This window comes from Bradyrhizobium sp. USDA 3364 (assembly GCF_054056355.1).
In genome coordinates this window covers 3,275,991-3,726,489 of record NZ_JBSRYG010000002.1, presented here as the reverse complement: position 1 = coordinate 3,726,489, position 450,499 = coordinate 3,275,991, and the positions used below count along the sequence as shown (strand labels likewise).

Annotated in this window: 435 protein-coding genes, 1 tRNA gene, 11 pseudogenes and 2 riboswitches (1 of these 449 running past the window's edge); of the genes and pseudogenes, 189 read left to right on the top strand and 258 right to left on the bottom strand. The window is 65.0% G+C overall.

The window, feature by feature from the left end; genetic code table 11:
• Positions 1-44 precede the first annotated feature (44 nt).
• A pseudogene (locus ACVILL_RS17555) lies at positions 45-290 on the bottom strand (alcohol dehydrogenase catalytic domain-containing protein); the annotation flags it as partial.
• 440 nt (positions 291-730) lie between these two features.
• On the opposite strand from ACVILL_RS17555, the gene ACVILL_RS17550 reads away from it, so the two are divergent.
• Both ACVILL_RS17550 and ACVILL_RS17545 read left to right on the top strand, forming a co-directional pair.
• Positions 731-1,207: a redoxin domain-containing protein gene (locus ACVILL_RS17550; RefSeq protein WP_456730200.1), complete on the top strand. Its 477-nt coding sequence runs from the start codon at positions 731-733 to the stop codon at positions 1,205-1,207.
• A 165-nt stretch (positions 1,208-1,372) separates the two neighbouring features.
• Positions 1,373-2,704 (top strand): MFS transporter, encoded by a 1,332-nt coding sequence (locus tag ACVILL_RS17545; RefSeq protein ID WP_456730199.1) that lies wholly within the window; start codon positions 1,373-1,375, stop codon positions 2,702-2,704.
• A 195-nt stretch (positions 2,705-2,899) separates the two neighbouring features.
• Here ACVILL_RS17545 and ACVILL_RS17540 read toward each other — a convergent pair whose 3' ends face one another.
• The 10 genes from ACVILL_RS17540 to ACVILL_RS17495 form a co-directional block, all read right to left on the bottom strand.
• On the bottom strand, positions 2,900-3,034 hold the full coding sequence (locus tag ACVILL_RS17540; RefSeq protein ID WP_456730198.1) for a hypothetical protein: 135 nt from the start codon (positions 3,032-3,034) through the stop codon (positions 2,900-2,902).
• A 64-nt stretch (positions 3,035-3,098) separates the two neighbouring features.
• Entirely contained in the window at positions 3,099-3,632 is a 534-nt protein-coding gene (locus ACVILL_RS17535) for a DUF1993 domain-containing protein (RefSeq protein WP_456730197.1), read from the bottom strand.
• Positions 3,633-3,747: 115 nt separating this feature from the next.
• Positions 3,748-4,323: a cytochrome P460 family protein gene (locus tag ACVILL_RS17530; RefSeq protein WP_456730196.1), complete on the bottom strand. Its 576-nt coding sequence runs from the start codon at positions 4,321-4,323 to the stop codon at positions 3,748-3,750.
• Between the two features lie 216 nt (positions 4,324-4,539).
• Positions 4,540-4,821 (bottom strand): GNAT family N-acetyltransferase, encoded by a 282-nt coding sequence (locus ACVILL_RS17525; RefSeq protein ID WP_456730195.1) that lies wholly within the window; start codon positions 4,819-4,821, stop codon positions 4,540-4,542.
• Positions 4,822-4,833: 12 nt separating this feature from the next.
• Positions 4,834-5,571 (bottom strand): peroxiredoxin-like family protein, encoded by a 738-nt coding sequence (locus tag ACVILL_RS17520; protein WP_456730194.1) that lies wholly within the window; start codon positions 5,569-5,571, stop codon positions 4,834-4,836.
• Complete coding sequence (locus tag ACVILL_RS17515; RefSeq protein ID WP_456730193.1) at positions 5,568-6,503, bottom strand: LysR family transcriptional regulator; 936 nt, start codon at positions 6,501-6,503, stop codon at positions 5,568-5,570. Before ACVILL_RS17515 ends, ACVILL_RS17520 begins: the two co-directional genes overlap by 4 nt.
• Positions 6,504-6,848: 345 nt before the next feature.
• On the bottom strand, positions 6,849-7,535 hold the full coding sequence (locus ACVILL_RS17510) for an antibiotic biosynthesis monooxygenase family protein (protein WP_456730192.1): 687 nt from the start codon (positions 7,533-7,535) through the stop codon (positions 6,849-6,851).
• 146 nt (positions 7,536-7,681) lie between these two features.
• On the bottom strand, positions 7,682-8,428 hold the full coding sequence (locus ACVILL_RS17505; RefSeq protein ID WP_456730191.1) for a ferredoxin reductase: 747 nt from the start codon (positions 8,426-8,428) through the stop codon (positions 7,682-7,684).
• Entirely contained in the window at positions 8,421-9,026 is a 606-nt protein-coding gene (locus ACVILL_RS17500) for a sulfite oxidase-like oxidoreductase (protein ID WP_456730190.1), read from the bottom strand. The genes ACVILL_RS17505 and ACVILL_RS17500 overlap by 8 nt, the downstream gene beginning before the upstream one ends.
• A gap of 196 nt (positions 9,027-9,222) precedes the next feature.
• Positions 9,223-9,636 carry a cupin domain-containing protein gene (locus ACVILL_RS17495; RefSeq protein ID WP_456730189.1) on the bottom strand — a complete coding sequence of 138 codons (414 nt, stop codon included), beginning with the start codon at positions 9,634-9,636 and terminating at the stop codon, positions 9,223-9,225.
• A 394-nt stretch (positions 9,637-10,030) separates the two neighbouring features.
• Between ACVILL_RS17495 and ACVILL_RS17490 the strand changes: the two genes are divergently transcribed.
• The 3 genes from ACVILL_RS17490 (at position 10,031) to ACVILL_RS17480 (ending at position 11,821) form a co-directional block, all read left to right on the top strand.
• A complete protein-coding gene (locus ACVILL_RS17490) occupies positions 10,031-10,660 on the top strand; it encodes a hypothetical protein (RefSeq protein ID WP_456730188.1) in 630 nt (209 codons plus the stop codon).
• Complete coding sequence (locus ACVILL_RS17485; RefSeq protein WP_456730187.1) at positions 10,654-11,085, top strand: ATP-binding protein; 432 nt, start codon at positions 10,654-10,656, stop codon at positions 11,083-11,085. The genes ACVILL_RS17490 and ACVILL_RS17485 overlap by 7 nt, the downstream gene beginning before the upstream one ends.
• Positions 11,086-11,389: 304 nt before the next feature.
• Entirely contained in the window at positions 11,390-11,821 is a 432-nt protein-coding gene (locus ACVILL_RS17480; RefSeq protein WP_456730186.1) for a baeRF12 domain-containing protein, read from the top strand.
• A 214-nt stretch (positions 11,822-12,035) separates the two neighbouring features.
• Here the strand turns inward: ACVILL_RS17480 and ACVILL_RS17475 are convergent, their stop codons facing one another.
• On the bottom strand, positions 12,036-12,839 hold the full coding sequence (locus tag ACVILL_RS17475; protein ID WP_456730185.1) for a Crp/Fnr family transcriptional regulator: 804 nt from the start codon (positions 12,837-12,839) through the stop codon (positions 12,036-12,038).
• Between the two features lie 740 nt (positions 12,840-13,579).
• Here ACVILL_RS17475 and ACVILL_RS17470 point away from each other — a divergent pair.
• Positions 13,580-14,593: a methyltransferase gene (locus ACVILL_RS17470; protein ID WP_456730184.1), complete on the top strand. Its 1,014-nt coding sequence runs from the start codon at positions 13,580-13,582 to the stop codon at positions 14,591-14,593.
• Between the two features lie 83 nt (positions 14,594-14,676).
• Here the strand turns inward: ACVILL_RS17470 and ACVILL_RS17465 are convergent, their stop codons facing one another.
• Together ACVILL_RS17465 and ACVILL_RS17460 are read right to left on the bottom strand one after the other, a co-directional pair.
• The gene (locus ACVILL_RS17465; protein WP_456734284.1) at positions 14,677-15,831 is read right to left on the bottom strand and encodes an ATP-binding protein; all 1,155 of its coding nucleotides are present in this window, start codon (positions 15,829-15,831) and stop codon (positions 14,677-14,679) included.
• Positions 15,832-16,039: 208 nt separating this feature from the next.
• On the bottom strand, positions 16,040-17,044 hold the full coding sequence (locus tag ACVILL_RS17460; protein WP_456730183.1) for a thiamine pyrophosphate-binding protein: 1,005 nt from the start codon (positions 17,042-17,044) through the stop codon (positions 16,040-16,042).
• A gap of 233 nt (positions 17,045-17,277) precedes the next feature.
• Between ACVILL_RS17460 and ACVILL_RS17455 the strand changes: the two genes are divergently transcribed.
• Positions 17,278-17,667, top strand: a complete 390-nt coding sequence (locus tag ACVILL_RS17455) for a hypothetical protein (RefSeq protein ID WP_456730182.1) — start codon at positions 17,278-17,280, stop codon at positions 17,665-17,667.
• A gap of 224 nt (positions 17,668-17,891) precedes the next feature.
• On the top strand, positions 17,892-18,071 hold the full coding sequence (locus ACVILL_RS17450; RefSeq protein WP_456730181.1) for a hypothetical protein: 180 nt from the start codon (positions 17,892-17,894) through the stop codon (positions 18,069-18,071).
• 9 nt (positions 18,072-18,080) lie between these two features.
• Here ACVILL_RS17450 and ACVILL_RS17445 read toward each other — a convergent pair whose 3' ends face one another.
• Positions 18,081-18,713, bottom strand: coding sequence for a TetR family transcriptional regulator (locus ACVILL_RS17445; protein WP_456730180.1), 633 nt, complete (start codon positions 18,711-18,713; stop codon positions 18,081-18,083).
• A gap of 95 nt (positions 18,714-18,808) precedes the next feature.
• Here ACVILL_RS17445 and ACVILL_RS17440 point away from each other — a divergent pair, with 95 nt between their 5' ends.
• A complete protein-coding gene (locus tag ACVILL_RS17440; RefSeq protein WP_456730179.1) occupies positions 18,809-19,474 on the top strand; it encodes an O-methyltransferase in 666 nt (221 codons plus the stop codon).
• 46 nt (positions 19,475-19,520) lie between these two features.
• Here ACVILL_RS17440 and ACVILL_RS17435 read toward each other — a convergent pair whose 3' ends face one another.
• The 3 genes and pseudogenes from ACVILL_RS17435 to ACVILL_RS17425 all read right to left on the bottom strand — a co-directional run bounded on the left by ACVILL_RS17435 (position 19,521) and on the right by ACVILL_RS17425 (position 21,726).
• A complete protein-coding gene (locus ACVILL_RS17435) occupies positions 19,521-20,255 on the bottom strand; it encodes a hypothetical protein (protein ID WP_456730178.1) in 735 nt (244 codons plus the stop codon).
• Between the two features lie 109 nt (positions 20,256-20,364).
• Entirely contained in the window at positions 20,365-20,610 is a 246-nt protein-coding gene (locus ACVILL_RS17430) for a hypothetical protein (protein ID WP_456730177.1), read from the bottom strand.
• A 116-nt stretch (positions 20,611-20,726) separates the two neighbouring features.
• Positions 20,727-21,726, bottom strand: a pseudogene (locus tag ACVILL_RS17425) (NAD(P)H-dependent flavin oxidoreductase).
• A 66-nt stretch (positions 21,727-21,792) separates the two neighbouring features.
• Between ACVILL_RS17425 and ACVILL_RS17420 the strand changes: the two are divergent.
• Entirely contained in the window at positions 21,793-23,355 is a 1,563-nt protein-coding gene (locus tag ACVILL_RS17420) for an AMP-binding protein (RefSeq protein WP_456730176.1), read from the top strand.
• Between the two features lie 54 nt (positions 23,356-23,409).
• Here the strand turns inward: ACVILL_RS17420 and ACVILL_RS17415 are convergent, their stop codons facing one another.
• The 8 genes from ACVILL_RS17415 to ACVILL_RS17380 form a co-directional block, all read right to left on the bottom strand.
• Positions 23,410-24,366: an alpha/beta fold hydrolase gene (locus ACVILL_RS17415; protein WP_456730175.1), complete on the bottom strand. Its 957-nt coding sequence runs from the start codon at positions 24,364-24,366 to the stop codon at positions 23,410-23,412.
• 152 nt (positions 24,367-24,518) lie between these two features.
• A complete protein-coding gene (locus ACVILL_RS17410; protein WP_456730174.1) occupies positions 24,519-26,645 on the bottom strand; it encodes an ATP-binding protein in 2,127 nt (708 codons plus the stop codon).
• Positions 26,646-27,155: 510 nt separating this feature from the next.
• Positions 27,156-27,929: a thioesterase family protein gene (locus ACVILL_RS17405; RefSeq protein ID WP_456730173.1), complete on the bottom strand. Its 774-nt coding sequence runs from the start codon at positions 27,927-27,929 to the stop codon at positions 27,156-27,158.
• A 119-nt stretch (positions 27,930-28,048) separates the two neighbouring features.
• Entirely contained in the window at positions 28,049-29,020 is a 972-nt protein-coding gene (locus ACVILL_RS17400; RefSeq protein WP_456730172.1) for an NAD(P)H-dependent flavin oxidoreductase, read from the bottom strand.
• Between the two features lie 182 nt (positions 29,021-29,202).
• Positions 29,203-29,754: a hypothetical protein gene (locus ACVILL_RS17395; protein ID WP_456730171.1), complete on the bottom strand. Its 552-nt coding sequence runs from the start codon at positions 29,752-29,754 to the stop codon at positions 29,203-29,205.
• A gap of 47 nt (positions 29,755-29,801) precedes the next feature.
• Entirely contained in the window at positions 29,802-30,383 is a 582-nt protein-coding gene (locus tag ACVILL_RS17390; RefSeq protein ID WP_456730170.1) for a YqaA family protein, read from the bottom strand.
• A gap of 70 nt (positions 30,384-30,453) precedes the next feature.
• Positions 30,454-30,849 (bottom strand): phosphoribosyl-ATP diphosphatase, encoded by a 396-nt coding sequence (gene hisE / locus ACVILL_RS17385; RefSeq protein ID WP_456730169.1) that lies wholly within the window; start codon positions 30,847-30,849, stop codon positions 30,454-30,456.
• 125 nt (positions 30,850-30,974) lie between these two features.
• Positions 30,975-31,406 carry a hypothetical protein gene (locus ACVILL_RS17380; protein ID WP_456730168.1) on the bottom strand — a complete coding sequence of 144 codons (432 nt, stop codon included), beginning with the start codon at positions 31,404-31,406 and terminating at the stop codon, positions 30,975-30,977.
• Positions 31,407-31,672: 266 nt separating this feature from the next.
• Between ACVILL_RS17380 and ACVILL_RS17375 the strand changes: the two genes are divergently transcribed.
• The 6 genes from ACVILL_RS17375 to ACVILL_RS17350 all read left to right on the top strand — a co-directional run bounded on the left by ACVILL_RS17375 (position 31,673) and on the right by ACVILL_RS17350 (position 39,418).
• Positions 31,673-32,728 (top strand): ABC transporter substrate-binding protein, encoded by a 1,056-nt coding sequence (locus tag ACVILL_RS17375; RefSeq protein ID WP_456730167.1) that lies wholly within the window; start codon positions 31,673-31,675, stop codon positions 32,726-32,728.
• A 215-nt stretch (positions 32,729-32,943) separates the two neighbouring features.
• Positions 32,944-34,722: a glucan ABC transporter ATP-binding protein/ permease gene (locus tag ACVILL_RS17370; protein ID WP_456730166.1), complete on the top strand. Its 1,779-nt coding sequence runs from the start codon at positions 32,944-32,946 to the stop codon at positions 34,720-34,722.
• Between the two features lie 202 nt (positions 34,723-34,924).
• Entirely contained in the window at positions 34,925-36,379 is a 1,455-nt protein-coding gene (locus ACVILL_RS17365) for a D-alanyl-D-alanine carboxypeptidase family protein (protein ID WP_456730165.1), read from the top strand.
• A gap of 178 nt (positions 36,380-36,557) precedes the next feature.
• Positions 36,558-38,240 (top strand): long-chain-fatty-acid--CoA ligase, encoded by a 1,683-nt coding sequence (locus tag ACVILL_RS17360; protein ID WP_456730164.1) that lies wholly within the window; start codon positions 36,558-36,560, stop codon positions 38,238-38,240.
• A 26-nt stretch (positions 38,241-38,266) separates the two neighbouring features.
• Positions 38,267-38,824, top strand: a complete 558-nt coding sequence (locus ACVILL_RS17355) for a DUF924 family protein (RefSeq protein ID WP_456730163.1) — start codon at positions 38,267-38,269, stop codon at positions 38,822-38,824.
• Positions 38,825-38,932: 108 nt separating this feature from the next.
• Positions 38,933-39,418 (top strand): peroxiredoxin, encoded by a 486-nt coding sequence (locus ACVILL_RS17350; protein ID WP_018269652.1) that lies wholly within the window; start codon positions 38,933-38,935, stop codon positions 39,416-39,418.
• Between the two features lie 281 nt (positions 39,419-39,699).
• Here the strand turns inward: ACVILL_RS17350 and rnhA are convergent, their stop codons facing one another.
• The 3 genes from rnhA to ispH are packed head-to-tail and all read right to left on the bottom strand — an operon-like array spanning position 39,700 to position 42,109.
• The gene (gene rnhA, locus ACVILL_RS17345) at positions 39,700-40,161 is read right to left on the bottom strand and encodes a ribonuclease HI (protein WP_456730162.1); all 462 of its coding nucleotides are present in this window, start codon (positions 40,159-40,161) and stop codon (positions 39,700-39,702) included.
• Entirely contained in the window at positions 40,149-41,129 is a 981-nt protein-coding gene (locus ACVILL_RS17340) for a homoserine kinase (RefSeq protein ID WP_456730161.1), read from the bottom strand. Before ACVILL_RS17340 ends, rnhA begins: the two co-directional genes overlap by 13 nt.
• A 5-nt stretch (positions 41,130-41,134) precedes the next feature.
• Positions 41,135-42,109 (bottom strand): 4-hydroxy-3-methylbut-2-enyl diphosphate reductase, encoded by a 975-nt coding sequence (gene ispH, locus ACVILL_RS17335; RefSeq protein ID WP_456730160.1) that lies wholly within the window; start codon positions 42,107-42,109, stop codon positions 41,135-41,137.
• 252 nt (positions 42,110-42,361) lie between these two features.
• On the opposite strand from ispH, the gene ACVILL_RS17330 reads away from it, so the two are divergent.
• Positions 42,362-43,060, top strand: coding sequence for a DUF1013 domain-containing protein (locus ACVILL_RS17330; protein ID WP_456730159.1), 699 nt, complete (start codon positions 42,362-42,364; stop codon positions 43,058-43,060).
• 111 nt (positions 43,061-43,171) lie between these two features.
• On the opposite strand, the gene ACVILL_RS17325 is transcribed toward ACVILL_RS17330, so the two are convergent.
• From ACVILL_RS17325 to ACVILL_RS17315, 3 genes are all read right to left on the bottom strand, one after another.
• Positions 43,172-43,444, bottom strand: a complete 273-nt coding sequence (locus ACVILL_RS17325; protein WP_456730158.1) for a hypothetical protein — start codon at positions 43,442-43,444, stop codon at positions 43,172-43,174.
• A 365-nt stretch (positions 43,445-43,809) separates the two neighbouring features.
• On the bottom strand, positions 43,810-45,717 hold the full coding sequence (locus ACVILL_RS17320; protein ID WP_456730157.1) for a propionyl-CoA synthetase: 1,908 nt from the start codon (positions 45,715-45,717) through the stop codon (positions 43,810-43,812).
• A gap of 109 nt (positions 45,718-45,826) precedes the next feature.
• The gene (locus ACVILL_RS17315; protein WP_456730156.1) at positions 45,827-46,597 is read right to left on the bottom strand and encodes a hypothetical protein; all 771 of its coding nucleotides are present in this window, start codon (positions 46,595-46,597) and stop codon (positions 45,827-45,829) included.
• Positions 46,598-46,737: 140 nt separating this feature from the next.
• Between ACVILL_RS17315 and ACVILL_RS17310 the strand changes: the two genes are divergently transcribed.
• Positions 46,738-48,282: a cation:proton antiporter gene (locus tag ACVILL_RS17310; RefSeq protein ID WP_456730155.1), complete on the top strand. Its 1,545-nt coding sequence runs from the start codon at positions 46,738-46,740 to the stop codon at positions 48,280-48,282.
• 6 nt (positions 48,283-48,288) lie between these two features.
• Here ACVILL_RS17310 and ACVILL_RS17305 read toward each other — a convergent pair whose 3' ends face one another.
• The 4 genes from ACVILL_RS17305 to ACVILL_RS17290 form a co-directional block, all read right to left on the bottom strand.
• The gene (locus ACVILL_RS17305; protein WP_456730154.1) at positions 48,289-49,095 is read right to left on the bottom strand and encodes an SDR family NAD(P)-dependent oxidoreductase; all 807 of its coding nucleotides are present in this window, start codon (positions 49,093-49,095) and stop codon (positions 48,289-48,291) included.
• Positions 49,096-49,212: 117 nt separating this feature from the next.
• On the bottom strand, positions 49,213-49,626 hold the full coding sequence (locus ACVILL_RS17300; RefSeq protein WP_456730153.1) for a DUF1850 domain-containing protein: 414 nt from the start codon (positions 49,624-49,626) through the stop codon (positions 49,213-49,215).
• Entirely contained in the window at positions 49,587-51,695 is a 2,109-nt protein-coding gene (locus ACVILL_RS17295) for a TRAP transporter permease (RefSeq protein WP_456730152.1), read from the bottom strand. The genes ACVILL_RS17300 and ACVILL_RS17295 overlap by 40 nt, the downstream gene beginning before the upstream one ends.
• A gap of 171 nt (positions 51,696-51,866) precedes the next feature.
• Complete coding sequence (locus ACVILL_RS17290; RefSeq protein ID WP_456730151.1) at positions 51,867-52,814, bottom strand: TAXI family TRAP transporter solute-binding subunit; 948 nt, start codon at positions 52,812-52,814, stop codon at positions 51,867-51,869.
• 147 nt (positions 52,815-52,961) lie between these two features.
• Here ACVILL_RS17290 and ACVILL_RS17285 point away from each other — a divergent pair, with 147 nt between their 5' ends.
• Both ACVILL_RS17285 and ACVILL_RS17280 read left to right on the top strand, forming a co-directional pair.
• Entirely contained in the window at positions 52,962-54,251 is a 1,290-nt protein-coding gene (locus ACVILL_RS17285; RefSeq protein ID WP_456730150.1) for an MFS transporter, read from the top strand.
• Between the two features lie 363 nt (positions 54,252-54,614).
• Complete coding sequence (locus ACVILL_RS17280) at positions 54,615-55,829, top strand: EAL domain-containing response regulator (protein WP_456730149.1); 1,215 nt, start codon at positions 54,615-54,617, stop codon at positions 55,827-55,829.
• Positions 55,830-55,844: 15 nt separating this feature from the next.
• On the opposite strand, the gene ACVILL_RS17275 is transcribed toward ACVILL_RS17280, so the two are convergent.
• Complete coding sequence (locus ACVILL_RS17275; RefSeq protein WP_456730148.1) at positions 55,845-56,747, bottom strand: HpcH/HpaI aldolase/citrate lyase family protein; 903 nt, start codon at positions 56,745-56,747, stop codon at positions 55,845-55,847.
• Positions 56,748-56,766: 19 nt separating this feature from the next.
• Positions 56,767-57,246, bottom strand: coding sequence for a hypothetical protein (locus ACVILL_RS17270; protein ID WP_456730147.1), 480 nt, complete (start codon positions 57,244-57,246; stop codon positions 56,767-56,769).
• Between the two features lie 204 nt (positions 57,247-57,450).
• Here ACVILL_RS17270 and ACVILL_RS17265 point away from each other — a divergent pair, with 204 nt between their 5' ends.
• A complete protein-coding gene (locus tag ACVILL_RS17265; protein WP_456730146.1) occupies positions 57,451-57,750 on the top strand; it encodes a hypothetical protein in 300 nt (99 codons plus the stop codon).
• A 134-nt stretch (positions 57,751-57,884) separates the two neighbouring features.
• Here the strand turns inward: ACVILL_RS17265 and ACVILL_RS17260 are convergent, their stop codons facing one another.
• Both ACVILL_RS17260 and ACVILL_RS17255 read right to left on the bottom strand, forming a co-directional pair.
• On the bottom strand, positions 57,885-59,081 hold the full coding sequence (locus ACVILL_RS17260; protein ID WP_456730145.1) for a hypothetical protein: 1,197 nt from the start codon (positions 59,079-59,081) through the stop codon (positions 57,885-57,887).
• Positions 59,082-59,446: 365 nt separating this feature from the next.
• On the bottom strand, positions 59,447-60,076 hold the full coding sequence (locus ACVILL_RS17255) for an NUDIX hydrolase (protein ID WP_456730144.1): 630 nt from the start codon (positions 60,074-60,076) through the stop codon (positions 59,447-59,449).
• Positions 60,077-60,169: 93 nt separating this feature from the next.
• On the opposite strand from ACVILL_RS17255, the gene ACVILL_RS17250 reads away from it, so the two are divergent.
• Genes ACVILL_RS17250 through ACVILL_RS17235 form a run of 4 tightly spaced genes read left to right on the top strand, consistent with a single transcriptional unit; the run spans position 60,170 to position 62,134 of the window.
• Complete coding sequence (locus ACVILL_RS17250; protein ID WP_456730143.1) at positions 60,170-60,595, top strand: PaaI family thioesterase; 426 nt, start codon at positions 60,170-60,172, stop codon at positions 60,593-60,595.
• Between the two features lie 26 nt (positions 60,596-60,621).
• Positions 60,622-61,641, top strand: coding sequence for an aldo/keto reductase (locus tag ACVILL_RS17245; protein WP_456730142.1), 1,020 nt, complete (start codon positions 60,622-60,624; stop codon positions 61,639-61,641).
• A gap of 21 nt (positions 61,642-61,662) precedes the next feature.
• Positions 61,663-61,920, top strand: a complete 258-nt coding sequence (locus ACVILL_RS17240; RefSeq protein WP_456730141.1) for a hypothetical protein — start codon at positions 61,663-61,665, stop codon at positions 61,918-61,920.
• 13 nt (positions 61,921-61,933) lie between these two features.
• A complete protein-coding gene (locus ACVILL_RS17235) occupies positions 61,934-62,134 on the top strand; it encodes a hypothetical protein (RefSeq protein WP_456730140.1) in 201 nt (66 codons plus the stop codon).
• A 100-nt stretch (positions 62,135-62,234) separates the two neighbouring features.
• Here ACVILL_RS17235 and katG read toward each other — a convergent pair whose 3' ends face one another.
• Entirely contained in the window at positions 62,235-64,400 is a 2,166-nt protein-coding gene (gene katG / locus ACVILL_RS17230; protein ID WP_456730139.1) for a catalase/peroxidase HPI, read from the bottom strand.
• A 118-nt stretch (positions 64,401-64,518) separates the two neighbouring features.
• On the opposite strand from katG, the gene ACVILL_RS17225 reads away from it, so the two are divergent.
• A complete protein-coding gene (locus tag ACVILL_RS17225; protein ID WP_456730138.1) occupies positions 64,519-65,475 on the top strand; it encodes a LysR substrate-binding domain-containing protein in 957 nt (318 codons plus the stop codon).
• 287 nt (positions 65,476-65,762) lie between these two features.
• Here ACVILL_RS17225 and galU read toward each other — a convergent pair whose 3' ends face one another.
• A complete protein-coding gene (gene galU / locus ACVILL_RS17220; RefSeq protein WP_456730137.1) occupies positions 65,763-66,638 on the bottom strand; it encodes a UTP--glucose-1-phosphate uridylyltransferase GalU in 876 nt (291 codons plus the stop codon).
• 151 nt (positions 66,639-66,789) lie between these two features.
• Complete coding sequence (locus tag ACVILL_RS17215; protein ID WP_456730136.1) at positions 66,790-68,091, bottom strand: NADH:flavin oxidoreductase/NADH oxidase family protein; 1,302 nt, start codon at positions 68,089-68,091, stop codon at positions 66,790-66,792.
• A gap of 78 nt (positions 68,092-68,169) precedes the next feature.
• Here ACVILL_RS17215 and ACVILL_RS17210 point away from each other — a divergent pair, with 78 nt between their 5' ends.
• The 3 genes from ACVILL_RS17210 (at position 68,170) to ACVILL_RS17200 (ending at position 72,013) form a co-directional block, all read left to right on the top strand.
• Positions 68,170-68,589: a MerR family transcriptional regulator gene (locus tag ACVILL_RS17210; protein ID WP_456730135.1), complete on the top strand. Its 420-nt coding sequence runs from the start codon at positions 68,170-68,172 to the stop codon at positions 68,587-68,589.
• Positions 68,590-68,721: 132 nt separating this feature from the next.
• Complete coding sequence (locus ACVILL_RS17205; protein WP_456730134.1) at positions 68,722-70,104, top strand: lytic murein transglycosylase; 1,383 nt, start codon at positions 68,722-68,724, stop codon at positions 70,102-70,104.
• Positions 70,105-70,282: 178 nt separating this feature from the next.
• Entirely contained in the window at positions 70,283-72,013 is a 1,731-nt protein-coding gene (locus ACVILL_RS17200; protein WP_456730133.1) for an SGNH/GDSL hydrolase family protein, read from the top strand.
• A 184-nt stretch (positions 72,014-72,197) separates the two neighbouring features.
• Here the strand turns inward: ACVILL_RS17200 and ACVILL_RS17195 are convergent, their stop codons facing one another.
• Positions 72,198-72,575 (bottom strand): CsbD family protein, encoded by a 378-nt coding sequence (locus ACVILL_RS17195; RefSeq protein WP_456730132.1) that lies wholly within the window; start codon positions 72,573-72,575, stop codon positions 72,198-72,200.
• Positions 72,576-72,634: 59 nt separating this feature from the next.
• Positions 72,635-73,369: an SDR family NAD(P)-dependent oxidoreductase gene (locus ACVILL_RS17190; RefSeq protein WP_456730131.1), complete on the bottom strand. Its 735-nt coding sequence runs from the start codon at positions 73,367-73,369 to the stop codon at positions 72,635-72,637.
• Positions 73,370-73,547: 178 nt separating this feature from the next.
• Here ACVILL_RS17190 and ACVILL_RS17185 point away from each other — a divergent pair, with 178 nt between their 5' ends.
• Both ACVILL_RS17185 and ACVILL_RS17180 read left to right on the top strand, forming a co-directional pair.
• Positions 73,548-74,327, top strand: a complete 780-nt coding sequence (locus ACVILL_RS17185) for an SDR family NAD(P)-dependent oxidoreductase (RefSeq protein WP_456730130.1) — start codon at positions 73,548-73,550, stop codon at positions 74,325-74,327.
• A gap of 173 nt (positions 74,328-74,500) precedes the next feature.
• Complete coding sequence (locus tag ACVILL_RS17180; protein ID WP_456730129.1) at positions 74,501-75,388, top strand: TauD/TfdA dioxygenase family protein; 888 nt, start codon at positions 74,501-74,503, stop codon at positions 75,386-75,388.
• Between the two features lie 171 nt (positions 75,389-75,559).
• On the opposite strand, the gene ACVILL_RS17175 is transcribed toward ACVILL_RS17180, so the two are convergent.
• The gene (locus ACVILL_RS17175) at positions 75,560-76,219 is read right to left on the bottom strand and encodes a YqgE/AlgH family protein (protein ID WP_456730128.1); all 660 of its coding nucleotides are present in this window, start codon (positions 76,217-76,219) and stop codon (positions 75,560-75,562) included.
• Positions 76,220-76,355: 136 nt separating this feature from the next.
• Between ACVILL_RS17175 and ACVILL_RS17170 the strand changes: the two genes are divergently transcribed.
• Positions 76,356-77,195 carry a protein-disulfide reductase DsbD domain-containing protein gene (locus ACVILL_RS17170; protein WP_456730127.1) on the top strand — a complete coding sequence of 280 codons (840 nt, stop codon included), beginning with the start codon at positions 76,356-76,358 and terminating at the stop codon, positions 77,193-77,195.
• A gap of 128 nt (positions 77,196-77,323) precedes the next feature.
• On the top strand, positions 77,324-78,706 hold the full coding sequence (locus ACVILL_RS17165) for an oligosaccharide flippase family protein (protein ID WP_456734283.1): 1,383 nt from the start codon (positions 77,324-77,326) through the stop codon (positions 78,704-78,706).
• 82 nt (positions 78,707-78,788) lie between these two features.
• Here the strand turns inward: ACVILL_RS17165 and ACVILL_RS17160 are convergent, their stop codons facing one another.
• The 3 genes and pseudogenes from ACVILL_RS17160 to ACVILL_RS17150 form a co-directional block, all read right to left on the bottom strand.
• Positions 78,789-79,577 (bottom strand): 3-hydroxybutyrate dehydrogenase, encoded by a 789-nt coding sequence (locus ACVILL_RS17160; RefSeq protein WP_456730126.1) that lies wholly within the window; start codon positions 79,575-79,577, stop codon positions 78,789-78,791.
• Between the two features lie 12 nt (positions 79,578-79,589).
• A complete protein-coding gene (locus ACVILL_RS17155) occupies positions 79,590-80,774 on the bottom strand; it encodes a DUF3734 domain-containing protein (protein WP_456730125.1) in 1,185 nt (394 codons plus the stop codon).
• Between the two features lie 195 nt (positions 80,775-80,969).
• Positions 80,970-81,468, bottom strand: a pseudogene (locus tag ACVILL_RS17150) (CAP domain-containing protein).
• Positions 81,469-81,667: 199 nt separating this feature from the next.
• On the opposite strand from ACVILL_RS17150, the gene ACVILL_RS17145 reads away from it, so the two are divergent.
• A complete protein-coding gene (locus tag ACVILL_RS17145) occupies positions 81,668-82,138 on the top strand; it encodes a YybH family protein (RefSeq protein WP_456730124.1) in 471 nt (156 codons plus the stop codon).
• Positions 82,139-82,196: 58 nt separating this feature from the next.
• On the opposite strand, the gene ACVILL_RS17140 is transcribed toward ACVILL_RS17145, so the two are convergent.
• The 9 genes from ACVILL_RS17140 to cysG all read right to left on the bottom strand — a co-directional run bounded on the left by ACVILL_RS17140 (position 82,197) and on the right by cysG (position 91,016).
• Positions 82,197-83,246: a sulfate/molybdate ABC transporter ATP-binding protein gene (locus ACVILL_RS17140; RefSeq protein ID WP_456730123.1), complete on the bottom strand. Its 1,050-nt coding sequence runs from the start codon at positions 83,244-83,246 to the stop codon at positions 82,197-82,199.
• Entirely contained in the window at positions 83,236-84,198 is a 963-nt protein-coding gene (cysW, locus tag ACVILL_RS17135) for a sulfate ABC transporter permease subunit CysW (RefSeq protein ID WP_456730122.1), read from the bottom strand. Before cysW ends, ACVILL_RS17140 begins: the two co-directional genes overlap by 11 nt.
• Positions 84,199-84,207: 9 nt before the next feature.
• Positions 84,208-85,014, bottom strand: coding sequence for a sulfate ABC transporter permease subunit CysT (gene cysT / locus ACVILL_RS17130; protein WP_092126216.1), 807 nt, complete (start codon positions 85,012-85,014; stop codon positions 84,208-84,210).
• Positions 85,015-85,150: 136 nt separating this feature from the next.
• Entirely contained in the window at positions 85,151-86,140 is a 990-nt protein-coding gene (locus ACVILL_RS17125; RefSeq protein WP_456730121.1) for a sulfate ABC transporter substrate-binding protein, read from the bottom strand.
• A gap of 200 nt (positions 86,141-86,340) precedes the next feature.
• Complete coding sequence (locus tag ACVILL_RS17120) at positions 86,341-87,069, bottom strand: phosphoadenylyl-sulfate reductase (RefSeq protein WP_456730120.1); 729 nt, start codon at positions 87,067-87,069, stop codon at positions 86,341-86,343.
• A complete protein-coding gene (locus ACVILL_RS17115; protein WP_456730119.1) occupies positions 87,066-87,581 on the bottom strand; it encodes a DUF934 domain-containing protein in 516 nt (171 codons plus the stop codon). Before ACVILL_RS17115 ends, ACVILL_RS17120 begins: the two co-directional genes overlap by 4 nt.
• The gene (locus ACVILL_RS17110) at positions 87,568-89,223 is read right to left on the bottom strand and encodes a nitrite/sulfite reductase (protein WP_456730118.1); all 1,656 of its coding nucleotides are present in this window, start codon (positions 89,221-89,223) and stop codon (positions 87,568-87,570) included. The genes ACVILL_RS17115 and ACVILL_RS17110 overlap by 14 nt, the downstream gene beginning before the upstream one ends.
• A gap of 27 nt (positions 89,224-89,250) precedes the next feature.
• On the bottom strand, positions 89,251-89,568 hold the full coding sequence (locus ACVILL_RS17105; RefSeq protein WP_456730117.1) for a DUF2849 domain-containing protein: 318 nt from the start codon (positions 89,566-89,568) through the stop codon (positions 89,251-89,253).
• A complete protein-coding gene (cysG, locus tag ACVILL_RS17100; RefSeq protein WP_456730116.1) occupies positions 89,565-91,016 on the bottom strand; it encodes a siroheme synthase CysG in 1,452 nt (483 codons plus the stop codon). The genes ACVILL_RS17105 and cysG overlap by 4 nt, the downstream gene beginning before the upstream one ends.
• 244 nt (positions 91,017-91,260) lie before the next feature.
• Here cysG and cysD point away from each other — a divergent pair, with 244 nt between their 5' ends.
• Together cysD and cysC are read left to right on the top strand one after the other, a co-directional pair.
• Positions 91,261-92,055, top strand: coding sequence for a sulfate adenylyltransferase subunit CysD (gene cysD / locus ACVILL_RS17095; RefSeq protein ID WP_456730115.1), 795 nt, complete (start codon positions 91,261-91,263; stop codon positions 92,053-92,055).
• Positions 92,056-92,101: 46 nt separating this feature from the next.
• On the top strand, positions 92,102-94,021 hold the full coding sequence (cysC, locus tag ACVILL_RS17090; protein ID WP_456730114.1) for an adenylyl-sulfate kinase: 1,920 nt from the start codon (positions 92,102-92,104) through the stop codon (positions 94,019-94,021).
• Between the two features lie 133 nt (positions 94,022-94,154).
• Here the strand turns inward: cysC and ACVILL_RS17085 are convergent, their stop codons facing one another.
• The gene (locus ACVILL_RS17085) at positions 94,155-95,075 is read right to left on the bottom strand and encodes an AraC family transcriptional regulator (protein ID WP_456734282.1); all 921 of its coding nucleotides are present in this window, start codon (positions 95,073-95,075) and stop codon (positions 94,155-94,157) included.
• 161 nt (positions 95,076-95,236) lie between these two features.
• On the opposite strand from ACVILL_RS17085, the gene ACVILL_RS17080 reads away from it, so the two are divergent.
• Positions 95,237-96,472 carry an MFS transporter gene (locus tag ACVILL_RS17080; protein WP_456730113.1) on the top strand — a complete coding sequence of 412 codons (1,236 nt, stop codon included), beginning with the start codon at positions 95,237-95,239 and terminating at the stop codon, positions 96,470-96,472.
• A gap of 138 nt (positions 96,473-96,610) precedes the next feature.
• Positions 96,611-98,773, top strand: coding sequence for a malate synthase G (locus ACVILL_RS17075; RefSeq protein ID WP_456730112.1), 2,163 nt, complete (start codon positions 96,611-96,613; stop codon positions 98,771-98,773).
• Positions 98,774-98,938: 165 nt separating this feature from the next.
• Here ACVILL_RS17075 and ACVILL_RS17070 read toward each other — a convergent pair whose 3' ends face one another.
• From ACVILL_RS17070 to ACVILL_RS17060, 3 genes are all read right to left on the bottom strand, one after another.
• Positions 98,939-99,094 carry a Thivi_2564 family membrane protein gene (locus tag ACVILL_RS17070; protein ID WP_212366203.1) on the bottom strand — a complete coding sequence of 52 codons (156 nt, stop codon included), beginning with the start codon at positions 99,092-99,094 and terminating at the stop codon, positions 98,939-98,941.
• A 109-nt stretch (positions 99,095-99,203) separates the two neighbouring features.
• The gene (locus tag ACVILL_RS17065; RefSeq protein ID WP_456730111.1) at positions 99,204-99,836 is read right to left on the bottom strand and encodes a DUF2865 domain-containing protein; all 633 of its coding nucleotides are present in this window, start codon (positions 99,834-99,836) and stop codon (positions 99,204-99,206) included.
• 27 nt (positions 99,837-99,863) lie between these two features.
• Complete coding sequence (locus ACVILL_RS17060) at positions 99,864-100,691, bottom strand: L,D-transpeptidase (protein ID WP_456730110.1); 828 nt, start codon at positions 100,689-100,691, stop codon at positions 99,864-99,866.
• A 228-nt stretch (positions 100,692-100,919) separates the two neighbouring features.
• Here ACVILL_RS17060 and ACVILL_RS17055 point away from each other — a divergent pair, with 228 nt between their 5' ends.
• From ACVILL_RS17055 to ACVILL_RS17040, 4 genes are all read left to right on the top strand, one after another.
• A complete protein-coding gene (locus tag ACVILL_RS17055) occupies positions 100,920-102,032 on the top strand; it encodes an AI-2E family transporter (RefSeq protein ID WP_456730109.1) in 1,113 nt (370 codons plus the stop codon).
• A 116-nt stretch (positions 102,033-102,148) separates the two neighbouring features.
• Positions 102,149-102,520 carry a DUF883 family protein gene (locus tag ACVILL_RS17050; RefSeq protein ID WP_456730108.1) on the top strand — a complete coding sequence of 124 codons (372 nt, stop codon included), beginning with the start codon at positions 102,149-102,151 and terminating at the stop codon, positions 102,518-102,520.
• Positions 102,521-102,552: 32 nt separating this feature from the next.
• Positions 102,553-102,684 carry a hypothetical protein gene (locus ACVILL_RS17045; protein WP_456730107.1) on the top strand — a complete coding sequence of 44 codons (132 nt, stop codon included), beginning with the start codon at positions 102,553-102,555 and terminating at the stop codon, positions 102,682-102,684.
• Positions 102,662-103,102 (top strand): hypothetical protein, encoded by a 441-nt coding sequence (locus ACVILL_RS17040; RefSeq protein WP_456730106.1) that lies wholly within the window; start codon positions 102,662-102,664, stop codon positions 103,100-103,102. The genes ACVILL_RS17045 and ACVILL_RS17040 overlap by 23 nt, the downstream gene beginning before the upstream one ends.
• A 134-nt stretch (positions 103,103-103,236) precedes the next feature.
• On the opposite strand, the gene ACVILL_RS17035 is transcribed toward ACVILL_RS17040, so the two are convergent.
• From ACVILL_RS17035 to ACVILL_RS17010, 6 genes are all read right to left on the bottom strand, one after another.
• Positions 103,237-103,629, bottom strand: coding sequence for a hypothetical protein (locus ACVILL_RS17035; protein WP_456730105.1), 393 nt, complete (start codon positions 103,627-103,629; stop codon positions 103,237-103,239).
• A gap of 375 nt (positions 103,630-104,004) precedes the next feature.
• Positions 104,005-104,202 carry a hypothetical protein gene (locus tag ACVILL_RS17030; RefSeq protein ID WP_456730104.1) on the bottom strand — a complete coding sequence of 66 codons (198 nt, stop codon included), beginning with the start codon at positions 104,200-104,202 and terminating at the stop codon, positions 104,005-104,007.
• A 138-nt stretch (positions 104,203-104,340) separates the two neighbouring features.
• Entirely contained in the window at positions 104,341-104,517 is a 177-nt protein-coding gene (locus ACVILL_RS17025; RefSeq protein WP_456730103.1) for a hypothetical protein, read from the bottom strand.
• Positions 104,518-104,641: 124 nt separating this feature from the next.
• Positions 104,642-105,565 carry a DMT family transporter gene (locus tag ACVILL_RS17020; RefSeq protein ID WP_456730102.1) on the bottom strand — a complete coding sequence of 308 codons (924 nt, stop codon included), beginning with the start codon at positions 105,563-105,565 and terminating at the stop codon, positions 104,642-104,644.
• A gap of 29 nt (positions 105,566-105,594) precedes the next feature.
• Entirely contained in the window at positions 105,595-106,275 is a 681-nt protein-coding gene (locus ACVILL_RS17015) for a transglutaminase-like domain-containing protein (protein ID WP_456730101.1), read from the bottom strand.
• Positions 106,276-106,346: 71 nt separating this feature from the next.
• Positions 106,347-106,571 (bottom strand): hypothetical protein, encoded by a 225-nt coding sequence (locus tag ACVILL_RS17010; protein WP_456730100.1) that lies wholly within the window; start codon positions 106,569-106,571, stop codon positions 106,347-106,349.
• A 169-nt stretch (positions 106,572-106,740) separates the two neighbouring features.
• Between ACVILL_RS17010 and ACVILL_RS17005 the strand changes: the two genes are divergently transcribed.
• Positions 106,741-106,995, top strand: coding sequence for a hypothetical protein (locus tag ACVILL_RS17005; protein WP_456730099.1), 255 nt, complete (start codon positions 106,741-106,743; stop codon positions 106,993-106,995).
• 162 nt (positions 106,996-107,157) lie between these two features.
• Here the strand turns inward: ACVILL_RS17005 and crcB are convergent, their stop codons facing one another.
• From crcB to ACVILL_RS16985, 4 genes are all read right to left on the bottom strand, one after another.
• Complete coding sequence (gene crcB / locus ACVILL_RS17000; protein ID WP_456730098.1) at positions 107,158-107,544, bottom strand: fluoride efflux transporter CrcB; 387 nt, start codon at positions 107,542-107,544, stop codon at positions 107,158-107,160.
• Positions 107,545-107,570: 26 nt separating this feature from the next.
• The gene (locus ACVILL_RS16995) at positions 107,571-107,804 is read right to left on the bottom strand and encodes a hypothetical protein (protein ID WP_456730097.1); all 234 of its coding nucleotides are present in this window, start codon (positions 107,802-107,804) and stop codon (positions 107,571-107,573) included.
• A gap of 69 nt (positions 107,805-107,873) precedes the next feature.
• Positions 107,874-107,934, bottom strand: a riboswitch (Fluoride riboswitch).
• A 59-nt stretch (positions 107,935-107,993) separates the two neighbouring features.
• Positions 107,994-108,116 carry a hypothetical protein gene (locus ACVILL_RS16990; protein ID WP_456730096.1) on the bottom strand — a complete coding sequence of 41 codons (123 nt, stop codon included), beginning with the start codon at positions 108,114-108,116 and terminating at the stop codon, positions 107,994-107,996.
• Between the two features lie 37 nt (positions 108,117-108,153).
• Positions 108,154-108,330, bottom strand: coding sequence for a hypothetical protein (locus ACVILL_RS16985; protein ID WP_456730095.1), 177 nt, complete (start codon positions 108,328-108,330; stop codon positions 108,154-108,156).
• Between the two features lie 179 nt (positions 108,331-108,509).
• On the opposite strand from ACVILL_RS16985, the gene ACVILL_RS16980 reads away from it, so the two are divergent.
• Complete coding sequence (locus ACVILL_RS16980; protein WP_456730094.1) at positions 108,510-108,755, top strand: hypothetical protein; 246 nt, start codon at positions 108,510-108,512, stop codon at positions 108,753-108,755.
• Positions 108,756-108,775: 20 nt separating this feature from the next.
• On the opposite strand, the gene ACVILL_RS16975 is transcribed toward ACVILL_RS16980, so the two are convergent.
• From ACVILL_RS16975 to ACVILL_RS16965, 3 genes are all read right to left on the bottom strand, one after another.
• Positions 108,776-108,916 carry a hypothetical protein gene (locus tag ACVILL_RS16975; protein ID WP_456730093.1) on the bottom strand — a complete coding sequence of 47 codons (141 nt, stop codon included), beginning with the start codon at positions 108,914-108,916 and terminating at the stop codon, positions 108,776-108,778.
• Positions 108,917-109,676: 760 nt separating this feature from the next.
• Positions 109,677-110,558 (bottom strand): DMT family transporter, encoded by an 882-nt coding sequence (locus tag ACVILL_RS16970; protein WP_456730092.1) that lies wholly within the window; start codon positions 110,556-110,558, stop codon positions 109,677-109,679.
• Between the two features lie 100 nt (positions 110,559-110,658).
• Positions 110,659-111,384, bottom strand: coding sequence for a TetR/AcrR family transcriptional regulator (locus ACVILL_RS16965; protein ID WP_456730091.1), 726 nt, complete (start codon positions 111,382-111,384; stop codon positions 110,659-110,661).
• A 112-nt stretch (positions 111,385-111,496) separates the two neighbouring features.
• On the opposite strand from ACVILL_RS16965, the gene ACVILL_RS16960 reads away from it, so the two are divergent.
• Positions 111,497-112,708: a cytochrome P450 gene (locus ACVILL_RS16960; protein WP_456730090.1), complete on the top strand. Its 1,212-nt coding sequence runs from the start codon at positions 111,497-111,499 to the stop codon at positions 112,706-112,708.
• A 122-nt stretch (positions 112,709-112,830) separates the two neighbouring features.
• Here ACVILL_RS16960 and ACVILL_RS16955 read toward each other — a convergent pair whose 3' ends face one another.
• The gene (locus ACVILL_RS16955) at positions 112,831-113,640 is read right to left on the bottom strand and encodes a response regulator (RefSeq protein ID WP_456730089.1); all 810 of its coding nucleotides are present in this window, start codon (positions 113,638-113,640) and stop codon (positions 112,831-112,833) included.
• A 288-nt stretch (positions 113,641-113,928) separates the two neighbouring features.
• Between ACVILL_RS16955 and ACVILL_RS16950 the strand changes: the two genes are divergently transcribed.
• Positions 113,929-114,132 (top strand): NepR family anti-sigma factor, encoded by a 204-nt coding sequence (locus ACVILL_RS16950; RefSeq protein WP_018269610.1) that lies wholly within the window; start codon positions 113,929-113,931, stop codon positions 114,130-114,132.
• A complete protein-coding gene (locus ACVILL_RS16945) occupies positions 114,132-114,680 on the top strand; it encodes a sigma-70 family RNA polymerase sigma factor (protein WP_016847265.1) in 549 nt (182 codons plus the stop codon). Before ACVILL_RS16950 ends, ACVILL_RS16945 begins: the two co-directional genes overlap by 1 nt.
• Positions 114,681-114,798: 118 nt before the next feature.
• On the opposite strand, the gene ACVILL_RS16940 is transcribed toward ACVILL_RS16945, so the two are convergent.
• Complete coding sequence (locus ACVILL_RS16940; RefSeq protein WP_456730088.1) at positions 114,799-117,708, bottom strand: EAL domain-containing protein; 2,910 nt, start codon at positions 117,706-117,708, stop codon at positions 114,799-114,801.
• A gap of 219 nt (positions 117,709-117,927) precedes the next feature.
• On the opposite strand from ACVILL_RS16940, the gene ACVILL_RS16935 reads away from it, so the two are divergent.
• A complete protein-coding gene (locus ACVILL_RS16935; protein ID WP_456730087.1) occupies positions 117,928-118,293 on the top strand; it encodes a methylamine utilization protein in 366 nt (121 codons plus the stop codon).
• A gap of 23 nt (positions 118,294-118,316) precedes the next feature.
• Here ACVILL_RS16935 and ACVILL_RS16930 read toward each other — a convergent pair whose 3' ends face one another.
• The gene (locus tag ACVILL_RS16930; protein ID WP_456730086.1) at positions 118,317-119,378 is read right to left on the bottom strand and encodes a hypothetical protein; all 1,062 of its coding nucleotides are present in this window, start codon (positions 119,376-119,378) and stop codon (positions 118,317-118,319) included.
• A gap of 237 nt (positions 119,379-119,615) precedes the next feature.
• Here ACVILL_RS16930 and ACVILL_RS16925 point away from each other — a divergent pair, with 237 nt between their 5' ends.
• Positions 119,616-119,777, top strand: a complete 162-nt coding sequence (locus ACVILL_RS16925) for a hypothetical protein (protein ID WP_456730085.1) — start codon at positions 119,616-119,618, stop codon at positions 119,775-119,777.
• A 60-nt stretch (positions 119,778-119,837) separates the two neighbouring features.
• Here ACVILL_RS16925 and ACVILL_RS16920 read toward each other — a convergent pair whose 3' ends face one another.
• The 18 genes from ACVILL_RS16920 to urtA all read right to left on the bottom strand — a co-directional run bounded on the left by ACVILL_RS16920 (position 119,838) and on the right by urtA (position 136,440).
• The gene (locus tag ACVILL_RS16920) at positions 119,838-120,866 is read right to left on the bottom strand and encodes a cytochrome-c peroxidase (protein WP_456730084.1); all 1,029 of its coding nucleotides are present in this window, start codon (positions 120,864-120,866) and stop codon (positions 119,838-119,840) included.
• Between the two features lie 157 nt (positions 120,867-121,023).
• A complete protein-coding gene (locus tag ACVILL_RS16915; protein WP_456730083.1) occupies positions 121,024-122,685 on the bottom strand; it encodes a CHASE domain-containing protein in 1,662 nt (553 codons plus the stop codon).
• Positions 122,686-123,135: 450 nt separating this feature from the next.
• Positions 123,136-123,774, bottom strand: a complete 639-nt coding sequence (gene ureG, locus ACVILL_RS16910) for an urease accessory protein UreG (RefSeq protein ID WP_456730082.1) — start codon at positions 123,772-123,774, stop codon at positions 123,136-123,138.
• Positions 123,775-123,930: 156 nt separating this feature from the next.
• The gene (locus tag ACVILL_RS16905; RefSeq protein WP_456734281.1) at positions 123,931-124,668 is read right to left on the bottom strand and encodes an urease accessory protein UreF; all 738 of its coding nucleotides are present in this window, start codon (positions 124,666-124,668) and stop codon (positions 123,931-123,933) included.
• Positions 124,649-125,269, bottom strand: a complete 621-nt coding sequence (gene ureE, locus ACVILL_RS16900) for an urease accessory protein UreE (protein ID WP_456730081.1) — start codon at positions 125,267-125,269, stop codon at positions 124,649-124,651. Before ureE ends, ACVILL_RS16905 begins: the two co-directional genes overlap by 20 nt.
• 19 nt (positions 125,270-125,288) lie before the next feature.
• Positions 125,289-125,588: a putative quinol monooxygenase gene (locus ACVILL_RS16895; protein ID WP_456730080.1), complete on the bottom strand. Its 300-nt coding sequence runs from the start codon at positions 125,586-125,588 to the stop codon at positions 125,289-125,291.
• Positions 125,589-125,615: 27 nt separating this feature from the next.
• Positions 125,616-125,915 (bottom strand): putative quinol monooxygenase, encoded by a 300-nt coding sequence (locus ACVILL_RS16890; RefSeq protein ID WP_024581875.1) that lies wholly within the window; start codon positions 125,913-125,915, stop codon positions 125,616-125,618.
• 104 nt (positions 125,916-126,019) lie between these two features.
• Complete coding sequence (ureC, locus tag ACVILL_RS16885; RefSeq protein WP_456730079.1) at positions 126,020-127,735, bottom strand: urease subunit alpha; 1,716 nt, start codon at positions 127,733-127,735, stop codon at positions 126,020-126,022.
• Position 127,736: 1 nt separating this feature from the next.
• Positions 127,737-128,291, bottom strand: a complete 555-nt coding sequence (locus tag ACVILL_RS16880) for an HD domain-containing protein (RefSeq protein ID WP_456730078.1) — start codon at positions 128,289-128,291, stop codon at positions 127,737-127,739.
• A gap of 159 nt (positions 128,292-128,450) precedes the next feature.
• A complete protein-coding gene (locus ACVILL_RS16875) occupies positions 128,451-128,906 on the bottom strand; it encodes an endonuclease domain-containing protein (RefSeq protein ID WP_456730077.1) in 456 nt (151 codons plus the stop codon).
• Positions 128,907-129,176: 270 nt separating this feature from the next.
• On the bottom strand, positions 129,177-129,482 hold the full coding sequence (locus tag ACVILL_RS16870) for an urease subunit beta (RefSeq protein WP_229196673.1): 306 nt from the start codon (positions 129,480-129,482) through the stop codon (positions 129,177-129,179).
• A gap of 9 nt (positions 129,483-129,491) precedes the next feature.
• On the bottom strand, positions 129,492-129,794 hold the full coding sequence (locus ACVILL_RS16865; RefSeq protein ID WP_050387204.1) for an urease subunit gamma: 303 nt from the start codon (positions 129,792-129,794) through the stop codon (positions 129,492-129,494).
• Between the two features lie 84 nt (positions 129,795-129,878).
• Positions 129,879-130,715: an urease accessory protein UreD gene (locus ACVILL_RS16860; RefSeq protein ID WP_456730076.1), complete on the bottom strand. Its 837-nt coding sequence runs from the start codon at positions 130,713-130,715 to the stop codon at positions 129,879-129,881.
• Between the two features lie 49 nt (positions 130,716-130,764).
• Positions 130,765-131,460, bottom strand: coding sequence for an urea ABC transporter ATP-binding subunit UrtE (gene urtE / locus ACVILL_RS16855; RefSeq protein ID WP_024581870.1), 696 nt, complete (start codon positions 131,458-131,460; stop codon positions 130,765-130,767).
• A gap of 2 nt (positions 131,461-131,462) precedes the next feature.
• Positions 131,463-132,224, bottom strand: a complete 762-nt coding sequence (gene urtD, locus ACVILL_RS16850) for an urea ABC transporter ATP-binding protein UrtD (RefSeq protein ID WP_456730075.1) — start codon at positions 132,222-132,224, stop codon at positions 131,463-131,465.
• A gap of 4 nt (positions 132,225-132,228) precedes the next feature.
• Positions 132,229-133,392 carry an urea ABC transporter permease subunit UrtC gene (gene urtC, locus ACVILL_RS16845; RefSeq protein ID WP_456730074.1) on the bottom strand — a complete coding sequence of 388 codons (1,164 nt, stop codon included), beginning with the start codon at positions 133,390-133,392 and terminating at the stop codon, positions 132,229-132,231.
• Positions 133,389-134,984 carry an urea ABC transporter permease subunit UrtB gene (urtB, locus tag ACVILL_RS16840; RefSeq protein WP_456734280.1) on the bottom strand — a complete coding sequence of 532 codons (1,596 nt, stop codon included), beginning with the start codon at positions 134,982-134,984 and terminating at the stop codon, positions 133,389-133,391. The genes urtC and urtB overlap by 4 nt, the downstream gene beginning before the upstream one ends.
• A 127-nt stretch (positions 134,985-135,111) precedes the next feature.
• Positions 135,112-136,440, bottom strand: coding sequence for an urea ABC transporter substrate-binding protein (gene urtA, locus ACVILL_RS16835; RefSeq protein ID WP_456730073.1), 1,329 nt, complete (start codon positions 136,438-136,440; stop codon positions 135,112-135,114).
• Positions 136,441-136,972: 532 nt separating this feature from the next.
• Between urtA and ACVILL_RS16830 the strand changes: the two genes are divergently transcribed.
• The 3 genes from ACVILL_RS16830 (at position 136,973) to ACVILL_RS16820 (ending at position 139,192) form a co-directional block, all read left to right on the top strand.
• The gene (locus tag ACVILL_RS16830) at positions 136,973-138,394 is read left to right on the top strand and encodes a DEAD/DEAH box helicase (RefSeq protein ID WP_456730072.1); all 1,422 of its coding nucleotides are present in this window, start codon (positions 136,973-136,975) and stop codon (positions 138,392-138,394) included.
• A gap of 24 nt (positions 138,395-138,418) precedes the next feature.
• Positions 138,419-138,712: a translation initiation factor IF-1 gene (gene infA, locus ACVILL_RS16825; protein WP_016842649.1), complete on the top strand. Its 294-nt coding sequence runs from the start codon at positions 138,419-138,421 to the stop codon at positions 138,710-138,712.
• Between the two features lie 267 nt (positions 138,713-138,979).
• A complete protein-coding gene (locus ACVILL_RS16820; RefSeq protein ID WP_016842648.1) occupies positions 138,980-139,192 on the top strand; it encodes a cold-shock protein in 213 nt (70 codons plus the stop codon).
• Between the two features lie 208 nt (positions 139,193-139,400).
• Here the strand turns inward: ACVILL_RS16820 and ACVILL_RS16815 are convergent, their stop codons facing one another.
• From ACVILL_RS16815 to ACVILL_RS16795, 5 genes are all read right to left on the bottom strand, one after another.
• Positions 139,401-140,030 (bottom strand): TadE/TadG family type IV pilus assembly protein, encoded by a 630-nt coding sequence (locus ACVILL_RS16815; RefSeq protein ID WP_456730071.1) that lies wholly within the window; start codon positions 140,028-140,030, stop codon positions 139,401-139,403.
• Between the two features lie 8 nt (positions 140,031-140,038).
• Positions 140,039-140,590 carry a TadE/TadG family type IV pilus assembly protein gene (locus tag ACVILL_RS16810; RefSeq protein ID WP_456730070.1) on the bottom strand — a complete coding sequence of 184 codons (552 nt, stop codon included), beginning with the start codon at positions 140,588-140,590 and terminating at the stop codon, positions 140,039-140,041.
• Positions 140,591-140,762: 172 nt separating this feature from the next.
• On the bottom strand, positions 140,763-141,269 hold the full coding sequence (locus ACVILL_RS16805; RefSeq protein ID WP_456730069.1) for a pilus assembly protein N-terminal domain-containing protein: 507 nt from the start codon (positions 141,267-141,269) through the stop codon (positions 140,763-140,765).
• A 205-nt stretch (positions 141,270-141,474) separates the two neighbouring features.
• Entirely contained in the window at positions 141,475-142,917 is a 1,443-nt protein-coding gene (locus ACVILL_RS16800) for a hypothetical protein (RefSeq protein WP_456730068.1), read from the bottom strand.
• A gap of 15 nt (positions 142,918-142,932) precedes the next feature.
• Positions 142,933-143,763, bottom strand: a complete 831-nt coding sequence (locus tag ACVILL_RS16795; protein WP_456730067.1) for a sterol desaturase family protein — start codon at positions 143,761-143,763, stop codon at positions 142,933-142,935.
• 283 nt (positions 143,764-144,046) lie between these two features.
• On the opposite strand from ACVILL_RS16795, the gene ACVILL_RS16790 reads away from it, so the two are divergent.
• The 9 genes from ACVILL_RS16790 to ACVILL_RS16750 all read left to right on the top strand — a co-directional run bounded on the left by ACVILL_RS16790 (position 144,047) and on the right by ACVILL_RS16750 (position 152,785).
• Positions 144,047-144,211, top strand: coding sequence for a Flp family type IVb pilin (locus ACVILL_RS16790; protein ID WP_139480303.1), 165 nt, complete (start codon positions 144,047-144,049; stop codon positions 144,209-144,211).
• A 154-nt stretch (positions 144,212-144,365) separates the two neighbouring features.
• Positions 144,366-144,890, top strand: a complete 525-nt coding sequence (locus tag ACVILL_RS16785) for an A24 family peptidase (RefSeq protein ID WP_456730066.1) — start codon at positions 144,366-144,368, stop codon at positions 144,888-144,890.
• Positions 144,891-145,016: 126 nt separating this feature from the next.
• Positions 145,017-145,811, top strand: a complete 795-nt coding sequence (gene cpaB / locus ACVILL_RS16780) for a Flp pilus assembly protein CpaB (protein ID WP_456730065.1) — start codon at positions 145,017-145,019, stop codon at positions 145,809-145,811.
• Positions 145,812-145,855: 44 nt separating this feature from the next.
• Complete coding sequence (locus tag ACVILL_RS16775) at positions 145,856-147,298, top strand: type II and III secretion system protein family protein (RefSeq protein WP_456734279.1); 1,443 nt, start codon at positions 145,856-145,858, stop codon at positions 147,296-147,298.
• Between the two features lie 8 nt (positions 147,299-147,306).
• The gene (locus ACVILL_RS16770; RefSeq protein WP_456730064.1) at positions 147,307-148,059 is read left to right on the top strand and encodes a CpaD family pilus assembly protein; all 753 of its coding nucleotides are present in this window, start codon (positions 147,307-147,309) and stop codon (positions 148,057-148,059) included.
• Positions 148,056-149,324: an AAA family ATPase gene (locus ACVILL_RS16765; protein ID WP_018269598.1), complete on the top strand. Its 1,269-nt coding sequence runs from the start codon at positions 148,056-148,058 to the stop codon at positions 149,322-149,324. Before ACVILL_RS16770 ends, ACVILL_RS16765 begins: the two co-directional genes overlap by 4 nt.
• Positions 149,325-149,348: 24 nt before the next feature.
• Complete coding sequence (locus ACVILL_RS16760) at positions 149,349-150,812, top strand: CpaF family protein (RefSeq protein WP_456730063.1); 1,464 nt, start codon at positions 149,349-149,351, stop codon at positions 150,810-150,812.
• Between the two features lie 11 nt (positions 150,813-150,823).
• Positions 150,824-151,801, top strand: coding sequence for a type II secretion system F family protein (locus ACVILL_RS16755; RefSeq protein WP_456730062.1), 978 nt, complete (start codon positions 150,824-150,826; stop codon positions 151,799-151,801).
• A gap of 9 nt (positions 151,802-151,810) precedes the next feature.
• Entirely contained in the window at positions 151,811-152,785 is a 975-nt protein-coding gene (locus ACVILL_RS16750; protein WP_456730061.1) for a type II secretion system F family protein, read from the top strand.
• Positions 152,786-152,891: 106 nt separating this feature from the next.
• On the opposite strand, the gene ACVILL_RS16745 is transcribed toward ACVILL_RS16750, so the two are convergent.
• Positions 152,892-153,692, bottom strand: a complete 801-nt coding sequence (locus ACVILL_RS16745) for a tetratricopeptide repeat protein (RefSeq protein WP_456730060.1) — start codon at positions 153,690-153,692, stop codon at positions 152,892-152,894.
• A 208-nt stretch (positions 153,693-153,900) separates the two neighbouring features.
• Here ACVILL_RS16745 and ACVILL_RS16740 point away from each other — a divergent pair, with 208 nt between their 5' ends.
• Both ACVILL_RS16740 and ACVILL_RS16735 read left to right on the top strand, forming a co-directional pair.
• Complete coding sequence (locus ACVILL_RS16740; protein ID WP_456730059.1) at positions 153,901-155,280, top strand: leucyl aminopeptidase family protein; 1,380 nt, start codon at positions 153,901-153,903, stop codon at positions 155,278-155,280.
• The gene (locus tag ACVILL_RS16735) at positions 155,273-156,115 is read left to right on the top strand and encodes a C40 family peptidase (RefSeq protein ID WP_456730058.1); all 843 of its coding nucleotides are present in this window, start codon (positions 155,273-155,275) and stop codon (positions 156,113-156,115) included. Before ACVILL_RS16740 ends, ACVILL_RS16735 begins: the two co-directional genes overlap by 8 nt.
• Positions 156,116-156,205: 90 nt before the next feature.
• Here ACVILL_RS16735 and ACVILL_RS16730 read toward each other — a convergent pair whose 3' ends face one another.
• The 6 genes and pseudogenes from ACVILL_RS16730 to ACVILL_RS16705 all read right to left on the bottom strand — a co-directional run bounded on the left by ACVILL_RS16730 (position 156,206) and on the right by ACVILL_RS16705 (position 164,691).
• Positions 156,206-157,831 carry an ABC transporter ATP-binding protein gene (locus ACVILL_RS16730; RefSeq protein ID WP_456730057.1) on the bottom strand — a complete coding sequence of 542 codons (1,626 nt, stop codon included), beginning with the start codon at positions 157,829-157,831 and terminating at the stop codon, positions 156,206-156,208.
• A gap of 3 nt (positions 157,832-157,834) precedes the next feature.
• Positions 157,835-159,019 carry an ABC transporter permease gene (locus ACVILL_RS16725; protein WP_456730056.1) on the bottom strand — a complete coding sequence of 395 codons (1,185 nt, stop codon included), beginning with the start codon at positions 159,017-159,019 and terminating at the stop codon, positions 157,835-157,837.
• 10 nt (positions 159,020-159,029) lie between these two features.
• Positions 159,030-160,130: pseudogene (locus tag ACVILL_RS16720) on the bottom strand (microcin C ABC transporter permease YejB); the annotation flags it as partial.
• Between the two features lie 3 nt (positions 160,131-160,133).
• Positions 160,134-162,006, bottom strand: a pseudogene (locus tag ACVILL_RS16715) (extracellular solute-binding protein).
• 17 nt (positions 162,007-162,023) lie between these two features.
• Positions 162,024-163,928, bottom strand: coding sequence for an extracellular solute-binding protein (locus tag ACVILL_RS16710; RefSeq protein ID WP_456730055.1), 1,905 nt, complete (start codon positions 163,926-163,928; stop codon positions 162,024-162,026).
• Between the two features lie 214 nt (positions 163,929-164,142).
• Positions 164,143-164,691, bottom strand: a complete 549-nt coding sequence (locus ACVILL_RS16705; protein WP_456730054.1) for a c-type cytochrome — start codon at positions 164,689-164,691, stop codon at positions 164,143-164,145.
• 200 nt (positions 164,692-164,891) lie between these two features.
• On the opposite strand from ACVILL_RS16705, the gene ACVILL_RS16700 reads away from it, so the two are divergent.
• Complete coding sequence (locus ACVILL_RS16700; RefSeq protein ID WP_456730053.1) at positions 164,892-165,632, top strand: 3-deoxy-manno-octulosonate cytidylyltransferase; 741 nt, start codon at positions 164,892-164,894, stop codon at positions 165,630-165,632.
• Between the two features lie 90 nt (positions 165,633-165,722).
• The gene (locus tag ACVILL_RS16695) at positions 165,723-166,583 is read left to right on the top strand and encodes a prephenate dehydratase (RefSeq protein ID WP_456730052.1); all 861 of its coding nucleotides are present in this window, start codon (positions 165,723-165,725) and stop codon (positions 166,581-166,583) included.
• Between the two features lie 151 nt (positions 166,584-166,734).
• Here the strand turns inward: ACVILL_RS16695 and ACVILL_RS16690 are convergent, their stop codons facing one another.
• On the bottom strand, positions 166,735-167,754 hold the full coding sequence (locus ACVILL_RS16690; RefSeq protein WP_456730051.1) for an LLM class flavin-dependent oxidoreductase: 1,020 nt from the start codon (positions 167,752-167,754) through the stop codon (positions 166,735-166,737).
• 392 nt (positions 167,755-168,146) lie between these two features.
• On the opposite strand from ACVILL_RS16690, the gene metF reads away from it, so the two are divergent.
• From metF to maiA, 3 genes are all read left to right on the top strand, one after another.
• Complete coding sequence (gene metF / locus ACVILL_RS16685) at positions 168,147-169,061, top strand: methylenetetrahydrofolate reductase [NAD(P)H] (RefSeq protein ID WP_456730050.1); 915 nt, start codon at positions 168,147-168,149, stop codon at positions 169,059-169,061.
• Positions 169,062-169,064: 3 nt separating this feature from the next.
• Positions 169,065-172,919, top strand: a complete 3,855-nt coding sequence (gene metH / locus ACVILL_RS16680) for a methionine synthase (protein ID WP_456730049.1) — start codon at positions 169,065-169,067, stop codon at positions 172,917-172,919.
• A 144-nt stretch (positions 172,920-173,063) separates the two neighbouring features.
• Positions 173,064-173,729 carry a maleylacetoacetate isomerase gene (gene maiA / locus ACVILL_RS16675; protein WP_456730048.1) on the top strand — a complete coding sequence of 222 codons (666 nt, stop codon included), beginning with the start codon at positions 173,064-173,066 and terminating at the stop codon, positions 173,727-173,729.
• A 436-nt stretch (positions 173,730-174,165) separates the two neighbouring features.
• On the opposite strand, the gene ACVILL_RS16670 is transcribed toward maiA, so the two are convergent.
• Both ACVILL_RS16670 and ACVILL_RS16665 read right to left on the bottom strand, forming a co-directional pair.
• Entirely contained in the window at positions 174,166-175,248 is a 1,083-nt protein-coding gene (locus ACVILL_RS16670) for a nickel/cobalt efflux transporter (protein ID WP_456730047.1), read from the bottom strand.
• Positions 175,249-175,253: 5 nt separating this feature from the next.
• Positions 175,254-175,532 (bottom strand): metal/formaldehyde-sensitive transcriptional repressor, encoded by a 279-nt coding sequence (locus ACVILL_RS16665; RefSeq protein ID WP_016847064.1) that lies wholly within the window; start codon positions 175,530-175,532, stop codon positions 175,254-175,256.
• Between the two features lie 122 nt (positions 175,533-175,654).
• On the opposite strand from ACVILL_RS16665, the gene ACVILL_RS16660 reads away from it, so the two are divergent.
• Both ACVILL_RS16660 and ACVILL_RS16655 read left to right on the top strand, forming a co-directional pair.
• Positions 175,655-176,566 carry a magnesium transporter CorA family protein gene (locus tag ACVILL_RS16660; protein ID WP_456730046.1) on the top strand — a complete coding sequence of 304 codons (912 nt, stop codon included), beginning with the start codon at positions 175,655-175,657 and terminating at the stop codon, positions 176,564-176,566.
• A gap of 118 nt (positions 176,567-176,684) precedes the next feature.
• Entirely contained in the window at positions 176,685-177,401 is a 717-nt protein-coding gene (locus tag ACVILL_RS16655; protein WP_456730045.1) for a dihydrofolate reductase family protein, read from the top strand.
• Positions 177,402-177,420: 19 nt separating this feature from the next.
• On the opposite strand, the gene ACVILL_RS16650 is transcribed toward ACVILL_RS16655, so the two are convergent.
• Complete coding sequence (locus ACVILL_RS16650) at positions 177,421-177,612, bottom strand: hypothetical protein (RefSeq protein WP_456730044.1); 192 nt, start codon at positions 177,610-177,612, stop codon at positions 177,421-177,423.
• A 141-nt stretch (positions 177,613-177,753) separates the two neighbouring features.
• Here ACVILL_RS16650 and ACVILL_RS16645 point away from each other — a divergent pair, with 141 nt between their 5' ends.
• Positions 177,754-177,963 (top strand): hypothetical protein, encoded by a 210-nt coding sequence (locus ACVILL_RS16645; protein WP_456730043.1) that lies wholly within the window; start codon positions 177,754-177,756, stop codon positions 177,961-177,963.
• Between the two features lie 190 nt (positions 177,964-178,153).
• Positions 178,154-178,285 carry a hypothetical protein gene (locus tag ACVILL_RS16640; RefSeq protein WP_456730042.1) on the top strand — a complete coding sequence of 44 codons (132 nt, stop codon included), beginning with the start codon at positions 178,154-178,156 and terminating at the stop codon, positions 178,283-178,285.
• Here the strand turns inward: ACVILL_RS16640 and ACVILL_RS16635 are convergent.
• A complete protein-coding gene (locus ACVILL_RS16635) occupies positions 178,282-178,992 on the bottom strand; it encodes a TetR/AcrR family transcriptional regulator (protein ID WP_456730041.1) in 711 nt (236 codons plus the stop codon). The genes ACVILL_RS16640 and ACVILL_RS16635 overlap by 4 nt on opposite strands.
• 14 nt (positions 178,993-179,006) lie before the next feature.
• Here ACVILL_RS16635 and ACVILL_RS16630 point away from each other — a divergent pair.
• Positions 179,007-179,561 (top strand): annotated as a pseudogene (locus ACVILL_RS16630) (HlyD family secretion protein); the annotation flags it as partial.
• Positions 179,561-181,150: a DHA2 family efflux MFS transporter permease subunit gene (locus ACVILL_RS16625; protein ID WP_456730040.1), complete on the top strand. Its 1,590-nt coding sequence runs from the start codon at positions 179,561-179,563 to the stop codon at positions 181,148-181,150. The pseudogene ACVILL_RS16630 and the gene ACVILL_RS16625, both read left to right, overlap by 1 nt.
• An 18-nt stretch (positions 181,151-181,168) precedes the next feature.
• Here the strand turns inward: ACVILL_RS16625 and gcvA are convergent, their stop codons facing one another.
• The gene (gene gcvA, locus ACVILL_RS16620) at positions 181,169-182,095 is read right to left on the bottom strand and encodes a transcriptional regulator GcvA (protein ID WP_456730039.1); all 927 of its coding nucleotides are present in this window, start codon (positions 182,093-182,095) and stop codon (positions 181,169-181,171) included.
• A gap of 223 nt (positions 182,096-182,318) precedes the next feature.
• Here gcvA and ACVILL_RS16615 point away from each other — a divergent pair, with 223 nt between their 5' ends.
• Positions 182,319-183,641, top strand: a complete 1,323-nt coding sequence (locus ACVILL_RS16615; protein ID WP_456730038.1) for an aspartate aminotransferase family protein — start codon at positions 182,319-182,321, stop codon at positions 183,639-183,641.
• Between the two features lie 18 nt (positions 183,642-183,659).
• Positions 183,660-184,562, top strand: coding sequence for an amino acid ABC transporter substrate-binding protein (locus ACVILL_RS16610; protein ID WP_456730037.1), 903 nt, complete (start codon positions 183,660-183,662; stop codon positions 184,560-184,562).
• Between the two features lie 66 nt (positions 184,563-184,628).
• On the opposite strand, the gene ACVILL_RS16605 is transcribed toward ACVILL_RS16610, so the two are convergent.
• The 8 genes from ACVILL_RS16605 to coxB all read right to left on the bottom strand — a co-directional run bounded on the left by ACVILL_RS16605 (position 184,629) and on the right by coxB (position 191,311).
• Positions 184,629-185,387: an SURF1 family protein gene (locus tag ACVILL_RS16605; protein ID WP_456730036.1), complete on the bottom strand. Its 759-nt coding sequence runs from the start codon at positions 185,385-185,387 to the stop codon at positions 184,629-184,631.
• Positions 185,384-185,770, bottom strand: a complete 387-nt coding sequence (locus tag ACVILL_RS16600; RefSeq protein WP_456730035.1) for a DUF983 domain-containing protein — start codon at positions 185,768-185,770, stop codon at positions 185,384-185,386. Before ACVILL_RS16600 ends, ACVILL_RS16605 begins: the two co-directional genes overlap by 4 nt.
• Positions 185,771-185,912: 142 nt before the next feature.
• Positions 185,913-186,809, bottom strand: a complete 897-nt coding sequence (locus ACVILL_RS16595; protein ID WP_456730034.1) for a cytochrome c oxidase subunit 3 — start codon at positions 186,807-186,809, stop codon at positions 185,913-185,915.
• 106 nt (positions 186,810-186,915) lie between these two features.
• A complete protein-coding gene (locus ACVILL_RS16590; RefSeq protein ID WP_456734278.1) occupies positions 186,916-187,545 on the bottom strand; it encodes a cytochrome c oxidase assembly protein in 630 nt (209 codons plus the stop codon).
• Positions 187,546-187,550: 5 nt separating this feature from the next.
• Complete coding sequence (locus ACVILL_RS16585; RefSeq protein ID WP_212012421.1) at positions 187,551-187,715, bottom strand: CoxF protein; 165 nt, start codon at positions 187,713-187,715, stop codon at positions 187,551-187,553.
• A 38-nt stretch (positions 187,716-187,753) separates the two neighbouring features.
• Entirely contained in the window at positions 187,754-188,692 is a 939-nt protein-coding gene (locus tag ACVILL_RS16580) for a heme o synthase (protein WP_456730033.1), read from the bottom strand.
• 62 nt (positions 188,693-188,754) lie between these two features.
• Complete coding sequence (ctaD, locus tag ACVILL_RS16575) at positions 188,755-190,371, bottom strand: cytochrome c oxidase subunit I (RefSeq protein ID WP_456730032.1); 1,617 nt, start codon at positions 190,369-190,371, stop codon at positions 188,755-188,757.
• A gap of 82 nt (positions 190,372-190,453) precedes the next feature.
• Positions 190,454-191,311 carry a cytochrome c oxidase subunit II gene (gene coxB / locus ACVILL_RS16570; protein WP_456730031.1) on the bottom strand — a complete coding sequence of 286 codons (858 nt, stop codon included), beginning with the start codon at positions 191,309-191,311 and terminating at the stop codon, positions 190,454-190,456.
• 587 nt (positions 191,312-191,898) lie between these two features.
• Here coxB and ACVILL_RS16565 point away from each other — a divergent pair.
• Positions 191,899-192,444: an invasion associated locus B family protein gene (locus ACVILL_RS16565; protein ID WP_456730030.1), complete on the top strand. Its 546-nt coding sequence runs from the start codon at positions 191,899-191,901 to the stop codon at positions 192,442-192,444.
• On the opposite strand, the gene ACVILL_RS16560 is transcribed toward ACVILL_RS16565, so the two are convergent.
• The 4 genes from ACVILL_RS16560 to ACVILL_RS16545 are packed head-to-tail and all read right to left on the bottom strand — an operon-like array spanning position 192,441 to position 194,522.
• On the bottom strand, positions 192,441-192,944 hold the full coding sequence (locus tag ACVILL_RS16560) for an N-acetyltransferase family protein (protein WP_456730029.1): 504 nt from the start codon (positions 192,942-192,944) through the stop codon (positions 192,441-192,443). The two genes, ACVILL_RS16565 and ACVILL_RS16560, sit on opposite strands and share 4 nt — an antisense overlap.
• Before the next feature lie 45 nt (positions 192,945-192,989).
• The gene (locus ACVILL_RS16555) at positions 192,990-193,583 is read right to left on the bottom strand and encodes a TlpA family protein disulfide reductase (RefSeq protein WP_456730028.1); all 594 of its coding nucleotides are present in this window, start codon (positions 193,581-193,583) and stop codon (positions 192,990-192,992) included.
• A 32-nt stretch (positions 193,584-193,615) separates the two neighbouring features.
• On the bottom strand, positions 193,616-194,119 hold the full coding sequence (locus ACVILL_RS16550) for a DsrE family protein (RefSeq protein ID WP_456730027.1): 504 nt from the start codon (positions 194,117-194,119) through the stop codon (positions 193,616-193,618).
• A gap of 10 nt (positions 194,120-194,129) precedes the next feature.
• Positions 194,130-194,522: a DoxX family protein gene (locus ACVILL_RS16545; protein WP_456730026.1), complete on the bottom strand. Its 393-nt coding sequence runs from the start codon at positions 194,520-194,522 to the stop codon at positions 194,130-194,132.
• A gap of 134 nt (positions 194,523-194,656) precedes the next feature.
• Between ACVILL_RS16545 and ACVILL_RS16540 the strand changes: the two genes are divergently transcribed.
• From ACVILL_RS16540 to ACVILL_RS16520, 5 genes are all read left to right on the top strand, one after another.
• Positions 194,657-195,127, top strand: a complete 471-nt coding sequence (locus ACVILL_RS16540; protein WP_456730025.1) for a winged helix-turn-helix transcriptional regulator — start codon at positions 194,657-194,659, stop codon at positions 195,125-195,127.
• 284 nt (positions 195,128-195,411) lie between these two features.
• On the top strand, positions 195,412-196,836 hold the full coding sequence (tldD, locus tag ACVILL_RS16535) for a metalloprotease TldD (RefSeq protein ID WP_456730024.1): 1,425 nt from the start codon (positions 195,412-195,414) through the stop codon (positions 196,834-196,836).
• Positions 196,836-197,606 (top strand): signal peptidase I, encoded by a 771-nt coding sequence (lepB, locus tag ACVILL_RS16530; RefSeq protein ID WP_456730023.1) that lies wholly within the window; start codon positions 196,836-196,838, stop codon positions 197,604-197,606. The genes tldD and lepB overlap by 1 nt, the downstream gene beginning before the upstream one ends.
• A 10-nt stretch (positions 197,607-197,616) precedes the next feature.
• Positions 197,617-197,961, top strand: a complete 345-nt coding sequence (locus tag ACVILL_RS16525) for an MmcQ/YjbR family DNA-binding protein (protein ID WP_456730022.1) — start codon at positions 197,617-197,619, stop codon at positions 197,959-197,961.
• 110 nt (positions 197,962-198,071) lie between these two features.
• Positions 198,072-198,638: a nucleotidyltransferase family protein gene (locus tag ACVILL_RS16520; RefSeq protein WP_456730021.1), complete on the top strand. Its 567-nt coding sequence runs from the start codon at positions 198,072-198,074 to the stop codon at positions 198,636-198,638.
• A gap of 125 nt (positions 198,639-198,763) precedes the next feature.
• On the opposite strand, the gene ACVILL_RS16515 is transcribed toward ACVILL_RS16520, so the two are convergent.
• The 3 genes from ACVILL_RS16515 to ACVILL_RS16505 form a co-directional block, all read right to left on the bottom strand.
• Positions 198,764-199,318, bottom strand: a complete 555-nt coding sequence (locus ACVILL_RS16515; protein ID WP_456730020.1) for a PAN domain-containing protein — start codon at positions 199,316-199,318, stop codon at positions 198,764-198,766.
• A 155-nt stretch (positions 199,319-199,473) separates the two neighbouring features.
• Complete coding sequence (locus ACVILL_RS16510) at positions 199,474-200,844, bottom strand: glutamate--cysteine ligase (RefSeq protein ID WP_456730019.1); 1,371 nt, start codon at positions 200,842-200,844, stop codon at positions 199,474-199,476.
• 93 nt (positions 200,845-200,937) lie between these two features.
• Positions 200,938-201,462 carry a MarR family winged helix-turn-helix transcriptional regulator gene (locus ACVILL_RS16505; RefSeq protein WP_456730018.1) on the bottom strand — a complete coding sequence of 175 codons (525 nt, stop codon included), beginning with the start codon at positions 201,460-201,462 and terminating at the stop codon, positions 200,938-200,940.
• 129 nt (positions 201,463-201,591) lie between these two features.
• Between ACVILL_RS16505 and gstA the strand changes: the two genes are divergently transcribed.
• The 5 genes from gstA to ACVILL_RS16480 all read left to right on the top strand — a co-directional run bounded on the left by gstA (position 201,592) and on the right by ACVILL_RS16480 (position 207,384).
• Positions 201,592-202,209: a glutathione transferase GstA gene (gene gstA, locus ACVILL_RS16500; protein ID WP_456730017.1), complete on the top strand. Its 618-nt coding sequence runs from the start codon at positions 201,592-201,594 to the stop codon at positions 202,207-202,209.
• A 256-nt stretch (positions 202,210-202,465) separates the two neighbouring features.
• Positions 202,466-203,716 (top strand): hypothetical protein, encoded by a 1,251-nt coding sequence (locus ACVILL_RS16495; protein ID WP_456730016.1) that lies wholly within the window; start codon positions 202,466-202,468, stop codon positions 203,714-203,716.
• Between the two features lie 98 nt (positions 203,717-203,814).
• Positions 203,815-205,605 carry a type I secretion system permease/ATPase gene (locus tag ACVILL_RS16490; protein ID WP_456730015.1) on the top strand — a complete coding sequence of 597 codons (1,791 nt, stop codon included), beginning with the start codon at positions 203,815-203,817 and terminating at the stop codon, positions 205,603-205,605.
• Complete coding sequence (locus ACVILL_RS16485) at positions 205,598-206,890, top strand: HlyD family type I secretion periplasmic adaptor subunit (protein ID WP_456730014.1); 1,293 nt, start codon at positions 205,598-205,600, stop codon at positions 206,888-206,890. Before ACVILL_RS16490 ends, ACVILL_RS16485 begins: the two co-directional genes overlap by 8 nt.
• Positions 206,891-207,084: 194 nt before the next feature.
• Positions 207,085-207,384: a hypothetical protein gene (locus ACVILL_RS16480; protein WP_456730013.1), complete on the top strand. Its 300-nt coding sequence runs from the start codon at positions 207,085-207,087 to the stop codon at positions 207,382-207,384.
• A gap of 364 nt (positions 207,385-207,748) precedes the next feature.
• Here the strand turns inward: ACVILL_RS16480 and ACVILL_RS16475 are convergent, their stop codons facing one another.
• The 4 genes from ACVILL_RS16475 to ACVILL_RS16460 form a co-directional block, all read right to left on the bottom strand.
• Positions 207,749-209,962, bottom strand: coding sequence for a 3-hydroxyacyl-CoA dehydrogenase NAD-binding domain-containing protein (locus ACVILL_RS16475; RefSeq protein WP_456730012.1), 2,214 nt, complete (start codon positions 209,960-209,962; stop codon positions 207,749-207,751).
• An 18-nt stretch (positions 209,963-209,980) separates the two neighbouring features.
• On the bottom strand, positions 209,981-211,189 hold the full coding sequence (locus ACVILL_RS16470; RefSeq protein WP_456730011.1) for an acetyl-CoA C-acetyltransferase: 1,209 nt from the start codon (positions 211,187-211,189) through the stop codon (positions 209,981-209,983).
• Positions 211,190-211,327: 138 nt separating this feature from the next.
• Positions 211,328-213,115, bottom strand: coding sequence for an acyl-CoA dehydrogenase C-terminal domain-containing protein (locus ACVILL_RS16465; protein WP_456730010.1), 1,788 nt, complete (start codon positions 213,113-213,115; stop codon positions 211,328-211,330).
• A 108-nt stretch (positions 213,116-213,223) separates the two neighbouring features.
• Positions 213,224-213,640, bottom strand: coding sequence for a nuclear transport factor 2 family protein (locus ACVILL_RS16460; RefSeq protein WP_050406310.1), 417 nt, complete (start codon positions 213,638-213,640; stop codon positions 213,224-213,226).
• A 161-nt stretch (positions 213,641-213,801) separates the two neighbouring features.
• Between ACVILL_RS16460 and ACVILL_RS16455 the strand changes: the two genes are divergently transcribed.
• The 5 genes from ACVILL_RS16455 (at position 213,802) to ACVILL_RS16435 (ending at position 221,221) form a co-directional block, all read left to right on the top strand.
• Entirely contained in the window at positions 213,802-214,389 is a 588-nt protein-coding gene (locus ACVILL_RS16455) for a PadR family transcriptional regulator (protein WP_456730009.1), read from the top strand.
• Positions 214,390-214,744: 355 nt separating this feature from the next.
• On the top strand, positions 214,745-218,269 hold the full coding sequence (locus ACVILL_RS16450; RefSeq protein WP_456730008.1) for a hypothetical protein: 3,525 nt from the start codon (positions 214,745-214,747) through the stop codon (positions 218,267-218,269).
• 122 nt (positions 218,270-218,391) lie between these two features.
• The gene (locus tag ACVILL_RS16445; RefSeq protein ID WP_456730007.1) at positions 218,392-219,243 is read left to right on the top strand and encodes a hypothetical protein; all 852 of its coding nucleotides are present in this window, start codon (positions 218,392-218,394) and stop codon (positions 219,241-219,243) included.
• A 269-nt stretch (positions 219,244-219,512) separates the two neighbouring features.
• Entirely contained in the window at positions 219,513-220,442 is a 930-nt protein-coding gene (locus ACVILL_RS16440; RefSeq protein ID WP_456730006.1) for a sulfite exporter TauE/SafE family protein, read from the top strand.
• Positions 220,439-221,221, top strand: a complete 783-nt coding sequence (locus tag ACVILL_RS16435; RefSeq protein ID WP_456730005.1) for a TIGR02186 family protein — start codon at positions 220,439-220,441, stop codon at positions 221,219-221,221. The genes ACVILL_RS16440 and ACVILL_RS16435 overlap by 4 nt, the downstream gene beginning before the upstream one ends.
• Here the strand turns inward: ACVILL_RS16435 and ACVILL_RS16430 are convergent.
• Positions 221,218-222,528 carry an aspartate aminotransferase family protein gene (locus ACVILL_RS16430; RefSeq protein WP_456730004.1) on the bottom strand — a complete coding sequence of 437 codons (1,311 nt, stop codon included), beginning with the start codon at positions 222,526-222,528 and terminating at the stop codon, positions 221,218-221,220. The genes ACVILL_RS16435 and ACVILL_RS16430 overlap by 4 nt on opposite strands.
• A 143-nt stretch (positions 222,529-222,671) precedes the next feature.
• Between ACVILL_RS16430 and ACVILL_RS16425 the strand changes: the two genes are divergently transcribed.
• Positions 222,672-223,163, top strand: coding sequence for an Lrp/AsnC family transcriptional regulator (locus tag ACVILL_RS16425; RefSeq protein WP_456730003.1), 492 nt, complete (start codon positions 222,672-222,674; stop codon positions 223,161-223,163).
• Here ACVILL_RS16425 and ACVILL_RS16420 read toward each other — a convergent pair.
• From ACVILL_RS16420 to ACVILL_RS16410, 3 genes are read right to left on the bottom strand one after another with little or no spacing between them, the layout of a single operon-like run.
• Positions 223,160-224,491 (bottom strand): NRAMP family divalent metal transporter, encoded by a 1,332-nt coding sequence (locus ACVILL_RS16420; protein ID WP_456730002.1) that lies wholly within the window; start codon positions 224,489-224,491, stop codon positions 223,160-223,162. The two genes, ACVILL_RS16425 and ACVILL_RS16420, sit on opposite strands and share 4 nt — an antisense overlap.
• A 58-nt stretch (positions 224,492-224,549) precedes the next feature.
• Positions 224,550-225,314, bottom strand: a complete 765-nt coding sequence (locus ACVILL_RS16415; RefSeq protein WP_456730001.1) for an MBL fold metallo-hydrolase — start codon at positions 225,312-225,314, stop codon at positions 224,550-224,552.
• Entirely contained in the window at positions 225,311-226,237 is a 927-nt protein-coding gene (locus tag ACVILL_RS16410; RefSeq protein WP_456730000.1) for a DMT family transporter, read from the bottom strand. Before ACVILL_RS16410 ends, ACVILL_RS16415 begins: the two co-directional genes overlap by 4 nt.
• Before the next feature lie 96 nt (positions 226,238-226,333).
• On the opposite strand from ACVILL_RS16410, the gene ACVILL_RS16405 reads away from it, so the two are divergent.
• Positions 226,334-227,197 (top strand): LysR family transcriptional regulator, encoded by an 864-nt coding sequence (locus tag ACVILL_RS16405; protein WP_456729999.1) that lies wholly within the window; start codon positions 226,334-226,336, stop codon positions 227,195-227,197.
• Between the two features lie 262 nt (positions 227,198-227,459).
• Positions 227,460-228,572 (top strand): annotated as a pseudogene (locus ACVILL_RS16400) (integrase core domain-containing protein); the annotation flags it as partial.
• A gap of 186 nt (positions 228,573-228,758) precedes the next feature.
• Here ACVILL_RS16400 and pdeM read toward each other — a convergent pair.
• The 4 genes and pseudogenes from pdeM to ACVILL_RS16380 all read right to left on the bottom strand — a co-directional run bounded on the left by pdeM (position 228,759) and on the right by ACVILL_RS16380 (position 234,808).
• A pseudogene (gene pdeM, locus ACVILL_RS16395) lies at positions 228,759-229,431 on the bottom strand (ligase-associated DNA damage response endonuclease PdeM).
• A gap of 55 nt (positions 229,432-229,486) precedes the next feature.
• Entirely contained in the window at positions 229,487-232,249 is a 2,763-nt protein-coding gene (locus tag ACVILL_RS16390) for a ligase-associated DNA damage response DEXH box helicase (RefSeq protein WP_456734277.1), read from the bottom strand.
• 242 nt (positions 232,250-232,491) lie between these two features.
• Positions 232,492-233,718, bottom strand: a complete 1,227-nt coding sequence (locus ACVILL_RS16385) for an ABC transporter substrate-binding protein (RefSeq protein WP_456729998.1) — start codon at positions 233,716-233,718, stop codon at positions 232,492-232,494.
• 163 nt (positions 233,719-233,881) lie between these two features.
• Positions 233,882-234,808, bottom strand: coding sequence for a methyltransferase domain-containing protein (locus ACVILL_RS16380; protein WP_456729997.1), 927 nt, complete (start codon positions 234,806-234,808; stop codon positions 233,882-233,884).
• A gap of 137 nt (positions 234,809-234,945) precedes the next feature.
• Between ACVILL_RS16380 and ACVILL_RS16375 the strand changes: the two genes are divergently transcribed.
• The 5 genes from ACVILL_RS16375 to ACVILL_RS16355 all read left to right on the top strand — a co-directional run bounded on the left by ACVILL_RS16375 (position 234,946) and on the right by ACVILL_RS16355 (position 240,553).
• Positions 234,946-236,007, top strand: coding sequence for a ligase-associated DNA damage response exonuclease (locus ACVILL_RS16375; RefSeq protein WP_456729996.1), 1,062 nt, complete (start codon positions 234,946-234,948; stop codon positions 236,005-236,007).
• Positions 236,004-237,887, top strand: a complete 1,884-nt coding sequence (locus ACVILL_RS16370; RefSeq protein WP_456729995.1) for a cisplatin damage response ATP-dependent DNA ligase — start codon at positions 236,004-236,006, stop codon at positions 237,885-237,887. Before ACVILL_RS16375 ends, ACVILL_RS16370 begins: the two co-directional genes overlap by 4 nt.
• Positions 237,888-238,045: 158 nt before the next feature.
• Positions 238,046-238,351: a DUF6460 domain-containing protein gene (locus tag ACVILL_RS16365; RefSeq protein ID WP_456729994.1), complete on the top strand. Its 306-nt coding sequence runs from the start codon at positions 238,046-238,048 to the stop codon at positions 238,349-238,351.
• 22 nt (positions 238,352-238,373) lie between these two features.
• A complete protein-coding gene (locus tag ACVILL_RS16360) occupies positions 238,374-239,108 on the top strand; it encodes an MBL fold metallo-hydrolase (RefSeq protein WP_456729993.1) in 735 nt (244 codons plus the stop codon).
• Between the two features lie 119 nt (positions 239,109-239,227).
• Positions 239,228-240,553 carry an MATE family efflux transporter gene (locus tag ACVILL_RS16355; protein WP_456729992.1) on the top strand — a complete coding sequence of 442 codons (1,326 nt, stop codon included), beginning with the start codon at positions 239,228-239,230 and terminating at the stop codon, positions 240,551-240,553.
• A gap of 91 nt (positions 240,554-240,644) precedes the next feature.
• Here ACVILL_RS16355 and ACVILL_RS16350 read toward each other — a convergent pair whose 3' ends face one another.
• Together ACVILL_RS16350 and ACVILL_RS16345 are read right to left on the bottom strand one after the other, a co-directional pair.
• Positions 240,645-241,742, bottom strand: a complete 1,098-nt coding sequence (locus ACVILL_RS16350; RefSeq protein WP_456729991.1) for a quinone-dependent dihydroorotate dehydrogenase — start codon at positions 241,740-241,742, stop codon at positions 240,645-240,647.
• Positions 241,739-242,083 (bottom strand): DUF952 domain-containing protein, encoded by a 345-nt coding sequence (locus tag ACVILL_RS16345; RefSeq protein ID WP_456729990.1) that lies wholly within the window; start codon positions 242,081-242,083, stop codon positions 241,739-241,741. The genes ACVILL_RS16350 and ACVILL_RS16345 overlap by 4 nt, the downstream gene beginning before the upstream one ends.
• Before the next feature lie 208 nt (positions 242,084-242,291).
• Here ACVILL_RS16345 and ACVILL_RS16340 point away from each other — a divergent pair, with 208 nt between their 5' ends.
• The gene (locus ACVILL_RS16340; protein WP_456729989.1) at positions 242,292-242,945 is read left to right on the top strand and encodes a S24 family peptidase; all 654 of its coding nucleotides are present in this window, start codon (positions 242,292-242,294) and stop codon (positions 242,943-242,945) included.
• A gap of 179 nt (positions 242,946-243,124) precedes the next feature.
• Here ACVILL_RS16340 and ACVILL_RS16335 read toward each other — a convergent pair whose 3' ends face one another.
• From ACVILL_RS16335 to ACVILL_RS16310, 6 genes are all read right to left on the bottom strand, one after another.
• On the bottom strand, positions 243,125-243,910 hold the full coding sequence (locus tag ACVILL_RS16335; protein WP_456729988.1) for a class II aldolase/adducin family protein: 786 nt from the start codon (positions 243,908-243,910) through the stop codon (positions 243,125-243,127).
• Between the two features lie 240 nt (positions 243,911-244,150).
• On the bottom strand, positions 244,151-245,803 hold the full coding sequence (locus tag ACVILL_RS16330; RefSeq protein WP_456729987.1) for a lysine--tRNA ligase: 1,653 nt from the start codon (positions 245,801-245,803) through the stop codon (positions 244,151-244,153).
• Between the two features lie 187 nt (positions 245,804-245,990).
• Complete coding sequence (locus ACVILL_RS16325; RefSeq protein WP_456734276.1) at positions 245,991-246,818, bottom strand: transporter substrate-binding domain-containing protein; 828 nt, start codon at positions 246,816-246,818, stop codon at positions 245,991-245,993.
• A 286-nt stretch (positions 246,819-247,104) separates the two neighbouring features.
• Entirely contained in the window at positions 247,105-247,695 is a 591-nt protein-coding gene (locus ACVILL_RS16320; RefSeq protein WP_456729986.1) for an SCO family protein, read from the bottom strand.
• A gap of 18 nt (positions 247,696-247,713) precedes the next feature.
• The gene (locus tag ACVILL_RS16315; RefSeq protein ID WP_276486903.1) at positions 247,714-247,848 is read right to left on the bottom strand and encodes a hypothetical protein; all 135 of its coding nucleotides are present in this window, start codon (positions 247,846-247,848) and stop codon (positions 247,714-247,716) included.
• 221 nt (positions 247,849-248,069) lie between these two features.
• Entirely contained in the window at positions 248,070-248,537 is a 468-nt protein-coding gene (locus tag ACVILL_RS16310) for a hypothetical protein (protein ID WP_456734275.1), read from the bottom strand.
• Between the two features lie 280 nt (positions 248,538-248,817).
• Between ACVILL_RS16310 and ACVILL_RS16305 the strand changes: the two genes are divergently transcribed.
• Positions 248,818-250,476 (top strand): FAD-binding dehydrogenase, encoded by a 1,659-nt coding sequence (locus ACVILL_RS16305; RefSeq protein ID WP_456729985.1) that lies wholly within the window; start codon positions 248,818-248,820, stop codon positions 250,474-250,476.
• 112 nt (positions 250,477-250,588) lie between these two features.
• Here the strand turns inward: ACVILL_RS16305 and ACVILL_RS16300 are convergent, their stop codons facing one another.
• Positions 250,589-250,957, bottom strand: coding sequence for a hypothetical protein (locus tag ACVILL_RS16300; RefSeq protein ID WP_456729984.1), 369 nt, complete (start codon positions 250,955-250,957; stop codon positions 250,589-250,591).
• An 11-nt stretch (positions 250,958-250,968) separates the two neighbouring features.
• Between ACVILL_RS16300 and ACVILL_RS16295 the strand changes: the two genes are divergently transcribed.
• Positions 250,969-251,247, top strand: a complete 279-nt coding sequence (locus ACVILL_RS16295; RefSeq protein ID WP_456729983.1) for a hypothetical protein — start codon at positions 250,969-250,971, stop codon at positions 251,245-251,247.
• Between the two features lie 70 nt (positions 251,248-251,317).
• On the opposite strand, the gene ACVILL_RS16290 is transcribed toward ACVILL_RS16295, so the two are convergent.
• A complete protein-coding gene (locus ACVILL_RS16290; RefSeq protein WP_146988880.1) occupies positions 251,318-251,665 on the bottom strand; it encodes a winged helix-turn-helix transcriptional regulator in 348 nt (115 codons plus the stop codon).
• A 323-nt stretch (positions 251,666-251,988) separates the two neighbouring features.
• On the opposite strand from ACVILL_RS16290, the gene ACVILL_RS16285 reads away from it, so the two are divergent.
• From ACVILL_RS16285 to ACVILL_RS16275, 3 genes are all read left to right on the top strand, one after another.
• Positions 251,989-253,443 carry a CDGSH iron-sulfur domain-containing protein gene (locus ACVILL_RS16285; RefSeq protein ID WP_456729982.1) on the top strand — a complete coding sequence of 485 codons (1,455 nt, stop codon included), beginning with the start codon at positions 251,989-251,991 and terminating at the stop codon, positions 253,441-253,443.
• A 79-nt stretch (positions 253,444-253,522) separates the two neighbouring features.
• Positions 253,523-254,446 (top strand): alpha/beta hydrolase family esterase, encoded by a 924-nt coding sequence (locus ACVILL_RS16280; RefSeq protein WP_456729981.1) that lies wholly within the window; start codon positions 253,523-253,525, stop codon positions 254,444-254,446.
• Positions 254,447-254,624: 178 nt separating this feature from the next.
• Entirely contained in the window at positions 254,625-254,975 is a 351-nt protein-coding gene (locus ACVILL_RS16275) for a RidA family protein (protein ID WP_456729980.1), read from the top strand.
• A gap of 80 nt (positions 254,976-255,055) precedes the next feature.
• On the opposite strand, the gene ACVILL_RS16270 is transcribed toward ACVILL_RS16275, so the two are convergent.
• Positions 255,056-256,201, bottom strand: a complete 1,146-nt coding sequence (locus ACVILL_RS16270) for an alpha/beta fold hydrolase (RefSeq protein WP_456734274.1) — start codon at positions 256,199-256,201, stop codon at positions 255,056-255,058.
• Positions 256,202-256,395: 194 nt separating this feature from the next.
• Positions 256,396-257,472 (bottom strand): aromatic ring-hydroxylating dioxygenase subunit alpha, encoded by a 1,077-nt coding sequence (locus ACVILL_RS16265; protein ID WP_456729979.1) that lies wholly within the window; start codon positions 257,470-257,472, stop codon positions 256,396-256,398.
• A 106-nt stretch (positions 257,473-257,578) separates the two neighbouring features.
• Here ACVILL_RS16265 and ACVILL_RS16260 point away from each other — a divergent pair, with 106 nt between their 5' ends.
• From ACVILL_RS16260 to ACVILL_RS16230, 7 genes are all read left to right on the top strand, one after another.
• Positions 257,579-258,487: a LysR family transcriptional regulator gene (locus ACVILL_RS16260; protein ID WP_456729978.1), complete on the top strand. Its 909-nt coding sequence runs from the start codon at positions 257,579-257,581 to the stop codon at positions 258,485-258,487.
• A gap of 105 nt (positions 258,488-258,592) precedes the next feature.
• Positions 258,593-259,282 carry an RNA polymerase sigma factor gene (locus ACVILL_RS16255; protein WP_456729977.1) on the top strand — a complete coding sequence of 230 codons (690 nt, stop codon included), beginning with the start codon at positions 258,593-258,595 and terminating at the stop codon, positions 259,280-259,282.
• Positions 259,283-259,375: 93 nt separating this feature from the next.
• Positions 259,376-259,897, top strand: a complete 522-nt coding sequence (locus ACVILL_RS16250; protein WP_456729976.1) for a DUF4142 domain-containing protein — start codon at positions 259,376-259,378, stop codon at positions 259,895-259,897.
• 11 nt (positions 259,898-259,908) lie between these two features.
• Complete coding sequence (locus ACVILL_RS16245; RefSeq protein ID WP_456729975.1) at positions 259,909-260,229, top strand: cupredoxin domain-containing protein; 321 nt, start codon at positions 259,909-259,911, stop codon at positions 260,227-260,229.
• A 95-nt stretch (positions 260,230-260,324) separates the two neighbouring features.
• A complete protein-coding gene (locus ACVILL_RS16240) occupies positions 260,325-260,687 on the top strand; it encodes a nuclear transport factor 2 family protein (protein WP_456729974.1) in 363 nt (120 codons plus the stop codon).
• A gap of 60 nt (positions 260,688-260,747) precedes the next feature.
• Positions 260,748-261,545, top strand: a complete 798-nt coding sequence (locus ACVILL_RS16235; protein WP_456729973.1) for a helix-turn-helix transcriptional regulator — start codon at positions 260,748-260,750, stop codon at positions 261,543-261,545.
• Between the two features lie 96 nt (positions 261,546-261,641).
• A complete protein-coding gene (locus ACVILL_RS16230) occupies positions 261,642-262,811 on the top strand; it encodes a cytochrome P450 (RefSeq protein WP_456729972.1) in 1,170 nt (389 codons plus the stop codon).
• A 6-nt stretch (positions 262,812-262,817) separates the two neighbouring features.
• Here ACVILL_RS16230 and ACVILL_RS16225 read toward each other — a convergent pair whose 3' ends face one another.
• A complete protein-coding gene (locus tag ACVILL_RS16225; protein ID WP_456734273.1) occupies positions 262,818-263,747 on the bottom strand; it encodes a dihydrodipicolinate synthase family protein in 930 nt (309 codons plus the stop codon).
• 24 nt (positions 263,748-263,771) lie between these two features.
• Positions 263,772-264,938 (bottom strand): NADH:flavin oxidoreductase/NADH oxidase, encoded by a 1,167-nt coding sequence (locus ACVILL_RS16220; protein ID WP_456729971.1) that lies wholly within the window; start codon positions 264,936-264,938, stop codon positions 263,772-263,774.
• 289 nt (positions 264,939-265,227) lie between these two features.
• Here ACVILL_RS16220 and ACVILL_RS16215 point away from each other — a divergent pair, with 289 nt between their 5' ends.
• Entirely contained in the window at positions 265,228-266,247 is a 1,020-nt protein-coding gene (locus ACVILL_RS16215) for an LLM class flavin-dependent oxidoreductase (protein ID WP_456729970.1), read from the top strand.
• Positions 266,248-266,607: 360 nt separating this feature from the next.
• Here the strand turns inward: ACVILL_RS16215 and ACVILL_RS16210 are convergent, their stop codons facing one another.
• Entirely contained in the window at positions 266,608-266,778 is a 171-nt protein-coding gene (locus ACVILL_RS16210) for a hypothetical protein (RefSeq protein WP_456729969.1), read from the bottom strand.
• Between the two features lie 43 nt (positions 266,779-266,821).
• Positions 266,822-267,073: a DUF3551 domain-containing protein gene (locus ACVILL_RS16205; RefSeq protein ID WP_456729968.1), complete on the bottom strand. Its 252-nt coding sequence runs from the start codon at positions 267,071-267,073 to the stop codon at positions 266,822-266,824.
• A 349-nt stretch (positions 267,074-267,422) separates the two neighbouring features.
• Here ACVILL_RS16205 and ACVILL_RS16200 point away from each other — a divergent pair, with 349 nt between their 5' ends.
• Complete coding sequence (locus tag ACVILL_RS16200) at positions 267,423-269,984, top strand: fused MFS/spermidine synthase (protein ID WP_456729967.1); 2,562 nt, start codon at positions 267,423-267,425, stop codon at positions 269,982-269,984.
• A 40-nt stretch (positions 269,985-270,024) separates the two neighbouring features.
• Here ACVILL_RS16200 and ACVILL_RS16195 read toward each other — a convergent pair.
• A tRNA-Gly gene (locus ACVILL_RS16195) sits at positions 270,025-270,099 on the bottom strand.
• 108 nt (positions 270,100-270,207) lie between these two features.
• Positions 270,208-271,806 carry a 4-amino-4-deoxy-L-arabinose transferase gene (locus tag ACVILL_RS16190; protein WP_456729966.1) on the bottom strand — a complete coding sequence of 533 codons (1,599 nt, stop codon included), beginning with the start codon at positions 271,804-271,806 and terminating at the stop codon, positions 270,208-270,210.
• A 133-nt stretch (positions 271,807-271,939) separates the two neighbouring features.
• On the opposite strand from ACVILL_RS16190, the gene ACVILL_RS16185 reads away from it, so the two are divergent.
• From ACVILL_RS16185 to ACVILL_RS16175, 3 genes are all read left to right on the top strand, one after another.
• On the top strand, positions 271,940-272,779 hold the full coding sequence (locus tag ACVILL_RS16185) for a helix-turn-helix transcriptional regulator (protein WP_456729965.1): 840 nt from the start codon (positions 271,940-271,942) through the stop codon (positions 272,777-272,779).
• Between the two features lie 56 nt (positions 272,780-272,835).
• On the top strand, positions 272,836-273,195 hold the full coding sequence (locus tag ACVILL_RS16180; RefSeq protein WP_456729964.1) for a VOC family protein: 360 nt from the start codon (positions 272,836-272,838) through the stop codon (positions 273,193-273,195).
• Between the two features lie 167 nt (positions 273,196-273,362).
• Positions 273,363-273,779 carry an SRPBCC family protein gene (locus tag ACVILL_RS16175; RefSeq protein WP_456729963.1) on the top strand — a complete coding sequence of 139 codons (417 nt, stop codon included), beginning with the start codon at positions 273,363-273,365 and terminating at the stop codon, positions 273,777-273,779.
• A gap of 179 nt (positions 273,780-273,958) precedes the next feature.
• Here the strand turns inward: ACVILL_RS16175 and ACVILL_RS16170 are convergent, their stop codons facing one another.
• From ACVILL_RS16170 to ACVILL_RS16155, 4 genes and pseudogenes are all read right to left on the bottom strand, one after another.
• A complete protein-coding gene (locus ACVILL_RS16170; RefSeq protein ID WP_456729962.1) occupies positions 273,959-275,401 on the bottom strand; it encodes an MATE family efflux transporter in 1,443 nt (480 codons plus the stop codon).
• 344 nt (positions 275,402-275,745) lie between these two features.
• Positions 275,746-276,858, bottom strand: a pseudogene (locus ACVILL_RS16165) (integrase core domain-containing protein); the annotation flags it as partial.
• 256 nt (positions 276,859-277,114) lie between these two features.
• Positions 277,115-278,164, bottom strand: a complete 1,050-nt coding sequence (locus tag ACVILL_RS16160; protein WP_456729961.1) for a hypothetical protein — start codon at positions 278,162-278,164, stop codon at positions 277,115-277,117.
• Between the two features lie 163 nt (positions 278,165-278,327).
• A complete protein-coding gene (locus ACVILL_RS16155) occupies positions 278,328-279,434 on the bottom strand; it encodes a 2'-deoxycytidine 5'-triphosphate deaminase (protein ID WP_028334559.1) in 1,107 nt (368 codons plus the stop codon).
• A gap of 132 nt (positions 279,435-279,566) precedes the next feature.
• A riboswitch (SAM riboswitch) is annotated at positions 279,567-279,646 on the top strand.
• A 75-nt stretch (positions 279,647-279,721) separates the two neighbouring features.
• Here ACVILL_RS16155 and ACVILL_RS16150 point away from each other — a divergent pair.
• Positions 279,722-280,915 carry an O-succinylhomoserine sulfhydrylase gene (locus ACVILL_RS16150; RefSeq protein WP_456729960.1) on the top strand — a complete coding sequence of 398 codons (1,194 nt, stop codon included), beginning with the start codon at positions 279,722-279,724 and terminating at the stop codon, positions 280,913-280,915.
• Positions 280,916-281,122: 207 nt separating this feature from the next.
• On the opposite strand, the gene ACVILL_RS16145 is transcribed toward ACVILL_RS16150, so the two are convergent.
• The 5 genes from ACVILL_RS16145 to ACVILL_RS16125 form a co-directional block, all read right to left on the bottom strand.
• Positions 281,123-281,896, bottom strand: a complete 774-nt coding sequence (locus ACVILL_RS16145; RefSeq protein ID WP_456729959.1) for an SDR family NAD(P)-dependent oxidoreductase — start codon at positions 281,894-281,896, stop codon at positions 281,123-281,125.
• 130 nt (positions 281,897-282,026) lie between these two features.
• Positions 282,027-283,172, bottom strand: coding sequence for a pimeloyl-CoA dehydrogenase small subunit (gene pimD / locus ACVILL_RS16140; protein WP_456729958.1), 1,146 nt, complete (start codon positions 283,170-283,172; stop codon positions 282,027-282,029).
• An 83-nt stretch (positions 283,173-283,255) separates the two neighbouring features.
• Positions 283,256-284,446, bottom strand: coding sequence for a pimeloyl-CoA dehydrogenase large subunit (pimC, locus tag ACVILL_RS16135; protein ID WP_456729957.1), 1,191 nt, complete (start codon positions 284,444-284,446; stop codon positions 283,256-283,258).
• 200 nt (positions 284,447-284,646) lie between these two features.
• Complete coding sequence (pimA, locus tag ACVILL_RS16130; protein ID WP_456729956.1) at positions 284,647-286,335, bottom strand: dicarboxylate--CoA ligase PimA; 1,689 nt, start codon at positions 286,333-286,335, stop codon at positions 284,647-284,649.
• A 143-nt stretch (positions 286,336-286,478) separates the two neighbouring features.
• A complete protein-coding gene (locus tag ACVILL_RS16125) occupies positions 286,479-288,575 on the bottom strand; it encodes a 3-hydroxyacyl-CoA dehydrogenase NAD-binding domain-containing protein (protein WP_456729955.1) in 2,097 nt (698 codons plus the stop codon).
• Between the two features lie 170 nt (positions 288,576-288,745).
• Between ACVILL_RS16125 and ACVILL_RS16120 the strand changes: the two genes are divergently transcribed.
• The 11 genes from ACVILL_RS16120 to ACVILL_RS16070 all read left to right on the top strand — a co-directional run bounded on the left by ACVILL_RS16120 (position 288,746) and on the right by ACVILL_RS16070 (position 301,357).
• Positions 288,746-289,612: an IclR family transcriptional regulator gene (locus ACVILL_RS16120; protein WP_456729954.1), complete on the top strand. Its 867-nt coding sequence runs from the start codon at positions 288,746-288,748 to the stop codon at positions 289,610-289,612.
• A 69-nt stretch (positions 289,613-289,681) separates the two neighbouring features.
• A complete protein-coding gene (locus tag ACVILL_RS16115; protein ID WP_095731499.1) occupies positions 289,682-290,479 on the top strand; it encodes an ABC transporter ATP-binding protein in 798 nt (265 codons plus the stop codon).
• Positions 290,476-291,189, top strand: a complete 714-nt coding sequence (locus ACVILL_RS16110; protein WP_050406253.1) for an ABC transporter ATP-binding protein — start codon at positions 290,476-290,478, stop codon at positions 291,187-291,189. Before ACVILL_RS16115 ends, ACVILL_RS16110 begins: the two co-directional genes overlap by 4 nt.
• A gap of 12 nt (positions 291,190-291,201) precedes the next feature.
• Complete coding sequence (locus tag ACVILL_RS16105; RefSeq protein ID WP_456729953.1) at positions 291,202-292,080, top strand: branched-chain amino acid ABC transporter permease; 879 nt, start codon at positions 291,202-291,204, stop codon at positions 292,078-292,080.
• Between the two features lie 2 nt (positions 292,081-292,082).
• Positions 292,083-293,099: a branched-chain amino acid ABC transporter permease gene (locus ACVILL_RS16100; RefSeq protein ID WP_456729952.1), complete on the top strand. Its 1,017-nt coding sequence runs from the start codon at positions 292,083-292,085 to the stop codon at positions 293,097-293,099.
• Positions 293,100-293,213: 114 nt separating this feature from the next.
• Positions 293,214-294,443, top strand: coding sequence for an ABC transporter substrate-binding protein (locus ACVILL_RS16095; protein WP_456729951.1), 1,230 nt, complete (start codon positions 293,214-293,216; stop codon positions 294,441-294,443).
• A gap of 117 nt (positions 294,444-294,560) precedes the next feature.
• On the top strand, positions 294,561-295,787 hold the full coding sequence (locus ACVILL_RS16090) for an ABC transporter substrate-binding protein (protein WP_456729950.1): 1,227 nt from the start codon (positions 294,561-294,563) through the stop codon (positions 295,785-295,787).
• Between the two features lie 241 nt (positions 295,788-296,028).
• Positions 296,029-297,255 carry an ABC transporter substrate-binding protein gene (locus ACVILL_RS16085; RefSeq protein ID WP_456729949.1) on the top strand — a complete coding sequence of 409 codons (1,227 nt, stop codon included), beginning with the start codon at positions 296,029-296,031 and terminating at the stop codon, positions 297,253-297,255.
• Positions 297,256-297,411: 156 nt separating this feature from the next.
• Positions 297,412-298,638, top strand: coding sequence for an ABC transporter substrate-binding protein (locus ACVILL_RS16080; RefSeq protein WP_456729948.1), 1,227 nt, complete (start codon positions 297,412-297,414; stop codon positions 298,636-298,638).
• A 180-nt stretch (positions 298,639-298,818) separates the two neighbouring features.
• On the top strand, positions 298,819-300,051 hold the full coding sequence (locus ACVILL_RS16075; RefSeq protein ID WP_456729947.1) for an ABC transporter substrate-binding protein: 1,233 nt from the start codon (positions 298,819-298,821) through the stop codon (positions 300,049-300,051).
• Positions 300,052-300,073: 22 nt separating this feature from the next.
• Positions 300,074-301,357, top strand: a complete 1,284-nt coding sequence (locus ACVILL_RS16070; protein ID WP_456729946.1) for a glycerate kinase type-2 family protein — start codon at positions 300,074-300,076, stop codon at positions 301,355-301,357.
• Positions 301,358-301,514: 157 nt separating this feature from the next.
• Here ACVILL_RS16070 and ACVILL_RS16065 read toward each other — a convergent pair whose 3' ends face one another.
• Positions 301,515-302,033 (bottom strand): MarR family winged helix-turn-helix transcriptional regulator, encoded by a 519-nt coding sequence (locus ACVILL_RS16065; protein ID WP_229167285.1) that lies wholly within the window; start codon positions 302,031-302,033, stop codon positions 301,515-301,517.
• Between the two features lie 179 nt (positions 302,034-302,212).
• Between ACVILL_RS16065 and ACVILL_RS16060 the strand changes: the two genes are divergently transcribed.
• From ACVILL_RS16060 to ACVILL_RS16045, 4 genes are all read left to right on the top strand, one after another.
• The gene (locus ACVILL_RS16060) at positions 302,213-303,253 is read left to right on the top strand and encodes a branched-chain amino acid ABC transporter permease (protein WP_456729945.1); all 1,041 of its coding nucleotides are present in this window, start codon (positions 302,213-302,215) and stop codon (positions 303,251-303,253) included.
• Positions 303,254-303,258: 5 nt separating this feature from the next.
• Positions 303,259-305,028 carry a branched-chain amino acid ABC transporter ATP-binding protein/permease gene (locus ACVILL_RS16055; RefSeq protein ID WP_456729944.1) on the top strand — a complete coding sequence of 590 codons (1,770 nt, stop codon included), beginning with the start codon at positions 303,259-303,261 and terminating at the stop codon, positions 305,026-305,028.
• On the top strand, positions 305,025-305,756 hold the full coding sequence (locus ACVILL_RS16050; protein ID WP_456729943.1) for an ABC transporter ATP-binding protein: 732 nt from the start codon (positions 305,025-305,027) through the stop codon (positions 305,754-305,756). The genes ACVILL_RS16055 and ACVILL_RS16050 overlap by 4 nt, the downstream gene beginning before the upstream one ends.
• A 257-nt stretch (positions 305,757-306,013) precedes the next feature.
• On the top strand, positions 306,014-306,409 hold the full coding sequence (locus ACVILL_RS16045) for an endonuclease domain-containing protein (RefSeq protein WP_456729942.1): 396 nt from the start codon (positions 306,014-306,016) through the stop codon (positions 306,407-306,409).
• Between the two features lie 127 nt (positions 306,410-306,536).
• On the opposite strand, the gene ACVILL_RS16040 is transcribed toward ACVILL_RS16045, so the two are convergent.
• The 5 genes from ACVILL_RS16040 to ACVILL_RS16020 all read right to left on the bottom strand — a co-directional run bounded on the left by ACVILL_RS16040 (position 306,537) and on the right by ACVILL_RS16020 (position 311,818).
• Positions 306,537-307,688 (bottom strand): ABC transporter substrate-binding protein, encoded by a 1,152-nt coding sequence (locus ACVILL_RS16040; protein ID WP_456729941.1) that lies wholly within the window; start codon positions 307,686-307,688, stop codon positions 306,537-306,539.
• 189 nt (positions 307,689-307,877) lie between these two features.
• Positions 307,878-308,297, bottom strand: a complete 420-nt coding sequence (locus ACVILL_RS16035) for an acyl-CoA thioesterase (protein WP_456729940.1) — start codon at positions 308,295-308,297, stop codon at positions 307,878-307,880.
• Positions 308,298-308,361: 64 nt separating this feature from the next.
• Positions 308,362-309,123 carry an SDR family NAD(P)-dependent oxidoreductase gene (locus ACVILL_RS16030; protein ID WP_456729939.1) on the bottom strand — a complete coding sequence of 254 codons (762 nt, stop codon included), beginning with the start codon at positions 309,121-309,123 and terminating at the stop codon, positions 308,362-308,364.
• 20 nt (positions 309,124-309,143) lie between these two features.
• Positions 309,144-311,027 carry a feruloyl-CoA synthase gene (locus tag ACVILL_RS16025; protein WP_456729938.1) on the bottom strand — a complete coding sequence of 628 codons (1,884 nt, stop codon included), beginning with the start codon at positions 311,025-311,027 and terminating at the stop codon, positions 309,144-309,146.
• Entirely contained in the window at positions 311,024-311,818 is a 795-nt protein-coding gene (locus ACVILL_RS16020) for a crotonase/enoyl-CoA hydratase family protein (protein ID WP_456729937.1), read from the bottom strand. The genes ACVILL_RS16025 and ACVILL_RS16020 overlap by 4 nt, the downstream gene beginning before the upstream one ends.
• Positions 311,819-312,090: 272 nt before the next feature.
• Here ACVILL_RS16020 and ACVILL_RS16015 point away from each other — a divergent pair, with 272 nt between their 5' ends.
• Positions 312,091-313,422 carry an IS1182 family transposase gene (locus ACVILL_RS16015; RefSeq protein WP_456729626.1) on the top strand — a complete coding sequence of 444 codons (1,332 nt, stop codon included), beginning with the start codon at positions 312,091-312,093 and terminating at the stop codon, positions 313,420-313,422.
• Between the two features lie 130 nt (positions 313,423-313,552).
• Here ACVILL_RS16015 and ACVILL_RS16010 read toward each other — a convergent pair whose 3' ends face one another.
• The 4 genes from ACVILL_RS16010 to ACVILL_RS15995 form a co-directional block, all read right to left on the bottom strand.
• Complete coding sequence (locus ACVILL_RS16010) at positions 313,553-314,014, bottom strand: DUF3237 domain-containing protein (RefSeq protein ID WP_456729936.1); 462 nt, start codon at positions 314,012-314,014, stop codon at positions 313,553-313,555.
• A 4-nt stretch (positions 314,015-314,018) separates the two neighbouring features.
• Complete coding sequence (locus ACVILL_RS16005) at positions 314,019-315,323, bottom strand: TRAP transporter large permease (RefSeq protein WP_456734272.1); 1,305 nt, start codon at positions 315,321-315,323, stop codon at positions 314,019-314,021.
• Between the two features lie 32 nt (positions 315,324-315,355).
• Positions 315,356-315,865 carry a TRAP transporter small permease gene (locus ACVILL_RS16000; RefSeq protein WP_456734271.1) on the bottom strand — a complete coding sequence of 170 codons (510 nt, stop codon included), beginning with the start codon at positions 315,863-315,865 and terminating at the stop codon, positions 315,356-315,358.
• A gap of 189 nt (positions 315,866-316,054) precedes the next feature.
• Positions 316,055-317,089 carry a TRAP transporter substrate-binding protein gene (locus tag ACVILL_RS15995; protein WP_456729935.1) on the bottom strand — a complete coding sequence of 345 codons (1,035 nt, stop codon included), beginning with the start codon at positions 317,087-317,089 and terminating at the stop codon, positions 316,055-316,057.
• A 274-nt stretch (positions 317,090-317,363) separates the two neighbouring features.
• Here ACVILL_RS15995 and pobA point away from each other — a divergent pair, with 274 nt between their 5' ends.
• Entirely contained in the window at positions 317,364-318,533 is a 1,170-nt protein-coding gene (gene pobA / locus ACVILL_RS15990) for a 4-hydroxybenzoate 3-monooxygenase (RefSeq protein ID WP_456729934.1), read from the top strand.
• Between the two features lie 130 nt (positions 318,534-318,663).
• Here the strand turns inward: pobA and ACVILL_RS15985 are convergent, their stop codons facing one another.
• A complete protein-coding gene (locus tag ACVILL_RS15985; protein ID WP_456729933.1) occupies positions 318,664-319,050 on the bottom strand; it encodes a DUF6632 domain-containing protein in 387 nt (128 codons plus the stop codon).
• Between the two features lie 232 nt (positions 319,051-319,282).
• Between ACVILL_RS15985 and ACVILL_RS15980 the strand changes: the two genes are divergently transcribed.
• A complete protein-coding gene (locus ACVILL_RS15980; protein WP_456729932.1) occupies positions 319,283-319,738 on the top strand; it encodes a PaaI family thioesterase in 456 nt (151 codons plus the stop codon).
• A gap of 145 nt (positions 319,739-319,883) precedes the next feature.
• Here the strand turns inward: ACVILL_RS15980 and ACVILL_RS15975 are convergent, their stop codons facing one another.
• Positions 319,884-320,777, bottom strand: coding sequence for a LysR family transcriptional regulator (locus ACVILL_RS15975; RefSeq protein WP_456729931.1), 894 nt, complete (start codon positions 320,775-320,777; stop codon positions 319,884-319,886).
• A gap of 105 nt (positions 320,778-320,882) precedes the next feature.
• Here ACVILL_RS15975 and ACVILL_RS15970 point away from each other — a divergent pair, with 105 nt between their 5' ends.
• The gene (locus tag ACVILL_RS15970) at positions 320,883-321,518 is read left to right on the top strand and encodes a pyridoxamine 5'-phosphate oxidase family protein (protein ID WP_456729930.1); all 636 of its coding nucleotides are present in this window, start codon (positions 320,883-320,885) and stop codon (positions 321,516-321,518) included.
• Here ACVILL_RS15970 and ACVILL_RS15965 read toward each other — a convergent pair.
• Positions 321,515-322,246 carry a glutathione S-transferase family protein gene (locus ACVILL_RS15965; RefSeq protein ID WP_456729929.1) on the bottom strand — a complete coding sequence of 244 codons (732 nt, stop codon included), beginning with the start codon at positions 322,244-322,246 and terminating at the stop codon, positions 321,515-321,517. The genes ACVILL_RS15970 and ACVILL_RS15965 overlap by 4 nt on opposite strands.
• Before the next feature lie 64 nt (positions 322,247-322,310).
• The gene (locus ACVILL_RS15960; protein ID WP_076864159.1) at positions 322,311-322,544 is read right to left on the bottom strand and encodes a hypothetical protein; all 234 of its coding nucleotides are present in this window, start codon (positions 322,542-322,544) and stop codon (positions 322,311-322,313) included.
• Positions 322,545-322,714: 170 nt separating this feature from the next.
• On the opposite strand from ACVILL_RS15960, the gene ACVILL_RS15955 reads away from it, so the two are divergent.
• Positions 322,715-323,413 (top strand): helix-turn-helix transcriptional regulator, encoded by a 699-nt coding sequence (locus tag ACVILL_RS15955; protein WP_028336549.1) that lies wholly within the window; start codon positions 322,715-322,717, stop codon positions 323,411-323,413.
• Complete coding sequence (locus ACVILL_RS15950) at positions 323,413-323,748, top strand: YkgJ family cysteine cluster protein (protein WP_456729928.1); 336 nt, start codon at positions 323,413-323,415, stop codon at positions 323,746-323,748. The genes ACVILL_RS15955 and ACVILL_RS15950 overlap by 1 nt, the downstream gene beginning before the upstream one ends.
• Positions 323,749-323,757: 9 nt before the next feature.
• Here ACVILL_RS15950 and ACVILL_RS15945 read toward each other — a convergent pair whose 3' ends face one another.
• Positions 323,758-324,159, bottom strand: coding sequence for a hypothetical protein (locus ACVILL_RS15945; protein WP_456729927.1), 402 nt, complete (start codon positions 324,157-324,159; stop codon positions 323,758-323,760).
• A gap of 167 nt (positions 324,160-324,326) precedes the next feature.
• On the bottom strand, positions 324,327-324,680 hold the full coding sequence (locus ACVILL_RS15940; protein WP_083991990.1) for a DUF3307 domain-containing protein: 354 nt from the start codon (positions 324,678-324,680) through the stop codon (positions 324,327-324,329).
• 422 nt (positions 324,681-325,102) lie between these two features.
• On the opposite strand from ACVILL_RS15940, the gene ACVILL_RS15935 reads away from it, so the two are divergent.
• The 3 genes from ACVILL_RS15935 to ACVILL_RS15925 all read left to right on the top strand — a co-directional run bounded on the left by ACVILL_RS15935 (position 325,103) and on the right by ACVILL_RS15925 (position 327,617).
• Positions 325,103-326,500, top strand: a complete 1,398-nt coding sequence (locus tag ACVILL_RS15935; RefSeq protein ID WP_456729926.1) for a TAXI family TRAP transporter solute-binding subunit — start codon at positions 325,103-325,105, stop codon at positions 326,498-326,500.
• Between the two features lie 328 nt (positions 326,501-326,828).
• Positions 326,829-327,071, top strand: a complete 243-nt coding sequence (locus tag ACVILL_RS15930) for a hypothetical protein (RefSeq protein ID WP_456729925.1) — start codon at positions 326,829-326,831, stop codon at positions 327,069-327,071.
• Positions 327,072-327,437: 366 nt separating this feature from the next.
• Positions 327,438-327,617, top strand: coding sequence for a hypothetical protein (locus ACVILL_RS15925; RefSeq protein ID WP_456729924.1), 180 nt, complete (start codon positions 327,438-327,440; stop codon positions 327,615-327,617).
• 329 nt (positions 327,618-327,946) lie between these two features.
• Here the strand turns inward: ACVILL_RS15925 and ACVILL_RS15920 are convergent, their stop codons facing one another.
• Complete coding sequence (locus tag ACVILL_RS15920; protein WP_456729923.1) at positions 327,947-328,168, bottom strand: hypothetical protein; 222 nt, start codon at positions 328,166-328,168, stop codon at positions 327,947-327,949.
• Between the two features lie 9 nt (positions 328,169-328,177).
• A complete protein-coding gene (locus ACVILL_RS15915) occupies positions 328,178-328,378 on the bottom strand; it encodes a hypothetical protein (protein WP_456729922.1) in 201 nt (66 codons plus the stop codon).
• Positions 328,379-328,587: 209 nt separating this feature from the next.
• On the opposite strand from ACVILL_RS15915, the gene ACVILL_RS15910 reads away from it, so the two are divergent.
• A complete protein-coding gene (locus ACVILL_RS15910) occupies positions 328,588-328,821 on the top strand; it encodes a hypothetical protein (RefSeq protein WP_456729921.1) in 234 nt (77 codons plus the stop codon).
• A gap of 261 nt (positions 328,822-329,082) precedes the next feature.
• Here ACVILL_RS15910 and ACVILL_RS15905 read toward each other — a convergent pair whose 3' ends face one another.
• Positions 329,083-329,289 carry a DUF6894 family protein gene (locus ACVILL_RS15905; RefSeq protein WP_456729920.1) on the bottom strand — a complete coding sequence of 69 codons (207 nt, stop codon included), beginning with the start codon at positions 329,287-329,289 and terminating at the stop codon, positions 329,083-329,085.
• A gap of 314 nt (positions 329,290-329,603) precedes the next feature.
• Between ACVILL_RS15905 and ACVILL_RS15900 the strand changes: the two genes are divergently transcribed.
• Complete coding sequence (locus ACVILL_RS15900) at positions 329,604-330,008, top strand: PRC-barrel domain-containing protein (RefSeq protein ID WP_456729919.1); 405 nt, start codon at positions 329,604-329,606, stop codon at positions 330,006-330,008.
• Positions 330,009-330,044: 36 nt separating this feature from the next.
• On the opposite strand, the gene ACVILL_RS15895 is transcribed toward ACVILL_RS15900, so the two are convergent.
• Positions 330,045-330,248, bottom strand: coding sequence for a CsbD family protein (locus ACVILL_RS15895; protein ID WP_456729918.1), 204 nt, complete (start codon positions 330,246-330,248; stop codon positions 330,045-330,047).
• A gap of 259 nt (positions 330,249-330,507) precedes the next feature.
• Here ACVILL_RS15895 and ACVILL_RS15890 point away from each other — a divergent pair, with 259 nt between their 5' ends.
• Complete coding sequence (locus tag ACVILL_RS15890; RefSeq protein WP_456729917.1) at positions 330,508-330,996, top strand: YciE/YciF ferroxidase family protein; 489 nt, start codon at positions 330,508-330,510, stop codon at positions 330,994-330,996.
• A 202-nt stretch (positions 330,997-331,198) separates the two neighbouring features.
• Here ACVILL_RS15890 and ACVILL_RS15885 read toward each other — a convergent pair whose 3' ends face one another.
• From ACVILL_RS15885 to ACVILL_RS15865, 5 genes are all read right to left on the bottom strand, one after another.
• A complete protein-coding gene (locus tag ACVILL_RS15885; protein WP_456729916.1) occupies positions 331,199-331,342 on the bottom strand; it encodes a hypothetical protein in 144 nt (47 codons plus the stop codon).
• A gap of 224 nt (positions 331,343-331,566) precedes the next feature.
• Positions 331,567-331,767, bottom strand: a complete 201-nt coding sequence (locus tag ACVILL_RS15880) for a hypothetical protein (RefSeq protein WP_456729915.1) — start codon at positions 331,765-331,767, stop codon at positions 331,567-331,569.
• A gap of 394 nt (positions 331,768-332,161) precedes the next feature.
• Entirely contained in the window at positions 332,162-332,398 is a 237-nt protein-coding gene (locus ACVILL_RS15875; RefSeq protein ID WP_456729914.1) for a DUF6894 family protein, read from the bottom strand.
• A gap of 187 nt (positions 332,399-332,585) precedes the next feature.
• Positions 332,586-333,347: a Crp/Fnr family transcriptional regulator gene (locus ACVILL_RS15870; protein ID WP_456729913.1), complete on the bottom strand. Its 762-nt coding sequence runs from the start codon at positions 333,345-333,347 to the stop codon at positions 332,586-332,588.
• A gap of 234 nt (positions 333,348-333,581) precedes the next feature.
• Positions 333,582-333,944 (bottom strand): PRC-barrel domain-containing protein, encoded by a 363-nt coding sequence (locus ACVILL_RS15865; protein WP_456729912.1) that lies wholly within the window; start codon positions 333,942-333,944, stop codon positions 333,582-333,584.
• Positions 333,945-334,450: 506 nt separating this feature from the next.
• Here ACVILL_RS15865 and ACVILL_RS15860 point away from each other — a divergent pair.
• From ACVILL_RS15860 to ACVILL_RS15850, 3 genes are read left to right on the top strand one after another with little or no spacing between them, the layout of a single operon-like run.
• Positions 334,451-334,642 carry a hypothetical protein gene (locus tag ACVILL_RS15860; protein ID WP_456729911.1) on the top strand — a complete coding sequence of 64 codons (192 nt, stop codon included), beginning with the start codon at positions 334,451-334,453 and terminating at the stop codon, positions 334,640-334,642.
• Between the two features lie 35 nt (positions 334,643-334,677).
• Positions 334,678-334,890, top strand: a complete 213-nt coding sequence (locus tag ACVILL_RS15855; RefSeq protein ID WP_456729910.1) for a hypothetical protein — start codon at positions 334,678-334,680, stop codon at positions 334,888-334,890.
• A gap of 55 nt (positions 334,891-334,945) precedes the next feature.
• Positions 334,946-335,164, top strand: a complete 219-nt coding sequence (locus ACVILL_RS15850) for a hypothetical protein (RefSeq protein ID WP_456729909.1) — start codon at positions 334,946-334,948, stop codon at positions 335,162-335,164.
• A 165-nt stretch (positions 335,165-335,329) separates the two neighbouring features.
• Here ACVILL_RS15850 and ACVILL_RS15845 read toward each other — a convergent pair whose 3' ends face one another.
• On the bottom strand, positions 335,330-336,235 hold the full coding sequence (locus tag ACVILL_RS15845) for a DUF6537 domain-containing protein (RefSeq protein ID WP_456729908.1): 906 nt from the start codon (positions 336,233-336,235) through the stop codon (positions 335,330-335,332).
• Positions 336,232-336,900, bottom strand: a complete 669-nt coding sequence (locus tag ACVILL_RS15840; protein ID WP_456729907.1) for a Crp/Fnr family transcriptional regulator — start codon at positions 336,898-336,900, stop codon at positions 336,232-336,234. The genes ACVILL_RS15845 and ACVILL_RS15840 overlap by 4 nt, the downstream gene beginning before the upstream one ends.
• Before the next feature lie 305 nt (positions 336,901-337,205).
• On the opposite strand from ACVILL_RS15840, the gene ACVILL_RS15835 reads away from it, so the two are divergent.
• Together ACVILL_RS15835 and ACVILL_RS15830 are read left to right on the top strand one after the other, a co-directional pair.
• Entirely contained in the window at positions 337,206-338,318 is a 1,113-nt protein-coding gene (locus ACVILL_RS15835) for a cyclic nucleotide-gated ion channel (protein WP_456729906.1), read from the top strand.
• Between the two features lie 11 nt (positions 338,319-338,329).
• Positions 338,330-339,115 carry an enoyl-CoA hydratase/isomerase family protein gene (locus tag ACVILL_RS15830; RefSeq protein ID WP_456729905.1) on the top strand — a complete coding sequence of 262 codons (786 nt, stop codon included), beginning with the start codon at positions 338,330-338,332 and terminating at the stop codon, positions 339,113-339,115.
• 171 nt (positions 339,116-339,286) lie between these two features.
• Here ACVILL_RS15830 and ACVILL_RS15825 read toward each other — a convergent pair whose 3' ends face one another.
• Together ACVILL_RS15825 and ACVILL_RS15820 are read right to left on the bottom strand one after the other, a co-directional pair.
• Positions 339,287-339,721 carry a DUF6157 family protein gene (locus tag ACVILL_RS15825; protein WP_456729904.1) on the bottom strand — a complete coding sequence of 145 codons (435 nt, stop codon included), beginning with the start codon at positions 339,719-339,721 and terminating at the stop codon, positions 339,287-339,289.
• A 14-nt stretch (positions 339,722-339,735) separates the two neighbouring features.
• Positions 339,736-340,383, bottom strand: a complete 648-nt coding sequence (locus ACVILL_RS15820) for a glutathione S-transferase family protein (protein WP_456729903.1) — start codon at positions 340,381-340,383, stop codon at positions 339,736-339,738.
• A gap of 83 nt (positions 340,384-340,466) precedes the next feature.
• On the opposite strand from ACVILL_RS15820, the gene ACVILL_RS15815 reads away from it, so the two are divergent.
• Positions 340,467-341,486 carry a helix-turn-helix transcriptional regulator gene (locus tag ACVILL_RS15815; protein WP_456729902.1) on the top strand — a complete coding sequence of 340 codons (1,020 nt, stop codon included), beginning with the start codon at positions 340,467-340,469 and terminating at the stop codon, positions 341,484-341,486.
• On the opposite strand, the gene ACVILL_RS15810 is transcribed toward ACVILL_RS15815, so the two are convergent.
• From ACVILL_RS15810 to ACVILL_RS15770, 9 genes are all read right to left on the bottom strand, one after another.
• Positions 341,480-341,890, bottom strand: coding sequence for a hypothetical protein (locus ACVILL_RS15810; RefSeq protein ID WP_456729901.1), 411 nt, complete (start codon positions 341,888-341,890; stop codon positions 341,480-341,482). The genes ACVILL_RS15815 and ACVILL_RS15810 overlap by 7 nt on opposite strands.
• Positions 341,891-341,961: 71 nt before the next feature.
• Positions 341,962-342,675, bottom strand: a complete 714-nt coding sequence (locus ACVILL_RS15805; RefSeq protein WP_456729900.1) for a nitroreductase — start codon at positions 342,673-342,675, stop codon at positions 341,962-341,964.
• A 128-nt stretch (positions 342,676-342,803) separates the two neighbouring features.
• Positions 342,804-344,051, bottom strand: a complete 1,248-nt coding sequence (locus tag ACVILL_RS15800; RefSeq protein ID WP_456729899.1) for an acyl-CoA dehydrogenase — start codon at positions 344,049-344,051, stop codon at positions 342,804-342,806.
• A gap of 111 nt (positions 344,052-344,162) precedes the next feature.
• On the bottom strand, positions 344,163-345,410 hold the full coding sequence (locus ACVILL_RS15795; RefSeq protein WP_456729898.1) for an acyl-CoA dehydrogenase: 1,248 nt from the start codon (positions 345,408-345,410) through the stop codon (positions 344,163-344,165).
• Between the two features lie 13 nt (positions 345,411-345,423).
• The gene (locus tag ACVILL_RS15790; protein WP_456729897.1) at positions 345,424-346,551 is read right to left on the bottom strand and encodes an acyl-CoA dehydrogenase family protein; all 1,128 of its coding nucleotides are present in this window, start codon (positions 346,549-346,551) and stop codon (positions 345,424-345,426) included.
• Positions 346,552-346,662: 111 nt separating this feature from the next.
• On the bottom strand, positions 346,663-348,531 hold the full coding sequence (locus ACVILL_RS15785) for an AMP-binding protein (protein ID WP_456729896.1): 1,869 nt from the start codon (positions 348,529-348,531) through the stop codon (positions 346,663-346,665).
• Positions 348,532-348,572: 41 nt separating this feature from the next.
• The gene (locus ACVILL_RS15780; RefSeq protein ID WP_456729895.1) at positions 348,573-349,379 is read right to left on the bottom strand and encodes an enoyl-CoA hydratase/isomerase family protein; all 807 of its coding nucleotides are present in this window, start codon (positions 349,377-349,379) and stop codon (positions 348,573-348,575) included.
• A gap of 186 nt (positions 349,380-349,565) precedes the next feature.
• A complete protein-coding gene (locus ACVILL_RS15775; RefSeq protein ID WP_456729894.1) occupies positions 349,566-350,324 on the bottom strand; it encodes an SDR family NAD(P)-dependent oxidoreductase in 759 nt (252 codons plus the stop codon).
• A gap of 45 nt (positions 350,325-350,369) precedes the next feature.
• Positions 350,370-351,035 (bottom strand): TetR family transcriptional regulator, encoded by a 666-nt coding sequence (locus ACVILL_RS15770; RefSeq protein ID WP_456729893.1) that lies wholly within the window; start codon positions 351,033-351,035, stop codon positions 350,370-350,372.
• A gap of 169 nt (positions 351,036-351,204) precedes the next feature.
• Here ACVILL_RS15770 and ACVILL_RS15765 point away from each other — a divergent pair, with 169 nt between their 5' ends.
• Both ACVILL_RS15765 and ACVILL_RS15760 read left to right on the top strand, forming a co-directional pair.
• The gene (locus ACVILL_RS15765; RefSeq protein WP_456729892.1) at positions 351,205-352,377 is read left to right on the top strand and encodes an acetyl-CoA C-acetyltransferase; all 1,173 of its coding nucleotides are present in this window, start codon (positions 351,205-351,207) and stop codon (positions 352,375-352,377) included.
• Between the two features lie 172 nt (positions 352,378-352,549).
• Entirely contained in the window at positions 352,550-354,094 is a 1,545-nt protein-coding gene (locus ACVILL_RS15760; protein ID WP_456729891.1) for an acyl-CoA synthetase, read from the top strand.
• Between the two features lie 238 nt (positions 354,095-354,332).
• Here the strand turns inward: ACVILL_RS15760 and ACVILL_RS15755 are convergent, their stop codons facing one another.
• On the bottom strand, positions 354,333-354,839 hold the full coding sequence (locus ACVILL_RS15755) for a hypothetical protein (protein WP_456729890.1): 507 nt from the start codon (positions 354,837-354,839) through the stop codon (positions 354,333-354,335).
• A 102-nt stretch (positions 354,840-354,941) separates the two neighbouring features.
• Here ACVILL_RS15755 and ACVILL_RS15750 point away from each other — a divergent pair.
• The 4 genes and pseudogenes from ACVILL_RS15750 (at position 354,942) to ACVILL_RS15735 (ending at position 359,247) form a co-directional block, all read left to right on the top strand.
• Positions 354,942-356,103: pseudogene (locus ACVILL_RS15750) on the top strand (alpha/beta fold hydrolase).
• Between the two features lie 51 nt (positions 356,104-356,154).
• Positions 356,155-357,126 (top strand): iron exporter MbfA, encoded by a 972-nt coding sequence (mbfA, locus tag ACVILL_RS15745; RefSeq protein WP_456729889.1) that lies wholly within the window; start codon positions 356,155-356,157, stop codon positions 357,124-357,126.
• A gap of 99 nt (positions 357,127-357,225) precedes the next feature.
• Positions 357,226-358,698 (top strand): amidase, encoded by a 1,473-nt coding sequence (locus tag ACVILL_RS15740; RefSeq protein ID WP_456729888.1) that lies wholly within the window; start codon positions 357,226-357,228, stop codon positions 358,696-358,698.
• A 195-nt stretch (positions 358,699-358,893) separates the two neighbouring features.
• The gene (locus ACVILL_RS15735; RefSeq protein ID WP_456729887.1) at positions 358,894-359,247 is read left to right on the top strand and encodes a nuclear transport factor 2 family protein; all 354 of its coding nucleotides are present in this window, start codon (positions 358,894-358,896) and stop codon (positions 359,245-359,247) included.
• Positions 359,248-359,396: 149 nt separating this feature from the next.
• Here ACVILL_RS15735 and ACVILL_RS15730 read toward each other — a convergent pair whose 3' ends face one another.
• Together ACVILL_RS15730 and ACVILL_RS15725 are read right to left on the bottom strand one after the other, a co-directional pair.
• The gene (locus ACVILL_RS15730; RefSeq protein WP_018269116.1) at positions 359,397-360,485 is read right to left on the bottom strand and encodes a Zn-dependent alcohol dehydrogenase; all 1,089 of its coding nucleotides are present in this window, start codon (positions 360,483-360,485) and stop codon (positions 359,397-359,399) included.
• A gap of 196 nt (positions 360,486-360,681) precedes the next feature.
• Positions 360,682-362,463: an acyl-CoA dehydrogenase family protein gene (locus ACVILL_RS15725; RefSeq protein WP_456729886.1), complete on the bottom strand. Its 1,782-nt coding sequence runs from the start codon at positions 362,461-362,463 to the stop codon at positions 360,682-360,684.
• A gap of 71 nt (positions 362,464-362,534) precedes the next feature.
• Between ACVILL_RS15725 and ACVILL_RS15720 the strand changes: the two genes are divergently transcribed.
• Together ACVILL_RS15720 and ACVILL_RS15715 are read left to right on the top strand one after the other, a co-directional pair.
• Complete coding sequence (locus tag ACVILL_RS15720; RefSeq protein ID WP_456729885.1) at positions 362,535-363,236, top strand: SDR family oxidoreductase; 702 nt, start codon at positions 362,535-362,537, stop codon at positions 363,234-363,236.
• A gap of 156 nt (positions 363,237-363,392) precedes the next feature.
• The gene (locus ACVILL_RS15715) at positions 363,393-364,223 is read left to right on the top strand and encodes an enoyl-CoA hydratase (protein ID WP_456729884.1); all 831 of its coding nucleotides are present in this window, start codon (positions 363,393-363,395) and stop codon (positions 364,221-364,223) included.
• Between the two features lie 123 nt (positions 364,224-364,346).
• Here the strand turns inward: ACVILL_RS15715 and ACVILL_RS15710 are convergent, their stop codons facing one another.
• Entirely contained in the window at positions 364,347-364,970 is a 624-nt protein-coding gene (locus ACVILL_RS15710; protein ID WP_456729883.1) for an N-acetyltransferase family protein, read from the bottom strand.
• 180 nt (positions 364,971-365,150) lie between these two features.
• Positions 365,151-365,354 carry a DUF1127 domain-containing protein gene (locus tag ACVILL_RS15705; RefSeq protein WP_456729882.1) on the bottom strand — a complete coding sequence of 68 codons (204 nt, stop codon included), beginning with the start codon at positions 365,352-365,354 and terminating at the stop codon, positions 365,151-365,153.
• Between the two features lie 118 nt (positions 365,355-365,472).
• Here ACVILL_RS15705 and ACVILL_RS15700 point away from each other — a divergent pair, with 118 nt between their 5' ends.
• The 4 genes from ACVILL_RS15700 (at position 365,473) to tcuB (ending at position 370,527) form a co-directional block, all read left to right on the top strand.
• On the top strand, positions 365,473-366,372 hold the full coding sequence (locus tag ACVILL_RS15700) for a transcriptional regulator GcvA (protein WP_456729881.1): 900 nt from the start codon (positions 365,473-365,475) through the stop codon (positions 366,370-366,372).
• 229 nt (positions 366,373-366,601) lie between these two features.
• Entirely contained in the window at positions 366,602-367,927 is a 1,326-nt protein-coding gene (tcuC, locus tag ACVILL_RS15695) for a tricarballylate/proton symporter TcuC (protein WP_456729880.1), read from the top strand.
• A 79-nt stretch (positions 367,928-368,006) separates the two neighbouring features.
• The gene (gene tcuA / locus ACVILL_RS15690; protein WP_456729879.1) at positions 368,007-369,407 is read left to right on the top strand and encodes an FAD-dependent tricarballylate dehydrogenase TcuA; all 1,401 of its coding nucleotides are present in this window, start codon (positions 368,007-368,009) and stop codon (positions 369,405-369,407) included.
• A gap of 16 nt (positions 369,408-369,423) precedes the next feature.
• Positions 369,424-370,527 carry a tricarballylate utilization 4Fe-4S protein TcuB gene (tcuB, locus tag ACVILL_RS15685; protein WP_456734270.1) on the top strand — a complete coding sequence of 368 codons (1,104 nt, stop codon included), beginning with the start codon at positions 369,424-369,426 and terminating at the stop codon, positions 370,525-370,527.
• Between the two features lie 182 nt (positions 370,528-370,709).
• On the opposite strand, the gene ACVILL_RS15680 is transcribed toward tcuB, so the two are convergent.
• The 3 genes from ACVILL_RS15680 to ACVILL_RS15670 form a co-directional block, all read right to left on the bottom strand.
• The gene (locus ACVILL_RS15680) at positions 370,710-371,123 is read right to left on the bottom strand and encodes a Rieske (2Fe-2S) protein (RefSeq protein ID WP_016846808.1); all 414 of its coding nucleotides are present in this window, start codon (positions 371,121-371,123) and stop codon (positions 370,710-370,712) included.
• Positions 371,124-371,176: 53 nt separating this feature from the next.
• A complete protein-coding gene (locus ACVILL_RS15675; protein ID WP_456729878.1) occupies positions 371,177-372,286 on the bottom strand; it encodes an amidohydrolase family protein in 1,110 nt (369 codons plus the stop codon).
• A gap of 64 nt (positions 372,287-372,350) precedes the next feature.
• A complete protein-coding gene (locus ACVILL_RS15670; RefSeq protein WP_456729877.1) occupies positions 372,351-373,418 on the bottom strand; it encodes an amidohydrolase family protein in 1,068 nt (355 codons plus the stop codon).
• Positions 373,419-373,598: 180 nt separating this feature from the next.
• On the opposite strand from ACVILL_RS15670, the gene ACVILL_RS15665 reads away from it, so the two are divergent.
• A complete protein-coding gene (locus ACVILL_RS15665; protein WP_456729876.1) occupies positions 373,599-374,081 on the top strand; it encodes a CinA family protein in 483 nt (160 codons plus the stop codon).
• Between the two features lie 268 nt (positions 374,082-374,349).
• Here the strand turns inward: ACVILL_RS15665 and ACVILL_RS15660 are convergent, their stop codons facing one another.
• The 3 genes from ACVILL_RS15660 to ACVILL_RS15650 form a co-directional block, all read right to left on the bottom strand.
• Complete coding sequence (locus ACVILL_RS15660; protein ID WP_456729875.1) at positions 374,350-375,660, bottom strand: HlyD family type I secretion periplasmic adaptor subunit; 1,311 nt, start codon at positions 375,658-375,660, stop codon at positions 374,350-374,352.
• Positions 375,657-377,408: a type I secretion system permease/ATPase gene (locus tag ACVILL_RS15655; protein ID WP_456729874.1), complete on the bottom strand. Its 1,752-nt coding sequence runs from the start codon at positions 377,406-377,408 to the stop codon at positions 375,657-375,659. The genes ACVILL_RS15660 and ACVILL_RS15655 overlap by 4 nt, the downstream gene beginning before the upstream one ends.
• Before the next feature lie 149 nt (positions 377,409-377,557).
• Positions 377,558-378,358 (bottom strand): acyl-CoA thioesterase domain-containing protein, encoded by an 801-nt coding sequence (locus ACVILL_RS15650; RefSeq protein WP_456729873.1) that lies wholly within the window; start codon positions 378,356-378,358, stop codon positions 377,558-377,560.
• Positions 378,359-378,467: 109 nt separating this feature from the next.
• Between ACVILL_RS15650 and ACVILL_RS15645 the strand changes: the two genes are divergently transcribed.
• A complete protein-coding gene (locus ACVILL_RS15645; protein ID WP_456729872.1) occupies positions 378,468-379,376 on the top strand; it encodes a LysR substrate-binding domain-containing protein in 909 nt (302 codons plus the stop codon).
• Here ACVILL_RS15645 and ACVILL_RS15640 read toward each other — a convergent pair.
• The 7 genes from ACVILL_RS15640 to ACVILL_RS15610 all read right to left on the bottom strand — a co-directional run bounded on the left by ACVILL_RS15640 (position 379,373) and on the right by ACVILL_RS15610 (position 386,790).
• Positions 379,373-380,350 carry an ABC transporter ATP-binding protein gene (locus tag ACVILL_RS15640; protein ID WP_456729871.1) on the bottom strand — a complete coding sequence of 326 codons (978 nt, stop codon included), beginning with the start codon at positions 380,348-380,350 and terminating at the stop codon, positions 379,373-379,375. The two genes, ACVILL_RS15645 and ACVILL_RS15640, sit on opposite strands and share 4 nt — an antisense overlap.
• Positions 380,347-381,759: an amidase gene (locus ACVILL_RS15635; RefSeq protein ID WP_456729870.1), complete on the bottom strand. Its 1,413-nt coding sequence runs from the start codon at positions 381,757-381,759 to the stop codon at positions 380,347-380,349. The genes ACVILL_RS15640 and ACVILL_RS15635 overlap by 4 nt, the downstream gene beginning before the upstream one ends.
• Entirely contained in the window at positions 381,756-381,965 is a 210-nt protein-coding gene (locus ACVILL_RS15630; protein ID WP_456729869.1) for a hypothetical protein, read from the bottom strand. The genes ACVILL_RS15635 and ACVILL_RS15630 overlap by 4 nt, the downstream gene beginning before the upstream one ends.
• Positions 381,962-383,035, bottom strand: coding sequence for an ABC transporter ATP-binding protein (locus ACVILL_RS15625; RefSeq protein ID WP_456729868.1), 1,074 nt, complete (start codon positions 383,033-383,035; stop codon positions 381,962-381,964). The genes ACVILL_RS15630 and ACVILL_RS15625 overlap by 4 nt, the downstream gene beginning before the upstream one ends.
• Before the next feature lie 4 nt (positions 383,036-383,039).
• A complete protein-coding gene (locus ACVILL_RS15620) occupies positions 383,040-383,927 on the bottom strand; it encodes an ABC transporter permease (RefSeq protein ID WP_456729867.1) in 888 nt (295 codons plus the stop codon).
• 92 nt (positions 383,928-384,019) lie between these two features.
• Positions 384,020-384,973 (bottom strand): ABC transporter permease, encoded by a 954-nt coding sequence (locus ACVILL_RS15615; protein ID WP_456729866.1) that lies wholly within the window; start codon positions 384,971-384,973, stop codon positions 384,020-384,022.
• Positions 384,974-385,170: 197 nt separating this feature from the next.
• The gene (locus ACVILL_RS15610; RefSeq protein ID WP_456734269.1) at positions 385,171-386,790 is read right to left on the bottom strand and encodes an ABC transporter substrate-binding protein; all 1,620 of its coding nucleotides are present in this window, start codon (positions 386,788-386,790) and stop codon (positions 385,171-385,173) included.
• Between the two features lie 242 nt (positions 386,791-387,032).
• Here ACVILL_RS15610 and ACVILL_RS15605 point away from each other — a divergent pair, with 242 nt between their 5' ends.
• Positions 387,033-388,640, top strand: coding sequence for an ABC transporter substrate-binding protein (locus tag ACVILL_RS15605; protein WP_456729865.1), 1,608 nt, complete (start codon positions 387,033-387,035; stop codon positions 388,638-388,640).
• Positions 388,641-388,803: 163 nt separating this feature from the next.
• Here ACVILL_RS15605 and ACVILL_RS15600 read toward each other — a convergent pair.
• Positions 388,804-391,039: pseudogene (locus ACVILL_RS15600) on the bottom strand (CHASE2 domain-containing protein).
• A gap of 107 nt (positions 391,040-391,146) precedes the next feature.
• On the bottom strand, positions 391,147-395,301 hold the full coding sequence (locus tag ACVILL_RS15595) for a VCBS domain-containing protein (RefSeq protein ID WP_456729864.1): 4,155 nt from the start codon (positions 395,299-395,301) through the stop codon (positions 391,147-391,149).
• A gap of 592 nt (positions 395,302-395,893) precedes the next feature.
• Here ACVILL_RS15595 and ACVILL_RS15590 point away from each other — a divergent pair.
• Positions 395,894-396,640 carry a transglutaminase-like cysteine peptidase gene (locus ACVILL_RS15590; protein ID WP_456729863.1) on the top strand — a complete coding sequence of 249 codons (747 nt, stop codon included), beginning with the start codon at positions 395,894-395,896 and terminating at the stop codon, positions 396,638-396,640.
• A 180-nt stretch (positions 396,641-396,820) separates the two neighbouring features.
• Here ACVILL_RS15590 and ACVILL_RS15585 read toward each other — a convergent pair whose 3' ends face one another.
• The 6 genes from ACVILL_RS15585 to ACVILL_RS15560 all read right to left on the bottom strand — a co-directional run bounded on the left by ACVILL_RS15585 (position 396,821) and on the right by ACVILL_RS15560 (position 403,694).
• Complete coding sequence (locus tag ACVILL_RS15585; protein ID WP_456729862.1) at positions 396,821-398,020, bottom strand: ABC transporter substrate-binding protein; 1,200 nt, start codon at positions 398,018-398,020, stop codon at positions 396,821-396,823.
• A gap of 137 nt (positions 398,021-398,157) precedes the next feature.
• Positions 398,158-399,996, bottom strand: coding sequence for an AMP-dependent synthetase/ligase (locus ACVILL_RS15580; protein ID WP_456729861.1), 1,839 nt, complete (start codon positions 399,994-399,996; stop codon positions 398,158-398,160).
• A 115-nt stretch (positions 399,997-400,111) separates the two neighbouring features.
• Positions 400,112-400,891, bottom strand: a complete 780-nt coding sequence (locus ACVILL_RS15575; RefSeq protein ID WP_456729860.1) for an ABC transporter ATP-binding protein — start codon at positions 400,889-400,891, stop codon at positions 400,112-400,114.
• A 10-nt stretch (positions 400,892-400,901) separates the two neighbouring features.
• Positions 400,902-401,660 carry an ABC transporter ATP-binding protein gene (locus ACVILL_RS15570; RefSeq protein ID WP_456729859.1) on the bottom strand — a complete coding sequence of 253 codons (759 nt, stop codon included), beginning with the start codon at positions 401,658-401,660 and terminating at the stop codon, positions 400,902-400,904.
• Positions 401,657-402,808 (bottom strand): branched-chain amino acid ABC transporter permease, encoded by a 1,152-nt coding sequence (locus ACVILL_RS15565; protein ID WP_456729858.1) that lies wholly within the window; start codon positions 402,806-402,808, stop codon positions 401,657-401,659. Before ACVILL_RS15565 ends, ACVILL_RS15570 begins: the two co-directional genes overlap by 4 nt.
• A 10-nt stretch (positions 402,809-402,818) precedes the next feature.
• Positions 402,819-403,694 (bottom strand): branched-chain amino acid ABC transporter permease, encoded by an 876-nt coding sequence (locus ACVILL_RS15560; protein WP_456729857.1) that lies wholly within the window; start codon positions 403,692-403,694, stop codon positions 402,819-402,821.
• Positions 403,695-403,988: 294 nt separating this feature from the next.
• Here ACVILL_RS15560 and ACVILL_RS15555 point away from each other — a divergent pair, with 294 nt between their 5' ends.
• Together ACVILL_RS15555 and ACVILL_RS15550 are read left to right on the top strand one after the other, a co-directional pair.
• On the top strand, positions 403,989-404,741 hold the full coding sequence (locus tag ACVILL_RS15555) for an ABC transporter ATP-binding protein (RefSeq protein ID WP_456729856.1): 753 nt from the start codon (positions 403,989-403,991) through the stop codon (positions 404,739-404,741).
• Positions 404,738-406,255, top strand: a complete 1,518-nt coding sequence (locus ACVILL_RS15550) for a permease (RefSeq protein ID WP_456729855.1) — start codon at positions 404,738-404,740, stop codon at positions 406,253-406,255. The genes ACVILL_RS15555 and ACVILL_RS15550 overlap by 4 nt, the downstream gene beginning before the upstream one ends.
• On the opposite strand, the gene ACVILL_RS15545 is transcribed toward ACVILL_RS15550, so the two are convergent.
• Positions 406,252-407,190: an alpha/beta fold hydrolase gene (locus ACVILL_RS15545; RefSeq protein ID WP_456729854.1), complete on the bottom strand. Its 939-nt coding sequence runs from the start codon at positions 407,188-407,190 to the stop codon at positions 406,252-406,254. The two genes, ACVILL_RS15550 and ACVILL_RS15545, sit on opposite strands and share 4 nt — an antisense overlap.
• Before the next feature lie 173 nt (positions 407,191-407,363).
• Here ACVILL_RS15545 and ACVILL_RS15540 point away from each other — a divergent pair, with 173 nt between their 5' ends.
• Genes ACVILL_RS15540 through ACVILL_RS15530 form a run of 3 tightly spaced genes read left to right on the top strand, consistent with a single transcriptional unit; the run spans position 407,364 to position 410,218 of the window.
• Positions 407,364-408,179 (top strand): MBL fold metallo-hydrolase, encoded by an 816-nt coding sequence (locus ACVILL_RS15540; protein WP_456729853.1) that lies wholly within the window; start codon positions 407,364-407,366, stop codon positions 408,177-408,179.
• 45 nt (positions 408,180-408,224) lie between these two features.
• Positions 408,225-409,274 (top strand): amidohydrolase family protein, encoded by a 1,050-nt coding sequence (locus tag ACVILL_RS15535; RefSeq protein WP_456729852.1) that lies wholly within the window; start codon positions 408,225-408,227, stop codon positions 409,272-409,274.
• 11 nt (positions 409,275-409,285) lie between these two features.
• Entirely contained in the window at positions 409,286-410,218 is a 933-nt protein-coding gene (locus tag ACVILL_RS15530; protein WP_456729851.1) for a GNAT family N-acetyltransferase, read from the top strand.
• 7 nt (positions 410,219-410,225) lie between these two features.
• On the opposite strand, the gene ACVILL_RS15525 is transcribed toward ACVILL_RS15530, so the two are convergent.
• The 3 genes from ACVILL_RS15525 to ACVILL_RS15515 all read right to left on the bottom strand — a co-directional run bounded on the left by ACVILL_RS15525 (position 410,226) and on the right by ACVILL_RS15515 (position 413,412).
• Complete coding sequence (locus ACVILL_RS15525; protein ID WP_456729850.1) at positions 410,226-411,482, bottom strand: aminopeptidase; 1,257 nt, start codon at positions 411,480-411,482, stop codon at positions 410,226-410,228.
• 118 nt (positions 411,483-411,600) lie between these two features.
• Complete coding sequence (locus ACVILL_RS15520) at positions 411,601-412,962, bottom strand: class-II fumarase/aspartase family protein (protein WP_456729849.1); 1,362 nt, start codon at positions 412,960-412,962, stop codon at positions 411,601-411,603.
• Positions 412,963-413,022: 60 nt separating this feature from the next.
• On the bottom strand, positions 413,023-413,412 hold the full coding sequence (locus ACVILL_RS15515; protein ID WP_456729848.1) for a carboxymuconolactone decarboxylase family protein: 390 nt from the start codon (positions 413,410-413,412) through the stop codon (positions 413,023-413,025).
• A 137-nt stretch (positions 413,413-413,549) separates the two neighbouring features.
• On the opposite strand from ACVILL_RS15515, the gene ACVILL_RS15510 reads away from it, so the two are divergent.
• From ACVILL_RS15510 to ACVILL_RS15490, 5 genes are all read left to right on the top strand, one after another.
• Positions 413,550-414,512, top strand: coding sequence for a Bug family tripartite tricarboxylate transporter substrate binding protein (locus tag ACVILL_RS15510; RefSeq protein WP_456729847.1), 963 nt, complete (start codon positions 413,550-413,552; stop codon positions 414,510-414,512).
• Between the two features lie 19 nt (positions 414,513-414,531).
• Positions 414,532-415,419 (top strand): NAD(P)-dependent oxidoreductase, encoded by an 888-nt coding sequence (locus tag ACVILL_RS15505; protein WP_456729846.1) that lies wholly within the window; start codon positions 414,532-414,534, stop codon positions 415,417-415,419.
• Positions 415,416-416,396, top strand: coding sequence for a Gfo/Idh/MocA family protein (locus ACVILL_RS15500; protein WP_456729845.1), 981 nt, complete (start codon positions 415,416-415,418; stop codon positions 416,394-416,396). Before ACVILL_RS15505 ends, ACVILL_RS15500 begins: the two co-directional genes overlap by 4 nt.
• A 6-nt stretch (positions 416,397-416,402) precedes the next feature.
• Positions 416,403-417,158, top strand: a complete 756-nt coding sequence (locus ACVILL_RS15495; RefSeq protein WP_456729844.1) for a GntR family transcriptional regulator — start codon at positions 416,403-416,405, stop codon at positions 417,156-417,158.
• Positions 417,159-417,676: 518 nt separating this feature from the next.
• Entirely contained in the window at positions 417,677-417,853 is a 177-nt protein-coding gene (locus ACVILL_RS15490) for a hypothetical protein (protein ID WP_456729843.1), read from the top strand.
• Positions 417,854-417,914: 61 nt separating this feature from the next.
• Here the strand turns inward: ACVILL_RS15490 and ACVILL_RS15485 are convergent, their stop codons facing one another.
• The 5 genes from ACVILL_RS15485 to ACVILL_RS15465 form a co-directional block, all read right to left on the bottom strand.
• Positions 417,915-418,685 carry an SDR family NAD(P)-dependent oxidoreductase gene (locus ACVILL_RS15485; RefSeq protein WP_456729842.1) on the bottom strand — a complete coding sequence of 257 codons (771 nt, stop codon included), beginning with the start codon at positions 418,683-418,685 and terminating at the stop codon, positions 417,915-417,917.
• A 27-nt stretch (positions 418,686-418,712) separates the two neighbouring features.
• Positions 418,713-420,377, bottom strand: coding sequence for a thiamine pyrophosphate-binding protein (locus ACVILL_RS15480; protein ID WP_456729841.1), 1,665 nt, complete (start codon positions 420,375-420,377; stop codon positions 418,713-418,715).
• Positions 420,378-420,630: 253 nt separating this feature from the next.
• Entirely contained in the window at positions 420,631-421,020 is a 390-nt protein-coding gene (locus tag ACVILL_RS15475) for a hypothetical protein (protein ID WP_456729840.1), read from the bottom strand.
• A 447-nt stretch (positions 421,021-421,467) separates the two neighbouring features.
• Entirely contained in the window at positions 421,468-422,262 is a 795-nt protein-coding gene (locus ACVILL_RS15470) for a dienelactone hydrolase family protein (RefSeq protein ID WP_456729839.1), read from the bottom strand.
• A gap of 83 nt (positions 422,263-422,345) precedes the next feature.
• The gene (locus ACVILL_RS15465) at positions 422,346-423,344 is read right to left on the bottom strand and encodes a L,D-transpeptidase (RefSeq protein WP_456729838.1); all 999 of its coding nucleotides are present in this window, start codon (positions 423,342-423,344) and stop codon (positions 422,346-422,348) included.
• A 189-nt stretch (positions 423,345-423,533) separates the two neighbouring features.
• Here ACVILL_RS15465 and ACVILL_RS15460 point away from each other — a divergent pair, with 189 nt between their 5' ends.
• The 3 genes from ACVILL_RS15460 to ACVILL_RS15450 all read left to right on the top strand — a co-directional run bounded on the left by ACVILL_RS15460 (position 423,534) and on the right by ACVILL_RS15450 (position 425,925).
• On the top strand, positions 423,534-424,520 hold the full coding sequence (locus tag ACVILL_RS15460; RefSeq protein WP_456729837.1) for a lytic transglycosylase domain-containing protein: 987 nt from the start codon (positions 423,534-423,536) through the stop codon (positions 424,518-424,520).
• A 135-nt stretch (positions 424,521-424,655) separates the two neighbouring features.
• Positions 424,656-425,273, top strand: a complete 618-nt coding sequence (locus ACVILL_RS15455) for a Crp/Fnr family transcriptional regulator (RefSeq protein WP_456729836.1) — start codon at positions 424,656-424,658, stop codon at positions 425,271-425,273.
• A gap of 382 nt (positions 425,274-425,655) precedes the next feature.
• Positions 425,656-425,925: a hypothetical protein gene (locus tag ACVILL_RS15450; protein ID WP_456729835.1), complete on the top strand. Its 270-nt coding sequence runs from the start codon at positions 425,656-425,658 to the stop codon at positions 425,923-425,925.
• Here ACVILL_RS15450 and ACVILL_RS15445 read toward each other — a convergent pair.
• The 11 genes from ACVILL_RS15445 to ACVILL_RS15395 form a co-directional block, all read right to left on the bottom strand.
• Positions 425,922-426,971: a D-alanine--D-alanine ligase family protein gene (locus tag ACVILL_RS15445; RefSeq protein WP_456729834.1), complete on the bottom strand. Its 1,050-nt coding sequence runs from the start codon at positions 426,969-426,971 to the stop codon at positions 425,922-425,924. The two genes, ACVILL_RS15450 and ACVILL_RS15445, sit on opposite strands and share 4 nt — an antisense overlap.
• Positions 426,968-427,996 (bottom strand): putative zinc-binding metallopeptidase, encoded by a 1,029-nt coding sequence (locus tag ACVILL_RS15440; protein WP_456729833.1) that lies wholly within the window; start codon positions 427,994-427,996, stop codon positions 426,968-426,970. The genes ACVILL_RS15445 and ACVILL_RS15440 overlap by 4 nt, the downstream gene beginning before the upstream one ends.
• Positions 427,997-428,154: 158 nt before the next feature.
• A complete protein-coding gene (locus ACVILL_RS15435) occupies positions 428,155-428,532 on the bottom strand; it encodes a hypothetical protein (RefSeq protein ID WP_456729832.1) in 378 nt (125 codons plus the stop codon).
• Between the two features lie 66 nt (positions 428,533-428,598).
• Positions 428,599-429,894, bottom strand: a complete 1,296-nt coding sequence (locus tag ACVILL_RS15430; RefSeq protein ID WP_456729831.1) for an RNA polymerase sigma factor — start codon at positions 429,892-429,894, stop codon at positions 428,599-428,601.
• Positions 429,895-429,910: 16 nt separating this feature from the next.
• Positions 429,911-430,261 (bottom strand): YciI family protein, encoded by a 351-nt coding sequence (locus ACVILL_RS15425; RefSeq protein ID WP_076864135.1) that lies wholly within the window; start codon positions 430,259-430,261, stop codon positions 429,911-429,913.
• Between the two features lie 18 nt (positions 430,262-430,279).
• The gene (locus tag ACVILL_RS15420) at positions 430,280-430,534 is read right to left on the bottom strand and encodes a YciI family protein (RefSeq protein WP_456729830.1); all 255 of its coding nucleotides are present in this window, start codon (positions 430,532-430,534) and stop codon (positions 430,280-430,282) included.
• Between the two features lie 568 nt (positions 430,535-431,102).
• A complete protein-coding gene (locus ACVILL_RS15415) occupies positions 431,103-431,798 on the bottom strand; it encodes an AprI/Inh family metalloprotease inhibitor (protein WP_456729829.1) in 696 nt (231 codons plus the stop codon).
• Positions 431,798-432,781, bottom strand: a complete 984-nt coding sequence (locus ACVILL_RS15410; protein WP_456729828.1) for a 2-hydroxyacid dehydrogenase — start codon at positions 432,779-432,781, stop codon at positions 431,798-431,800. The genes ACVILL_RS15415 and ACVILL_RS15410 overlap by 1 nt, the downstream gene beginning before the upstream one ends.
• Complete coding sequence (locus ACVILL_RS15405) at positions 432,781-433,569, bottom strand: ABC transporter permease (RefSeq protein WP_456729827.1); 789 nt, start codon at positions 433,567-433,569, stop codon at positions 432,781-432,783. Before ACVILL_RS15405 ends, ACVILL_RS15410 begins: the two co-directional genes overlap by 1 nt.
• On the bottom strand, positions 433,566-434,369 hold the full coding sequence (locus ACVILL_RS15400; protein ID WP_456729826.1) for an ABC transporter ATP-binding protein: 804 nt from the start codon (positions 434,367-434,369) through the stop codon (positions 433,566-433,568). Before ACVILL_RS15400 ends, ACVILL_RS15405 begins: the two co-directional genes overlap by 4 nt.
• A 15-nt stretch (positions 434,370-434,384) precedes the next feature.
• Positions 434,385-435,416, bottom strand: a complete 1,032-nt coding sequence (locus ACVILL_RS15395) for an ABC transporter substrate-binding protein (protein ID WP_456729825.1) — start codon at positions 435,414-435,416, stop codon at positions 434,385-434,387.
• 163 nt (positions 435,417-435,579) lie between these two features.
• Here ACVILL_RS15395 and ACVILL_RS15390 point away from each other — a divergent pair, with 163 nt between their 5' ends.
• Both ACVILL_RS15390 and ACVILL_RS15385 read left to right on the top strand, forming a co-directional pair.
• Complete coding sequence (locus tag ACVILL_RS15390; protein WP_456729824.1) at positions 435,580-436,386, top strand: creatininase family protein; 807 nt, start codon at positions 435,580-435,582, stop codon at positions 436,384-436,386.
• 149 nt (positions 436,387-436,535) lie between these two features.
• Positions 436,536-436,799: a hypothetical protein gene (locus ACVILL_RS15385; protein ID WP_456729823.1), complete on the top strand. Its 264-nt coding sequence runs from the start codon at positions 436,536-436,538 to the stop codon at positions 436,797-436,799.
• 133 nt (positions 436,800-436,932) lie between these two features.
• Here the strand turns inward: ACVILL_RS15385 and ACVILL_RS15380 are convergent, their stop codons facing one another.
• Positions 436,933-437,202, bottom strand: a complete 270-nt coding sequence (locus tag ACVILL_RS15380) for a metal-sensing transcriptional repressor (RefSeq protein WP_456729822.1) — start codon at positions 437,200-437,202, stop codon at positions 436,933-436,935.
• 338 nt (positions 437,203-437,540) lie between these two features.
• Here ACVILL_RS15380 and ACVILL_RS15375 point away from each other — a divergent pair, with 338 nt between their 5' ends.
• The 4 genes from ACVILL_RS15375 (at position 437,541) to ACVILL_RS15360 (ending at position 443,982) form a co-directional block, all read left to right on the top strand.
• On the top strand, positions 437,541-437,822 hold the full coding sequence (locus ACVILL_RS15375; RefSeq protein ID WP_456729821.1) for a hypothetical protein: 282 nt from the start codon (positions 437,541-437,543) through the stop codon (positions 437,820-437,822).
• A 176-nt stretch (positions 437,823-437,998) separates the two neighbouring features.
• On the top strand, positions 437,999-439,645 hold the full coding sequence (locus ACVILL_RS15370; protein WP_456729820.1) for an NRAMP family divalent metal transporter: 1,647 nt from the start codon (positions 437,999-438,001) through the stop codon (positions 439,643-439,645).
• A gap of 546 nt (positions 439,646-440,191) precedes the next feature.
• The gene (locus ACVILL_RS15365) at positions 440,192-442,180 is read left to right on the top strand and encodes a carbohydrate porin (protein ID WP_456729819.1); all 1,989 of its coding nucleotides are present in this window, start codon (positions 440,192-440,194) and stop codon (positions 442,178-442,180) included.
• A gap of 335 nt (positions 442,181-442,515) precedes the next feature.
• On the top strand, positions 442,516-443,982 hold the full coding sequence (locus tag ACVILL_RS15360; RefSeq protein WP_456729818.1) for an FAD-dependent monooxygenase: 1,467 nt from the start codon (positions 442,516-442,518) through the stop codon (positions 443,980-443,982).
• A 7-nt stretch (positions 443,983-443,989) separates the two neighbouring features.
• Here the strand turns inward: ACVILL_RS15360 and ACVILL_RS15355 are convergent, their stop codons facing one another.
• From ACVILL_RS15355 to ACVILL_RS15345, 3 genes are all read right to left on the bottom strand, one after another.
• Positions 443,990-445,615 carry an FMN-binding glutamate synthase family protein gene (locus tag ACVILL_RS15355; protein ID WP_456729817.1) on the bottom strand — a complete coding sequence of 542 codons (1,626 nt, stop codon included), beginning with the start codon at positions 445,613-445,615 and terminating at the stop codon, positions 443,990-443,992.
• A 193-nt stretch (positions 445,616-445,808) separates the two neighbouring features.
• Positions 445,809-446,678 (bottom strand): patatin-like phospholipase family protein, encoded by an 870-nt coding sequence (locus ACVILL_RS15350; RefSeq protein WP_456729816.1) that lies wholly within the window; start codon positions 446,676-446,678, stop codon positions 445,809-445,811.
• A gap of 218 nt (positions 446,679-446,896) precedes the next feature.
• Positions 446,897-447,670 (bottom strand): ferredoxin--NADP reductase, encoded by a 774-nt coding sequence (locus ACVILL_RS15345; RefSeq protein ID WP_456729815.1) that lies wholly within the window; start codon positions 447,668-447,670, stop codon positions 446,897-446,899.
• A 297-nt stretch (positions 447,671-447,967) separates the two neighbouring features.
• On the opposite strand from ACVILL_RS15345, the gene ACVILL_RS15340 reads away from it, so the two are divergent.
• The gene (locus ACVILL_RS15340; RefSeq protein ID WP_456729814.1) at positions 447,968-448,903 is read left to right on the top strand and encodes an ATP-grasp domain-containing protein; all 936 of its coding nucleotides are present in this window, start codon (positions 447,968-447,970) and stop codon (positions 448,901-448,903) included.
• A gap of 15 nt (positions 448,904-448,918) precedes the next feature.
• On the opposite strand, the gene ACVILL_RS15335 is transcribed toward ACVILL_RS15340, so the two are convergent.
• The gene (locus ACVILL_RS15335; protein WP_456729813.1) at positions 448,919-449,275 is read right to left on the bottom strand and encodes a response regulator; all 357 of its coding nucleotides are present in this window, start codon (positions 449,273-449,275) and stop codon (positions 448,919-448,921) included.
• 197 nt (positions 449,276-449,472) lie between these two features.
• Here ACVILL_RS15335 and ACVILL_RS15330 point away from each other — a divergent pair, with 197 nt between their 5' ends.
• Positions 449,473-449,730, top strand: a complete 258-nt coding sequence (locus ACVILL_RS15330) for a hypothetical protein (RefSeq protein WP_456729812.1) — start codon at positions 449,473-449,475, stop codon at positions 449,728-449,730.
• Between the two features lie 266 nt (positions 449,731-449,996).
• On the opposite strand, the gene ACVILL_RS15325 is transcribed toward ACVILL_RS15330, so the two are convergent.
• Positions 449,997-450,499, bottom strand: partial view of an amino acid ABC transporter substrate-binding protein gene (locus ACVILL_RS15325; protein ID WP_456729811.1) — the 3' portion only. Its footprint extends 454 nt past the window's final position; the window shows 503 of its 957 coding nt (coding positions 455-957); its start codon lies beyond the right edge, outside the window; the stop codon is at positions 449,997-449,999.

Sequence of the window (450,499 nt, the reverse complement as noted above, 5' to 3'; positions counted from 1 at the left end):
CGGATCACTCCTCGCAACATCGAATCAATCCTAAGCAGCCCCTCGAGGCCCGTCGTGCCATAGCCGAGAGCAGTGACCACTCCGGCCAGCTCCTGTCCGGGAATCGACGGCGTTCGATCACGGTCGAGATGATCGGTCCACGTCGAGGGCCACGTCAGTTCACCCGAGGTGAATCCCGACGCATGAACCCGAACGACGACGTCGTTGATCGCTGCGCGCGGCTCGGGCCGCTCTACGAGCCTCATCCCGGCAGCTCCCGCGGCCTGATCCGTCACGACAATTGCCTTCATACGAATTGTCCCCTTGGCTACTTATCTCTTCTGGATGTGTCCCAGCGGTGAAAGCCGTTCGACATCTCATGCCCGCAAAACTCACCCGGGGTGCCCCTCCCCTGGGCATTGTCAATGATATCGACATCTGCGGTACCCATTTGTTCGCAGCGCAGGACGAAGTTTTCCAATAGCCAGCACGCATCGTTTCCATAGCGGCGCGGAATGCCGCCACGATGATCCTCTCCGCCATTCGCAAATCAACGCAAGGTTCGGCAGGCCTCGACGGCATCGCTGCACTCATCAGCCGCAATAACGATCGTCTATCGATTCTATGGCGAGACGTGATTTCCCTCGCCTGGGTTCGACCGTCACGGTGTGGGACATTCTTCAGTGAGATGAGGTGAAGGATGGTTTGGCGCTTTGCGCGCCAGACATGTCCAACAGGGAGTGCAATTGTAATGCTGCAGAATAACGACGTCTTTCCCTCTCTCACCCTTGCTCGCGTCGGCGGCGGCGAAATCCATTTGCCCGCCGATCTGGCCGGTTGGTTCGGTGTGGTCTTGTTCCACCGCGGTTCCTGGTGCCCGTACTGCAATGCCCAGCTTGCTGCTTTCGCGCGAGCGGCGGACGAATTCGCTGAGGAAGGCATCAAGGTCGTTTCTGTCTCGGTCGACGACCGGGAAAAGTCGGAGATGCTCGTCGAAAAGCACAAGCTCGGCTTCCCCGTCGGTTACGGCGCAAACGCGCGAGCTGTTTCCGCAGTCACCGGCGCCTTCGTCAATGACGATCCTGTCTGTCTCCAGGCAACCGGCTTCATCCTCAATCCAGAAGGCCGGGTGGTGACGGCCGTCTATTCGACCCGTGCGATCGGCCGTCTGATGCCCGATGATGTGCTCGGCTTTATTTGCCACCTCAAATCTTTGGTAAAGAAATGAAGACCAATGGCAGACCAGCGCGGAGGTCGAAATATGGCACAGCCGCTTGTGGAACCGTGCAGCCGCGGCGCTATCGATGCAGAACCCTGCCCCCGAGAACTCGGACGCGAGGCGTCGCCTCAGTGCCGGCGCATGGTCCTCACGGCCTGTGTGCTCGCGTCCTCGATGGCGTTCATCGATGGGACAGCGCTGCCCGTCGCGTTACCGAGACTACGCGCTGATTTCGGAGCGGACCTCGCCGCCGTTCAATGGGTTCTCAACGGGTATATGCTGGCGCTCGCCTCGCTGACATTGATCGGCGGCGCACTCGCGGATGTCTATGGCAAGGCGCGCATGCTCGCGCTCGGTTGCGTCCTGTTCGGTCTGGCGTCCGCGGCTTGCGCGCTTGCGCCTTCGCCGGCCTGGTTGATCGCTGCCCGCGTCGCACAGGGAGCGGCCGCGGCGATCGTGACCCCGGCCAGCCTCGCCCTGATCGGAGCCACTTATCCGCGCGCAGAGCGGAACCGGGCGATTGGCATATGGGCCGCCGCTTCGGCTCTCACCACCGCGGGAGGTCCCGTCTTGGGCGGCTGGCTGACCGAGACGTTGGGCTGGCCATCCGTGTTCTGGATCAACCCGCCGCTCGCGCTCGCGGCAGTGGGAGTTCTGCTGGTCTTCGCGCCGGAAGACCGCCGAGTGCAGCGCCAGTTCGACGTCATCGGCGCCGCGATCCTGGCTTCGGCGCTCGGCGCGCTGGCTTGGGCTCTCAGCCAGATCGGACCCAGTGAAGCGCGGGCGGCCGCGGACGCCTCAACTCGAACGACCATGGCGTTCACGATCGTCGCCGGGCTAGGCATTGTTGGGCTTGCCGTCTACGCGATCTGGGAGCGCAGAAGCGAACACCCGATGACGCCGCCCCGTTTGGTAGAGAACCGCACTTTCCTCGGCCTCAACGTCGCGACCTTTATGATCTATACGGGGATTTCAGTCATGTTCTTCCTGCTACCATTCGACCTCGTCGACCGCCGCGCTTTGTCGTCGACCGACGCCGGGCTGGCATTCCTGCCTTTCACGCTCGGCGTGGGGCTCTTGTCGAATGCATTCGGTGGCCTGGCGGACAAGATCGGCGCGCGGACCATGCTCATCGCCGGGCCAGCAGGTGCCGCACTCGCCTATGTCTGGATGGCGCTTGCTTACAAAGATTCCTTGATGCTCGGCGTGATCCTGCCCATGGCGCTGCTTGGCCTGTCCTTCGCCGTGCTGGTGGCGCCGCTGACCGCGTCCGTCATGTCGAGTGTTGACCAGACGGACGAAGGGCTCGCCTCCGGCGTCAACAATACCGCGAGCCGGATTGCGCAACTTACCGGCGCGGCACTGGCTGCCGGTGTCGCGTCTTTCGAGTCCGGTTACGAGGTCGGTCTCGTCGTAGCTGCCGCGACCTCGATCTGCGGCGCCTTTACAGCTGCAGCAACCCCGACCTCGGCCGTGGCGAAAGCGGGCCGCCCGGGGCGGCCTTAGAAAGCGCATCCGATTCCGGGCGGGGTCCGCGGACGAACCTACGAACTGCATGATGGGGCCGCGCTTGCGCCCGCGCCCCGCATTTTCGATGCTATCTGAACCGGCGAGCGCTGCTGGTAACGGCTCCCACCAGCGCGAAGGCCATTCCCGCGACCAGGCAAAAGACCGCGCCATGATCTCCGCCCAGGCCGAAGATCAGACGAAGGCGGAACCAAGTGACCATCCGACGTAGCGAGCCGCAGCATTCATCCCGCTCAGGCCAAGTCCAAGCAAGATGCAGAGCATCGCCCAGCGGTGCTTCGACGCCGTCACGCATTCGACACCATCCATCAGGATGCAGTCTCCGCGATTGACGATCTTGAAGGCTTCAGCACCGTGGCGGCGCGCCCTACCTTCACGAGTAGTCACCGCCGCTCTGGTGACTGAGATTGCCGAGGTAGTCGCGTTTCCCGATCCTTGCTCCGACGTGCCGAAGGATCGCGTGCGCAATCGAGATGTGAAAGAAGAAGTCAGGCAGCACCAGGTGCCGGATATAGTCGTCGCCGCCGAACCACCCGCGCACGATAGGCGGAGCCAGCTCGTAGGCGTAGGACTGTGCGCCGGCAATCTCGTCCGGCTGCATGTTTTGCAGGAAGCCGCGCGTCTCAAGGAGGTGCGCCTTCAATGCCGGATACGTCATGGGGGTGGTGCGGGGTGCCGGCGCGTCGCGCTGCATCAGCTTCGCCATGTGCGCGTGGACCTTGTTGCAATTTACGGAGAACTGCTCTCCGAAAGTCAGCATGTCGGGCGCAAGCCGCTCGCCAAGGATACTTCCGGGCTCAATACCGCCGGCTCTCTCCAGCGCCTGGGCGTGGTCGAGATAGTCGGCCATCACGTTCAGTCCGTGCAGCATGACGGGGACCGTGATCTCATGGACCGAGAAGGACACGTCGAACTCCGTGCGCTCATTCGTACTCGACCTTCCGCCCTGGCGCACAAGCTTGCGGAATTCAACATTGACCTCAGCGAAGCCGCGGCAGGAGGAGATCTACGCATACGGTCGCCTAGTGACGCAGGACGGGATATCCATTCACGTAAATCCAGTCCGTGGCCTGGGCCGGCACGTGGCACCCCTGACAATCGGAATGGTAGTCCGTCGAGGTGGTCTTGAGCGGCTTGTCGGCGTCAAACCACGACCACCCCCACCCGTCGCCCCACAACGGGTTGCCCGGATGCGTTCCCTTGCTGTCTCTGACCATGACGAACCAGCCCTGGAGCTTGTCGGCGTGGCTCACCGTGCCCGTGGTCATCTCGTTCGTTGAAGTCGCGAAGACCTCTTTCACCAGAACGGCACCATCCGGGAAGTGACCCGTCTTCCGATAGGCGTCGATCGCGCCCGGAGATGCATAGACGGCGTGGACTTCTTTCGAGCCCTGGCCGCTGTCGGCGGCAATTGCCCAGCTGCCGAGCGCTTGGTAGAGGGTTCGGTAGTCCGCCGGCACGCGCAGGTGCCCTTCGGCATCCACCACGTTCGCGGTCGGGCCGGCCGGCCCAGCTCCGCTAATCTGCGCGAGCGCTGTCACGGTGCCGGCAACCAGCGAGACGGCGACAGCCAGTCCGACAGTCCTCGATAACTTCATTGGGTGTCTCCTTTGCTGTCCGCGCGGCTTGCTGACCCGGCGCGGCTTCAAATCACTGTTTCAATCGCTGTGGAGCCGACCGCATGTGCTTGGCTAGCCAGCTTCAAAGATCGGATGCAGCCGACGAAATTAGAAATTCCCTTTGGACATGTATTCGATAGGCGCGAGGTATTGTCGCCCAAGAGCGCTGCACGGCGGCATCCCATCCGTCCATGATCAGCCGTCGAGGAGTGCGCCATACTCGGAATGCCGAGAGGCGTAGAACGACATGAAGGGGCACTTTGCGATTACTCTTTTCCCGTGGCTTCGCAACGCTTCGAACACGCCATGCGCCAGTCTCGATCCGTACCCCTGGCCGGATAGCTCTTGCGGCACCTCTGTGTGAAGCAGAACGACGCGTCCGTCTTCGATCTTGTAGTAGGCGGCTGCGAACAAGCCGCCGCCGAGGGGCATTTCAAACCGGCTCATTGCCGGATTGTCCCGGATGTCGCTTTCCACCTTCGGCCCCTTTCACCTGGATGTCGAAGCGGCCCGGCGCAACAAAGCCAGGATTTGCGCCGGCTCCTCCCGTATTGTGAAGTCGGGCTCGACGAATGCGCTGCGGATCCGGCCTTCTGCGTCGATCACGTAGGTCGCGGGAATCGGCAACATCCACGTTGATGACCCGTGCCGGGCGCCGAAGTCGAACCCTAACCTGGAATAGTGCGCCTTGGTCTCGTCGGGCACCCGGAACAGGACGCCATACGACATGGCAACGCCGTAGTCGACGTCGGAGAGTACCTTCAGGTCCAAGCCCAGGCTTCGCTTGAGCTGCCGCGGAAAGTCCCTCGTCTCGGGGGTCACGACCGCGAGGGTCGCACCGATACTCTCGAACTCATCCTTCGCGGCCTGCAGGGCGCAGAGCTCAGCGGTGCAGAACGGACACCAGCCGCCTCGGAAGAAACTTAGGACGAGGGGTCCATTTCGGCGCAGCTGTTCGGAGGAGTGGAGACGGCCATCGGCGTCCGGCAGCAGGAAATCCGGCGCGTCGTCTCCGACCTTCAACGCGTGCGACGCCACGCCTGTATCGCGGAGCCAGCCCACGAGGTGGTTATATGACTCCAAGTCCGCGGCGCTCAACGTCGTCAGCAACTCGGTGCGCATCCGGGCGAGTGTCTTGTCAGTCTGGCTTAGCATCGGTGAGGAATTTTCAAGCTGAGGATTGATCGGCTGGAAACGATTGGCCGGCGGCGTGCGTACGGTGGTCATGCGGGCGCCCTCGCCACCTTCGAGACGGTTGCGTGCGGTCCCCCCCGGTCGGAGCCATCGAACGACCAGTCTCGAAGGCGCGCGACCTTGACGAAAGCGTCAAGCGCCGGCGAGTAGCGGCGCCCCTGCACGGCCAGTAGCCGCACCTCCCGCGAAACCGGCGAGCCTTCGAGCGGAATGGTCTTGAGCGTTGGAAGACGAGGCATGTGCTCGGGAGCGAGTATCACGCCGAAGCCAGCGGCGGCCATGTGCTGCAGGTGCAAGTCGTGGCCGCTGCAGTGGCCGAGTTGGGGTGGTTTCTCGAGGAAATACGACCGTTGGATCTTTGGGGCGACGTCGCATTCGGCGCGTTCCAGCAAGATGGTCGCACGGAGGTCGTCGATGCCGATCGAGGGACGGTTTGCGAGGCGGTGTGTCGGAGCGAGAACCGCGACGTAGCGCTCCTCGAACAGCGACCAGTCGTCGATGCGGGCAGGCACGTCCTGCACGTCGCCGACCATTGCGACGTTGATCTCGCCCTCAAGCAGGAGGTCGACGAGCTTCTCCGCCGCGCCCTCGCGCAGCTCGACGTGAAGTCCAGGGACGAACTTTGCGATTTCCGCGATCGGATCGAGGACGAGCGAGGCCGAGATGGAAGGGGCGAGACCGATCTTCAGTGGCGCGACGTCCTTGCGTTGGAACTCCTGGGCTCGGCGACGCACCGCCTCTGCCGAGGCCAATGTGCGCTCCAGCATAGGAAGAACTTCTTTTCCAAGATCGGTGAGTTGGGTCAGTTGGCGTTCGCGGTAGATCAACTGGCCGCCGAGCTCCTGCTCGAGCTTCTGCACCCCCTTGGTCAGGGCGGGCTGCGTGACATTGCACTGCTCGGCCGCGCGGGTGAAGTTGAGCGTGGACGCCACGGCGAGAAAGTAGCGAACTTGATGAAGCTCCATGGGTTGTTCTCCGTCAAGGTGCGGCCGTCGAGACTGACGAACCCTTCGCACTCGACGACGTGACGGGCACGTCGCAATCATGTGGCGTAGATGCAACTTGCGTGCGCACGTTGGAACGGTTCGGCTTATTGATTTGGACGCACGGACACGCTTTCAGGAACCTCTGAGAGCCGGGCCAGCGTGCTGCGAGGTTGGCGAAAGCCGGACCGGCCGCCGCGCCGCGTGTATGCGATCCCAAGGCGTGATCGTCAGCGCGGAGATCGATCATTCGGCAACAAGCGGAGGAAGCCCCGACGACAATTCGTCAAACCGTCAGTACGTCTGGGCGAATCATCTGGATCGGCGTCAGGCGTGGAGGGTCTCGCCGCCCTTGGCATCTGCGTAGTATTGAGGCGCCTCGCGACGGTCGTATTTGCCGTAGTCGCGGACGATCCTCACTCTCCGGATCCTCGCCTTGTCATTCGGCGCAGAAGCGTCCTCGTAGGCCAGCGCCGCAGCGGCGTCCTTCCAGGATATGAGCAGAATCAGGTCACCGGGCGTGAGCACGGCGTCGAAGATGTCCCAGGACGTGCAGTCGGCGGCCCAAGGATTCAGTCCGAGCCACTCGGCGCAGTCGTACGGGTTGTCAGTCTGCTTCCACTCCGCGGGGCGCGTCGCGTTGATCAACGTGGCCGTCGTTCCCTCGCCGACTTCGGTCTCGTCGAGACGCTGCTCCGCAAGGGCGTACCCCGCAGGCACCTGATTGTCGGCGGTGATCTGGCCTACGCGAAGGTGGTAGTCTGCGAGGATTTCGTCGCGGCCCTTCTGCTGGACCTCGTGGTGCCGCATGCGGGTGCGCCAGCGGACGAGCGACTTCTCGTCCCGCCAGTTCGAAAGCGAAAGGATCCAGCCCTCGCGGGTCAGGCTCTTGTAACGGATGTTATCGACGAAGCCTTCGACCTGTTCCAGCTCGGGTCGCAACATTTTGGCGTTGTCGAGGTAGTCATCCCAGTTCTCTTTATTTGGGAGGACTTCGAAAATCACTGAAAACATGGTTGTATCCCACTCTGGAGTGCTGAGACGATCCCGATGTCGGAGCGCCCCCGCCATGCGCACCGCCCTCACAGCAGAAGACCTTCGAGCCGTCCGACATCGATAGGCTTGGGCAGCATTCGGGTGGCTCTCGTTCCGTTCACTTCTTATGCGCCGTAGCGTTCGGTCTTGATCGCCCTGGCTTCCAGTCCCAAAGCGAGCGCGGCGTCCGCCGCGACGTCGGCGAAGGCGTTCGACCCGCACACCAAGGCGCAGCCGGGAGACGCAGGCAGCCGCCCCGCGACGTCAGCGACCATCCTGCAGTCGATCCGCCTGCTGAAGTCGGTGCGGCGCATCGCCGGCTCGCGTGTCAGAGCCAAGGCGAGTGCGAAATCGGGAAGCGACCTCTCGAGCTCGAGGAGTTCGTCCCTGAACAGAACGTCACCCCAGGTCCTGGAGGAGAGCAACAGCGCGACAGGCACTGGCTCCCCGCTGGCCTTCCGATGCCGGATCATCGCCATGAGCGGCGCGACGCCGGAGCCGGCGCCGATCAAGAGCACTGGTTTGTTGGCAGGCCTCGGCCAGAGAAAGTGTCCGCCGAGCGGCCCGCGAAGCTCGATCGTGTCGCCTGCTTGGGCGACGTCGTGGAAGAACGGGGACACCTCACCGTCCGAAAGGCGCTCGATCGCCAGCTCAATCACCTCGGAATCGCTCGGGGCCGAGGCGATCGAGTAGCTGCGCATGGCATTGTAGCCGTTGGGCGCGGTCAGCCGCACGTCAACGTGCTGTCCCGCCGTATAGTCAAACGGTTCGGAGAGGCGGAGAAAGAAGCTCTTGATAGCCGGCGTTCTCGTTGCGACCTCGACAATCGCACAGCTCTGCCATCGCACGGTTGCGGCAATCGCTTCAGTCATTCGTGTATCGCTGCTCATTCCACGGATCACCGTACATGTGGTACCCGCGCAGCTCCCAGAAGCCGGCTTCGTCGCGCTCCGTGAACTGAAGCCCGTTCACCCACTTCGCCGACTTCCAGAAGTAGAGATGCGGCACGAGCAGGCGCGCCGGCCCCCCGTGGTCGCGCGGCAGCGGCTGGCCCTCGTACTTGAGCGCGACCATCGCCTTCCCCGTCGCGAGGTCGGCGAGTGGCACGTTGGTGGAATATCCGTCGTAGCAATGTGCGAGTGCAAATGGAGTGGGTGCGCTGACGCCAGCGTCGGCGAGGATGTCGTCGACGGCCACGCCTTCCCAGGCGGTGTTGAGCTTCGACCACGAGGTCACGCAGTGGATGTCTCGCGTCATCTTGGTTCTCGGGAGCGCGTTGAACTCCGACCAACTCCACGCTTTGACCGGACGAGGTCCGACCTTGAGCGTGAAAGTCCAGTCCGCGGGCTCGATTCGAGGCGTGGGGCCGGCTGTAAGCACCGGAAAATTGTCGACGAGGTGCTGTCCCGAGGGAATCCGGTCCGATGGTTCTGATCCGGATTGGCGGCCGGTGAAACCGCGAGTGACCATGGCGGATTTCCTCCGTCGGCGGTGAAAGGAGCTTAGGTTGGCGTACCCACCACTACCGCAGCGGTGCGCTAGTTGGTGTGAAGCCGGGGGGCAGTTAGGCGCGTCCGGCCGGCGCGTGGAGCCAATCATCTGGCCCGGTCGCGCGCGGCCGGCACCCGGGCCCGAGCAGGCGCACGTTCACGAACGCCGCCCGGCCCTAGGGGAACGTCAGGCCGAAAGCGGCCGGATCGGGCTTCTCGCCTTTCCGGGGGACCAAGAAGCGCTCCAGCCCACCCGGCACGAAGCTGAGCAGCAGGGTCGCCTGGTCGCCGACCACCTCGATCGTATGCGGCACCCCGCGGGGAAGCGCCGCGTAGGCGCCCGGCCCCACCTCGACGCGGGCATCGCCGACCCGCGCGATGAGCTGCCCCTGTACCACGTAGAGCAGTTCGTCCTCGCGCGAGTGGCTGTGCAGCGGTGGCTCCTCGCCGGCCCGCACCGTCCACAGGACAGCGCCATATTCGCCTCCGGTCTGGCTGCTCTCCACTTTCATCTCGACCTTCGAACCCCCGCTCGAGGTTACCGTCTCGCCGCCTTTGGGCGGCGTAAGAACCGGTTGCTTCACTGACATTAGTGGCCTCCTGATCGTGGACCCTTTCGGGTGTCGGAGTGGCGGCGAAAGGTTGCCGCTCACACTCGTCAGAATGGGATTGCGCGCGGCGAATGGGAAATGCCGTCACGCCATGAAGTCGATAGCCGCGCGTTATGATGGCCGTAGGCACTTGAACATCTCTTGCCGGTCGCCAAGAGTTCCGCTCAGGCGAGTGCTCGCAGACCGAAGCGCCGCGCGCCCTCCGCAGCGGTGCCAAGCGTCTCTTCCCGATAACGATCGGCTATCGACTCCATGGCGAGAGGTGATTTTCCTTTCGACCGTCATGGACTCAATCTTCGACTTGTGTCGCCCGCTCTCGTGCCCAGACCGAAGTCGGCGTTCCGTTGAACGATCGCAGGTGAGGAGGCCCGATATGCAGATCAAAGAGACAATCGGCGTTTCATTACCCGGCTCTGTCGAAGATGGGCCGCTGGAGGATGTCGTCGTGCTCGTGGACAGCGCCGGCGTCGCGCTTGGCGTGCGGCGTGCGGTCAGCGCAAGGGTGCGGGGCGTCTGCGATCGCGGCAACGGCCTCATTGCGTCCAGGTGCGTGGAGATCCCGATCGTTGGGTCCAACGGCGAGGTCTCGGGGATTCTGTGCCGCACCGACGCGCGGTCCGACAAGCGAGGGTCGGTCGCCCCCCGCAGGCGGGAGACGGTGAAGACGATCGCAGACATGGCGCAGCTGGTCGCCCACGACATCAACAACCTTCTCGCCGTAATCGACGGCGGCCTATGGCTGCTCGAGCGCCAGAACGATGCCGCGCACCGAAAGGCCATCATTGGCAGAATGCGGGAGGCGATCGCGCGAGGCGCGCTACTCAGCCGGCAGCTCCTCGACGCTGCGCGATCGGACCTCAACTCGATCGACGGACTTGTCGAAGGCAATTGCCTCGCAGCAATGGCGGCCTCGCTTGACCGGGCATCGCGGTCAACACCGAGATCGCCTCTGACTTATGGGCCTTCAATGCCGACCCAGAAGAGCTGTATTTCGCTTTGCTGAACCTCTGCCGAAATTCGGCCGATGCCATGCCGGACGGCGGCGCGATCACCGTCGCGGCGCGGAATGTCGAGTCTCGCGCCGGCGCGGCCCGGGAGTTCGTCGAGATCACCGTCACTGACGACGGGGAGGGCATGACCGAGGAGGTCCTCTCGCAGGCCTTCACCGCATACTTCACGACAAAGGCCGCGGGCAGCGGCACCGGCCTCGGGCTCCCCCAGGTCCAGCGCTTCGCTGAACGGCGAGGCGGCGCGGTCCTGATAGAGAGTGAGCGGGGCGCCGGCACGCTAGTGCACCTCTTCCTCCCGCGCGTGCACGCGGCTGGGCTCTCCAGCAGTATCGTCGACACCGAGATCGCGTACACGCGGTCGCACGACGGCGGCGTATTCCACATCGTAAGCCCAGCGACGGCTGCGCCGATGTTGTAGCCGGCGCAAACAACTGGAGACCGGTTCAGCGATGGAGCTCATGATCCCGCCCGGCCGCCTCGACCGTCCGGTCGACCACGAGACAGACCACATGCTCGGCCGATGCCGAGGTCACGCTCGTCGGGTACGGGAGCTACGTTCCAAGCGCCACCGACTTCTCAGCCGCCAAGACCGCCGCGTTCGCCGCGTCGATTCTTTCGGCCGTCGTTGGGACTGCCCCTGCTCTGGGGAGCTTCGGGCCAGGAGCTGATCGAAGAGACGGCGCAGAGCGCTGGCATGCAAGTATCCTAACCCGCCGGCCTTTATGCGGATCGTGAACGGAGGGCTTTCGATGATTCTACCTACCGGTACGACAGTAGCAGTCGCTGACGGTGAGACGATGCGCCTGTTCCACAATACAGGCGTGAAGCCTGGGGTGCACTTGGTCGAGATCACGGCGGCTCCGCCTGCGCGCGCCCGGTCAGGCTCCGGTGCGCGACATCGCAGCGGCTCTGCCAACCCCGATGGCAGACGACTCGTCGAGGACGACTTCGCGGCAGCGACGGCCGCGTTCCTGAACAAGCTCAGCCTCGACGGGACCATAGAACACCTGGTCGTTGTGTCAGATCCCAGGACCCTGGGGGAGATGCGCAAGCACTACCACCGCGACCTGATAGGCAAGATCATAGGCGAGCTCGCGAAGGACTTCAGCCGGCGTCGGCCCGAAGACATCGCCTCACTGATCGCCGACGCCTGATGCGCCCCGGAAAACGATCTCAAGCGGCGGCCGGATTCCACGAACTTACCTCTTTGAGGCAGTTCTGCTCTATCGAGAAATTGTCCTACCTCAAGGCCTGAGGCGCGAAGCTTGCCGAGCGGAGGAAGGGAAAGGTTGCCATTGCTCGGAAGAGCGGTTCGCTTGGTCCGTTTTGCGGAAGGCAGTGGCCAGGATTTATCCGGCCGCACCGCCGTCAGCTCGCGGACTCCGTCGGCACCGCGATCTTGTTCTGGGCGATGATGGCTTCGGCCCGCGCGAGGTTTTCCAATAGGCGCTGGCTGGTCAAGACAAGGAAATAATAGCCGAACTGCGGGTTCTGGAAATAGATCTCGAGCAGCTTTTCATATGTGATGGTCAGAACGTGGCCATCCTCGATGCATTCGATCGTCGCGGTCCGGCGGTTGTCGGGGGTGAGGAAACCAAGCTCGCCCATCAGGCGGCCCGGCGGAACATCGACGTTGATTTCGATGACCCGGAATCTACCGGTAACCGTCAGCAGCATTTCTTTGGCTGCGTCACCTTTCTTCATCAAGATATCGCCCTTGCGATACTTGCGCTCGGTCATGAACGGCTTGAGCCACTCCATCGACGTGTCGCCCTGTGTTGCGGCGCGCGCCTTCTTCACGAGAGCTAGCATTTGACGAAGACGGTAGGCGTTGATGGGAACCATCAGGAGATAAAGAAGAAATGTCGTGACGGCTCCAGTGAGCGCGCCGAAGATTGCGAAGAATACGCAACCGATCATGTTGGCGACTCGGAGCGGCACCATGGTGTGCGTCAGCAGGGTGGCGACAAAGAAGATAGCGCCGATCAAGGCGAACATGTTTGCCAAGGTGATGTTGTGCAGAAAGATTTCCAGCAGGCGGCTGAAGATGTCGTTCCAGGTCACGCTACTGGGATCGAGACCCATCTGGACAAGAATCTTCGCGAATCTGAGGTTGTCGGTTGCTGCATCTAGAATGCGATCCAGCAAGCTGGATACGTCTGCGCTAAGCATGATTTGGTTTCGCCAAAGTGTTGTGTAAGCCAATACCGGAAGCGGCTATTCCGGATGAAACCATTGCGCTCGTCAACTGAAACGAAAGACTCGGCGAGCGCGGGATAGAGCAAACAGGAATCCGGCGCCCATCGACAGCACCACCCGCGGGCCTCCTTCCTGCGCCACCCACCAGCGCTTGGTGCAACCAGCGGCATCGTCCGCCAATGAACCCTTTGCCGATCGCCGCGGCGACGATGCCGGCGAGCAACACGGTCGGCCACAGACCGAAGATCGCGGTTGTCAGGTCCAGATCTTCGTGAGCAACTTGTCGTGCGCTACCAAGAGACCAACATGCGTCGCCAAGCACCGGCAACCCCAGACAACGAAAATATCTTCAAATTCAAATAGTTAAATGATTATGCGATTGTCGGCCGGGGCACCATCAGAGCGTTCGCCGGGCAGCCTAACTCACCGGCGCGAAGCCCTGGTCCTCGGCCAGAAGCGGTCGTAACCGCCTCCAACGCCGAGCATTTGAACCGAGCGGTGCGGGCGCAATCCTCGCGGTTGCTGCGACGGTCCTTGCTATCCTCCGACGTCTCCGCTCCGTCACCACCGAGCCGAATGTTACGATCGTAGCTGTCTTGCTACCGTTTGAAACGACGTCGTAGTGAGCCCCTGTAACCATCCGGAATACCCCGCCCGAACCATGGGCGACATGTTCACCCGGCTGCCTCAGCAGCCAAACGAGGGATCAGGTCGTGAGCGCAGCAACAGCAACACCGGACTATATCATGCAGGTTGGCATGGGTTTTTGGGCATCCAAAACGCTCCTGAGCGCCGTCGAACTCGGTGTCTTCAGCACCCTGGCCGAGGCGCCCGCCGACCTGCCGACGCTTCAGAAAAAACTTGGGCTGCATCAGCGATCGGCGCGCGATTTCCTCGATGCGCTGGTGGCTCTGAAGCTGCTGGACCGCGAGAACGGCGTCTACCGCAACACCGCAGACACGGACCTGTTTCTCGATCGGGCCAAGCCATCCTATATGGGCGGCGTGCTCGAGATGTCGAATGCCCGGCTCTATGGCTTCTGGGGATCGCTCACGCAGGCCCTGCGCAGCGGTGAACCGCAAAACGAGAGCAAGGGCGGAGACGACATCTTCGCCGCACTGTATGCCGACCCGGACAAGTTGCGCGGTTTCCTGAGCGCGATGAGCGGCGTCAGCGCCGCTTCGGCCCGCGCAATTGCCGGCAGCTTCCCATGGCGAGACTACAGGAGCTTCATGGATCTCGGCTCGGCGCAGGGCATGGTGCCCGCCACGCTCGCCCAGGCCCATCCGCATCTCACCGGCATCGGCTTCGACCTTCCTGCGGTCAAGCCGATCTTCGAGGAATTCATTGCTCGCCGCGGGGTGGCCGACCGGGTCCAGTTCCGCGCAGGAAATTTCTTCGAGGACCCGTTGCCGAACGTCGATGTCATCGTCATGGGTCACATCCTCCATGATTGGAATCTTGCCCAGAAGAAAGCGCTGCTCGGCAAGGTGTTTGACGCTCTGCCGAAAGGCGGCGCCGTCGTCGTCTATGACGCCGTCATCGATGACGATCGCCGCGAAAACGCCTTCGGCCTCCTGATGAGCTTGAACATGCTGATCGAAACGCCCGGCGGGTTCGACTACGCGGGAGCGGACTGTCAGGCCTGGATGCGCGAGGCCGGATTCTCCAGGACGCGGGTCGAGCGGCTTGTCGGCCCGGATTCGATGGTGATCGGATTCAAGTAGCCTATCCAGGGGCGCGATTTGCCGTGCAGAGCCGCCCCGGGGTGCAGTGCGCGAGGTCCGGCAAGTCTCCAGGCCGGTGGGCCTTAGCCGGTGAAGATGTTGCCGGCCTCGCGCATCTGACCGGATTGCCTGAGCGTCGCGCGGTTGGCGAGCGCAATGGCGATTTCCTCTGCGACCAGCGGCCAGCGCATCACGTCGGAAATTCCGGCGTTCAGCAAGGTATTGGCGCCGGTCTCGATCTCGGCCTTGGTGGCAAGCACGATCGGAATGTGCGGGGCCGCTCCATGCACGGTGGCGGCCAGTTCGAGCGCCCGCGCCGCCGGGCCAAGATCGCCGCCGATGATGACCATGTCGAAGCGATCGGGATCGGCACGGCACGCGGCAATGGCCGCTTCGGTCCTGGTGAAGCCGACCGGCTCGTAGCCGAGCGCCGCGAGCATCTCCTCCTCGCGCAGCACGCGCTCATTGTCCCTGGCCACAAGCATCACCGTCTCGCCGTTTCCGGTCGGAAGCGGGCCCGCGCCCGGCGCTGCCACCTGCGCGGCCGCCGCTCGCGGCAGCCACACCTCGAAACGGCTGCCTTCGTCGAGCCTGCTTCGCGCATGCAGCGCACCGCCGTGCTCGCGCATGATCACGCGCACGGTCGCCAGCCCAAGCCCGTTACCCGACGACCGCGTGGTGAAGAATGGTTCGAAGATCCGCGCCAGCGTCGCCTCATCCATGCCATGCCCGGTATCGGTCACCGCGATGCAGACGTAGTGACCGGGCCTGATTTCATCATGGCTGAGCTGGCGCAATTGCGTGACCTCGTGCATCTCGGTCGTGATTTCGATGCGGCCGCCGGCCGGCATGGCATTTGCCGCATTGTTGCAGAGATTGAGCAGCACCTGCTGCAACTGCGCCTGTTCTCCCGTCACGATCGCCGCGGTCGGCGAGTGACGAACGACGAGATCGATGCCGGCAGGCAGCGAGACGCCCAGCAGCGAGGCCGCTTCCGCAACCAGTGCCGCGACGCTCAGCGGTTCGCGCGCCGCATTGCGCCGGCGTCCGAACACCAGGATCTGGTCGACGAGGTCGCGCGCTCGCTCCGCACCGCGGCGGATCGGGCCGAGATTGCGGGCAAACTTCGCATCGGCGCCCGCATGCTCCTCCAGCACCTCGGAGTGGCCGAGGATCCCGCCCAATATATTGTTGAAATTATGCGCGATGCCGCTGGTGATGACGCCGATCTCCTCCATGCGCTGGCCCCGCCTCAGGCGCGCCTCGAGCCGCGTGCGTTCCTTTTCGAAGGTATCTCGCTCGGCGGCGTGAACGAAGGCGTCGAGCGCCATGCGCAGCAGCGCAAGCTCGCCCGAGCGTGAAATGCGGCTGCGCCGACCGACCGCCTCGAAACCGACCGCCGCGCCGAAGCCGTCACTGTCGATGCTTGTCGCGCACGCCCATCCCTCAAGGCCGAAGCTTAGGCAGTTCGTCTTGTGGTCGTGCTTCGACGTGCCGCCGGCGCGGGCCGCCAGCTCCAGCGCGCGGTCTGGCCAGCCGGCCGGAGGCTCCAGCTCGGGCTTGTGCCAGACGTGCAGGCGCTGCCGCGGCCCGGACATGAGAAAATAGGCGCGGTCCGAACCGAAGTGCGCGGCCATGTCGGCCAATGCCCTGCGGCGCCAGCGCCGAGGTGAACTTCGGGATGCGCAGACGGTCGCGATTCTCGATCGGGTTCTCCTGCAGCTCCTGGTCGAGCGACAGCATCACCGGCGCCATCGGCGGCGTGGTTGATATCTTGTAGGCGCGCAGCGCCGATTCCGCGAAATGCTGCAGCGAGGCCGGCTGGTCGTCCCACTTGACGAAGTCGCGCGTCAGCGCCGCAGGATCGATCGCCGAATGCGGCCACTCGGCACCGGGCGCGCGCTTGTCGGCCTCCATGATGTTGCCGCCCATCACGATGACGGGGACGCGATCGCACCAGGCGTTGTACATCGCCATCGAGGCATGCTGCAGCCCGACCACGCCGTGGCAAATCATGGCGAGCGGCTTGCCTTCCATCTTGGCGTAGCCCCGGCCCATATGCACCGCGATCTCTTCATGCGGACAGGTGATGATCTCCGGCTTCTTGTTGCCGCCATGGTTGATGACGGCCTCGTGCAGCCCGCGAAAGCTCGAGGCGCAGTTCATCGCGAGGTAGTCGATGTCGAGCGTCTTGAGCACGTCGACCATGAAGTCGCCGCCGCTCGAGGTCTGGTTGACCGGATCGGCCGGTGGTGGAGCTGCGTCGGCAGCAGCGAGTTTGGGGCCGGGCGGCGCCGCCTTGGCGCGCTGCTCCGGAAACGCTGGCATCGCGGTGTTGGCCGCGGCCGGCGTGCCCAGCGCGGCCGCGCCGGCGATCGTTGCACCTTTCAGGAAATTGCGGCGGCTGGAATCGGGCGCGCCACCGCCGCGCAGGCTGCTTCGCTTCGACATGGCGTCCTCTCCGGGAGCTTGACCAGATGCCTACGAACGGCCTCGCGCGTCGCCGGACGCGGCGTACCGGCCATATTTTGGCCATAGCCCGTTTCTTAAAGGCCTGCGCGGGCCAAGTTCCGGCCTCTGTTGCGTCGTCCGGCCGATGCGGTCACTTCGCACCCCATCGCAGATCATCGCTGCGCTTCCCCCACACAAATTGGTGGTCTGCGAACAGCAAGAAGGACTTTGTAATGCGTAAACTTCTGGCGGCTGTCGCCGTGCTCCTGGCCTTTGCTTCATCTGCTGCCGAAGCCCGCGGCCGTCATCATCATCATCGGCACTATGCACATTCCGGTCGCCCGGCGGCGTGGTGCGGATGGTTCATGCGCACCCAGGTCGGCAGCGATCCCGGTCCGCAATTCAACCTGGCACGATCCTGGGCGCGATACGGCACCAATGCCGGCGGCCCCTCGGTCGGCGCGATCGTCGTCTGGCGTCACCACGTCGGCAAGATCGTGGGTCAGCAGAACGGACAGTGGATCGTGCAGAGCGGCAACGATGGACATGCCGTGCGCACGCGGCCGCGCTCGCTGGCCGGCGCGATCGCGTTTCGAAACGCCTACGCTTCTGCTTCGTTCTAATGCGCAGTGAGATGGGTCGAATCGTCATCGCGCTTCGGCTCATTGTCTGAGCATGAAAAACGCTACGCGCTTTTCCGGATCAGCTTCAGGGAACCTCGACGCTTCAGCTGACAAACAAGTTCGCGACGCCGCACGGTATACGAACCGTTCATAGTCGCGGCTTACGCTGAGGCGGGGTTTCGCCCTGAAGCCCTCAGACGGGCGCCGTCACCTGAGTTGACCAGGTGGCGGCGCTTTTTCAGGAATGCATTGCCTTGCCTCAGAAGCCGAAAAAAGTCGCGACGGCCCCTCAGACCGTGTCTTACTGGTCGGCCGCTTACGTCAGCGTCTGCAATGGCGTGACCGTATTCGCCGTGACCGGCGGCGTTCTCGGGTTTCTGCTGGTCGCCAGACATTATCTCTGAACATCGCAATCAGCGCTTTCCGAGACTCTTCAGATAGGCGCAGAACATGTCGGCCATGGCGTCGGCATAGGCCTTGATCTCCGCGCGCGTTCGCGGGCTTTCCGAGAAATCCTTGCCTACCGTGCTCAGCGTCGTCGTGATCAGATCACCGGCCGTGGCGCGGAGCGCGTCGGACGCATTCGGCAATGCCTCGCGCATGAACACCTCGACGATGCGCTCGCCCGATGCCCGCACCTCGCGCGCTTCGGGCGCATCGCGATAGAGCGGCGCAGCGTCGTTGAGCGCCACGCGCACCGCGGCCTCCTCGCATTCCGAATGGATGAAGGCGTGCACCAGCGCACGCAGCCGGTCCAATGGCGGCCGCGCGGCGTCCTCGAGAATGTCGCGCAGCAGTCCCGTGGTCTGCCGCCACTCATCGCTCTGCAACCGGAACAGGATCGCGGCCTTGTTCGGAAAATACTGATAGAGCGAGCCGACGCTGACGCCGGCCTTCTCGGCCACCCGCGCCGTGGTGAAACGCTGTGCGCCTTCCCTGGTCAAAACCTGAACAGCGGCATCCAGAATCGCCGCGACGAGCTCGGTCGAGCGCGCCTGTTGCGGCTGTTTTCGTGAGGAAATTGAAGAGCTTCGCCGTTCGGTCATAACGCCCCGGGGAATGCGATTAGCAAATGCGACTAATTATTCGTATTTCTGGCGAGGCGCAAGGACGCGCCGCTGACAACAGACCGGAGACCTACATGACGACCCTCACCTCACCCAAGCTCGCTGGCCTGCTCGATCGCCTGTTCGGGCAAGCGTCCGCCGCGGTGGAGGAGACCCAACTCGCGGTGGCCGACCTTTCCGACGAAGAACAGGCGCGGATGATACGGAGCAGGACCGACTACCGCGCGCTCTACGGCCGCCTGAACAATGTGCCGCTCGCCGTCTCGCGCGAGACCGGCGCGCTGCTCTACATGCTGGCGCGCGGCGCGCGTGCACAAAACATCGTCGAGTTCGGAACCTCGTTCGGCATCTCGACGCTGCACCTTGCCGCCGCGCTGCGCGACAATGGCGGCGGGCGCCTGATCACCAGCGAGTTCGAACCGTCCAAGGTGACGCGTGCCCGCGACAATCTCGTCGCCGGCGGGCTTGACGACCTTGTCGAGATCCGCGAGGGCGATGCGCTCACGACGCTGCGCGCCGATCTGCCCGATCGGATCGACCTCGTGCTGCTCGACGGCGCCAAGGCGCTCTACCCTGATATCCTCGATCTCGTGGAAAGCCGCCTGAAGCCGGGCGCCTTCGTCGTCGCCGACAACGCCGATTACAGCCCCGACTATCTGGAGCGCGTGCGCGCACCGGCAAATGGCTACATGTCGGTGCCGTTCGGCGGAGACGTCGAGTTGTCGATGCGGCTCGGCTGAGGTGGATGCTGGAGAAGCGCGGGTTCGGCTCGACCGAACCCCGCGCTCAGATCATCGCGGCGACGCGTTCGAGGCCGATCAGGCGCGCCAGCGAACGCACTTCGTTCTTCTGGTCCTCGCGGAGCTGGAACAGCAGCGGCATCGCCGCCGACTTCAGCTGCTGGACTTCCTCCGAGTCGGGATCGATCGGCATGTTGCCCGCGGCAGGATCGCCCTGGCGCTTGGCGTGGATCTTGCGGGCGACGGCGCGCAGCGCGGTCTCAACGGCCGGCCAGTAATATTCCTGCGACGATGTCAGCCTAAGCCGATCCTTGATACCGGCGATCTGCGCATCGCTGAGCAGCGTATAATTCTTCTGCGCCGGCTTGGCGGCAGCCTTGGGCTTCGGCGGCGCGGGAGCGACCGACGCGGGTGCCGGTGCCGGCTCGGCGACCTTCGGCTGGGCCGCATCGACGGGGTCGTTGATCTTCGGCAGGCCGACGTCGGCGGGTTCGGCGGACGCATAGGCCTGGCGCACCGCGTCGGGCGCGCCCGGAATTGCGGCCTGCGCCCGCAGCAGGAGCGGCGACGGATTGGCGGGAGGCTCAATCGGCTTGGGCGCCTCGAAGGAGGCGGCCGCAAGCGTCGTGACGGCGAGCTTGTCCTGCTTGCTGGCGCGGTTGGCGACGGGGCCGACGTCGGCCTGCGCCGCCGGCAGGCTGTCACGGCCCAAAATGGCTGTTATCGCAGCGCCCGCGAGGAGGAAGCATGTCAGCGCGGCGAGGGTGATGGCTCTGGTCAAAAACAACTCCATTCCCGGCCGGTGTCACCGCAAACTGCGCGCGAAATGCGGCAGTAGCGTGCCGTGACCGCGCCAAATAGGTGAAATCGTCCCGAAACGGCCCAAAAAATCAGGCCGCGATGTCAAGCTCATAGGCTTCCTGGATGTCGGCGACGATCTCATGCGCCGTCCACAATGCGCCAGGCTGGACCGCATGCATGCTGACCGTCCAGTTGGTCCGGCGGGTCCGCGGCGTGCTGACGATGTCGAATTCGACCTGACGGCACAGCGGATGCCGCTGCAGGGCGTAGAACACCCGGGTTCGGAGCTCGTCGAGCGATGCCGCGGTCTTGGCAAGATGCGCCTCAAAAGCCATGTCGCATTCCCACAACTGCCGGGCGGCCCGCCGTGGCGGCGGACCATCCCGTGGCGCATAGTTGGGACTGGCATGGTTAATGCCGCGTTAAGCGAACAGGTGGCGTTTGAGTGGTATCAGCCGAGCCGCACCCGCGCGCTCGCCGCCTCGTACTCCACGATGGTCTGCGCCACGAGATCGTCGACCGCGAGCACCCCGGTCACCCCCGAGGTCGAATGGCCGCCGCTCCAGATGTCGCGCCAGCGCTTGGGGCGACTTTCGCGGGCGCCGATGTCGATGTCCTTGCCGATGTCGATCGCGCCGCGCGCCGGAAGGTCGTCGGGATCGAGCCCGGCGGCCGCGATCGAGGGCCGCAGCATATTGGTCTGCAAGCCGGTGAACGCGGTCGTGAGCAGGATATCGTCGGCGCTAGAGTCGACCCAGCATCTGCTTGTATCTGTTGTCCGCCATGCTCTCGCGCGTCGCGATGAACTTGGTGCCCATATAGGCGAGGTCGCAGCCGAGCGCCTGTGCGGCGCGCAATGCGTGACCGTCGCTGATGCCGCCGGCGAGCACGATCGGGCCGTCGAAGAAGCCGCGCGCCGCGCGGACGAACACGAACGGATTGAGCCAGCCGGTCTGCCCGCCGGCGCCCGCGGTGAGCAGCACCAGCCCGTCGGCGCCGGCCGCAACCGCGCGCTCGGCATGACGGATCGAGGCGACGTCGGCAAACACCAACGCACCGACATCGTGCAGGGCGCTAAGCACCGGCGCGGGCGAGCCGACCGAGGTGATCACGAGCTCGGGCTTGTGCCGCAGCAGCACGGCGAGATCCTGTGCCAGCCGCGTGTTGGAGCGATGCACGATCAGGTTCGGGCAGATCGGCGCCGCGGCCGTGCCGCTCGCTTCGGCATGCGCCTGCAATCGATGCTCGATGTCGCCGAGCCACGCATCGAGCTGTTCCGTCTCACGGCAATTCACCGTCGGAAACGAGCCGATCACGCCGTTACGGCATGCCGCGACCACCAGCTCGACACCGGAGACCAGAAACATCGGCGCTGCGATCAGCGGCAACCGGAGGCGATCGCGAAAACGGGCAAGAAGATCAGCGGCCAAGTTGTTTCTTCCCATCATCATTGTGTTAGCGTTGCCGCCAACATTGGCACGAGAGAAGCCAAAGACAAAGGCGGGAGGGACAACGAGATGAGCAATCCGCTCTATGCATTTCCGGCAGTGTGCGAGCAGACCTTGCGGGCGCTGGCGCGCTATCCGTCGCGCACGGCCTTCGCCTGGCCCGGCGGCTCGCTCAGCTATCAGGGCGCGACCGACCTGATCGGACGGATGCAGAGCGTGTTCATGCGGCTCGGCTTCGCGCCGGGCACCCGCGTCGCCTTCCTCACCGCCAACCGCGCCGACACCTGGTGCGCCGGCATCGCCGCGCAATTGTCGCGGCTTGCGATCACCTGGCTGCATCCGCTCGGCTCGCTCGACGACCAGCTGTTCCAGCTCGAAGACTCCGAGGCCGAGATGCTCATTGTCGACGGCATCACCTTCCGCGACCGCGGCGGCGAGCTCGCGGCGAAAGCGCCGGGATTGAAGACCGTGTTCACGCTCGGCCCGGCGGATTACGGCACCGACCTGCTGCAGGTGGTCGAAAATGCCGGCAGCGCGACCGCAAAGAACTACGCGCGCGAGGACGACATCTCGACCTTGAACTACACTGGCGGCACGACCGGCAAATCCAAGGGCGCGCTGCGCTATCACCGCGAGTATGGCGGCTTCGCCGCCGCGGTTCTCGCCGACTTCGAGATTCCGGAGACGCCGCGCTACCTCACGGTGGCGCCGATCAGCCACGTCGCCGGCACAAAGGTGCTGCCGACGCTGATGCGCGGCGGCACCGTGCACATGCTGAAGGGATTCGATCCGGAGGCGGTGTTCAAAACCATCGAGCGCGAGAAGATCAACTTCACGCTGTTCGTGCCGACCATGATCTACGTGATGCTGGATCATCCGACGCTGCCCAAGACCGACCTCTCCTCGCTCGAGCTGTTGCTGTACGGTGCGTCCGCGATGTCGCCGAGCCGGCTGGTCGAAGGCATCGAGCGGATCGGCCCGGTGTTCTCGCAGCTCTACGGCCAGACCGAATGCTATCCGGTCTCGGTGCTGCGCAAGGCGGACCATGACCCGAAGACGCCGGAGCTGTTCCTGTCCTGCGGCTTCCCGATCGCCGCCTGCCAGGTGAAGATCCTCGATCAGGACGACCAGGAGGTCGCGACCGACGAGGCCGGCGAGATCTGCGTGCGCGCCACGCATGTGATGGCCGAATACTGGAAGCGGCCCGACATCACGGCGGAGACGCTGAAGAGCGGCTGGCTGCACACCGGCGACATCGCGCGCAAGGACGAGCGCGGCTACATGTTCATCCTCGACCGCAAGAAGGACATGATCGTGTCCGGCGGCTTCAACATTTTTCCGCGCGAAGTCGAGGATGTCTTGTCGCAGCATGCCGATGTCGCGATGGTCGCCGTGGTCGGCGTGCCCGACGACAAATGGGGCGAGGCCGTCACCGCCGTCGTGGTCGCGCGCGAAGGCACTTCGCCCAATGCCGACGAGCTGATCGGCCTCGTCAAGGCGAAGAAGGGCTCGGCGCACGCGCCGAAGCAGATCCAGTTCGTCAAGGAGCTGCCGATGACCGGCGTCGGCAAGGTCGACAAGAAGGTGCTGAAGGCAGGCTTCTGGACCGGCCGCGACCGCATGGTGGGGTGACCATCCACGCAAAAGCAAAGGCGCCTGCGGCGTACCCAACCGTCGCATTCGGCGTTATTCGTTGTGCCGGTCTACGCGCTCAAGGAAGCCGCGGACCAGCGCCGCGATCTCGTCGGTCGCTTCGTCGAGCGCGAAATGTCCCGCGTCCAGGATATGCACCTCGGCACTCGGCACATCCTCGGCATAGGCGGTTGCACCGGCGACGGTAAACGACGGATCGTACTTGCCCCACACGACGAGGGTTGGCGGCTGCGCCTCGCGAAGCCATTTCTGCCACAACGGGTAGGAGGCAACGTTGGTCCGATAATCCAGGAACAGCGTGGCCTGGATGTCGGCCTGGCCCGGGCGCGACAGAAACGCGGATTCGTCGCCCCATAGATCGGGATCATAACGGTCGGGATGTGGGCTCGTCCCGACGTGACGTTGGCGCGTCGCCTCGAAGGACGTGAAGTTAGCCTTGAGCTTGTCGAGTTCGCGCACCGGATCTGCCCAAAACTTCCTGCGAGCCTCCCAAACCGGGCCCAGACCCTGTTCGTGGGCTACCGCGTTCTGGACAATGATGGCGCGGACTCGTTCGGGGTGCGAAAGCGCCAGGCGAAAGCCTACGGGCCCGCCATAGTCCTGCATGAACAGCACATAGCGGGTGAGACCGAGTTTTGTCGCGAACTCGTTGGTCACGCGCGCAAGGTTGTCGAAGGAATACTCAAAGCTTGACGGCGCTGGCGCACTGCTGTTGCCGAACCCCGGATAGTCAGGAGCAACCACGTGATATTTGTCGGCAAGAAAAGGCAGTAACGGCTCCCACATCCGCGATGAGGATGGAAAGCCGTGGAGCAGCAGCACGACAGGTGCGTCGGCCGGCCCCGCTTCGCGGTAGAAGATGTTGACACCGAGGACATCCACGGTGTGATACGAGATGGAGTGCCGGCTCGATTGCAGGCTGTTTGCCGAGGCCTGCATTGCCATTCCTGCGAGAACGGCAGACATCGCGAGTCGGGCGGACATCTTCATCAGGCAACTCCGTGCGGTGATTGTCGGTCTTCGACAGGCAGGGAGCGTCAGCGGCAGCGCGTTCTTCCCGTCCGGCCGTCGCGCGCCGATCACATTTCCGACATTGCGGCCAAGCGACCACAGCCGGGCAGCCGCCCTTCGTGTGCGGCTCCTCAGGGTAACGGCGACAGAGTGGAAGACGTGGCGAGGCTATCGGCACTGGCGGCAGCAGTTTGCTGACCGGCGCGCTGCCCCAGCAACTGATCGAGCCGCTCGCGGAGTTGATCCTGGTGGTAGGGCTTGGCCAGCCGCGGCAGGTCGACCTGAGTGCCGTCGGGCAATTCGGCATAGCCGGTGGCTAGCAGGACGAGCAGTTGCGGCCGCAATTCGCGCGACGCCGCGGCGAGCTCGATGCCGGTCATGCCGGGCATCACGTGATCGGTCATCATCAGGTCGATCTCCTGGCCGCTCCTGAGGATATCGAGCGCCTGCTGCGCGGAATTGACGCCGATCACGCGATGGCCGAGGTCCTCCAGCATCTCCATGGTCGACATCGCGATCAGCGGATCGTCATCAACCAGCAGGATCACCGCCGAGCGCTTGACCGACCGCGCCGCGGGCAGAGGACTTGCCGCTTCCGGCGCGGCGGTCGCGACCGGCAGCACCAGCGCGGCCGTGGTGCCCTTGCCGACTGCGCTCGACAGCTGCAGCGCGCCGCCGAGCTGCACCGCGAGCCCATGCACCATCGACAGGCCGAGCCCGGTGCCCTTGCCGACCGGCTTTGACGAGAAGAACGGCTCGATCGCCCGCTTCAGCACCTCCGGCGACATGCCGGTGCCGCTGTCGACCACCGACAGTTTCAGGTAGTTGCCCGGCTGCAGCGCCGGATCGGTCTTCGCCTGCGAGGCCGCGAGGCGGATTTCGATCACACCGCCATCCGGCATCGCATCGCGCGCATTGATCGCAAGGTTGAGGACCGCGAGCTCGAGCTGGTTGGTATCGACGCAGGCCGGCGGCAGTCCGTCGGGGATGTCCAGCCGCAGCGTGATGCGCGGCCCGAGCGAGCGCTCGAGCAATTCACTCATGTCGCGCACCAGCGCGCCGAGATCGACCGGCACCGCGCGCAGATCCTGCTGCCGCGCGAACGCCAGCAGCCGCTGCGTCAGCGCCGCGCCGCGCTCGGCGCCCTGCATCGCGCCGTCGATCAGGCGGCGCAGGCGCGGGTCCTCCGGCATCCGCTTGCGCAGCAGATCGAGATTGCCCATCACCGCCATCAGCAGATTGTTGAAGTCGTGCGCGACGCCGCCGGTGAGCTGGCCGATCGCCTCCATCTTCTGCGCATGGCGAAGCTGCTCCTGCGCCCGCTCGCGCGCGGCGACCTCCTTCATCAGATCGGCGGTGCGCTGCTCGACCCGTTGCTCCAGCGTCGCGGTGAGCTCGGCGAGCGCGGTGCGCTCGGCGGCGAGCTGCGCCAGCAGCGCCTCGCGCTCGATCTCCGCGGTCTTGCGCGCGGTGATGTCGGAGCAGACCCCGACCAGCGACCGGATGCTGCCGTCGGGCCGGCGCACGGCGCGGGCGCGGACGTCGACCCAGTGCTGGGTGCCGTCGGGCCAGATGTTGCGATATTCGATCCGGTAGTCGGCGCCGGTGCGCAGCGTCTGCTCGACGATTTCGCTGCGGCGGGCGCGGTCGTCGGGATGCACCGCATCCAGCAGATTCTCATAGGTGAAGGGATCGCCAGGTTTGCGCCCGAAGAACGTCTTGCAGGTCGGCGACGCCTCGAGCTCGAAATCCGGCAGATGGAGTTCGAGTGCGCCAAGATGGCCGGCGTTGAGCGCGGTCTGCAACAGGTCTTCGCTCCCGGTCAGATCCTCGAGGATCTGGCGGGTCTGGTACTGGCGGCGGCGGCCGCGCACCGCGGCAGCGACCAGGCTGACCAGCGTGCTCGGATGGAACGGGCGCTCGATGAAGGTGACATTGCCGAGCGCACGGCCGAGCCGCGCCGCTTCGGGATTGCGCTCGGGCCCGCCCTTCTCGCTCATCAGCACGATCGGGAAATCCGACCATGACGGCTGCTCGTTCAGCCAGCGTGTCAGGCCGGAGAGATCGGCGGCCCTGATCACCTCATCGGCAATGATGGCAAGGCCTGCCCCGCTTGCGACCTGGCGCTCGAGCTCGGCGAGGTCGCCGCAGATATTGGCGTAGTAGCCGGCTTCCTTGATCAGATGGGCCGTCCTGACGGCGTCCCGCTCGCTCGCGGCAAGGATGACCGCGCGTTCCGAGGACGGGCCGGGCTTCATCGCGTCTGCCCCTGCGGCGGCCGGGTGCCGACACCGGCCGGCGCATCACAGAGCCGCCGGACGGCCAAGGCCTCGATGCCGGCGGCGGGATCAATAGGCATCATGGGGCCCCCTAACGGGAGCGAAACTCGCTCGTGCCGCCAACCGTTCCCGCGAGGCGTACTTATTTTTGCCGTCGGGGCCGCGGCTCGGAGCTGCGCCCTGCACCAGGGGCTCCGCCGCGACCGCGCCGCCAAAATATCGAAAACAACCCCATGCAAAGGAGCCGGCGGCCGCCGGGCTTCGACATGGCAAGGCGTCGACACGGCAACTTGACGCGTCGGGCAAATCAGGGATATATTTCTAATATTCCGAAATCGTGTAAGTGCTGCCTCGCCCGACCTGAAAGGGGCCGGGATGGGTCAGCCGGGTGCGACGCTGTATGCGGAGGGAGCCGATCCCCACCCGCTTTGCTCTGGAAAGCAAAGCGACCTCTCTCTTCAAGGAGAGGTTGGAGAAGCGTAGTCCCGGTTAGCGCCGCTCGATCACCAGGCTCTGGACCGCCCGGCCGAAATAGCCCCTGACGTCGGCGAGCCGCGACATCGCAAGCCCGGCGCCGTCGGGCCCGATCCAGGATTCGCCGTCGAGCAGGATCCAGTCGCCGACCGGCTCGCGCGCCAGGCTCACCGTGAGATCGGCGTTGATGAAGGTCCATTGGTTGAAATCGAGCGCCGGCGAGGTGCCGTTGGAGAAGTCAGAGGCGACCACCGCGCGCATCGCCTGCGAGACGGCGGCGCCCGTGATCAGCGGCTGGTTGACGCGGAACCAGATCGCGCCCGGGCCCGTCACGCCGAAGCGGCCGCGCGCGGCCCGCATCGAGATGCATTTCACGAACGGACTGTTCGCGAGATTACCCGGCTCGACCATGCTTTCGTCGGGGCCCGGCAGATCGACCGGAAGGGCTGCGATGTCCGGCGGCAGCTCGGCGGCCTGCTGCTTGACCTTCAGCACGGTCGCCGAGACCACGAGAACGCCATCGGCGAGCAGCCTGACGCCGCAGAGCTGGATCTTGCGGCCGTCGCGCAGGATCTCGCTCGCAACCGTCAGCGTCGCCACCGGCACCGGACGCATCAGGTCGATGGTGACGCGCGCGATCCGCATCGGCACCGGCGTCGGGATGGCTTCGGCAGCCCATACCACGAGCGCGGCCGGCGCCGAGCCGTGCTGCATCCGCGGATCCCACGGACCCGCGGCGTCGGGACTGGTGACGACACGATCGCCGTCAACGCGAAAAATCGGCTCCATCAGAGCATGATCCGGAAAAATGTGCAGCGGTTTTCCCCGCGACAAACGCAAGGCGTTTGCGCGTAGATCATGCTCGAACAGAAAGCTAAAGCGCGGTGGTTCATCCTGATCACCGCGCTTTAGGCAAGCGCCGGATCGACTGCGTCGTCGTATTCCTTCTTGAAGCGGCCGATCAGTTCGGCCGCAGGCACCACCTTGGAGATGCTGCCGACGCCCTGGCCGGAGCCCCAGATCTCCTTCCAGGCTTTCGGCTTGGCGCGCTCGCCCGACGCATCGGTGCCGAAGCTCATCTTCGAGGGATCTGATGTCGGCAGGTTTTCCGGATCCATGCCGGCCGCGACGATCGACGACTTTAGATAGTTGCCGTGCACGCCGGTGAACAAATTGGAGTAGACGATGTCCTCGGCCGACGAATTGGTGATCATGCTCTTGTAGCCCTCGACCGCGTTGGCCTCCTGGGTCGCGATGAAGGCGGAGCCGATATAGGCGAAGTCGGCGCCGATGATGCGCGCTGCGCGGATCGCGCGACCGTTGGCGATGGTGCCCGACAGCGCGATCGGTCCGTCGAACCACTGCCGCGTCTCCGACACGAACGGGAACGGCGACAGCGTACCGGCATGGCCGCCGGCGCCGGCCGCGACCAGGATCAGGCCGTCGGCGCCCTTCTCGATCGCCTTGTGCGCGAACTTCTGATTGATCACGTCGTGGAACACGATGCCGCCCCAGCCGTGGACGGCCTGGTTGAGCTCCTCGCGGGCGCCGAGCGAGGAGATGATCATCGGCACCTTGTGCTTCTCGCAAAGCGCCATGTCGTGATCGAGCCGGTTGTTCGACTTGTGCACGATCTGGTTCACCGCGAACGGCGCCGACGGCCGCTCCGGATGCGCCCTGTCATAGGCGGCGAGCTCTTCCTTGATCCGGTACAGCCATTCGTCGAGCAGTTCCGGCGGACGTGCATTCAGCGCCGGAAACGACCCGACCACGCCGGCCTTGCACTGGGCGATGACGAGGTCGGGCACGGAGATGATGAACAGCGGTGCCCCGATCACGGGAAGAGACAGGCGGCCCTTGAACAGAGCAGGCATGGACATTGGCGGCGGATCCTTAAAGCGTTTGGTCGTTGATTTTAGCTCGAATGCTGACCGTCATACCAACAAGGCAATCTTTCCAGTGTCAAGTATTGCGTTATGGCGCTGCAAAATGGATGACAAAACCTCATCCAGATGCCGTGTTTTCCAGGGCGTCTGGCATCCCAGACGCGGTTCGGCCACGGCTATTGGCAGAGCGCCCGCGTCACGAAATTTTCCGTCCTGCAGTCGTTCGGGCCGCGCTTGTGGCCCGGCAAATAGACCAGCGGCGAACATTTCTCGGTCGTGTTGATATCGATGCCCTTGCCTTCCTTGAAACCCTTGCTCTGGCAGAGCCGGTCGGCGCCGATCTTGCAATCCGGCGCGCCGTTCGAGGCCACCACGCAGGCCGCGCGTCCGCTCACCATCGTCGAGGGGCGCGCGATGTTCGACAGGTCGTTGAAAGTCTCGCCGGGGCTCTTGAGCGGCGGCAGCGCCGACTTCGACTTCTCGAACAGCTTTCCGATTTCGTTGATCAGCCCGGGATTCTCGCGCTCGACCGGCGCGGGCGGCAGTTCGATCTGTTGCTGCTGAGGCGCCACAGGCTGCTGCGCGGGCGACTGGATCCCGAGTGCAGGCGGCGCGGACTGGGCCAGGCCGCGGTCGAGCGTCGCGAGTGTCATCGACAGCGCAAGACCGGCCAGCGCAGCGCGTGCCTTTGCAGCAGCCGTGAGCAGATCGCCGATTCCGTCAGCCATCGCGGCGAGCGTAGCCCGAAGCCGCGCGCAGGCAAAGGCGCGCGGCGCTAGATCAGCTTGAATGCGACGACGAAGCCCAGCACCAGCACGATAGCGCCGATCGCGACCCACAGGCCGAGCCGCTTCTCGAGCTCGGCGCGGATGACATCGCCATAGCGGTTGAGCAGCACCGCGACGAAGAAGAAGCGGCCGCCGCGCGCGACGATCGAGCACAGGATGAACAGCCAGATGTTGTAGCCGGCAAAGCCCGAGGTGATCGTCACCAGCTTGTAGGGGATCGGCGTCAGTCCCTTCAGCAGGATGATCACGGCGCCCCACTCGGCGTAGGAAGCACGGAACGCGTCGACCTTGTCGGAGAGGCCGTAGAGATGGATCAGCCACTGCCCGAGCGAATCGTAGAGCAGCGCGCCGATCGCGTAGCCGAGCACGCCGCCGGCCACCGACGCGACGGTGCAGACCGTCGCGAACCACCATGCCCGCTTCGGCCGCGCCAGCGACATCGGCAATAGCATGATGTCGGGAGGGATCGGGAAGAAGGAGCTCTCGGCGAAGGCGACGGCCGCGAGAATCCAGAGTGCGTAGGGCTTGTCGGCCGCCTCGACGCACCAGTCGTAAATCCGTTTCAACATGGGGCGCGATGAACCATCATGGAGCGGATTTGTCCATGCCGGGATTGGGCTGAATTGGGGTGATTTATGGCTACCGTTTACGCAGCCGGCTCTCCAGCGCGACAATTCGACGCCGAACCGCCGGGACCGGCGCGGTTTTGGGGACCTTGACCGGCGACTTCGGCAGCTTCTCGGCGATCCCGAGCAGCCGCTCGCGCCGCTCCATCTCGCGCCAGACATCCTCCGGCTTCACGCCGGCCGAAGCCCAGAGCACCGTAAGATTGTAGAGCAGGTCCGCGCTCTCCCGGATGACGGCATCCGGCTTGCCGCCGATGGCGTCGATCACGACCTCGACCGCCTCCTCGGCGAGCTTCTTGGCCATCTTGGCCGGGCCGCGCTGGAACAGCCGTGCCGTGCGCGACGTCGCCGGATCGAGATCCTTGGCCGCGATCACCGCCTGGTAAAGCCGTTCGATCGAATCACCCATTCCGCGAGCCTAGTCGAAACGCGTCGCCAGCGTGTTAACGCGCACAACCGACAACGAAAAATCCACCGGCCTCGCAGCCGGTGGATTCGATCGTTTGTGACAGGCTAGAGAACCGCTGAGGGCGTTCAATACGGCTGATAGGGCAGTTGCGAACGGCGCCCGTAATAGGGGCGATAACCATAATACGGTCCGCCGCCGTAATACGCCGGGCCACCGTAATAGACGGGGCCACCATAGTAGCCCGGGCCGCCATAGTAGCCATAGGAGTCGTAATAGTCGCGGCGGCTCTGGGCCGCGGCGATCGCGAGACCCGTGCCGACGATCCCGGCGAACACGGCCGCGGCCGCTGCGCCACCGCCGCCGTAGTAACGACGGCGCGCGCTGATATCGGTCGCGCCGCTCGTGCCGTGCGATGTGGTGACAGTGGCCGCCTTGCCCGCCGGAGCAGAGCCCGCGAACGCCATCGTCGGCTCAACGGCCGTCAACGCCACAGCGGCAACCGTTGCCAATGTGGCTGCGCGGCCAATGGACGAAAAAACACCTTTTCGCGCAAACATTGCAGTCATCCTTTGTGGAAGCCGGCCCGTCGGGCCTTGGTTAACCAACCACTGCCTTAACCTTAGGTTCCCCAAACCGAACGCAAGCTGAACAACCCTCAGGTGAAATCGCGGCAGTCATCGGCCGTTCACCTTGCCCGAGGCAGAATGCCTGCAAATAGCGGTTGAAATTGCAGCTTGAAATGGCCCGTGCCTTGGCGCATTCGGTGTCATGAAGCAGGCGCGCAGCCGGCGCGGCACTTTGTCTCGCCTCCCGGATGTTCATGATGCAGGTAAGTCGGACCACCGTTCTCCGCTGGATACTCGCCGGCATGATTGGCCTCTCGGGCGGCGTGTGGCCGGCGTCGACGCCGCTCTACGCCAGCGATCAGCCGCAGCCGCTCACCATCCAGTTCACGCTTGACCGTCCGCTGGATGCCGCCGCGGCGCCGTTCGTGATGGCATTGTCCGGAGGCCTGTTCAGCGCCGAGGGCCTTGCGGTCGGCACCAACGTCGCCACCAGTTCGGCGGACGCGATCGCGCGCGTCGCCGACGGCTCGAGCGACTTCGCGCTCGTCGACATCAACTCGCTGATCCGCTTTCGCGACAAGCCCGGCGCTGCCCCGGTCAAGGCGGCGTTCGTGCTGTTCAACCAGGCGCCGTATGCGATCATTGCCCGCAAGAGCCGCGGCATCAGGACGCTGTCGGACATGGAGGGCAAGAGCCTCGGCGTCGCCGACGGCGACCTCTCGATCCGGCTGTGGCCCGCGGTCGCCAAGCAGAACGGCATCAAGCTATCGAGCGTGAAGCAGAACACGATCAGCGCCGCGGTGCGCGAGCCGATGCTGTCCGCCGGACAGGTCGATGCCGTCACCGGCTTCTCCTATCTCTCGGCGATCAATTTGCGGGATCGCGGCGTGCCCGCCGATGATCTCGCGGTGCTGCGCTTCGCCGACTATGGCTGCGAGGCCTACGGCTTTGCGGTGATCGTCAGCCCGCGCCTTGCCGCCGCCAAGCCGGACGCGGTGAAGGGGTTCGTGCGTGCGGTGATCGGCGGCACCAACCTCACCGTCAAGGACCCCGCCCGCGCGGCGAGCGAGGTGGTGAGCCGGATGGACGGCGGCTCGCGCGATCTGGAGTTCGAGCGGCTTACCGCCATCATCCGCGACAACATCCTGACCGCTGAGGTGAAGCGCGACGGCATCGGCGGCATCGACCCCGAGCGCTTCGAGCGCTCGGTCGACCAGCTTGCGGAAGATGTCAAATTCCAGAAGCGGCCGCACGCCGCCGACATCTTCGACGACCAATTCCTGCCGCCGATCGACGGCCGGCTGGTGAATTGAGGCTGGCCCTCATGGTGAAACCCATCCCCTCATGGTGAGGAGGCGCGGATGCGCCGTCTCGAACCACGAGGCCCGTGGCCCATCCTTCGAGACGCCTGCTTCGCAGACTGCTCAGGATGAGGTCGGAGTATGGACCGGCACGGGAAGTGGGTAGTTCTCCGCAACGATCCCGGCTTACAATGGCCCGGCGTCCACCGCTTGCGAGTCCTGCCGGCATGTCCATGCTTCGCCTCTACACCCGCGTCCTCGAACTGCTCGGCAAGGAGGCACGGCTCGGCTGGATCCTCGCCGCGGCCAACATGCTGCTCGCCGGCGCGCAGTTCGCCGAGCCGGTGCTGTTCGGCAAGATCGTCGACGTGCTGTCGGGCCGGCCGGTCACGGGACTGTTCGCGACCTCCTCGGCATGGCCGCTGCTGGTGGCCTGGGCGGCGTTCGGCCTGTTCACGATCGGCTGCAGCGCGATCGTCGCACTACAGGCCGACCGGCTGGCGCACCGCCAGCGCCAGGCGGTGCTGACCGATTATTTCGAGCACATCCTGCAACTGCCGCTGACCTTTCACTCCGGCACCCATTCCGGGCGGCTGATGAAGGTGATGCTGAACGGCACCGACGCGCTGTGGCGGCTCTGGCTCGGCTTCTTCCGCGAGCATTTCGCCGCGATCATGTCGCTGATCGTGCTGTTGCCGCTTTCGCTCTACATCAACTGGCGGCTCGCCATCCTGCTGTTCGGGCTCTGCGTCGTGTTCACGGTGCTGACCACGATGGTGGTACGCAAGACCTACGGCATGCAGAGCGAGGTCGAGGCCTATTACAGCGACCTCTCGGCGCGCGCTTCCGACGCGCTCGGCAATGTCGCGCTGGTGCAGAGCTTCGTGCGGATCGATTCCGAGGTGCAGGGCCTGCGCTACGTCGCCGACAAGCTGCTCGCGGTGCAGATGCCGGTGCTGTCATGGTGGGCGCTGGTCACCGTGATCACGCGCGCCTCGACCACGATCACGGTGCTCGCGATCTTTACCGTCGGCATCGCGCTCCACAATGAGGGGCTCACCACGGTCGGCGAGATCGTGATGTTCGTCTCGTTCGCCACCATGCTGATCCAGAAGCTCGAACAGGTGGTGAGCTTCATCAACAACGTGTTCATGGAAGCGCCGCGCCTGCAGGAATTCTTCGACGTGCTCGATGCCGTGCCGGCGGTGCGCGACCGGCCCGGCGCGGTCGATCCCGGACGGCTGTCCGGCCTCGTCGAGTTCAACGACGTCTCGTTCTCCTATGACGGCAAGCGGCCCGCGATCGAGGATCTCACCTTCACCGCGTTGCCCGGCCAGACCATCGCATTGGTCGGCTCGACCGGCGCCGGCAAGTCCACCGCGATCGCGCTGCTGCATCGTGCGTTCGATCCGCAATCCGGCATCATCAAGATCGACGGTATGGACATACGCGCGCTGAAGCTGACGGCGCTGCGCCGGAACATCGGCGTGGTGTTTCAGGAGGCGCTGCTGTTCAACCGCTCGCTCGCCGACAATCTGCGCGTCGGCAAGCCCGATGCGACCGATGAGGAACTGCGTACCGCCGCGGCACGCGCCCAGGCGCTGGATTTCATCGAGCGCAGCGAGAAGAAGTTCGACACCCATGCCGGCGAGCGCGGCCGCATGCTGTCCGGCGGCGAACGGCAGCGGCTGTCGATCGCGCGTGCGCTGCTCAAGGACCCGCCGATCCTGATCCTCGACGAGGCGACCAGCGCGCTCGACGCCGTCACCGAGGCCAAGGTCAACGCTGCTCTCGACGAAGTGATGAAGGGCCGCACCACCTTCGTGATCGCGCACCGTCTCTCGACCATCCGCCACGCTACCCGCATCCTGCTGTTTGACCAGGGACGGGTGATCGAAAGCGGAACTTTCGATGAACTGGTGGCAAAAGGCGGGCGTTTTGCCGACCTTGCGCGTGCCCAGTTCATGGTCCACGAGCAGGCGCGCGCCGGCATCGAGGCACCATAATTCCCGCTTTCCAATTGAGGCGGCTGCCGAAATTCAGCCGATTTCGTCCACGATATAATCGGCCGGCCTCTGTTCTCTGCTGGCAAGCCGGTATAGGGTTTGCATCGCCGCAATGCGGCGCCGGACACGCTTGAAACCCGTACGTCACAATCGCAAGACCTCCTTTTTTGAAGGCGGGTCTCCAAGGACCGGAACCGGATTCGTGCATTTTCCTCGCCCGTCATTGAAATGGATTCTGGCCGTCGCGATGCTCGCCATCGCTGCGCCGCAAATGGCGCGAGCCGAAGCCCTGCTGGTCGTCGAGGCGGATTCCGGAAAGGTGCTGCAGGCCGACAATGCGACGATGCCGTGGTATCCGGCCTCGCTCAGCAAGATGATGACGGCCTATGTGACGCTGAAGGCGGTCAAGGACGGCCGCGTCTCGCTCGACACGCTGCTCACGGTGTCGCCGACCGCGGCGTCGCAATCACCCTCGAAGATGGGCTTCCGGCCCGGCACCCAGGTCACGGTCGACAACGCGCTCAAGATGATGCTGGTGAAGTCGGCCAACGACATGGCCGTGGTGCTGGCCGAAGGCCTCGGCGGCTCGATCGACGGCTTTGCCGGGATGATGAACCAGACCGCGCAGAGGCTCGGCATGACGCAGACGAGCTACGTCAACCCGAACGGCCTGCCCGCCGACGGCCAGATCACTTCGGCGCGCGACATGGCGATCCTCGCCCGCGCCATCATCCGCGACCTGCCGGAATACGAGTATTTCGTCCACATCCCGTCGATCCGCTTCGGCCGCCGGATCACCCAGAACTTCAACAAGCTGATCGGCCGCTATCCCGGCGCCGACGGCTTCAAGACCGGCTTCATCTGCGCCTCCGGCTACAATCTCGTGGCGTCGGCAACGCGTGACGGCAAGCGGCTGATCGCCGTGGTGCTCGGCGCCTCCTCGGGCCGCATGCGCGCGATCCGCGCCGCGCAACTGCTGGACCGCGGCTTCGCCAATAACGGGCTGGCGTGGCTGCGGCCTTCGCTCGGCACCGTCGACAACCTAGTGCCGATCGATTCCACGCCGCCGAACCTGCGCGAGGAGATGTGCGGCCCCAAGCACAAGCGGCCCGCCAGCGACGAGGACGGAGAGGACACCATCGCAAGCGCCGGAAGCTCCAGCACCAATGGCGACGGTGGCGTGAGCTTCTTCGCCTCCGGCCTGCAGGCCGCGGTGCCGACCAAGCCGGCCGACATGCTGGCGCAGCCGGCGGCGGCGTCCGAACCGGTCCTGGTTTATACGGGTCCGACCAAGACCGGCGCCGCCCTGATCGCCGCGGTCGAGGCCGACACCGAGAAGCTGCAGCCGGTCAAGCGCGCCAAGGGCAAGCACACCCGCGTTGCGGGCAAGAAACCGGATGCGGCGGACGACACGAAGGGTGACGCCAAGAGCGCCGCCAAATCGGATAACAAGTCGGACAAGCCGGCGGCCAAGCCCGTGCATCACGCCAACGCCAAGCCGGATGCCGCAGCTGCGAAGCCGGCCGCCGACAAGCAGGCCGCCGCAAAACCTGCCGGCAAGCCGGTGGCTACGGCAAAACCGGCTGCGAAGCCCAAATCTGCTGACAAGCCAAAGGCCGTCGACAAGCCCAAGGCCGACGCCAAGCCCGCCGGCTAGCAGAGCCCCCGCTCCTCCAATCTCCCAATGCGTCGATAGCGCGCAGCGGCTTGCCATTGGCCGCGGCATCGCTCAATACTGCCTGAAATACCGCGACCAAGAATAATACGACCAAGGGTCGGAAAACCCGGAAACAATCCGGGACTTCAGCCAAATTTGAGAGAGGGGAAAGACCATTATGGAGCGCATCTGGCTCAAGCATTACCCAGCCGGCGTGCCCGCCGATATCGACGTCACGCAATATTCGTCGCTGGTCGAATTGCTGGAAGAGAGCTTCAAGAAGTTCGCCGATAGCAAGGCGTTCATCTGCATGGACAAGGCGATCACCTATCGCGAGCTCGACGAGATGTCGTTGTCGCTCGGCGCCTATCTGCAGCGCAAGGGCCTGCAGAAGGGCGCGCGGGTCGCGCTGATGATGCCGAACGTGCTGCAATATCCGGTCGCGACCGCCGCCGTGTTGCGCGCCGGCTTCGCCGTGGTCAACGTCAACCCGCTCTACACCCCGCGCGAGCTCGAGCACCAGCTCAAGGATTCCGGCGCCGAGGCGATCATCGTGCTGGAGAACTTCGCGACCACCGTGCAGAAGGTGCTCCCCAACACCTCGGTCAAGCACGTGGTCGTCGGCAGCATGGGCGACCTGCTCGGCTTCAAGGGCGTGATCGTCAATCTGGTGGTGCGCCGGGTGAAGAAGATGGTGCCGGCCTGGTCGATCCCGGGCGCCGTCGGCTTCAACGAGGCGCTGTCGGCCGGCCGCGCCGCCAAGCTCAACAAGCCGGCGCTGACGCTCGATGACGTCGCCTTCCTGCAATATACCGGCGGCACCACCGGCGTCTCCAAGGGCGCGACCCTGCTCCATCGCAACATCCTGGCCAACGTGCTGCAGAACGACGCCTGGCTGCAGCCGGCGCTGGCGAAGCCGCCGATCGTCGAACAGATGGTCATCGTCTGCGCGCTGCCGCTCTATCACGTGTTCGCGCTCACCGCCTGCTATCTGCTGGGCATGCGGTGCGGCGGCACCAATCTGCTGATCCCGAATCCGCGCGACATGGCGGGCTTCGTCAAGGAACTGGCGAAGTACCAGGTCAGCTTCTTCCCGGCGGTCAACACCCTCTACAATGGCCTGCTGAACACGCCCGGATTCGACAAGCTCGACTTCTCCAAGCTGAAGATCGCCAATGGCGGCGGCATGGCGACGCAACGGCCGGTCGCCGAGAAGTGGCTGAAGGTCACGGGCGTCTCGCTGTCGGAAGGCTATGGCCTGTCGGAGACGTCGCCGACCCTGACGTGCAATCCTGCCACGATCGAGGAGTTCTCCGGAACGATCGGCCTTCCCGTGCCGTCGACCTGGCTCTCGATCCGCGACGATGACGGCAATGAATTGCCGCTCGGCCAGGCCGGTGAAATCTGCGCCAAGGGTCCCCAGGTGATGGCAGGCTACTGGAACAGGCCCGACGAGACCGCGCGCGTGATGACCGCGGACGGCTATTTCCGCACCGGCGACATCGGCGTGATGGACGAGAAGGGCTATACCAAGATCGTCGATCGCAAGAAGGACATGATCCTGGTCTCCGGCTTCAACGTCTATCCGAACGAGATCGAGGAAGTGATCGCGAGCCACCCGGGCGTGCTCGAATGCGCCGTGATCGGCGTGCCCGATGCGAAGTCCGGCGAGGCGGTGAAGGCCTTCGTGGTCAAGAAGGACCCGAACGTCACGGCCGAGGACATCATCAAGTTCAGCGCCACCCAGCTCACCGGCTACAAGGTGCCGAAGCAGATCGAGTTCAGGACCGACCTGCCGAAGACCAATGTCGGCAAGATCCTGCGCCGCGAGCTGCGCGACGAGAAGAAGGCCGCGGCCTGACAACAGCAAGCGGGCGTTGGACCGACATGACTGACGCGCGCATCGCGACGCCGGCCGACGTGCTCGCCTTTTGGCGGGACGCCGGCCGCGACCGCTGGTACAAGCACGACGACGGCTTCGATGCCGAAATCCGCAGCCGCTTCCTCGCCACCTGGCAGAAGGCGGCTGCCGGCGAATTGTCGTCATGGGAGGCGAGCGACGACGGCGCGCTGGCGCTGACCATCGTGCTCGACCAGTTTCCGCGAAACCTGTTTCGCGACGACAGCAAGACCTTCTCAAGCGATGCGCTGGCGCGCGAGGTGGCAAGCCGGGCCATCGATCGCGGCGTCGATGCGCGGACCGACCCGCGCCTGCGCGAATTCCTCTATCTGCCTTTCGAGCATTCGGAGGACCTCGACGACCAGCAGCGCTGCGTGACGCTGTTCCGGCAATATGACTGCCATCCCGACAACCTGAAATATGCCGAGGAACACGCCGACATCATCCGCCGGTTCGGCCGCTTCCCGCACCGGAATCGCGTGCTGGGCCGGCAGACCACGGCCGAGGAGCAGGCTTTCCTCGATGCCGGCGGGTTTTCCGGCTGATGACGGAACGGTGACCGGCTTCCGGCATTGCCGTTCCTCGATCAGCTCGTATTGTGCCGTCAGAGCGCCGGGTCTAAGACAGGTCCGCTTCACCGAGGGAGAACACCGATGACGATCAATGTTGGCGACAAGCTGCCGGAAGCCAAGTTTCGCGTGATGACCGCCGAGGGTCCGCAGGTCAAAACCACCGACGACATTTTCAAGGGCAAGAAGGTCGCCCTGTTCGCCGTGCCCGGCGCCTATACCGGCACCTGCCACAAGATGCATCTGCCGAGCATTTTCCTCAACGCCTACGCCATGAAGAACAAGGGCGTCGACACCATCGCGATCGTCTCGGTCAACGACGCCTTCGTGATGAACGCCTGGAAGCGCGACACCGACCAGCGCGACGAGGCCGTGTTCCTGGCCGACGGCAATGCCGACTTCGCCAAGGCGATCGGCATGGAGCTCGACGCCTCCGGCAACGGCCTCGGCATCCGCTCCAAGCGCTACTCGATGCTGGTCGAGGACGGCGTGGTGAAGAAGCTCAACCTCGAGCCCGCCCCGGGCAAGGTCGAGGTCTCCGGCGGCGACACGCTGCTCGGACAGCTCTGATTGCTCACCGTCATTGCGAGCAAAGCGAAGCAATCCATTTCACCGCATGCGCTGAAGCATGGATTGCTTCGTCGCTTCGCTCCTCGCAATGACGAGCTGACTTGAACGGCTGTCATCGCCCGGCTTGACCGGGCGATCCAGTACGCCGCGGCCTCTCGTTTCAGTCACCACTGCCTCTGGAATACTGGATCGCCCGCTTTCGCGGGCGATGACAGTTTTGGGCATGGCGATCGCAGGGATCGCGACTCTACCCACGCTACGCAGCCAGCAAGCGGCGCGCCCTACCCCTTCAGCCTCGCCATCGCCACGCCCTCTCGCGCCAGTTCGTCGGCGCGTTCGTTCTCGACGTGGCCGGCGTGGCCCTTGATCCAGTGCCAGCGCACCTCATGCGGCTTCAGCGCGGCATCGAGGCGCTGCCACAGCTCGACATTCTTGACCGGCTTCTTGTCGGCGGTGCGCCAGCCATTGCGCTTCCAGCCATGGATCCAGCCGGTGATGCCCTGGCGGACATACTGGCTGTCGGTAGTGAGGTCGACCACGCAGGGCTTCTTCAGGGCTTCCAGCGCCGAGATCGCCGCCATCAGCTCCATGCGGTTGTTGGTGGTGTGCGCCTCGCCGCCCTTCAATTCCTTCTCGACGTCGCCGAACCGGAGGATCGCGCCCCAGCCGCCCGGTCCGGGATTTCCGGAACAGGCACCATCGGTGAACACAATCACATGCGGCTTGTCGCTCACGCCGCGCATCCCGCCGGCGTGATGCCGTAGTCGCGCAGGCTCGCGACATTCTGCTGGAAGCGCAGCTTGCGGACATATTCCAGCGGGTCCTTCGGCTGCACCAGCGCGCCTTCGGGCACGTTGAGGAAATCGACCAGCCGCGTCAGCAGGAAGCGCATCGACGCACCCCGCGCCAGCAACGGCAGCGCGGCCTCTTCCGCCGCCGACAGCGGCCGCTCGCGGCGATAGGCGTTGAGCAGCGCGCGCGCCTTGGTGACGTTGAAGGAATGATCCGGCTCGAAGCACCAGGCGTTGAGGCAGATCGCGACGTCGTAAGCCAGGATGTCGTTGCAGGCGAACGGGAAGTCGATCAGGCCCGACAGCTTGTCGCCGAGAAAGAAGACGTTGTCGGGAAACAGATCGGCATGGATCACGCCGATCGGCAGATCCGCCGGCCACGAAGCTTCGAGATGATCGAGCTCGCGGGCGATGAAGTCGTGCAAGCCCGGCTGCACGCTGTCGGCCCGCGCGGCGGCAAGATCGAACAGCGGCCGCCAGCCGGAGACCGACAGCGGGTTCTTGCGCACCAGCGAAAAGTCGCGGCCGGCGAGATGCATCTTGGCCAGCGCCTCGCCGACGCCTGCGCAATGCGCGACGTTCGGCCGCCGCGGCCAGACGCCTTCGAGGAAGTTGATGATCGCCGCGGGCCGGCCGGCGAGCCGGCTCGTGACCTCGCCCTTGCGGTTGCGCGCCGGCTGCGGGCACGACACGCCGCGCTCGGCGAGATGGGCCATCAGCGACAGGAAATACGGCAGGTCGTCCTCCGCCACGCGCTTCTCATAGAGCGTGAGGATGTAGGCGCCCTGGCTGGTGTGCAGCAGGAAGTTCGAATTCTCCACGCCCTCGGCGATGCCCTTGTAGGAGAGCAATTCGCCGATGTCGTAGCTTTTGAGGAATTCCGCGAGGTCTTCGGCGGCAACGTCGGTGTAAACCGCCATATGGTTTATTCCGCCGCGGCAGCGTCGGGCCGCAGCGAACGCGGCAGCGGGAAGAACTCGTTCTCTTCCGCGGCCGAGACCGTCTCCACGTGCAGTTCGTAGCGCTCGGCGAAGGCGCCCATGATCTCCTCGACGATCACCTCAGGCGCCGATGCGCCCGCGGTGATGCCGAGGCTCCTGATGCCTTCGAAGCGGCCCCAGTCGATGTCGCTGGCGCGCTGGGCGAGCACGGCGATCGGGCAGCCCTCGCGCTCGGCGACCTCGCGCAGACGCTGCGAGTTCGACGAGTTCGGCGCGCCGACCACGATCAGGGCGTCGACCACCGGCGCCACCTTCTTGACCGCGAGCTGGCGGTTGGTGGTGGCGTAGCAGATGTCTTCCTTGTGCGGACCGTTGACGTTCGGGAAGCGCTCCTTGAGCAGCGCCACGATCTCCGCGGTGTCGTCGATCGACAGCGTGGTCTGGGTCACGAAAGCAAGGTTGTCGGGATCCTTCGGCACGAAGGTTTTGGCGTCCTCGGCGGTCTCGATCAGGGTCACGGCGCCCGCCGGCAGCTGGCCGAGCGTGCCGACCACCTCGGGGTGATGGGAATGCCCGATCAGCAGGATTTCGCGGCCGCGCTTGAAATGGATCGCCGCCTCGCGATGGACCTTGGTCACCAGCGGGCAGGTCGCATCCAACGAGAAGAAATTGCGGGATTTGGCCTCGGCCGGAACCGATTTCGGCACGCCATGGGCCGAAAACACCACCGGCGCGTTGGTTTCGTCGGGGATTTCGGACAATTCCTCGACGAAAATGGCGCCTTTGGTCTTCAGGCTGTCCACCACGTACTTGTTATGGACGATTTCGTGCCGGACATAGACCGGGGCGCCATAAATGGTGAGGGCGCGCTCGACCGTGTCGATGGCTCGCACCACCCCGGCGCAAAAGCCGCGGGGGGAACAAAGCACGATTCTAAGATCGGGTTTTTTCGCTGACATCGAGCTGATCTCGGGGCTGTCTTTGGACTGTCTTGGGGCAATTTCGGGACCGAATCACCCCTCGCCGGCGGGCGGGGAACGGCCAGTTAGAGTAAGGACTTGGGACTGCTTTCGGGCGCTGTCAAGGCGATTTTGCTGGCCCATTGCGCCATTCCCCCCTGAGGGCTTATATAGGCTCTATAATTCCCGTCATCGCCGATGACTACCAGCTTCGCCTCGACAGAGGTGGGCGAAGCACAAAGGAGATTTGCCATGAGCAACGCACCGCTGATGCCGAAGGCGACTGCCGTGTGGTTGGTCGACAATACCGCCCTGACGTTCGATCAGGTGGCCGATTTTACCAAAATGCACCCCCTCGAGGTCCGTGCCATTGCGGACGGCGACGCCGCCCAGGGCATCAAGGGCATGGACCCGATTTCGAACGGCCAGCTGACCCGCGAGGAGATCGAGCGGGGCGAGCGCGACCAGAACTACCGGCTCAGGCTGCAGGAGAGCAAGGTGGTGCTGCCGTCGGCCGCCAAGAAGAAGGGCCCGCGCTACACCCCTGTGTCGCGCCGTCATGAGCGGCCGAGCGCGATCCTCTGGCTGGTGCGCAACCACCCCGAGCTGAAGGACGCCCAGATCATGCGTCTGGTCGGCACCACCAAGACCACGATCGCGAGCGTGCGCGACCGCACCCACTGGAACGCCTCGACCCTGACCCCGATGGATCCGGTGACGCTCGGCCTGTGCTCGCAGATCGAGCTCGATTTCGAGGTGCAGCGCGCCGCCAAGGAGAAGCCGACCACGACGGTCTATGGCGGCGCCACGCTGCTGCCGGCCTCCGAGACCACGCGCAAGGAAGAGCTCGACGATCAGCCGATCGAGCGCCACGACGATCTCAACGTCGATGCCGTGTTCGCCAAGCTGAAGACGATCGGCGGCAAGAAGCCCGACGACGAGGAAGAGTAAGCGCGGGCTGCGCAGCTCGAGCAACGCAATACGAAACGAAACGCGGCGGGGCGACCTGCCGCGTTTTTGCTTGCAGGCGCATGCGACGGACGTGACGGCCGTCAGCGACGCTCAGTGCACGTCCGGATGGTTCATCATGTATTCGCCGAGATCGCGCTGCCTGCGATCGGTGCGGGCTTCGGCGTTCTGGCGCTGGACGTCGCGATCCCTGCGGCACGAGACGTATTCGGGCGAGCCGACCGCGACCTTGCCGCCGGCCTGGCAATACTGATCGTCGTCGCCCATGCTCTCCGCGATCGGCGACCGCCCGCGTTCGAGGCAGCCTGCCAGCAGCGGCAGGGCAAGCAGCAATGCGAGGGGCGCGCGTGCGGAAATGGATCGCATCCGGGGGTCCGTATCTCGTGGCCTGTGACGTTGGAGGCCGGGATGACCCGGCAATCCATCAAAATCAAGGCCGTTTTGCTTCGGAATGGGTTTCGATGAGGCGTGGCCTGATTGCGCGGTTGGTGCCCTGATCGACGATCTCGCCCGGGGCCACCCCTCTCCCCAACCCTCCCCCGCAAGGGGGGAGGGAGCCTGACCAGTGTGCTCACCTCACGCGACGTAAAGTCAACTGCACACCGCTCAACACATCCTGCGTGAGGGAGGCAGCGGCGGAAGGGTTCCCTCCCCCCTTGCGGGGGAGGGTTAGGGAGAGGGGTGTCACACGGGCGGCCTATCCGGAAGCGCGCAACACGAACAACGACGCGCTACGCCTTCCCTTTCAGCGCCTCGCCGATTTCGTCGAGCACCTTCGGATCCTCGATCGTCGCCGGCATGGTCCAGGGCTCGCCGTCGGCGATCTTCTTGATGGTGCCGCGCAGGATCTTGCCTGAGCGGGTCTTCGGCAGCCGCGCCACCGTGATCGCGAGCTTGAACGCGGCGACCGGCCCGAGCTTCTCGCGCACCAGCGCCACGACTTCCTTCTCGACCTCGACGGGCTGCTTGGTCACGCCGGCCTTCAGCACCAGGAAGCCGCAGGGCACCTCGCCCTTGATCGCATCCTTGACGCCGAGCACGGCGCATTCAGCAACATCCGGATGCGAGGCCAGGATCTCCTCCATGCCGCCGGTCGAGAGCCGGTGGCCGGCGACGTTGATGATGTCGTCGGTGCGGCCCATCACCCAGACATAGCCGTCCGCATCCTTGTAGCCGGCATCCGAGGTCTTGTAGTAGCCGGGGAATTCCGTGAGATAGGCGTCCCTGAAACGATCGTCCTGCTGCCATAGCGTCGGCAAGCAGGCCGGCGGCATCGGCAGCTTGATCACGATCGAGCCCATGGTGCCGGCAGCGACCGGCTTCGCCGCCTCGTCGACGATGTCGACCTGATAACCCGGCATCGGCACCGTCGGCGAACCGTGCTTGACCGGCAGCATGCCGAGTCCCACCGGATTGCCGGCGATGCACCAGCCGGTCTCGGTCTGCCACCAATGGTCGATCACTGGCACCTTGAGCTGCTGCTCCGCCCACTCCACGGTCGGCGGATCGGCGCGCTCGCCGGCGAGGAACAGGGTGCGGAAGTGCGAGAGGTCATAGTGCTTGATGAACTTGCCCTCCGGGTCCTCCTTCTTGATCGCGCGAAACGCGGTCGGCGCGGTGAAGAAGGCAACCGCCTTGTGCTCGCTTATCACGCGCCAGAACGCGCCGGCATCCGGCGTGCCGACCGGCTTGCCCTCATACATGATCGTGGTCGCGCCGTGGATCAGCGGGCCGTAGACGATGTAGGAGTGGCCGACCACCCAGCCGATGTCGGAGCCGCACCACCAGATCTCGCCAGGCTTCACGCCGTAGAGATTTTCCATCGACCATTTCAGCGCGACGAGATGCCCGCCATTGTCGCGCACCACGCCCTTCGGGATTCCGGTCGTGCCCGAGGTGTAGAGGATGTAGAGCGGATCGGTCGCGGCCACCGGCACGCAGGGCGCCGCCTTGCCGGCGTCGAACGCAGAGCGGCGCAATGTCGCCCAGTCGTGGTCGCGGCCCGCAGTGAACTCGCAGGCCTGCTGCGGCCGCTGCAGGATGATGCAGGTCTCGGGCTTGCTGCCGGCGAGGCGGATCGCCTCGTCGAGCAGCGGCTTGTACTGCACGATGCGCCCGGGCTCGATGCCGCAGCTTGCCGAGAAGATCAGCTTCGGCTTGGCGTCGTCGATGCGGGTCGCGAGCTCCTTGGCCGCGAAGCCGCCGAACACCACGCTGTGCACCGCGCCGATCCGCGCGCAGGCGAGCATCGCGACGACGGCTTCCGGCACCATCGGCATATAGAGGATGACGCGATCGCCCTTGGCCACGCCGAAATCCTGCATCACCGCGGCCAGCGTCTGCACTTCCTTCAGCAGCTCGGCATAGGTGAATTTGGTGATCGTGTTGGTGAGCGGGGAATCGTGGATCAGCGCGACCTGGCCGGCGCGGCCGCCGGCGACATGGCGATCCAGCGCGTTGTGGCAGGTGTTGACCATGGCGCCCGCGAACCAGCGTCCATAGGCGCCCATCGAGGGATCGAAGATCTTCTTGGCCGGCTCGATCCAGTCGATCTCGCGTGCCGCTTCCGCCCAAAAGCCCTCGGGGTCTCGAAGCGAGCGGGCATACACCTCATGATACCGGCTCTGCTGGTCGTTCATCGCGTTTCTCCCTCGCGCGGTCGCGCGTCATTTGCCGACCATTGTCACGGGAAGTGGCGCCGTTTCAAGCCGAAATGACCGGGACCTTCGGCCGGTCGGTCGGGCAGCACTAATAGCCGTCGACCCCGTTGATCTGCTGCAGCCGCTCGCGCATCGCCTTTTGCAGGTCGTAGCCGGGCTTGCCGAATTCGGCGTTGCGGCGGGCGATGAACTGATCCTGCGCGCGCTGCAGCTCGCGCGCCTGGCGCGGGTCCTGTGCTTCGTGCACCGCGCGAAAGCTCGATGCCCCGATCTCGCGATCGAGATCGGCGAGCTGCGGATTGGCGCAGATCGCCTTCTCCACCGGCCGGCGTGCCTTGCGGCAATCGAAGCTCGGCTTGCCGGCGACCGCCATCATGGCGCCGATCCGCTCCAGTTCCAGCGACAGTGATTTGTAGTTGGCCTTGGCGGCGGCGTGGTTGGGATCGAGCTTGACGGCGGCGCCGAAATCCATGATCGCCTTCGGCCGGTCGCCCTTGCGGCGCCACAGCTCGCCGCGCGCATTATGCGCATCGGCAAGCGTCGGATCGAGCTTGAGCACGGTGTCGTAATCGGCGATCGCGCGGTCGATCATCTGCTTGCGGTCGTAGGCCACGGCGCGCGCCATCAACGCCTTGACGCGATCCGGCCGCGCCGCCTTCTCATTGTCGATCAGCGCACCGCAGACGTCGATGATCTTGTCGTCATCGGTTGCCGCGGCCGCTGAAATGCAGGGTCCGGGATTGGTCCGCACATCCTCGCCCGGCTCGCTGCCCGTGGCGCGCGCGACGCCTGTCGTCAGTGCGACGGACAGGCAAGCGCAGATCAGCGCGACAGCCAGATTTGCAGCGTTGCGTCGCATTCCCATCACCGACAAGACATCCCGCGTCAGTACCACCGGCCTGCGATTTCCGGCAGCGCCATTTGCCGCAAAACCACACGCTGGATTATACGTCAATTGCGACGATCGGCTGCACCTGCAGCCAAGCCTTGGGGGTTCGCTTGCTGACATTCGAATGGATCATCGGCCTGTTGCTCGCGTCAGTGGCGCTGTCGGCGCTGGCGCGACGTCTCAAGGTGCCCTATCCGACCTTTCTGGCGCTCGGCGGCGTGCTTTTGACCCTGCTGCCGTGGGCTCCGACCTGGGCGCTGGAACCGAAACTGGCGCTGGCGCTGTTCGTCGCACCAGTGTTGCTCGATGCCGCCTTCGACACCTCGCTGCGCGATCTCCGCAACAACTGGCTGCCGGTCTCGACTCTGGTGGTGGTCGCGGTCGGCGTCACGACGGCGGCGGTCGCGGTGGTCGCGCATTGGCTGCGTCCGGACATGCCGTGGGCGGTCGCGATCGCACTCGGCGCCATCGTGGCACCGCCCGACGCTGCCGCCGCCACCGCGATCCTGCGCCAGGTCAGCCTGCCCTACCGGATCCAGAAGATCCTCGAAGGCGAAAGCCTGCTCAACGATGCTTCCGCGCTGTTGATCTATCGCGTCGCGGTCGGCCTCGTCGCCGCCGAGCACATGAAGATCCGCGAATTCGTGCCGTCGATTGCGGTCGCGCTGCTCGGCAGCCTCGCCGCAGGCTATCTGTTCGCGCAGGTCTGGATGATGGTCACCCGCCGCATCACCGAGGCGCCGAGCGCGATCATCACGCAATTCGGCGGCACCTTCATGGTGTGGATCGTCGCCGAGCATCTCGGGCTGTCCGGTATCCTCACCATCATCGCCTATGCGATCACCATCGCCCGCACCGCGCCGGCCCGCACCTCGGCGCGGCTGCGCGTGTCGTCCTATGCGGTATGGGAAACCGTGGTCCTCGTGCTCAACGTGCTCGCCTTCATGCTGATCGGCCTGCAACTGCGCCCGATCTGGTCCGAGCTCGACGCCGAGGTGCGCTGGAAATATTGCAGCTTTGCCGCCGCGATCCTCGCCGTCGTGATCCTCGCCCGCATCCTCTGGGTGATGCCCTACGGGGCCCTGCTGCGCTTGCTGAAGGCACGCAACTGGCTGCCCGCCCATGTGGTGGACGCCGTGCCGACCCTGAAGCGCGGCTTCATCGTGTCCTGGTGCGGCATGCGCGGCATCGTCACGCTCGCGGCGGCGTTCGCGCTGCCCGAATGGTTTCCCTATCGCGACCTGATCCTGCTCACGGCGTTTGCCGTGGTGCTGGGCTCGCTCGTGATCCAGGGCCTGACCTTGCGGCCGCTGATCCTGGCGTTGAATTTCGATGACGACGATCCGGTCGGGCGCGAGGCGGCCCGTGCCCGCGGCGTTGTGTTTCGCGCCGCGCTCGATGCGATCGACTCGGACCCGTCCGAGGAAGCCGAGATCCTCCGGCTCGAATACCGCGCCGTGCTGCTGCGCGCCGAGAATGACCCGGATGGCGGCCTGACCTCGCGCGAGCTTCCATCTGATCCGTTGCGCCGCCGCGCCATCGCGGCCGCGCGTCAGGCCCTGCTCAATCTGCGCCGTACCGAGACGATCGGCGACGATGCCTTCCATCTGGTCGAGGAAGAACTCGACCGCGCCGAGCTCAGCGTCGAGGCGTAGTCCAGCTCACGCACCCGACTTGGAAGTGATGCCGCCATCAACCACGAGCTCGATGCCGGTGACATATTTCGATTCGTCCGACGCCAGGAACAGCGCCGCATTGGCGACGTCCCAGGCGTCGCCCATGTGCCCCATCGGCACCTGCGCGTCGCGCGCCCGCCACATCGCCTCGACGTCGCCCTTGGCGTAGCTCTGCGCGAGCCCCGCCGAATGCGCCACCATCGGCGTCTTCATCAGCCCGGGCAGGATCGCGTTGACGCGGACATGCTTCGAGGCGAACTCGACCGCGGTCGAGCGCGTCATCTGGTTCATCGCCGCCTTGCTGGCGTTGTAGCTGACGTAGGAAATGCCGACATGGCGGATCGAGGCGATCGAGGAGATGTTGATGATCGAGCCGCCGCCCTGCTTGATCATGACCGGAATGACGTGCTTCATCGACAGATAGGCGCTTTTCAGGTTCACCGCGAAGACCCGATCCCACTCGGCTTCCGCAACCTCGACCACGCTGCCGACTTCGGCGATGCCGACATTGTTGTCGAGCACGTCGATGCGGCCATAGGTCTTGAGGCAGGCCGCAACCATCGCCTCGACCTCGCCGGCGCGCGCGACATCGGCGGTGAACGCGGCCGCCTTGCCGCCCTCCTCGGTGATGATCTTGACCGTTTCCTCGGCCGCCGCGCCGTTGCGGTCGACGCAGAACACGCTGGCGCCCTCGCGCGCGAAGGTGACGGCGGTCGCCTTGCCATTGCCCCAACCCGGCCCGATCGAGCCCGCGCCGACCACCATCGCAACCTTGCCCTTGAGCCGATCCATCGCCTGTTCTCCGTTGTTGCTCTTGCAGCCTGACGTAATCCGTAGCCCGGATGAAGCGAAGCGCAATCCGGGAAGACTGGCCCCGGATTACGCTGGCGCTTCATCCAGGCTACGGATCTACGGATCGTTGCAAGCTTTCATCGTCGTGACATTAGCACCGATCGGATGTCCGAAAATCTCCGATAGCGTCTGGCAGCGTCCCGCATGGCACAGATGCCATTCGCCGGCCGCGCCGGAATTGCCGAGCACGACCTCCGCCCGTGGCGCGGGCGGCGGCGACCATTGAAACCAGCCGTCGACGAGGCGCGCCTCCGGCGGCGGCTCCATGCCGGCGCCGGTGCCTTTGATGCGCGCCTGCTGCAGCGTGAGCCCGGCCGGCGCGACCAGCCAGTCTTCCTGCCAGGCGGTCTTCTCGATCGAATGCGTCCAGGCGAGCGTGAAGGCCGCAACCTGCAGCGCCTTCACGACACCCGCGGAGGCGAGGCAGAGGCTCAAGCCGCCGCCACCGCATCGCGCGGGCGCTGCCGCCATTGCCACAGCACGACCGCTGCGGCGAGCGTGAAGCCCGCCGTGTCCGAGAAGCGGAAATCGCCGAGCAGGCAGAGCGCCGCCCCGAACGCGACCGCGATCTCGATCAAGCTCAGCCGCGTGAACAGAAAGCCGATCGCAACGATGCCGAACAGCGCGATCGCCACCAGCGCCTTGAAGGTCGCCAGCGCCACCGCGCCGTAGAAACCGAGCTGCGCCTGCATCGGATCGCCGCCCTGCAACATCAAGGCCGGCGAATAGACGAAGATGAAGGGAATGACGTAGCCGGCGAGCGCGATCCGCATCGCCTCCCAGCCGATCTTGTCCGGATTCTCCTTGGCGATCGGCGCCGCCGCCAATGCCGCGAGCGCCACCGGCGGCGAGAGGTCGGCCATGATGCCGTAGTAGAACGCGAACATGTGGCTTGCGATCAGCGGCACGCCGAGCTTGGCGAGCGCCGGTGCGGCCAGCGCCGCTGTTATGATGTAGGTCGGGATCGTCGGGATGCCGGTGCCGAGCAGGATCGACAGCAGCATGGTCATGATCAGCGCCAGGAACAGGCTCTTGGCGCCGAGCCCGATGATCCAGCTGCCGAAGATGGTGCCGACACCGGTCTGCGTCATCATGCCGATGATAGTGCCGACGATCGCGCAGGCCATGCCGACGGTCAGTGCCGACTTGGCGCTGTCGGCGAGCGAGTCACGGCAGGCCCTGAGCGTGGCGCGGCCGCCACGGGTGATCGCTGCGATCACGATGAGCGCGGCGACGACGCCGATCACCGAAACGATCTCGAGCCCGTGCCGCGACACGGCCGCAACAACCAGCGCAAGGCCGATCCAGAAGATGGTGCGCACGACGGTGTTGGAGAAGCCGAGCGTGATGCTGGCGCCGAGGATCAACGCGACCGTCAGCGCAAGCCCCATGCTGCCGGCATAGAGCGGCGTGAAGCCCTCGAACAGCATGTAGACCAGGGCTGCGAGCGGCAGCACGAGGTACCAGCGCGCCACCAGCGCCTTCCAGGCGCTCGGAATCTCCGCGCGCTTCATGCCGACGAGGCCGTGCTTGCCGGCCTCCAGATGCACCATCCAGAACGCGGAGGCGAAGTAGAGGATCGCCGGAATCACCGCAGCCTTGACGATCTCCGAATAGGGCACGCCGAGCGTCTCGGCCATGATGAAGGCGACCGCACCCATCACGGGCGGCATGATCTGGCCCCCCATCGAGGCGGTGGCCTCGACGCCGGCGGCGAAGGCGCGGCGGTAGCCGAACCTGATCATCAAGGGAATCGTGAACTGGCCGACGGTCACGACGTTGGCGACGCCGGAGCCCGAGATCGTGCCCATCATGCCCGAGGCGAACACCGCGACTTTCGCTGGGCCGCCGCGGGTGCGCCCGAACAGGCCGAGCGAAACGTCGGTGAACAGCTGGATCATGCCGGCACGTTCGAGGAATGAGCCGAACAGGATGAACAGGAAGATGTAGGTCGCCGAGACGTAGATCGGCACACCGTAGAAGCCCTCGGTGCCGAACGAGAGATGGGTGACGATCTGGTCGAAGTCATAGCCGCGATGGTTGAACGGCGACGGCAGATACTGGCCGAAGAACCAGTAGAGCAGGCAGGCGCCGCACATCAGCGGCAGCGCCGCCCCCATCAGCCGCCGCGTGCCTTCGAAGATCAGGACCGCGAGCAGCGTACCGACCGCAAGGTCCATCTTGGTCGGATCACCGTCGCGGGCGATCAAATCGGCATAGAAGATCCACTGATAAAGTCCGCAGAGGAACCCGGCAGCGCCGACGATCCAGCTTACCGCGCGGCCGAAATCGGATTTCGCGGTGAAATTGCCGATCAGGCCGAAGGTCAGGAGGATCAGGAAGCCGACATGAACGCCGCGCACCACCTGGCTCGGCAAATAGTTGAAGGCCGCGACATAGAGCTGGAACACCGCAAAGGCGAGACCGATGGCGTAAGCCAGATGCCCCCAGGCGCCCGGGCCGAAGCCTTCCGGAAAGCCATGCTCGAAATTGTCGAATTCAACCTTGATCGGCTCTTCGCCCGCAACCTGCTGCTGCATTGAAATAGTCCCCCGCCGTGCCCGCAACGTCGATAGCACCTGTCCAGTGCCCCGACCGCCCCCTGCACGTCATGCGCGGGCTTGACCCGCGCATCCATCGAAAATCAGATTCTTTAGAAAGATGGATGGCCGGGTCAAGCCCGGCCATGACACCGTCATTGAACCCGCGACCTACTTGATCAGGCCCTTTTCCTTGTAATAGCGGATCGCGCCGGGATGCAGCGGCACCGGGCTGCCGGTCGCGGCGGCCCCGAGCTTGATCTCCTTGCCCGCGGCATGGGCATTGGCGAGTTCCGGCAGCGATTCGTAGACCAGCTTGGTCATCTGATAGGCGAGATCGTCCGACACTGCGCTCGAGGTGACGAGATAGTTCACGACCGCGGCGGTCGGCACGTCCTTGTCCTGGCCGGTATAGGTGTTGGCCGGGATGACCACGGAGACGAAGGGCGGACCGATCTTGTCGACGGTCTCCTTCGGCACGGCAACCACGGTGATCTCGCTCGAGGTCGAGAGGTCCTTGAGCGAGGCGACGCCGAGGCCGGCGGATTGCAGCGTGGCGTTGAGCTGACGGTTCTTCATCAGGTCGACCGATTCGGCGAACGGCAGATACTCGACCTTGCCGAGATCCTTGTAGCTCATGCCGGCGGCCGCGAGGATCGCGCGCGAGTTGAGCTCGGTGCCGGACTTCGGCGCGCCGACCGACAGGCTCTTGCCCTTGAGATCTGCCAGCGTCTTGATGCCGCTTTCGGCCGTCGCGACGATCTGGATGTAGTTCGGATAGATCGCGCCGATGGTGCGCAGCTTGTCGAGCTTGGCCTTGAAGCCGGCCTCGGCGTCGCCTTCCCAGGCCGCCTTCAGCGAATCGCCGAGCGTGAACGCGATCTCGCCGCGGCCCTGCTGCAGCAGCACCAGGTTCTCGACCGAGGCCTTGGTCGCCTGCACCTGGGTCTTCACACCAGGAATCTTGTCGCCGTAGATCTTCCCCATCGCGACGCCGAGCGGGTAGTAGACGCCCGAGGTGCCGCCGGTGAGCACGTTAATGAACTGCTCGGCCTGTGCGACAGGCGCGGACAAAACACTGGCCGCCACGATCGCAGCGGCCATCAACCTTGAATTCATGAGCATTATTCTCCCCTAAGCCGGGGCGGAAATTGGCCGGACACCTCCACCGGGTCAACCCATCCAAATGACGCATGCGCAGGCTAAATCCCTGATGGCAGCACCAATTTACCTGCGCGGGAACTCTGTGCGGGCAGGCGGGTTGAGATGCGCATTCTCGCCGCGAGGTATGACTTGCAGCCGTCCGGAACGACGACCGTTGAGCGCGCGCTTGATGCGTTGAACTTCTTCCTCGCCGACGTGCGGGACGGGCTCGGCCCTTACCTCGCGATCTACCTGCTGACCGAACGGAGGTGGGACGAGGCCTCGATCGGGTCGGTGATGTCGATCGCGGCGATCGCCGGGATCGTCGCCCAGACACCGGCCGGCGCCCTGATCGACCGCAGCCGCGCCAAGCGCGCCCTGATGATATCAGCCGCCATTGCCGTGACCGCCGCCTGCTTGCTGTTGCCGCTGCTCGACAGTTTCCCGCTGGTCGCCGCGACCCAGGCGCTTGCCGCCGCCAGCGGCTCGGTGTTCGCGCCGGCGATCGCCGCGGTGACGCTAGGCATCGTCGGGCCCAGGGCATTCGCGGCGCGGACCGGCCGCAACGAGGCGTTCAATCACGCCGGCAACGCGGTAGCCGCAGCGATCGCCGGCGGCACCGCCTACTGGTTCGGCCCCATCGTCGTGTTCTGGCTGCTCGCGGCGATGGCGCTCGCCAGCATCGCCGCGACGTTGTCGATCCCGTCAGCCGCCATCGATCACCAGGTCGCGCGCGGGCTCGACGACATCGCGGACGGGCATGGCACGCCGCATGACCGGCCATCCGGCTTTCGCGTGCTGCTGACCTGCAAGCCGCTGCTGATCTTTGCGGTCTCGACCGTGATCTTTCATTTTGCCAACGCGGCGATGCTGCCGCTGGTCGGGCAGAAGCTCGCGCTGGTCAACCGCAACCTCGGGACATCGCTGATGTCGGTCTGCATCATTGCGGCGCAGATCGTGATGGTGCCGGTTGCGATGCTGGTCGGACGCAAGGCCGACGTCTGGGGCCGCAAGCCGATCTTCGCGACCGCGCTCGCGGTGCTGGCGCTTCGCGGCGCGCTCTATCCGTTGTCGGACAATCCATACTGGCTGGTGTCGGTGCAACTGCTCGACGGCATCGGCGCCGGGATCTTCGGCGCGCTGTTCCCGCTCGTGGTCGCCGATCTCACGCACGGTACCGGGCATTTCAACATCAGCCAGGGCGCGATCGCCACTGCGACCGGCATCGGCGGCGCGCTGAGCACGGCAGTCGCCGGCTTCATTATCGTGCACGCCGGTTACAGCGCCGCATTTCTGTTCCTTGCAGCCGTCGCTGGTGCCGGGCTGATCGGCTACTGCGCGTTGATGCCGGAGACGTTGCGAACGACACCGACAACGTCACGCGCAACTGCCTTCGCATCGCACAGCGGCTGATCGATGATTCGCCGTCGCCGCTCCGCGGATCACCGCGCGTGAAGCGATCCGATGTCCGACAATGATGCAGTTCCTCGTCTGCATCGACGCGACAACACAGTCATTAACGCCGTCTCTCGATGACACACGCGCGCAATGTTTCGATGCGCGTTCAAAGTCGCGCGCAATCGTGCTCATGAACGTCATATGACGCATTTGTTGCACGTGTGACTGCGGCGAGACGCAGCGATTCCATCATCATTTGATTCGAATTGAATCCTTTAAGGTTAGCGAGCCAATCAATGTATGAACCAGAAATTTCCATGATTGCCGCCGCTCTAGGATGTACGAGTCAAGCCGGGGTAACTACGGACAAGGCGGGGCATGAATCACATCAGTCACATCGCACACCCACGAGCCGGATGGTTCGGACATCGCAAGCTGACCCCGCGCGCATGCATTGCGGACAGCAAAAAACACCTTCGGACCTTCCTCGCGGAGGCCCTGGAAGACCTCGGCTTCATCACCAGTGAATGCAGCCAGGCATTGGAACTCGACACCGTTTTGGACGCGGAACGCCCTGACCTTCTGGTGCTCGGCGTGTCCGTCGACGGCATCGAAGTCAGTAAAATTCTCGAGACTTTGGTGAGAAAGGACTATGGCGGCAAGGTCCTCGTCATCGGGCAGCCGGATTCGATCATCGTGAAGGCGGTCCGGCAGATCGGCGATGAGTACGGCATCGCCATGCTGCCGGCGCTGTCGACGCCGTTCAGCGCCGGGACCCTTCGTGACAGTCTTGCGTCACTGATGCCGCTCGAACCCGCACCGAGCCCGGCGGTTGACGTGCCCGAAGCGCTGAAGGCCGGCTGGCTGGAGCTGTGGTATCAGCAGAAAATTCATCTCCGGACGCTGGTCCCGAGCGGCGCCGAGGCGCTGATCCGGATGCGTCATCCGGCCTGGGGCGTCGTGCCGCCGGCCTACTTCATCCCCGACGAGAGCGATCCGCATTTTCATGCGTTGTCCGAGTTCGTGATCGCGCGCGCGATCGAGGACTGGCGCTATCTCCTCGAACAGACCGGGCCGGTCAATCTCTCGATCAACCTGCCGATCTCCTTCCTCGCCGACGACGATGCGGTGCGCGAGCTGTGCTACCGGATTCCTGACCATGCGGCCTTCGCCGGCCTGCTGATCGAGATCGACAGCACCGAGGTGATCGACAACCTGGATCTGGCGATCGATGTCGCGAGGCGCGTCCGCCTGCACAATATCGGCATCTCGATCGACAATGTCGGCGCCAACTGGCCATCCTTGATGGGACTGCCGAACTTTCCGTTCGTCCAGCTCAAGGTCGACCATCAATACGTCACCGGCTGCGCGGATCAGCGCCTGAAGCAGACGGTGTGCCGGCGCGTCATCGAGCTCGCCCACGATGCCGGCGCGCAGGTCGTGGCCCAGGGGGTCGAGACGCGTGCTGACTTCCTCGCCGCGCACGAGATGGATTTCGATCAGGTCCAGGGCTATTTGTTCGGCAAGCCGATAGGCATCAAGAAGTTCGCCCGCTCGCGCATGCACTTCTCGGAGAAAGAGCCGGCGTCCTGAGCCCGCGGCCTCGCGTCAGACCCGAGCGTCACGATCGATCGCGCGCAGCGCCTCGCCGCGCGCGATCAGCCGTTTTGCGTTGGAATAAGTCGGGACTTCCAGCAGCGAGCCGTCCAGTTCGACGCGCCCAAGGCCCTGCGTCCGCGCCGCTTCGAAGGCCGCGACGATCCTGCCTGCCCGGCGCAACTCATCCTCGCTCGGCGTGAGGACGCCGTTGACGATGGCGGCATGCGCTGGATCGACCAGGCTCTTTGCCGTGTAACCCAGCCGCCGCGCCCAGATCGTGTCGCGTTCGACACCCGCGGCATCGCTCCAGGTGTAAGGACAATCGACCGCGACGATATCAGCGGCACGACATTCGACGATGAAGCGCTGCCGCGCATAGGCGAGTTCCAGGCCGTCGCTGCCGCGCTCGGCACCAAGATCGGCGGCGAGATCCTCTGAGGCCATCAGGCAGCCGACGGTGCGCGGGCTCGCCGCCGCGATCGCCCCGGTCTGCACCAGGCCGCGCGCGAACTCGATGTTCGGCAGCAGCGACGTGGAGCCCTCGGGGATGCCATAGTCGCGCTCGAACCGCGTCACCGCCTCGTCGAGCCCGATGACGTGATGCGGCTCGGCGACCTTCGGCAGCGCGACGATATCCGGACGTCCCTGCATCACGGCGGCGAGATCGTCCATGCCGTCCTGGTCGAGCGGATTGACGCGGACCGCGACCATCACGCCCTGGTCGCGCCAATACGCGTAGAGATCGGCCGCCAGTGCCCGCGCCTTCGGGCGCAGCGGCAGCGGGGTGAAGTCCTCGAGCTCGTGGATCAGCACGTCGGCGCCGCTGGCCGCCGCGTGCTGCAGCACCTGTTCATTGGCGCCTTCGAGAAACAGCCAGGAGCGGCACAGCGGGGCCGGGCGCAGCTTGCGCATCACGCTATCTGCGCCGGCGTCACTGAAACGTCATGTCGAGGCATTTCGAGATGTCGGAGCCGAGGCCGGACGAGATGGTGATGCAGCCGCGGATCTTCTGGGTGTTGATGTCGTTCGCCCAGATCGCATAGCCGCCGGGACCGAAGAACGAATTGGTGTTCGGCGGCTCGGTCTCGGTGGCGTCGAACGTGTAATTGCCGTCGGTCTCGAAGATGCGCGGCTTCTTGGTGCAGCCGCCGTCGGCCTGGACGTTGATGACCTCCTTGTTGTCTCGCGTCAGCGCCAGCGAGACCTGGCAGCGGAAGTATTCCGAGGTCTTGGCGTTGAACAGATAGGCGTAGGACTTGCAGGTCGCAGTGTTGAGCTTGCCGGCCGACAGGCCGCGGCTGCAGGAGATCCGCTGGTTGTTGGAGAGCTTGAACTCATCCGCCTGCGCGACTGACGCCAGCGCCACGAACGACAGAGCGACACCGATACCGATCTTCATGACGTGGCCCATCCTGATCATCCCAAGGTAGTGTTTCCGGCAATCAAAGCGTTTGTAAACGGTAACGCGAAGATAGTCGCCAAGCTTGATGCGGGAAATCACAAAGTCGCCGATCTCCGTGAGTGGCCGCGCCGATTGTCGTATTGACGCGCGAATATCGTTCGTGATTTGTTCAGAACGGTGGGGACGACGCCGTTTTTCGGCCGGAGGTGGATCATGACGCATTTTTTGACCAAGACCTTTTTTGCGACCGCGACGCTTGCTGCGATGACGACATGCGCATTCGCGCAGGAGGCTGCGCCCTGGGAGCTGAAGTCCGACATGGGCTACGCCTATGACAAGGAGGGCAAGACCTGGTCCTACAAGATGGGCACCAACAATGCCGGCACGCTGCTGAAGGGTGCCAAGAAGGTGCCGAAGGGGACGCTGTTCTTCATCGGCCACAACGGCCAGCTCTACATGCGCTCCGGCCCCTATCTCGAGAGCGACGGCAAGTTCATGTTCGGCTCGAATTAGAGCGTTTTCGAGCGAAGTGGACGCCGGTTCGCGTGAAGAAAACGCGTCAAAGGAAGAGTCCGTCAAAAGAACAGTCCAGGGCTCCGGTTCTGATTCAATCAGAACCGGAAAGCCCCTGACGTTTCCGGCGGGCGTCAGAACGCCGCGGCCAATTCCTTGGCGCCGGGCTTGCTGCTGTTGAAATCCATCCGCTCATTGGTGACGGCAAGCAGCCTCGCCACGGTGTTGTGGCGGATCGCGACCGGGTTGCGCTCATAGCCCGAGCGCTGGAAGAAGTTCGCGGTCGGCACCTGCTCGCGCATCGCCTGCGGCATGGTCACCATGTCGAGCCCGGTGCCGTCGCCGGTCAAATTCATCATCTCGAGCTCGGCCGCGGTCAGCGGCCGGTTGTAGCCCTTGGCGCGCGCGAACAGCACCGAGGTCAGGAGCTTGTGGGTCTGCAGCATCGGGCCGACATCGATGTCGAGCACCATGGCGTGACACGCCCAGCCCTGCGGCGTATCGGCGAGGCGCTGATGCGCCGACCAGTCGTCGGGCACGGTGCGCGTGAACGCGACCATCTTCTTCAGCACCGCGAGCTTGTGCTCCATCGCCTTGCGCGCCGGCCCCTGCGTCCGGGCAACCCGCTCCGTCAGATCCCGCACGAACTCATGGCCCTGCTCGGCCAATAGCTCGACGGTGTTGGTGGTGAGCAGCTGGTTGTAGCCCATCGCGGTGGAGATGGCGCGCTTGCCGCCATGCTCGATGCCCGCCTGCACGTCGTAATTGCCGGTGCCGCCGGTCTCGAACGAATAGACCCGCACCGCCTGCTCCGGCGTCAGCCCGGCCGCACGCGCGTAGCGGGCATAGGCGCGCTTGAACTCGACCTCGTTCGACGGCCGCTGCGGCGCGAACTGGAAATGTTCGGCGGCCGCCCGGACCAGATCCGAGACCACCGGAATGGTCTTCGGCGGACGCGGCGGCTTGCCGCCCTCCTCTTCGGGCGCCGGATTGACCGGCCGCTTCGGGCCTTCATAGACCGGCGGCTGCTGCAGCACGTAATCGTCGAGCGTGATCTGCACGCGGTCGCGGCGCTTGGCGTTGCGGCCGCGCCGCTTGTCGGCGATCGCGTTCCAATAGGCGCCGGCATCCTGCTCGAAGGCGGCGCGCGCCTCCTCGTATTCCTGCAGCTTGCGGCGATACTCCATGATCGCCTGCGGCGATGCCTGCGCCATCGCATTGGCGACGGACGGCGGCAACGCGCTGGCCTCGCCGGCCAATACGGACGGCGCGCTGGCGGCGAGCGCGAGTGCGACAAATCCGGGACACAGGCGAATCAATTGCGGGCGCATCGGCTCCTTGTAGCAAGCGCCGCCGCGAAGTCAGCCCGGAATTGTTCTGATATCGGCGACCGGATGCCGCGATCAGGTGCAGAATATTCGCCACAATGCGGTGTTTTCACAAGCGAAGCCGTGGAGATTGCTATGAGAATGGCACTCTGGTTGATTGCCGCCTGCGCGCTGACGCTTGCGACCACTGCGCGCGCCGAGCGCCCGGATTGCGGCTCGTTCCCGGATACGCGTTCACGCCTCACCTGCTATGACAATGTCTCGCGGGCGCCTTCGGAACCCGAGGCGGCAGCGCATCCGCCTGTTGCGCAAGGCAACGCAATGAAGATGAACGACCGCAGCCTGCATCACGGATCACATCGTCGCTGCTACTTCCATGCGAACACGGGCTGCTCCAGATCGGCGACGCGCGTGGCGCGCCCGGCCAGCACTTCGCGGAATTGATAGATCAGCGCGGCGGTCGGCGCATGGATGTGCTGCCCGCCGAGCCGGAAGCGGACCACGCGCCGCGTGCTCTCCGGGATCGTGACGAAGGTGAACACATCGTCGGGCTCGATCGCATCGAGGCCGATGCGATGGACGGACGCAACCTCGTCCGGGTTCGGCACGATGGCCGCATTCGCACCGGCCCAGACCACGACCGGCGTGATCAGATAGCCGGAGCGTGTCGGATAGTCGTCGAGCATGCCGAGCACGTCGCGTTCCGACAGTGCAAGCCCCAGTTCCTCGTGCAGTTCGCGCAATGCAGCCCCAGCCTGCGTCTCGCCGGCATCGCAGCGTCCGCCCGGCAGCGCCCATTGCGCGCTGTGGGCACGCAGGCGCGCGCTGCGGCGGGTCAGCAGGAACGCCGTGCCATCGCCGTCATCGGCTTCGGTCAGCGCGATCGCGACCGCCGCGCGCTTCAGCGTCGGTGCCGCATCGGCCGGCGCCAGGCGCGCGAACGCGGCACAGAGCTCTGCGATATTCCGCCGGGTGGCATCGTCAAATGTGCGGGCCATTGATCTTGACTACAACACAACAGCGTTTGATGAAATGACTGCTACCACATGCCTCCTGCGATCAATCATAGCCAAGCAACGGATCCTTCTCTCATGACGGCCAAGGCCGCGGACCAACTCAAATCCGACGGCTGGAAGGTCGCCGAAACCACGGGTTTCCTGACGCTGATCGGCCCGCTCTGGGAACGGCTGAAGGACGGCGCGCTCGAGCTCGCGCTGATCACCGAGCACAAGCATCACAATCGCCGCGGCCTCGTGCAGGGCGGCGTGATCATGACCTTTGCCGACCGCGCCTGCGGCATGGCCGCGCGCTTCGTCTCGGGCCGGCCGACGCTTGCGACGGTGCAGCTCGACACCCATTTCGTCGAGGCCGGCAAGATCGGCGAGATCCTGACGACGCGGCCGCGCGTGGTGCGCTCGACCCGCAGCCTGATCTTCATCACCGCCGAGGTGATGGTGGACAAGCGCTGTATCGCGATGGCCAACGGCGTGTTCAAGATCCTGAAGAACGATAGCTGACCCTCGTCATTCCGGAGGAACGATCGATGCAATATCGCCAGCTCGGCCGCAGCGGCCTGAAGGTTTCGCCGATCTGCCTCGGCACCATGATGTTCGGCGGACCGACCGATGAAGCGACCTCGTCGCGGATCGTGGCGAAGGCGCGCGAGGCCGGCATCAACTTCATCGACAGCGCCGACGCCTATAATGGCGGCAAGTCCGAGGAGGTCGTCGGCCGCGCGATCTCGAACAGCCGGTCGAACTGGGTGCTCGCGACCAAGCTCGCCAATCCGATCGGCGACGATCCCAACCATGGCGGACTGTCGCGGCGCTGGGTGTTGCAGGCCGCCGACGAGAGCCTGAAGCGGCTCGGCACCGACTACATCGACGTCTACTATCTGCACAAGGAAGACCACACGACGCCGCTCGACGAGACGGTGCGCGCGATGGGCGACCTGATCCGCGCCGGCAAGGTGCGCTATTTCGGCGTCTCCAACTACCGCGCCTGGCGCGTCGCCGAGATCTGCAACATCTGCGATCGGCTCGGCATCGATCGCCCGGTCGCGAGCCAGCCCTATTACAACGCGATGAACCGGATGCCGGAGGTCGAGCATTTCCCGGCCTGCGCCTTTTACGGCCTCGGCATCGTGCCCTACAGCCCGCTGGCGCGCGGCGTGCTGACCGGCAAATACGCGCCCGATGCGGCGCCGGGAGCGGACACGCGTGCGGGGCGCAACGACAAGCGCATGATGCAGACCGAGTGGCGGCCGGAATCGTTGCAGCTCGCACAGCAGATCAAGCGTCACGCCGAGAGCCGCGGCATCACCGCCGGGCAGTTCGCGGTGTCCTGGGTGCTCAACTCGTCGTTCGTCAGCGCCGTGATCGCGGGCCCGCGCACCGAAGCGCAATGGGACGACTACATCCGCGCGCTCGATTATCGCTTCACCGCCGAGGACGAGGCCCTGATCGATCGCCTCGTCGTCACCGGCCATCCCTCGACGCCGGGCTTCAACGATCCGGCGTATCCGATCGAAGGACGCCGAGCGCGCACGGAACGGCCGCTGTAACTGCACCCCCACAATTTGGGGTTGGCGCTCAATTTCATCCGCCGTCATTGCGAGCCACCCGGTCGGCGCAAGCGCCGCCGGATGACAGGCTCCACGAAGCAATCCATCGTGCAGCAAGCGGAGAAATGGATTGCTTCGTCGCTGACGCTCCTCGCAATGACGGTGTCTGGCAGTCGCTTCGAACGGACAACCCACTCGGCTGCGCCGAAGTTACGTTTCGTAGCTTCCGAATTGCGCGAGCGGCGCGGCGGCTGCACCATCGGCACATGGCAATGCTGATGCTGGTGCTGCAATGACGGCAACCAATTTACTGGACTGGATCGTGGCTCTCTTCGTGTGCTGGGCGAGCCTGACTGCAATCCTCGAGCCCCGGCACGACGCCTCGCAGTGTGACGGGCCCACCGTAACCGGCAGCGCGCCGCAGACCTCGCTGGCGACGCCGTCGCAGGCGGAGTTCGATGAGATGATCCGGGACATGAAGCTGCACGACTGAGCAAAGCGCGGAAAGCCTTTCGTCTTGAAAACAGCATCCCCGAAATGAAACAGGGCGGCGCCGAAGCGCCGCCCTGCCGTGCTTGCAATCGACCCGCCGCTTACTTCGCGAGGTCGAAGCGATCGGCGTTCATGACCTTGGCCCAGGCCGCGACGAAGTCCTTCACGAACTGCTCCTTGGCATCCGACGCGCCGTAGACCTCGGCGAACGCGCGCAGCTGCGAGTGCGAGCCGAAGATCAGGTCGACGCGGGTGCCGGTCCACTTCACCGCCTTGGTCTTGCGATCGCGGCCCTCATAGACGCCCTCGCCGACATCGCTCCACACCGTGCCCATGTCGAGCAGGTTGAGGAAGAAGTCATTGGTCAGCGTCCCCGGCTTGCCGGTGAAGACGCCGTGCTTCGACTTGTTGGCGTTGGCGCCGAGCACACGCAGACCACCGACCAGAACCGTCAATTCCGGTCCGGTCAGCCGCAACAGCTGCGCGCGATCCACCAACGCCTCCTCCGGCAGCATGACCTGAGGCTTGCCGCTGAGATAGTTGCGGAAGCCGTCGGCCCGCGGCTCGAGCGGGGCAAAGGAGTGGGCGTCGGTCTGCTCCTGCGAGGCATCGGTACGGCCGGGCGTGAACGGAACCTTCACATTGGTGCCGCCGTCCTTCGCCGCCTTCTCGATCGCCGCCGCGCCGCCGAGCACGATCAGGTCGGCGAGCGAGACCTTCTTGCCGAACTCCTTCTGGATGGCCTCGAGCTTGGACAGCACTCCCTTGAGCTGCGCCGGCTCGTTGACATCCCAGTCCTTCTGCGGGGCGAGACGGATGCGCGCGCCGTTGGCACCGCCGCGCTTGTCGGAGCCGCGGAACGTCGAGGCCGAGGCCCAGGCGGTCGACACCAGTTCGGACACCGAGAGACCCGAGGCGAGGATCTTCGCCTTGAGCGCCTCGATATCCTTGTCGTCGATCACGGCGTGATCGAGCGCCGGCACCGGGTCCTGCCAGATCAGCGTCTCCTTCGGCACCAGCGGGCCGAGGTAGCGCTGGATCGGGCCCATATCGCGGTGCGTGAGCTTGAACCAGGCGCGGGCGAAAGCGTCCGCGAACTGATCCGGATGCTCATAGAACCGGCGCGAGATCTTCTCATAGGCCGGGTCGAAGCGCAGCGAGAGGTCAGTGGTCAGCATGGTCGGGACGTGCTTCTTCGATGGGTCGAACGCGTCCGGAATGTCGGCCGCCGCGCCCTTCGCCTTCCACTGCTTCGCACCTGCGGGGCTCTTCGTCAGTTCCCATTCATACTTGAACAGGTTGTCGAAGAAGTGGTTGCTCCACTTCGTCGGTGTCTGGGTCCAGGTGACCTCGGGGCCGCCGGTGATCGCGTCGGCGCCGACGCCGGTACCGTGCTTGCTCTTCCACCCCAAGCCTTGCTCCTCGAGCGCGCCGCCTTCCGGCTCCGGCCCGATCAGCGACGGATCACCCGCGCCGTGGGTCTTGCCGAAGGTGTGGCCGCCGGCGATCAGGGCTACGGTCTCTTCGTCGTTCATCGCCATGCGGAAGAACGTCTCGCGGATGTCCTTGGCGGCAGCGACCGGGTCCGGGTTGCCGTTCGGGCCTTCCGGATTGACGTAGATCAGGCCCATCTGCACCGCGCCGAGCGGTTCGGAGAGCTGACGCTCGCCGCTGTAACGCTCATCGCCGAGCCAGGTGCCTTCCGGACCCCAGTACAGCTCTTCCGGCTCCCACACGTCGGCGCGGCCACCCGCAAAGCCGAACGTCTTGAAGCCCATCGATTCCAGCGCGACGTTGCCGGCGAGGACATACAGGTCGGCCCAGGAGATCTTGCGGCCGTATTTCTGCTTGATCGGCCAGAGCAGCCGGCGCGCCTTGTCGAGGTTGGCGTTGTCAGGCCAGCTGTTGAGCGGGGCGAAACGCTGCTGACCGGCACCGGCGCCGCCGCGGCCGTCGCTGATGCGGTAGGTGCCCGCCGAGTGCCAGGCCATGCGGATCATCAGTCCGCCGTAATGGCCGAAGTCGGCCGGCCACCACTCCTGCGACGTCGTCATCAGGGCCGTCAGGTCCTTGATGACCGCGTTGAGGTCGAGGGTCTTGAATTCCTTGGCGTAGTCGAACTCCTTGCCCATCGGATCGGACAGGCTGGAGTTGTGATGCAAGACCTGAACGTCGAGCGACTTCGGCCACCAGTCACGATTCGTGTGTCCGCGAGGGGCTGCCGTGAATGGGCATTTGCCCGCGCCTTCGTCGGTTTTTGCGTCCATGTTTCTTCTCCGAGGTGGTGGATTCTGGAATGCGCTGGAGCTCTTCCAAGAATGATTCTACGCGCCTCGATCCATCAGGTGAAATTGACTTTAATGATCGCGGCAATAAGATAATCTGATGATAAATGTCACACTCCGGCAACTGAGGTATTTCGATGCGCTGGCGCGGCACGGCCATTTCGGGCGCGCCGCGGATGCCTGCGCGGTGTCGCAGCCGGCGCTGTCGATGCAGATCCGCGAGATGGAACAGGCGGTCGGCGGCGTGCTGATCGAGCGCAGCGCGCGGCAGGTCACACTGACGGGTTTCGGCGAGGAACTCTTGCACCGCGTGCGCGACATCCTGCGCTCGGTCGACGAACTCGGCGACTTCGCCCGTGCCTCGCGCGACAAGCTCGCCGGGCGGCTGCGCGTCGGCATGATCCCGACCATCGCGCCATATTTGCTGCCGAAGGTGATCGAGACGCTGGCGCGGCTGCATCCCGAGCTCGACATCCATGTCCGCGAGACGCTGACGCCGAAGCTGATCAAGGAGGTCGCCGAGGGCCGGCTCGACACCGCGATCGTGGCACTGCCGGTGTCGGAATCGTCGCTGACCGAGGTCGCGCTGTTCTCGGAGAATTTCCTTTTGGTGCGGCCGGGCGAGGACGCGAAGACGCCGGTGCCGAGCGCCGAGATGCTGCGCGAGATGCGGCTGTTGCTGCTCGAGGAAGGCCACTGCTTCCGCGACCAGGCGCTGTCGTTCTGCAACATGCAGTCCTCGCCGCCGCGCGAGGTGCTGGACGCGAGCTCGCTGTCGACGCTGGTGCAGATGGTCGGCGCCGGCATCGGCGTCACGCTGATCCCCGAGATGGCGGTGACGGTGGAGACGCGCTCGGCGCCGGTCACCGTCTCACGCTTCAAGCACCCGCAGCCCTCGCGCACCATCGGCATGGTCTGGCGCAAGACCTCTCCGCTCGCCTCGCAGCTCCAGCAGATCGCCGAAGTGGTCTCGCTCGCCGCCCGCGAACTGCGCGCGCCGAAGGAGAACGGTGCGAAGGAGCCGGCGAAGCGCGCCGGGCGAAGGAAGGTTGGGTGAATGCGATTGCGGCGCATTTGACCCAGATGTCGCACCACCCACAGCCGTCGTCCTGGCGAAGGCCAGGACCCATAACCACCGCGTTTGATTGTGAACGGGATCGTGGCTCCAGCGAAGCGCAACAATGCGCAGTTGGGTAATGGGTCCCGGCCTTCGCCAGGACGACGATGAGGACAGTTGTCGATTCAAGAGGTCGAACACGCGGTGTCATCACGACAGCGTGGGTGGGACAAGACTCTCTCCGCTTGTCGTTCCGGCGCCCATGGCACGGCCCCGGAACGACGCCCTCACCTCTCCAGATACTTCTTCATCTCGGCGATCAGGCCGTCGCGCAGTTCGGGGCGCTTGAGGCCGAAGGCGATGTTGGCGCGGAGGAAGCCGGGCTTGGAGCCGCAGTCGTGGCGCTCGCCCTCGAACTCGACGCCGTAGAACTTCTGCGTCTTCGAGAGCCCGATCATGGCGTCGGTGAGCTGGATCTCGCCGCCGGCGCCGCGCTCCTGCGTGGCCAGGATGTCGAAGATCTCCGGCTGCAGGATGTAGCGGCCGGTGATCGAGAGGTTGGACGGCGCGGTGCCCTGCGGTGGCTTCTCGACCATGCCGTCGACCTCGAAGATGTTGCCGGTGCGTTTGCCGACGCTGCAAATGCCGTATTGATGGGTGAGCTCGTCGGGGACCGCCTCGACCGCGACCAGGTTCGACTTCCCGCCAACCCTGTTGGCCGCGTCGATCATCTGCTTCAGACAGCCCGGCGTGTTCAGCACCAGCTCATCCGGCAGCACCACCGCAAACGGCTCGTTGCCGACGATGTCGCGCGCGCACCACACCGCGTGGCCGAGCCCGAGCGGCGCCTGCTGCCGGGTGAAGCTCATCGCGCCGGCCTCCGGCTGGTTCTGCGCCAGAATGTCCTGCTCGGTCTTCTTGCCGCGTTGCGCGAGCGTGGTATCGAGCTCGAACATGCGGTCGAAGTGATCCTCGATGACGCCCTTGTTGCGGCCGGTGACAAACACGAAATGCTCGATGCCGGCTTCCCTGGCCTCATCGACCACGTACTGGATCAGGGGCTTGTCGACGATCGTCAACATCTCCTTCGGCATCGCCTTGGTGGCGGGCAGCACGCGGGTACCGAGACCGGCGACGGGAAATACGGCTTTGCGGATCTTCATGGGATTATCGGAAGCCTTGAAACGGGTGGGACTGCGGCGCGATATTTAATCGCATCTTGGTAACCGTTTTTGCAGCCGAGAACAAAGGCGGATGTGTGATGCGCACGAACCCGTCTTTTCCACCCAGGCATTTGCAACCCGAGCGTTCGGCCTACCGCGGCATCCCGACCGCTCGCGAATTCGCGCGTGCGGGGGCCGCCGCGCCGCCGGGGACAGCGGTCGCGGCAGCAGATGACGCGATCCAGCGGCGATACTTGCGGGTGAGCGACGCCGTCCGCAGCTGGGCAAGCAACAACGCTCTCAGCGGCGAAACGTTCGGATTTGCGGTGCGCCCCCGGCTCAGCCGCCGCAACTGGAATTTCACGACCGCCATTGCGGCAAGCGAGGCCAGCGGCTTGCTCTTCCAGTTGATCGGCGCGACTTCTGGCCGCAGATCCTCAGCCCTGCGCCAGGCATTCGGCAGATCCGGCCTGATGGCGAGCGCGGTGCCGATGCCGGCGACGGCGACGCCGCTGTCGAGCACCTGTTGCACGATGCCGGCGCGGCGTATGCCGCCGGTCACCATCACCGGCATGCTCGCGACCGCCGCGATATCGCGCGCGAAGTCGAGGAAATAGGCCTCGCGCGCCAGCGTGCGGCCGTCGCGCGCAACGCCTTGCATCGCCGGCGCCTCGTAGCTGCCGCCCGACAATTCCACCAGATCGACCGACAATGCGTTCAACATCTCGACGACGGTCTTCGCATCGGCTGCATCGAAGCCGCCGCGCTGGAAATCGGCCGAGTTCAATTTGACCGCGACGGAGAAGCCCGGCGACACCGCCGCGCGCACGGCCTTGACGGTCTCGATCAGGAGACGCGCCCGGTTCTCCAGCGACCCGCCCCAGCGGTCGGTGCGCTGGTTGGTCAACGGCGACAGGAATTGGCTGAGCAGATAGCCATGCGCCGCGTGAATCTGCACGCCGGAAAAGCCGGCCCGCGCGCTGAGTCTCGCGGCGCTGACGAAACGCGCGATCACCTCACCGATGTCGTGCTCGGTCATCGCCCTGGGCAGTGCGAACAGGTTCGAATGCCTGCCGAGATCGAGCGGCACCGCTGACGGCGCCAGGGTTTGCTGGCCCAGATTTTTCATCATCTGCCGGCCCGGATGATTGAGCTGCATCCAGATTTGCGCGCCCTTCGCGCGACCGATGCGCGCCCAGTTTCGGAACGGCTCAAGCGCGGTGCCGTCCTCCAGCACGACGCCACCGGGCCCGGTCATGGCGCGGCGATCGATCATGACATTGCCGGTTATGATGAGGCCGGCGCCGCCGTCGGCCCAGGCCTGATAGAGGCGCAGCAGTTCGGCCGAGGGCAGATGCCCCGCGTCAGCCATGTTCTCTTCCATCGCCGCCTTGGCGACGCGGTTCGGAATGCTGCTTCCGTTGGGCAGGGTCAGTGAATCGAACGGCGACATGAGCCAATTTCCTTGTTGATCGGCGCGGACCATAACCTTAAAGTTAACTTTAAGGTCAAGGCAGCGAGGAGCACCGCGGTGAAGATCGGGGAACTGGCGCGGGAGTCCGGCCTCGCGCCCTCACGCATCCGCTTCTATGAGCGGCAGGGCCTGATCGGGTCGATCGATCGCGGTTTGAACGGCTATCGGCAGTATGCGCAGGGCACCCGGCAGATTCTCGAGATCATCGTGATGGCCCAGCAGGCCGGATTTTCACTCGACGAGATCCGGAACCTGGTGCCGCCGCAAGGCAAAGGCGATTGGAACCGGGACGCGCTGGTGGCGGCGCTCAAGGCCAAGGTGATCGAGGTCGAAGCCTTGCGGCGCCGGCTGGCCGAAACGCAGGCCGGGCTGGAGGCCGTGATCGCCCGGATTGAAGCCTCGCCGCCGGGCGGTGACTGCTTTGAGAATGCCGAAGGTATTTTGGCTGACTTCAGGGAACAGCCGAAAGCGGGTTGATGGCGCCGGACAATTTGTCCCGGCCAAAACCAACGGGCGGTTTCGTCGCGGCCAAAATGCCGCCCATTGTTAAGATATTGGAAACCGTGACGGGGCCTTCTGAGACGGCATGATTTTGACAGGCACACGATAATGCGCTCGACCGGAACATCGCGGACCAAGCTCTTCAGCGCGAGCCTTGTCGCGCTGGCCCTGCTGCTGCCCGGCAGCACGCAGGCTCAGTCGGCGGGCAACGGCCTGACCAACCTGATCGACGGCATCTTTTCCGGACCGAACGCTGCGACGCCGCCGCAGGCCGCAACCGGGCAGGACGCCGCGGCGCCGCCCTGGAGCGGGGAAGACGGCGCCTCGGGCCATCCGCTGATGACCGCGGCTGCGATCCGCCAGGCCGCGTCCGACTTCCCGAACTGCATCGCCGGGATGTGGCCCGATGCCGCGCGGCGCAACATCACCCAACAGAATTTCGAGCGCTTCACCGCGGACCTGCAGCCCGATCTGCGCATCATGGATCTCTTGGATTCCCAGCCGGAATTCACCAAGGCGATCTGGGACTATCTCGACATTCTCGTCAGCGATGCGCGGCTCGCCAAGGGCCGCGAGATCCTCGCGAAATACAAGCCGCAGTTCGACGCGACCGAGAAGGCCTATCGCGTCGATCGCTACATCATCGCGGCAATCTGGGGCATCGAGTCGAACTACTCGACCCAGATGGGCGATCGCAGCGTGGTGCAGTCGACCGCGACGCTCGCCTGCATCGGCCGCCGCCAGGCCTATTTCAAGGACGAGTTCCTTTCGGCGCTGGAAATCCTCAACCGCGGCGATCTCAAACCCGAGCAGATGCGCGGCTCCTGGGCCGGCGCCTTCGGCCCGACCCAGTTCATGCCGACCGCGTTCAAGCGCTACGCCGTCGATGGCGATGGCGACGGCCGTCGCGATGTCGTCGACAATCCGAGCGACCTGATCGCCTCGACCGCCAACAACCTGAAGAAGGACGGCTGGCAGGCCGGTGCGAGCTGGGGCTACGAGGTCGTGCTGCCGCAAGGCCTGAACTACATGCTGGCCGACCGCGCCAAGGCGATGCCGCTGTCGCAATGGGAGCATCTCGGCCTCAAGCGGCCGAACGGCCAGCCGTTCCCGCGCCCGTCCGACAAGGCCTATCTGCTGGCGCCGGCCGGCGCCGAGGGTCCGGGCTTCCTGATGCTGCAGAACTTCCGGGTGATCATGAAGTACAACCCGGCCGAAGCCTACGCGCTCGCCATCGGCCATTTCGCGGACCGGCTGCGCGGTGCCCAGCCCTTCGTGCAGCCCTGGCCGCGCCAGGAGCGGGTGCTGTCGCGCGCCGAACGGCTGGAACTGCAGCAGCTGCTGGCCCAGCGCGGCTTCTACAAGGGCACGCCGGACGGCCAGTTCGGCGGCCAGACCCGCGAGGCCCTGCGCGGCTTCCAGGTGTCGATCGGCGCACCGGCGGACGGTTTTGCCACCTCCGAGGTGCTGGACCGGCTCAGGGGGCGGTAGGGCAGCGGGTTTCGCCGGATCGCGGCCCGAAAGTAACCGTGAAATCCGATATTTGCCTATTTGCCCGGCGCCTTGACGGCGGCCGGAGGCACCCGATTTATGGTGGAAAAGCTGCCCGCTTGCGGCCCGATTCCGCTAGTATGCTCACGTACTTCCAGATCATTTGCGACCGAACGCGATGCGAGAGCCGAAGTCATTCCTGCGCCTGTTCACCGAAGCCGGTCCGCTGGTCGCGCTGGCGGTGGCGCTCGCGCTGTTGATCGGCATTGCCGAGCCCGCCTCGGCGCAGTTCTTCGGCTTCCCCGGCTTCGGCGGCGGACCACCGCAGCCGCAGCGCCGCGCGCCGCCGCAGCGCGGCGGCGGCGGCTGGTTCGGGGGCGATTTCTTCGCACCGTTCCAGCAGCAGGCGCCGCAGGCCGCGCCGCAGCAGCGGCCGCGCGAGGATTTCTCGCGCGCTCCGCCGCCGGCCAAACATGAAGCCGCCGCCGAGCGCAATGTGCTCGTGATCGGCGACGCCATGGCCGACTGGCTCGCCTATGGCCTGGAAGATGCCTATTCCGACCAGCCCGACATGGGCGTGATCCGCAAGCACAAGACGGTCTCCGGCCTGATCCGCTATCAGCCGAAGGGCGACCCGGCGGATTGGGCGGCGGCCGCGAAGGGCATTCTCGCCAACGAGAACCCCGACGCCATCGTCGTGATGCTCGGCCTCAACGATCGCACCTCGATCCGCGAACCGGTCACGGAGAAGAAGGTCGACAAGAAGGACGACAAGGACAAGAAGGACGCGCGCGGCAAGCCGGACGCCAAGCCCGGCGAGAAGCCGGGAGAGAAACCCGGCGACAAGCCCGATGCCGCCGCCAAGACTGACGGCAAGCCTGTCGATACCGAATTGCCGGCCGACGATGCCGAGAACGACACGCAGGCTGCGCCGGAAAAGACCGCACGCTCGCCCAACGGCGTCTATGACTTCCGCGACGACCGCTGGGTCGAGCTCTACGGCAAGAAGATCGAGGAGCTGATCAACGTGCTGAAGAGCAAGGGCGTTCCGGTGCTGTGGGTCGGCCTGCCGGCGATCCGCGGCCAGAAGGGCACGTCGGACATGCTGTTCCTCGACGCGCTGTATCGCGACGGCGCCGGCAAGGCCGGCATCACCTATGTCGACGTCTGGGACGGCTTCGTCGACGAAGCCGGCCGCTTCATGCAGAAGGGCCCGGACTTCGAAGGCCAGCCGCGCAAGCTGCGTACCGACGACGGCGTGTTCTTCACCAAGGCCGGCGCGCGCAAGCTCGCGCACTATGTCGAGCGCGAGGTGACGCGCCTGCTCGCGGTGCGCTCCGGCCCGATCGCGCTGCCGAACGAGCCGGCGACGCCCGATACCAGCGCCGAGCCCGGCAAGCCGGCGCCGCGGCCGCTGGCAGGCCCGGTGCTGCCGCTGGTCGCTTCCACCGTTGGTACCGATCAATTGCTCGGTGGCCCGGGCTCGCGCCCTGCCGCCGTCGATGCGCTCGCCGCGCGCACGCTGGTGAAGGGCGAGGCGCTGGCGCCGCCCGCCGGCCGCGCCGATGATTTCGCCTGGCCGCGCCGCGAGATCGGCCGCGAGCAGGCCAAGGGCGATGTGCCGGTGGCCGCGACCACGCCAACCGCGCCGGCCGGCGCGCCCGCGAACCCGCCGCCCTCGACCACGGCGATCGCGCCCGACGGCTCGATCATCACCGCGCCGAAGCCGCAGCGGCGTGCGTTCCGCCCGGCGCAGGCCCAGCCGCAGCCACAACAGCCGCAGATCCAGCCTTGGCTGCGCGACCTGTTCGGTTTCGGCGCGCCGCAGCAGCGCCCGCTGGTCGCCCCGCCGCGTCCGCCGCGCGGTGTCGGGCAGAGAGCCGCGGTGCCGGGGACTCCCTGGCAGTAGGCGGCCGCAAGCGAAGCTACATCGAAGCTACATCGAAGCTACATCCACGTTATTGCGAGCCACCCGGTCGGCGCAAGGCGCCGCCGGAGGACAGGCTCCGCGAAGCAATCCATCTATCCGCGCGGGCGGATAGATGGATTGCTTCGTCGCTTCGCTCCTCGCAATGACGGTGGTGTTGACGGGCTCAGCCGTAATAGCGCCAGCGTGACGGCGGCGGGCGGCGCGGCTGGCGCGTCATCAGCAGCGCGAGCGCAAAGCCGATGCCGCCGGCGATCAGGAGCGATCCCAGCGGATTCTCCTGTACCGCATGCGCCATCGCCTTTTGTCCGCTGCGAACGGTTTCACCGCGATGCTCATAGGCGTCCTTGGCATAATTCACCGCGCTGTCGGCGGCGTCGCGCGCGGCATCCTTGGCCTGGCCGTAGAGATCCTGCATCGAGCCGGCGGCTTCGCGCACGCGGCCCGAGGCCTGCGTCTGCGCATCGCCGGTCGCGTCGCCGACGGCACCTTCCGCCTTGCCCGCAAACTCCTTCGCCGTTCCGAAAATCCGATCCTTGTCCATCGTGACGCTCCCTGAATTGTCAAGGAGCCAACCGCGGAACCTCGCGCAAGTTCCTGGAGCTACAGGATCAGCCCGCCATCGACGACGATGGTCTGGCCGACGACATAGGAGGCGAGCGGCGATGCCAGGAACAGCGCGGCGCCGGCCATGTCGGCGGGCGTGCCGAGACGCTTCAGCGGAATGCGCTCGAGTGCACCTTCGAGCCGCTTCGGATTAGCCGTCGTCGCCTTGGTCATCTTGGTGTCGACGAGGCCGGGCGCGATGCCGTTGACGCGGATGCCGTTCTCCGCCCAGGCCTCACCCAGCGTGCGCGTCAGCCCGACGGCGCCGGTCTTCGAGGCGTTGTAGGCCGGATTGCCCATGGTGGAATGATAGGCCGCGGTCGAGCTCACGATGATCAGCGAGCCCTTAGCTGCGCTCAGCATCGCCTGGAATTTGGTGGCGCAGGCCATCAGGCTCATCAAATTGACCTCGAGCACCTTGCGGAAGCCTTCCATCTCGAATTCCCCGCGGCGGTAAATCACCGCGCCCTGCGCCAGCACCAGCACGTCGAGCCGGTCGAACGACGGCGAGAGGTCTGCGATCGCCTGCGGATTGCTGACGTCGAGCTGCGCATAGGCCAGGCCGTCGAGATGCGAGCCTTCTTCAGCGGAATAGTCGCTGGCCTGCGCACGGGTGCCGTACACGGCAACGCGCGCGCCCTTGGCGCGGAAGGCCTGCGCAATGCCGTTGCCGATGCCTGAGGAGCCGCCGACCACCAGTACCTGCTTGCCGCCGAAATCGAGCTCGTTCATCGCGTTCCTCTCTCGTTACTGTTTTCTTGATTGAGCATGATCATTTTCGAAAAGCCAACCGGGAAACTTGCGTTAACGCGCTGCGCGCGCGCCGATATCCGATCGCCGGTTTGACGCGTCTTTGGATCGGTGCCAGCGTTGCGGTCTCACAACGCAAAAAATCACCGGGAGGTCCGTCATGTCCGAATACAAGCAGCTCAGCCGTTCGGTGAAGGGCCTCACCGTTCTCGTCACGGGAGCGGCCAGCGGCATGGGCCGCGCCACCGCGCGCGTGTTCGCCGATGAAGGCGCCAATGTCGCGGTCACCGACCTGACCGAAGAGGGCACGCAGACGGTGGCGAAAGAAATCTCGGCGGGCGGCGGCTCGGCAAAGGCCTGGACGCTCGACGTTGCCGATCGCGATGCCATCACCAAGGTGGTCAACGACGTCGCCGCGCATTTCGGCGGGCTAGACATCGTCGTCAACAATGCCGGCATCTCGGTGCGCGTGCCGATCGACGATCCCGGTTACGAGGACGCATGGACCAGGGGCATCGCTGTCATGCTGACGGCGCATCCGCGCGTCATTCGCGCCGCACTGCCGTACCTGCGCAAGTCGCGATCGCCGCGCATCGTCAACATCGCCTCGACCGAAGCGCTGGGCGCGACCGCGCTGCACAGCCCCTATTCCGCGGCAAAGGGCGGCGTCACCAGCCTGACCCGCTCGCTCGCGGTGGAACTGGGGCGCGAAGGCATCACCGTGAACTGCATCTGCCCTGGTCCGATCCGCACCGCGATCACCGACCGCATCTCCGAGGAGCACAAGACGCTCTACGCCAAGCGCCGCACCGCACTCGCGCGCTACGGCGATCCGGAAGAGGTCGCGCACATGACGCTGAGCCTGTGCCTGCCCGCCGCATCCTTCCTGACCGGCGCCGTGATTCCCGTCGACGGCGGGTTGATGGCCAGAAACGCTTGATACGTTCCCCGGCTCTGCGGTGCACCGTCAAGAGAGACGCTGCACCGCGTCCGGGACACGAGTCTGCGCAACCCTGCATGTCGTACCGTGCGTTGACAGCGCGCGTCTCGGGAGTAGCCTTCGGGTCAAACGAAGCGGGAAAACCGCCCGCAAAGCACGGGGAGATACGCGCCATGACCGTCCTGATCCGGCAGCTTCACAAGCATTTCGTCGGCGAAGTCTCCGGCGTCGATCTGCGCAAGCCGCTGACGAAGCAGGAAGCAATCGACATCGAGGCCGGCATGGACAAATACGCCGTGCTCGTCTTCCACGGCCAGCAAATATCAGACGAACAGCAGATGGCGTTCGCGCTGAATTTCGGCGAGCGGGAAACCTCGCGCGGCGGCACGGTGACCAAGAAGGAGGACTATCGCCTCTCCTCGGGGCTCAACGATGTCGGCAATCTCGGCAAGGACGGCAAGCCGCTGCCGAAGGATCACCGCACCCATCTGTTCAATCTCGGCAACTGCCTGTGGCATTCCGACAGCTCGTTCCGGCCGATCCCGGCGAAATTCTCGCTGCTGTCGGCGCGCGTGGTGAACCCGACGGGCGGCAACACCGAGTTCGCCGACATGCGCGCCGCCTATGACGCGCTCGACGACGAAACCAAGGCCGAGATCGAGGACATGATCTGCGAGCACTCGCTGATGTATTCGCGCGGCTCGCTCGGCTTCCTCGACTACACCGAGGAAGAGAAGCAGATGTTCAAGCCGGTGCTGCAGCGCCTGGTGCGCACGCATCCCGGGCACGGCCGCAAGTCGCTGTATCTGTCGTCGCATGCCGGCGCCATCAGGGGCATGAGCATGCCGGAGGCGCGGCTGCTGCTGCGCGACCTCACCGAGCACGCGACGCAGCCGGAGTTCGTCTATGTGCACAAATGGACGGTGCATGACCTCGTGATGTGGGACAACCGCCAGACCGTGCACCGCGTCCGCCGCTATGACCAGTCGCAGCCCCGCGACATGCGCCGCGCCACGGTGGCCGGCACCCAACCGACGGTGGCGCAGGAAGCGGCGGAGTAGCGCCGCAAAAACAGCCGTCGTCCCGGGCAAGCGCAAGCGCGACCCGGGACCCATAACCACAGGGCGCGGTAGTTGCGCGACGCTGTGGCCCCAGCGCGATTACACATCTAGATTCGGTGGTTATGAGTCCCGGCTTTCGCCGGGACGACGTTGGGGAGATAGCGCGGCCAGCTACGCGTGGCCGGCGTCGTTCGACAGCATGCCGGCCTCGATGCCGATCTTGCGCAAAGCGCGGGCGTATTTCTCGTCGACATCGGTGCCGAAGATCAATTCCGGATCGGCGTCGCAGTGCAGCCAGCCATTGTGCTGGATCTCGTTCTCGAGCTGGCCCGGCGCCCAGCCGGCATAGCCGAGCGCGAGGATCGCGTGCTTGGGCCCGGCGCCCTTGGCGATCGCCTTCAGGATATCAACGGTCGCGGTCAGCGAGATGCCGTCGTCGATGTTCAGCGTCGCGTCCTGAATGTAGAAGTCGCTGGAGTGCAGCACGAAGCCGCGGCCGGTGTCGACCGGGCCGCCCTTCATCACCTTCATCATCTCGGCATTTTCGGGCAGCTGAATCTGGTCCGACTTCTCGATGATGTCGAGCTGCACCAGCAGGCCGGGAAAATCGATGCTGCCGGCCGGGCGATTGACGATGATGCCCATCGCGCCCTCCGACGAATGGGCACACATGTAGATCACGGAGCGCTCGAACCGCGGGTCGTTCATGACAGGCATCGCGATCAGCATCTGGCCGTCGAGATAGCCATCGTCGGTGGCATGGGGACCGACGGCCGGGCTGCCGCCGACGGCAGTCTTGCGACTCTTGCCTGTTTTGCCTTCAGGGCGCATCCGCAAAGGCCTTTCCTGCTGATTTGGCATCCTGATATTGGGTGGCCGTTCTGTCAATCAACCATCGACCGCAGTGCGGCGATGCATCACAAGCAATTCAATGGTTTGCACCGAAAGTTGCAGGTAAAGACGTCTCATGATCGTCACAGTTCCCCTGCGGGCCGCATTCGGCGTTGCCGCCATATTATCCGTCGCATTTGCGGCAGCGCAGGTTCGCGCCGACGACGCCTCGCCGTGGCAGCAGGACACCCATTCCGCGGTGCGGTTGCTGGCGGGATCGCGCAGCGGCGCGGTGCTGCTCGGCGGCATCGCCTTCCAGTTGCAGGACGGCTGGAAAACCTACTGGCGCACGCCAGGCGATTCCGGCGTGCCGCCGCGGTTCGATTTCTCCAAGTCGGATAATGTCGATGCGGTCACGGTGATGTGGCCGGCGCCGCGCCAGTTCGACGACGGCGCCGGCGGCATCTCGCTCGGCTACAAGCACCAGGTGGTGCTGCCGCTGCGCATCGTCGCGAAGAATCCCGACAAGCCAGTGGTGCTGCGCGCCGACATCAGTTACGCGGTGTGCGAGAAGCTGTGCGTGCCGGTGGAAGCCAAGGCCGAGCTCGCCTTCGCAAGCGTCGCCTCGACCGAGGACGCCGCGCTCTCGGAAGCGCTCAATGCGGTGCCGAAGCCCGCCAATATCGGCGACCCTACCCCGTTCACGATCCGCGACGTCAAACGCGACGGCAAGAACAACGTGCTGGTCGATGTCGCCGCGCCCGAAACCAAGGACCTCAGCCTGTTCGTCGAGGGCCCGACGCCCGACTGGGCGCTCCCCGTGCCCAAGCTCGTCGAGCACTCCCCGCCAGGCGTGAAGCGCTTCACCTTCGAGCTCGACGGCCTGCCGCCGGGCGCCAAGGCGGACGGCGCCGCGCTGAAGCTGACCCTGGTCGGCGGCGAGAAGAGCTACGAATTCAATATCAATTTGAACTGACGCCCGCCTCTCCAATCGTCGTCCTCGACGGGAACAGCGGTCACCCAACCCAATCTTAACGTTTCGTTGATAGATCGGGGCCGATTGGCGCCCTTGCGGTGCTTTAGGACTTTTCCGCCTTGGCAGTGATGCAGACACAATCCGCAACCTCTGCGCCATCGGGTCCGCTCGCGCGCGTACGGGACCTCGTCGCGCGACTGCTCGGCGGCACCAAGGAGGCGTCGGTCACCAAGCGCCTCGCCGGCATGATCTTCGCCATCCGCGTCGTCAGCGCCGCCATCGCCTATCTCGCGCAGATCCTGCTGGCGCGCTGGATGAGCGGTTCGGACTACGGCATCTATGTCTATGTCTGGACCTGGGTGCTGCTGCTCGGCAGCACGATGGATTTCGGCATCGCGCCGTCATCGCAGAAGATCATTCCGGAATATCGCACGCGCGGCGACCTCGCCGCGTTGCGCGGCTTCCTCTCCGGCGGCCGCTGGGTGGTGCTTGCCACCTCCAGCACGGTGGCGCTGCTGCTCGCGGGCGTGATCCACCTCGCCTCGCCCTGGATCGACCCCAACGCGGTGGTGCCGCTCTATATCGGCTGCCTGACCTTGCCGCCTTTCGTCGTCGCCAACACCCAGGACGGCATCTCGCGCGCGCATGACTGGATGCAGCTCGGCCTGATGCCGCAGTTCATCGTGCGGCAGGGGCTGATCATCGCATTGACTGCTGGCGCGCTGGCGCTCGGCCTCAATCTCGGCGCCACGGCGGCGATGATCGCGAGCGCGGCGGCGGTCTACATCGCGGCGATCGGCCAGATGTTCGTGCTGAACCGCCGCCTCAAAGCCCATGTCGGGGCGGGCGACAAGACCTACGACGTCAAGGGCTGGTTTAAGATCTCGCTGCCGATCATGCTGGTCGAGAGCTTCTATCTCCTGCTCGGCTACACCGACGTGCTGATGCTGCAGCAATTCCGCTCCTCCGAGGAGGTCGGCATCTATTTCGCCGTGGTCAAGACGCTGGCGCTGGTGTCGTTCGTGCACTACGCGATGGCGGCGACCACGGCACACCGCTTCGCCGAATACAATGCGCTCGGCGACAAGGACCGGCTGTCAGCCTACGTCGCGCATGCGATCAGCTGGACGTTCTGGCCGTCGCTGCTCGCGACCATCGCCCTGCTCGCGTTCGGCAAGCCGCTGCTGTGGCTGTTCGGCCCGAAATTCGTCGACGGCTACAGCATCATGTTCGTCGCCGCGATCGGCCTCGTGGTGCGCTCGGCGATTGGGCCGGTCGAGCGTCTCTTGAACATGCTCGGCCACCAGAGCATCTGCGCAACCGCCTACGCGGTGTCGTTCCTGATGAATGTCGGGCTCTGCATGACGCTGGTGCCGCACTACGGCGGCATGGGCGCCGCAGCCTCGACCTCGCTGTCACTGATCTTCGAGACGATCCTGTTGTTCTACGTGGTGCGCTCGCGGCTCGGGCTGCACGTGCTTGCGTTCGGGAAGCGGCGGCCAGCGCCGTAGCTTTCCACCGGACCGGCTCGCGCAAGCCGGCCCTGATCCGATCAGGGCCGGTTTCTTCTTTGCCGCCATATCTCGCCGGGAGTTACTCCGCGGTCCAGCCGCCGTCGATCGAGAGGTTGGCGCCGGTGATCTGCGCGGCATCGTCGCCGCACAGGAACAGCGCGAGCGCTGCGACCTGCTCCGAGGTCACGAACTCCTTGGTCGGCTGGGCTGCGAGCAGCACGTCCTTGATGACCTGCTCCTTGGTCAGATTGCGCGCCTTCATGGTCTCCGGAATCTGGTGCTCGACCAGCGGCGTCCAGACATAGCCCGGCGAGATGCAGTTGCAGGTGATCTTGAACTGCGCGAGCTCCAGCGCCGCGGTCTTGGTGAGGCCGGCGATGCCGTGCTTGGCCGAGACGTAGGCCGACTTGAACGGCGAGGCGACCAGCGAATGCGCCGAGGCGGTGTTGATGATGCGGCCCCAGCCGCGCTTCTTCATGCCGGGCACCGCGGCGCGGATGCCGTAGAACGCCGACGACAGGTTGATCGCGATGATCGCTTCCCACTTCTCCGGCGGGAATTCCTCGATCGGCGACACGAACTGGATGCCGGCATTGTTGACCAGGATATCGACCGAACCAAAGGTCTTCTCTCCGAGCGCGATCATGTCGGCGATCTCGGCCGGCTTGGTCATGTCGGCCGGCGAATGCACCGCCTTGACCTTGAAATCGGTCTCGATGCCGGAGCGTTCCTTCTCGATGTCGGCCGGAACGCCCATGCCGTTGAGGACGATATTGGCGCCAGCGCCTGCGAAGGCGCGCGCATACGCCAATCCGATGCCGCTGGTCGAGCCGGTCACAACGGCGGTCTTGCCTGTCAACGTACCCATTATCGGTCGCTCCTATGTGCTTGCGGGGGGCTTCGTTTCAGGGGCCTTGGGTTCGTCCCCCGTCAGGTCGTAAGTCACCATGGTTTCCCCGGACTGAGGCCGTTCTAGCCATTCTTTGTGACGCATCGACAAATGCACGTCGCGGACGCCCGCGCCCCAGTGCTCGACCATCGCAACATGGGAGAAGTCGTAGTCCTTCGACGAAGTCTCGTAGTTCTTGCTCTTGTAGATCAGGTGAACCACCGTGACGGTGTTCTCCTTGGACGCCTTGCGGAGCAGTTCGACCGACGGATCGTTCTTCAGGTAATCGGGCAGCTTGCCGATCAGGTCGCGCACCGCCATGCGGGCGTTGTGGATCTGCCTGTTCTTGTCGGTGTTCATCCGGGTCCGGCTGGAAAAACGGATGTCCTTTTCGCGCTCGGCGGCTTCCAGCAGCGTTTCCGGCAGCGGTCCGCGCGCGCTGAACAGGTCGACCTGGAAGATCAGGAGATCGCGGCTGGTCTCCTCATCGAGCACGAAATCGAGCGGCGTGTTCGAGGCGATGCCGCCGTCCCAATAGTGCTCGCCCTCGATCACGACGGCCGGAAAGCCCGGCGGCAAGGCGCCGGAAGCCATGATGTGCTCGGGACCGATTGTCTTGCCGCGCTTCTTGAACTCGTAATTGTCGAAATAGCAGAAATTACCCGAGGTGACGCTGACCGCGCCGACCGACAGCCGCGTCTTCAGATCGTTGATGCGGTCGAAATCGACCAGCCGCTCCAGCGTCCTCTTCAGGGGCGCGGTGTCGTAATAGCTCAGCGATTGCGAGCTGCCGGGCGGCCACAGCGGCGCCGGCGGGATCCGCGGCGTGAAGAAGCCGGGCACGCCGAAGGTCGCGATGATCGCGGCAGAGGTCTCGTTGAACAGCGAGCGGGCGCGCTCATGTTTCGAGACCGGATTCCACGGCACCGGCGCCGACACCATCTCCCAGAATTCCTTCAGCCGCGGCACGCGCTCGGCCGGCTCGTTGCCGGCAATGATCGCGGCATTGATGGCGCCGATCGAGATGCCGGCGATCCATTCCGGCTCGAAGCCTGCGTGACAGAGCGCCTGGAAGGCGCCGGCCTGATAGGAGCCGAGCGCACCGCCGCCCTGGAGGACCAGCACCCGCTGCGCTTGCGCGGGCGTCGAGGCCGGCGCGGAATCCGAAGTATCCATTCGTGACCGTTCGGTTCGAAACCAACACTGATCGTGACGCAATCGCATCCCGATCCAACCTCATTGGCGAGCACGGTCTTTGCCAAAAGCGGCGTCCGCTTTTCCGATCATGCTCTCGCAGCAGTACGGTGGCGGCTGTTCGCCGCGCCGTCAATCTGGGAGATGGGGGATTGGATCACGCGGAATTTATCGAAATCAGGTTGCCGCCAGAATGAGCGTCCAGAACACCTTGTACTTGGTGTTGGGAGCATAGACGGGCGGCGATGCCCATTTTTGTGACACCGCTCTTGAGCATGTTGGCCTTGTGCGGCGGCGAATCGCGCCACCCCGAAAAGGCTTCCGCCAGCGTGTGGTAGCCGGCAGAGATGTTCTCGACCGCCACCGTCGCGGGATAACCGCCGGCCTCGAGCCGCTTGCCGAGCGGGGCCTTCACGTCGTGATCCATCTTGTTGCGGGCGGCCATCGCCTGCGACTGCTGCTCGGCGAGCTTGGTCAGATCGGGATCCACCACGACGGTGCCAAGGCCGTTGTTCTGGCGGTACTGCGAAAACATGATCGCGGCGGCCTGGCTATTCAGCACGGCACCGGGCTGCGCCATGTTGAGATACATGGCCGGTTCTTCCGGGATTTTGGTGTCCGTGCCGCAGCCGGCAAGCACCAGAAGCCCGAACAGGGCGACCGTCGTTCGTTTCACGAGTGAGAACCCCCAAAGTTGGCCCGCCGTTGTTGCATACCAACCGTGGCTGAATGGTGAACGGCGGCTAACTTTTGGCCGCCAAATGCCGCCATTGCCGGATATTGCGAAGCAGAGCGCGGGCTTCGGCCATCCCATTGACACCATTGCGCGTTTCTGGCTCGGTCGGTCCAACCTAACCGTCGGGTTGAGGAAGGTCATGAGCCAGGAAACCGCCCTGCCGATCGCCGATTCGACCACGACTCGCTCGATCTTCGATTGGCTCGAGCGGTTCGCCGCCTGCGTCAGGGCGGTGGACTATGCCGCCGCCCGCCCGTTCTGGCATTCCGACATCATCTCCTTCGGCACCTACCAGGAACTCATCCGCGGCCGCACGCGCTGGACCGAGAAGCAATGGGACAATGTCTGGCCGCGCACGGCGGATTTCGCCTTCGACCTCGACAACACGGTGGTGCTGGCGAGCGCCGACGGCAACATGGCGACCGTGATCACGCCGTGGACCAGCACCGGCTTCCATGCGGACGGCAGCCGCTTCGATCGGCCGGGACGGGCGACCATCATCCTCGCGCGTCAGGCCGACGGACGCTGGCTCGGCATTCACTCCCACATGTCGCTGCAACGTGGCGTGCCGCAGGACAGCCACGGCAACCGGCCGGTCAAGGCGCGTTAGGGGAAGGTTTGAGCATGCGTAGCCCGGATTTCGCTGCGCTTCATCCGGGCTACAGGAGCTAACCCTGCTCCGCAAAGATCCGATAGCGGCGGGGTTGCAGCGAGACGATTTCGCCGGCCTGCAGCTCGCGGTCGCGGGGAGCGTCGATCTCGATCACGGTCTTGCCCTCGCCGCCCGACAGCGCCACCTCGGCACGCTGGATCGGACCGAACGAGCGGACATGCCGGATGGCGCCTTCCAACGCGCCGGTTCCGGCCGGGCCGACCGCCATGTCGTGGCGGCGGACGAACAGTTTTGCGGCGCCGGACGCCGCGCCCAAAGCCGGAATGTTCAGCGGGCGGCCGTCCAGCCGCACCGCGTCGCCGGCGACATCGACCGGCAGAACGATGGATTCGCCGATGAAGCCGTGCACGAAGGCGGTCGCCGGATTGTCGTAGACCTCCCCGGGCGAGCCGATCTGCTCGATCCTGCCCTTGTCCATCACGACGACGCGGTTGGCGACTTCGAGCGCCTCCTCCTGGTCGTGGGTGACGAAGATCGAGGTGACGTGGATCTCGTTGTGCAGCGAGCGCAGCCATTGCCGCAGCTCCTTGCGCACCTTGGCATCGAGCGCGCCGAACGGCTCGTCGAGCAGCAGGATCCGCGGCTCGATCGCCAGCGCACGCGCCAGCGCGATGCGCTGCCGCTGGCCGCCGGACAACTGACTCGGATAGCGGTTGGCGAGCCAATCGAGCTGCACCAGATCGAGCAGGTTCTTGACGCGGGCGCGGATCGTCGCCTCGTCCTTGCGGATCGCGCGCGGCTGCACGCGCAGGCCGAAGGCGACGTTCTCGAACACCGTCATGTGGCGGAACAGCGCATAGTGCTGGAACACGAAGCCGACCTGACGCTCGCTGGCGCCGCGCGACAGCGCATTCTCGCCGTCGATCGCGACCTCGCCGGAGTCGGGCCAGTCGAGCCCCGCGATGATCCGCAGCAGCGTGGTCTTGCCGGAGCCGGACGGGCCGAGCAGCGCCAAGAGCTCGCCGTCGGCGACCTTGAGATCGACATTGTCGAGCGCGGCAAAGCTGCCGAACGTCTTTACGATATTCTTGACTTCAATCGCCATCGCCCACCTCTGCCTCGTCGAGCCGACGCTCGAGCACAGTCTTCGCCACCAGCGTGATCAGCGCCAGCATCGCCAGCAGCGACGCGATCGCGAACGACGCGACGAACTGATATTCGTTGTAGAGAATCTCGACCAGCAGCGGCATCGTGTTGGTCTCGCCGCGGATGTGGCCGGAGACCACGGACACCGCGCCGAACTCGCCCATCGCACGCGCATTGCAGAGCAGGACGCCGTAGAGCAGGCCCCATTTGATGTTGGGCAGCGTGACGCGGAAGAAGGTTTGCAGGCCGGAGGCGCCGAGCGAGATCGCCGCCTCCTCTTCCTGGGTGCCCTGCTCCTGCATGAGCGGGATCAGCGCCCGCGCCACGAACGGGAAGGTGACGAAGATCGTCGCCAGCGCGATGCCGGGCACCGCGAACAGGATGTGGACGTTGTGCGCCTGCAGCCACGGCCCGAAATAGCCCTGCGCTCCGAACAGCAGCACGAAGACCAGTCCCGAGATCACCGGCGAGACCGAGAACGGCAGGTCGATCAGCGTGATCAGGAAGGTCTTGCCGGTGAACTCGAACTTCGAGATCGCCCAGGCCGCGAGCACGCCGAACACGAGATTGAGCGTGACCGAGATCGCGGCGATCAGGAGCGTCAGCCTGATCGCGGCCAGCGCCTCGGGCTCGGCCAGCGCGGCAAAATAGGCACCGACGCCCTTCGAGAAGGCCGACGCGAACACCACGACCAGCGGCAGCACCACGAACACGCTGAGGAAGGTGATCGCGAGCGCAATGATGATGAAGCGGATCGGGCCCGGCTCGGTGCGCACATTGCGCTGCGCCGTGCCGGGCTCTGCGCGCGCGATCTCGAGCCGCGGCGCCGGCGCCGCAACGCTGACATCGGTCGCGGGCGCATAGGTCCGCAGCTGCGTCGTCGAAGTCACCAATCCCGTCTGCATCGACATCACAAGACCTCAATGCACGGGGATGCGGGCCTGCGCCCAGCGTTGCAGCCGGTTGATCAGGAAGATGATCAGGAACGAGGCCACCAGCATCACGACCGCGATTGCGGTGGCGTCGGCGTAGCGGAATTCGGACAGCCGGATCACGATCAAGAGCGGCGCGATCTCGGAGACGTTGGGCAAATTGCCGGCGATGAAGATCACCGAGCCATATTCCCCGATGGCGCGGGCGAAGGCCAGCGCGAAGCCTGTGAGCAGCGCCGGGATCAGGCTCGGCAGGATGACGCGAAACACGGTGTGCCAGCGATTGGCGCCCAAGCTCGCGGCCGCCTCCTCGATCTCGGGATCGAGATCGATCAGCACCGGCTGCACCGTGCGCACCACGAAGGGAATGCCGATGAAGATCATCGCGATGAAGATGCCGATCGGCGTGAACGCGACCTTGATGCCGAGCTCGGCGAGCGGCGCGCCGAGCCAGCCTTTCTGCGCGAACAGTTGCGTCAGCGCGACGCCGGCGACCGCGGTCGGCAAGGCAAAGGGAATATCGACGATGGCATCGAACAGCCGCCGGCCCGGAAAGCGATAGCGAACCAGCGCCCAGACGATGATCGTCCCCATCACCAGATTGACGCAAGCGGCCGCAAACGAAAGCCCAAATGAGATCTTGAGCGCGTTCAATGTGCGGCGGCTGGTGACGATGCCCCAGAACTGATCGAGGCTGAGCTCGAATGTCTTGAGAAACAGCGCGGCCAGCGGAATCAGGATGATAACGGAGAGCCATGTCAGGGTCAGTCCCATGGTGAGACCGAACCCCGGCAGGGTACTGCGCCGTGCAACCGCTGTGCTCACATATCCCCCTGTTCGACCTGTGGTGCGAATGGTCGCGCCTCAGATTCTTCGTTTGCGCATGATCTTTCGGAAAACCGCGTCACACTTTTCCGGATCATGCGCATGATCAGTTCTTGTAGATCTGATCGAAGATGCCGCCCTCGGCGAAGTGCTCCTTCTGGGCCCTGGTCCAACCACCGAAAACGTCGTCGATGGTGAAAAGTTCAACCTTGGCGAAGGATTTTTCGTACTCCTTGGCGATCTCGGGATCGCGCGGCCGGTAGGAATTGCGCGCGGCGATCTCCTGGCCTTCCCTGGTGTACCAGTACTTCAGATAGGCTTCGGCGACCGCGCGGGTGCCCTTCTTGTCGGCGACCGCGTCGACCACCGCGACCGGCGGCTCGGCGAGGATCGACTGCGGCGGGGCCACGATCTCGAACTTCTCCGCGCCGAATTCGCGCAGCGCCAGAAAGGCTTCGTTCTCCCACGCAAGCAGCACGTCGCCGACGCCGCGCTCGACGAAGGTCACGGTCGAGCCGCGCGCGCCGGTGTCGAGCACCGGGACGTTCTGATAGAGATCGGCGACGAACTTCTTCGCCTTGTCGGCCGAGCCGTACTTCTTCTGCGCATAGCCCCAGGCGGCGAGATAGTTCCAGCGCGCGCCGCCCGAGGTCTTCGGGTTCGGCGTGATCACGCTGACGCCGGGCTTGATCAAATCGTCCCAATCCTTGATGCCCTTGGGATTGCCCTTGCGCACCAGGAACACGATGGTCGAGGTGTACGGCGAGGCGTTGAGCGGCAGCCGCTTCTGCCAGTCCGCGGCGAGCAGGCCCTTGCCGGCGATCGCATCGATGTCATAGGCGAGCGCCAGCGTGACGATGTCCGCCTGCAATCCGTCGATCACCGAGCGCGCCTGCGAGCCGGAGCCGCCATGCGACTGCTTGATCTCGACGCTCTTGCCGGTATCCTTCTGATAGGCCGCGGCGAACGCCTTGTTGAAATCGACATAGAGCTCGCGCGTCGGATCGTAGGACACGTTGAGCAGCGAATAGTCGGCCGCAAAGGCCGAGCTCGCCCACAACAACCCCGCGACCAGCGGCAGCATACGACGGATCATTTCTGTCTCCATTCAACCTGAGAAATGTCAGGGAACACGCAAGACATAACTCACGGTGAAGTGGCTTGAAGTCAACGAAACCGGTTTTCTTTGTTTTCGGCGGCGCAGCGCGCTTGTGCTACGAAGTCACCGCACTGCGAAGGCTTTGTCGCGTCGTCACATCGCGATGAAGCGTCATCGTGCCGTGACGCTGATTATGCTCACGACATCTTCATGGTGTGGATGCCGCATTCCGTCTTCGCCCGGCCACGCCAGCGGCCGTCGCGTGCATCCTCGCCGGCAGCGGACCGGCTGCTGCAAGGCATACACCCGACCGACTGATATCCCGATGCGACAAGTGGATGCGGCGGCAGCCTGGAGAGCGTGTAGATCGCCTCGATCTCCTCGCGCGAGACGTTGGCGAACGGATTGAATTTCAATCTGATCCCGTCATCCTCGACGACCGGAATGTCGGCGCGGGCACCGCCCTGGAACCGCTTGCGGCCGTTGATCCAGCCGGCGAACGGCTTCAGCGCACGCGCCAGCGGTTCCACCTTGCGGATGCGGCAACAGGCGTCGGGATCGGTGAACCACAATTCGCGGTCCGGATCCTGGCGCGACAGCGCTTCTTCGTCAGGTTTGATCGAGCGCACATCGGTGAGGCCGAGTGTCTTGATCAGCGTGTCGCGATAGGCCAGCGTCTCTTCGAACAGCCAGCCGGTGTCGAGGAACACCACCGGGATTGCCGGATCGACATCCGCCATCACCTTGAGCAGCGCGGCGGACTCGGTGCCGAACGATGACACCAGCGCCAGTTTCTCGCGGCCGACCGTCCGCAACGCCGCCGCGATCACCTCGGCAGGCGATGCCGTGCGTAGCGCGCGATCGAGCACGTCCGCCGGCGGCAATCCGCTCGGCTGTACCGTCAGCTCTGGTGCAAGCGTGCTCACTGGCCGGCGCTCTCCGAGTGACGCAGCTGCATGCGGCGGTTGAGGGCGGTGACGCGGCCGTCGCCGGTCGGCTGGTAGAACACCGAATAGCGCTTCATGGTCTGGGCGAACGCATCGGCGTCGGCATCCTTCTTCACCTCGAAGGCGTCGAAGCCGGCGCGCGTCATGAACACGAACTGGTCGCGCAGGATCTGGCCGGTGGCGCGCAGCTCGCCGTCATAGCCGTAGCGCTCGCGCAGCAGGCGCGCCTGGCTGTAGGCACGGCCGTCGCGGAAGGTGGGGAACACCAGCGCAACCGAAGCCAGCCGATCGAGATGCGGCACCAGATCGTCGAGATTGCGGTTGTTCGGCCAGATCACGCCGACCTTGCCGGCGCGGCGCAGCAGCGCTTCCGGATCGGCGAGAAAGCGCTCGGCCGTCACCAGCACCGCGCCGTCACCCGGCAGTTCGGCGCCGTCGGCGACATGCACGAACAAATCGGTGGTTAGTCTTCCCTGCTTAACGAGTGGCATAGACGCGCTCCCTGATCGGCTCGACGCCCAGACGCTTCACCGTATCGACGAACAATTCCTCGGGACGGTCGCGCAGCGCGAGATAGGCTTCGACAATGTCTTCGATCACGTCGGCGACTTCCGCATAGGGAACGGCCGGGCCGATCAAGGTGCCCAACTGCGCGTTCTCGTCGGCACGGCCGCCGATCGTGATCTGGTAGAATTCCTCACCGTTCTTCTCGACGCCGAGAATGCCGATGTGGCCGACATGGTGATGGCCGCAGGCATTGATGCAGCCGGAGATGTTGATGTGCAGCCGGCCGATCAGGTCGGCGGTGTCATGGTTGGCGAAGCGCCGCGTCAGCTCCTGCGCGATCGGGATCGAGCGCGCATTGGCCAGCGAGCAGTAGTCCAGCCCCGGGCAGGCGATGATGTCGGTGACGAGGTTGACGTTCGGCGTCGCGAGGCCGAGGCGGTCGAGCGCCTTGAACAGCAGCGGCAGGTCGCGCTTGGCGACGTGCGGCAGCGCCAAGTTCTGCTCGTGGCCGACGCGGATCTCGCCGAACGAATATTTGTCGGCGAGGTCGGCGACCGCGTCCATCTGCTCGGCGGTGGCATCGCCGGGCGGACCACCGACCGGCTTCAGCGACAGCGTCACGATCGAATAGCCCTGCACCTTGTGCGCCGACACCGAATTCTTGCGCCAACGCTCGAACAGCGGGTCATGCGCGGCCTGCTTCAGTTCGTCCGGCATATGCGGCAGCTTTTCATAAGGCGGATAGGAGAAGCGCGAGCGGACCTCCTCGATGGCGGCGTGATCGAGCGTCAGCCCGACATCGCCCATCGCCTTCCACTCCTCCTCGACTTCCTTGGCGAACTTCTCGATGCCGAGCTCGTGCACCAGGATCTTGATGCGCGCCTTGTAGATGTTGTCGCGGCGGCCGTACTGGTTGTAGACGCGCAGGATCGCCTCGATGTAGCTCAGGATATCGCGGCCGGGGACGAACGGCTTGATGGTCTTGGCGATGAACGGGGTGCGGCCGAGGCCGCCGCCGACCAGCACCTCGAAGCCGGTCTCGCCGTCGGCATTCTTGTGCAGCCGCAGTCCGATGTCGTGGATCTTGATCGCGGCGCGGTCGTGCTCGGCAGCGGTGATCGCGATCTTGAACTTGCGCGGCAGGAACGAGAATTCCGGATGCAGCGTGGTGTGCTGGCGGATCAGCTCCGACCAGATGCGCGGATCCTCGATCTCGCCGGGCGCGACGCCGGCCCACTGGTCCGAGGTGACGTTGCGCATGTTGTTGCCGGAGGTCTGCATCGCATGGATGCCGACCTGGGCGAGATCGGCCAGCGCATCGGGCAGCTCGGCGAGCTTGATCCAGTTGAACTGGATGTTCTGCCGCGTGGTGAAATGGCCGTAGCCGCGGTCGTAGCGGCGCGCGACATGGGCGAGCCGGCGCAGCTGCTTCGACGACAGCGTGCCGTAGGGGATCGCGACGCGGAACATGTATGCGTGCAGCTGCAAGTACACGCCATTCTGCAAGCGCAGGATCTTGAATTCGTCCTCGGTCAGCTCGCCGGAGAGGCGGCGCTTCACCTGGTCGCGGAATTCCGAAACACGCTCGTTGATCAGCGTGCGGTCGAGTTCGTCATATGCATACATGTTCGATGAGCCTTACGCCGGCGCGCCTTACGCGGGGACCTGGAGATCGATGGTGACGCCCTTGGCGCGGATCTGTTCGCGGAGGTTGCCGGGCTTGACCTTGCCGCCGTCCTTGAGCTCGACCGGCGCGATGTAGGGGCCGACCGCGCCGACGTCGTCGGCGGCGGCTTCCGCCAGCAGCGCGCGGGCATCGTCGGAGGTGGTGACGATGGCTGAATCGGCGAGTTCGGTGGACCAGCCTTGCTTGGCGGTGCGGTACACGACGGCGCCGTCCCAGGTGCGGTTGGCGGTCACCACCGAGGGGCCCGTGATCCTGATTTTCTTCTGTTCGAGCGGAGAGGTCATTCGGCAGCTTTCAGCAGTTCGGAGAACATCTGGTTGGAGAACAATTGGGTGACGTTGGATCGGCTCCATGGCGCGGAATGCGCGACCACATCGCCGATGATGAGAATGGCGGGGCCGCCATCGACCTGTTTGACGAGCTCAGGCAGCCGCGCCAGCGTGCCGACGGCAGCCTTGGCGTCGGGCCGCGTCACCCGCGCGAACACGCCGACCGGCGTCTCCGGCGAACGGCCCGCGGCCAGCATGCCTTCGCGGATCGAAGGCGCCGCGGTCATGCCCATGTAGACGACGACGGTCATCTTCTTGTCTGTGAGCACCGACCAGTCGACGACCTCGGCGTCGCGCGCCTTGTGCGCGGTGAGGAAGGTGATGCGCAGCGCCTCGTGCCGGAAGGTCAGCGGCACCTCGAATTGCGCGGCCGCACCGAGACCGGCGGAGACGCCCGGAATAATGGAATAGGCGACGCCGGCGTCGCGCAGTGCCTCGATTTCCTCACCGCCGCGGCCGAAGATGAAGGGATCGCCGCCCTTCAGCCGCACCGCGCGCTGGCCCGACTGCGCGGCCTCGATCATCAGGCGGTTGATGGCGTCCTGGCCGATGCCGGGCTTGCCGACACGGCGGCCGACCGGAATCCGCGTCGCGTCGCGGCGGATGCGGTCGAGAATTTCGGGAGACACCAGCTCGTCATAGAACACGACGTCGGCATCCTGCAGCGCGCGCAGCGCCTTCACGGTGAGCAGATCCGGATCGCCGGGACCGGCGCCGACCAGCGTGACATGGCCGACGGCCTTGCCTTCGGTATCAGCGCTGGCGAATGCGGCGGGATCCTTGATCGCCTTCAGCGCCTGCACGGCCTCGTCCTTGCGGCCGGCCAGCACCAGCGCGCCGATCGGACCGTCGATGATGCGCTCCCAGAAGCGGCGGCGCAGCGGAAACTCCTCGATGCGGGCATGCATCGCCTTGCGGAAGTGGCCGATGAAGCCGGCGAGATCGCCGATGCGCGCCGGCAGCACCGCCTCGATCCTCTCGCGGATGCGGCGCGCCACCACCGGCGATGTGCCGCCGGTGCCGACCGCGACCACGACATCGCCGCGATCGACGATCGCCGGCATGATGAAGGTGGAATGCACGAGGTCGTCCATCACGTTGACCGGCAGGCCGACCGCTTTCGCGCGCCCCGACATCGCAACGCCGATGTCGCCGGCGCCGGCGCAGAGGATGGCGATGACGTCGGAGAGATCGGCGGCAAGCGGATCGCCCTCGGCGCGCTCGATGCGCGCGGCGTCCTCCGCCGCGATGCCGGCGAGCTCATGATCGCCGTCGGTCGCATACCAGCGGACCGCCGCGCCGGCAGCCGCAAGCAGCCGCAATTTGGCGCGCACAAGCTCGCCCGCTCCAACGAGCAGCACCTTGCCGCTTTGCAGATCCAGAAACACAGGCAGGTATCGCATCAGACACTCGTTTCCCCAACTTGGGGGTTGACTGAAATTATTTTCTATTTATCTCTCGATCAAGGCCAGCAAAGAGAAAATTATTTCTTCTCTATTGCAGCGCAACTTTAGAATTTTCAACTCCACAGGCCAAGGCCAAGAGATGCATCTTCTCGACAACGAATCCGTCGCCGCCAGGACGCGGTCCGCAGCCCTCGCACAAGCATCTTCCGTGCCGGGAATTCAGGCCGCTCAGGCGCCGTCGATGGATCATCTCGACGAGCTGGAGGCGCAGAGCATCTACATCCTGCGCGAGGCGTTCGCCCGGCTGAAGAAGCTGGCGCTGCTGTGGTCGCTCGGCAAAGACTCCAATGTGATGATCTGGCTGGCGCGCAAGGCGTTCTTCGGCCGCGTGCCGTTCCCGGCGCTTCATGTCGACACCGGCAAGAAATTTCCGGAGATGTATGCGTTCCGTGACCGCTTCGGCAAGGAATGGGACCTCGACCTGCGCGTCGAGCCATGCCCGCCGATCGACAGCGTCGATCCGACCCTGCCGCCGGCCGCGCGTTCCGCCGCGCGCAAGACCGAGGGGCTGAAGCTCGCGCTCAACAAATACGGTTTCGACGGACTGATCGCCGGCATCCGCCGCGACGAAGAGGCGACCCGTGCCAAGGAGCGGGTGTTCTCGCCGCGCGGCCTCGAGGGCGAATGGGACGTTCGCGACCAGCCGCCGGAATTCTGGGACCAGTTCAACGCCTCGCCGCCGCAAGGCGCGCATCTGCGCATTCATCCGATCCTGCATTGGACCGAGGCCGACATCTGGGCCTACACCAAGCGCGAAGGCATTCCGATCATCCCGCTTTATCTCGCCAGGGACGGCAAGCGCTATCGCTCGCTGGGAGATCAGGACATCACCAACCCGGTCGCCTCCACCGCCTCCAACATCGACGAGATCCTCGCCGAGCTCGACGCCACCAAGATCCCGGAGCGGGCCGGCCGCGCGCTCGACCACGAGACCGAGGATGCGTTCGAGCGGCTGCGTGTCGCCGGCTATCTCTGATCACCACGCGAACCAACTTGGCTTCCCACTTCGTGCGAGCGTTCCGATGAACATGATCCTCCCCACCGCCTCGATCTCGGCAACGCCCAACGGCACGACCCGGCCGCAGGTGCGCATCGTCATCGTCGGCCATGTCGATCACGGCAAGTCGACGCTGGTCGGACGCCTGCTGCATGAGACCGGCAGCCTGCCGGACGGCAAGCTGGAGATGCTGAAGGCGGTGAGCGCACGGCGCGGCATGCCGTTCGAATGGTCGTTTCTGCTCGACGCGCTGCAGACCGAGCGCGACCAGGGCATCACCATCGACACCACCCAGATCCGCTTCCGCACCCGCTCGCGCGACGTCGTGCTGATCGACGCGCCCGGCCACGCGGAGTTCTTGCGCAACATGATCACCGGCGCCTCGCAGGCCGACGGCGCGGTGCTGATCATCGACGCGCTGGAAGGCGTGCGTGACCAGACCCGCCGCCACGGCTATCTGCTGCATCTGCTCGGCGTGAAGCAGGTCGCGGTCGTCGTCAACAAGATGGACCGCGTCGATTTCAGCGCGGACCGCTTCAAGGAGATCAGCGACGAGATTTCCGCGCATCTGGTCGGCCTCGGCGTGACGCCTGCGGCGGTGATCCCGATCTCGGCGCGCGACGGCGACGGCGTCGCCGAGCGCACCGCGCGGATCGACTGGTACAGGGGACCGACCGTGGTCGAGGCGCTCGATGCGCTCGAGCCGGCGCGCCCGCTGGTCGAGCTGCCGCTGCGCCTGCCGGTGCAGGCGATCTACAAGTTCGACGACCGCCGCATCGTGGCGGGCCGGATCGAGTCCGGCAGCCTGAAGGCCGGCGACGAGATCGTCATCATGCCGACCGGCAAGATCGCCAGGATCAAGACGGTCGAGAGCTGGCCGGTGACGCCGGTGCAGGGCCCGCAGGGCGCCGGGCGCTCGGTCGGCATCACGCTCGACCGCGAGCTGTTCTTCGAGCGCGGCGACATCATTGGACATTCCGGGCAGAGCCCGCGCGACACCCGCCGCATCCGCGCGCGGATCTTCTGGCTGCACGACAAGCCGCTGACAAAGGGCGAGCAGATCCTGATCCGGCTCGGCACCAAGGAAAGCCGCGCCACCGTGGTCGCGATCGAAAAGGCGATCGATCCCGGCGCGCTGTCCAACGAAGAGAACAGTGCGATCGCGCGCAACCATGTCGGCGAGATCGACATCTCGCTGGCGCAGCCGGTCGCGACCGATCCCTATACCGACAATCCGCGCTCCGGCCGCCTCGTGATCGAGGTCAACGGCCGCATCGCCGGCGGCGGCCTCGTGCTCTCGGTCGACGCCGGCCGGCCCGCGGTGCCGGTCGATATCGTGCCGGTGGAGTCAGCACTGCGCCCCGACGAGCGCTCGGCGCGCTACCACCACAATGGCGCGGTGATCTGGCTGACCGGCCTGCCCGGTTCGGGCAAGTCGACCCTGGCGCGGGCGCTGGAACGGCGCCTGTTCGGCAATGGCGGCTCGCCGATCCTGCTCGATGGCGACACCTTCCGCGCCGGGCTGAACAGCGATCTCGGCTTCTCGCCGCAGGATCGCACCGAGAACATCCGCCGCCTCGCCGAGGTCGCGACCCATCTCGCGCGCAACGGCCATATTGCCATCGTCGCCGCGGTGTCGCCGTCGAGCGCCGACCGTGCGGCAGCCCGCCGCATCGCCGACAGCGCGTTCCGCGAGATCTATGTCGCCACGCCTGCCGAGGTCTGCGAGACCCGCGACCCCAAGGGCCATTACGCCAAGGCCCGCGCCGGCGCGCTGCAGGGCTTCACCGGCATCGGCAGCGATTATCAGCCGCCGACCGGCAACGAATTGACCATCGACACCTCGAACCGCTCGGTCGCCGACGCCACCGACGCGATCGAGCGGATGCTGACCACGACCGGCGTTCTGTTCGACGAGCTGACCGATCTTGCGGCGAATATCTGACCTTGCTCGCTGTCATCGCCCGGCTCGCCGCCTCCGCTAAAGCTCCGGCGAGCCTCAGACCGAAGCCCCGTCGAAGCCTTGGCGTAGACCGGACCGGGCGACGGCGGTGTCAGAAAAACAGTCCGATTGAAAGCTATTCCGCCGCGCGCCGGCTTCCGGCCGCGTGCCGCACCATCCCCGGCGATTGCCCGGTGATGCGCTTGAACGCACGGCTGAAGGCCGCTTGCGACGCATAGCCAAGCCGCTGGGCGATCAGCTCGATCGGCTGGCGTTCGTGCTCGATCCATTGTGTCGCGAGACGCATCCGCAGTTCGGCAAGATAGCGCGCGGGCGATAAGCCGGTCATTGACTGAAAGCGTTCGGCGAACAGCGAGCGCGAGCATCCTGCCTCCGCCGCCAATTCGGCGACCGTCCAGTTGCGGCCGGGAGCGCGATGCAGCGCGCCGATGGCGCGGCCGAGACGCGGATCGCGCAAGGCCTCGAACCAATCCATCGCGTTGTCGCCGCCGCATTCGACCCAGCCACGCACGATCGACGCGGCGAGGACATCGGCCAGTCGCGCCATGGCGCCGACCGAACCGGCCCGCGGCGTACAGGTCTCCCGCTCCATCGCCTTCAGCATCGGTTCGATTTCCGGCTGGCGCGCCAGCAAGGTGTCGACCCGCATCACCTCCGGCATCAGCGCGATCAGCGGCCGCATGCCGCCAAGATCGAAATTCATGCACGCGCTGAAGATCAGAACCTGGTCGTCCCGCGGGCATCCTTCAGGGCAGGCCGACGTCACATCGACATTGCCGCAGAGCGTCTCGGTCTCGAAGCGCTCGACGTCGCAACTCGGCTCGTCCGGGGCCGAGACCAAATCATGCGCACCGCCGCGCGGCAGGAAAATTGCGTCACCGCATCCAAGGGGAAGCAACGTCGCATCGGCGTAGCGCAGCAGCGCCGTGCCATGTGCGACGAAGTGGAATTGCGCGCGCCCATACGGTGTCTCGAAGCGAAAACCGAATGGCGCCCGCGTCTCGACCCGACGGTAGCGAACGCCCTCGAGCCGCATGCCGAGCAACAGTTCGCTCACAAGATCGACGGCGGCGTCGGTTGTAGCAGCGGCAGGCGATTTGGACGATCGATCAAACATTAGGGCGTTTATGGCATAGATTGTCCAAAACCTCCAGCCTATGTCTGCGGCAACGCAGCATAAAATGGAAGTTCTGGTCGATGGATCAAGAAGTAGACCCCGCTCTGGCGCACACCGATGTGGTTGCGCTGGAGCCGCGCGACGTCGCGCTTAATCTGCGCTCCTCGGAAGAGCCCGCCTGGGGCGCCGTCGTTGCAATGATGCTGGGCGTCACCGCGCTTCTGACGGCGGAGTTTCTGCCGTCCGGCCTGTTGACGCCGATGGCGAGGGACCTCGGTGTCAGTCCGGGCCTTGCCGGTCAGGCCGTGACAACAACCTCTCTCGCCGGCCTGGTAGGCGCGTTGTTCACGCCGACACTGACACGCAATTTCAACCGAAAGCCGGTACTGCTCAGTTTCGCGATTCTTCTGGCCATCTCCAATCTGCTGGTGGCGCTGGCGCCGAACATCACCTTCCTGCTCACGGCGCGGATCGTGCTCGGCCTTGCCCTCGGCGGCTTTTGGGCGATGGCGGCTGCGACGACGATCCGACTGGTGCCGACACCATTGGTCCCACGCGCCTTGTCGATCGTGATGAGCGGCGTTCCCGCGGCCATGATCATTGCCGTGCCGCTTGGCAGCTATCTCGGCGAGTTGATGAGCTGGCGTGCCGTGTTCCTGCTGGCGACGGCATTTGCCGGACTAGTGTTCGTCGTGCAGGCATTGGTGTTGCCGCGTCTGGCGCCAAGGGGAGAAGCCGGGCTCGGCACCTTGATCGAGATTCTGTCACGGCCGGGGATCGGCGCCGGCATCCTGGCGGCAACCCTGGTCTTCACCGGACATTTCGCCTATTTCGGCTACATCCGTCCTTTCCTCGAAAACGTGACCGGGCTTAGCGCAGCCGGCGTCGCCGCGACATTGCTCGCCTTCGGCGTCGCCAACTACCTCGGCTCCTTCGTGAGCGGCCTGCTGGCTGAGCGGAAGCTCAAGCTCACGCTGATCGCGATGCCGCTGGCCATCAGCCTGGTCGGTCTGTTGCTCGCAGCTTACGGGAAAGACGTCGTGCCCGCTCTGGTGCTGGTCGCGCTCTGGGGCTTCGCCTTCAGCGGTGTGCCTGTGGCGACGACGACGTGGATCACCCGCATGGTGCCCGACGAGACTGAAAGCGGGACCGGAATGACCGTGGCCTCGATTTTCCTCGGCATCACCACGGGTGCCGCGGGCGGCGGGCTGGTCCTTGACCTAATGGGCGCTGCGGCGGTGTTCGTGGCAGGCGCCGTTCCCCTGGTGCTCGCCGCATTGTTGATCGCCGCCAAGGTACGGACCAGGGCGCCCTGACGTCTCCGCGTGCAGGGGCCTTCTCAGAACCGTGGCTTTAGGGCTAAAAGGGCCGTGAACGCGGCCCTTTGGCGCGTTTTTTGCTGATTTCGTTCGAAAACAGCTCCTAAACGCCCCGTTTCTTTGAGAAAGCCCATCATGACTCGTGTCGATGCCCATGGATTGAAGATCGCCCCTGTCCTGTTCGATTTCATCGCCAAGGAGGCGGCGCCGAAAACCGGGATCGCGCCGGACGCGTTCTGGGCAGGACTGGCCGCCATCATCCAGAAGCTCGGCCCGAAGAACCGCGAGTTGCTCGCGGTCCGCGACACGCTGCAGGCCAAGATCGACGACTGGCATCGCGCCCACAAGGGCAAGGCGTTCGACATCAACGCCTACACCGCGTTCCTCAAGGAGATCGGCTACCTCTTGCCCGAGCCGGCGACCCACAAAGTGGAGACCGCCAATGTCGACGAGGAGATCGGCAAGATCTGCGGCCCGCAGCTCGTGGTTCCCCTCACCAACGCCCGCTACGCGCTGAACGCCGCCAACGCGCGCTGGGGTTCGCTGTATGACGCCTTCTACGGCACCGACGCGATCCCGCACGATCCGAGCGAGAGCGGCAAGGGTTACAACAAGGCCCGCGGCGACAAGGTGATCGCGAAGGCCAAGGCATTCCTCGACGCCGCCGTGCCGCTTGCCACCGGAAGCCACACCGACGTGACGTCCTATGCCGTGATCGCGGGCCAGCTCTCGGTCAAGCTGAAGAGCGGCAATTCGACCGCGCTCAAGAACGGCGCCCAATTCGCCGGCTATCTGGGCGAAGCTGCCCAGCCCAGCGCGATCCTGCTCGTCAACAACGGCATGCATGTCGAGGTCAAGATCGACCGCAGCAACGTGATCGGCAAGGATGATCCGGCCGGCGTCGCCGACATGATCCTGGAATCGGCGGTCTCCACCATTCTCGACATGGAAGACTCGGTCGCCGCGGTCGACGCCGAAGACAAGGTGCTGGTCTATCGCAACACGCTCGGCCTGATGAACGGCACGCTGTCGGCCGATTTCGAGAAGGGCGGCAAGACGCTGACCCGCTCGCTCAATGCCGACCGCGTCTACAGGAAGCCCGATGGCAGCGAGCTGAAGCTGCACGGCCGCAGCCTGCTGCTGATGCGCAATGTCGGCCACCACATGTTCACCGACGCCGTGCTCGACGCCAAGGGCGAGGAGATTCCGGAAGGCCTGCTCGACGCCGCCGTCGCCGGCCTGCTCGCGATCCACGACCTCAAGGGCAATTCCAAGATCAAGAACAGCCGCACCGGCTCGGCCTACATCGTCAAGCCGAAGATGCACGGCCCCGACGAGGTGACGCTGACCTGCGACCTGTTCGCCGAGGTCGAGAAGATGCTCGGCCTGCCGGAGAACACGCTGAAGGTCGGCATCATGGACGAGGAGCGCCGCACCACGGTCAACCTCAAGGCCTGCATCCAGCGCGCCTCCAAGCGCATCATGTTCATCAATACCGGCTTCCTCGACCGCACCGGCGACGAGATCCACACCTCGATGGAAGCGGGTCCGATGATCCGCAAGAACGACATGAAGGCCCAGCCGTGGATCAAGGCCTATGAGGACTGGAACGTCGACAACGGCCTGATCGACGGCCTGCCCGGCCATGCCCAGATCGGCAAGGGCATGTGGGCCGCGCCCGACAAGATGGCCGACATGCTGGCGCAGAAGATCGGCCACCCGCAGGCCGGCGCCACCACCGCCTGGGTGCCGTCGCCGACCGCGGCCACGCTGCATGCCCTGCACTATCACCAGGTCGACGTGATCGCCCGCCAGCAGGAGCTCGCCAAGGGCGGGCCGCGCGCCAAACTCTCCGACATCCTCACCATCCCGGTGTCGCAGTCGAACTGGGCGCCCGACGACGTCAAGCAGGAGATCGACAACAACTGCCAGGGCATCCTGGGCTATGTCGTGCGCTGGATCGACCAGGGCGTCGGCTGCTCCAAGGTGCCCGACATCCACGATGTCGGCCTGATGGAAGATCGCGCCACGCTGCGCATCTCGAGCCAGCATCTGGCGAACTGGCTGCATCAGGGCGTCATCACCAGGGATCAGGTGACGGAATCGCTGAAGCGGATGGCCGTCGTCGTCGACAAGCAAAACGCCGGCGACTCGCTCTACAAGCCGATGGCGCCGTCATTCGACGGCGTCGCGTTCAAGGCGGCCTGCGACCTCATCTTCGAGGGTCGCACGCAGCCGAATGGCTACACCGAATACATCCTCACCGCGCGCCGCCGCGAGGCCAAGGCCGCGGGCTGATCCGCGAACCCGGCGACAAGCAAAAGCCCCGGCGACGAGCCGGGGCTTTTTTGTTGGAGATGCATTGCTGCATCCACGTCATTGCGAGCAGCGTAGCGACGCGGCAATCCATCGCTCCGCGCGCGCGGACAGATGGATTGCTTCGCTTCGCTCGCAATGACGGACCTAAAACACCGTGAGATATTTCAGCAGCGAGACGATGCCGATGATGATGACGACGACGCGCGCAATCTGCTTGGCGCGGCCGTCGAGCGGCAGCATGTTGATGAGATAAAGAACCAGGATAACGACAAGGAAAGTGACGAGTACGCCGACGAGCATGCGGAGCCCCCTGATGGCATCAGTGAATGTGCTATGCGCGCCTTGCTAACGTGCGGGAGGGAGGCTGGTTCCGGACCAGGAACCGAGACAGCACCACATGCAGGCGTCGCTACTCGCGCGCCACCACCGGCGGTTGGCCATACTTGGCGCGGATGCGATCCGGCGCCGGCGTGAAATTGAGTGACGCGCCACGTCGGTCCGGGCGGCCGACCGACATCAGCCCGTCCTTGCCGGCGACGATGTCGCCTTTGCGCAAGGTCGGATCGTCCTCGATCTTCACCGCGGCGAGCCCGACCGGGTCCTTGCCGTTGCAGGTGCAGCCCGAGACGATCTCGTCACGATAGCAGAACGCGTTTGCCAGTTCGGAATACGGCTTGCCGTCTTCCGTCGCGGCGTTGTCGATGTTGCCGCCATAGACCACCTCGGTCGCGCTCGCCGGGCAGAAGCTGTTGCAGCTCTCCGCCTTGCTCTGGTTGCCGGTCGCGGCCAGCGGGAAATAGCGGCCGTCACAGCTGCGCACGCAATAGGCCTGGCCGACGTCATAGCGGGAACGCCGTTCGACCCGTGGCACCATGCGCGGGCCATCATCGAACGGCATCCGGATCATCGGCGGCGGCCGTCCCTGCATGAGGCCGCCGAACAACTGCGAGAAGAAATCCTGGGCTTGCGCCGCAGGCGCAAGGGACAGACCAAGTATTGCCACCGTCCCGAACGCCCACGGCCTCAAGTTTCGCTTTGCCATCACCGACCCTCAGTACAACGCTGCTGCTCAGTACAACGAGGAACCTGCCGGGATGTTCATCGCCTGACGGCCTGACGGCAGCGTCATCACTGCCGGTCGCGGCTGCACCTGGGTCGGCTGGTATTGGGCCGGGCGGACCGAGATCTGCGTCGTGGTCGGACCGAGCTCGCGCGCGGCGAGATGCGGCGCGTTCTTCGGCAGCACCACGACCTTGGTGCCGACATCAACGCGGCTGAACAGATCGGAGACGTCTTCATTGGTCAGGCGGATGCAGCCCGACGACACGAACTTGCCGATCGTCGACGGATCATTGGTGCCGTGGATGCGGTACTCGCTGGAGCCGAGATACATCGCGCGCGCGCCGAGCGGGTTGCCCGGGCCGCCGGCCATGAAGCGCGGCAGATAGGGTTGGCGCTTGATCATCTCGGCCGGCGGATGCCAGTCCGGCCACTCGGCCTTGCGGCTGATCGTCTGCGTGCCGGCCCAGGTGAAACCCTCGCGGCCGACGCCGACGCCGTAGCGGATCGCGCGGCCGCCGCCGAGCACGTAATAGAGCGCGGTGTTGCCGGTATCGATGATGATGGTGCCGGCCGCCTCTGACGTGTTGAGCGCGACGGTGGTGCGCCGCAGCCGCTCCGGCAGTGCGCCGTCCTCGGTCGCCCCGGGATTGGTCATCGCCTCGTCGGACGGGAATGCGCCAGATTGGGTCGACGCATAGCCGAGCACCTGCGCGCTGGCCGAGGTGGTGACAATGAATGGCGTCGCGAACAGGACGCTGGCGAAGGCAAGAATGCGGACATGTGTGCGCGCGGCGCGCGACACAAGCCGGCGGCTGGAGAGAGACTGCTCTGTCATGTGCTGCCCCTGGACGGGATGCGCATCGTGGTGATGCGATGCCGGGCTAACGCACATGGCCGCGAGTCGGTTCCGGCGCGAATCATCGCGAGGCTGCGATTGTCAACCCGCGACCTCTCACGAACCCGCGATGGAACCTTTGCCAGGGCGCGCCGTTGGTCCCGGCAATTCGACGCGCGTGACGGCCTCGTCGCGCGAAGTTCTTGTGTCCTCGTGCGGAGGAGTCCGGTGCGCGCCTTTCCGAGTGAAACTCTGCTTGGCAATGCGCCCGAAGGCTCACCCTTCCCCGACAGCAAGGTCGCAACGCCGCCGGTGATCAGCCGGGCCGAGGTGGTCGCCTTTGCGCTGGTCGCGCTGCTGGTCATCGTCATCGTCGCGGTGCTCTATCTGGCGCGGGCCTTCTTCCTCCCGATCACCATGGCCTTCATCGTCGGCACCATGCTGTCGCCGGCGGCGAGCCTATTGGAACGCTACCGGATTCCGCGCGCGCTCGGCGCCGTGCTGATCGTGAGCGCAGTCGGCGCCGCCGTCACGTTCATGATCGGACTGATCGCCTCGCCGGCGATGGAATGGAGCGCACGGCTGCCCGAGCTCGGCGCGATCCTGAGAGAGAAGTTGCACGTGTTCGACCGGCCGCTCGCATTGTGGCAGGAGTTGCAGAGCATGGTCGGCGGCTCCGACACGCTGGCCAGCTTCCAGCTGCCGAAATTCGAATGGGTGCAGCCGACGCTGGAATTCCTGTCGCCGACCTTCGCCGAATTCCTGCTGTTCTTCGCCACCCTGATCCTGTTCATCGCGAGCTGGAAGGATCTGCGCCGCGCGCTGGTGATGATCTTCAGCGAACGCGCGGCGCGATTGCGCACGCTGCGCATCCTCAACGAGCTCGAGACCCACCTCGGCAATTATCTGCTGACGGTGACCATGATCAATACCGGCGTCGGCATCATCACCGGCGCGATCTGCGCGGCGACGGGGATGCCCAATCCGGCCGGCCTCGGCGCGCTCGCCGCGACGTTGAACTTCATTCCGATCATCGGCCCGGTCGCGATGTTCGTGGTGCTCCTGGTGGTCGGCATCATCGCCTCGCCGACCATCGGCGCCGGGCTGATCGCACCGGCCTGCTTTACCGTTGTCACCTTCATGGAAGGACATTTCGTCACACCGACGATCGTCGGCCGCCGGCTGTCGCTGAATGCGCTCGCGGTCTTTCTCGCGCTCGCGTTCTGGACCTGGCTGTGGGGACCGATGGGCGCTTTCCTGTCGTCGCCGCTGCTGATCGTCGGGCTGATCGTGAAGGAGCACCTGATGCCGGTCGATTCGCCGCAGCTGCCGGAGGGCTAACAAAGCGTTTTCGCGTGGAGAAAACGCGTCGAACAGCGAAGCCCGGTTTCGCATCTGGAACCTTGCGTGGCGCGACGCGTTTTTCCTCCAACGCACACGTTCTCCGGGAGCTTTCGATGTCGGACACGGACAGCGCATTTGGGATCAAGAACATGACGGACAAAGCGACCTACGAACGCCTCGAGAAGGATGTCACTGCCGTGAAGAACGATATCGCAGCCCTCACCGAACAGATCACCGACGCGCTCAACTCGTTTGCGAACAACGCAGGCAAGCAGGCGCGCCGCCACTACAAGGATGCGCGTGCCAATGCGGAATCGAAGCTCGACGACATGTCGGAGCGCAGCAGCGCGATGATGGGCGCGGCGCAGGACGCGGCATCCTCGATCGAGGAATCGCTGGAGGAGGTGATCACGCAGCGGCCGCTGGCGGCTGTCGGCCTGGCACTCGGCCTCGGCTTCCTGATCGGCGTCACCTGGCGGCGTTAGGCGCACCTCCACCCCGGCGGATGAGGCCTGCGATGGCGATCATGCGCAAATCACCACTCTGGACGCGATGGCAGCGCTGGCGCGCCGCCGCCTCGTTCGTCGATGCGCTTTTCAAGGCGAGATCCAAGGCAAGGGTGGTCGATGCTTCAGCGGCTGATCAATGACGTCAAGGAAACCACCGGCAACGCGCTGCGGCTGACGTCGCTTGCGGCGGCTGCCGCGATCGCGCTGTCCATCGCCATCGCCTTCCTGTGCGCGGCCGCCTTCGTCTACGTGCTGCAACACTACGGGCCGGTGGAAGCGTGCCTCTCCGGCGCAGCATTGTTTCTTGTCGTCACCTTGATCGCCGCCGGCGTCTATACGGTGCGCAAGCGCGAGATGCGCCGGCGCGCCGAGAAAGCAGCGAAGGCCGCCGCGGCCAATGTGTTTGCCGACCCCGTGGTCGTCGCCACCGGCCTGCAGATCGTGCGGGCCATCGGCGTGAAGCGGCTGATCCCGATCCTGGCGGTCGGCGGCCTCGCACTCGGCCTGATGGCAAGCCGCAGCGCGGCGAGCAGCGCCGAGCCGGACAAAGAGGAATAGCGTTCTCCGCCGTCATTCGGGGGCTCGCGAAGCGAGAACCCGCAATCCATTGGGCCGCGCGTTTCGTCGTGAAATGGATTTCGGGCTCGCGCCAAGCGGCGCGCCCCGGAATGACGGCGAGATAGTTGGTGTGCTCAGGTCACGCAGCGGCCGGGCTGCAGCAGCTTGGCCACTTCGGTCAGGACGCTGACCACGGGCTCGCAAGCGACCTTGCGGGTGTCGCCGGGCCGGGCCTTTGCGGGCGCTGCGGGGTGATTGCGGGCCTCTTCCCGCGCCACGGGGACGCGGACCAGAACCGACGTCTCGGGCAGCCGGTCGAGCTTCAGTACGACGGTCCGGGTCGGCAGGCCGGTCGCCGGAACCATGGCGCGATCGGTCTTGGCGGCGCGATTGACCGCGCTCTCCGGTGCCAGCGCGGTGGCGACCCGCTGGCCGCCAATCAAATCATGGCCGGATGCCAGTTGGACCGCGCCAAGCGTCAGTCCGACCGCCAGCGCGGCAAAAATTCCCTTTTGAATCTTTGACATGGTGATGTCCCTCGCCCCATGGAAATTCGCTTAACAATCCCTTGGCGATCACGGACACAACGCGAACGAAACCTGTGGGGTTCTCGCATCCGACCATCACTTAACCGTGTACGAAAAAATTTTCACCCGCGTGGAACGAGTCCGGGGGTCTGCGAGTCATCGCAACAGCCGGTTATTCCCCCTGCCCCATTGACCGGCGACGTAGGGCGCGACCGTGGTGATGCCGGTCGCGCCCTGCTCTTTTTCGGCGGATGTTTTTCGGGGTTGTCGCGAGCGATACGTCAGCCGGCCTGTCCCGCTCACGTCGGATTGGAAGTCGGATTGGAAGGCCGGCACCGAAACAAGGTCCTCTCGCCGGCGAAAGGACCTTCGGCTTCAACAACCATCGCTCGATGGCATGTCTGTTTGCATGTCCTGGGATCGAACAACCGTCACTTCACGGCATGACGGGCAACGACCGACATAGAACTTGATTCCGGTCGTCTGGTCGTCGACGAGCATCAGTTCGCTCAAGGGCTCGCCGCACTTGCAAGTCACCGTTCTGGTATCGGCTTTCTTATCGGCAAAATACATCGGACGTCCTCCATAAACCTGGAGATTTCATCTCGTCATTGGGACGAGCCCGATTGCGCCGTGCTCGTCCCCGCGCTTCCGCTCCTTCTCGTTTGCAGGGTCCGGGCAGCCCGGACCGATGGGTGCGACGTTCCCGGATTATTTCGAAGCGGACTGCGCCCGCTGCGCAGCTTCGCGCGCCTGCCGCTCGGCCTTGAGGCGCTGGAAATTGTCGTAGAAGGCCTTCTCGTTGGCGCGATGCTCCTTCATCGCCTGCGACGCGTCTTGCTGGCGCTGTGCGTCACGGTCCTTGCGCTGCTGGGGAGTCAGGTTCATACGACACTCCAATTAAGTTATTGAATCGGCGACGGATTCAATGCACGGACCGGCAAAAAGTTGCATCCGGATGAAGGGTTTCTGACGGCGCGATCCGCCCGCATGATCCTGCTGGAACAGCGCGCTATTTGCGCAGGCTCGCCCAGACGCCGCCGAGGATCAAAAGGCCGCCGACCAGGTGGATCAGCTTCGGCGGCTCGCCGAGGATGATCCAGGACAGTAGCGCGCTTGCGATCGGCGCGACGTAGAGCACGAGCGACGTCCGCACCGAGCCGAACCTTGCGCCGAGCCAGGCGAAGCCGGCATAGGCGGCGAGGCCGGGCACGAGGCCGGCGAAGACATAGGCCTCGAACGCCCTGGCGTTGAACACCGCTTCCGGCGTGGTCCACATCTCCCCGAGCGCCGGCGGCAGCGAGCACAGCGCACCGGCCGCCGAGAACAGGCTGACCCGCGCCAGCAGCGAGGCGCGCGGCGCGACGCGCGACTGCACCAGCGTGTAGCCGGACCAGCCTAGCATCGCGCACACCACCAAAAGGTCGCCCCAGGCCGCGCTCGACTGCGTCAGCGTTGCCAGATGGCCGCCGGAGACGATCAGCAGCGCACCGGCGAGCGCCAGCGCGGTGCCGAGCCATTGCAGCGGACCGATATGCTCGATGCCGAGCGCGGCCGAGATCAGCAGCACCATGATCGGCGACAGCGCGAAGATCAGCGCGATATGGATCGCCGTGGTGGTGATGCCCGCGATGTAGACCGGGGCGCCGCACAGGAACATGCCGAGGAAGCCGGCGGCAAGGATCGGCCAGAAGTTCTGCGCCAGCGGAATCTTGCCGTCCCGGATCGCGGCGATCGCAAACGGCGCAAGCCCGATCGCGATGATGCTCCAGCGGAAGAAGGCCAGCGAGAACGGCGGCACCGAGCCGGCCAGGCCGCGCGCCAGGACCTGGTTGGAGGCCTGCCCGACCGCGACCAGGATGAAGCCGGTCAGCGCGACCGCGTCCTCCCAGCCCGCCGCCGGGACGGCTGGCCGGCGCTTTCGGCAGCTCCGCATCCATGACACCGCCCCTCAGCCGGTACGCGCTACTGCTCCGCCGCCTCCCGCTCCATGTCGCGGCCGGACAGATCCTCGCCGTGCATGTTGGCGTATTCGCGCGCCATCTCGCGCATCAGGAATTTGGCCGGGACGTCGTGATAGGTGCCGTGGTCGTTGACATACTGCATGTAGGCGCGCCCTGCGCCGTCGAACGGATGCAGCAGCGCATCCGAATGGCCGTCGAAGTCGAGCGGCTTGACGCCGAGCTTGGCGCACAGCGTGTCGTTGAAGGTCGGCGTCGCCTTGCGCCAGGCACCGTCGACGAACACTTCGGTGAAGCCGTGCCAGGTGAACAGGTCCGAGCCCATGCTCTGGCGCAGCTTCTCGGTGGTGAGATGGTTGCGCACGTCGGCGAAGCCGACGCGGGCGGGAATGCCGTGGACCCGGCAGGCGGCCGCATAGAGCGCCGCCTTGCCGACGCAATAGCCGTTGCCGGCGGCGAGCACGCTGGAGGCGCGGTAGCTCTCCGGCGAGCGCATGCTGACATAGGGGTTGTAGCGGATGCCGTCGCGCACTGCGGTGTAGAGCCGGGTCGCCTTCTCGCGCGCGCTCGCGTCGGCCGGGACGGCGGCGCGGGCGAACGCCACGACGGCCGGGTGGTCGCTGTCGACATAGTCGCCGGGGTCGGTGTAGAGGCGGCTGATCGTGTCAGAGAGATGCTCGGTCATGGCGCAAGCTTAGCAAGCCATTGGCGCAGTTCAATGCAGCTGCTGCAGCCCTGCCCCGCAAGTGTCCCGCTCTAGTTCCTGAAGCGTTCGTCCAGTTGTGGAGGCGGCTGGTAGCTGCGTCGCTTCGCCCTGAAATATTCGCGTGCGAAATGGATGCCGATCCCGATCAGGAACGGCGGCGCCAGCGCGGCTGCGATCATCAGCGCGGTGATCGACTTCGGCGTCAGGATGTCCAGCACCATCGACGCCAGCAGCCACAACGTGGCAGCAATCACCGCGACGTCGACGTGCTTCATTCCCGGGGTGTTCCCTTGATCTCTCGTCGCCATCCGGGTTCCATCCTACCGGCTGGTCCGGCACGCGCCAAGGATTCCGGCGGCAACCGATACCTCCGGCCCTTCACTTTTTTGGAACGGTGCCCGCGCGGGCAATGTTGGTCCGGATGCACTTAACGCGGAGGCCGTGATGGGCAACTCCAGTGACATCCACAACGGCGTCGACCATCCCGCCAGCCAGAACGGCGTCAACGATCCGGTCGGCGGCGTCGACGTGAAGCGGACGTTCAACGACAACCAGACGCCGCACGAACGCGCGCAATGGGCCGCCGACGTGCGCGCCGACGCCTCGCCCAGGCGCGGCGAGGCATTCCTGCCCGAAGGGCTGCGGCGGCCGCCAACCTCGCCGATCAATCCGCGCACGGGCCGCCATCCGACCGACTAGCCGGAGCGACATGAAGTGATGGAGCCGTCGCGGGGGACGCTGCCAAAATATCGAAAACAACCCCATGCAAAGCAACCGGCGGCGGCGTTCGAACCAGGCACCTTGACACGTCGGGCAACTCAGAGGCACACTTCCAATATTCCGAAATTGCGCAATTGACCATCAGGTCGCGAACGCCCGCACCAGCAGCAGGCCGCCGAACAGCGCCAGGATCGACAGCGCGACGGAGGCTGCGATATAGGCGCCGGCCGACCACATCTCGCCCCGCTGCATCAGCACGATCGCGTCGAGCGAAAAGGTCGAAAAGGTGGTGAAGCCGCCGCAGATGCCGACGGTGAGAAACACCCGCACCGCCTGGCTGGCATTCCAGCTCAGCGCGAAGGACTCCGCGAACACGCCGATCAGGAACGAGCCTGCGATATTGATCGCCAGCGTGCCCCAGGGAAAATCCGCGCCGACCAGGCGTCCGGCGCCGATCGCCACCAGATAACGCGCGACCGATCCCAGCGAGCCGCCGACCGCGACCGCCGCCAACAATTGAACGTTCAATGCTCCGCCTTTCCCGTGCACGATGACTAGTCATCGTGCACTGTTTCTTGTTCGGGCATGATCTTCTCGGAAAACCGGTGCCCACTTTTCCGGATCATGCCTCGCCACTCGGCGAAGCCCACCGGCACCCCAACAACGAAGGTCGCAGCCACCAGCTCGCCCGGCGCGCCGACCAGAAGGGCGACGACACCGACGAGCCAGATCGACCCGACCAGCGACAATGCGATTGAGATTGAGATTGAACCTGGAAGACCCGACATGCTCCGCCCCCTTCTCGTTCGCGGGGCACGGCAAATCGGCGGTGGCGCATGCTCCTACCGACGCTGTCGCGCCCGGTAGGAGTCATCAGCCTTGCGGCGGTTATCGGGGGACTCCATCCCCATCAACGTGGGAATGGTAGGCGAGCGAGGAGGCAGGAGCAAGTGGCTTCCCACCGCCTCGGTGTCGGCTTACTCGTGCATCGACAGCATCGCGTTCAGCTCGACGGCTGTCTTCAGCTGCTCGATGCGCGCGGCAATCCGTTCGCGTTCGGCGCCGCGCGGCAACTGAGCAAGCTGCGTCTCGAGCCGCACGCGTTGTTCCTCGAGGCGCTGCTCGAACGTGTGCGGTTCAGATCGCTTCCGTCGTTGAATCGTTTTCTGCATCGTCCACCTTCGGCGGTTGAAGACCGGGACTATTTGCCCAGCGGTCCAGTTGCTCGATGACCCAAGCGTGGCTCGGTCGCCGCGGTTTTGGGGCTCTCGGTTCCTCGGACAATTTGCGGGGAAGCTTGACGTTGTTGGTCATGGCATCACTCCCGCGAGATAACGAGCATGGCCGCCGGATCGTTCCCTCATTATTTATATAACTTATTGATTTTGCTTGATAGTTTTGCTAGTTTGATGCTGTTGTCTCAAGCGTGGGAACTCCTGAGGAGTTTGTTGGTTTAGCTTTTTACTCAACAAGCTAAGTCTGGGTGTACTGCGATGAATGAGTTACGCGCCGAGCGTCTCCAGGTCATGCTGTCGCCGGAGGAATTGGCTGCCCTCGACGATTTCCGCTTCAAACACCGCATGCCGACCCGCGCCGCGGCAGTCCGCGAGCTGCTCAAGCTCGGCCTCGCCGGCGTCGCCACCGATGGTGCGACCGGGGTGAAGTCCAGTGACTACGGGGTGTTCAATCGCGGGCCCGAGGGGCACACGCAGGGGGAGGACGCGCCAGGCGACAAGTGACGGCGCGTTGGCGCTGATGTTCAGCCGCCGATGAAGAGGTCCACAATTGCCTTCAGGGTGCAGACCACGAGCGCCGACGTGAACATCGCCGTGCCGAGATCTGCGAGATAAAGCAGCTGCGCCTTCTGCTCCGCATCAAGCCGCGCGATCGCCTTGCGCATGGCCAAGCTCCTTTTTCAGGAGAACGCGGCGCGCCGATCTCCGTTCCTTCGGCCGCCGTACCAGACCGGGCGCCGGCTCACATCACACGATTGCCGGACCAGTCGTCGTCAGAATTGATCCTGACCACCAGTTCGTGAAGGTCAAATTGCGCTTCAACTCCGAGCCCGGAATCGCTTCGGCAAAGTCGGCCCCCCTGCAAGCGAAGAAGCAATAACTCTGAGCCTCCCCAAAGAAACGGCCCCAGCGAGGGGTCACAAGCTGAGGTCGCGCAGTTGCACTTTGGTCGTCCTGATACTGCCCGGCAGGGTGCAGCACCCGAACGCAAAAACAATTCGGCGCGCGCCGCGCCCGTTCCAAAATGAAAAACGGCCCCAGCTAGCAGGCGCTGGCTGAGGCCGTTCTGTATTCCCATTCTCACGCCGAACCGCCGCTTGCCGATAATAGACGGCCCCTTCTGGGCCCGTAATTTGATCTTAATGAAATAGCCCTGCCCAGTGACCGGGATGATTCGCGATGGGGCCTGTTCCAGAAATCACATGTGTGAATCGCGCTCGAATTATTTGCAGGGATTTTCCGAAAGCACCAAAGAAAAGACCCCAGAGCCGGAAGCGCTGGGGGCCAGTTGTTTCCTATGCGGTCGGCGTGCCCCGATGTGCTCGATCGTAAACACGCCGATCACCAATCGCCACTCTTTCCCGATACGGGTGAGTATCCTGATCTCCCGAAGCGAGGGTCACGACCAGGACAGCATCCAAGGCCTCAGGCGCGCTGCAGCGCCGGCGTCGCGCCGCCGAGCGTCAGCGCCATGGCGCCGATCTCGCGGACGCCCAAGGGTTCGCCGAGGATGATCGCGGCCGATACGACGCCGATCACGGGCACCAGCAGCATGCCCGTCGACGCCGACGTCGGCGGCAGGCGGCGCAGCGTCTCGAACCAGGTGAGATAGCAGATGCCCATCGGCATCAGCGTCATGTAGGCGAAGCAGCCGAGGCCGAACGGCGTGATCGCCGCGTAGTTCGGATGCTCGAACAGGACGCCGAGCACGAGCATCACCAGACAGCCGATGCCGACCTGCCAGGCGACCACCGCGAGCGGCGGCATCGGCAGCGGCTTGCGGTTCAGCACGTTGCCGAGCGCGAACAGGATGGCGCAGGCGAGCGCGAGCGCGATGCCGGTGAGCTTGCCGGCGCTGAACGCAAAGCCGCCTCCGCCGAGCAGCAGCGCAACGCCGGCGACGCCGAGCACCAGCGCGGCGAGATCCCGCAATGTCGGGCGGCTGTGCAGCACCGGCCAGGCGAACAGCATCGCCCAGATCGGCATCGTGTAGGCCAACAGCGCGCCCTCGCCGACCGTGACGAATTTCATCGCCATGGTGCCAAAACCCATCCAGGCGAAGACATTGGTGAAGGAGGCGAACAGCAGCCGCGGGACCGCCTCGCGCGGCACGGCGAGCGACTGGCCGCGGGCCAGCGCCAGCGTGCCCAGGATCACGGCCGCGCAGGTGCCGGCAAGCCCGCGGGCGAACAGCGGCGGCCATTGCTGCAACAGAAGCTTCATCAGCGGCCAGTTCAGGGCCCAGCCGAATGCCGTCACCACCAGGCAGAGAAAGCCGATTGTCCTGTCGCGTTGCGTCGTATCCATGGGCCGCGCTTAGCAGGCGGAGGCATGCGATTCCACTTCGCGTCGCGCATGCCGCGTCGCATCGCGTGCAGGGGCGCGCGGCACGCGCGGATACCACCCGTCAGGTGAAGGTGCCGATCGAGATCCGCGGCCAGCCCTCGCTTTTCCGCGCGGCGGCAAGCCTCGTCGTCCAGGCATCGATCAGGCTCGCGATCAGCAGCCGGCCGGTGCCGCGGATGTCAGGCAGTTTCATGGTGGGCGTGCCGAGCGCGAGCGCAATCACGCCGTGGGTTGACGCGAGCAGCGCGGTCGCGAGCCGCTGCGGCAGGCCCGGCGCCGGCTCGGCACCATGTGCCGCCAAAAATTCCCGCACCGAGATCACGAACAGTTCGTAGCTGCGGCGCGCGATCTCGGTCTCGCCGAAATAGACGCCGTCGGGAAAGCGGCGGTCCTCCAACGTACCGGACATCGAGAACAGCGAACGGAAGTGATCGGGATTGTCGGCCCAGTAGTCGAGATAGGTTTCCATCACGCGCCGCAGCCGCAGATCGCTGTCGGCGGTCTGCGCGCGGACCCGTTCGAGCTGTGTGGCGACCGCTTCGAGATTCTGCTGCTTCACTGCGAGCAGCAGCAATAGCTTGGTCGGATAATATTTGAGGACGGTGCCCTTCGAGTAGCCGATCGCGTCGGCGATCTTCTGGATCGAAACGGTCTCCAGCGTGCCGGCGGCGAACTCCTTGCGCGCGGTCTCGAGGATCAGCGCCTTCAGCGCCTCCTTGTCGGCCTCCTGGCGCGCTCTGCGCTGAAAGCGCCGCACGCCCTTGCTGGCTCGCTCCTCGATCGACATGGCCGTCTCCTAGAGCCTTTTGCGTTCCGATGGAATCGAAACGAGGTTTTCCTTGCCACATCCGATTTAAATGACTATGGTCAATTAACTGGTCACAAGACGGGAGGACCCGATGAGTGCCCCTGCGCCCCCCCTTGCCGGCGACATTGTCCGCAGTGATTTCGATCCGTTCAGCCCGGCGACGCGGGCCGATCCCTACGGCAGCTACGCCGAGTTGCGCGCCGCAGCACCGGTCATTCGCCTGACCAAATATGACATCTGGGCCGTGCCACGCTTTGCCGAGGTCAAGACGATCTTCGGCGACCACGTCAATTTCAGCAACGCCGGCGGTGCCGGGCTTGCGAACCACTTCAAGGAAAAGCCATGGCGGCCGCCGAGCATCGTGCTGGAGGCCGATCCGCCGCTGCACACGCGGACCCGCGCGGTGCTGGCGCGGGTGCTCTCGCCCGGCGCAATGCGCCGGCTCGCCGACGACTTCAAGGCAATGGCCGTGCGGCTGGTCGACGCCCTGGTCGAACGCGGATCGTTCGATGCCATCAAGGACATCGCGGAGGTGTTTCCGGTCAGCGTGTTTCCCGACGCGCTCGGCATCGACCAGGAGGGCCGCGAGAACTTCCTGACCTATGGCGCGATGGTGTTCGCGGGCTTCGGGCCGGAGAACGATTACTTTCGCGAGCTGATGCGAGAGGCGCCGCGCGTGCTGCCCTGGGTGGCGGCGCGGTGCCAGCGCGAGGCGCTGCGCCCGGGCAGCTTTGGCGCGCAGGTCTATGACGCCGTCGACACCGGCGAGGTCAGCGCGGAGGAAGCTCCGCTCTTGGTGCGCTCGCTGCTTTCGGCCGGGCTCGACACCACGATCAGCGCGATCGGCATGGCGCTGTACACGCTGGCGCGCCATCCCGAGCAATGGGCGTTGCTCGCGGCCGACCCGTCGTTGTCGCGCGCCGCGTTCGACGAAACGCTGCGCTTCGATTCACCGGCGCCGTTCGTGTTCCGCACCACGCCGCACGAGACCGAGATCGCGGGCGTCAGAATCGGCAGCCACGAGAAGGTGCTGCTGCTGCTCGCCTCCGCCAACCGCGACGAGACGCGCTGGGAGCATGCCGACCAGTTCGACGTCAAGCGGCGGCTGTCCGGACACATGGGTTTCGGCGTCGGCATCCACGGCTGTGTCGGGCAGATGGTGGCGCGGCTGGAGGCGGAGGCCGTGATCGCGGCGCTCGCCGGCCGCGTCAAGCAGTTCGAGATTGCAGGCCCGGTCGCCTTCCGCGACAGCTCGGGCCTGCGGGCGCTCAGCACGATGCCGGTCCGCGTCACGCGCAAATAGCTTCGAGGCCGCACGTAATGCGGCCAAGCCTTCCTCGAAGACAAAAAGCCTTCCTCAAAGACAATACCGGCGTACCTTTCGGTACGCCGGTCCTGCATTTTGCCCGCTTGCGTAAACTCAGGTCATGCCGACGCCGCGCGCGGCGAGCGGTTGCGCGAGTTGCGCTGGAAGAACAGCGCCTGGCTCGCCACCGCCGACACCATCGCGGGCTGGAACGGCTTTGAGATCAGGAACGCCGGCTCCGGCCGTTCGCCGGTCAGGAAGCGTTCGGGATAGGCGGTGATGAACACCACCGGCACCTCGAAGGTCCGCAGCAGCTCGTTGACCGCATCGAGGCCCGACGAGCCGTCGGCGAGCTGGATGTCGGCAAGGATCAGGCCGGGCTTCTTGTTCTTGGCGAGCGCCACCGCATCGGAATGCGTGCGCGCAACGCCGATGACATTATGTCCGAGATTCTTCACCAGGCTCTCGAGATCCATGGCGATGAAGGTCTCGTCCTCGATGATCAGGACGTCGGTGGCGATCTCGGCGGCCATCTCGCGGCCGGCGGCATCGGTGAGCTTGCGCGTCTCGGCAATATCGGTGCCGAGAATGTAGCCGACCTCTTCCTCCGAAAAGCCTTCCAGCGACAGCAGCAGGAAGGCCTGGCGCGGCAGCGGCGTGATGTTGGAGAGCCGACGCTCCGGCGGCAGCGACAGCGTTGCCACGTCGGCATTGTCGTTGTTCACCGACACCGAATTCCAGATCTGGGTGAACAGCCGGAACAGGCCGGCGCGCGGGCCGTGCGTCTGGTCCAGCAATGATCCATCCTGCAACAGGGCCTCGAGCATGGCCCCGACATAGGCGTCCCCCGACGCCTGGTTTCCGGTCAGTGCGCGAGCATAGCGACGCAGCAACGGAAGGTGTTCGGCAACGATCTGCGATCGGGACATTCCCACTCCATCCTTGTTCGTGAGGCCTGGCGGCCTGAAGCCCGTTGTCTTGGGGGCGGCAGAATTCCAGTCGAGAGAATCCAGTTTCTGGAGCCACCCCCGGTTCCCCTGCATGCCCGACTACGCGCGAAAGCCGAAAAAGTTCCACGAAATAGTTCCAGCGTTTCGGAACTTTCTGCGCAACTTCGCATTAGCTCGTGACCGACGAGGCAACGCGGCCAGCCTCTTTTTTCGAGGAAACGACTTGGAAATCAGAGACTTAACTCCCGGGGAAGCGTGGATCACATCATGAAGGAAGTAAAGAAGCAGGGCGGTCTCAACGCCGAGATTCAATCTAGAATCGGCCACCAGCTGCGCGCCATGTACGACGACGTGGTGCGACAGGGGGTACCCGACCGCTTTGCGGAGCTGATCCGCAAACTCGACGGACCGGAGGCCGCCGCAGCGGCCGTCGCCGGGGGCGATACCGACAAGAACAATGGAGGGGACTAATGCCTCTCACGAATGAACTTCGCGACGACATCCTGGCGTCGGTCCCGAGCCTGCGCGCGTTCGCGATCTCGCTGTCGGGTAATGGCGACCGCGCCGACGATCTGGTGCAGGAGACCCTGCTGCGCGCGATCGCCAATATCGACTCGTTCCAACCCGGCTCGAACCTGCCCGCGTGGCTGTTCACCATCCTGCGCAACCTGTTCCGCTCCGACTACCGCAAGCGGCGGCGCGAGGTGGAGGACGCCGAGGGCAACTATGCCAAGACGCTGAAGAGCCAGCCGTCGCAGGCAGCCCACCTGGAGTTCGAGGAATTCCGCGCTGCGCTCGAAAAGCTGCCGCAGGACCAGCGTGAGGCGCTGATCCTGGTGGGCGCCTCCGGCTTCTCCTACGAGGACGCCGCGGCGATTTGCGGCTGCGCGGTCGGCACCATCAAGAGCCGCGTCAACCGCGCGCGATCGAAGCTGTCCGCGCTGCTCTATGTCGACAGCGCCGAGGATTTCGGCCCCGACAACACCGTGCGCGCCGTGATCGGCGGCAATGGCGGATAGACGCGACCACCACTGAATTGCAAAAGGCGGCCCACCGTTGGGCCGCCTTTTTTGCATTGGGAGGAAACCGGTCACTTTGACGCGACCGATCTGCGCACTCACCGCATGATGCCTGGGCTTAGCTTGCCATCGCCTTCTGGACGGCGGTCGGCTTGAAGCCGTTTCTCAATTCGAGGATCTTGCCCGCGATCTCGGTCACCGGGACCGGATGACTGAACAGGAAGCCTTGGGCCTCGTTGCAGCCCTCGGCCCGCATGTGGTCCAACTGCTCGACGGTCTCGATGCCTTCGGCGATCGTGGTCATGCCAAGACTTCTGCCAAGGCTGATGACGGCGCGCACGATCGACTTCGATCCATGCGTCCCGGTCAGGTCGCGCACGAAGGATTTGTCGATCTTGAGCTTGTCGAACGGAAAACTGCGCAGATAGCTCAGCGACGAATAACCGGTGCCGAAATCGTCCAGCGCGATGCGCACGCCCTGCGCCTTCAGCTTGTGCAGGGTTGCAAGCGTCTCGCTGCTGTTCGCGAGGAAGACGGATTCGGTGATTTCGAGCTCGAGCCGGCGCGGCGACAGTTTCGACGCCGCAAGCCCGTTGACGACGACGTCGATGAAGTCGGGATCGCGAAACTGCACCGCCGACACGTTGACCGCGAGCTTCATCTCGCTCGGCCAGGTGACGGCCTGCTCGCAGGCGCGATTGAGCACCCATTCTCCCAGCGGCCCGATCAGGCCGATCTCTTCCGCGATCGGGATGAACTGGTCCGGCGGCACCAGCCCGCGCTTGGGGTGATGCCAGCGCAGCAGCGCCTCGAAGCCGCAGATGCGGTCGAGATGCAGATCGTAAAGCGGCTGGTAGAACAGCGAGAACTCGTCCTTGGCCATCGCCTCGCGGAGATCGAGCTCGATCGCCCGGCGCCGCTGCAGGCTGGCGTCCATCGCGGGCTCGAAGAAGCGCCAGGTGCCGCGGCCTTCCATCTTGGCGCGGTATAGCGCGACGTCGGCATTCTTCAGCAGCTTCTCGCCGGTGGTGCCGTCGACCGGCGACATCGAGATGCCGACGCTGCACCCGACCACGACGCGATGCCCGTTCAGCTCGTAGGGGGCGCCGACGCATTCCACGATGCGGCGCGCGAGGCGTTCGGCCTCCTCGCCGCCCTGGACGCCGCACTGGATCACCGCGAACTCGTCGCCGCCTAGACGCGCGACAGTGTCAACCTCGCGGACGCAGGCGTTGAGGCGGTCGGCGACCGCACACAGCAGTTCGTCGCCGACCGGATGCCCGAGCGTATCGTTGACCTGCTTGAAATTATCGAGATCGAGGCAGAACACCGCGAAGCCGGATCCGCGGCCGACCTGAGCGACCGCCAGCTCGATCCGTTCCGCCAGCAAGGTCCGGTTCGGCAGCCTGGTCAGGGCGTCGTGCCGGGCCATGAACGCGATCTGCGACTCGGCCCGCTGCTGCTCCGTGACATCCTCGCAGGTGACGAGCCAACCGCCATCGGATGTCGGCCGTTGCGCGATGGCGATGATCCGTCCATCGCTGAGATGCTGCAGATAGTTGCCCTCGTGCTGGGCCATCGATCGCTCGCGCTCCGTCAGCAGGTCGGCGACGGTCCGGTCGCCGTGATTGCCGGCGGCGACGCTGAGTTCGAGCACGTCCTCCATGGTCATTCCGGGAACGACGAGCTCCGGCGAGATATCGAATATCTCGCAGAACCGGCGGTTGGCGACCTGCAGTCGCGCCTCGCTGTTGTAGAGGCACAGCCCTTGCGACATGTGCGTGAGCGCCGCATCGAGCCGCAGATTGGTTTCGTGCAGCTCGGCCTTCTGCTGCTTCAGCGCGGAGATATCGCTATAGACGAGGACGACACCGCCTTCCTGCGTTTCGCTGCGGCTGACGCGCAGCCAGCGTCCGTCCGAAAGCTGCGCCTCGCTCGCGAAGCCATCGATGTCGCCGTCGGCCGGCGCCAGCGTGGCGGCATCGAGCCGATCGGATTGCAGAAGCTGCGGCGAGAGACGGATGAATTCGCTGGCACGCGAGTTGGCGAGCGCAATCTGGCCGTCCGCATCGAGCAGCACGACGCCTTCCCGCGACGTTTCAAGCGCATCCGAAAGCCGCGCCTGCGCCGAGCGGCGCTGCGAGACTTCCTGATTGACCATCCGCCTGATGTTGTCGCGCATGGTTTCCATGGCTGTCAGCAGCGTGCCGAGTTCGTCGGTGCCGCCCTTGGGGACGGTCGCGTCGAGATCGCCGCCGGCGATGCTCCGCGCGGCCCGTGATGCGATCGCGACCGGTCCGATGATGCGGCGCGCCAACAACCACGAGAACAGGGCCGACAGGAACAGGGCGACGGTCAGCCCGGCCACGTTGAGCTGCAGGTCCCGCTTGATGGTCGACAGCGCCTTTTGCCTGAACAGAAAGCCATCGCCGGCCGTATAGTTGACCAGCAGCTCGACCTGCTGGCTGACGATCTTGGAGTAGCGATCGAGGTCGCCGACCGTCGTCCCCGATGCCTGCGGATCCGCCGCCGGATTTCCCTCGCGCGACGATTCGATCGCGCGGCGATGCAGCGCCATCCATGCGTCGGCAGCTTCCTGAACCTTGGCGGCGGCTTGCGCGGCCCGCGACGACTGCGACCGGTCGGCTGCGATCGCCAGATCTTCCGAAAGCGTCTTCGCGAGCGTTTCGATCTGGCTGTCGAGGCCGGCGCGGATCTCCGGATCCGTGGTCAGCAGCCGCTGCGACGAGGCAACCCGCATCGAGGCGAAGTCTGCGCCGGCCGCGCGGGCGTAGTTGATCGACATCAGGGATTCGTCGAACGTCTTCGCCACCAGGTCGCCGGCATGGCGGATGCCAAGGATGGAGTAGCCGCCCAGCGCCACCGCAACGGCACTCATCGCAAGGCAGAAGATCAGAATCTGGGTGCGGATCGACCCCTTGGTCAGGGCAAGACGCGAAAGCCGGCCGGTCGCGAACCGAAAGGCTGCACCGCTCTTCATCTTGAGGTTGCCTAATAGGCTATCCATGCCCGCGTTTCGCCGTCGTGCTCGATGTTCAAGCTACGCAGAAACGCGCAGCACTTGCGGAAAATGACTGTCTGCTCAAAATTGCTTTAGTAGTGACTGGAACTCATGCTGAAATCGTTAAGATCAGCCGGCGATAATCACCGTTACAGGTAATCCGGGAGGCACCACTTGCCCCTGGGGTAGCCGATGTCGGGTGTTCGAGGTTCAATCGGGGGTCTCATGCAGTCAGGCTTGTTGCGCGCCTTGCGCCTGGGCCAGGTCGGCCGCGTGCCATTTGCGGCGGCGATCGTCACTGGAGCGCTTGCCGGAGCCGCCTTGGGCGCTGCCCCGTATGTCATTTCGCAGAAGGATCGCGAATTCAAGCCCGCGGAGATCTCGATCAAGCGCGGCGAGATTTTACGGTTCGTTAACGATGACGGCGAACTGCTGCATCACGCTTATTTGAGCACGGATACGTTCAGCTTCGACTCCGGCGACCAGCAGCCGGGCAGCAAATTCGACGTCACCTTTTCGGTCCCCGGCGACTACACCGTGCTGTGCGGCATTCATCCGAAGATGAAGCTCGCCGTCCACGTCGCCAAATAGCCTCCCCTCGCGCTGCGACGATCTTAAAGGACCGTCGTCTTGAACAGCGCGGCGTGGGCGAAATAGTAGACGAACAGCGTCAGCGTCAGCGCGGCGCAGAGCGCGACCGGGGCAAGCCACGCGGCGCGGCGATCGCGCGCCAACACCTTGTTGTCGGCGACGATCGCGAGCAGGACGGCGATGATCGCCGAATGTCCGATGGTGTCGATCTTGCCGAATTCGAAGCACGCGCTGATGAACATCCCCGTCAGCACGGCGGCGGCGCAGCGCCGGACCAACGGCGTCCAGATCAAGGCAAAGGCGAGCGTGAATTCCACCATGCCGGCCGCGCGCATGTAGAACTCATTGTCGAAGCCCAGCGTCATCGAGGCGTGCTCGATCAGGAGCGGGAAGCTCCATTCCGGATAGGCCCATTTCTCGATCGAGGCCCACATCAACGTCACAGCCGCGGCGTAGCGCATCACGTCGATCGGCCGAATTCCGAACAGATCCTTGTTCAGCCCGACAAGCGCAAAATAGGCGGCAACGCCCAGAAAAATCGGGTAATCCGCGAGATGGAAGACACCGTAGTCGCGGACGCCGATCCCGAACAGGACCACCATCCCCGCGGCCGACAGCGGCAGAGTGCGCCGTGACAGCATCCCGGCGGCGATCAGGAGTTGCACCGCGCCCACGAACTGCGACGTGGTCTTCAACTCGGGCGTCAGCAGGATGCCGCCCACGGCCCAGATCGAGATGAAGAAGAACGCGCAGACCGCGCGCATCATCAGTTCGGTGCGCAGCCGCAGTCCTTCGGTAATGCGGTCCAGCACCCGGATCGTCGCATCGCCCAGCGACGTGGGCTCGATCAGGCAGCCGGCAAACAGCCATAAGACGGCGATACCGAGCAGCAGTTCAAAGTCGAGGCAAAGGACATTCTCGAGTCCGCGGGGCTGGCCGGCGACATCATAGGCACAAAACCATTTGACATGTGCCTCGGCACTGCGCGCGGCTGTGACGCAAAATAGAACCGCTGCAAAGCACGTGGCGAAAAAGGAGCGCACACGGAGTGCCGGACCGGCAACTCGCTCCCATCCACTAAACATTTGAACCAACCGCCCACACACTTAAGGACTTGTTTAACTTATATCAAATTTTACGCTTTACGCCTGCCCGCGACACCTCTTGGTTGCATTGTGGTTAATTGTGGCGGGCGCCCCCCGGCCTGTCCATTGGTGCAGTCTTTTCAGCCGGTTCCATCGAATTTTAGCTAATTCCGGCACGGGGGCTCAATTCAACTGTCGTAGTGAAACCCGGACAAATCGGATCGGGAGGCCGGTTAAATGTTCGGAGCGTTGAGCGTCGTCAGTATCGGGGTGGGGTCGGCCCTGGCCTATGTGACAAAATCGTCCCCGTCGCGCACGGCGGCGCTGGAAACCTGCGCCGGCGCATTCCTGATCGTCGGGCTTGGCCTCCTGGGCGCCGCGCTGCCGCACCTCGCCTGACGCGCCCAGTTCGAAGCAGCCTTTTCCAGCCAGCCTTGTCCAGCCGGCCTTGCGCCGCGATCAGCGCGGCAGCTTGGGGATCCCCGCCACCGGCGGGTCCGTGGCGGTCAGGGTTTGCAGGAAGGCGATGAGGTCCTTCTTCTCGCCCGCCGTCAAGGACAATGGCCTGATGTCGGGTGACCGGCTCGGCCGCTCGATCCCGCCCCTGTTGTAGAGCTCGATGACATCTTCCAGCGTCGCGACCGATCCGTCGTGCATGTAGGGCGCACGGCGCGCGACGTCGCGCAGGGTCGGGGTCTTGAACGCGTATTTCAGCTTCGCCGACGTCGGAAAGAAATGGCCGCGCCCGATGTCGTGGCCCTTGGCGGTGCCGATATCCTGAAACGACCCGTCGGAGAAGGACGGGCCGCTGTGGCAGGACGAACAGCGCGCCTTGCCGTTGAAAAGCTCAAAGCCGTGCTGGGCCGATGCGCTGATGGCGGTATCGTCGCCCTTGATCCAGCGGTCGAACGGCGCCTCGCCTGCGACGATGGAGCGCTCGAAGGTCGCGAGCGACTGCTCGATCCTCGGCCGCGTGATCGCGCCGTCTCCGAAGGCCTTGGCGAACGCATCGACATAGCCCGGGATCGCCGAGAGACGCGCGATCAATTCCGGCTCGGTCATGTTCAGGTTCATCGGACTGAGGATCGGCCCGAACGCGACGGATTCGAGATCCTTGAACTTGCCGTCCCATCCCAGCGGCTCGAAGAAGGCCACGTCGATCAGCGTCGGCGAGCGGATCGGCAGGCCCTTCGGATCCTCGCCGATGGCGCGCGGAAGCCCGTCGGCCCATGACAGGCTCGGCTTGTGGCAGCTCGCGCAGGAGTGCGTCTTGGACCGCGACAGCAGCGGATCGAAGAACAGCATCTGGCCGAGCGCGGACTTCGCCTCCGAATAGGGATTGCTGCTCGGGAAGGGAACGACGTCCGGGCGGCGATAGCTGGCGCGAATTGTCGCAGGGTCGCTCGGCGCCGTCGCCGGGGTCAAGGCAAGCGACAGCCCTACCGGCAAAACTGCCGCGAGCAAGGTCAGGCTGACCCAAAGCCTCATCGGGGTCCTCAGACGGTATCCTGCTCGGTATATGCCGAAGCATGTTCAACGAAGTTTTAACGCTAGCAGCCGGCAACTACGGATACCGGGCACAGGGTCACGAGCTTGATTTCAATCAATCCGCGCGGCGATCTGCCCGCACAACCTGAGGCAGCTGCTACTTCTTCACCGGGCGCAGCGGGGCGGAGAACTGCTCGGTGCGGTCGCGCTCGGTCATGTCAACCACGGTGTCCATCGGCGCGGACAGCTCATAGACATAGGAGACGTCGGTGAAGTAGCGCTTCGCGGTGCCGCCGAGTGCCTCGGGCGCGACGCGGTCGAGCAGGATCAGGCCGAAGTCGCTGTCGACGCGCCGCGTCGCCTGGCTGGTGTTGAATTCCTCCCAGCGGAAGTGGAAGACCGCGTCCGCATCGTCGCCCGCGACCTCCCAATTGGCGACGATGTGCGGATGCTTGCCGACCAGCGACAGCCCTTCGTCGGAATGCGAGGCGAGCTCGAAGAACAGCAGCGACAGCGATTGCGCGGCGCGGGCGCTGACGGTGATGTCGGGACCGTTCACCGCGATGCGGTCGGCATGCGGGATCGAGCGCGATTCGAACAGGCCCTTCAGCTTGACGCCCTGCCACTGGCTCTCGCTGAGCAGCGTGACGACGTTCGACATCGCGTGGATGCGCCCGATCAAGAGCTCGCGCGCGACGTCGATATCGGCGCCGTGGCGCAGCGTGCGGGTCACGATCGACTGGATCACGGCGAGGATGTTCTTGACCCGATGGTTGAGCTCGTCGATGACCGCGGTCAGCCGGCGCTCGAAACCGATCCGGACCTCGATCTCGCGGCTGAGGCGCAAATTGTTGTAGGCGACATAACCGAACAGGCCGCAGACGATGCCGGTCAACGCGAGGCCGATCGCCGCGACGATGGTCGCGGTCTGCTGCGCGCGCACCGTGGCGTTGCTCTTGGCGTAATAGTCGAGCGACCAGTCGCGGCCGCCGAACGTCACCGTGCGCACCATCGACGGCAGCGGGCCGTCCTGGCGCACCGCGCGCGAGGTGACGATGCCCTGCTCGTTGGCGGTGAACTCGTCGTTGGAATCGCGCGGATCCTTCAGCGCCACCGCGAACAGCGAAGAGTCGTCATTGGTCAGCATCAGCGACGACAGCTCGTAGGAAAAAGTGATGAAGCCGGCCGGCTCGGAAGCGCCCTCCTGGAACACCGGCGCGGCGAGCACGACACCGACCGGGCCATTCTGCCGCAGCAGCGGCACCGGGTCCGACGCCACCGGCTTGGCGTTCGCCATCGCCCGCGCCAGCATCGGACCGACCACCGAATGGCGGTCGAAGGCGCGGCCGGGGATGCTCAGGGTTTCCGGATTGCGCGGCTCGACATCCATCAGCACGTTGATCGGCTTGTCGAGTGCCTTGAGGTCGAGCGCCTGGTCATCGAAATCCCGGATGGTCGGATTGGTGAAGCCGTTGGCCTTCAGCTCGGCCTCGGCTGCGCTCAGCTCGTTCGGCTTGAGGCGCGCGATCCAGGCGGCGACGACGAAATCGGTCTTGAAGGCATAGATCGCCGAGCGCAGCGGCTGCAGCATGTTGGCCTTCACCATCGACGGCGCACGGAACAGGCCCGAGGCCACCCGCGCCAGCAGCTCGCGTTCGGTCAGGCGGTCCTGCACCAGGCTGGCATGAACGTCGATCGCCCGCGCCAGCGCGATGCCGTCGATCGCGAGTTCCTGATCGTGCACGCGATAGGCGGCGAGACCGGAGAGCAGAACTCCGATCAGTGCAATCAACGCAACGATGAAGCCCAGTCGAACCACACGCTTACTCGGCAATCAGGGGGTGGCGAAAGGGAACGGAAGGCATCTTGCTTCTGTGGGAGCGGCGACAAATCAGGGTGCGGTGAACGCCAGCCGCAAAGGAATATGGAATAGCGATCATCGGTACGCAACAGGAGCCGGTCGGCAGCATTAACGACGACGCCACCCGGCGGTCTTTGGCGGCGCCAAAGGTTGCTAATCGACAAAGTTGGAAATTGTTCCGGCGATTGCGCAGCTTTTTTGCGGCGGAGAGACACAGATGCCGAAATCACTTTCGCCGGAGTTCGGCGCACACCCCTCTCCCAACCCTCCCCCGCAAGGGGGAGGAAGCCGGACCATCGTGCTCACCTCACTTCACGAAGCGCGACGCGGCGTGGGAGGGCTGGGGAGAGGGTGCCGCTTGCTCCGCTGGAAAGAACAAACCCGGCGTCCGCCACAATGATTAACGCGCTACCTCGCCTTGCCCACAGCCTGCGACCGAAGGCCGCCCTTGGTCTCGATGAAGCTGATGATGCGGTCGAGGCCGTCGCTCTTCTTCAGATTGGTCATCACGAAGGGCCGCTCGCCGCGCATCCGCCTGGCGTCGGTGTCCATCTTCTCAAGCGACGCACCGACATGGGGCGCGAGGTCGATCTTGTTGATCACCAGGAGGTCCGATCGCGTGATGCCGGGCCCGCCCTTGGAGGGGATCTTGTCGCCGGCGGCGACGTCGATGACGTAGATCGTCAGGTCGGCCAATTCCGGCGAGAAGGTCGCCGCCAGATTGTCGCCGCCGGACTCGATCAGGACCAGATCGAGATCGGGGAATTTCGCCCGCATGTCGGCGACCGCGGCAAGATTCATCGAGGCGTCCTCGCGGATCGCGGTGTGCGGGCAGCCGCCGGTCTCGACACCCGCGATGCGGTCCGGCGTCAGCGAGCCGGAGCGCACCAGAAACTCGGCATCCCATTTGGTGTAGATGTCGTTGGTGATCGCCGCGATGTCGTAGCGCTCGCGCATCGACTTGCAGAGCAAATCCATCAGCGCGGTCTTGCCGGAGCCGACCGGACCGCCGACGCCGACGCGGAGTGGGCCGTGAGAAGTGGGCATATCAATCCATCCATCGTCGTCCCGGCGAAGGCCGGGACCCATAACCACAAGCAGCGATTGTTGACGCAAATAGCGGCCCCAGCACGGTGTAACCATAAGCATCGGTGGTTATGGGTCCCGGCCTTCGCCGGGACGACGGCTGGGGAGAGCTGCCCATCATGACCGGAACAGCCGCGTGTACTGCGTCTCGTGACGCAGGCTTGCGAGATCGGCCCGAAAGGTCGCGCTGCCGAGATCATCGAGCGAGGCCGCATCGGCCCGCGCCGCGGTCGCGGCCACGGCCGGTTCGAGACCGGCCAGCACGCGCTGGCTGTCGGTCTGCCCGAGCGGGATCAGCCGGCTGCCCGCGGAAATCCAGTTCGAGACCACGGCATGCAGGAAGGCGTGCAGCGACGGCGCCAGCCGGACGCCATGCGCGGCGCTGACGATTCCGACCGCGACCGGGTAGACGATCACGCCGTCGCAGGCCGCAACCATCGTATCGAGGCCGGGTGAATTCCAGGCCGCGCGGGCGATCTCGATGAAGGCGCGCCCCTGCGTCGTGGTCTCGAGCTGCCGCTCGCGCGACGGCACGAAAGCCGCGGCAAGTTCGGCGATCTGCTTCAGCCCGGCATGATCGGGCTCCGACGCTGCACGATGGCTCTGCGCGAGCAACACGGCATCGCAGAATCCGCTGCCATCAATGAGCATCGCGGCGAGCCAGCCACGCAGCGTCGCGGCATCGGTGATGTCGCCGGCCTCGACCGCCCATTCGATGCCGCTCGAATAGGCGAACGCTCCGACCGGAAAGGACGGCGACAGCCAAGTCATCAGCCGGTACAGCGCGGCCGCCTCGTCCTCCGCCATCCCGCCGCGCATCGCGGCGGGATCGGGCTCATTTGTGGTCATGAGCATGGGAGTGGTCGTGGTGATGACGAGCATGGTCGCAATGCTCATCATGGTGATGGTCGTGGTCATGCGCATGATCGTGGTGATCCCGGCCGTGATGATGATCATGGTCGTGCGCATGGCTGTGGGCGTGATCGTGCCCGGTGTGACCATGCGCGTGCGCGTCGGCATGCGCATGCTCGGCATAGGCACCGCCCTCGGGATCGAACGGCGCCTCGATCTCGATGACACGGGCGCCCAAACCCTTCACCATCGCCTCGATCACGTGATCCCTGCGGATGCGCAGGCCCTTCGGCATGATCTGCGTCGGCAGATGGCGATTGCCGAGATGCCAGGCGACCCGGATCAGATGATGCGGATCGCTGCCGCGGATTTCCGCGAGCGGCTCGGCAGCCGCGACCACCTCGACGAGGCGGCCGTCCTCCAGCACCAGCGCGTCGCCGCCGCGCAGCGCGACGGCGTTTTCGAGATCGAGCAGGAATTCGAGCCCGCGCGTCCCGGTCATCGCCATTCGCCGCCGGTGCCGGTCGTCGAAATCGAGCACGACGGTGTCTGCCGCCGCTTCCGTCCAGCGATGCTGGCCCAGAACCTTGGTTGCGCGGATCATCGAACCCTTCATGGACGTGTTAGAGCTTCTGAACCTTGCCATCGCTGATGATCTCGATCACCGTCGGCCCGGTCTTCATGTCGGCTGAATATTCGCGCCACACCTTCATGTGCGGCGCCTTGCTGTGCGCGGTGAGGTCGTCGCGGGTTTCCCAGCGCTCCACCACCACATACAGATTGGGATCATTGACGCTGACATGGCCCTCGTAGGAGAGGCAACCCTTCTCCTTGTGGGTCTCGACGATGCAGGCCTTGTGTCCCCTGATGAAGTCGTCCTTGTTTTCCGGCTTCATCGGCGTGGTCGCGATGACATAGATCATGACGTTTCTTCCGTTCTTGTTGTTGGTTTAGCGGACGTCGACCTTCTCGGGCGTGATCACCTCGATCTTCGGCGGCGCGGCCATGCACTTCACGGCAACCCGCCCGAATGTCTTCATGTGCTCGGCGGTGCGATGCGGCACCAGCGCCTCGGCGTTCTCCCACTGCTCGACGAACACCATCTTGCTGTGGTCGGTGACGCTCTCGTGCAGATCATAGGCGATGTTGCCGGGCTCCTTGCGGGTTTCCTTGATACAGGCCGTCGCCGCAGCGATGAATTCGGCGCGGGTCTCGGGCTTGATGGTCAGCGTAGCAACGACGTAAATCACGGAAATTCCTCCCGGTTTTCTCTTTTGTCTCGAGTCTTGTTTCGACGCGTTTCGTTCCGCGAACCGGAAATCCATTTCGCTCGAAAACGCTCTCGTTACCGGTTCTAGAACATAAAATAGCGCTGGGCCATGGGCAGCACCTCGGCCGGCGCGCAGGTCAGGAGCTCGCCGTCTGCGCGGACCTCATAGGTCTCCGGATCGACCTCGATCTCGGGCGTCGCATCATTGTGGATCATGCTCTTCTTGGAGATCTTTCCGCGGGTGTTCTGCACCGCGTAGAGCTTCTTGGAGATGCCGAGCTTGCGGGCGAGGCCGCCGGTAACCGCGGCCTTCGAGGTGAACACCACGGAGGACGCGGTGAGCGACTTGCCGAAGGCGGCGAACATCGGCTGATAGTGCACCGGCTGCGGCGTCGGGATCGAGGCGTTGGGATCGCCCATCGGCGCCGCCACGATCGAGCCGCCCTTGATGATGCAGTCCGGCTTGACGCCGAAGAACGCCGGCGACCACAGCACGAGGTCGGCGAGCTTGCCCTTCTCGACCGAGCCGATCAGCTTCGACACGCCATGCGCGATCGCCGGATTGATGGTGTATTTGGCGATGTAGCGCTTGACGCGGAAATTGTCGTTGTCGTTGCCCTTGTCCTGCGGCAGCGCGCCGCGCTGCTTCTTCATCTTGTCGGCGGTCTGCCAGGTGCGGATGATGACTTCGCCAAGCCGGCCCATCGCCTGCGAGTCCGACGACATCATCGAGAGCGCGCCGAGATCGTGCAGGATGTCCTCGGCGGCGATGGTCTCCTTGCGGATCCGGCTTTCGGCAAAGGCGAGGTCCTCGGCGATCGACGGATCGAGGTGGTGGCAGACCATCAGCATGTCGAGATGCTCGTCGATGGTGTTGCGGGTGAACGGCCTTGTCGGATTGGTCGACGACGGCAGCACGTTCTTCAGGCCGGCGATTTTAATGATATCCGGCGCGTGCCCGCCGCCGGCGCCTTCGGTGTGGAAGGCGTGGATGGTACGGCCCTTGAACGCCTTCACGGTGTCCTCGACGAACCCGGATTCGTTCAGCGTGTCCGAATGCAGCATGACCTGGACGTCGTAATCGTCGGCCACCGAAAGACAGGTGTCGATCGCCGACGGCGTGGTGCCCCAGTCCTCGTGCAGCTTCAGCGCGCAGGCGCCGCCCTTGATCATCTCGACCAGCGCCGCCGGACGCGACGCATTGCCCTTGCCCGAGATGCCGAGATTGACCGGGAAGGCGTCGAACGACTGGATCATCCGTCCCATGTGCCATGGGCCCGGCGTGCAGGTGGTGGCGAAGGTGCCGTGCGACGGGCCGGTGCCGCCCCCTAACATCGAGGTGACGCCCGCCATCAGCGCGTGCTCGATCTGCTGCGGGCAGATGAAGTGGATGTGGCTGTCGAATCCGCCGGCGGTGAGAATCTTGCCCTCGCCCGCGATCACGTCGGTGCCGGGACCGATCACGATGGTGACGTTGGGCTGGATGTCGGGATTGCCGGCCTTGCCGATCGCGGCGATCATGCCCTCCCTGATCGCGACGTCGGCCTTCACGATGCCCCAGTGATCGACGATCAGCGCGTTGGTGATCACGGTATCGGCCGCGCCTTGCGCGTTGGTCACTTGCGATTGCCCCATGCCGTCGCGGATCACCTTGCCGCCGCCGAACTTCACCTCCTCGCCATAGGTGGTGAGATCCTTCTCGACCTCGATGATCAGATCGGTGTCGGCGAGCCGCACCTTGTCGCCGGTGGTCGGGCCGAACATGTCGGCATAGACGGAACGCTTGATCTTCACGGACATATCAGCCCCCAGTTTCAACCAGCGCAGCCCTGGCGCGCGCAATGGTGTCGTCGAAAATGCGGTCGAGCCGAGGATTGATGCCCCGGCAACCGGCAACGACCTTGTCAGCCCATGCCGCATAGTCGGCGAGATCGTCGCGCTCGTCCTTGTTCGGGCTCGGCAAGATACGTGCGCCGATATTGCTGACCTTGTCGGCGATCTTGATCAGCTTTGCGCCCGGCGATTTGTGCGGGGCGTCCGCGATCTGCCTCCGCCGTCGCTCGGCCTTTGACAAACTCATGTCGTCGGTGCATTCGACGACGAGACCGGCGACGCGCGCGCTGAACCTCTCGGCGAGCTCCTCGCGCGTTGTCTCGGTGTCCTCGATCGTGTCGTGCAGCCAACCGGCAGCCACCAGCTCCGCATCGGCGCCGTCGGTCACCTGCGCCAGCAGGTTCGCGACCTCGGCGAGATGGTTGATGTAGGGCTCACTGCCCCGCCCCTTGCGCGCCATGCCGTTATGACGGCGCGCGGCAAGTTCGGCGGCTTCGGAGACAAGGCGGATTGCAGGAAGCATTGGATTACGGCGCTCCCCTTTGATCGCATCCGCAGGGGTGAAGAACGACGTCTGTCAGCGCCCGGGGCTTACCCCTCTCCCCAACCCTCCCCCGCAAGGGGGGAGGGAGCCTGACGAGTGTGCCCACCTCACGTGGCGTCGTTAGCCTTCCACGTTCCACTACGGTTTCTCCTCGCCATCGGCGTCCAATGTAAGGGAGGCACCGGCGGAAGGGTTCCCTCCCCCCTTGCGGGGGAGGGTTAGGGAGAGGGGTGCCGCTTGCTCAGCTGCTTCCGCGATGCTGAGAACGACCCCCTCCAGGTTTTTCAGCACGTCGTCGTTAGTGAAACGAAGGACACGATATCCGCGCGACTTGAGCCACGCATCCCGCCGTTCATCATGGTGGATGCGCTCCTCAAAATCGTGGCTCTCTCCGTCAATCTCGACGACGAGCTTGCAGGCGTGCGCGACAAAATCGGCGACGTAATTGCCGATCGGCACCTGGCGGCGAAAGTTGAGGCCGGCGAGGCGATCGGCTTTGAGGTGACGCCACAGCAAGGTCTCCGCGCGCGTCATCGTGCGGCGGAGCTGCTTGGCGCGATCGCGCTGGATGTCGCTCACTTGGGTGTGCGGCATACCCCTCTCCTGCAAGGTCGCCAAATCTCTTCTCTCGGAGCCCGCGGCTTACCCCTCTCCCCAACCCTCCCCCGCAAGGGGGGAGGGAGCCTGACTGGAGTGCTCACCTTACCTCGTATCGCAACTGCTCGAGCGTGCGTCACGGCTGCACCTCACCATCGATGTCAGACGTAAGGGAGCCACCGGCGGAAGGGTTCCCTCCCCCCTTGCGGGGGAGGGTTAGGGAGAGGGGTGCCGCTTGCTCCGCTGCCTCGATCGTGTCGCGTAAGATCACAACTTCCCCTTCACCTCGGCACGGAAGCCGTAGATGACCCGCTTGCCGGCGAGTGCGACGAGTTGGACGTCGCGGGTCTGGCCGGGTTCGAAGCGGACGGCGGTGCCGGCGGCGATGTCGAGGCGCATGCCGCGGGCGCGTCTGCGGTCGAATTTCAAGGCCGGATTGGTCTCGAAGAAATGGTAGTGCGAGCCGACCTGGATCGGGCGGTCACCGGTGTTGGCGACCGACAGCGTCACGGTCTTGCGGCCGGCATTGAGCTCGATCTCGCCGTCCTTGATGAAGAGTTCGCCGGGGATCATGTCGCGCTCCTATCGGATCGGCTCGTGCACGGTGACGAGCTTGGTGCCGTCGGGGAATGTCGCCTCGACCTGGATGTCATGGATCATCTCCGGGATGCCATCCATCACCTGCGCGCGGGTCAGGACCTTGGCGCCAGCCTGCATCAGCTCGGCGACGGTGCGGCCGTCGCGCGCGCCCTCGACGATGAAATCGGTGATCAGCGCGATGGCCTCGGGGTGGTTCAGCTTGACGCCACGCTCGAGCCGGCGGCGCGCCACCATGGCGGCCATCGATACCAGCAGCTTGTCCTTTTCGCGGGGAGACAAATTCATGCGAGCACTCTGATCGTTCTTTGAAAGCGTTTAAGTTGGGCATGATCTTATCGGAAAACCGGTATCCACTTTTCCGGATCATGCCTAGTTGAGCCACAGCCGCGGCAGCGGCACGGCGGAGGCGCGGCCGAGCACCGTCATCATGTCGGCGCGCAACCGGGCCGCATCTTGGGCACAGAAGCGCGCCATTGCAAAGCCATTCCAGGCGGAGATGCCGACCTCGCCGCCGAAGCCCTCCGACGCCTCGCGGATGCGTTCGACCAGCGCCTCATCGCCCGGCACGATCAGCGCCGTGCCGATCGCAGCGCCGCCGCCCGCGATCGCGGGCCGTGCGAGCTTCTCGCCGATCTCGCCGTCGAGCCTGACGGTCTCGGCAAACACCAGCCGGCCGCCACGGCGCATCCGCCAGCGATCGACGAATTCGCCGTGACGCATGGTCTCGCCCATCGCGGCGCGGCCGAACACCACGATCTCGCAGAGCAGGAGCGAGGCGCCTTCCGCGAGATCAATGTCAAACGTGCGGTGGATGCGGGCGCGGTCGAACAGGATGGTCTCCTGCGGCAGCCAGGAGAGATGCGCACCGGCGGCAACGTTCAGCGCAATGTCAAGCCGTGCAGCGGCGCCGGGAGCACGATAGACCTTCTCCGCCGCTGCCGCGGTCAGCGTCAGGCGAGTGCCCTCGCCGGCTGCGATCGCAATGTCAAAACGGTCCCCACCGGCAATGCCGCCGGCGGTGTTGACGAACATGGCCGACAGGCCTTCATCCTCTGGCGATGGGAAGCGGACGCGCAGCGAGCCCGACTCATGCAGGTCGCCGCGGCGGGTCGCGCCGTCCTTGCGATGCACCGCGAACCGCACTGCGCCCTGGGCGCGGTTTGCCGCAAACGTCGCCGCTGCCGCGCCTGCGATCCCGCTCCGCATTCCCCCGACGCTCCCTTCGCGCGCCACGAAGGGCGGCGTCACATCTACTTCACAGCGCCATCTGGCGGCTGATCTCCGCGGGATCGAGGCTTGCGCGGTCGCAGGCATATTTCACCGCACCCCGATCCATCACCGCAAAACTGTCGCCGAGTTCGCAGGCAAAGTCGAGATATTGTTCGACCAGCACGATGGCGATGTTGCCGAGGTTGCGCAGGTAGGAGATGGCACGGCCGATGTCCTTGATGATCGAGGGCTGGATGCCCTCGGTCGGCTCGTCGAGCAGCAGCAGCTTCGGCCGCATCACCAGCGCGCGGCCGATCGCGAGTTGCTGCTGCTGGCCGCCGGAGAGGTCGCCGCCGCGGCGGCCCAGCATGGTCTCCAGCACCGGAAACAGCGAGAACACGTCATCGGGGATGTTGCGGTCTTCGCGCTTCAGCGGACCGAAGCCGGTCTTGAGATTCTCTTCCACCGTCAGCAGCGGGAAGATCTCGCGACCCTGCGGCACGAAGCCGATGCCGCGGCGCGCCCGCTCATAGGGTTTCAGCGCGGTGATGTCCTTGCCGTCGAAATTGATCGCGCCGGAGGCGATCGGATACTGGCCGACCATGGCGCGCAACAGCGAGGTCTTGCCGACGCCGTTGCGGCCGAGCACACAGGTGACCTTGCCGGGCTCTGCGGTCAGCGATACGCCGCGCAGCGCCTGCGCCGCGCCGTAATAGAGATTGATGTTGTCGATCTTCAGCATCCCTAGCGCCCCAGATACACTTCGACCACCCGCTCGTTCGACGACACCTGGTCGATCGAACCTTCGGCGAGCACCGAACCTTCATGCAGGCAGGTCACCTTGACGCCGAGCTCGCGCACGAAGGTCATGTCGTGCTCGACCACCATGATGGTGTGGTTCTTGTTGATCTCCTTGAGGAGCTCCGCGGTCAGGTGGGTTTCGACGTCGGTCATCCCTGCCACCGGCTCGTCGACCAGCAGCACCTTCGGGTCCTGCGCCAGCAGCATGCCGATCTCGAGCCATTGCTTCTGGCCGTGCGACAGGCTGCCGGCGAGGCGGTTGCGCGCATCGGTCAGGCGGATGGTCTCCAGCACCTTGTCGATCCGCTCGGACTCGGCCGTGCTGCCGCGCCAGAACAGCGTGCCGCGCACGGAATGATCGACGTTGAGCGCGAGCAGCAGATTGTCCTGCACGGTCTGGCTCTCGAACACCGTTGGCTTCTGGAACTTGCGGCCGATGCCGAGCTCGGCGATCCGGGTCTCGTCGAGCCGGGTCAGGTCGACGGTACCGTCGAACAGCACGGTGCCCTCGTCCGGCTTGGTCTTGCCGGTGATGATGTCCATCATCGTGGTCTTGCCGGCGCCGTTCGGGCCGATGATGGCGCGCATCTCGCCGGGCTCGAGCGCCAGCGACAGATTGTTGATGGCGTGGAAGCCGTCGAACGAGACGTGCACGCCGTCGAGGTAGAGCATGGCCGAGGTGGCGCGGGTATCCATGACGTTCATCTGCCTACTCCGCGGGGTTCGGTGCGCCGATGCCGTCTTCGCGCGCCGCGCTCTCGGCGTCGGGAGAGTTGTACCGTGCCTTCTCCCACCAGCTGTTGAAGGTGCCGACGATGCCCTTGGGCAACAGCAGCGTGACCAGGATGAACAGCGCGCCCAGCATGAACAGCCAGTACGGCGCGAGCGGCCCCGAGGTGAAGAACGTCTTGGCGTAGTTGACCACGACGGCGCCGAGCGCGGCCCCCACCAGCGTGCCGCGGCCGCCGACCGCGACCCAGATCACCGCCTCGATCGAGTTGGCGGGTGCGAACTCGCTCGGATTGATGATGCCGACCTGCGGCACATAGAGCGCGCCGGCGACGCCGGCCATGCAGGCCGACAGCGTGAACACGAACAGCTTGTAGGATTCGACGCGATAGCCGAGGAAGCGGGTCCGGCTTTCGGCGTCGCGCACCGCGATCAGCACCTTGCCGAGCTTCGAGGTCACGATCGCGCGGCAGATCAGGAAAGCGACGATCAGCGCCAGGCAGCTCAGCAGGAACAGCGCGGCACGAGTGCCTTCGGCCTGCACGTTGAAGCCGAGGATATCCTTGAAGTCGGTCAGGCCGTTGTTGCCGCCGAAGCCGAAATCGTTGCGGAAGAACGCCAGCAGCAGCGCATAGGTCATCGCCTGCGTGATGATCGACAGATACACGCCGGTGACCCGCGAGCGGAAGGCGAGCCAGCCGAAGCAGAAGGCGAGCAGGCCGGGCACCAGCAGCACCATCAGCGCGGCGAAGGCGAACTTGTCGAAGCCGTACCAGTACCAGGGCAGTTTGTCCCAGTTCAGGAACACCATGAAGTCCGGCAGGATCGGATTGCCGTAGACGCCGCGGCTGCCGATCTGCCGCATCAGGTACATGCCCATGGCGTAGCCGCCGAGCGCGAAGAACGCGCCGTGGCCGAGCGAGAGGATGCCGCAATAGCCCCAGATCAGATCGATCGAGAGCGCGAGGATGGCGTAGCAGACATACTTGCCCCACAGCGCCACCAGATAGGTCGGCACCTGGAACATCGAGCCCTGCGGCAACAGCAGGTTCGACAGCGGGATCAGCACGCCGACCGCGGCGACGATCAGCACGAACGCGGTCGCGGCGCGGTCGAGCGAACGGGTGAGGATGTGCGGCGTCATGCTTCCACCGCCCGGCCCTTGAGCGCGAACAGGCCGCGCGGCCGCTTCTGGATGAACAGGATGATCAAGACCAGGATCGCGATCTTGCCGAGCACCGCGCCGGCCACCGGCTCCAGGAACTTGTTGGCGATGCCGAGCGTGAAGGCGCCGACCAGCGTGCCCCAGAGATTGCCAACGCCGCCGAACACCACGACCATGAATGAGTCGATGATGTAGCTCTGGCCGAGATTCGGGCTGACATTGTCGATCTGCGACAGCGCCACGCCGGCAATGCCGGCGATCCCCGAGCCGAGCCCGAAGGTCAGTGCGTCGACCCGCGAGGTGGCGATGCCCATGGACGCCGCCATGCGGCGGTTCTGCGTCACCGCGCGCATCTCGAGCCCGAGCGCGGTGTAACGCAGCATCGCGAGCAGGATGGCGAACACTGCGAGCGTGAAGCAGAGGATCCAGAGCCGGTTATAGGTGATGGTGATCTGGCCGAGCTCGAAGGCGCCGCTCATCCAGGACGGATTGCCGACCTCGCGGTTGGTCGGGCCGAACGCGGTACGCACCGCCTGCTGCAGCACCAGCGACAGGCCCCAGGTCGCAAGCAGCGTCTCCAGCGGGCGGCCGTAGAGGAAGCGGATGATGGTGCGCTCGATCAGCACGCCGATGAAGCCGGCGACCAGGAAGGCGAGCGGCACCGCGATCAGCAGCGAATAGTCGAACAGCGCGGGATAGCGGGTGCGGATCACCTCCTGCACCACGAAGGTGGTGTAGGCCCCGAGCATCACCATCTCGCCATGCGCCATGTTGATGACGCCCATCACGCCGAAGGTGATGGCAAGGCCGATCGCGGCCAGCAGCAGCACCGAGCCGAGCGAGAGGCCGTACCAGGCATTCTGCACCATCGACCACATCGCGAGATTGCTCTGGATCGAGGAGACCGCGCCCGCGGCCGCCTGGGCGACCAGCGGCGGCTGGTCGCCAAGCCCGGTGAGCAGCGCCAGCGCCTCCTGGTCGCCGCGCGCCTTGACCACGCTGACGGCGTCGAGCTTGTCGACGTCGGATGCATCCGACTTGAACAGGATGATGGCGGCGCGCGCCTCGGCGAAAGCCTGCTTGATCGACTTGACGCTCTCCTTGGCGAGCGCGCCCTCGACGGTCGGCAGCAGGTTCTCCTCGTGGCTCTTGAACACCGATTGCGCAGCCGCGAGCCGCTTGGCCGGATCGCTCGACAGCAGCGTCAGGCCGCCGAGCGCGGCCTCCACGGTGCGGCGCAGGCGGTTGTTGAGGCGGACGGCAGCGGCATTGTCGGGCAGCTTGTCGACGGCCGCGCCCGTCGCGGCGTCGACGATCTTGCCGTCGGTCCGCGTGATGAAGACCTTCTTGCCGTCGGGATCGGCCGACAGCCGGCCGTCCTGCAGCGCGCTGATGATGGGCGAGGCCAGCGCATTGCCCGATGCGGCGACCTCGCCGATCGCGGCTTCGGTGTCGGAGAACTCGTCATTGGCGAACTTGGCGACCGAATCCTCGAACGGGCCAGCCAGCGCCGGCACGGCAAGGCAGCTCAGCAGCAGGAACGAGAGACAAAGCGCGCGAAAACGATCGATGCAATTGGCAAACACGTCAGTACCCCGGCAGGAGTGGGAGGAGAAGGCGGCGATCGATGCCGCCTTCTCCAGTGTTGGAAGGTTGTGTCGTTGATCAGCTCAGGAGCTTAGGAGCCTTTAAAGCTGCTCAAGAGCCCTGGCCGCCGCACTTGTTGGTCTTGGTGTTGTAGTTGCCGCACTTCTTGCCGACCCAATCGCCGATCAGGTCCTTGGAGCCCTCGAGCTCCTTCGACCAGGCGTCGCCGGCCACCAGGCCCGGGGTCTTCCAGACCACGTCGAACTGGCCGTTGCCCTTGATCTCGCCGATGAACACCGGCTTGGTGATGTGGTGGTTCGGCAGCATCTTCGACACGCCGCCGGTCAGGTTTGGCGCCTCGATGCCCGGAAGCGCGTCGATCACCTTGTCCGGATCGGTCGACTTCACCTGCTCGACCGCCTTCACCCACATGTTGAAGCCGATGTAGTGCGCTTCCATCGGATCGTTGGTCACGCGCTTCGGATTCTTGGTGTAGGCCTGCCACTCCTTGATGAACTTCTCGTTCGCCGGGGTCTTGATCGACTCGAAGTAGTTCCAGGCGGCGAGATGGCCGAGCAGCGGCTTGGTGTCGATGCCGGCGAGCTCTTCTTCGCCGACCGAGAACGCGACCACCGGAATGTCGGTCGCCTTGATGCCCTGGTTGCCGAGCTCCTTGTAGAACGGAACGTTGGCGTCGCCGTTGATGGTGGACACCACCGCCGTCTTCTTGCCGGCCGAGCCGAACTTCTTGATGTCGGCCACGATGGTCTGCCAGTCGGAGTGACCGAACGGCGTGTAGTTGATCATGATGTCGTCCTGGGCGACGCCCTTCGACTTCAGATAGGCTTCCAGGATCTTGTTGGTGGTGCGCGGATAGACGTAGTCGGTGCCGGCCAGCACCCAGCGCTTCACCTTCTCTTCCTTCATCAGATAGTCGACGGCAGGAATCGCCTGCTGGTTCGGCGCAGCACCCGTGTAGAACACGTTGCGCTCGGACTCCTCGCCCTCATACTGCACCGGATAGAACAGGATGTTGTTGAGCTCCTTGAACACCGGGAGCACGGACTTGCGCGACACCGAGGTCCAGCAGCCGAACACGACCGCAACCTTGTCCTTGGTGATCAGCTCGCGGGCCTTTTCGGCAAACAGCGGCCAGTTCGATGCGGGGTCGACCACGACCGGCTCGAGCTTCTTGCCGAGCACGCCGCCCTTCTTGTTCTGCTCGTCGATCAGGAAAAGGATCGTGTCCTTCAGCGTGGTCTCGCTGATGGCCATGGTGCCCGACAGCGAGTGCAGAATGCCAACCTTGATGGTGTCGTCGGCCGCTTGCGCGGGCGCGAAGGGCGAGGACGCAGCCAGGCCCATAACCAGGCCGGCCGTCGCCGCGAGCGCGCGGCGGCGGGTCATCGTCGCTATTCCTTGAGTAAGCTGAGTAAGCATGAAATGTCGTCTCCCTGACGCAGGCGTGAACGCTTGCGAAACGGCCGCCTGGCCGCCTGCGGTTAAGGGAATCGCAAGAACTGTGCCACGGTGCGCAGGCACCGTAAGCCGATGAACCAGCTGGATAATTTCGCGGGTTCCGGGCAAATACGGAAAGCTTCTGCCCAATCATTGAGCCGGCCACTTGACTGCCGAAAGAGCAATCAGATTATTTTGTAGGCAAAATTGCCCTCTTGGCTAAATTTCCGGCACCGATTTGTGACAGTTTGCGCGGTGGTTCGGCGCATTCAGCGCGCCGATCCCTGCAATCTGATCTTGAAACCGCCTAGTTCCTGGTCCATATCCTCGCCATGCCCGCGACATCGCGGTGCCTTCGCGAGCTGCGTGTTCAAGCTGCCCCAAGCGGCTTCTGGCTCGCCTTTCAGCTAACCCAGCTTGACGCCCCAGACACGCGGGTGTCCCCGAATGCCTCCATGCGCCTCCCGCCGATACCGGCCGGGACGATGGTGGCTTTTATGGAAAGAACCACCTTTTGACCTCCTTTCAGGATTTCGGCCTCGCCGATCCCATCGCCCGCGCGCTTCGAGAAGAGAACTATCTCACGCCGACCCCCATCCAGGCCCAGACCATCCCGCTCGCACTTGCCGGCCGCGACGTCGTCGGCATCGCCCAGACCGGAACCGGCAAGACCGCGTCCTTCGCGCTGCCGATCCTGCACCGGCTGCTCGAGAACCGCGTCCGCCCGCAGCCCAAGAGCTGCCGGGTGCTGGTGCTCTCGCCGACCCGCGAACTGTCGGGGCAGATCCTCGACAGCTTCAACACCTATGGCCGCCACATCCGGCTGTCCTCGGCGCTCGCCATCGGCGGCGTGCCGATGGGCCGCCAGGTCCGCGCCGTGATGCAGGGCGTCGAGGTGATGGTCGCCACCCCCGGCCGCCTGCTCGATCTCGTCCAGAGCAACGGCCTGAAGCTCAACCAGGTCGAATTCCTGGTGCTCGACGAAGCCGACCGCATGCTCGACATGGGCTTCATCAATGACATCCGGAAAATCGTCGCCAAGTTGCCGATCCGGCGCCAGACGCTGTTCTTCTCGGCCACCATGCCCAAGGACATCGCCGAGCTCGCCGAGGCGATGCTGCGCGATCCCGCCCGTGTGGCGGTGACGCCGGTGGCCTCGACGGTGGATCGCATCGCCCAGCGCGCGATTCAGGTCGATTTCGCCGCCAAGCCGACCGTTCTCGCCCAGTTGCTGAAGCAGGAGCCGGTCAACCGCGCCCTGGTCTTCACCCGCACCAAGCACGGCGCCGACAAGGTGGTGAAAAGCCTTGCCAAGGCCGGCATCGAGGCCAATGCGATCCACGGCAACAAGTCGCAAAACCACCGCGAGCGCACGCTGGCGGCGTTCCGTTCCGGCGAGATCCGCACCCTGGTGGCGACCGATATCGCCGCCCGCGGCATCGACGTCGACGGCGTCAGCCATGTCGTGAATTTCGACCTGCCCAACGTCCCGGAGACCTATGTCCACCGCATCGGCCGCACCGCGCGTGCCGGCGCCGACGGGATCGCGATCTCGCTGATCGCCGGCGCCGAGGAGATGGGCTATCTGCGCGATATCGAGCGGCTGATCCGGATTACCGTGCCGCGGGAAGACCGCCGCACACAGGGCGGCGGCCGCGAGGCCTCGGCGCCTTCGCAGGCCACCCACCCGCACCGCGGCGGCCGCTCTGCGCCCCGCGCGCATAATGTCCGTGGGAATGAAGCCGCTCCTGGCACAAAAGGCCCTCGCCGCCGCCGCCGTCGGGGTGGTAATAATGGCGCGCCGCAGACGAGCCGGGGCGAGTCGCCGCGTCCGTCGCAGGCCGGCAACAGCGAAGGCATTCAGGGCGTCGCCTTCTTGCATCGCGAGAGCCGGCCGAATCCGCAACACAACCGCAACAACCGACCGAAGCACTAGCCGTCGCTCGATCTGGAGAACCATATGGCTAAGGAAGAGCTGATCCAGTTCGAAGGACTGGTGACCGAAATCCTCCCCGACGCTCGTTACCGGGTACAACTCGACGCCGGACACGAGATCGTCGCCTACACCGCCGGCAAGATGAAGAAAAACCGCATCAAGACGCTGGCCGGCGACCGCGTTACGATTGAAATGTCGCCCTACGATCTCGAAAAGGGCCGCCTGATTTTCCGGCACAAGGACGAACGCCCGAGCGGCGCGCCTGGCGGCCCGCCGCGGGGCGGAGCGCAGCGCGGCGGCCAGTTCCGTCGCCGATAGAAGGCGAATTGCAACTGTTGCGCGCATGACGTCCTGATGTCCTGCGCTACAATGGCCGGCGGCTGCGCCGGCCAAAAAATCGCGCACGTCAGGATTGTTTTGAAGGCTTCTATCGAATAATATCCTACCCATCGATTTTCGGCCGGACGACATTAGCCAATACCGGTACAGCCGGTTCAGACGCTGACGACCCTTCCAAAAATTCGATCTCACCACCCCGCCGACTAGCGGGTCTTGAACTTGTATATCTGAGAAGGGACTACCCACGTGAGCATGGGAACCGTGAAGTGGTTTAACGCAACCAAGGGCTACGGCTTCATCCAGCCGGATGAAGGCGGGAACGACGTGTTCGTGCACATCAGTGCAGTCGAGCGCGCCGGCCTTGGCACTCTGCGTGAAGGCCAGAAGATCTCCTACGAGATCGTTGCTGACCGCCGTTCCGGCAAATCCTCGGCCGACAATCTGCGCGCCGCCGGATAAGCCGATTTCCCGGGAGCGCGAAGCTCCAGGAAATTGTCGTTAAAGCATCAAGGGCCGCACCTCCGGGTGCGGCCCTTTTTGTTGGGATCGCTGTGCTGCCGCGCGGCCTAGAGCATGATCCGGAAAAGTGGAAACCGGTTTTCCGAAAAGATCATGCTCCAACAGAGAGATGAGATCGTGATGCGTTTCCGTGGAAACGCATTACGATCTAGTAGGTCGGGCAGGTGGTCGGCATGGTGGCGGAAGTCGGCGCATAGAACACGCACACCGACTGCCGCGGCCTGGTAAAGGCGACGTCGGTCAGATTGACGCCGCTCTTGGCCATCACATAGCCGATCGTCGGAACGTATTTGTAGCTGACTTCGCTGAAGATCAGATAGGTGCCCGCAACCAGCAGTGCCGACGGAACGAGGCTTGTCACCACGTCGCCCTGATTGCGGCTCGAGGCCGTCACCGTGGCCTGCGTGGCGCCCGAGGCGATCGTCCCCGCCTTGCTCCACTGTATTTTGGCGATGTTCGAGCTATTGACGCAGATTTCCGACAGCGTGACCTTGGTCGGCGACGCATCATACGGCGTCATGATGCCGACGCTGGCGCTGAAGAAGTTCTGGAGGTCGGCATCCACCACCTGCGTCGCCTGCGAGGTCAGGTCCGAGGCGGCGCGCGCCATCAGCGTCACCTTGCGGTCGACCGCGACACCGGACGAAAACTCGACGGTGCCGAAGAACATCACCAGCATCAGCGGCAGGATGAAAGCGAACTCGACGGCGGCAAGCCCGCGGCGGTCACGCGCGAGAGCAGCAACGGAGCGCAGCAAGGCCACGGGCAATGTTTTCATGACCTTGCTCATGAGCATGTCGCTCCAGCGGTTCCGGATGGCTCGTTCTTGAATGTCGCGGTCGCGGTGAGGAGCCGCTTGCCGTTGGAGAGGTAGCTGGAGCTGAAAACCTTGGTGACAAACAGCGGCCACTGATAGAACAGCCGAACCACCACGACGTCGCCGTCCTTGCCGGGACACCATTTCACTTGGGTGGGATCGGTTATGGGCGTGATGTTGACGCTGCTGAAGCCTGTCGCAGACGGATAGCTGCGCACGTCGACGTATACGCCGTTGGTGCAATCGAACATCGCATTGACTCGCGCGCAGACGAAATCCTTGAACTGCTGCTGGGTATAATTCGCCCCCTGGGCCTGGCCGGTCATGATGAAGCGGGACGAATCCTGCGTCACCGTCTCAAGGACCTGGCTCGCAAAGAAGATCATTGCCACTTCGATGATCGCGAACAGCAGTGCGAAAAACGGCGGCGCGACCAGCGCGAATTCGACCGCGGTCACGCCACTGCGGTTTCGGTGAAAGCGGCGGAGGAGGCGCGCGAAGGAGCGAACGGGCAGCAGCATCAACGACCCCGGATCAACATGGCGGCAACAACTACCCAAGACTCATTGTCGAAGTATTTCGCCGGATCGAGACAGAGCGACCCGATCCGTTAGGTCTTTCTTAGCCATATCGGGCGAGCGAACCGCGATCAGCCCGCGGCCCCGGCCTGTGCAGCGCCGGGGCGGACACGCGTCAGTTCTGCGGCTTCCCGGCCGCACCCGACCCGGAGGCCTGGCTGTTGAGCGTGCCGGCCTGGTCCATCGTCGACTTGAAATAGGTCTCGCCGTCGCCGAGCGTGATGCGGCGCTGGCACACCGGCATGCAGCTGTAGGTCTCGCGATCGACGCCGCGATAGACGGTGACGAGCTGATCGGTCGGACCCTCGACCTGGATCTGGCGATCCACCAGCACCTGGCCGGTGCGGTCGAGCGCGATGAAGTTGGTCGCGCCGTAGCCCTTGCCGGTCACGACGACAACCCCGCCGTTCTGCAGGGTGACATCGGCGATCAGGGGATTGCCGACCACGATGGTGGCGATGCCGACGGGCAGCTTGACGAGCTTGGCCTGATCGACATTGACCGCAATCCGGTCAGGGTCCGGCGCGGCCGTTGCGAACGCTGGCGACAGCAGCACGGCTGCGGCCAGCGAGATGAATCCAATGCGCGTGACGGCGCGAATACGCTGGGACTGAAACGACATACTCTACCCCGGGACGTTAACGAGCCGGCAAAAGCGATACGCAGCGGACCGGCGCCCGACGCAGGCAAATCTGACGGCAATTCATTTAAGAAGAGCAAAAATCGGCCGCCGAATTGCGCGGATGTCACGACTTCCGGAGTTGAGAGGCCAGATCTCCGGCAATCTCGCGCGGGAACACCCAAGCCGTATGGTCCACAACCGTCACCTAGCCGGCCGCACGCACATGCACCACCACACGATCGTCAGCGTAGAGGCGCTGCCATCCATCGATGTGATCGAGAAACCTCGAGGCAGGCGTCGTCGGGTCGAGCATCACGGCATCGATGTCGTAGGTCTTGAGCAGAGCGAGCAAGCCGTCGACGTCCTTGAGCTGGAGCGCGCGGTAATAGGCCATCTCGAAGGTCTCGCCGTAAAGCTCGGCGCGCCCGTCGACGAACACCGGCACCTGACGCCAGATCAGATAGCCGCCGAACCGCAAATCGTTGAACACGCGCTGCACATGATGCGCCTTCAGCGCGTCGACGGCGGCCGCAGGCGAATGGTCCGCCGGCGGCGACAGGCCCTGGCGCGCCGCGACGAACCAGGTCGAGGCGCCCAGCACGGCCATGAGCGCCGCGGCCGGCACGGCCTTCAGCCGGACAACGCCTGCGGCGCGCAGACCGAACTGGGTTGCCGCCGGCGTCAGCACGGCAAGCGGCAGCAACAGAGCGAACAGCTCAAGATTCCTGACATGGGATAGCGCCATATGCAGCAGGCCCAGGACCAGGGCTATTCGCGGCAGCGGCAGCCTCACACCGTAATAGAGCGCCGCGCCGATCAGGCCGAGAATCGACAGTTCGAAGGCGTCGATGTGACTGAAATTCGCCGGCGCCCATTCGTCGATGAGATGCAGCAGCTCACCGAGGTTGAGAATTTTCAGCGAGGCGAGAATCGAGCCCCATCCATAGGGCGTCACACAGCATGCGGCCAGCGCACCGATACCGAATGCCGTCCAGCGCAGCGCCAGCGGCAATCGCTGCGCCGGCGCGGCATTCCAGATCGCATCAAGCGCAAAGGCGCCGGCCAGCACCAGGCCGAACAGGAATCCGCCATGCAGATTGGCCCAGAGCGCGATCAGCGGCAGCAGCCAGAACGAGGGAGCCTCGCGGCGTTCGCTTGCCGTCATCAGGCCGTTCGCCCAGACCAACATGACCGGCAGCGCGAGCACATGCGGACGCGCCAGCAGATGCCCGCAAGTCAGCACCAGTGCCGCGAGCGCGATCAGGCTCGCATGGATCGCCGGCAGCGCGCGGTTGAGGATCGCGGTGAGCAGCGCGAAGGTCAGGGCACCGCAGGCCGCGGTCAGCACCACGGGGCCGGTCCACCCGGCAAGGTCATAGGCCGTCGCGAACAGGACCTGCGCCAGCCAGGACGACGACACCCATGGCTGACCCGCCTTGGTGAAGGAATAGATGTCGACCGACGGCAGCGCATGGTGGTCGAGGATCCAGCGGCCGACCGCAATCTGCCAGTAGGTGTCGGGATCGGCGAGCAGCCTGTCGCCGAGGATCAGCAGCAGCGCATAGACGCCGCATGCCATCCAGAACCAGGCCGGAATCTCGAACGCCGAGGTCCGCGCCTGCGGGAGGGTTGCGGTGTCGGCACGCATGCGCGCACGAGCCGGTCAATGCCGGAACGGATAGGCCAGCTGTCCGCCGATCTCGGCCGGCACGCCCTGCTCGGCGTCGACGCCGTAATCGTCCGGAAGCTTGCCATCGGGCATGCGGAATGTCCCGAACAGGATATCCCAGAGCGGAAACGTGCCCGCGAAATTGGTGTCGCCGCCTTCCTCGAGCGCGGTGTGATGCCAGCGATGAAACACCGGCGTGGCGATCACATATTTGAACGGGCCAAGCGTCCAGTTCAGGTTGGCGTGCACGAATGCCGAGTGGAAGGTGGTGAAGGGACCGACCCACAGCATGATGTTCGGCGAGATGCCGGCCATCAGCAGGATCACGTCGACCGAGATGGTGCCGACCAGGAGGTTGACGGGATGGAAGCGCGCCGCCGAGATCCATTCGAGATCTTCGGAGGAGTGATGAATGGCGTGGTACTTCCAGAAGCCGCCGCCATGAAACATCCGGTGCAGCCAGTACAGCATGAAGTCGGATGCGACCAGGAAGATGATCGACTGCAGCCAGAGCGGAAGCTGCGACAGCGGGCCGTGTCCGTTCTCGTAGAACGAGATCAGATCGTCGGCGCCATGCACGTTGAAGACCGCGGCCGCGCCCACCACCAGCAGCCCGATGCGGAGCACGCGGGCAAACACCGGCACGAAGAACCAGTAGCAGATGTCGGTGACCAGCTCGCGCTTCTGCCACCACGGCTTGCCGGGATTGCAGGCCCAGAAGTGCGTCAGCGCGGTGAAGAACAGCGCCAGCCCGATCGTGATCGGCACCACCCTCATCATCGTCTGGCCGAGCATCTCGATGACTTCGATCGGAAGGGTAGACATGGCAGCCTCATTTGACGGATGCTCCATGGGTAATGGATGTGCGCTTAAGGAGCCGTGAACAGGCACCGATAGTGGCCGGTCGCAGCAACAGTCCGCAATTTTAGCGGGCCGCTTAATCCCAAATTTACTGTGCGCGACAACTGCGGGTTCCCTCAGAGTTTATGCGATCAAATTAACTGCACCGAAATCGTCCAACCGTAGGGTGCCGCAATGGTCACGGTGCTGAGAACGCCGGCGAGACCAAAACTAGTTCGACCAGCCACGTGTACACAGGAGTGAATTTATGAAGAACCTCGTTTCGCGCTTCGTGAAGGACGAGTCCGGCGCGACCGCCATCGAGTACGGCCTGATTGCCACCGGCATCGCCATCGCGATCATCGCCGCAGTCAACGGCGTCGGCTCGAAGCTCTCGGGTACCTTCAACTCGATCTCGGGCTCGCTGAAGTAAGCCGGTTTCCGACGAGTTCGCATCAAAGGTCCCGGCACCCCCGGGACCTTTGCTATTTCATCGGGGGCGATTGGCCGCGATCCTTTCCCGATTGTTCACCATTGGCCGCTAGCGTCGGGTCTCGACCGCAGCTCCAGCTTGACGGCATGAATCCATGATCCTCGACATCGCACGCTTGATGCTGTTTCCGGCCCTGATGGCCTTTGCGGCGGCGAGCGATCTGTTGACCATGACGATCCCGAACCGGGTCTCGCTGGCGCTGGTGGCCGGCTTCTTCGTCCTGGCGCCGCTGACCGGGATGGGTATGCATGACATGCTCAGCCATGCCGGCGCCGGCGCGCTGGTGCTGGTGGCGGCGTTCGGCATGTTTGCGATGGGCTGGGTCGGTGGCGGAGACGCCAAGGTCGCGGCCGCGGCCGGCCTGTGGTTCGGCTTCGAGCATCTGCTGCCCTATCTGGTGTTTGCCTCGCTGTTCGGCGGTGCGCTGACCGTGCTGCTGCTGCAGCTCCGGCAATGGCCGCTGCCCTACCCGCTCGCCTCCCAGGCCTGGCTCAGCCGCCTCCACGACAAGCAGACCGGAATTCCTTACGGCATCGCACTCGCCCTCGGCGCCCTGCTGATCTATCCCGAGACCGACTGGATCAAGACGATCGATCTCGCGCACTTCGCGATGCGCTGAAAAGCAGCGGTAACCGCCCGTTAAGGCGATTTAGATACGCCTCATTAACCATGCTTTGACGAATAGCTGGTCAACTCCCATCACGGCGGCGGCAGCGTCGCGGCGTCATGTGGAAAGTGAAGCGTAATGGATAGGGCCCGCATTCTGGTCTTGGCTATCGCAGGCTGCGCCGGCCTTGCCGCCCTCTATTTGGCGAGCGGAAGCGACGACAAGCCGGCGCCCGCTCCGCCGGTCGCGCAGCTGCCCACGGTCGACATCCTGGTCGCGCGCACCGACATCGGGCTCGGCCAGGCCGTGAAGCCCGAGGACGTGCAGTGGCAGACCTGGCCGGCGGCGACCGCCAGCGCCACCTTCATGCGCAAGGACAGCAACGCCGACGCCATCAAGGACGTCACCGGCTCGATCGCGCGCGCCCCGTTCATCCAGGGCGAGCCGATCCGCGAGCAGAAGCTCGTCAAGGCCGACGGCAGCGGCTTCATGGCCGCGATCCTGCCGACCGGCATGCGGGCGGTATCGACCGAAATCTCGCCCGAGACCGGCGCCGGCGGCTTCATCCTGCCGAACGACCGCGTCGACGTCCTGCTGTCGAAGCGGGACAAGAATCCGGACCGCAGCGGCGCCGACATCGTCAACTCCGAGGTCATCCTGACCAATGTTCGCGTGCTCGCGATCGACCAGGCGCCGAAGGAGAAGGACGGCACCAACGCTCTGATCGGCAAGACGGTGACGCTGGAGCTGAAGCCCGAACAGACCGAGACCTTGGCGCGCGCGCGCCAAAGCGGCGTCCTGTCGCTGGCGCTGCGCAGCATCGCCGACAACAACGCGCCCGAGACCAAGACCGACGACAACCGTCAGAGACGCGGGGACACGATCAACGTCATCCGCTTTGGCGTTGCCAACCAGGCAACGATGCAGAAGTGACCATGAGGACACACGTGATGAGAGGCGGGGCTACTCAACGGACAATGCGGGCCTTCATGGTCCGCGCATTGTCGTTCTCGGCCGTCGCGGCGCTCACGCTCAACCCGGCCCTGTCGCCGGTGGTGGCGAGCGACTACCGCGCCGCGCCCGCCCCTGCCTCGGCCGACGGCCAGATGAATGCCCGTTTCCTCGCACTCGGCGTCGGCAAGTCGATCGTGATCGATCTGCCCAGGGACATCAAGGACGTGCTGGTGGCCGATCCGAAGATCGCCAACGCCGTGGTTCGCTCGGCGCAGCGCGCCTACATCATCGGCGCGACGGTCGGCCAGACCAACATCGTGTTCTTCGATGCCGCGGGCCAGCAGATCGCGGCCTATGACATCGCGGTCAAGCGCGATCTCAACGGCGTGCGCGCCGCGCTGCGTGCGTCGCTGCCGAACTCCGATATCCAGATCGAGGGCGTCGCCGACGGCGTGGTGCTGACCGGGAGTGCGGCGAGCCCGGTCGAGGCGCAGCAGGCCGGCGAGATCGCCGCGCGGCTGGTCGGCGGCCCCGACAAGGTCGTCAACTCCATCACGGTCCGCGGCCGCGACCAGGTGATGCTGAAAGTCACGGTTGCCGAAGTCTCGCGCAGCCTGATCAAGCAGCTCGGCATCGATCTCACCGCAAACCTCAATTACGGCACGACCGTGGTGAAATTCGCCAACAACAACCCGTTCACGGCGAACAACGCACCGCTGGTACCCGGCAACGCCCTCACCACCTCGTTCGGTTCAGGGCCATCGGTGTCGGCGACGTTGCGCGCCATGGAAAGCGCCGGCGTGGTGCGGACCCTGGCCGAACCGAACCTGACCGCGATCTCGGGCGAATCGGCGACCTTCATCTCGGGCGGCGAGTTTCCAATCCCCACCGGCGTGACCTGTCAGACGACGACGTCAGGCGCGATCGGACAGTGCGTTCAGACCGTCAGCTTCAAGAAATTCGGTATCTCGCTCAACTTCACGCCGGTGGTGCTGACCGAGGGACGGATCAGCCTGCGGGTGATGACCGAAGTGTCGGAAGTCTCGACCGAGAACTCGCTGACCGGCGGCCAGAACGGCACCACGATCCCTTCGATCAAGACCCGCCGCGCCGAGACCACGCTGGAAATTCCCTCGGGCGGCTCGATGGCCATGGCCGGCCTGATCCAGGACCAGACCAAGCAGGCGATCAACGGCCTTCCCGGGCTGGCGTCGCTGCCGGTGCTCGGCACGCTGTTCCGCAGCCGCGACTTCGTCAACAACCAGACCGAAATGATGGTGCTGGTGACGCCCTATGTCGTTCGCGCGGTGGCGCAGAAGGACCTGTCGCGTCCGGATGACGGCTTCGCCAACGCCTCCGATCCGCAGGCCGACCTGCTGGGCAGCCTCAATCGCATCTACGGCGTGCCTGGCCGTACCGAGCCGGCGCGGAATTACCGCGGCACCTACGGCTTCATTACCGACTGAGGCGGACGATGACACAGACCACATCCAAGACATCCGCCGGATACAAGCGCAGCATCGGTCTCGCCGGAACGCTCGTCAGCCTTGCCGTGACGCTGGGCGCCTGCCAGCACGATCGCGACAACAGTTTCGCGATGGTGAACGCGCCGGCCGACTATCGCCAGCGCCACCCGATCGCGGTCACCGAGGCCGATCGCTCGATCGTGGTCTTCGTCGGCCGCAGCCGCGGCGGCCTGACCGCGGAGCAGCGCGCCGAGGTGATGGGGATGGCGCGGGACTGGATGCGCGAGGGCACCGGCGCCGTCACCATCGACGTTCCCGCCGACACGGCGAACGCACGCCCCGCCCAGGAATCGCTGCGCGAGATCCAGGCCACTTTCGCCGCCGCCGGCGTGCCGCCGCGCGGGATCCTGGTTCGCAGATATCATCCCGAGGATCCGCGCCAGATGCCCGCGATCCGCGTCAACTATCCGAAGATGAAGGCGGTCGCCGGGCCGTGCGGCCTCTGGCCGGAAGATCTCGGCCCGTCGATCCACAACGGGTCCTACATCGAGAACAAGCAGTACTACAATTTCGGCTGCGCCAATCAGCGTAACCTCGCAGCCATGGTCGAAGACCCGACCGACCTCGTGCAGCCGCGCGCGGAGACCCCTGCCTACACCTCGCGCCGCAACATCGCCTTCGACAAATATCGCAAGGGTACCACCACCGCCACGACCTATCCCGAGTCCGAAAGGGCCAAGCTAAGCGACACCGGAAAATGATCACCTACGCGCAGCAAAACTCCGAAGAGCAGACGGACGCCCCGCCGCAGGCCGTGGACGACCACATTGCTCCGGCGCCTCGGGTTTCGGTCCAGGCGTTCTGCGAAACGGTCGAGACCGCCGCTGCCGTGCAGTCGGCTGGCGAGGATCGCCGGCTGGCCAAGGCACATCTCAAGATCCAGATGGGCGGCATGGCGGCCGCCATCGAGGCCTATCGCTCGGCCCCGACGCCCAACGTCATCATCCTCGAGACCGAAGGCCGCGGCGACATCCTGGCCGGTCTCGATCAGCTTGCCACGGTGTGCGACGCCGGCACCCGCGTGGTCGTGATCGGCCGCGTCAACGACGTCACGCTGTATCGCGAGCTGGTGCGCCGCGGCGTCAGCGACTACGTGATTGCGCCGGCCCATGCGATCGACGTCGTGCGCGCGGTCTGCAACCTGTTCTCGGCCCCGGAAGCCAAGGCGGTCGGCCGCATCGTCGCTGTGGTCGGCGCCAAGGGCGGCGTCGGCGCCTCGACGATCGCCCACAACGTCGCCTGGGCGATCGCCCGCGATCTGGCGCTCGATTCCGTGGTCGCTGACCTCGACCTCGCCTTCGGCACCGCCGGCCTCAACTACAACCAGGATCCGGCGCAAGGTATCGCGGACGCCGTGTTCTCGCCGGATCGCGTCGACACCGCCTTCGTCGACCGCCTGCTGTCGAAATGCACCGACCATCTGAGCCTGCTGGCGGCGCCGGCGACGCTCGACAAGGTCTACGATTTCGGCGCCGAGGCGTTCGATGCGATCTTCGATACGCTGCGCACCACGATGCCCTGCATCGTGCTCGACGTGCCGCATCAATGGTCCGGCTGGACCAAGCGCGCGCTGATCGCGGCCGACGACATCCTGATCGTGGCGGCGCCCGACCTTGCGAACCTGCGCAACGCCAAGAACATGTTCGACCTGCTGAAGGCGTCGCGGCCGAACGACCGCGCGCCGTTGTACTGCCTGAACCAGGTCGGCGTGCCGAAGCGGCCCGAGATCGCGGCGGGCGAATTCGCCAAGGCGATCGAGAGCCAGCCGATCGCCGCAATTCCGTTCGATCCGCAGATCTTCGGTTCGGCCGCCAACAACGGCCAGATGATCGCGGAGATTTCCGCCAATCACCGCGCGGTCGAGATGTTCCTGCAGATGGCGCAGCGGCTGACAGGCCGCGGCGAGACCAAGAAGCCGAGGGGATCCTTCCTGTCGCCCCTGCTCGAAAAGCTGCGGTCCAAATAGTGGTCCGCGTGGAGTCAAGACGTCGTGTTTGGTAAGCGTAGCGGAAACGATGGGGATGTGCGGGCACCCAAGCCCGCTTTTCAGGCGCCGGAGCCCGCCGGCTCGTCGGCGATGTCGCGCGAGTCCGCTGCCCCGACGATCTCGTCGCCGCCGCTGGCCCCGGCCAAGCCGCCGCCGGCTCCCACCGTCGAAACCCGCCGCTCGGACAATTACTACCAGGTCAAGGCGACGATCTTCGGCGCCTTGATCGAGGCGATCGACCTTGCCCAGCTCGCCAAGCTGGACAGCGAGTCGGCGCGCGAGGAAATCCGCGACATCGTCAACGAGATCATCGCGATCAAGAACATCGTGATGTCGATCGCCGAGCAGGAAGAGCTGCTCGACGACATCTGCAACGACGTGCTCGGCTACGGCCCGCTGGAGCCCCTGCTGTCGCGCGACGACATCGCCGACATCATGGTCAACGGCGCGGGCACCGTGTTCATCGAAGTCGCCGGCAAGATCCAGCGCACCGGGATCCGCTTCCGCGACAACCAGCAGCTGCTCAACATCTGCCAGCGCATCGTCAGCCAGGTCGGCCGCCGCGTCGACGAATCCTCGCCGATCTGCGACGCCCGCCTCGCCGACGGCTCGCGCGTCAACGCCATCGTGCCGCCGCTGGCGATCGACGGGCCCGCGCTCACCATCCGCAAGTTCAAGAAGGACAAGCTGACGCTGGAGCAGCTCGTCAAGTTCGGCGCGATCACGCCGGAAGGCGCGACCATCCTGCAGATCATCGGCCGGGTCCGCTGCAACGTGATCATCTCGGGCGGCACCGGCTCGGGCAAGACCACGCTGCTGAACTGCCTGACCAACTATATCGAGCACGACGAACGCATCATCACCTGCGAAGACGCCGCCGAACTCCAGCTGCAGCAGCCGCATGTGGTGCGGCTGGAAACCCGGCCGCCGAACATCGAGGGCGAGGGCCAGGTCACGATGCGCGAACTGGTGCGCAACTGCCTGCGTATGCGCCCGGAGCGGATCATCGTCGGCGAAGTCCGCGGACCCGAGGCGTTCGACCTGTTGCAGGCGATGAATACCGGCCACGACGGCTCGATGGGCACGCTGCACGCCAACAATCCGCGCGAAGCGCTGTCGCGCTGCGAATCCATGATCACCATGGGCGGCTTCTCGCTTCCGTCGCGCACCATCCGCGAGATGATCTGCGCCTCGGTCGACATCATCGTGCAGGCCGCGCGCCTGCGCGACGGTTCGCGCCGCATCACGCACATCACTGAGGTGATGGGCATGGAAGGCGACACCATCATCACCCAGGACGTCTTCCTCTACGACGTGGTCGGGGAAGACGCCAACGGCAAGATCATCGGCAAGCACCGCTCGACCGGCATCGGCCGGCCGCGCTTCTGGGAGCGTGCCCGCTACTACAATGAAGAGAAGCGGCTGGCGGCGGCGCTGGACGCCTCCGACTCGCCGGCGCCGGTCTAGGGAAACGCAGGATGCAGACGCAAACCCTTGCCCTGGCCTTCCTCGCCGCCACCACGGTGGGCGGCATCGCCTGGGTCTTCCTGTACCCCTACCTCTCGGGCGAGAAGAAGGCCGAGTCGCGCCGCGCGTCGGTGGCGCGCAACGAACCCACGACGACCCGAAATGCCGACCGCACGCAGCGCTCGCGCCGCGAGCAGGTCGAAGGATCGCTGAAGGAGCTCGAGGCGCGCAGGCAGAAGGACAAGAAGGTCCCGCTCGGCCTGCGCATCTCGCAGGCCGGACTGGAATGGTCCGAGCAGAAATTCTGGATGATCTCCGGCGCGCTGGGCCTGTTCGGGTTCGGCGCGGCATTCCTGGCCGGCGGCGGCCTGCTCGGAGCGGCCGGCATCGGCTTTGCCATGGGCCTCGGCGCACCGCGCTGGCTGCTAGGCTTCCTGAAGAAGCGGCGGGAAAAGGCCTTCCTGAAGGCGCTGCCCGACGCCGTCGACGTCATCGTGCGCGGCATCAAGGCCGGTCTGCCGCTGTTCGAATCGCTCAAGGCTGTGGTCAACGACGCGCCTGAGCCGCTGCGCAGCGAGTTCCTGGCGATCATCGAGACCCAGGCGATCGGCATGCCGCTCGGCGAGGCCTGCGCCCGGCTCTACGAGCGCATGCCGCTGCCGGAAGCGAACTTTTTCGGCATCGTGATCGCGATCCAGCAGAAGTCTGGCGGCAATCTGTCGGAAGCGCTCGGCAACCTGTCGCGTGTGCTGCGCGACCGCAAGAAGATGGCCGAGAAGATCCAGGCGATGTCGATGGAAGCGAAGGCTTCCGCCGCCATCATCGGCTCGCTGCCGCCGATCGTGATGATCCTCGTGTTCCTGACGACGCCGGACTACATCGCGCTGCTGTGGACCAACTCGATGGGCCAGCTCATGCTGGTCGGTTGCGCCCTCTGGATGACCTGCGGCGTGCTGGTGATGAAGAAGATGATCAATTTCGATTTCTGACGGTGCAGCATGATTGATATTCTGATCGCCAAGCTCCACGACGTCAGGTTCATGACGATGCTGCTTGCCTTCTTCGCGGCAAGCGCGACGGTCTACACGCTGGTGATGCCCCTGCTCGCCGGCGGCGATCTCAACAAGCGCATGAAGGCGGTCGCCAGCGAGCGCGAACGCCTGCGGCAGCGCGAACGCGAGCGGCTGTCCAAGACCGAGAAGGTGGCGCTGCGGCAGACGCCGAAGCAGGTCGTCTCGCGGGTGGTGGACGATCTCAACCTGTCAAAATGGCTCGCTCAGGAAGCGGCGCTCGAGAAGCTCGTGATGGCGGGCTATCGTGGCCACGCCCCCTACGTCACCTTCCTGTTCGCCCGCGCGGTGACGCCGATCGTGCTGCTGATCGGCGCGATCATCTACACGTTCTTCATCGCGGGCGCGAACTGGTCGCTCACGCTCAAGATCGGCATCTGCGTCGGCGCGGCCTATGCCGGCCTGCAGGCGCCGATGCTGTTCCTGAAGAACGCGATCTCCAAGCGCCAGCTCCAGATCAAGCGCGCCTTCCCCGATTCCCTCGACCTGCTGCTGATCTGCATCGAGTCCGGCATGTCGGTCGAGGTCGCGTTCCGCAAGGTCGCCAACGAGATCGCCGGACAGTCGATCGCGCTGTCGGAGGAGTTCGCGCTGACGACCGCGGAATTGTCCTATCTGCAGGACCGCAAGTCCGCCTACGAGAACCTGGCGCGCCGCACCGGACTCGAGGGCGTGAAGTCGGTGTGCATGGCCTTGCAGCAGTCCGAACGCTACGGCACGCCGCTCGGCCAGAGCCTGCGCGTGATGGCGCAGGAAAACCGCGACATGCGCATGAATGAGGCTGAGAAGAAGGCCGCCTCGCTGCCGCCCAAGCTGACCGTGCCGATGATCCTGTTCTTCCTGCCCTGTCTGTTCATCGTGATCCTCGGGCCGTCCTACATCAAGATCGCCACCATGCATTGAGTTGCGCTTGCCGCGCAGACGAGAACGCCCGGCATTGCCGGGCGTTTCTTTTTCGCGCGTGAGGTCGATGCATCGCGAAGCTAAGCGCTTCTCGCCCGAGACTGCCTTAGTCGTCCTTGGCGACGACCGGCGCAATTCGCGACGCGGTCCGCGGCCCGTCCTTGCGGTTCAGCATGTCGCGGAGATAGGCGACGTTGGCCGCCGCCTCGTCCGCCGGCAGGTCGGCCTTGACGATGGTTTCGGCCTCCGCGAAACGGCCCTGCAGGCCGACGACGAGCGCCAGGTTCTGCCGGATCCTTGTGTCGGCACGGGCGCTGGCATAGGCCTTGCGCAGCGTCTCTTCCGCCTTCGGCAATTCCTTGGTCAGCATGTAGGACAGGCCGAGATTGGACAGCACCGACGGCTCGTCGGGAGCCAGTCGCAGCGCACTCGCGTAATAGCGCCGCGCTTCGTCATGCCGGTTCATCTTGTCGAGCGTGGTGCCCTGCACCGACAGGATCCGCCAGTCCGGATTGTCCGGGCTGTGGGCGCGGCTCAGCACGTCGAACGCCGCCTGCGAATTGCCGTTGTCGGCCAGCGCGCGGCCGTAGGCGGCAAGCAGCGCCTTGTTGCCGGGATTGGAAATCGTGGCCTGCTCCAGCACGGCGCAGGCCTGCGCGCGCTGTCCGGACATCCGCAGCCCCTGGCCGTAGGCGATCGCGGCGTCGACATCCTTGGGATTCTTGCGATAGCGCTCGCCATAGACCTCGACGGCGCGGCGCGGATCATCGGGCGTGGGATCCGACGACCGGGACGCGATCGATCCGGTCACGTCGGACATGGTCTGGCAACCGCCCAGCCCTGCGGCCAGGACCGCGACGAGGGCGGCGGAAGCGAGATGCCGGGTCAAATTGGACTGTCGACGCATGGCACTGTCACTCACGAAATCGGGCAAATGGATCCAACTGAACGCGTCAGCAATAGATTGTTAACCCTAACGTCTGGTTAACTGGCGGCACCGACAACCCCGTGCGCCGGTTCCAGCCGCGCAGGCCGCGCAAGCCGCGGGCGCGCTACCATCCGCCATGAAAGGCGTGTAGTAGCCAGCAACGACGCCAGAACAAGCCGAGAGCCGCATGCCATCCGTGTTCGAGACCGCACCGACGACCGCCGCTACACCGATCACCTTCGTCACCAAGGCGACATGGGATGCGATCCGAAGCGCGCTGCCGGCACCGGCGCGCCGGTTCGCGGAGGCCAACGGCTTCGAGGCCAAGCCGGGCAAAGCCCTCGCCTTGCCGGCGGCCGACGGCGGCATCGCGCAGGTGCTGTTCGGCCTCGAGGACGCCGACCACAAGGCGCGTGATCCGTTCCGGCCCGGCGCCCTGCCCGGCCTGCTGCCGCCCGGCGTCTACCGCTTCGCCAACGCGCCGCATGATACACGACTTGCCGCGCTCGCCTTCGCGCTCGGCTGCTATCGCTTCGGCCGCTATCGCAAGGCCAGCGTCCCCGAGGTCCGCCTGGTGCCGCCCGACGGCGCCGACGCCGCCGAGATCACGCGGATGGCGGATGCGGCGGCGCTGGCGCGCGACCTCATCAACACGCCGTCCAACGACATGGGCCCCGCCGAGCTCACCGAGCTAGCGTGCGAGCTCGCAACCCGGTTCGGCGCCGCGTTCAACTGCATCAGCGGCGACGAGCTCGCGCAGAACTTCCCGCTGATCCACGCCGTCGGCATGGCGTCCACGCGCGCGCCGCGGCTGATCGATCTGAGCTGGGGCGATCCGGCGCATCCCAAGGTGACGCTGGTCGGCAAGGGCGTCTGCTTCGACACCGGCGGGCTCGACCTCAAGCCGTCGAGCGGCATGCTGTTGATGAAGAAGGACATGGGCGGCGCCGCCAACGTGCTGGCGCTGGCGCAGATGGTGATGGACGCGAAGCTGAAGCTACGGCTGCGCGTGCTGATCCCGGCGGTCGAGAACGCGGTTGCCGGCAATGCGTTCCGCCCGCTCGACATCTTCAAGTCGCGCAAGGGCATCACGGTCGAGATCGGCAACACCGACGCCGAAGGACGGCTGGTGCTCGCCGACGCGCTGGCGCTGGCCGACGAGGAGACGCCGGATCTCCTGGTCGATCTGGGCACGTTGACCGGCGCCGCGCGCGTGGCGCTGGGCCCGGATCTGCCGCCGTTCTACACCAATGACGAGGCGCTCGCCGGCGACGTCGCAGCTCACGCGAAGAGCGAGAATGACCCGTTGTGGCGGCTGCCGCTGTGGCCGGCCTACGATGCCTGGCTCGACTCCAAGACCGCCGACATCACCAACGCGCCGTCGGGCGGTTTCGCGGGCTCGATCACCTGCGCGCTATTCCTGCAACGCTTCGTCGAGCACGCGCGGAGCTGGCTGCATGTCGATATCTATGGCTGGACGCCGTCCGCAAAACCCGGCCGACCCGAAGGCGGCGAATGCCAGGCCGCGCGCGCGATCTACAAGTTGCTGAGCCAGCGCTATGCATGATCCCAGGCTGACACCTGCGCGTGCCGACCTTGCGGCGAAATACCTCGAGGGCAAGGTCAAGGCCGCACGTTTCGTCGAAGGCGAGACGTTCGAGGTCTTCGACGCCATCGCGCCGCTGCGGCAATCACCGGCGGCCGATGCCGAACAGATGACGCAGGCGCTGAGGGGCGAGCGCGTCACGGTGTACGATCGCAACGGCGAGGGCTGGGCATGGGGCCAGCTCGCCGATGACGGCTATGTCGGCTGGATTCCCGACGCCGCGCTGACGACGCCCGACGCGGCCCCCACGCACAAGGTGACGGCGCCGCGCACGCTGGCGTTTCCGGGCCCGTCCATCAAGCTGCCGCCGGCCGAAGCGTTGGCGATGGGGACGAAGCTAGCGATCGTCCGCGAGGACGGCCCCTTCGCGGTGACCCGCGAAGGCTGGCACCTGCCGCGCCGGCATCTCGCGCCGCTCGAGGTGATGGCGCAGGATTTCGTCGGGATCGCCGAGCAATTCGTCGGCACGCCCTATCTCTGGGGCGGCAAGTCGAGCCTCGGCATCGACTGCTCCGGCCTGGTGCAGATCGCGCTGACCGCCGCCGGCACCGGCTGCCCGCGCGACAGCGACATGCAGCAGGACGGCCTCGGCCGCGAACTGGCGGCAGCGGAATCGAAGCACCTGCAGCGCGGCGACCTGATCTTCTGGAAAGGCCATGTCGCGATTGCCCGCGATGCGGCGACGATCGTGCACGCCAATGCGCATCATATGGCGACGGTGGTGGAGAACACGCAGGCCGCGATCGCGCGGATCAAGGCCGCGGGCAACGAGGTCTTGGCGATCAAGCGGCTGTAGCCGCTTCCGTCATTCCGGGGCGATGCGAAGCATCGAACCCGGAATCTCGAGGTTCCGGGTTCAACGCTGCGCGTTGCCCCGGAACGACAGTCAGGTCGCCACTGTCCCCTCGCCGGCCGCTTCGATGCGGAACGCGGCGGCGAACAGCGCGCGGGTGTAGTCGCTCTTCGGATTCTTGAACAGCTCGGAGGCCGGCCCCTCCTCCTCGACCTTGCCGGATTTCATCACGATCAGATGGCTCGCGAGCGAGGCCACCACGCGCAGATCGTGCGAGATGAACATGTAGGTGAGATCGCGCTTGCGCTGCAGGTCGCGCAACAGGTCGACCATCTGGGCCTGGAGCAGCATGTCGAGCGCGCTGGTCGGCTCGTCCAGCACGACGAAGTTCGGCTCCAGCACGACCGCGCGCGCGATCGAGATGCGCTGGCGCTGGCCGCCGGAGAATTCGTGCGGATAGCGGAAGCGCCATTCGGGATCGAGGCCGACGTCCTTCAGCGCCTTGATCACCCGCGCCTCGCGCTCCTCGCGCGACAGCTGCTTCTGGTGCACCTCGAGCCCCTCGGCGATGATGTCGGCGACCGACATGCGCGGGCTGAGCGAACCGAACGGGTCCTGGAACACGATCTGCATGTCGCGGCGGAACGGCCGCATCTGCTTGAAGCGCAGGCCCTGGATGTCCTTGCCGAGGAACACGATCGGACCGTCGGAGGAAATCAGCCTGAGCAACGCGAGACCGAGCGTAGTCTTGCCGGAGCCGGATTCGCCGACGACGCCGAGCGTCTCGCCCTTGCGCACCGCGAGGCTGACGCCGTCGACCGCCTTGATATGGCCGACGGTCGAGCGCAGCAGCCCGCGCTTGATCGGAAACCAGACCTTGAGATTGTCCGCCGACATCACGACTTCCGCGCCCGGCTGCGGCGGCGCCGGATCGGGCTTCGGCTCGGCGGCGAGCAGCGCCTTGGTATAGGCGTGCTTCGGCGCGGTGAACACCTGCTCGACCGGACCCTGCTCGACGATCTTGCCGTTGTTCATCACGCACACCGTGTCGGCGATGCGGCGAACGATGCCGAGATCGTGGGTGATGAACAGCAGGCTCATGCCGAGCCGCGCGCGGATCTCGGCCAGCAGCGCCAGGATCTGCGCTTGCACGGTGACGTCGAGCGCGGTGGTCGGCTCATCCGCGATCAACAGATCGGGCTCGTTGGCAAGCGCCATCGCGATCATCACGCGCTGGCGCTGGCCACCGGACAATTGGTGCGGATAGCTCTTGAGCCGCGTCTCGGGCTCGGGGATGCCGACCTGGCCGAGCAATTGCAGCGTCCGCGCCCGCGCCGCCGAGCCACTTACGCCCTTATGCAGCGACAGGATCTCGCCGATCTGGGTCTCGACGGTCTGGAGCGGATTGAGCGAGGTCATCGGCTCCTGGAAGATGATCGAGATGTCGTTGCCGCGGACCTCGCGCATCTCCTGGTCGGACGCGGTCAGGAGATCACGGCCGCGGAAATGGATTGCGCCGGTGGGATGCGATGCCGTCGGATAGGGCAACAGCTTCAGCACCGACAGCGCGCTGACGGATTTTCCGGAGCCGGATTCGCCGACCAGCGCGACGCACTCGCCGCGCTTGATCGAGAACGAGATGCCGTCGACCGCGACCGAGCGGCCGAACGCGACCGAGAGGTCGCTGACGTCGAGCAGGGGCTGGTTGGTCGCGTCCATGCGTCAGCTCTTCGAGAACGTCTTGCGCGGGTCGAATGCGTCGCGCGCGGCCTCGCCGATGAAGATCAGGAGCGACAGCATGATCGCGACCGAGAAGAAGCCGGTGAGGCCGAGCCACGGCGCCTGCACGTTGGCCTTGCCCTGCGACAACAGTTCACCGAGCGAGGGCGAGCCGGGCGGCAGGCCGAAGCCGAGGAAATCCAGCGCCGTCAGCGTCATCACCGAGGACGAGACGATGAACGGCAGGAACGTCATGGTCGCGACCATCGCGTTCGGCAGCAAATGGCGGAACATGATCACGCCGTTGGAGACGCCGAGCGCGCGCGCCGCCTGGATGTATTCGAAGTTGCGGCCGCGCAGGAATTCGGCGCGCACCAGGCCGACCAGCGAGACCCATGAGAACAATAGCAGGATGCCGAGCAGGATAAAGAAGCCCGGCGGCAGCACCGCCGAAATGATCAGCAGCAGATAGAGCGAGGGGATCGCGGTCCAGATCTCGATCAGCCGCTGGAAGACCAGATCGGTCCAGCCGCCGAAATAGCCCTGCACGCCGCCGGCGGCGATGCCGATGATCGAGGACAGGATGGTCAGCGTCAGGCCGAACAGCACCGAGATGCGGAAGCCGTAGATCAGCCGTGCGACGACGTCGCGGCCCTGGTCGTCGGTGCCGAGCCAGTTGTATTCGAGGTCGCGGCAGCCGGTCAGTCCCTTTCGCTTCACCACGTCCGCGCATTCCTTTTCGGTCAGCAGCCAGGTCGGCTTCGACGGCACTGCCGTCGGCGGATCGAGGTTGCGGCTGTCGTAGGAGTAGCGGATCGGCGGCCAGATCATGCTGCCGCCCTTGGCCGCGATCTGCTTCTGCAGATAAGGATCGCGGTAGTCGGCCGCGGTTTCGAAATCGCCGCCGAAGGTGGTCTCGGCGTAGGTGAAAATCACCGGCCAGTAGTAGCGGCCGTCATATTTGACGAGCAGCGGCTTGTCGTTGGCAATGAAATTGGCAAACAGCGACGCCACGAACAGGCCGAGGAAGATCCAGAACGACCAGTAGCCGCGGCGGTTCGCCTTGAAGTTCTGCCAGCGCCGCTTGTTCAGCGGCGACGGCGAGAAGCCGTGCTGCGTGGCGGGCACCGCCTCGCCGAGCGGCGATTGCGTCGAGGTCTCGACCGGCTGGGGCGCGAGCATCGTCATCAGACCTCCCGCGCGCTTCGAAGTCGATCCTGGGATCGATCCACATATAGGCAAGGTCGGAGAGCAGATTGACCACCAGTCCGACCAGCGAGAAGATGAACAGCGTGCCGAACACGACAGGATAGTCGCGGTTCAATACGCTCTCGAAGCCGAGCAGGCCGAGCCCGTCGAGCGAGAAGATGGTTTCGATCAGCAGCGAGCCCGAGAAGAAGGCGTGGATGAACGCGCCCGGGAAGCCCGCGATCACAATCAGCATGGCGTTGCGGAAGACGTGGCCGTACAGCACCTGGCGTTCGCTGCAGCCCTTGGCGCGCGCGGTCATCACATATTGCTTGCGGATCTCGTCGAGGAACGAGTTCTTGGTCAGCAGCGTCATGGTGGCGAAGGCGCCGAGCGCCATCGACACCAAAGGCAGCGTCAGGTGCCAGAAATAGTCGATGATCTTCCAGTACCAGGGGAATTGCGACCAGCCGTCCGAGGTCAGGCCGCGCAGCGGGAAGATGTTGAGGAACGAACCGCCGGCGAACAGCACGATCAAGAGGATCGCAAACAGGAAGCCCGGGATCGCAAAGCCGACGATGATCACGGCCGAGGTCCAGGTGTCGAACCGCGAGCCATCCTGCACCGCCTTGCGGATGCCGAGCGGGATCGAGATCAGATAGGTCAGGAGCGTCATCCAGATCCCGAGCGACATCGAGACCGGCAGCTTTTCCTTGATCAGCTGGAGCACGCTGACGCTGCGGAAATAGCTGTTGCCGAAGTCGAAGCGGGCGAAGTTCCAGACCATCAGCGCGAAGCGCTCCGGCGCCGGCTTGTCGAAGCCGAACTGCACCTCGAGCTTCTTGATGAAATCAGGGTCGAGCCCCTGGGCGCCGCGGTATTTCGAGTTGATGGCCGCGCCCGCTCCCGCACCCTGGCCGCGCTGCGCGCCGAAATCGCCGCCGCCGCCCGACACGCGCGAGGTGCCGCCGGTGTCGGCGCCGTTGATCTGCGCGATGACACGCTCGACCGGACCGCCGGGGGCAAACTGCACGACCACGAAGGAAACGAACAGGATGCCGAGCAGCGTCGGCAGCATCAGCAGAATACGTCGGGCGATATAGGCGCTCATCAGCTACTTCGCCTGCTCGAGCTTCGCGGCCTTGGCTGCATCATACCACCAGTTCTCCGGCGCACCGACGCCCTGCGTATACTTGGCGAGCTTCTCGGTATGACCGAACTGATCCCAATAGGCGATCGGATGCGTGTTGCGGTACCATTGCGGCACCCAATAGCGGCCGGCGCGGAACACGCGGTCGAAGGCGCGGCAGGCGACCGTCAGCTCATGGCGGCTGTTCGCGCCGATGATCTTCTCGATCAGCGCGTCGATCGCGGGATTGGCGACCCCTGCGAGATTGTAGGAGCCCTTGGTCTTCGCGGCCTGCGAGGAGAAGAACGGTCGCATGCTGTCGCCGGGCGTCGCCGAGAAGCTGAAGCGCTGCATGGTCATGTCGAAATCGAAGTCTTCCACCCGGGGCGCGGTATTGCACCGCGTCGACCAGTCGGAATGTCGCATCGATGCCGAGCGTGCCGAGATTCTTGATGTAAGGCCCGTGATGCGGTTGCAGCGAGGGCTCGTCATTGAGGAATTCGATGGTGATGGGCTCGCCGTTCGGCAGCACCCGCTTGCCGTCCTTGACGACGCAACCGGCCTCGTTGAGCAGCTGCACCGCCTTGCGCAGCAGCGCGCGGTCCTGGCCCGAGCCATCGGACATCGGCGGCACGAACGGCAGGCCGAACACCTCATCGGGTATCTGGCCGCGGAACGGCTCGAGCAACGCCAGCTCCTCCGGCGACGGAGGCCCTTCCGCCACCATGTCCGAGTTCTGGAACGGCGAGACGGTGCGCGCATACGCATCGTACATGATGGTCTTGTTGGTCCACTCGAAGTCGAAGGCGCAGATCAGCGCCTCGCGCACGCGCGGATCCTTGAACTTGTCGCGGCGCATGTTGATGAACCAGCCCTGCGCGCCGGACGGAGTATCGTCAGGCAGCGTCTCGCGCTTGACCCGGCCGTCCTTCACCGCAGGAAAATCGTAGCGGGTGGCCCAGACCCGCGCGGTGAACTCCTCGCGGAACAGATAGCTCTTCGAGGTGAAGCCCTCGAAGGCCACGTCGCGGTCGCGATAGAATTCGTAGCGCACGGTATCGAAATTGTAGCTGCCGCGATTGACCGGAAGCTCGGCGCCCCACCAGTCCTTGACGCGGTCGAATTCGACGTAGCGGTTGACCTCGAAGCGACCGACCTTGTACGGCCCCGAGCCGAGCGGTGCGTCGAGCGTCGATTCCTCGAACGATCGCGTCGCATAATAGGCCTTGGAGAAGATCGGCAGGCCGGCGACATAGAGCGGCACGTCGCGCGCGCGGCCCGCCGCGAAGGTCACCACCACGGTCGCGTCATCCGCCGCCTCGGCCTTGACGAAGTCGCGCAGCTGCACCTGGATCAGCGGGTGCCCTTTTTCCTTCAGCGTATTGAGCGAGAAGGCGACGTCCTGCGCGGTCAGCTTGGAGCCGTCATGGAAGCGCGCCTCGGGCCGCATTGTGAAGCGGTAGATCAGCTTGTCCGGCGAAATCTGCACCGACTTCGCGGCATAGCCGTACATCGCGTCGGGCTCGTCGTTGGCGCGCGACATCAGCGTCGCGAACGTCATGTCCATGCCCTGCGCGCCTTCGCCCTTCAGGACATAGGCGTTCAGCGAGTTGAAGGTGTAGTAGGACTGGTTGTAGCCGCGCACCCACGGAATCACCGAGAACGCGCCGCCCTTCGGCGCCTTCGGATTGACGTAGTCGAAGATCTGGAAATCCGCCGGATATTTCAGGTCGCCGAACACCGACATGCCGTGCATCTCGGTTCCGTTGTCGGCAGCCGCCGGTGCGGCACGCAAGCCTGCAGCACTCAACGCACCGATGCCGAGACCGAGTGCGTGCCGACGGGAGAATAGCGCCATGCGCGGATCCTTGAGCTTTATGAACGCTTGAGCTTGGCCGCCTTGTCGGCGTCAGACCACCAAAGATTTGGGAATCCCGAAACACCATATTTCGGCAGCGGGTCGGGATGGCTGAAGCGATCCCAGTAGACGTAGCGCTGCTTGTCGTAATTGAAGTGTGGAACGCAATAGAAGTTCCAGAGCAAAACCCGGTCCAGCGCCTTGGCGGCGGCGACCTGATCGGCGCGGCTGTTGGCGAAGATGATCTTTTCGATGATGGCATCGACGGCCGGATTCTTGATGCCGGGAAGATTGTTCGATCCCTGTCGATCGGCGGCCTGCGAGCCGAAATTGTCGCGCTGCTCGTTGCCGGGCGAGATCGACTGTCCCCATACCTGGGTGACCATCTCGAAATCGAAATCACGCACCCGGTTCTGGTACTGCACGGTGTCGACCGCACGCAGATTGACGGTGATGCCGAGGCGCTCCAGGCTCGGCTTGTAGAACAGCGAGATCCGCTCCATGCCGGAATCGCCGCTGTTGCCGAGGATCTCGACCGTAAACGGCTGACCGGAGGAATCCACCAGCTTGCGATCGCGTATTTCAAAGCCGGCTTCCTTCAAGAGCCGCGTCGCCTCGCGCAGATTGGCGCGTACGTTTTCCGGCGTACCGCCGACCGGATCCTTGTAGGGCGTCGTGAAGACTTCGGGCGGCACCTTGTCGCGCAGCGTCTCGAGGATCTCGAGCTCCTTGCCTTCCGGCAGACCGGTCGCCATCAGGTCGGGGATGCCGTCGAAATAGCTCGAATCGCGATGATAATCGCCGGTCGAGAGCACGCGGTTCATCTCTTCGAAATCGAACGCGTAGTTGAAGGCGCGGCGCAGCCTGGGGTCGGCGAATTTCGGGCGCCTCAGGTTGAACACCCAGCCCTGCATCCGGCCCTGATTGCGGACGGTGAAGAGCTCCTTGAGCAGCCGCTTCTCGCGCACCGGCGAAACGTCGTAGGCCGACGCCCACTCCTTGGCGCTGCGCTCGTTGTACCAGTCGAACTGGTCGGCCTTCAGCGCCTCACGGGCAACGGTGTCGTCGCGGAAATACTCGTAGCGCAGCTCGTCGAAATTGTTCTGTCCGATCGCGATCGGAATATCCTTGCCCCAGTAATCCTTGACACGCTCGAGCACCACCGATCGTCCGGCGACGAATTCCTTGATCCGGTAGGGTCCCGAGCCGAGCGGCGGCTCCAGCGTGCTCGCGGTGATGTCGCGCTTCTTGCCCTGCGCGTCGGTGCCTTCCCACCAATGCTTGGGCAGGATGATGAGCTGGCCGGTGATCATCGGCAGCTCGCGGTTGCCCGGGCTGTCGAAGGTGAACTTGATGTCGCGATCGCCGATCTTTTCGGCCTTTTCGATGTGCCGGTAGTAAGCGCTGAACATCGGGCTGTTCGCCTTCAGCGCTTCGAAGGAGAAGATCACGTCCTCCGGCGTGACCGGCTTGCCGTCGTGCCAGCGTGAGCCCGGCCGCAGGCGGTAGATCACGTAGGAAAAGTCGTCGGGGAAGGCTGCCGCTTCGGCGAGCTCGCCGTAATACGTATCGGGCTCGTCGAGCGAGGCTTCCATCAGCGAGTCGTAGATGCGGGCGACGGACGCGGCGACCGTCCCCTTCAAGCCCGCGACGACCAGGTTGAAACTGTCATAGGTGCCGGGCTGGAACAGCCGCACCACGCCGCCCTTCGGCGCGTCCGGGTTGACGTAGTCGTAGCGCTTGAAGTCGGCGGGATATTTGATTTCGCCGTAGGTGGAGAGGCCGTGCCGCCATTTCAGCCCGTTGGGGGCGTCGTCGGCGAGGGCCGGCGTGATCGCCGACAGGCCGGAGTTGAGTCCGAGCGCCGGAGCGATTGCCGCCAGTGCGCTGCCTTGAAGGAGGTGTCGTCGGGTGATCGCCAAATTCGCTCTTCCTGCTTGCGGGCCCCGGTTACATGGGACCCAATATAAGGCAACGGTTCGACAAATTACGTTGCTTTTTCCTCATGATGTTCGCCCTGGAACAATATCGCTGCGGCGAAACGTCCCGATAACAACCCCGCGATAGCGGATTCCCCATGCGAAAACGGCCAGGCATTGCCTGGCCGTTTCATCCGCGTGCTGGCGAAGCAAATCGTTACTTCGAAGCGGTCGGGAGCGGAGCCGGGTGCTCCGAGTTCGAATTCAGATAGGCGATGATGTCGGCGCGCTCGCTGTCCTTCTGCACGCCGGCGAAGCCCATCGCGGTGCCGGGGATGAAGCCCTTCGGATTGGCGATGAACTTGTTGAGGTCGTCGAAGGTCCAGGTGCCGCCCTTGGCCTTCATCGCCGCCGAGAAATTGAAGCCGCGGCCTTCACCCCGCGCCTCGTTGACGATCCCGAAGAGGTTCGGACCGACGCGGTTCGGGCCGCCCTTCTCGAAGGTATGGCAGGCTCCGCACTTCTTGGCGGCCGCCGCGCCCTTCTCGACCGAGGCGGTCTGCAGCAGCTTCTCGATCGGCTCGGACGGGGCGGCTGCGGCCTCGCCGCCACCGCCATGGGACTCTTCCTTCACTGCGATCTCAAAACCCGGCTTCTCCGGCATCTTCGCGGAAAACACCGCCCCGGCGGTAAAGCTCATCACCAGGACGACGATGCAGGTGCCGAGAACCGCACCGAGGATTTTGTTGAGTTCGAAGGAGTCCATTTTGGGTCAGGCTCCGGGCCTTGAATGTCGACTTCAGGCCGGGAATACGGCCGCGGGGAGAGACCTGGGAATCGGCCTTATCGCACCGCCCCAAGCAGGGTTGAGATATCGGTTTGCCCGCGCTCTGGCAACCCGTATAAACGCGCCGAATTCCACCTCCTCCCCGGCAATTTCCGCAGGCCGGACGGGCCCCGATACGAATGACGCAATTCCGTACCTTGGTGCTGATTCCGGCCCGCATGGCCGCCACCCGACTTCCCGGCAAGCCGCTGCTCGACATCGCCGGATCGCCCATGATCGTCCACGTGCTGCGCCGGGCCGAGGAAGCCGGGATCGGCCGGGTCGCGGTTGCCACCGACACGGCCGAGATCGCGGCTGCGGTGCGAGCGGCGGGCGGCGAGGTCGTGATGACCCGCCCCGATCATCCGTCCGGTTCGGACCGGATCCATGAAGCGATGATGACCCTCGATCCTACCGGCGATGCCGAGATCGTGGTCAATCTGCAGGGCGATTTCCCGACCATCACGCCGGAAACCATCCGCAGCGTGATGCCCGCGCTCGACGATCCCGCGGTCGACATCTCGACCCTGGCCTCCCGCATCCACAGCGAGGAGGAGGACCGGGCCCCCAGCGTCGTCAAGGCGGTGGGCTCGCCGGTCGGCGCCGACCGGTTGCGCGCGCTCTATTTCACCCGCGCCACCGCGCCCCATGGCGACGGACCGCGCTACCACCATATCGGCCTCTACGCCTACCGCCGCGCCGCGCTTGAGCGGTTCGTCGCGCTGCCGCCCTCGCCGCTGGAAGCGCAGGAGAAGCTCGAGCAGCTGCGCGCGCTGGAAGCCGGAATGCGGATCGACATCACCATCGTCGACACCGTCCCCCGCGGCGTCGACACCCCGGCCGACCTCGAAACCGCCCGCAGAATACTTTCCAAAGCCTGAGTGGCATCTCGTTGTTGAGCATGATCTTTTCGGAAAACCGGTTTCCACTTTTCCGGATCATGCTCTAAAAGGCGCCGCAGGAAAGAACCCATGACCAAGAAGCTGAAAATCGCGTTCCAGGGCGAGCCTGGCGCCAATTCCCATATCGCGATCGTCGAGGCCTACCCCGACGCCGAGCCGATGCCCTGCCCGACCTTCGAGGACGCGCTGGCCGCGATCTCCTCGGGCGAGGCCGATCTCGGCATGATCCCGATCGAGAATTCGGTCGCCGGCCGCGTCGCCGACATCCATCACCTGTTGCCCGCCTCGGGCCTGTTCATCGTCGGCGAATGGTTCCTGCCGATCCGCCACCAATTGATGGCGCTCAAGGGCGTCAAGCTCGCCGACATCAAGAGCGTGGAGAGCCACGTCCAGGCGCTCGGCCAGTGCCGGCGTACGATCCGCAAGCTCGGCATCAAGCCGATCGTCGCCGGCGATACCGCCGGCAGCGCCCGCGACGTCTCAGAACGCGGCGACACGAGCGTGGCGGCGATCGCCTCGCGCCTGGCCGCCGACATCTACGGCCTCGACATCCTCGCCGAGGACATCGAGGACGAGGCCCACAACACCACCCGCTTCGTGGTGCTGGCGCGCGAGGAAAAATGGGCCGTGCAGGGCTCGGGTCCGCTGGTCACCAGCTTTGTGTTCCGGGTGCGCAATCTGCCGGCGGCGCTCTACAAGGCGCTGGGCGGCTTCGCCACCAACGGCGTCAACATGACCAAGCTCGAAAGCTACATGGTCGACGGCAATTTCTTCGCCACGCAATTCTACGCCGATGTCGACGGCCACCCCGATGATCGCGGGCTCGCCTTTGCGCTCGAGGAACTGAAATTCTTCTCGCGCGAATTCCGCATCGTCGGCGTCTATCCCGGCCACCCGTTCCGCGCCACGTTCAGCGAGACGCGGGACTAAGCCTGGCGCGAAGTCTTTCCATCCGTCGTCCCGGCGCAGGCCGGGACACATACGCCGCAGCGGACGTTGTGGGTGGGACTCGTCGTTCAAGCATCGCGCAACAATTACCATCGGTGGCTATGGGTCCCGGCTTTCGCCGGGACGGCAATCGTTATGTGGCGGCCTTCTTCCGCAGCCCGAACGCCTCGGCAAGCAGGCTGTAGGATTTCTTCCGTGCTGCGTGGTCGTAGACCGCGGTGATCACCATCAGCTCGTCCGCCTGGGTGGCCGCGATCAGCGGCTCCAGCTTCGCCATCACGGTCGCCGGGCTGCCGACGAACAGTCGCGCGCGGTTGCGTGCGATCGAGGCGCGCTCGGCGTCGGTGTAGGGATAGGCCATCGCCTCCTCGATATCAGGCAACGGCAGATACTGGCCGCGGTCGCGACGCAGCCGGTTGAGATCCATCGACATCGCAAGCTGCTCGGCCTCCGCATCGGTCTCCGCCGCGACGACGGCAACCGCCAGGATCGACTGCGGCGTCGCGCGCCAGCCCGACGGCTTGAAATGCGCGCGATAATTGGTCATCGCGGCGATTGCGTCGTGCGTGGCAAAGTGATGCGCGAAGGCAAAGCCCATCCCGACCTGGGCGGCAAGCTCGGCGGAATAGTCGCTCGAGCCGAGCAGCCAGATCGGCGGCAGCGGCGAATCATCCGGCATCGCCACCACATTGTTGTAGGGGTGGCCGGCCGGGAAATCGCGCGTCTCCCACAAGGTCAGCTCATGCAGCCGCTCGAGGAAATCGTCGCCCTCGCGGCGGTCGAGCCGGCTGCGCAGCGCGTAAGCCGTGGCGCCGTCGGTGCCGGGCGCGCGGCCGAGGCCGAGATCGATGCGGCCGGGAAACAAAGCCTCCAGCATCTTGAAGCGCTCGGCGACCACGAGCGGCGCATGGTTGGGCAGCATCACCCCGCCGGAGCCGACGCGGATATGCTCCGTCACCGCGGCGATCTGCCCGATCATCAGATCGGGCGCCGGGCTCGCGACGGACGCAAGGTTGTGGTGCTCGGCGAGCCAGTATCTGACGTAGCCGAGCCCGTCGACATGGCGCGCCAGGTCGATGCTGTTGCGGAGCGCAGCGGCGGGCCTGGTGCCGGTGGTGACGACGGACAGGTCGAGGACGGAGAGCGGAATCATGGCCGTCAGCCTAGTGTGGCGTCGCAAGGCGACAAAGGCCCCGGCCGCGCAGACCAGTCCCGCACCGGATTGTCGGTACCCGACGCCGTAGACTTTGGGACGAAAAATAGAGATTCATGCACAGGCTATTCTGCCCACCATCGACTCTGAGCTCCAGCGAACTGCTATTCCATAGTTTTATCAATATATACCATCGCGTTAATGTCATCCCCTCGCCAGGCGACTTGATCGCCCACCAAGCATCCTTGACAGTCGATATCGACCATTGTTTCGGAATTAATGGGCAATTTCCCACATACAATGGGCTGTTTGGTCGGGCCCGTTTCGCTTATCTTGGAGCGATCATACCGAGCCCGGACGTCTGCCCTCCAGTTGCGGAGCCCTTGCGTATCATGACCGAGACCATTTCCTCCGTATCGAACGGCCAGCGCGCGCCGAAGATGCCGAAAATCTCCTTCGAGTTCTTCCCGCCGAAGACCGAGGAGATGGAGCGCACGCTGTGGGACACGATCAACCGGCTGGCGCCGCTGACGCCGAACTTCGTCTCCGTCACCTATGGGGCCGGCGGTTCGACCCGCGAGCGCACCCATTCGACCATCACCCGCATCCTTCGCGAGACCGATCTGCTGCCGGCCGCGCATCTGACCTGCGTCAGCGCCTCGCGCGGCGAGATCGACGACGTCGTCGATCGCTACCATGAGGTCGGCGTCCGCCACATCGTGGCGCTGCGCGGCGACCCGCCCGGCGGCATCGGCACGCCCTACTTCACCCATCCCGACGGCTACCAGAGCTCGGCCGAGCTCGTCGCCGGGATCAAGAAGCGCCACCCCGACATCGAGATCTCGGTGTCCGCCTATCCGGAGAAGCATCCGGAAGCGAAGGATTTCGACGCCGACATCGATACGCTGAAGGCTAAGGTCGACGCCGGCGCAACACGCGCGATCACCCAGGTGTTCTTCGACAACGACCTCTACCACCGCTATGTCGACAGGGTGCGCGCGTGCGGCATCGAGATTCCGATCGTGCCGGGCATCATGCCGATGCACAATTTCAAGCAGGCGCGCAATTTCGTCACCCGTGCCGGCACCAGCGTGCCGGACTGGCTCGCCGAGAAGTTCGACGGCCTCGACAACGACGCCGAGACCCGCAAGCTGGTGGCGGCGACGGTCGCTGCCGGCCAGGTGCAGAAGCTGTTCAAGCACGGCGTCGACACCTTCCACTTCTACACCATGAACCGCGCGGACCTCGTGTTCGCGATCAGCCATCTGCTCGGCATCCGGCCGAATGGCACCCAGAAAGCTGCTTAAATCATGTCCGTACCGGTTTCCCCCAAGCGTAACGCTTTGCTCGCGGCTGCCCGCGAGCGCATCCTGGTGCTCGACGGCGCCATGGGCACGATGATCCAGGGCCTGCAGTTCGACGAAGCCGCCTTCCGCGGCGAACGCTTTGCGGACTTCCACCGCGACATCAAGGGCAACAACGATCTCCTGATCCTGACCCAGCCCGAGGCGATCACGGACATCCACGCCGCTTATCTGCGTGCCGGTGCCGACATCGTCGCGACCAACACGTTCTCCTCGACCTCGATCGCGCAGGCCGACTACGACATGTCCGACCTCGCCTATGAGATGAACCTGCAAGGTGCCCGGCTTGCCCGCGCCGCCGCCGAGCGCGTGTCGGCCGAGGACGGCAAGGAGCGCTTCGTCGCCGGCGCGCTCGGCCCGACCAACCGCACCGCCTCGATCTCGCCCGACGTTTCCAATCCCGGCTATCGCGCGGTGACCTTCGACGATCTGCGCAAGGCCTATGGCGAACAGGCCAAGGGCCTGCTCGACGGCGGCGCCGACCTGCTGCTGGTCGAGACCATCTTCGACACGCTGAACGCCAAGGCGGCGCTGTACGCGATCTCCGAGATCATCGAGCAGCGCGGCATCGACGTGCCCGTGATGATCTCCGGCACCATCACCGACAAGTCCGGCCGCCTGCTCTCCGGGCAGTTGCCGGAGGCGTTCTGGCATTCGGTGCGGCATGCCAGGCCGATCACGATCGGGTTCAACTGTGCGCTCGGCGCCGAGGATCTGCGCGCGCACATCGCCGATATCGGCCGCGTCGCCGACACGCTGGTGTGCGCCTACCCGAACGCCGGCCTGCCCAACGAGTTCGGCCAGTATGACGAGACGCCGGACTACATGGCGCGGCTGATCGGCGAGTTCGCCGCCGCCGGCCTCGTCAACATCGTCGGCGGTTGTTGCGGCACCACGCCGGACCATATCGCTGCGATCGCCAGGGCCGTCGCCCCGCACAGACCGCGCGTGGTGCCCGAGATCGAATCTCGTCTCAGGCTCTCCGGCCTCGAGCCATTCACGCTGACCGACGCGATTCCGTTCGTGAACGTCGGCGAGCGCACCAACGTCACCGGCTCCGCCCGCTTCCGCAAGCTGATCACCGCGGGCGACTACACCGCCGCCCTTCAGGTCGCGCGCGACCAGGTCGAAAACGGCGCCCAGGTCATCGACGTCAACATGGACGAAGGCCTGCTCGATTCCGAGAATGCGATGGTGACGTTCCTCAACCTCGTCGCCGCCGAGCCCGACATCGCGCGCGTGCCCGTGATGGTCGACTCCTCCAAGTTCCACGTCATCGAGGCCGGCCTGAAGTGCATCCAGGGCAAGCCGATCGTGAACTCGATCTCGATGAAGGAAGGCGAGGAGAAATTCCTGCACGAGGCGACCGTCGCCAAGCGGCACGGTGCCGCGGTCGTCGTGATGGCGTTCGACGAGACCGGCCAGGCCGATACGTTCGCGCGCAAGACCGAGATCTGCAAGCGCGCCTATGACATCCTGGTCAACCGACTCGACTTCCCGCCCGAGGACATCATCTTCGATCCGAACATCTTCGCGATCGCGACCGGCCTCGAGGAGCACAACAATTACGGCGTCGACTTCATCGAGGCGACGCGCTGGATCCGCCAGAACCTGCCGGGCGCCCACATCTCCGGCGGCGTCTCCAATTTGTCATTCTCGTTCCGCGGCAATGAGCCGGTGCGCGAGGCGATGCACTCGGTGTTCCTGTATCACGCCATCCATGCCGGCATGGACATGGGCATCGTCAATGCCGGGCAGATGATCGTCTATGACGACATCGACCCCGAGCTGCGCCAGACCTGCGAGGACGTGATCCTCAACCGCGATCCCGGCGCGTCGGAGCGGCTGCTGGCGCTGGCCGAGAAATTCCGCGGCAAGGAGAAGCAGACCAAGGAAGCCGATCTCGCCTGGCGCGAATGGCCGGTCGAGAAGCGGCTGTCGCACGCGCTGGTGCACGGCATCACCGAGTTCATCGAGGCCGATACCGAGGCCGCGCGCGTCAACGCGTCCCGCCCGCTCGACGTCATCGAGGGCCCGCTGATGGCCGGCATGAACGTGGTCGGCGACCTCTTCGGCGACGGCAAGATGTTCCTGCCGCAGGTCGTGAAATCGGCCCGCGTGATGAAGCAGGCGGTCGCCTATCTGATGCCGTTCATGGAGGAGGAGAAGGCGCGCAACCTCGCCAACGGCATCACCGGCGGCCGCAATGCCGCGGGCAAGATCGTGCTCGCGACGGTGAAGGGCGACGTCCACGACATCGGCAAGAACATCGTCGGCATCGTGCTCCAGTGCAACAATTTCGAGGTCATCGACCTCGGCGTCATGGTGCCCGCCAACAAGATCATCGAGACCGCGAAGGCCGAGGGCGCCGATATCATCGGCCTATCCGGCCTGATCACGCCCTCGCTCGACGAGATGAGCTTCCTCGCCGGCGAGTTGGAACGGCAGGGCATGAACGTGCCGCTCTTGATCGGCGGCGCCACCACGAGCCGCGTGCATACCGCGGTGAAGATCGACCCGAACTACCCGGGCGGCCCGGTCGTGCATGTCAACGACGCGAGCCGCGCCGTCGGCGTCGCCTCCTCGCTGCTGTCGGCCGACAAGAAGCAGGCTTATGCCGCCGAGGTGCGCGCCGAATATGCGAAAATCTCGACCGCGCATTTCCGTGCCCAGGCCGACAAGAAGCGGCTGAAGCTCGCTGAGGCCCGCACCAACAAGGTCGCGATCGACTTCGCAGCGGCGCCGCCGAAGCAGCCGGCCTTCTTCGGGCTGAAGAGCTTCGACGCCTACGATCTCGCAGAGCTCGCTGATTACATCGACTGGACGCCGTTCTTCCAGACCTGGGAGCTGACCGGCCGCTTCCCGGCGATCCTCGACGATCCCAAGGTCGGCGAAGTCGCGCGCTCGCTCTATGCCGACGCGCGCAAGATGCTGGACACGATCATCAAGGAGAAGTGGTTCACCGCCCGCGCCACCATCGGCTTCTGGCCGGCCAATGCCACAGGCGACGACATCGAGGTCTATGCCGACGAGACGCGGAAGCAAAAGATCGCGACCTTCCACACGCTGCGCCAGCAGCTCGAGAAGCGCGAGGGCCGCTTCAACGCGGCGCTGTCCGACTTCATCGCGCCCAAGGAAACCGGCGTCCCCGACTATATCGGCGGCTTCGTCGTCACGGCGGGGATCGGCGAGGATGCGGTCGCCGACCGATTCAAGAACGCCAATGACGACTACTCCTCGATTCTGTGCAAGGCGCTGGCCGATCGCCTGGCCGAAGCCTTTGCCGAGCGCATGCATCAGCGCGTGCGCAAGGAGTTCTGGGCCTATGCGCCCGACGAGGCGTGGTCGGCGGACGAACTGATCCTCGAGAAGTACGACGGCATCCGCCCGGCGCCCGGCTATCCGGCGCAGCCCGACCACACCGAGAAGCGGACGCTGTTCGCGCTGCTCGATGCCGAGAACACCGCCGGTGTGAAGCTGACCGAGAGCTTTGCGATGTGGCCGGGCTCGTCGGTCTCGGGCCTGTATTTCTCGCATCCCGAGAGCTTCTATTTCGGTGTCGGCAAGATCGAGCGCGACCAGGTCGAGGACTATGCCGCGCGCAAGGCCATGACGGTCGCCGAGGTCGAGCGCTGGCTCGCGCCGGTGTTGAACTACATCCCGTCGCAGGACGGCGCGAAGGGTCAGGCGATCGCGCCCGCCGCGACGCCAGCCAACGATGCGGAACTGGCCTCGCATCCGAAGGGCTGCACCTGCGCCGTGCACTTGGCGTGGCGCAAGAAGGCCGTGGGCGCGGGGTAAGCCCCGCCAAGACTTGTCATCGCCGGGCTTGACCCGGCGATCCATCTACCAACAAAATTCTCACGAAGATTGATGGATGCCCGGGCATCCTCGCGAAGACGCGCTTCGCGCTCTTGCCCGGACATGACGCGAGGAGTGCACTCGATGCAGTTCTTCTCCTTCTGGCGGTCGCTGGCGAGCTTCCGGGTGCGGATCGCGCTCAACCTCAAGGGGGCGCCGGCCGAGGCCGTGTTCGTCGATCTCGAGGCCGACGCGCATCGCGCCGACGCCTATCGCAAGCTCAATCCGCAGATGGCGCTGCCGGCGCTGGTGACCGACGACGGCACGGTGCTGGTCCAGTCGCTCGCGATCATCGATTATCTCGACGAGACCCATCCCGACCCGCCGCTGCTGCCATCAGATGCGCTCGGGCGCGCCCGGGTGCGCGGACTTGCGCTGATGGTCGCCTGCGAAGGCCATCCGCTGCTAACGCCGCGGGTGCGCCGCTATCTCGACCGCGAGCTCGATCTGCGCGACAGCCAGCAGCAGGCATGGCGGCGGCACTGGACGATCGAGACGCTGGCCGCGCTCGAGGGCCACCTCGCCGGCCACAGGGCGACTGGCACCTTCTGCCACGGCGATGCGCCGACCCTCGCCGACATCTGCCTGGTCGGCCACGTCACGGCGGCGATCAACCAGCAGATCAGCCTGGCGCCCTGGCCGGCAGTGAAGCGCATCCACGAAGCCGCCATGGCGCTGCCGGCATTCGCCAAGGCGCATCCGTCCGCACAGCCCGATACGCCTGAGGCGATGCGGGCGAAGGCACCGTAACGAATATCCTCCACCGTCGTCCTAACGAAAGCCAGGAGCCCATAACCACCGCATTCGGTGATGAACGGGATCGTGGCCCCAGCGTCGCGCAACAACGAATATTCGGGGTAATGGGTTCTGGCCTTCGCCAGGACGACGATGGGGATAGCTCGATTCAAGATGTCGAACATCGCTGTCATCACCCGCACACGCGGTTGATCCAGTGAAGTAGCCCGAGCTCCGTCCATTCGTCGACCCTGCGAAAGCAGGACCCATACGCCGCAGCTTGTGTTGGGGAAGGGACTCGTCGTTCCAGTGTCGCAGAGCGATTGGCATTTGTGGTTATGGGTCCCGGCTTTCGCCGGGACGACATCGAGTGTGTTGCAGGATCGAGTGATACGTTCGCATTCTCGCGACAGGTCTGCACGACTTCGGCGTCCGCCAGACCGGTCGGGCCTCAAGCCACGATCCCGTGCAGCCCCAGCCAGCCCGTATAGAGGCCGACCAGCACGATCAGCGCAACCGACACGTAGGGGGCGCGCTGGGCGAAGCGGCTGAAGCCGCCCCAATGACGCTCGACATGACGCAGGCTGAGCGCGGCTGCGACGCCGGCAGAGACCATGGTGATCGCAAGCCCGATGCCGAAGCAGAGCACCAGCACGAAGCCGAGGCTGAACTGCTTGAGCTGAAGGCAGAGCAGCAGCACGGTGATCGCCGCCGGACACGGAATCAGCCCGCCGGTCAGGCCGAACAGGATGATCTGCCACGTCGTGACGGTCCGCCCGGCAAAGCGCTTGCGGATGTCGGCCGCGTGTGCGCGCGCATGCGCATCATCCGCGTCGCCGAGGTCCATATGCGCGTGGCCGTGCTCCTCGAACAGGACCTCCGCGATGTCCGCCCGCACCGCAATCCGTGCCTTGAAGGCATGCGGCTCCGGAATCTCGTCGAGGCTTTCCAGATAGCTGCTCCGGTCGGTGAAGCGGAAATGCTGCTCGCTGCCATCGGGGCGGATCGTCACCATGCTCACCGCGTCCGCCGCCGGCAGCGTCCCGGACTCGCTGCGCAACCGCCAACGCGGCGGCACGCCGTCCTCGAAGATTTCGAGCGACAGCGCTTGCCCGGCCAGGGCCAATTGGCGGGTTTCGTCATGATGATGGTCATGATCGTGATCATGGTGATGGTCGTGTTCGGCGTTCTGCTCACGCCAGGTGCGCCAGGCCATCCAGGCCGCGATCGCGATGATGATCGCCGCCGAGGCCAGTTGCAGCCAGGCTTCGCTGCGCTCGCCGGACCATTGCTGGCCGAAATGCAACCCAGCCAGCGCGATGATCCAGACGATCGCGGTGTGCGAGATCGTGGCCGACAGGCCGAGCAGTACCGCCTGCACCACCGTGCCGCGGATCGCGACGATGAACGCCGCCATCATCGTCTTGGAGTGGCCGGGTTCGAGGCCATGCAGCGCGCCGAGCAGGATCGCACTGGGGATGAACAGCCATGCATGCGCGCTGCTCTGCTGGAGCAGCTGGGAAAGATCGGCCATAGCTTTCACTTCAAATAGGTACGAACGACGTCGATCAGATCAGCGGCGCCCTGTGCCTTCTCGGGATCCTTTTCCCGCGCAGGGTCCACCACGTGATGGCGAATGTGATCCTCGAGCAGTTCCGCGGTGAGGCCGTTGATGGCGCCGCGGACCGAGGCCACCAGCATTAACACGTCGGCACAGCCGATCTCGGACTCCAGCGCCCGCTCGACCGCCTCCAACTGCCCCTTGATGCGGCGGACCCGGCCGACGAGCTTGGACTTGTGCTTGATGGTGTGCGACATGCAAGTAATATAGGGGGGTACCCTATATTGGTCAACAGCGCTGTCGGCTCATCTCGTCGGCCACGAGGTTGCGGGGCGAACTCAGCGCTGCGATTGTTCCTGTCACAACTGCTGAAATCTTGGTGATCCGCCGATTCGGCTCAGCAGTTGACACCGACGACGAAAAGCAGTTCGTCGAGCGCGTGCTCGACATTCGCGTCCCCTCTGAAAGCGCATTGGGCCAGATCGAGGCGTCCAGCCGGCTGGTGAGCGATCACGACCGGCTCTATCTGAGCTCGCCGGCGGTGCGGATCGACGCCAACAACGAGGCCGAGATCACCAATATCGGCTTCGTGATCGGGCCGAAGGTGCTGGTCACGGTGCGGTTCGCGCAGCTCACCACGTTCGACGACGTCATGAAACGGATCGACACCGACAAGAGCCTGCAAAACGGCATGTGCGTGTTCACCGCGCTGCTCGAGGCCATGGTCGATCGCGGCGCCGACGTGCTCGAGCATCTCGGCGCCAAGACCGACAAGCTGTCGCGCGGTGTCTTCAAGGGCGGCCTAGTGCGGAGCAAGCGTCCGGTGCGCTCGAGCCGCCGGCTGCGCGAGGCGCTGGAAAATATCGGCGAGCTGGCCGATCGGCTGGCGAAGGCGCGCGACGTGCTGCTCGGTGTCGGCCGGGTCGCGACCTTCGCCGACGACGTCGGCAATGAATGGATCACATCGGCGTCGAAGCGGCGGCTCGAGGCGGTGTCCAAGGATGTGGCTTCGCTCGGCGATTACGAGACGCGGCTGTCGGACAAGATCCAGCTCTTGCTCGACGCCGTGCTCGGCTTCATCAACATCCAGCAGAACGACCTGTTCAAGATCCTGACCATCGTTTCCGTGGTCGGCGTGCCCCCGACCATCCTGGTCGGCGTCTGGGGTATGAACTTCAAGGAGATGCCGGAGCTCGGCTGGAGCTTCGGCTATCCCTTGGCCTGGGCTGCGATCATCGCCAGCGGCATATTGCCGATGCTCTGGTTCAAGCGGCGCGGCTGGTTCGATTAGACAAGCGAAGTTGAAACGCCGCGGCGTTATCGGCGTTGAGAACCTGCCTGGATCTCTCTAAATCTGGAGCTGCCCCAACCGTCCCGCGGCGCCGTCATCCCCCACCGAGAGTCATCTCATGCGACCCCACATCATCTGCCACATGGGCACGTCGATCGACGGCCGGCTTCATCCCAGCCGCTTCACCAAGGCCGCCGCCGGCATTCCGGCCGACGTGCTGCGTTCGCACTATGAGCGGATCCATGACGGCTTCAATGCCGATGGCTGGATCATCGGCCGCGTTACCATGAACGAGATGGCGAAGGGATCGGAGCGCCACATCGCCAACCCACCGAAACTGCCGCGCGAGGCGCATCTTTCCAACCGCGACGGCCGCAAGCTCGCTGTCGGCATCGATCCGTCGGGCCGCGTGCATTTCGGCAAGGACAATGTCGGCGGCGATCATGCGGTTGCGGTGCTCAGCGAACAGGTCTCGGATGGCCATCTCGCCGAGCTGCGCGAGGACGGCGCGTCCTACATCTTTGCCGGCGCCAAGGGCGACGATCTGGCGGGCGCGATGGCGCAGCTAGCGGCGCTGTTCGGCGCCAAGACGCTGCTGCTCGAAGGCGGCGGCGGCATCAACGGCGCGTTCCTGAAGCACGGCCTGATCGACGAGTTCAGCACGCTGATTTTTCCGGCGGTCGACGGCGTCGCCGGAACGCAAAGCATCGTCGACTATCACGGCCCGGACGGCGATCGCCCCGGCGCCGGGCAATCGCTGCGGCTCACACATTGCGAGACACTGGAAGGCGGCATGGTCTGGCTGCGTCACGCGGTGGAGCGCGCGCCGGGCTGAGCGCGCGCCTGTTCTCGTCTCAATGGGGGCGCGTGCTTTTGCCGTGCCAGACCCACGCCTCCGCCGGTTTCCAGAAATGCGTCTGGCCGCAATGCGGGCATTGGACGGGGAGCGCGACACCGGGGAGCGTTTCAAGCACGACCGTCTCGGCGTCCAGGCCGGTCTGTACGGGCTTGCCCGTCTCCGGGCAACGGACCAGGATGTCCGGCATCAATACCCCCTGCGGAGCTTCGGCTTGCAGCCGGGTTTGAGGCGATCGTAACGGCCGACCGGTGTCCAGCCGCGGAACATAGTCCCGCCGCGCTGGTTTTGCTAAACTGTCATCAGTGGACGTCAGCTCCGGGGTGCGCAGATGAAGAAAACAGATGTGACCTGTCCATGTTGCGGCGCAGGATTTCGCCGGCTGGAGCTGTGGTCCGAACCCGGCTCGAACGGTGAGTACCGCTGCCCGGTCTGTGAGACCGCACTCGAGGTCTTCGACGGATCGATGCTGATCGCCTATCGGCTCACGATCCAGCCGGAACGCAGCTCGGGTCGCCAACGGGGCCACCCGGCCGCGTAACACGGGTGACCCCGCCTTGCCCGCGCTGGTGGTCCGACCCGCGGGCTAAGCAGATGACGATCTGACCAACGCGGCATTGCAGTCTCGTGACAAGAGGCGCGCTGTCCCCGACATTCAGCGCGTCATCGAAATTTCACGGAACGTCGAAATGCGAGTGCGCGTTGCGCCTCTGGCTGTGATGGAGGTCGCAATGAAGAACGCCATCGCGTTGATCATTGTCCTTGCCGTTCTGATCGGTGGAGGTTTCGCGCTCTACAAATTCGACGATGGTCGGGCGCACCGGACCGACCCGTCGATTTCGCGGAGCGCCGCGAGCGATTAGGCCTTCTCGACCCAGCCGCTCCGGCACGCGGCAACGAAGAACGCGACGCCGTTCGCGACATGCGCGTCGATCTCGGGATCGAATGCCTTCAGGTCGACCTGGAACATGGCCCGGAACAGCATCGGCACGACGATGATGTCGAGGAATATCCGCGCCGTGGTCGGAAGATGTTCCGAGGCGAAGGCCGGCAGCTTGCCGAGTTCGTCGGATTGCGTCAGGTCGCGCAGCAGGTGAACCCCGAGCTCGGTGGCGAGCGCGCGCGCCCTCTGGTTGACGTTGGCAGCGATCTCCGGGAAGCGATGCGTCTCGGCGATGGCGAGCCGCATCAGGCCGATCCGGTCGGTGTCGAAACCCCAATGCAGCAGCGTCAAGGCGGCGCTGGTAAGCCGCTCCTCAACCGTCACGCCGACCGGCGCGCCCGCCTTGAACTCCGCGATCCGTGCCAGGATGTCCCGCGTCACCACTTCGGTGAACAGCGCCCGCTTGTCGCGGAAGCGTGCATAGATCGTGCGCTTGCCGGAGCGCGCGGCTTCGGCAATCTCGTCGATGCTCGCGCCCTCGAACCCGCGCGCCAGAAACACCTTGCGTGCCGCGTCGAGGATGCGGGCATCGACCTCGCCGGCCAATTCCTTCGGCGGCCGGCCGGCGCGCACCTCGATCGGCTTCGCCTTGGGCACCCGCGGCTTCTTCAAGGTGCTGGTTGTCATGGCCTTTAACGACGCTGAATCTCGCGCAGCGCCAGGTCGAATCGCTGAAGGCGCAGCGCAAGAGCGCGGTCGCCAACCTCGCCCAGGCCGGGGCGCAACGCGACCAGGCCAAGCTCAATCTGTCCTACACGACGGTGACCGCCGCGCAGCCGGGCCGCGTCGTCAACCTGTCGGCCGCGGTCGGCCAGTTCGCCCAGGCCGGCACCAACCTCACGATGTTCGTGCCGGACCAGATCTGGGTCACCGCGAACTTCAAGGAGATCCAGCTCGACCGGATGCGGCCCGGCGAGAAGGCGACGCTGAAGATCGACGCCTATCCCGGCCGGACCATCGAGGGCCATCTCGAGAGCGTGCAGCCGGGCTCCGGCACCGCGTTCTCGCTACTGCCGGCGCAGAACGCCACCGGCAACTACGTCAAGATCGTGCAGCGCGTGCCGGTGAAGATCGTGATGGACAACCCGCCGACCGACGTCGCGCTCGGCCCGGGCATGTCCGTTGTACCGACCGTGCGCGTCGATTCCTCACCGTCGCTGTTCGAGCGCCTTGGAAAGCTCATCGGGAGGCCGTGATGAGTGCCGTTGCGATCGACGCAAAAGGCATCCCGGCTCCGAGCGTCACCGTCAATCCCTGGCTGATTGCCATCGTGGTCGCGCTCGCGAGCTTCATGGAGGTGCTCGACACCACCATCGCCAACGTCGCGCTGCCCTACATCGCGGGCGGCATGGGCGTCAGCGAGGACGAAGCCTCCTGGGTGGTGACGAGCTACCTGGTCTCCAACGCCATCATCCTGACCGCTTCCAGCTTCCTCGCCAAAATGCTGGGCCGCAAAACCTTCTTCCTGATCTGCCTCGGCATCTTCACGGTCAGCTCGATCCTGTGCGGGTTCGCGCCCAACCTCAACGCGCTGCTGCTGTTCCGCATCCTGCAAGGGCTCGGCGGCGGCGGCATGGTGCCGGTGGCGCAGTCGATCCTTGCCGATGCCTTCCCGCCGGCCAAGCGCGGCCAGGCGTTTGCGGTGTTCGGCATCGCCGTCGTGGTGGCGCCGGTGGTCGGCCCGACGCTCGGCGGCTGGCTGTCCGACAATCTGTCCTGGCACTGGTGCTTCCTGATCAACGCGCCGGTCGGCGTGTTCGCGATCGCGCTGATCGCGGCGGTGCTGCAGGAGCCCGCGAAAGCCAAGGATCAGAAGCAGGACAGCAGTTTCGACTTCATCGGCTTCGCGCTGGTCGCGACCTTCCTCGGCGCGCTCGAGGTGATGCTCGACCGCGGCCTGGAGGACGACTGGTTCGCTTCGTCTTTCATCATCGCATCAGCGGTGATCTGCGCCACCGCGTTTGTGCTGATGATCCCGTGGGAGATGACCCGCCGCAATCCGATGATCGACCTGCGCATGGTCGCAAGCCGGCAGTTCGGCGCCAGCTTCCTGGTGATGCTGGCGACCGGCGCGATCCTGCTCGCGACCACCCAGTTCCTGCCGCAGCTGGTGCAGCAGGATTTCGGCTACACCGCGACCTGGGCCGGCCTCGTGCTGTCGCCCGGCGGCGTCGTCACCATGCTGATGATGTTCGTGGTCGGCCGGCTCGCCGCCAAGGTGCAGCCGAAATACCTGATCATCGCCGGCGCGCTGGTGATCGCCGCCTCGATGTACAGCATGACCAACGTGTACGGCGACCTCGGCTTCTGGTTCATGGCGCGATCGCGCATGCTGATCGGCGTCGGCCTGCCGCTGATCTTCGTGCCGATCATGGCGGCGTCCTATGACGGAATTCCGCCCAACAAGACCGACCAGGCCTCCGCGCTGATCAACGCGGCGCGCAACACCGGCGGCTCGATCGGCGTCTCGATCGTGTCCAACGTGCTGACGCACCGCCAGCAGTTCCACCAGAGCCGGCTGGTCGAGCAGGTGACGCCGTCAAGCCCGCAATATCAGGACACGCTGCACCAGGTGACCGACTTCTTCGTTGCCCAGGGCAATTCGCTGGCGCAGGCGCAACAGCAGGCGATCCAGTGGATCGGGCAGCAGGTGCAGATCCAGGCCTCGTTCCTGTCATACATGGATGCGTTCTGGGTGTTGATGCTGATCGCGCTGTCGGCGATCCCGCTGGCGCTGACCTTGCGCAAGGTCAAGCTCGGCGGCCCCGCCCCTGTCGGTCACTAGGCCGGCATGGATCGAGTATCACGTCACGGGCGCACGAAGATTCGCCATCGCGATCTTCGTGCGCAGCCACGCCTCGAACGCCGCGACATGGCTGCGGCCTTTGGCTTCGGCGGAACGCACCAGATAATAGGACACCGTCTCGACCTCGAATTCGGGATGATCGAACGGCGCGACCAGCGTGCCCTTCCTCAATTCATCGGCGGCAAGCAATTCGCTCTCGAGCACCACGCCGAGACCTTCGACGGCCGCGTCGATCGCCATCGTCGAACGGTCGAACCAGAGTTCGTGACGCGCCCTGATGTTGGTCCCGACCACCTGGCGCAGATAGTCGGTCCAGGTCAGCGCATTGGAAGAATGAATGAGCGTTGCGCGGCCGAGATCACCGGGCTCGCGCAGCTGAACCTGCTCGATCAGCCGCGGACTGCACAGCGGACGCAACCGCTCCGCCAGCAGCGGTTCGGCCTGCCGGCCATTGCCGGCGGGCGGGCAGCCATAGGCGATGGCGAGGTCGAACCGGATGGTTTCGAGATCGCGCAGGTCCGACATCGTCGACAGCCGGATCCCGATCTCCGGATGCAGCTCGATGAAATTGCCGATCCGCGGCTGCAGCCATTTGGCGGCGAAGCTCGGGCCGCTCGCGATGAACAGATGGTCGCGCTGCGACTGCGGCGCCACCAGCCGCGTCGCGCCCACGATGGTTCCGAAGGCGCGCTCGATCTCGCTTGCATAGACCCGGCCGGCATTGGTCAGCACCGCGCGCCCGGCGTGCCGTGAGAACACCTGAACGCCGAGGAAGTCTTCGAGCTTCTGGATGTGATGGCTGATGGCGGACGGCGTGACGCCGAGTTCCTCGGCGGCGCGGCTGAAGCTGCCATGCCGCGAGGCCGCCTCGAACGCCAGCAGCGCCTTGAGCGGCGGCATGCGCGGCCGTTGCGTTGACTCCACTTCATCGGCTGCTGAGTTTTTTGAACTGGCGCCCATCCCGCGTGCCCGGTACCGATATCCTCGTTGGCTCAGGCAATTTTCGTACCGCGAATGCCCTGACGCAACAGCTTCGTTACCCGAGAACTGAACCCCAAGAACTGCCCCTAAAGAACGGCGAGCGGATTCCGCGTTGCCGCACGGCTCGGCCGTGCGGCTCACGACGCCGCTTGCCCGAGGAGTGCCCATGACTTCCGCGCTGAAAGCCGCCGCCGACGAATTCCTGGTCCGCTATGGCGGTGACGTCTTCCCCAACCTCTTCACCTCGGCCAGGGGAACGATCGTCACCGACAGCGACGGCCGCGAATATCTCGATTTCACCTCCGGCCAGATGTGCGCCACGATCGGGCACAACCATCCGGCGATCGTCGAGGCGGTGGAACGCGCCGGCCGGAAGGCGTTCCACATGTTCAGCGGGATGATCCCCGAGGTCGTCGCCGAGCTCGCCCAGGTGCTCGCCACCGACTGGCTGCCCGGTGACCTCAAGCGCTCGATCTTCATCAATACCGGCTCGGAGGCGACCGAAGTCGCGCTCCGCATGGCCAAGATGTACACCGGCGGCTACGAGGTGCTGGTGCTCGGCGGCTCCTGGCACGGCATCACCGGCGGTGCCGCCTCGGTCTCGATGGCGAGCGACCGCAAGGGCTACGGTGTGCCGCCGCCCGGCGTCTTCGTTATCCCGGAGCCCAACGCCTACCGGCCATATATCGCCAAGGGCAGCGACGAGGAGTCCGCGCTCGCCAATCTCGATCTCGCGCTCAAGATGTTCGACATGCAGTCGAGCGGCCGCGGAGCTGCGATCATTGCCGAGCCCATCATCAGCGCCGGCGGCGTGCTGGTGCCGCCCAAGGCGTTCATGGAGGCGCTGCGCAAGGCGGCCCACGACCGCGGCATGCTGCTGATCTTCGACGAGGCGCAGACTGCGTTCGGCCGCATCGGCAAGAAGACGGGATCCGAATATTTCGGCGTGGTTCCGGACATCATGACGATGTCGAAGACGCTCGGCGGCGGCCTGCCGCTCGCTGCGGTGTCGACCACCGAGGCGATCGAGCACAAGCTGCACGACGGTCATTTCACTTACTACACCAGCCACGTGTCCGATCCGCTGCTGGCGGAAGTGGGGCTCGCCGTGTTGCGCGTGATCGCGGCGGAGAAGCTGGTCGAACGCGCCAATGTCATGGGCGCCTACCTCCGCAACCGGTTCGAGGGCTTGCAGCAGAAATACGAGCAGATCGGCGACATCAGGGGCGCGGGCCTGCTGCTCGGCGTCGAGCTGGTCACCGATCGCAACAGCAAGGACGCCGCCCATCAGCTCGGCGGGCTGACTACGAAGAAGTGTTTCGAGCACGGCCTCAGCATGAACATCCGCCGCCGTCCCGAGCGCGGATCGGTGTGGCGAATCGCGCCGCCGCTCACCGTATCCACCGATGAGATCGACCGGGCCACCGACATCCTCGACCGGTCGTTGCGCGAGAGCCTCGACGAATTGTCACGCAGCAAGGGCGGCTAGCAACAGGGGGAGGCCGACATGATCCGCAACCACGTTCACACGCTGAGACTCGCCGCGCTATCGATCGCGATATTCGACGCCGGCGCGGTCCACGCGGCAAGCCAGACGCTCGAGAAGATCAGGGATATCGGCAAGATCACCTTCGGCTACCGCGAGGCGTCGATCCCGTTTGCCTTTCTCGGCACGGATCAGAAGCCGACCGGGCTCTCGCTCGATCTGTGTGCGGCGATCGCCGACAAGGTTCGCGCCGAATTGCGCCGGCCGGAGCTCGCGACGGAGTATGTCGCGGTCGACGCCTCCAACCGCATCCCGCTGCTGCAGAACGGCACCATCGACGTCGAATGTGGCAGCACCACCAACACCGCCGAGCGGCAGAAGCAGGTGGCGTTCTCGGTTGCGACCTATGTCGCCTCGCCGCGCTGGCTGGTGGTCGACCAGTCTCCGATCACCGACCTCAAGCAGCTCGACGGGCAGACGATCGTGGTCACGCAGGGTTCGCTCAACCTCGCCGGCGCCCAGAAGACCATCACCGACCAGAAGCTCAAGGTGACGATCGCGCAAGCCAAGGACCACGCGGAATCGCTGCTGATGTTGCGGACCGGCCGCGCCGCCGCCTGGTTCGAGGACGATATCCTGGTCGCGGGGATGGTCGCCAACGCGCAGGATCCGAAGGCCTTCCGGATGCTCGCGACAACCTACGCGCCGACCTATTACGGGCTGATGATCCGCAAGCAGGACCCGGAGTTCAAGGCGCTGGTCGATGGCGCAATCCGGGAGAAGATGGCGTCCGGCGAATTCGGCAAGCTCTATGCGAAATGGTTCGAGCAGCCGATCCCGCCGAGGGGACAGAACCTGCAGCTCCCCATGAGCGATGCGATGAAGGTCCGCGTCGCCTCGCCGAGCGACGCGCTCACACCCTAAACGCTAAATCTCTTTTTTGAGCATGATCTTTCCGGAAAACCGGCTTCCACTTTTCCGGATCATGCTCTACGCCTTGCGCCGCTGGCCGCGCCACCACAGGCCGAACGCGATCGTGACCGCGGCGGCCAGCGAGAACCAGGTGATGGCATACTGCATGTGGTCGTCCTTGAGGTGGACCTTGAGCGGTCCCGGCTTCGGCGTGCCGCTGTCGGGCACCGGCGCCTCGAGGTCGATGTAGAACGGTGCGACCTCACCCCAGCCGAGCGCCTGTGCCATCGCGCGGTGATCGCGCACGAACCATAGCCGCTTCGACGAATCCTCCTTCGGCGTCAGCCGGCCCGGCGGCTCGGGAAAACGGATGTAGCCGGTCAGCTCGACCGGCGCGCCGGTGACGAGGCGGCCCGCGACGCGGTCCTCGAAGGCGCGGTCCTGCATCGTGTTCTGGACGAATCCGGTGTTGACCACGACGGTCTCGCCGCTGGCGAGTTTCGCCGGCAGGAACGCCCAGGTGCCGGGCCCCGAGATATCGTCACGCACCGCCGAGCCGGAGCTGAACACCATCGCGTCCGGCTGCTTCGCATAGGTCGCGGTCAAGGTGACGCGCCGGAATTCGTCCTTGGCCGAGGTCAGTGCAGGCCATGCCGATGGCGGCGGCAGCACCTCGGTCGGCGCCGCCAGCCGCGCATCGAGTGCGGCGATCAGCGCATGCTTCTCGAGGCGGCGCTGCAATTGCCAGACGCCGAGGGCGATGAACACCGCGATCAGGATCAGTGTGAAAATGCCGAAGCCGGCCGCGCTCGGCGGGCGCGTGGATACGTCATTCATTTCGGGTCGCGCTCGATCAATTGGCCTTCGGCGGCCTTGTGGTGGAATTGCAGCGCGATCAGCAGCGCCTTCATCGACCGCAGCGGCAGGATCGTGGTCACCAGGATCAACGGCAGCCACAGCGCGGCATGCACCCAGAACGGCGGCTGGTACTTCACCTCGACGATCAGTGCCGCCGCGACCACGATGGCGCCGGCCAGCATGATGATGAAGACCGCCGGTCCGTCACCCGCATCGATGAAGGCGTAGTCGAGGCCGCAGGCCTGGCAACGCGGCGCCAGCGTCAGGAAGCCGGAATAGAGCTTGCCCTTGCCGCAGCGCGGGCAGCGGCAGGCGATGCCGCGGATCGCGCTTTCGGTCACGGTGGGCGGGGTATCGGTCATCGGTTCTCTTCAAAGCAAAGGGGCGGCCATTCGGCCGCCCCTTCTTAGCACGTCGGCCTGCGCTAGAGCATGATCCGGAAAAGTGTGCAGCGGATTTCCGAAAAGATCATGCTCAAACAGAAGGCTAAAGCGCGATGGCGCTTTAGTGCGCGCCGTGGGCCATCGCCTCGGCGCCGCGGCCCCAGACGTAGATGCAGATGAACAGGAACAGCCAGACCACGTCGACGAAGTGCCAGTACCAGGCGGCGAACTCGAAGCCGAGGTGCTGCTTCGGCGTGAAGTGGCCGGCATAGGCGCGGACCAGGCAGACCAGCAGGAAGATGGTGCCGACCAGCACGTGGAAGCCGTGGAACCCGGTCGCCATGAAGAAGGTCGCGCCGTAGACGTTGCCGCCGAACGAGAACGTCGCATGCGCGTACTCATAGGCCTGCACGCAGGTGAACAAGGCGCCGAGGATCACGGTGAGGATCAGGCCCTGCTTGAGGCCCTGGCGGTCGTTCTCCAGCAGCGCGTGGTGCGCCCAGGTGACCGTGGTGCCCGAGGTCAAGAGCAGCAGCGTGTTGAGCAGCGGCAAATGCCAGGGATCGAAGGTCTCGATGCCCTTCGGCGGCCAGGTGCCGGGGACCGAGCAGGCGCCCATCGCCGTGCCGGGGCCGCAGCCGAACACCGCGTCGCGGGTGGCGTGCACCGCGTCGGCCGGGAACAGCGCCGAGTTGAAGAAGGCCCAGAACCAGGCGACGAAGAACATCACTTCGGAGGCGATGAACAGGATCATGCCGTAGCGGTGGCTGATCTGCACCACGCGGGTGTGGTCGCCCTTGTACTGGGCTTCCTTGATCACGTCGCCCCACCAGCTCGCCATGGTGTAGAGCACGCCGATCGTGCCGATGCCGAACACGATCGGCGCGGCGGAGTACATGTGGTGCATCCAGCCGATCGCGCCGAATGCCATGATGAAGGCCGAGATCGAGCCGACCACGGGCCACGGGCTCGGGTCGACGAGATGATAGTCGTGATGCTTGACTTGCGCCTCAGCCATTGCCGTCTCTCCATTCGCGTGCCGCAAGGCACGTCTTAATCTTGAATTCCAATCTCATCAGCATGATTTTCTCGGAAAACCGGTCCCCACTTTTCCGGATCATGCTCTAGCCGCCCTTGCGCTGCTCCGCCTCGCCGGCCGCCACGGGCTTCGGCGCGGCGTCGCGCACGGGGAAGAAGGTATAGGACAAAGTGATCGTCTTCAGCGTGTCGTTCTCGCTGTCCTTGGCCAGCGCCGGATCGACATAGAACACGACCGCCATCTCGCGCTTTTCGCCGGGCGCCATGGTCTGTTCGGTGAAGCAGAAGCAGTTGATCTTCTGGAAATAGGCGCCGACGGTCAGCGGCGCGACGTTGTAGGACGCCTGCCCCGTGGTGGTGCGCGCCGACTGGTTGGTCACGGTGTAATAGACCGTGACGACCTGGCCGATCTTGACGTCGATATTGTTCTGCTCCGGCTCGAACTTCCAGGGCAGGCCCGGCGCGACGTTGGAATCGAAGCTGACGGTGATGGTGCGCTCGAGCGGCGCATCCGTCGGCACCGAGGTCGCGACCTGGGTGGTGCCGTTGAAGCCGGTGGTGCGGCAGAACCAGTTGTAGAACGGCACGGCGGCGTAGGACGCGCCGACCATCAGCACCACGACGAAGCCGCAGATCGAGGCGACCATGGCGTCGCGCGTCAGCATGCGGCGCGTGACCTTGGCGCCCTCACCCTGCTGCGGTCCCTGGTGCTGCATCTCACTCACAGCGGCCGCACCAGCACGGCTGGCCCCTTGACGAGGGTGACGGCGAAGAACAGCACGACCATGACGCCGAGCGCGAGCGCAATGGCGATCGAACGCTGGCGGCGGCTCTTGAGCTGCGCCTCAGTAAGGACGATGCCTTCGGGTTCGTTTTTGTCGTCCATTGGTATCCCATGCGCCCCCATCTCGCCCCCCGGCGTCCCTATCCGATCAAGACAGGCGCAATCGCGCGGATCACGACCTCGGCGAGGAGGACGGCGAACAGCGCGAACAGGTAAAGGATCGAGAAGGCGAACAGCCGGCGCGTCGCCCGGTTCGCGGCCACTCCCTCGCGGCGGCGATAGACCTCGATGGCGAGCCACAGCATGCCGGCGCCGAGCACCAGCGAGGTGACGCCGTAGATCGCGTCGAAATAGCCGAGCGGCCACGGCGCCAGCGCGATCGCGACCAGCACGACGGTGTAGAGCAGGATCTGCAGACGGGTCGCGTCGGGTCCGGCGACGACCGGCAGCATCGGGATGCCGGCGCGCGCGTAATCGTCGCTGCGGAACAGCGCCAGCGCCCAGAAGTGCGGCGGGGTCCAGAAGAAGATGATCAGGAACAAGAGGATCGGCTCGACCGAGAGCGAGCCGGTCGCGGCGGCCCATGCCACCACCGGCGGCAGCGCGCCGGCGGCGCCGCCGATCACGATGTTCTGCGCGGTCCAGCGCTTCAGCCACATCGTGTAGATCACGGCATAGAAGAAGATGGTGAAGGCAAGCAGTGCGCCCGCCACCCAGTTGACCAGGATGCCGAGCGTCATCACCGAGAAGAAGGCGAGCGTGATGCCGAAGGCGGCCGCCTCGGTCTGTGTGATCCGGCCGCGCGGGATCGGCCGGTTGGCGGTGCGCGTCATCAGCGCATCGACATCGCCCTCATAGGCCATGTTGAGCGCACCGGAGGCGCCGGCGCCGACCGCGATGCACAGGATCGAGGTGAATGCCAGCACCGGATGCACATGAACCGGCGCGATCATCAGCCCGACCAGCGCGGTGAAGATCACCAGCGACATCACGCGCGGCTTCAGCAGCGCGATGTAATCGCCCACTTCGGCCTCGGAGATCCGGGGCAGCTCGATGGCGTTGTGATCGACAACCGACAAGATCAGGTCTCGCTTCTCTTAAAAGGCGCGGCGCACCCAGGGTGCGCCGCGTTGTCTTGGACTTACTGCACGCGGGGCAGCACTTCGAACTGGTGGAACGGCGGCGGCGAGGTCAGCGTCCACTCCAGCGTGGTCGCACCCGCACCCCACGGGTTGTTCGCGGCCTGCTCCTTGCGGACGAAGGCATCGATCACGCCGTAGATGAAGATCAGCACGCCGAAGCCCGAGATGTAGGAACCGTACGACGAGATCAGGTTCCAGCCGGCGAATGCATCCGGATAGTCGACGTACCGGCGCGGCATGCCCGACAGGCCGAGGAAGTGCTGCGGGAAGAACACCAGGTTGACGCCGACGAAGGTGAACCAGAAGTGAGCCTTGGCGATCTTCTCCGAGTACATGTAGCCGAACATCTTCGGGAACCAGTAGTACCAGCCGGCGAAGATGCCGAACACGGCGCCGAGCGACAGCACGTAGTGGAAGTGCGCCACCACGTAGTAGGTATCCTGCAGCACGCGGTCGACGCCGGCATTGGCCAGCACCACGCCGGTGACGCCGCCGACGGTGAACAGGAAGATGAAGCCGACAGCCCAGATCATCGGCGCCTTGAACTCGATCGAGCCGCCCCACATCGTGGCGATCCAGGAGAAGATCTTCACGCCGGTCGGCACCGCGATCACCATGGTGGCGGCGACGAAATAGGCCTGCGTCGCCGACGACATGCCGACGGTGTACATATGGTGCGCCCACACCACGAAGCCGATGCCGCCGATCGCGACCATGGCGTAGGCCATGCCGAGATAGCCGAACACGGGCTTGCGCGAGAAGGTCGAGACGATCTGGCTGACCATGCCGAAGGCGGGCAGGATAAGGATGTACACTTCGGGGTGGCCGAAGAACCAGAAAAGATGCTGGAACAGCACCGGGTCGCCGCCGCCGTCGGCCGCGAAGAAGGTGGTGCCGAAATTGCGGTCGGTCAGCAGCATGGTGATCGCGCCGGCGAGCACCGGCAGCGACAGCAGCAGCAGGAACACCGTCACCAGGATCGACCAGACGAACAGCGGCATCTTGTGCAGGGTCATGCCCGGCGCGCGCATGTTGAAGATCGTGGTGATGAAGTTGATGGCGCCGAGGATCGACGACGCACCGGCGAGATGCAGCGACAGGATCGCGAAATCCACCGCCGGTCCGGGATGGCCCGAGGTCGACAGCGGCGCGTACATGGTCCAGCCGGCGCCGACGCCGTTGGCGCCCGGCTCACCCTCGACGAAGGTCGACAGCACCAGCAGCGCGAACGAGGCGGGCAGCAGCCAGAACGAGATGTTGTTCATGCGCGGGAACGCCATGTCCGGCGCGCCGATCATCAGCGGCACCATCCAGTTGCCGAACCCGCCGATCATCGCCGGCATGACCATGAAGAAGATCATGATCAGACCGTGCGAGGTCACGAACACGTTATATGTGTGCGTCTCGTGGAATATCTGGACGCCCGGGTACATCAACTCGGCACGGATCGCGATCGACATCGCAGCGCCGATGATGCCCGCGATCACCGCAAAGACCAGGTACATCGTACCGATGTCCTTGTGGTTCGTGGAGTAGAGATAGCGCCGCCATCCGGTCGGATGGTGGGCGTGATCATCATGGGCGTGATCGTCGTGTGTCGCTGCGCCTGTCGCCATGTTCAAAATCCTGCCTTGCAGTCCCTCTCGGACCTTGCGGTCCCGTCGCCCTTATTCCATCCCGCGCCGTAAGCCTTCAGGCTTATTGCGCCGCCTGACCAGCCGAGGCGTAGGAATTCGCCGGGTTGGTCGCAAACTTCTTCTTCGCCCCTTCCACCCAGGTCGCGAACTCCTGGTCGCTGACGACCCGCACCGCGATCGGCATGTAGGCGTGATCCTTGCCGCACAGTTCCGAGCACTGGCCGTAGAACACGCCGGTCCTGGTGGCCTTGAACCAGCTCTCGTTGAGGCGGCCGGGGATCGAGTCGATCTTGACGCCGAAGGCCGGCACCGCGAACGAGTGGATCACGTCGGCGCCGGTGGTCTGGATCCGCACCACCTTGTTGACCGGAACCACCATCTCGTTGTCGACCGAGAGCAGCCGCGGCGCGTTGCACTTGGTCCGCGTCTCGTCGCAGGCTAGCAGCGAGTCGAATTCGAACTTGCCGCTGTCCGGGTAGGCGTAGGACCAATACCACTGCTTGCCGGTGACCTTCACGGTCAGGTCGGGCTTCGGCACGTCCAGTTCGAGGAACAGCAGGCGGAACGACGGCACCGCGATGCCGACCAGGATCAGCACCGGGATCAGCGTCCAGGCCACTTCGATCAGGGTGTTATGGGTGGTCCGCGAGGCGACCGGATTGGCCCGGGCGTTGAACTTCACCACCACGATGACCAGCAGCGCCAGCACGAACAGCGTGATCAGGGTGATCAGCACCAGCAGGAAGTTATGAAACCAGATGATGTTTTCCATCACCGGGGTTACGCCCTCCTGCAGCGTGTGCTCCCACGGCGCCGGCTGCCCTATTTCGGCAAAGGCCGATCCCGCGGCGACAGACGCCACACCCGCCACCGCCAACCCCAGCAATTGCCTGCCCAACCGGCCAATCGACATCTTCATGCCGCTCGCGCTCCCTTGCATTATTCCCCAAAGCACCCTCGGCATGCGGCCGAAAATGCAGCACGATCCGCCCTGACAAACGGCCTTCCGGACATACCCGTCTCTGAGTCAAGGTGGGTACGGGAGCCAGATCGCTAGAACGCGTCGAAATCCAGCCTCTCAAACCATAATTCTCAGGCGCTCGCAATGCAGTAGTAGGGCCGGAAGCCATGCGCCTGCGATGAACCTGACGCTTGCGATTTTTCCCGCAAAATCAAGCGAAAGTCGCCGAAACATCGCCGCATGCAGTTGACAGGGGGATTGCCGGATGTAGGCACAGACAGGGCAGCCCACAGGAACCTGATTCGCTGCGGGCTGCCTCAATCCGGCGCGGGATTGGCTTCAAGATCGCCTTCAAGGCGCCGTCATTGCGGTATCAGTCGGCAAACGGGCACGATCCGGAACAGTGACAACCGGTTTCCGAAAAGATCATGCTCAAACAAAGAGATGAGATCACGATGCGATTTTTGAGAGCGCGTCATGATCGCATGTGCTAGCGGCGGCCGGGCGGACGGCTGGACCGACCGAACATCAAAGGATCGACCCGGATGGGCGCTTCGAACATTCAGGCAAGCGGTTTGCAGGCAAGAGGCTTGGCGGCCGGCTGGCTTGGCGGCCTCGTGATTCTGGCCCTCTGCCTTGGTCTGACCCAGCCGGCGCATGCGCAAGGCGCGGTGCGCTCGGTCCATGGCGATTGGCAGATCCGCTGCGATACCCCGCCCGGCGCCCAGGCCGAGCAATGCGCACTGATCCAGAGCGTGGTAGCGGAAGACCGCTCCAATGCCGGCCTGACGGTGATCGTGCTGAAGACCGCCGACCAGAAGAGCCGGCTGATGCGCGTGGTCGCCCCGCTCGGCGTGCTGCTGCCCTCCGGTCTCGGCCTCAAGCTCGACAACCAGGACGTCGGCCGCGCCGGCTTCGTGCGCTGCCTGCCCAATGGCTGCGTCGCCGAGGTCGTGATGGACGACAAGCTGCTCGGCCAGCTCAAGAACGCCAAGACCGCGACCTTCATCATCTTCGAGACCCCGGAAGAAGGCATCGGCTTTCCGCTCAGCCTGAATGGGCTGGCGGAGGGGTATGACAAATTGCCCTAGGGCAACTCGAGCAGCACACCCATCACCAGCAGGTCGCTGTAGACGCCGTCGACGCAAACGTCGTCGCGGAGGTGACCTTCGAGCTCAAAGCCGGCCTTCCGGTACAGCGCGACCGCATTTGCGTTCTCCGCCCGCACCGTCAGTTCCACGCGACGGAATCCGAACCGCTTTGACGCGGCGAGTGCCTGCTGGATCAGCCTCAATCCGAGCCCCTGGCCTCTGAAGGCCGGCAACAGGCCCATGCCGAGAACGCCGACATGGGCATGGATCGGCCTCGCCTTGCGCCTCACGTCGCACCAGCCGACCACCTCGCCATTCGCGAGCGCGACGAGTTGCGGAAAGCCATTGTCGATGTTGTCGCGGACGAAGGCCCGCGTCATTTCGATCGGCGGCGCCTCAAGAAACGACAAATAGCGTCGCTCCCGTGCGACCACGTCGAGGGTGCGGTGAAAACCCTCGGCATGCTCTTCGCGAATCGGAACGATGTCGACCGTGCTCATGGCCCCGCCAGCGTATTGGGCCGCACGACACCAGGCAAATCCGGCTCAGCGCCCCCCACCCGCATAATAATCGAACAACCCGCTCGCGTCGGCGGACAGCCAATCCGCTTCGCCGGTCAGGTAGCCCTCGACCTGCCCGGTGACGCCGATCAGGAACGAGATCGGCATGCCATAGAGCGCAAACGGCGTATCGACCTCGGCGGCATCGACGCGCGAGACGAGGCCGCCCGGATCGAAGCCGATCGCGAGACGGCGGAGCTTGAGCTGCTTGACGTAGGGCGCCACCAGCACGCGGTTGCGATCGGTGCTGACGGCGACCACAGCAAGGTCGCTGCGGCCACCGTTGGCGAGCCGGTCCAGCATCGGCAACTCGGTGCGGCACGCCGCACACCAGGTGGCCCAGAAGTTCACCAGCACCAGTCTGCCCTTGAACGCGGTGAGATCGATCGCGCCGCCGGCGAGCGCGGGGATCGCGACCGCCGGCACCGGGCGGGCGCCTTGAACCAGCGTGAACTGATGCCGGATGGTGCCGAATTGCGGCGGCCCCGACCCGGCACATGCCGGCATCGCGAGCGAAGCGCCGGCGCCGATCAGGCCGGCGACGACGGTGCGGCGGGTTGGTGCTCGGGCTGACGTCATGGATTCTCCGCCTGGCTTGATCGCTGCATCGCTCACGACCGGATGTAGGACCAGCCGGCTTCCTGCAATTCGATGATGCGCCCGGGCCCGTTCGGCACCAGGTCGACATTGTCGAGCAGGACGAGCTGATGGCCCTCGGCGCGCTCCATGCCGAGCTTGGTGGCTTCGCAGACCACGAAGCGAATGTCGGGCGTGAGCCCCCGCACCGCCCGCAACAGGTCCTTCACCGGCGAGGTATCGGCGCGCAGCATGTGGACGCCGGCATTATAGGCGACGACCTCGATCTCGAACGGCTCGTTGCGCTCCCGGTAATGTTTCGGGAGATTGAGCGCGGTCGAGATCAGCGCCCGCATCGTGGTCGGATCGTCTGAGTTGATCGGCAGCACCACGTGGTGCACGCGCGGCTCGGGCTTCTTTGGTTCAGGTTTGGAGACCGCCGAGACCGAGCCGGTGAGCAGCAAGGTCACGGCGAACGGCACCGCGAAGGCGAGCGCGAGCCCCGCGGCCAGCGTCAGGATGCGGCGAGACAGGCGCATCGCGACCGCCTCACGGCGCACTCGCAAGCAAGGCGAACTGGCCGCGCTTGGCGTAGGCGACGATCGCGCTCAACGTCAGCAGCACGAGGGCCGGCACCGGCGAGCCGCCGATTACGAACAGATGGCTGATGGTCGCGCCGACCATGATGCAGCTCAGCAGCACGCCGCCGAAGGCAGCGACCGGGGGCAGCAGGATCAGGAGCGCGCCGAGCAGCTCCAGCGATCCCGTGAAATAGCGAAACCATTGGCCGAGCCCGATATGCTCGAATTCCTCGACCAGCATCGGCACGCCGTAAAACTTGGCGGCACCCGCGACGGCAAAGGCCAGCGCAAGCAGTCCCCTGACGATCCAGAGGCTGACGGATTTCCAGCGCGACGGCGCCGCGGCAACAGCAACTGACATGGATGACTCCCCAATTGTTCGAACCGACCGGACCGTGCGGCCCCGCCCCTTCGGCGGCAGGACCCGCGGCTTTCGATGGGCTAAATTCGGGAGTAAGATGAAAAGAACAAGTAGGATGCTTTTTGTGAGGTAGTATGAAAAAACTGACTATTGAGCCTCCAGAGCCTCCGGCGGCATCCGAGCCGTGCAACGGCGACCTGTCGGCGCAATTTCATCGGGCGCTTTCGGTGCTGGCCGGGAAATGGAAGGGCGACATCCTCTGGCAGCTGGTCGACCGCAAGCGGCGATTCGGCGAATTGCGGCAGGCGATCCCCGGCGTCACCCAGCACATGCTGACCACGCAGCTGCGCGACCTGGAGGCCAACGGCCTCGTCAAGCGCACGGTCTATCCCGAAGTGCCGCCGCGGGTTGAGTATGAGATGACGCCGTCAGCCAAGGCGCTCAAGCCGGTGTTCGACGAGCTGTACCGCTGGGCGCAGGAGCATGGTTTTCCGACCTCGGCGCAGGGGGCGGCTGACCACGCCGCGCATCCGAAGCCTGAGCCGTCGAGCGATGGCGGCGCGCCGGAAAGCCAGCCGCAGAAGGCGGGTCGGCGCACCGGCTGATGACGACAAGGTGAGGATTGCGAGCGGCTGCCGTGATCGACGTCCCTGTCGCAGGCACTCCCGGTTTGCCACCCCAAGCACTATGTTTGACGATCGCCGTCCAGGCCCGAACCGGGACCGGCACAGGTTTCCGGGTTGTAAGATGAGTTTTCCGCTCGTCTCTGCTTCAATCCCCGAGAAGTCCCTGCTGCGGGTTCCGCACTGGCAATCAGTTGCGCTTCGGGCAAGGATGGCAAGGAATCGCCCAAGGAATCGCCAAGACATCGCATTGCGTTGGAGTGACCATGACCAATCCTGCCACGACCTCCCTGCTCGACCGCGCCAATCTGGACCGCGATGCCGTCCGCCGCGAGGTGGCGCGCGGGCTTGAAGGTGCCGACGACGGCGAGTTGTTCCTGGAGTTCGGGCAGACCGAGGCGCTGGTGTTCGACAACGGCCGGCTGAAGCAGGCGACCTATGACACCTCGCAGGGCTTTGGCCTGCGCGCGGTCAAGGACGACGCGGTCGGCTATGCGCATTCCTCCGACGTCTCGATCTCGGCGCTGATCCGCGCCGCGGACGCGGTCGCGGCGGTGCGCGGCGGCTATGCCGGCACCTTCTCCGCGGCGCCGGCCCACACCAATGTCAAACTCTATGGCGACGAGAACCCGCTGGACGGACCGGCGTTCGAGGCAAAAGTAAAGCTGCTCGGCGAGATCGACGCCTATGTCAGAGACAAGGACCCGCGGGTGCGGCAGGTCTCGGCCAGCCTCACCGCGACCTGGCAGGTGGTCGAAATCCTGCGGCCCGACGGCGAGAGCTATCGCGACATCCGCCCTCTGGTGCGCGTCAACATCACCGTGGTCGCCGGCCAGGGCGACCGGCAGGAGAGCGGCAGCAAGGGCTATGGCGGCCGCGAGGGCTATGCGCGCTTCATCGAAACCAAGGCCTGGCGCGACGCCGCCGACGGCGCGCTGCGCGAGGCGCTGGTCAATCTCGAATCGGTGCCGGCACCCGCCGGCGAGATGGACGTGGTGTTAGGAGCCGGCTGGCCCGGCGTGATGCTGCATGAGGCCGTCGGCCATGGGCTGGAAGGCGACTTCAACCGCAAGCAGACGTCCGCTTTCGCAGGATTGATGGGCCGGCAGGTCGCCGCCAAGGGCGTCACCGTGGTCGACGACGGCACCATGGCGGCGCGCCGTGGTTCTCTTTCCATCGACGACGAGGGCACGCCGACCAACCGCACCGTGCTGATCGAGGACGGCATTTTGGTCGGCTACATGCAGGACCGCCAGAACGCCCGGCTGATGGGCATGAAGCCGACCGGCAATGGACGCCGCCAGAGCTATGCCCATGTGCCGATGCCGCGCATGACCAACACCTACATGCTGTCCGGCGACCGCGACCCGGCCGAGATCATCGCTTCGGTGAAGAACGGCATGTACGCCGCCAATTTCGGCGGCGGCCAGGTCGACATCACCTCCGGCAAATACGTGTTCCAGTGCACCGAGGCCTACAAGATCGAGAACGGCAAGCTCGGTGCGCCGCTGAAGGGCGCCATGCTGATCGGCAACGGGCCGACCGATCTCCACAGGATCACCATGATCGGCAACGATCTTGCGCTGGATACGGGAATCGGCACCTGCGGCAAGAACGGTCAGGGTGTGCCGGTTGGCGTCGGCCAGCCGACGCTCAGAATGGAACGGATTACGGTCGGAGGAACAGGCTAGTGAGCAGCGGAAACGAAGTCGTGGCGGCCAAGACGACCAGTTGGCGCGGACAGGCCGTGCAACTGGCGGCGATCGTGGCCGTCGTGTTCCTGGCCAAGGGCGCGATCGCCGAGCCGTTCTACGTGCCGTCGGGCTCGATGGAGCCGACGCTCCTGATCGGCGATGCACTGGTCGCCTCGAAATATCCCTATGGCTACGGCGCGGCTTCGCTGCCGATCCAGATTACGTTGCCGGAAACCGGCCGCGTGTTCGGCGAGACGCCGAAGCGCGGCGACGTGGTCGTATTCCGCTGGCCGGGCGACCGCTCGCAGGCTTGGGTCAAGCGCGTGGTCGGGCTGCCCGGCGATCGCATCCAGATGCGGCAGGGCCAGCTCTTCATCAACGATCATCCGGCGGCGCTGAAGCCCGACGGCACCGGCTTTGCCGAAGACGATCGCGGCGGCGGCGAGGATGCCTACCGCTATGTCGAGACGCTGCCGAACGGGGTCAGCCACGCGATCTTCAAGATCCGCAACAACGGCCGGCTCGACAACACCGACGAGGTGACGGTGCCGCCCGGCAAGCTGTTCGTGCTCGGCGACAACAGGGATAACTCCGCCGACAGCCGCGTGCCGGTGCGCGACGGCGGCGTTGGCCTGCTGCCGATCGACAATCTGATCGGCCGCGCCGACGCGGTGGTCGGCTCCTGGGACATGGGTATCCGCAGCCAGCCGGTCTGGACCTGGCTCTCCGGTTTCCGCCTCGCGCGTTTCTTCACCTCGGTGCAGTGAGCTTGCCAACGTGACCTTCGACGACGTCAGGACCCTGGTGCTGGCGTGGCCGGAGGTCGAGGACGGCACATCCTACGGCACCCCGGCGCTGAAGGTACGCAAGAAGATGCTGGTACGGCTCAAGGAGGACGGTGACAGCCTGGTGGTGCCGGGCGTGCCGCCCGACGAGCGCGACATGCTGGTCGAGAGCCAGCCGAAGGTGTTCTATTTCACCGACCACTACCGCGATTACCCGACCGTACTGATCCGCCTGTCGAAAGCCAAACGCGCGACCATCGAGCCGCTGCTGCGCCGGCACTGGCGAACGCTGGCCTCGAAGAAGGCGGTCCGGGAATATGACGCGACGATGGCATGACCCTCATCCGTCATTGCGAGCGTAGCGAAGCAATCCATGTCACGGCATAACGGGTCGATAGATTGCTTCGTTGCTTCGCTCCTCGCAATGACGGGGAGAGATATGGAAGTATGACCCAGGACGAATTCCTCGCTGCGGCGCTGCGCGCCCCGGTCAATCGAGCGATCACCGACGAGCTGCACCGCCTCGGTTTGCCCGATGCCTGGCTGGTGGCCGGCTGCCTGGTGCAGACCGTGTGGAACGTGCTGTCCGACCGGCCACTCGATCACGGCATCAGCGACTACGACATCTTCTATTTCGACCCGGACACGTCATGGGGGGCCGAGGACATCGTGATCCGCGACCTCAAGGCGCGGCTCGGCCATCTCGGGGTCGCGATCGAGGCGCGCAACCAGGCCCGCGTCCATCTCTGGTATCCCGGCAAGCACGGCCTGCCCTACCCGGCGCTGTCGCGGTCGACCGACGGCATCGATCGCTTCCTCAGCGCGAACGTGCAGGTCGGCATCCGTCGTAACGCCACAGGCTACGACGTCTATGCGCCAAGCGGCTTTGACGATGTCAGCGGCATGATCGTGCGGCCGAACCGGACCGCGAATTTTTCGGCGGTGAATTATGCGACGAAGGCCGCGCGCTGGAAGGCGCTGTGGCCGGAGATCACGGTCCTGCCGGCAGAGTGAGCTTTCATCAATGTCATTCCGGGATGGTGCTAGCACCAGACCTCAGATGCGCAATCGCGCATCGGGGAATCTCGAGATTCCGGGTTCGATGCTGCGCATCGCCCCGGAATGACGCGCCTTGCGCGTCACCGCACCACGCCCGACGTGAATCCTGCTTTCCGCCGCGGCGGCTTGATCTCTTTCTTCAGGAAGCAGTGCGCGTCGCGGCCGGCATAGCCAGGCCGGGCGTAGGTCCAGGCGCGGCACTTGTTGTCGGCGGTGCAGGCGGCCTGGCAGGCCTCGTCGCCGTCGCTGCTCTTGAGTTCGAAATTCTTGTAATCGCCGCCGAGGCGGTCGATCGAGGTTTCGATGGCGCCGTTGCGCGGCTCGACCACGCCCGCGCCGCGCACTCCCGAGACGCAGCAAGTGTCCGGCACCCGCGGCGGCACGGTGCTCTTCAGCCAGCACACCGCGCCGTTGCTGACGTCGGTCGGATAGCTGAACGTCCACGCGCGGCAGCGGCGGTCGCGCTCGCAGGTGAGCGCGCAATCGGCGGGATCGCCTGATGTCACCGGCGCGTTCAGATAGTCGCCGCCGGGACGGTCGAAATTGGTCTGCGCCAATGCCGGACGCGCGGCGACCGCGGCCGCAAGGACCGCAAACATCACCGCACACGCCCTAAAGAGGCGACCTATCCCCATGAGATTGCTTTCAAATTCGCGCAGCCCCGCGCGTTTTGCGGGGCGTCATTTGAACGCCATGAACCTGTACGGCTGATGAACGGCGCTTGGTGCGGCAGGTGCGATGCCACCGCCGTCCGTGCGCGTTCCCCGCAAGGATCCGGGCTGAGCGCAAATTAGAAGGCGTACTCCTGATAGGCCGGGTCCACCGAGCCCTTCCAGGCGCCGTTGAACTTCTCGAGCATCTCTTCCGCCGGCGAGCGGCCGGTCTCGATGATGCGCTCGAGCGGTTCGAGGAAACGGCTCTCGTCGCGTCCGAGATGATCGATCCGGCCGCGCCGACGCAATCCGGCATGCGACAGGATCAGGCACTCCTTGGCGATCTCGAACAGATAGCGATCCTTGATCCGCGCCTTGAAGCCGAAACGCGGCACGTCGTCACGCAACGCCTGCCGCTCCGGCGCGGTCCAGTGCCGGACGATGTCCCAGGCGGCATCGAGGCTGTCATGGTCGTAGAGCAGGCCGACCCAGAACGCCGGCAGCGCCGGCAGCCGGCCCCACGGCACGCCGTCGGCGCCGCGCATTTCGAGGTAACGCTTCAGCCGGACCTCGGGGAAGATGGTCGAGAGATGATTGGCCCAGTCCGACAAGGTCGGCCGCTCGCCGGGCAAGACGGCATTCTTGCCGGCGAAGAAATCGCGGAACGACGAGCCGGAGACGTCGACATAGTCATCGCCGCGCTTGACGAAATACATCGGAACGTCGAGCGCGTAATCGACATAGCGCTCGAAGCCCATGCCGTCCTCGAACGCGAACGGAATCATGCCGCTTCGCGCGTTGTCGGTGTCGCGCCAGATCTCGGAGCGGAACGACAGGAAGCCGTTGGGCTTGCCTTCGGTGAACGGCGAATTGGCGAACAGCGCGGTCGCGATCGGCTGCAACGCCACCGACACCCGCAGCTTCTTCACCATGTCGGCTTCGGAGGAGAAGTCGAGATTGGTCTGCACCGTGCAGGTCCGGTACATCATGTCGAGGCCGTATTTGCCGACCTTCGGCATGTAGTTGGACATGATCTTGTAGCGGCCCTTGGGCATCGGTGGGATCTGCGCCCGCGACCAGGACGGCGTCATGCCGAGACCGAGGAAGCCGATGCCGAGCGGGGTTGCGATCTCCCGCACCTGCGCCAGATGCGCCATCAATTCCGATTGGGTCTGATGCACGGTTTCGACCGGCGCGCCCGACAGTTCGAACTGCCCGCCCGGCTCGAGCGAGATCGCGCCGCCGCCGGTGACGTCATAGAGCCCGATGATGTTGCCGCGCTCCATGATCGGCTCCCAGCCGAGCAAGAGCTTCATGCCTTCGAGCAGCGCGCCGATGCCCTTGGCGCCCTCATAGGGCACGGGCTGATGGCCTTCGAGCGTGAACGGCGTCTTCTCGTGCTCGGTGCCGATCCGGAATTCGGACTCGGGCTTCACACCGGCTTCAATCCACGCCACGAGTTCGTCGCGCGATTGCAGCGGCGTCATGTCGATCTGGTCACGCGCCATAGAAAATCCAACTCAAGGGCGCTTCGATCGAAGGCGCGCGGTGGCAGGGACATCCGTGGGCCGCAACGGCCGCGGATGATGGGATCAGGAATATCATCGGGCAGGCACGCCGTCTCGCACCGGCGCGGCCTTGGTATCGTTCTTCGCATCGACCTTGGTATCGGTCTTGCCGTCACCGCAGGAGCAGCCGAGACGGTCGAGCAGGCCGCACAGCCTGGCCGCGTCGGCATCGGACAATTTCGAGCCGACATGCTTGTCGATCGCAGCGGAATAGGCGCTCCACATCTTCTTCTGGAGCTCGCGGCCGGCCTCGGTGATCTCGACGAACTGGCCGCGCTTGTCGATCTTGCATTCGCGCCGGGCGGCAAGCCCCTCGTCGACCAGCTTGTCGATCAGCCGCGACGTCGAATATTGCGGGATCAGCATCTGACGCTCGAGCTCGACCGGGCGCAGCTCGCCCGACGGCGCGCGCGACAGCTCGAGCAAAGCGTCATACCAGGCGAGCGGCGGAAAGCCGGCCTTCTTCAGGTCGTGCTCGACACAGTCCAGCACCCGGCTCGGCACCCGCATCAGGCGGATCCAGGCGGCCGTCGCCTCGCTCGATAGCTTGCGTTTCATGGTCTAGTCCATAGGTCCCGGAACCGAGTGTACCGCACTGAATGCATCTGCATCAATCTTGACTATTTCATGCAGGCGCATGTAGGCAATCCCTCTCCGGACGCCAAGAACAAGGGAAGGAATACCCCCATGAAGCTCTATTACTCCCCCGGTGCCTGCTCCCTCTCCCCCCACATCGCCCTGCTCGAAGCCGGCCTGCCCTACGACCTGGTCAAGGTCGACCTGCGCGCCAAGAAGCTCGAAAACGGCGACGATTTCCTGCAAGTCAACCCGAAGGGCCAGGTGCCCACGCTGGCGCTGGATACCGGCGAGATGGTCACCGAAGGCCCGATCATCATCCAGATGATCGCCGACCGGGTCGCCGACAAGAATCTGGCGCCGGCCCGCGATTCCAACGAACGCTACAAGCTGCTCGAATGGCTGAACTACATCACGACCGAGCTGCACAAGAATCTCGGCCCGATGTTCTCGCCGGTGCTCGCCGACGACGCCAAGGCCTTCTTCAAGGACCGCGCCATGGGCAAGTTCAAGTATGTCGAGAGCCAGCTCGCCGGACGCGAATACCTGATGGGCAACCAGTTCACGGTCGCCGACGGCTACCTCTTCACCATGATGATGTGGGCGCAGGACCGGCTCGGCTTCGACTTCTCCGGCCTGCCGAACGTGACCGCCTACAAGGCCCGCGTCGCGGCGCGCCCGAAGGTGCAGGAAGCGCTGAAGAAGGAAGGCCTGCTGAAGGCGGCCTGAGCTCTCGCGCCGGTTTCATGAGACCTGAAAGGGCCGGATCGAGATCCGGCCCTTTTGTCTGCGCGGCCGGCAGCGCGGCGGCACGAGGACAGACCGTCTCCGGCGGACTCGCGCCTCTCCTCTAATTTTCAGCAGTTTGTCGCCTTCCGCGTAAGGGTGCTTTCGCCATGCCGCGAACACCGCGCCGGGGGTCCGGCAACTATTCCCCCGATCGGGCGTAGCCGGAATGCTGCCTCACCCAGCGGGAGATGCGCCTATGAGTAGCTCTCTATCCAGCAACGCTGCCGACCGGATGGTCGAGGTTCTGGCGGGCTCGACCGCGCTGCTCGCAAACCCCACCGGCGGCCTCGCCGATCTTCCGCCGTCGCTGGCATCTGTTCTGCCTGACGACGGTCCGGCCGATACGGCGGCCAGTCAGCCGGCCAACGGCCTGATCGCCCCTCTGGCGGTCCTGTTGCCGGCGGCGAATCTCCTGGAGAGTGCGACGTCCCTGCTCGGCGATGGCGCTGCCGGCGCGGCCGGTTCCGATTTGCCGCTGGCCGGGGGCTTGCTGTACACCGCCGATCTGCCGGTGGCCGGCGATTTGTTGAACGCGGTGTTGCCCGCCGAACCGGGCCCGGCACCGGCGCTCTCGCCCTCGGGCGGAACGCTGCAACCGGTGCCCGATACCGCCGGTACCGCCGTGGGCGGGATGCATTCCGCAGCCGACCTCCTCTCCCAGGCGACCGCCCTGCCCGATGCGCTGCATGGCGTCACCAATCTCGGGCAGGCGCTCAACCTCGGCAGCATCAGCGCAAGCGGCACCGGCGGCGGCCATGCCAATCTGGGCGCCGACATCGTGGACGTGCCGGGACAGCTCCTCGCCGGCAATCTCGGCGAGACCATCGCGCATCTCGGCGCCGACATTTCCGACGTCGTCCATGCCGTCTCGGGGCTGGCGAATACCGTCGTCTCCGAGATCGATGGTCTGCTGAGCCCGGTATCCGGGCTGGTCAACCAGCTCAGCCATGGCGTTCTCGGTAACGGGCTTCTCGGTAACGGCCTGCTCAATCCCGGCGGCGACGCCGCAAACGGCGGCGGGTTGCTGGGCGGCCTCACCGGCGGCTCCAGCGGCAGCCATGGGGCCGGCGTCACTATTGGCCCGCTGCAATCGAGCGGAGCGACGCTCGACATCCTCGCGGCGCCGACGTCAGGCGATCACCATGCCGCCGACATCAACGCCGTCGACACCGGCCAGAGCGGGCCGCATCTGCTCGACCTCGGCGCCCTGACCGGCACGCACGGGCTCAACATTCCGAACCTCGGCGGCGTCGGCGCCGACGGACTGGCCGGCAATCTGCTCGGCAGCCTCAACCTCAATCTGCTCGGCGACAGCAGCACCTCCGGACACGCCGCGAGCGCGCCGGTGTCCGCGCCGGTCGATCTCGGCGCGATCGCGCATGATCTGCTCTCGCCGCTCACACATGGTCACGGCATCCTTGATGCGCACGGCACACATATCCTCTGAGGTTGCCGCAAACCGGCGGAAGCGCGGGCGCGCCGCGCCTCCGCAACTCCCTCTCCATGTCCAATGGGCATCACAGGCTTGAACATCCGCGGGGCGCGATGATCGGTCAGGGCAAACGCTTCTCCTCACTGCCGGTTGAAATCCGGGATGCGATCACGGCCGTGCGCGGCGCGCTGGTCGCGGTGGCGATGGCGAGCGGCCTCGTCAATCTCTTGATGCTGGTCGGCCCGGTCTTCATGCTGCAGACCTACGACCGCGTGCTGCCGAGCCGCAGCATCGCGACCCTGGTCGGCCTGCTCGTGATCGCACTGGTGCTGCTCGTCGTGCAGGCCGGCGTCGACGTGCTGCGCAGCCGGCTCTTGGCGCGCATCGCCGAGATTTTCGACGAGACCATCCGCGGCGCCGTGTTCGACAGCGTGCAGCATGATGCGCTCAGCCGGCCGAACGGCGACGGCCTGCAGATCATGCGCGACCTCGACACGATCAGGGGCTTCATCGCCGGCAGCGGCCTGGTCGCGATCTTCGACCTGCCATGGACCCCGCTCTACATCATCGTCTGTACGTTGTTTCATCCGCTGATGGGGCTGGCGGTGGCCGGCGGCGCGGTCGCGCTGGCGCTGATCACGGTCGCCGCCGAGCTGTTCACGCGTGCACCGACCCGTTCGCTGGTGGCGCTTGCCTCGTCGCGGCGGCAGATGGCGGAGACCGCATTCCACCACGCGCCGGTCGTGCACGCGCTCGGCATGCAGCAGCGGATGTCCGAATTGTGGTCGGAGCGCACGCAGGCCTATCTCAACGCCCAGCGCGTGACCTCCGACCTGACCGGCACGTTCGGCAGCGCCTCGCGCTTCCTGCGCATGATCCTGCAATCCGGCGTGCTGGCGCTCGGCGCCTGGCTCGTGATCAACCAGCAGGCGACCGCCGGCGTGATGCTGGCCGCCACCATTCTCTCCATTCGCGCGCTGGCACCGATCGAGCTTGCGATCGCCAACTGGCGCGGCTTCATCGCGGTCCGCGCCAGCTTCGGCCGGCTTGCCGAAGCGTTGACCGCAGTGCCATCGCGGCTGGCCTTCACCCCGTTGCCGGCGCCGAACAGCGAGGTTCGCGTCACCTCGATCAGCCTGACCGCACCGGCGAGCGACGCGGTGGTGCTGCACGAAGTGAGCTTCGCGCTGCACGCCGGCAACGCGGTCGCAGTGGTCGGCCCGAGCGGCTCCGGCAAATCGACCCTGGCGCGCGCGCTGGTCGGCGTCGGCGCGCCGGTGCGCGGCGTGATCCGGATCGACGGCGCTACGCTCTCGCAATGGGATCCGCTCGCGCTCGGCCCGTCGCTCGGCTACCTGCCGCAGGACGTCGCCCTGTTCCGCGGCACGGTGGCGCAGAACATCTGCCGCTTCGCCGCTGTGCCCGACGCCGGCAAATTGCTCGCCGCCGCGCGCGAGGCCGGTGTGCATGAGCTGATCCTCCGGCTGCCGGATGGCTACGAGACCGAAGTCGGCGACGGCGGCCTGATGCTGTCGGGCGGCCAGCGGCAGCGTATCGCGCTGGCCCGCGCGCTCTATGGCGATCCGTTCCTGGTCGTGCTCGACGAGCCGAACTCGAACCTCGATGCCGAGGGCGAACGCGCGCTGATCCTCGCCATCGCGCGGGTGCGCGCCCGCGGCGGCATCGTGGTCGTGATCGCGCACCGGCCGGCCGTGCTGCAAGCGGTCGATCACATGCTGGTGCTGAACGAAGGACGCATGCAGGTGTTCGGCACGACCGCCTCGGTGCTGCCGCTGCTGGCGCCGAAGGCGGCACAGCCCGCGCCGGCCGCAGCCGCAGGGCCTGAACCAGTCGCGGTGCGGCGCAAGCGCAAGAAGGAAGCGGAGCCCCGGCAAGATGCCTAGCGCCCGGCAGTCGGTCCGTCAGCACATCCTGGCGGTCGCCATGGCCGCGGCATTCCTCGTTGCCAGCATCGGCATCATGGGTGCCGCCACCAAAATGTCGGGCGCGATCATCTCGCAAGGGTCGCTGGTGGTCGAATCCAGCGTCAAGAAGGTGCAGCATCCGTCCGGCGGCGTCGCCAAGAAGCTGCTGGTCGAGGACGGCAGCCGCGTCGCGAAGAATGATCTGTTGATCCTGATGGACGAGACGGTGGCGCAGGCCAATCTCACCGCAGTGACCAAGAGCCTGTGGGAGCTCGAGGCGCGCCGGGCGCGGCTGCAGGCCGAGCGCGACGGAGACGCCGAGACCGCATTCCCCGACAGCGTTGCCTCGCTCAGCGATCCCTCAGCGCAGGCTGTCGTCTCGGGCGAGCGCCGGTTCTTCCAGCTGCGCAAGGACGCCAACGAAGGGCAGAAGCAGCAATTGAAGGAGCAGATCGCGCAGCTCAAGGAGCAGATCAGCGGCATGCAGGACCAGTTGAACGCCAAGAAGCAGGAAGCCGACCTGATCGCCAACGAATTGACCGGCGTGCAGCAGCTCTGGGAGCAGCGCCTGGTCTCGCTGTCGCGGCTCAGTGCGCTGCAGCGCGATTCGGCACGGCTGCTCGGCGAGCGCGGCCAGCTCACCGCGTCGATCGCGCAGGCCAGGGGCAAGATCTCGGAGACCGAGCTGAAAATCCTGCAGGTCGATCAGGATTTCCGCTCTGGCGTCGCCAAGGAGCTGGCGGACATCCGGGCCAAATATGCCGATACGATCGAGAAGCAGGTCACCGCGAAGGACCAGACCGAGAAGCTCGAGATCCGCGCGCCGCAGGCCGGCGTCGTACACGACCTCACCATCCACACCCAGGGCGGCGTCATCGCGGCCGGCGAAACCATCATGACCATCGTGCCCGACCGGGACAACCTGATCGTGGAAACTCATGTTGCGCCGCAGGATATCGATCAGGTCAAGCTGGCCGCTTCGGCGGTCCTGCGCTTCACCAACTTCAACCAGCGCACCACGCCCGAGATCGAGGGCGAGGTCAGCCGGATCGGCGCGGACGTCTCCCGCGACGACAAGACGGCCCCGACCTACTTCCTTGTACGCATTGCGATTCCGCCGTCGGAGCTGAACAAGCTCGCGACCACGCATCTGCTGCCGGGCATGCCGGTCGAGGTCTTCATCCCGACCAGCGAACGGACGGTGCTGTCATATCTAATTAAGCCGCTGGCCGACCAGGTGCACCGCGCCTTCAGGGAGAAATGAGCGGTGCAAAGTTTCGATGCGTGCTGGAACAAATCAAATTTAATCCGCATTTTACCAATTAAGACTAAGTCCGTGTACTTCCGGCTGAGGGCGTTGACGTCCTTGTTCGTGCGATCCGACTGACCGACTATGACCTGCGGCGCGCCCTCCGCTCCAACTGGTCTGAAAATGTGACAATCGCCTTGACGCTTTTATTGACCAGCACGCTCGCCGGGCTGGCAACCGGTTTGTACTTTCGGGTTTGGACATTGATGCTGGTGTCACCGCTGATCGCGGTGCTGGCAGCGATCGTGCTCCAATCCGGCGGCTTTACTTTTGCCACCGGTGCTCCAATCGTCGTCGCCTGCCTCGCCGTCAACCAGATCGCCTACCTCACCGGCGGCATGCTGACGCTGGAGAATGACGGCTCAATGGCGGAAGAAACCGACGGCATTCCAGGCCGCGGCCGCGAGCACGAGATCCACGGCCAGAAGGATTACCAGGCCGGCCCATAACGGACCCTTGCCGCGCAAGCGCAGCGGATCCATGCGTCGCGGCGGCTTGCCAGCGGTCTCACCGCCCCCGTCCTTGAGCACAGAACGCATTGCACCACACTCCAGCCTGATCATCGCCTTGCCGATCGTCCTGGCGATCGACCAGCAAGAGTGATGCCAGCAGCATGGTGTCAGTTGGGAGCAAGCGTGGCGGGACTTTGACCGGCGTGACCGTCACGCAACGGGAACAAGTCGGATCGATGACCGAGCCATTTGGTTTCGTCATTGCGAGCGGAGCGAAGCAATCCAGTCCTCAGCCTGCTGAGGCAGGATTGCTTCGTCGCTTCACTCCTCGCAATGACGCGGCCGGAGACTACTCCGCCGGCTACGCCGCCTGCTTCTTCGGCGGGAAGCGGCCGTAGAAGGTTTCGCCCTTGGCCGCCATCTCCTCGAGCAATTTCGGCGGCGTGAAGCGCGAGCCATACTTCTTTTCGAAGGCGTGGCAGAGCTCGACGAACTTCTTCGTGCCCATGAAGTCGATATAGGACAGCGCACCGCCGGTGAACGGCGCGAAACCGAAGCCGAGGATCGAGCCGACATCAGCCTCGCGCACGTCGGTGATGACGTGGTCCTCGACGGTGCGCGCGGCTTCCACCGCCTGCACCACCAGGAAGCGCTGCTTCAGTTCCTCGACGCTGAGCGTGTCGGGATCGAGCTGCTTCGGCTGCAGGCTGGCGAGCCCCGGCCACAAGCTCTTCTGACCCTTGCCCTTCTCGGGATAGTCGTAGAAGCCCTTGCCGTTCTTGCGGCCGTAGCGGCCCTGCTTCTCGACCATCTCGACCATCAGCTTCTTCTGCGCCTGGTCGATCGCGTTGGGACCAAGATCGGCCTCGGTCGCCTTGGTGATCTTCAGCCCGAGATCGAGCGCGACCTCATCCTGCAGCGACAACGGCCCGACCGGCATGCCCGCCATCTTGGCGGTGTTCTCGATCATCGCCGGCGGCACGCCTTCGAGCAGCATCTCGTTGCCCTCGGAGATGTAGCGCATCACGCAGCGGTTGGCGAAGAAGCCGCGGGAATCGTTCACCACGATCGGCGTCTTGCCGATCGCGCGGACATAGTCGAGCGCGGTCGCGAGCGCGACATCGCCGGTGTTCTTGCCGAGGATGATCTCGACCAGCATCATCTTCTCAACCGGCGAGAAGAAGTGGATGCCGATGAACTTGCCCTGGTCCTTGAACTCCTCGGCCAGCGAATTGATCGGCAAAGTCGAGGTGTTGGAGGCGAAGATTGCACCCGGCTTCAAGATCGGCTGCGCCTTCGCATAGGTATCCGCCTTGACCTTGCGGTCCTCGAACACGGCCTCGATGACGAGGTCGCAATCCGCGATCACGCTGTAGTCTGATGTTGCCGAGATCCGCGCCAGGATGGCGTCGGCGGCCTCCTGCTTCATGCGTCCCTTGGCGATCAGGCCGTCGACCACGGTCTTGGCGTGGCCCTTGCCCTTGTCGGCGCTTTCCTGGTCGCGATCGACCAGCACGACGTCGATGCCGGCCTGCGCCGAGACGTAGCCGACGCTGGCGCCCATGAAGCCAGCGCCGATCACGGCGAGCTTCTTGACCTTGGTCGGCGGCACATTGGCCGGGCGGCGCGCGCCCTTGTTCAGCTCCTGCATCGACAGGAACAGCGAGCGGATCATCGCCGCCGCTTCCTTCGAGCGCAGCACCTTGGTGAAGTAACGCGACTCGACGCGCAGCGCGGCGTCGATCGGCAACTGCAGGCCTTCATAGACGCAGCTCATGATGGCGCGCGCGGCCGGGTAATTGTCGTAGGTCTCGCGGCGATAGATCGCGTTGCCGGCCGGGAACATCTGCATGCCCATCTTGGAGAAGACGGGGCCGCCGGGCAGCCTGAAGCTCTTCTCGTCCCACGGCGCGACCGCCTTGCCGCCGCCCTTGATCCAGTCCTTCGCTGACTTGATCAGATCGGACGCGGGCACCACGGCGTGAATCAGATTGAGCGCCTTGGCGCGGGTCAGATTGACCGCCTCGCCCTTGAGCAGCAATTGCATCGCGTCCTGCGGCGACACCAGGCGCGGCACGCGCTGGGTGCCCCCGGCGCCGGGGAACAGGCCGACCTTGATCTCGGGCAGGCCGAGCCGGGTCTTCGGGTTCTCGGCCGCGACGCGGTAGTGGCAGGCCAGAGTGATTTCGAAGCCGCCGCCGAGCGCAAGGCCGTTGATCGCGGCGACCCACGGCTTGCCGGAGGTCTCGATCGCGCGGAACGACAGCGACATCTGGCGGCTCTGCTCGAACAGCATCTGGTTCGCGGCTTCCTCGCCCTTCTCCTTGAAGAGCTGCGCGTAAGCGCGGTTCATGCCCTCGAGCATCGAGAGGTCGGCGCCGGCGCAGAACGCTTCCTTGGCCGAGGTGATCACGACGCCCTTGATCGCGGGATCGCCGGTCGTCTGCTTGATGATCTCGCCGATCTCCTGGGTGGAGACCTCGTCGAACACGTTCATCGAGCGGCCCGGGATATCCCAGGTAACGAGCGCAATGCCGTCGGCGTCGACGTCGAACTTGAAATTCTTGTAAGCCATGTTGCTCGCTCCCTCGCCTCAGACGCGCTCGATGATGGTGGCGGTGCCCATGCCGCCGCCGATGCACAGCGTCACCAGCGCCGTCTCCTTGTTGGTGCGCTCGAGCTCGTCGAGCACGGTGCCGAGGATCATCGCGCCGGTGGCGCCGAGCGGATGGCCGAGCGCGATCGCGCCGCCGTTGACGTTGATCTTGGCATTGTCGATGTCGAACGCCTGGATGTAGCGCAGCACCACCGAGGCGAACGCCTCGTTGAGCTCGAACAGGTCGATGTCCGATTTCTTCATGCCGGAGCGCTCGAACAGCTTTTCGGTGACGTCGACCGGGCCGGTCAGCATCATCGCGGGCTCCGAGCCGATATTGGCGAAGGCGCGGATTTTTGCACGCGGCTTCAGCCCGTGCTTCGCACCCGCTTCCTTGCTGCCAAGCAGCACGGCGCCCGCGCCATCGACGATGCCGGAGGAGTTGCCGGCATGATGCACGTAATTGACCTTCTCGACCTCGGGATGCGACTGCACGGCCACCGCATCGAAGCCGGCCATCGCAGCCATCGCCGCGAATGACGGCTGCAACTGCGCCAGCGACTGCATCGTCGTGGTCGGACGCATGTGCTCGTCCTTGGCGAGGATGGTCAGGCCGTTGACGTCCTTGACCGGCACCACCGACTTGTTGAAGCGGCCCTCGTCCCAGGCCTTAGCCGCGCGCTGCTGGCTCTGCACGGCGTAGGCGTCGACATCATCGCGCGAAAAGCCGTATTTGGTCGCGATCAGGTCGGCCGAGATGCCCTGCGGCATGAAATAGGCCGGCACCGCCATCGAGGGATCCATCGGCCAGGCGCCGCCGGAGGCGCCGATGCCGACGCGGCTCATCGATTCCGCGCCGCCGCCGATCACGAGCTCATGCTGGCCGCTCATGATCTGGGCCGCGGCGAAGTTCACGGCGTCGAGGCCGGAGGCGCAGAAGCGGCTGATCTGCACGCCCGGCACCTTCTCGCCGAGGCCGGCATTCAGCGCGGCGAAGCGGGCGATGTCGGAACCGGCCTCGCCGACCGGATCGACCACGCCGAGCACGACGTCGTCGACCAAATCCTCGGGCAGATTGTTGCGCTCCTTGAGCGCCTTCAGCGGCACCGTGGCGAGCGCCAGCGCGGTGACCTCGTGCAGCGCGCCGTCGGCCTTGCCGCGGCCGCGCGGGGTACGAACGTGATCGTAGATGTATGCCTCAGGCATGACGCCCTCCTTGATATGAGGATCATAATATATACGGAAGGAAGCGCCGCCGCAGCGGTGCGGCGGCAATTTTTCAGGGCTTTCTCGTTTGACGCATTTTCTTCACGCGAACCGGTATCCACTTCGCTCGAAAATGCCTCAGAACGCTTCCGCGGCCAGTTCCATCGTCGTCGCGCTGCCGCTCTGGATCCGGGCCAGATGCACGGCAGTCTCCGGCAGCAGCTTCTCCATGAAGAAGCGGCCGGTGACGAGCTTGGTGTTGAGGTAGGGCGTGGCGCCCGCGGCGGCCTTGTCCTGCGCCACCTTGGCCATCTTCGCCCACATGTAGCCGAGCGCAACCAGGCCGAACAATTTCATGTAGTCGGTCGCGGCGGCGCCGGCATTGTCGGGCTTGGTCAGCGCATTCTGCATCAGCCAGCCGGTCGCCTGCTGCAGATGGCCGAGCGCGGTGGAGAGCGGGGTGACGAACGGCCTCATCGCCTCCTCAGTGCCGTGCTCCTTGGCGAAGGCCGCGACCTCGCCGAAGAACGCCATCGCGGCGCGGCCGCCGTCGCGCGGCAGCTTGCGGCCGACCAGGTCGAGCGCCTGGATGCCGTTGGCACCCTCATAGATCATCGCGATACGCGCATCGCGCACGAACTGCTCCATGCCGTGCTCGGCGATGTAGCCGTGGCCGCCGAACATCTGCTGCGCCGAGACCGTGTTGGCGAAGCCGGTGTCGGTGAGCACGCCCTTCAGCACCGGCGTCATCAGGCCCATGTGATCGTCCGCGGCCTGGCGGTCCTTCGGATCGTCGGAGCGGTGCGCGACGTCGCTCTTCAGCGCGGTCCACACCACCATGGCGCGAGCCGCCTCGTTGAAGGCGCGGATGGTGAGCAGCGTGCGGCGCACGTCGGGATGCACGATGATCGGATCGGCCGCCTTCTCCGGCTCCTTGACGCCGGTCAGCGAACGGCCCTGCAGGCGCTCGCGGGCATAGGCGACCGCGTTCTGATAGGCGACCTCGGACTGCGCGAGGCCCTGCACGGCGACGCCGAGGCGAGCCTCGTTCATCATCACGAACATGCCCTGCATACCCTTGTTCTCTTCGCCGATCAGCCAGCCGGTGGCGTTGTCGTAGTTCATCACACAGGTGGAATTGCCGTGGATGCCCATCTTGTGCTCGATCGAACCGCAGGTGACGCCGTTGCGCTGGCCGAGCGAGCCGTCGGCATTGACCAGCACCTTCGGCACCACGAACAGCGAGACGCCCTTGATGCCGGCCGGTGCGCCTTCGATGCGCGCCAGCACCAGATGGATGATGTTCTCAGTGAGGTCGTGCTCGCCGGCCGAGATGAATATCTTGGTGCCCGTGATCTTGAAGCTGCCGTCGGCCTGGCGCACCGCCTTGGTGCGGAGCAGGCCGAGATCGGTGCCGCAATGCGGCTCGGTCAGGTTCATGGTGCCGGTCCACTCGCCGGCGACCATCTTCGGCACGTAGGTCTTCTTCTGCTCGGGGGTGCCGTGCACCAGCAGCGCCGCGGTCGCGCCCATCGTGAGGCCGCCATACATCGAGAACGCCATGTTGGCGGAGATCTGGAATTCGTTGACCGCCTGCGACAGCGTCACCGGCAGGCCCTGGCCGCCAAACTCCGTCGGCGCCGACAGACCGAGCCAGCCGCCCTCGGCGACCTGCTTGAACGCGTCCTTGAAACCCTTCGGCGTGGTGACGCTGCCGTCGTCATTGCGCTTGCAGCCTTCGAGATCGCCGGTGCGATTGAGCGGCTGCAGCACTTCCTCGCTGAGCTTGGCGGCCTCGCCGAGGATCGCCTCGCGCACATCGGCCGATGCATCGGTGAAGCCGGGAAGATTGCCGTAACGATCGATCTGGAAAACGTCATTCAACAGGAAGCTGACGTCTTCGACGGGGGCTTTGTAGGTTGGCATGCTGATCTCCCGGCTGGCTCGTGGTCGCATGTGCGACCTATGCTGCGCAGCGTATCCTTGGGTTTGTCGAAGCGGACCTTATCCGGTTCGGAGGGTCCGCGGCAGGTCCTAGCGAGACTGTGATTGCGACGTTGCGCCGCTCTGCTTCATCAACTCCTCGCCCATCATCCGATGCAGCAGGTTGATCGCCTTGAGCGGACGCACCATCACCTTGAAATGCGTGATCCGGCCGTCACCGTCGAAGGTGATGATGTCGACGCCGTTGAGCTTGATGCCGTCGATCTCGTTCTCGAATTCGAGCACCGCGCCGGTGTCGCTCTGCCACTCGCCGAGATATTTGAAGGTCGGGCCGCCGAGCACCTTGGCGGCGCTGGTGAGATATTTGAAGGTGATGTCGCGGCCGCGCTGCGGCGTGTGCACGACCGGGCTTTCGAACACCGCGTCGGGATGCAGCAGATCCCACAGTGCGGCGGTGTCGTGGGACTTCATGTAGGCGTACCACTTGTCGAGGCCCGGCTTGCTCATTCGGACGTCTCCTGCGGCGGGGTTAAGAAGCCTGAACATCGGCCGCGCGCGACAAGGCGGCGCGCCGATCACCATATGCATATTGACGCATATGCACAATAACGCATAAAGTCAAGCGGACTTCAGAATGGCCTTTTTGGGAACTGGAATGGAGGTGGGCGTTGGCACTCGGTGACGCAATCCTCGCCTGCCTCACGGAACGTCCGATGACGGGCTATGAGCTCGCCAAGACGTTCGACGCCTCGATCGGCTTCTTCTGGAAGGCCGACCATCAGCAGATCTACCGCGAGCTCTCGCGGCTGCGCGACAAGGGCCATGTCCAGGGCCGCGAGGTGGTGCAGTCAGGCAAGCCCAACAAGCTGGTCTACACCCTGACCGCCGAGGGCCGCGCGGCGCTGAAGCATTGGGCGGCGCGGCCGAGCGTGCCGCCGTCGATCAAGGACGATCTGCTGGTCCGGCTCTATGCGCTCGACTGCGTCGACATCGAGCCGCTGCGCACCGACCTGATGGCGCGGCTCGAGCATCACCGCGATCGCTATGAGCGCTACGAGCGCCTGCTCAACAAGCGCTTTCCCGACGGCGAAGCCCCGGCGGCCGATGTCGGCAAGATGCTCAGCCTGCGGCTCGGGATGCGCCATGAGCGCGTGGTGATCGAGTGGTGCGAGGAAGCGCTCGACGCGCTGTCGGCGATGTCCGGCCGCGGCAATGTGCTGCCGCTCGACGACGGCAAGCGCGAGAGCAACGGCTAGAAACAAATTCGGAAACCTCCCCTTGAAAAGGGGAGGTCGCCTTGCTCGCAGAGCAAAGCGGGTGGGGATCATGTCTCTCCACGAGCAGCGCGTCCGTGGCAGACCCCATCCCGACCATCCCCCTTTCAGGGGGAAGGGGAGTTCGCATTGTTGTACCGATCCGGCGCAACGAGTTCCCGGATTCCCTAACTTTAAGGCCCGCGGGCCGCATTCCTTAACCCGTTATTTACCGTGACGGGAAAAAGTCAGCAGCTGAAGCAGACGCCCAGCGCAGAATTCGATTGTCTCTTAACGGGAATGCGCGGGGAGGCTGTGGGCGCAGGGTGTAGCGCCGGAGTCGGGACCGGACGGAATCATGAATTCGCGCGTATCGTGGAGTGTTGACGGCATCGATCCCTCCGTCCGCGAAAGGGCCGAGGCGGCTGCACGCCGCGCCGGCATGTCGCTGAACGACTGGCTCAACTCCACCGTCGGCGAACCGAGCCCGCCGGATTGGCGCATGGAGCAGCGGCAGCCGATGCCGAGCCGGGAAAGCCGAGAGGTCGCCGACATCCATCAGCGGCTCGACGCGATCACCCGCCAGATCGAACAGATTGCAAAGCCGTTGACGCGCGCCGAAGCCGTGCGCGCCGAGGTGCCGCGCGGCCAGCCCGCCGTCGCACGGCAATTGAACGACGCGATCTCGCGCCTCGACGCGCGGCTGTCGCAGATCTCGCGGCCGCAGGCGGCGCGCGAGCCGCAGCCCCAGCCGATGATGCGTGAAGCGCAGATGCAGCGCGAGCCGCAGATGCAAGACCGGCAACTCGAGGAGAGGCTGCGCCAGGCGGAGGCGGTCGAGCGCGCCGCAGCCCAGGTCTACCGTCCCTCGCCGCCGCTGAGCCCGGCGTCGTTCGATTCCGCGATCGCGGAAATCGCTGCACGCCAGAACGAGCTCGATGGCCCCGCGCCCCGGCAGATGCCGCCGCGCAGCGCGCCTCCGATGCAGCCATCGGCGCCGCCGATGGCCTATGCGCCGCCGCCCGCGGCAGCGGCCGGGCCAGACTTCTCCTCGCTCGAGCGGCATTTGCTCAAGATCACGAGCCAGATCGAGGCGCTGCAGCGGCCCGACCATATCGAGCAGTCGATCGCATCCTTCCGCGGCGAGCTTGCGGAAATCCGCCAGGCTATCACCGAGGCAATGCCGCGGCGGGCGATCGAATCGATCGAGAACGAAATCCGCTCGCTGCATCACCGGATCGACGAGATCCGCCATGAGGGCAGCAACGGCCAGGGCCAGGCAATTGCCGGCATCGAGCGCGCGCTGTCGGAAATCCGCGAGGCGTTGCGCACGCTCACGCCCGCCGAGCAGCTCACCGGCTACGACGAGGCGATCCGCAATCTCGGCGCCAAGCTTGACATGATCCTGCGCGCCAACGACGACCCGTCGACGGTGCATCAGCTCGAGAGCGCGATCGCGGCGCTGCGCGCCATCGTCTCCAACGTCGCCTCCAACGACGCGCTGCTGCAGCTCTCCGGGGACGTGCACGCGCTGGCCGCGAAAGTCGACCAGTTGTCGCAGATGTCGCGCGGTGAATCCTACGGCGACGCTTTCGCCGGGATCGAGCAGCGCATCGCCGCGCTGGCCTCGACGCTGGAGAGCCGCGAGCGGCCGGCCGGCCACGACAATACCGACGCCATCGAAAACGCGGTGCGAACCCTCTCGGAGCGGATCGACCGTCTTCAGGTCGGCAACGACAGCTCGTCCGCATTCACCCATCTCGAGCAGCGCGTCTCCTATCTGCTCGAGCGCCTGGAGGCCGCCGACCAGCGCTCCGGCAATCTCGGCCGGGTCGAGGAAGGGCTGCATGACATCATGCGGCACCTCGAGGCGCAGCACGCTCATCTCGCCTCGCTCGCTGACGCCGCCCGCAACACCGTCAGCAGCGCCGCGCCGCAGCCGATGATGGACAGCGGCATCGTCGACATGGTGAAGCGCGAGCTGTCCGACATCCGCTTCAGCCAGTCGGAGACCGATCGCCGCACCCAGGATTCGCTGGAGACCGTTCACAACACGCTCGGCCATGTCGTCGATCGGCTGGCGATGATCGAGAACGATCTGCGCTCCGTGCGCACCGCGCCGCCGCCGGCTCCCGCGGCGGCCGAACCGCGGACGGACGCACCCCGGATGGAAATGCCGCGCGCGGCGATGCCGCAGCCGATCGCGCAGCCCAAACCGGAATCGTACCGGCTCGAATTGCCCAATCCTGCGCTGGCGCAGGAGCACTTCATGTCCGCGCCGCGCGAATTCCACGCCGCGCAGCCGGTCGAGACCGCACCGCCGCCGCTGCCGCCGCGCGCGATCAGCGAGATCCTCGAGCCGCATGCGGCGTCCGCGCGCGCCGCGATCGCGCCGGAACTGCCGCCGGATCATCCGCTCGAGCCGGGTACGCGCCCATCGGGCCGCGTCTCGTCGCCGTCGGAGCGGATCGCGGATTCCGAACGTGCGATCAGCGATCTTCCCGCAGGCAAGAAAGAGCCGGTCTCGACGTCGAGCTTCATCGCCGCGGCGCGCCGCGCCGCGCAGGCCGCCGCAGCACAGCCCGTCAACGACAAGGCGGCGCGTGCAGCGAGCAAGGCCGCTGCCAAGGCCAAGGAGAAGGCCGACAAGGCCGCGAAAGCCGCCGCCGCCAAGGCCGGCGCGGCCGCCGCGCCGGAGGCACAGCCTTCGACCATCACCTCCAAGATCCGCTCGCTGCTGGTCGGCGCGAGCGTGGTCGTGATCCTGCTCTCGACCGCCAAGATGGCGATGAACCTGCTCGACACCAGCTCCGCACCGCAGGCGCCGGCGATCGAGCACAGCGAGCCGGCGGTGCAGCCGCCTGCCGAGAATTCTGTCACGCCCGCCCCTGCACCGGCCGCGCCTTCCGGCGTGCCCGGGTCGTCAGTGCCCGGCCCGTCGATGACCTCGCCGACCCCGCTCGGCCGCCAGTCCAACAACACGGCGGCGCCGAACACGCTCGACAGCGCGCAGGTGACGATCCCTCAAGCGATCGCGCCAGCACCTGCCGCGGCGCCTGAGCCCGCGCCAGCCATGCCACCGGCCGCGGCCAACGACGTCACCGGCACGATTCCGACTGCGCCCCCGCTCGGCGGCAAGCTTGCCACGATCCAGATCCCGACGGGCGAGAAGCTGCCCGACGCGATCGGCGGTCCGGCGCTGCGCACCGCCGCGATCAAGGGCGATGCGGCTGCGGCCTACGAGGTCGGCGTCCGCTTTGCCGAGGGCAAGGGCGTGCCCGCCAATGTCGACGAGGCCGCCAAATGGTATGGCCGCGCAGCGCAGGCCGGCGTGGTGCCCGCGATGTTCCGGCTCGGCACCTTCTACGAGAAGGGCCTCAGCGTGAAGCGCGACTCCGATATGGCGCGGCGCTATTACATGCAGGCTGCGGAGCGCGGCAACGCCAAGGCGATGCATAACCTCGCCGTGCTCGACGCCGATGGCGGCGGCAAGGGCGCCGACTACAAGAGCGCCGCGCAGTGGTTCCGCAAGGCCGCCGATCGCGGCGTTGCCGACAGCCAGGTCAATCTCGGCATCCTCTATGCCCGCGGCATCGGGGTCGAACAGAACCTCGCCGAGTCCTTCAAATGGTTCAGCCTCGCGGCCGCGCAGGGCGACGTCGACGCCGGCCACAAGCGCGACGACATTGCCAAGCGGCTCGACCCGCAGTCGCTGGCCGCGGCGAAGCTTGCGATCCAGACCTTCACCCCCGAACCGCAGCCGAGCGATGCGGTCAATGTGCCGGCCCCGGCCGGCGGTTGGGACAGCGCTCCCGCGCAACCCGCGGCGGCGAAGGGGGTCAAGCAACCGTCGAAGCGGACCGCAGCGCTGGCCGCACACTAAGGTCACTCTTCTGAAACCGGCTGCGGCGCCTTGACGGCGCCGCGCTTCTGTACCTCCCGCCTTCCGCCGTGTAGACAGGCGCGCAGTCCCGCGCCAACGGCGCGCGTTCCGGAGGGTCAGGCTTGTCTGTCGATGATCGTCAGGAGGATGGAACGGGCCACCGTTCGTCGCCGACCGGTCCCCGCGTCGTGCCGCCGCGCCAGGCACCATCTCCGTTTGCCGCGCGCCCCGAGGCTCCGCGTTCCGCTCCGACTCATCCCCCGCAAGGGCGAGCGAACGTCGCATCGCCGCCCCGCACCTTCCGGTTCTCGCTCTGGTCCGTCATCATCTTCGTGCTGCTGTTGTCGAGCGTCGCCATTCAGGCCTACCGCGACCTGTCGCGACCGGGCGCCTGGGATTTCTGGCGCGAGACCTATATCGCGGCGAGCATGACGTCGGCGGTGATACCCGACGTCGACATCGACGGGTCGGGCCACGGAAGGCGTGCGCTTGCGATCAGCGGCAAGATCGGCTCGGCCAGCGCGAGCTGGTTCCGCGACCGGCTCAGCGAGGCGCGTCTCGCACCTGGCGATGCCGTGCTGCTGTCGTCAGCGGGCGGCGCGCTGAACCAGGCTGCCATCATGGGCGAGGTCATCCGCACCCACGGGCTCGTCACGGCGGTGGCCACCGCTGACGCATCGGGCAAGCTCCGCCCCGCGGCCTGCGCCAGCGCCTGCGTCCTGGTCTATGCCGGCGGCCAGACCCGCTATGGCATCGCGGGCTCCCGGCTCGGCGTGCATCGCTTCACGACCAGCGCACCGGTCAGCGATCCCCTCGCCGAGGCCCAGCGCATCCAGGGCATGGTGCTCGGCTACATGACCAAGATGGGCGTCTCGTCTGCCATCGTCGAGGCGATGTCGCAGACCTCGGACATCCGATGGTTGAGCCAGAAGGAAGCGCTCGCGCTGAACCTGATCACCAAGCCGGTCCCCTGAGGCGACGCACCGGCGCCATTCATCTGAATTATCAACCACGTGCGCAACAGAGCGGCAGCCTGCGGCGAAAAATGCCACCCGGGGCGGATTCTTTAGTCCCTCCTTCCGCCGAATTCGGTTATGCAAGAACGCGGCAATCGACCCGCGTTCGCCTGCTTCTTGCGCGCCGACCGGATTCGTTCAGCCGGAGAATGCCCGACCAGAACGACATCACCCCGTGATGCGGCCTTGCGCCCCAGCATGCGGCGAACCGACAAGAAGCGACGCGCGTGCAGCTCTACCTCCCGATCGCCGACATTCCGGTCAATGTCTTCCTCATCCTGGCGATGGGCGCGGCGGTTGGATTCGTCTCCGGCATGTTCGGCATCGGCGGCGGCTTCCTGATGACGCCGCTCTTGATCTTCGTCGGCATCGCGCCTGCGGTCGCGGTGGCTTCGGTCGCGAGCCATATTGCGGCCTCCTCGTTTTCCGGCGCGATCTCCTATTGGCGCAGACGCGCGATCGACCCGCTGCTGGCGGCGGTGCTGCTGGTCGGCGGCACGCTCGGCACCACGCTCGGGGTGTGGACCTTCACCTTCCTGCGCTCGCTCGGCCAGCTCGACCTGATGATCGCGCTGTCCTACGTCATCCTGCTGACGACGGTCGGCGGGCTGATGTTCTGGGAAGGCCTGCGCGCGATGCTGCGGTCCCGCCGCGGCGGCCCGGTCACCCTGCGCAAGCCCGGCAGCCATGGCTGGATCCACGGCCTGCCGCTGAAGCTGCGCTTCAAGCGCTCCAAGATCTACCTCTCCGTCATCCCGGTGGTCGTGGTCGGGCTCGTGATCGGCTTCATCGGCGCGGTGATGGGGATCGGCGGCGGCTTCATCCTGGTGCCGCTGATGATCTATGTGCTGCGGGTGCCGACCTCGACCGTGATCGGCACCTCGATGGTGCTCACCCTCGTCACCATGGTGTTCGCCACCTTGCTGCACGCAGCGACCAATCACTTGGTCGACGCGGTGCTAGCGCTGATCCTGATGATCGGCGGCGTCACCGGCGCGCAGTTCGGCGCCCGCGCCGGCCAGAAGATCCGCGGCGAGCATCTGCGCCTCTTGCTCGGTCTGCTGGTGCTCGCAGTCGGCATCCGCTTCGCCGTCGAGCTGGTGATCCGGCCGCAGGACCTCTACAGCATCCGCGAAACCGGCGGAGCTCCGCCATGAGGCTGCGCGCGCCGCTTGCGATCCTGGGCCTCGTCGCCGCAAGCCTTGCGGCCGTGCCCGCCCGCGCCGAACGGCTGATCGTGTCGGTCTCCAACCACCGCGTCACAGTGACGCCGAACTATTCCGGCGGCGAGCTCGTGCTGTTCGGCTCGGTGGAGAAGGACGACAAGACGCCGTCGAGCCGCGGCAATTACGATCTCGTCGTCACGGTGTCCGGCCCGCGCGCCGACATGGTGACGCGGCGCAAGGAGCGCAAGTTCGGGATCTGGATCAACACCGACTCGCGCCAGTTCCTGCAGGTGCCGGGCTATCTCGCGCTGTTCGCCAATCGCCCGTTCGATCAGATCGCCTCGCCCGAGGTGCAGCGGCGGCAGCAGCTTGGGCTCAACAACGTGCTGCTGATGCAGCGGGTCGGACCCGACTTTGCCGACGTGGTGCCGAACGATCCGTTCCGCAGCGCCTTCGTGCGGCTGCGCTCCGAACACGGGCTCTATCGCGAGGCGACCTCGGCGGTGACGTTCCTGACCCCGACCCTGTTCCGCACCGGCATTCCGCTGCCGGCCGAGGTGCCGATCGGCACCTACAACGTCGAGATCAAGCTGTTTTCCGAAGGCGCGCTGGTGACCAAGACCGAGACCGCCTTCGAGATCGTCAAGGTCGGCTTCGAGCAGTTCGTCGCCACTACCGCGCGGCAGAACGGCCTGGTCTACGGCCTCGTCACCGCATTCATGGCGCTGATGACCGGCTGGATGGCCTCGATCGTGTTCCGGAAGGACTAGCCACCCTTTCCGTGCAACGTGCTTTCAAGCGCGTCGCTCAGGATCGAGAGGCCGAGATCGATCTCGTCGTCGCTGATCGTCAGCGGCGGCGCGATGCGGAACACACTGCCCATCCCGGGCAGCTGCACGATGTTGGTGCTCAGTCCGAGCTCCAGGCAGCGCTGCGACACGCGCGTTCCGAGCGCTTCGTCGGGCTCCTTGCTGAAACGGTCGCGCACGATCTCGATGCCCTGCATCAGCCCCCGGCCGCGCACGTCACCGATGCATTCGAACCGGTTCTGAAGTGCAAGCAGCCCGTCCCGCAGCCGCGCGCCCGCGGTCCTGGCACGCTCGACCAATCTGTCGCGCAGGATGATCTCGATCACGTTCAGCCCGACCGCGGCCGGCATCGGGTCCGACACATGTGTCGTGTAGAACAGGAAGCCGCGTTCGTGACACCGCTCCTCGATCTCGGCTGACGTGATGACCGCGGCCAAAGGCAGGCCGGCGCCGAGCGTCTTCGACAGCGTCAGGATGTCAGGCACGGCGCCATCGCGCTCGAACGCAAACATGGCGCCGGTTCTGCCGAGGCCGGTCTGTGCCTCATCGACGATCAAGAGCATGCCGCGCGCGCGGCACAGCTCCTTCAGCGCAGCGAGGTAGCCCTCCGGCAGATCGATCAGTCCGCCCGAGCTCAGGATCGGCTCGGCGATCATGCAGGCGAGCGAACCGGTCGATTGGCGATCGACGAGATCGAAGGCATAGGCCAGCTCTGCCCGCCAGTCGGCCGCATGGCCGAAGCGGGGGCGATAGAGGTTCGGCGTCGGGATCGCGAGCGAGCCGACCGGCGCAGGACCATAACCCCTGCGTCCGGCCGAATAGGTCGTCGCTGCCGCGCCTGATGTCATGCCGTGCCAGGACTGCGCGAACGCGACGGTCTCGAAGCCGCCGGTAGCGAGCTTGGCCATCTTGATCGCAGCCTCGTTCGACTCGCCGCCCGTGCTCAGCAGCATGACCCGATCGAGCCCCGGCGGCAGCAGTTCCGCGAGCTTCTCGGCCAGCGCGACCACCGGGCGCGTCAGCATGCCGCTGAACAGATGGTCGAGCCGCTCGGCGTGCTCGCTGATGGTCCGGACGATCTCGGGGTGGCCGTGACCAAGCACGGCGCTCATCTGCCCGGAGGTGAAATCCAGGATGGCGCGGCCGTCGGCGTCATAGACGAAGGATCCGGAGGCGCGCTCGATGATGACGGGAGCGAACGTCCCCCCATACCGGATGAGATGACGGCGCGCGCGATCCCAAAAGGCCTTCTCGTCGTTTCCAGCCATGCCCGCTCCTTGCTACCCAGTCGCCGCGATAGATCCTTTCAGCGCATCTTATGCGCGCACCGCCGCAATGACATTGCGATTTGAGATGCATTTCAGCCCCTCTTCTGCGATCAATTGCGCATAAGACCGAAATTGCGAAAGAAATGGGAACCACAACCGTGATCGACGAGATCGACCGGAAGATCCTCGACGTGCTCCAGGTCGAGGGGCGCATCACCAATCTCGAGTTGGCCGAACGGATCGGCCTCTCGTCCGCCCCCTGTATGCGACGCGTCCGAACGCTCGAAGAGGACGGCGTCATCAATTCCTATGTGGCACTGGTGGACCCAGCGCGGGTCGGCCTCGGGTTCGACGTGATCGTCGAGGTCCGCCTCAAGCAACAGAACCGGGAATCCTTCGCGCGCTTCGAGAAGAAGGTGACCGCGCTTCCCGAGGTCGTCGAATGCTGCATGATCGCCGGCGACTGGGACTATTCCCTGCGCGTCGTGTCCTCCGATCTCGCACGCTATCAATCGTTCATCCTTGATCGCCTGACGCATCCGGACAGCGACATCGCGAGCTACCGCACGACCATCATCCTGCGGAAAGTCAAATCGACCACCAAGATCGACAGCTCGCTGTTCAGCGAGGATTAGAGCAGAAAACCGATCCCCATCGCGATCACGCTGAGCGTCATCGCAGCCGTGGAGAGCCAGCCGAGCCAGTACAACCAGCCGCCGATCACGAAGCGGTCCATCACATCCCTGCGACGGGCCATGACCATCAGCAGCACCATCACGGGCACGGCGAGCACGCCGTTGACGACTGCGCTCCAGTACAGCGCCGCGATCGGATCGATCGGGGTGAAGTTGAGCGCGATGCCGATGCCGCCCGACAGCGCCAGCACCGAGTAGAACGCGATCGCCTCCTTCGGCCTGCGCGTCAGTCCGACCGGCCATCGCCGGCCTTCGCTGACGGCGTAGGCGGTCGCGCCCGCGAGCACCGGGATCGCCAGCAGGCCGGTACCGACGATGCCGAGCGCGAAGATCACCTCTGCAAAGGGGCCGGCGATCGGGCGCAGCGCCTCGGCGGCCTGCGCCGAGGTCTGGATGTCGGTCTTGCCGGCAGCATGCAGCGACGCGGCAGCGGTGATGATGATCGACAGCGCGATCAAATTGGAGAACGCCATGCCTGTGATGGTGTCGGCGCGGATGCGCGAGAATTCGCGCCGGGCGCCGTAATGCCGCTCGATCAGCGGATGCTTGGTGACATCGGCCCGCTGCTCCTCGGCCTCTTGCGAGGCCTGCCAGAAAAACAGATAGGGCGAGATCGTGGTGCCGAGGATCGCGACGATGGTCGTGAAATAGTCCGCGCTCCAGTTGATGCGCGGCAGCAGCACGCCGGCCAGCGCCTGGGTCCACGACACCTTGGCGAAGGCGAGCGCGGCGACATAGGCGAACAGGCTGAGCGTCAGCCATTTCAGCACGGCGACATAGCGCCGGTAGTTCATGAAGATCTGTGCTGCCACCGAGGTCACGCCGAACAGCACGACATAGAGGATCGCCGGACCGCCGATCAGGAGCCTTGTCGCATCCGCCATCGCCGACAGGTCGGCGGCGATGTTGACGGTATTGGCGATAGACAGCAGCGTCACCACAGCGGCGAGCAGCCAGCCTGGATAGTGCCTGCATACATTGCCCGCGATGCCATGCCCGGTGACGCGGCCGACCCGCGCGGAAATCTCCTGGATCGCGGTCATCAGCGGGAAGGTCAGCAGCATGGTCCAGCCGATGCCGTAGCCGAGTTGCGCGCCGGCCTGGCTGTAGGTGCCGATGCCCGATGGATCGTCGTCGGAGGCTCCGGTGATCAGGCCGGGACCAAGCGTCTTCAGGACGCGGCTGACGCTGAACGACTGGCGCCGGGGCTTCGCCGCCGGCGCATCGTCATACCTATCGTGATGCGAGATTTTCCCTTGCCGCGTCATGTCCGGTTCCAGCCGTCTGACAACGGGCCGGATACCGCCAAGGTTCCTGCGATGAAACCTAGGCCTCGATGACGGTGGCGATGCCGGGCTCGAGGATGCGCAGGCGGCGGCCGAAGCCGAGCGTATCGAAGCTCGCCCGCAGGTCGCTCGCGCTTTGCCGGAAATGCGCCCAGCCGTCGGTGTGGACCGGCACGATCACGGCGCCGGCAAAGGCGCGTGCGGTCTCGATCGTGTCGTTGGTGTCCATGGTGAGATGGAACGGGCCGCGAGTCTGCGCCGCGCCGGCGAACGGCAGCACCACGCCGCAGTCGAAGCGCCGCGCGACCTCGGCGACACCATCGAACCAGGTGGTGTCGCCGCTGATATAGACCGGTCGGCCTGGTTTCGGCGGCTCGACCACGAAGCCGATCACGTCGCCGGACAACGGCTCGATCCCGGCCGGTCCGTGCCGCGCCGGCGTCGCGGTGATGGTCAGCGAGCGGTCGGCTTTCTTCAGCACGGTCGAAGCCCACGGCGCAAAACCCTCGGCATGGCCGCCGAGTCGCTTGGCGCCGGCCTCCGTCGTCAGCACGCGCTTCGCTCGCTTCAGAAAATTCCGCCCCGTATGGTCGAGGTTGTCGGAATGCTGGTCGTGGCTCAGCAGCACGGCGTCGACCTCACCGACCTCGCGCGCGCCGAGCGCGGGGCCCGTCAGTTTCTCCAGTTTCACGTGCGGCAATTGATAGTCGCCGGGGGCATCGAAGGTCGGATCGGTGAGCAGGCGGAACCCGTCGATCTCGATCAGGGCGGTTGGGCCGCCGATCAGGGTGATGGTGATGCTCACGTCACACTCCTCTTGGGCGCGGCAACCGCGGGGCGGGTCACCAGGTAAATGCCGAGTGCGACCGGAATGATCCCGAGCAGATCACGAAATTCGACATGCTCGCCGAGCACCAGATAGGCGAACAGCATGCCGAGCGGCGGCATCAGGAAGTGATAGGCGCTTGCGGCGGTCGCGCCACACACCTTCAGGAGATGAAACCAGAGCAGGTAGGCGAGGATCGAGCCGCCGAGCACGAGGAAGGCGAAGGCGCCGGCGAGCCGCATGCTCGGCACGATGTCGCTGACGCTGGACAGCGTGAAGGCGAACGGCATCACCGCAAGGCCGCCGGCGATGTTCTGGACGCCGTTGCCGATCCACAGGCTGCCCTTCGGCGCCAGCAGCTTGAACAGGACGGTGCCGGCGACGATCGAGGCGAGCGAGGCCAGCGTGAACAGGATGCCGTGCGGGCTGTCTGATCCGACCGACATGCGATGCCAAACGATGAAGGCGACGCCGACGATGCCGAGCATGAGACCGGTCACCTTGCGCAGGGTCATGCTCTCGCCGAGGAACATTGCCGCCAGCATGGCGGTGAAGACCGGATTGGCCGAGACGATCAGCGCGCCGAGCCCGGCGGAGACCGTCTTCAGGCCGGTATAGCCGAGGCCGAGATAGAGCGCGTTGTTGGCGACGCCGAGCACCGCGAACACCGCCACATCGCGCCAGCTGAGGTCCCATTTGTCGCTGCGCAGCCAGGAGATCCCGAGAATCAGGATTCCGGCGAGCGAGAATCGCGCGGCGAGCAGGATCAGCGGCGGACAGTCGGTGACGCCGATCTTGCCGGCGACGAAAGCGTAGCTCCAGAGCAGGCAGAACAGCGCGATCAGCAGCGGCAGGGTGTTGAAGCGGGCGCGAGGGGCGGCGATTGAAGATGCGGCGGACATGCAATTTCTCCTTCGCCCATGATCTAGGCCCGCACCTTGATATTTGGAAATTAAATGATAGACTGACATCCAGTTGATTTATGAATGGAGGCTGCGATGCTCGATCTGGAGCTGTTGCGCAGTTTCGTCTCGGTGGTCGATGCCGGCGGCTTCACCCGCGCCGGCGAGCGCGTCCACCGCACGCAATCGACGGTGAGCCAGCAGATCAAGCGCCTGGAGGAGGATGTCGGCCAGCCGCTGTTGATCCGCAGCGGCAAGGACGTCACCCCGACGGAAGCCGGCGAGCGGCTTCTGACCTATGCGCGACGTCTGTTGTCGCTCGCCGAAGAGGCCCGCGACGTGCTCTCGCGGCCTGGCAGCGAAGGCGCGATCCGGATCGGCATCACCGAGGATTTCGCCGCCTACCGGCTGACGAAATTGCTCGCGACCTTCGCGCGTAGCCACCCGAATCTGCGGCTCGACGTCCGCTCCGGCCAGAGCCTGTTCCTGTACCGCGATCTGGAGCGCGGCGATCTCGACCTCGCGCTGATCAAGCGTTCCGCCGACGAGAAGGGCGGCATCGCGGTGTGGCCGGAACGCGTGCACTGGGTCACCAGCAAGAGCCATCCGCGCGACACGAAGATCGGCTCGGTGCCGCTGATCGGTTTCGCCTCGGGCTGTCTCTACCGCGCCCGCGCCATCCATGCGCTGGAGAGCGCCGGCCGCAACTGGCACATGGCCTACACCTCCTCCAGCCTCGCCGGCATCCAGGCCGCGGTCGCCGCCGGCCTCGGGCTCAGCATTCTGTCGGAAATGTCGATCCAGGCCGAGCATCGCGTGCTGACGGCGAAAGACGGCTTCGCGCCGATCGAGCGGACCGAGGTCGCCCTCGTCGCCGCGCCCGAGGCCAGCCCTGCGACCTTGCGGCTGGCGGATCGGCTCGCGGAGTATTGCGAGAGCGTGCAGGCGAAGGCGGCGTGACGTTCGCGCCTACATCCTCCCCTGGAGGGGGAGGATCGGTTCGCATGAAATGCGAACCGAGGTGGGGTGAAGGTGCATCCAATCGAACAGTGCCCGCGATGAGAGATCACCCCACCCCGACTCACATTTCGCTGCGCTCAATGTGAGTCGACCCTCCCCCTCCAGGGGAGGGTGGTATCTGGTCCTAACCGGCTACATGGGTAACAGAATAGACCGGCGACATGGGTAACAGGTCAACTGATCGGCGAGGAGGGCCTTGCCGATGGGATGGACGGAGACCTGTGCAGTGGAAGAACGGATGCGATTTGTGGTGGCGGTGGAGAAGCACGAGGAATCATTTGCGGCGGTGTGCCGGCGGTTCGGGGTGAGCCGCCGTGTGGGGTACAAATGGCTTACGCGTTTTGAGCAGGAAGGCGCCGGTGGGCTGTTCAACCGGTCGCGGGCTCGGCTGCATCATCCGCAGAGCATAGCCGAGGGGATCGCCGAGCGTTGCCTTGAGGTGCGTCGGGCGCATCCGACCTGGGGGCCGATCAAGGTGCGCGCCTTTCTTGAACGGAAGTCACCGCGGACGGCATGGCCTGCGGCGAGCACGATCGGGGAACTGTTCGACCGCGAAGGACTGACGGTGAAGCGCAAGCTGCGCCGGCGCGGGCCGCCCTCGAACATGCCGTTTGCGACGTGCGCGGCGGCCAATGATGTGTGGTGCATCGACTTCAAGGGCTGGTTCCTGACCGGCGACGGCAAGCGATGCGAGCCGCTGACGATCACCGACGCGTACAGCCGCTATCTGCTGCGCTGCCAGGCTCTGGCGCGCACCGACACGGATCATGTCTGGCCGGTGCTCGATGCGGCGTTCCGCGAGTTTGGGTTGCCGCACTACATGCGTTCGGATAACGGCTCGCCGTTTGCCTCGCGTGGTGCCGGTGGGTTGTCGCGGCTGTCGGTCAACCTGATCAAGGCCGGCGTGACGCCGGAGCGCATTGCGCCGGGCAAACCTCAGCAGAATGGCCGCCATGAGCGGATGCATCTGACGCTGTTGCAGGACACCGCCAATCCGCCGGCTCCCACCATGCGCGAGCAGCTCAAGCGCCTCCGCAACTTCCAGCATCTCTACAATGAGGAGCGTCCGCACCAGTCGCTCGATAACGCTACGCCAGCCGACCGTTACCAGGCCTCCTCACGCCGCTTCGACGGTGTCTTGCGCAAGCCGGAATACGATGACCAGGACGTCCGCTCGGTCCGGCACAACGGAGAGATCAAGTGGCTCGGCAACACGATCTACATCAGCGAAGCGCTGATCGGCGAACCCGTCGGCCTGGCCGAGGATCAGGACGGTTGGATCGTCAGCTATGGCCCGATCGAGCTCGGCACGATCGCTCATCGTGGGGACCAGCTTCGCAAGCCCAAACGAACGACAAAAGGCTGTGGACTTGAGGACAACGCTCCGCGTTGCCCTCAGGGTCCACAGCCTCAACAACAACAGACCTGAACGAAACGAGAATTGTGTTACCCATGTCGTCGGGTTGAAGTGTTACCTAAGTCGCCGGTTGCTCAGCGACCGTCAATAACACCGCGACGCGGCGAACGCATGCACGCGGTTGTCGCCGAGCACATGGGCCATGAACCCGGGCGATCCGAAAATCCGGGCGAACGCGGCGTCGCGGATGCTCAGGCCGCCGGTGTAGGCACCGAACGCCGGCATCACCGCGCGCTCGCCGTCACTGGCGAAGCAACGCCGCTCGATCGAGCGGCCGCGGGTCGGCACCCGCGCCTTGGGGTGCAGATGGCCGGCGATCTCGCCGCTCGCACCGGTCGGCTCGTGGCGGAACACGATCGGGGCCGATCGCGACCTCGGTCGCGACCACGCCGCCGAGGCTGGACGGCAGCGCTGGATCGTGGTTGCCCGCAATCCAGATCCAGTTGCGCCGTATCTGCAGGGCTGCGAGCGCTTCGCGATCCGGATCCGACAGGCGCGCATGCGCGTCGCGATCATGAAAGCTGTCGCCGAGCGCGATCACCTGCCGCGGATCGTGCCGCGCGATCACGGCGGCGAGCCGGCTCAATGTCGCCACCGTGTCGTAGGGCGGCAGCAGCACGCCGCGACTGGCAAAGCTCGATCCTTTTTCCAGATGCAGGTCGGAGACCACGAGCAGGCTCTGCTCTTCCCAGAACAGTGCGCCGGAGAAATCCGCCACGAAGCCGACATCCGCCACCGCGACTCTCGAAACGCGCATGTCGTCACCGTCTCGCAAAGCTAGCGCGCTTGCCGTCACGTCCTGTTCCCCAGCGTTACGTCGTAGCCTCCCGCACGAGTTCCTCGGCCGCCTCGGCCAGAAGCTCGTCGGATGCTTCGCCATAAACTGACTCGCGGCCGATTTCCAGCAGCGCGGGGACGGCAAGCGGGGAAACGTGGTCGAGATCCTTGTGGGTGATTCGGCCGTGGATGCGCGAAAGCATGTCGCTGAGGCGGCGGAGATCGAGCAATCCCGTGGCGGCATCGCTGCGCGCGGCACGCAGCAGCACATGGTCGGCCTGGTGCTTGCGCAGCACGTCGTAGATCAGATCGGTCGAGAACAGCACCTGGCGGCGCGACTTCTCCTCGTCGGTGAAGCGGCGCGCGATCAGGCCGGAGATGATGGCGCAGTTGCGGAAGGTGCGCTTCATCAGCGCGGATTCCGCAAGCCACGCCTCGAGGTCGTCGCCGAGCATATCGGGATCGAACAGCGCGTTGAGATCGAGCTTGCCGGTCCTGATCATGAAGGAGAGATCGCCGACGCCCCAGACCGCGAGCGCATATTCGTTGGCGACGAAGCCGAGCGGACGGGCGCGGGCACGCTCCAGCCGCCGCGTCAGCAGCATGCCGAGCGTCTGGTGCGCGAGCCGGCCCTCGAAGGGATAGCAGACCAGATAATGGCTGCCGCCGCGCGGAAACGTTTCGACCAGCAACTCGCGCACCGCCGGCACCCGGGAGAATTTTCGCTGCAGCGACAGCCAGTCGTGGACCTGGTCCGGCAGCGCCTTCCAGGCCCGGCTGTTGTCGAGCAGTTTGCGAACCCGTTCGGCGAGATAGGTCGAGAGCGGGAACTTGCCGCCCATGTAGGACGGCACCTTGGCGTCCTTGTCGTTGGCGCGGGAGACATAGACCTGGTCCTCGACCAGCGCCTCGTAGCGCACCACCTCGCCGCCAAAGACAAAAGTGTCGCCGGGCACGAGGCCTTCGATGAAGACCTCCTCGATCTCGCCGAGCATCCGGCCGCCACGGGCAATCGCGCCAGTCGATCCGTGACCGCCGGCGCGCGAGCGCACCAGCCGCACCTTCAGCATCGTCTCCTCGACGATGGTGCCGACATTGAGGCGGTAGCTCTGCCGCACCTTGGGATTGGTGACGCGCCAGCGGCCCTGCTTGTCCTGCTTGATGCGCGCGAAGCGTTCATAGGTCTTCAGCGCGTAGCCGCCGGTCGCGACGAAGTCGACGACGTCGTCGAAATCGGTGCGTGACAGCGACGCATAGGGCGCCGCGGTCCTGACCTCATCATAGAGCTCATCGGACAGGAACGGCTTGCCGCAGGCGCAACCGAGCACGTGCTGGGCCAGCACGTCGAGCGCACCTATGCGCAGTGGCGGCGTATCCTGCGCATTCTCCGCGATGGCATCGATCGCGACCGCGCATTCCAGCACCTCGAACCGGTTGGCCGGCACCAGCACGGCGCGCGAAGCCTCGTCGAAGCGGTGGTTGGCGCGGCCGATCCGCTGCATCAGCCGCGACGAGCCCTTGGGCGCGCCGATATTGATGACGAGGTCGACATCGCCCCAGTCGACCCCGAGATCGAGCGAGGAGGTGCAGACCACGCCGCGCAGCCGGCCCGCGGCCATCGCGTCCTCGACCTTGCGGCGCTGCGCGACGTCGAGCGAGCCGTGATGCAGCGCGATCGCGAGCCCGTCGTCGTTCATCCGCCACAGATCCTGGAACAGCATCTCGGCCTGGCTGCGGGTGTTGACGAACACCAGCGTGGTCTTGTTGTGCTTGATCAGTTCGTAGACCTCGGGCAGCGCATGGCGCGCGCTGTGGCCCGACCATGGCAGCCGCTCGCGCGTGTCGAGCATCTCGACCACCGGCGGCGCCGCGCCGCCGGCGGTGACGACGTCGGCGGATGCGTTCTCGCCACCCTGCTGCGGCACCAGGAAGCGCGCGAGTTGTTCCGGCTCGGCCACCGTTGCCGAGAGACCGATGGCGCGCGTCTGCGGCGCGATGGTCCAGAGCCGCGCCAGCCCGAGCGACAGCAGATCGCCGCGCTTGGAGGTGACCAGCGCGTGCAGCTCGTCGAGCACGATGCGCTTCAGCGAGGAGAACAGGAACGGCGCGTCGTCGGAGGCCAGCAGCAGTGCCAGCTGCTCCGGCGTCGTCAGCAGAATGTCAGGCGGATAGCGCCGCTGGCGCTGCCGCCGCGACACCGGCGTGTCGCCGGTGCGGGTCTCGATCCGGATCGGCAGCCCCATCTCGGCGACCGGCGTCTCCAGATTGCGCGCGATGTCGACCGCGAGCGCCTTGAGCGGCGAGATGTAGAGCGTGTGCAGTCCGGAGCTGCGGCGAACGCCGCGGCCGGTGGAAATGAATGTCTTTCTTGGCTCGGCAGCGCTCGCTGGTAGGGCTCCCTCCCCCCTTGCGGGGGAGGGCTGGGGAGAGGGGTAAGCCGCATCGTTCCGAGCAAGCGGCATACCCCTCTCCCGCCGTCCTCCGTCGCGCAATTGCGCGTCAGAGGACGTCGACCTCCCCCGCAAGGGGGGAGGTGGCGATCGAGTTTCTGTCTGTAGAGTCGCTGCACTCGCCTCCCCGCTCAGCTCAACCAGCGTCGGTAAGAATCCCGCCAGCGTCTTGCCGGCACCGGTCGGCGCGATCAGCAGCGCGGACCGCTCTTCACGGGCCTTCGCCAGCAGCGCGAGCTGGTGCTCGCGCGGCGACCAGCCGCGTGACGCGAACCAGTCGCGAAACCGGCGCGGCAGGAGATCGGCCGTTTCCGACGGCGGAACGGAAAAGAGATCGAGCGTCGACACGCCCAAGAGGTAGGCGGTTCAGGCGGCTTCGTCGAGGGCAGGCTGGAAATGGCAGCAGGCGGCAAGAGGAAGTCGACCTCCGCCGGTGTCGCACGCCGCCGTCATTGCGAGGAGCCAAGCGACGAAGCAATCCATCTTTCCCCGAGGGGATCGATGCATTGCTTCGCGAAGCCTGTCATCCGGCGGCGCTTCGCGCCGACCGGGTGGCTCGCAATGACGGGATGGAGCGCACCCCCGCGCCCCTACTCCGTCATCGGCTCGCCGGAGAGGTCCCAATCCCTGCCGTTGAAGATCGAGACGTAGAGCGTCTTCATCGGCGTGTAGTCGTCGGGCGTATAGCTGTAGTTGATGCCGTCGAGGAAATAGGGCGAGTGGAAACCGGCCAGCGTGGTGGCGTGCTTGAGCACGTTGGCACGGGTCAGATCGTCGCCGCAACGGCGCAGGATCTCGCCCATCGTCGCCGCCTGGCCGTGGCCGGCGAAGGCGATGGTGTTGTCAGGATCGATGTTCGGCAGGTATTTCTTGCGCAGCTCCTCGAACGCGACCACATCCGGATCCTTCTCGTAGCGCGCCACGCCGACTTCCTTGTTGTAGCGGATCGCGACGATATCCTTGGCGTTCTCTAACCCCGCCGCGCTCAGGATCGAACGGCCGGTCGAGCCGGCCGACAGCAGCTGCAGCGGCTTCCAGCCGAGCTCGGCCACCTTGCGGATCGACTGCGACGTCGCCTTGCCTGTGGTGATGTTGTAGAAGACGTCGGCGCCGGACTTCGAGAGATTGATCAGCTGGGAATCGACCGTCGGATCGGTGAGATCGTAGGTCTGCTCCATGATCACCTGCGCCTTGCCGCCGGCATCGGCCAGCACCTTCTTGAACGGACCCAGGAAGTCGCGGCCGAAATCATCATTCTGATAGAGGATGCCGATCTTGGCGTTCGGCTTCACACTGACGACGTGCTTGGCAAGGATGCGCGCCTCGGTCGGATAGAGCGGCAGGCCCGCCATGGTCCATTTGTAGGTCTTCGGGTCGTTCCACTTCGAGGCGCCGGTGTTCAGCAGCAGCTGCGGCACGCCCTTGGAATTGAGATATTTGTGCACGGCGGTCTGCGGCGCGGTGCCGAGCGACCCATAGAGCGCCAGCACCTCCTCCTGTTCGACCAGGCGGCGCGTCGCCTCGACGCATTTCGGCGCGCTGTAGGCGTCATCCATGGTGAGGAATTTCACCTTGCGGCCGTTGATGCCGCCCTTGTCGTTCAGCATCTGGAAATAGGCTTCGCCGACGCGGCCGAGCACACCGTAGAGCGAGCCGGGGCCGGAATGCGGAACGGTCTGGCCGAGCTTGATCTCGGTGTCGCTCGCGCCGGGGTCGTACTTCTTGTCCGCGGCCCGCACGAACGGCGCGGGCAGCACGGACGCTGCGATCACAGACAATGCGGTGGCGCCGAATTCGCGCCGAGTATGTTTTTTCATTGTTTCTCTCCCTGAGGCCGAAAGCTCTCGCATTCCGCCCTGCGCCGGGCAAGCGCGAAGTCTCGGCCGTGTGGCGCAATGCCGCGTCACGGCAAATGCGTAGCGTGTAGACTCAAGTTTGGAGCGTGAGCTCTTCCCCTCTCCCCTTGTGCGAGAGGGCGCGTCACGGCTTGACGGCCACGGCGACGAGCCCCGGCGCCGGGATGTTGTCTTCATTACGCGCCGAGAGATCGTCGAGCAGCGAAAGCGTCAGCCCCGCGGCCGCGACGGAGGCGCGCACATTATCTGCACTGTGGGCGTAGCGCAGGCCCTCGCCGAGAATGACGCCCTCCCCGTCATGGGTCTCCGTCGTGAACGCGAGCACGCCGCCCGCCGCCAGCACGCGGCTCGCCTCTGCGAGCACCGGCGCGAGATCGGCGACATAGACCATCGCATCCGCGGCCAGGATCAGTTCGGCGCTGGCGTCCGGCTTGCCTGCAATGCCATTGAGCATGTCGTCGACTTCGAGCTCGGCGTAGAGGGAGGTGCCGCGCGCCTTGTCGATCATGCGCGGCGACAGGTCGATGCCGATGAAGCGATCGACATGCCCGGCGAATGCGCCGGCCGCAAGCCCGGTGCCGCAGCCGAGATCGATCGCGCGCTTGAAGAATGCCGGCTTCTTCGCAGAGGCGCGCACCGACAGCACCGCCTTGAACAGCAGCGCCGGGCCGCGATAGCCGAGATCGCCGACCAACGCGGCCTCGAAGCGCGGCGCGTATTGATCGAACAGCGTCTGCACATAACCAGGTGGCATCGAACCGACGGCCTCGACGCCGAGCTGCATCAGGTGCAGGCCGGCGCCGTGACGGTCCCCGGGATCGGCCTCGCGCGCGGCACGAAAGGCTGCGATCGCGGCCTCGCGCCGGCCAAGCTCGAGGCGGATCTTGCCCAGCGTGAACCAGGCCGAGGTGAACTTCGGCACCAGCTCGATCGCCTGTTCAAGCAGCTCGGCGGCGGCCGGCAGATCGCCCTTCAATTGCAGGTCGCGCGCGAACTCGTAGCGGCGGTCGGCGACGAGGTCGCCGGAGGACAGGAACAGGCGGGGAGCCATTTTGCCTTAATGAACCGATCTTGTGATGACCGGATCCGGCCATCCATCAAAGCCCGGACTTTTTCCGGAGATGGATGCGCCGGTCAAGCCCGCACGTGACGGCTAAACATCGCGGATCGAGCGCCTATATTGGACCCATGCGCCCGCAAGACATCCTGATGCCCGTCCCGGCCGGGCTTTGCTGCAAGCCCGGCGGCTTCCACATCGATCCTGTCAGGCCGGTCGAGCGGGCATTGATCACGCATGGCCATTCCGACCATGCACGGGCGGGTCACGGCGCGGTTCTCGCGACCCAGGAAACGCTCGACATGATGCGGCTGCGCTACGGCGAGAATTTCGCCGGCTCCGTGCAGGCCGTCGCCTATGGCGAGGAGATCAGGCTCGGCGACGTCACGGTGACGTTTCATCCCGCCGGTCACGTGCTGGGCTCCGCCCAGATATCGGTCACCTGCAAGGACAGGCGCATCGTCGCCTCCGGCGACTACAAGGACACGCGCGATCCGACCTGCGCGCCGTTCGAGCTCGTGCCCTGCGACGTCTTCATATCAGAGGCGACCTTCGGCCTGCCGGTGTTCCGCCACGGCGACGCCGCCGGCGAAGTCAACAAGCTGCTCGCGTCCGTCAAGCTGTTTCCGGAGCGCGCGCATCTGGTCGGCGCCTACTCGCTCGGCAAGGCGCAGCGCGTGATCGCGCTGCTGCGTGAGGCCGGCTACGACGCGCCGATCTATCTGCACGGCGCGATGGAGAAGATCACTTACTACTATCAGGAGCGCGGCATTCCGCTCGGCGAGCTCCGGCCCGCGCGCGGCATGAAGAAGGCCGAGCTCGCCGGCACCATCACGCTGGCACCGCCGAGCGCGACCTCCGATGTCTGGACGCGCCGCTTTCCCGATCCGGTCACCGCCTTCGCCTCGGGCTGGATGCGCGTGCGCGCCCGGGCTCGGCAGGGCGGCATCGAGCTGCCGCTGGTGATCTCGGATCATGCCGACTGGGACGGGCTGACGGCGACGATCGCGGCGACCGGTGCCGGCGAGATCTGGGTCACCCACGGCCAGGAAGACGCGCTGGTGCATTGGTGCAAGACCAAGGGCCTCGCCGCGCGGCCGCTCGATCTGGTCGGCTATGGCGACGAGGACGAAGGCGAGACGGCGGCGATCACCGGCGAGGCCCAGCCCGTCGGCGAGACCACGAAGCCATGAACCGCTTTGCCGAGCTGCTCGACCGCCTCGCCTACGAGCCGGGCCGCAACAACAAGATCAAGCTGCTGGTTGCCTATTTCCGCGAGACCGAGGACCCCGACCGCGGCTACGCGCTGACGGCGCTGACCGGCGCGCTATCGTTCAAGCACGCCAAGCCGGGCCTGATCCGCGACCTGATCACCGAACGCACCGACCCCGTGCTGTTCGGCTACTCCTATGATTACGTCGGCGATCTCTCCGAGACTGTCGCGCTGATGTGGCCGAAGTCTTCCAGTGCGCATCACAACGAGTCTTTGCTGGACCACCCCTCTCCCCGCCCTCGAGAGCGAGCTTCGCTCGCCTCAGACCCCGCAAGGGGGGAGGGAGCCCAACCGCCGTACTCACCTCACAGCGATGTTGAAGGAATCGACGTCAGTGAGGGACGCATCACTGGACAGGCTCCCTCCCCCCTTGCGGGGGAGGGTTGGGGAGAGGGGTACCGCGGGCGAGCTGTCGCCGAGACTCCACGCACGCACAACAACCCGCCACCCCCGACGCTGACCGACGTCGTCACCACTCTGCGCACCCTCGGCAAGGCCGAGCTGCCGGCGCAGCTGGCGCGCTGGCTGGACGAACTCGACGAGACCGGACGCTGGGCGCTGTTGAAGCTCGTCACCGGCGCGATGCGGATCGGGATCTCGGCGCGGCTCGCGAAGACCGCGGCGGCCGCGCTTGGCGACAAGGACCCGCACGAGATCGAGCTGATGTGGCCCGGCCTGTCACCGCCCTATCTCGACCTGTTCGCCTGGCTCGAGGGCCGCGGCGACAAGCCAGTCAACCGTGATCCGACGCCGTTTCGTCCGGTGATGCTGGCGCATGCGATCGAGGATGCTGACTTTGCCAATCTCGACGCCGCCGATTTCAGCGCGGAATGGAAATGGGACGGCATCCGCGTGCAGGCGGTGTCCGGCCGCGACGCGCGCGGCCACGTTCAGGCGCGGCTCTATTCGCGCACCGGCGAGGACATCACCGGCAGCTTCCCCGACCTCGTGCCGTCGCTGCATCTGCCCGGCGCGATCGACGGCGAATTGCTGGTGCTGCGCGACGGCCGCGTGCAGACCTTCAACGTGCTGCAGCAGCGGCTGAACCGCAAGGTGGTCTCGCCGAAGCTGATCAAGGAGTTTCCGATCCATCTGCGCGCCTACGACCTGCTCGGCGACGACGAGAATGATCTGCGCGAGCTGCCCTTCAGCGAAAGGCGCGCGCATCTCGAAGCGTTCGTCGCCAGGCTGAACGATCCGCGCATCGATCTGTCGCCGACCGTTCCGTTTGCGAGCTGGGAGGAATTGGCCGCGGCGCGCGCCGATCCGAAGAGCGCGGGCGCCGGCGACGATGCCGATGCGGTCGAGGGCGTGATGCTGAAGCGGCGCGACGCGCCCTATCTGCCGGGACGGCCGAAGGGCCCGTGGTGGAAATGGAAGCGCGATCCGCACATCATCGACGCGGTCCTGATGTATGCCCAGCGCGGCCACGGCAAGCGCTCGTCCTATTACTCCGACTATACGTTCGGGGTCTGGACCCGCGGCGAGGCCGGCGACGAGCTGGTGCCGGTCGGCAAGGCCTATTTCGGCTTCACCGACGAGGAACTGCTGCAGATCGACCGCTTCGTCCGCCGCAACACCATCGAGAAGTTCGGTCCCGTCCGGCATGTCGTCCATGAACCGGATCAGGGGCTGGTGCTGGAAGTCGCGTTCGAGGGCTTGCAGCGCTCGCCGCGCCATAAATCCGGCGTCGCGATGCGCTTTCCCCGGATCAGCCGGCTGCGCTGGGACAAGCCGCCGCGCGAGGCCGACCGGCTGGAGACACTTGAACGGATGTTAATCTCCATGACAGGAAGTTAAATCCGCAAGCCGCATGGCAGCCATTGATCGCGCCCCGCGGGTTTCCCATGTGGTCCGCCGTGACCTATAATGCGGGCGATTCCGTCGATCTTGATTTGACGCGTTTTCTTCACGCGAACCGGTGCCCACTTCGCTTGAAAACGCTATTGGAGAAAGCGATGCCAGACAACATCCGGGACTTGCCGGCCGGCCACAGCGACGGCCTGTACCGCTTTCTCGGCGGTTCGCCGCTCTCGGTGGCGTTCCGGCTGATCCTGCTCTCGATCCTGGTCGGCGTCGTGCTCGCCGCGATCGGCCTCGACCCGTGGAACATCCTCATCAGCATCCGCCGCCTGTTCCAGAGCATCTGGGATTTCGGCTTCGATGCGATCAACTGGGCCTGGCGCTACTTCCTGCTCGGCGCCGTGATCGTGATCCCGATCTGGCTGTTGTCGCGGCTGTTCGGCGCGCCGCGCGGCCGCTGATCCCAGGGAAAGCTCGCAGCCGATGCAACTACGATTTGTCGGCTGCGGCGATGCATTCGGCTCCGGCGGCCGCTTCAACACCTGTTTCCACGTCAGCGGCGCGCGGGCCAATTTCCTGATCGATTGCGGCGCCTCGTCGCTGCCGGCGATGAAGCAGCTTGGGGTCGACCGCGACGCGATCGACCTGATCCTGATCACGCATTTCCACGGCGATCATTTTGCCGGCCTGCCGTTCTTCCTGCTCGACGCGCAATTCTCCCGCCGCACCCGGCCGCTGGTGATCGCAGGTCCCGAAGGCATCGAAACCAAACTGCCCGAGGTGATGGAGGTGATGTTCGAGCACTCTTCCAAAACCAGGCAGCGCTTCGACCTGTCCGTCGTCACCCTCGCGGCGCAGGAGCGGCGCAGCTTCGGCGAAGTGACCGTGGCGCCCTACCCTGTGGTGCACGGCGAATCCGGCGGTCCGTTCCTCGCCTATCGGATCGAGGCGGAAGGCCGCGTCATCAGCTATAGTGCCGACACCGAGTGGACCGACGCGCTGATCCCGGCCGCCGAGGGCGCCGACCTCTTCATCGCCGAAGCCTACACCTACGAGAAATTGGTCAAGAACCATCTTAGCCTGAAAACGCTGGAAGCGCATTTGCCCGCTATCAACGCCAGGCGCGTGGTGCTGACCCACATGAGCGACGACATGCTCGGCCGCGTCGACGACCTGCCCTATACGGCGGCAAGCGACGGCATGGTCGTGGTGTTCTGATCATACGTTGCGTTGCGGGCTACCCCGCCCCCTCGCCATCGCATTGCTCTGACAACAATTCCGGCATGGCCGCGCGATGGATGACGCGGTAAAAACGTGCATTCCTTGCAATCGTAGCCATGCACGCGCCCATTCATCAGAAGATCACGACCCGCCAGGTGTTCGCCATCGCCGGTCCGGCGATGGTCGCCAACCTGACCACGCCGCTGATCGGCATCGTTTCGACCACTGCGATCGGCCGCCTCGACGACGCCGCGCTGCTCGGCGGGGTGGCGATGGCCTCGGTGATCTTCGATTGCCTGTTCTGGCTGTTCGCCTTCCTGCGCATGAGCACGCTGGCCTTCACCGCGCAGGCTCAAGGCGCGGGCGAGCCACAGGAATATGCCGCGATCCTGGTGCGCGGCTTCATCGTCGCCGGGCTGATCGGCGTGGCGCTGATCGCGCTTCAGGTGCCGCTCGCCGCGATCACGTTCCAGCTGATGGGCGGCAGCGAAGGCGTCACGCGCGCGGCCAGGACCTATTTCATTATCCGGATCTGGTCGGCGCCGCTGGCGCTCGCCAATTATGTCATCCTGGGCTGGCTGGTCGGGCAGGCGTGCGCCAATCTGGCGCTGGCGCTGCAGATCGTGATCAACATCATCAACATGATCGCAACCGTGCTGCTGGTGCAGGCCTATGGCGCCGGCATCGCTGGCGCTGCGATCGCCGCCGTGCTCGCCGAGACCGCCGGGTTCGCGGTCGGCATCGTCGTGGCGTGGCGGATCTCTCAAGGCGGCTTCGCCGTTCCCGCGGCCACCCTGTTCGACCGCGCCAAGCTGATGCGCATGCTGGCCGTCAACCGCGACATCCTGGTGCGCACCGCGGCGCTGATCGTCGTGTTCCTGTTCTTCACCGCCAAGGGCGCGCGCGAAGGCGACGTCACGCTGGCGGCCAATTCGGTGCTGAACAATTTCCTGCTGGTGAGCGCCTTCTTCCTCGACGGCCTCGCCAATGCCGCCCAGCAGCTGTGCGGCCGCGCCTTCGGCGCGCGCGATGCACGCGGCTTCGCCGATTCGACCCGGCTGGTGCTGCTGTGGGGCATCGGCTTTGCGCTCGTGGTCTCGGTGCTGTTCGCGCTGTTCGGCCCGGCGCTGATCAATCTGATGACGACCAGCGACGACGTGCGCCGCTATGCGCGCGACTTCCTGCTGTTCGTGATCCTGGCGCCGCTGCCCGGCGTGTTCGCCTTCGGTTTCGACGGCATCTATGTCGGCGCGACCTGGGCGCGCGAGATGCGCAATCTGATGCTGGCCTCGCTCGCGATCTTCCTCGCCAACTGGTGGGCGCTCAGCTCGTTCGGCAACACCGGATTGTGGATCGCGCTGATCGGCTTCTACGTCACGCGCGGCGGCCTGCAGGGCCTGCGCTATCCGGCGATGTTCAGGAAGACGTTCAAGGCTGCGTAGGTCTGTAGCCCGGATGAAGCGAAGCGAAATCCGGGGTTCACGCCCGCAGCGAACTGTCCCGGATTACGCTTCGCTTCATCCGGGCTACAAGCTATCTCACCGGCCAGTCCTCGGCCGTGATCGTCGCAGCGTCGGCACCGACGATCTCCGATAGCGAGTCGCGCCCCGTGCGCAGCAGGGTCGAGGACAGGTCGCGCTTGATGTCGTCGACCAGGCCGATGCCCTTGTAGACCAGCGAGGAATACAGCTGGATCAGGCTGGCCCCGGCGCGGATCTTGGTCAGCGCGGCGCCGCCGCTGTCGATGCCGCCGACGCCGATCAGCGGAAACGCGCCTTCGACCCGGACATAGGTCTCGGCCACCATCCGCGTCGACAGCCGGAACAGCGGACGGCCCGACAGGCCGCCCTGCTCATTCGCACGGTTCTCCTCGCGCAAGGTCGAGGGACGCGCCAGCGTGGTGTTGGCGACGATCATGCCGTCGACGCGCCGCGATCGGGCGATGTGCACGACGTCGTCGAGCTCGGCGAGGCTGAGGTCCGGCGCGACCTTCAACAGCACCGGCGAATCGCCGGCGTTCTTGCGCACGCGCTCGCGGGTATCGATCACCCGCGCCAGCAAATCGTCGAGCGCCGCCGATTGCTGCAGATTGCGCAGACCCGGCGTATTCGGCGAGGAGACATTGACGGTGAAATAGCTCGCGACCGGCGCAAAGGTCTCGATCAGCTTCACATAGTCGGCAGTGCGGTCCGGCGAATCCTTGTTGGCCCCGACATTGACCCCGATGATGCCGCCGCCGCCGGCGCGCGCGGCGAGCCGGCGCAGCACGGCTTCGGCGCCGTCATTGTTGAAGCCCATGCGGTTGATGACGGCCTCGTCGCGCTCCAGGCGAAACAGCCGCGGCCGCGGGTTGCCGGCTTGCGGCTTCGGCGTCACCGAGCCGATCTCGACAAAACCGAAGCCGAGCCGCAGCAGCGCGTCGGGTACCTCCGCGCTCTTGTCGAACCCCGCCGCCATGCCGATCGGGTTCGGGAAGTTCAATCCGAAGGCGCGCACCGCGAGCTTGGGATCATCCACACGTTGGCGGATCGGCGGCAGCAGCTTCAGGCCCTGGATCGCCATGCGATGGGCATCTTCGGGATCGAACCAGCGCAGCAGCGGCAGCGAGAAGGCGTCGAAGGCACGGATCACGGCTTGAGCTCCGGAACGTCGTGGCCGCCGTCGGAGCGCGCACGCAGGTCGAGGATCTCGACGACCGCGCCGAGGTCGAGTTCGCCATAGAGATGCGGGAACAGCTCGTCATTGCGCGATCGCTCCCAGCGCAGCGCGTCGCCGAGCGCGTCGGCATCGACCGCGACCAGGAACAGCCCGGTTTGCCCGTGGTAATGCTTGCGCGCGGTCTCGGCCACCTGGGAGGCGGTGGAAAAATGGATGAAGCCGTCGCGATTGTCGTCCGCACTGCCCCGGTACACGCCCTGCCGCTCGGCTTCGCGCCAAGCCGAAGCGGGGGTGATTTTGTAGATCATAGGCACGGCCCGGCCTTCCCTTTTGTCCTTGAGTCTCTTGGGGTTTTATCCGGATTTGAGGGGTAATGCCCCAGACGCCATCTGGCGAGCGAGGGACCGTATCGGCGGCGGCGGCGCAACTCAAGCCGTGGCGGGACACACCGCGCGGCAGAATTGCGAAAACCGCGAATTTCAGGCAATAATTCCTAAGATACCAACCGGGGGGATGTCTTCGATGGCCAAGCAGCCCAAAGCCACCCGACCGCTGACGCACGCGCAGGTCTGGGCCGCGCTCGACCGGCTCGCCGAACGTGCCGGCCTGTCGCCGTCCGGCCTCGCCAAACAATCCGGTCTCGATCCCACCACCTTCAACAAGTCCAAGCGCGTGACCGGCGACGGGCGCGAGCGTTGGCCGTCGACCGAATCGCTCTCCAAGGCGCTGGCCGCGAGCAATGCCAGCATGGAGACCTTCGTGCAGTTGCTCGGCGACGGCCCGCGCGGCGGCCAGTCGGTGCCGTTGCTCGGTTTCGCGCAGGCCGGCGCCGGCGGCTATTTCGACGACTCAGGCTTTCCCGCCGGCAAGGGCTGGGACGAAGTGGCGCTGCCGGCGACATCAGACGAGCACGCCTATGCGCTGGAGATCGAGGGCGACTCGATGAAACCGGCCTATCGCGAAGGTGACATCATCGTGGTGTCACCGGCGACCGCGATCCGCCGCGGCGACCGCGTCGTGGTGCGCACGACCGGCGGCGAGGTGATGGTGAAGGAGCTGAAGCGACGCACCGGCAAGGTGCTGGAACTGGCGTCGCTCAATCCGGAGCATCCCGACCGCATGCTCGACGCCGAGGAAGTCGCGTGGATCGCGCGCGTGGTGTGGGCGAGCCAGTAGCGGGCCGAACCGGCGACCACAAAATCGGTGTCGTCCCGGGCAAGCGAAGCGCGACCCGGGACCCATAACCACCGATGATTGTTGCGCCACCACGCTGGGGCCACAGCCTGCTCTAACAACGCAACCCTGTGGTTATGGGTCCCGGCTTTCGCCGGGACGACGGTGGAGTTTGACGCGAACTACGTCGCGTAGTCCGGCTCCTTGCGGTCCAGCATCCGCTTCAGCGCATCGAAATGCCGCTGCGACGGGGACGGGCCGTTGTAGAGATGGTCGTCGCGGAAATCGCGCTTGGTCTTCTCCACCACATGCTGCGGCAACTGCTTGAGCGGCTGCTGGGTCCACATCGCGTAGATCTGCACCTGCGCGGCGCGCTCGATGTAGTAGAGCCGGTCATAGGCATCGGCGACGGTTTCGCCGACGGTCGAGATGCCATGGTTGGCCATGAACAGGATGGTCTTGTTGCCGATCACCTTGGCGAGCCGCGCGCCTTCCTCCGGATCGAGCGCGGGACCGGTATAGAGATCGTCATAGGCGATCGCCTCCGACAGCCCGACCTCGGTCTGGCCGATCTCCTTGATGCGCGGATCCTCGAGCCGCGTCAGCGCGCTCGCATACGGCATGTGGGTGTGGAACACCGCCCTGGCCTGCGGCAGCGCCTTGTGGATCGGCGCGTGGATGCAATAGCAGGAGCGTTCGACCTCGCCCTCGCCGCGCTTCACCTCGGCATCGTCGATACCGACTTCCATAAAGGACGACGCGGTCACCTCCGACCAGTGCATGCCGAACGGGATCTGGTAGTAGCGGTCGGTGCGCCCGGGAACCACGAAGGTGAGATGGTTGAAGATGCCTTCCGAAAAGCCGTGGATGTAGGCGAGCCGATGCGCCGCCGCGAGATCGACCCGCGCCTGCCATTCCTCGGCGCTCAAACTGTCCTGCAGCGATGTCGGCGAAACCCTGAACTGCATGCGCATGCTCCCATCTGTGCCGGCCGCTCAATGGAGGCCGCGCTGATTTTATGCGAGTGAGTGTAGCGCAATCCGGCGCCAGCCTTCGGTGAAATTGCCGATGCCTGCCATCCGAATTTTGCGGGCTCGCCGTCAATATGTGATGATGCGCTGCGACGTCGCGCCGCACGAAGCGGCCTGCGTGCGACCAGTGACGGCCTGCGCGACGCGGCACAGGCCGAGCGATGAGCGGCGCGATCTCTACGACGACCGCGCCAGCGCGCCGTCGATCATGTTGACCGCGTTCTGGACGCCGTAGACTGCGACGAAGGAGCCGAAGCGCGGGCCCTTCTCCTGGCCGAGCAGCACCTGGTAGAGCATGTTGAACCAGTCGAGCGAGACGCCGGGACGGCCGTCCTTGCCCTTCTTGACCATGTCGAGGAACGGCTCGCGCCGGCCGATCTCGTAGACCACGTTCTGGATGTCCTCCGCGGTCGCGTCCGCCGGCATGTTGGCGAGCGCATCGCGCAGATCCTGCAGCGCCGCGCGCTCACCATCGGTCGGCTCGCGGAACTGCTTGGTCGGCGCCACGAAGTCGCGATAATAGTTGATGGCGTAGCCGACCATCGCGTCGAGCTTCGGATGCGTCTCGGGCGTCACGCCCGGCCGGTAGCGGCCGATGAAGCCCCACAGCGTCTCGGCATTCTCCGCGTTCGACGACGACACCAGCGTCAGCAGCAGCTGGAAGGTGACAGGCATGTCGGCCTGCGGCGGCTTGCCGGAATGGATGTGCCAGACCGGATTCTGCAGCTGCTGCCGCGCCTCCTGCCGGGTGAAGCCGTCGAGGAATTGCTGGTAGTCGTCGACATTGCGCGGGATGACGTCGAAATAGAGCCGCTTCGCGGCCTTCGGCTCGCGATACATGAACAGCGACAGCGATTCAGGCGAGGCATAGCGCAGCCATTCGTCGATCGTCAGGCCATTGCCCTTCGACTTCGAGATCTTCTGCCCCTTCTCGTCGAGGAACAGCTCATAGTTGAAACCCTCCGGCGGCGTGCCGCCGAGCGCCGAGCAGATCTTGCCCGACAGCTTCACCGAGTCGATCAGGTCCTTGCCGGCCATTTCATAGTCGACGCCGAGCGCATACCAGCGCATCGCCCAGTCCGGCTTCCATTGCAGCTTGCAGCGGCCGCCGGTGACGGGAACGGTGACGGTCTCCTTGGTATCGGGGTCTTCGTAGGAGATCGTGCCGGCCTTGGCGTCATGCGCGGTCACCGGCACATAGAGCACGAGGCCGGTACGCGGGCAGATCGGCAGGAACGGCGAATAGCTCGCCGCGCGCTCCTCGCGCAGCGACGGCAGCATGATCGCCATCACCTTCTCGATCCGCTCCAGCATGCGCAGCAGCGCGGCATCGAACCGGCCGGAGGTGTAATACTCGGTCGAGCTCGCGAACTCGTAGTCGAAGCCGAACTGATCGAGGAAGGCGCGCAGCCGGGCGTTGTTGTGCTCACCAAAGCTCGGATGGGTGCCGAACGGATCCGGCACCTTGGTCAGCGGCTTGCCGAGATGCTGCTCGAGCAATTCCTTGTTCGGCACGTTGTCCGGCACCTTGCGCAGGCCGTCCATGTCGTCGGAGAAAGCGAGCAGGCGCGTCTTGATCTTGTCCTCGGTGAGCACCCGAAAGGCGTGGCGCACCATCGTGGTGCGCGCGACCTCGCCGAAGGTGCCGATATGCGGCAGGCCCGAGGGGCCGTAGCCGGTCTCGAACAGCACCTCGTCCTTCGGATTATCCTTGGGATTTTTCTTCAGCCGCGCCACAATCGCTTTCGCCTGCTCGAACGGCCAGGCGTTGGATTGTTCGGCGAGCGCCCGCAGGTCGCTCGGGCTGGCGGCAAGATCAATCACTGACATTCCTCAGGCTTTCTCCAAAAAGGCCGCGAAAGCTAACGCTTTCGCAGAAAAATGCAAAGTTTGGGCGATTTCTGCCCATCCGTCATTGCGAGGGAGCGAAGCGACGAAGCAATCCATGCCGATTCGGCGGCGGCAGTTGGTGGATTGCTTCGCTGCGCTCGCAATGACGCGGATGGTGCGGCGTACGTCAGAACGGGCTGATCGAGAAATAGCGCAGCCACAGATCGGTGAAGCGGCCTTTTTCCCAGATCCGGAACAGCGCCCAGTTCAGCGACTGCCGCAGCAGGTCGTTGCCCTTGCGCACGGCGATGCCGACACCCTCGCCGAAATAACGGCTCTCGACGAAGGGGCCGCCGGAGAACGCGCAGCATTCGGCGGAATCGGTGCCGTTGATCCAGAACGCGAGCGAGATCGCATCGCCGAAGATGAAGTCGACCTCGCCGCGGCGCAACGCCGCGCGCAGCGCGTCGTTATCCGGATAGGAATGGATCTCGGCGTCGGTAAACATCGCCTTGAGGTAGGCCTCGTGCGAGGTACCGGCGATGACGCCGACCTTCTTGCCCTCGAGATATTCGGGGCGGATTTCCGGCATCACGTTGTCGCGGCGCGACGCGAAGCGCGCCGGCGCGCGGTAATAGGGATCGGTGAAGTCGACCTTGGCGCGCAGCTGCGGCGTCACCGCCATCGAGGCGATGATGGCGTCGCCCCGGTTGGTGGCGAGCGCATCGATCAGGGTCTCGAAGCGGCGCATCTGGATGGTGCAGGTGACCTTGATCTCGTCGCAGAGCGAACGTGCCAGGTCGACGTTGAAGCCGGCCGGATTGCCGTCCGGACCGGTGAAGTTGAACGGCGGATAGTCGGTCTCGGTCAGGAAGCGGATCACGGTCAGGCGCGACAGGTCCGGACGGTCCGGGCGGCGCCGCGGGTCCCAGAAGCCCGGCACCGCCTGCGGCGCGGCCTCGCTCGCCTTGGGCGGCATGGTCGGGGCCGACGAACCGGCAGCGGCCGGGGGCATCGCCTGCGCCGGGGCGGGCCTGGCGGGCTGAGCCGTTGCAGGGGCTGTCTTGGCCGCCGGGGCCTGCGGTGCTGCCGGAGGCGTCTGCGCGACCGCGGGGCCCGCCGCAGCCAGCACAACGGCCGCCATCATTGCCGCACCCAGGCTGAGCTGGCGCGAGCGGACGGCAAAGGGCTGGGCGGGCAGATTTGGCATAACCGGCAATTTCAGGAAATTGGACGGCTTATAGACCATTCGGCGCCCGATGCGAGCGCCGATTGGGTTAATTCTGAACCGGAAACGGCGGTCAGAGGTACCGTTTGAGATCGGCTGCCGCCTCTTCCGGCGTCCGTTTCAGATTGAACGGCGCGACGAAATGACCGTCGCGGTCCATCAGATAGATCAGCGCGGTGTGGTCCATCGTGTAGTCGCCATCCTTCAGCGGCACCTTCTTGGCGTAGACACGGTAGCTCGACAGCACCTTGGCGATCGCGGCGGGATCGCCGGTCAGGCCCTTGAGGTGCGGATCGAAGCTCGACAGGTAATCCTTCATCGCTGTGGCGGTGTCGCGTTCCGGATCGACCGAGACGAAATAGGCATTCACGCGATCGGCGTCCTTGCCCATCGCCTTCAGGACCTCCGAGATCTCGAACAGCGAGGTCGGGCAGATGTCCGGGCAATGGGTGAAGCCGAAGAAGATCAGCGTCGGCTTGCCCTGAAGGTTCTTGTCGGTGATGGTCTGGCCGGACTGGTCGGTGAGCTGGAACGGCCCGCCGATCGCGGCCGGCGCGGCGACGGTGCGCAAGCCGCCGACCGCCCACAGCATGAGGAACAGGCCGACCGCCAGACTGCCCGCGAAGGCAGCGAAGATCACCAATGGGCGCGTGGTCCGGGGCATGATGCGAGGGCGTCCTTGTCAGAAGCAGGCGGAGATGCCGGCCGTGATCATTTCGAAAAACACCGCGGTCCCGTAGTGGAACCAGAGCGCGGCAGCGGCAAGCAGGGCCAATCCGCCGATGCCGGCAGCGCCCCACAGGATCGCAGATGCCACCCGGCCCTGCGGAGCCACAAGCTCGGATCGGGTGAGGATCGGCTGAACCATGAGCTTGAGATAAGCCGGGTTCCGGCACGCAGCAAGCGCGCTGGCGGTCGCGGGCCGTCAAATGATAGCGAGGCGATCCTCAACGCGAACCCCGCCATGCCCGGCTTGCCACCGAGGACACCGAACCCGGGGTCAAGCGCTCAATGAGTGGACGCTCAATGAGTGGCCGCTCAATGAGTGGACTTGGGCGCCGAAGCCTGGGCGTTGAGGTAGCACGGCTTGTACAGCGCCTGCAGTTGCTTGCCGCGCAGGAAGATCATGCGCCGGGTCAGGCCGCCGCGCTCCGTGATCCATCTGCGCACCGCCGGCGGGTACATCAGGTACAGCATATGGGTGGCTTCGGGATTCGGGACCGGGCGGCCATTGTCGCCGTAGTCCCAGGCGGCATGGAAGCCGAGACTGGCGTGCGAGGTCACACAGATCCGGTCATGAGGAACCTTGCCGAGCACGATGGTGCAGGCCGAGGCGCACAGCCCGTCGATGATCACGGTCTCACCGGACGTGCGCAGGTCCTGATACCTGTCGACATAGACCCCAATTTTTCCGCCGCGATCGTCGGCGATCCTGACCACAGCTTGAGACGCCCCCATTCCCGCCAGCAGGAGAACCGCAGCGAGCAACCCCGTCATCAACTTCATTTTGGCCAGCCCCAGTCGAGACCGAATCTGTTTGGTCTGTGATGCAAGACAATCGTGAGCGTGTTGCGGCGGTGGATTTTTGTCCAGACGAGCGACACCAGTCAAAACAAATTCAAATTGGGTGTTGCGCGCGCGCTGCAGTGGGCCAGGGGAAAGGTCCCAAACTGGAACAACTTGCCGCAACTGTTTGGTGCCCTCGCCGCCACAGGCAAGGTCCATTTGACGTTGACCGCGCGCAATGAGGCGGTCTTGAATCGCGGCGGGACGGGGGGAATCAAACATGGCCGACGATGCAGATGTGATCGTGATAGGCGCCGGACTTGCCGGTCTCGTCGCCGCAACCGAGATCGCCGACGCAGGCAAACACGTCATTGTGCTCGACCAGGAAGGGGAACAGAGCATCGGCGGCCAGGCTTTCTGGTCGTTCGGCGGACTGTTCCTGGTCGATTCGCCGGAACAGCGCCGGCTCGGCATCAAGGACTCCGCAGACCTCGCACTACAGGACTGGATGGGGACCGCGGGTTTCGATCGTGACGAGGATCACTGGCCGCGCAAATGGGCCGAAGCCTATGTCGCGTTCGCAGCCGGCGAGAAGCGCGACTGGCTGCGCGCGATGGGCCACCGTATTTTCCCGGTCGTGGGCTGGGCGGAGCGCGGCGGTTACGACGCGATGGGCCATGGCAATTCGGTGCCGCGCTTCCACGTCACCTGGGGCACCGGCCCCGGCATCGTCGAGCCGTTCGAGCGCCGCGCGCGCGAGGCTGCGAAGAGCGGATTGCTGGCGTTCAAGTTCCGCCATCGTGTCGATGCGCTCAGCGTCAGCAACGGCACGGTCGACGGCGTCAGCGGCGCGATCCTGGAGCAGACTTCCGTCGAGCGCGGCAAGAGTTCCTCGCGCAACGTCGTCGGCGACTTTTCCCTGCGCGCGCAGGCGGTAATCGTCGCCTCCGGCGGGATCGGCGGCAATCATGACCTGGTGCGGCAGAACTGGCCGAAGCGGCTCGGCGAGCCGCCGAAGTTCATGATCTCAGGCGTGCCCGAACATGTCGACGGCCGCATGATCGGCATCACCGAGGCCGCGGGCGGCCGGCTGATCAACCGCGATCGCATGTGGCACTATGTCGAGGGCATCCAGAACTGGAACCCGATCTGGCCGCGTCACGGCATCCGGATCCTGCCAGGCCCGTCGTCGCTGTGGTTCAACGCCACCGGCAAGCGGCTGCCGGCGCCGCTGTTCCCGGGCTCCGACACGCTCGGGCAACTGCACTACATCATGGGCACGGGCTACGATTATTCGTGGTTCATCCTGACCCAGAGCATCATCAAGAAGGAGTTCGCGCTGTCGGGCTCGGAACAGAACCCCGATCTCACCGGCAAGAGCTGGCGGATGACGGTCAAGCGCGCCACCAACAAGGGCGCGCCGGCACCGGTGGAGGCCTTCAAGCAGCACGGCGCCGACTTCATCGTGCGCGACAATCTCGCCGACCTCGTCGGCGCCATGAACAAGCTCGCCGGCAACGATCTGCTGAAACTCGACGCCATCAGGACGCAGATCGAGGCGCGCGATCGCGAGATCACCAATCCCTACGTCAAGGATGCGCAGGTGATGAACCTGCACAATGCGCGGCGCTATATCGGCGACAGGCTGATCCGGACCGCGAAACCGCACCGCATCCTCGACCCCGAGCACGGTCCGCTGATCGCGGTGAAGCTCAACATCCTCACCCGCAAGACGCTCGGCGGCTTCGAGACCGACCTGGATTCACGCGTGTTCGGCAGGGATCACCAGATCATCGGCGGGCTCTATGCGGCCGGCGAAGCCGCCGGTTTCGGCGGCGGCGGCGTGCATGGCTATCGCTCGCTGGAGGGAACGTTCCTCGGCGGCTGCCTGTTCTCGGGCCGCAGTGCCGGGCGCGCGGCGGCGAAGGCCGTGAGTTGAGGCAAGTCCCCTCGTCACGGAAGAAATGGCGAAACGGAAATGGAAGAGCCCGCCGGGTTTGAACCGGCGGGCTCTCGTCATTGAGCCAGAATTGCTTCAACTGTCCTGGCGCTCACGCCACCTTGGTGAAGAGCGTAAGAATGCCGTTGCTGAGATTGACCGCGACAACCTGTGCCGAGCTCAGGCCCTTCGCCTTGAGCGCGGATGTCGCTTCGGTGGACGCGTCGATGGAACCCCGCAGGTTCCGCAGGTCTTCTTCGCTTGCCTTCGCGACAACAGCCTCGACCCTTGTCCGGACTTCGGGCTTCAGGTCCTTGACGTCCACGACCTGTATGCTCCGGATGACGTTGGACTCCTCGGACTGAGCCTGCGGTGCCTGCGGCGGCGTCTTCGGTTGCGTTCCCTGCGTTTGCGCCAAGGCAGGTGTTCCAAGCGAGAGCGCCGCAGCGATGATGGATGCCGTAGAGATGCGGATGCGCATGAGCATTCCTTGTGTTGATTGCCCCCAACACATCCCGCGACAACGAGCTTTCCTTGCGTATGGTTCCGGCCGGACGTCCATTAAAGCAATATGAAGTGATGGAACCGCCGCAGGGGGCGCCGCCAAAATATCGAAAACAACCCCATGCAAAGGAGTCGGCGGTGACCGGCATTCGGAAAAACGACTTGACGCGTCGGGCAACTCAGGGGCATACTTCTAATATTCCGAAATTCTGCAAATGTCCCTCGCCCAAGGCGGCGCATTTGGCGTTTGCGGGCTTCTGCAACTGACGCTTCCACGTCGCAGGCGGGAGAGGGGACGCGCCTTGGTACGCGGCGACAGCTCAATCCCATCTTTGCCCTACTCCGCCTCCGCGCTCGCGAAGCGGACGCCGAACGTGTCGGCATTGGCCTCGCCCCAATCATAGAGCGCCTGCAGCATCGGTTTCAGCATCTCGCCGCGCTTGGTCAGGCAATAGCGCGAGGAGCCGCCGCCGCGCTCCTGCTTGACGAAACCCGAATTGCAGAGATCGCGCAGGCGCTCGGTCAAAACCTTGTCGCTGAGCTGCGGGATGTCGTGGCGCAATTCGCCATAGCGCATCGGCCGGACCTTCAGCCGGCTCAGGATCACGGTCTTCCATTTGCCGCTGAGCTGATCGATCGAGAACTCGACCGGGCAACCATATTTGCGCTTGGTCTTGCGGATCATCGCAGTCTCCCGCGTAGGGCAATCGCATATGCCGCTGCTGCCGCTGTGGAGCAATAGGGCCTCGTGGTTCGAGACGCGCCGCAAGCGGCGCTCCTCACCATGAGGGTCTGGGATTGTACCGCAAAACGAGGCCTCATCCTGAGGAGCCCGCCGAAGGCGGGCGTCTCGAAGGATGGCCGCGAGAATAGTGCCCGCCAGATTTCCTTCATATGCGATAGCCCACTCTCCCGCGGCACTTTCCATCTGGTTCGTTGAGCGCCGCCATCGATCCATCTAAGCACGCCTTGCACGGGTTGGGCGAGTTCAGGGATCAAAAGCAAGGCATGACAGACGACAATTCCGCCCAGGGTCCGAGCGACAGGCACAATCGCAAGCGCATCATCGTCAGACGCAACGGGCCCTACGAAGTCGAGCCCGGCATTCCGATCGTCGATCATCTCGGCGTGCCGATCGCAGCCGACGAATCGGTGCGGCTCTGCCGTTGCGGACAATCGCAGACCAAGCCGTTCTGCGACGACAGCCACGTCGCGCGCGGCTTCACCGACGCCCGCGATCCGCGGCGCGTGCCCGACAAGATCGAGGTCTATGCCGGGCAGCAGGCGTTCGTGTTCGACAATCGCGGCACCTGTGCGCATTCCGGCTTCTGCACCGGGCGGCTCAATTCGGTGTTCCATCTCGGCAACGAGCCCTTCATCGCGCCGAGCGGCGCGCGGCTCGACGACCTCATCAATGCGGTGCGCCGATGCCCCTCGGGCGCGCTCGGCATCGGCATCGGCCCCGAGCGGGATGCCAATCTGTCCGACGTCAGCCGGCCGCCGCAGATCGAAGTGTCGAAGGACGGTCCCTATCGCGTCACCGGTTCTGTCGAACTGGTCGATGAGGACGGCATGTCGATCACGGGGAATGCGGGCGCGTCGCAGGAGCATGTCAGCCTGTGCCGTTGCGGCGCGTCACTGAACAAGCCGTTCTGCAGCGGCATGCACTGGACCGTCGGATTTCACGATCCCGTTCCCGATCCGGTGCGCGAACCGACGCTGTTCGAATGGGCCGGCGGCTATCCGGCGCTGCTCGACATGACGCGCATCTTCTATAGCCGCTACGTGCCGGAAGATCCGCTGCTCGGCCCACTGTTCGCCGAGATGTCGCCGGATCATCCCGAACGGGTGGCGGCGTGGCTCAGCGAGGTGTTCGGCGGCCCGCGCTTCTACACCGAGCGCTATGGCGGCTATCGGCGGATGGTGTCGCAGCATATCGGCAAGGAGATCCGGCCGGAGCAGCGCGCGCTGTGGGCCACCTACATGGTGCAGAGCGCCGACGATGCCGGGCTGCCGTCCGATCCGGAATTCCGCGCCGCCTTCGTCGCCTATATCGAGTGGGGCTCGCGGATCGCGGTGGAGAATTCCGGAGCCGATGCGAAACCGCCGCCGAACATGCCGGTGCCGCGCTGGTGGTGGGTCTGCAATGCGACGCCGGCGGCGCGGCCGTCCGCGATCGCAGCCGACGCGCAGACTGCGAACGACGTCGGCGTGGCCCTGCCCGGCAACGACGAGACCGTGCTATTCGAAAAGCATATCCGGCCGCTGTTCCGGCCGATGGATCGCAACTCGATGCTGTTCGCCTTCGACCTCTGGAAAGAGGAGGATGTTGCGAGGCATGGTCGGCAGATTCTGGCGCGTCTTGAGGCCGGCACGATGCCGTGCGACGGTGCCTGGCCGGCTGAGCAGGTGGCGTTGTTCGCACGCTGGGCCGGCGCATTGAAGGCGCCAACTCGATCGTGAAGCCGCGGCCCGGCCAGACCGGTTGAACCCACCTCGCCGGCGTGCTGCAATCGTCGCGACAGGGCGGGTTTCCAAGGCGATGCGACAGTGCCCAATCGGCGTGCTGGCTGTGGCCGGCGTACTCGCCTTGAGCAACGCGCCGGCGAAGGCGGATTCGCTCGCCATCAACGGCACGACACGCACATTCACGCTGCAGCCACCGGCGACCAGGCCTGCGCCGCTCGTCATCGTGCTGCACGGCAATACCCAGAGCGGCGCCGACATGATCACGCGGACATCATGGCCGCTGATCGCCAGGCGCGATGGCTTCGCGGTGGCCTATCCCGATGGATTGAACCACGCCTGGGCCGACTCGCGGCCGGACGCGCGGCGCGCCGGCCATGCGCCGCCTGAAGGCACCGACGACGTCGCCTTCATCACGCAGTTGATCGCAAAGCTCGTGGGCGACGGCATCGCCGATCCGAAGCGGATCTATGTCACCGGCATCTCCAACGGCGGCGCGATGGCGATGACGCTGGCCTGCGAACGCGCCGGCCTGTTCGCCGCCGCGGCCAGCGTCGTCATGAACCTGACAGATGAATCCGCGCCGGCCTGCTGGCCGCAGCGTCCGGTGCCGATGCTCCTGATGAACGGCACGGTCGATCCGCTGATCCCCTACCAGGGCGGACGCGGCACCAGCACTTTCGCAGCCGACGAATTCTGGTCGACCGAACGCTCCCTGCAATTCTGGCGACGCATCAACGGCTGCGAAAGCAACGACGCCGCGACCGCCGATCTGCCCGACCGCAATCCCTCCGACCAATCGACTGTGACGCGGATCGACTCGGACTGTCCGCAAGGACGTGACGTGGTGCTCTATCGGGTCAATGGCGGCGGTCATCGCATGCCCGGCCACTTTCCGGATGCGCATTTTACCAAGCTGGCGGCCGCGCTGCTCGGACCGCAGAACGGTGACATCGACGGCGCCGACACAATTTGGGCGTTCTTTGCGCGATTTCCATGAGGTGCGCGCTGCAAAATGCGCAGTGGCGGCGGGCGCCGTGGCAGTATAGAGGTTTGGTTCTGATCAAATCAGAACCAGACCTCTCGATCTCTTGTTTTGACGCGTTTCTTCACGCGAACCGGTAGCCACTTCGCTTGAAAACGCTATAGACATGCCCGCCAGTCAAGTGGAGACCCAAATGAGCATTCAGCGTTTCGAAACCGGCCCGCGCATGAGCCAGGCCGTCGTGCACGGCAACACCGTCTATCTCGCCGGCGTCGTCGCCGGCAAGGCCGCGGGCGGCAGCGTCACCGACCAGACCAAGGAAATCCTGTCGATCATCGACGGTCACCTCGCCAAGGCCGACACCGACAAGTCGAAGCTGCTCAGCGCGACGATCTACATCACCGACATGAAGACGTTCCCGGAGATGAACGCGGTGTGGGACCAGTGGGTCTCCCAGGGCAACACCCCGGCCCGCGCCACCGTCGAGGCCAAGCTCGCGGCGCCGCAGTACAATGTCGAGATCATGGTCGTCGCGGCCAAGTAAACGCGCGCACGCCGATCGAGCGAGACCTCTCGAAGCCCCGGATTGCAGACCGCAATCCGGGGCTTGTTTTGTCGGCAACCTTAGGCGCTGATCCGTGGTCGTTGAGCCGAGGCATCACCGATGTCGGATTGAAGCCAGCGCACGATCCGGCGCCATGAGCCGGTCAAGGCCTTGCGGCCCATGAACAGGCCGAGGTGCCCGCACGGTTCGGCGGCACGCTCCAGCGACATCGGCGGCGTGCCCAACAGCCGAGCTGTCGCAAACGCCTGATCGAGCGGAACAACGATGTCATCGTCAGCAGCGAGCAGGAAGGCCGGCGTCTTCACCTCGGCGAGATCGATCCTGCGGCCGAGCGCGACGAAGTCTCCGCGGGCGATCCGGTTCTGACGGAAAATCCAGTTGATCACCTCGAGATAGTAGACACCCGGCAGATCAAGCGTCTCGCGATTCCAGCGCTGGAAGCGATCGAGCAGCGAAGCGGCATCGTCCGATGCGTCGCGGAGGCCCCGTTGCAGCACGGCTTCCACATCCTGCAGGCCAAAGGGAATACTCCAGCATTGCAGCATCTGCCTGCCGCTGACGACGCCGTCGCCCTGACGCACCAGCGCCGCGAAGCTCTGTTCGGGCAGCGCGGCCACCATCCCGGAGAGCTGCGATGGCACCGAGACATCGATCGGGGTGCTCGCCAGCACGAGCCGCCGCACCTTGCCGGGGAAGCGCGCGGCATAGAGCAGCGACAGCCATCCGCCCTGGCAGAGACCGACAAGATCGACCGGCGGTCCGATCGTGTCGACGGCGACGTTGAGGTCGGAGAGATAGCTGTCGATCGAGAAATAGCGCATCTCAGGCGTGGCCGAGCGCCAATCGGTGAGATACAGACGCGCGATGCCCGACTGTTCGAGCGCCTCGATCAGGCTGTGGCCGGGCGCGAAATCCGCAATCAGCGCGCGGTGCAGTGCGTAGGGCGCACAGACCAGCAGCGGCTGGCCGCCGGCGCTGCGCGAAAAATCCAACAGACGCATCGACGGCAGTTCGAGCACGATCCTGTTCGGCGTCGTCCAGGCGAGCTGTGCGTCAGGCGGGTCTGCATGACCGGGTGCGAGGTCGGCGTACCACTGCCAATAGGCGTCAAGCACCAGTCTTGTGGCTTCAAATGGCCACAGCCAAGCGTGCTGCGCCTCGACGACGCCCGTCTCCCGTTCCGGTGGCTTCGCGTTTTCGGTCAAAGTCATTCACCGATTGATCGCCGCCGACATGGTGCGGACGGCACGGGTCGAAACCTTGACCCCGATCAAGAACCGACGAATTCAGATCGAAAGTTTTACGCCAAATCAAAGGGAGTGGCGGCCATGCCGGGGTTCACGATCTCGCGACCCCGACATGACGTTCCGGCCCGGAAGACGGCCACCGGCCGCGCCAACTAGGCCGCTCGGGCGGCGGTGCGCTCCGCATCGAGCCTGCGCGCGAACAGCCAGCGGAAATAGGTCAGCGGCGCATCGGCGCCGATCGCGAGCAGCTGATAATCCGGATCGGCATCGAGCACCTTCTGCTGCGCCTCGATGAAATCCTTGTCCTCGTTGAAGGCCTCCTCGAGGGAATGCCGCAGCGACAACGCGATGTTCGGATTGTCGATGTCGAAATCGTGCAAATAGTTCCAGAAGAAGTGCGTCGACGAGCGCGTCTCCGGCGTCATGAACTGCGCGTTGCGGTACTGCCGCGTACCCGGAACCTGGACGCCCTTCTCAACGCCCTGCCCGGCCGGTGCAAACGTCGTGTCGAGCGTGAAGATGCCCGGCACGATCATGCGGCCGATGTTGCGGCGGTCGACCTTGTCGTCGCGGTTGGAAATCACCTTCTTGTGGTAGGGCGGCGCATCGGCGCCCATGTGCCAGCGCTCGACGCGGAAACCGTCATCGAGCTTCTCGATCGCGACCGGCTTGGTCTTGTAGGCGTATTCCTCGGAACCGCCGAGCGTGTTGGTGTGCACGAAGGCGAGGTGCGCGAAGTCGCTGAGGTTGTCGACGATCAAGAGCCAGTTGGCCTTGTAGTGCATGTAGCCCGGCAGGCCGCGCCATTTGGGATCCTCGAGCGGCGGATAGTCGAGGATCAGCTTCGGATCGGCCTTCTCAGGATCGCCGGTCCAGATGAAGATCATGTTGTAGCGTTCGACCACCGGATAGCTGCGCACGCCGAGCTTGGCGGGGATCGCGTCCTGGCCGGGAATCTGGATGCACTTGCCGTCGGCCGCGAACTTCATGCCGTGATACATGCACCTGATGTCGTCGCCCTCGACGCGCCCCATCGAGAGCGGCGCGGCGCGATGGCAGCAACGGTCGTCGAGCGCGACGACCCTTCCGCTGGTGCCGCGATAGATCACGATCGGCCGCTCCAGGATGGTGCGCGCCAGCTTCTTGCCGTCGATCAGTTCGTGGTTCATCGCCGCCACGTACCAGGCGTTGCGCAGGAAAATTCCGTCGTCAGCCAAGTCAACCGCCATGTCACCCTCCCGATGCAATGTTGCTTGCAATCAGGTTAGGTGATCCCGGCCATCGCGATAATCCGATTTGGCTGGACACACTGTACCGGTGGATGGACAATCGGCCATGGAATGGCGCGACTGGGAGCTGTTTTGCGAGGTTGTCGAGCATGGCGGCTTCACCGCGGCCGCGCGCGTGCTCGGGCATCCCAAATCGAGCCTCAGTGCTGCGGTGCAGCGGCTCGAGGCCAATCTCGGGCTGCGGCTGATCGAGCGGACCACGCGGCACCTGCGGCTGACCGATTCCGGCGAGACCATCTATCGCAAGGTGCGCCCGCTGTTCGCCGCGCTGCACGATACCCACAGCGAGGCGCTGGCGATGTCGAGCGCGGTCGCGGGCACGCTCCGCATCAAGGCACCGTACGAATTCGGCGCGCATCACGCGGGACCGGTCGCCTGCGCGGTGATGGGCCGCTACCCCGAGCTTGCAATCCGGATCGACGTCGAGCACGACATCGTCAATCCGATCGCCGAGAACTACGACATCGTGTTCGCGATGCTGGAGGCGCCGCTGCCGTCGGCCGGCATCGTGATCCGCCGCGTCTTCACCCTCGAGCGCGGCCTGTTCGCGGCACCGGCGCTGCTGGAGAAATTCGGCGAGCCGCGCACGCTGGACGAACTCAGAAAGCTGCCGCTGTTGACCGGCCCCAGCGATCCGCCATGGGCGATCACCGCGCCCGGCGGTGCCGTCGAGCATCTCGCCGTCGATCGCGCGCGCCTCACGAGCTCAAATGCCCATGTCCGCCTGCAGGCCGCGCTCGCCGGCCATGGCATGTTGCGGGTGACGGCGAGCTACACCCGCGCCGCGGTGGCGGCCGGGCAGTTGCGGCGGCTGTTGCCCGATCATGCCTGCGAGCCGCTCAACGTGCACGCGCTGCTGCCGGCGCGGCAATTTGTCCCGGCCAAGGTGCGCTGCTTCCTCGACGCGATGGAAGCGCACGCGCGCGGCGATCCGGAGGCCTATATCAGGCCGTAGCGGCTGATCGGCGCATTTCTCGACCGGCCGCCATTTTCTCGGGAACCTGCGCGTCCGGTCGGCATCCAATGGTATTATTCCGCCAACAGTGAGGGCGATCCCGCCATGCGCCAGGCCCATGTCACGTCCTTGCCGCCGATCAGCTCAGGCGATGCCGAGCTCGTGCAACGCGCGCTCGCCCGCGACGAGGCCGCGATCCGCGCCATCATGCAAGCCAACAATCGCCGGCTGTTCCGGCTGGCGCGCGGCATCCTGCGCAACGACCACGAGGCCGAGGATGTGGTGCAGGACGCCTACGTGCGCGCCTTCACCCATCTGGACCAATTCCGCGGCGGCTCCAGCCTTTCGACCTGGCTGTCGCGGATCGCGATCAACGAGGCGCTCGGCCGCCTGCGCAGCAAGCAAACAACCGTTGAGTGGTCCGAGCTGCCGAAAGGTGCCGTAGAAGCCCAGATCATTCAGTTTCCCCTGTCGTCAGCAGACGATCCGGAAAAATCCATGGCCCAGCGCGAAATCCAGCATGTCGTCGAGCACGCGATCGATGAGTTGCCCGAGCCGTTCCGCCTCGTCTTCATCACCCGCGTGATCGAGGGCATGAATGTCGAGGAGACCGCTGACATCCTCGGCCTGAAGCCGGAAACCGTGAAGACCCGCCTGCACCGCGCCCGGACCATGCTGCGCGACAATGTCGAGCGGAAGATCGGCCCCATCGTGATGGAGGCGTTTCCCTTCGCGGGCCGACGCTGCGAGCGATTGACCGAGGCAGTGCTGAAACGGCTCGGCATCACAGCATAGATTTTCGGGAACCTCTGGCGGCCCGCACCATCCAACTCCTGTGCAAGCAACGACGTGCCGCGCGCTAAGCCGGCTCAACAGGAGTGTCAAACCATGTTCGTTCGATTGAGCATCGCGGCCGCCGCGCTCGGCCTTCTCACCGGCGCTGCGCAGGCCCAAGGCGCAAAGCCGACCGATCCGCAGATCGCGCACATCGCCTACACGGCAGGCGTGATCGACATCAATGCCGCCAAGCAGGCGGAAGAGAAAGCCTCCAACAAGGAGGTCAAGGCGTTCGCCAAGGACATGGCGCGCGACCATGAGGCGGTCAACAAGCAGGCGCTCGACCTCGCCAAAAGGCTGAAGGTGACGCCGGAGGACAACGACACCAGCAAGGCACTGTCGAAACAGGCGGCCGACAAGCTCGCCGAGCTCGGCAAGCTGAAGGGTGCCGCCTACGACAAGGCCTATATCGACAACGAGGTTGCCTACCACAAGACCGTCAACACCGCGCTGGAGACGCAGCTGATCCCCTCGGCAAGCAATCCCGAGCTGAAGGGCCTGCTGCAAACCGGCCTGAAGATATTCCAGGGCCATCAGCAGCATGCCGAACATGTCGCGGCCAGCCTGAAGTAAGGAGACACATGATGCTGCCAGGACGCTATCTCGCCACGCTCGCTGTGTTCGCGCTCGGCGCGATGGCCGTCCCGGCGCATGCGGCCACCATCCAGATCGTGATGGAGAATCTGGTGATCTCGCCGGCCGAGGTATCCGCCAAGGTCGGCGACACCGTCGAATGGGTCAACAAGGACGTGTTGGCCCACACCGCCACCGCGAAGAACGGCGATTTCGACCTGACGATCGCGCCGAAGCAGACGATCAAGTCGGTCCTGACCAAGGCCGGCACGGTCGACTATTACTGCCGCTACCACCCCAACATGAAGGCGGTGCTGACCATCGCGCCGTAGCTCGCGCGATGACCTCCAAGGTAATCGATCGGCGCAGGCGAACCTTCGATAGTCCGGACAGCCGCTTAAGTCCGGCGCATCAGAAGGAGAGCACCATGACCGACCACGCAACCATCGCCCGCAACTACATCGCGCTCTGGAACGAGCGGACGCCGAGCCGGCGCCGTGAGATGCTGAGCGAGAACTGGACCGCCGACGCGCGCTATGTCGATCCCTTGATGAGCGGCGACGGCCATGAGGGCGTCGACGCGCTGATCGCGGGCGTGCAGCAGAAGTTTCCGGACTTTCGCTTCAAGCTGATCGGCGAGCCGAACGGCTTCGGCGATCACGTCCGCTTCTCCTGGGGCCTCGGCCCTGACGGCATTGACAGCCCGATCAAGGGCACCGACTTCGCCATGCTGAAGGATGGCCGGATCAGGAGCATCACCGGCTTCCTCGACCAGGTGCCGGGCGTCTGACGCCGCTTCCACCCCCGTGATGTCGCTGCTAGTCTTCCCGAAACACGGGGAGGACACACCATGAAGGCAGATCTCGCCTTCAAGACGCCTGCTATCAGCGACATCACGCCGGCGCTGCTGGCGATCGGCCGCGACGGCTTTCCGCAGGCCCTGATCGGCGCGCTGCGCCGCGTCGCCGGTGTCGGTCATTGCATGGTGTTCTCGTTCACCGGCCCGCGGTCCGCCGCGTGCCTGCTCGACGTCGGCAACATCCCGACCGGGCGCGACCTCGGGATCGCCTATTCCGAACATTTCCATCAGGCCGACCCGAACCGCGATGCGGTGTTCGAGGGGCAGGCGCAGGCGGCGCCGATCGTGCTGCCGACCTTTGCCCGCCGCATGTACAGCGACGGCTACCGCAAGATCTTCTTCGACGACTCCGATATCGTCGACAAGTTCGCCTCCGCGATCTGGACTGGTGACACCTGCTTCTACGTCAATTTCTACCAGATCACCGCGCAGGGCCGCTTCAGCCGCGCGCAGATCGCGCGCCTCGCCGCGGTCGCGCCCGCGCTGACCGCCGCCGTGGCGCGGCACTTCCAGCGCGAGCCGGCGCCGGACGCCGATCCGATCGAACGGCTGAAGGCCCTGTTTGCAACCACTGAGCCGCTCGCGCGGCTGACCGGACGCGAGAAGGAGGTCTGCCTGCGCATCCTTTCGGGCCTCAGTTCGGAGGCGATCGCGGCCGATCTCGGCATCGGGCTGCACTCCAGCCTCACCTATCGCAAGCGCGCCTATGACAAGCTCGGCATTTCCTCGCAGAACGAGCTGTTCGCGATCGCGCTGCGGCTGATGGCGTCGGGACGCCGGCTGAATTGAGGGCGCCTTGAACGGCCTCGCTCTGTCCCCAACGGTGGGGACAGACCGATGGCGCCTGCCGGCCTATGCTTGGTCCAAACCTGAGGCCATACCCCCGTGAGCACCGCGCCCCATTTCGACATCGACGTCCCCGCCTTCTGGCAGGATCCCTATCCGACGCTGGCGCGCATGCGCAAGGAGGCGCCGATCGCCTTCGTGCCGCAACTCGGCAGCACGCTGCTGTGCAACCGCGACGACATCTTCGTCTCGGAGAAGCAGATCGACGTGTTCTCATCGCACCAGCCCGAGGGGCTGATGAACAAATTGATGGGCCACAACATGATGCGCAAGGACGGCGATGCGCACATGAACGAGCGCAAGGCGATCTTTCCGGCGATCTCGCCGAAGACCGTCAGGTCGCACTGGACCGCGCAGTTCGCGGGACATGCAACGCGTATCCTCGACGAATTGGAGCCGAACGGGGCGGTCGATTTCGTGCAGGCCTTCGCGCTGCCGTTCTCGGCCGAATGCCTGAAATCGATCGCCGGCCTCACCAACATGCGCTTCCAGGACATGAACGCCTGGTCGCAGGGCATGATCGACGGCATCGCCAATTACGTCGGGGATCCCGCGATCGAGGCGCGCTGCCATGCCGCGACCTCGGGCATCGACGCCGCGATCGACGACATGGTCCCTAGGCTGCGCAAGACGCCCGACCTCAGCCTGCTCGGCGTGCTGTTGCAGACAGACATGCCGATGGAGAGCGTGCGCGCCAACATCAAGCTCGCGATCTCGGGCGGCCAGAACGAGCCGCGCGATGCGATCGCCGGCACGGTGTGGGCGCTGCTGACCCATCCCGACCAGCTTGCGCTGGCGACCAGCGGCGCGGTCCCGTGGCTACTGGCCTTCGAGGAATATGCGCGCTGGATCTCGCCGATCGGCATGTCGCCGCGGCGGATCGCAAAGCCCTGGACGATTCGCGATATCGCGTTCGAGACCAATGAACGCGTGTTCCTGATGTTCGGCTCGGCGAACCGCGACGAGAAGCATTTCGACAGGCCCGACGCCTTCGACGTCCGCCGCGACGCCAGCAAGAGCATCGCGTTCGGCGCCGGTCCGCATTTCTGCGCCGGCGCCTGGGCCTCGCGCGCCATGGTCGCCGACGTCGCGCTGCCCACGATTTTCAACCGGCTGAAGAACCTGCGCCTGATCGAGGACAAGCCGCCGCGGATGGGCGGCTGGGCGTTCCGCGGCCTCTTGGATTTGCCGGTGACGTGGGACGCCTAAACGCTGTTACCTTCCCCAGCGCAGCACGACCGGATCGAGCGTGCGCGCGATCTCGATGAGGCCTGCGCGCGTCGCCGGATGCAGCGGCTGCAACGGGTGGCGCACCGTGTCCGACTTGATGACGCCGCCCTCGCGCATCAAGACCTTGCAGGCCTGCAGCCCGCATTGCCGGTTCTCGTAATTGATCAGCGGCAGCCAGCGCGCATAGGCCTTCACGGCCTCATCCCGCTTGCCGGCGAAGAACGGATCCATGATCTGGCGGATGCCGTCGGGATAGCCGCCGCCGGTCATCGCACCGGTGGCGCCGGCGTCGAGATCGGCCATCAGCGTGATCGCCTCCTCGCCGTCCCACGGCCCCTCGATCACGCTGCCGCCCTTCTCGATCAGACCGCGCAGCTTGTTCGCGGCCATCGGCACCTCGATCTTGAAATACCTGACATTGGCGAGCTCCTTCGCCATCCGCGCCAGGAAATCGACCGAGAGCGGCGTGCCCGCCACCGGCGCGTCCTGGATCATGATCGGAATGCCGATCGCATCGGAGACGGCGCGATAGAATTCATAGATGGCGGGCTCCCCCACGCGGAAGGTCGCGCCGTGATAGGGCGGCATGATCATCACCATCGCGGCACCCGCGGCCTCCGCCTGCCGGCTGCGCTCGGCGCACACCGCCGAGGAGAAATGCGTCGTGGTGACGATCACGGGGATGCGGCCCGCGACATGATCGAGCACGGCGTGCATCACGGTCTCGCGCTCGGCATCGGTCAGCACGAACTGCTCGGAGAAGTTGGCGAGGATGCAGATGCCGTGCGAGCCGGCATCGATCATGAAATCGATGCAGCGCCGCTGTCCGTCGAGGTCGAGATTGCCATTGGCATCGAAGATGGTCGGCGCCACCGGGAAGACGCCGCGATAGGGACGCTTTGCAACTGATGTCATCATGACGACCTCCCAGATTCTTTGTTAGTTGTTACGGAACGGCAGCGGCGGCCCTTCGAGCCTGCGCAGGCCCGGCTCGCGGCGCTCCAGCCACCAACCATACTGCTTCGGCCAGGACGCGAACACTTCGCCGTTTCCACCGCCGAGCGCAAGCTCGGCATGCAGCGGCCAGTTCGGATCGAACAGCGCCTCGCGCCCGATCGCGACCAGATCGGCCTGGCCGCTGGCCAGAACAGCTTCCGCCTGCTGCGGATGCAGGATGAGGCCGACCGCGATGGTGGTGATCTCGGCGGAGCGGCGGATCTCGTCCGCATAAGGCACCTGGAAGCCGTAGCCGCGCGGAATCCGCGCCGCGGTCGCCGAGCCGAGCAGGCCACCCGACGAGCAATCGATCAGATCGGCGCCGCGCGCCTTGGCGGCCTTGGCGAACGCGATCTGGTCCTCGAGCGTCAGGCCGCCGTCAATACCATCGACCGAGGAGATACGGACCGACAGCGGCCGCTCGGCGGGCCAGGCGGCGCGCACGGTCTCGATGATCTCGAGCGGATAGCGCATCCGACCGGCGCGGTCGCCGCCATAGCCGTCGTTGCGACGGTTCGACAATGGCGAGAGGAATTCGTGCAGGAGGTAACCATGCGCGCAATGCACCTCGACGAACTCGAAGCCGGCCTCCACCGCCCGCAAGGTGGCGCGGCGCCACTGCTCGCGCAACGCGGCAAGCTCGGCCACGTCGAGCGCGTGCGGCGTCAGCCAGCCCTCCTCCATCGGGATCGCGCTCGGCGCCACCGTCCGCCACGGCAGATCGCCGCGGGCGCGGTCGGCGTCGTCGAGTGCGGCATTGCCATACCACGGACGCTGCATGCTGGCCTTGCGGCCGGCATGCGCGAGCTGGATCGAAGGCACCGCGCCGTTGTCCTTCAGGAAGGCCGCGATGCGCTCGAGCGGCGCGATCTGCTCGTCGTTCCAGATGCCGACGTCGCCATGGGTGATGCGGCCCTCGGCCGTCACCGCCGCGGCCTCGACCATCACGAGCCCGGCGCCGCCCTGCGCGAATTTGCCGAGATGGACGAGATGCCAATCATTGGCGATGCCGTCGGTCGCCGAATACTGGCACATCGGCGAAATCAGGATGCGGTTTCGGGAGGTCACGCCGCGAAGCGTGATCGGCTGAAACAGAAGCGGCTGCGACATCGGGACCTGCGGAAACATGTTGGCGGGCGAAATGGTGGCGGAAAGCTAGGCGGCGCGTCCGGAGATCGCAAGTCACGCCGCGGCGCAGGCGGCAAGACCTGCGCGCATGCGCCGCTTGCGCAACAGCGCGATCGGCAAAACCCGCAACATTCGCCGTGGAAAAATTTCCCGGCTGGTAAACACTTTCAGTCATCCCCGGGGTGACTTTCAGTCATCCCCGGCTGGCTTTCAATCATGCGGGGGCGCGCCACGGATCGCAATTCGTCCCGGACATGCCTACATTGCCGACATGAAAAAAATCGGATTCCTCTCGTTCGGGCACTGGACGCCCTCCCCGCAATCCCAGGCCCGCTCGGCCGCGGATGTGCTGCTGCAATCCATCGACCTCGCGGTCGCCGCCGAAGAGCTCGGCGCGGACGGCGCGTATTTTCGCGTCCATCACTTCGCCCGCCAGCTGGCCTCGCCCTTCCCGCTGTTGGCGGCGGTCGGCGCCAGGACCAGCCGGATCGAGATCGGTACCGCCGTGATCGACATGCGCTACGAAAATCCGCTCTACATGATCGAGGACGCCGGCGCGGCCGATCTGATCGCGGGTGGACGCTTGCAGCTCGGCATCAGCCGCGGCTCGCCCGAGCAGGTGATCGATGGCTGGCGCTATTTCGGCTATCAGCCGGCCGAGGGCGAGACCGACGCCGACATGGGCCGGCGCCATGCGGCGATCTTCCTCGACATGCTGCGCGGACAGGGCTTTGCGCAGCCGAATCCGCGGCCGATGTTTCCCAATCCTCCCGGCCTGCTGCGGCTCGAACCGCTCGCGGAAGGCCTGCGCGAGCGCATCTGGTGGGGCGCCGGCTCGAACGCGACAGCGGTCTGGGCGGCGAAGCTCGGGATGAACCTGCAGAGCTCGACGCTGAAGAGCGACGAGACCGGAGAGGCCTTCCACATCCAGCAAGCCGCGCAGATCCGGGCCTACCGTGCCGCCTGGAAGGAGGCGGGTCACAGCCGCGAGGCGCGGGTCTCGGTGAGCCGCAGCATCTTCGCACTGGTCGACGATCGCGACCGCGCCTATTTCGGCAACGGGCAGCAAGAAGACCAGATCGGCTTCATCGACGAGCGGACGCGCGCGATCTTCGGCCGCGGCTACGCCGCCGAGCCGGACAAGCTGATCGAACAGCTCAAGACGGACGAGGCGATCGCAGAGGCCGACACTTTGCTGCTGACCGTCCCCAATCAGCTCGGCGTCGCCTACAACGCGCATGTGATCGAGAGCATTTTGACGCACGTCGCGCCGGCGCTGGGATGGCGCTGAACGGCGGCACTGCCGCCGTCGGCGACATGATCGAGCAGCGATTGGCCGTCTGCGGATGACGCGGAACAGGATCCACATTCTGGACCCGCGGCAGCCGTCCTCTAGGGGTGTGGTTGAGAGCGGACGACCAGCCGCGGGCTTGAACCGACCGTGCTCGCCGGAGGTTGGCCGGTTCTAATTGGCCAATGCAGGAACCCGCGAGATCGTTCCGGCGGAACTCTGTTCTCAAAACGGAGAACTACGGAAACATAACTGCGCGTTGTGAGAAGAACAGGTTGAGTACGGCTTGTTAATCGCGCACGTTGCGTGAACAGAACGCCGTAATATTCCGGAATAATAACGGGACGCCTGCTGCCTGGGTCAGGAGTCCCTATCGCGATTGCGGCGCGTGAGATCGAGGCGATCGACGCGCTCGTCGATCCGCCGGTTGAGTTCCTGATCCTCTTCCGAAACCCTGCCGCGACGGGCGCGAACGACGAATGCGCATCCGATCACAGGGATCGCGAACAGCGCGTAGGTCCACCACTCCATGCATCGATCTCAAGTGGACGCCCGCGAACACGAGCGGAAAAAGTCATCGTTCAAGCCGGTAGCGGCGCGCCGATCCCGGCGCGTAATAGGGGTTGATCAGACAGCTTGCCGGAAGTCCGATCGCACCGGCCTGGCACTGATTCAATGACGTGAAGACGCAGTCCATCCGCTCGCCGATCAACACACCATAGACATGCATGCAGACCGGATAGCGAGGATCGTACATTTGTGCGGATGCGGGCCTCGTCATCCAAAGCGCGCCCAGCGCGAGCAGCAGCGCTCCAAGCAACCTCACGTCAGGCCTCCTGCAATTGCCCGCAAAGCACGGCGCCCAAAGGCGGGAGCGGGTGGAAGAAATCGAACCCTCGTGCGCAGCCTGGGAAGCCATATGTTTCCCAGCGGTTTCTGTCCGATAGCTGCAAAACTGGCTCGCTTGTACTTCAATTTCGTCAATAAGTTACAAGAGTTTTGCGAAACTTCAACCGCCTGGTTTTCGACGCCTTGATCGTCCGCGCGAGGGCGGTCGATCAGGAGACGGCGGTTGATATCGCGACGCGCTCCGCGGGCGTGGTCTCGGTTCTCCATAAGGCAATATTAACAGCACCTGCCTTACCTGTTCTCCCGGTCAACGGGAGGCTCGTCCAGTGCCCAATCATGATGGCGTTCAGGACGCCATAAGTCTGAAGAACCGGGTTCTGGTCACCGCGATCTTTCTGGCATCGGGCGCGGCATCGCTGATCCTTCAGGTCCTCTGGTTCAAGCAGCTGCAATTCGTGCTGGGAAGCGCGACCGTCTCCGTGAGCGTCACGGTGGCCAGCTTCTTCTTCGGCCTCTCGCTGGGCAGTGCACTCGGCGGCCGGATCGCCGACACGGTCAGCCGCCCCCTGAAGATCTACGGATTTCTCGAACTCGCCCTCGCGCTGGTTTCCCTGGCGGTGACCGCGTTCCTGTCGCAATGGCCGACCTGGGTCGGCTGGCTGGCGCCGATGCTGGACCTGGAGTCCCTGTTCCGGCTGCCCCTGATGGTCGCCCTGTCGCTCGCCATCCTGTCGCTGCCGACGATGTTGATGGGCGCGACCCTGCCCTTCCTCGTCAAGTTCCTGACCCGTACGCAAACCGACCTCGCCAATCGCATCGGCCTGCTCTACGGCTTCAACACCTTGGGCGCCGCCATCGGCACCCTGGCCGTCGGCTTTGTGCTGATGGGCCTTTGCGGGATCGCGGGATCGAGCCTGGTTGCGGCGGCGCTCTATGTCTGCGTCGGCGGCGTGGCCCTGCTCGTTGCGCGCAGCGCAGGCCCGCGGGTGCCGGTCACCGCGACAGCGCCGGCGCAGACCGCCGGGCCGGCACCTGGCAGGACGTCCATCCTGATCTGGGTTTTCGCATGCTCCGGCTTCGTGTCGATCGCCTATGAAGTGGTCTGGTTCCGCTTCCTGACCAATGTCAGCAGCTCGAGCGTTTTCGCATTCTCTGGCATGCTCGGCGTGTACCTGCTGGGGCTGGTGATCGGTGCCCTGATCTGCGCCAAGCTGCTCGCACCCCGCAAGGATCAATTGCTGCGGTACTTCGCCGTCACGCAGCTGCTGATCGCGGTTGCCGCCACGCTGACCGTCGGCGTGCTCGGCAAGGCGCGTGCCGTGGGAGCAGCGCTGTCGCCGATCGTATCGGGGCTCATTCCGGTCCCGGCGCAGGCGCTATTGGGAGATGATGTTTCATTCTTCCTGGTCTGCGCGGTTGCGTTGTTGCTGCCGACCACGCTGATCGGCATCAGCTTTCCGCTGGCCAGCGAACTGACCGTGATGCAGATGAGCGCGCTCGGCCGCAGGATCGGCTCGCTCTACGCCTTGAACACGATTGGCGGCGTGCTGGGCTCGCTGGCGGCAGGGTTTCTCCTGATCCCCTATCTGGGCAGCCAGGGTGCGCTCACCGCACTGATCCTTCTGAACGTCCTGCTCTTTGTCGCGACGACGATATCGCAGCCGGGCCTTCTGCGAGAAAGCAGCCTGTGGCGGCAGGGTGCAATCGCCGCAGGCGTCATCGCCGTCGCGCTCGTGCTGTTCACCCCGCATTATCTGGAACGGGTGCTGACCGCGATCGAAGGCGGCAATGTGCTCGAGCTGCAGGAAACCCGGCAAGCGACATTCGCGGTGGTCGAGTATCACGAGAAGGCGGCGGGAACCTATCAGCAGCTGGTGGTGAATTCGAAGAGCTACGCCAACAACCGTCCCGAGGGCAGACGATACATGGCGGCGATGGGGCACTATCCCATCCTGCTGCACCCGGGCCCGGTTGATACGGCTGTCGTGATCTGCATCGGGACCGGCACCACGGTGGGCGCGGTCAGCACCCACCAGGAATTGCAATCCATCGACGCGGTCGATCTGGCGTCCACGGTCTTCGAAGTCGCGCCGCACTTCGTGCCGATCAACAAGCAGTTCTATCAGAATCCCAAGGTCCATCAGATCGTCGCGGACGGTCGGCACTTCCTGCTCGGGACCAGGGAGACGTTCGACGTCATCACACTGGAGCCTCCGCCGCCCCATGACGCCGGCGTCATCAACCTCTACACCGAGGAATTCTACGCGCTGGCAAAGCAGAGGATGCGCCCCGGCGGCGTTCTCGCGCAGTGGGTGCCGCTGGATTTCAACCGCGGCATGCTGCCGAAGATGATCCTCAAGGCGATGATGGGCCAGTTCAAGCACGTCTCACTGTGGCTGCCGTCCAGAATGGAGGGCGTCGCAATCGCCTCCGACGAGCCATTGCAGATCGATCCGCGCGCGCTCGCGACGCGGATGTCCGCGCCCGCGGTGGCCGACGACCTCAAGGCAAACGGCCTGCGCTCGCCGGAGGATTTTCTCGCGACATTCATCGCCGCAGACGAAAAGCTCGCGGCCTTCGTCGGGGATGTGCCGACCCTCACCGATGATCGGCCGCGCCTCGAATATTATAACTGGTATCCGCTGAGCTCGATCGGCGTGGGCGAATTGAAGCGCCTGCGCGAGCCCGCGGAGAACTATCTCCTCGACAAGTCCATCGACGAGGCCCGGCTCGACACCGCGCGCACGGTGGCCAATGCGATTCTGGATGAGCACAAGGCGACCGCCGACGGCGACGAGTCAGCGGCCCGCGCCGCGCTTCGCCTCGCCGTCAAGCTGGACCCGGACAATTCCTATGTCGGCTTCCTCGATCGCAAGCTGCGCGAGTGATCGGGCCGACATGGCTGCTTCGCGAATTTCAGCCGGATGTTGGAGCTGGGCGAAGGGAATCGAACCCTCGTATGAAGCTTGGGAAGCTTCCGTTCTACCATTGAACTACGCCCGCGATCTCAATCGCTTGAGGTCGACCCTGTCGGGTGCGGCCTGCCGGACCATAGCCCGGGCAGCGCCGGCGGATCAAGCGTGCATTGATGCCGATCGCCTGACGACGCCGTTACTGGCCCATCCTTACGAGCGCGTCCTTGATCACAAAGGGCGCGGCGGCTGACGGTTCGCAGGTGCCGCTGCGCGCATAGATGCAGGCATCGGCGATGCCGACATGAGCACAGCCTTGCGGAGAATAATCCGACGGCAAGTCCCCCGCCGCTTCGGGCCGCGCAAGGATGCGATTGAAGGCCGGCTTGCTCGTCTGCAACAGCAGCGGCAGGACCAGCTCGGCGAGCGGATCGGCGGGGTTGAGCACGTAAAGCGGCACCGGGCCAACCAATCGTTCCCGCCCCGGCAACAGCTGGAAACGCACATTATAGAGCGCGAGGCCGCACATCTGCGGATCGTTGCGCAGCTTGGCGGCGAGCTCCGCCGCGCCGACGCCGCGCGTCCAATAGTCGCGCATCCCTTCGCTGGCCGTGGCGAGCGCTACCGAGAGCAGCGCCCAGCCGCCCATCACGATCGGCAGCGCCCAGCGGCGCCATCCGCCTTTGCTGCGCAGCGATTGCACCCAGTCGGCCGATCCCAGCGCCGCGACGATGATGAACAGCACCACCGACAAGAAGACGAAGCGGTACTCCTTGTGCGCGATCAGGCTGTGGAAGACGAGGTTGACGAGCGCGACGGCGAGCAGCAGCGGCGCATACCGCCAGCCGCGCCAGATCGCGGCGAGCGGCAGCACGATCGCGGCCGACCACACGATCAGGAAGTTGACGAGATACGCCGAAGGCGGTGTCACACCGAATTCGGTCGCGCGATCCTGCACGAGGTTTTCCTTGATATTCCCGATCAGCCAGGCGAACGGCACGACGCCGTGCGCGAGATCGATTGCCGCGGCAAACGACAGCGCGACGAGCCCTCCGGCGACCAGCGGAACGAAGTTGCGCCAGCGCGACCAGCAGGCGCCGAGCGCAAGAACGGCGATGGCCGGTGCGTACTGGAAGCGGCAGACAAAGGCGATGGCGAGCAGGGCGCCGCCGATCGCAAGGCGCCGCTGCGACGGATGATCGGTCAGCAGCAACGCCGCCGGCACGATCAGCGCCGTCGCCAACGGCTCGCCCAACGGGTGTGGCGCGAGCAGAGCGAATTCGAACCAGACCGCGGCGGCGAAGGCCGCAACGACGGCATGGGTGCGCGAGACCCGCGCACCGAAGAACCAGGCGCTGACCACGATCGACAGCGACGCAGCTGCCGTGACCAGACGCGGCACCAGGAATGCACCTTCACCGCCGGGCGCAATCGCATCACCCAGGGCTACCGGCCCGGCCAGCAATGTCGGCAGGAACCAGCCGCGAATGCCTTCGCGCCATTCCCATGTCAGGATGCCGTCATGGCCGAGCATCCGCCACGCCGGCTCGAGATACTGAAAGATCTCGTCGGGATACATCACATTGGGCCAGACCGCGGCCGCAAGGCGGATGACCAGCGCCAGCAACAGCAGCGCGAAGAGCGGGTGAAAGCGCCCCATCGCCTGCCCGGCCGCGCCTGCGCCGCCGGGCGCGGCTTCGGCGCTCGTGCTCGTCATCGTTCCGCCGATCGTCCTGTGGAGCAGCATGCCGTCGACCAGATAGCGGGCAAAGCCTTTAGGATGCGTGACCGGGGGCACGCCGGCCTGCACCACGACATGCTTAACCGAACGTCAAGATTCCAGATGCGGGCGGCGGCCGACCACCAGCAAGACCCTGTTCGACGTACTGCTCCCCGTTGCGCGGCCCCGGCCGCAAGCATAAATCTGGGGTATGACCCGGACCACGCTGTTGCAGCGCGATCGCATTACGGTGAACGAGTTTCGCTGCACGGCGGAGCCCAGCGACAAGCCGTTCGCCGAGCAGTTCGCCGGCCATTCCGTGTCCTATGTGCGCAGCGGCAGCTTCGGCTGCCATTGCCGCGGCCACTTCCATGAACTGGTGGCAGGCTCGATCCTGGTCGGCCATCCCGGCGACGAATACACCTGCACGCACGACCATGTGGTCGGCGACGAATGCCTGTCGTTCTTTCTGGATCCGGAGCTGGTCGAGAGCATCGGCGATCGCACCTCGGTCTGGCAGGTCGGCGCCGTGCCACCGCTGCCGGAACTGATGGTGATCGGGGAGCTCGCTCAAACGGCGGCAGGTGGCAACAGCGACGTCGGCCTCGACGAGATCGGTTACCTCCTCACCAGCCGCCTGGTCGAGCTGGTATCCGATCGCAAGGCAAAACCCCTCACCGCCGGCGTGCGCGATCGCCGCCGCGCCGTCGAGGCTGCGCTGTGGATCGACGCCAATTCGCATCATCCGATCGATCTCGACGATACGGCGGAGCAGGCCGGGCTCAGCACGTTCCATTTCCTGCGGCTGTTCTCCGCGGTGCTCGGCGTCACGCCGCATCAATATCTCGTGCGCTCGCGGCTGCGCCATGCGGCGCGACGGCTGGTCGACGACGACAGCCCGGTCACCGACATCGCCTATGACGTCGGCTTCGGCGATCTCTCCAATTTCGTGCGCAGCTTCCACCGCGCCGCCGGCGCCTCGCCGCTCAAGTTCCGCCAGGCCTCCCGCGGCGACCGCAAGATTTTCCAAGAACGCCTTGCGCTGCAATAGCTAGGTTGCTCCGGTCCGCGCGTCCATCGGCGCGCCCACCGACTGGAGACCTCATCATGTACGACCATATCGGGTTGCGCGTGGCCGACCTCGACGCCAGCGTGCGCTTCTACACCGCGGTGCTGGCGCCGCTCGGCTTCGTGCTGTGCTCGCGCGACGACAGCGGCGCCGGATTCGGCCCGAAGGGCGAGCCCGCGCTCTGGCTGCACCTGCACAAGGGCAAGGCCCAAGGCGGTGCGCACATCGCGTTCCGCGCACCGAGCCACGACACGATCAAGACATTCCACACCGCGGGCCTGAAGGCCGGCGGCAAGGACAACGGCGCGGCGGGCCATCGCAAGGATTACAGCCCGACCTACTACGCGGCATTCCTGCTCGACCCCGACGGCAACAATGTCGAGGCGGTGAGCACTTAAGCGTACGCGACAGACTCCGCCGTCATTGCGAGCGGAGCGAAGCAATCCATCGCGCCACACGTGAGGAAGCATGGATTGCTTCCGCCTTCGCCAAGGCTTCGGCGGACAAGTCGTCGCTTCGCTCTTCGCAATGGCGGCTTTCACAATCTATCAAAGGACCCAATCCCATGGCTTCCATCTACAAAGACATCCCGATCGACGCCCCAGCGAATCACGTCTGGGACGCACTGCGCGATTTCGGCGCGCTGCATACGCGGCTGGTGCCGGGCTTCGTCACCGACACGCAGCTCGACGGCGACGTCCGCATCGTCACCTTCGGCAACGGCACCGTGGCGCGCGAGACGCTGGTCGATTGCGACGACAAGCGACAACGGCTGGTCTATGCGATATCAAGCGAGCGGCTGAAGCAGCATTCCGCCTCGGTGCAGGTGTTCGCCGAGGGCGACACGCGCTGCCGGGTGGTGTGGATCGCGGACGTGCTGCCGCACGAGGTCGCGCCCTACATGTCCGCGCAGATGGACCTCGGCGCGGCGGCGATGCAGACCACGCTGGCCCGATCGGCCAGGGAGAAGAGCGCGGCGTGACATTCCTGTTCGCGCGATCCGCCGTGCATTCAAACGATGACCGTCACCCTGAGGAGGCCGCGAAGCGGCCGTCTCGAAGGGGGACAGCCCGGCTGTTTCCACAAACGCATGTCGAAGCAGCGGGCCGTCGATCCTTCGAGACGCGCTGCGCGCTCCTCAGAATGACGGAATGAAGGTCTTCACGACAGCGCCGGCTGCACTTCCGCGACCGGGGCGGCCTTGCCCCAGCGGGTCAGGATCACGCTGAGGCAGGACAGCACGCCGAGCACACCCATCGAGGCGGCGGCGAGTGCGAAGAAGTTTTGCGCACTCGCCTCATGGGTCGACAACCACCAGCCGCCGCTACCGATGAAGATCAGCCGCGCGGTCTGCGCCAGCACCGGCCCCAGCACCTTCGCCGCTCCCTGCGAGGAGAAATACATCGACATCGCGAGGCCGATGAAGGCGTACATCGGCGCGGCGGTCGAGAGATATTGATGGCTGGTCGCCCGCACATGCGGATCGTTGGTGAACAAATTGACCCAGAGGTCGGGGAACACAGCGATGAAGCTGCCGACCACGCCGACCGAGAGGAACGACACCGTGCCCGCGGTCCAGGCGATGCGGCGGGCGCGCGCGACGCGCTCGGCGCCGACAGCCATGCCGATCATCGGCACCGAGGCGATGCCGACCGCGAACGCAACCGAGGTCAGCATGAATTCGAGCCGCGCGCCGATGCCGTAGCCGGCGAGCACCGCGGTACCGAACTGCGCCAGCATGTGGGTGAAGATCGAGATCGTCAGGACCGATTGCAGCGGCGAGAAGCAGGAGACCGCGCCGACCTTGAGGATGTCGATGAACATCGCCCATTGCACGCGCAGCCCCTTGAGCTTCGGCTTCACGCGGGCGCGGCCCGAGAACAGGTACCAGCCCATCACGCTGATGCTGATCGAATAGGCGATCAGCGACCCCGCGGCGACGCCGCGCATGCCGAACTGCGGCACCGGCCCGAGGCCGAGCCCGAGCGTGCCGCCGAGAATGATCTGCCACACCGCCGACGACAGGATCATGGTCGACGGCAGCTTCATGTTGCCGGTGCCGCGCAGGATGCCGGCCATCGTGTTCATCAGCCAGGGCAGGATCGCGCCGCCGAAGAAGACCTGCGTATAGGCGATCGCCTGCGCCAGCACATTGCCGCGGCCGCCGAGCAATTCGAGCAGGCGCGGACCGAAGATCAGCATGCCCAGCATGAACGTGACACCGAACGTGAGGCCGATCAGCAGCGCATGCATCGCGAGCGTCGAGGCGCGCTCGGTCTCGCCGGCGCCGAGCGCACGCGCGATCGCGGACGCGACGCCGCCGCCCATCGCGCCGCCCGACATCGTCATGGTGAGGATCACGCAGGGAAACACCAGCGCCATCGCCGCGAGCGACTCGACACCGAGCCGGCCGATATAGGAGGTCTCGGCGATGACGACGCAGGTGCCGGCGGAGAGCGCGATCACGTTCGGCCAGGCCAGCCACAGCAGCGTGCGCAAAATCGGCCCGTCGAGCAGCGCGTTGCGCGCCGGCTTGGTCACCGGCGGCGGCAGCGGCCGCTCTTGTTCGTCGACAGGTATTTCGGCGAGGCCGAGATCGGACATTTCTACTCCCACGCGCGCAGTCTGGGAGCCGCGCCATGGTGTTTCCCTACCATGGCAGCAGCGAAATCCACGTGCGCGGGACGCAAGGGGGGCCTGCGCGATTGCAGGTGAACCCAAATGAACCTCTGATCTTGCCGATCGACCAGACGAACGGTGAGATCAGATTGAGCAACCGGCGACTTAGGTAACACTTCAACCCGACGACATGGGTAACACAATTCTCGTTTCGTTCAGGTCTGTTGTTGTTGAGGCTGTGGACCCTGAGGGCAACGCGGAGCGTTGTCCTCAAGTCCACAGCCTTTTGTCGTTCGTTTGGGCTTGCGAAGCTGGTCCCCACGATGAGCGATCGTGCCGAGCTCGATCGGGCCATAGCTGACGATCCAACCGTCCTGATCCTCGGCCAGGCCGACGGGTTCGCCGATCAGCGCTTCGCTGATGTAGATCGTGTTGCCGAGCCACTTGATCTCTCCGTTGTGCCGGACCGAGCGGACGTCCTGGTCATCGTATTCCGGCTTGCGCAAGACACCGTCGAAGCGGCGTGAGGAGGCCTGGTAACGGTCGGCTGGCGTAGCGTTATCGAGCGACTGGTGCGGACGCTCCTCATTGTAGAGATGCTGGAAGTTGCGGAGGCGCTTGAGCTGCTCGCGCATGGTGGGAGCCGGCGGATTGGCGGTGTCCTGCAACAGCGTCAGATGCATCCGCTCATGGCGGCCATTCTGCTGAGGTTTGCCCGGCGCAATGCGCTCCGGCGTCACGCCGGCCTTGATCAGGTTGACCGACAGCCGCGACAACCCACCGGCACCACGCGAGGCAAACGGCGAGCCGTTATCCGAACGCATGTAGTGCGGCAACCCAAACTCGCGGAACGCCGCATCGAGCACCGGCCAGACATGATCCGTGTCGGTGCGCGCCAGAGCCTGGCAGCGCAGCAGATAGCGGCTGTACGCGTCGGTGATCGTCAGCGGCTCGCATCGCTTGCCGTCGCCGGTCAGGAACCAGCCCTTGAAGTCGATGCACCACACATCATTGGCCGCCGCGCACGTCGCAAACGGCATGTTCGAGGGCGGCCCGCGCCGGCGCAGCTTGCGCTTCACCGTCAGTCCTTCGCGGTCGAACAGTTCCCCGATCGTGCTCGCCGCAGGCCATGCCGTCCGCGGTGACTTCCGTTCAAGAAAGGCGCGCACCTTGATCGGCCCCCAGGTCGGATGCGCCCGACGCACCTCAAGGCAACGCTCGGCGATCCCCTCGGCTATGCTCTGCGGATGATGCAGCCGAGCCCGCGACCGGTTGAACAGCCCACCGGCGCCTTCCTGCTCAAAACGCGTAAGCCATTTGTACCCCACACGGCGGCTCACCCCGAACCGCCGGCACACCGCCGCAAATGATTCCTCGTGCTTCTCCACCGCCACCACAAATCGCATCCGTTCTTCCACTGCACAGGTCTCCGTCCATCCCATCGGCAAGGCCCTCCTCGCCGATCAGTTGACCTGTTACCCATGTCGCCGGTCTATTCTGTTACCCATGTAGCCGGTTAGGACCAGATACCACCCTCCCCTGGAGGGGGAAGGTCGGCTCACAGCGAGCGAAGCGAGATGTGAGGCGGGGTGGGGTGATCTCTCAACATGGGCAGTCACCGAGACGAGGGACTTTCACCCCACCTCGGTTCGCATTTCATGCGAACCGATCCTCCCCCTCCAGGGGAGGATGTCTGAGCTAGCCGATCGACCAGACGAACGGCGCGCCGGCGGCGCGGTTCGGCTTCAGATGCACCGGAATATGCCGCCCGCAGCCGGCCGCGAGACCCTCGAACAGCCCTGTCAGCACGCTGGCGCAGGCCGGGTGATAGTCGGGGACATCGGCCATCAGCTTCCAGCCCTGCTGGCGGATTTCGAACTGGCCCTCGGACTCGCTGATCTCGGCGACATCATCCTGCGACTCGAAGAGGACGCGCAGGAATGCGGCAAATTCCGTGGCACGGCCACGGCTGCCGCCGAGCGCCTGCGCGACCTCGTCGAAATACTGCATGCCGATCAGCTTACCGGTGAGGTGCAGCAGATAGCTCGCATCCTCAGGGCCGAACACCTGGACGATGACGGGCGCGGCCGTCTTCACATATTCCATCGCGTAGTTGCGATAGGCCTTCTCGAGCCGCTGGCGCGGCCAGCTGTCGACCGGCAGCGCCGGCGCGGTTCTGGAATCGAATGGCGGTGCCTCGAGATGGCGCGCTAACACCAGGCGCTGGTCGAGCTCGAGCGGATGATCGTATTCGCAGTAATAGCCCTCGAGGCCGTCCTGGCCATCGACGCTCTGCTTGGTGCAGACGAAGCCGAGCCGCAAGTCACCAAGCGCGACCCCGTTGTTGGCGTGCCAGCCGCGCAGCATCGCGCGCGAGACCTCGCCGGGCACGCCGCAGATCGCGGTGCCCTTCCAGATCCAGCGCGGCGGCGGATAGCGGATCCAGGCCTTGCGGTCGGTCTCGTACATGTATTCGACATGCACGCCGCCGATCCAGTTGGAGAGGTAATGATACTGCGCGGCCGCGACCGCCGGCGGCAGGCCGTCGAGACCGAGCTTCTTCAGGCCGGGCAGGAAACGCTCCTGCTGCTGGCGGCGAAACACGCGGAAGACGAATTCGGCGGCATCGGCCGTGCCGCGCCGCGTCACCACGGTGAGGATCAGCCCGGTGAAGAAGGCGTGATAGAGATCGGCGACGCTGCGCCACTTCCGCCACTGCGCCTCGCGTGCGTCCTGCTCTCCGGTCATGTTTGCTCCCGCTGTTGTTGTTGGCGAGATCAAGCCTCGCGCGCAGGATCGTAGCCCGGATGCAGCGAAGCGCAATCCGGGGCAACTCAATCCGTGTATGCAGCGCCCCGGATTTCGCTTGCGCTTCATCCGGGCTACGGAATTACACGTGCGCGAAGCGGAATTACACGCGAAAATGCTTGGAGAGCTTCAGGCCCTGCGCCTGGTAGTTCGAGCCGATGCGCTGGCCGTAGAGCGCATCGGGACGCTCGAGCATGCGCTCATAGACGAGGCGGCCGACGATCTGGCCATGCTCGAGAATGAACGGCACCTCGCGCGAGCGCACTTCGAGCACGGCGCGCGCGCCCTTGCCGCCGGCTCCGGCATAGCCGAAGCCGGGATCGAAGAAGCCGGCGTAGTGGACGCGGAATTCGCCAACCAGCGGATCGAACGGCACCATCTCCGCGGCGTAGTCCGGCGGCACCTGCACGGCCTCTTTCGAAGCCAGGATGTAGAACTCGCCGGGATCGAGGATGAGGCTGCCGTCGGGCCGCGCCTTGATCGGCTCCCAGAAATCGTCGACCGCATAGCCGCCGCGTCGATCGACATCGACCACGCCGGTGTGGCGCTTGGCGCGATAACCGACGAAGCCGCCCGAGCTCTCGCCGGAGAGGTCGACCGACAGCGCGACGCCGTGGGTGAGATCGGCATCGTCGATATCGACCAGCCGCTCGGCGGCATGCAGCGCATCGAGCTCGTCGGCGGTCAAGGTCGCCTCGCCGATCCGGAAGCGGACCTGGCTCAGCCGCGAGCCCTCGCGCAGCAGCACCGGAAACGTCTTCGGTGAGATCTCGGCGTAGAGCGGGCCGTGATAGCCGGCCCCGATCATGTCGAAGCGGCGGGTGCCGTCGGCAATCACGCGGGTGAACACGTCGAGCCGCCCGGTCGAACTCTTCGGATTGGCCGCGGCCACGATCTCCGGCGGCAGCGCCAGGCTTTCGAGCAGCGGCACGATGTAGACGCAGTTGGTCTCCAGCACCGCGCCGTCGGAGAGATCGATCTCGTGCAGCTTGAGCTGGTCGATCCGCTCGGCGACGGTGGCATCGGGCCCCGGCAGGAAGCTGGCGCGGACGCGGTAGGCGATGTCGCCGAGGCGGAGATCGAGGCTTGCCGGCTGGATCTGGCTTTCGACGAAGTCATAGGCCGGCAGAATGAGGCCGGCCTCCGCCATCTCCGCGATCATGCGGTCGGGCAGGATTCCGTTGGATTCATCTTCCAGCGTGAACGACACGATGCGGTCCCTTGGCGATCCCTCGAGATGGCCCAAAATCAACCTCTGGCGGCCATCAAGCCCCAAAATATGGGCTTTTACGGGTTATCCGATGACCGTCTTGACGGAAAGGGCGCGAGGGAATATCAGCTGCACTTATCCCGTGGTGATTTGAGCCGGCCGGCTTGCAGCCACGTTAAATAAGTCGCTAAACAGGCCGGGGACAGTGTGATCCCGGCTTGTGGAGGTTGCTCCAGGCCGGTTTTTTTGTGGCCATTTCCGAGGGAAATGGCCACTTCGGAGGTCACATGTCTGAATCTGAAGGTACCGCCCGCTATCGTCCCGAAACCCGCCTCGTCCATGGCGGCACGCTGCGCTCGCAATTCGGGGAAACGTCGGAAGGGCTTTTTCTCACCCAGGGCTACGTCTACGACACCGCCGAGCAATGCGAGGCGCGCTTCAAGGGCCAGGATCCCGGCTTCATCTATTCGCGCTATTCCAATCCGACCATCGCGATGTTCGAGCGCCGCATGATCGAGCTCGAGGGCGCGGAAGCCGCGCGCTCGACCGCGACCGGCATGGCCGCGGTGACCACCGCGATCCTCGCGCCGCTGAAGGCCGGCGATCACGTGGTGGCGTCGAAGGCGCTGTTCGGCTCCTGCCTCTATGTCGTGCAGGACCTGCTGCCGCGCTACGGCATCGAGACGACGCTGGTCGACGGCCTCGATCTCGACCAGTGGCAGCGCGCCCTGCGGCCGAACACCAAAACCTTCTTCCTGGAGAGCCCGACCAATCCGACACTCGACGTGCTCGACATCGGCGCGATCGCCAAGATCGCGCATAGCGGCGGCGCCCGGCTGATCGTCGACAACGTGTTCGCGACGCCGATCTGGCAGAGCCCGCTGTCGCTCGGCGCAGACGTCGTGGTCTATTCCGCGACCAAGCATATCGACGGCCAGGGCCGCTGCCTCGGCGGCGTCATCCTGTCGTCGGAAGCCTTCATCGCCGAGCACATCCATAATTTCATGCGCCAGACCGGCCCGTCACTGTCGCCGTTCAACGCCTGGGTGCTGCTGAAAGGACTGGAGACGCTCGGCGTCCGTGTCCGCGCCCAGACCGAGAACGCGGCGAAGATCGCCGAGGCGCTGGCGAACCATCCGAAGATCACGCGGCTGGTCTATCCCGGCCGTCCCGATCATCCGCAGGCCGAGACGGTGAAGAAGCAGATGGGCGCCGGCTCGACGCTGGTCGGCTTCGAGGTGAAGGACGGCAAGGCCGGCGCCTTCCGCTGCCTCAACGCGCTGAAGATCTCGCGCATCTCCAACAATCTCGGCGATGCCAAGAGCCTGGTCACGCACCCCGCCACCACGACGCATCAGCGCCTGGCGCCGGAGGCCCGCGCCGAGCTCGGCATCAGCGAAGGCTTTATTCGCTTCTCGGCCGGGCTCGAGCACCCCGACGATTTGATCGAGGATTTTGTGCAGGCGCTGGAGCGGGTCTGAGGGGCGTAGAAGCCCGGAAGCGTATGTCGTCCCGGCGTAGGCCGGGACCCATAACCCCAGGGAGCGGTTGCGGCGCGGGCGAGCGACCACGAGCCTTCGTCAAACCAAATCCTGCGGTTATGGGTCCCGGCCTTCGCCGGGACGACACCGAACTTTTCATATGCGATTGCCCTGCCCGCGAGCGGGAGAGGCAAAGCGAGCAAGCCGTTACGTCGCCGCCGTCGTCACACCGCCGTCGACCACGATGGTCTGGCCGGTCATGAAGGTCGAGGCGTCGGAGGCGAGATAGGCCACGGCGCCCGCGATCTCGTCGGGCTCGCCGATGCGGCGGAGCGGCGACGACGCGGTGCGGCGCTTCAGATTCTCCGGATCCTCCCACAGCGCGCGGGCGAAGTCGGTTTTCACCAGGCCCGGCGCCACGCAATTGACCCGCACGCCCTTCGGCCCCCATTCGCCGGCAAGGCTGCGGCACAGCGCGAAGTCGGCCGCCTTGGAGATGCCGTAGGCGCCGATCACGGTCGAGCCGCGCAAGCCGCCGATCGAGGAGATGATCACGACCGAGCCTTTGCCGCGTTCGGCCATCTGCGGCACTGCCAGCGCGCAGAGCCAGATGTTGCTCTTGACGTTCGAGCCCATGATCTTGTCGAAGGCCTCGTCTTTGATGTCGAGCAGCGGTCCGTAATAGGGATTCACCGCGGCATTGCAGACCAGGGTATCGATCTTGCCGTAATGCTTGATCGTGCCTGAGATCAGCGCCTCGACTTCCTCGCGGCGTGAAATGTTGCAGGGAATGACGAGCGCATCGCCGCCGGCCTTCTTGATGCCGTCGGCGACCTCCTGGCAGGCATCCGCCTTGCGCGAGGAGATCACGACCTTGGCGCCGAGTTTTGCGAGGAGCTCCGCGGAGGAGCGGCCGATGCCGCGGCTCGAGCCGGTGATGACCGCAACCCGGCCGGTGAGATCAAACGGGGTGTTTTTCATTGTTGTTGCCTCCCTGTTATTGACGCGTCATTCCGGGATGCGCCGCAAGGCGCAGACCCGGAATCTAGAGGTTGTGTGGCGCGAGATTCCGGGTTCTCGCTTCGCGAGCCCCGGAATGACGTGTGTAGGGTTACGCCAGCAGCCCGCCCCCCTCGCTGACGCGACGGAGGTGGTAGTCGGTGTCGCCGAGCGTGTTCTCGATCATGGTCAGCCGCTTGAAGTAGTGGCCGATCTTGGCTTCCATTGTCATGCCGATGCCGCCGTGAAGCTGGATCGACTGCTGGCCGACGAACTTCAGGGACTTGCCGACCTGCACCTTGGCCGCCGCAACCGCAGACGCGCGCTCCTTGGCATCGTGGAAGTCAGACGCCATGGTCGCGAACATCGACATGCTGCGGGCCTGCTCCAGCGCCACGAACATGTCGGCCGCGCGGTGCTGCAGGCTCTGGAACGAGCCGATCGCAACGCCGAACTGCTTGCGGGTCTTGATGTACTCGACGGTCTCCTTGAGCGACTCGTCCATCGCGCCGACGGCTTCCGCGCACAGCGCGGTGCGGGCTTCGTCGGCGACGCGCTCGATCAGGGGCAGGCCGTTCTCGGGATCGCCGATCGCAGCATCGGCGCCGACCTCGACATTGGTGAAGGTGATGTCGGCTGCGTGCAGGCCGTCCTGGGTGGGATAGCCCTTCCTGGTGACGCCCTTGGCATCCGCCGGGACCAGGAACACGCCGATGCCGGTCTTGTCGCGCTGGCCGCCCTTGGTGCGCGCGGTCACGACAAGCGTGTCGGCGTTCTCGCCGTTGAGCACGACGAACTTCTCGCCGTCGATCACCCAGCCACTGCCCTTCTTCTTCGCTGTGGTCACGACGTCGAACAGGTCGTAGCGCGAGTTCTTCTCGAGCTGGGCAAAGCCGAAGGTCTTGCTGCCGTCGATGATGCCGGGGATGTACTTGGCCTTCTGCTCAGCCGAGCCGCCATGGCGCAGGAAACCGCCGGCGACCACGACGGTGGCGAGATAGGGCTCGACCACCAGCGCCTTGCCGAGCGCTTCCATCACGATCATGGTCTCGACCGCACCGGCGCCGAAGCCGCCGTCAGTCTCCGCGAAAGGCAGACCGAGCAGGCCCTGCTCGGCGAGCTTGCCCCAGAGCGCTTTGCTCCAGCCGCCCTTCTCCTTCATGTACTTCTTGCGGGCATCGAAGTCGTAGGCATCCGCCAGCAACCCGTCGACGCTTTCCTTGAGCAGCCGCTGCTCCTCGGACAGATCAAAATCCATGTTCGTTCCCTTAAACTGAAAGTCGTTACCGAAACCGGGCCCCCTCACCTCTCCCCGCGAAGGGCGGGGGGAGGGAGACAAGATCAAAGCCCCAGCACGGCCTTGCTGATGATGTTGCGCTGGATCTCGTTGGAGCCGCCGTAGATCGAAACCTTGCGGTTGTTGAAGTAGCTCGGCGCGATCTGCGCGGTCCAATCCATGCTTTCGTTCGAGCCGGCATCGCCGTGCTCGTCATAGGGCGCGGCGAACGGACCGATGATCTCCATCAGCAGCTCGGTCGTGGTCTGCTGGATTTCCGAGCCCTTGATCTTGAGCACGGAGGACGCCGGATTGGGCTTGCCCTTGCCGTGCTTGCCTTCGTCGGCGACGACGCGGAGCTGGGTGAGCTCAAGCGCCTTCAGCTCGATCTCGCAGGCCGTGAGCTTCTCGCGGAACGCCGGATCCTCGATGACGGGACGGCCGCCGGACTCCACCTTGGAGGCCAGCGCGCGGATGCGCCGCAGCCGCTCCTTCGAGACGCCGACCCGGGCGATGCCGGTGCGCTCATTGCCGAGCAGGAATTTGGCGTAATCCCAGCCCTTGTTCTCCTCGCCGATCAGATTCTCGTAGGGCACCTCGACGTCGTCGAAGAACACTTCGTTGACCTCGTGGCCGCCGTCGATGGTCTGGATCGGGCGCACCGTGACGCCCTTCGACTTCATCGAGAACACGATGAAGGAGATGCCCATCTGCTTCTTCGCGTTCTTGTCGGTGCGGCAGAGGCAGAAGATCATGTCGGCGTGCTGGGCGAGCGTTGTCCAGGTCTTCTGGCCGTTGATGATCCATTTGTCGCCACGGCGCTCGGCCGTGGTCTTCAGCGAAGCGAGGTCCGAACCCGAGCCCGGCTCCGAGAAGCCCTGGCACCACCAGTCGTCGACATTGGCGATGCGCGGCAGATATTCCTTCTTCTGCTTCTCATTGCCGAAGGTGTAGATGACCGGACCGACCATGCTGACGCCGAAGGCGAGCGGCTGCGGCGCCGGATAGGACTGCAGCTCCTCGTTGAAGATGTAGTGCTGCACGGTGGTCCAGCCGGTGCCGCCGAACTCCTTCGGCCAGTGGGTGACGCCCCAGCCCTTCTTGTTGAGGATGCGCCACCAGGTGACCATCTCGTCCTTCGACAGATGGCGGCCTTCCTGCAGCTTGCGCCTTGTCTCCGCCGGCACGTTGTTCTTGAAGAACTCCCGCACCTCCTCGCGAAACGCTATCTCTTCCTTGGTGAAAGCGAGATCCATCGGATCCTCCTTTTGAGCGAATGGTCGTCGAATTGCGATCTGTTTCTACTGGGTCGTCCCGGCGAAAGCCGGGACCCATAACCACCGGCCCTTATTGTTTGACCAAGCCGGCTGCCGCTTGTGCCCCTTGCCAGGGCCGCGGCGTATGGGTCCCGGCCTTCGCCGGGACGACGGCAATCCATTTTGACGCGGCGCATCGTTCATGTACGGGCCCCTGACGCGGCCTGTTGCTGATGGGATGGCGATGTCTTCGGCTGCTGCTGGCGCAGCTCGTGGCGCGACAGCTTGCCGACCGGGGTGCGCGGCAGCTCGTCGACGAACTCGACCGCCGCCGGCAGTTCATGCTTGCCGACCTTGCCGGTGAGGAATGCGCGCAGCTCATCGATCGAGAACGTCTTCTCGCCGTCGCGCAGCTTGATGAAGGCCTTTGCCGCCTCGCCGCGGTAATCGTCGGGAATCCCGATCACGATCACCTCCTGCACGGCGGGATGGGTGTAGATCGCCTGCTCGATCATCTGCGGATAGACGTTGAAGCCCCCGGAGATGATCATGTCCTTCTTGCGGTCGACCAGATAGAAATAGCCATCGGTGTCCATGTAGCCGATGTCGCCGGTGAGGAAGCGATCGCCGACGAAGGCCTCCGCGGTTTCCGCGGGCCTGTTCCAGTAGCCCTTGGTGACGTTCGGGCCGCGGATGCGGATTTCGCCGACCTCGCCGACCGGCATCACCCTGGTAGAATCCTCCAGCGACACCACGTCCATCTCGATGCCGGGCAGCATCAGCCCGATCGAGCCCGGCTTCTCCGGCCCTTCCTTGGGATGGCCGGTGCCGGGCGAGCAGGTCTCGGTCATGCCCCAGCCGCTCTTCAGCTTCATGCCGACGCGGCGCTCGAAGATCTTTGCGACTTCCACCGGCAGCGGCGCGCCGCCGGAGCCGGCGACCACGAGCGACGAGAGATCGCGCTTGTCGAGATCGGGCAGCGAGGCGATCGCGATCCACATCGTCGGCACGCCGGGGAATACCGTCGCGCGCTTGACCTCGATGTCGCGCATCACCGCCTCGACGTCGAAGCGCTGGTGCAGCGAGATCAGATGGCCACGCCGGATCACCGACAGCAGCACGACGGTCAAAGCGTAAATGTGAAACAGCGGCAGCACGCAGATCACGCGCTCGACCGCATTGCGCTCGAGCCGCCCGGGCTTGCCCCAGACGTCGTAGATCGACACCGCCGCGGTGAGGTTGCCGTGGCTGAGCATGGCGCCCTTGGGCAGGCCCGTCGTGCCGCCGGTATATTGCAACAGCGCTGTGTCCTCGACGTCGACCGCGGGCCATTGCGCTGGCCTGGCGGCGCCATCGATGAACTGCCGGTGGGTGATGATGGCGGGATTATCCGGCAACGCAGTCTGCGGCGTGCCGACCTTGCCCCAATTGTCGTCCTCGCAAACGATCAGGCGGTCGAGCAGACCCTTGGCGAGGAATTTCAGCGCGGTCGGCAGTAGCGCCGAGAGATTGCTGGTGACCAGCACCCGCGCGCCTGAATCGGACAGCTTGTGCGACAGCGCGATCTCGCCGTCGAGCGGCGACAGATGCACGACGCGGGAGCCTGCCTTCAGCGCGCCGAAGAAATTGATCGGATGGTCAGGCGAATTGCCGAGGAACAGCGCGACCGAGGTGCCCCTGCCGTAGCCGGCGCGCATGAAGGCGGCGGCGGCGGTCTCGACCAGGGCCTCCAGCTCGCCGTAGCTGATCTGGCGGTCGCGGAATTCGAGCACCGGACGCGCGCCGAACTCGGCGGCCGCGGTCGAGAGCAGATCCGGCAGCGTGCCGCGCGTGATCTCGTCGCTCCACTGCACGCCCTTGGGATAATATTGTTCGCCGGGATAGGTCATGGATGCCAGACTTTGGAAAATGTCATTCCGGGACACGCGAAGCGTGAACCTAAGATGCGCAATTGCGCATCGGGGAATCTCGAGATTCCGGGTCTGCGCCTTACGGCGCATCCCGGAATGACAAGTTGAATGCCTTCAGCCAATCACGCCGCCTTCGACGGCGCGGCGAGCGAGGCGAAGGTCTTGCCCTCGTCGGCGAGCTTCTTCAGCAGCGGCGCCGGCTCGAGCGAGGGATCGTTGGTCTCCTTGGCATAGAAGGCCAGGCGATCGGCGATGTGCTTGAGGCCGACGGTGTCGGCCCAGAACATCGGGCCGCCGCGATAGATCGGCCAGCCATAGCCATAGAGCCAGACCACGTCGATATCAGACGGACGGGCCGCGATGCCCTCGGCGAGGATCTTCGCGCCCTCGTTGATCATCGGGTACATCATGCGCTCGAGGATCTCGTCGTCGCTCACGACGCGCTTCTTGCGGCCGAGGCGCGCCAGCGTCTCGTCGATCAGCTTCTCGACCTCAGGATCGGGCAGCGCCGCGCGCGAGCCCTGCTCGTACTTGTAGTAGCCCTTGCCGGTCTTCTGGCCGAAGCGGCCGGCTTCACACAGCGCATCCGCGATCTCCGACTTGATGCCGCGGTCCTTGCGCGAGCGCCAGCCGATATCGAGGCCGGCGAGATCGCCCATCGCGAACGGGCCCATCGGCATGCCGAACTTGGTAACGACGGCGTCGACCTGCTGCGGCAGCGCGCCTTCGAACAACAGCTTCTCGGACTGCTTGCCGCGCTGCGCCAGCATGCGGTTGCCGACGAAGCCGTCGCAGACGCCGACCACTGCCGGCACCTTGGCGATCTTGCGGGCGATCGACACGGCCGTCACCAGCGCGTCGGGCGCGGTCTTGTCGGCGCGCACGATCTCGCACAGCTTCATGACGTTGGCCGGCGAGAAGAAGTGCATGCCGAGCACGTCCTGCGGACGCTTGGTCGACTGCGCGATCTCGTCGATGTTGAGATAGGAGGTGTTGGAGGCCAGCACCGCGCCCGGCTTGGCGTACTGGTCGAGCTTGCCGAACACTTCCTTCTTGACCGCCATGGTCTCGAACACGGCCTCGATCACGAGATCGGCGTCGCCGATGTTCTCGATGCCGACGACGCCGTTGATCAGCGCCATCCGCTTGGCGGGCGCGTCCGCCGGGATGCCACCGCGGGCGGCGGTCGCCTCGTAGTTCTTCTGCATGATGCCCATGCCGCGCTTGAGCTGCTCCTCGCCGGTCTCGATCAGGGTGACCGGGATGCCGGCATTGGCGAACGACATCGCGATGCCGCCGCCCATGGTGCCGGCGCCGAGGATGGCGACGCGCGCCACGTTGCGGCCCTTGGTGCCCTCGGGGACACCGGAGATCTTGGCGGCTTCACGCTCGGCGAAGAACGCGTAGCGCTGCGCCTTGGACTGGTCGCCGTTCATCAGCTTGAGGAAGCCCTCGCGCTCCTTCTTCAGGCCTTCCTCGAACGGCAGGTCGATCGCGGCGCCGACGGCGTCGGCGGCGGCGAACGGCGCCTCGAGGCCGCGCGACTTCTTGGTCAGCGCAGCGACCGCATTGGTGAAGATCGAACGGTCGGCCTTGGCCGCGGCGAGCTTGCTGTCGTCATCGCGCAGCTTGCGCAGCGGACGCTTCTCGGCGACCACCTTGCGCGCGAATGCCTCGCCGCCCGACGCCGGACCTTCCACGATCTCCTCGATCAAGCCGGCCTTCAGCGCCGCGTCCGCACCGATCGGATCGCCGCCGACGATCATCTTGACCGCGAGCTCGGGACCGACCGCGCGCGGCAGCCGCTGGGTGCCGCCGGCGCCCGGCAGCAGGCCGAGCTTCACCTCGGGCAGGCCGAGCTTGGCGTCCTTGGTGGCGACGCGATAGTGGCAGGCCAGCGCGACCTCGAGACCGCCGCCGAGCGCGGTGCCGTGGATCGCAGCGACGATCGGCTTCGGCGAGCTCTCCATCAGGCTCAGCACTTCGGCGAGCCCGGGCGGCTTCGGCGGCTTGCCGAATTCGGTGATGTCGGCGCCGGCGATGAAGGTGCGGCCGGCGCAGGTCAGCACGATGCCCTGAACCTGGGCGTCATCGATCGCGCTCTTGATGCACTCGAAGATGCCGCCGCGCACGGCGGCGCTCAGCGCGTTCACAGGCGGGCTGTTAACCGTGACGACGGCAATATTGTCATGACGTTCGAGCTTGACGACTTCACTCACCGGGACTCTCCCTGGATGCTTGTTCTTGGACTTGTGTTGAGTAGCTGCACGACTTGCGTTGAGCCGCTACGATTAGACCAATTTCGCACTGCGAAATTTAATTCCACATCTTGACACGGAGGGTTATTTTGAAGCACGAGCCTTGTCAACGAGCATGACAAGGACAGGGAATGAAGCGCGCCGGCAAGAAGGTAGCGACCGATCGCAATTTCGTCGTCGCGCTTTCCCGCGGACTGGATGTCCTGCGTGCATTTCAGCCCAATGACGGGCTGCTCGGCAATCAGGAGATTGCGGCCCGCACCAAGTTACCGAAGCCAACCATTTCCCGGCTGACCTACACGCTGACCAAGCTGGGATACCTTACACCTGTACCGAAATTCGAGAAGTATCAGCTCGCGCCGTCGGCGATGGCGCTCGGCTATGCCGCGCTCGCCAATCTCGGCGTTCGGCATTTGTCCGAGCCCTATCGAGAAGAAGTGATGCGCGCGACCGGCGGCGCCGTCGCTGTCGGCGGCCGCGACCGGCACAGCATGATCTATTTCGGCCAGAGCCGGAACGGCTTAGCGCTCGGCGTGCAACTCGACGTCGGCTCGCGGGTGCCGATCGCAACCACCGCGATGGGACGTGCCTACATTTGGGCATTGCCGCCCGACGATCGCGCGGCTTTACTGCGCGAGCTGCGGGATCACTATGGCAGCCGCTGGGCCAAGATGCGCGATGGCATCGAGCGCTCCGGCGAGACGGTGGCGAAGCACGGCTTCACCATGTCTGCGGGCGACTGGCAGAACGACGTCGCCGCGGTCGGCGTTGCATTGAGATTGAACGACGGAACCGGTCCCTATGCTTTCAACTGCGGCGCACCGGCATTCCGTTTCACGGAAGATAGATTGCTCAACGACATTGGACCTCGTCTTGTCGCGATGGTAAGGAACATCGAGCAGGCGCTCGGTGGAATGGCGCCGCAATCCAAAAAAGAACAAAGCAAAAAGACCAGAGTAGGAGGGAAAGTTGCACGTTTGGCCGAGGGGATCAGATAGCCTCCATCACGTCCGGCGAAGCACGTCGCAGGACCGCTCGCACCGCTCGAAGACGGCGGGCGAGACGAGATGACGCAGGCACAGCTCGCGCAGGGGAATGATCCCTTGCTCGCGGTTCGCGACGTCAGCGTCGTGTTCGGCGGCATCATCGCTCTGAATGGCGTGTCGTTCGACATGCGCCATGGACAGATCCTCGGATTGATCGGACCGAACGGCGCCGGCAAGACGACGCTGTTCAATTGCCTGTCGCGGCTCTATCAGCCGTCGTCCGGCGACATCCTGATGGAAGGCAAGAGCATCCTGTCGCGGCCGCCGCACCGGATCGCCGAGATCGGCATCGGCCGCACCTTCCAGAACGTCGCGCTGTTCCCCAATCTGTCCGTGATCGACAATGTGCGCGTCGGCGCGCATGCGCGCACCTCGAGCGACATCGTCAGCGACTCGCTGCGCCTCGCCTGGGTCCGCCGCGGCGAGAACGACATGAACAAGAAGGTGCACGACATCCTCGGCTATCTCGATCTCGAGGACGTCGCCCACACCGTGGTTTCGGGACTTCCGTTCGGCACCCAGAAGCGCGTCGAGCTGGCGCGCGCTTTGGCCGCAGACCCGAAGATCCTGCTGCTCGACGAGCCTGCCGGCGGCCTCAATCACGAGGAGGTCTACGTGCTCGGCGACCTGATCCGCAAAATCCGCGACGATCGTAAAATTACGGTGCTGCTGGTCGAGCATCACATGGGTCTCGTGATGTCGATCGCCGACCACGTCGTCGCGCTCAATTTCGGCCGCAAGCTGGCCGAAGGCACGCCGGCCCAGGTCCAGGCCGACCCTGACGTCATCAAGGCCTATCTGGGGAGCAAGGACCAATGACCGCGATGCTCAACGTCAAGGACCTGCGCGCCTATTACGGCCAGGTCCAGGCCCTGCACGGCCTCAGCTTTTCCCTCAACGAGGGCTCGCTGACCACGCTGCTCGGCGCCAACGGCGCCGGCAAGACCACCACGCTGCGGGCGATCTGCAACATGGTGCGCTCGACCGGCGCGATCGAGTTCGAGGGCAAGCCGATCGGCACGCGCTCGACCGAAAACGTGGTCCGGCTCGGCATCGCCCATGTGCCGCAGGGCCGCGGCACCTTCACCAACATGACGGTGGAGGAAAACCTGCAGCTCGGCGCCATCAGCCGCTCCGACACGAAAGCGATCGGCTCCGACATCGAACGGATGTACGAGCACTTCCCGGTGCTGAAGCAGCGCTACACCCAGCAGGCCGGCACGCTGTCCGGCGGCGAGCAGCAGATGCTCGCGGTGGCCCGCGCGCTGATGCTGCGGCCGCGCCTGATGCTGCTCGACGAGCCGTCATTCGGCCTCGCGCCGCTGATCGTGCGCGACCTGTTCCGCATCCTCGGCAAGATCAATCGCGAGGAAAAGGTGACCATCCTGGTGGTCGAGCAGAACGCGCAGCTCGCGCTCGAGCTCGCCGACCAGGCCTATGTGATCGAAACCGGACGGATCGTGATGTCGGGCAATGCCAAGGACATCGCGAACAACGAAGACGTCCGCAAATCCTATCTCGGCTACTGAGGAGCTGGCACAATGGAGCTTTTTGCCAACCAGGTCCTGGCCGGCATCGCCACCGGCGCGATCTACGCCTGCATGGCGCTCGCGGTGGTCATGATCTACCAGGCCATCGACCATCTGAATTTCGCCCAGGGCGAAATGGCGATGTTCTCGACCTTCGTGTCCTGGCAGCTGATGCAATGGGGCGTGCCGTATTGGGGCGCCTTCGTGCTCACTGTCGCCTTCTCGTTCGCCGCCGGAATCGTCATCGAGCGGCTGCTGTTCAAGCCGCTGGCCAAGGCGCCGATCCTGACCAACGTCGCCGGCTTCATCGCGCTCTACGCGATCATCAACTCGGTCGCCGGCCTGATCTGGGACTTCACCATCAAGCAGTATCCGACGCCGTTCGGCTCCTCGCCGTTCCTCGGCAGCCAGCTGATCTCGACCCACCAGGCCGGCATGATCGGCATCACGCTGCTGATGCTGGTGCTGCTGTTCTTCTTCTTCCGCTTCACCCGGGTGGGTCTGGCGATGCGTGCGGCGGCGTCGCTGCCCGAATCGGCCCGGCTGGTCGGCATCAACACCTCGTGGATGATCGCGCTCGGCTGGGGCATGGCGTCGGCGATCGGCTCGATCGCCGGCATGATGATCGCGCCCGTGGTGTTCCTCGAGCCCAACATGATGCTCGGCGTGCTGATCTACGGATTTGCCGCGGCCGTGCTCGGCGGCCTGTCGAGCCCGTTCGGCGCCGTCATGGGCGGCTTCCTGGTCGGCATCTTCGAGAATCTCGTCGGCACCTACATCCCCGGCGTCGGCAATGAGCTGAAACTTCCGATCGCGCTTGCGCTGATCATCGTCGTCCTGGTCGTCAAACCGGCAGGCCTGTTCGGCCGCGCCATCGTGAAGCGAGTTTGATCATGAGCGCCGCTGAAGAAATCGTCACAGAAGCCCCCGCAGTCGAGGCCGTTCCCAAGCGCGCCATGACGCTCGGCTATGGCACGTCGCTCATCGTGCTCGCCGCGCTGGTCCTGATCCCGCTGTTCGTGAAGAACTTCATCATCTTCCAGATGACGATGCTTCTGATCTACGGGCTTGCGGTGCTGGCGCTCAACATCCTGACCGGCGGAAGCGGCCAGTTCTCGCTCGGCCAGAGCGCGTTCTACGCCGTCGGCGCCTACACCTCGGCGATCCTGATGGAGCATGCGGGCATGAACTATGCCCTCACGCTGCCGATCGCCGGCATCATCTGCTTCGGCTTCGGCTTCCTGTTCGGCCAGCCGGCGCTGCGGCTGTCCGGCGTCTACCTGGCGCTGGCGACCTTCGCGCTCGCCACCGCGATGCCGCAGCTGCTCAAGCTCGGCTATTTCGAGCACTGGACCGGCGGCGTGCAGGGTCTCGTGGTCACCAAGCCGGATGCCCCGTTCGGCCTGCCGCTGTCGCAGGACATGTGGCTGTACTACTTCACGCTGGTGGTGACCATCGCGATCTACGTCGCCTCGGTGAACCTGCTGCGTTCGCGCTCCGGCCGTGCCTTCATGGCGATCCGCGACAACGAGATCGCGGCCTCCGCGATGGGCGTCGACGTCGCGCTGTACAAGACGCTGGCGTTCGGCGTCTCGGCCGGCATCACCGGCGTCGCCGGCGGTCTCGGTGCCATCGCGGTGCAGTTCGTGGCGCCCGACGGCTACACGATCCAGCTCGCGATCTCGCTGTTCCTCGGCATGGTGGTCGGCGGCGTCGGCTGGCTGCCCGGCTCGATCGTCGGGTCCGCCTTCATCATCTTCGTGCCCAACATCGCGGAAGGCATTTCCAAGGGCCTTTCGGGTGCGGTGTTCGGCGTGCTGCTGTTCCTCGTCATCTTCCTCGTGCCGCACGGCGCCAGGCAGGTCGCGATCGTTGCCCAGCAACTGGCCGCGAAGCTCAAGAAAAACTAACGGCATGATCCGGAAAAGTGCGAAGCGGTTTTCCCTCGCGACAAACGCGAAGCGTTTGCGCGGAGATCATGCTCAAACCAGTTAAGAGCCTATAGAACCAAACCAGGAGATATTATGTTTTCTACCGTTCGGATCGCCGCGATTTCCGCGGCGATCATAGCTGTTGCCGCGACGTCCACTGCCGCATTCGCCCAAAAGAAATACGACACCGGCGCAAGCGATACCGAGATCAAGGTCGGCAACATCATCCCCTATTCGGGACCGGCGTCCGCCTACGGCGTGATCGGCAAGACCGAAGAAGCCTATTTCAGGATGATCAACGACCGCGGCGGCATCAACGGCCGCAAGGTCAACTTCGTCAGCTATGACGACGCCTATTCGCCGCCGAAGGCCGTGGAGCAGGTCCGCAAGCTGGTCGAGAGCGACGAGGTGCTGCTGGTGTTCAACCCGCTCGGCACGCCGTCCAACACCGCGATCCAGAAGTACCTGAACTCCAAGAAGATCCCGCAGCTGTTCGTCGCCACCGGCGCGACCAAGTGGAACGACCCGAAGAACTTCCCGTGGACCATGGGCTGGCAGCCGAGCTACCAGAGCGAGGCGCAGATCTACGCCAAGTGGCTGATGAAGGAGAAGCCCGACGCCAAGGTCGCGATCCTCTACCAGAACGACGACTTCGGCAAAGACTACCTCAAGGGCACCAAGGACGGTTTCGGCGCCAAGGCAGCCTCCAGCATCATCATGGAGGAGAGCTACGAGATCTCCGAGCCGTCGATCGACGGCCACATCGTCAAGATCAAGGCCGCCAATCCGGACGTGCTGCTGATCTACACGACGCCGAAATTCGGCGCGCAGACCATCAAGAAGACCGCCGAACTCGGCTGGAAGCCGCTGCAGATCATCACCAACGTGTCGGCCTCGGTCGGCAGCGTGATGCAGCCGGCCGGCTTCGACAATGCCCAGGGCGTGCTGTCGGCGGCCTATGCCAAGGACGGTGCCGATCCGCAGTGGGCCAACGATCCGAACATGAAGAAGTGGGCCGAGTTTCTCGACAAGTACATGCCGGGCGCCGACAAGACCGACGGCGGCTACGTCTACGGCTATGGCGCCGCCCAGACGCTCGCCAAGGTGCTCGAAATGTGCGGTGACGATCTCACCCGCGCCAACGTCATGAAGCAGGCGGCGAGCCTGAAGGACTTCACGCCCGACACCCTGCTCCCTGGCGTCAAGATCAACACCTCGGCCACCGACTTCGCCCCGATCGCCCAGCTGCAGATGCAGCGCTTCAAGGGTCAGAAATGGGAACTGTTCGGTGAGATCATTTCCGGCGACGTCCCCTCCGAATAACGTTGCACTGCGGAAATAAACAACGCGCCTCCGCGATCTCAGTCGCGGGGGCTTTTTGTTGACGCCCTGTGCCGATGGTATTGAATACTGCGAACTAAGAACCCGAGGTGGGGAAACATGACTGCCGTACGCCCGTCCCTGACGGCGCTGGTGTCCGCATTCGCTCTGATCCTGACGAGCGGCAATGTCGCGCTGGCGCAGAAGATGTACGACACCGGGGCCAGCGACACCGAGATCAAGATCGGCAACACCGCGCCCTACAGCGGCCCCGCTTCAGCCTATGGCGTGATCGGCAGGACCGAGGCGGCCTACTTCAAGATGATCAACGAGTCCGGCGGCATCCACGGCCGCAAGATCACGTTCATCAGCTATGACGACGGCTACTCGCCGGCCAAGACCGTGGAGCAAACCCGCAAGCTGGTCGAGGACGACGAGGTCCTGCTGGTGTTCGGCTCGGTCGGTACCTCAACCAATGCTTCGATCCGAAAGTACATGAACGAGAAGCAGGTGCCGCAGCTGTTCATCGCCTCGGGCGGCTCCAAATGGAACGACCCCAGGAACTTTCCGTGGACCATGGGCTGGCAGCCGTCCTATCAGGACGAGGCGCGGGTCTACGCAAAATACATCATGAAGCACAAGCCCGACGCCAGGGTCGCCGTGCTCTACCAGAATGACGATTTCGGCAAGGACTACCTCAAGGGCCTGAAGGATGCCTTCGGCGACAAGGCATCGATGATCGTCGCCGAGGAGGCTTATGAGACCTCCGAACCCGCGATCGACAACCACGTCGTCAAGCTGAAGGCCGCCGGCGCCGACACCTTCATCAGCATCACGTCACCGAAATTCGCGGCGCAGGCGATCAAGAAGGCCGCCGAAATCGCCTGGACGCCCTTGCAGATCGTCGCCAATGTCTCGGCCTCGGTCGGCGGCGTGATGCAGCCGGCCGGCTTCGAAAATGCGCAGGGCATCCTGTCGGCGTCCTATCTCAAGGACGGCGCCGATCCGCAATGGGACAAGGATCCCGGCATGGAGAAATTCCTGGCCTTCCTCAGGAAGAATTATCCCGACGCCAACAAGCTCGACGGCGCCACCTCCTACGGTTACGCCGCCGCACAGACCATGGCGCAGGTCATCGAGATGTGCGGTGACGATCTCACCCGCGCCAACATCATGAAGCAGGCCGCCAGCCTGAGCGACTTCGTCCCCGGCACGCTGCTGCCGGGCATCAGCATCAACACCTCGGCCACCGACTTCGCACCGATCAAGCAACTGCGCTTGATGCGGTTCAAGGGCGAGAAGTGGGAGCTGTTCGGCGACATCATTTCGAGCAATCTGAGCAACTGAACTCCGCCGAGAGCCGTCGGCATCCGCGCGCTCAACTCAACAGCGTCGCTTCAGTTATCCGCAATCTCTGCGGTTAGCCCGGGCAAATCAGCGAGCGCGACTAAAGACGCAGCCTCTGCGGCAATGCCGCAGGGGCTTTTCGTTGAGACGCCTCAGGTAAAATGATAATTTCCGCTGATAACAACGAGCCCTCGAAACAGAGGGCCACGACACATCATCTGCTATCAGGGAGAGGAACGGCATGTCTGGAATACGACAACTGGCGGCAATTGCCGCTGCGCTTTCGCTTGTCTCCGCATTCAGCAGCGCAGCGCTTGCCCAGAAAAAATACGACACCGGGGCCAGCGACACCGAAATCAAGATCGGCAACATCATGCCCTATAGCGGAGCGGCCTCCGCCTATGGCGTGATCGGCAAGACCGAGGACGCCTACTTCCGCAAGATCAACGCCGAGGGCGGCATCAACGGCCGCAAGATCACCTTCATCAGCTACGACGACGCCTACACGCCGCCGAAGACCGTCGAGCAGGCGCGCAAGCTGGTCGAGAGCGACGAAGTGCTGATGATCTTCAATTCGCTCGGCACGCCACCGAATTCGGCGATCCAGAAATACATGAACCAGAAGAAGGTGCCGCAGCTGTTCGTCGCCACCGGCGCCACCAAATGGAACGACCCGAAGGAATTCCCGTGGACGATGGGCTGGCAGCCCAACTACCAGAGCGAGTCCATCATCTATGCCAAGTACATCCTGAAGAACAAGCCGGACGCCAAGATCGCGGTGCTCTACCAGAACGACGACTACGGCAAGGACTATCTGAAGGGATTCAAGGACGGGCTCGGCGCCAAGGCGGCGTCGATGATCGTCGCGGAGGACGCCTACGAGGTGACGGAGCCGACCATCGACTCGCACATCGTCAGGCTCAAGGCTTCCGGCGCCGACGTGTTCTTCAACATCACGACGCCGAAATTCGCGGCGCAGGCGATCAAGAGGAACAACGAACTCAACTGGCATCCGCTGCACTTCCTCAACAACGTCTCGGCCTCGATCGGCAGCGTGATCAAGCCGGCGGGCTTCGAGGCCGCCCAGGGCATCGTCTCGTCGCAGTATCTGAAGGATCCGACCGATCCGCAGTGGAAGACCGACAAGGGCATGATCGCCTGGAACGAATTCCTCGATAAGTACTACCCCGACGCAAACCGCGCCGACGCGTCCGTGATGTACGCCTACACCGTCGCGCAGGGCCTCGAGCACGTGCTGCGGGCGTGCGGCGACAATCTGACGCGCGAGAACATCATGAAGCAGGCAGCCAGCATCCGCGACCTCGAACTCGGCGGGCTGTTGCCGGGCATCAAGGTCAATACCTCGGCAACCGATTTCGCGCCGCTTTCGCAGCTGCAACTTGTGCGGTTCAAGGGCGAGACCTGGGAGCGCTTTGGCGACATTTTGAGCGGCGACGTCGGCGGCTAGCCCGAAATTGTCGACTAAAGAGGCGGCCCCTGCGGCGTTGTCGCAGGGGCTTCTCATTGAGGCGGACCGTCCGAAATGATAATGACTGCAGCCAAATAACAGAGCCCCTCAAGCGGGCCACGACACATTCGTCCGACAACAGGGAGAGAGACATAGATGTCCGCCACCACCAGACTTGCGGTCCTTGGGGCCGCGCTCGCGCTCGTCACCACGTCCGGCAGCGCGGCGTTTGCCCAGAAGAAATACGATACCGGCGCCACCGATACCGAGATCAAGATCGGCAACATCATGCCTTACAGCGGCCCTGCGTCCGCCTATGGCATCATCGGCCGCACCGAGGCCGCCTATTTCAAGAAGATCAACGACGCCGGTGGCATCAACGGCCGCAAGATCAACTTCATCTCCTATGACGATGCCTACTCGCCGCCGAAGGCGGTTGAGCAGGCGCGCAAGCTGGTCGAAAGCGACGAGGTGCTGCTGATCTTCAACTCGCTCGGCACGCCGTCGAACTCGGCGATCCAGAAGTACATGAACTCCAAGAAGGTGCCGCAGCTGTTCGTCGCCACCGGCGCCACCAAGTGGAACGACCCGAAGGACTTTCCCTGGACCATGGGCTGGCAGCCCAACTACCAGAGCGAGACCCAGATCTACGCAAAGTACATCCTGAAGAACATGCCGAACGCCAAGATCGCGGTGCTTTACCAGAACGACGATTACGGCAAGGACTATCTGAAGGGCCTGAAGGACGGCCTCGGCCAGAAGGCCGCCAGCATGATCGTCGCCGAAGAGAGTTTCGAGACGTCCCAGCCGACCATCGACAGCAACATCGTCAAGCTGAAGGCCAGCAACGCCGACATCTTCATCGACATCGCGACGCCGAAATTCGCGGCCCAGGCGATCAAGAAGGTCGCCGAGATCGGCTGGAAGCCGACCCACTTCCTCAACAACGTGTCGGCGTCGGTCGGCAGCGTGATCAAGCCGGCCGGCTTCGAGAACGCGCAGGACATCATCTCCGCCGCCTACCTGAAGGATGCCTCCGACAAGCAATGGGACAATGATCCCGGCATGAAGGAATTCTACGCCTTCATGGCCAAGGACTTCCCCGAGGGCGACAAGCTCGACGGCGGCACCGTGGTCGGCTTCGGCGTGGCGCAGACGCTGGTCCAGGTGTTGAAGCAGTGCGGCGACAACCTCACCCGCGAGAACATCATGAAGCAGGCCGCGAGCCTGAAGGACTTCCGCACCGAGGTGCTGCTGCCCGGCATCAAGATCAACACCGCCGCAAACGATTTCGCGCCGATCAGCCAGTTGCAGCTGATGAAGTTCAAAGGCGAGAAATGGGAACTGTTCGGCGACGTCATCAGCGCCGATGTCGGCGGCTGATTTCGTACCGACAATCGGCTGACAATGGCCCCCTGCGATACCGTCGCAGGGGGCTTTTCATTCACCATGGGCTGGCCCGTCCGGGCGATGCCTGCTTACACTTTGCCCGGCAATGCGCTAGGAAACCCGACAAGAAACCGGCGCCCTTGCGCGGCGGCAACAACAAGGAGTTTTCGGGAAATGCCGATGCCGATCCGTCAACGTGTCGCAACCGCCCTGCTAGGCCTCGCCGTCGCCGCAGCGACCGGCAACGCCGCATGGGCGCAGAAGAAATACGACACCGGTGCGAGCGACACCGAGATCAAGATCGGCAACATCGTGCCCTATAGCGGCCCCGCGTCGGCCTATGGCGTGGTCGGCAAGGCGATGGCCGCGGTGTTCAAGAAGGTCAATGACGACGGCGGCATCAACGGCCGCAAGATCAATTTCATCTCCTATGACGACGCCTATTCGCCGCCGAAGGCAGTCGAGCAGGCCCGCAAGCTGGTCGAGAGCGACGAGGTGCTGTTCCTGTTCGGCACGCTCGGCACCGCCTCCAACACCGCGATCCAGAAATATCTCAACGCCAAGAAGGTGCCGCAGCTGTTCGTCGCCACCGGCGCGACCAAGTGGAACGACCCGAAGGCGTTCCCGTGGACCATGGGCTGGCTGCCGAGCTACCAGAGCGAGTCGCGGATCTACGCGAAATATCTGCTCAAGGAGAAGCCCGCCGCCAAGGTCGCCGTGCTCTACCAGAATGACGACATGGGCAAGGACTACCTCAAGGGGCTTGAGGACGGTTTCGCCAGCGATCCCGCGCGGATCGCCGCCAAGGAGAGCTACGAAGTCGCCGAACCGACCATCGATTCCCATGTGGTGCGGCTGAAATCCTCCAATCCCGACGTCATCATCTTCTTCACGACGCCGAAATTCGGCGCCCAGGCGATCAAGAAACTCGGCGAGATGAACTGGAAGCCGGTGACGATCGTCTCCAACGTCTCGGCCTCCACCGCGACGGTGATGCGTCCGGCCGGGCTCGACAACGCGCAGGGCGTGATCTCGGCGGCTTACGCCAAAGACGCCAGCGATCCGCAGTGGAAGGACGACGCCGGCATGAAGGCGTTCGACGAACTGCTCGCCAGGTACATGCCCGACACCAATCGCGTCGATGCCTCGGCGATGACCGGCTACAACATGGCGACCACCATGGTCGAGGTGCTGCGCCGCTGCGGCGACGACCTCACCCGCGCCAACGTGATGAAGCAGGCGGCGAGCCTGAAGCAGTTTGCGCAGGGCGGCCTGCTGCCCGGCGTGACGCTGTCGACCGGGCCTGCCGACTTCCAGCCGATCGAGCAGTTGCAGCTGATGCAGTTCAAGGGCGAGCGCTGGCAGTTGTTCGGCGACGTCATCAGCGGCGAAGTCGGCGGCAACTGATCCGTCCCACAAAGGCACAACCATGACCGACCGTCGTCCCTTCCTGCGTTCGATCTTCGATGCCGCAGTCGCGGCTGCGCATCCCGATGTGGTGCTGGCATCGCGGTTGCGGCCGGCGCCGAAGGGACGCGTGATCTGCCTTGCCGCCGGCAAGGGCGCCGGCGCCATGGCGGCCGCGGCGGAGCGGCACTATCTCGACACGCTCGGGCTCGAGCCGTCACGGCTGGTCGGCATCGCCACCACCCGCCATGGCCATGGCGTGCCGACCCGCCGCATCAAGGTGGTCGAGGCCGGCCATCCGGTGCCCGATGAAGCCGGCCTGTGCGCCGCCGACGATACGCTGCGGCTCGCGGCGGAAGCCACGCCCGACGATCTCCTGCTGGTGCTCTTGACCGGCGGCGGCTCGGCGAACTGGATCGCCCCCGTCGAGGGCGTGAGCTTTGCCCAGAAGCAGCAGGTCAACCGCGCGCTGCTGCGCTCGGGCGCGCCGATCGGCGAGATGAACACCGTCCGCAAGCATCTGTCGCGGATCAAGGGCGGACGGCTGGCGCGCGCCGGCCAACACGCCGCCGGGATCGTCACGCTGGCGATCTCCGACGTGCCGCATGACGATCCCTCCGCGATCGCCTCGGGGCCAACGGTTCCGGATCCGACCACGCTGGCGGATGCCCGCGCGCTGGTCGCCAAATACAATCTCTCCATCGATGACGCAGTCCGCCGCGCGCTCGACGATCCCGGGAACGAGAGCTGCAAGCCCGGCGATCCGGCCTTTGCGCGAGCGACGTTCGAACTGCTGGCGAAGCCGAAGGCCTCGATCGACGCCGCGGTGAAGGTCGCGCAGGACGCCGGCTACGAGACCATCGCGCTCGGCGCCGATCTCGAAGGCGAGGCCCGCGAGGTCGCGGCCGCGCATGCACGGCTTGCGCTCAAGGCGCGCAGCGAGGGCAGGCGCATTGCGATCATCTCCGGCGGCGAGCTCACGGTGACCGTACGCGGCAATGGGCGCGGCGGCCCCAACCAGGAATACGCGCTGGCGCTGGCCGACCTGCTCAAGGATACGCCCGGCATCGCCGCGCTCGCCGCCGACACCGACGGCGCCGACGGCGGCGCCGGCAGCGCGACCGATCCCGCAGGCGCCGTGATCGATCAGGCGACGTTTGCGAAGATGCAATCGATCGGCCTCGATCCGAGAGCCTATCTCGACAACAACGATGCCACGGGCTTTTTCGCGCAGACCGGCGATCTGTTGCTGACCGGCCCGACGCTGACCAACGTCAACGATGTCAGGGTGATTTTGGTGGATTGAGCATGCTCCGCTCTCTCCCCGTCATTGCGAGCGCAGCGAAGCAATCCATCGCGCCACTTGCGGCGACATGGATTGCTTCGTCGCTCCAGCGCAAAATTGCTCTGCAATTTTGTCGCGGGCTCCTCGCAATGACGTGGAGGGACCCGCGCGGCGCCCCTCAAAACTCCTGCGCGAGCTTCGCCAGCATCTCCAGCAGCGCGGCGTGGTTGGCCGGGCCGAGCACCTCGATCAGCCGCGCCTCGTGCTTGTTGGCGACCAGCTTCTTGGCGCGCGCCAGCACGGCGCGGCCCCTATCGGTCAGGACCAGGATGTGGGAGCGGCGGTCGTTGGTGGAACGCATCCGCGCGCAAAGGTCGCGGCTCTCCAGCGCGTCGAGCATCGCGACGAAATTCGGCCTGAGGATGCCGAGCGTGTTGGCGATCTCGGTCTGGTTACGGCCCGGATTCTTGTCGAGCAGCAGCAGCACCGAGAACTGTGCCGGCGTCAGCTGCAGCGGCGCGACGCAGCGCAGGAAGTCCTCGAACACCTTGAGCTGCGCGCGCTTCAGCGAATAGCCGAGCAGTCCGGACAGTTCGCCCAGTTGCAGCATGCTGTCGTCCCCGGCAGGATCGACCGGTTCCCTGCGCAAGGCGCGGGAGGACCTGACGGCATCGGAGGCGGTCTTGGAAACAGTCATCGCTCCAGGCTCGCAATCCCGGTACAAAAACCCCGCGGGACGCTCGGGGACCTTGAGATTATATTTAATAATTGTTATCCGCTATATCAAATATCGGCGGCTATCAACAGCCGATATCGGCCGACCCGACCGGTACAGCCGGCCGCGGCGGTCCGACGCCTGAGGGGGAGCGCTCAGCCTTGAACACAACGATCATGCTGTTCCTGCTGCAGGACGGCATCACCAATGGCGCGATCTACGCACTGCTGGGGCTGGCCCTGGTGCTGGTGTTCGCGGTGACGCGGGTGATCCTGATCCCGCAGGGCGAGTTCGTGACCTACGGCGCGCTGAGCTACGCCATGCTGGCGACCGGCCAGGTGCCCGGCACGGCGCGGCTCGCCGTCGCGATGGGCCTCGTCGCTTTCGCGCTTGACCTGTTCTTCGCCCGCAAGGCGCTGCATGCTCGGCTGGTGCTGCGCTCGGTCGCACTCAACATCGCCTTTCCCTTTGCGCTGCTCGGCCTCGTATATGCGCTGGTCGGTCCCACCACGCCGATTGCCGTCAACATCGCGCTGGCGCTACTGATCGTGGCGGCGATCGGGCTGTTCCTCTACCGCATCGCGTTCCAGCCGATCGCCCACACCTCGGTGCTGGTCCTGCTGATCGCCTCGGTCGGCTGCCATCTCGCGCTGCAAGGCCTTGGCCTCGTGTTCTTCGGCGCCGAAGGCCTGCGCGGCCCGGCGCTGTCGAATGCCGCGGTGACCGCGGGTCCGCTGCGCTTCACCGGCCAGAGCCTCGCCGTCTACGGTCTGACCGTCGGCTTCATCGTCGCGCTGTGGCTTTTCTTCGGCTACACGAAGACCGGCAAGGCGCTGCGCGCCACCGCGGTCAATCGCCTCGGCGCCCGCCTGGTCGGCATCCGCACCACGCTGTCGGGCCAGATCGCATTCCTGCTCGCTTCCGTCATCGGCGCGATTTCCGGCATCCTGATCGTGCCGATCACGACGCTCTATTACGACACCGGCTTCCTGATCGGCCTGAAGGGCTTCATCGCCGCCATCATCGGCGGCCTGGTCAGCTATCCCCTGACCGCGGTCGCGGCCATCGTGGTCGGCATCGTCGAGGCCTTCTCGTCGTTCTACGCCAGTAATTTCAAGGAAGTCATCGTGTTCACGCTGATCCTTCCCGTTCTGGTGCTGCGCTCGCTTGCGGCGCCCCAGGTCGAAGAAGAGAAGGATTGAGCGCGATGGCGCAGCGGCTTCCTCTCATCATCTTCGCGCTCGTGATGGCGGTGATCCCGCTCGTCCCGGGCATCCCGCCGTTCTGGATCGTGCTGCTCGACAATATCGGCCTCGCCGCGCTGGTCGCGATGGGGCTGGTGCTGCTGACCGGCGTCGGCGGCCTCACCTCGTTCGGACAGGCCGCGTTCTGCGGCTTCGGCGCCTACACCACGGCGGTCCTGACCACCGCCTACGGCGTCTCGCCGTGGTTGACGCTGCCGGCGTCGCTGCTGGTCAGCGGCATCGCGGCCGTGCTGCTCGGCATCGTCACCGTGCGGCTGTCAGGCCATTATCTGCCGCTCGGCACCATCGCCTGGGGCATCGGCCTGTTCTATCTGTTCAGCAAGCTCGAATTCCTCGGCCGCAACGACGGCATCTCAGGCATTCCGCCGCTTTCGATCGGCTCGTTCAGGATGCTGAGCCCGGATGCGATCTATTACGCGATCTGGGTCGCGGTGCTGCTCTCCGCGCTGCTGACCATGAACCTGCTGGATTCCCGCACCGGCCGCGCCATCCGCGCGTTGCGGCGCGGCCATGTCGCGGCCGAAGCTTTCGGCGTGCAGACGCCGCGCGCCAAGCTGTTGGTGTTCATCTATGCCGCGGTGCTGGCCGGCCTGTCCGGCTGGCTCTATGCGCATTTCCAGCGCGCCGCCAACCCGACGCCGTTCGGCGCGCAGGCCGGCATCGAGTATCTGTTCATCGCCGTGGTCGGCGGCGCCGGTTACGTCTGGGGCGGCGTGCTCGGCGCCGGCATCGTCGTGATCCTGAAAGAGGTGCTGCAGAGCTACCTGCCCTACATTTTCGGCGGCCAGAGCCAGCTCGAGACCATCGTGTTCGGCATCATGCTGGTGCTGCTGTTGCAGCTCGCACCACAGGGCGTCTGGCCCTGGCTGATGTCGAAGCTGCCGTTCAAGCCGGCCCGCAAGACACCGGACACGTCGGTGAAGCTGGAACACCGTGAGCGGGCAGCGGGAACGTCACCGGTGCTGCTGCACATCGAGAAGGCGCGCAAACAGTTCGGCGGCGTGCTCGCGGTGAACGACGTCTCGTTCGACGTCAACGCCCGCGAGATCGTCGCGCTGATCGGCCCGAACGGCGCCGGCAAGAGCACGACCTTCAACCTGATCACCGGCGTCCTCGCCGCAACCGGCGGCAAGATCTTCGTGCAGGGCAAGGAGGTCGAGAACGCCCCACCGCAGGAGGTGGTCAAGCTCGGCGTCAGCAGGACGTTCCAGCACGTCAAGCTGGTGCCCGACATGACGGTGCTGGAAAACGTTGCGATCGGCGCGCATCTGCGCGGCAATTCCGGTGCGATCTCCAGCATGCTGCGGCTCGACCGCGCCGACGAGGCAAGACTGCTGGCCGAAGCCGCCCGGCAGATCGAGCGCGTCGGGCTGTCCGACCAGATCGACCAGCTCGCAGGCTCGCTGTCGCTTGGTCAGCAGCGTATCGTCGAGATCGCGCGCGCGCTGTGCGTCGATCCGATGCTGCTGCTGCTCGACGAGCCGGCCGCCGGCCTGCGCCACATGGAGAAGCAGCGGCTCGCCGCGCTGCTCCGGCAATTGCGCGACGGCGGCATGTCGGTGCTGCTGGTCGAGCACGACATGGGGTTCGTGATGGATCTTGCCGACCGCATCGTGGTGCTCGATTTCGGCACCAAGATCGCCGAAGGCACGCCGGCGGCGATCAAGCGCAACCCCGACGTGATCAAGGCCTATCTCGGAGCCGCCGCATGAGTGCGCTGCTATCGGTGACCGACGTCCACATTGCCTACGGCAAGGTCGAGGCCGTGCGCGGCGTCTCGCTCGACGTGGCCGACAACGAAATCGTCACCATCATCGGCGCCAACGGCGCCGGCAAGACCACCCTGCTCAACGCCATCATGGGCGTTCTGCCGCTGAAGGGCCGCACCACCTTCGCAGGCGTCGACATGGCGCCGCTGGATATCGAGGATCGCGTCGCCACCGGCCTCAGCCTGGTGCCCGAGCATCGCGAGTTGTTCGGCACCATGAATGTGGAGGACAATCTCGAGCTCGGCGCCTTCCGGATCGCGAAGGTAACGGCGGCAACCTCGCTGGAGCGGGTCTACGCGCTGTTTCCGCGGCTCAAGGAGCGGCGCAAGCAGCTCGCCGGCACACTCTCCGGCGGCGAGCAGCAGATGCTGGCGATGGGCCGCGCGCTGATGGGCGCGCCGAAGCTCCTGATGCTGGACGAGCCGAGCCTCGGCCTCGCCCCGATCATCGTCGCCGACATCTTCCGCATCGTCGGCGAACTTCGCGCCGCCGGCGTCTCGGTGCTGCTGGTCGAGCAGAACGCCCAGGCTGCGCTGCAGATCGCCGACCGCGCCTATGTGATGGAGCTCGGCGAGTTCGTGCTGTCGGGCACCGCGAAGGAGATCGCCGCCAACAAGGGCGTCGCCGCGAGCTATCTCGGCTTCCAGCACGAAGGCGAGAGCGCGATTTAGCACGGCGGCGTGCGAGGGGCTGTTGGCCGTTCAAGCACCACCAACGCGGATAGACCTTCACCCCACCTCGCCGCGCATTATATGCGCGGCGATCCTCCCCCTCCAGGGAGGCACGTCCGTCGAGAAACCACTGCTTACCACGCTTGCATTCGCGCTAGGATTGCGCTCCACTTCACCCTCCCCTGGAGGGGGAGGGTCGATTGCGCGTGCGATGCGTAGCATCGCAGGTGCAATCGGGGTGGGGTGAAGCCGCGCAAATGGTCTCGACATCAATCCGCAGAGCGGCCGCGAAGAAGCTTCGTGCAAACACGACTCCACATGAACGAATCCTGTGGCGAGCGCTGAGGGAAATGCCGACTGATGGCTCTCACTTCCGACGCCAGGCTCCGATTGGTCCTTACATTGTCGACTTTTTCTGCCCCGCCAAACGCCTGATCATCGAGTTGGATGGCGGACATCACAACGACGATGAAATGGCAAAGCGCGACCGCAAGCGTCAGCAATGGCTCGAGCGGGAAGGATATCGCGTCATCCGCTTTTGGAACTCGGAGATCACAGTTGACCTCAACGCGGTTCTGGAACGGATCTATGTCGAGCTCTACGGTGCGCGCGGAGCCGAGGCCGTGCGACTGACGCACCTCCGGCGACGATAGACTGTCACCCCACCCCGCTTCACATCGCTAATCGCGATGCGAAGCGACCCTCCCCCTCCAGGGGAGGGTAAGAAAAAGCCGGCCCCTCATCGGGACCGGCTGCTTTGTTTCACAGGTAGCGACGCGCTCACATCGCCGGGACGTACTTCCCGTCCTTGACCGTCAGCAGGATGCGCGAGCGGTCGTCGAGGCCGTAGCGGTCCTTTTCGGTCCAGTTGTAGACGCCCTGGGTCGCGACGATCTCCTTCTCAGAGATGAATGCCTTCCGGATCGCCTCGCGGAATTCCGGGGTGCCGGGCTTGGCGGTCTTCAGCGCCACCGGGATGATGCGCTTCAGCACCTCGAAGGCGTCGTAGGAGTGGCCGGCGAACTGGCTGCGGCTGTTGGCGCCGTATTTGGCTTCATAGGCGGTGTTGAGCGCAAGGCCGGGCTTCTTGGTCAGCGCGCTGTCGGCCTGGGTTTCCGGCGACATGATCGGGCCGGCCGACATGATGACACCTTCCGCGGACGCGCCCGCGATGCGGATGAAATCCATGCTGGCGGCGCCGTGGGTCTGGTAGATCAGGCCCTTGTAGCCGCGCTCGCGCAGCGACGTCTGCGGCAGCGCCGCGGCGGTGCCGGAGGCGCCAATCAGGATGGCGTCGGGATTGGCAGCGACGAGCTTCAGCACCTGGCCCGCGACCGACGTATCCGGACGCGCGAAGCGCTCCTCGTCCGTCATGGTCAGGCCCATCGGCACGGCCTGCGCCTTGAAATCGTTGACCCAGAGGTCGCCGTAGGAATCCGAGTACCCGATATAGCCGACGGTCTTGATGTTGTGCGACTTCATGTGCTCGTAGAGCACCTTGCCCATGATCGGAATCGATTGCGGCAGGTCGACCGACCACTTGGCGCGCGCATCATTGATCGGGAACGGCGCGAGGCCGAGATGCGGGATGCCGGCCTCGTTGGCGACCGTCGACACCGCGATCGTCGTCGGCGTGATGCAGGAGCCCATGATGATGTCGGCCTTGGACTCGGTGACGAAGCGCCTCGCATTGGTGGTCGCGGCCGTCGGATCGCCGCCGTCGTCGAGCACGATCAGCTTCAGCGGCACGCCGCCGATCTCCTTCGGCACGAAATCGAGCGCGTTGCGCTCGGGGATGCCGAGCGCCGCGGCGGGCCCCGTGGTCGAGATCGAGATGCCGATGGTGATTTCACTGGTCTGCGCCTGCGCGGACATGCCCGGCAGTGCAAAAACTGCTGCGAGCGCTGCTACGGCGAGAGTGGCCTTCCTCATTCATTCCTCCCTGCGGATATGTTTTTTGGGTTTAAACCGATTTTGCGGGCCAATTCAGCCCCTTCTTTAGAGCATGATCCGGAAAAGTGGAAACCGGTTTTCCCTCGCGACAAACGCGGGAACGCGTTTGCGCGGGGGATCATGCTCCAAAAGTCGAGTCATGAGGGCTGCTAGCCCTTCACGACCAAGTCAGCCGTTCATGAAACGGTCGATGATCTCCTGAGGAAATGGCGCCGATTTCAGTCTGTCGGGATCGTCGGGATGACGGCCGACCAGCACCCTGGTCTCGAACGCCTCGATCGCAAGCCGCTCGCCCTTGAACACGCGGTGCACCACCTCGAAGCTCGAGCGCTTGATGCTCTCGATCCGGCTCTCGATGGTAATCCAGTCGCCATGGGTCGACGGGATGTGGAATTTCGCCCGCGTATCGACCATGGGAATGCCGACCAGACCGTACTTGTGGACGAGGTCCTGCTTCGAGCAGCCGGCTGCTTCGAACATGATCGAGGTCGAGTCGTCGAACATCGCGAAGTAGCGCGGGTAGTAGACGATGTTGGCGGGGTCGCAATCGCCCCACTGGATCTGCACGTCGCGCCGGTTGACGAACATGGATTGTCCTCGATTGAGCGTGAGATCATCCGGAAGAGCGCGTCACGCTCTTCCGGATCATGCGTCAGCGCGGCGCCATCCGGAGCGCGGCATCGAGCCGCACCACTTCGCCGTTCAGATAGGGATTGTCGATCATGTGCAGCGCCAGCGAGGCGAATTCGTCGGCCTGGCCGAGCCGGCGCGGGAACGGGATCGCGGCGGCGAGCGAATCCTGCGCCTCCTGCGGCAGGCCGGCGAGCAATGGCGTCATGAACAGGCCGGGCGCGATCGTCAGCACGCGGATGCCGAATTGCGCGAGCTCGCGCGCGATCGGCAGCGTCATCGCGACGATGCCGCCCTTGGAGGCCGAATAGGCCGCCTGCCCGATCTGGCCGTCATAGGCCGCGACCGAGGCGGTCGAGATCACGACACCGCGCTCGCCGGTCGCGACCGGCTCGAGCTTCGACATCTCAGCGGTCGCAAGCCGCAGCATGTTGAAGGAGCCGATCAGGTTGACCTTGATCACCTTGTCGAAATCGGCCAGGGCCATCGGCCCTTCGCGGCCGATCACGCGTTTCGCCACCCCGATGCCGGCACAGTTCACCAGCACGCGCGCCGGGCCATGCGCCTTGGCGGCGGCAGCGACCGCGGCTTCGGCGGCCGCCGCATCGGCGACGTCGCAGACGACAGCAAGACCGCCGATCTCGGCTGCGACGCTCTCGGCAAGCTTGGCGTTGAGGTCGCAGACCGCGACCTTGGCGCCCTGCGCGGCCAGACGGCGCGCGGTCGCAGCGCCCAATCCCGATGCGCCGCCGGTGACGATGGCGGCCTGGTCCTTCAACTGCATGGCATTCTCCTCCTCGAAAATCAGACTGACGTGATCACCGATGCCGGCGGCTCCGGCGCATAGAGCGTTTCGATGATGTCGGCGCGATGCTCCAGCACCGCACGCTGGTTGATCGAGCCCTTGTCGGTGACCTCGCCGCGATCGATCGACAGCGGCGTGTCGAGCAAGATCGCCCGCGCGATCCGGTTCGACGAGCCCGTGGCACTTGCCAGCACGCGCGCGAAGCGTTCGCGAAAGGCGGCACGCACCATCGGATCATTGGCCGCGGCGGCGATGTCGCCGGCGGCGAGCGCCGGATTGATCAGGCGGCAGCCGTCGAGATCGAGGATCACGATGGCTGCGAGCTCGTCGCGGTTGATCCCCGCGATCACGACGTCGCGCACCAGCGGCGCGCAGGTGCCGACGAAGCGCGCCCTTAAGGGGCCGACGCTGACCCAGGTGCCGCTCGCCAGCTTGAAATCCTCGGCGATACGGCCGTCGAAATCGAAGCCGGCATCGAGATCACCGGGGTTGGCGGGCTTCAGCGCGTCGCCGAACTTGTAGAAACCCTCCTCGTCGAACGCCTTGGCGGTCAGCTCGGGCTGCCGCCAGTAGCCGGGCGTCACGTTCGGACCCTTGGCGCGCACCTCGAGCTTGCCGTTGTTCGGAACGAGCTTCGCGTCGTTGCCCGACACCGGAAGACCGACATGGCCGGAGCGGCTGGTATCGGGCCGCACCGACATGAAGAAAGGCGAGGTCTCGGTGGCGCCGAGGCCGGTCAGCATGGGCACGCGGTAGCCCTTCTCCTGCACGGCGAGCGCATCGAGGCTGTTCCAGATGAACGGCGACAGCGCGGCGCCCGAGAAGAACATCGCGTGCAGCCGGTCGAAAAATTTTGCCCTCAAGGCCGCGTCGTCGCGCAGATAGGGCAGCAGCGATTCATAGCCCTTGGGCACGTTGAAATAGACCGTGGGCGAGATCTCGCGCAGGTTGCGCACGGTCTCCTCGATGCCGCCGGGCATCGGCTTGCCCTCGTCGAGATACATCGAGCCGCCGTTGTAGAGCGTCAGCCCGACATTGTGGTTGCCGCCGAAGGTGTGATTCCACGGCAGCCAGTCGACGATCACAGGCGGCTCGTCCTTCAGGAAAGCGAGCGTCTCGCGCAGCATCACCTGGTTGGCGCAGATCATGCGCTGGGTGTTGATGACGGCCTTGGGATTGCCCGTCGAGCCCGACGTCAGCAGGAATTTTGCGATTGTGTCCGGACCGATTGCGGCATTGGCCGCATCGAGGCGCGGGTCTTCCGGCGTCGCCATGAGACCAGCGAGCCGTGTCACCTCGCGACCGGACACCGTGCCGCGGCTTGCAGCGATCTCGACATCGGGCCCGACATTGGCGCGCAGCGCATCGGCAAACTTGTCGGCATCGTCGACGAAGACGAGGCCGGGCGTCAGCAGCTTGACGACGAAGCCGAGCTTGCCGTAGTCGCGCGACACCAGCGAATAGGCCGGCGAGACCGGGCAGAACGGAATCCCGGCATAGAGCGCGCCGAGCGCGATCAGCGCGTGATCGATCGAATTACCCGACAGGATCGCGATCGGCCGATCGGCCGACAGTCCGCGCGCGATCAGCGCCGAGGCGATCCGCCTGATAGCCCCGAGCAATTGCGCGTAGGTGATCTTGCGCCAGCCGCCGCCGGCCGCGCGCTCGGCCATGAACACACGGTTCGGCTCGGCCTCTGCCCAATGATACAGGCGATCGGTGAGGCGAACGGGGAAGTCGGCGAGCTTGAGTTTCGGACGGAGATAGACCGTGCCGTCGTCGCGGCGCTCGACGGTGACCTCGGGGTTGCCGAACGAGATCGGGCGCAGCGGATGCGCGCTCGCAGTGGAGGCAGACGTGGATATATCAGCCTTGGCGCTCATGTCGGCTTCACCTTGGCGGTCTTGCGATCCAGGAAGGCGCGGATCCGCTTCTTGGCTTCCTTGTCGCTCTGCGCCACCGTCGCCATCAGCGATTCCATCAAGAGGCCGGTCTGCGGATTGGCTTCGGCGATCATTGGCAGCGCCTGCAACACGGCGAAGTTGGTCAGCGGTGCGTTGGCGGCGACGCGCTCGGCCAGTTCCAGCGCCTTCGGCAATGCGCCATCGGCCTCAGTGAGATATTGCGAGAAGCCGTAGGCTGCGCCTTCGGTCGCCGAATAGACGCGGCCGGTCAGCATCATGTCCGCCATCCGCGGAACGCCGATCAGGCGCGGCAGCCGCACCGATCCGCCGCCGCCGACGAAGATGCCGCGCTGGCCCTCGGGCAGCGCGAAATAGGCCGACGGCTCGGCGACCCGGATATGCGCGGCGCAGGCCAGCTCCAGCCCGCCGCCGATCACCGCTCCCTTCAGCGCGGCGATCACAGGCACGCGGCAATACTGGATGCGGTCGAACACGCGGTGCCACATCTGGGAATGCACCAGGCCCTCGGTGGCGTCGCGTTCGGTCAGTTCGGAGAGATCGAGGCCGGACGAGAAATGATCGCCGACGCCATGGATGACGACGGCACCGACGTCGTCGGGAATCGTGGAGAAGCAGTCCCGCAGCGCCAGGATGATGCCGTCGTTCAGCGCATTGCGCTTGGCCGGACGGTTGAGCCCGACCGTCAGCACCGCCCCCCGCGTCTCGATCCTGAGCAGCGAGGCGTCACCCGCGTCGGCAGCGTTTCCCATGGCATTATTGTTTCCTGTTCAGAATAGTTATGTTTTATAACTATACTCACAGGAGTCAACAAGAGTATCGCGCGGGACCTCTTGCGGCCCGTCATACTGAGGTGCTCGCGGAGCGAGCCTCGAAGGATGCACGGCCCGGCTGGTGGCCGTCGACCCTTCGAGACGCGCGTGAGGGCGCGCTCCTCAGAGGGTGTGAATCTTTGTTCGGGATGAGGGTTGAGTTTTCCTACGCGGAGTGATTCCTGCAGCTGTACTATCCGAGAGGTGCAGCGATGCCTGGCGACGAACTGTTTGCCGATCTTCCGGTACAGAAAGCTGAGCGGGAGAGCGATCCGGGGCAGCCGCGGATGCGGGAACCGGTACGCGATCAGATCGAGCTTCGGGCAGTCGATCTGGAGGCGCTGGTAGCCGCCGATCATCCAGTCCGGGTGATCTGGGCTTACGTCGAGAAGCTTGATCTGGGCGAGCTTGAAGAGGCGATTAGAGCTCGAACCCACACGGCGGGACAGGCCCCGGCGAGCCCGCGGCTTTTACTGGCACTGTGGCTTTATGCGACGAGCGAGGGGGTTGGCAGCGCGCGAGCGCTGGCCAGGCTGTGTGAGAGCCACGACGTCTATCGGTGGCTCTGCGGCGGGGTGAGTGTGAACTATCACGGCCTTGCCGACTTCCGCACGGCGCATCCGGAGCTTCTGGATCGGCTGTTGAGCGAAAACATCGCCAGCCTGTCGGTGGCCGAGATCATCGACCTCGATGAGGTGGCGCAGGACGGAGTGCGGGTACGTGCCTCGGCTGGGAGCAAGTCGTTCCGCCGCCGCAGGAAGCTTCACAAGGAGTTGCGCAAGGCGCAACGATTGATCCGACAGCTGAAGGACGAAGCAACCGACGATCCGCAAGCCAGCAGCCGGCGGATCGCTGCGGCCAACGAACGGGCCCTGCGTGAACGCGAGCAGCGCGTGGCGGCAGCGCTGAAAAAGCTGGCCGAGATCGAGGCGGAACGCGAACGGCGCAGCAAGACCAACAAGAAGGAGGTCGAGAAGCAGAAGGAGCCGCGCGCCTCCACCACCGACCCCGATGCCCGCGTCATGAAAATGGCCGATGGCGGCTTCCGCCCCGCCTACAATTGCCAGCTCTCGACCGTCGCCGGTGGCCAGATCGTGATCATCCCGGACGTCAAAACCGTCGGCTCCGACCGCGGCTTGGCCCGGCCGATGCTGGAGGAGATCAACCGCCGCCATGGCCGATGGCCGAAGCGGTTGCTGATCGACGGCGGCTTCAACAAGAATGAGGATACCGAGTGGGCGGCTGACCGCGGCATCAAGGTCTACGGGCCGCCTTCACGCAGCAAGCACCAGCGCGACCCATATGAGCCACGCGACAACGATGGGCCCGGCGTCGCCGCCTGGCGAGCCCGCATGAAGAGCCCACGTGGCAAGTCGATCTACAAGCGTCGAGCCCAGGCGGAGTGTATCAACGCTCGCTTCCGCAACTGGGGCCTGCAGCAGTTCACCGTACGCGGCCTCAAAAAGGTCCAGACGGTCCTGCGCTGGTTCGCACTCACCAACAACATCCTGGCCGGCCACCGCCTGCTCCAGGCTGCAGCTTGAAGCCTGGCCATCAAATCGTCACAGCCCAATCCCGCTTTTGCCGCAGCTGCTAACTTCAAATAGGGTCACAGCCTCTCAGGGTGACGGGAATGAGATTGAGCGCGCGGCGCGTATGACGCAGCCTGTGCCCTCACAACACCTGATGCACGTCGATCACGACGCGGTCGGCGTGGCGGGCGGCGGAGCCGATGAAGATGTGCTCCATCAGCCAGCGGTACTTTTCGGCACCGGTTTCGAACTTCGGCACGGTGCGGAAATAGACCAGCTTGGGATCGACCGGCTCGCCGCGCTTGAGCTTCTGCAACAGTTCGACCGGCCCGAAGCGGATGCCCTTGTTTTCGACGTAGACGACCGCGCCGTCGTCGGTCTCGAACGCGTATTTTGCCTCGAGCTCGATCAGCTCGTTGGGCCGGATGATCTGGAAGTCGGCGCCGAAGGCCAGCACCTTGCCATTGACCGTCTCGCCTTTCACCTCGCCGCCGATGATCGGAATGATGCGGCGGACGCCGGTGCCGATATCGCCGGCGGACATCACCTCGGCGATCCTTGCGGTAATGGTGAAGACGTACTTGGTGCGGAGTTCTGGGCTCATATGTCTAGCCTATCATGCGCTGCGGCAGCCAGGTCGCGAGCAGCGGGAACAGAATCAGGATCACCAGCCGGATCAGATCGGTGATCACGAAGGGCAGCACACCGACAAAGATCGTCGACATGTTGACGTCCTTGATCACGCTCTTGATCACGAACACGTTCATGCCGACCGGCGGATGGATCAGGCCGAGCTCGACCGTCATCACGATGATGATGCCGAACCAGATCGGATCGAAGCCGAGCGAGGTGACGACGGGAAACACGATCGGCACGGTGAGGATCACCATCGCCATCGCGTCCATCAGGCAGCCGAGCACGAGATACATCAGCAGGATCAGCGCCAGCACGCCATAGGGGCCGATGCCGAGCCCGGTGAGGAATTCGGTGACGTTCTGCGGCGTCTGGGTGATGGTGAGGAAATAGCCGAAGCAGAGCGCGCCGATCAGCACGGTGAACACGGCGGCAGCGGTACGCGTCGCCTGCAGCAGCGATTGCAGGATGCCGTCCCTGGTCAGCTTGCCCCTGAGGATCCCGATGATGAAGGCCCCGACCGCGCCGACCGCACCGGCTTCGGTCGGAACGAAGAAGCCGCCATAGAGGCCGCCGATCACGAACAGGAACAGCAGCAGCGGCGACCAGACGTCGCGCATCGCGACGAGGCGCTCATGCCACGACGCCTTCTTTCCCGCCGGCAGGAAGCCCGGTCGGGTCACGCCGATGATGCCGATCGTGATCATGTGCATCAGGATCGCAAGCAGGCCCGGCACCACGCCGGCGATGAACAGCTTGCCGATGTCCTGCTGGGTGATGATGCCGTAGACCGCGAGCACGGTGGACGGCGGCAACATCGCCCCCAACGTGCCGCCGACCGCGATCACGCCGGTGGAGAACGACTGCGGATAGCCGAAGCGGCGCATCTCGGGATAGGCCACCGCCGAGAAGGTCGCGGCGGTTGCGACCGAGGAGCCCGAGATCGCGGCAAAGCCGCCGCAGGCCGCGATGGTCGCAATACCGAGCCCGCCCTTCCAGTGGCCGACAAAGGTGTTGGCGGCGCGGAACAGCTCCCGGCTGATGCCTGAGACGGACACGAACGCGCCCATCAACAGGAACATCGGGATCACACCGAAGGAATAGTCCGTCACCGTGCGCATCGTGGTCTGGCCGACCAGTTTCAGCGCCGGCGCGAAGCCAGTGAGGTAGCCGAAGCCAGTGATGCCGACGAGACCCATCGCCATGCCGACGGGCACGCGCAGCAGCATCAGCACGAACAGGCAGACAAAACCGGTGACGGCGACGGCCTCGGGGCTCAGGTCGAGACTCATGGCTTCAGACTCATGGCCGTCTACTCCGCGGTCTTGATCTTGGCGTCGTGGATATCTTCCGGATGGAAGATCAGGCGGTAGGTGCGGATCGCAATCAGCAACACGGCAGAGACGTCGCCGATCCACGACACCAGGAAGAACGGCCAGACCGGCACGCCGAGATCCATGGTGACGATGTGGCTGTTCCTGGTGTCGATCACCTTGTCGACCAGCGTGTAGGTCTGCACGCTCACCACGAACAGCAGCACCAGCGTCGCGAAGATATCGATCCAGCGCTGGTAGCGCGGCGAGGAATTGGCCCAAACCAGGTCCACCGTGATGTGGGTACCGCGATAGCTCGTCGCGGCAATGCCCCAGAAGATCAGGATGCCGAGCAGGAACTGGCCGAAATTGTAATAGTCGGGGATCGTCACCGCGAAGAACTTGCGCATGAACACCGCCGTGAAGGTGTTGAGCGCGACGACGCCGACGAAGAAGGCCGCCACCCATTCGATCGAATCGATGAAGCGGTCCATGAAATTCTTGCGCACCGGCTCGGGCGGGCCGGTGATGACGCCGTCTTGGGAAACTTCGGAATTGGCGGCCATTGTTGAAATCCATCCCGCGTCATGGCCGGGCTTGACCCGGCCATCCACGACTTCACTTCGATCGGATGGGCAAGGGCGTAGATGCCCGGGTCAAGCCCGGGCATGACGACCGCATTTGCCTCGGCAGTTCGCCTAAATGCCCGCCTCGTACTTCTTCAGCGTGGCCTGCAGGTCGGCATCGATCTTCTCCGCGTCGCCGCCGGCCTTCTTCACCGCCTCGGCCCAGCTGTCGTGCAGCGGCTTGACCGCCTTCTTCCACTCGGCGAGCTGATCCGCGGTCAGCTGATAGACCTCGTGGCCTTGCAGCGCCTTCATCTTGGTGCGGCCGTTGGCCTCGAAATCGGTCCAGGGGTCGGTGACCTTGGACGCCCATTCCGGCGTGCAGTGATCGTCGATCACCTTCTTCTGGGCATCCGACATCGAGTTATATTTGGCGAGGTTCATGTTGTAGGTAAACACCGTCGAATAGAGCGGCACGTCCATGTGGTACTTCACCACCTTGTCGATGCCGAACAGGAAGATCGAGCCCCAGGGGAAGGTGATCTCGTCGGCGACGCCGCGCTCGATCGCATCGCGCGATTCCGGCGCCGACGCCTGCACGTTGGTGCCGCCGAACATCTTGACCATCTCGCCGATCGTGCTCTGCGCGGGCCGCACCTTCACGCCAGAGAGGTCGCCCGGCAGCACGATCTTCTTCTTGCCGTGCAGCGCGCCCGGATCGTGGATGAAGGCGAAGCAGAGCTTGGTGTCCTTCATCTCGGTCGGCGCGTATTTGTGATACCACTCGTTCAGCGCCAGCGTGCCCTTCTTGCCGTCCGAGAACACGAACGGGAGCTGGCCCGCGGCTGCGATCGGGAAGCGGCCGGGCTGATAGCCGGGATTGACATAGGTGACATCGGCGATGCCGTCGCGCGCCATGTCGTAATGGTCGAACGCCTTGCCGAGCTGCTCGGACGGAAACACCGTGACCTTGATGGTGCCGCCCGATGCCTTCTCGATGTCGGCGGCCCAGGCCTGCGTCGCAGGTACCAGTGGATGCGCCGGCGGCACCCACAGCGACACTTTGAGATTGACGGTCTTGTCCTGCGCCAAGGCGGGTCCGATGGCAGGTCCCGCGGCCGGTACGATGGCGGCCGCCATCAGCAGCGCCAACACACTTTTCCTCATCACGTCTCCTCCTCTCCATGACGGCAGGCTTTGCGCCCGGTCTCATTACTTAACATGTTATCTAATTCACCCACATATTCAAGACGGAATATGCGGGGCGGACGCCGCGTCGCACCCCGGTCCCTCCGGCATCTTGCGCTGCCGCGAACACCTACCCCGCGGCAAATCGGCCTTGCCAAACCTGTTATATGATATAGTTGCCATGGCAAGTTGACGGCGGCCGCCCCGGGAGCGGACGCCCGGCTCAAGCCTAGCCGATCGGGAGGAGCAGGTATTGCGGACAAAAGTAGCAATCATTGGCGCAGGTCCGGCCGGACTGTTGCTTGGGCAACTACTTCATACTTTCGGCGTAGACAACGTCATTCTCGAGCGGCAGACCCCGGAATATGTGCTGGGGCGGATTCGTGCCGGCCTGCTCGAGGAAGGTACGGTATCGCTGCTCGACAGCGTCGGCGCGGCTGCCCGCCTGCACCAGGAAGGCCTGGTCCATCACGGCGTCGAGCTCGCCTTCGGCGGCGCGCGGCACCGCATCGACATGCATGCGGCGACCGGCAAGACCGTGACGATCTACGGCCAGACCGAGGTCACGCTCGACCTGATGAACGCCCGCAAGGCCGCCGGCCTGACCTCGGTCTACTCCGCCGCCGACGTCAAGCCGCACGGTTTCGACACCGATCATCCGCGCGTCAGCTACGTCAAGGACGGCGTCACCCACGAGATCGCCTGCGATTTCATCGCCGGATGCGACGGCTTCCACGGCATCAGCCGCGCCAGCGTGTCGGCCTCGGCGATCACGAGCTACGAGCGGGTGTACCCGTTCGGCTGGCTCGGCATCCTCTCGGAGACCCCGCCGGTCTCGCCGGAATTGATCTACAACAACCACGAGCGCGGCTTTGCGCTCTGCACGATGCGCTCGACCCACCGCAGCCGCTATTACGTGCAGTGCCCGCTCGACGATCATGTCGACCAGTGGTCGGACGAGCGGTTCTGGGACGAATTGAAGCGCCGCCTCGACCAGAAGGCCGCCGACGAGATCGTCACCGGCCCCTCGATCGAGAAGAGCATCGCGCCGCTGCGCAGCTTCGTCGCCGAGCCGATGCGGTTCGGCCGGATGTTCCTGGCCGGCGACGCCTCGCACATCGTGCCGCCGACCGGTGCCAAGGGCCTGAACCTCGCGGCCAGCGACGTGCATTATCTGTCACAGGCGCTGCGCGAATATTACGACGAGAAATCCTCGGCCGGGCTCGACGATTACTCGGCCAGGGCGCTGGCGCGAGTCTGGAAGGCGGTGCGCTTCTCCTGGTGGATGACCTCGATGCTGCACAAATTCCCCGACGAGGGCGAATTCGCCGCGCGCATCCAGATCGCCGAGCTCGAGTATCTCGTCAGCTCGAAGGCGGCGTCGACCTCGCTGTCGGAGAACTATGTGGGACTGCCGTTCTGATCAACGACTGCCGGCTTCGTCATCCCGGCGACGCAGCGAGCCTCGAAGGATGCACGGCCCGGCCGGTGGCCGTCGATCCTTCGAGACGGCGCTACGCGCCTCCGCAGAATGACGGGACGTGATGCCTGCGCTAGGCAGCGGCAACGGCCGGCTTCGGCATCAGCCAGGCCAGCACCAGCGCGATCAGCAACAGCGCAGGGACGTCGCCCAGCAGGTGACCGCGCTCGGCCTCGTCGCTGACCGCCTGCACGGCCATGATGCCGCCATGCACGACGCTCGACCACACCGTGAACCAGATCAGGCTGCGGTGCTGCAGCGGATCGCGCGCGGCGAGCAGCAGGAATACCCCGAGCGTGGCGTAGATGCCGACGATCATCATCGGGTAATGCGAATGGCCGTGCCCCCAGGACCAACCGGACGGCCAGAGCTGGAACAGCGGATAGACAGCGAAAATCGCGATCAGACCGACCACGACGAGCGCGATGCGAAGATAGGTCAGGCGGGTCTCGGCCGACATGGTCTCTCCTCATGCCATGGACGCGGCGCGGAGCATGTCACAAACTGCGGCCGGATGCGCGTGAACTGCGTCACGGTTGGGAAGCGGCCGCCATGCTGATATTGTATCCTGCACCCGGCGCGAGCGAGCTTCAAACAGTCGTGCAAATCCCGTTTAAAACTTTGTAGGCGGTGAAACCGTCATCGACATCGCGTTCAATGGCGTCAACGAAAACGTCATATGCGAGCTTCAGATGACCACCAATACGCAAGTCGTCCCCGACACTCCCCAAGACGTCCCACAAGGCTTCGAGCCGCTTTTCCGCAAGAGCCCGCTCACCGAGCCCTGGGAGCCGCTTTACCAGAAGAAGACCGAGCGGTCCGTCATCATCGGGCTGCGGCTCGCCCGGCCGCACACCAACGGCCGCGGCCTGATCCACGGCGGATTGATCGCAGCCCTTTCCGACAACGCGATGGGCTATAGCTGCGGCCAGGCCACCGGCTGGACCACCTCGTATGTGACGATCTCGCTCACGGTCGATTTCGTCGGGTCGGCCAATGTCGGTCAGTGGCTTTCGATCGAGAGCGACGTGATCAAGACCGGCAGCACGATCTGCTTCGCGCAGAGCCTGATCAAGGCCGACGGCGTGACCATCGCGCGCGCCAGCGGCACCTTCCGCGTGGTGCCGAGGAAGCCGCCGGTGAGCTAAGGCAACCGAGTTGTCAATCTTCATGGTGAGGAGGCGCGCCGCGCCATCTCGAACCATGAGGCCCGGATGGTGGCCTCATCCTCCGAGACGCTTGCTTCGCAAGCTCCTCAGGATGAGGAGATAGCATCGCTTCTGAAGCTGGACCCTAGCCGAAATGCCAGTCGGTGATCTCGGTGACGAGATCGATGAAGGTGCGCACCTTCGCCGACAGCAGCCGGGATGTCGGGTAGACGACATGGATCGGCACCGCGGGCTGCTCGAACTCGGCGAGCACGATTCTGACGCGGCGGGCCTTGAGCGATTCGGCGGCCTGGTAGGCCATCACCCGCGTCAGTCCACCGTCCTGTTCGGCGTACTGGATGGCGGCATCCGAGCTGTTGCTGGTGAAGCGCGGCGTCGGCGCGATGCGGATTTCCTGCCCGTCTTCCATGAAGCGCCAATCCGGCGTCGCGGTCATCGCGCCGAACTGGATCGTGTCGTGGGCAAGGAGGTCTGCCGGCCGCTTCGGCTCGCCGCGGAGCTTCAGATAACCGTCGGAGGCCACCACGATCCGGCGCATCTGGCCGACATGCCGCGCCACCAGGGTCGAATCCGGCAGGTGCCCGAGCCTGACCGCGAGGTCGACGCCGTCCTCGACCAGGTTGATCCGGCGGTCCGACAGCCGCAGATCGACGCCGACATCGGGATAGCGCTTCAGGTAGGCGGAGACGACCGGGCTGACATGCAGCCGCCCGAAGCCGAACGGCGCCGAGATCACCAGCCGGCCTTCGGGGCGGGTGCGCTCGCTCTCCACCGCGTCCTCGGCCTCTTCGACGTCGGCGAGGATCCGCCGCGCCCGCTCCAGATAGCGCGAGCCGGCGTCGGTCAGCGTCACCTGCCGCGTGGTCCGCTGCAGCAGCCGCGCCCCGAGCCGCTCCTCCAGCGCCGCGATCAGCCGCGTGATGGCGGATGGCGACAGGCCGAGCTTGCGCGCGGCGGGGGCAAACCCCTCGAGGTCCGCCACCGCGACGAAGGCCTGCATGGCGTCGATCCGGTCCATGCACTATTGCATAATGAGCAATAGTGAAGTGTCAATCCACCAGATTGCTTACGATCCGGGAACGTCCATTTTAACCGCTGAGGATGGCCGTCACGGGAGGCCCGGATGTCAGACGCTCATACCTATCCCAGCGATGTCGCCTTCACCCCGGCGGTCAAGGCGATCCAGACCCGCAAGGGCTCGCGCGAGGCCTACGCCGAGGTCGAGACGCATGGCGGCTGGCGCACCGAGATCGACGAGAATCTCGCCGGCTTCCTCGGCGAGGTGAACAGCTTCTATTTCGCGACCTCATCAGTCGACGGACAGCCCTACATCCAGCACCGCGGCGGGCCGAAGGGCTTTATCAAGATGCTCGACAAGCACACCATCGCGTTCGCCGATTACAGCGGCAACCGGCAGTTCATCACGCAGGGCAATCTGTCGGAGAATGCGAAGGCGTATATCTTCGTGATGGACTATGCGCACCGCCGCCGCGTCAAGCTGTGGGGCGAGGCGCGGGTCGTGGAAGACGACCCGGCTTTGACGCGCGCGCTGATGCCGCAGGGCTATCGCGCGCGGCCCGAGCAGGTGATCCTGTTCAAGGTCGCGGCGTGGGACACCAACTGCCCGCAGCACATTCCGCAGAAGTTCGACGCGGCCGATGTGGCGGCAACGCTGGCCTCGCGCGACCAGCGCATCGCCGAGCTCGAGGCGGAGCTCGCCGCATTGAAGGGCCGGCCCGCTCCCGCCGCAACCACCTAGGCCGCCTGCTGCTGCAACGGCGCCCAGGCGAATTCCGGGTAATATTGCTGCATCATCCGTCCGACATAGGCGGTCAGATTGTCGAACTTCTCGGTGCGCTCGCGCAGCGGTGAATCGAAGAACGGCGTCAGGATTCCCGCCAGCGCGCCAAACGCGGTGGCGTCGGTGCCGCACGGGGCGTTGCCCATCAGATAGGGCTTGTCGCCGAGCTGCACCGACAGCGCAAACAGCGAGCGGAGCGCGAGATCGACATCCTCGTCGGGACCGTGACGGCCGAGCCCGCTCAACAGATAGTTCTCTGCCACGCGGAACTGGGCATCCTCGCGCATCTTGTCGCGCATGTGATCGGGCGCGCCATCGAAGAAATGTGCGGGCCCCTTGGCGAAATTGGTGTCGTCGACCCAGCGCGCGCCGACCAGCGCCCAGTAGACGTGATGCTCGATCATGCGCTCGAAGGCCCAGGCCTGTGCGCGCGCCTGCAGACTCAGCGGCGCATCGAAATCGAAGCCGTACTTGCCTTCGATATGGGCGCGGATGAAGGTCGAATCGGCGATCGTCTCGCCGTCATCGGCGATGAACGGCAGCTGGCCCTTGGGAGAGGCCGGCGGCATCGCCTTCTCCTTGCGATAGTCGAGCCCGGCCATCTTGAGCTGGACCTCGGTTTTGGTCACGAAGGGGCTGATTTCCGGCAAGCCGAAGCCCGTGCCAAAGCCAAAAAGCGTAATCATATGAAGCTCCCGATCGCCTGTGGTCGTGAATCGAAGCTAGCCGCCCCCTGCTGCCAGCATGGTGTCAGCAGTAGTGGCATTCACTGCCAAGCGGGCCTGCGGGTGCGAGGCGGCGAACCGCCTCGCGAACCCGTTTCACCAGCCGCGCCCGCCCGTAGGACCAGGCCGCACCGATCGACTGTGCGACCAGCGCGACCAGGGCCCAGCGCAGGTCGCCGGAGGTGGAGTAGACCGTGATCATTTGTTCCAGCGCGAAGCTCTGCGCTTGCCTGAAACCGAGTTCATCAAGATTCGTCATGGACAAATTCCCTTCACTTGAGGTGTTGTCCTGATATAGCCCCCACCTGCTGCCAACATGCTGTCAGCAGCAGTGACAGGGGGCGCGAAAAGGCAGCGCGTCGAGACGCCGCGAGATCCGTCAAGACACTCGTCAAGACAGCTGCAAATGGGCCATTGAAGAGAATTGCCATGAGACGCGCCGACCGGCTGTTTCAGATCATCCAGGTGCTCCGCCGCACCCGTAAGCCTTTGACCGCTGATGCAATCGCAGCCGAGCTCGAGACCTCGAAGCGGACCATCTATCGCGACATCGCGAGCCTGATCGAGCAGCGGGTGCCGATCCGCGGCGAGGCCGGCATGGGCTACATCCTCGAGAAGGGTTTTGACCTGCCGCCTTTGATGCTGACACCCGACGAGATCGAGGCCTGCGTGCTCGGCGCGCAATGGGTGGTCGGCCACGCCGACCCGGCATTGGCGCGCGCGGCCGAGGACCTGATGGCCAAGATCGCCGAGACCGTGCCCGACCGGCTGCGGCCGTTCGTGCTGGAGCCCGCAAGCCGCGCCCGCTCCGCCTGGAACCGGGAGCCCGACCGCATCGACATGGTGAGGACCCGCAGCCAGATCCACGAGGGCAAGAAGATCACGCTCAACTATCGCGACGAGCATGGCCGCGATAGCGAGCGCACCATCTGGCCGATCGCGGTCGGCTATCACGAGGCGGTGCGGCTGCTCGCCGCCTGGTGCGAGCTGCGCAAGGATTTCCGCAGTTTCCGCACCGACCGCGTGGTCACTGCGGTCTATCACGACGAGAAATATCCGGAGCGGCGCGACCTGCTCAGGGCGCGCTGGCGGCGCAGCCTGGTGTGGGAAGCGCCGAGGGACACCTGATGGCCGACAACACGATCGACGCAGCCGACGCGAGCCCGTGCCAATCCTGCGGCGCCTGCTGCAGCTATTCGGAGAACTGGCCGCGCTTCACGACAGAGGACGACGCAGAGCTCGATCTGATCCCGCCGCAATTCGTCAATGCGCGGCAGTCGGGGATGCGCTGCGAGGGCGACCGCTGCTCGGCGCTATCGGGCCAGGTGGGAAAGGCGACGCGCTGCGAGGTCTATGCAGTGCGGCCTGAGGTGTGCCGCATTTGTCTGCCGGGCGACGCCGAATGCGCGATGGCGCGGCGCCGGCACGGGCTGCCGCTCATTCCGAGCGCGCAGCCGATCTGAACGCGCGCCTTAAGCGTTCACCGTCTCGCTGACGTCCTCGTCGTCGAGCTCGTCATCGACGATCGGCGCGAAGGTCGACAGCGGCTTGGTCGACAGCGTGATCGGCTTGCGGCCGCCATGCGACACGGTCGCGGCGCGGGCCGGCTCACGCGACAGCGCGTACAGCGTCGACCCGACACGGCCGCCGGAATTGACCAACTCCCACTCGCTGCAGCTCGACGCAATCGCCACCGCGAGTGCGTGCAGATGGCTGCGGCGATAGCAGAACAGCGCCAGCCTCGCCCTGACATCGGGCGCGACATTGGCGACCAGCAACGAAAGCCCGTTCGGATTGGCGCGGTACATCTGGCCGAGCAGGTCGTCGGCAACCGGGCAGGCATCGTTCTCGAAGGCGTCGCGGCTTGAAAACATTTGCAAATCCCCCTCGATCGGGAAGATGCCGCGCAATCCTCTAACGAAAGGTTAACCACGGCCTCCGGTCGTCTCCGGAGCCCCTTGCCCGTGGCACGCGAATCACATCCTCCCGCGGAGCGGGCGGTCGGCTACTCGCGAGGAAGGAAGCGGCGTGCGTCGGCCGCTCAGTTCGCAGCCATGTAGATCGACAGCGCAAATCCGGTGAGGTGGTGCAGCGCCTGGTCGACGCCGATCAGGGTCCAGAACCAGGGATGGCCTGACTCCAGCGTCACGCCGAAATGCGAGGCGCAGATGCCCTTGCAGCGGTCGACGATGATGTGGATCACGAAGTCGACGAAGGCGACGTACCAGAACCGTGGCGCCACCACCAGGATCAGCGCCAGCGCGACTGCGAGATGGACCAGGCAGTGTGCGAGCAGCGGCATGGCCCAGCCGGTCTTCTGGTCCTTGCCGATCGCCATCCAGGCGTTCTGCAGCATGAAGTCGGCGATGATGTGCTTCGCCGTGAGAAGCAGCATCCATCCGACCAGGGCACCAACCGACACCGACGATGACATGGCAGGAATCAACAAGCTGACGCCCCTTACTGGGATGAATGTGATTGCAAGAAATCCGGGTCAGGCCGTCAGCACAATTCCGCAAACCGAGCGTGTCTCATTTATGACATCTCCGGCGGCGGAATGCACCTGCGGCTCTCCGAAAATCACATCTGGGTTCGGGGGTCGATAGTGGCGATGGTCATGTGGCATCGCGGCGCAGTTCGGCCGAGGTCAGGGTTACGGCCGCCGGCCGGTTTGCATTCCCCCCGGGGAGGTATATCGTCGGCAACACAGGAAATTTTCTTTCTTTTATAGCCATTTACGGATTCACCGGGCAGCGCCGCGCCGATCCAGCCGCGGCAATGGGCCGTCCCGGACGGGTGACGAGCCAGGTGACCAGCATGAGTGCGGAAGCCCCCTCGCCTGCGCCGATGCCGCCGCGGCCCCGCCCGCCGGTCGCCAAGAGCAACCGCGCGCAGATCATCATCTTCACCCTGCTGACGCTGCTTCTGAGCGCCATCACCGTGGTCGGCGGCCGCCTCTGGCTGCGCAATTCCGAGACGCTGGTGTTCGCGGTCGGCAATGCCAACGGCCCGGAGGCCAAGTTCGCCGCCCGCCTTGCAACCGTGCTCAAGAACAATTCGTCGCAGCTGCGGCTGAAGATCGCGCCGAACCCGGACAACGCTCGGGCGCTGGCGCAGTTCGATCGCCGCGACGCTGCGCTTGCCGTCCTGCGCACCGACACAAAGGTGCCGCCGCGCGCCCGCGCCATCGCGATCCTGGAGCACGACGTGGTGCTGGTGCTCAGCCCCGGCGGCAAGAAGATCAAGTCGCTGACCGAGCTGAAGCGGAAGAAGATCGCCGTCGTCGGCGACGGCGAGAACAGCGTCAACTTCGTTCGCAGCGCGCTCGAGATCTCCGACAGCCCGGATGCGGCGCAGCGGGTGCAGCAGGCGCCGCCGAACACACCGTTCGACAAATTGTTCGCCTCGGGTTTCGCCGCCGTGGTCGTAATCGAGCATGCCTCGAAGATCGTCAAGGACAAGACCTACGAGCAATATGCCAAGCGCGCCGGCTTCACGCTGAACGCGATCGACGAGGCCAAGGCGCTGGCGCGCAAATATCCGGCGATTTCCGAGGAGACCGTGTCGACCGGGATGCTGTCGTCCTCGCCGGCGATCCCCGATGACGACGTCGACACTATCGGGCTGGAATGGCTGCTGGTGGCGCAATCCGCGATGTCCACGACGACGGCCGCCGAGCTCGCGCGTATCGTCTATGAGAACAAGTCCGAGCTCGCGCTCGACGACGGCTTCGCCTCCAAGATCGAGCCGGCGGCGACCGACAAGGACGCCTTCATCGTCGCCCATCAGGGTGCCGCCGAGTACATCAACGACGATACCAAGTCATTCATGGACCGCTACAGCGACGTGATGTATCTCGCCGCCGCGGCGCTGAGCATCATCGGCTCGATCTTCGCCGCGATCTACACCAAGATCACCCGCGTCGCCCCGGAGAAGGCCAGCGAGCTGGCGGGCCGGATCCTCGACATCGGAGAGCGCGTCGCGCACGCCACCTGCGTCGAGCATCTCGACGAATTGCAGGACGAGCTCGAGGCGATCCTGCGCGGCGCGGTGATCGGCCTGCGCGACGGCACCGTTTCCAGCGACGGCCTCGACACGTTCAAGCTCGGCTATGAGCTGGTCCGCGACGAGATCGCGCTGCGCCGCGATCATCTCAAGCGTCACCCGGCGACACCGGATGAAAATCTCGTGGTTGTGAAAAGTGCGAACGGGTGAGAATCCCGACGGCTTGCGGTTGCTGTGGTTCACGCGCCGGTCGCTCCCCATAGCAACCGTCGTCCCTGCGAAACCAGTGACTCATGCTCCGCGGCCGGTGTAGTTGAAGAGACTCGCCGTTCCAACATCGCTCGCCCATAGCCATCGGTGGTTATGGGCCCCTGCTTTCGCAGGGACGAACCCGACGCGTCCAAATTCGTACGGTCGAGTGTCCAGACCGGACCGCGCCAGAGCGCCAGCGTCATTGCGTCGCTTCGACGACGCCCAGGGCGAAGGAACGCAATTCTTCGCCACCCGTTGATTTCTCGACTTGGCCGGGAGCACCACGGTGGTCAAGACGCTGATTTTGGCAAAGGACCTGGAGTTGACTGCCCTGCAGGAGATTCGGTCATTTCCAGGCGCTGAATATGTGGTCTCGGTTCATCTCGAACATGCCGGCGACACCTGGACCCTCGTCGTAAGCGCAAGGGAAGGTGCTGACCTCGATCGCATCCATTATGCCGTACGGACGACTGAAGAACGTCTGAAACATCGATACAGGCTACGGCATGATCCCGCGTCTTCATATTAGGGCGACTGGAACAAACCGCGCATCCCGGCACGCGATGAGCCGTGCCAATTTTTCCGGAAGCCATCGCTGACTCCTCGACTACGTACCGCCAACGAAGCGATGCGGCTCGCGTGGCATCAATCCCGGCGATGACGGCCATTCACTCGGTGCCGGCCCGCCGGGATTGCCCGGGTCGCCGGTAGCAATACCGAGACAGCTCCGGTGGGCTTTGGGGGCAGGAACACCGGAGCCGTCCCAGGCCGGGCGCGGCAGGGACCCGACTATGCTAACGGGTCCGGTTCCCATAAAGTTCCGCTTGATCCCGGCCTCGGCGGGACCCCGGTCGAAGCCACACGGAGCTAGTCCCAGGGAACGGAAACGAACCCTATGAAGGATATGCGTGCGCATCTGGAGAAGCTTCGCAACGAGGCTGCGGAGTGCGAGCTGATCAGCAAGCTCGCGACCCACGCCACCAAGAAAGAGCTGTTCGCCAAGCTCGCGGCACACCACAGCGCGCTGGCCGACGAGGTTGAGCGGACAATAGCGGCCGCCGAGCCCGATCCATAAATCCCAGGAACCTGTCCCATCCGGCAGCGTTATGAATTCCGTTTTTGGTAGTCATTTTACGCTGTGGGAAAGAGGATCGATGACGCAGCAACGACGGCGCGTTAAGCACATATTGTCACTTGAAGAGAGATTGAATCTGGAGGCGCAGGAGCTCAGGCAACGCGCAAGAAAGCTGCCACCGGGGTCGGAGCGCGAAGCCTTGCTTCGAAAGGCAAGGCAAAACGAAGCTGCCGCAAATCTGTCCGACTGGTTGATGACACCGGCAAGATCCGCGACGTAGACAATGGCGGGCTCGGTCGGCGACATCAGTCGGCACGCGCTCCATGCTGCTAGAACGGCGCTTCAGACATGAGGGCGACGAGCGCCACGGTGAACAGCAGCAGCAGCGACGTGACGATGAGCACGAGGTCGATGCGATCCAACTCGTCCTCCTGCTGGACATGAGCAGCGCGGACTTCGCGCCGCTCAAGACATCCACCCTCCAGCTGGCTACCTGATGCCGCCTTTCCCGGCCTTGTCTTTCTGCGCAGCTTCTTCGCAGCCTCACTCATTCCGCCGCATCATCGATGGCCAGCAATTGAGGCGCCCCGGCTCTCCTCGTCCCTCGCAAGGGTGGCCAGCCTGTCCAGCTGGCTGGCCAGGCCCTTAAAGCTCCTGGCGATGTTCTTCAGGACGAATTCTCGGTCCCTGGAAATGCCGCCCGCTCGCGAAAGCTCTTTGTACTGCTCCGCGAACTCTTCGCACTGCGCAGCAGTCATCATCGCATCCTCCCACAAACGTCGCTCGCTCAACGTCGCAGACGAACCGACCGTTCCTATCGCAGCGCTTCGTGCGGCGGCCGATACGCTCGGGCGCCACGTCAGGGAAGCGGCTCCTTCTGCTGCCGCTCCGCAGGTTCAACTTTAGGAACCATTGCCATATTTTCTCCGTTTCACCTTCGCCGTCTCACACGGCTATTGGAGGAGACAACATGAACGTCAAAGCAATTGTTGCGGCATCGATGCTTGCCGCTTTCGTCGCACCCGCATTTGCAGCGGACGAATTCTACGTCGTGCAGGACGTGAAGACGCAGAAGTGCATGATCGTCGACAAGAAGCCGGTCGACACGACGACCACGATCGTCAGTCCCTCAGGCACGATCTACAAGACGCGCTCCGAGGCCGAGACCGGCATGAAGACCGTCAAGGTGTGCAGCTCCCAATAGGAGGCGGCGAAGCGATGCCCGTCATCATGCTTCGGGCCGTACCGGCCATCATCGTCGTGGGTGGCGGCATCTACCTGATCGGCTATCTTCACTGAGGCCCGAGGAGCCGGCCTCAGCATGAAAAGGCCCCGGCTTGAAATTCGCGTTTCAGGCCGGGAGCCATCGCAGGCCAATGATTTCCTGGTCCGCCTTTAGTCGAATGCCGAAGGTGAGATCCTTCGCAAAAGCCACGTTAGAGCTCGCCGAGCGGCTGATCTCGACTTAATGCTCAACGCGGCCGCCGAGCTGAGATGACCAGGCGGAAAAGCGGCAGGGAAATCTCGTCCGTGACGTGCCGTCGACGTCCTGCAGCACTTTCCCTGCCATGACGGTCGCCTCCTTCCAGGCAGCATGGCTGTCCGGAAGCTCCTCCCCGTTCTCATCGCGCTGCTCGGTCAGATGATGGGCGTGAAAGAAATATCGGGGCACGGAGGTCGCCAGTTCGCTCGAAGTCGGAGTTTGAGCTCCGGCTCCTCCGGGGGAGGTTGAAGCCGGAGCTCGCTGATGCCGTTCTGCCACGAACGACGACAGTCAAACGCCATGACCCCCCACGCTCGTTCCTATCGGCGCCGCTTGCTGGCAGCAGCCGTACGCCCGATCTGCAAGCCGCAGCCATCGCGAGGCGTCGCGAGCGCCGGGCCAAGCGCGAAGTGCTCACATCGAGTCCATTTCTCCAGCATCCGCAGAAGAGGAACTTCTCCAACTAGGTGAGGTTACAACCTAACTCATATGGAGGAGAGACAATGATTAAGCTCATTGCAGGATGTATCGTTGCGACTGGAATGATGACGGCGGCGTATGCCGCCGAGACCATGTCGGCCGCGCCGGCCGAAAGCTGGACCGTGACCAACTACTACAAGCAGTCGGTGTACGATCCGCAGCAGAACAAGATCGGCGACGTCGATGACGTACTGGTCGACAAGTCCGGCAAGGTCAACGGCCTGGTGATCGGCGTCGGCGGCTTTCTCGGCGCCGGAGAGAAGGATGTCATCGTTCCGTTCGCCGCCGTAAAAACGGCGAAGAAGGACAACAAATGGTGGCTGACCCTGAACGAGACCAAGGACGGATTGAAGTCGGCGCCGGGGCTTCAAGTACGACAAGGCCAGCACGACCTGGGTCCCAGAAGGCAAGTAATCGGACCAGCGTAAATCGAAAGAAGCCCCGCAAGTGCGGGGCTTCTGCATTCACCAGGTCTGGCGGCCATACCAGTCGTCGATCTCCTTCCGGGCCTGGTCCTTGGCGTAACCATACCGCTGCTGCAGACGGCCCTCGAGCTGGTCCTGCTTGCCGGCGATGACGTCGAGGTCATCATCCGTCAGCTTGCCCCATTGCTCCTTCACCTTACCCTTCATCTGCTTCCAGTTTCCTTCAACCCGATTCCAATCCATCGTGACCTCCGTCATTGAGAGACCGGTCAACCGAGGCGAGAGGCCTTCGTTCCTGCGCACGCCTGCGACAGATGGGTCACGTCCCTAACCCGGCTCCAACTGCGCAATCGTGGCTGATCTGTCAGGCCCGCACCGCTCCGCTGTGTTGCAAAGTGCACTCAATGGCTGACGCGCTACACCATCAGGCTGAATAGGAACAGCGGTCACGGCCGACCGTTGGAGGGGTTCATCTTCAGCATCATTTCCAGCGGAGCCGACCATGGCTGAAAAAGACCTCAACGCTCTCTTCCTCGATACCCTCAAGGACATCTATTACGCCGAGAAGCAAATCTACAAATCGCTGCCAAAAATGGCGAAGGCAGCGGCGAACGACAAGCTCCGCGCCGCCTTCGAGAAGCATCATGACGAGACCGAAGGCCACATCGAGCGCCTCGAGAAGATTTTCGAGATCCTCGGCAAGCCCGCCCGGGGCAAGAAGTGCGATGCCATCGAGGGCATCCTCGATGAAGGCAAGGAAATCATGGAGGAGTACGCGGACGCGCCCGCGCTCGATGCCGGTCTTCTCGCTGCCGCCCAGGCAGTCGAGCACTATGAAATTTCGCGCTATGGCACCCTCAAGGCCTGGGCCGACAAGCTCAAGATGCCGGATGCCGTCAAACTGCTCGATCAGACCTTGAACGAAGAAAAGAAAACCGACGATACGCTGAGCTCGATTGCCGTCTCCGTGGTGAACGCCGAAGCGGCCTGAAACGCAGGTGTGATCGCAGCACAGGACGAACGCCCTGCGATCCACCAATCAATCGCGCCCTGACAATACGGCGACGCTGGAAATTCAGCCCGGCCCCTCGATCGCCTTCGAGGCGCCAGGCCCTCCAGTGCCTGATCTGCATTCCCACAACGATAGTACGCGCGGCGCGTGGCCGACCACGCATGCGAACAGCTGAGATCAATCAGGTCTCGTCATTGCTGAAGCGATCGCGGACCATCTGGTCGATGATCTTGTCTTTGCGCCTGTCCCGATAGTGCCAGTTCAGCGTGGCATAGATCAGCGCCACAAGGAGGACAAATGACCCGGCAAAGAATCCGATTTCCATTCCGGCCTCCGATGAAGAGCGCGCGGACCCTGCTCCAGAGATCGCAGGCATGCCGCGCGCAGTTCGGCGATCGTCCAATCGCCGAGACGAAAACGTCCGGCATGTCATGACTGTTCCTAAAATCGGAACATATCGGAATCAAGCGAGAGCGGCATGCCGAGCAGGCCGAGGACCGTCAGCCACTCCCGATCGTTTACCTGGTCGCAGGGCACAGCAGAACATTATCACTTCGGCGACTGCAAGCCGGGCGAGCTGATCCACTCGTCGATCTGAGCGGCCGCGCTTGCCTGGCGGGCTCGCTTGATCAGATTGTCGCGTTCGACTCCGGCAGGCATGTTGCTGGCCCGCTTCAGGCTATCGGCCGCGAATTGCGCGAGCCGCTCTTGTAGAGTTTCGGTCTGCTTGAAACGACGCCGCGTTTGCATGGCGCTGCTCCCTGTCTGCGTTGGGCGGGAGCGATGCGGCTCTCATCACCGATAGGTGCGAGGGGCCGGGCGGTGACGATATATCTGAGTACGATATCAAGCATCGTTCGATAACGCAGGTTAGGCGACGAAAAATACTTTCCGCTGCCTATTTCGGCAGCCGTCCGGTTGGGGCACCAGCGGGCGGGAATCAGGACGGCAGCTTGGAACGAAGCAGAACACGGGGAGTCGACTCTGAGCTCCCGACCTTAGCCCCCAAGCCCATCGGGAGTAGCGACCCTTGGCGCCGCCAAACCTCCGGTGCTAGGGGTCGCTGGTTGGCCGGTTCGGGGGCTGGAAATCCAAAAATACGAACGGCCCACCGGCGAGTGGCTTGCTGCCGACTGCGACAGCTCTACTGCCTTGGATTGTTCGTCTCGAAAATGAAGGCGGCCTTGAAGACGGGGCCGTCTTCCGTCCGCACCTCGATTGCAACGTCTTGCCGGTCGTGGAGCGTCGCAAGGTCCCTGGCCAGCTCGCCCAGCGTGCGGGCGGCTTCCATTTCCGCGGCTCTTTGATCCGGAAACTCCAGCCCCTCTTCATCCGGATAGAGCCCGCTGCCGTCTCTGATGTCGAAGAAGTAGCGCAGCATCCACTCGCCTCCGTCGTTGTCGGCGGCACTGTCTGCAACAAATCAACCAGGGAAATCGTTCCTAGGCGGGCAATTTGAGGTTTCGGCGACATCGGCCGCTCGCTCAAGTCGGCGGCTGTCCCCCCCCCCGATCCCGCCTGCGCCGGTGGAGCAACACACGTTACGGCGCTCCCGAATGGCGCGGCGGTCATCCCGCCGCGGCGTCCGGCGGTGCCCCGCCGGCATCGAGTTGCCGCCCCTCATGATCCATGTGCAGGTAATTCGGGTTGAACAGGCCGGCGCGCATCAACCGATCGAGATTGGGCACGGCCAGGGTCTTGCCCTTGAGCACGATCAGGCCCTCGGCACGCAGCTCCTGCAGCGTTCGGTTGACGTGGACCTTGGAGAGCCCGGTGGCGTCGGCGAGGTCGCCCTGGGTCAGCGGGAAGTCGCAGCTGTCGCCCTGGGTCAGACCGGCGAGACGCAGCCGAAGCCAGATCTCGCAGAGCAGATGGGCCATCCGCTCCAGCGCCGTGCGCTGGCCGAGGTTCATGGTCCATTCGCGCTGGATCGCCGCATTGACCAGGGTCTCCCACCAGAACGCGGTGACGATACGCGGATGCCCGGCGGCGACCTTGTCGAAGAATTCGCGGGAGAGATCGGCGATCGACACCGCGGTGATGGTGCCGATCGAATGATCCATCTCGCGCAGGATGAAGACGTTCACGTCGCAGATGTCGCCGGGCAGGAAGAACGACACCACCTGGCGGCGGCCGTCCTCGAGCTGCTTGTAGCGGCAAGCCCAGCCGGACAGGATCAGGTGGACGTCCTTCGGCTTCTCGCCTTCACGGACGATATCGACGCGCGGATCAAAGTGCCGGACGCGCTCGGTCGACGCGCGATTGAGAATGACGTGATCGACCGGCGAAAGCCGTACGAACTGCTCCAATTTCCGGACTAGCGACGCCAACGACATTGGTCTCCCCGGATGTTTAATCGGGTAACTGCCGGGCCGATTTCAATAACGTATGTTACATCGCACAGCTATTGAGGTATGTGCACTAGTGTACAAACACCAGAGGACTCGACAGTGTCGTCCTCTGGTGCCGCCCAGCTCAGCTACTGTTGGGGCATCGCCGTTGGCGCCCCGAACGCCGTCTCAGGGACCGGCCGTCCCAAAGACCGTTAGAAGAGCCGTCATCGCTCAGACGAACGGCACGCCGTAATAGTCATTCACCGCCCGCGTGGTGCCGATATCGGCCCAATTCCAGTCCCGCTCGCTGCCGTATTTCGGCGCGCCGCGCAGCTCTTTCTCGGTCACGCCGGTGACGTAGCCGCCGAGCCGCGTGTCGTATTTGAGCGATTGCCAGGGCAGCGGATAATGGTCGTTGCCGAGGCCAAGGATACCACCGAAGCCGAGCACGGCATAGGATACCCGGCCGCTCTTCTTGTCGATCATCACGCGCTCGATCCAGCCGATCTTGCGCTCGTCGGCTCCATAGACCGCGGTGCCCTCGACCTTGTCGCTGCCGATCAGGTTTCCGAGCTCCCTCTCGTCCATCGTCATGGCAATTCTCCATTGATCTCGCGGGGCCAACGGTGGAGCGGGATCATCGTTCCTGCCCCGGTTCCAGCCGGACTGCCGTGTTTTTTTTGCTGCACAGCGAAACACCGTTCGGCCGGTCGCGAGATCGCCGCGACGGCAAGGCGTCATGCCGTATGCCCCGGGCTCGTCTGCCGTCGTTCGATTTCGGATCACGCGTCGCTTCGCGCGTTGGATTTTCGCGGATCGGTCCTGCGAGCGGCTGAGCGCAGTCGCGTCGGCCGGCTGCTGCCGCACCTTGCCTGTCCCCTCCGAGATAGGCGGGCCCCGGCGGTCAAATCCGCCGAGGCCCGTCACCGGAACGGTCCACCGCCTTTCGGGGAGCAAAGCAGCGAACGCACGGGTGTTACGCGCGGCTCCGGAGATCGTTCCTGCGCGCCCGGCGACGATTTCGCGCAGCCTGATGTCATGGGTTAACGACGGCATCCGGGGAACATGCCTAGTATCGCTGGTTCCAGGTCGGAGGCGGCATGATCAAGAAGAGACGCAACAGGTCGCGGCCTCGCGGATCGTTCGAGGACCGCCTGCAAAAATTCGCCGAAGATGCGCGTATTGCAGCACGCAAGCTACCGCCGGGTCGGGAACGCGAAACGCTGATGAAGAAAGCCAGGCAGACCGAGACCGTGATGGAAGTCAGCTATTTGCTGATGCTCCGCAAATAGCCGTGGGCCAACAGAGCTGCGATGGGAGAGCTGCGATGATCGAGGAACGATTTGATTCACGTACGCTCGCCGCCATGAACTTTGCGCTCGACCACGTATGCGCCGAGTCGCGTCATGGCGAGGAACATGCCACCCGCAAATACGTTGCCAGATACATCATCAAGTGCGCCAAGAGCGGCAGGACAACGCTCCCCGAGCTGACCGAAGCCGGGCAGCAGGCGCTGGCCAAGGCCACCGCCACGGCATAATCGCCAACGTCAACTTGCCGCGCTGCTCCTGGCCTTTGGCAAAGGCAGCTAAGCAATGCGCATTGCAATCAGCATCGGCCTGCTGGCCTTCCTGGTCGCCGTCGGCGCCTACGCCTATGAGGGGCTGGGCATAGATGCTCCGGTGCCGACCTACGGCATCATCGTGTTCACGATCGGCGTTGCGGTTCTCGCCGCAGTCTGCATCGGCCTGATGGGCCTGCTGTTCTATTCCAGCCGCCGCGGCTACGACGAGCCGCCGCACGTGAAGCGGTAGGTGACGGCACCGACGGCTATTGACCCGTCATCCCCGCGTCATTGCGAGCCAACGGGTCGCGCGAACGCGCGCCCGATGACGGGCTTCGCGAAGCAATCCATAGCGCCGCAAGTCGAGGTATGGATTGCTTCGTCGCTTCGCTCCTCGCAATGACGGCGGAGCAACCTATGCAGCTGGCGCCGTCACCCGCGCGCGAATCTCGGCGACCTTGCGCTTCAGCGATGCCTGCCGCGGATCGGGCATGATGGCGGTGCGGGCTTCCGCGATGGCGCCGGCAAGATCGGGAAGCGCGAGCACGCCGTCGAAGGTCGGCTTGACCAGCCCGTCGATGATCACGTGCCAGTCCGCGATGCCCTGGCGGTAGGGATCGCCGTAGCCCTGGATCATGGTCGCGGTCTGCACGACCGCCGGAGTGGCGGCCGGCTGCTTGGTCAGGCTGCGGTCGATCATGTGCAGCCAGCGCTCGACCCAGACCCGCTCCCTGGCATAGCGCCCGGAGAACAGCCGCCAGCGCTTCAGGCCCGCCTCGATCCTGAGCCGGCGAATGCTGAAGCGGTTGTTGGCACTGAAGCGGATCGAGACCCGGCGGCGACGCCAGCCGAACTGATCGAGCACGGCAAGGATCGGATCGGCAACCATGGCCGGTAGAGCGTCGATCAACTCGTCGAGCCGGAGCTTCTTGACGTCGTCGGCCGAGCGCGCCGCAGGGCGGCCCGCCGCATTGACCTCGCCGAGCTTGAGCTGCGCGATGCGGATCGCATCCTCATAGGCCATGCGCTCCGCCATCAGCCGCGCGATCTCGGCCAGCAGCGCATCGTCGACGCCGCGGCGGCCGACGAAGCGCTTGAGCCGGTCGATATAGAGCTGCGCGTAGCTCGTGCTCTGATAGGCGATCAAGAGTTGAATGGCCTCGGTGACGGCCGGACCGAGATGGTCCGGGCAGGCCTCGGGCAGCACCGGCGGCCCCTCGTCATCGTCGCCGATGATATCGGCAAACAGGTAACGGAGCGAAGCCAGCAGACTGTCGTCATCCGGCACTGCGGCGCCTCCAGAACTCGTCGCGGGGCTCATGCAGGTTTAGGCTCCGCGACCGGTGGGGTGGCGTGCTGCGCGAGCCGCTGTTCGAGCGTCGCGATATTCTCGAACAGGCGCGCGCTGAAGAGACGCAACAAGTAGAAGCCGAACGCCGGGTTCTGGACGTAGAGCTGTTCGACCTGATCATAGGTCACCGACAGTACCATGCCGGTTTCGACACATTCCAGCGTCTGGGTGCGCGTGTTCGACGGCGACAGCATGCCGAACTCGCCGACGAGGGCGCCGACCGGCAGCTCGATGCCGGATTCGACCAGGCGGAAGCGGCCGCTGACGATGTAGAACATGCTGTCCGCCTTCTCGTCCTTGTAGAACAGGACTTCGCCCGCCGTGCATTGGCGTTCCGTCGTGAACGGCCTGAGCCAATCCATCGACAGATCGCTGTTGACCGATTTCTTCACGTTGCGGACCAGCTGCAGCATCTGGTGCAGACGATAGGTGTTCACCGGCAGCAGCACGGCATGCAGGATCAGCGTCGCGTAATTGTGAGTCGGGACGGCGGTCGCGATCAGGATGATGTTGGTCAGGATGGCGAAGACGCGCAACGGGATCATGGTCCGCATCGACAGCGTGGCGACCACAAAGATCGATGCGAAGAAACTGCCGGCGGCGCCGGCGTGCTCCGCGAGATGTGAGGTATCCATCGGAAACCAACCAATTTCTCAAGAAGTGAACAAGATCGCCCTATTAGTCGCTTCATTCCGGCCACGGTCGCATCGGTGACCTGCATCCCTGATATACGGTGAAAAAGCGGCGATTTGTCTGATTTCTCACATTCGCGAGCGCAAAAACGGCCCAACATGGTCAGACCATGTGTCCAACATACGCGATGATCCCGCCGCGGCCTGCGCGTTGACGGCCTCAACCGGGAGAGGCACGTTGTGACACAGGCTCAGCCGCTCGCAGGGCCTTGATTCCAGCAGTTCAGCGACAGGCAAGCTCCGTTCCGATGTCCAAGCCGCTCGTCATTCCGGCCTTGACGCGCTTCGTTTCCGCCACCGCCGGCCGCAACATGACCACCGCGGCCTATGTCGCGGTCACGCTCGGCGTCGCCATGATGACGCTGCTGACGGTCGCGCCGGCCTATGACGCGGTCCCGCACTGGGTCGATGCGCTGCTGTGGGCCTGCCTTGCCTATTTCGTGTTCGAATGGCTGGTGCGGCTGCGCCACATGCGGCGGCAGGGCAAGTTCTGGTTCTACGCGCTGTCGAGCGCCGGCATTGTCGATGCGATCGGCGCGCTGGCGGTGCCGCTGGCGCTGCTCGCCGGCATCGAGCCGAAGACTGCATGGCTGCTCGGCGTGCTCTGGATGCTCAAGGTGGTGCCGGGCATTCCCGGCCTGCGCCAGCTGCGCCGCGTGCTCGTCGTGGAATCCGGCCCGCTGCTCAGCGTGCTCGTGATCTTCCTGATGGTGGTGTTCTTGGCCTCGGTCGCCGAATATTTCCTGGAGCGCGACGTCCAGCCGCAGACCTTCGGCAGCGTGCCGGCGGCGCTGTGGTGGGCGGTGGTGACGCTGACCACGACAGGCTATGGCGACGTTGTGCCGATCACCCCGCTCGGCCGGATCGTTGCGGCGATGGTGATGATATCGGGCCTCGGCGTGTTCGGGCTGTGGACCGGTATTCTGGCGACCGGCTTTGCCAACGAAACCCGCCGCGACAATTTTCTAAAAACCTGGGAGACCGTCAGCAAGGTGCCGTTCTTCGCGCATCTCGGCCCGGCCGCGATCGCCGACGTCACCCAGGTGCTGCGGACCATGGACCTGCCGCCGCGCACCATGATCATCCGCAAGGACACCAATGGTGACTGCATGTACTTCGTCGCCGCCGGCGAGGTCGAGGTCGACCTGCCCGGACGCAAGGTGAAGCTCGGCGAAGGCGCGTTCTTCGGCGAGATGGCGCTGCTCGGCAACGCCAAGCGCGCGGCCAGCGTCTCGACCAGCAAGGTTACCCGGCTGTTGGTGCTTGACCTCGTCGATTTCCGCCTGTTGATGGCAAGGCACCCCGATCTCGCCGAGACCATCGACGCCGAGGCGCGGCGGCGCGAACGTGAGAATCAATGAAGGAGAACAAGATGGCTGACGCGGCCGACACCGCCAGCGGACCCGTGCTCGAGATCGCGGGCGCGCGCGCCACGATCCGCCTCAACCGGCCGAAGCATCTCAACCGCCTGCAAGCCGAGGACCTCGGCGAGCTCGTCCGACTGTTCGACCGGATCGAGGCCGATCCCGCGATCCGCGTGCTGGTGCTGACCGGAACCGGCCGCGCGTTCTCGGCCGGCTATGACCTCAACTCGGTCGCCGAGCGCGCGGTGAGCGCGAGCGAGCAGCAGAGCGCAGGCTCGGCGTTCGAGGTCGTGGTCAACCGGCTCGAAGATTTGAGCGTGCCGACGATTTGCCGGCTCAATGGCGGCGTCTATGGCGGCTCGACCGACCTCGCGCTCGCCTGCGACTTCCGCATCGGCGTCGATACCGCGGAGATGTTCATGCCGGCGGCGCGGCTCGGGCTCCACTACTACAAGAGCGGCATCCAGCGCTATGTGACGAGGCTCGGCGTCGACAACGCCAAGATGCTGTTCCTGACCGCGCAGAAGATCTCGGCGCCGGAGATGCTGCGGATCGGCTACCTCACCGCGATGGTGCCGGTCGATATCCTCGACGAGGAGGTCGACAGGCTGGCGGCGATCCTGGCCGGCAACGCGCCGAAGGCGATGGCCGGCATGAAGCGCGCGATCAACGAATTCGCCCGCGGCGAGCTGGATGAGGCCGCCGCCGACGCCCGCCACCGCGACAGCATGCGCGGCGACGAGATCAAGGAAGGCATCAAGGCCTTCGCCGAGAAACGGGCGCCAAGGTTTTAGGGCGGCCGCCGCGCTCTCTATACCGTCACCCCTGAGGAGTGCGCATCGCGCGCGTCTCGAAGGGTCGACGGCCCCGCTGGTGGCCGATTCATCCTTCGAGACGCGCCTGCGGCGCTCCTCAGGATGACGGATTTGACAGTGTGCCAGCCGTTGTGGCCCTCGCTGCGCCTCTCACGCCCGCTTGCTCCGCATCGCGCGGGTCTGCGTGATGTCGGGATCACCCGCCAGCGCCTGGTAGCGCTTGCTGTCGACGGCGTAGATTGCGATGCGGCCTTCGGCGTCGGCGTGAACGCCCCAGCCGAAGCGCTTGCCGAGCGGCGAGGCGCGCATGCAGGCCTGGCCGCGGGAGAAGAAGGTCTCGCGGGCGAGGTTGCGTTCCTTCTTCGCCGCTTTCGCGTCAAGCGAGCGGCCGGCGGACGAGGTCGCGAACACCACGTCGTCGGACGTATATTGGTAGGGCGCGCCCGCGAGCATCCGGTATTGCAGCACGGCAACCGTCGGCTGGCCGCCGCGCAGCTGCGGCTCCTCGCCGCGCTGCGCCGGGCAATCCTCCGCGACGCGGATCAGGGTGTTGAAGCAGTTGGTGCTGTGCAGGACTTTCGCCATCGGCACGATCCGTATCACACTCCGGTGGCCGCGGCATGCTGCGCCGCCATCTCGTCGTCGGCCTTCGATATCGACTGGAAGGCCGGGCGCGCGGCGATGCGCTCGGCATAGCGGACGAACACGTCCCTCTTCGGCACGATGCCGAACATCATGGTCCAGCTCAACGCGATGCCCCAGAGGATGTCGGCCGCGGTGATCTGGTCGCCGAGCAGATAGGGCCCTTTCGCGAGCTGCGCCTCCAGCGCGCCGAGCATGGTGTCGTAATCGGCATAGGGCGACTGCGTGATCGGCGCCGGCTCGCGCTTCATGAAATGGTCGATCACGGCGGGCTCGAACGAAGCGCCGTAATAGGCGATCCAGCGCAGATAGGGGCCGCGGCGCGGATCGTTCAGCGCGGGCGTGAGGCCGGCCTGCGGAAACAGATCGGCGAGATAGATGAAGATCGCGACCTGCTCGGTGACCAGCGCATCGCCGTGGCGGATCGCCGGCACCTTGCCGAGCGGATTGATGGCGAGATAGGCGTCCTTGCGCTGCTCGGCGGCCTTCATGTTGAGGATGTGCAGGTCATACGGCGCGCCGAGTTCCTCCAGCAGCACGCGGGTGCCGGTGGCGCGGCTTTGCGGCGAGTAATACAGCGTGACGCGGTCGGTAGGGGTGGTCATGGGCGGGTCTCCTTGCGCCGTCGGGGGCATGGCCCCCTTATGTCCGCCTATACCTGACATCTTGTGTCAGGTATGATTTGGCCATGCGTGCGAGCCGGCTGTTTTCCATTCTCACCACCCTGCAGGCGCGCGGGCAGGTCACCGCGCCTGAGCTGGCCGAGAGCTGCGAGGTCTCGGTGCGCACGATCTATCGCGACATCGACGCGCTCGCCGCTGCCGGCGTGCCCGTCTATGCCGACCGCGGCGCCGAGGGCGGCTATCGCCTGCTCGACGGCTATCGGGTGCGGCTGAACGGGCTGTCGCAGGGCGAGGCCGAGGCACTGTTCATGGCCGGCCTCCCCGGTCCCGCCGCCGCGCTCGGCCTCGATGCCGCGATGGTCGCGGCGCAGACCAAGCTGATGGCGGCGCTGCCGGAGAACCTGCGCCCGAACGCCAGAGGGATGCAGCAGCGCTTCCATCTCGATGCACCCGGCTGGTTCGGTGAGACCGAGGAACCGGAGCACCTGCGCACGATCGCCGGCGCCGTGCTGCGCGAGAACCTCATCGAGATCCGCTACCAGAGCTGGAAAGCCGAGAAGCGGCGGCGCGTGGCGCCGCTCGGTCTCGTGCTGAAGGGCGGCAGCTGGTATCTCGCCGGCCTTGTCGACGGCAATGTGCGCACCTACCGGGTCGCGCGCGTGCTGGATTGCACGGCGCTGGAGACGCCGTTCGCGCGGCCGGCGGATTTCGACCTCGCCGGCTACTGGCGCGCCTCGATCGAGCGGCTCGAGGCCGAACTGCATCCGAACCAAGCCACGGTGCGGCTGTCGCCGCTCGGGCTGAAGCTGTTCGATGCGCTGGCGCACCCTTACGTGAGGGCGCGGATGCGGCTGGCCGATAACACCGACGCCGGCGGCTGGCACGTCGCCACCCTGCCGGTCGGCAAGACGGTGTGGCATGCGGCGACCGAGCTGCTGCGGCTCGGCGCCGAGGTCGAGGTGATCGCGCCCGACGAGCTGCGCGAGAAGATGGCCGAGCTGACCGCCGCGATGGCCGCGCGCTATGCCGAAGTCCCGCCGCGCCGCGCCGCGGCGGGACACAGGGGTTCAGCCGCTGGTCAGTAACGCCTGTCGGAGCTGATGACGAAGCGGTCGACGAAGTTGACCGGCAGGATCTCGAACTTGTCCAAGGTCAGCGTAATCCCGGTGACGAAGTCGACGCCCTTGATCGTGCCCTGAAGGTCGATCCGCCGACCGCGGCGCAGGCCGCGTGTTTCCGGATGTTGCTCGATGTCGATATAGGCGTAGATCGGATTGTCGAGCCGCGCATGGCGGTGCCAGCCGCGTTGCAGGAAACTGAATTGCAACACCGATCCCGCGCCCCAGTCGATCGCGTCGAAGAAGCGGGTCTTCCAGGCGACGGACTGTCCCAGATAATGCGCGGCGATGAACGCGTCGCGCTCGAGCGCAGGCAGACGGTGCAGTTGCCAGCTGATCTCAGCCGGCGTCAGGGCGGCGTTGTTCGCCATTGTTCTTCTTGGGGTTTTTCTTGTCGATTTTTCTTGTCCTCGGCGGGAGGATAAGTCCCGCCTTGCGGAAACTATACATCAACAAATGTGACAGTATCCGCCACAGTTGCGCGCGACGTGCGGTAGCCGTTCACCTTGTGCGCGTGATCCGCATAGCCGAACGAGATCCCGCAGACCACCCGGCGGTCGCCGGCCAGGTTGAAATGGCGGCGGATCAGGCCGGAATGGCGGGCGAGCGCGGCTTGCGGGATGGTGCCGAGCCCGAGCGCCTGCGCCGCCAGCATGAAGTTCGAGACATAGCCACCGCAATCGATCGCGCCATAGATGCCGAGCGGCTCGTTGGTGTGGATGATAGCGACATGCGGGGCGCCGAAGAAATTGTAGTTCTCCAGCGCCTGCTTCGAATAGGCGGCCTTGTCGCCGCGCGCGATGCCGAGCGTGTTGTAGAGCTGGAAGCCGCTCTCGCGGCGGCGTTCCAGATAGACCCCGACATATTCGCGCGGCGGCGTGAAGTCGTGGTCGTCCTTGGCGCCGGACGCGGCCTCGGCATAGATCACCTTGCGGAAGCGCTCCTTGGCCTCGCCTGAGGCTATCAGCACCTGCCAGGGCTGGCTGTTGCACCAGGACGCGGTGCGCTGCGCGACGCCGAGGATGTGCTCGATGATGTCGCGCGGCACCTCACGCGGCAGGAACGCGCGCACCGAGTAGCGCTCGTTGAGCAGTTCCTCGAGCGCGCCGATGCGGTCTTCAGTCGAATAGCGAGTGTTCGGAGCTTTGGCGTCCATGAAACATCTCTTTCTGTCATTCCGGGGTGCGCGCAGCGCGAACCCGGAATCTCAATCCAAAAACTCTGGATTCCCCGATGCGCAATTGCGCATCTGAGGTTCGCGCTGCGCGCGCCCCGGAATGACGACTAGCCCCGCCCCTTGGTGGGGATCTTGTTGTACGGCACGTCCTTGTCGACCCGGATGTCGCCCGGCAGACCGAGCACGCGCTCGGCGATGATGTTGCGCAGGATCTCGTCGGTGCCGCCGGCGATGCGCATCGAGGGCGACGACAGCAGCATCTGCTGGAACTGGCCGTTGGCCTGCTCCTCGTCGGCGCCGGTGAGGCTGCCTGCCGCACCCTCCAAGTCCATCGCATAGGTCGCGATGTCCTGCAGCATCAGGCCGGAGACCAGCTTGCCGATGGAATTTTCCGGGCCCGGCCGCTCGCCCTTCGACAGCGCCGAGATCGCGCGGTAGCTTGTGTATTTCAGCCCGCTGGCCTTCACCGCCCAGCTCGCAAGCTTGGAGCGCACCGCCGGATCGTCGATCGCAAGGCCATCTTCCAGCATCAGATTGGAGCAGAACTCGAACATCTCGGGCACGCCGGTCGCAAGCCGCGCGCCGATCGACATGCGCTCGTTCATCAGCGTGGTCAGCGACACGCTCCAGCCCTCGCCGACCGCCCCCAAACGCTGGCTGTCCGGGATCACGACGTCGGTGAAATAGACCTCGTTGAATTCCTGCATGCCGTTGGCCTGCTTGATCGGCCTGACCTCGACGCCGGGGCTCTTCATGTCGAGGAAGAACATCGTGAGTCCCTTGTGCTTGGGCACATTCGGATCGGTGCGCGCGATCAACAGGCCGTAGTCGGAATAATGCGCGCCTGAGGTCCAGATCTTCTGGCCGTTGACGACCCAGTTGTCGCCCTTCTTCTCGGCGCGGGTACGAAGCCCCGCGACGTCGGAGCCGGCCGACGGCTCGGAGAACAGCTGGCACCAGATCTCCTCGCCTGACGCGAGCTTCGGCAGATAGCGGCGCTTGGCCTCCTCGCTGCCCCAGGCCATCACGGTCGGGCCGCACATGCCTTCGCCAATCTGGAACGGCTGAGTCAATTTGCCGTAGACGCCCTCTTCCTGCTGCCAGATCACGCGCTCGATCGGGGTCGCGCCGCGGCCGCCATATTCCTTCGGCCAGTGCAGGCAGGCCCAGCCGCCTTCGGCCTTCTTCTTCTGCCAGGCCTTGCCGACCTCGACCATGTCGTGCCTGGCGAGCCTGATGCGGCCGAGCGACGACTTCGAGAGTTCGGCCTCGAACTCCTTCGGCGCGTTGGCGGCGATCCACTTGCGGGCGATGGCGCGGAACTCGGCTTCCTGCGGCGTGTCATCGAAATTCATGGCAGTTTCCTCATTGCTGTCATTCCGGGGCACGCGAAGCGTGAACCCGGAATCTCGATCCATAATCTCCAGATTCCGGGTTCGCCGCTTCGCGGCGCCCCGGAATGACGGCTAGTTTCTTCCCTTGGTCGGGATCTTGTTGAAGGGAACGTCCTTGTCGACCCTGATGTCGCCGGGCAGGCCGAGCACGCGCTCGGCGATGATGTTGCGCATGATCTCGTCGGTGCCGCCCTCGACGCGGGTGCCCGGCGCACGCAGCAGCATCGCCTGGAATTTGCCGGCGGCCTCGGCATCCTGCGGCCCGTTCAGCGCACCGGCGGCGCCCTGCAGATCGAGCGCGTAGGTCGCGACATCCTGGATCATCGAACCGGCGACCAGCTTGCCGATCGAATTCTCCGGTCCCGGGCGTTCGCCGCGCGACAGCGCGGAGATCGCGCGCATGCTGGTGTATTTCAGCCCGCTTGCCTTCACCGCCCAGTTCGCGAGCTTCGAGCGCACCGCACGGTTCTCGATCGCGGGGCCGTCCTCCAGCATCAGGCTGTTGCAGAAGTCGAACAGCTCGGGGAAGCCGGTGGCGACGCCGGCGCCGATCGACATGCGCTCGTTCATCAGCGTGGTCAGCGACACGTTCCAGCCGTCATTGACATTGCCGAGCCGCTGCGAGTCCGGAATGCGCACATCGGTGAAATAGACCTCGTTGAAGTCCGATGCGCCGCTGGCCTGCTTGATCGGCCGCACCTCGACGCCCGGGCTCTTCATGTCCAGGAAGAACATGGTGAGGCCCTTGTGCTTCGGCACGGTCGGATCGGTGCGGGTCAACAGGATGCCGTAATCGGAATAATGGGCGCCCGAAGTCCAGATCTTCTGGCCGTTGATCACCCATTCGTCGCCACGCTTCTCGGCGCGGGTACGCAGGCCGGCGACGTCGGAGCCGCCGGCGGGCTCGGAGAACAGCTGGCACCAGATCTTCTCGCCGGAAGCGAGCGGCGGCAGATATGTGCGCTTCTGCTCCTCGCCGGCGAACGCCATCATGGTCGGGCCGCACATGCCGTGGCCGATGATGAACATCGAACTGAGGCGGCCGAACGCGCCCTCCTCCTGCTGCCAGATCACGCGCTCGATCGGCGACGAGCCGCGGCCGCCATACTCCTTCGGCCAGTGCAGGCAGGCCCAGCCGGCGTCGGCCTTCTTCTTCTGCCAGGCCTTTGCGACCTCGAGGATGTTGGCGCCCTTGAGCGCAACGCGGCCGAGCGAGGCCTTGCGCAGCTCGTCCTCATATTGCTTCGGCGCATTGGCCGCGATCCAGGCTTTCGCCTCGGCGCGGAATGCGGCCTCCTGCGGGGTGTCGTCGAAGTTCATGACGGTCCCTCGCTTACGCCGCGTTCTTCTTGCGCATGCGGTCGATCAGCGCGTCTTCCCAATAGGACAGGCTGCCGAGACCGAGCGCCACCGCATTGGCGCGGCGATAGTACATGTGGCAATCGAACTCCCAGGTGAAGCCCATGCCGCCATGGACCTGGATGTTGTTCTTGGCGCAATGCTGGAACGCCTGCGTCGCGCTGATGCGCGCGGCGGCGGCCGCTTCCGGCAGCTCGCCGGCATTGGTCGAGAGTGCCCAGGCGCCGTAGTAGCAGTTCGAGCGCGCCAGCGTCGCCGAGACATACATGTCGGCCAGCATGTGCTTGACCGCCTGGAACGAGCCGATCGGGCGGCCGAAGGCGATACGGTCGAGCGCGTAGTCGCGGCCCATCTCCAGCGCGCGGTCGGCGCCGCCGACCTGCTCGAACGCCATCAACACGGCGGCGCGATCCAGCACCTGGGTGATCACGCTCCAGCCCTCGCCGGCCGCACCGAGCGGCTCGGCCTTGGCATCCTTGAAGGTGATCTCGGCCTGACCACGGGTCAGATCGATGTTGGTCAGCGACTTGACGTCGACGCCGCCGGCCTTGAGGTCGACGATGAACAAGGAGATGTCGGACTCGCGTCCGCTCGAACCGGTGCGCGCGGCGACCACGGCGAAATCGGCGATCGCGCCATCGGCGACAGGCTTTTTGACGCCATTGAGCACGCCGCCATTGGCCGTGACCTGGACCGCCTTCGGCGACGGATTGCCCTTGCCTTCGAACAGCGCCAGCGTGCCGATGACATCGCCGGATGCGATCTTCGGCAGCCATTTCTGCTTCTGCGCGTCGGTGCCCGCGATCAGGATCGCTTCGGCGGCGAGATAGACGGTGGAGGAGAACGGCACCGGCGCCAGCGCGCGGCCCATTTCCTCCGCGATCACGCAGAGCTCGAGATGGCCGGCGCCTGCGCCGCCGAACTGCTCCGGGATCGCGACGCCGAGGAAACCCATCTCGGCGAGGCCCTTCCACAGCGACTTGTCGTAAGGCGCCTTGCCGTCGAGCACCTCGCGCACGGCCTTCGGCGGGCACTGCTCGCTGAGGAACTTCCGCGCCTCGTCGCGCATCTGCTTTTGTTCGTCGGAGAAATCGAAATTCATGGCGTTTACCCGCGTTGCTGTTGTTGTTCGTGGGATGGGTGGAGCGAAGCGATACCCATCGGTTGTCTGGTTCGAGATGATGGGTTTCGCTGCGCTCTACCCATCCCACGATCAGTTCAAAATGATCACCTCGTCGCCGGGCGTGCCGGCATACAGCTTCTCCACCAGCGCGGCGCGGCGTTCGAGGCCGGCGCGCTGGTTGATGTAGCCCTTGTCGGTGAGCTCGTTGCCGTCGATCGATGGCGGCTCGACCATCAGCATCGCACGCGCGATCCGCATGCTGCTGCCGGTGGAGGACGCGTTGTGGGCCTGCAGGCCCTTTTCCAGACAGGCGATCACGTCCGGGTGCCGGATCACCTCCTCATAGCTCGCATCGGCTTTGCCGACGAGCTGGCGGCAAGCGTGCAGGTTCGGCCAGCACAGCAGGCCGATGAACTCGCGATCCTGCCCCGCAACCAGCGCGTCGTGCACGACCGGCGTCGCGGCGGCGATGGCATCGGTGCGCAGCGAGCCGACATGGACGAAGGTGCCGGTGGTGAGCTTGAAGTCCTCGACCACGCGGCCGGCAAAGATGATGCCCTGCAGCGGATCCTCGGGGTCGACGAACACGCCGGCATCGCCGATGCAGTAGAAGCCTTCCTCGTCGAACATCTTTGCGGTCAGCTCCGCCTGGCCGAAATAGCCCGGCGTGACGTTGACGCCGCGCAGCCGCAATTCGTATTTCGAGCCGCACGGCACCATCTTCAGCTCGACGCCGGGGAACGGCAGGCCGATCAGGCCGACGCGCTCGGTGTTCCAATAGGTGCCGGTCGAGGTCGGCGCGGTCTCGGTCGAGCCCCAGCCGGTGTAGAACACGATGCGTTCGCCCGTGGTCTTCACCGCCAGCGCCTGCATGCGGTCATAGAGATCGTCGGGCAGCCGGGCGCCGCCATAGGCCATGATCGAGAGGTTCTTGAAGAAGCTCTCGCACAGCGCCGCGTCCTTCTCCATTGCGGCCGCGAGCGCGGCGTAGCCGGCCGGCACGTTGGCGTAATAGGTCGGCGACACCTCGCGCAGATTGCGGATGGTCTCCTCGAGCTGGCCCGGCATCGGCCGGCCATCGTCGATATAGAGCGTGCCGCCGTCGACCAGCACCGGATTGAACGCGGCGTTGCCGCCCATGGTGTGATTCCACGGCATCCAGTCGAGCACGGTCGGGATCGGCCCCGCTGTCTCGCGCGGCCGCACCTGCATCATCATCGCCGCGTTGGCGCACATCATCTGCTGGGTGTTGATGACGGCCTTGGGCATGCCGGTCGAGCCCGAGGTGAACAGCAGCTTGCCAGTGGTGTCGGGCGCGATCTTCGCGATCGACTTGTCGACATCAGCCGTCACCGGCGTTGCCGCCAGATCGGCAAAGGCAATGCTCTTTATACCTTCGCAAGGACGCAGGACGTGGACGACCGTGATGCCGGTGAGGTCGATCGCCCTGAGCGCCTTCTCGAAGGCAGGTCCATCCTGCACCATCACGACGGCCGGCTTGATCAGGTTGAACAAATATTTGAGCTTGAGATGATCCTGGCTCATCAGCGAGTAGGCCGGCGACACCGGCGCCGCCGGCAACCGCGCCTGCATCGCGGCCTGCGTCATCAGCGCGTGCTCGATCGAATTGCCCGAGAGGATCGCGACGGGCCTGCCGTCGGCAATGCCGAGATTGAGCAGGCCTTGCGTCAGCGCATCGACGGTGCGCTTGGCTTCACCATAGGAGACCTTGCGCCACCGCCGCTCGGGGCCGCCGCGTTGCGCCAGCCAGATGCGCTCCGGTGCCTGCGTCGCCCATTTGGCGAGATAGGCCGGGATGTGCGTCTCGTAGGGCTGGAGCGGAATCCGCGACTTCAGGACGACGGTGCCGTCGGCGCGCCGCTCGACTGCGATGTCGCGTGCGAGCCAATCCACCTTGCGAAAGGCAGGTTTCGTCAGCATCGCAGCGTCTCCATCCATTTTGCGCCTCCCGGAATTCTCGTCCTTTAAAGGATCTGTTCTCAGCGCCTGATATAGACAGGCTTTCGTTTCTCGAGGAAGGCCCTGATGCCCTCCTGGAAATCCTCCGAGCGGCTGCACAGCACCTGATTGCGATCCTCCATCGCAATCACCGCCTCGATCGAGCCGGCATCGACGCTCATATTGATGCATTCCTTCGAGAGGCGGAGACCGACCGGTGAGGCCGTCATCATCGCGTCGACATAGGGATTGGCTGCGGCGTCGAGATCGCCGGCCTCGACGACTTCAGATACGAGACCGACGGCAAGCGCGCGATCCGCGTTGATGAAGCGTCCGGTGAGGATCAGCTCTGACGCAACTGAGACGCCGACGAGCCGCGGCAGGAAATAGCTGGTGCCGATATCGCAGCCCCCCAAGCCGAGCTTGATGAAGGCGCAGTTCATCCGCGCGTTCTTCGCCGCGATGCGGATGTCGGCGGCGAGCGCCAGCGCAAAGCCGCCGCCGGCGGCCGCGCCCTGCACCAGCGCGATGATCGGTTGCGGACAGCGCCGCATCAGCATCACGATGTCGGCAATGCGGCGCTGCGAGTCCAGGGATTCAGTGACGCCGGGCGGCTCGGCCTGCCCGCCGCGCCGCGCCGTCGCGTGCTTGAGGTCGAGCCCGGCGCAGAAATTCGCACCGGCGCCCTTCAGCACCACGACGCGGGTGTCGCGATTGCGCTGCAGGCCCTGGAAATAGACGTTGAGCGCGTCGATCAGCGACGGATCGAGTGCGTTCAGGCTTTCCGGGCGATTGAGCGTGACCCAATCTGTTCCGTCGTGGTGTTCGATCAGCAGCGGTTGAGACACGCGTCACTCCTGCATCTGCGAAAGCGGTGCCGGTTATTGCGCCCTCTCCCCTTGCGGGAGAGGGCATGTACGGACGTGCCGCGTGCTCACTGCGGAGAGGGGTGTTCGCGGAGGCAACCCTCTCCCGGCAGCCTTCGCTGCCGCCCCTCCCCCGCAAGGGGGGAGGGCAAGAGGCGGAATTCGCCGCTAGCGCGGCGCCATGCGGATGGCGCCGTCGAGACGGATGGTTTCGCCGTTGAGCATCGGGTTCTCGACGATGTGGACGGCGAGGTTGCCGTACTCGCTGGCGTCGCCGAGGCGGGCCGGATGCGGCACCTGGGCGCCGAGACTCTTGCGCGCTTCTTCGTTCAGACCCATCAGCAGCGGCGTCAGGAACAGGCCCGGCGCGATGGTGTTGACGCGGATCTTCAGGCTGGCGAGGTCGCGGGCGGCCGGCAGCGTGAGGCCGACGACGCCGCCCTTTGAGGCCGAATAGGCGATCTGGCCGATCTGGCCTTCATAGGCCGCGACGGAAGCGGTGTTGATGACGACGCCGCGCTCCTCGCCGATGGTCTCGGCGGTGGCGAGCCGCTCGGCGAACAGGCGCAGCACGTTGAACGTGCCGATCAGATTGACGTTGATGATACGGACGAACTTGGCCAGCGGATAGACGCCGTCCTTGCCGACGATGCGCTGCGAGCCGCCGATGCCGGCGCAGTTCATCAGCACGCGCGCGATGCCGTGCGCGGCCTCGGCCTTGGCGATAACAGCCTTGATCGCTTCCTCGTCGGTGACGTCGGCGTGCAGGGCAACGCCCTTCACTTCGGCCGCAACCTTCTCGGCGTTCTCCTTGTTCTGGTCGATCACACCGATCTTGGCGCCCTTGGCGGCCATGGCGCGCGCGGTCGCGGCACCGAGGCCGGAGCCGCCGCCGGTGATGAGAACGGCAACGTCTTTCAACTGCATGCGTACAACCTTTCCTTGGGCGTTTCTTCTCTAGACTTGAACTTGTTATCCGGCGGCGGCCGCCGCCGTTTCCTTATCGGGATTGAGCACGCCGCCGAAGATCAAGGCTTCCATGTGCTTGATGTATTCGCGGCAGACCTCGTCGGTGACCGGACCGACGCCGACCGCACGCGACATCGCGTGGCGGCCGAAGAACAGGTGATCGCAGGCGCCGATCAGGCTGGTGTAGAACAGCACCGGATCGATCTTGCGGAATTCGCCGGCCTTGATGCCTTCGGCGAGCAAGCGACGGTGAAAATCCAGCAGCGGCGCGACGAAGAATTTCGACACCTCGTCGGCTGCGCCCGGCGAGCTCTCGTGCAGCAGATAATGGATCAGCCGGTTCATATAGGGGAACTGGTGATAGGCGCGGATGATCCCGCCGATATGCAGGCGCAGCTTCGCGGACGGCGTGATCGGCTGGCTGATCAGATATTCGAGCTGCGATATCTCGGTGGCGGCGTCGCGCGCCAGCAGCGCCAGCAACAACCCGTCCTTGTTGCCGAAATGATATTTCACCAGCGCGGCGTTGACGCCCGACTTCTGCGCGATGTCGGACAGCGAGACTTCGATCGAGGCGCGCTCGATCATCAGCTCGCTGGCTGCGACCAATAGCTTGTCGGCGGTGGCGTTTTTGCCGGCCGGAAGTTTCGTCGGTACGCTGGTATTCAACTGCGCTCTGGTCCCGCTGGTCCTGGACGGTCAATCGAGGCCGCACATAAGCCCATGGCGGGGCTGCACTCAAGAGTTAATTGATTGATTGACTAAATGCTGAGCTGTCCCTTAAATCCGGCCCAACTTCCAAGAACCGCCCAATCCAGAAACATCAGGGAGATCAGACATGGCCGAGGCATATATCGTCGCCGCCGCTCGCACCGCGGGCGGCCGCAAGGGAGGGCGTCTCGCCGGCTGGCATCCGGCGGATCTGGCCGCCACCGTGCTCGACGCGCTGGTCGAGCGATCAGGTGCCGACCCCGCCCAGGTCGAGGACGTGATCATGGGCTGCGTGATGCAGACCGGCGAGCAATCCACCAACATCGCGCGCAACGCGGTGATGGCCTCGAAGCTGCCGGAGAGCGTGCCTGCGACCTCGATCGACCGGCAGTGCGGCTCCTCGCAGCAGGCGCTGCACTTCGCGGCGCAGGCCGTGATGTCTGGCACCATGGACTGCGTGATCGCCGCCGGCGTGGAATCGATGACCCGCGTGCCGATGGGGCTAGCCTCCTCGCTGCCCGCCAAGAACGGCTTCGGCCACTACAAGAGCCCGGGTATCGAGGCGAAGTATCCCAACATCGTCTTCAGCCAGTTCACCGGCGCGGAGATGATGGCCGAGAAGTACGGCCTGTCGAAGGATGAGCTCGACGAATATTCCTATGACAGCCATCAGCGTGCGATCGCGGCGACGCAAGCCGGTCACTTCAAGGACGAGATCGTGCCGGTGACAATCACCCGCGCCGACGGCTCGATCGACACCCACCACATCGACGAAGGCATCCGCTTCGATGCCAGCCTCGACGGCATCAAGGGCGTCAAGCTGATCGCCGAGAACGGCAAGCTGACCGCCGCCAGCGCCAGCCAGATCTGCGACGGCGCCTCCGGCGTCATGGTCGTCAACGAGAAGGGCCTCAAGGCGCTGGGCGTCAAGCCGATGGCGCGCATCCATCACCTCACCATGATCGGCGGCGATCCCGTCATCATGCTGGAGGCGCCGCTGCCGGCGACCCAGCGCGCGCTGCAAAAGACCGGCATGAAGATCGACGACATCGACCTGTTCGAGGTCAACGAGGCCTTCGCCTCGGTGCCGACCGCGTGGCTGAAGACCACCGGCGCCGATCCGGCCCGCCTCAACGTCAATGGCGGTGCGATCGCGCTCGGCCATCCGCTCGGCGGCTCCGGCACCAAGCTGATGACCACGCTGCTGCATGCCTTGAAGCAGCGCAACAAGCGCTACGGCCTGCAGACCATGTGCGAAGGCGGCGGCATGGCCAACGTCACCATCGTCGAACGGCTGTAAGAAGCAGAGCGCTTCCACATTAATGGTGTCGTCCCGGCGAAAGCCGGGACCCATAACCACAAATGTGCGTGGTTATAGCGGGCTGGAGCCCCAGCTCGTTTCAACAATTTAGATCGGTGGTTATGGGTCCCGGCTTTCGCCGGGACGACCACTTTGTTTTTGGCGAGCACTAATGACCCATCCGTCGATCCACGCGCGCAACACCCCGAACAAGATCGCCTACCAGATGGCGGGCAGCGGCAAGGCGATCACCTATCGCGAGCTCGACGAGCTCTCGAACCAGGGCGCGCACCTGTTCCGCTCTCTCGGCCTGAAGGCCGGCGACCACATCGCGCTGCTGATGGAGAACCGCCTCGCCTTCATGGAGATCTGCTGGGCCGCGCAGCGCTCGGGGCTTTATTACACGGCGATCAGCCGCTACCTGACCGAAGAGGAGATCGCCTACATCATCAAAGACTGCGGAGCGAAGGTGTTCATCACCACGCCGCAATGTGCCGACAAGGTGAAGGGCCTGATCAAGGGCGAGGTCGGCGAACCGCTGTTCTACATGATGGACGAGCCCGCAGCGGGCTTCCGCTCCTATGACAAGGAGGCCGCCGCGCAGCCGACCACGCCGGTGGCCGACGAGGTCGCCGGCTACGACATGCTGTATTCCTCCGGCACCACCGGCCGGCCCAAGGGCATCAAGAAGGAGTTCGAGGGCAACCGGATCGACGTGCCGAACCCGTTCCTGCGGATTCTCACCGCCGACATGTGCGGCATGAACGCCGACAGCGTGTATCTGTCGCCGGCGCCGCTCTATCACGCGGCCCCCCTGCGCTTCAACATGATGGCAACCGTGCTCGGCGGCACCTCCGTCATCATGGAGCATTTCGACGCCGAGGAATTTTTGAAGCAGGTCGAGAAGCACAAGGTGACGCAGTCGCAGCTGGTGCCGACCATGTTCGTGCGCATGCTCAAGCTGCCCGACGAAGTGCGCGCCCGCTACAAGGTCTCCTCGCTGAAGGGCGCGATCCACGCCGCGGCACCCTGCCCGGTCGACGTAAAAGCCAAGATGATCGAGTGGTGGGGACCGATCCTGATCGAGTATTACGCCGGCTCGGAAGGCAACGGCGTCACCGTCTCGACCTCGCAGCAATGGCTGACCCATCGCGGCACGGTCGGCCGCGCCGTGGTCGGCAAGGTCAAGATCCTCGACGAGAACGACGAGGAGGCGCCGACGGGGCAGATCGGCCAGGTCTATTTCGCCGACGCGCCCGCGTTCAGCTATCACAACGATCCCGAGAAGACGAAGAAGGCCTATAACGCCAAGGGCTGGTCGACGCTCGGCGATGTCGGCTATCTCGACGAAGAAGGCTTCCTCTACTTGACCGACCGCAAGAGCTACATGATCATCTCCGGCGGCGTGAACATCTACCCGCAGGAGACCGAGGACGTGCTGATCACACACCCCGCCGTCTCCGACGTCGCGGTGTTCGGCGTGCCGAACGAGGAGATGGGCGAAGAGGTCAAGGCCGTGGTGCAGCCGCACGACATCACCAAGGCCGGCAAGGAGCTCGAGGCCGAGCTGATCGCGTTCTGCCGCCAGCACCTGTCGCCGATCAAATGCCCGAAGAGCATCGACTTCGAGCAGGAGCTGCCGCGTACGCCGACCGGCAAGCTGGTAAAGCGGCATCTGCGCGACCGCTACTGGCCGAAGGCAGCAGCAAAGGCGTGAATCTTCGGCCTTTCACCGGAGGTGCCTCTTATCCTCCCCTGGAGGGGGAGGATCGGTTCGCATGAAATGCGAACCGAGGTGGGGTGACAGCCTGTCGGCTCGGGCTCTGCCCGTGTTGAGAGATCACCCCACCCCGCCTCACATCTCGCTGCGCTCGCCGTGAGCCGACCCTCCCCCTCCAGGGGAGAGTGAAGGACGGATGACGCTTCCCCGTCTCCAATTCTGCCGCTATGCAGCACTACAACCCCTCCGCCGGCTCGCACGCGGCGGAGGCCGTGGCGCGGAGATGCAGTTGGCCGTGCTTACCGGTTGCCGTGGTGGTCCACTGCGCATCGATCTGCTGCAAATCTTGCGACAGCTTGCCGCGATGGCTGCCCTCGGCCTCGAACGCCGCGTCGCTATCGGGCGGCCGTTCGAAGATCTCGACCTCGAGATCGGACAGCCGGATGAACATCTGCACGCCGATCTTGGTCACGTGGCGGCCGGTCTCGTATGAACCGCAGCCGCGCGCTTCCGCATTCAGCTCGTTCAAGGGACGAATCCTGTCGAAGGTGATGACGACGTTCTGCACCGTGGTGTCGCCGTCCCACACGAATTCACCGATATAGGCGCGCGGCAGTTTTTCGGTCAGCTCCTTGATGTCGGCGGCACGCACCGCCGACATCAGCACCAGGCCGGCGGCCGCGATCGTCAAACCGAAACGCGACATCCGGCCGGGCAGCCCTGCAATCCTCGCGTGGCGCATGCGGTATGCATCCCCTGGGCAAAGTTGCTATCGTGAAATAATGCGCGCCAGCATACAGCCAAATGCGCTGGTTGTGCGGCGATGCCAAACAGGTGATCTCAGATGGAAGCCCTCCCCGACGTCCCGCTGCCCGCCACCATCCGCTCGCGCTATGTCGACGGGATCAACGGCCTCTCCATGCATGTGCTCGAAGCAGGCTTCGAGACCTCCGGCCGTCCCTGCCTGTTGCTGCTGCACGGCTTTCCGGAGCTGGCATTTTCCTGGCGCAAGGTGATGCCGAAGCTTGCCGCTGCCGGCTATCACGTGATCGCGCCCGACCAGCGCGGCTATGGCCGCACCACGGGCTGGAGCGGGGATTATGACGGCGACCTCGCATCATTTCGCCTGCCCAATCTGGTGCGCGACGCGCTCGGGCTGGTCGCCGCGTTCGGCTACACGCATGTCGATGCCGTGATCGGTCACGATTTCGGCTCGTCGGTCGCGGCGTGGTGCGCGCTGATCCGTCCCGACGTGTTCCGCACGGTGGTGATGATGAGCGCGCCGTTCGGAGGGCCGCCGTCGCTGCCGTTCAACACCGCGAACGTGCCGGCGAAGTCCACGACTGAAGACCCCGTGCATCGCGAGCTCGCCGCGCTGCCGCGGCCGCGCAAGCATTACCAATGGTACTATTCGACGTATCAGGCCAATGCCGACATGCATCGCGCGCCGCAGGGCGTGCACGACTTCCTGCGCGCCTATTATCACCACAAGAGCGCGGACTGGAAGGACAACAAGCCCTACCGGCTGGAGTCGTGGTCGGCGGGCGAACTGGCAAAACTGCCGACCTATTACGTGATGGATCACGCCAGGGACATCGCCGCAACCGTGGCCGAGGAGATGCCGTCGCGCGAGGCGATCGCCGCCAACACGTGGCTGCCGGACCGCGAGCTCGCATTTTACAGCGCGGAGTATCAGCGCACGGGATTCCAGGGTGGGCTGCAATGGTATCGTTGCGGCACGTCAGGCGCGTTCACTCCGGAATTGCAGACCTGGAGCGGCCGCACTATCGACCAGCCATCCGCCTTCATCTCGGGCAAGCAGGATTGGGGCACCTATCAGCGGCCCGGGGTGTTCGAGGCGATGCAGACCAGGGCCTGCACCAACATGATCGGCTGCCATCTGGTCGACGGCGCCGGGCATTGGGTGCAGGCAGGAGCAGCCGGACGAGGTTAGCCGGCTGTTGCTGCAATTTCTCGGCAAGGCCGATGAATTGAACCGTAGATGACGCCGCCTATATAGTTTAGAATAGTTCTAAACTTGGGTTGAGGCGTCATCCGTGAAGAATTTTGCCGATTTGACCGAGCGCGAGGTGCTGGCCGTTGCGATTGCCTCCGAGGAGGAAGACAGCCGCATCTACATGTCCTTCGCCGAGGACCTTGCCGGCCGCTATCCTGATACCGCAAAGATCTTCGAGGAGATGGCGGAGGAGGAGCGCGGCCATCGCCACCGCCTGCTTGAAACCTACGAGCAGCGCTTCGGCGCGCATCTGCCGCCGATCCGGCGCGAGGACGTCAAAGGCTTCCTGCGCCGTCGCCCGATCTGGCTGACCAAGAACCTGCCGCTCGACACCATCCGCAGGGAAGTCGAGACCATGGAGCTGGAAGCCGAGCGCTTCTATGCCAAGGCGGCGGAGAAGGCCGAGGATACCGGCGTACGCCGCCTGCTCGGCGATCTCGCCGAAGAGGAGAAGGGCCACGAGAAACTCGCCGTCAAGCTGACCGGCGAGATCCTCAAGCCCGATGTGCGCGCCGAGGAAGACCGCACGCGGCGGCGGATGTTCGTGCTGCAATATGTGCAGCCGGGCCTCGCCGGATTGATGGACGGCTCGGTCTCGACGCTGGCGCCGCTGTTCGCAGCCGCCTTCGCCACGCATCACAACTGGCAGACCTTTCTGGTCGGTCTCGCCGCCTCGATCGGTGCCGGCATCAGCATGGGCTTTGCCGAGGCGCTGTCCGACGACGGCTCGCTGACCGGCCGCGGCTCGCCCTGGCTACGCGGCCTGACCTGCGGATTGATGACGACGCTCGGCGGCCTCGGCCACACCATTCCCTATCTCGTGCCCGACGCCTGGCCGAACGCGTTCTGGATCGCGACCGCGATCGCAGGGATCGTGGTGTTCTTCGAATTGTGGGCGATCGCCTTCATCCGCTCGCGCTACATGGACACACCGTTCCTGCAGGCGGTGTTCCAGATCGTGCTCGGCGGCGCGATCGTGCTCGCGGTCGGCATATTGATCGGCGCGGCGTAGCAATTCCGATCAAACACGGCCGCGATGCCGCAGCTACAGCGCTTGCGGGCGGCAGCCAAACTGCCCATCATCGCGCCAACAACAAACCGGGAGCACGCCGTGGCCAAATCGCAATACAGTTTCAAGACCGCCGTCGAATTGTCGAAGGCGCTGCGCGACAAGCAGGTTTCCGCCGTCGAGCTCGCCGAAGATACGATCGGCCGCATCGAGCGCCATGACGGCAAGGTCAACGCGGTGTGCGTGCGCGATTTCGAGCGCGGCCTCGCCGCTGCCCGCGCCGCCGACGCCGCGATCGCGCGCGGCGAGCACAAGCCATTGGCCGGCATTCCCATGACGGTGAAGGAATCCTTCAACGTCGCGGGATTGCCGACCACCTGGGGCTTCCTGCCGCACAAGGACTTCACACCGACCGAGGACGCGCTTCCGATCACGCGCGTGAAGGACGCCGGCGGCGTGATCCTCGGCAAGACCAACGTACCGGTCGGGCTCGCCGACTGGCAGAGCTACAACGAGATCTACGGCACCACCAACAATCCCTACGACCTCGGCCGCACGCCCGGCGGCTCCTCCGGCGGATCGTCGGCGGCGCTCGCCGCGGGCTATGGCGCGCTGTCGCTCGGCTCCGACATCGGCGGCTCGCTGCGCGTGCCGGGCTTCCACTGCGGCATCTATGCGCACAAGCCGACCTTCAATTTGCTGGCGTCGCGCGGCCACACCGCGCCACCGGCTCCGCCGATCATCTACGAGCGCGATCTCGCGGTGATCGGGCCGATGGCGCGTGGCGCCGCCGACCTCGCACTGCTGCTCGACGTGATGGCCGGCCCTGATCCGCTCGATATCGGCAAGGCCTACAAGCTCGACCTGCCGGCGGCGCGCCACACGAACTTGAAGGATTTCCGAATCCTCGTCATCGACACCGATCCGGTGCTGCCGACCGACAGAGCGGTTCGCGGCAGCATCGACAAGCTCGCCAGCAATCTCGACAAGGCCGGTGTGAAGATTTCGCGATCGAGCCCGCTGCTGCCGGACTTCGCGGCGTCATCGCGGCTCTACATGCGGATGCTGTTGTCGTTCCTCGCCGCGACCTTCCCGCCGGAGGTCTATGCCGGCGCCTGCGCCGCGGCGGCCGCACTGCCGGCCGGCGACACCAGCCTGCAGGCCGAGCGGCTGCGCGGCATCGCGCTCAGCCATCGCGACTGGGTGCAAGCGACCTATGCTCGCTCGCGGCTGTGCGCGCAATGGCGCGAGCTGTTCAAATCGTTCGACGCGGTGATCTGCCCGATCATGCCGACCCCGGCCTATCCGCACGATCACGCGCCCGACCAGGAGCAACGGCGGATCTCGATCGACGGCGTGCCGCACGTCTACACCGACCAGCTCGCATGGCCCGGCATCGCGACCCTGCCCGGCCTGCCCGCGACCGCAATCCCGACCGGCTTTGCGCCTGACGGATTGCCGGTCGGCGTGCAGATCATCGGCCCGTGGCTGGAGGATCGCACGCCGCTGAAACTCGCCGAGTTGATCGAGCGCGAGTTCGGCGGCTTCGTGCCGCCGAAGATGTTCGACGATTGATCGAACCGTCATTGCGGGGCATCACCGTCATGCTAAGGAGGCCGCGTAGCGGCCGTCTCGAAGCACGACGGCCCAGCTGGTGGCCGTACATCCTTCGAGACGCCGCTTCGCGGCTCCTCAGGATGACGGTATCGAGAACGCTGCTACTCCGCTCACACAGCAATGACAAACAACCGAACCGATGAGGAACCGAAAATGAGCACGGACCTCGAGGAGCTGACAAAGCTCAACAAGGATTACGTCGACTCGGTGCAGAACTGCGACGTCAAGCGTTTCGACGAAATCCTGGCGCAGGACTTCTACTGCACCAATCCCGACAAGAGCCTGGTCGATCGCGCGGCCTTCCTGAAGCAGACGGCGATCCCGGTGAAGATCAAGGGCCTGAAGGCCGAGGACGTCAAGATCCGGATCCTCGGCGATTTCGCCATCATCCATGCCCGGACGAGCTACACCACCGCCGACGGTGAGCAGGCCTACGGCCGCTACACCGACTGCTGGGCGCGGCAGAACGGCAAATGGCTTGCGGTGTCCGCGCACGTCGCGCGGTGAGCCTGGACATACCCTCAACCGTCGTCCCGGCGAAGGCCGGGACCCATTACCACAGCTGTCTGTGTGGTGAAGAAAGTAAGTCGTCCACCTGCGTGCCCAAAGCAAGGCCGCGGCGTATGGGTCCCGGCATACGCCGGGACGACACACAATCAGCTGTCGAACATGATCACGCTGCGCAGCGTCTTGCCGGCCTTCATGTTGGCGAAGCCCTCGTTGATCTCGGAAAGCTTCAGCTTGGCCGAGATCCAGTCTTCCAGATGCAGCTTGCCGCGCATGTAGAAGTCGACCAGGCGCGGCATGTCGACGCGGAAGTGGTTGGAGCCCATCGACGAACCCTGGATGCGGCGCTCGCGCAAGAAGTCAAAGCCGTGCAGCTCGATCTTCTGGCCGAACGGGATCATGCCGACGATGGTCGCGGTGCCGCCCGCCGCCAGCATGGCGAAGGCCTGCTCGGCGGTGTCCTTGCGGCCGAGCACCTCGAAGGAGTGCTGCACGCCACCGCCGGTGAGCTCGCGCACCTGCTGCACGACGTCGCCGCGGGCCGGATCGACGATGTCGGTGGCGCCGAGTTTTGTGGCGAGCTGCAGCTTGGCCGGATTGGTGTCGATCGCGATGATGCGGCCGGCGCCGGCGATCTGCGCGCCGTTGATCGCCGCCATGCCGACGCCGCCGCAGCCGATCACGGCCACGGTCTCGCCCGCCGTCACCTTCGCGGTGTTCACCACGGCGCCGTAACCGGTGATGACGCCGCAGCCGATCAGCGCGGCGAGATCGAGCGGCATCTCCTTCTTGATTTTCACGATGGCGTTCTCGTGCACCAGCATCTGCTCGGCGAACGACGACAGGTTGAGGAACTGGTTGAGCTTCTCCTTCCTGCCCCACGACAGCCGGTTGGAGGCGCCGGGCAGCATCTTCACCGTGGTGTCGGTGCACAGCACGGTGCGGCCGGTGGTGCAATTGTCGCAGGTGCCGCAGAACACCGACAGGCAGGTGACGACGTGATCGCCGGGCTTCACGTAATTGACGTCGGAGCCGACCTTCTCGACCACGCCGGCCGATTCATGGCCGAGCACGGCGGGCAGCGGATGCGGGTAGAGTCCTTCCATGAAGTGCAGGTCGGAATGACAGAGGCCCGCGACCGCGGTGCGGATCAGGACCTCGCGCGGCCCCGGATTGGGCACGCTGACATCCTCGATCACCAGCGGCTGATTGACTTCATGCAGGACGGCGGCCTTCATCGGAATTTCCTCTCATGTTTTTCTATTACGCACGCTCTCCACCTCTCCCAACGGGAGCGGTCGGAGCGCATCGGAGATGCGGTCCGGGTGAGGGGTTCAGGTCTATCGATAGAGCGCAACCCCTCACCCGGATCGCTGGCGCGATCCGACCTCTCCCGATGGGAGAGGTGAGACTGCGCGAGCGGCCACGGCGAGCCTACGCTGCCGACAACAATTCGCCAACCTCGGCCATGCCGATTGCGCGATCACCGAGCAGATGCTCGGTCATCCTGCGCTGAACGGTATTTTCCGTTAGCCGGAACGGATCGCCCGGCATCACACGATGATCGACCACCATCCGCGACAGCAACAGCCGGCGCGCATCGCCGCGCATCTCGTGGATGCGGCCGCCTTCCCACGCCAACGCCACCGCGCTTGCGACATGGTAGAGCAGGCTGGTGGCGCGCCGCGCATCACCCTCATTGTCGATGCGGCCGGCGACTTCGCGCGCAAAGGCGATCGCGCGGTCGCTGAGATCGCGCAGCCGGTTGCACCAGGCCTGCGGCACATCGGGACTATCGTCCAGCCGTGCATGCAGATCGGCCGCGAGCGCGCTGTCGGCGCCATGGCGTCCGACCGCCCGCTTCAGCGCATCGATCGCGACGATGTTGCCGGTGCCTTCCCAGATCGAGCCGAGATGCGCATCGCGCAGCAGCCGCGGCGTGACGAATTCCTCGATGTAGCCGATGCCGCCGCGCATCTCCATCGCGTCGCCGCAGACTTTTCTGGCATCGCGGGTGGCGCGGAATTTCAAGGTCGGGGTCAGGATGCGGAGCAGCGACGCGGCATCCTGGCTGCCGGCCTCGGCACGGTCGAGCGCGTCGGCGGTGAGAAAACTCATCGACAGCGCCTGCTCGCTCGGCAGCATGATCTTCATCAGCTGGCGGCGCGCCAGCGGCAGGTCGATGATGCGCCGGCCGAACACCACGCGCCCGCGCGCGACCGTAATCGCATCGTGCCAGGCGCGGCGCATCAGCGCAGTCGACTTCACGCCGTTGGAAAGCCGCGACGAATTCACCATCTCGGCCATCTGCACGAAGCCGCGATCGAGTTTGCCGACGGCGTAGGCGATCGCACCGTCGAACTTGATCTCGCCCGAGGCCATCGAGCGGGTGCCGAGCTTGTCCTTCAGCCGCACGATCCGGTAGTGGTTCTGAGAGCCGTCATCGAGGAAGCGCGGCATCAGGAACAGGCCGACGCCTTTTGTGCCCGGCCCCGCGCCTTCCGGCCGCGCCAGCAGCATCACCACCTTGGCGTCGGCGTTCGAGCAGAACCATTTCTCACCGTAGAGCCGCCAGTGGTCGCCTTCCTGCACGGCGCGCGTGGTCAGCGTGCCGACGTCGGAGCCGCCTTCCTTCTCGGTCATGAACTGGCCGCCCTGGGTCAGCTTGACCATGTCGGTCTGGGTGAGGCCGTCGAGATATTTCGCCTTCAACGCCTCGCTACCGAAATTCGCCAAAAGCTTTGCGCAACCGTCGGTGACGTTGATCGGGCAGCCCATGCCGAACTCGGTCTGGTTGAACAGGAAGGTGAAGGCGTGCTTGGCGACGACGGGATATTTGTCGGGCCAACCCATGATGCCCTTGCGGAGCGACAGCGCGTGAATGCCGAACTCGCCGAACGCGGCCTTCTCGATCTCGCGATAGGCCGGATGATATTCGATCGTTTGCACGTCGCGGCCAAACTTGTCGCGCTGATGCAGCACCGGCGTGTGGCGGTCGGCAAGCCGCGCACATTCATCGAGAGCGCCGCCGGCCAATCCGCCGAGCCGGTCGAGATGCGGCTCGATGTGGCGGAACAGCGCCTCGGGCAGATGCAGCTTCAACAGATCGGTCAGCGCCGGATCGGCCCGATAGAAATTCATTCCCGTCGTATCCGGCGCCAGCAGGCCCGGTTGGCTGGCGGATGACGGCGTCAAATCATGCTTGTGCTGCTGCATTGAATTCCCAGCTTCGGTGCTCATTTCTTTAGGCACGACTATCCTCCTCCGGCCGAGCAAAGGAAAGCCCAATGGATATTCCCAAGTACAAGATCGCCCTCATCGTCGGCGCCGGCGAGGGCCTCAGCGCCTCGCTGGCGCGGCTATTTTCGCGGGAGGGAATTCGCGTGGCGCTGGGCGCCCGCAGCATCGAAAAACTCGGCGCGCTCTGCACCGAAACCGGCGCGAAGGCCTATGCCTGCGATGCCACCAAGGCCGAGGATGTCGAACGGCTTTTTGGTCTGGTCGAGCGCGAGATCGGAACACCTGATCTCGTGGTCTATAATGCCAGTGGCCGCAGCCGCGGGCCGTTCGTTGAACTCGTGCCTTCAGAGGTCGAGCAGGCGATCGCGGTGTCGGCGTTCGGCGGCTTCCTGGTGGCGCAGGAGGCGGCGAAGCGCATGCTGCCCAACAAGAAGGGCGCGATCCTGTTCACCGGCGCTTCCGCCAGCGTTAAGGGTTATGCGCAATCGGCGCCGTTCGCGATGGGCAAGTTCGCGTTGCGCGGGCTGGCGCAGAGCATGGCGCGTGAACTGTCGCCGCAGGGCATCCATGTCGCGCATTTCGTGATCGACGGCGGCATCCGCAGCGCCGCCCGCACCGAGCCCGCCGACAAGCCGGACTCCATGCTCGATCCCGACGCGATTGCCTTGAGTTACTGGAACGTGCTGCAACAGCCGCGCAGCGCCTGGACCTGGGAACTGGAATTGCGGCCCTGGGTTGAGAAGTTTTGAGATGACGGAAATCATGCAACAGGCGTAGGCTGAACGCAAACCGCAGCCACATTCGTCATTGCGAGGAGCGAAGCGACGAAGCAATCCATTTCTCCAAATGCGGCGCCATGGATTGCTTCGCTCCGCTCGCAATGACGGGGAAACAGGGGAAGAAACATGACCAGCGAAATCAGGATCGAGACCGGCACCGACGAACTGCTCTGCGTGATCCGCGACCGCGTCGCCGTCATCACGCTGAATCGCCCCGACGCCCGCAACTCGCTGTCGGACACGCTGACGCCGGCACTGCGCACCATGATCCGGACCTGCGGCGAGAACCCGGAGGTCGGTGTGCTGCTGGTGACCGGCGCCGGCAAGGCGTTCTGCGCCGGCGGCAACGTCAAGGGCATGGGCGCCAATCGCGACCCGAAGAAGCTCGAAATGTCCTATGAGGACAAGGTCGCGGATCTGCAGGAGCGTCAGCGCCTGCTCACCGGCGCGCTGGCCTCGGTGCGCAAGCCGACCATTGCCGCCCTTCCCGGTCCCGCGGTCGGTGCCGGCCTTGCGATCGCGATGGCCTGCGACATCCGGATCGCCGCGCAATCCGCCTTCATCTCGACCGGTTACCTGCGCGTGGCGCTGAGCGGCGACTACGGCATGGCGTGGCTTTTGACGCGCCTGGTCGGCACCTCGCGCGCCCGCGAACTGATGTTCACCTCGGAAAAAGTCGATGCCGCGAGGTGCGAGCAGATCGGCCTGGTCAACCGCGTGGTGCCGGACGAGACGCTGCAGGACGAAGCCTTTGCGCTGGCGAAGTCGATCGCCGAAGGCCCGACGCTGGCGTTGCGCTACATGAAGGACAATCTCGACGAGGCGCTGCAGTTCGACTTCGCCACCGCGCGCGACCACGAGGCCGAGCGGCTGATCCGCCTCACCACGACATCAGATCACAAGGAGGCGGTGCAGGCCTTCATCGAGAAGCGCAAGCCGGTGTTCAGGGGGAGTTGAGGCCCGTAGCGCCTTTGCAGTCACCTCTTCCCTTTTGGGAGAGGCAGCACCGGAGCAAGCGAAGACAAAGCTCAATAAAGAAAAGGGCCCGGTTCTGGGGAGGCCAGAACCGGGCCTAGTCAGTCAAACCGCAAGCGAGGACATCGCGGCCGAGCGGGAAGTGGCGGCGAGCCGCCAGCTGGCACAGGGAATGTCTTGCGGTTCGACGTGGATCTCTTTCACGAAGCGCACCAGCTTCCAGTCGCCGGGGCTCTGGACGAAGGCGTAGCCCGACTTGCGGGCGAGGCCGATCATCGTCGCGTTGGATCGCAGCGTGTCGCCGAAAATATGCTCGGCTCCGAAGGACGCCGCGCGGCATTCAAGATTGTTCAACAGCGCCTTGCCAATGCCGTGGCCCTGCCACCGGTCATCGATCGACAGGCCGAACTCGACGCTCGACGTATCGGCATGGAAGGCATAGCGGGCTTCGCCGACGATGGTCTCGAAACCATCGACCAGCATCGTCGCGACCACCGTGAACCGATCAGCCTCGCCGACATGGATAAAACGCTCGAGCTCCGTCTTCGGCAGCTCGCTCAGTGCGCCCAGGAAGCGGTTGTAACGGGACCCCGCGGAGAGCGAGCGGATGTAACTCTGCAACTCTTCGCGGTCGCGCGGCTCGACGAAGCGCACCTTGATCTCGCTGCCGTCCTTGGCGCGCAGCACGTCGGAGTATTGCTTGAGATCGTCGAGATGCAGCGCAGTCATGACACGCTCCTCGGGTAAAGAAATTGGCCGGCGCCCCTCATCGAGGCGGCGCCGGGCGGCACATGACCCGCCAAAGTGTGAAGCGGTTTGGCGGCCGGGTCATGCGCCTTGCTTAAGTTTGGAGCGCGACCGGACGCAAAACCGGCGTCCACTTTTGCTGGTCGCGCTCTGGCGTCCTTGTCAGGCCCGCCAGAACGGCTTCTCGGTTTCGAAAGCGATGTCGCTGCGGGACATGCCGATGTCGTGCAGATCGCGCTCGGTCCACTGCGACAGCTCACGGCGGCGCTCGTAGCGATCCCACCAGACATGCAAGGTGTCGCTGACCTGGTTCAGCAGCCCCGGAGTATGATGATTTGTCATCGATTCATGTGTGAAAATGGACATTTACGGCTCCTATCGGTAACCTGTTGGCAGTAATATCGGAGCTATTCGGCCCATTCACAAACGACACTTTGTACCGTTTCGCATGAATTAAAGTCATGAATTGGGAGACAATCTGGGGATGACCAACCGCCTGCCTTCGCTGAACGGCCTGCGGGCATTCGAGGCCGCCGCGCGGCACATGAGCTTCACACTGGCGGCGTCCGAACTGAACGTGACGCAGACCGCGATCAGCCATCAGATCCGGCGGCTCGAGGAAGAACTCGGCGTCCGCCTGTTCATCCGCCAGAACCGCTCGCTGAGCCTGACGCCGGAGGCTACGGAATACCTTCCAGGCGTCCGCGCCGCCTTCAACGACCTCAGGCTCGCGACCGACCGCTTGCTGCGCCGGGACGACGACCACGTGCTGACGGTGTCGACGCTGGCGTCGCTTGCGGCCAAATGGCTGCTGCCGCGGCTGTCGGCATTCCAGGAGGCGCATTCCGGCATCGACGTCCGCATTACGACCTCGACCAGCCTGGTCGACTTCCAGCGCGACAAGGTCGACGCGGCGATCCGCTATGGCCGCGGCCAATGGGCCGGCCTGCGCGCGGACTGGCTGATGGCGGACGAGCTGTTTCCGGTGTGCAGCCCGTCGCTGCTACAGGGAACCAGGCCGCTCAAAACTCCTGACGATCTCAGAGATCACGTGCTGCTGCACACCAGCAACGCCAATAGCGACGACTGGCGGCTATGGCTGACCGCGGCGGGACTGCCGACCGACATTTCCAAGCAGCCGGGCGTGACCTTCGACCTGCTGTTCGTGACCGTCCAGGCCGCGATCGACGGCATCGGCATCGCGATGGGCCGCACCTCCTATGTGCAGGACGATATCGCCAAGGGCCGTCTCGTGGTTCCCTTCAAGATCGCGCTGCCGGCCGACGCCGGATTCTACCTGGTCTCGCCGCAGGGACGCGCCGATTCACCGAAACTCTCGGCATTCCGGTCCTGGCTCGGCGCCACAGCGCATAGCGCGCCTTGAGGCGGCGCACGGCCCTCTTCATTTTCCTCTTGACGCGTTTTCTTCACGCGACCCGGCCTCCACTTCGCTCGAAAACGCTCTGGTCTACGGCTTTTTTCCGATGGCCCCTGCACGATTTCGGGTTGGTCGCGCCGGACAGCCGTGCCAAATTGCCGCACATGGCAGCTAACTGCCTTGGCCGGCGAGACAATTTGCGCCGGCCGTTTTGTCACGGGGAGGAAAGGGCGTTATGTCGCAGTCGAGTCCATCGCAAGTACCGCAAATCAAGTCACGGCTCGGCGCCATCCTGCGTGCGACCAGCGGCAATTTCCTCGAGCAGTTCGACTTCTTCCTGTTCGGCTTCTATGCGCAGGACATCGCGAAAGCGTTCTTTCCCGCCCAGAACGAGACCGCGGCGCTGCTCAACGCCTATGGCGTATTCTGGCTTGGCGCGCTGATGCGTCCCGTCGGCGCGGTCGTCCTTGGCTCCTACATCGACCGCATCGGCCGCCGGCAGGGCCTGATCGTGACGCTCGCACTGATGGCGCTCGGCACTGTCGTGATCGCGTTCTGTCCGGGCTATGCAGCGATCGGCATTGCCGCGCCGATCATCGTTCTGATCGGCCGCCTGATCCAGGGCTTCTCCGCCGGCGTCGAACTGGGCGGCGTGTCGGTCTATCTCTCCGAGATCGCGACCCCCGGCAACCGCGGCTTCTACACCTCGTTCCAATCGTCGAGCCAGCAGGTCGCGATCTTCGTTGCCGCGATCATCGGATATCTGCTGCGCGAGGTCATGCCGGGCGACACCTTCCTGGATGTGATCGGCGGCATCGCCAAGTGGCGCATCCCGTTCTTTATCGGCTGCCTCATCATTCCCGTGATCTTCATGTTGCGGCGCTCGCTGGAGGAAACGCCGGCCTTCCTCGCCATGAAGAAGCATCCGACACCGAGCGAAGTGTTCGCATCCGCGATCGAGAACTGGCGCATCGTCATCCTCGGCATGATGATCGCGGTGCTGACCACCACGACGTTCTATTTCATCACGGTGTATGCGCCCGGCTTCGGCAAGGAACTGCACCTTTCGGCGTCCGGAACGCTGCTGGTGACCCTGCTCGTCGCGGTGACGAATTTCATCTGGAATCCGGTCGGCGGCGCGGTATCGGACCGAATTGGCCGCAAGCCGGTGCTGCTCACGATCGCGGGGCTGTCGTTCGTGACCGCCTACCCGGCGCTGTCGTGGCTCTCGCATGAGCCCTCGCTCGGGAAGCTGCTGGCGGTACAAATGATGTTCTCGTTCTACTTCGGCGTCTACAGCGGCACGATGCTGGGATGCCTGGTCGAGATCGTGCCGGCGCATGTCCGCACCACCTGCTTCTCGATCGCGTTCGCATTGGCGGCGGGCATCTTCGGCACGTCCACCCCCTTCGTCGCGACCAAGCTGATCAGCATGACCGGACAGGACAAGGCCTCACCGGCCTACTGGCTGATGTTCGGCGCGGCGCTCGGCATCGTCGCTGCGCTGATCGTCTATCGCGGCGGCCAGACCATCGAGCAGCGCAAGACAGTCGCTGCCTGATCGTCCGCATGCAATTGGGGCAGGCCGATCGCCTGCCCCGGCATGTTGCTTTCCATGCCAACAACGATAACAAGAGCGCATGGTTGATCTGACGCGAAGGTTCGACGTGCTGGTGATCGGCGGCGGCAACGCCGCCCTTTGCGCTGCGATCAGCGCACGGCGCGCCGGCGCCTCCGTGCTGGTGCTGGAAGGCGCCCCGAAATTCTACCGCGGCGGCAACACCCGCCACACCCGCAACATGCGCTGCGCCCATGACGCGGCGACCGAGATCCTCACCGGGCCCTATACCGAGGAGGAGTTCTGGAAGGATTTGCTGCTGGTGACCGGCGGCCAGACCGACGAGGAACTGGCCCGCTTCATGATCCACGAGTCGAAGGACATCCTGAACTGGATCGTCGAACAGGGCGTGCGCTGGCAGCCCTCGCTCGGCGGCACCTTGAGCCTCGGCCGCACCAACTCGTTCTTCCTTGGCGGCGGCCGCGCGATGCTGAACGCGCTCTATCGCACCGCCGAGGAACTCGGCGTCGACATCCTCTACGATGCCGAAGTCATCGATCTCGTGATCGAGGACGGCATGTTCCTCTCGGCCCAGCTGAAGCAGCCGGTCGGCGGCAAGACCGAGGTGCGCGCCTCGACGCTGGTCGCAGCCGCTGGCGGCTTCGAGGCCAACATCGAATGGCTGAAAGAATATTGGGGCGAGGCCGCCGACAATTTCCTGATCCGCGGCACACCCTATAATCGCGGCGCGGTCCTGAAGATGCTGCTCGCCAAGGGCGTGCAGGAGATCGGCGATCCCACGCAATGCCATGCGGTGGCGATCGACGCCCGCGCGCCGAAATTCGACGGCGGCATCATCACGCGCCATGACTCTGTCGTGTTCGGCATCGTCGTCAACAAGCATGCCGAGCGCTTCTACGACGAGGGCGAGGACATCTGGCCGAAGCGCTACGCGATCTGGGGCCGCCTGGTCGCAGCCCAACCGGACCAGATCGCCTACATCATCTTCGACTCGACCGTCGTGACGAGCTTCATGCCGACGCTGTTTCCGCCGATCGCGGGCGCAACGATCGCCGAGCTCGCCGGCAAGCTCGAGCTCGACGCGGCGGCGCTGGAGAAGACCATCACCGAGTTCAACGCCGCGGTGCGGCCGGGCACCTTCGATCACACCATCCTCGACGACTGCGCTACCCAAGGCATCACGCCGGCGAAGACACATTGGGCGCGCAGGATCGAGACGCCGCCCTATCTCGCCTATCCGGTGCGGCCCGGCATCACCTTCACCTATCTCGGCACCCGCGTGAACCAGCAGTCACGAATGCTGATGAAGGACGGCAAGCCGTCGGCCAACATGTTCGCCGCCGGCGAGATCATGGCCGGCAACGTGCTCGGCCGTGGCTACGCCGCCGGCATCGGCATGACCATCGGCAGCGTGTTCGGCCGCGTTGCCGGGCGGGAAGCGGCGAAGAATGCGCGGAACTGAGAGCAAGGCTGGCGCGATGCACGGGACGAGGACATTGCAGGAAGCCGACCGTCTGATGACGGTGTGCAATTCCTGCCGCTATTGCGAGGGCCTGTGCGCGGTGTTTCCCGCGATGGAGATGCGCCGCGCCTTCTCCGACGGCGACCTCAACTATCTCGCCAATCTCTGCCATTCCTGCGGCGCCTGCTACACCGACTGCCAGTTCTCGCCACCGCACGAGTTCAACGTCAACGTCCCGAAGACGCTCGCGGTGGCGCGCGCCGAATCCTATGCCGCCTACGCCTGGCCGCGCGCTTTCTCCGGCGCGTTCGCGCGCAACGGCCTCGTCATCAGCCTGATCGCGGCGCTCAGCGTCGCCGCCTTCATCTTCGGCTTCGCCGCGTTGAACGACCCCGGCGTGCTCACCGGCATCCATACCGGCCCCGGCGCGTTCTACAAACTGATGCCGCATAATGCGATGGCGCTGTTGTTCGGCGCCGCCCTGCTCTACGCGATCCTCGCGCTGGTGATGGGCGTGCGCGCGTTCTGGCGTGATATCGGCGACCCGGTCGGCAGGAAGACCGACGCGAAGTCGCTGTTGCAGGCGGTCGGCGACGCCGGCGAGCTGCGTTATCTCGACGGTGGCGGCGTCGGTTGCTTCAACGAGGACGACCACCCGACGGACCGCCGCAAGCTGTATCACCACTTCACATTCTACGGCTTCGCGCTGTGCTTCGCTGCGACCTGCGTCGGCACGCTCTATCACTACCTCCTGGCGCGCGAGGCGCCCTATGCGTGGTGGGACCTGCCCGTGGTGCTCGGCACGCTCGGCGGCATCGGGCTCGTGGTCGGCCCGATCGGCCTGCTCAGCGAGAAGTGGAAGCGCGACCGCGTGCTGGTCGACGAGCAGCGCATGGGCATGGACACCGCGTTCATCCTGATGCTGTTCCTGACCAGCATCACCGGCCTTGCCCTGTTGGCGTGGCGCGAGACCGCCGCGATGGGCCCGCTGCTGGCGCTGCATCTCGGCGTGGTGTTCGCGCTGTTCATCACCATGCCGTACGGAAAATTCGTGCACGGAATCTACCGCTTCGTCGCGCTCGTGCGCTACGCGCGGGAACGGCAGATGATGGCGGAATGACAACCCCGTCCGGGATGCGCCGCCCGAACTAGGGTTTACCCGAGTTCGGCAGATGTTAAGTGTCCAAGTCGGCAACAGCCGACTTGGAAGGCGCAGGCCCGCAATCCATCGGGCCTCAGAACAAGCGGTCAAATGGATTCCGGGTTCGCGCTGCACGGCGCGCGCCCCGAAATGACAGGAGATCAGAGATCCACCACCACGTAGTCGCTCTCCACCGCGACCTTGATGGTCTCGGCGACATACGGTCCCTTCACCACATTGGTGCCCGGCTCGACGCTGACCGGATAGGCGCGCACGCGGAAGCGGCGCGGATCGCAATAGGACTGGCCGGTGCGGATATCGAACTCCCAGCCGTGCCAGGGACAGCGCAGGATTTCGCCGAGCTTGGTGTATTCGATCTCGCCGGGATCGGACGACGATGCCAGCCCGATCAGTGGTCCTTCGCACAGCGCCGCGCCCTGGTGCGGGCAGCGGTTCAACAGGCCGAAGAACTCGCCCTTGACGTTGAAGACGGCGATCGGCCGCCCGTCGATCTCGAGGAATTTTCGCGAACCCGGCGGCAATTCGTCCACGGGAGCGATCACATGCCTTGCCATCAGTTGTTCTCACGCATGATCTGATTCGAAAAACCGGTTCCCACTTTTTCGGATCATGCGATACCGTAAAGCTGCTTCGCATTGTCGAGGTAGAACGCCTGGCGTTTGGCGTCGCTGACGCCGGCCGGCAGCACGCGCGACGGCTCGTCATAGTCCCAATGCGGGTAGTCCGTCGCGAACAGCAGCCTGTCCCAGCCGATCCACTCGATGGTCTGGAACAGATGGTCGCGGCTCTCCGGGTCTTCCATCGGCTGCGTCGTCCACCAGATGTGGTCGCGGATGTACTCCGACGGCTTGCGCTTCAAATGCGGCACCTCGGCGTGGAGCCGCGAAAATACCTTGTCGAGCCGCCAGGCCAGCGACGGCGCCCAACCGAAGCCGGCTTCGACCATCACCATCTTCAATTTCGGGAAGCGCTCGAATACGCCCTCGAGCACGAGGCTCGCCAGCGCGGTCTGCTGGCACTGCGAGTGGCCGACCATCTCCTCGATGTAATAGCTCGGCCAGCCCGAGGCGGTGATCGGGTTGCCGCCGAAGCCGAAGGCATGCACGCCGATCGGCAGCCCCGTCTCCTGCGCCGCCTCGTAGATCGGCCAGTAGCGGCGCTGGCCGAGCGGCTCGACATTGCGGCTGAGCAGCAGCACCTGGACGAAATTCCTGTCGCCTGCGCGCCTGCGGATTTCGGCCGCGGCCGACAGGCCGTCCTCATTGGCGACGACGACAGAACCCTTCAGGCGCGAATCCTTGCTGGTCCATTTCTCGATCTGCCAGTCGTTGATCGCCGAGCAGATCGCGCCGGCGAGATCCTGGTTGCGGATGCCCTGCCCGGTGTTGAGCGGATTGAGCACGCCGAGCGCGACATTGTTGGGATCGAGATGCTGCTTCTGCATGAAGGACAGCGACGAACCCTGCGGGCCGCCCTCCGGCGGATAGGCGTCGCGGCGCGACGCATTCGGCTGCGCCTTCGGATACGGCGGACCTTCCATCATGCCCTGATAGGCATGTACGCCGAAGGTTTCGAGATGCGCGTGCCAGCGCCTGGCGAGGTAAGGATGCAGCTCGTCCTTGGTCGCGCGCGCCGGATGGATGTCGCAATCGGCGATCGCGGTCTTGATGCTGGCTGACGATGCCGCTTCCGGGCGTTCCCGAATCTGGACGTTCATCGCGTCGTCTCCTCTTTCGTCCTGGGCATGATCTGGTCCGAAAACCGGACGCCACTTTTCGGGATCATGCCATCACCTTGAGGCGCGGATAGGTCGCATGCGGATTGTCGATCATGATCTTGCGGACCAGATCCGGCGACAACCCCCTCGGCAGCACCTCGTCACCGTCGAACTGCCAATGCGGATAATCGGTCGAGAATAGGATCAATTCGTCCGACTGCATATGGTCGAACAGCCGGTTCAGCGTATCGGGTTCCGGTGGCGCGTCGACCGGCTGCAGCGAGAAGCGGATGTTGCTGCGCACAATCTCCAGCGGCGCGCGGTCGACCCACGGCGTCTCCATGCGCACGCCGCGCCAGAACTTGTGCAGCCGCCACAGGAACGGCGGCAGCCAGGTGAAGCCCGACTCCAGCATCACCATTTTCAAGGCCGGATGACGCGCGAATACGCCCTCGACGATCAGGCTGGTGAGCTGGGTCTGGAACGCCTGCGCCTGCGCGACATAGTCCTCGATGTGATAGGAACCCCAGCCGACCGAAGTCGGCGGATTGTGATAGGCGCTGCCGGCATGGATGCCGATCGGCAGGCCGAGCCGTTCGGCTGCGGCGTAAATCGGCCAGTAGTGACGCTTGCCGAGCGGCATGTCGCCCATCACGAGCATCAGCACCTGCACGAAGCGCTTGTCCTGCGCGCAGCGCTCGATCTCGGCCACCGCCTTCTCGATACTCTGCACGGGGATCACGATCGAGCCGCGCAGGCGATCGTCCTTGTCGAGCCATTCCTTGACCAGCCAGTCGTTCAACGCGCGGCAGAAGGCGTCGGCCATGTCCTCGGAGAACACCATCTGCACGCCGTAGAGCGGATTGCAGATGCCGTACGCCGTGCCGCACCTGTCGAGCGCCTGGCGCTGCATGTCGGCAAGGCTCGAGCCCGGCTTGCCCTGCGCGGGACGCCAGTCCGGCCGCGACGAGATCGGCGAATTGGTGGGATAGGATTGCGAGATCAAATCCGTCATGCCGCGCGTCGTCACCTGGTCGCGCCAGTAATCGTTCATGTACGGCAGCAGGCTGGTGAGGTGAGGTACGGCGGGATGCAGATCGCAATCCACGCCGCCCGCGATCGGCGACGTCATGTTTCCTCAGCGAGTTTCTCTGCCCGCGCTCTCACAGCGATTTGCGAGGCGCCGCTTGGTTGTTGTCGATATTCAAGCAGGCCGTGCCACGGTCCGCAACTCGGCAGGGGCCGATGTGGTGTGCTAGGAAGGCAGAACGCCCCACGGGATTTTCATGGCAAGCAACGAGAAAGACCGCCGATGAACGCACTTACATCCATCGCCGAACAGGTCGCCGCAAAACTGATCGCGAACAAGCAGACGATTGCGGTCGCGGAATCGTCCACTGGCGGACTGATCTCCGCGTCGCTGCTGGCGGTGCCCGGTGCGTCGGCCTATTTCCTCGGCGGCGGCGTGATCTACACCCGCGATGCGCGGCGCGCGCTGATGGATATTCCGGACGACGCAATGCGCGGCCTCCGCTCATCATCGGAACCCTATGCGCAACTCCTGGCGCGGCAGATCCGCGAACGCCTCTCGACCGACTGGGGCTTGTCGGAGACCGGCGCCGCCGGCCCGACCGGCAACCGCTACGGCGATGCCGCGGGTCATAGCTGCATGGCGGTCGTCGGTCCCAGGCAGCAGGTGATCACGCTGGAAACCGCGAGCGACGACCGGCAGGCCAACATGCAGGCATTTGCGAAGGCGGCGCTGGAGTTGCTGTTGCGGAATCTAGAGCGGTAATTCCAACAGCGTCGTCCCGGCGAAAGCCGGGACCCATTACCACGAATCTTGGTTTTGAATGACGCTGGGGCCACGGCCGTCGCTCACGGCAAACGCCTGTGGCTATGGGTCCCGGCTTTCGCCGGGACGACGCGGGGTGAAAATCATTGATACGGCGAAGGTGCGTAGCCCGGATGAAGCGCAGCGCAATCCGGGGCCTCTTCATCCGCATTGCTGTTCCCGGATTGCGCTTCGCTTCATCCGGGCTACAAGAGCCTCGCGCGCGTTCTCACTTCTCGCGGAACGAGCGCATGAACTGGTCGGTCATCGGCTTCATCAGATACGACAGCATGGTGCGGTCGCCGGTCTGGACGAAGGCTTCCACCGGCATGCCGGGGATGATCTTCACCTCGCTGCCGAGGCGAGCGACCTCTTGCGGCGGCATCGAGACGCGGATGGTGTAGTAGCTCTGCCCGGTGCGCTGGTCGGTGGTGGTGTCGGCGGAGACGCGGGTGACGACGCCGTTCAGCTCGGGCGTGGTGCGCTGGTTGAAGGCGGAGAGGCGTAACAGCGTCTTCTGGCCGACCTGCAGCTTGTCGATGTCCTGCGGATTGACCTTGGCCTCGACCGACAGATCGTCCGCCTTGGGCACGATCATCATGATGGCGTCGCCCGCGGTGATGACGCCGCCGACCGTGTGCACGGTCGATTGCAACACCACGCCGTCCTGCGGTGCGCGGATATCGATGCGGCGCAACTGGTCCTCGGCGGTGACCTTGCGCTCGACGAACTCGCCGATCTTGTCGTTGGTCTCGCGCAAATCCTTCGAGACTTCCGCCAGCATGTCCTTGTCGACCTGGATGATCTGCAGCTCGGTTTCGGTGATCTTGCCCTTGGCCTGGGCACGCGAGGCGATGTATTGCGCGCGCTCACCGGCGAGACGCGCCGCGTCGCGCTCCAGTGTGGTCAGGCGGGTGAGCTGCACCAGATGCTGCTCGTAGAGCTGGCGGACGCCGACCAGTTCCTGCTGCACCAGGGCGATCTCCTTGTCCTTGGCGGCCTCCTGTGCTTGCAGGCCCGAGATTTCCTCGTTGAGCTGGGTGACGCGTTCGCGCAGCTGCGCCTTCTGGCCGGTGCGGCCGTTGACGCGGACCTCGAACAACTTGGTCTCGCTCGCCATGATGTCGCGAACGTCGGGATCCCTGGCCTGCTCGGTGAGCTGCGGCGGAAACGCGATCTTGTCGCGACCCTGCTGCTCGGCCTGGAGCCGGGCCGCACGCGCAAAGAGGCCGTTCAGCGTCTTGACCACGATCGCGAGGCTCGCCTTCACGACCGTCTCGTCGAGCCGCACGACGACGTCGCCTGCTTTGACCGTGTCACCGTCGCGCGCCAGGATTTCACCGACGACGCCGCCGGTCGGATGCTGCACCTTCTTGACGTTGGTATCGACCACCACCGAGCCCGGCGCGATCAGCGCGCCCGAGATCGGCACCGTCGCGGCCCAGCCGCCGACGCCGCCGCCCAGCACCAGCACCACGGCAAGGCCGACCACGAGGTGCTTTCTGATCGAGACATGTGCGTTGCGCGGCTGAGCGGTCATGACTTGGCCGCCCCCGCATCGGCGACGATCTTGATCGGCGTCGGCACCGGCGGCGCGACGCGTTGCAGCACCTGCGCCAGCACGGTCTCCTTCGGTCCGAAGGTCTGCATGCGGCCGTCCTTCAGCACCAGCAGCTGGTCGACGCCCTCGATGCCGATCGGCCGGTGCGCAACCACGACGACGACCGCGCCGCGCTCGCGGGCGCTACGCACCGCGCGGGTGAGCGCCTCGTCGCCTTCGCTGTCGAGGTTGGAGTTCGGCTCATCCAGCACGATCAGGAACGGACTGCCGTAGAGCGCCCGCGCCAGCGCGACGCGCTGCGCCTGGCCGGCGGAGAGCGCCGTGCCCTGCTCGCCGACTTGGGTGTCGTAGCCGTCGCGCATCTTGATGATCATCTCGTGCACGCCGGCCTCCTTGGCCGCGGCGATGATGCCGTCGGATTTGGCGTCGGGATCGAACCGGCAGATGTTCTGCGCGACCGTGCCGGCGAACAGCTCGACGTCCTGCGGCAGATAGCCGACATGGCGGCCGAGTTCGTCCGACGACCACTGATCGAGCGCGGCGCCGTCGAGCCGCACCTTGCCGCGCGCCGGCACCCAGACGCCGACCAGCGCCCGGATCAGCGACGATTTGCCGGAGCCGCTCGGGCCGATCACGCCGACGCCGCTGCCGGCTTCGGCGGTGAAGGTGACGTCCTGCACGATGGCGCGCTGGTCGCCCGGCGCAACGATGGTCACCGCCTCGACCGACAGCTTTTTCTCGGGCGCCTGCAGCAGCGTCTGCGCAGGCCGCGCCGGCATCTGCTGCAGCAGCCGGTTGAGCCGCTGCCAGCTCTGCCGCGCGGCGACAAAACCCTTCCAATGCGCGATCGCAAGATCGACCGGCGCCAGCGCCCGCGCGCTCAGGATCGAGCCGGCGATGATGATGCCGCCGGTGGCCTCCTGATGGATCACGAGATAGGCGCCGACCGCGAGCACGGCGGACTGCAGCATCATGCGCAGCACCTTGGCGACCGCACCGAGCCCGCCGGTGACGTCGCTCGCACGCTGGTTGCCGGACAGATATTCCTCGTTGGCCTCGTTCCAGCGCCTGTTCATCCGGCCGGACATGCCCATCGCCACCAGCACCTCGGCGTTGCGGCGGCTGGAGGCGGCGAGATCGTTGCGCCGCGCCGCGAGCGACATCGCTTCCTTGGCCGGCGTGCGCGACATGTATTCGGTGATCAGCGTCAGCGTCACCAGGATGATGGCACCGACCAGGGCGGTCACGCCAAGCAGCCAATGGAATGCGAAGCAGATCAGCATGTAGAACGGCAACCAGGGCAGGTCGAAGAATGCGCCGGGGCCCATGCTGCCGAGGAAGGAGCGCACATTGTCGAGATCGCGCAGCGGCTGCAGGCCCTCGCTGCGATTGCCGGCCAGCAGCGGCAGCCGCACGATGGTGTCGAACACCCGCGCATTGAGCGCTTCGTCGAGCGAGGTGCCGACGCGGCCGAGGATGCGTCCGCGCAGCAGATCGAGCACACCCTGTGCCATGTAGAGGACCGCGGCGATCACCACGAGGCCGACCAGGGTGGGAACGCTGCGGCTCGGCAGGACCCGGTCGTAAACCTGCAGCATGAACATCGAACCCGTCAGGTACAGCAGGTTGATCATGCAACTGATGAGACCGACGCCGATGAAGGCGCTGCGGCATGCGCGCAGCGCCTCAGCCAGTTCGGAACGCCGGACAGCGGGCGCGGCTGCCATAAAAACCGATCTCTGCAAAATGAAAGAGTTACGTGATCACCACGTTGTATAGACGTTTGCGACCACCGTCCATTTTAAGTCGCGTTAATCAGAGCACGGTTCGCGGCCTAATTTTGTGACCGCACCGACAGTTGACGGAATAATTAGGGTTAACCGGCGGCGGAACCCTGACCCAAAGCCGGTGCGCTTGTCGGGAAGGGCACGAGAATGACCGACATCGAGACCCGGCCGATCTCGCCATCGACATCAAGCAATGCCCCGCTGCCGACGCCGAGCCCGGCTTCCGGACGCCAGCGCGCCTCGGCGCGAACGCCGATCCATTCGCCCCGCGGCGGCCTGAACAGCTGAACCGCGAGGTTCGGATTGGGGTCGGCCACCACGTTCTGCACCGGGCGCGCGATGCCGTGGGTCCAATCCGCCGGACCGAGCACCCGCGCCAGCGGGCCGGCATCCGCGATCACGCTGTGATGCATGCGAAACCAGGCGACATCGCCGCCGACGCGGGCTTCCATCGCGTCCATGAACCAGCTTCGGCCATGACCGTGGACGGCGTGCAGGTTGCGCAACGGAAATGCCGTGGGATCCGCCGGATCGGCTGCGCGTCCGTAAAACCCCGGGACCTCGATCGCGCGCTCGCGCGCCAGCGTCACGCGCACCGTCGCACAGGGCTGCGCCTCGCCTGCCGGCCAGAGCGTGTTGTCGACGACACTGATCCGGCCGCCTTCGGTCACGACGGTCACGTGCGTGCGCAACTCCGCCATCGGCGTCGGCCGCAGGAACCAGGCTGCCGCCGAGATCGCGGTCCCCCAGTTGCGCGCACCGGCCATCGCCTCGACCTCGGCGGTGAGGAGGCTGGCGACCGCCCCACCCTGGAGGCCCGCGAACGGCCCCGCCGCCAGCGCCGCGGGCTTCCAGTGATGGGGCGTAGCTGCAGGTTCGAAGATGGCCAAAGACGGTGATCCCTGAGGTGAGCAGGATTGAGCGTTCGGGCAATCTGATCCAAGAATGGCTCCCATGACAAAAGGCCATTCGTCACTCCAGGTGAACAGAATTCACCCATTGGACGCCCCCGATCCGCGGGTGATCCCGCAGCTTGCGGCGCTGCTCGCCTTCGAGCGCGCGGCCACGCAACTCAGCTTCCGCCGCGCCGCGCACGACCTGTCGCTGAGCCCGTCCGCGATCAGTCATCAGATCCGCGGGCTGGAAGAGCAGTTCGGCACCAGGCTGTTCGTCCGCGGCGCGCGTTCGGTACGGCTGACCGCGGACGGCGAGCGCTACCTTGCAAGGGTGTCGGCGGCGCTGGCGACGCTGCAGGAGGCGAGCCGCGACATGTTGCGGCAACGCGGCGAAACCAGCGGCGAGCTCTGGATCAGCTCACTGCCGTTCTTCACCAGCGCCGTGCTGCTGCCGGCGCTGCCGGAGTTCAAGCGGCGCCATCCGCGACTGACGCTCCGGATCGAGGCCACGCATCAATATGCCGACTTCAACGGCTCCCGCGTCGATGTCGCGATCCGCTACGGGCGGGAACAAGCCGCCGGGCTGAAGGTCGAGCCGCTGGTCCAGGTCAGGGGGCAGCCGGTCTGCACGCCGGCGCTGGTCAAGGCAGGTCTTCGCACTCCCGCGGACCTGTCGCGCGAGGTGCTGATCCATGTCACGACGCAGCCGCGGGCGTGGCCGGCATGGCTGAACGAGGCCGGGCTGCCAAATCTTGCTCCGCGCGGGCATTTGTGGCTCGACAGCGTGCCGGCGATGCTGGAGGCCGCCGAACACGGGCTCGGCGTCGCAATCGCAATCGCGCCCCTGATCAAGGCGCGGCCGGGCTTCGGCAAAAAGCTGGTGGCGCCGTTTGCGTTCGAGGCCGCCCACAGCGAGACGATCTATTTGATCTCCCGCACCGAGCAGGCACGGGACCGGCGCATCGCCGCGGTGCGGCGCTGGATCACCGACGCGGTTGCGCGGGCGAGCTAAACCGTCGCCGCGGCGGGCTCCGCGAGGACGCAGCGTGCCAAATGGCCAGGCGCGACCTGCACGTTCGGCGGCAGGCTTTCATTGCAGCGTTGTTCGGCGAATTTGCAGCGCGGCGCAAAGGAGCAGTTGGCCGGCACGTGGTCGAGCGAGGGCGGCGTGCCCGGGATGGTTTCGAGCCGCTGGCCGCGCATCGCGCCGTGAATGGTCGAGGCCAGCAGGCCCTTCGCGTAGGGATGCACCGGCGTGCGCACGATATCGCGCAGGGCGCCCTGCTCGACGATCTGGCCGGCATACATCACCGCGACCCGGTCGCAGATCTCGATGGCGACGCCGATGTCGTGGGTCACGAAAATGACGGACATGCCGAACTCGCGCTGCAGCTCGCGCAGCAGCAGCAGGATCTGGATCTGCACGGTGGCGTCGAGCGCGGTGGTCGGCTCGTCCGCGAGCAATATCTTCGGCTTGCAGGCCAGCGCCAGCGCGATCATCGCGCGCTGGCGCATGCCGCCCGACATCTCGTGCGGATAGGACTCCAGCCGCCGCTTGGCGGAGGGGATCCGTACCACTTCGAGCATCTCGAGCGCGCGCGCGGTGGCATCGCGCTCGCTCTTGCCCTCGTGGCGCATCACCGTTTCCGCGATCTGGCGGCCGATGGTGTAGACCGGATCGAGCGCGAGCGCCGGCTCCTGGAAGATCATCGAGACGGTCTGGCCGCGGAATGCGGACAGCGCCTCGTCGTCCATCGCCAGTACCTCCTGGCCCAGCACCTTGACACTGCCGGAGATCTGCGTGCGCTTCCGCGGCAGCAGCCGCATCAGCGCGCGCAAGGTCACGCTCTTGCCCGAGCCGGACTCGCCGAGCAACCCCAACACCTCGCCCTCGCCGAGCGACAGGCTGAGATCGTTCACGGCATGGACCGTGCGATCGCCGGTGAAGCGGATGTTGAGGTTGTTGATCTCGACGAGATTGGTCATGCGAGCTTGGGCACCCTGGCGTGGAAATCGGTGGCGCGCTGGAAGGCAGCGCCGATCCGGAGCAGTGCAGCTTCCTCGAAGGAGCGCCCGATCAACTGCATGCCGACCGGCAGGCGCGCCTTCGTAAAGCCCGACGGAATCGAGAGCGACGGGAGGCCGAGATAGTTGACCGGACGGGTGAACCGCGTCAGCCGCTGCAGCACCGCGTCCGCCCCCGGACCGTTGCCGACATCGCTCTCGGCAATCGTCGGCGCCGGCACCGGCGACGACGGCGCGATGACCGCATCGATCCCGTTGACCGCCGCGTTGTGCGCGGCGAGCGCCGGCCCGCGCCAGCGCATCGCCTCGAGATAGGTGACCGCCGGAATGGTCAGGCCGTTCTGCAACCGCATCAGGACCTGTGCGCCGTAATCCTGCGGCCGCTCGATCATCCAGCGCTTGTGGAAGGCGGCGGCCTCGACCGCGAGCACCAGTTGCGATGCCGACGAGAGCTGACGCTGATCGGGGAGCTCGACCTTGACGATCTCGGCGCCCTCCTTCTTGAGGGTCGCAATTGTCTCGTCGAGGATGCGCGCCACCTCGGGATCGAGGTCGTCGACATAGAACGCCGTCGGCACGCCGATCTTCGTTCCTTTCAACGACTGTTTGGTCGCGGCCATGTAGTCCGGCACCGGCTGCACCGAGGCGGTCAGATCCTCGGGGTCGGCACCGGCCATCAGGCCGAGCAGCAGCGCGCAATCCTCCGCGGTCTGCGCCAGCGGACCGACGGTATCGAGCGATTGCGACAGCGGCATCGCGCCGGCGCGGCTGACGCGGCCGACCGTCGTCTTCAGCCCGGTGACGCCGCAGAAATGCGCCGGCATCCGCACCGAACCGCCGGTGTCGGAGCCGAGCGCGGCAAAGGTGAGCCGCGCGGCGACCGCCGAGCCTGAGCCCGACGACGAGCCACCGGTGATGTGCTCGGTGTTCCAGGGATTGCGCACCGGGCCGTAATGCACGTTGTGGCCGGTCGGCCCGAAGGCGAACTCGACCATCTGCAACGAGCCGAGCCGGACCTGCCCGGCATCCTTGAGCCGTTGCAACGCCGTCGCCGTCGTCTTCGGCACGAAGTCGCGGCGGATCAGGGAGCCGCAGGTCACGACCTTGCCGGCGTCGTAATACATGTCCTTGTGCGCCAGCGGCACGCCATGCAGCACGCCATGGCTATTACCTTTGGCAAGCGCGGCGTCGGCCTCGCTCGCGGCGGCGAGCGCCTGTTCCGATTCGATCGCCATATAGGCGTTGAGCCGCGGCTGCCATTCCGCAATGCGATGCAGCACGGCGCGCGTCACCTCGTGCGACGAGACTTTCTTGTCGGCAATCGCCTTGGCGACCGCGGTCAGCGTCATCAGGGCCGGATCGGAACTCATTTCGACACCTTCACAGTCTTCTGCGCGATCTGCGCCAGCAGGAAGCTCGCGGGTTCGAGATCGAACGGCAGCGTGCCGGAGATCGGTGCGAAGCCGTCGAATGCCGGCCCGATCGAACCGGCGATGCGGGTGGCGACCTCGTCGTCAGCGGGCACGTCGGCGACGTGCGCGATCACCTTGACATCCTTGGCAGTGGGTCTGGTCATGCCGCGTTTTCTCCTTTTGCTTTTGCCGGCGCGCGGCTGTGCCCCGAGCCAGGAATGGCCATGTAGCACGCCGCTTGATGGCCCATTGTATCGAGATCGCTGAGTTTTGGCGTGTCGTTTGCGCAGAGCGGCTCCGCAAACGGGCAACGGGTGTGAAACCGGCAGCCCGATGGCGGATCGATCGGATTGGGCGGATCGCCCGAGATCGGCGGCACCTCGGTGCGCTTGTCGGGATCGGATGATGGCATCGCCGCCAGCAGCGCGCGGGTATAGGGATGCGCCGGCGCGTCCCAGACAGCATCGACCGGGCCGAGCTCGACGACTTCGCCGAGATACATCACCAGCACACGGTCGGAGATGTAGCGAACCACGTTGAGATCGTGGCTGATGAACAGATAGGTCAGGCCGAATTCGCGCTTGAGGTCGGCGAGCAGATTGAGCACCTGCGCCTCAACCGATTTGTCGAGCGCGGAGACCGCCTCGTCGAGGATCACGAGCCGCGGCGACAGCGCGAGCGCGCGGGCGATATTGACGCGCTGGCGCTGGCCGCCCGACACTTCGTGCGGATAGCGGTTGGCGAAGATCTCCGGCCGCAAGCCGACCTTGCCGAGCAGCTCGCGCGCCAGGGACCGCGCCGTATCGTCGGCCATACCGTGGACTTTCGGTCCGAAGGCGATCGACTCTTCGATGGTGAGGCGCGGGTTGAGCGAGGCATAGCTGTCCTGGAACACCATCTGCACGCCGCGCCGTAAGTCGCGCAGCGTGAGCGATGGGCCGACCTGCCTTCCGTCATAGATGATGTCGCCGGCATCGCGCGTCATCAGATGCATCAACAGCCGCGCCGTGGTCGATTTGCCGCAGCCGGATTCGCCGACGATGCCGACAGTCTCGCCCTTCATGACCGCGAAGGTGACGTCGTCAACCGCGCGCACGGTCTTGCGCGGGCTGAACAGGCCGCCGCGCACCGGGAAGTGTTTGGTCAGTCCCTTGACCTGCAGCAGCGGCTGCGCCGCGCCGCCGATATCGGCGACCGGTTCCAGCATGTCGGCCGGGAGATTGGCTTCGGTCATCGCACTAGTTCCTGATGTCCATGGCGCTGCGCATGCCGTCGCTCAACAGATTGAAGCAGATCGAGACCGCGAAGATCATCGCGCCCGGCAGCGCCGCGACCCACGGATTGACGTAGATCGCGGTGCGTAGCGTGTTCAGCATCAGGCCCCATTCCGGCTCCGGCGGTTTTGTACCCAGCCCGAGGAAGGAGAGACCGGCGGCGAGGATCATCGACACCGAGATCAGGCCGGTGGCGTAGACGAAGATCGGGCCGAGCACATTGCCGAGCATGTGCACGCGCATGATGGTGAAGGGACCGGCGCCGGACGCGCGCGCCGCCTCGACGAAATCCATGTTGCGCACGCCGGTGGTGACGCTTTCGGCGACGCGGGTGATCTGCGGCACGAACACGATGGTCAGGGAAACGATCGAATTGGTGATGCCGGCGCCGAGCGCGCCCGAGATCGCGATTGCCAGCAGCACCGAGGGGAACGCGTAGAACACGTCGACGGTGCGCATGATCGCGGTGTTGAGCTTGCCGCCAACGTAGCCGGCGACGAGGCCGAGCGAGGTACCGACCACAAAGGCGAAGATCACGGGCAGGATGCCGATGACGAGCGATAGCCGTCCGCCATAGATCAGGCGCGCCAGCATGTCGCGGCCGAGCTCGTCAGTGCCGAGCGGATAGCCGGGCGTGCCGATATGGCGGAGCCGGCGGATCATCGAGCCCTGATAGGGATCGGCGAGATGCAGCCACGGCGCCAGCAGCGCCGAGGCGAAGATCAGCAGCAGGATGATGGCACAGGCCATGCTGACCTTGTCGCGCCGGATGCGGCGTCCAACCGTCGCCCAATAGCCGCGTGCCTTGCTCGCGGGGGCGGCCTGCAATGCGGTGTCCGACATCGCGCTCATGGGAAGGCTCTTTGTTGGAGCATGATCTCCGCGCAAACGCGTTTCGCGTTTGTCGCGAGGGAAAACCGGTCTCCACTTTTCCGGATCATGCTCTAACTCCGCTTGATGCGCGGATCGATCGCGGCCTGCGCGATGTCGACCAGGAGATTGAGCAGCACGAAGAACAGCGCCAGCACCAGGATCGTGCCCTGCAGCAGCGGCAGATCGCGCTGGAAGATCGCCGAATTCAGCAGCAGGCCCGAACCCGGCCAGGAGAACACGGTTTCGATCAGGATCGAGCCGCCGAGCATGTAGCCGAGCTGCAAGCCCATCACCGCGAGCGCGGTCGGCGCCGCGTTCTTGACGACGTGACGGAACACCTCGGTCTCGCGCAGCCCCTTGGCGCGCAGCGCCTCGACAAAATCCTGGCTCAGGATGTCGCCGGTCAGCGCGCGCACCGTGCGGGTGACGATGCCCATCGGGATCACCGAGGTGGTGATCGCGGGCAGCACCAGATAGCGCAGATGCTCCCAGTCCCACGCCCAGGCGCCGGAGCCGCCGGGTCCGGCGCCGACCGCGGGCAGCCAGTTGAGCTGCACCGAGAAGATGATGACGAGCACCATGCCGAGCCAGTAATGCGGCAGCGAGACGCCGGCGATGGCAATCGAGGTCGCGACCTTGTCGACCCAGGTGTCGCGGAAATAGCCGGCGATCAGGCCGAACAGCAGGCCGAGCGTGAAGCCGATCATCGCAGCCGCAATCGCCAGCATCACGGTGTTGCCGACCGCGCGCATCACTTCCGACAGCACGGGCCGCCCGGTTGCGATCGAATTGCCGAGATCGCCATGGATCGCGCGCCACAGCCACAGGCCGAACTGAACCGGTAGCGGGCGATCGAAGCCGTAAGCCGAGCGCAATTGCGCGGCGAGCTCCTGCGAGGCATCGGCCGGCAGCACCGCGACCAGCGGGTCGCCGGGCGTGATGTGCACCAAGAGGAAGCACACCAGCGCCACGCTGAGCACGATCGGAATGACGTAGACGATCCGTCTGGACGTATAGGCGAACACGTTGCGTTCTTTCTTCCTTCTCCCGTTGTGGGAGAAGGTGGCGCGCCGAGCGCGCCGGATGAGGGGTTTCGATCCGCGATACAATCATTTCATCTCAGGAAGGCTGTCCGCGGAGACAACCCCTCACCCGGCTTCGCTCTCGCGAAGCCACCCTCTCCCACAAGGGGAGAGGGTGCACTTATTGCGCGACTAGCGCCTCACGGCGCGACCGTGACCGGCGAGAAGTCGACGAACCAGCTCTTCGGTTGCACGAAGCCCTTGATCTTCGGGCTCATTGCGCGAGGCGCGACGTCGTGGGCGACGAACAGGAAGGCCGCATCGTCGACCGAGGCCGCATGCAGCTCGGCGAGCGCCGCGTCGCGGGCCGCCGGCTCGAAGGTCTGGCGCGCCTTCTTCACCAGCTCGTCGAACTTCGGATTGTTGTTGAAGCCCCAATTGTTCGAGACCGGTGGCGCCATGCCCGACTGCAGGAAGCGCACCAGCGCGAAGAAGGGATCCATCGCCGCATAGGTGACGTTGATCGCGTTCGAGCCGTTGGCCGACGGATCCTTGGTGCCGCGCCGCCAGTTGGTGAACAGCGTGTTCCACTCGATGACGTCGAGCTGCACATCGAAGTAGCACTCAGCCAACGCCTGTTGCAGATACTCGTTCATCGGCAGCGGCAGCATCTGGCCCGAACCCGACGCCGAGGTCTGGATCTTGACCACGAGCTTCTTGTTCGGACCGAAGCCCGCCTCCTGCATCAGCTTCTGCGCGGCCGGCTTGTCGTACTTGATCTGGAAGGTCGGGTTGCCGCGCCAGGGATGGCCGGGCTCGAACGTGCCGGTCGCCGGCACCATCAGGCCCGCGAGCAGGCCGTCGCGCAGCCCTTCGCGATCGATGCAGAGGTTGGCGGCCTTGCGGACGCGGATGTCGTTCCACGGCGAGCCCTCGACGCGGGAGAACTGCCACGGCCAGACATGCGGCTCCTCGTTCGAGTACAGATTGAAGCCACGCTGCTTGATCTCGGGCAGCGCGTCCGGCGCCGGGGCCTCGATCCAGTTGACCTGCCCGGACAGCAGCGCTGCGGTGCGCGCATTGGCCTCCGGCATCGGCAGCAGCACCATCTTGTCGGTCTTCGGCACGCGTGCCTTGTCCCAGTAGTTCTCGTTCTTCGCCAGCTCGAGCCGCTCGCGCGGGGTGAAGCTCGCCATCTTCCAGGGGCCGGTGCCCGACGCGTCCTTGGCGAACGCGGCCCATGCGACCTGCGACTTCGCCTTGGCATCAGCGCCTTCGGCCTTGTCGTAGAATTTCTGCCACTTGGCCGGGCTCGCCATGAACAGATTGGTGAGATTGATCGGCAGGAAGCTGTCCGGCTCCTTGGTGGTCAGCTCCACCGTCATGTCGTCGATCTTGCGCGCCGAGACCAATGTCGGCATGCGCGAGGCGGTGACGCCGACCTGGCTCGCGTCGTATTGCGGCGCGTCCTGCTTCAAGACCTTGTCGACATTCCAGACCACGGCGTCGGCATTGAACGGCGAGCCGTCGTGAAAGCTGACGCCGGGACGCAGCTTGAACACCCACTTGGTCTTGTCGGCATCGTCGACCTTCCACTCGGTGGCCAGGCCCGGGATCATCGCGCTCGCCTTGTCCGCCGAGGACAGGTCCCACATCGTCAGCGCGTCATACATCGTCAAGCCGGTGAAGCGATTGCCCTCAAAACCCTGGTCGGGCTGGCCGAGCGTGCGCGGAATATCGGCAGCCGTCATGCCAATACGCAGCACGGTCTCGGCACTGGCGATCGCCGGCACACAATTGGCCATGGCAAGCGCCAGCATGATCGCTGCCGCATTGGTCTTCCTGTTACGCATCTGAACAATCCCTTCGAGTCTGGTGACGTTTTGGTGATTATTTCTTGGGCAAGCGTATGCAATGCCTGTGCCAAGGGGAATAGTTCTTCAGCAAATTACCACTGGGCGCGTCATTTCTTCCCACCTCGCGCCCGATCGGCGCGAAGCTGCCTATTCTGGCATCATGCTTGCTTGATTTGGCTCCGACTTCTCATCAACGGAGCCTTCATATGCGTACGCGGAATTCGATCCTGATGGCGGCCATGGCGCTTGCCCTGACCGCGGGCTGGCCGGCCATGTCGGCGCGGGCGGAAACCATTGTGCGCTACGGCATTTCGATGGCCGACATTCCGCTGACGACGGGGCAGCCCGATCGCGGCGCCGGCGCCTATCAATTCACGGCCTACACGATCTACGATCCGCTGGTCGCCTGGGAGATGGACGTCGCCGACCGGCCGGGCAAACTGGTGCCCGGCCTTGCGACCGAATGGAAGGTCGACGACAACGACAAGACCAAGTGGCGCTTCACCCTGCGCAAAGGCGTGAAATTTCACGACGGCAGCGACTTCAACGCCGATGCGGTGATCTGGAATCTCGACAAGGTGCTGAACGACAAGGCACCGCAATTCGACAAGCGCCAGAGCGCGCAGGTCAAGACCCGCCTGCCCTCGGTCGCGAGCTACGCCAAGATCGACGATTCCACGATCGAGATCACGACCAAGACGGTCGATTCCTTCTTCCCCTACCAGATGCTCTGGTTCCTGGTCTCGAGCCCCACGCAATACGAAAAGCTCGGCAGGGACTGGGACAAGTTCGCCAGCCAGCCCTCCGGCACCGGACCGTTCAAGCTGACCAAGCTGGTGCCGCGCGAACTTGCGGAGCTGACGAAGAACCCGGATTATTGGGACAAGAAGCGGCTCGCCAAGGTCGACAAGATGATCCTGATCCCGATGCCGGAAGCGCTGACCCGCACCAATGCGCTATTGGCCGGCCAGGTCGACCTGATCGAGACGCCGGCCCCCGACGCCGTGCCGCAGCTCAAGGCCGCCGGCATGCGGATCGTCGACAACGTGACGCCGCATGTCTGGAATTATCACCTGAGCGTGCTGCCGGGTTCGCCCTGGACCGACATCCGGCTGCGTAGGGCGCTCAACCTCGCGATCGACCGCGACGCGGTGGTCGGCCTGATGAATGGCCTCGCCAAGCCCGCCAAGGGCCAGGTCGACCCGTCGAGTCCATGGTTCGGCAAGCCGTCCTTCGAACTGAAATACGACCTCGTGGCCGCGAAAAAGCTGGTCGAGGAAGCCGGCTATTCCAGGGACAAGCCGCTGAAGACCACCTTCATCATCGCCCAGGGCGGCACCGGGCAGATGCTGTCGCTGCCGATGAACGAATTCCTTCAACAAAGCTTCAAGGAGATCGGCATCGATGTCGACTTCAAGGTGGTCGAGCTCGAGACATTGTATGCGCACTGGCGCAAGGGCGCGGCCGACGAGATGAACGCGGGCATCACCGCCAACAACATCGCCTATGTCACGTCGGACCCGCTCTACGCCATCGTGCGGTTCTTCCATTCCGGCCAGGTGGCGCCGACCGGCGTCAACTGGGGCGGCTACAACAATCCGAAGGTCGATGCGCTGATCGACGAGGCCAAACAGACCTTCGATACCGCGAAACAGGACGCGCTGCTGGCGCAGGCGCATGCGCTGATCGTCGACGATGCCGCGCTGGTGTGGGTGGTGCACGACACCAATCCGCACGCGCTGTCGCCGAAGGTGAAGACCTTCGTGCAGGCGCAGCACTGGTTCCAGGATCTGACGCAGATCGGATTGGAGTGATTTTCTCCGCTGTCGTCCCGGCGAAAGCCGGGACCCATAACCACAAGTGGGCGTTGTTGGAAAGCCGTTTGGCCGCTTGCCCATTGCGCCGGCCGCGGCGTATGGGTCCCGGCTCCCGTGCGCAATTGCGCACTAGGCCGGGACGACAGCGGGGTTGCGGCGCCTATTTCGTCAACAGCGCAAAGGCGCCGTCCCAATCGTCCGGCGGCGGCTCCTTCTGGAAGGCGCGGATGCGCGCCTCGTAGAGGCGGTAGAGATATTGCAGCGCTTGCGCCTCGTCGGTCTTGCGGCCGCGCTCGATCGCGGCGAGCGCGCCGTCCCAATCGCGGCCGCGGTAGCAGGCGAGCATCTCGATGGTCAGGTTGCGCAGCCGCTGGAAGCGGCCGGAGTTCGCCACGTCCTCGCGGCCGGCGATCGCATAGATCACCTCGGGTTCCTTCTTGCCCTTGACCATGATGAAGTCGAGCTCGAGGATCGCGAACTTCTCCTTCACCGCGAGTGCCGTCGTCGATCCCACGATGATCGGAAAGCCGTATTCCTTGGACTGCCCCTCCAGCCGCGAGGCCAGATTGACGCTGTCGCCGAACACCGAATAGTCGAAGCGCACGTCGGAGCCCATGTTGCCGACCACGCAGGTGCCGGTGTTGAGGCCGACACCGATGTTGAGCGGCACATAGACGTGGCCGCCGTCCTTGGCCTCCTGCTCGCGCACACGATTGAGGTCGTCGACGCGCTCCAGCATGTCGAGCGCGGCGTCGCAGGCGTTGACCTGGTGCTGCTTGTCGTCGAGCGGCGCGTTCCAGAACGCCATGATGGCGTCGCCCATGTATTTGTCGATGGTGCCCTTGCGAGCGAGGATCGCGTTGGAGAGCGGCGTCAGGAAGCGGTTCATCAGCGCCGTAAGGCCCTGCGGATCGCGCTTGTAGGTTTCCGAGATCGTGGTGAAGCCGCGCATGTCCGAGAACATGATGGTCATCTCGCGTTCCTCGCCGCCGAGCACGAGCCGCTCTGGCGCCTGCGCCAGCTGCTCGACCAGAGCGGGCGACATGTACTGCACGAACTGCGACCTGATCTGCCGGCGTTGCTGCTGCTCGCGCACGAAACTAGCGAAGATCAGCGTCAGGTAGATCGCCGTGGTCGACATCAGCGGGTAAGTGAAGTCGACCAGCAGCCGGTGCTGGGCGTAGAAGTACCAGGACGTGCCGACCAGCACCGAGGCGAACATGCCGCCGACGACCACCAGCGTGATCGGGCCGAATTTCGGTGCGAAGGCGATCACCAGCAGCCCCATGATCAGCGCAGCGAAAAATTCGATGCCGATGCCGTAATTCGGCTGCGCGACGACATCGCCGGTCAGCGCGCTCTCCAGCACCTGGGCATGAACCCTCGACACCGGGCATGGCCGGCGTCACCGGCGTCGTCTTGATGTCGTTCAGCCCGACCGAGGAGGTGCCGATCAGGATCAGCTTGCCGGCGATCCTGTCCGGCGGGACGCGCCCATCCAGCACATCGACGGCCGAGACATAGATCGAGGGGTCGCGGCGGGCGTAGTGGATCCAGAGCTGGCCGTGGAGATCGGTCGGGATCGCAAAGCCCTTGACGCCCAGGCTCTGGATACCGGCCTTGTCGGCCTTGATCAGGATGGTGCCCGAACCGCTCGCGACCCGCAGCATCTCGAAGCTCAGCGACGGCATGGTGATGCCCTGCGCCACCATGATCATCGGCACCCGCCTGACGATGCCGTCGCGCTCCGGCCGGATCGTGAACAGGCCGCGCCCGGCGGCCGCTTCCTCCAGCACCGGCACGTTGCGCAGCAACCCCGGAAACATGAACATGAAGGGCTGCGGCTCCTCGCCGAGCATCGCAAGCCCGGTGACCGGAAGCTTTTCATTGAGGTCGGCGCGCACGTTGGGTCCGCCGGATTCGCCGAGCACCACGCGCGAGTTCTTGATGGCGTCGGCGAAGATGCTGTCGTTGCTCGGCAGCTGCCGCAGCCTGGCGCGCATCTCCTCATCGAGGCTGCTGAACGTATCGGCCGCGATATCGGGGTTGAGGCGATCCGGCTCGGAGAACACCGCGTCGAACGCGATCACCACGGCGCCGAGCCGGGTGAGATTGATGACGACGTCGGCGAGCCGTGTCCGCGGCCACGGCCATTGCCCGAGCCGAGGATCGGCGAGGCTCTTTTCGTCGATGTCGACGATGGTGACGGGCCGCGCGGTCTTCTGGCGAGGTTCGAGCACCTGGAATGTGTCGAACGTCCTGACCCGAAGCTCCTGCACCGGAGCCGGGTCCACGACCCGCAGCGCGGCAAAGCCGATCAGCAGCGCCACGCAGGCCAGCCGCGCGTAGCCGAAGCGCCGTGCGAACCACCTTCGTATCGCCTTCAGCCGTTTCATGCCGTCTGGATATCACGCGCGGAGCATTGTTCCAATCGAGCAAGCAAGCGCAGTGCACAATGAGCCCGGCCAAATGCACCGCCGATGGCGGCACGGCCGCACCTCCATCACGTGACGTGAAGCAGGAAGTCGTTGTGGCCGAGCTGCGCGGGGGTGACGTTACGAAGCGTGATGGTGTCCGCGCCGTCGATGGTGATCAACGTATCCGCCGCGTTGGTCGGCGACACCGCGACGTGCTGGCTGATCCAGGTATCGACACTGCCCGTCGACACGACCGAAGTGAGGTCGATCTGGTCGAGGCCGGGCTTGAAGTTCAGGATCGTGTCATGGTTGGAGTTCGGCGCGAACACGAACTGGTCCTGGTAACCCGCCGTCCCGAACAGCACGTCCTTGCCCTCGGTGCTCGTCAGCGTCACCGGCGCGGTCGGATTTTGCTGGACGTTGAAGATCAGGTTGACCGTATCGCTCGCGCCGTTGCCGTCGGTCGCGGAGAGCGTGACCGTGTCGGTCGGCGCGGTGCCCGGGTGATAGGTGAGCGCCGCCGATGCGAGCGCTGCGTTGAGATCGGCCAAATGGCCGGCCTGCTCAGGGGGTGTCACGCTGCTGCCCGAGCCGGTCGTCGTGGCCGCCAGCAAGAAATTCTCGGTGGCCGTTGCATCGACGTCGGTCACGGTCAGGCCGGAGATCGTCTCGGTGCCGTTTGGATTTTCAATGATGCTGATGTTGTCCGTATGGATCACAGGCGTGTCGTTGGCGCCGATGACATCGACCGTCAGCGTCGCCGTCCCGGTCGCACCATGCGCATCGATCGTCTCGACGGTGAAGGTATCGGCAAAGGTCCCCTTGCCCAGCGCGTTGATCGCGGCGGCGTCGGGGACATAGCTGTAGGTGCCGTCCGGGTTGACCGTGAGCAGGCCGTAGAGGCCTGAGATCTGCGTCACCGCGGCGTGGTCCGAATTGACTGCGGCATAGGTCAGCGTCGCCGTCTCGCCATCGTCGACGTCGTGGCCATGCAGCGTGCCGGTGAGCGGGCTGAACGTGTCGCTGTCAGCGGTATCGGTGAGCGTACCGGCATTGACGGCCGCGAGCGTCGGCGCATCGTTGGCGCCGTTGATCGTGATCGTCACGGGCTCGATGATGACGCCGCCATGATGATCGTCGATCTGGATCGTGTAGGTCAGCGTCAGCGTTTCGCCGGCCGCGAGATAGTCGAAATTCTGATCCGCGGCCGAGAACGTCCAGGTAGACGATCCGATCCCGCCATTGGTGGCATCCGTCAACGCGCCCAGCGACAGCCAGTTGAGGATGGTGGACTCGTCCTCGGGCAGGCCCGTGATCGCCCCGGATTCGACCACTCCGGTGATGGTCATAATGTGGGTGTCGCTGAGGTCCACATCGGTGAACGTCACCGTGCCCGTTGCGGCGTCCGGCTTGGATGACCCCGTCGTGTCGGGCTGCTCGGCGATGGTGGCCGCCTGCGCCTCCGAGGTCACGGTCGGCCCGTCATTGCTGCCGGTAATCGTGATCTTCACCGGCTCGGTGATGACGCCGCCATGATGGTCGTCCACCTGGACCGCGTAGGTCAGCGTCAGCGTCTCGCCGGCGGCGAGATAGTCGAAACTCTGGTCCGCGGCCGAGAAGGTCCAGGCCTGCGATCCGGCGACCCCGCCGGTCGAATCCGTCAGCATCCCCAGCGACAGCCAGTTCAGGACCGTGGACTCGTCCTCGGGCAGGCCCGTGGTCGTCCCGGACTCGGTCACGCCCGTGATCGAGACGGTGTGGGTGTCGCTGAGATCGACGTCGGCAAACGCCACCACGCCGGCGGCGATGTCCGGCTTGGAGGACCCCGTCGTGTCGGGCTGCTCGGCAATGGTGGCTGTCGGCGGCTCCGACGTGAAGGTCGGGACGTCGTTGGTGCCGGTGATGGTAATGGTGACCGGTTGGGTGACGACGCCGCCATGATGGTCGTCGACCTGGATCAGGTAAGTCAATGTCAGCTTCTCGCCGGCCGCGAGATAGTCGAAATCCTTGTCGGCGGCCGAGAAGCTCCAGCCGCGCGATCCGGTCACGCCGCCGGTCGAATCCTTCAGCACGCCGAGCGTCATCCAGCTCAGGATCGTCGCCTGATCGGGAAGCCCCGCGGTCACGCCCGTTTCGGAGACGCCTGCCACGGTGACGCTGTGGGTGTCGCTGAGATCCACATCGGTGAAGGTCAGGGTGCCTGACGCGGTATCTTGGTTCACCGAGCCGGTCGTCTCCGGGGCTTCCGTGATGGCGGCGGCCTGGGTCGGCGACGTGATCACCGGCTTGTCGTCGGTGCCGACGATCGTGATCGTAACCGGAAGGGTGACGATGCCGCCATGATGATCGTCGATCTGGATCGTGTACGTTAGAGTCAGCGTCTCGCCGGCGGCGAGATAGTCGAAACTCTTGTCGGCTGCCGAGAACGTCCAGGCGCGCGAACCCGTCACGCCATCGGTCGAGTCGGTCAGCGCGCCCAGCGACAACCAGCTCAGCACGGTGGCCTGGTTGGCAAGTCCGGTGGTGACGCCGGCCTCGGTGACGCCGGTGATGGTGACCGTGTGCGTGTCGGTCAGGTCCGCATCGGTGAACGTGACCGTACCCTGCGCCGTGTCCGGCGCGGCGGAATTCGTCGTCCACGGCAGTTCGGTGATCGAACCCGCCTGCGGCGCTGATGTCACCACCGGCGTGTCGTTGGTGCCGGTGATCGTGATGGTGATGGTCTTGAACGCGGTCTCGTTGCTCAGCGGATAGTTGTTGTCGACGCGCACGATGTAGGTGAGCGTCAGCGTTTCGCCGGCGGCGAGGAAGTCGAAGGCGCCGTCGGCAAGGCTGTAGGTCCAGGTCGCCGAGCCGATGTTGCTGTTCAGCGGATTGGGCTCGAGCTGCACCGGGATCTCGACAGCCGCGATCGCCGCCTGTTCGGCCGCCGTCAGCGACGAGGTGACATCATTGCCGCTGGCGTCGTGGTAGCTGAACGTGCTGAAGTTGACGATTGCAGTCGGCTTGTCACCGAGATTGACGTCCACCCAAGTGATCTGGCCGCTCACCGTGTCGGGCAGCGCGCTATGGATCTGCCCGGCTTGTTCGGTGAACGCCCCATTCTGGGTCACGACATGCGGCGGCCCCGCGATGTGGTCGGACTTGATGGGTGCTGCCTGTGATCCGGTATTGCCGATCAAGCCCAGCAGAAAGCTTGTCGGCACAATGACGTCGCCGGTCGCGAGCTTGAGGCCGATCGTGACCGGCACGACGCTGTCGGTGAAGTTCGTCGTGAGCTTGGTGTTGGGATTCGAGTTGTCGGTGAACTTCAGCGCGAAGACGTCGGAGATCAGCTTCTGCGCATCGGCCGACAGTTGCGCCGACGAGACGAAGCTGACGCTGCCCTGGCCGTTGACGATGGTCTGGGTGCCGGCCTGATCGACGGTTGCGATCGGATTGAGCGTCGTCTTGTCGAACAGGATGTAGGAGCCGGTGCTACCGTCCGGCTCGACCAGCACCTGGAATTTGGCCGGCGGCACGCCACCCGTGCCCTGCACGTCGAAATCGATCTCGACCAGCACCGCGGTGCCGCGGATGCCCATGGTCGCGACCGGTGTATCGACCTTCATGTCGCCATGCTTGGCGGTCGCGCCGGCAACGAACGAGATGGTGCCCGAGACGAGGCTCATCAACGACGAATTGCTCGACCCGTTCGGGTCGTAGATCATCTCGTTCAGCACCATCTTGGCGTTCGGTCCGAGACCGAACACGGTGCCGTCGATGAAGGTGATGCCGAGCGTCGAGTCGCTGCCGGACTGCACCACGTCACCCTTGTTGACGTTGTCGCCCTGGTTCAGGACGATCGCAACGCCGTTGCGGATGGCGGTGGCGCTGCCCGCCAGCTTGGTGACATGGCCGATGACCTTGGCTGGTTCCGCGGCGCCGCCGGCCTGCGCATATTGGGTGTAGCCGGTGAGTGCGTTGACGAGGTCGCCGGTGAGATGGGCGCCGTCAGGCGACGCCAGCGGCGCGCGCTTCTCGCCCTTGAAATAGTCGTGCAGGACGAGTTCTCGATCGTCCTTCGCGATGACGAGGTCGAGCCCGGTCCGCTTGAAGTCGCCGGTGAACAGCAAGTGCCCGTCGTCGACCGTGATCGCGCCGGGCGGAGCATTCGAGGTAACGCTTTCGACGTATACCGATCCGCGGGCATAAGCGTCCGCGCTCGGCAAATGGCCGTCGAATTTCTCGACAAAGTTCACTGCGGATCACCGCACGAGGGTTAATATTTCTGAAATATCCGAATGATTACGCCTGCATATCATCGGATAAAGCTTCGCGAAACCATCCTGTGCTTTCGCAAGGTGCTCAGATTGCGCGGTTTGAGCGGGTGTGATTTGGCTCACTCTCAGATGAGTCGTGTAGTTCGGACTTATCTGACGGTACCATGAGATAGGATTTAGGCCAAGATGCGTACCGAGCCACGTATTCGTGGTATTGACTGGCATTTCTGTACTTGCCTTTATTTCCCCACAGCCCCGAGAGGGCATTTGACCCCATTTTTCCGGCTAAAGCTGTGACTTGGCTTACAAATCGCAGAGTTCCCGTGCGCGACGGCCGGGTTAACCAGAAGGCAAGGATGAGGCGTTTCGCAGTGGAAAAAGGTTCGCCAGTCCGTTTCACAAACCGGTAAAGTTTTCGGGACCCGAACCACGCGGCCTTCAGCCTGCTGGGCGGATTCCCCACATTTTAAGTCGATTCGAAGGGATCGATGGTCATGCTGCCGGGATGAAACGATCCGGTCGCGTGTGCGGTGTAGTGTCCACCCGCCGATGAGCGGACAGGGGGTGTCACATGGGATTCTCGCTTCGCTCGCTTGCGCTGCGTGCGGTCATGCTCGGCTTCGGCCTGGCCGCGCCGGTTGCCGAGCTCAACGCCGCCTCGCTGCTTTCTCCCGGCCCGTCGACGCTGATCAGGAAATCGACCGAGCCGTTCGGCCGGGCGACCAGCCTGCTCGCCGGCGGCGGCCTGCACGACAAATGGCTCGGCGTGCAACGCCAGCTTGCCGATGAATTGGTGCAGCTCGCAGCCTGCGAGAGCGACCGCGCGGGTTGCGCCTCGCCGGAGGCGCTGCGGTTCCTGGCGATCGTCGATGCCGGGCGGGCACGCAACGGGCGCGCCCGTCTCGGCGAGATCAACCGCGCGATCAATCTCGCGATCCGCCCGGGCAGCGATCTCGCGGCTTACGGCGAACCCGACGTCTGGGCCACGCCGCTCGCCACCTTCGCGCGCGGCAGAGGCGATTGCGAGGACTATGCGATCGCGAAATTCGTGGCGCTGCGCCAGGCCGGCGTCGCGCCGGAGGATTTGCGCATCGTCGTCATGCATGACCTGCTCGGCGGCGAGGACCATGCGGTGGCCGCCGCGCGGCTCGACGGCCACTGGCTCACGCTCGACAACCGCCGCATGGCGATGATCGAGGACACCGACATCAGGAGTTTCCGGCCGACCTTCGTGATCGACCAGGCTGGCGTCAGCCGCTATGTCGATGCGCCGCTCGTCGCCGAGGCCGCGTGGCGGCCGGCGGTGCGGGTCCATTGAGAGGCGGTTGGCCGGCGCGGGCCGCAATCAGCATCGACCGTCATTGCGAGGAGCGAAGCGACGAAGCAATCCATGTTTCCGCCGCGGAGAGATGGATTGCTTCGCGGAGCCTGTCATCCGGCGGCGCTTCGCGCCGACCGGATGGCTCGCAATGACGGGCGCCGGTGCTGAGCCAATACCTCAGAACATCAAATTATCCTTCACCAGAATCCAGCGGCCGGCCTTGACCTGCTGCACCTGGGTGATGGTGTTGGCGAGATGATCGGTCTTGGAGAACTTGGTCGGCGGCGAGTTGAAGATGTCGAGGAACTTGTCGCCTGACTCCAGCGAATCCAGCATCTTCTGGCCGGTGAGATCCTTGCCCGCCTTCTGCGCGTAGAAGGCGAAGGTCATCACCGCGTTGTAGCCGATGATTGCCTGCGTATTGGCGTCGGCGTTGAACATCTTCTTGTAGTTGACCAGCCAGTCCTTCACCTTGCCCTTGGCCGTATCCTCGTAGGGAATCTCGAAGCCCGAAGCCGCATAGAGACCTTCCACGGCTTCCTTGCCGAGCGTCGGCACTTCGAGCACGTTGGTCGGCGTGGCGCCGAGGAAGGTGACGTCCCAGCCGAGCTTCCTGGCCTCGCTCATCGCGCCGATCGTCTCGCGGATCACGGTCCCGAGCACGACGAGATCGCAGCCGTCGGATTTCATCTTGGCGACCTGCGCCGAGAAGTCGGAGGCGCCGCGCTTGTAGCTCGTAACCGAGGTCGGCTGCACCTTCATTGCCGCGAGCTGCTGGTTGAAGCCGTCGAGCACGTTTTTGCCGTACTCGTCGTCCTGATGCATGATGCAGGGCTTCTTGAAGTTCTTCCACTCCATCATGTATTTGAGCGCGGCACGCGTGCTCTCGACATAGGGCAGGAGGTTGTTGAACTTTAGCCGCTCCTGCGGCTTGGCCGGATCGAACTTGAAGGTGAACTCGGCGGCCGTCAGCGGGAACAGTTGCAGCACGCCGGCATCGAACAGGATGTCCTGCGCGGCGAGCACCGTCGGCGATCCCATCGGGCCGATCATCGCGAATACCTTGTCGCGCTCGACCATCTTCTGCGAGGCCAGCACCGCCTTCTTCGGGTCGTAGCCGTTGTCCTCCAGGATCATCTTGATCTTGCGGCCGTTGATGCCGCCGCCGGCGTTGATCTCCTCAACCGCCATCTTCATGCCGTTGGACACCGGAACGCCCCAGACCTTGATCGGGCCGGACAAATCCTGATGCGTTCCGATCACGATCTCGGTCGGCGAGATACCTTCATTGGTGACCTTGGTCTGGGCTGCGGCCGGCAGACAGGTCAGCGCCAGCGCGCTCACCGCAAGGCCCAGCGCCTTCAGCGATTTCGACATTGCAGTCTCCTCCTTACAAAGGCCCATGTTGCGCGAAGGGTCGGGCCTTATCGCTCCTTCGCCAATTCCAGATCGCCGCGTTTCTTCTTGAGCATGATCTATCCGGAAAACCGCTTCACACTTTTCCGGATCATGCTCTATGTGACCGCCCGTTCGCCGTACATGGCGTCGATCTCGGCCGCGTAGCGCTTGTTCACGAAGCTGCGCTTCAGCTTCATGGTCGGCGTCAACTCCTCGTCCTCCGGCGTGAGCTGGCGCTCGATCAGGAAGAATTTCTTGATGGTCTCGACCCGCGCGAATTTCGCGTTGACCGCCTCGACCTCGCGCCGGATCAGATCCTGCACCTCGCGGGCACGGCACAGGCTCGCGTAATTGGTGAAGGGGATGTCGTGATCCTGGGCGTATTTCTCGACATTCTCCTGATCGATCATGATCAGGCAGGTGAGGTACGGCCGCTTGTCGCCGATCACGACCGCATCCGAGACGTAGGGGGAGAATTTGAGCTGGTTCTCGATCTCGGACGGCGTGACGTTCTTGCCGCCGGAGGTGATGATGATGTCCTTCATCCGGTCGGTGATCTTGACATAGCCTTCATTGTCGATCGCGCCGACGTCGCCGGTGTGCAGCCAGCCCTTCGCGTCGATCGTCTCGGCGGTCTTCTCCGGCTGGTTGAGATAGCCCATGAAGAGGAAGTCGCCCTTGATCAGGATCTCGCCCTTCGGGCAGATCATCACCTCGCCCCAGGGCGCGGCCTTGCCGACCGAGCCGAGCTTGATGCGATCCGCCGGCATCATGGTCGCGACGCCGCAATTCTCGGTCTGGCCGTAGACCTCGCGCATGTCGATGCCGAGCGCGAGGTACCAGCGGATCAGATCCGGCGAGATCGGCGCGGCGCCGGTCAGCGCGATCCGGCAGCGGTCGAGCCCGAGCATGCGGCGGATGTTGCGGAACACCAGCCAGTAGGCCGCGCGGTTGGCGAGCCGCAGCGACAGCGGCGGCGTCTCGCCCTCCAGCCGGCAGTCTGTCATGCGATTGCCGACCGCGAGCGCGCGGGCATACATCCAGTTCTGGAACGGGGTCGCGTCCTTCAGCGCGATGGTGATGCCGGAATAGAACTTCTCCCAGATCCTGGGCACCGCGAGGAATGCGGTCGGCTGCACCTCGCGCAGATTGTCCGGCACCGTCTCCGGGCTCTCGGCAAAATTCATCACCGAGCCGAGCGCGAGCGAGATGTAGTAGCCGCCGACCCGCTCGGCGACGTGGCAGAGCGGCAGGAACACCAGCCGCTCCTCGCTGTCGGTCGAGGGGTAGAGATCGTTGGCGTGGCGCATCTGGTGCGTCACGCTGCGGTTGGAATGCATCGCGCCCTTGGGCGGGCCCGTGGTGCCCGACGTGTAGACCAGGATCGCGAGGTCGGCAGCGGTGCGGCTGCCGGTCATCTCGTCCCACAGCGCCGCATTGCCCCACGCATGATTGCGGCCGAGCGTCGTGAATTCGCCGAGCGACAGCACCATCGGATCGGAAAATCCGCTCAGGCCTTCCATGTCGAACACGACGATCTTTTCCAGCGTCGGGCAGCGCGACCGGCAGGTCAGCACCTTGTCGAGCTGCTCCTCGTCCTCGACGAAGATCACTCGGGTGCGGGAATCATTGACGAGGTATTCGACCTGCGCCGCCGAATCGGTCGGGTAGATGCCGGAGGAGACGCCGCCGGCGCACAGGATGCCCATGTCGGCATAGACCCATTCCGGCACCGCGTTGGCGACGATCGAGGCGACGTCGCCGGAGCGGAATCCGGTCGCGTGCAGGCCGTAGGCGATGTCCTTGGAGATCTGCAGCCATTCGCGCCAGCTGGTCGGCTGCCAGATGCCGAACTTCTTCTCGCGGATCGCGGGCCTGTCGCCACGCGTCTGGACCGCGAGCAGAAAGCTCCTCGCGATCGTGTCGGCAACCGTCAGCACCGCTGGTCCTGCCACGCGCGCTCCCTCCTCTGCCGCCCGTCTCACGCGCCGGATCGAGTGCCGGTCTTGTTCGCGAAACAGGCCTGAAATCTAGCTCCAACCGTCTCTCAGTGCCAAACCTTCCTCGGCGTCACCGCCACGTCTTCTTCTTTTTCCAGCGCCGCTCGCCCCGCGCGCCGGCTTCCTTGGCGCCGAGATAGAACTCCTGGATATCGGGTGAATTCATCAGCCGCTCGCAGGTGTCGTTCATGACGACGCGGCCGATCTCCAGCACATAGCCGTAGTGCGCCGTCTCCAGCGCGATCTTGGCATTCTGCTCTACCAGCAGGATCGACATGCCCTGTTCCTCATTGACGCGGCGGATGATGGTGAAGATCTCCTTCACCAGGATCGGCGACAGCCCAAGGGACGGCTCATCCAGCAGCAGCAGCGTCGGCCGGTTCATCAACGCGCGGCCGATCGCGAGCATCTGCTGCTCGCCGCCCGAAAGCTGCCCGGCCGGCTGACCGAGCCGCTCCTTCAACCGGGGAAAATAGCCGTAGACGCGCTCAAGGTCCTGCGCCACACCGTCGCGGTCCTTGCGCAGATAAGCGCCCATCATCAGGTTCTCGCGCACCGACAGGAACGGAAACACCTCGCGGCCTTCCGGCACATGGCTGAGGCCGAGCCGCACGATCCGGTCGGCCTCCATGCGCTGGACCGGCTTGCCGAGGAATTCGATCGAGCCCTTCTGCGGGTCGAGGATGCCGGAGATCGTCTTCAGCACCGTGGTCTTGCCGGCGCCGTTGGCGCCGAGCAGCGTCACGATCTGGCCGCGCGGCACCTCGAGGCTGATGCCGCGGATCGCCATGATCGGCCCATAATAGCTTTCGATGTTGGAGAGCTTCAGGATGATGTCCGCCGCGCTCATGCCATCATCCTCATGCGCCCAGATAGGCCGCGACGACGTCGGGATGGTGCTGCACCTCGGACGGCGAGCCCATCGCCAGCACGCGGCCGTAGTTCAGCGCGATGACGCGGTCGGACACCCGGTTGACCAGCGTCATGTCGTGCTCGACCATCAGTACGGTGATGCCGAGCTCGCTCTTCATGTCGCGGATCCAGAACGACATGTCGTCGGTCTCCTCGACATTGAGGCCGGACGACGGCTCATCGAGCAGGATCAGCTTCGGCTCCGAGCACAGCGCCCGCGCCAGCTCGATCACCTTCCGCACGCCGTAAGGCAGGCCGGAGATCAGCTTGTCGCGGTAGGGCTCGAGATCGAGGAATTCGATCACCTGCTCGACCCGGCGGCGATGCGCCTTCTCGCCGGCGCGGACGCTCGGCAGGAACAACAGCTCCTGCCAGAGCCGGCTGGTGGAATGGCGATGGCGGCCGACCAGGAGATTGCTCAACACGGTCGCATTCTCGAACAGCTCGATGTTCTGGAAGGTGCGCGCGATGCCAAGCTTGGCGATATCGTAGGCCGGCTCCTGGGTGATGTCCTGGTCCTCGAAGAAGATCCTGCCCGAGGTCGGCTGGTAGATCCGCGAGATCAGGTTGAAGATCGAGCTCTTGCCGGCTCCGTTGGGCCCGATGATCGACAGGATCTCGCCCTTCTCGACCGCGAAGCTGACGGCATCGACCGCCTTGAGGCCGCCGAAATGCAGCGACAGGTTCTCGGCGCGGAAATAGCTCATCGGTTCCGCTCCGATTTCACATAGATCTTCTGCCGCTTGAAGGTCGCGCGCTTGTACAGCGGGAACAGCTGGAAGAAGAGCTTGATCTTGAGCCAGCGGCCATAAAGTCCCAAGGGCTCAAAGAGCACGAACCCCACGATGATGATGCCGTAGATCGCACCCTTCAGCCCGTTGGCGGAAGCAACGGCCGCGACCGCGTCCTGGATGTGCCCCGCGCGGTCGGTGCCGGCGCCCAGGGTCGCCGCGACGCCGCCGATCACGCCGGGCATGTCGTCCTTCAGATAGGTCAGGAACGGATCGATCATGACCAGGAAGATCGCACCCAGCACTGCACCATGCAGGCTGAACGTGCCGCCGATCAGGATCACGATGATGAACTCGATCGATAGCTGCAAAGTGAACATCTCGGGCGAAATGAAGGAGAGCTTGTGGGCGAACAGCACGCCGGCAAAACCGGTGATCGCCGCCGAGATCGCGAACGACTTCACCTTGTAGAGCGCGACATTGATCCCCATGCTGCGCGCCGCGGTCTCGCTGTCGCGGATCGCGACAAAGGCACGCCCGGTCGGCGAACGCAGCAGATTGAGCGTGCCGACGATGGTCAGCACCAGCACCGCCAGGCAGAGATAGTAGAAGGTCGGGCCGTCGCGCGACACCGTGGTGCCGAGCAGCTGCATGGTCTTGATCCGCATGCCCTCATTGCCGTTGGTCACGGTTTCCCAGCGCGCCAGGATTTCCTCGACGATGAAGGCAAACGAGATCGTCGCGATGACGAGATAAATGCCTTGCAGCCGCAGCGCGGGAAATCCGACCAGCGCGCCGACCACGCCGGTGAGCAACCCCGCGGCGAGGAAATAGACCGGAAACGGCACGTTGAATTGCTGCAGATAGGCCGCGGTGTAGGCGCCGATCGCGAGAAACGCGGCATGGCCGAGCGAGGCCTGTCCGGTGAAGCCGGTCAGGATCATCAACCCGACGCCGACGGTCGCATAGATGCAGACGAAGACGAGCTGGCTCATCAGATAGCTGGAGAGCACATAGGGCGCGATCAGCAGCACCGCCAGCAACAGGCCGTAGGAATAGACGTAGCCGGAATGCGAGAACAGCCTGATGTCGTCTTCGTAGCTGGTCTTGAAGAGAAACCGCATGCGTCGCTCCTCAGACCTTTTTCCGGACGTGAAGGCCGAACAGGCCCTCGGGCTTGAGCAGCAGGACCGCGAGCAGCACGAGATAGGGCGCGACGTCCTTCCATCCCTGCGGCAGGTAGAAGCCGGCCATGCTCTCGATCACGCCGATCAGGACGCCGCCGACCACCGCGCCCGGGATCGAGCCGAAGCCGCCGAGCACGGCGGCCGGAAACGCCTTCAGCCCGAGCACCAGGCCGACATTGGAATGGATGAAGGTGATCGGCGCCAGCAGCACGCCGGCACAGGTCGCCACCGCCGCCGAGATCGCCCAGACGATCGAGACCACGCGCTTGACCGGGATGCCCATGTAATAGGCAGCCAGCATGTTCTCGGAGCTGGCGCGCATCGCGGTGCCGAGCGTGGTGCGGTTGAAGAACAGGTAGAGCAGCGCGCACAGGATGATGGTCGCCGCGATCACCGACAATTTGTCATAGGCTAGCACCAGGCTGCCGATCCGCAGCACGCCCTGGCTGAACGGCGTCTCGATCTTGAAGTCGTCGGTGCCCCAGATCATGCCGGCGATCGAGCGCAGGAAATAGCCGAGCCCGATCGTCGCCATGATGATGGAGAACTGCGGATAGCCGAGGATCGGCCGCACCACGAGCCGCTCGGCCAGCATGCCGAACAGTGCCATGCAGATCACCGCGCCGGCGAAGCCGATCCAGTAATTCAGTCCGAGCATGCCGATGAAGGTGAAGGCGAAAAAGCCGCCCAGCATCATCAGATCGCCTTGCGCGAAATTGACGACCTCGGTTGCCTTGTAGACCAGCACGAAGCCAAGCGCGATCAGGCCGTAAACGCAGCCGAGCGCAATGCCGCTGACGAGCTGCTGAACAAAGTCCAGCATCGTTCCCTCCCCGATGCCCGGCGATTCTTATCCGATCGCTCGTCGCATCCCGCCTTCACGCCCTTGTGTCCGAAGCGCTGAAGGCCGCCTATGTCCAGCCCCGATTGAGCCAAAAGGCCCGATCCCTGTCAACAAACCCCTGATCCGGCTATATCATCACATTTGCGGAGATTTGCCGCAGCACGGACTAATACGGATATCGCTTCCGATTTGTCCCGTGCGATTCACTGCACCGAAACGGTTTTTATCCAAGCTACGCAACCGACGAGCGAAATTCCGGATCGCCCACACACCATGACATCGCAACTGTCCGCACTCGCCGTGCGAGGGTTAACCAAGCGTTTTGACCGCCCGGCGGTCGACGCGCTCGATCTCACCATCCGTGTCGGCGAGTTCTATGCGCTGCTCGGACCGAACGGCGCGGGCAAGACGACGACGCTGCGCATGGTGGCAGGGCTGCTGCGGCCCGATGCCGGCTCGGTATCGGTCCTCGGTATCGATGCGCTGGCCGATCCGGTCTCAGCCAAGCAGATCATGGCCTGGGTGTCCGACGAGCCGATGATCTATGACAAGCTGACGCCGCTGGAATATCTCGAGTTCGTCGCCGGCCTGTGGGGCATCGATCCCCGCACCTCGGAGAAGTCGGCGCGCAATCTCCTGATCTCGCTCGGGCTCGAGCCGCATCTCAACGAGCGCTGCGAGGGTTTCTCCAAGGGCATGCGCCAGAAGGTGGCGCTGGCCGGCGCGCTGGTGCACGAGCCGCGCCTGATCATTCTCGATGAACCGCTGACCGGCCTCGACGCGCTGTCGGCGCGTCACGTCAAGGGGTTGCTGCAGGAGCGCGTCCGCACTGGCTGCACAGTGATCATGACGACGCATATTCTGGAAGTCGCCGAGCGCATGGCCGACCGCATCGGCGTGATCGCGGCCGGCAGGCTGATCGCCGAGGGCACGCTGGCCGAGCTGCGCGCGCAGAACGGCCGCAACGACACCACGCTCGAGGACATGTTCATCGCGCTGGTCGATACCGAAGCGGCGGCCGCGTGAGCTCGGTCGTCCATCTCGGCTGGTTTGCCCGCCACGAATTCCGCCTAGCCTGGCGCGAATGGCTGGCGATGATGACCGGCGGCCGGCGTCGGCGCAATCGCGCCGTGATCGGGCTCGTGATCTTCGCGGCGATCCTGCATCTGCCGGCCTACGCCGTGGTCCATCGCTATGCCGACCTGCGGTTTCCGCTCGATCCGTCCTCGCTGATCGTGCTGACGGCGACGATCTTCCTGGCCTGGGCGCTGATGCTGTCGCAGGCGATCGAGTCGGTGACCCGCGTGTTCTATGCCCGCGCCGATCTCGATCTCATCATGTCGTCGCCGGCGAAGCTCACCAACATCTTCTCGATCCGGATCGCCGCGATCGCGCTCACGGTGAGCAGCATGGCGCTGCTGCTGTCGACGCCGTTCATCGACGTGCTGGTGTATCTCGGCGGGGCGCGCTGGCTCGCCGGCCTCGGCGTCGTGCTTGCGATCGGGGTGTCGGCGGCGGCCACGGCGATCGCCGTCACCGCGTTCCTGTTTCGCCTGATCGGGCCGGGCCGGACCCGGCTGGTGGCGCAGATCGTCTCCGCCGTGATCGGCGCGGGCTTCGTCATCGCACTGCAGGTCGTCGCCGTGCTGTCCTACGGCACGCTGTCGCGCTTTGACTTTCTGACCTCGGATACCGCGGCACGCATTGCGCCGGCCCCCGACAGCCTGCTGTGGTGGCCGGCGCGCGCATCGCTCGGCGACGTCGATATCATGCTGCTGCTGCTGGCCGCAACGCTCGTGTTGCTCGGCGTCGTGATGACGGTGTTCGCACCGCGATTTGCCGACACGGTCGCAAGCGTCGCCGCCAATCCGGCCGCGGTCACGCAGGGGCGCGCCCGCGCGTTCCGCCCCGGCTCGCGGCAGCAGGCGCTGCGCCGCAAGGAGTTTTTGTTGCTGCGCCGCGATCCGTGGCTACTGTCGCAGAGCCTGATGCAGATGCTCTATCTGCTGCCGCCGGCGCTGATGTTGTGGCGCAGCTTCTCCGGCACGTCGACCGCGATCGTGCTGATCACGCCGGTCGTGGTGATGGCCGCAGGCCAGCTCGCCGGCGGCCTTGCCTGGCTGACCATCTCGGGCGAGGACGCGCCCGATCTGGTGGCGACCGCACCACTGCCGCCGTCACGCGTGACGCGCGCCAAGATCGAGGTCGTCCTGATCGCCATCGCCGCCATCTTCGCGCCGCTGGTGGCGGCACTTGCGTTTGCCTCGCCGCAGCAGGCCGCGGTGACGGCGATCGCGATCATGATCGCGACCGCATCGGCCGCCGCCGTCCAGCTCTGGTTCCGCGCGCAGGCCAAGCGCAGTCAGTTCCGCCGGCGCCAGACCTCCTCCCGGATCGCCACCTTCGCGGAAGCGTTCTGCTCGATCGGCTGGGCCGCAACCGCGGCGCTGGCCCTGACGATCCCGGTTGCCGCGGTGGTCAGCGGCATACTGACGCTGCTGACGCTCGCCATCGCCTGGAAGATCAGCCCGCGGCACTAGGTCGTCATCACCTCCAGCACCGCCGCGGCAAACGTCTCCGGCGCTTCCTGCGGCAGATTGTGGCCGGCGCGCGGGATCACGCGATAGGCGCGGCGGGCCGTGTACTTGGCTGCGCTGGCACTGCCGTCGGCGGCAGCTGTCACCCCGTCATCGGCGCCGTCGAGCGTGATGGTAGGGACCGTAATCACAGGCAGCGTGTCCAGCCGCCGCTGCAAATCCGCATATTGCAGGTCCCCTTCGACAACGCCGTAGCGATGCCGGTAGCTGTGAATCACCACGTCGACATAATCGGGATTGTCGAATGCGACGGCGGTCCGCTCGAAGCAGGCATCGTCGAATGCCCAGCTTGGCGACCATTGCGACCACAGGATCCGCGCGATGCCGCTCCGGTTGGCGGCGAGCCCCGCCCGGCCGCGTTCAAGCTGGAAGTAGTACTGGTACCACAGCGGCACCTCGCGCTCCGGCCGCGCCGGCACCATGGCATGCGCGATGTCCTGGATCATGTAGCCGTTGGTGCAGACCAGTCCGATGCATCGTTCCGGCCAAAGCGCCGCACCGATCGAGGCGGCGCGGCCGCCCCAGTCATAGCCGGCGAATACCGCGCGCCTGATGCCGAGCGCATCCATCAGCGCCATCATGTCGGCGCCGACCGCCGCCTGCTCGCCCGAACGCGGCGTCGCCTTGTCGCGGAACGTGGTCGGTCCGTAGCCGCGCAGATAGGGCACGATGACCCGGCAGCCCTGCGCCGCCAAGGCAGGCGCGACGTCGACATAGGAGTGGATGTCGTAGGGGAAGCCGTGCATCAGCAGCACCGCCGGACCGTCGGCCGGGCCGGCTTCGTAATAGGCGATGTTGAGCACGCCTGCGTCGACATGGCGCAAGGGCTCGAGCCGCTTGGTCGATGACGCGCGTGGCGAAGCGACAGTGTCGGTCACGCATAGCTCCCTGATTTCTGCTACCTGCACGGCATGGTAGCGCGTCCCGGCGCAATAATCGCCTGGATCGCGTTGCAGTCAGCGCCATGGAGCGATGCGCGGCCTCATCATGACGACCCGCCGAATGCGCGATAGTCTTGCGACCGCGGATATCGCCGGAGACCGAACAGTTGATGCCGAGATTGCTCGCCGCGCTCGTCTTGCTGGGAACGCTGACCAGTCACGCCTTCGCGCAGGATGCCCAGCGCAGCGAATGCCTGGCGATGGCCGATGCGCCGCCGCGTACCACGCCGGCGAGCTACCGGCGCGTTGCGGCCAAAGCGGACGAGGTCGCGATCACCTATGCCGGCCATTCGACCTATTACATCGACACGCCCGGCGGCGTCCGAATCGCGACCGACTACAACGGCGTCTATCGAACCGGGCGGCTGCCCGATGTCGTCACCATGAACCGGGCGCATGAGACGCACTACACGCTGTTCCCCGACCCGAAAATTCCCCATGTGCTGCACGGCTGGGGCGAGAACGGCCAGGCCGCGCATTACGCGGAGCGCATCGGCGACGTCTATATCCGAAACGTCACGTCGGACATCCGGCGCTATTGGGGCGAAGGCTCCGGCGGCGAGATGATCAAGGACGGCAACTCGATCTTCATCTTCGAGGTCGCCGGCCTCTGCATCGGCCATCTCGGCCACCTCCACGTCAAGCTCGACGACAGTCAGTTCGCCGCGATCGGCCGACTCGACATCGTGATGGTGCCGATCGACGGCACTTATACGATGTCGCTCGACGGCATCTCCGAGATCACCAAACGCCTGCGCGCTTCGGTCGTGCTGCCGATGCATCGCTTCGCGACCCCGCTCGACGAGTTCATGCGCCTGATCGGCCAGCAATTCGAGATCGACCGGCGCGGCGGCGAGCGAACTTTAAGGATTTCGCGCGACACCCTGCCGTCGACGCCGATGGTGATCATCCTCGACGGGGTATGACGTCTCTGTTCAACAAGAAGCAAAACCAAACGGGAGTGAAAATCCATGGCCAGCACCCTGCCCGCCTCTGCCAGCGGGCTCTATGCCAATCCGCGCGAAGACTGGCTTGCCCAATACACCGAAGAGATCATCGATCCGGCCCGCCCGATCGTCGATCCGCATCATCATCTCTGGGATCGTGGCGGCTTGCGCTACCTGATCGAGGAGATGCGCGACGACATCGCCTCCGGCCACAACATTGTGGCGACCGTCTATGTCGACTGCCGGTCGATGTATCGCGCCGACGGGCCGGAGGCGTTCCGCCCGGTCGGCGAGGTCGAGTTCGCCAACGGCGTCGCCGCGATGGCGGCGAGCGGCGGCTACGGCAAGACGGCGATCTGCGCCGGCATCGTCAGCCACGTTAACCTTCTGATCGGCGATCAGGCCAAGGCGGTGCTGGAGGCGGAGATTGCGGCCGGCAACGGCCGGTTCCGCGGCATCCGCCACTCCTCAGCCTGGGACGAGGACCCCAACGTCGCCCACATGTATGCGAACCGACCGAAGGGCATCCTGCTCGATTCCAACTTTCGTAGGGGGTTCGCGTGCCTGGCGCCGCTCGGCCTCAGCTTCGACGCCTGGTTGTTCCACCCGCAGATCGGTGAGCTCACCGACCTCGCCCGCGCGTTTCCCGACACCAGGATCGTGCTCGACCATTGCGGCGGCCCGGTCGGCACCGGCCGCTTCGCCGGCAAGCGCGAAGAGACCTTTCCGGTCTGGAAGGCCTCGATCCAGGAGATCGCCAAATGCCCGAACGTCGTGGTCAAGCTCGGCGGGCTCGCGATGTGCCTGCTCGGTTACGACTTCCACCTCCGCCCCAGGCCACCGTCGTCGGAGGAACTCGCCGCCGCCTGGCGACCCTATGTGGAGACCTGCATCGAGGCGTTCGGCCCGAGCCGTTGCATGTTCGAGAGCAACTTCCCACCTGATAAGGGGCAATGCAGTTATCAGGTCATCTTCAACACCTTTAAACGGCTTGCATCACAATATAGCGAAGCCGAAAAGACGGCGTTGTTCTTGAAGACGGCAAAGGATGTCTATCGGCTCGATATCGGGTAAACTTCCGACTCATGGATGACGGCATCACCATCCGGCCGCTTCGAGAGGCTGATGCGGAAGCGGTGGTCGAACTTTACGCAAAGGCAGCTGCGGTGGAACCGCGGCTAGGCCCTGTCACGCTGCCGCAATGGGACCAGTTCCTGAAGCTGCCGCAGAACCGCGGCGGGCGCGACTTTCGCATTGCCGAGCGGAATGGCGTGCTCGTCGGCCTCGCCGAATCCTCGCTGCGCGACCAGGGCGCGCATTATTCCCGGTTTCTCAAGATCGTGGTGGCGCCCGAGCTGCGGCGCCGCCGGATCGCTCTCGCGCTGTTCGACGACGTGCTTGCGATCGACGCCGATCCCGGTCTCACCGTGCAGACGCTGGTGAGCAGCGACTGGCCGGCGGGAATGGCCTTCGTCGCCGCCTTCGGCTTTGTTCACAATGAGTCCGAGATCGGGATGAAGTGCGTCGAGCCGTTGCAGCCGGCGCGAACGCTCGCGGCCGCGCGCGCCACCATCGAGCAGGTCAGCGACGTCACCGCCTGCGCGGGCGAGGTCGCGCGCATCCACAACGCCGCCTATGCCTCGGACGACGCGTTCCGCCTGTATTCACCGGAGGAGATGGCGCAGGTCCTGACCGAGACCGAAGTCTGGATCGCGTCGGAAGATGGGCAGATGTCGGGCTTCTGCCTCACCGAGCCGGAGCGGAACTCGATGTGGATCGAGTCGGTCGCGGTCGACCCGGCGCGGCAGGGACGCGGGCTCGGCCAGCTCCTGGTCTATCGCGTGCTGAGCGCGCACGACGTGTCGGTCGAGCATCCCTGCTGGCTCAACGTCTCGAGCCGGAACGCCCCCGCACTGAAGATCTATCGCCGCCTCGGCTTCAAGCCGCAGCACGAGACCTGCCGCTTCAGCGCCACGCGAGGCGAACTGATCGCCTCACGCGCACGGCGCTTTGGTTAGCGAGTCGTTACGCCCACTCGCCCTTGCGGAACACCGGCACGCTGCGGCCGTCCGCGTGGATGCCGTCGATGTCGGTGTGGGCGGAGCCGATCATCCAGTCGATGTGAATGAGGCTCTTGTTGCCGCCCTGCTCGGCGATCTGCTGCGGCGTCAGCTTGTCGCCGTTGACGAAGCATTTCGAGTAGCACTGGCCGAGCGCGATGTGCGAGGCGGCGTTCTCGTCGAACAGCGTGTTGAAGAACAGCAAGCCGCTCTTCGAGATCGGCGAGGAGTGCGGCACCAGCGCGACCTCGCCGAGGCGGCGCGCGCCCTCGTCGGTGTCGAGCACCTTCTTCAGCACTTCCTCGCCGCGCGAGGCCTTGGCCTCGACGATACGGCCTTCCTCGAACTTGACCGAGATATTGTCGATCAGCGTGCCCTGGTAGGACAGCGGCTTGGAGCTGACGACGTGGCCGCTGACCCGGCGGCAGTGCGGCGTGGTGAACACTTCCTCGGTCGGGATGTTGGCATTGCAGACGATGCCGTTCTTGGCGGTCGACGCGCCGCCCTCCCATTCATGACCGTCGGCAAGGCCAATCGTGAGGTCCATGCCGGGACCGGAATATTTCAGCGCGTGGAAGCGCTGGCCGTTCAACCATTCGGTGCGCTCGCGCAGCCTCGCATTGTGCTTTTCCCAGTTGGCGACGGCGCCGTCCTGATCGACCCGGGACGCGGAGAAGATCGCATCCGCAAGCTTGGCCACCGCGACGTCTTCGGCATCGTCGGGGAATACCTGCTTCGCCCACGACGTGCTCGGATAGGCGATGATGTTCCAGTTGGTGTCGAAGTTGACGATCTTCTCCAGCGCCGGCTGGTAGGCGATCGAATTGGCCTTGCTGGCGCGCGCCACCTTGGCCGGGTCTTCGCCCGACAGCAGCATCGGATTGTCGCCGACGATCGCGAGCCGCGCGGTGTTGGCGCCGAACGCCTTCGCCATTCCCTCGTAGAGCCAGCCCGCAGCGCGGTCGAAGCTCGCGTCGTTGCCGTAACGGTAGCGCGCCAGCGTGAGCTCCTCGTCCGAGAAGAACGGGGTCACGAGACCCGCGCCCGCCTTGTAGGCGTGCTCGACGACCCGCCGCACCAGCGGCATCGCGGCGGCAGGCGCCGTCAGCAAGAGATCTTGTCCTGGCTGCAGCTGCAGCCCGACCTTGATCGCGACTTCGGCGAGCCGGTCAAGCTTCACGGGATCGATCGAAGCGGAAAGGTTGCGTTGATGTGCGGTCATGAAGCGTCCGGCCGTGTCGTTTGAGGGCTTTGAGGATTCGTAGTCCAATTCGAGCCGCATTCGCAAGGTTCCTGCCCGTCGCGCCCGATCACGCGACGGCGAGCAATTGCCGCGAATTTTACCGCTTCTCCGAGGCGAGCACCCGGTCGACCATCTCGGGCGCGAGGCCGAGGTAATTTTTTGGCGAGGTAAGTCGGTCGATCGTCGCCCGGTCGATCCGGCTCGCGACGCGCTGATCCGCCGCCAGCGCCTCGGCCAGGGTCAGGCCCCTGTCGTTGGCGACGCGGCAGGCGTCGTAGACCACGTCATGTGCCTCCTGCCGGCCGATCGCAGGCGCGAGCCCCATCATCACGGCCTCGGCCACAATGAGCCCGCGGCTGATGTCGAGATTGTCGGCCATCCGCTTCTCATCGACGATCAGGCCGCCCAGCGCGAACCTGGCCTGGTGCAACGCGCCCGCGGTCAGCACGAAGCTTTCCGGGATCGCCATCCATTCGGCGTGCCACGGACCGGTGGCGCGTTCGAAATCCTGCACCATCGCATCCAGCATCAGGCCGGCATGCTGGCGCACCGCCTTGGCGGCGGCGAGCATCAGCTCCGACGAGATCGGGTTGCGCTTCTGCGGCATGGTCGAGGAGGCGCCGCGCCCCTTCACGAACGGCTCGTAGACCTCGGCGAACTCGGTCGACGCCATGATCATGATGTCGAGCGCGATCTTGCCGAGCGTTCCCGTGACCAGCGCGAGGAAATTCACCGCTTCAGCGAACCCATCGCGCGCGACGTGCCAGGTCGAGACGGGCACGCCGAGGCCAAGCTCCTCGCACAGCGCTTGCTGGACCTCGAACCCCTTGTCAGCCAATGAGGCCAGCGTGCCGGCGGCGCCGGCGAATTGGCCGACCAGCACGCGCGGCTTCAGCTCCGCCAACCGTGCGGCGTGGCGATCGAAGGCGGCAAGCCAGATCGCCGTCTTGTAGCCGAAGGTCACCGGCAGCGCCTGCTGCAGATGGGTGCGGCCGGCCATCGGCGTGTCGCGGTATTTCTTCGAGAGATCGGCCAGGATGCTGCGCAGCGCCGCGATGTCGTCTTCAACGATCTTGAGACCGTCGCGCAGTTGCAGCACCACGGCGGTGTCCATGATGTCCTGCGTGGTCGCTCCCCAGTGCACATAGCGGCCGGCCTCGCCGCATTGCTTCGCCATCTGATGCACCAGCGGCAGGATCGGGTAGCCGACCACATCGGTCTCCTGCCGCAGCAGGTCGAAATCGAACGCGGCAACATCGGTGCGCTTTGCGATCTCCTTGGCAGCTTCCACCGGGATCACGCCGCAGCGCGCCTCGGCCTTCGCCAGCGCGACTTCGACCTCGGCATAGCGCGCAATCGCCCGCAGGTCGGAAAACACCTCGCGCATCTCGCGCGTGCCGAAGGCATCGCGAAACAGCACGGAATCGAGCACGGTCGTCGAGGTCGGAAAGGCGGACATGGATGGATCCTGTTGCCGGTCGCAGTCGGCAACGTCCCTATCACGCCACAGGCCGCTGCCCTACCCCTCCGGCGGCACCTCGCCGAACACCTCGGCCGCGATCTTGCTGGTCTCGATCGCAGCCGGAATGCCGCAATACATCGCCACCAGCAGCAGCACGTCCTGCACCTGCGCGGCGGTGCAGCCATTGGCCAGCGCGCCCTTGGCATGAACGCGGAACTCGGCGGGCTTGCTGCTCGCCGCGGTGATGCCGAGCATCACCAGGCTGCGGATCTGGTCGGACAGCCCGTTGCGCTCCCAGACGTCGCCATAGACGTAGGCATTGATGATGTTTTGCAGCGGCGTACCAAAATCGCCCGCGGCCGCCATCCGCTTGGCGACATCGACCTCGCCGAACATCTTCTGGCGCCGGCGCAGCCCGCGCGCATGGAGATCGCTGATGTCCACCATCGTCGTCTGGCTCCCCCTGTATGGGCTATTTATACGGATAATTATGGCGGGCCTCAATATTCTGAAGGGCCTCTCGCTTGCATTTCTGACGTATTTGTCCGTATAAATTTGCAAAAGCAGACATGGAGGGGACCGGGATGAAGTTACGGCTGGGGCTGCTCGTCGTCCTGTTCCTTTTTGCGCTTTCGGCCTTCCCGGTGCGCGCGGCGGACGATTTCCCGCAACGGCCGCTCAGGATCATCGTGCCGTTCCCGGCCGGCGCCGGCCCCGACAATGTCGCGCGCATGGTCGGCCAGCATCTGCAGGATGCGTTCGGCCGGACCGTGCTGATCGAGAATCGCGCCGGCGCGCTCGGCAGCATCGGAGCGCAGGAAGTCGCTCGCAGCGCGCCCGACGGCTACACGCTGTTGATGGGCACCAACACCACCCATGCCAGCAACGTCGCAACGTTGAAGAGCCTGGCCTACGACCCCGTGAAGGATTTCGCGCCCGTCATCCGCACCACCACGACGGCGATGGTGCTGTTGGTCAATCCGAAGCTTGCGGCCAGGGACCTGCCGCAGTTCCTCAGCTACGCCAAGGCGAACCCCAATCTGACCGCGGGCTACGGCTCCGGCGCATCGCAGATCTCGATCGCGCAATTGCAGTCGCGCGGCGGCCTGTCGCTGATCGCGGCCTCCTACCGTGGCGTGCCGCAGGCGATGACCGACGTGATGGCGGGGGTGATCGACCTGACCTTCGGCGATTTCTCGGTCGCGATCCCGCAGATGCAGGGCGGCACCTTGCGCGGCATCGCCGTGACGTCGGCGGCGCGCAACGAGCTGACGCCCGGCTTGCCCGCGCTCTCCGAAGCAATGCCCGGCTTCGAGGCCACGATCTGGTACGGGCTGTTCGCGCCGGCCGGCACGCCGGAACCGGTGGTCAACAAGATCTACGCCGAATGCGCCAAGTACCTCGCGATGCCGGAGACCAGGAAGAAGCTCGCCGATGTCGGCGTGATCGTGGCGCCGCTCGCGCCCGCCGAGTTCGGTGCCTTCGTCAAGAGCGAGGTCGTGCGCTGGTCGGCGGAGGTGAAGGCCGCCGGCATCCAGCCGCAATAGCGCGAAGCGGCGCCGCGTCATGGCTCGCGAGACACCTGTCGGCATGATCGGCCTGGGGCTGATGGGTTCAGCGCTTTCGGCGCGGCTGATCGATGCCGGCATCGGGGTGATCGGCTTCGACATCGATGCAGCGAAGACGGACGGGTTGAGGGCCAGCGGCGCCGAGTTCGCGGCTTTCGCCGCCGACGTCGCGGCGCGGTGCCGGACCATCGTCATCGCGGTCTATGACGCAACCCAGGTCAAGCGATTGCTGCCGGACCTCGCCAACGCAGCGCAGCCGCCGCTCGTGATCTGCACCACCACCTGCGCGCCCGACGAGATCACCGTGATCGCCGAATTCGCGGCGCGCTCGCATCTGGCCTTCATCGAGGCGCCGATCTCGGGCACCAGCACCGAGGTCCGCGCCGGAACGGCCACCGCGCTGGTCGCGGGCGAAGGCGACATCATCGCAGCCGCCGCGGCGACGCTCGACATCCTCTGCCCACAGCGGATCAACGTCGGGACGATCGGCAATGCGAGCCGCACCAAGCTCGCCATCAACCTGATCCTGCAGAACAATCGCGCCGCGTTGGCCGAGGGCATCGCCTTTGCCGAGTCTCTCGGCCTCGACGGCGCGGCCTTCCTTGCGAGCGCGCGGCAATCGGCGGCATATTCCAGGGTGATGGACAGCAAGGGACCGAAGATGCTGGCGCGGGATTTCTCGCCGCAATCGCATATCGCGCAGACCCTGAAGGACGCCGAATTGATCCTGCAGGAGGCCGGCCGGCACGGCCTGCGCCTGCCGCTGACCTCTGCACAGGCCGAGCTGCTGCGCGCGGCGATCGCGCTTCTCGGCCCTGACGGCGACAGCGCCGCTGTGATCGAGGCGATCCGTGCCGGACGCGATCAGGACAGGGAACACTCATGATCAATTGTGCGATCGCAGGCCTCGGCCGGTGGGGCCGCGCGCTGGTCGAGGCCGCGCGCAACGAGCCTCGGCTCAGGCTGACAAGCGCGGTGGAACCCGACCTCGCCGGCGCCGCGAGCTTTTGCACCGCGCATGGTCTCTCCGTCGCGGCGAACCTGGACGATGTACTTGCCGACCCGGCCATCGATGCCGTGCTGCTGGCGACGCCGCATTCGCTGCACAAGGGCCAGGTGATCGCGGTCGCCAGAGCCGGCAAGCAGGTGTTTTGCGAGAAGCCGCTGGCGCTTCGGCGCGACGATGCGGCGGAGATGTTCGCAGCGTGCCGCACGACCGGCGTGACGCTCGCGGTCGGGCATAACCGCCGGTTCTGGCCCTCGATGCAGGCGCTGCGGGCGATTGTCGCCAGTGGTGAGCTCGGCACGATCCTTCATGTCGAGGGCCACAACAGCAACGAGAACTCGCAGGCCATCACCCAGGGCTGGCGGCTGTCGCCCAAGGAGTCGCCGGGCGGTGGACTGACCGGCGCGGGCCTGCATGTGCTCGACGGTTTCGTCAGCCTGCTCGGCCCGCCCCGCCAGGTCTATGCCCGGTTGAGTGAACGCGAGGCTGGGCCACCGCCGCTCGACACTGCAACTTTAGCGATTGAATTTGTGAATGGCGTGAGTGCAACCCTTGCGACAATCCGCGCAACACCGTTCTATTGGCGCGTGCATGTGTTCGGAACGAAGGGATCTGCCGAGGTGCTCGACGAACTGACATTGGTGCTACGGACATCCGGCGAGGCGCCTGCGACGCGACGCTTCCCGGCGGTCGACACGCTCACCGCGGAACTTGCTGCCTTTGCCGACGCGGTCGAAGGCAAGCAGCCATTCCCGGTGCACGAAGCAGAGGTGCTCGCTACGCTCGCCGCGTTCGAGGCCGCGCTGCAATCGATGCAGTCTGGACATCCGGTCGCCTGCCATACGGCATACCAGTGATCTGCCATGTCTGAACAACCGGACAGAGCGCGATCGTCCCGCTACCGCGACATCGCCACCGGGCTGCAGAAGGACATCCGTCTCGGCACCTACGCGGTCGGCAATCTGCTGCCGACCGAAACCGAGCTGATGGCGAGCTACCAGGCGAGCCGCCAGACCGTGCGCGAGGCGTTGCGCATCCTGATCGACCAGGGCCTGATCGTCCGCCGTGCCGGCCTCGGTTCGGTGGTGATCGCCTCCGAGCCGCCTGTGCTGTTCACCCACAGCGTCAAATCGCTTGGCGAATGGCTACGCTATTCCAACGAGACCTATCGCGACGTCGTGAACAGCAGCGACATCGTCGCCGACCGCAAGCTGGCCGGCCTCCTGAAATGCGAGCCCGGCAGGAGCTGGTTCCTGATCGAGGCGGTGCGCCGCTCCGACCAGTTCGCCGCCCCGCTCGGCTGGACCGAGATCTACGTGCTGCGCCGGTTCGCCGATGTGGTGACCCGCAGCGACCACGGCCGCACCCCGGTGCACGAGCAGATCGCCAAGATGTATGGCCAGGTCACCGAACGCGCGCAGATGGAAATCTTCGTGCGGGGCATGCCGGCGCCGATCGCCAAGGCGCTCGGCGTCAAGACGGGGTCGCCGGCGCTCACCGTGGTACGCCGCTACTACGGCCTGCGCGAGGAACTGTTCGAGGTCACCATCACCACGCACCCCGAGGGGCGCTACACCTACACGATGGACATGCAGCGCTCGCTGCGGCCGAAGCTCTAGCCGGGGCTCCCGCGACTTTAGCGCACCCGCGCCAGATGGGTGGGGGCGGAGGTATGTGCCATCTGCGGAGTGCCACTCACACCCCAGATCGCGACCGCGATCAGCGCGGCCGCCCAGACATATGGCACAGCATTCGGCTTCTTCATTTCCGAGATCATCCCCAAGCATCTCAGGAGCACTGACGAGTCTCTCGACCGTGGTCGTTACCGTCTCACCAGACACCTGTCCTTCACAACGCTACTAAGGTTAGACCTTGTCGGTTTCAGGACGTCTTCGCGCGATTCCGGAAATGATTTCGTCGGAACCGGGCTCTCTCATCCGAATTGATGAGACCGCGCGGGTCTCAGCGGCCTCAGCACGATACGAGGCAAATGACCGGAGAGAATTTCCTGCTCAAATTTGAGTCAGATGCACGGCAAACATTCCAAAACGTGTCCGCTGAATTCTTTTTGATTGTCCGCCGCACTGTGGTCGTGGCATGCCTGCGCCTGTGACAGTGTGATGACAAGGGTTTTCCCGTGACTGCCCAACCGGCCAAACCGCATGGCGGCTCCCGCCGCCGCTCCCAGGAAACGCAGGACGAGGTGGCGCGGTCGCTGGAACGGGAGCTGAAGTTCTTGGCGGAAGAGCGCCAGGAGCGCGCTCTCCGGTTCGGCCTCGACCTTGCGGGCAAGACGCCGAAGGTCGACCAGTAGGTCCGCTTCCGCGCCCCGATGCGCGGCTCCCGTCGCCTGCTCGTAGAAGCTCGTCAGAAGATCAGGCGGCGCTGTAGCCGCCGTCGACCACATGCGATGCGCCCGTCATGAAGGACGCCTTGTCCGAGCACATCCAGACCACGGCTTCGGCGATTTCCTCGGGTACGCCCAGGCGGCGGACGGGCACCTTGGCGATGATCTCGTCGTAGCGTTCGTCCATCGTCTCCTTGGTCATCGGCGTCTTGATGTATCCGGGATTGACGCAATTCACGCGGATGCCGTCCTGCGCATATTCGATCGCCGCAGACTTGGTCAGCCCGACGACACCGTGCTTGGTCGCGACATAGTGGCCGGACGTCGCGAGACCGACCAGCCCGGCGATCGAGGCCGTGTTGACGATCGCGCCGCCACCGCCCTGCTTGAGCATCTGCGCCACCTCGTATTTCAGGCACAGGAACACGCCCATCGGATTCACCGAAAACATCTTGGCCACGCTGGGCTGCGTAAGCTCATGAATGCGCTGGCCGGGCGGGCCGACGGAGCGCGCGGCCACGCCGGCATTGTTGAACGCGCAGTCGATGCGACCAAACGCCGAAACCGTGCGCGCCACCATGTTCGCGACATCCGCCTCGTCAGTGACGTCGCCCTGGATCGCGATCGACTGGCCGCCGGCAGCGTTGATCAGGGCAACCGTCTCTTCGATTCCATCCTTTGAGAGATCGGACACCGCCACGCGTGCGCCTTCGCGCGCCATGGCAATCGCCGTTGCCCGGCCGATGCCGGAGCCGCCGCCCGTCACCAACGCAGCCTTGCCGTCCAGAATGCCTGCCATGGAAAACTCCTCCGATCGGAACGGGCCCTAGCGCTTTCCTTCGATTGCGATCTCGACGAGGTATGGGCGACCGGCCGCAACAGCCTTTGCGACTGTCCCGGCGATATCGTCGGCCTTCTCGACCCGGACCGCCTCGACGCCCATGCCGGCAGCGAGATGCACGAAATCGAGCGCGGGGCCGGTGATATCCATGTTCTGATAGGGATGCTGGGTGCCGGCTTCGAAATTCTGGCGCCAGACGTCCACATTGTGCTTGAGGATGCGGTACTCGCGGTTCGCGAGCACCACGAACACGATCGCCAGCTTGTGATGCGCGGCGGTCCACAGCGCCTGGATCGCATACATCGCCGAGCCGTCGCCCGAGATCGCGACAACCGGACGATCCGGCATCGCGACCTTGACGCCGATCGCGCCGGCGAGACCCTGGCCGATACCGCCGCCGCGACCGCCGAAATAATCGCCGAAGCCGCGATAGTCGAAGGCGCGCGCGAGATCGAGGCTCGCCGTGATGCTTTCATCGACGATCACGGCATCATCGGGCAGGCCGCGACGAAGCTCCGCGGTGACGCGCGGCATCGAGCTCGGCTCTCGGTTCCAGCTTTTCTCGACGCGCGCCCGATAGGCTTCGTTCTCCTTCGTCTGCAATTCGGAAAGCCGGGCATTGCGGCCTTGCGCAGCCTGCCTGAACTCCGCACTTGCCTTTGCGCGCAGCGCGTCCGTCAACGCACTGAGGCTGACGGCGATGTCGCCGACGATGCCGGCATCGAGCCGGTTGTTGAACGCAAGACGCTCGGCCGACGCTTCGATCTGGAGCAAGGATGCGCCGTCAGGAATGTGGCCGCCGGGCGCAAACCAGATGTCCTCGAAGAACGGACCGCCGATCAGCAGCACGAGATCGGTATCGCCGAGAGCCTTCCGCACCTGCCTTGCGTCGCCCGGCAGCGACTGCCGATAGCTCGGGTGGCTGGTCGGGAACGGCGCGTGATGCCGCAGCCCTTCGAACCACACGGTGGCACCGATCGCTTCCGTCAGCGCCACCAGCGCCTGCTCGCCGCCCGATCGCGCCACGTCGTCGCCGGCGATGATCGCCGGATTTTTCGACTTCAGAAGCAGCGCGGCCAGCGCGTCGATGCCTGCGGGATCGGGGCGTGTCGAGCGCCACAGATTGTCCGGGGTCGAGGCATCGACCGCGGTCTCCTGCTCCAGGACGTCGATCGGCAGCGACACGAACACCGGCCCCTGCGGCGCATCGGTCGCCACCTTGAACGCGCGCCGCATGATCGGTGCGATCTCGTCGGCGCGCTCGATCTGCACGCTCCACTTCGTCACGGGTGCCGCCATTGCAACGAGGTCATGGCCGAGCAGCGGATTGTTGAGCCGCATCCGCGTATCCTGCTGGCCGGCCGTCACGACCACGGGCGAACTTGCCTTCAGCGCGCCGTAGAGCGAACCGATGCCGTTGCCGAGGCCGGGCGCGACGTGCAAATTGGCGACGGTGACGCGTCCCGACGCCTGCGCGTAGAAGCTGGCGGCGCTGACCGCGACACCTTCATGCAGCGCCATGATGTATTCGAGTTGCGGAAAGGCCGGCAGGCTATCGAGCAGCGGCGTTTCGGTCGTGCCCGGATTGCCGAAGATATGACGCACGCCGTGCGACACGAACGATTCCATCAACACACGACGCCCGCGCATTCGCTCCCTCTTGATCGGCTTTCGATCCGTTTTGTGTATCATCGGCCGGGGAGCGGCCGATGGCAACCATGCGAGACGGCCAGCGTCCGCGCGGCCGGCTGCGTCCTCCGCATGGCTTGATGACGCAACTCGGAGCGCAACGTGGGTCGCGCACACCCTGGTCCTAGGTGGCGTTGAGCGCATCCAGAACGAATTGAATGGTATCAGGCCGAGGAGTGCTCTTTCCCGCGAACCAGCTCTTCAACCAGCCGTCCTATCCCAGCATCGGTGGGACTCCCGGAACCCGGAAGTACGGCGCCTCCCAGAACGACACCAGCTGGCTGCCTTGCTCCGAAACCAGTCTGAGTTCGAGCGTGCTGTTTGCGAAGATCGTCTTGTCGATTTCGCGATGCGACGGCGCGTAGCGGTCCGACAGCAGTCGCAAATGAGGTTCGGCGATCTGCGGTATGGTCAACCGAAGATCGTCGCGCCGCTCGATCTTCGTGAGTTTCAGGTACGGATTCGGTTCTCTCGGATCTCGCCTGCGGACGGCGCGCTCATCCTTGCCGGCCTCGACGCACGGCGCACTATCCGCACGCTCGATGCTGTACCAGTCGTCGCCGATCACGCCATACGCCTTCTCGAACAGGCCGAGCGCGACCATCGTCTATTGGGACGGACCCATCTCCTCCCGATGTGGTGAGGAAGACCCGCGGCTTGTTTTCGCGCGTAATCATCACACGCGGCCAGGAAGCGACCTCGGCCGCACGCGCCGGCGGCGCCAGGACTCTCCCATTGACATAGGCGTAAAGGTAGCTCGCGAGCGGAAGCGCGGCGATGGCGGCAAGCACGAGCGCTTGCGCGCGCCGGCCGTCGCGTTTGGCAACCATCGCGGCCCAGCCGAAGCCAATCATAAAGCCATAAAGCGGAAGCTGGCTTAGAAGAACGATCGTGAATATCAGAGCCACCGGCTTCGGCACCTGTCTCGGGGACAAACAGAATGCTCGACCCTAGCCGGAAGTGCTTGCCGATCCGGTAACCGATTGCTTCAAGTTTCCGGGCGAAAGGCCTGGTAAACCCCAAAGGGCCACCTTGTGGGTGGCCCTTTTGCTCATTTCTTCAGGTCGGCGGCAAAAAACTTGGCAGCCTCGGCCTTGGATTCCTGGTCGGCCTTGGCGTCGTATCTGATCGGGATGTTGAACTTCTTGCCGAGCTCGGTGGCTTCGGGGTTCGTGAACGCGTGCACGGCGCCGGGATATTCGATGATGCGATAATTGACCTTCGCTGCGTCGAAATCCTTCTTCAGCGCGTCGTATTGCTCGCGCTTCACGAACGGATCGTCGGCGCCGTTCATGATCAGCACCTTCGCCTTGACGGTGCCCGGCGCCGGTGCGGGTGTGTTGAGACCAAGGGAAGCATGGAAGCCGGCAACCGCAGCGAGATCGGCGCCGGCGCGCGCCATGTTCAGCACGACCGCGCCGCCGAAGCAGTAGCCGACCGCACCGATCCGCTGCGGATCGACCGAGGCCTGTTTGGCGAGTTGCTCCCGCGCGGCGTTGAAGCGCTGCTCCATCACCTTCGGGTCCTTCATCACCGAGGACGACAGCGAGCCTGCGTCCTTCGGATTGTCGGCGGTCCTGGCGTCGCCATACATGTCGGCGATGAGGACCGTGTAGCCCTGCTGCGCGAAATTCCGCGCCTCGTTGTGGATGTGCTTGGTGATGCCCCACCATTCATGCACCATCACGATCCCGGGGTGCTTGGCTGCGGTCGCATCGTCGTACACGACGAAGCCCTTCATCGTGGCCTCGCCGTCCGAATAGGTGACCGGCTCTTCCCGGATCGCGGCGTTTGCGCTCGTGACCATTGCGATGGCGCAAAGTGCTCCCGCTATACTCGTTCGCATGGCTGACCTCCTTTGAATTACGCAATGATGTTGGCATACCAGACGTTCCTGCGCCAGACTCGTGCGTGCTTACGGGTATCGCATTATCGCGAGCTTTCCACGAAGGTCACCGGCGTCCCCTTCATGACGCCGGCGGCAACATGTCCGGCGTCCCAGTTCGTCAGCCGGACGCAGCCGTGCGACGCCGCCTTGGAGATCTTGCCGGGATCAGGCGTGCCGTGAATGCCATAGCCTTCGGCCGAGAGATTGATCCAGATCGAGCCGACCGGATTGTTCGGGCCCGGCCTGATCGTGAACGGCCTCCTCGATCGGATGCCCTTGAACCTGTATTTCGGATTGTAACGATAGGTCGGGTTCTTGTTGATCGCCGTCACCTTCAGCGTGCCGCTCGGCGTCGGCTTGTCCGTGCTGCCGACCGTTGCCGGATAGAACCCAATGAGCTTGCCCGCGGCGTCGAACGCGCTGAGCGTCTGCCGCGTCTTGTCGACCTCGACGCGCGCAACCGGCGCCGGGCTGCCGGCATCGAGCACGTGCGCAACCGCAATGGTCTCGCCGGCTCTGTCGAACTTCCGTCCGGGATTGAGCGCCTGTAGCAACGCCTCGCTCATGTGGAATTTCTCGGCGAGCGCCTCGCGCGGACTGGTGTAGTTCAAGGCGGGCAGGCGCTTCATGCTCTCCATTTTCGCGGGGATCTTCTTCGCGAACGGGCCCTTCACGTCGGCATCGACGATCGTGTAGTCGACGATCACGGCCCCTTCGCTCGCGCCGGCAAGCCTGCTCCAGAGATCTGCCGTCACGGTCTTGTCGAAGGACAATCCGTTCGCCGCGGCAAACGCCGCCAGCGCCTTTTGCGCGTTCTCGCCAAGCTTGCCGTCGATCTCGCCGGGGGAGAAATGCGCGCGATCGAGCAGAATCTCGAGCCTGGCAATCGAGGCATTGACCTGATCACGGCCCGGCCGTTTCGCCGGCGGCGCGGCCGCGTTGTTGATCGAAGCGGCGTCGAGACCGGCTGCCATCGCAGGCGCGGCCGGCAGAAGCAAGAAAACAACGGCAAAACTCGCAAAGGAAAAATGTCGGAACATCGTGCATCCCAACGTGATCTCATTCCGTAAAGTTACGGAAAACCGCGAGGTTCCAACGCAAATAGCGGCCGAGTTCTGCTGCGGAACAGCAGAGATCGCAGCTTCGCCGCAATCGACCCGCTAAAAAGTCGTTATCCGAAGCGCATTTGCGCAGCTCGCTCACATCACAATTCAGGTCACTGGAAGCAAATGCGATTTGTCATCGCGGCGCTTGCCGCGTTTCTTGTCTTGATGCTCGACTTCGATCGTTCGCCAGGCTCGATCAACGCCTCGACAATCCAAGCACCCACGATTTCCCACGACTCGACATCCGACGCCGTGTCGTTCGCCGCCCGCTTCATCGAAAGCGCCGACGCCAGCGAAGCGTCCAATGCGACGGCGAAAGATGAAACGCCCGCGCCCGCGGAGCCGAACGATGCTGCGGCCGAGCCACAGCTATCCGCGATCGATAAATTCTGTCGAGCCTTGAAGGACGCAGCCCAGGCGAGCGAAATCCCCGTCGCGTTCTTTGCGCGCCTGATCTGGCAGGAAAGCCGCTTTCGCGCCGACGAAGTCAGCCAAGCCGGCGCCAAGGGCGTTGCGCAGTTCATGCCCGAGACCGCCGCCGAAGTCGGCCTCGACGATCCCTTCGATCCGCTCAAGGCGTTGCCCGCCTCCGCGAAACTGCTGCGCAAGCTGCGCGACGATTTCGGTAATCTCGGCCTTGCGGCTGCCGCCTACAACGCCGGCAGCGGCCGCATCCAGAAATGGCTCTCCAGGCAGAGCGAGTTGCCGAGCGAGACGCGCGATTATGTCCGGATCATCACCGGCACCAAGGCGGAAGACTGGATCGCGAACGTCGACACGCTCGCCATTCGGATCGACCTGCCGAGCGAGGCGCCGTGCGAAGGCGTAGGCGGGCTCTCGAAGTCGAAGGATGTTGCCTTCGTCTCGGCGTTGTCGGCGTCCGCCGTGACCACGATCATCCGCAAGGCCGAGGCCGCGCAAGAGGCGGCAAGGGTGGTCGCCGGCCGCACGCGCAAGCGGCTCGCACTGCTGCTGAGGAAGAGCTCGCCGGGTGCGGCCCGGCTCGGCAAGGGGCGCGCAACCACCGTCGCGGCCAAGGTCGCGGCCAAGGCGAAATCGGCAAAGGGCCGCGCCGTTCACGTGGCCTCGCGCGCGCGTTCGTCGAGCTGAGGCCGCGTCAGGATGCGTGCTCCGCCTTAAGCGCGGGCCGGCGACATTTCCGTTCAGCAAAATGCGACCGCTGGTGTATGCTGCCGATCGTTTTCGGATCGTTTGCTTGCAATTCATTTTCCAGTGGGCGCTGTCATGACATTCATTGATAGCTTGGGTTACCTGGCGTCGGCCCTTGTGTTGCTGACCTTCTGCATGAGCACGATGTTGAGCCTGCGCTCAGTCGCCATATGCAGCAATCTGGCGTTCATCGGCTACGGGCTGGGTGCGCGGATCTATCCGGTACTCACCCTGCACGTCATCCTGCTCCCGTTGAACGTGTTGCTGCTGTTCCAGATGGTCCGGCTGCTGCGCAAGGCCAGGCTCGCTGCATCGACCGATCTTTCACCGAATTGGCTGCAACCGTTCATGCGGCCGAAACATGTCAAGGCGGGAGAAACCATCTTCAGGAAAGGCGACGCGGCCGACCTGCTGTACATGGTCGTATCGGGCGAGGTCAGGTTTCCCGAGATCGATCGCGGAGTATCGGCGGGCGAGCTGTTCGGAGAGATCGGGCTGTTTTCACTCGAGCGCCGCCGCACGCAAACGGCGCTCGCGGCGACCGATGTGGACCTGCTGTGGATCAGCGACAGCACACTGAGGAAGCTGTGCGAGCGCAATCCCGGACTGTCGCTGTATTTCCTGCGACTGACGGCGACCCGGATGACGGAAAACGCCGCCCGCGCAATCGAGGTTGCCGCAGCCTCGCGCTGAAGGGTCCAACCGGACGTCAACTGCGGGAAATGCGTCGCTTGCCGGCGCTACGGCGCGGACGAAACCGCAAGGCTCGGCAGCGGCGCAAACTGCATCTCTGCGACAGCCGAGCCGGCATACGCACTGGCGATCAGGATCATAACGCGAATGGCGACGAACATGGTGCCTCCTGAGCTTTTTGTGTTGGCCCATCATTGGCAGAGACTCCTTGCCTGCCGGTGAGGAAAGCTGGTTGCCGCAACCTTGAAGGCCTTGGTAAGCGAGCCGTTTACGGAAGCCCATTCACGAGTCGGGAACCGTATCGGCCGATCGAGCGGAACTCTAAACGCGCGGTTCACCGTCGCCGGGCATTGTTCGCCTCAATCAAGAAGGCGCAAACACAATGCCGGTTTTCAGGACGATCCTTGTTGCCGTATCGATTTTTCTTGCTGTTCTGTACGTCTACGATGCCTGCCGCAGCGACGGCCTGCTCGTGACGGTTTCGGTAAACGAGATCTTTGCGCGGCGGTGGCCGGAACCGGATGCGTTTCATCCGGCGACGGCTCCCGCGTCCGCGCCCACCGCCGACGCGACGCCGGCGGCGCGCGTTAGGGAAACGTTTGCGATGTTCCTTCCCGACGGGCGGCGCCGCGCGATGCAGCGCAGCCTCTAGCGGCTTCCGATCAGCCGAGCGACACGCCGGCCTTGGCGCGGCTGATGCCGAGCGTCACGATCCGATGCAGCAGATCCGGGTAATCCAATCCGTCGTGCCCGCGCGGCGGTCGCGAACTCCTGGCTCTTGGCGATTTCAGGATTCGGATTGGCTTCAATGAAATACGGAACGCCATTGGTCGACAGGCGGAAGTCGATGCGCGCGTAGCCATCGAGCCCGAGCGTCCGGTAGATGCGCTTCGCCAGTCGTTGAATATGGGCGGATAGCTCCGGCGTAAGATCCTCGGCCGGGCCGTCAGCAATTCCGACGCGCTCCTGATAGCTGGTATCGTGCTTGACCTTCTCGGTCGCGATCTGTCGCGCAGTGGGTCCGCCCATGCTGCCGAATTTCAATTCCCAGACCGGCAGGACCCGCAGCCTGTTGTTGCCGAGCACGCCGACGTAGAGCTCGCGTCCCTCGATGAACTGCTCGGCGATCGCGGCCGTTCCGATCCGGTCATGGATGAAGGCGACGCGCTCCACGAGCTTCTCGTCGGTGTCGACGATCGATGCCTGCGAGATGCCGAGCGATCCATCGGAGCTCAGGCTCTTGACGATCAGCGGCAGCGCGAGACGCGGCGGCCGTTTGACCTTGCGGCGCATCGGGAATACGGCGAAGGCCGGCACCGGAATGCGGCGATGGTGCACCAGCGTCTTCGACAGGTCCTTGCCGCGCGCCAGGATCAGGCCGCGCGGGTTGCAGCCGGTATAGGGGATCTTCATCAGCTCGAGATAACTCGCGATGTGCTGGTCGTAGACGACCTCGTAGTGAAACTCCTCCAGCAGCGTGAACACGACGTGCGGCTTGAAGCCCTCGATCTCATCGCGCACCGGCTTGATTTCCTCCTGCACGCCGAGCGGGCGAACCTCGTGACCGGCCGCGCGCAGCGTACTCACGACGTCATATTCCGTCTTCCACTCGTTGATTTCTCGCGCGCTGTATCCGTCGGTCGTCTCGGGCGGCACACAGTCCGGGTGCATCAGCACCAGAATGCGAAGGTGTTTCATAGCGCGATCCATTTCCGGCGCGACGGGCCGAACAGCGCGTGCATGGTCTTGGCGGTGAGCAGGATGGTGAAGTTGGTCACCAGCTTCTGCTCGGGGCCGACGGCACGCAGATTGAGCTCGCGGCAACGCGAGATCATGTTGTCAAGCACGGCATCGAGCGTCAATTGATTCTCGCCGGTCCAGCGCGCGACCAGTTCCCTGATCTGGGCGCGGTGCCGCCTGATGAAGGAGGCAGCCGGCGGATGCCGGTGATGCCGCGGATCCGCGGAGAACAGCTTGGACAGATCGCGGTCGTAGGTCTTCGGCGGCGTGAAGGCGTAGAACGCCTGCTTCTTCTTGTAGTGCTCGCCGAGCGTTTGCTTGAGCTTGTAGAGCGGATCGACGCGCTCGCGCGTCGTGAGCGGCGGTCGCTTGCCGGCGATCTCGCCCATCAGCTCGTCGACATATTCGAGCTTCCGCAGCGCCGGCCAGCCGGCATAGCGCGTCCGCCAGTTCGAGCGCGGCCGCAGCCACACCGCGAAGGTCTCGGCGAAATCCTCGTCCGGATGGCTTTGCGCATACCAGAGCCGGAGGTGCTGGACGTAGTTGCGGCTGGCCGGGTTCGGCCGGTAGTAGCGCGGATAGTGCTTCGACGACGGACCGAACAACTGCTGCCAGCGGCGGCGGCGTTGCAGCTGGTAGCCGTGCTGCACGGCGTGGCCCGCCTCGTGGCGCAGAATGGCCATGCACTCCGACCAGGTGCCGCCCTCGACATCGAGCATCATCTTCTTCTCGAGCTTCATCAGACGGGGATGGGCGAGATAGAACGGGATCGCGATGCCGGGCACGTCGGCCGGGCTGAACCATTCGCTCGAGATCCAGGCATGCGGCCGCAGCCTGATGCCGCGCTCCTCGAGCTCCTCGTTGAGCGTGCCGACGCAATCGGCGAGCCAGGTGCCCTCCAGCGTGACCTTCAGACTGCTGAGACGTTGCTCGAGCAACTCGTCATCCGACAGCTCTTCCCAGTCAAATTTCCGGCGCGGCATAGGCATCCAAATTCAGAAAGCAAATCGGAATCGGGATGGTGTCATAGGTTGCCGCCGGCAACAACCGCCGGGCCGGCGGGTCCGGCTCGTGCCTTTGGGCCGCCCCTGGCCAGTCCGCGCTTCCGCGGCCTGCGCCGGAAGCCTCTGGGGTTTGGAGCCTAGGGCCTGACCCAGCGCTGCACGGCAGCGGCGGTGTCGGCCGGGTTGGTGTTGAAACAGATGGCGGCGCCGGGGGCGAGCCGGTGCACCAGATTGAGAACCGTCTCGAACAGCAAGAGCCGCTCTGGTGGCTCGCGCAGCCCGGCTCCGATCACGACGCAATCATGGCGGCGCGCATTCAGGGCAGCCGCCGCCACCGCTTCCGCGGTATCGCCGGTATCGATCAGGCAGCTCTCAACGTCATAGCCGAGGGTGCGCAGGCCCTCGATCTGCGCGTCGATATAGCTGCGCACGAGCTCGGGTGTGAACTGCGGGACGACGGAGAAATCGACGAAGGTTGGGTCGAGGCCGATCGCCAGCACGGATGGTTTCGTCATGGCAGCTCCCAGTTCGGTACATCTTGCGCGAGCCTGCCAGAGGTTTGAGTCGAAATCGCGGAGCTGTCAGTGACGGCCCTGTTCCTCTGCGGCGCGTGCAGCGGCGGCGCGCCGCTTGAGGAGCTCGCGCTCGCGGGCGTTGCCGGCCAATGCGGCGGCGGCTTCGAACGCGGCGCGCGCCTCGGCGAAGCGGCTCAGCCGGTGCAGCAGATCGCCGCGCACGCTCGGCAGCAGATGATAGGATTTCAGTGCCGGCTCGTCCGCGAGACCGTCGACGATCGCAAGCGCCGCCTGCGGTCCCTCGGCCATGCCGATCGCAACCGCGCGGTTGAGTGCGATCACGGGCGAATCCAGGAGCGCGGCGAGATCACCGTAGAGCGCGGCGATGCGGCGCCAGTCGGTCGCCTCGGGCGTATCCGCCTCGGCATGGCAGGCGGCGATCGCTGCCTGCAAAGCATAGAAGCCGCCGGCGCCGCCGAGCTCGCGGGCACGCGCCAGCGCCAGCTGCCCACGACGGATCTGCAGGCGGTCCCACAGCGCGCGGTTCTGCTCCATCAGCAGGATCGGCTCGCCGGCCGCATCGGTTCGCGCCATCATTCGCGAGGCGTTGAATTCCATCAGTGCCAGCAGCCCGTGCGCCTCCGGCTCCGATGGAGCGATCGAGCTCAGCACGCGGCCCATCCGCAGCGCCTCGTTGCAGAGCTGCGGGCGCAGCCATTCGCCGCCGCTCGCCGCGGTATAGCCCTCGTTGAAAATGAGGTAGACGACCTCGAGCACGGAGGCGAGCCGCTCGGACAGCTCTGCGCCGCGCGGCGTCTCGTAGGCGAGGCCTGAGTCCGACAGCGTGCGCTTGGCGCGCACGATGCGCTGGGCGATGGTCGCCTCCGCCTGCAGGAAGGCGCGCGCGATCTCCTCGGTGGTGAGGCCGCAGATCATCCGCAGCGCCAGCGCGGCGCGAGCTTCGCGCGACAGGCGCGGATGACAGGCGATGAAGATCAGCCGCAGCAATTCGTCGCCGATATCGTCGTCGAGCGCGGCATCGAAATCGGGCATGGTCTCCTGCTCCCGCGCCAGATCATGCGCAAGCATGCCGTGCCGCTGATTGAGCATGCGATTGCGCCTGATATGATCGAGCGCCCGGCGCTTGGCCGTCGCCATCAGCCAGGCGCCCGGCTTTTCCGGCACACCGTCAGTCGGCCAATGCTCGAGCGCTGCGAGCAGCGCTTCCTGGGTCAGATCCTCGGCGAGCGGCACGTCGCGCAGCATCCGCGACAGGCTGGTGATCAGCCGCGGCTGCTCGATGCGCCAGACGCCGAGGATGGTGCGCTTGACGTCGTCCTCCGTCACGCCGGCCACCGGCATGCGCGCGAGGCGATCGTCAGCACGCCATGAAGGGACGAACCTCGCATGACAATTCCCAATCCGGCATGTGGTCGAGATGAAGCTGCATGAACTCGACGGCGCGCGCCACGGCTTCCTCCTTGTCCTTCAGCTCGAACACGGCATAGCCGCCGACCACCTCCTTGGCCTCCATGAACGGACCGTCGGTGACGGTGAGCTTGCCGTCCTTGATTTTCACCTCGGCGCCCGCCGTGCGCGGCAGCAGCGCGCCGGTGTCGAGCATGCGGCCGGCCGCGATTTCGCGTTCGGCGAGCTTGCTGATCGCCTCCCGCAAGGGCGGATTCGGCAGCATCGGCTTTTCGGCCACCAGGACATACATGAAACGCATCGCTTGTTCTCCCCTCGCTCACTCGGGACACTGGCCGGCAAAGCCGGCAAAGGCGCGGACCTCGCAGGTGCCTTCCCAGCCCGGCATATGATCCTTGTGCAGCTGCATGAACTCGACCGCGAGGGCGATCGCCTCCTCCTTGCTGTGCAGTTCCGAAATCGCGTAACCGCCGATCACCTCCTTGGCCTCGACGAACGGCCCATCGACGACGCTGAGCTCGCCGCCAATCAGGCGGATCTGGGCGCCGGTGCTGAGCGGCATCAGGCCCGGCATTGTCGATCATGCGGCCGGCCTTGATCTCGCGGTCGGCGAGCTTGTGCATGGCCTCCAGCAGTTCCGGGGTCGGCTGCCGGGGCGCCTGGGACGAGAGGACGATCGACATGAAACGCATGAAATGCTCCTGTTTCCGGCGAGTTGCGGGATGATCGCAGTGAAAATCGGCTCGCTATGGGAGACGACGATCCAGGGCGGGCCAGATCGACATGGGGGCGGGAATTATTTTCGGGGTAGACGACAGAACAGGGCAAACTGCGGACGCATCGGCGGCGCCTCCCTTCGCCCGCTTGCGACCGCCGCAGATGCGCGGGGCCAAAATATCGAAAACAACCCCATGCAAAGGAGCCGGCGGCTGCGGGCCGCCCGACACCGCAACTTGACACGTCGGGCAACTCAGGGGCATATTTCTAATATTCGGAAATCACGCGAGTTCGCATGCGGGGGCGGTGCTATTCGCCAACCCCTACGGCTCCCGCCGGGGCTGTAGCCCGGGTGAGCGAAGCGATACCCGGGACCGACTGACCCCGCATGTCGCTTTCGCTCATGCGGGCTTCTGGAGGCAGCCCTACTGCTCCCGCAGCATGATCAGCGGGTCGGCGCTGTCGGGGACGCGGCGCCACTGGGCGTTGTCGTCGGCCTCGAACTGCCAGGTCTCGCCCTTGGGCGACATCAGGATCATCTGGCCATGGTCGAGCCGCCACAGCGTCGGGTTGAAGGCCGCGACTGTGGGATCGCATTTGCCCTTCAGAAACACCTGGAAATTGTCATTGCCGGCGTCGGTGTTGGTCAGCACCAGGGCGCAGATCGCCTGGCCGTTGCCGCGGACCATCGACCAGTCGCCGATCATCTGGTCCATCGACTTGGCGAGCGAGCGCGCGGCGGCGAGATTTTGCAGGATGTAGACGCCCTCGTTGGTGCGCATCCCTTCGAAGATGCCGGTCTCGACCTCGGTAAAATCGATCACCGCCTCGCCGGCCGCGTTGTGCAGCCGCACGATGTCGCCGAGGCCCTTGATGCTCCAGCCCGTGATGTCCTTGGTGAAGGGCAGCGCGGCGGCGCAGGCCGGCTCGAGCTCGAGCCTGAAGCCCTGTGGCGCCGCATCGCTCTTCAGCGTCACGACGCAGGTCTTGCTGCGCTCGGTGGTGGCGAGCTCCCACTGCCCGATCATGTCCCTCTTCAACGTCGTGACATCCTGCGCGGCCGCCGGACCGCACGCGGCCAGCAGCACAGGCAGCACGACGCCGAAGCGGGACAATGCCATCAGCGATCCTTCACCGGCGTCTCCGGAACCGGCGTCAGCGGCGGCTTGCCGGCGAACCAGTTCTTGATGTTGTCGACCACGAGCTGGTCCATCGCATTGCGCGTCACCACCGAGGCCGAGCCGATATGCGGCAGCAGCACGACGTTCTGCATCGCCTTCAGCTCGTCCGGCACGTTCGGCTCGGCGGCGAACACGTCGAGGCCGGCCGCCAGGATGGTGCCGGATTTCAGCGCCGCGACCAGCGCCGGCTCGTCGACCACCGAGCCGCGCGCGACATTGATCAGCACGCCGCGCGGGCCGAGCGCCTTCAGCACGTCGGCATTGATCATCTTCGCGGTCGAGGCACCGCCCGGCACGATGACGATCAGGGTGTCGACCGCCTTCGCCATCTCGAGCAGATCGGGATAATGCTTGTATGAAACGTCCTTCGACGGATTGCGCGAGTGATACGACACCGGCACCCGCGACGCCTCCAGGCGACGGCCGATCGCCTGGCCGATCCGGCCCATGCCAACGATGCCGATCTTGCGGTCACGCAAGGAGCCAACGCTGAGCGGATAGTTCTGGGTCTGCCACAGGCCGGAGCGCACATAGCGGTCGGCCTTGACGAATTCGCGCAACGTCGAGATCAACAGCCCCATCGCGACGTCGGCGACCTCCTCGGTCAGCACGTCGGGCGTGTTGGTGACCACGATATTGTGATCTCGCGCATAGGCGGAATCGACGTGGTCGTAGCCGACGCCGAAGCTGCCGACGATTTCCAGCTTGGGAAACTGCGCCATCGCGGTCTTGTCGGTCGCCATCGTGTGATAGGTGACGGCGATGCCGCGGATCTTGGCCATCGTGTCCGGCGTCAGCCGCTCGAGGTCGCCGCGGCTCTCGGCCTTGTGCAGCACGTATTGGTCGGGAAAGCCGTTTTCGAGGATTGGCCGGATCGGTCCATAGATCAGGAGATCGATCTTTTCGGAAGAAATCGGGGCCATCAACTTTCCTTTCCTAACGCGCTTTCATGCCAGCGCCGCAACAAGAGGTGCGAAACTAGCGCCAGCAACCCATAGATGACAATCCCGGCCAGCGATAGCAGCAGAAGTGCTGCAAACATGCGGGGAATATTCAGCCGGTAGCCAGATTCAGCGATCCGGAACGCGAGTCCCGAGCCGGCGCCGGCGCTGCCAGCCGCGATCTCGGCGACCACGGCGCCGATCAGCGACAGCCCGCCGGCGATGCGCAGGCCGCCGAGGATATAGGGCAGCGCCGCCGGCAGCTTCAGGAAAAGCAGCGTCTGCAGCCTGGACGCGCCATAAAGTTGAAACAATCCGGCGAGGTTGCGATCGACCGAGTTGAGGCCGAGCGTGGTGTTCGACAGCACCGGGAAGAACGCCACGATCCAGGCGCAGACGACGACAGCGGTCTGCTGCTGCAGATAGATCAAGAGCAGCGGCGCGATCGCGATGACGGGCGTGACCTGCAGCACCACGGCGTAGGGAAACAGCGAATACTCCAGCCATTTCGACTGGTTGAACAGCAGCGCCAGCACGACGCCGCCGACCGCCGCGGCAACGAAGCCTTCGAGCGTGGTCAGCAGCGTGACGCCGAGCGATTGCGACAGAATTGGCCAGTCGGCGACCAGCGTCTTCAGCACCAATAGCGGGCTCGGCAGCACATAGGGCTGGATGCCGTAGGCGCGAACGATCGCTTCCCAGAGCAACAGGCCCGCGGCAAACACCGCGACAGGAAGCAGGAAGCGAACGAGGTCTTGCGGAGACTTCATGCGCCCGCCTGCCCTGCATAAGACGGCGCCAGCGCACCGGAGACCTCGCGGCAGAACGCGGCATATTCGGCCGAGGTGCGGAACGCCTCGCCGCGCGGTTCCGGCGAGCTGATGCGAAACTCCGTGCCGATCCGGCCGGGGCGTGCCGTCATCACGATCACGCGCTCGGAGAGATAGACCGATTCGAACACCGAGTGCGTCACGAAGATGACGGTCTTGTGCAGGTTGCGCCACAGCGCCAGCAGATCGTTGTTGAGGCGAAAGCGCGTGATCTCGTCGAGCGCCGCGAACGGTTCGTCCATCAAGAGGATATCCGGATCGGTGACCAGCGCGCGCGCCAGCGACACCCGCATCTTCATGCCGCCGGACAATTCGCGCGGATAGGCGGAGGCGAACTCCGCAAGCCCGACCTGATCGAGCGCTGCATCGATGCGCGCGTCGGCACCAGCCGCCGGCGCGCGGGCGAGCTTCAGCGGCAGGCGGACATTGTCGCGCACCGTGGCCCATGGCATCAGGGTCGGCTCCTGAAACACGAAGCCGATCGGATGGCTGCCGCGCTGCTCCGCGCCATGATGCGAGAGCTCGACGGTGCCGCCGCTCGGTGTGGCAAGGCCCGCAATAATTCGCAGCGCAGTGGATTTGCCGCAACCGGAGGGCCCGAGCAGCGAGACGAACTCGCCGCGCCGCACATCGAGGTCGAACGGGCCCAGTGCCGTCACGCCACTGTCATAGATCTTGCTGACGCCGCGCAGGCGCACGGCCGGCCCGGCATCAGATCCAGACAACGGAGATTCCGCCATCGCGCGTTCCGGCCGTCAGTTCTTCGGCCGGAGCTCGACGCCGACCGCCTTGTTGACGAAGCGCAGCGTGTAGCCCTGGCGATAATCGATGGTGCTCTTGACCACGCCGGCGCGCACCATCTTGTCGAAGAAACTCGCCATCCGCTCGTCGGTCATGGCGCCGATGCCGTTCTTGATGGAATCGCCGGAATCGACGATGCCGTGCTCGCGCATCTTGGCGACGCAATAGGCCAGCAGTTCGTCATTCATGTCGGGGTTGAGCTTCTTGATCATCGCGTTGCCAGCCGAATTGTCGCCGTAGACGTAATGGTACCAGCCCACGATCGAGGCATCGACGAAGCGCTGCACCAGGTCGGGCTTCTTGTCGACCAGGTCGCGGCGGGTCTCGATCAAGGTCGAGTAGGAGTTGAAGCCGTAATCGGCGAGCAGCAGCACATTCGGCTTGAAGCCGGCGGCCTTCTCGACTGCAAAGGGCTCTGACGTGACGTAGCCCTGCATCGCGGTCTGCTTGTTCACGATGAAGGGCTGCGGGTTGAAGGTGTAGGGCTTCACCTTGTTCTCGTCGAAGCCGTATTCGGACTTCAGCCACTGGAAGTAGCTGGTGATGCCCTCCTTCGAGATCAGCAGCGTCAGCGGCTTCAGATCCTCGATCTTGCTGACCTTGGCCTCGGGATGGGTCAGGAAGACCTGCGGGTCCTTCTGGAACATGGCGGCGACGGCGACCAGCGGCACGTTGTTGGTGACGGCGTCGAAGGTCTGCAGCGAGTTCGCGCTCATGAAGAAATCGAGCTTGCCCGCGATCAGCAGCATGCGGTTGTTCTCGTTGGGACCGCCGGGCACGATGGTGACGTCGAGGCCGTATTTCTTGTAGGTGCCGTCGGCCAGCGCCTGGAAGAACCCGCCATGCTCGCCCTCGGCGACCCAGTTGGTGCCGAACGAGACCTTGTCCAGCGTCTGTGCCCGCGCCGGGTTGAGGCCTGCGGAAACGCTGAGGGTGGCGGCCAGCAGGGCTGTGGTTAACGCTCGCGGCAAAAAGGCCCGGATCATGGTTGGACTCCGTCTGATATTATGGCCCATGATGGAAGGCCAGGGCGCGGATCACGCCCCGGGAATGAGGACCGCGCCCGGAGACGCGAACACCTCACTGATGTTAAACAAACTAGCCTGCAAATCCATCCAATGAAACGCTTGTATTGAAACGACCGGCTTGATGACCTCTCAGCTTCCGCCCCGTGACTGGACCGCCATCCACTGGCCCGATATCGCCAAGGGCACGACCGCGCGCTGGATCGCGGTGCTGCCGCTGGCCGCGACCGAGCAGCATGGGCCGCATCTGCCTGTTGGAACCGACGTCATGATCGGCGAGGCCTATCTGGCGCGGGTGCGCGAGCTGCTGCCCGCTTCCTCCCCGGTGACCTTCCTGCCCTTGCAGCCGGTCGGCATCTCAACCGAGCACATCGATTTTCCGGGCACGCTGACCCTGCCGACCAACGTGGCGCTGAAAAGCTGGATGGCGCTCGGCGAGAGCGTGGCGCGCGCCGGGGTCCAAAAGCTCGTGATCGTGACCAGCCATGGCGGCAATTCGGCCGCGATGCAGCTCGTCGCGCAGGACCTGCGTGCGCAACGAAACATGCTGGTGGTGACCACGGGCTGGTCGCGCTTCGGCACGTCCGACGGGCTGTTCGATGCCGACGAATTGCGCCACGGCATCCATGGCGGCGCAGTCGAGACCTCGATCATGCTGGCGAAGTATCCGCAAACCGTGCGCAAGGATGCGATCGCGGACTTCAAGCCCGCGAGCGTGCAGATCGAGAAGGATCATCGCGTTCTGTCGACGCAGCGGCCGGCGCCGTTCGCCTGGCAGGCGCAGGACCTCAATCCGAGCGGTGCGATCGGCGATGCGACCAAGGCCTCGGCCGAGAAGGGCGAGAAGCTGATCGAGCATGGCGCCCGCGCGTTCTGCGAGCTGCTGGCCGACGTCGAAAAATTCGACCCGAGCGTATTTCGCGGCAACTGACCGGCGATTCCTTCGTCGCGCGAGAGACCGACGAAACAATTCACGAAACCATATTTCGGGCACGGTCTTCGAACCGGAACCGGAAAGCCTCTGTCCAACGGGGCATGCGGACCACACCGGCGCCGCGCTCACACAGGATGGAGTCCTCCGTGTCGATCAAGACCAAATTCGCCGCCCTCGCCCTCACCGCGCTCGCCGTGACCGGCACCATCGCGTCCACCACCTCGCAGGCCGAAGCCAGGCCGTATGGCTGGGGCTGGGGCGTCGGTGCGGGGCTCGTCGGCGCCGCCATCGTCGGCAGCGCGATCGCGGCCAATGACGGCTACTACTACAACGGCTATCGGCGCTGCGTCTGGGTGCGCCAGTTCGACGCCTACGGCAACTATATCGGCCGCGTGCGCTCCTGCTACTGATCGACGGGTTTCTCCAAAGGCTGCGGATCCTGCGTTCGGCACGGGTCCTCATCCACCCCGTGTCGCAACCGACCCGTCCGGTGATCCCCCCGGACGGGTCACCGCTTGCGAGCTTGCGGCATGCTGACGCGGCTCACAGATACTTCGCGATCAGCCGGAAGTCGCGCAGCACGGCGCGGCCCTTCGCGCCCGAGGCCTTCAGCGTCTCCTCCAGGCTGTGGCCGATGTGATCGTGGATCAGTGCCTTCTTGGCGCTCTCGATCGCGCTCTCCACCGCCTGCAATTGCTGGGCGATCTGCGCGCAGGGCCGGCCCTGCTCGATCATCTCGACGATGGTCTCGAGATGGCCGTTGGCGCGCTTCAGGCGCCGGACGATCGCAGCGTGCGGGTGGTCGTCGGACATGCGGTTCTCCTATCCTCCTGGGAGGATAGTCAGGATCCTCCCAGGAGGATAGCGGTTTCGGCTTGACATGCGTTTGTGCCGGGCGTAGTGCGCGATGATCGGAACATTCGTTCCGTTGCGGGGTTTGATCCCCGGACACCAATCGTTCCACGAGCCAGCACAGAAGGCACATGGGCAGTAGCAACTCAGGCGACAGTAGACCGGCAGTGCCGGGACTGGTGACGCCGCAACATAGCAAGACTATCGCGCAGACTGCCTGCGTGGATGGGTGGTCGCGCCTCGCGTAACCGCCTGCTCCTCACCGGCCTGCCGCGCGACAGCGGAAGTGGAGGTGAGCGATGTTCGAAAAGCTCGCAAAATTCCGATCGTCCGAGCCGCGGCGCATGGTGCCGCCGGCTGTTCATTCCAATGACAATTTGCCGGGCTTTCGCCGCCTGGCGGATCGCCGGCGTCCAACCCTGGCCTGTCATTGGGTCCTGATCGATGGCCGGCTGGAGTGCCGCTGGATCGTCGACGACACCGGCGGCGATCTCGATCGTCAGCGGCGCGCGGGCCGGCACTTTGGCCCGCGCGCACGAGCCATGCGTGGCAGTGCGGCGAAGCCGCGGCTCTGCGCTTAGGAGGCCGACATGGACGAAGGACCTAGTTGCCCCGTTGCGCGGCTGTCAGGCGCAGCAACGGGATCCTTGAACTGCATCACATCTGGAAGTGCCGCTGCTCACGGTAGCGGAGACGTGCGCGCCTGACGGTTCCGCGTCCCTCCCGCCGTGCCCGAAGGGCGGCGAGGAGACGCGAAATGACCGAAAGCAAGACCACCCCCATCGCCATTCTCGATACCGCGCATGCCGGCGACATCCACGGCGCGCTCGGCAGCATCGCCCGTGACGACACCGCACCGCGCGCGACATTGCTGGCCCGCCTGAAGACCCTGCTGGCAATCGTCGGCCCCGGCCTGATCGTGATGGTCGGCGACAATGATGCCGGCGCGTTCGGCACCTACACCCAGGCCGGGCAGAACTACGGCACCACGCTGCTGTGGACGCTGCTGCTGCTGATCCCCGTGCTCTACGTCAACCAGGAGATGGTGGTGCGGCTCGGCGCCGTCACCGGCGTCGGCCATGCGCGGCTGATCTTCGAGCGCTTCGGCAGGTTCTGGGGCGCCTTCAGCGTCATCGACCTCCTGGTGCTGAACGCGCTGACCATCGTCACCGAATTCATCGGCATCACGTTCGCGCTTCATTTTCTCGGCGTCTCGCAGTTCTGGGGCGTGCTGGCGTCGGCCGCGATCGTGATGCTCGCGGTCTCGACCGGCGACTTCCGCCGCTTCGAACGCTTCGGCATCGTGTTGGTCGCCGGCAGCCTGCTGCTGGTGCCGGTGATCCTGATGGTGCATCCGCCGATCGGGCAGATCGCGACCGACTTCTTCGTGCCGAAGATGCCCGAAGGGGCCAAGCTCAGCGAGGTGATGCTCCTTATCGTCGCCATCGTCGGCACCACGGTGGCGCCGTGGCAATTGTTCTTCCAGCAGAGCTACATCGTCGACAAGCGGATCACGCCGCGCTTCATCCGCTATGAGCGGATGGATCTGTGCATCGGCATCGCGCTGGTCGTGGTCGGCGCGGTCGCGATGATCTCGTTCTGCGCGGAGGCGTTCGCGGGAAAGCCCGAATTCGGCAATTACACCGACGCGCTGGGGACCGCGGTAGGCCTCGAGAAATACGCCGGCCGGCTGCCGGCGGTGCTGTTTGCGCTGGCGCTGCTCGATGCCTGCATCATCGGCGCGGCCGCAGTGTCGCTGGCAACCGCTTATGCGATCGGCGATGTGTTCGCGGTCAAGCACTCGCTGCACCGCAAGCCGTGGGACGCGAAGGGCTTCTACAGCGTCTATTGCGGGCTGATCGTGCTTGCTGCGGTGCTGGTGCTGACGCCGGGCACGCCGCTCGGGCTGCTCACCAATGCGGTGCAGACATTGGCCGGCGTATTGCTGCCGAGCGCGACCGTGTTCCTGCTCTTGCTGTGCAACGACCGCCGCATCCTCGGGCCTTGGGTCAATTCGACGAAGCTGAACCTATTCACCGGCGCGGTGGTCGCGGCGCTGGTGATGCTGTCGGTGATCTTGACCGCAGCGGTGCTGTTCCCCGATCTCGGCGAAGCCTGGATCATCGCCATCCTCATCGGCGGCAGCCTGATTGCCCTCGCGGTCGTCGCCGCCGTCAAGCTGTACGAGATGTCATCGCGCCGCAACGCATCGTTCCGCTTCAAGCGGCACCAGCCACCGCTGTTCGATCGCGATACCTGGCGGATGCCGCCGCTCGACCGGCTGCCGCCGGCGCGGCTCAGCCCGCTGAGCCGGATCTGGATGATCGTGCTGCGCGGCTACCTCGCCGTCGCCGCCGGCCTCGTGCTGCTGCGGATCGTGCAGCTCGCCACGGTGGGAGCGTGACTGCGCCCGGCCGCGGCCGGCGATGGGGCGCGATCGTGTTGTTCAGGCTGGCAGGCGCCATCCTGCGCGGCGCCACCGCGCTCCATCGGCAACGCATGATTTCAGGCGCCGGGCTGCGGACGGCGCTGTCCTTGGCGCGATGTGTCGAACGGGCCGGCGCGAGGGCCGTGCTCGGCAGGGCATCGCGTCCGGCATTGATCAAGACAAGGGGCGAAGACAATGGTGACGTCGATTGAACGGTCGGGTCTCGACCGATTTGCCACAGATGGCTGGTCGATCGCAGCGCACGGGGCGTGCCGCCGCGCGCTGTTACGTGACTGTCACAGAGGCGTGCAAATCGGAGAGGTATCCGGAGCGCCTCAGTTGCTATTGCGAATTATTTGCAATAAGCAACTGGGGATGCTAGGTGCTGATCTGGCTTTGGGTGGGACGGCACGGATCGGACCGGGGACGGCGGGCGATGACTTCAAATCTCGGGTGGCACGCGGCGGCCAAATCTGCAGTGATGACGGACGAAACCGCCAGCTGTTCGCGGAAAGCCGCGTCATGACCTGCGTCCGCCTCTTCCGCGTTCAGATCGCCGCCGGCGCAGCGCTCGGTGCGGCAGCCTTCGGCGCGCCGGCGGCCGCCGCCGATCTGCCGCTCAAGTCCCCCGCCGCCAGGGCGGTCTACAGCTGGACCGGCTTCTATGTCGGCGCCCATGTCGGCTATGGCGACGGCAGCCTTGGTCCCGGTACCAATCCGATCCTGGAACAGGGCGTGTTCTTTCCGCCCACCATCACTGGCGGGATCGGTGGCTTCCAGGCCGGATACAACAAGGAATTCGCCAACCGCTTCGTGCTCGGCGTCGAGGCGGATGCGACGTTCACCGGCCCGACCGATACGGTGCGCCGCCCGCCGGGCCCCTTCAACGCATCGATCGATTATGTCGGCACGGTGCGCGGCCGCGCCGGCTACAGCTTCGGCACCTGGATGCCTTACGTGACCGCGGGCTTCGCCTGGGGGCACAGCGAGGTCAGGGTCAACGATGCCGCAGACAGCGTAATTTCGCAGCCTGGCCAGTACCAGACCGGCTGGACCGCAGGCGCAGGCGCCGAATTTGCGCTGAGCGGCAACTGGACGGCGAAGCTCGAATACGAGTACATCGACCTGTCGCGCCGTACGCTCGGCCTCAACGACTTCGGCTTGCCTGGCGTCAGCATCGATCCGCGCATTCACCTGCTGAAATTCGGGCTGAACTATCAGCTCGGCGATTCGCCGTGGTCGGCGACGCCGACGCGCGCCGCGCTGCCGGACTTCGTCGACTGGAGCGTGCACGGACAAACGACGCTGGTGCCGCAGACCTATGCATCGTTCCGCTCGCCCTATGCCGGCACCAACAGCCTTCCCGGCGCGGGACAGTCGCAGCAGACCTGGACCACCACGGCGTTTCTCGGCGTGCGGCTCTGGGAGGGCGGCGAGCTCTACTTCAATCCGGAAACGGCGCAGGGTTTTGGCCTCAACGGCACGCTCGGCCTTGCCGGCTTCTCGAACGGTGAAGCCCAGAAGGCCGGCGCGCCATACCCGAAGATCCGGCCGCAGCGCTACTTCTTCAAGCAGACCTTCGGCTTCGGCGGCGAGCAGGAAGACGTCCCCGACGGCCCCAATCAGATCGCGGGCAAGCGCGACATCGATCGTCTCACGATCGTGGTCGGCCGCTTCGCGGTGGGCGATTTCTTCGACGGCAACTCTTACGCCAAGGACCCGCGCGCCGACTTCATGAACTGGGCGATGTGGGCCTCCGCCGCCTACGACTTCCCGGCGGATCTGCCCGGCTATACCCGCGGCGCCGTGGTCGAGCTCAACCGCAAGGATTGGGCGGTGCGCGCCGGCGTGTTCCAGGTGCCGAATGCGCCGAACAGCGACGTGCTGGTGTTCAACACCGGCGGCGCGGTGGTGGAGTTCGAGGCCCGCTATTCGATCTTCGATCAACCCGGCAAGCTGCGCGTCGGCGTGTTCGGCAACCGCGGCAACACCGGCAATTACCGCCAGGCGCTCGCGATCGAGGACGCCAACCCGGATCTCGACATCAACGACGTGATGGCCAGTATCCGCAAGGACAACACCAAATACGGCTTCTACCTGAACGGCGAGCAACAGATCGTAACCGACGTCGGTCTGTTCGGCCGCCTGAGCTGGAACGACGGCCGCAACGAGATCCTCTCGTTCACCGACGTCGATCGCAGCGTCTCCGGCGGCCTGTCGATCAAGGGCAGCTCCTGGGGCCGGGCCAACGACACGATCGGCATCGGCGGCGCGATCAACGGGCTGTCGTCAGCGCATCGCGACTTCCTCGCCGCCGGCGGCCTCGGCCTCTTGATCGGCGACGGCGCGCTGAACTACAGCCCGGAGCGGATCTTCGAGACCTACTACGCCTATCAGGTCAACAAGAACCTGACGCTGACCGCGGACTATCAGTTCATCACCAACCCCGCCTACAACGCCGACCGCGGCCCGGTGCACATCTTCTCCGGCCGCATCCACGGCGAGTTTTAAACCTAAAAGCGTAGCCCGGATGAAGCGCAGCGTAATCCGGGGCAAGTGGCGAGCACGTCCGACCACGCCCGGATTTCGCTTCGCTTCATCCGGGCTACGAACCCGTTCAGGGTTCAGATCTTCTTCCGTCATTGCTAGCGAAGCAAAGCAATCCATAGCGCCGCGTATGCCGAAGCATGGATTGCTTCGTCGCTTCGCTCCTCGCAATGATTGCTGAACTGGTTCGAGCGACAAAATGCCCTCTCCCCACTCAGATATATGTAGACCCCCCGGGCTTGCCGCAAGCCCGGGGTCATCCCGTAGAACGCGCGCCCAATCGAACGGAGGCGTGCAGGATGCGGGAACATGCAGTGGTGATTGCCGGCGGAGGTCCGACCGGGCTGATGCTGGCGGGCGAACTGGCGCTGGCCGGCGTCGATGTTGCTGTCGTCGAGCGGCGGGCGAGCCCGGACCTGATCGGCGCACGTGCGGGCGGCCTGCATGCGCGCACCATCGAAATGCTCGACCAGCGCGGCATCGGCGAGCGCTTCGTTGCGCAGGGGACGCGCCATCCGGCGGTGCTGTTCCACTCGCATCTGGTGCCGCTCGACATCACCGACTTTCCGACCCGGCGCAACTTCACGCTTGGGCTGTTCCAGGGCCATACCGAGCGCATTCTCGGCGAGTGGGTCGGCGAACTCACAGTGCCGATTGATCGCGCGCGCGAGGTGACCGGCTTTACGCAGGACGACGCCGGCGTCGACGTCACGCTGTCGGACGGCCAGTCGCTCCGGGCAGAATATCTCGTCGGCTGCGACGGCGGCCGGAGCATCGTCCGCAAGACGGCCGGCATCGAATTCGCCGGATGGGATCCGACCAGGAGCTGGCTGATCGCCGAGGCCGAAATGTCCAGCGAGCCGCAATGGGGCTTTCGTCAGGACGACACTGGCACCTGCGCCATCGGCAAGGCGGAAGATGGTGGACGGGTTCGGCTGGTGCTGACCGAGCGGCAGCTCGGCACGGACAGGGAGCCCACCCTGCGCGACGTCAGCGAGGCGCTGGCTGCCGCGTACGGCACCGATTTCGGCATCCACAATCCGGTCTGGATCTCGCGCTTCACCGACATGACAAGGCAGGCGGTGACCTATCGCAAGCAGCGCGTGCTGCTGGCCGGCGATGCCGCCCATGTGCATCCGCCGATGGGCGGACAGGGCCTCAATATCGGCGTGCAGGACGCGATGAATTTGGGCTGGAAGCTCGCCCAGGTGGTCAAGCAGATCTCGCCGGACAGCCTGCTCGACAGCTATCACGCCGAACGGCATCCGGTCGCGGCCCGCGTGCTGCGCAACACCATGGCATACGTCGCGCTCAGCCGAACCGATGCGCGCAGCAGGGCGCTGAACGAGGTGGTCTCCGAGCTGCTGCGCATGGACGAGCCGCGCAGGCGCTTCGCCGCGATGATGTCGGGCCTCGACGTCAACTACGATCTCGGCGACGGCCATGAGCTGCTCGGGCGCCGCATGCCCGATCTCGATCTCGTCACCGCCGACGGCCCGATGCAGCTCTTCGCCCTGCTGCACCAGGCGCGGCCGGTGCTGCTCAATCTTGGCGAGCCCGGCAGCGTCGACATCGCGGGATGGACCGGCCGGGTCCAACTGGTCGACGCCAGTTACGCCGGCGCGTGGGAGCTTCCTGCGCTCGGAACCGTATCGGCACCCACAGCCGTGCTGGTCCGACCCGACGGCTACGTCGCGTGGGTGGGAGAGCGATCCCGCACCGGGCTCACGGAGGCGCTGGCCAGGTGGTTCGGCGCGCCCGCTTAGCGGCGCCCTACCCCGCCGGCTGGAACGAGTCGGCGCGCGCCATCGCCCAGGCGTCGCGGAAGCGGCGGTCCTGGGTGCCTTCGAGCAGCTCGCCGGGGCGCAGCGCCGGATAGAGCTCGGCGAAGGTGCTCACCTCGGTGGTCGAGCTGCGCTGCGAGAAGTGGATCGGGCGCAGATCCTTGGTGTGCTCGAGGCCGGCGGCGGCGAGCAGCTCGGTCAGCGCGTGCAGGGTCGAGTGGTGGTAGTTGTACACGCGCTCGATCTTGTCCGGCACGTAGAGCGCGCGGTTGCGGATCGGGTCCTGCGAGGTGACGCCGGTCGGGCAGCGATCGGTGTGGCAGCTCAGCGACTGGATGCAGCCGAGCGCGAACATGAAGCCGCGCGCCGAATTGCACCAGTCGGCCCCGATCGCCATCGCGCGCGCCATGTCGAAGGCGGTCGCGATCTTGCCGGAGGCGCCGATCTTGATGCGGTCGCGCGCACCGATGCCGACCAGCGCGTTGTGGACGAAATTGACGCCCTCGCGCATCGGCATGCCCAGATGATCCATGAATTCGAGCGGCGCGGCGCCGGTGCCGCCCTCGTTACCGTCGACCACGATGAAGTCGGGATAGAGCCCGCTCTCCTTCATCGCCTTGCAGATCGCGAGGAACTCCCAGGGATGGCCGATGCACATCTTGAAGCCGGCCGGCTTGCCGCCGGACAGTTTGCGCATCTGCGCGACGAATTCCATCATCTGGATCGGCGTCGAGAACGCCTTGTGATAGGCCGGCGAGATGCAGTCCTCGCCCATCGGCACGCCCCGGATCTTGGAAATCTCCTCGGAGACCTTAGCCGCCGGCAGCACGCCGCCATGGCCGGGCTTGGCGCCCTGGCTGATCTTGAGCTCGACCATCTTGATCTGGTCGTCGCTCGCGACGCGCGCGAACTCGTCGGGATTGAAGGTGCCGTCGCGGTTGCGGCAGCCGAAATAGCCGGAGCCGATCTCCCAGATGATGTCACCGCCCATCTCGCGATGATACGGGCTGACGCCGCCCTCGCCGGTGTCGTGGGCGAAGCCGCCCTTCTTGGCGCCGGCGTTCAGCGCGCGGACCGCGTTCGGGCTCAGCGCGCCAAAGCTCATCGCCGAGATGTTGAAGACCGAGGCCGAATACGGCTTGGTGCAGTCGGGACCGCCGATGGTGATGCGGAACTTCTGGTCGGCACGCGGCTTCGGCGCCACCGAGTGGTGCATCCACTCGTAGCCCTCGCGGTAGACGTCCTCCTGGGTGCCGAACGGCCGCTTGTCGAGCACCATCTTGGCGCGCTGATAGACCACGGCGCGGGTGTCGCGGGAGAACGGCATGCCGTCCTTCTCGCTCTCGAAGAAATACTGCCGCATCTCTGGGCGGATTTCCTCGAGCAGGAAGCGGACATGCGCCGAGATCGGGTAGTTGCGCAGCACCGCATGGTTCTTCTGGGTAAAGTCGCGGATGCCGAGCAGTGTCAGCGCGCCGAAGATGACCAGCGGGATCAGGATGATCTTGAAGACCTTGTGGTCGAAAATTCCAACCAGCAGCAGCAGTACGGTAACGACGGCGCAGATCGTCAGCACGATGAAGCGCGGCGAGAACGGAAGCAAAATCGTGTCCATGGAATCCTCCGGTCTGCCTGGAATACCCTGTCGGGGGCAAGCCTAATCCAACTCGCGCAACAAGTGCACTACGGTTATACGGCCGAGCAGTCACAGATGTGACAACCGCCCGATTGGGCGGGTGCGGTTGCCGCGATCGGCCAGATCGATTTGCTTTTGCACTGCACCAAGAAGCGGATCCAGGCCGGCCCCCTCAATGGTCGTGCGGCTGCAATTCGTGCGGGATGTGGCCCGGCTTGAGCCCGTCGCTGTCCAGCCACGCATTGGTGGTGTCCAGCGCGCGTGCGATGTGATCGGCGGTCCGGGAGAAATCGTAGGGCGAGCCGACCAGCGGGCAGAGCGGCGGCACCACGAAATACTCGACGTCGGGACTGATGTTCTCGAGCTCGTTGACGAGTTGCCGCGCAATCAGCAGCGTCAGCGCATGCAGCGCGTTGGCGAGCGCGCCGACCGGCGGCGCCTGGTTGGCGCAGGCATGCCCGGTCGGCAGCACGATCAGGCGTTTTGCCCCATGCTTCACGGCAACGCGGACTGGCGTGTTGCTGGAGATCGCGCCGTCGGCCAGGAAATGGTCGCGGTAATGCACTGGCGTGAACGCGCCGGGAATCGCGGTCGATGCCACGATCGCCTCCGCGGCCGAGCCTTCCGACAGCACCACGCTGTCGCCGCTGATGATATCAGTGGTGACGATGTGGATCGGGATCCGCGCGTCCTCGAGATTGCGGAACGGGATGTAGTCGTCGATCAGCCTGCGGACGCCGTCATGCGGGATCAGGAAGTCGCGCCGCCACAGGAAGCTCGCGAGCGTCCGCCAGGTCACCGGAAACACGTCCTGCCGGTTCAGGCCGCGCCAGATCTCGGCTAGCCGCGCCACGCCCGAAACCGTCGGGTCACCCGCATAGAACGCACCGTTCAGCGCGCCGACGCTGGAGCCGACCACCATGTCGGCGATCACGCCATGCGCGGCCAGCGCCTGCAGCATGCCGACCTGAACCGCGCCAAAGCTGCCGCCTCCGGCGAACACAAAGGCGGTCTTCGGTGCATCCGGATCGGTGATGGACAAGGTGCGGCTCCCTGGTCGCCGCGTTCGAGGAAGGGCTGCACGGCGTTGCTGGCGTTATAGCAGCGGGGGAATGGACGACGCCACAAACACCATCGTCGTCCCGGCGCAGGCCGGGACCCAACCACAAATGCAAAAGGCTGGAGCCCGATGGGGCCCCAGCCTTCGCAAAACTGAGAGTGGTGGTAATGGGTCCCGGCCTGCGCCGGGACGACGTAAAACTAGCGCTCGACGAATGCCTTCTCGATCACGAAGTGACCGGGGGTGTTGCCTGAGCCTTCCTTGAAGCCGCGGGTCTCGAACAGCTGCTTCAGCTCTTCCAGCATCGCCGGGCTGCCGCACATCATGATGCGGTCGGTCTCGATGTCGAGCGGGCCCTGATGCAGATCGGCGAACAGCTGATTCGACGTGATCAGGTCGGTGATGCGGCCGCGGTTGCGGAACGGCTCGCGGGTCACGGTCGGATAGTACGACAGCTTCTCCGACAGCAGCGGGCCGAACAGCTCGTCGTCGCGCAGCTTGGCGACCAGTTCCTCGCCATAAGCGAGCTCGGAGACCTGGCGGCAGCCATGGACCAGCAGGATCTGGTCGTAGCGATCATAGACCTCGGGGTCCTTGATCAGGCTGGCGAACGGCGCAAGGCCGGTGCCGGTCGACAGCAGCATCAGCCGCTTGCCGGGAATCAGATTGTCGGTGATCAGCGTGCCGGTCGCCTTGCGGCCGACCAGGATGATGTCGCCCTCGCGGATCTTCTGCAGCTTGGAGGTGAGCGGACCGTCCTGCACCTTGATCGAGAAGAACTCGAGCTCTTCCTCGTGATTGGCGCTCGCCATCGAATAGGCGCGCAGCAGCGGCCGGCCGTCGACCTCGAGGCCGATCATGGCAAACTGCCCATTCTGGAAGCGGAAACCGGAATCGCGGGTGGCTCGGAAGCTGAAAAGCGTATCGGTCCAGTGCTGAACGGAAAGAACTTTCTCTCGATAGAACGCGCTCATGTGTTTTCGTTTTCTCGACTGACCAGATTTAGAATGGTTTGATTTCTAGACTGCTCGCGACGGCGCAGAAGTGGCCGAAATCACTGAAGATCTCGCGTGTCCATTGCGCCAATGCATGAGATAGTCAAGATCAACTGGCGTGCAATTGCGATCTCAGAATGGCAGTCGTTCGAATTCGCGCAGAGGTTCAGCCACGACATCGTTAACACGTGGTGCTGCACGTAATTTACTTGCTGAGATCGGCGCCGATCTGGCAATTAATTGCTACCAAAACCGCGGCGAAGGGAAAATGATCTCGTGATCCTGATCAGCCAGCGACTCTTCCTGGAAACCATCAAAAAATATTGTTTGGCGCGCTCCATTGCCGTCGAGGTGCGGTCCGGCGGCTGGCTGGTCATCATGACCAGGGGCACCGCGCGGCGGCTCGCGATCGGCTACGACATCGGGCTGAACGGCGCGGTCGCGCATCAGGTCGCCAACGACAAATCGGCCTGCGCGGAAGTGCTGGCGCTGGCCGGCGTCCCCGCCATTCCGCACACGCTGTTTCTCGGCACCAAGCTCAGCAAGCACATCCCGGGATCGGACTCGCTGGACGCGATGCAGCGTCTGCTCGACCAGCACCCGCGCGGGCTCGTCGTCAAACCCAATGAGGGGACGTCCGGCGAACTCGTCCTTCGCGTGACGACGCGGGCGCAGCTGGAGGCCGCGGTCGCGCGCATCCTTGCCGTTCATCCAAGCCTGGCGATCTCGCCCTATGTCGAGATCGATGACGAGGTTCGCGTCGTGGTGCTCGATGCGCGCGCGCTGATCGTCTACAGCAAGACGCGTCCAATGGTGGTTGGCGACGGCCTCCATTCGCTAGGCGCGCTGGCGCAGACGACGGCAACCGCCGAACAGCTCAAGACCATCGCCGAGGATTTCGATGCCGCCGCGCTCGACGCCATTCCGCCCGCCGGCGAACGGCTGCTGTTGAACTGGCGGCACAATCTCGATGCCGGCGCCGAGCCCGTGCTGCTCACCGATGGCGCGACACGCGACGCCTGCATCGCGCTCGCGATCCGGGCCGCACAGGCCGTGGGCACCCGCTTCGCCTCGATCGATGTCGCGCGCAGCGACGGCGAATGGAAAGTCCTCGAGGTGAACTCGGGGGTGAAGATGGAAGCGCTCGGCCGCCGGCATCCGGCGCTGGTCGAGGCGGCGTATTCCGCGGCATTGGACGCCGTGTTCGCGTAGGCCACGTGGCGCGTGCTACGACGCCAGCTCTCGCAGCAGCGTGGGCGGATAAACCGGCTTCGGAAAGAACTTGACGCCGTCAGGCAGAGCGCCGACCAGGGGCAGACCTGAGATCACCATAACGCGCACGCCTGGATCGCAATCGAGAGCCAAACGTGCAAGCTCGATGCCGTTCATTTTGCCGGTGAGCTTGACGTCAGTGACCACCAGCGACGGATGACGCATCTTGACGGCCAGCGCTGCCGTCTCTGCGTCTTCGCATTGGATAACGTCGAAGTGACCTTGTTCCAGCAGCAGCGCGATCATGTCGCGCTGGATCGCATCGTCTTCAACCACAATTGCGGTTCGGCGAACTGGTCTCGCGTAACCCATGGCGACCTCCAAACGATCAACCACGGTTAACGATTGAGGACCATTTGTGGTTCTGGTTCCAAACTCGATGACTGACCGCTCGAACGATGTTTGCAAGTTCCGTCCGGAACAACTTTCGAGGTTTCGGCGTCATTGATGGGCGGCGAGCCAGAATGGCTCGGGCCTGAGAAAGGAAGCCGTGCCAGGAGGCGGACCTGATGAAGAACGCTGTACGATCGGATCGAGATTTTCACGAACCCTCCGGAGCGGACACCGCGGCTGCCGTTCCGGGCTATCCGTCCTCTCGACGACCGGTCGAAGATCACATCCTCGAACAAGATGCTCACATCCTGCGACGTCAGACGATGGAGCAAGAGACGGCCGCCGATCCGCTCGGCCTGCCGCTCGACATCATTTCGAAAATGGAAGCAGAGCTGAAGCAGCAGGTCGATCGACTTGTCGCCGAACGGCATTAGCCGGTCAAGCGACGCGTTCGTAGACTTCAGCAGCACAGTCTCGTCTGCCGATGCTCCAGAGATCGCGGCGCGTGAAAACTCGTAGGTAGATCCCGCAGATCGATGGAGCCTTGATGGGAGCGATCCTTGGAAGAGCGATTTTCCAGGTCATGGTTGTTTTGACGGCGGTCGGCATCGTTGCCCTCGCCTGCATGGCGGTACTCGGCGGCTAGCGCCCCTCGATGCAATTCGACCTCTCCCACGAGGGGAGAGGTCGACACTCGCAGCTAATTGGCACCGCCCGGCGAATCGTCGAGCGCCTTGAAGGCGTCTTCGAGCTGCGGCGACAGCGCGACGTTGAGCTTCTCGCCGGTCGGCAGGCGAGCGACGAACCACTTGTTGTAGAGCGGGACGATGTCGCGGTTCGAGGCGAGCTTGCGGAACGCGCGCTCGACCACGTCCTTCATCTGCGGCTCGCCCTTGCGGTACATGATGCCGTAGGGATCGTAGGACAGATAGTCGCCGGTGACGCGGAATTTGTCCTGCGACTTGTGCCGCGCGATCAGGCCGTAGAGCAGGATGTCGTCGGTCGCGAACGCATCGGCCTTGCCGTCCACCAGCATCTGGTAGGATTGCTCATGGTCGCCGGCAGTGACGATGTTGAGGCCGAGCTGTTGCTTGGCGTCGACATTGTGCATCGCCTGCTCGTTGGTGGTACCCTTGGTCACCACCACGGTCTTGCCCTTGAGGTCGGCGACCTGGTTGACGCTGGAAGCCTTCGGCACCATCA

Bases quoted from the DNA above. Each gene is read 5' to 3' on its own strand.
- ACVILL_RS16030 (WP_456729939.1), bottom strand. From the start codon at position 309,123: ATGCAGTTGAAGGACCAGGCCGCCATCGTCACCGGCGGCGCATCGGGA.
- ACVILL_RS17390 (WP_456730170.1), bottom strand. From the start codon at position 30,383: ATGTTGAAACGGATTTACGACTGGTGCGTCGAGGCGGCCGACAAGCCC.
- ACVILL_RS16815 (WP_456730071.1), bottom strand. From the start codon at position 140,030: ATGAAAACATTGCCCGTGGCCTTGCTGCGCTCCGTTGCTGCTCTCGCG.
- ACVILL_RS17295 (WP_456730152.1), bottom strand. From the start codon at position 51,695: ATGCAGCAGCAGGTTGCGGGCGAAGAGCCGATCAAGGTTGAATTCGAC.
- urtE (WP_024581870.1), bottom strand. From the start codon at position 131,460: ATGCTGAAGATCGACAACATCAATCTCTATTACGGCGCGGCGCAGGCG.
- ACVILL_RS16330 (WP_456729987.1), bottom strand. From the start codon at position 245,803: ATGTCAGTGATTGATCTTGCCGCCAGCCCGAGCGACCTGCGGGCGCTC.
- ACVILL_RS16730 (WP_456730057.1), bottom strand. From the start codon at position 157,831: ATGGACGCGACCAACCAGCCCCTGCTCGACGTCAGCGACCTCTCGGTC.
- ACVILL_RS16290 (WP_146988880.1), bottom strand. From the start codon at position 251,665: ATGATCCGCAAGACCAAGCGCAAATATGGTTGCCCGGTCGAGTTCTCG.
- ACVILL_RS15840 (WP_456729907.1), bottom strand. From the start codon at position 336,900: ATGGATACCTCACATCTCGCGGAGCACGCCGGCGCCGCCGGCAGTTTC.
- ACVILL_RS17430 (WP_456730177.1), bottom strand. From the start codon at position 20,610: ATGGCTTTTGAGGCGCATCTTGCCAAGACCGCGGCATCGCTCGACGAG.
- ACVILL_RS17460 (WP_456730183.1), bottom strand. From the start codon at position 17,044: ATGTCGAAGCGAAGCAGCCTGCGCGGCGGTGGCGCGCCCGATTCCAGC.
- ACVILL_RS15955 (WP_028336549.1), top strand. From the start codon at position 322,715: ATGAGACGCGCCGACCGGCTGTTTCAGATCATCCAGGTGCTCCGCCGC.
- ACVILL_RS16495 (WP_456730016.1), top strand. From the start codon at position 202,466: ATGAGTAGCTCTCTATCCAGCAACGCTGCCGACCGGATGGTCGAGGTT.
- ACVILL_RS16610 (WP_456730037.1), top strand. From the start codon at position 183,660: ATGATCCGCAACCACGTTCACACGCTGAGACTCGCCGCGCTATCGATC.
- ACVILL_RS17050 (WP_456730108.1), top strand. From the start codon at position 102,149: ATGTCGGACACGGACAGCGCATTTGGGATCAAGAACATGACGGACAAA.
- ACVILL_RS16325 (WP_456734276.1), bottom strand. From the start codon at position 246,818: ATGCCCCCGGCCGCTGCCGGTTCGTCGGCCCCGACCATGCCGCCCAAG.
- ACVILL_RS15830 (WP_456729905.1), top strand. From the start codon at position 338,330: ATGGCTGACGCGGCCGACACCGCCAGCGGACCCGTGCTCGAGATCGCG.
- ACVILL_RS16015 (WP_456729626.1), top strand. From the start codon at position 312,091: ATGCCTGGCGACGAACTGTTTGCCGATCTTCCGGTACAGAAAGCTGAG.
- ACVILL_RS17235 (WP_456730140.1), top strand. From the start codon at position 61,934: ATGACGGCAACCAATTTACTGGACTGGATCGTGGCTCTCTTCGTGTGC.
- ACVILL_RS15815 (WP_456729902.1), top strand. From the start codon at position 340,467: ATGCGTGCGAGCCGGCTGTTTTCCATTCTCACCACCCTGCAGGCGCGC.
- ACVILL_RS17105 (WP_456730117.1), bottom strand. From the start codon at position 89,568: ATGACCTCTCCGCTCGAACAGAAGAAAATCAGGATCACGGGCCCCTCG.
- ACVILL_RS17440 (WP_456730179.1), top strand. From the start codon at position 18,809: ATGACGACCCTCACCTCACCCAAGCTCGCTGGCCTGCTCGATCGCCTG.
- ACVILL_RS16465 (WP_456730010.1), bottom strand. From the start codon at position 213,115: ATGCCAACCTACAAAGCCCCCGTCGAAGACGTCAGCTTCCTGTTGAAT.
- ACVILL_RS17515 (WP_456730193.1), bottom strand. From the start codon at position 6,503: ATGGAGCTTCATCAAGTTCGCTACTTTCTCGCCGTGGCGTCCACGCTC.
- ACVILL_RS17330 (WP_456730159.1), top strand. From the start codon at position 42,362: ATGAGCAACGCACCGCTGATGCCGAAGGCGACTGCCGTGTGGTTGGTC.
- ACVILL_RS15515 (WP_456729848.1), bottom strand. From the start codon at position 413,412: ATGGTGGACATCAGCGATCTCCATGCGCGCGGGCTGCGCCGGCGCCAG.
- ACVILL_RS16670 (WP_456730047.1), bottom strand. From the start codon at position 175,248: ATGGCCGATCTTTCCCAGCTGCTCCAGCAGAGCAGCGCGCATGCATGG.
- ACVILL_RS16235 (WP_456729973.1), top strand. From the start codon at position 260,748: ATGAAGGCAGATCTCGCCTTCAAGACGCCTGCTATCAGCGACATCACG.
- ACVILL_RS15935 (WP_456729926.1), top strand. From the start codon at position 325,103: ATGAGTGCGGAAGCCCCCTCGCCTGCGCCGATGCCGCCGCGGCCCCGC.
- ACVILL_RS16860 (WP_456730076.1), bottom strand. From the start codon at position 130,715: ATGCGGAGCGGGATCGCAGGCGCGGCAGCGGCGACGTTTGCGGCAAAC.
- ACVILL_RS17205 (WP_456730134.1), top strand. From the start codon at position 68,722: ATGCGCTCGACCGGAACATCGCGGACCAAGCTCTTCAGCGCGAGCCTT.
- ACVILL_RS16960 (WP_456730090.1), top strand. From the start codon at position 111,497: ATGAGTGCCCCTGCGCCCCCCCTTGCCGGCGACATTGTCCGCAGTGAT.
- ACVILL_RS15975 (WP_456729931.1), bottom strand. From the start codon at position 320,777: ATGGACCGGATCGACGCCATGCAGGCCTTCGTCGCGGTGGCGGACCTC.
- ACVILL_RS17275 (WP_456730148.1), bottom strand. From the start codon at position 56,747: ATGCGCAAGCTGCGCCCGGCCCCGCTGTGCCGCTCCTGGCTGTTTCTC.
- maiA (WP_456730048.1), top strand. From the start codon at position 173,064: ATGCAGTTCTTCTCCTTCTGGCGGTCGCTGGCGAGCTTCCGGGTGCGG.
- ACVILL_RS17540 (WP_456730198.1), bottom strand. From the start codon at position 3,034: ATGGATGGTGTCGAATGCGTGACGGCGTCGAAGCACCGCTGGGCGATG.
- ACVILL_RS17270 (WP_456730147.1), bottom strand. From the start codon at position 57,246: ATGGGCCACGTCATGAAGATCGGTATCGGTGTCGCTCTGTCGTTCGTG.
- ACVILL_RS15730 (WP_018269116.1), bottom strand. From the start codon at position 360,485: ATGAAGGCCGCCGTCCTGCATGAAGTCAATCAGCCGCTGGTGATCGAG.
- ACVILL_RS17045 (WP_456730107.1), top strand. From the start codon at position 102,553: ATGGCGATCATGCGCAAATCACCACTCTGGACGCGATGGCAGCGCTGG.
- ACVILL_RS16250 (WP_456729976.1), top strand. From the start codon at position 259,376: ATGTTCGTTCGATTGAGCATCGCGGCCGCCGCGCTCGGCCTTCTCACC.
- ACVILL_RS15465 (WP_456729838.1), bottom strand. From the start codon at position 423,344: ATGTTCCGACATTTTTCCTTTGCGAGTTTTGCCGTTGTTTTCTTGCTT.
- ispH (WP_456730160.1), bottom strand. From the start codon at position 42,109: ATGTCAGCGAAAAAACCCGATCTTAGAATCGTGCTTTGTTCCCCCCGC.
- ACVILL_RS15885 (WP_456729916.1), bottom strand. From the start codon at position 331,342: ATGGAAATCGGATTCTTTGCCGGGTCATTTGTCCTCCTTGTGGCGCTG.
- ACVILL_RS15980 (WP_456729932.1), top strand. From the start codon at position 319,283: ATGACCACCAATACGCAAGTCGTCCCCGACACTCCCCAAGACGTCCCA.
- ACVILL_RS16965 (WP_456730091.1), bottom strand. From the start codon at position 111,384: ATGTCGATCGAGGAGCGAGCCAGCAAGGGCGTGCGGCGCTTTCAGCGC.
- ACVILL_RS17140 (WP_456730123.1), bottom strand. From the start codon at position 83,246: ATGGCGATTGAAGTCAAGAATATCGTAAAGACGTTCGGCAGCTTTGCC.
- ACVILL_RS16940 (WP_456730088.1), bottom strand. From the start codon at position 117,708: ATGGATAGCCTATTAGGCAACCTCAAGATGAAGAGCGGTGCAGCCTTT.
- ACVILL_RS17035 (WP_456730105.1), bottom strand. From the start codon at position 103,629: ATGTCAAAGATTCAAAAGGGAATTTTTGCCGCGCTGGCGGTCGGACTG.
- ACVILL_RS15725 (WP_456729886.1), bottom strand. From the start codon at position 362,463: ATGCAGCAGCACAAGCATGATTTGACGCCGTCATCCGCCAGCCAACCG.
- ACVILL_RS15860 (WP_456729911.1), top strand. From the start codon at position 334,451: ATGATCAAGAAGAGACGCAACAGGTCGCGGCCTCGCGGATCGTTCGAG.
- ACVILL_RS15430 (WP_456729831.1), bottom strand. From the start codon at position 429,894: ATGCCGGTGGCCGGCGTGACGGAGGACGACGTCAAGCGCACCATCCTC.
- ACVILL_RS17115 (WP_456730119.1), bottom strand. From the start codon at position 87,581: ATGCCACTCGTTAAGCAGGGAAGACTAACCACCGATTTGTTCGTGCAT.
- ACVILL_RS15525 (WP_456729850.1), bottom strand. From the start codon at position 411,482: ATGACCGCACATCAACGCAACCTTTCCGCTTCGATCGATCCCGTGAAG.
- ACVILL_RS16090 (WP_456729950.1), top strand. From the start codon at position 294,561: ATGACTGCCGTACGCCCGTCCCTGACGGCGCTGGTGTCCGCATTCGCT.
- ACVILL_RS17465 (WP_456734284.1), bottom strand. From the start codon at position 15,831: ATGGAGGAGATCGGCGTCATCACCAGCGGCATCGCGCATAATTTCAAC.
- ACVILL_RS16905 (WP_456734281.1), bottom strand. From the start codon at position 124,668: ATGCTCATGACCACAAATGAGCCCGATCCCGCCGCGATGCGCGGCGGG.
- ACVILL_RS15635 (WP_456729870.1), bottom strand. From the start codon at position 381,759: ATGAGTTCCGATCCGGCCCTGATGACGCTGACCGCGGTCGCCAAGGCG.
- ACVILL_RS16955 (WP_456730089.1), bottom strand. From the start codon at position 113,640: ATGTCCCGATCGCAGATCGTTGCCGAACACCTTCCGTTGCTGCGTCGC.
- ACVILL_RS15455 (WP_456729836.1), top strand. From the start codon at position 424,656: ATGACATTCATTGATAGCTTGGGTTACCTGGCGTCGGCCCTTGTGTTG.
- ACVILL_RS17255 (WP_456730144.1), bottom strand. From the start codon at position 60,076: ATGGCCCGCACATTTGACGATGCCACCCGGCGGAATATCGCAGAGCTC.
- ACVILL_RS16520 (WP_456730021.1), top strand. From the start codon at position 198,072: ATGACCCAGGACGAATTCCTCGCTGCGGCGCTGCGCGCCCCGGTCAAT.
- ACVILL_RS16870 (WP_229196673.1), bottom strand. From the start codon at position 129,482: ATGATCCCCGGCGAACTCTTCATCAAGGACGGCGAGATCGAGCTCAAT.
- ACVILL_RS16555 (WP_456730028.1), bottom strand. From the start codon at position 193,583: ATGACGTCAGCCCGAGCACCAACCCGCCGCACCGTCGTCGCCGGCCTG.
- ACVILL_RS16540 (WP_456730025.1), top strand. From the start codon at position 194,657: ATGAAAAAACTGACTATTGAGCCTCCAGAGCCTCCGGCGGCATCCGAG.
- ACVILL_RS16070 (WP_456729946.1), top strand. From the start codon at position 300,074: ATGACCGACCGTCGTCCCTTCCTGCGTTCGATCTTCGATGCCGCAGTC.
- ACVILL_RS15985 (WP_456729933.1), bottom strand. From the start codon at position 319,050: ATGTCGGCCGAGACCCGCCTGACCTATCTTCGCATCGCGCTCGTCGTG.
- ACVILL_RS15640 (WP_456729871.1), bottom strand. From the start codon at position 380,350: ATGACCAATCTCGTCGAGATCAACAACCTCAACATCCGCTTCACCGGC.
- ACVILL_RS16105 (WP_456729953.1), top strand. From the start codon at position 291,202: ATGGAGCTTTTTGCCAACCAGGTCCTGGCCGGCATCGCCACCGGCGCG.
- ACVILL_RS16450 (WP_456730008.1), top strand. From the start codon at position 214,745: ATGAATTCGCGCGTATCGTGGAGTGTTGACGGCATCGATCCCTCCGTC.
- ACVILL_RS17165 (WP_456734283.1), top strand. From the start codon at position 77,324: ATGCAGACACAATCCGCAACCTCTGCGCCATCGGGTCCGCTCGCGCGC.
- ACVILL_RS17250 (WP_456730143.1), top strand. From the start codon at position 60,170: ATGACGGCCAAGGCCGCGGACCAACTCAAATCCGACGGCTGGAAGGTC.
- ACVILL_RS15890 (WP_456729917.1), top strand. From the start codon at position 330,508: ATGGCTGAAAAAGACCTCAACGCTCTCTTCCTCGATACCCTCAAGGAC.
- ACVILL_RS15825 (WP_456729904.1), bottom strand. From the start codon at position 339,721: ATGGCGAAAGTCCTGCACAGCACCAACTGCTTCAACACCCTGATCCGC.
- ACVILL_RS17545 (WP_456730199.1), top strand. From the start codon at position 1,373: ATGGCGTTCATCGATGGGACAGCGCTGCCCGTCGCGTTACCGAGACTA.
- ACVILL_RS16065 (WP_229167285.1), bottom strand. From the start codon at position 302,033: ATGACTGTTTCCAAGACCGCCTCCGATGCCGTCAGGTCCTCCCGCGCC.
- ACVILL_RS17265 (WP_456730146.1), top strand. From the start codon at position 57,451: ATGACGCATTTTTTGACCAAGACCTTTTTTGCGACCGCGACGCTTGCT.
- ACVILL_RS16370 (WP_456729995.1), top strand. From the start codon at position 236,004: ATGAACCGCTTTGCCGAGCTGCTCGACCGCCTCGCCTACGAGCCGGGC.
- ACVILL_RS17005 (WP_456730099.1), top strand. From the start codon at position 106,741: ATGGGCAACTCCAGTGACATCCACAACGGCGTCGACCATCCCGCCAGC.
- ACVILL_RS16310 (WP_456734275.1), bottom strand. From the start codon at position 248,537: ATGAAGTTGATGACGGGGTTGCTCGCTGCGGTTCTCCTGCTGGCGGGA.
- ACVILL_RS15355 (WP_456729817.1), bottom strand. From the start codon at position 445,615: ATGGACACGATTTTGCTTCCGTTCTCGCCGCGCTTCATCGTGCTGACG.
- ACVILL_RS15970 (WP_456729930.1), top strand. From the start codon at position 320,883: ATGTCAGACGCTCATACCTATCCCAGCGATGTCGCCTTCACCCCGGCG.
- ACVILL_RS16020 (WP_456729937.1), bottom strand. From the start codon at position 311,818: ATGGGAAACGCTGCCGACGCGGGTGACGCCTCGCTGCTCAGGATCGAG.
- ACVILL_RS16770 (WP_456730064.1), top strand. From the start codon at position 147,307: ATGACACAGACCACATCCAAGACATCCGCCGGATACAAGCGCAGCATC.
- ACVILL_RS16255 (WP_456729977.1), top strand. From the start codon at position 258,593: ATGCGCCAGGCCCATGTCACGTCCTTGCCGCCGATCAGCTCAGGCGAT.
- ACVILL_RS16365 (WP_456729994.1), top strand. From the start codon at position 238,046: ATGCCAGACAACATCCGGGACTTGCCGGCCGGCCACAGCGACGGCCTG.
- urtC (WP_456730074.1), bottom strand. From the start codon at position 133,392: ATGACGCCGCACATCCTCACCCGTTCGCTCGACCGCGCCGCGACCGCG.
- ACVILL_RS15590 (WP_456729863.1), top strand. From the start codon at position 395,894: ATGGGATTCTCGCTTCGCTCGCTTGCGCTGCGTGCGGTCATGCTCGGC.
- ACVILL_RS16375 (WP_456729996.1), top strand. From the start codon at position 234,946: ATGCGCCCGCAAGACATCCTGATGCCCGTCCCGGCCGGGCTTTGCTGC.
- ACVILL_RS15520 (WP_456729849.1), bottom strand. From the start codon at position 412,962: ATGTCCGCCTTTCCGACCTCGACGACCGTGCTCGATTCCGTGCTGTTT.
- ACVILL_RS15760 (WP_456729891.1), top strand. From the start codon at position 352,550: ATGACCCATCCGTCGATCCACGCGCGCAACACCCCGAACAAGATCGCC.
- ACVILL_RS15370 (WP_456729820.1), top strand. From the start codon at position 437,999: ATGACCGAAAGCAAGACCACCCCCATCGCCATTCTCGATACCGCGCAT.
- ACVILL_RS16410 (WP_456730000.1), bottom strand. From the start codon at position 226,237: ATGTCCGCCGCATCTTCAATCGCCGCCCCTCGCGCCCGCTTCAACACC.
- tcuB (WP_456734270.1), top strand. From the start codon at position 369,424: ATGCACGGGACGAGGACATTGCAGGAAGCCGACCGTCTGATGACGGTG.
- ACVILL_RS16920 (WP_456730084.1), bottom strand. From the start codon at position 120,866: ATGAGGCTTTGGGTCAGCCTGACCTTGCTCGCGGCAGTTTTGCCGGTA.
- ACVILL_RS15755 (WP_456729890.1), bottom strand. From the start codon at position 354,839: ATGCGCCACGCGAGGATTGCAGGGCTGCCCGGCCGGATGTCGCGTTTC.
- ACVILL_RS16595 (WP_456730034.1), bottom strand. From the start codon at position 186,809: ATGGCTGAGGCGCAAGTCAAGCATCACGACTATCATCTCGTCGACCCG.
- ACVILL_RS15540 (WP_456729853.1), top strand. From the start codon at position 407,364: ATGCCGAGATTGCTCGCCGCGCTCGTCTTGCTGGGAACGCTGACCAGT.
- ACVILL_RS16085 (WP_456729949.1), top strand. From the start codon at position 296,029: ATGTCTGGAATACGACAACTGGCGGCAATTGCCGCTGCGCTTTCGCTT.
- ACVILL_RS15940 (WP_083991990.1), bottom strand. From the start codon at position 324,680: ATGCTGCTTCTCACGGCGAAGCACATCATCGCCGACTTCATGCTGCAG.
- ACVILL_RS15390 (WP_456729824.1), top strand. From the start codon at position 435,580: ATGACCTCTCAGCTTCCGCCCCGTGACTGGACCGCCATCCACTGGCCC.
- ACVILL_RS17025 (WP_456730103.1), bottom strand. From the start codon at position 104,517: ATGAACCTGACTCCCCAGCAGCGCAAGGACCGTGACGCACAGCGCCAG.
- ACVILL_RS16355 (WP_456729992.1), top strand. From the start codon at position 239,228: ATGCACGCGCCCATTCATCAGAAGATCACGACCCGCCAGGTGTTCGCC.
- ACVILL_RS17360 (WP_456730164.1), top strand. From the start codon at position 36,558: ATGGAGCGCATCTGGCTCAAGCATTACCCAGCCGGCGTGCCCGCCGAT.
- tcuA (WP_456729879.1), top strand. From the start codon at position 368,007: ATGGTTGATCTGACGCGAAGGTTCGACGTGCTGGTGATCGGCGGCGGC.
- ACVILL_RS17495 (WP_456730189.1), bottom strand. From the start codon at position 9,636: ATGTCAGTGAAGCAACCGGTTCTTACGCCGCCCAAAGGCGGCGAGACG.
- pimA (WP_456729956.1), bottom strand. From the start codon at position 286,335: ATGACCTATCCCGGCGAACAATATTATCCCAAGGGCGTGCAGTGGAGC.
- ACVILL_RS16420 (WP_456730002.1), bottom strand. From the start codon at position 224,491: ATGACGCGGCAAGGGAAAATCTCGCATCACGATAGGTATGACGATGCG.
- ureG (WP_456730082.1), bottom strand. From the start codon at position 123,774: ATGCCCACTTCTCACGGCCCACTCCGCGTCGGCGTCGGCGGTCCGGTC.
- katG (WP_456730139.1), bottom strand. From the start codon at position 64,400: ATGGACGCAAAAACCGACGAAGGCGCGGGCAAATGCCCATTCACGGCA.
- ACVILL_RS15965 (WP_456729929.1), bottom strand. From the start codon at position 322,246: ATGATTACGCTTTTTGGCTTTGGCACGGGCTTCGGCTTGCCGGAAATC.
- ACVILL_RS15655 (WP_456729874.1), bottom strand. From the start codon at position 377,408: ATGGCAGCCGCGCCCGCTGTCCGGCGTTCCGAACTGGCTGAGGCGCTG.
- ACVILL_RS15855 (WP_456729910.1), top strand. From the start codon at position 334,678: ATGATCGAGGAACGATTTGATTCACGTACGCTCGCCGCCATGAACTTT.
- ACVILL_RS16485 (WP_456730014.1), top strand. From the start codon at position 205,598: ATGCCTAGCGCCCGGCAGTCGGTCCGTCAGCACATCCTGGCGGTCGCC.
- ACVILL_RS15360 (WP_456729818.1), top strand. From the start codon at position 442,516: ATGCGGGAACATGCAGTGGTGATTGCCGGCGGAGGTCCGACCGGGCTG.
- ACVILL_RS16600 (WP_456730035.1), bottom strand. From the start codon at position 185,770: ATGACCGATACCCCGCCCACCGTGACCGAAAGCGCGATCCGCGGCATC.
- ACVILL_RS16285 (WP_456729982.1), top strand. From the start codon at position 251,989: ATGACAGACGACAATTCCGCCCAGGGTCCGAGCGACAGGCACAATCGC.
- ACVILL_RS15920 (WP_456729923.1), bottom strand. From the start codon at position 328,168: ATGAGTGAGGCTGCGAAGAAGCTGCGCAGAAAGACAAGGCCGGGAAAG.
- ACVILL_RS17065 (WP_456730111.1), bottom strand. From the start codon at position 99,836: ATGGCAAAGCGAAACTTGAGGCCGTGGGCGTTCGGGACGGTGGCAATA.
- ACVILL_RS15400 (WP_456729826.1), bottom strand. From the start codon at position 434,369: ATGGCGGAATCTCCGTTGTCTGGATCTGATGCCGGGCCGGCCGTGCGC.
- ACVILL_RS16740 (WP_456730059.1), top strand. From the start codon at position 153,901: ATGCCATCCGTGTTCGAGACCGCACCGACGACCGCCGCTACACCGATC.
- ACVILL_RS16875 (WP_456730077.1), bottom strand. From the start codon at position 128,906: ATGCCGCACACCCAAGTGAGCGACATCCAGCGCGATCGCGCCAAGCAG.
- ACVILL_RS17370 (WP_456730166.1), top strand. From the start codon at position 32,944: ATGTCCATGCTTCGCCTCTACACCCGCGTCCTCGAACTGCTCGGCAAG.
- ACVILL_RS15470 (WP_456729839.1), bottom strand. From the start codon at position 422,262: ATGCGAACGAGTATAGCGGGAGCACTTTGCGCCATCGCAATGGTCACG.
- ACVILL_RS16805 (WP_456730069.1), bottom strand. From the start codon at position 141,269: ATGTCGTTTCAGTCCCAGCGTATTCGCGCCGTCACGCGCATTGGATTC.
- ACVILL_RS17500 (WP_456730190.1), bottom strand. From the start codon at position 9,026: ATGGTCACTCGCGGTTTCACCGGCCGCCAATCCGGATCAGAACCATCG.
- ACVILL_RS15480 (WP_456729841.1), bottom strand. From the start codon at position 420,377: ATGCGCGGGCGTCGTGTGTTGATGGAATCGTTCGTGTCGCACGGCGTG.
- ACVILL_RS16185 (WP_456729965.1), top strand. From the start codon at position 271,940: ATGACCCGGACCACGCTGTTGCAGCGCGATCGCATTACGGTGAACGAG.
- ACVILL_RS16035 (WP_456729940.1), bottom strand. From the start codon at position 308,297: ATGTTCGTCAACCGGCGCGACGTGCAGATCCAGTGGGGCGATTGCGAC.
- ACVILL_RS17290 (WP_456730151.1), bottom strand. From the start codon at position 52,814: ATGAATTCAAGGTTGATGGCCGCTGCGATCGTGGCGGCCAGTGTTTTG.
- ACVILL_RS17530 (WP_456730196.1), bottom strand. From the start codon at position 4,323: ATGAAGTTATCGAGGACTGTCGGACTGGCTGTCGCCGTCTCGCTGGTT.
- ACVILL_RS15585 (WP_456729862.1), bottom strand. From the start codon at position 398,020: ATGTCGAAATCGCTGAAGGCGCTGGGCCTTGCGGTGAGCGCGCTGGCG.
- ACVILL_RS15485 (WP_456729842.1), bottom strand. From the start codon at position 418,685: ATGGCAGGCATTCTGGACGGCAAGGCTGCGTTGGTGACGGGCGGCGGC.
- galU (WP_456730137.1), bottom strand. From the start codon at position 66,638: ATGAAGATCCGCAAAGCCGTATTTCCCGTCGCCGGTCTCGGTACCCGC.
- pimC (WP_456729957.1), bottom strand. From the start codon at position 284,446: ATGGATCTCGCTTTCACCAAGGAAGAGATAGCGTTTCGCGAGGAGGTG.
- ACVILL_RS17185 (WP_456730130.1), top strand. From the start codon at position 73,548: ATGTCCGAATACAAGCAGCTCAGCCGTTCGGTGAAGGGCCTCACCGTT.
- ACVILL_RS15425 (WP_076864135.1), bottom strand. From the start codon at position 430,261: ATGCGTTTCATGTATGTCCTGGTGGCCGAAAAGCCGATGCTGCCGAAT.
- ACVILL_RS16560 (WP_456730029.1), bottom strand. From the start codon at position 192,944: ATGAGCACGGTCGACATCGTTCCGATTCGCGAAGAGCATGCCGAGGGT.
- ACVILL_RS16585 (WP_212012421.1), bottom strand. From the start codon at position 187,715: ATGGACGACAAAAACGAACCCGAAGGCATCGTCCTTACTGAGGCGCAG.
- ACVILL_RS17040 (WP_456730106.1), top strand. From the start codon at position 102,662: ATGCTTCAGCGGCTGATCAATGACGTCAAGGAAACCACCGGCAACGCG.
- ACVILL_RS16265 (WP_456729979.1), bottom strand. From the start codon at position 257,472: ATGGCGGTTGACTTGGCTGACGACGGAATTTTCCTGCGCAACGCCTGG.
- ACVILL_RS16095 (WP_456729951.1), top strand. From the start codon at position 293,214: ATGTTTTCTACCGTTCGGATCGCCGCGATTTCCGCGGCGATCATAGCT.
- ACVILL_RS15960 (WP_076864159.1), bottom strand. From the start codon at position 322,544: ATGACGAATCTTGATGAACTCGGTTTCAGGCAAGCGCAGAGCTTCGCG.
- ACVILL_RS17260 (WP_456730145.1), bottom strand. From the start codon at position 59,081: ATGCGCCCGCAATTGATTCGCCTGTGTCCCGGATTTGTCGCACTCGCG.
- ctaD (WP_456730032.1), bottom strand. From the start codon at position 190,371: ATGGCGACAGGCGCAGCGACACACGACGATCACGCCCATGATGATCAC.
- ACVILL_RS15435 (WP_456729832.1), bottom strand. From the start codon at position 428,532: ATGACGAAACCATCCGTGCTGGCGATCGGCCTCGACCCAACCTTCGTC.
- ACVILL_RS16980 (WP_456730094.1), top strand. From the start codon at position 108,510: ATGAATGAGTTACGCGCCGAGCGTCTCCAGGTCATGCTGTCGCCGGAG.
- ACVILL_RS17520 (WP_456730194.1), bottom strand. From the start codon at position 5,571: ATGACCACCGTACGCACGCCGCCGGCCAATCGTTTCCAGCCGATCAAT.
- ACVILL_RS17420 (WP_456730176.1), top strand. From the start codon at position 21,793: ATGAGCAATCCGCTCTATGCATTTCCGGCAGTGTGCGAGCAGACCTTG.
- ACVILL_RS16550 (WP_456730027.1), bottom strand. From the start codon at position 194,119: ATGCGCCTGTCTCGCCGCATCCTGACGCTGGCCGCGGGGCTCGCGCTC.
- ACVILL_RS15785 (WP_456729896.1), bottom strand. From the start codon at position 348,531: ATGGATGGAGACGCTGCGATGCTGACGAAACCTGCCTTTCGCAAGGTG.
- ACVILL_RS15800 (WP_456729899.1), bottom strand. From the start codon at position 344,051: ATGAATTTCGATGACACGCCGCAGGAAGCCGAGTTCCGCGCCATCGCC.
- ACVILL_RS17145 (WP_456730124.1), top strand. From the start codon at position 81,668: ATGAGCCAGGAAACCGCCCTGCCGATCGCCGATTCGACCACGACTCGC.
- ACVILL_RS16515 (WP_456730020.1), bottom strand. From the start codon at position 199,318: ATGGGGATAGGTCGCCTCTTTAGGGCGTGTGCGGTGATGTTTGCGGTC.
- ACVILL_RS16110 (WP_050406253.1), top strand. From the start codon at position 290,476: ATGACCGCGATGCTCAACGTCAAGGACCTGCGCGCCTATTACGGCCAG.
- ACVILL_RS17180 (WP_456730129.1), top strand. From the start codon at position 74,501: ATGACCGTCCTGATCCGGCAGCTTCACAAGCATTTCGTCGGCGAAGTC.
- ACVILL_RS15475 (WP_456729840.1), bottom strand. From the start codon at position 421,020: ATGGTCGCGCTCGGCCTGTTCGAGAAGGCGTATGGCGTGATCGGCGAC.
- ACVILL_RS16750 (WP_456730061.1), top strand. From the start codon at position 151,811: ATGATTGATATTCTGATCGCCAAGCTCCACGACGTCAGGTTCATGACG.
- ACVILL_RS17170 (WP_456730127.1), top strand. From the start codon at position 76,356: ATGATCGTCACAGTTCCCCTGCGGGCCGCATTCGGCGTTGCCGCCATA.
- ACVILL_RS16245 (WP_456729975.1), top strand. From the start codon at position 259,909: ATGCTGCCAGGACGCTATCTCGCCACGCTCGCTGTGTTCGCGCTCGGC.
- ACVILL_RS15950 (WP_456729928.1), top strand. From the start codon at position 323,413: ATGGCCGACAACACGATCGACGCAGCCGACGCGAGCCCGTGCCAATCC.
- ACVILL_RS16120 (WP_456729954.1), top strand. From the start codon at position 288,746: ATGAAGCGCGCCGGCAAGAAGGTAGCGACCGATCGCAATTTCGTCGTC.
- ACVILL_RS16300 (WP_456729984.1), bottom strand. From the start codon at position 250,957: ATGCGCATCCGCATCTCTACGGCATCCATCATCGCTGCGGCGCTCTCG.
- ACVILL_RS16935 (WP_456730087.1), top strand. From the start codon at position 117,928: ATGCAGTCAGGCTTGTTGCGCGCCTTGCGCCTGGGCCAGGTCGGCCGC.
- ACVILL_RS17285 (WP_456730150.1), top strand. From the start codon at position 52,962: ATGCGCATTCTCGCCGCGAGGTATGACTTGCAGCCGTCCGGAACGACG.
- ACVILL_RS16925 (WP_456730085.1), top strand. From the start codon at position 119,616: ATGTTCGGAGCGTTGAGCGTCGTCAGTATCGGGGTGGGGTCGGCCCTG.
- ACVILL_RS15775 (WP_456729894.1), bottom strand. From the start codon at position 350,324: ATGCAGTTGAAAGACGTTGCCGTTCTCATCACCGGCGGCGGCTCCGGC.
- ACVILL_RS17550 (WP_456730200.1), top strand. From the start codon at position 731: ATGCTGCAGAATAACGACGTCTTTCCCTCTCTCACCCTTGCTCGCGTC.
- ACVILL_RS16380 (WP_456729997.1), bottom strand. From the start codon at position 234,808: ATGGCTCCCCGCCTGTTCCTGTCCTCCGGCGACCTCGTCGCCGACCGC.
- ACVILL_RS15945 (WP_456729927.1), bottom strand. From the start codon at position 324,159: ATGTTTTCAAGCCGCGACGCCTTCGAGAACGATGCCTGCCCGGTTGCC.
- ACVILL_RS16510 (WP_456730019.1), bottom strand. From the start codon at position 200,844: ATGGCGCGTGACCAGATCGACATGACGCCGCTGCAATCGCGCGACGAA.
- ACVILL_RS15900 (WP_456729919.1), top strand. From the start codon at position 329,604: ATGATTAAGCTCATTGCAGGATGTATCGTTGCGACTGGAATGATGACG.
- ACVILL_RS15565 (WP_456729858.1), bottom strand. From the start codon at position 402,808: ATGCGGTTTCTCTTCAAGACCAGCTACGAAGACGACATCAGGCTGTTC.
- ACVILL_RS17075 (WP_456730112.1), top strand. From the start codon at position 96,611: ATGACTCGTGTCGATGCCCATGGATTGAAGATCGCCCCTGTCCTGTTC.
- ACVILL_RS15720 (WP_456729885.1), top strand. From the start codon at position 362,535: ATGGATATTCCCAAGTACAAGATCGCCCTCATCGTCGGCGCCGGCGAG.
- ACVILL_RS16635 (WP_456730041.1), bottom strand. From the start codon at position 178,992: ATGACAACCAGCACCTTGAAGAAGCCGCGGGTGCCCAAGGCGAAGCCG.
- ACVILL_RS16425 (WP_456730003.1), top strand. From the start codon at position 222,672: ATGGGAACCACAACCGTGATCGACGAGATCGACCGGAAGATCCTCGAC.
- coxB (WP_456730031.1), bottom strand. From the start codon at position 191,311: ATGAAGATGTCGATTGGCCGGTTGGGCAGGCAATTGCTGGGGTTGGCG.
- urtD (WP_456730075.1), bottom strand. From the start codon at position 132,224: ATGAACGTCATGGATACCCGCGCCACCTCGGCCATGCTCTACCTCGAC.
- ACVILL_RS15445 (WP_456729834.1), bottom strand. From the start codon at position 426,971: ATGAAACACCTTCGCATTCTGGTGCTGATGCACCCGGACTGTGTGCCG.
- ACVILL_RS15410 (WP_456729828.1), bottom strand. From the start codon at position 432,781: ATGGCCCCGATTTCTTCCGAAAAGATCGATCTCCTGATCTATGGACCG.
- ACVILL_RS16180 (WP_456729964.1), top strand. From the start codon at position 272,836: ATGTACGACCATATCGGGTTGCGCGTGGCCGACCTCGACGCCAGCGTG.
- ACVILL_RS15680 (WP_016846808.1), bottom strand. From the start codon at position 371,123: ATGGCAAGGCATGTGATCGCTCCCGTGGACGAATTGCCGCCGGGTTCG.
- ACVILL_RS16215 (WP_456729970.1), top strand. From the start codon at position 265,228: ATGAAAAAAATCGGATTCCTCTCGTTCGGGCACTGGACGCCCTCCCCG.
- ACVILL_RS16335 (WP_456729988.1), bottom strand. From the start codon at position 243,910: ATGCAGTTCAGGGTTTCGCCGACATCGCTGCAGGACAGTTTGAGCGCC.
- ACVILL_RS16800 (WP_456730068.1), bottom strand. From the start codon at position 142,917: ATGCGTGCCGACACCGCAACCCTCCCGCAGGCGCGGACCTCGGCGTTC.
- ACVILL_RS17010 (WP_456730100.1), bottom strand. From the start codon at position 106,571: ATGAAGCACGTCGACGTCGCGGTGATTGCTGCCACGTTGTGGCTGCTG.
- tldD (WP_456730024.1), top strand. From the start codon at position 195,412: ATGACCAATCCTGCCACGACCTCCCTGCTCGACCGCGCCAATCTGGAC.
- ACVILL_RS15335 (WP_456729813.1), bottom strand. From the start codon at position 449,275: ATGGGTTACGCGAGACCAGTTCGCCGAACCGCAATTGTGGTTGAAGAC.
- ACVILL_RS15620 (WP_456729867.1), bottom strand. From the start codon at position 383,927: ATGAGCGCGATGTCGGACACCGCATTGCAGGCCGCCCCCGCGAGCAAG.
- pimD (WP_456729958.1), bottom strand. From the start codon at position 283,172: ATGGATTTTGATCTGTCCGAGGAGCAGCGGCTGCTCAAGGAAAGCGTC.
- ACVILL_RS16700 (WP_456730053.1), top strand. From the start codon at position 164,892: ATGACGCAATTCCGTACCTTGGTGCTGATTCCGGCCCGCATGGCCGCC.
- ACVILL_RS15345 (WP_456729815.1), bottom strand. From the start codon at position 447,670: ATGAGCGCGTTCTATCGAGAGAAAGTTCTTTCCGTTCAGCACTGGACC.
- ACVILL_RS15375 (WP_456729821.1), top strand. From the start codon at position 437,541: ATGTTCGAAAAGCTCGCAAAATTCCGATCGTCCGAGCCGCGGCGCATG.
- ACVILL_RS16160 (WP_456729961.1), bottom strand. From the start codon at position 278,164: ATGACCGGAGAGCAGGACGCACGCGAGGCGCAGTGGCGGAAGTGGCGC.
- ACVILL_RS17350 (WP_018269652.1), top strand. From the start codon at position 38,933: ATGACGATCAATGTTGGCGACAAGCTGCCGGAAGCCAAGTTTCGCGTG.
- ACVILL_RS16055 (WP_456729944.1), top strand. From the start codon at position 303,259: ATGGCGCAGCGGCTTCCTCTCATCATCTTCGCGCTCGTGATGGCGGTG.
- ACVILL_RS17380 (WP_456730168.1), bottom strand. From the start codon at position 31,406: ATGTTTGCGCGAAAAGGTGTTTTTTCGTCCATTGGCCGCGCAGCCACA.
- metF (WP_456730050.1), top strand. From the start codon at position 168,147: ATGACCGAGACCATTTCCTCCGTATCGAACGGCCAGCGCGCGCCGAAG.
- ACVILL_RS16775 (WP_456734279.1), top strand. From the start codon at position 145,856: ATGCGGGCCTTCATGGTCCGCGCATTGTCGTTCTCGGCCGTCGCGGCG.
- ACVILL_RS15605 (WP_456729865.1), top strand. From the start codon at position 387,033: ATGCGTACGCGGAATTCGATCCTGATGGCGGCCATGGCGCTTGCCCTG.
- ACVILL_RS17415 (WP_456730175.1), bottom strand. From the start codon at position 24,366: ATGAAGATGTCCGCCCGACTCGCGATGTCTGCCGTTCTCGCAGGAATG.
- ACVILL_RS17080 (WP_456730113.1), top strand. From the start codon at position 95,237: ATGGATCAAGAAGTAGACCCCGCTCTGGCGCACACCGATGTGGTTGCG.
- ACVILL_RS16470 (WP_456730011.1), bottom strand. From the start codon at position 211,189: ATGCCTGAGGCATACATCTACGATCACGTTCGTACCCCGCGCGGCCGC.
- ACVILL_RS17410 (WP_456730174.1), bottom strand. From the start codon at position 26,645: ATGAAGCCCGGCCCGTCCTCGGAACGCGCGGTCATCCTTGCCGCGAGC.
- ACVILL_RS15790 (WP_456729897.1), bottom strand. From the start codon at position 346,551: ATGAATTTCGATTTCTCCGACGAACAAAAGCAGATGCGCGACGAGGCG.
- gstA (WP_456730017.1), top strand. From the start codon at position 201,592: ATGAAGCTCTATTACTCCCCCGGTGCCTGCTCCCTCTCCCCCCACATC.
- ACVILL_RS16305 (WP_456729985.1), top strand. From the start codon at position 248,818: ATGGCCGACGATGCAGATGTGATCGTGATAGGCGCCGGACTTGCCGGT.
- ACVILL_RS16490 (WP_456730015.1), top strand. From the start codon at position 203,815: ATGATCGGTCAGGGCAAACGCTTCTCCTCACTGCCGGTTGAAATCCGG.
- ACVILL_RS15535 (WP_456729852.1), top strand. From the start codon at position 408,225: ATGGCCAGCACCCTGCCCGCCTCTGCCAGCGGGCTCTATGCCAATCCG.
- ACVILL_RS15570 (WP_456729859.1), bottom strand. From the start codon at position 401,660: ATGAGCTATTTCCGCGCCGAGAACCTGTCGCTGCATTTCGGCGGCCTC.
- ACVILL_RS15555 (WP_456729856.1), top strand. From the start codon at position 403,989: ATGACATCGCAACTGTCCGCACTCGCCGTGCGAGGGTTAACCAAGCGT.
- ACVILL_RS16435 (WP_456730005.1), top strand. From the start codon at position 220,439: ATGAGGCTGCGCGCGCCGCTTGCGATCCTGGGCCTCGTCGCCGCAAGC.
- ACVILL_RS16615 (WP_456730038.1), top strand. From the start codon at position 182,319: ATGACTTCCGCGCTGAAAGCCGCCGCCGACGAATTCCTGGTCCGCTAT.
- ACVILL_RS16895 (WP_456730080.1), bottom strand. From the start codon at position 125,588: ATGATCTATGTCATCGCGACCACGCCGATGAAGCCGGAAAACAAGGAC.
- ACVILL_RS17155 (WP_456730125.1), bottom strand. From the start codon at position 80,774: ATGGATACTTCGGATTCCGCGCCGGCCTCGACGCCCGCGCAAGCGCAG.
- ACVILL_RS16220 (WP_456729971.1), bottom strand. From the start codon at position 264,938: ATGTCGCAGCCGCTTCTGTTTCAGCCGATCACGCTTCGCGGCGTGACC.
- ACVILL_RS17490 (WP_456730188.1), top strand. From the start codon at position 10,031: ATGCAGATCAAAGAGACAATCGGCGTTTCATTACCCGGCTCTGTCGAA.
- ACVILL_RS17070 (WP_212366203.1), bottom strand. From the start codon at position 99,094: ATGCTCGTCGGCGTACTCGTCACTTTCCTTGTCGTTATCCTGGTTCTT.
- ACVILL_RS16640 (WP_456730042.1), top strand. From the start codon at position 178,154: ATGAAGAACGCCATCGCGTTGATCATTGTCCTTGCCGTTCTGATCGGT.
- ACVILL_RS15510 (WP_456729847.1), top strand. From the start codon at position 413,550: ATGAAGTTACGGCTGGGGCTGCTCGTCGTCCTGTTCCTTTTTGCGCTT.
- ACVILL_RS16755 (WP_456730062.1), top strand. From the start codon at position 150,824: ATGCAGACGCAAACCCTTGCCCTGGCCTTCCTCGCCGCCACCACGGTG.
- ACVILL_RS16705 (WP_456730054.1), bottom strand. From the start codon at position 164,691: ATGGACTCCTTCGAACTCAACAAAATCCTCGGTGCGGTTCTCGGCACC.
- cpaB (WP_456730065.1), top strand. From the start codon at position 145,017: ATGGATAGGGCCCGCATTCTGGTCTTGGCTATCGCAGGCTGCGCCGGC.
- ACVILL_RS16280 (WP_456729981.1), top strand. From the start codon at position 253,523: ATGCGACAGTGCCCAATCGGCGTGCTGGCTGTGGCCGGCGTACTCGCC.
- ACVILL_RS15670 (WP_456729877.1), bottom strand. From the start codon at position 373,418: ATGACGTCGCCGATCGCGGGCGGCGTGGATTGCGATCTGCATCCCGCC.
- ACVILL_RS16240 (WP_456729974.1), top strand. From the start codon at position 260,325: ATGACCGACCACGCAACCATCGCCCGCAACTACATCGCGCTCTGGAAC.
- ACVILL_RS16645 (WP_456730043.1), top strand. From the start codon at position 177,754: ATGAAGAAAACAGATGTGACCTGTCCATGTTGCGGCGCAGGATTTCGC.
- ACVILL_RS17300 (WP_456730153.1), bottom strand. From the start codon at position 49,626: ATGGCGGCAGCGCCCGCGCGATGCGGTGGCGGCGGCTTGAGCCTCTGC.
- ACVILL_RS17020 (WP_456730102.1), bottom strand. From the start codon at position 105,565: ATGCGGAGCTGCCGAAAGCGCCGGCCAGCCGTCCCGGCGGCGGGCTGG.
- hisE (WP_456730169.1), bottom strand. From the start codon at position 30,849: ATGGGTGATTCGATCGAACGGCTTTACCAGGCGGTGATCGCGGCCAAG.
- ACVILL_RS17455 (WP_456730182.1), top strand. From the start codon at position 17,278: ATGCGTAAACTTCTGGCGGCTGTCGCCGTGCTCCTGGCCTTTGCTTCA.
- ACVILL_RS16320 (WP_456729986.1), bottom strand. From the start codon at position 247,695: ATGCCCCGGACCACGCGCCCATTGGTGATCTTCGCTGCCTTCGCGGGC.
- ACVILL_RS16340 (WP_456729989.1), top strand. From the start codon at position 242,292: ATGGCCAAGCAGCCCAAAGCCACCCGACCGCTGACGCACGCGCAGGTC.
- ACVILL_RS17400 (WP_456730172.1), bottom strand. From the start codon at position 29,020: ATGTCCATGCCTGCTCTGTTCAAGGGCCGCCTGTCTCTTCCCGTGATC.
- ACVILL_RS17375 (WP_456730167.1), top strand. From the start codon at position 31,673: ATGCAGGTAAGTCGGACCACCGTTCTCCGCTGGATACTCGCCGGCATG.
- ACVILL_RS17200 (WP_456730133.1), top strand. From the start codon at position 70,283: ATGCGAGAGCCGAAGTCATTCCTGCGCCTGTTCACCGAAGCCGGTCCG.
- ACVILL_RS15495 (WP_456729844.1), top strand. From the start codon at position 416,403: ATGTCTGAACAACCGGACAGAGCGCGATCGTCCCGCTACCGCGACATC.
- ACVILL_RS17245 (WP_456730142.1), top strand. From the start codon at position 60,622: ATGCAATATCGCCAGCTCGGCCGCAGCGGCCTGAAGGTTTCGCCGATC.
- ACVILL_RS17480 (WP_456730186.1), top strand. From the start codon at position 11,390: ATGCGGATCGTGAACGGAGGGCTTTCGATGATTCTACCTACCGGTACG.
- ACVILL_RS17405 (WP_456730173.1), bottom strand. From the start codon at position 27,929: ATGGAGCCGATTTTTCGCGTTGACGGCGATCGTGTCGTCACCAGTCCC.
- ACVILL_RS16665 (WP_016847064.1), bottom strand. From the start codon at position 175,532: ATGTCGCACACCATCAAGCACAAGTCCAAGCTCGTCGGCCGGGTCCGC.
- ACVILL_RS16790 (WP_139480303.1), top strand. From the start codon at position 144,047: ATGAAGAACCTCGTTTCGCGCTTCGTGAAGGACGAGTCCGGCGCGACC.
- ACVILL_RS15500 (WP_456729845.1), top strand. From the start codon at position 415,416: ATGATCAATTGTGCGATCGCAGGCCTCGGCCGGTGGGGCCGCGCGCTG.
- ACVILL_RS15700 (WP_456729881.1), top strand. From the start codon at position 365,473: ATGACCAACCGCCTGCCTTCGCTGAACGGCCTGCGGGCATTCGAGGCC.
- ACVILL_RS16605 (WP_456730036.1), bottom strand. From the start codon at position 185,387: ATGAATGACGTATCCACGCGCCCGCCGAGCGCGGCCGGCTTCGGCATT.
- ACVILL_RS17225 (WP_456730138.1), top strand. From the start codon at position 64,519: ATGATAAATGTCACACTCCGGCAACTGAGGTATTTCGATGCGCTGGCG.
- ACVILL_RS16475 (WP_456730012.1), bottom strand. From the start codon at position 209,962: ATGGCTTACAAGAATTTCAAGTTCGACGTCGACGCCGACGGCATTGCG.
- ACVILL_RS15880 (WP_456729915.1), bottom strand. From the start codon at position 331,767: ATGCAAACGCGGCGTCGTTTCAAGCAGACCGAAACTCTACAAGAGCGG.
- ACVILL_RS15395 (WP_456729825.1), bottom strand. From the start codon at position 435,416: ATGATCCGGGCCTTTTTGCCGCGAGCGTTAACCACAGCCCTGCTGGCC.
- ACVILL_RS17160 (WP_456730126.1), bottom strand. From the start codon at position 79,577: ATGGGTACGTTGACAGGCAAGACCGCCGTTGTGACCGGCTCGACCAGC.
- ACVILL_RS15845 (WP_456729908.1), bottom strand. From the start codon at position 336,235: ATGAGCCCCGCGACGAGTTCTGGAGGCGCCGCAGTGCCGGATGACGAC.
- ACVILL_RS16360 (WP_456729993.1), top strand. From the start codon at position 238,374: ATGCAACTACGATTTGTCGGCTGCGGCGATGCATTCGGCTCCGGCGGC.
- ACVILL_RS16100 (WP_456729952.1), top strand. From the start codon at position 292,083: ATGAGCGCCGCTGAAGAAATCGTCACAGAAGCCCCCGCAGTCGAGGCC.
- ACVILL_RS16975 (WP_456730093.1), bottom strand. From the start codon at position 108,916: ATGCGCAAGGCGATCGCGCGGCTTGATGCGGAGCAGAAGGCGCAGCTG.
- ureC (WP_456730079.1), bottom strand. From the start codon at position 127,735: ATGTCCGTGAAGATCAAGCGTTCCGTCTATGCCGACATGTTCGGCCCG.
- ACVILL_RS16150 (WP_456729960.1), top strand. From the start codon at position 279,722: ATGTCTGAATCTGAAGGTACCGCCCGCTATCGTCCCGAAACCCGCCTC.
- ACVILL_RS15850 (WP_456729909.1), top strand. From the start codon at position 334,946: ATGCGCATTGCAATCAGCATCGGCCTGCTGGCCTTCCTGGTCGCCGTC.
- ACVILL_RS15660 (WP_456729875.1), bottom strand. From the start codon at position 375,660: ATGACCGCTCAGCCGCGCAACGCACATGTCTCGATCAGAAAGCACCTC.
- ACVILL_RS16075 (WP_456729947.1), top strand. From the start codon at position 298,819: ATGCCGATGCCGATCCGTCAACGTGTCGCAACCGCCCTGCTAGGCCTC.
- ACVILL_RS16080 (WP_456729948.1), top strand. From the start codon at position 297,412: ATGTCCGCCACCACCAGACTTGCGGTCCTTGGGGCCGCGCTCGCGCTC.
- ACVILL_RS16145 (WP_456729959.1), bottom strand. From the start codon at position 281,896: ATGAAAAACACCCCGTTTGATCTCACCGGCCGGGTTGCGGTCATCACC.
- ACVILL_RS16115 (WP_095731499.1), top strand. From the start codon at position 289,682: ATGACGCAGGCACAGCTCGCGCAGGGGAATGATCCCTTGCTCGCGGTT.
- ACVILL_RS16880 (WP_456730078.1), bottom strand. From the start codon at position 128,291: ATGCTTCCTGCAATCCGCCTTGTCTCCGAAGCCGCCGAACTTGCCGCG.
- ACVILL_RS16950 (WP_018269610.1), top strand. From the start codon at position 113,929: ATGAAGGAAGTAAAGAAGCAGGGCGGTCTCAACGCCGAGATTCAATCT.
- ACVILL_RS15530 (WP_456729851.1), top strand. From the start codon at position 409,286: ATGGATGACGGCATCACCATCCGGCCGCTTCGAGAGGCTGATGCGGAA.
- ACVILL_RS16655 (WP_456730045.1), top strand. From the start codon at position 176,685: ATGCGACCCCACATCATCTGCCACATGGGCACGTCGATCGACGGCCGG.
- ACVILL_RS16170 (WP_456729962.1), bottom strand. From the start codon at position 275,401: ATGTCCGATCTCGGCCTCGCCGAAATACCTGTCGACGAACAAGAGCGG.
- ACVILL_RS15895 (WP_456729918.1), bottom strand. From the start codon at position 330,248: ATGGATTGGAATCGGGTTGAAGGAAACTGGAAGCAGATGAAGGGTAAG.
- ACVILL_RS16930 (WP_456730086.1), bottom strand. From the start codon at position 119,378: ATGTTTAGTGGATGGGAGCGAGTTGCCGGTCCGGCACTCCGTGTGCGC.
- ACVILL_RS17510 (WP_456730192.1), bottom strand. From the start codon at position 7,535: ATGTTTTCAGTGATTTTCGAAGTCCTCCCAAATAAAGAGAACTGGGAT.
- cysC (WP_456730114.1), top strand. From the start codon at position 92,102: ATGAACATGATCCTCCCCACCGCCTCGATCTCGGCAACGCCCAACGGC.
- ACVILL_RS17280 (WP_456730149.1), top strand. From the start codon at position 54,615: ATGAATCACATCAGTCACATCGCACACCCACGAGCCGGATGGTTCGGA.
- ACVILL_RS16590 (WP_456734278.1), bottom strand. From the start codon at position 187,545: ATGCAGCACCAGGGACCGCAGCAGGGTGAGGGCGCCAAGGTCACGCGC.
- ACVILL_RS15765 (WP_456729892.1), top strand. From the start codon at position 351,205: ATGGCCGAGGCATATATCGTCGCCGCCGCTCGCACCGCGGGCGGCCGC.
- ACVILL_RS15365 (WP_456729819.1), top strand. From the start codon at position 440,192: ATGACCTGCGTCCGCCTCTTCCGCGTTCAGATCGCCGCCGGCGCAGCG.
- ACVILL_RS15380 (WP_456729822.1), bottom strand. From the start codon at position 437,202: ATGTCCGACGACCACCCGCACGCTGCGATCGTCCGGCGCCTGAAGCGC.
- ACVILL_RS17085 (WP_456734282.1), bottom strand. From the start codon at position 95,075: ATGCGGCTCGAGGGCGTTCGCTACCGTCGGGTCGAGACGCGGGCGCCA.
- ACVILL_RS16765 (WP_018269598.1), top strand. From the start codon at position 148,056: ATGATCACCTACGCGCAGCAAAACTCCGAAGAGCAGACGGACGCCCCG.
- ACVILL_RS17395 (WP_456730171.1), bottom strand. From the start codon at position 29,754: ATGGCTGACGGAATCGGCGATCTGCTCACGGCTGCTGCAAAGGCACGC.
- ACVILL_RS16010 (WP_456729936.1), bottom strand. From the start codon at position 314,014: ATGAGCCCAGAACTCCGCACCAAGTACGTCTTCACCATTACCGCAAGG.
- ACVILL_RS16865 (WP_050387204.1), bottom strand. From the start codon at position 129,794: ATGAATTTGTCTCCCCGCGAAAAGGACAAGCTGCTGGTATCGATGGCC.
- ACVILL_RS15710 (WP_456729883.1), bottom strand. From the start codon at position 364,970: ATGACTGCGCTGCATCTCGACGATCTCAAGCAATACTCCGACGTGCTG.
- ACVILL_RS15575 (WP_456729860.1), bottom strand. From the start codon at position 400,891: ATGAGCGCGGCGGACATCATCCTGAAGCTCTCCAACATCGAAAGCTAT.
- ACVILL_RS16785 (WP_456730066.1), top strand. From the start codon at position 144,366: ATGATCCTCGACATCGCACGCTTGATGCTGTTTCCGGCCCTGATGGCC.
- ACVILL_RS16690 (WP_456730051.1), bottom strand. From the start codon at position 167,754: ATGATTCCGCTCTCCGTCCTCGACCTGTCCGTCGTCACCACCGGCACC.
- ACVILL_RS16810 (WP_456730070.1), bottom strand. From the start codon at position 140,590: ATGCTGCTGCCCGTTCGCTCCTTCGCGCGCCTCCTCCGCCGCTTTCAC.
- ACVILL_RS17110 (WP_456730118.1), bottom strand. From the start codon at position 89,223: ATGTATGCATATGACGAACTCGACCGCACGCTGATCAACGAGCGTGTT.
- ACVILL_RS17320 (WP_456730157.1), bottom strand. From the start codon at position 45,717: ATGAACGACCAGCAGAGCCGGTATCATGAGGTGTATGCCCGCTCGCTT.
- ACVILL_RS16745 (WP_456730060.1), bottom strand. From the start codon at position 153,692: ATGCGTCGACAGTCCAATTTGACCCGGCATCTCGCTTCCGCCGCCCTC.
- ACVILL_RS16650 (WP_456730044.1), bottom strand. From the start codon at position 177,612: ATGCCGGACATCCTGGTCCGTTGCCCGGAGACGGGCAAGCCCGTACAG.
- ACVILL_RS15625 (WP_456729868.1), bottom strand. From the start codon at position 383,035: ATGACCGAAGCCAATCTCCCGGCCGACATGCTGGAACCGGTCGCCGAT.
- ACVILL_RS15560 (WP_456729857.1), bottom strand. From the start codon at position 403,694: ATGCTGGACTTTGTTCAGCAGCTCGTCAGCGGCATTGCGCTCGGCTGC.
- ACVILL_RS15925 (WP_456729924.1), top strand. From the start codon at position 327,438: ATGAAGGATATGCGTGCGCATCTGGAGAAGCTTCGCAACGAGGCTGCG.
- ACVILL_RS17175 (WP_456730128.1), bottom strand. From the start codon at position 76,219: ATGCGCCCTGAAGGCAAAACAGGCAAGAGTCGCAAGACTGCCGTCGGC.
- ureE (WP_456730081.1), bottom strand. From the start codon at position 125,269: ATGATCCGCGCAACCAAGGTTCTGGGCCAGCATCGCTGGACGGAAGCG.
- ACVILL_RS16995 (WP_456730097.1), bottom strand. From the start codon at position 107,804: ATGTCGGGTCTTCCAGGTTCAATCTCAATCTCAATCGCATTGTCGCTG.
- ACVILL_RS16725 (WP_456730056.1), bottom strand. From the start codon at position 159,019: ATGACGATGCTCGCGCCCCAGCCGGTCGAGACCTCGACGCAATCGCCG.
- ACVILL_RS17060 (WP_456730110.1), bottom strand. From the start codon at position 100,691: ATGACAGAGCAGTCTCTCTCCAGCCGCCGGCTTGTGTCGCGCGCCGCG.
- ACVILL_RS17030 (WP_456730104.1), bottom strand. From the start codon at position 104,202: ATGTATTTTGCCGATAAGAAAGCCGATACCAGAACGGTGACTTGCAAG.
- ACVILL_RS16545 (WP_456730026.1), bottom strand. From the start codon at position 194,522: ATGTCAGTTGCTGTTGCCGCGGCGCCGTCGCGCTGGAAATCCGTCAGC.
- cysG (WP_456730116.1), bottom strand. From the start codon at position 91,016: ATGCGATACCTGCCTGTGTTTCTGGATCTGCAAAGCGGCAAGGTGCTG.
- ACVILL_RS15820 (WP_456729903.1), bottom strand. From the start codon at position 340,383: ATGACCACCCCTACCGACCGCGTCACGCTGTATTACTCGCCGCAAAGC.
- ACVILL_RS16175 (WP_456729963.1), top strand. From the start codon at position 273,363: ATGGCTTCCATCTACAAAGACATCCCGATCGACGCCCCAGCGAATCAC.
- ACVILL_RS17305 (WP_456730154.1), bottom strand. From the start codon at position 49,095: ATGGATCGGCTCAAGGGCAAGGTTGCGATGGTGGTCGGCGCGGGCTCG.
- ACVILL_RS15995 (WP_456729935.1), bottom strand. From the start codon at position 317,089: ATGAGGAAAAGTGTGTTGGCGCTGCTGATGGCGGCCGCCATCGTACCG.
- ACVILL_RS15665 (WP_456729876.1), top strand. From the start codon at position 373,599: ATGAACGCACTTACATCCATCGCCGAACAGGTCGCCGCAAAACTGATC.
- ACVILL_RS16945 (WP_016847265.1), top strand. From the start codon at position 114,132: ATGCCTCTCACGAATGAACTTCGCGACGACATCCTGGCGTCGGTCCCG.
- ACVILL_RS16040 (WP_456729941.1), bottom strand. From the start codon at position 307,688: ATGAGGAAGGCCACTCTCGCCGTAGCAGCGCTCGCAGCAGTTTTTGCA.
- ACVILL_RS16430 (WP_456730004.1), bottom strand. From the start codon at position 222,528: ATGGCTGGAAACGACGAGAAGGCCTTTTGGGATCGCGCGCGCCGTCAT.
- ACVILL_RS17215 (WP_456730136.1), bottom strand. From the start codon at position 68,091: ATGTCGCCGTTCGATTCACTGACCCTGCCCAACGGAAGCAGCATTCCG.
- ACVILL_RS17505 (WP_456730191.1), bottom strand. From the start codon at position 8,428: ATGACTGAAGCGATTGCCGCAACCGTGCGATGGCAGAGCTGTGCGATT.
- ACVILL_RS16225 (WP_456734273.1), bottom strand. From the start codon at position 263,747: ATGACATCAGTTGCAAAGCGTCCCTATCGCGGCGTCTTCCCGGTGGCG.
- ACVILL_RS15630 (WP_456729869.1), bottom strand. From the start codon at position 381,965: ATGACCAGACCCACTGCCAAGGATGTCAAGGTGATCGCGCACGTCGCC.
- ACVILL_RS17125 (WP_456730121.1), bottom strand. From the start codon at position 86,140: ATGATCCGTCGTATGCTGCCGCTGGTCGCGGGGTTGTTGTGGGCGAGC.
- ACVILL_RS16735 (WP_456730058.1), top strand. From the start codon at position 155,273: ATGCATGATCCCAGGCTGACACCTGCGCGTGCCGACCTTGCGGCGAAA.
- ACVILL_RS15875 (WP_456729914.1), bottom strand. From the start codon at position 332,398: ATGCTGCGCTACTTCTTCGACATCAGAGACGGCAGCGGGCTCTATCCG.
- cysW (WP_456730122.1), bottom strand. From the start codon at position 84,198: ATGTCGATGCAGACGGGATTGGTGACTTCGACGACGCAGCTGCGGACC.
- ACVILL_RS17190 (WP_456730131.1), bottom strand. From the start codon at position 73,369: ATGAACGAGCTCGATTTCGGCGGCAAGCAGGTACTGGTGGTCGGCGGC.
- ACVILL_RS17340 (WP_456730161.1), bottom strand. From the start codon at position 41,129: ATGGCGGTTTACACCGACGTTGCCGCCGAAGACCTCGCGGAATTCCTC.
- ACVILL_RS16695 (WP_456730052.1), top strand. From the start codon at position 165,723: ATGACCAAGAAGCTGAAAATCGCGTTCCAGGGCGAGCCTGGCGCCAAT.
- ACVILL_RS15330 (WP_456729812.1), top strand. From the start codon at position 449,473: ATGAAGAACGCTGTACGATCGGATCGAGATTTTCACGAACCCTCCGGA.
- metH (WP_456730049.1), top strand. From the start codon at position 169,065: ATGTCCGTACCGGTTTCCCCCAAGCGTAACGCTTTGCTCGCGGCTGCC.
- ACVILL_RS17325 (WP_456730158.1), bottom strand. From the start codon at position 43,444: ATGCGATCCATTTCCGCACGCGCGCCCCTCGCATTGCTGCTTGCCCTG.
- ACVILL_RS15610 (WP_456734269.1), bottom strand. From the start codon at position 386,790: ATGCTGGCGCTTGCCATGGCCAATTGTGTGCCGGCGATCGCCAGTGCC.
- ACVILL_RS15505 (WP_456729846.1), top strand. From the start codon at position 414,532: ATGGCTCGCGAGACACCTGTCGGCATGATCGGCCTGGGGCTGATGGGT.
- ACVILL_RS15420 (WP_456729830.1), bottom strand. From the start codon at position 430,534: ATGCCGGGCCTGATGCCGCTCAGCACCGGCGCCCAGATCCGCCTGATT.
- tcuC (WP_456729880.1), top strand. From the start codon at position 366,602: ATGTCGCAGTCGAGTCCATCGCAAGTACCGCAAATCAAGTCACGGCTC.
- ACVILL_RS16045 (WP_456729942.1), top strand. From the start codon at position 306,014: ATGGTCTCGACATCAATCCGCAGAGCGGCCGCGAAGAAGCTTCGTGCA.
- ACVILL_RS16985 (WP_456730095.1), bottom strand. From the start codon at position 108,330: ATGACCAACAACGTCAAGCTTCCCCGCAAATTGTCCGAGGAACCGAGA.
- ACVILL_RS16275 (WP_456729980.1), top strand. From the start codon at position 254,625: ATGAGCATTCAGCGTTTCGAAACCGGCCCGCGCATGAGCCAGGCCGTC.
- ACVILL_RS16625 (WP_456730040.1), top strand. From the start codon at position 179,561: ATGAGTGCCGTTGCGATCGACGCAAAAGGCATCCCGGCTCCGAGCGTC.
- ACVILL_RS16970 (WP_456730092.1), bottom strand. From the start codon at position 110,558: ATGGATACGACGCAACGCGACAGGACAATCGGCTTTCTCTGCCTGGTG.
- ACVILL_RS16405 (WP_456729999.1), top strand. From the start codon at position 226,334: ATGCTCGATCTGGAGCTGTTGCGCAGTTTCGTCTCGGTGGTCGATGCC.
- ACVILL_RS17315 (WP_456730156.1), bottom strand. From the start codon at position 46,597: ATGCGACGCAACGCTGCAAATCTGGCTGTCGCGCTGATCTGCGCTTGC.
- ACVILL_RS15705 (WP_456729882.1), bottom strand. From the start codon at position 365,354: ATGTCCATTTTCACACATGAATCGATGACAAATCATCATACTCCGGGG.
- ACVILL_RS15415 (WP_456729829.1), bottom strand. From the start codon at position 431,798: ATGGCATTGTCCCGCTTCGGCGTCGTGCTGCCTGTGCTGCTGGCCGCG.
- ACVILL_RS15835 (WP_456729906.1), top strand. From the start codon at position 337,206: ATGTCCAAGCCGCTCGTCATTCCGGCCTTGACGCGCTTCGTTTCCGCC.
- ACVILL_RS16025 (WP_456729938.1), bottom strand. From the start codon at position 311,027: ATGAGCGCCAAGGCTGATATATCCACGTCTGCCTCCACTGCGAGCGCG.
- ACVILL_RS16210 (WP_456729969.1), bottom strand. From the start codon at position 266,778: ATGGAGTGGTGGACCTACGCGCTGTTCGCGATCCCTGTGATCGGATGC.
- ACVILL_RS15715 (WP_456729884.1), top strand. From the start codon at position 363,393: ATGACCAGCGAAATCAGGATCGAGACCGGCACCGACGAACTGCTCTGC.
- ACVILL_RS15450 (WP_456729835.1), top strand. From the start codon at position 425,656: ATGCCGGTTTTCAGGACGATCCTTGTTGCCGTATCGATTTTTCTTGCT.
- ACVILL_RS15810 (WP_456729901.1), bottom strand. From the start codon at position 341,890: ATGGCGAACAACGCCGCCCTGACGCCGGCTGAGATCAGCTGGCAACTG.
- ACVILL_RS16795 (WP_456730067.1), bottom strand. From the start codon at position 143,763: ATGTCTACCCTTCCGATCGAAGTCATCGAGATGCTCGGCCAGACGATG.
- ACVILL_RS16385 (WP_456729998.1), bottom strand. From the start codon at position 233,718: ATGAAAAAACATACTCGGCGCGAATTCGGCGCCACCGCATTGTCTGTG.
- ACVILL_RS15910 (WP_456729921.1), top strand. From the start codon at position 328,588: ATGAACGTCAAAGCAATTGTTGCGGCATCGATGCTTGCCGCTTTCGTC.
- ACVILL_RS15865 (WP_456729912.1), bottom strand. From the start codon at position 333,944: ATGACGATGGACGAGAGGGAGCTCGGAAACCTGATCGGCAGCGACAAG.
- ACVILL_RS15460 (WP_456729837.1), top strand. From the start codon at position 423,534: ATGCGATTTGTCATCGCGGCGCTTGCCGCGTTTCTTGTCTTGATGCTC.
- ACVILL_RS17475 (WP_456730185.1), bottom strand. From the start codon at position 12,839: ATGCTTAGCGCAGACGTATCCAGCTTGCTGGATCGCATTCTAGATGCA.
- urtA (WP_456730073.1), bottom strand. From the start codon at position 136,440: ATGCTTACTCAGCTTACTCAAGGAATAGCGACGATGACCCGCCGCCGC.
- ACVILL_RS16260 (WP_456729978.1), top strand. From the start codon at position 257,579: ATGGAATGGCGCGACTGGGAGCTGTTTTGCGAGGTTGTCGAGCATGGC.
- rnhA (WP_456730162.1), bottom strand. From the start codon at position 40,161: ATGCGCGGCGTGAGCGACAAGCCGCATGTGATTGTGTTCACCGATGGT.
- ACVILL_RS16505 (WP_456730018.1), bottom strand. From the start codon at position 201,462: ATGAAACGCAAGCTATCGAGCGAGGCGACGGCCGCCTGGATCCGCCTG.
- ACVILL_RS16460 (WP_050406310.1), bottom strand. From the start codon at position 213,640: ATGAGCAAGCCGGGCCTCGACAAGTGGTACGCCTACATGAAGTCCCAC.
- ACVILL_RS16565 (WP_456730030.1), top strand. From the start codon at position 191,899: ATGGGCGCTTCGAACATTCAGGCAAGCGGTTTGCAGGCAAGAGGCTTG.
- ACVILL_RS15405 (WP_456729827.1), bottom strand. From the start codon at position 433,569: ATGAAGTCTCCGCAAGACCTCGTTCGCTTCCTGCTTCCTGTCGCGGTG.
- ACVILL_RS15795 (WP_456729898.1), bottom strand. From the start codon at position 345,410: ATGAACTTCGACGACACCCCGCAGGAGGCCGCATTCCGCGCCGAGGCG.
- cysD (WP_456730115.1), top strand. From the start codon at position 91,261: ATGGATCATCTCGACGAGCTGGAGGCGCAGAGCATCTACATCCTGCGC.
- ACVILL_RS16050 (WP_456729943.1), top strand. From the start codon at position 305,025: ATGAGTGCGCTGCTATCGGTGACCGACGTCCACATTGCCTACGGCAAG.
- ACVILL_RS17445 (WP_456730180.1), bottom strand. From the start codon at position 18,713: ATGACCGAACGGCGAAGCTCTTCAATTTCCTCACGAAAACAGCCGCAA.
- ACVILL_RS15805 (WP_456729900.1), bottom strand. From the start codon at position 342,675: ATGGACGCCAAAGCTCCGAACACTCGCTATTCGACTGAAGACCGCATC.
- ACVILL_RS15915 (WP_456729922.1), bottom strand. From the start codon at position 328,378: ATGATGACTGCTGCGCAGTGCGAAGAGTTCGCGGAGCAGTACAAAGAG.
- ACVILL_RS15675 (WP_456729878.1), bottom strand. From the start codon at position 372,286: ATGAACGTCCAGATTCGGGAACGCCCGGAAGCGGCATCGTCAGCCAGC.
- ACVILL_RS15440 (WP_456729833.1), bottom strand. From the start codon at position 427,996: ATGCCGCGCCGGAAATTTGACTGGGAAGAGCTGTCGGATGACGAGTTG.
- ACVILL_RS17355 (WP_456730163.1), top strand. From the start codon at position 38,267: ATGACTGACGCGCGCATCGCGACGCCGGCCGACGTGCTCGCCTTTTGG.
- infA (WP_016842649.1), top strand. From the start codon at position 138,419: ATGGCTAAGGAAGAGCTGATCCAGTTCGAAGGACTGGTGACCGAAATC.
- ACVILL_RS17015 (WP_456730101.1), bottom strand. From the start codon at position 106,275: ATGACCGAGCATCTCTCTGACACGATCAGCCGCCTCTACACCGACCCC.
- ACVILL_RS17195 (WP_456730132.1), bottom strand. From the start codon at position 72,575: ATGGACAAGGATCGGATTTTCGGAACGGCGAAGGAGTTTGCGGGCAAG.
- ACVILL_RS15735 (WP_456729887.1), top strand. From the start codon at position 358,894: ATGAGCACGGACCTCGAGGAGCTGACAAAGCTCAACAAGGATTACGTC.